The sequence below is a fragment of the Streptomyces sp. NBC_00377 genome (assembly GCF_036075115.1).
Lineage (GTDB): Bacteria > Actinomycetota > Actinomycetes > Streptomycetales > Streptomycetaceae > Streptomyces.
In genome coordinates, this window is the sequence record NZ_CP107958.1 from 5608748 (window position 1) to 6070120 (window position 461373).

Here is a 461373-nt window from a genome sequence, read left to right on the forward strand (position 1 = left end):
GGCGCCCAGCGTCTCCTACTCGATCACGGTCCGTCTGGAGGTGCCCGCGAGCGGAACGGCGGTCTCCCAGATCACCACGGCCGTGGAGTCCCACGGAGGCTCGGTGACCGGCCTCGACGTCACCGCCTCCGGCCACGAGAAGCTCCGCATCGACGTCACCATCGCCGCCACCTCCACCGCCCACGCCGACGAGATCGTCGTGCAGCTGCGCGGCATCGAGGGCGTCACCCTCGGCAAGGTCTCCGACCGTACGTTCCTGATGCACCTCGGCGGCAAGATCGAGATGGCGTCCAAGCACCCCATCCGCAACCGTGACGACCTCTCGATGATCTACACGCCCGGCGTGGCCCGCGTCTGCATGGCGATCGCCGAGAACCCCGAGGACGCCCGCCGCCTCACCATCAAGCGCAACTCCGTTGCGGTCGTGACGGACGGCTCCGCCGTGCTGGGTCTCGGCAACATCGGCCCGAAGGCCGCGCTGCCGGTCATGGAGGGCAAGGCCGCGCTGTTCAAGCGGTTCGCCGGCATCGACGCCTGGCCGCTGTGCCTGGACACCCAGGACACCGACGCGATCGTCGAGATCGTCAAGGCCATCGCCCCCGGCTTCGCGGGCATCAACCTCGAGGACATCTCCGCCCCCCGCTGCTTCGAGATCGAGGCCCGGCTGCGCGAGGCCCTCGACATCCCCGTCTTCCACGACGACCAGCACGGCACCGCGATCGTCGTCCTCGCCTCCCTCACGAACGCCCTGCGTGTCGTGAACAAGGGCATCGGCGACGTGCGGGTCGTGATGTCCGGCGCCGGCGCGGCCGGCACGGCCATCCTCAAGCTGCTGCTCGCGGCCGGCGTGAAGAACGCGGTCGTCGCCGACATCCACGGTGTCGTCCACGCGGACCGCGAGGACCTGGTCGACGCGGCCCCGGACTCGGCGCTGTGCTGGATCGCCGACAACACCAACCCCGAGGGCCTCACCGGCACCCTCAAGGAGGCCGTGCGCGGCGCGGACGTCTTCATCGGCGTCTCCGCCCCGAACGTCCTCGACGGCGCCGACGTGGCCGCGATGGCCGACGACGCGATCGTGTTCGCGCTCGCGAATCCCGACCCCGAGGTCGACCCGGCGGTCGCCCGCCTGACGGCCGCCGTCGTGGCCACCGGCCGCTCGGACTTCCCCAACCAGATCAACAACGTGCTGGTCTTCCCGGGCGTCTTCCGCGGCCTGCTGGACGCGCAGTCCCGGACCGTCAACACCGAGATGATGCTCGCGGCCGCGAAGGCCCTCGCGGACGTCGTGAGCGACGACGAGCTCAACGCGAACTACATCATCCCGAGCGTCTTCAACGACCGGGTCGCCGGCGCGGTGGCCGGTGCGGTGCGGGAAGCCGCGAAGGCGGCGGGAGTGTCGGCCTCCTAGGTTCGGGGCATGCGAGTGTGCGGGGGCTGTGAGTATCGCCACGATGGCCCCCGCAACGGCGCGTCGCGGAACGTCGCGCCGGGAACGGCCCTCTAGGGTTGCGCCCGACCCAACCGCCCCTCGGGTGACTCCCAAGGGTTGTCTCACGGCTCCGTGCGGGTGCCGGATTGGCTTTCCCGCCGCTGGTAGGGGCAGGATGCGTCTCTGGGCGCGTGCACAACGACTTTCGCTGTGCCCAACATGCGGCTCCGCCGCGTGGCACGCCGCAACGGCAAGAAGAACACGGGAGTAACAACATGAACCGCAGTGAGCTGGTGGCCGCGCTGGCCGACCGCGCCGAGGTGACCCGCAAGGACGCCGACGCAGTGCTGGCCGCGTTCGCCGAGGTCGTCGGCGACATCGTCTCCAAGGGCGACGAGAAGGTCACCATCCCCGGCTTCCTGACCTTCGAGCGCACCCACCGTGCCGCTCGCACCGCCCGCAACCCGCAGACCGGCGACCCGATCCAGATCCCGGCCGGCTACAGCGTCAAGGTCTCCGCGGGCTCGAAGCTCAAGGAAGCGGCCAAGGGCAAGTAAGCGCTCCGCTGCTGGAGCGCGTGGGCAGCTGCCGGCCGCCTCCGGCCGGTCGCGCAGTTCCCCGCGCCCCTGCGGGGCACGTCCGTCCGCCGAGGACGCGCAGTAACGCCGATGGGGCGGCCACCCGGAATCCGGGTGGCCGCCCCATCGGCGTTACTGCGACCGCGCTGTGCCTGCCCGGGGGCCACCCCGGATCCCCGGCCGGGAGACAGGTCGCTCCGGCCGGGGTGCGGCGGGGATCAGCCGAGCGCCTTGCCCGGCAGCTCGACCTTCGCGCCGAGCTCGACGAGCTTCTCCATGAAGTTCTCGTAACCGCGGTTGATGAGGTCGATGCCGTGGACCCGCGAGGTGCCCTGGGCCGCGAGGGCGGCGATGAGGTACGAGAAGCCGCCGCGGAGGTCGGGGATGACCAGGTCGGCGCCCTGGAGCTTCGTGGGGCCCGACACGACCGCGGAGTGCAGGAAGTTGCGCTGCCCGAAGCGGCAGTCGGAGCCGCCGAGGCACTCGCGGTACAGCTGGATGTGGGCGCCCATCTGGTTGAGCGCGGAGGTGAAGCCCAGCCGGGACTCGTAGACCGTCTCGTGGACGATCGAGAGGCCTGACGCCTGGGTCAGGGCGACGACCAGCGGCTGCTGCCAGTCCGTCTGGAAACCGGGGTGGACGTCCGTCTCCAGCGCGATGGACTTCAGGTTGCCGCCCGGGTGCCAGAAGCGGATGCCCTCGTCGTCGATCTCGAAGGCGCCCCCCACCTTCCGGTAGGTGTTCAGGAACGTCATCATCGAGCGCTGCTGGGCGCCGCGGACGTAGATGTTGCCCTCGGTCGCCAGCGCCGCGGACGCCCAGGAGGCGGCCTCCAGACGGTCCGACAGGGCCGCGTGGTTGTAGCCGCCGAGCTTGTCGACACCGGTGATGCGGATCGTGCGGTCGGTGTCCATCGCGATGATGGCGCCCATCTTCTGGAGCACGCAGATGAGATCCTCGATCTCCGGCTCCACGGCCGCGTTCGAGAGCTCGGTGACGCCCTCCGCCAGCACGGCCGTCAGCAGCACCTGCTCGGTCGCGCCGACCGACGGGTACGGCAGCACGATCTTCGTGCCGCGCAGCCGCTGGGGGGCCTCCAGGTACTGGCCGTCCTCCCGCTTCTCGATCTTCGCGCCGAACTGGCGCAGCACGTCGAAGTGGAAGTCGATGGGCCGGCCGCCGATGTCGCAGCCGCCGAGGCCGGGGATGAACGCGTGCCCGAGGCGGTGCAGGAGGGGGCCGCAGAACAGGATCGGGATCCGGCTCGAACCCGCGTGGGCGTCGATGTCGGCGACGTTGGCGCTCTCCACGTAGGTCGGGTCGAGCACCAGCTCGCCCGGCTCCTCACCCGGGCGGACCGTCACCCCGTGCAGTTGCAGCAGGCCGCGTACGACCCGCACGTCACGGATGTCCGGAACGTTGCGCAGCCGACTCGGCTCACTGCCCAGCAGGGCGGCGACCATGGCCTTGGGTACGAGGTTCTTCGCACCGCGGACACGGATCTCGCCCTCGAGCGGGGTGCCGCCGTGGACAAGCAGTACGTCGTCAGAGCCGTTGACGGTCATGTATCTCGCGTTCCATGGATGGTGGATTGGGGCAGGGGCCAAGGTGTCGGAGGCAGGGCCAGATGAGACAGGGTAATCGCCGACGCCCCCTGTCCTGTAAGCCCGAGGACGGCTCAGAAACGTCATAGCTGTGTCACAACACGAACCGTTTCTCATCGGGCACATGGGGTCACCGCCGACCCTCCGGCGTGCCCGTGCGCCCGGACCGCGTCCGTGCGCCCGACCTGCCCTGGCCCCGCTCCCCCTGATTGCCTCCCCACTTCACGGGAAGATGCGGGATCATGTCAGGCATGACCGAGGTGTCCTCGCTCACAGGGCGGCTGCTCGTGGCAACGCCCGCCCTGGCGGACCCGAACTTCGACCGTGCGGTGGTGCTCCTTCTCGACCACGACGAGGAGGGCTCACTCGGTGTCGTCCTCAACCGGCCCACGCCGGTGGGCGTGAGTGACATCCTGGAGGGCTGGGCGGACCTGACCGGTGAACCCGGCGTCGTCTTCCAGGGCGGCCCGGTGTCCCTGGACTCGGCCCTCGGGGTCGCCGTCATCCCGGGCGGCGCGGCCGTCAACGGGACCCCGCTCGGCTGGCGCCGGGTGCACGGCGCGATCGGCCTCGTCGACCTGGAGGCCCCGCCGGAACTCCTGGCCTCGGCCCTCGGCTCGCTCAGGATCTTCGCCGGATACGCAGGCTGGGGTCCCGGCCAGCTGGAGGACGAACTGGGGGAGGGCGCCTGGTACGTCGTGGAGTCCGAGCCCGGCGACGTCTCCTCGCCGTCCCCCGAGAGACTCTGGCGCGAGGTCCTGCGCCGCCAGCGAAGCGAACTGGCGATGGTGGCGACGTATCCGGACGACGCGTCGCTCAACTGACGTGGGACGGGGTTCCAGGGAAGACTTGTCAGTCTCGGTGACCCATTCGAGTGTCTGTGGAAGCGTTCCGAAGCGTTCGAACTCGGTGCCTCGGGGTGGGGCGCAGCGCCGCCTGGATGAAGCAGGTGGTGCAGGTCAGGCCCTTGCCGACGACGGAAGAGGCAACGGCGAACTTTCCGCTGCGCAGGCTCGTCCACGACGAAGCGTAGACGCGGTGGGGCCTGGGCTCGCAGGCGGCCCGGCATGTGATGGCTCCCGCAGCGTCCGCGCGCGAGCGTGGGGGCTGTGGCGGCGTGGGGCTCAATCGGCCGCCTCTGCCCCACCGGGGAAGCCTCCGGGCGAGGCCGGACGCAAGCGACGTGCGCAGCCGGTGGTGCCCGTTGTGCAAGCACGGGAACCATTGTCCCGAGCAGTTGATTACCCTTGGCGCCATGAGCACTCTTGAGCCTGAGACCCAGCCCCAGCGAGGCACTGGGACGGGAACCCTCGTAGAGCCGACGCCGCAGGTGTCGCACGGCGACGGGGACCACGAGCGCTACGCCCACTACGTCCAGAAGGACAAGATCATGGCGAGCGCCCTCGACGGGACGCCCGTCGTCGCGCTGTGCGGCAAGGTCTGGGTGCCGGGTCGCGACCCGAAGAAGTACCCCGTGTGTCCCATGTGCAAGGAGATCTTCGAGTCCATGGCGGGCGGCGGCGACGACAAGGGCAAGGGCGGCGACAAGAAGTAGCCGTACGACTTTCCGAGGCCCTCGAGGCGCGATGTGACGCGCCCCGAGGGTTTTTGGCGTTCCCCGGCCCCCGCGGCCCGTCCGTCGCGGCCCGGCCCCCGCGGCCCGTCCGTCGTGTGCCCGTGCCCGTAAGCGGGCCCGTACCCGTGTCCGTCCGCTCGTCCAGCGCCCGTCCGGCCGCCCTGTCGCGTTCCGTCGCCTTTTGCTCTGCACGGAGTGCGTCGGGTGGTCACAGAGTGGTTGAGACCTCTTGTCGAGGTGTTCCGGTAGTCCCTAACCTTCGATGTGTTGTGCAGAGCGAAACAGTCATTGCATATGTTGCAACGCTCGAAGGGTCGTTCATGAAGGTCCCCACCCGGCCGGCCGTTCTCGCGGCAGCCGCCCCGGTCGCCTCCGCCTGCGCCTCTCGGGCCTCCGGAAACTCCTCTTCGGGTACGGACGACAAGACGGGCGCCTCGTCCTGAACGTCTACGCCTGCCAAGAGGCCTTCGCCTCCTCGCAGTACGGCCCGCCCCCGGCGGTTCGCCGCCGGGGCCTGCGCGCTGCTGGTCGCGGCCGTCGTCGCCTTCCCGCTCTGCCGGATGGTGCCGAGCGCCTTCAGGCCGGCCGGGGAGATCCGGTCCGGCGAGAGCCGCGGCCGTGGACGCTCGCCCCCTCCGTCGATTCCTTCCGGAGCGTTCTCGAACAGCGGGAATTCGGCCGGTACTTCCTCAACAGCCTTGTCGTGGCGGGCGCGGTGGCGGTCGTTCTCCGGGGTGATCGCCTTTTTCGCCGCTACCACCGTGACGCGATTCCGGTTCCGCACGATTCCGGTTCTGGTGTTCTTCGTACTCGTACAGCGACGGCTGGTCTCCGGGCTGGGCGGAGCGGTAAAGGACTGACATGACTTCACTGATTCCGGCGCCGCGCCGCATGGTCACCGGTTCCGGCGAGGTGCGGCTGACGGCGCACTCCCGGCTGCGCGCCGATGCCGCGACGGAGGGCGTCGGACGCTGGCTGCGAACCGTTCTGTGGCAGGCGACCGGTCTGCCGCTGCCCGAGGCGCGGGAGACCGACCGCACCGACGGCGACGGCATCGGGCTCCGGCTGGATCCGCGGCTCGGTCCCGAGGAGTACCGCCTCGTCAGCGACCGGACCGGCGTCCTCGTCGAGGGCGGCAGTGCGGCCGGTGTCTTCCGGGGCGCCCAGACCCTGCGGCAACTCCTCGGCCCCGACGCCTACCGCAAGGCCCCCCTCGGTGAGCGCACATGGGCCGTGCGGCACGTCGTGATCGAGGACGCCCCCCGGTTCCCCTGGCGAGGTCTGATGCTCGATGTCGCCCGGCACTTCATGCCCAAGGACGGAGTCCTGCGCTACCTGGACCTGATGGCCGCGCACAAACTCAACGTCTTCCACTTCCATCTGACGGACGACCAGGGCTGGCGGATCGAGATCAGGAGGCATCCCCGGCTGACCGAGGTGGGTTCCTGGCGGCCGCGCACGAAATTCGGCCATCGCGCCTCACCGCTGTGGGAGGAGAAGCCGCACGGCGGTTTCTACACGCAGGACGACATCCGGGAGATCGTCGCGTACGCCGCCGAGCGGCATATCACCGTCGTCCCCGAAATCGACGTCCCCGGCCACTCGCAGGCCGCGATCGCCGCCTATCCGGAACTCGGCAACACCGACGCCGCCACCGCCTCCGCCGAGGCGGGCACCGCCCTCTCCGTGTGGGACACCTGGGGAATCAGCCCCCATGTACTGGCCCCCACCAACCACACCCTGCGCTTCTACGAGGGGGTCTTCGAGGAAGTGCTGGAACTGTTCCCGTCGGAGTTCATCCACGTCGGGGGTGACGAATGCCCCAAGGACCAGTGGCGGCAGTCGCCGGCCGCGCAGGCGCGCATCGCGGAACTCGGACTCGCGGACGAGGAGCAGCTCCAGTCCTGGTTCATCGGACACTTCGACAAGTGGCTCACCGCGCGCGGGCGTCGGCTCATCGGCTGGGACGAGATCCTGGAGGGCGGCCTCGCCGACGGCGCGGCCGTGTCGTCCTGGCGTGGTTACGCGGGCGGGATCGCCGCCGCGCGGGCCGGGCACGACGTGGTGATGTGCCCCGAGCAGCAGGTGTACCTGGACCACCGGCAGGACGGCGGTGCGGACGAGCCGGTGCCGATCGGGTTCGTGCGCACCCTGGAGGACGTCTACCGGTTCGAGCCCGTTCCCGCGGAGCTGACGCCCGAGGAGGCGGGGCATGTGCTCGGCACGCAGGCCAACCTGTGGACCGAGGTGATGGAGGACCACGCGCGCGTGGACTATCAGGCCTTCCCGAGGCTCGCCGCGTTCGCCGAGGTCGCCTGGAGTTCCCTGCCCGCCCCGCAGGACCGGGACTTCGCCGGCTTCGAGCGACGGATGGAGGCCCACTACGGGCGGCTCGACGCGCTGGGCGTCGGCTACCGCCCGCCGGCCGGGCCCCGGCCGTGGCAGCGGCGGCCCGGTGTCCCGGGGCGCCCGATCGACGGCCCGCCCCCGAACCGGTGAGGAGCGCGCGTCACGGATAAACCCCGACACGGTCACCGAAGAGTGGCAATTCGTACGCACTGGTGATGGCGTACCAAAACGGGCCATCTCCAAGGTGAGGTGGGTGAATGCCTCCTAGCGGACCCCCGCGTTCGGGTGTTGCGAAGATGTGCCAGAGTTGCCACGTCCGCCCTGTCAGCACGTACCGTACGGCAGCACAGGTGGGACCAGGTGGGGCAGCGGGAAGGGGCAGCCGGTTTTGACCACGCACGCACCGCAGGCGGGGCAGGCCGTCACGCTGCCTACGACTCTGGACGAGGCCGTGGCGGCGCTGTCCGCCATGCCCGCCGCCGTGCCCGTGGCGGGCGGCACCGACCTCATGGCCGCCGTCAACTCCGGGCAGCTCAGGCCCACCGCACTGGTCGGCCTCGGCCGCATCAGCGAGATCCGCGGCTGGCAGTACCAGGACGGCCACGCGCTGCTCGGCGCCGGACTCACGCACGCGCGCATGGGCCGCCCCGACTTCGCCGCCCTGATCCCGGCGCTCGCCGCGGCCGCGCGCGCCGCGGGCCCGCCGCAGATCCGCAACGCGGGCACGCTGGGCGGCAACATCGCCTCGGCCGCCCCCACGGGCGACGCGCTGCCCGTGCTGGCCGCGCTGGAGGCGACCCTGATCATCGCGGGCCCGGGCGGAGCCCGCCGTGAGATGCCGGTGTCGCACCTGCTGGCCGGCATGGAGATGCTGCGCGGCGGTGAACTCATCGGCTACGTGCGCGTGCCGCTGCTGCACGCGCCGCAGATCTTCCTGAAGGCGACCGGCCGCACCGGCCCGGGCCGTGCGGTGGCCTCCGTGGCGCTGGTCCTCGATCCCGCCCGGCGTGGCGTCAGGTGCGCCGTCGGAGCCATAGCGCCGATGCCGCTGCGGCCGCTGGAGGCCGAGCAGTGGGTGGCCCGGCTCATCGACTGGGACAACAACCGCACGATCGTCCCGGAGGCCCTGACCGCCTTCGGGGAGTACGTCGCCGCCGCCTGCATCCCCGACGCGGTGCCGGACGTGGACGGCTCCGTACCGGAACTTCCGCCCGCCGTACTGCACCTGCGGCGCACTGTCGCCGCGCTGGCCCGACGAGCACTGGGGAGGGCGCTGTCGTGACCGACGACCAGCACGGACCCGGACAGGCACCCGGACAGGAAGAGGGACGGGGCCAGGGCGCGCCGCAGGGCGGCGGCCGCTGGGACCCGCTGCCCCAGGGGGACTACGACGACGGCGCGACCGCCTTCGTGAAGCTCCCCGAGGGCGGCATCGACGCCTTCCTGGCCGCCCGCGGCGACAGCCCGCTCGCCGCGCCGGGCCACGGGTACGTGCCGCCGCGGATAGCGGCGACGCCTCCCGCGGACGACACCGGAACCTGGGCCGCCCCGGCGGGCGGCTCCGACTGGCCCGCCCCGCAGGGGACCCCGCAGACGGTGGGCGACGACCGGTTCACCTACCACCCCGGCGGGACCGGCCAGTGGGCCTTCGAGGACACCTCGTCCGCGCAGGGCGCGCCGCGGTCCGCGCCCGGCCACGACGTGACGGGCCAGTGGTCGATCCCCGTCGCGGGCGGCGACCTGCCGGACGAGTCGGGCGAGTTCACCACGTCCGCCCTGGTCGAGCAGTGGGGCGGCACGCCCCCGGCCACCCTGCCCGGCGGCGCGGCCGCGCCGTGGGCGACGAGCCCGGCCGACCCGGCGGACCACGGCACGGCGGAGCAGGCGTGGAGCCTGCCCGCCGGCGGAACCGACGCGCCCGTGCGCCCGGCGACGGACCCGTCCGCGTTCGGGCACACCCCGCAGCACGGCACGCCGGTCGGCGACCCGGACGGACACCACGCCGCCGCCGAGCACACCGGACACCACACACCCCCGGCGGGCACGTACGCCCCCGAGATCTCCGCCGAGGCCTACACGGTGGCCCCGGAAGGCCCCGCCGAGACGACCCCGCGAGACGCTCAGCGGGCCGCTGACGCCGAGGAGATGCCCGAGGCTGCCGGGGGCACCGGGCACGTCCACGAGGCCGCTCAGGAGCCCGCGGAGGCCGCCCACGGCCCCGCGGAGCCGTCCGCCGCAGCCGCCGACGAACCCGCGGACGCCCTCGCTGATGCGCACGCGGACCGGCCCGCGACGGGCGCCCCGCAGGAGTCCGGCACGGACGCGGAGCCCGACGGCGCCTCCCCGGAACCCGCCGGGTCCACCGGACGGGCGGAGCCCGCCGAGGAGACGGACGACGCCCCGGCGGCGTTCCACGAGGAACACCCCCTCGCCGCCTACACGCTGCGCGTCAACGGCTCCGACCGCCCCGTCACCGACGCCTGGATCGGCGAGTCGCTGCTCTACGTCCTGCGCGAGCGGCTCGGCCTCGCGGGCGCCAAGGACGGCTGCTCGCAGGGCGAGTGCGGGGCCTGCAACGTCCAGGTGGACGGGCGGCTCGTCGCCTCCTGCCTGGTCCCGGCCGTCACCACCGCCGGCAGCGAGATCCGCACCGTCGAAGGCCTGGCCGTCGACGGTCAGCCCTCGGACGTGCAGCGGGCGCTCGCCCGCTGCGGAGCCGTGCAGTGCGGCTTCTGCGTGCCGGGCATGGCGATGACCCTGCACGACCTGCTGGAGGGCAACCCGGCGCCGTCGGAACTGGAGACCCGCCAGGCACTGTGCGGCAACCTGTGCCGCTGCTCCGGCTACCAGGGCGTCCTGCGGGCCGTCAAGGACGTCGTCGCCGAACGCGAGGCGCACGCCGCCGCCGACGCGGGGACGGACGGCGACGAGGCGCGCATCCCGCACCAGGCCGGACCGGGCGCCGGGAGCGTCCACCCGTCGGCGTTCGAGAACCCCGCACAACCCCACCCGCACGACCCGGCGTACGGGCAGGGCCAGGACGGAGGCCAGGCGTGAGCAACGAAGCAGCCACCGCGACGACCCCCCTGGACCCCGTCCCGGCCCCCGAGGCCATCCCGCACGGCCTCGGCGTCTCCCTCCAGCCCGCCGACGCGCGCGCCAAGACCGAGGGCACCTTCCCGTACGCGGCCGACCTGTGGGCCGAGGGCCTGCTGTGGGCGGCCGTGCTGCGCTCACCGCACCCGCACGCGCGCATCGTGTCCATCGACACGTCACACGCGCGTGAGATGCCCGGCGTACGGGCCGTCGTCACCCACGAGGACGTCCCCGGCCGCGCGCTGCACGGCCGAGGCAAGGCCGACCGCCCGGTCTTCGCCTCCGACGTCGTACGCCACCACGGCGAGCCCATCGCGGCCGTCGCGGCCGACCACCCGGACACCGCGCGCATGGCCGCCGCGGCCGTCATCGTCGAGTACGAGGTGCTCGACCCGGTGATCGACCCGGAGCTGGCCTTCGAAGCGGAGGCGCTGCACCCCGACGGCAACCTGATCCGGCACATCCCGCTGCACCACGGCGACCCGGCCGCGGCCGGCGAGATCGTCGTCGAGGGCCAGTACCGCATCGGCCGCGCCGACCCCGCCCCGATCGGCGCCGAGGCCGGTCTCGCCGTGCCGCGTCCCGACGGCGGCGTGGAGCTCTACCTCGCCTCCACCGACCCGCACACGGACCGGGACACGGCCGCCGCCTGCTACGGCCTCGAGCCCGAACGGGTGAAGATCGTCGTCACCGGTGTGCCCGGGGCGACCGCCGACCGCGAGGACCAGGGCTTCCAGCTCCCGCTCGGCCTGCTCGCGCTCAAGACCGGCTGCCCGGTGAAGCTCACGGCCACGCGCGAGGAGTCCTTCCTCGGCCACGCCCACAGACACCCGACGCTGCTGCGCTACCGCCACCACGCCGACGCCGAGGGACGGCTGGTGAAGGTCGAGGCACAGATCCTGCTGGACGCGGGCGCGTACGCCGACACCTCGGCCGAGGCCCTGGCCGCCGCCGTCTCCTTCGCCTGCGGCCCCTACGTCGTCCCGAACGCCTTCATCGAGGGCTGGGCGGTCCGCACCAACAACCCGCCGTCGGGGCATGTGCGCGGCGAGGGCGCGATGCAGGTCTGCGCCGCCTACGAGGCGCAGATGGACAAGCTGGCCAAGAAGCTCGGCGTCGACCCCGCGGAGCTGCGGCTGCGCAACGCCATGGCGACCGGCGACGTCCTGCCGACCGGTCAGACGGTGACCTGCCCGGCCCCCGTGGCCGAACTCCTCCAGGCCGTCCAGGAGTACCCCCTCCCGGCGCTCCCCAAGGACACGCCCGAGGAGGACTGGCTGCTGCCCGGCGGCCCCGAGGGCGCGGGCGAACCGGGCGCGGTGCGCCGGGGCGTGGGCTACGGCCTCGGCATGGTGCACATGCTGGGCGCGGAGGGCGCCGACGAGGTCTCCACGGCGACCGTGAAGGTCCAGGACGGGGTCGCGACGGTCCTGTGCGCTGCGGTGGAGACCGGCCAGGGCTTCACGACGCTGGCCCGCCAGATCGTCCAGGAGACGCTGGGCGTCGACGAGGTGCACGTGGCGCCCGTGGACACCGACCAGCCCCCCGCGGGCCCCGGCTGCCGGGGCCGGCACACCTGGGTCTCGGGCGGCGCGGTGGAGCGGGCGGCGAAGATGGTCCGCACCCAGCTGCTCCAGCCGCTGGCGCACAAGTTCGGTATGTCCACGGAGCTGCTCCAGATCACCGACGGCAAGATCACCTCGTACGACGGCGTCCTGTCGACGACCGTCAAGGAGGAGATGCACGGCAAGGAGCTGTGGGCGACGGCACAGTGCCGCCCGCACCCGACCGAGCCACTGGACGCGGCCGGCCAGGGCGACGCCTTCGTCGGCCTCGCCTTCTGCGCGATCCGCGCCGTCGTGGACGTCGACATCGAGCTCGGCTCGGTCCGGGTCGTCGAGCTGGCGGTCGCCCAGGACGTCGGCCGGATCCTCAACCCCGCACAGCTCACCGCCCGCATCGAGGCCGGGGTGACGCAGGGCGTGGGCATCGCGCTCACCGAGAACCTCCGCACCCCGAGGGGCCTGATCCGTCACCCCGACCTCACCGGTTACGCGCTGCCCACGGCCCTGGACGCCCCGGACATCCGGATCGTCAAACTGGTCGAGGAACGCGACGTGGTCGCCCCGTTCGGGGCGAAGGCCGCCAGCGCCGTCCCGGTGGTGACCTCGCCCGCGGCGATCGCCTCCGCCGTGCGGGCCGCGACCGGCCGCCCGGTGAACCGGCTGCCGATAAGGCCCCAGGCGGCGGTGGTGACGGACCGGTGAGCGAGCGCGCGCCGCGGCCGGAACCGGATTCCGCACCGGCCCACGGTTCCGGTGCGGACCCGGACGTCCCCCGGTACGAACCTCCGCCCGGTGTGGGCAAGTTGCTGGCCTGGATCCTGCTGTTCGTGGTGGCGGCGGTGGTCGTGGTGCTCGGCGGCGTGTACTTCGCCTGAGAGGCGATCCGGGCGGAAAGGGAACTCGCGGGCACGTCCCGACGTCTGTCAGTGCGGGACCGGTGCCGGATGCGCTGGATGTGCTGGGTGCTGTCGCTGGTCAGAGCCGTTGTCAGTGGTGCCGCGTAGGCTGCGGAGCAGTGGGACGGCGCACGCAACTTTCCGCACGGGGGACCCGATGGGCACGACCAGGACCACCACCGCCACGACGACGATCACCTTCACCGAGGACGAGCTGAACCCCTACGTCACGCACGCACCGACGCGCCGCTGGCTCACCGGCCCCGGCCTGCCCGGCCTGCCCGGTGACGGCGGCCTGCTGACGTTCGAGGCGCTGCGCACGGACGGCCTGCGCACCGTCGGGGACTCCACGGGCGACCCCGAAGGACGCCTGGCGGCGGAGCTGCGCGACCGGTTGGTGATAGGCGGACTCCTGGGCGCCGACGGCCGCGAGACGGAGTCCGTCCTGCTCGACGGCATGACGGGCGAGATCTCCACGACGTACTTCCTGCACGACCGCCCCGACCTGATGGACCTCCGTCCGCTCGCGCCCTCTCTGGAGAAGCTCGTGCGCTTCGCCACGGCGGTGGACGAACTGGCGGCGCTGCGCGGCCAGTTCGCCTGCTACGCGGGACGGCTCGGACCCAAGGCGGTGGCGGAGGCGTCCCGACAGCTGCTGGCCGTCTTCGAGGAGGGCGCCCAGGGCGCGGACGGCGTGTCCGGCACCTTCTGGAAGCTGGCCGCGGTGATCCGCCCGCTGGCCCTGGTGGCGGGCCCGGGCACGACGTCCGGCCTGGCCCTGGACCTGCCGGGCCGTCTGCTGGACGAGGAGTTCGGCTCGGGTGAGATCGTCCGGTTCGAGGACGTCGACTGCCCGCAGGCGCTCAGCCACGCCCCCACCCGCCGCTTCCTGCGCGAGGTGGGCCTCCCGGAGGAGGTCGTCTGGTTCTCGCTGGAGACGGACATGCCGCTCCAGACCCTCGACGAGTACTACGCGGACGACCGCGCCGGTGTCCTCACCGAGCGGCAGCTGCCCGCGGACGCCGGCCGTCTCATCCGCCTCGGTCACCTCCTGGAGGACACCAGCCTCGTCGTCGACGGGGCCACGGGCGCGGTGCTGAGCTGGAGCGAGCCGGACCTCGGCCTGCGCCCCCTCAACGCCGACATCTCCACACTGGCGTTCACCCTGTGGCTGATACGCCGTGAGCGGGCGCTGGACGCGGTGCACGAGCTGACCGAGGCCTACGACCAGCTGGCCGAGACGATGTGCCGCACCCTGGCCGCCGTCGACCGGGTCGCCTGTGACCCCACCCCGCTCCCGGCCGTCCCGACGGACGACGGCCGCCGGTACTGGCCGAACGCCTTCGAGGACGAAGCGGGCGGCGGCCTCTACGCGTAGCCCGGCACCCGCACCGCGTGCCCCTCAGGCCATGTGCGCAACAGCGCGACGCTCTGACGAGGGAACTGAGACGGACGACAGGAAGGGCGGCACCCCCCGAGGGTGCCGCCCTTCTGTTTTCCCTGGTCATACACCAGAGGCCATGGCGGGAATCGAACCCGCGTAACTCGCTTTGCAGGCGAGTCCCTAAGCCACTCGGGCACACGGCCGTTCGCCGAGTCCGGATCAGCGGGTTGCCCCGTCGTGCACTCGGTACGTCGACCGTACGGGCGGGGGCGGGAAGGGCTCAAGGGCAACCGGGGCGCCGCAACGGGACTGCCATACGCCGTTCATGAACGGGGCCGCGCGGTGATGGTCGTACGACCAATGGCCCGGTCGGATACCCGTCTTCCGACAGGGGTCAATGTCAGTAGTGGCCCTTACGCTGGCGACCATGGCTGCCCTCGAACCCCGCGACACCGGTGTCGCCGACGAAGTCCTGTGCCCCGCCGCCGTGGAGGTGGACCGGGAGCGTGACGGCGGGACCGTTCTCGGGCGTTCGTATCGGGCTCTCACCGTCGGCATCGTCTCCGTCGTGCTGCTCATCGCGTTCGAGGCGACCGCCGTGGGGACCGCCATGCCGGTGGCGGCGCGGGAGCTCGACGGGGTGTCGTTGTACGCGTTCGCGTTCTCCGGCTACTTCACCACCAGCCTGTTCGGGATGGTGTTCGCCGGGCAGTGGTCGGACCGGCGTGGACCGCTGGGTGCGCTGGGCGGCGGCATCGCGGCGTTCGCCGCCGGGCTGCTCCTGTCCGGGAGCGCCGGGGGCATGTGGGTGTTCATCCTCGGGCGGGCCGTACAGGGGCTGGGCGGGGGACTGGTGATCGTCGCCCTGTACGTCGTCGTCGGGCGGGCCTATCCGGAGCGGCTGCGGCCCGCGATCATGGCCGCGTTCGCCGCCTGCTGGGTGGTGCCGTCCGTGGTGGGGCCGCTGGCCGCCGGCGCGGTCACCGAGCGGCTCGGCTGGCGGTGGGTCTTCCTCGGGATACCCGTCCTCGTCGTGCTTCCGCTCGCGCTCGCGCTGCCCCAGATCCGGCGGCGGGCGAGCGGCCCCGTGGCGGGCACGGCCGCGGCCTCCTTCGACCGGCGGCGGATCCGGCTCGCCCTCGGGATCTCCCTCGGCGCCGGCCTGCTCCAGTACGCCGCCCAGGACCTGCGGCCGGTCTCCCTCCTCCCCGCCGCCGCGGGAGTCGCGCTGCTCGTGCCCGCCGTGCTCGGGCTGCTGCCGCGCGGCACCTGGCGGGCGGCCCGCGGGCTGCAGTCCGTGGTGCTGCTGCGCGGTGTGGCCGCCGGGTCCTTCATCGCCGCCGAGTCCTTCGTGCCCCTGATGCTCGTGACACAGCGCGGGCTCAGCCCGACCCTCGCCGGGTTCTCGCTCGCCGCCGGCGGGGCGACCTGGGCGCTGGGGTCCTGGGTGCAGTCGCGGCCGTGGGCCGAGCCGTACCGGGAGCGGCTGATGGCTCTGGGGATGGTGCTGGCGGCCGGCGCCATCGCCGCCGCGCCCGGTGTCCTGATCCCTTCCGTGCCCGTCTGGACGGTGGCCGTCGCCTGGGGCTTCGGATGCCTGGGGATGGGTCTGGTGATCTCCTCGAGCAGCGTGCTGCTGCTGGAGCTCTCCGCGCCCGAGGAGGCCGGGACCAATTCCGCCGCCCTACAGATCTCGGACGGGCTGTCGAACGTGCTCCTGCTGGCCGCCGGGGGCGCCGCCTTCGCGGCGCTCGGCGGCGGGAGCGTGGCCCGCACGACGGCCGCCACGACGGCGGCGTCCGGCGGTTCGCATCCGGCCGCCTTCGCCGCCGTCTTCCTGCCGATGGCGGCGGTGGCGCTGTTCGGGGCGTGGGTGACGACGCGGCTGCGGACGGAATCGCGGTGACACCACGTGGTACCGGCTAGTACCGTCGCGCCATGGCCGGACTGAACCTGCGCTTCACGGACGAGGAACTCGACGCCCTGCGTGAGCGCGCACAGGCGGAGGGACGCAGCATGCAGGCCTTCGCGCACGACGCGGTGATCAGGGCCGTGAACGAGCACGCGAGGCTGTTCGACGAGGCCGCCGAGCACGTGCTGAAGGCCAGCGCCGAGCTGAACCGGAGGCTCGCCTGATGCACTACCTCACCCTGCCCGAGCTGATGGACCTCACCCGGCGGCTCGAGGCGGACGAGGTGCGCGACTACGGACTGCTCGACTCCGCCCTGGCCCGCCCCCGGTCGAGCGTGTTCGGACAGGACGCCTACCCGGACGTCTGGCGCAAGGCCGCGGCGCTGATGGAGTCCCTGGCCCGCAACCACGGTCTCGTCGACGGCAACAAGCGCATCGCCTGGTACGCGACCTGGGTCTTCCTGCACCTGGAGGGTCATCCGCTGGACGCGGGCTTCGACGTGGACGAGGCCGAGCGGTTCGTGCTGGACGTGTGCCAGGGCGCCCTCGACGTCCCCGGCATCGCCTCCCGGTTGCCGCGCTTCGCACGCCGAACCGACGCCGTCCTTCCTCTGTGACGTGGGTCCCACCCGCGGGTGACGCGGCCTCGTCGGCACGTTGACACCGCCGGGCCGCCGGTAGGGTGGCCCGGTTGTCATACGCAGCCGAGCCCCCGCCCGTCACCCGCGCACCACCCCGTCACCCGCACACCACTGCCCGCCCTGCCGCCCGCAGCCCCGCCCGACGCGCTTCGCGCGGCCCTCTGATTCGACCCCGAACCCGGAGACCGTGACTACCACCGCCGCTTCCTCCACCTCCCACTCCCACCACCTGTCACCGGCCTTCCCGGGCAGAGCCCCCTGGGGCACCGCCGGCAAGCTGCGTGCCTGGCAGCAGGGGGCGATGGAGAAGTACCTCCAGGAGCAGCCGCGCGACTTCCTCGCCGTCGCCACCCCCGGCGCCGGCAAGACGACCTTCGCGCTGACCCTCGCCTCCTGGCTGCTGCACCACCACGTCGTGCAGCAGGTGACCGTGGTCGCGCCGACCGAGCATCTGAAGAAGCAGTGGGCGGAGGCGGCCGCGCGGATAGGGATCCGGCTGGACCCCGAGTACAGCGCGGGCCCGCTCAGCAAGGAGTACCACGGTGTCGCCGTGACCTACGCGGGCGTCGGCGTCCGACCGATGCTGCACCGCAACCGCAGCGAACAGCGCAAGACCCTCGTCATCCTCGACGAGATCCACCACGCCGGTGACTCCAAGTCCTGGGGCGAGGCCTGCCTCGAGGCCTTCGAGCCCGCGACCCGCCGGCTCGCGCTCACCGGTACGCCGTTCCGCTCGGACACCAACCCGATCCCCTTCGTGTCGTACGAGGAGGGCAACGACGGCATCCGGCGGTCCGCCGCCGACTACACGTACGGGTACGGGTCCGCGCTCGCCGACCAGGTCGTCCGGCCCGTCATCTTCCTCTCCTACAGCGGCAACATGCGCTGGCGGACGAAGGCGGGGGACGAGATCGCGGCGCGGCTCGGCGAGCCGATGACCAAGGACGCGATCAGCCAGGCGTGGCGTACGGCGCTGGACCCGCGCGGCGAGTGGATGCCGAGCGTGCTGCGCGCCGCCGACCAGCGGCTCACCGAGGTCAGGAAGGCCATCCCGGACGCCGGTGCGCTCGTCATCGCCTCCGACCAGGAGTCCGCCCGCGCCTACGCCAAGCTGATCAGGGAGATCACGGGGACGAAGGCCACGCTCGTCCTGTCCGACGACACCGGCGCGTCCAGCCGCATCGACGACTTCAGCGGGAGCAACGACCGCTGGATGGTCGCGGTGCGGATGGTGTCGGAGGGCGTCGACGTGCCGCGGCTGGCCGTCGGGGTGTACGCGACGACCATCTCCACCCCTCTCTTCTTCGCCCAGGCCGTCGGTCGTTTCGTGCGGTCCCGGCGGCGCGGCGAGACCGCCTCCGTCTTCCTGCCGACCGTGCCCGACCTGCTCACCTTCGCCAACGAGATGGAGGTCGAGCGCGACCACGCCCTCGACAAGCCCAAGAAGGAGGGCGAGGAGGACCCGTACGCCGAGTCCGAGAAGGAGATGGACGAGGCGAACAAGGAGCAGGACGAGGACACCGGCGAGCAGGAGCAGTTCGCCTTCGAGGCGCTGGAGTCCGAGGCCGTCTTCGACCGGGTGATGTACAACGGCGCCGAGTTCGGCATGCAGGCCCACCCGGGGAGCGAGGAGGAGCAGGACTACCTCGGTATCCCGGGCCTCCTCGAACCCGACCAGGTGCAGATGCTGTTGCAGAAGCGGCAGGCCAAGCAGATCGCGCACAGCAAGAAGCGGCCGGACTCCGAGGCCGACCTGCTGGAGCTGCCCGCCGAGCGGCGGCCGGTCGTCTCGCACAAGGAGCTGATGGAGCTGCGCAAGCAGCTCAACACGATGGTGGGGGCGTACGTCCATCAGAGCGGCAAGCCGCACGGCGTGATCCACACCGAGCTGCGACGGGTGTGCGGTGGTCCGCCGAGCGCGGAGGCGACGGCGGGGCAGCTGCGCCAGCGCATCGCCAAGGTGCAGGAGTGGGCGACCCGGATGAAGTGAGGCCGCCTCGTTCCTCCGGGCGGGTGCGGGTGCGGGTGCGGGTGCGGGTGCGGGTGCCCCGGGGCCCGTGCCCCCGGCGCCTCCTCCCCGGCGGGGCCCGGCGCGCCCCCGGCGGGGCCCAACGGCCCGCGCTTCCCGAAGCCCCTTACTGCCGCTACCCGAGGCGCCCAACGGGCCCGCGCCCCTGGGCTCCTAACGGATCGCGACCCGCGGCTCCTTACGGCCGCGGCCCGAGGCTCCCCAACGGTCCGCGGCCCGAGGCGCCCAAGGGTCCGCAGCCCGGGGCCCCTTACGGCCGCGGCCCGAGGCTCCTCAACGGTGCGCGGTCTGAGGCTCCTTACGGTTGCGGCCTGAGGCTCCTCAACGGTCTGCGGCCCGAGGCACCTAACGGGTCCGCGGCCCGAGGCGCCCAAGGGTTCCCAGCCCGGGGCCCCTTACGGCCGCGGCCCGAGGCTCCTCAACGGTGCGCGGTCTGAGGCTCCTTACGGTTGCGGCCTGAGGCTCCTCAACGGTCTGCGGCCCGAGGCTCCCATCGGTCCGCGGCCCGAGGCGCCCAAGGTTCCGCAGCCCGAGGCCCCTTACTGCCGCGGGCCCGAGGCGCTTAACGGGTTTGCGACCCGAGGCTCCCATCGGTCCGCAGCCCGAGGCGCCCAAGGGTTCGCAGCCTGCGGCCCCTTACTGCCACGGCTCCCGGCGGTCCGGGGCCCCCAGCCCTCGCGGGCCCGGGCGTCCAGGCTCTCCGGGCCGTCCGCAAGGGCGCGGCTGCCGGGCCCGTGTCCCGGCAGGGGCGCGAGGCGTGGTGCCACGCTCCGTACGTATCGGGATAAATGCAGGTAGTCCATACCGGCCAATGACCGGATTCTGGACGGAGACTTCCGCTCAGCGAACCGGCTTCGCTACTGTCCCGCTACGCACACGCCCCGTGGCAGCGCCGCCGCGGAGCGCAGCCGTGAAGCGACCGGGCCCGGACACGCCAGGCCCGTCTGCCGATCGGCGGCCTCTGTAGCGCGTCACTGACGGGACTCGGTGACGCATCCGCCGCGACGGAGGCTGCCGACCTCACCACTTAAGGAGTGGGCGTCGTGACCGCGGAGACCTCGCAGACGCTCGATCGAGGGCTGAAGGTCCTCAAACTGCTGGCCGATACCGACCACGGGCTGACCGTCACCGAACTTTCCAACAAACTGGGCGTCAACCGGACCGTTGTGTACCGGCTGCTCGCCACACTGGAACAGCACGCCCTCGTACGGCGTGACCTGGGCGGGCGAGCCAGGGTGGGCCTCGGGGTGCTGAGGCTGGGCCGTCAGGTGCATCCGCTGGTGCGGGAGGCCGCGCTGCCCGCGCTGCGGTCGCTGGCCGAGGACATAGGGGCGACCGCGCATCTGACCCTGGTGGACGGGACGGAGGCGCTCGCCGTCGCCGTCGTCGAGCCGACCTGGACGGACTACCACGTGGCCTACCGGGCCGGGTTCCGGCATCCGCTGGACCGGGGCGCGGCCGGCCGGGCGATCCTCTTCGCGCGGCAGAATCCGGCGCGTCCGGCGAACGAACCCGGCTACACGCTGACGCACGGGGAGCTGGAGGCCGGCGCGAGCGGCGCCGCGGCTCCGCTGCTGGGAGTGACGGGCGTCGAGGGCAGCGTGGGCGTGGTGATGCTGGCCGACGCCGTGCCGGAACGGGTGGGACCGCGGGTCGTGGACGCCGCAAGGGAGGTGGCGGAGGCGCTGCGCTGACTCCGCGAGGGCCTCGACAGGCGGCCTCTGCCGTAGGAGAGGGGGCGACGGGGCGGGTGACGCCGAACCGGGGCTCGCGGCCGATCGGGCGACATCCGGCCGCGAGCCGGGACACGTCGTCACGTTAGATTGACCTCGTGCTCTCTCGCCTCTCTCGCCCCACGGCTCTCACCGTCTGCGCCCTGCCGCTCGTGGCGCTGCTCGCGACGGCCGCGTTCGCGCCGCTGCCGTTCTCGGTGGCGCAGCCGGGCATGACGGCGAACGTCCTCGGTGAGAACCAGGGCACCCCGGTCATCACGATCACCGGCGCGCCCACCCGGACCACCAGCGGGCAGCTGCGGATGACGACGATCGAGGCGACCAACCCCGACACGGTCGTCAGGCTCCCCGACGTCATCGACGGCTGGTTCGGCGCCGACCGGGCGATCATGCCCCGTGACTCCGTCTACCCCAGCGGGGAGACGACGAAGGAGATCGAGCAGCACAACACGCAGCAGATGCGGGAGTCCCAGGACGCCGCGACCGAGGCCGCGCTGAAGTACCTGAAGCTCGGCGGCGACGGCGTCAAGGTCACCCTGACCCTGGCCGACGTGGGCGGTCCCAGCGCCGGGCTGCTGTTCTCGCTCGGCATCGTCGACAAGCTCGACGGCGACGGCAGCGGCGGCGACCTCACCGGCGGCCGCACGATCGCCGGTACCGGGACCATCGAGGCCGACGGTACGGTCGGCGCGGTCGGCGGGGTGGCCCTGAAGACACAGGCCGCGCGGCGGGACGGGGCGACCGTCTTCCTGGTGCCGAAGGCCGAGTGTTCCGACGCCGAGGCCGAACTGCCCAAGGGCCTGCGGCTGGTCCCGGTCACCACGTTGAAGGGCGCGGTGAGCGCGCTGACCGCCCTCCAGAACGGAAAGGGCTCGGTCCCGAGCTGCTAGGGCGTGTCTGACAATTCCCGCCGGGCGCGCGGCGTCCGGCACGGCACTCCCCCAGCCTTCGGCCGGGGGTGCCCCCACGCCGCGTTGTCGCCTCACCCCAGTACATCCGGTACGGGGACGATGCTCCGCCTTGCGATGCACCGCACCGGACGCCGCGCGCTGCCCGGCAAACCCTTCCGGTCACGGCACCAGCGGTGCCGCTTCGCGGCTTGCGCCGGTGGGTGACACCGGTCGAGACGGCCCGGCCGGGCCACCGTCCACTTCGCGGCGTCAGGCCCTCTCCCCGTCGTCCTCGGCCGCCTGCTCCACCAGCGGGATGATCCGCAGCGGAACGGGGTTCTCCATCACGATCGCGGTGGAGGCCCGGACGATGCCGTCGAAACCGACGACCAGGTCGATCACCCGCTGGAGATCGGCGTTGGAGCGGGCCACCAGCCGGCACAGCATGTCCCCGCCGCCGGTGGTGGTGTGCAGTTCCAGCACCTCCGGCACGGACCCCAGGTGGGCCCGGATGGCGGCTCCCTGCCCCTGCCGGATCTGAAGCGTGGCGAACGCGGTCACCGGGTAGCCGAGCGCCGCCGGATCGACCTCGGGGCCGAACCCCCGGACGACTCCGTTCGACTGGAGCCGGTCGAGCCGCGCCTGCACCGTCCCCCGGGCCACCCCCAGCCGCCGGGACATCTCCAGCACCCCCAGGCGCGGCTCCCTGGCCAGCAGCACGATGATCCGGCCGTCCAGTCGATCGATCGCCATACCGCCCGCCTCCGGGATGGGCACCCTGTACAGAAAGCCCGTCGATACCGTTCCTTCGCTGCGCACATTGTCCAGCGATGAAGCGAACTATTGCGCACCTTGCTGCCCGGCGCGAGGCTTCGGCCATGACGCAGACCACACACCACACTCCCGACACCGCCCGGCAGGCCGATCCCTTCCCGGTCAAGGGAATGGACGCGGTCGTCTTCGCCGTGGGCAACGCCAAGCAGGCGGCGCACTACTACTCCACCGCCTTCGGCATGAAGCTGGTCGCCTACTCCGGACCGGAGACGGGCAGCCGCGAGACCGCCTCGTACGTGCTCACGAACGGCTCGGCCCGCTTCGTCCTCACCTCCGTCATCAAGGCCGCCACCCCCTGGGGCCACTTCCTCGGCCGGCACGTGGCCGAGCACGGCGACGGCGTCGTCGACCTCGCCATCGAGGTCCCCGACGCCCGGGCGGCCTACGCCTACGCGATCGAGCACGGCGCCCGCTCGGTCGCCGAGCCGTACGAGCTGAAGGACGAGCACGGCACCGTCGTCCTCGCCGCGATCGCCACCTACGGCGAGACCCGCCACACGCTCGTCGACCGCTCCGGCTACGACGGCCCGTACCTCCCCGGCTTCGCCGCCGCCGAGCCGATCGTCGAACCGCCCGCCCACCGCACCTTCCAGGCCGTCGACCACTGCGTCGGCAACGTCGAACTCGGCCGGATGAACGAGTGGGTCGGCTTCTACAACAAGGTCATGGGCTTCACGAACATGAAGGAGTTCGTGGGCGACGACATCGCCACCGAGTACAGCGCCCTGATGTCGAAGGTCGTCGCGGACGGCACGCTCAAGGTCAAGTTCCCGATCAACGAGCCCGCCATCGCCAAGAAGAAGTCCCAGATCGACGAGTACCTGGAGTTCTACGGCGGCGCGGGCGTCCAGCACATCGCGTTGAACACCAACGACATCGTGCAGACGGTACGGACGATGCGGGCGGCCGGGGTGCGGTTCCTCGACACCCCCGACTCCTACTACGACACGCTGGGCGAGTGGGTCGGCGAGACCCGCGTCCCCGTCGACACCCTGCGCGAGCTGAAGATCCTCGCCGACCGCGACGAGGACGGCTATCTGTTGCAGATCTTCACCAAGCCGGTCCAGGACAAGCCGACCGTCTTCTTCGAGATCATCGAACGGCACGGCTCCATGGGCTTCGGCAAGGGAAACTTCAAGGCCCTGTTCGAGGCGATCGAGCGGGAGCAGGACCGGCGCGGCAACCTCTGAGCGGCACTCGGTGAGCGGCAAGCGGTGAGCGGCGACCCGTGAGCGGCAGCTCGCGGAGGGAGCGGCTCGCGGCCCCCGTCGGTCCCGTCGGGCCCCTCCGGCCCCCGTCCGGGCGCGCCCTACTCGGGCAGCTCGGCGGGGGCCGGCTCGTCACCCAGCCGCGCCGCCGCTGCCCGGGCCACCGGTCCGAACAGCGGCGAGAAGTACGGGTTGATCCGCAACGCCTCCTGGAGGTGGCGCCGGGCCGGTCCTGTCATGTCCAGCGCCTGCTCGATCATGCCCCGGTGGTACATGTACGGCGCGCTGTACACGGTGCCCCCGTGCACCCGGTCCGTGGCGATCACGGCGAACCGCAGCGCCTCCTTGTCGTCCCCGGCCCGGTGCAGCGCCCAGCCCAGCGCGTCCGCCACCGCGATCCCCGGCTGCCTTCGCCACTCGGCCCGCAGCCGCGTCACCGCCGCGGCCGGATCCCCGTGGTCCGCCTCGAACCGGCCGAGCACCAGAGCCCCGTCGACCCCGCCCGCCGCCTCCTTCCCGACCCGCGCCCGCAGCCGGTCGTACTGCGCCCGCGCCGCCCGGGTGGAACCCAGCGACTCGTACAGTTCGCCGAGCTCCAGCGCGTACTGCGGCGACGGCTGCCCGGCGAGCGCCTTCCGGTACGCGTTCAACGCCTGCGACGTCCGCCCCAGGGCCGCCAGCGCCCGTCCCTGCCCGGCCTGCGCGGCCCGCTGGTCGGGGTCGATCCTGACCGCCTCCCGGAAGTGCCGCAGGGCGTTCGCCCGCTCACCGCGCTCCCAGGCCAGCTGCCCCGCCCGCTCCAGCCAGGCCGCCTGCTCGGCGGGGGAGGAGGCGCCGGCCGCCGCGTCGGCCAGCGCAGCCTGCGCGTCCTCGCGGCGGCCCTGGTCCCAGTAGACGCCCGCCGCCCGCGCCCGCACGGCGGGACCGGAGTGCAGCGCCGTCAGCCGGTCGAGGGCCCTGCGGGCCTGCCGGTGATCCCCGAGCCCGGTGTACGCGTCGATGAGCTGCGGATACGTCGTCCAGCGGGCCGGCGCCAGCCTGCGCGCGGCCTCGCCCCACGCGAGGGCCGCCCGGAAGTCACGGCGTGCGTTGGCCAGCGCGGCCAGCCCGTCGAGGGCCTCGGGATTGGCCTTCGGACGCACCTTCAGCGAGGTCCGCAGCGCCCGCTCGGCCTTCGGGTACAGCGCGGCGGCGTCTGCGGTGCGCCGGCCCTGCTCGACGTAGGCCGTCCCGAGCACCGCCCAGGACCGCGCGTCCCGTGGATGCGCCCGCACCCGGCTCTCGCGCTGCCCGATCAGCACCGCCAGATCGGGCAACGCGGCCGGCACGCCGGTACGGACCGCGGTGCCGGCCTGCGCCCCCGGCGCGGGCCCGGGCGCCCGGCGCACCGCGGGCTCCCCGCCGGACAGACCCAGCACCACCCCGCCGCCCAGCGCCAGGCACCCCACGAGCGAGCCGACGAGCACCCACCGCCGCGACGGCGAGACCTTCCGGGCGGATCCGGCAGCTTCCGCGGGGCTTTCCGGGTTCATGGAAGCCGCGGGGGCCGGGGCGGCCTCCTCGGGGGCGGTGCCGGGGGCGGTGCGCTCATCGGCGCCGCGCTCTGCGTTCTCCATGGCGCTCACTGTGCGTCAGTACGACGACCGTACGACGTCACCCGAAGGGCCGGGCGGACGGGGTTCACACCGATGGCCCCGGGTGCGAACCTATGATCATGAGCCGTATCCTCGTCGACCGTCTGCTCACCGGCCTGCCCGCCGAGGCCGTCCTCACCGACCCGGACGTCACGGCCGCCTACGCCAACGACATGGCCAGTTTCTGCCCGGCCGGGAGCCCCGCCGTCGTCGTCCTGCCGCGCACGGTCGAAGAGGTCCAGCACGTCATGCGCACGGCGACAGAGCTGCGCGCGCCGGTCGTCCCGCAGGGTGCCCGCACCGGTCTGTCCGGGGGCGCCAACGCTTCCGAGGGGTGCGTCGTCCTCTCCCTGACGAAGATGGACCGCATTCTCGAGATCAACCCGGTCGACCGCATCGCCGTGGTCGAGCCCGGCGTCGTCAACGCGGCCCTCTCCCGCGCGGTGAACGAACACGGTCTGTACTACCCGCCGGACCCCTCCAGCTGGGAGATGTGCACGATCGGCGGCAACATCGGCACCGCTTCGGGCGGGCTGTGCTGCGTGAAGTACGGGGTGACGGCCGAGTACGTCCTCGGTCTGGACGTCGTGCTCGCCGACGGCCGCCTGATGTCCACCGGCCGCCGCACGGCCAAGGGCGTCGCCGGGTACGACCTCACCCGGCTGTTCGTGGGCTCGGAGGGCTCGCTGGGGATCGTCGTCAGGGCGGTCCTCGCGCTCCGGCCGCAGCCGCCGCAACAACTGGTGCTGGCGGCCGAGTTCGCGTCCGCGGCCGCCGCCTGCGACGCGGTGTGCCGGATCATGGCCGGGGGACACGTCCCGTCCCTCCTCGAACTCATGGATCGTACGACGGTCAGGGCCGTCAACGAGCTGACCCGCATGGGCCTTCCGGAGAGCACCGAAGCCCTGTTGCTGGTGGCCTTCGACACCCCCGACCCGTCCGCCGACCTCACCGCCGTGGGCGCGCTGTGCGAGGCGGCCGGCGCCACCCAGGTGGTCCCGGCCGACGACTTCGCCGAGTCCGAACTCCTGCTCCAGGCACGGCGGTCGTCGCTCGTCGCCCTGGAGGCCGTCAAGGGCACCACGATGATCGACGACGTGTGCGTGCCGCGGTCGAGGCTCGGCGAGATGCTCGAAGGCGTCGACCGCATCGCGGAGAAGCACGGACTGACCATCGGGGTCGTCGCCCACGCCGGCGACGGCAACACCCACCCCACGGTGTGCTTCGACGCGGCGGACCCCGAGGAGTGCCGGCGCGCCCGCGAGTCCTTCGACGAGATCATGGGCCTCGGCCTGGAACTCGGCGGCACCATCACCGGCGAACACGGCGTGGGGGTGCTGAAGAAGGAGTGGCTGGCGCGCGAGATCGGCCCGGTGGGCGTGGAGATGCAGCGGGCGGTCAAGGCGGCCTTCGACCCCCTGGGCATCCTCAACCCGGGCAAACTGTTCTGACCCCGCCGATACCCGTACCGGCACCCCAACCGGCACCCCAACCGGCACCCCAACCGGCACCCCAACCGGCACCCCAACCGGCACCCCAACCGGCACCCCAACCGGCACCGGGATCGGCACCGGGATCGGGACGGGTCACGGCGTCGGGACCGGCGACACCGCCACCGGCACCCTGACCGGCGCGGGCGGTTCACTCGCCGTCCGGGGACTCGTCCGACGGCCACGGGTCGCTCAGCCACAGATCGTCCGCGGGCGTCGGGGCGAGCAGGTCGGCCAGACCGTCGTCGAGGCCGAGCCGCTCCCCCTCGGTCCCCGGGGGCACCGCCCGCAGCGTCCGCTCCAGCCAGGCCGAGACCTGTTCCGCGGGCGCCTCCAGAAGGGCGTCCCCGTCGGGCGAGCTGAGCGCCATCAGCACGACGCTGCGCCCTTCCACCTTCGTCGGCCACACCCGCACGTCGCCGTGCCCGCAGGGCCGGAACACGCCCTCCACGAGCAGCTCCCGTGCGAACGTCCAGTCGACCGGGTGCTCGGAGTTGATGTGGAAGGCGACGTGGACGGCGAACGGGTCGTCGCCGCGATAGCCCAGCCGGGCCGGGACCGGGATGCTGCGCTCCGGCGACAGGATGAGCCTGAGCTCCAGTTCACGTTCCACCACGGTGTGACGCATGTCGGTTCTCCTCTCGAGACGGACCTCGCGCGGGCCCGCGGTGGGCCCGTACGAGTGGAGAGGGGCCGGACCCCGGAACCATTACGCGGGTCCGGGGAACTTTCTCCGAGCGGTTCCCGCCGCGGGCCCCCGCACGTTCCGGCCATGGCTTCGTCGCGTTCCGGCCGGGCCCCGGTGGACGGTTCCGAACGTGTGAAGAGCCTGCACGGCATTGCCCGGAAAGGGGCGGGTCCGACAGGACTGGCCGTGGACCTTGCGTGGGTCTGATAGATGTGGACCCCCCCATCCCACCCCCGAGCAGATACGGGACGACGGACATGAGCGCCCCCACCCCGGCACCCGGCGACGACAGGCCCCGCGAGGGGTACTACCCGGACCCGTCCATCCCTGGATACGTCCGGTACTGGAACGGTGCCTCCTGGGTACCGGGCACCAGCCGGCCGGCGCCCTCCGACGGCCGGTCGCTCACGTCCCCGGCCGGCTCGCCCCCGGTCTCCGTCGAGGAGACCGGCCCGCACTTCTTCGACGAGGACCCGCAACCGGCGGACCCGTACGGCGGCCGTCCCGAGCCCGCCTCGGCGTGGGGCGCCGACCGCGCCCACCAGTCCGGGTTCGGCGGCGACCAGGACCGCCGGGTCTCCTGGGGCTCGCCGCAGGGCGCCGACCCGAGGACGCCCCCGTCCGCGCCGGTCACGCCCGAGGGCCTGTCGACGAGCACCGACGGCACGGCCACCATCCCGCCCGCCGAACCGGAAGGCGCGGGGGACGTGGTCTCCGGGGGCACGTTCGTCTTCCGCCGGCCGACGACGGGTGACGGGACCGCTCCCTCGTCCGGTGCCTCCGGTCCTGCGGGGCTCATTCCCGACGAGGGCACGGTCACCTTCCGTCCCCCGGGCCCGCGCAAGGGTGGCCAGGACGGTGCGTCCGGTCCCCGGCCGGGAAGCGGACCGGCGCCGGGCCCGGCGGGCGACGCGGCCGCGTTCCCCGCCGCCGCGCAGGGGCCTGCGGCGGCCCCCGGGGCGTTCGGCGCGCCCGGCACACCCGGCGCGCCGGGGTTCGGTGATCCGGCCTCCGCCGGAGCGGGAAGCGCGCCCGGCGCGGCCGCCTACGGTGCGCAGGGGCCGGTCGGCGCACCGGCCGGCAGCGGCACCGCACCCGCCGAGCCCGGCTTCGGCGCCGGCAAGGCGGCCGCCGAGCGCGCGGCTGCCCAGCCCCCGGGCGCCCCGAGGCCGGGTGTCGCGGCTCCGGGTGTCCCCGCCGTCGGTGCTCCGGCCCCCCAGGGACCGGCGCACGTTCCGGCCCCGGCGCCGGCTGTTTCTCCCCCCGCCCCGGCCCCGCAGGGTCGGGGTACCGCCCCCGCCGCTGCCGCCCCGCAGGGCCCCGCGGGATTCCCGGCCGCACAGCCGGCCGCCCCGCAGGGCCCGGCAGGTTTCCCGGCCGCGCAGCCCGGCGCCCGCCCGGGCGACCCGGCGCCCGCGTCCGGTCTTCCCGGCCCGCAGGCGGGCGCTCCGGGCGTGCCCCAGCAGGCCGGTGGCCCGCCGCCGCAGCCTTCTGCCGCCGCGCAGGCCACCGCCGGGCCCGCCGCCCAGGCGTCCGCGTCCGCTCCGATGGCCGCCGGGTCCGGCGGTGGGCAGCCTTCGTGGGCCCAGCAGGTGCACCAGCTGGCGGGGGCCGAGGACGGACCCGTCACGCCCTGGAAGCCACCGGTCGAGGACATCTTCCAGGCGGCCGCCCGGCGGCAGGCCTCGGCCCGTCCGGCGGGCCTCGGCAAGCGGCTGGCCGCCCGCCTGGTCGACACCCTCGTCCTCGCGGCCGTCACCGCCGCCGCCGCGGTGCCGCTGGGTGTGAGGGCCCTCGACCACGTGGACCAGAAGGTCGACGCGGCCAAGCTCTCCGGAGAGAAGGTCACCGTCTGGCTGCTCGACGGGACGACGTCGGCGTACCTGGGGATCGTCCTCGCCGTCCTGCTGGGCTTCGGGGTCGTGTACGAAGCGCTGCCGACCGCCAGGTGGGGCCGCACGCTGGGCAAGAAGCTGTTCGGCCTCGAGGTGCGGGACATCGGGGGCGGCGAGCCCCCGTCCTTCGGGGCGGCCCTGCGCCGCTGGTTCGTCTACAGCGTGCCCGGTCTGCTCGGGATCGGTGTGGTGGGCGTCCTGTGGGGCCTGTTCGACAAGCCGTGGCGCCAGTGCTGGCACGACAAGGCGGCCCACACCTTCGTCGCCGGCTGACCCGCACCCGGGCCTCCGTAGCCTCCGGCCCGCCGTCGGCGCCCGTACCCCGGACGGCGGCTCGCCGGATGCGCGGGCCGGGGGTTCGCGGTCGACTCGGGGGCATGACCACCGAACCGCCCCCCGGTTCCGGCGGCGAGCCGCCGGAGGACGACCCGTTCCGGAAGCAGCCGCCACAGCAGGAGCCCCCGCAGCCCCCGCACGGCCAGGGGCAACCCCCGTACGGCCAGGGGCACGGCTCGCCGTACGACGCCCCGCACGGACCGTACGGCGGCGGTCCCGGGGGGCCGGGACGGTACGGCGGCGACCCCTACGGCGGTGGGCCGCAGGGCGGCGACCCCTACGGCGGCTACCCCGCCGACCCGCTCTCCGGGATGCCCCCGCTCGCCGACAGCGGCAAGCGCACGCTGGCCCGCATCATCGACATGATCCTCGTCTTCATCGTGGTGACGCTGCTGGCGTGGGCCTTCGGGGTCGCGCAGTACACGGTGGACGCGGACAAGATCGAGTTCGGCAAGACCTTCGGCCGGGAGCTCGTCGCCGCGATCCTGTATGTCGCGTACGACACGATCCTGACCGCCAGGTCCGGCCAGACGCTGGGCAAGAAGTGGCTCGGCATGCGCGTGGCCGACCTCGACAACGGCTCGACGCCCTCCACGCCGACGTCGCTTATCCGCGCCCTGGTGCTGTGGGTCCCGTTCGCGTTCTGCTGCGCCTGTCTGTGGACGGCGATCTGCGGCGGCTGGAGCTTCTTCGACAAGCCGTACAAACAGGGACTGCACGACAAGGCGGCCAAGACGGTGGTCGTCAGCACGCGCTGAGGCGACCGCACATGACGCAGGGCCCGCACCTGGTGGCGCGGGCCCTGCGTCATGTGCGCGGGTGTCAGGGTGCCGTGGGCTCCCGGACGGGCTCGGGCGCCGTGGCGACCGAAGCCGGGACCGGCGCGCTCGCGCGCGCGTGCACCGGGACGGGAACGGGTTCGGGCCGGCTCGCGGGCAGGCTCGCCCCTGAGCGCGTCACCGAACGGGTCGTGGGGCGGATCACGGAACGGGCGCGGGTCGTCGAGCGGGCCACGGGGGCTCGCGACGCCTTCGGCACCGGCACCGTCATGGCGACGAGGACGCCGAGCGCGACCGCGGCGACGACGACGACCGCGATGCCGGGGCCCGAACTCGTCTGTGACAGCAGCAGCATGGCGAACGTCGAGAAGATGACGGTGCAGGAACCGTACGTGAGCTGTGCAACAGTCGGACGAGGCATGGCAATCGGTGTCCTCGGAAGCGGGGGCGGTCTCGACTCTATTCGGCTGCATGCCCGAGCGGAACGAACGGTAAGCGTGACCTAACCCACGGCGCCGGTGCACAGGGGGCGCACGGAGTCATGACGTCCATCAAGTGGACTGCGCCGCGCGCCCGTCGCGACGGCCGCCCCGTTGCCGAGGCATGTCCGCAATGCGAACTCCTCTTCCTAATAATGCACTTGTCCTGTCCAAGTCAAGGTCTGTCTTTTCTCGTAAACCAGTAGTCAAATAGCGTCACTTGACTACACGCGTATAACAGCGCGCGGACCTTCCTTGACAGGGATCCCCCCTTTCCGCGCGTCCGGACGCGTGCGTGGGAGGACATCAAGTGACCAGTAGATCCTGGACGTTCAGGACCGCCTCGACGGTCGTCGCCCTTGCGGCGGCCTCGGCGACGTTCTCGACGTTCGCCGTGGCACAAGCAGCCGACAACACCTCGGCAAAGGCCCCGGCGGTGGACCGGCAGGACCCGCAGCCGGCCAAGGCCAAGGAGCACGACTTCGACGGCCCGCTCAGCAAGACCCAGGAGGCGCAGCGCGAGGAGGCCCTCAAGCAGGTCATATCCGGGCAGGCCTCGGTCAAGGACCGGGACGGCTCGAAGGTCGTCCAGCTCAAGAGCCGCAAGGGCGACAGCAAGTACGTCGAGCTCGGCCGCGAGAAGACCGACAAGATTTTCACGATCCTCGTCGAGTTCGGCGACCAGGTCGACAGCCGCTACGGCGGCACGGCCGGCCCGCTGCACAACAAGATAGCCGCGCCGGACCGGGCCAAGGACAACTCCACGGCCTGGCAGGCGGACTACAACCAGAAGCACTTCCAGGAGCTGTACTTCGGCACCGGGAAGAACACCGAGTCCCTGAAGAAGTACTACGAGAAGCAGTCCTCGGGCCGCTACTCGGTCGAGGGCGCGGTGACCGACTGGGTCAAGGTCCCCTACAACGAGGCCCGGTACGGCTCCAACAACGCCTCCACCGGCGCCTGGTACGCGGTCCAGGACGGCGTCAACGCCTGGGTCGCCCAGCGTGAGGCGGCCGGCGCCACCGCCGCCCAGATCAAGGCGGAGCTGGCCACCTTCGACCAGTGGGACCGCTACGACTACGACGGCGACGGCGACTTCAACGAGCCGGACGGCTACATCGACCACTTCCAGATCGTGCACGCCGGCGAGGACGAGTCCGCGGGCGGCGGCGCCCAGGGCGAGGACGCCATCTGGGCCCACCGCTGGTACGCCTTCGGCACCGACGCGGGCGCCACCGGCCCGGACACCAACAAGCTCGGCGGCACCCAGGTCGGCGACACCGGCATCTGGGTCGGCGACTACACCATCCAGCCGGAGAACGGCGGCCTCGGCGTCTACGCGCACGAGTACGGCCACGACCTCGGCCTGCCGGACGAGTACGACACCTCCGGCGGCGGCGAGAACTCCACCGGTTTCTGGACCCTGATGTCCTCCGGTTCCTGGCTCGGCACCGGCAAGGAGGCCATCGGCGACCTGCCCGGCGACATGAACGCCTGGGACAAGCTCCAGCTGGGCTGGCTGGACTACGACGTGGCCAAGGCGGCCGTGAAGTCCAGCCACACGCTGGGCGTCGCGGAGTACAACACCAAGAACGCCCAGGCCGTCGTGGTCCAGTTGCCGGAGAAGGAGGTCACCACCGAGGTGGTCGCCCCGGCCGAGGGCGCCAAGCAGTGGTGGAGCGGCAGCGGCGACGACCTGCGCAACACGCTGACCCGCGCGGTCGACCTGACCGGCAAGACGTCGGCGTCACTGTCCCTGGACGGCTGGTGGGACATCGAGCAGGACTACGACTACCTGTACACCGAGGTCTCCACCGACGGCTCCAACTGGACGCCGGTCGACGGCACTCTGGCCGACGGCACCGCGATCCCGCGGGACGGCAGCGGCAAGCCCGCCCTCACCGGCACGGTCGACGCCCACCAGAAGCTGACGTTCCCGCTGAACGCCTACGCGGGCCAGAAGATCAGCGTCCGCTTCCGTTACGCCACCGACGGCGGCGTGGCCCAGAAGGGCTTCACGGCCGACGAGATCAAGGTGACGGCGGACGGCGCCACGCTGTTCTCCGACAACGCGGAGGCGGCGGACGCCGCTTGGACCGCGACCGGCTTCTCGCGCATCGGTGCGTCCATCACGGACGACTACGCCCAGTACTACATCGCCGAGAACCGCCAGTACGTGTCGTACGACAAGACCCTCCAGGTCGGCCCGTACAACTTCGGCTTCTCGACGACCCGTCCCGACTGGGTGGAGCACTACCCCTACCAGAACGGTCTGCTGATCTGGAAGTGGGACACCTCCCAGGCGGACGACAACACCAGCCAGCACCCGGGTGAGGGCCTGATCCTCCCGGTCGACTCGCACCCCACCCCGCTGAAGTGGGCCGACGGCTCCGTGATGAACGCCCGTCTGCAGAGTTTCGACTCGCCCTTCAGCCTGTCCGCCACGGACGCGATCACGCTGCACAAGGCGGACGTCGCGGTCAAGATCAAGTCGAGCGCGGGCGTCTCCGTCTTCGACGACCGCAAGTCGACCTACTACGACGCGACGACCCCGCTCGCGGGCGTCAAGGTCACTGACACCAACACCACGATCAAGATCGTATACGAGGCCGGAGACGGCTCGAAGATCAAGGTGAAGGTCGGCCCCTCGACGAAGTAGTCGACGTTTTAGCAGGTCAGAGACACATCGGCGGTGACCCCCTGGCGGGTTGCCGCCGATCGTGTTTAGGTGCCTCCTGTGCTCTTCTTATTGACACCGACCTCGATACCGACCCGCACGGGGGTGTGACCGCATGGCCGCAGGAGGCTTCTGCAAGCTGCCGAACGGCAGAGTGGTGGTGGCGTTGAACCTGCCCAGCCCCGCCGCCCGGGAGGGCCTCCCGGGGGCCTCCGCGGACGTCCGCGTGCTGGTCCACGCCCACAACCGCGCGCGGGCCCTGACCAGGCTCCGCAACCTGGGCCTGCGGGCCGTCTACCTGCGCGGCAACGCGGCGCCGCCCACCCCGGACGAGGTCACGGCGGTGCTCCACCACCCCGACGGCCTGATCTGGCGCACGGCCCCCGACGACCGCGACCGCGGTCTCCCGATCGCCGCCGTGGCCGTGCCGGAGCTGTGGCGGCCCATCAGGGCACTGCTGCGGGGCGCGGCGGCATAGCGCGGCCTCAGGGCGCTCCGCGGACGCGGCACGGCGCACGCTTCGGCCTCAGTACGCCTCGACCACGTTCACGTCCTCCTCCGTGACCACTCCGTCCACGATGGTGAACGAGCGGAACTGGAACTCGCCGAGCCCGTCGGTGTCGGCCGTGGAGACGAGGACGTAGTGCGCGCCCGGTTCGTTCGCGTACGAGATGTCCGTGCGGGACGGGTACGCCTCCGTGGCGGTGTGGGAGTGGTAGATGACCACCGGATCCTCGTCGCGGTCGTCCATCTCGCGGTAGAGCTTGAACAGGTCGCCCGAGTCGAACTCGTAGAACGTGGGCGACATGGCCGCGTTCAGCATCGGGATGAAGCGTTCCGGGCGGTCCGTGCCCGTCGGGCCCGCGACCACGCCGCACGCCTCGTCGGGGTGGTCCTTGCGCGCGTGGGCGACGATCTGGTCGTGCAGGGCCCGGGTGATGGTCAGTGTCCGCATGGGGGCCAGGATAAGCAAAGGGGCCGCTCCGTACCGGTGGGTGGTACGGAGCGGCCCACATCGCGGACGTCCTGAGCGGCTGGCGCAGGGGGCGCCACGAGAGCTCCCTGCGGCCGGACGTCCCGGGGGTGGTCCGGCGGCCGGTCAGCCGACCTTCTCGAACTCCGGCTCGCGTCGCTCGGTGATGTCCGGGTTGCGGCCCTTCAGGACCGCCCAGCCGATACCGAGCGCGACCGCCCAGCCCGCCATCACGTACAGGCAGACGCGGGAGTCGGCGTCGTAGGCGATCAGGCCGGTGACGAAGAGCAGGAAGACGATGGCCACCCAGCTGAACGCCGAGCCGCCCGGCGCCGGGAAGGACGAGGCGGGCAGGCGGCCCGCGACGACCGCGCGGCGGTAGAGGACGTGACTGATCAGGATCATCAGCCAGGTCCAGATGCCGGCCGCGGTGGCCACCGAGGTGACGTAGCCGAAGGCCTTCTCCGGGACGACGTAGTTCAGGACCACGCCGAGGCCCATGAACAGCACCGAGACGGTGATGCCGAGGGCGGGGGTCTTGGTCGACGACAGCTTCCTGAAGACCGCGGGGGCCTCGCCGCTGTCGGCCAGGTTCCGCAGCATGCGGCCGGTGGAGTACATGCCCGAGTTGCAGGAGGACAGGGCCGCCGTCAGCACCACGAAGTTCACGATTCCGGCGCCCGCCGGGATGCCGATCTTCGCGAACGCCTCGACGAACGGCGAGACGCCCGGTGCGAACTCGGTCCACTTCACCACGCACAGGATGACGGTGAGCGCGCCGACGTAGAACAGCGCGATGCGCCACGGCAGGGTGTTGATCGCCTTGGGGAGCGTCTTCTCCGGGTCCTGCGACTCGCCGGCCGTGACACCGACCAGCTCGACCGCGAGGTAGGCGAACATGACGCCCTGGAGGGTCATCAGGGACGAGCCCACGCCCTTGGGGAAGAAGCCGTCGAAGGCCCACAGGTTGGAGACCGCGGCCGTGTCGCCGGCGCTGCTGAAGCCGAAGGTGAGGACACCGAGGCCGATGACGATCATGCCGATGAGGGCGGTGACCTTCACCATCGAGAACCAGAACTCCAGCTCGCCGAAGAGCTTCACGGAGATCAGGTTGACCCCGAAGAGGATCACCAGGAAGACCAGTGCGGTCACCCACTGGGGGACGGCCGGGAACCAGTAGTTGACGTAGATCGCGGCGGCCGTCAGCTCGGCCATACCGGTGACGACCCACATCAGCCAGTACGTCCAGCCGGTGAAGTAACCGAAGAACGGGCCGAGGAATTCGCGGGAGTACTCCGCGAAGGAACCCGAGACCGGGCGGTAGAGCAGCAGCTCGCCCAGCGCCCGCATGATGAAGAAGATGATCCCGCCCGCGAGGGCGTACATCAGGATGAGGCTGGGACCGGCCTTGGCGATGTTCGCCCCGGCGCCCAGGAAGAGCCCGACGCCGATGGCGCCGCCGATCGCGATCATCTGGACCTGGCGGCTGCCGAGTCCGCGTTCGTACCCCTCTTCGGGAGTGTCAGTGACAGCGGTGTCAGTGACCTTCTCAGAGGTCATGTGTGGTGCGCCTTTCTCCATGCCGAACCGGGCCTCTCGTCGGTCCCGGATCGGGTTTCGATCCCCCCGGATTGATGGAGCGGTGCCTGGCCGGCGATCAACCGGCTCGGTGGCGCACCCGGCCGAACATACGGGTGGTGTTCGCCGGGCGGTCGTGAAGATTTATCACGCCCGCAATATCGGTCAGCCCGGAGAGCTGTGGCGCACGACACAAGAAGAAGCGGATGAACGAGGCACAAAGAGGACACTCCCGGCCGCCGCGGTAATGCGATCGTTATCCGGATTTGAGTGTCCTCTGAGCGAACAAAAAAGCGTACGAACCATCACATAAGGACCGACGGTTGAACGGCTACGGCAGGAGAGTCGTCACCAGGGTCTCCTGGAGTCCGCCCAGCCACAGGTACGCCATCACCATCGGCTTGCGCGGGTCCTCGTCCGGCAGCCGGTAGAGGAGGTCCGTGTCGTCCTCGTCCGTGATCTCCAGCCGGGAGCCGATCGCCAGACGCAGGTCGTTGAGCGCGCGGAGCCACTGCTGGGACTCCTGCGGCGTCAGCTTCAGCACCGCCCCGCCCACGCCGGCCGCCTCGGAGGCCAGCGCGTCCAGCGAGCGGACCACCGTGAGGGCGTTCTCGCGCTTGCCGGCCCGCAGGTCGTTCTCGGTGAAGCGGCGGAACTCGGCGGAGTGCGCCTTCTGCTCGTCAGCCCGCCCGGGCCCCGAGGTGCCCTCCGGGTCGGTGTAGGCGTCCGGGAAGAGACGGCGCAGCACAGGGTCGGCGGGGGGCTCGCTCGGGCCCTCGGCGAAGAGTTCGGCGAGCGGGTCGTCGGGGGCGTCCTCGGCGGGGCCGGGGCCGATGAGCTCCAGGAGCTGCACGGCCAGCGACCGGATGATGGAGATCTCGACGTCGTCGAGTGCGACGGCCGCGCCGCCGCCGGGGAGCGGTTCGAAGTGTCCAGGCATAGGAGGGCAGGCTACTTCCGGTCCTGCTGGAGGGTGGCCCACAGGCCGTAGCCGTGCATGGCCTGCACGTCGCGTTCCATCTCCTCGCGGCTTCCGCTGGAGACGACCGCCCGGCCCTTGTGGTGGACGTCCATCATGAGCTTGGTGGCCTTGTCCTTCGAGTACCCGAAATACGTCTGGAAGACGTACGTCACGTAGCTCATCAGGTTGACCGGATCGTTGTGGACGATCGTGACCCACGGGACGTCCGGCTCGGGTACGGCGAAGACCTCCTCCGCCGACTCGGTGCGTTCGATCTCAAGGGGAGCGGGTGACGTCACAAGGCCCATGCTGCCACGCATCCGGGAAATCGTCACACCGACGAAAAGGGAGTACCATCCGGTGCCATGAACACAGCGGACCTTGGGCTGCCGGAAGAAGAAGAGCGCGGAGCGCATGCCCGGAAGGGCGGTGGCGGGCGACGGCTGGGCGTCCCCTCCACCGCACTCTTCACGGACCAGTACGAACTGACGATGCTTCAGGCGGCCCTGAAGGCCGGCACCGCAGAGCGGCGCAGCGTGTTCGAGGTCTTCACCCGGAGGCTGCCGGACGGCCGGCGCTACGGCGTCGTCGCGGGCACCGGCCGGGTCCTGGACGCCGTCGAGAACTTCCACTTCGGCGCGGACGTCCTCGGCTTCCTGCGCGAGCGGAACATCGTCGACGAGGAGACCCTGGAGTGGCTCGCCGCATACCGTTTCTCGGGTGACATCTGGGGCTACCCGGAGGGCGAGGTCTACTTCCCCGGCTCGCCGATCATGCGGGTCGAGGGCACCTTCGCCGAGTGCGTGCTCCTCGAGACCGTGATCCTCTCCATCCTCAACCACGACTCCGCGATCGCGGCCGCCGCGTCCCGGATGGCCTCCGCCGCGGGCGGGCGTCCCCTCATCGAGATGGGCGCCCGCCGCACCCACGAACTGGCCGCGGTCGCCGCCTCCCGCGCCGCGTACATCGGCGGCTTCGCCACCACCTCCGACCTGGCCGCCGGCTTCCGCTACGGCATCCCCACCGTGGGCACCAGCGCACACGCCTTCACCCTGCTCCACGACAGCGAGCGGGACGCCTTCCGGGCCCAGGTCGACTCGCTCGGCCGGGGCACCACACTGCTCGTGGACACCTACGACGTCACCGAGGCGGTCCGCACCGCCGTCGAGGTCGCCGGACCCGAGCTCGGCGCGGTCCGCATCGACTCCGGCGACCTGCTCCTCGTCGCCCACCGGGTGCGCCAGCAGCTCGACGAGCTCGGTGCGACGGACACCCGGATCGTCGTCACCTCCGACCTCGACGAGTACGCCATCGCCTCACTGGCCGCGGCGCCCGTGGACGCCTACGGAGTGGGCACCCAGCTGGTCACCGGCTCCGGGCACCCGACGGCCTCCATGGTCTACAAACTGGTCGCCCGCGCCGGAGCCGACGACCCGGCGGCGCCGCTGCTGCCGGTGGCGAAGAAGTCGACCGGCGGCAAGACCTCCGTCGGCGGACGCAAGTGGGCGGCCCGTCGGCCCGACGTGTACGGGGTGGCCGAGGCCGAGGTCGTCGGCACCGGGCCCGTCCCCGCCGAACTGGCCGACCACCAGTTGCTCGTCCAGCTCGTCAAGGGAGGCGAGGTCGTCGTCAGCGAGCCCCTGGACGTCGTCCGCGACCGCCACGCGGCGGCCCGCGCCGGTCTGCCCCTCTCCGCGACCCAGCTCTCGCGCGGGGAACCCGTCCTTCCCACGGAGTATGTACACGGTCCGTCGGGTAACTAGGGCGTGTGCCCGGCGCACACCGGGCGACGCCCCCTCCCGCGGAGGCGTCAAAGTCTCTAGGCTCAATTACTTCACCCTCCGTCGAAGGACACCGACCATGCGCCGCGCCTTGATCGTCGTAGACGTGCAGAACGACTTCTGCGAGGGAGGCAGCCTCGCGGTGGCCGGTGGCGCCGACGTGGCCGCCGCCATCACCGAGCTGATCGGACAGGCGCCCGCCGGATACCGGCACGTGGTGGCCACCCGTGACCACCACATCGCGCCCGGCGGTCACTTCGCCGACAACCCCGACTACGTGCACTCCTGGCCCGCGCACTGCGTGGCGGGCACGGAGGGCGTCGGCTTCCACCCCAACTTCGCGCCCGCCGTTGCCTCGGGCGCCGTCGACGCCGTCTTCGACAAGGGCGCCTACTCAGCCGCCTACAGCGGATTCGAGGGCGCCGACGAGAACGGTGCCGGGCTGGGCGACTGGCTGCGGGACCGCCGGATCGACGAGGTGGACGTCGTCGGCATCGCGACCGACCACTGTGTGCGCGCCACCGCCCTGGACGCAGCCCGCGCGGGCTTCCGCACCCAGATCCTGCTGGATCTCACCGCCGGAGTCGCCAAGGAGAGCACCGACCGGGCGCTGGAGGAACTGCGCGCGGCCGGCGTGGAACTGACGGGAAAGCCCGTCGTCGTCCAGGGCTAGCCCGGAGCCGGCCCAGCGCTGGCCCGGAGCCGGCCCGGAGCCGGCCTCGCCGGTCCGCGATCGGGCCCGGCCCAGCCCGCCGGACAGGCACCGGCCCAGTCGGCCGGACAGGCGCGGGCCCAGTCGGGCCCAGCCCCCGGACAGGCACCGGCCCAGCCGGCACCCTGGGCCGCCGATACCCTGTGCCGTCGGTACCCCGCGTCGCCCAACGACGGGCCGACGGCCCCTGGCCCCCGCACGTCGCCGTCACCGCACCTGTCCCCGGACACACACTCGGGCACACTCCCGGACGCGCGCCGGGGTCCCCCGGACGCACCCTCCGTGATCGCCCCGACCCCGTCGGCACGTCGCTCGTCGGTACGGCGGCCCGGTCGCATCTCACCCACCGGCCGCAATCCGTCCGCGATGTGGGATCACATTCCAGGAGGCGGACCGGGAATCGATACGATGAGCCCATGGTTCTGAACGACGTGAGCGAGAAGACGCCGGGCGCACTGCTCGTGGCGCGGCTGCACGTCGACCTGTGCAGGCTCGCCAGCGCCATCTGTTGACCCTGCACCGCCGCCGTACGGCCCGTGAGCCGATGGGGGTACCGCCCGCGCGAGCGCAGCCGAGCGCCGGGGCCTCACACGCACGAACCCGCGCTGCCCACACCTTCCGACAGGAGCCCTGAGCCATGGCCATCGAGGTCCGCATCCCCACCATCCTCCGCCAGTACACCGACGGTCAGAAGGCGGTGGAGGGCAACGGTGACACCCTCGCCCACCTGTTCACCGACCTCGAGACCCGCCATGCGGGCATCCACGCCCGCATCGTGGACGACGGAAAGCTGCGCCGCTTCGTCAACGTGTACCTGAACGACGAGGACGTCCGCTTCGTCGACGGCATCGACACCAAGCTGTCCGACGGTGACACCGTGACGATCCTGCCGGCCGTGGCCGGCGGCATGGCCTGATCGGCCGCCGCACCCCATGCGTTACGACTCCCCGCTGGCCGCGGTGGGCAACACCCCCCTGGTGCGCCTGCCGCGGCTCTCGCCGTCCGCCGACGTCCGGATCTGGGCGAAACTCGAGGACCGCAACCCCACCGGCTCCGTCAAGGACCGTCCCGCCCTGCACATGGTCGAGCAGGCGGAGAAGGACGGCCGGCTCACCCCCGGCTGCACCATCCTGGAGCCGACGAGCGGCAACACCGGCATCTCCCTCGCCATGGCGGCCAGGCTCAAGGGCTACCGCATGGTCTGCGTGATGCCCGAGAACACCTCGCAGGAACGCCGGGAACTGCTCGCCATGTGGGGCGCCGAGATCGTCCCCTCCCCGGCGGCGGGCGGCTCCAACACCGCCGTCCGCGTAGCCAAGGACCTCGCCGCCGAGCACCCCGACTGGGTGATGCTCTACCAGTACGGCAACCCCGACAACGCCGGCGCCCACTACGCGGGCACCGGCCCCGAGATCCTCGCCGACCTGCCGTCCGTCACCCACTTCGTCGCCGGCCTCGGCACGACGGGGACACTGATGGGCGTCGGCCGCTTCCTGCGCGAGCACAAGCCGGACGTGAAGATCGTCGCCGCCGAGCCGCGCTACGACGACCTGGTCTACGGTCTGCGCAACCTCGACGAGGGCTTCGTACCCGAGCTGTACGACGCCTCCGTCCTCACCACCCGCTTCTCGGTCGGCTCGGCGGACGCCGTGACCCGCACCCGGGAACTCCTCCAGCAGGAGGGCATCTTCGCCGGCGTCTCCACCGGAGCCGCCCTGCACGCGGCGATCGGCGTCGGCAAGAAGGCGCTCAAGGCGGGGGAGAGCGCCGACATCGTGTTCGTCGTGGCGGACGGCGGCTGGAAGTACCTGTCGACGGGTGTCTACACCGCGGCCACCACGGAGGAAGCGATCGAAACCCTCCAGGGCCAGCTCTGGGCCTAGGCCGTGTCTGACACGCGCGACGTCTGGCACGGCACTCCCCCGGCCTTCGGCCGGGGGCCCCCACGCCGCGTTGTCGGATCACCCGAGTACATCCAGTACGCGGGTGATCCTCCGCCTTGCGATGCTCCCCCACCGCCTGAACGGCGTGGGAGGTGCCCCCATCACCGGACGCCGCGCGCTGATTCCGACGCGAATGGTCGGACGTGCCCTCGGCTTCGGGGCCCTCGGGCGGCAACCGCCCCGGGGGCCCTCAGGCAGCCAGGTGTCGGACCTGGTCCCACAGGACCGGGTCCACCACACCCACCCGGCGCCGGAAGTCCGCCACCGGCACCTCCCGCAGCTCGTCCGTCTCCAGGAAACTCGGCCGCCCGCGCGCGTCCCCGACCGCGCCCGGCGGCAGCGGGATGACCCCGGCCCGCTCGTCGTGGTACTTGCTGGTGATCTTCGCGACGGTCACCCGGTCACCGCGCACGGTCAGCACCAGACACGGCCGGTCCTTCACCTCCGGGCCGTCCTCGAACGGCACGTTCGCCCACCAGATCTCCGCGGGCCGCGGACGCCCCGCGAGGCCCCGGTCCCGGGTCGGCCGGCCCGGCGGGCGCCCCGTCGCACGGCCCGGCGGCCGTTCCCCACGCCGCTGCGGCCGCCGGCCCCGCCCCCAGCCGTCAACGAGCGTCGCGACGAGCGCGAGCAGTATCACCGCCGCGAGCGCGAGCCACCAGGACGTGTCCATACGACGACGTTACCGGCGCGCGACTGCCATTGCGCGCCCTCTCGTGCACTCCAGCGCCCTCTCGCGCACCTCGCATGCCCCTGGTCCAGCCGAACCGGTGACACCACAGGTGAGTTCCCCCACAACGGCCCCTGGCGGAGGAGCGACCCGGGGTTTTGCGCCTTACGCTCGACGCACCGCACGACCCCCGTCGCCCCATTTAACGATCATTCGTTCCACGATCCGTCCCCCGGACCCACCGGGTATTTCTCGGTTTCCCGCCAGCGGAGGTTTCTGCTTTATGAAGCTCACCGTCGTCGGCTGCTCGGGGTCGTTCCCGTCCGCGGAATCGGCCTGCTCGAGCTACCTCGTCGAGGCCGACGGCTTCCGGCTGCTTCTCGACATGGGCAACGGCGCCCTGGGCGAGTTGCAGCGCCACTGCGGTCTCTACGACCTCGACGCGATCTTCCTGAGCCATCTGCACGCCGACCACTGCATCGACATGTGCGCGTACTTCGTCGCGCGGTACTACCGGCACGACGGCGGCCGCTGCGACCCGATCCCGGTCTACGGCCCCGAGGGCACGGAGCACCGCCTGACCACGGCCTACGCCGACACCCCGTCGGCCTCCTCCATGAGCGAGGTCTTCGACTTCCACACGGTCAAGCCGTCCACCTTCGACATCGGCCCGTTCACCGTGCACACGGAACGCGTGGCGCACCCGGTGGAGGCCTACGGCATCCGCGTCGAACACGCCGGCAGCTCGCTGACCTACTCCGGCGACACCGGCATCAGCCGCGCGCTGGAGGAACTCGCCCGCGACACCGACCTCTTCCTGTGCGAGGCCGCCTTCACGCACGGCAAGGAGAACATCCCCGACCTGCACCTCAACGGCCGCGAGGCCGGAGAGACGGCGAGCAGGGCGGGCGCGCGCAAGCTCGTGCTGACCCACATCCCGCCGTGGACGGACGCCCGGGTCAACCTCGCCGACGCCCGCGCGGTGTTCGACGGCCCGGTGGAACTGGCCGCGCCACGAGTGACGTACGAGATCTAGACCCCACGCCGTGCGCACACCACGCAGAAGGCCCCCGGAGCGGTTCAGGGCTCCGGGGGCCTTCGCGTGTCCTGCGCGGGCGTGCTGCCTGCCTACGCCTTGGTGAGGTCCTCGACCTCCTCCTCGGGCTCACGGCCCGGGGTGGGCAGGTTGAACCTGGTGATGGCGAAGCGGAAGACGAAGTAGTACACGGCGCCGAACACCAGACCGATCGGGATGATCAGCCAGGGCTTGGTGGCCAGGTTCCAGTTGAGCCCGTAGTCGATGGCACCCGCGGAGAAGGTGAAGCCCGCGTGGACACCGAGAGCCCAGGTGATCGCCATGGACAGGGCCGTCAGCACCGCGTGGATCGCGTACAGCAGCGGCGCGATGAACATGAACGAGAACTCGATGGGCTCGGTGACGCCGGTGACGAAGGAGGTCAGCGCGAGCGAGATCATCATGCCCAGCACGGCCTTGCGGCGCTCGGGGCGGGCGCTGTGCGCGATGGCCAGGGCGGCGGCCGGCAGACCGAACATCATGATGGGGAAGAAGCCGGACATGAACTGACCGGCGGTCGGGTCACCGGCGAAGAAGCGGGTGAGGTCGCCGTGCACGACGGCACCGGTGGCGTCCTTGAAGTCGCCGATCTGGAACCAGGCGACGGAGTTCACGAACTGGTGCATGCCGACCGGGATCAGCGCGCGGTTGATCAGACCGAACAGAGCGGCGCCGAACGCGCCCAGGCCCGTCATCCACTCGCCGAAGTCCGAGATGACCTCACCGATCGGCTCCCAGACCAGACCGAAGAAGACACCGAGGAGCGTGCCGACGAACGCCATGATGATCGGCACCAGACGGCGGCCGTTGAAGAAGCCGAGCCAGTCCACCAGCCTGGTGCGGTGGAACCGCTGCCAGACCACCGCGCTGAGCAGACCCATCACGATGCCGCCGAGGACACCGGGGTTGTTGTAGGTCGCGGCTATGTCCGCACCCGCCTGGACCTTGGCCTCGGTGACCGGGAACGCCTTCAGGACGTTGCTGTAGACCAGGAAGCCGACCAGCGCGGCCAGCGCGGTGGAGCCGTCCGACTTCTTGGCGAAGCCGATCGCGACACCGATACAGAACAGCATCGGGAGGTTGTCGAAGATGGCACCGCCGGCCGTGGCGAAGACCGCCGTGACCTTGTCGGGCAGATGCAGCTTCTCCTGGACGTCCGACTGTCCGAGCCGCAGCAGCAGGCCCGCCGCCGGCAGCACGGCGATCGGGAGCTGAAGGCTGCGGCCGACCTTCTGTAGACCCTGCAGAAGGCCGGATCCCCATCTCTTCTGGGGGGCCGCCGTGGGCGCGGTGGCGGTGCTCATAGACTTCCTCCATCGGGTGGTGGTCTACACCACTCAGTGGTGTAGACCATGTTGTAGCACGATGAAGGTGGCATAAGGAACCCACGATTCTCGTAATCGTGGTATTACGCTCGGCTACCGCCTCGGTGGCCGTCGGCTGTCCGCCCCGCTATGCCTTCGTCACGTCCTCCCGCTCCTCCTCCGGCTCCCGCCCCGGAGTCTTCAGATCGAACCTCGTGATCGCCAGACGGAAGATCGCGTAGTAGACGACACCGAAGCACAGGCCGATCGGGATGATCGCCCACGGCCGCGTCGCCAGGTTCCAGTTGATGACGTAGTCGATGAGCCCCGCGGAGAAGCTGAAGCCGTCGTGCACGCCCAGCCCCCACGTCACCGCCATCGACGCCCCCGTCAGCACCGCGTGCACCGCGTACAGCAACGGCGCGACGAACAGGAAGGAGTACTCGATCGGCTCGGTGATCCCCGTGACGAACGACGTCAGGGCCACCGACAGCATCAGACCGCCGACCTCCTTGCGGCGCGACGGCCTCGCACAGTGCGTGATCGCGAGCGCCGCCGCGGGCAGCGCGAACATCATGATCGGGAAGAACCCCGACGTGAACTGACCCGCGTCCGGATCGCCCGCCAGGAACATGTTGATGTCGCCGTGCACCACCGTGCCGTCCGGCTTGGTGAAACTCCCGAACTGGAACCAGATGGGCACGTTCAGGAACTGGTGCAGACCGATCACCAGCAACGCCCGGTTCGCCACGCCGAAGATGCCCGCACCCCACGCGTCCAGCCCGTCCAGCCAGTCGCTGAAGTTCTCCAGACCGTCACCGATCGGCGGCCACACCCACAGGCACAGCGCCGCGAACGCGATCGCCACGAACGCCATGATGATCGGCACCAGACGGCGGCCGTTGAAGAAGCCGAGCCAGTCCACCAGCTTCGTACGGTGGTACCGCTGCCAGAAGAACGCCGTCAGCAACCCCATGACGATCCCGCCGAACACCCCCGGATTCTGATACGCGAACGCCCCCACCGTGTTGTCCGTCGCCTGACAACCGATGTTCGGGATCACCTTCGAACCCGGCGCACAGTCCTCAGGGAACTGACGCAACACGTTGTAGTAGACGAGAAAGCCCGCCACCGCCGCCAAAGCCGTCGAACCGTCAGACTTCTTCGCCATGCCGATGGCCACACCGATACAGAACAGCAGGGGCAGCCCGAGCGAACCGTCGAGCAACGCCGCGCCCGCACCCGCCATCACCCTCGCCACGTTCGTCCAGCCCAGCCCGTCGTCCCCGAACACGTCGGGCTGGCCCAGCCTGTTGAGGATGCCGGCGGCCGGCAGCACCGCGATCGGGAGCTGAAGACTGCGCCCCATCTTCTGTAGACCCTGGAAGGCGGTGTGCCAGCGTCGGCGGGCGGGGCTGACCTCGGTCCGGGCGCTCTCGGCACTCATCGTTTGGCGACCGCCTGTCAGGTGGTGTAGACCAGCTACGGACGATTGGGTTGCTGCGACGTCATCCTTGACGTCATCCTTCGGTACACCCGGCACAATCGCTCGCAAAGTTGGGCCAACTGTGGGTTACTGCGACAAAGCGGTTCACATCGCGGGTCGCACCAGGGAATTCAGGGAGACGGAACATGGCCACCAAGGCTGAGAAGATCGTCGCCGGACTCGGCGGCCTCGACAACATCGAAGAGATCGAAGGCTGCATCACCCGGCTCCGCACCGAGGTCAACGACCCCTCACTCGTCGACGAAGCCGCCCTGAAGGCAGCCGGCGCCCACGGCGTCGTCAAGATGGGCACCGCGATCCAGGTCGTCATCGGCACCGACGCCGACCCCATCGCCGCCGAGATCGAAGACATGATGTAACCCGCGCACTCACTCGTCAGGGGCTCCTCCCACCCGTGGGAGGAGCCCCTTCCGCCGCTACGGCTAGGCTCAGCGCCATGTCTCGAATCGACGGCCGCACCCCCGAACAACTCCGCCCGGTCACCATCGAACGCGGCTGGAGCAAGCACGCCGAAGGCTCCGTCCTCGTCTCCTTCGGCGACACCAAGGTCTTCTGCACCGCCTCCGTCACCGAAGGCGTCCCGCGCTGGCGCAAGGGCAGCGGAGAAGGCTGGGTCACCGCGGAGTACTCCATGCTCCCCCGCGCCACCAACAGCCGCGGCGACCGCGAGTCCGTCCGCGGCAAGATCGGCGGCCGCACCCACGAGATCTCCCGCCTCATCGGCCGCTCCCTGCGCGCCGTGATCGACTACAAGGCGCTCGGCGAGAACACCATCGTCCTCGACTGCGACGTCCTCCAGGCCGACGGCGGCACCCGCACGGCCGCCATCACCGGCGCCTACGTCGCACTGGCCGACGCGATCACCTGGGCCCAGGGCCGCAAACTCATCAAGGCCGGCCGCCAGCCCCTCACCGGCACGGTCAGCGCGGTCTCCGTCGGCATCGTGGGCAAGGTGCCCCTGCTCGACCTCTGTTACGAGGAAGACGTCCGCGCCGAAACCGACATGAACGTCGTCTGCACCGGCGACGGCCGCTTCGTCGAGGTCCAAGGCACCGCCGAAGCCGAGCCGTTCGACCGGGACGAGCTCAACTCCCTTCTGGACCTGGCTGTTCTGGGCTGCACGGAACTGACTGTGCTCCAGCGCACGGCACTTGATACGGTCCTCGAAAAGTAAAGGGAACACCAAGACAGGTGGCGGGCGCGGGCAACCGGCCCGCCCGCCGACGCGTCTTGGTCAGTACGTCAACGGGGGCCTCCTGGGCCTGGCAAGGGGAGGAACCACTTATGTCCACGGCCGCGAGCCGACGCCCGCACCGGCGTCGCCGTACCCTCATCGCCGCCGCCACCGCGGCCGTCGCCCTCACCGTGGGACTGACGGCGACCGGCTGCGACGCCGTCAACAAGGCCCTGGACTGCGTCCAGACCGCCGACTCGATCGCCGACAGCGTCACCGACCTCCAGCAGGCCGTGGAGAACGCCGCGAACGACCCCACCCAGACCCAGGAGTCGCTGACCTCCATCGAGAACAACCTCGACAAGATAGGCGACAAGACGGACAACACCGACGTCAACAAGGCGGTCGACGACCTCCGGGCGGCCGTCACCAACGTCCGCACAGCCGTCGAGAGCGGCGACAACACCCCCGACCTCAGCCCCGTCACCGACGCGGCGGGCGAACTGACGAAGGTCTGCACGCCGTAGGACCCGGCAGGCCGGGCGGAACGAGGCCCGGCGGTCCGGGCGGCCGAACCGGGCGCGGGGGACTGGGGATACTGGGCGCATGACCCGCCTGATCCTCGCCACCCGCAACGCCGGAAAGATCACCGAACTGAGGTCGATCCTCGCCGACGCAGCCCTGCCCCACGAACTCGTCGGCGCGGACGCCTACCCCGACATCCCCGACGTCAGGGAAACCGGCGTCACCTTCGCCGAGAACGCCCTCCTGAAGGCCCACGCCCTCGCGCGGGCCACGGGCCTCCCGGCGGTCGCCGACGACTCCGGCCTCTGCGTCGACGTCCTCAACGGCGCCCCCGGCATCTTCTCGGCCCGCTGGTCCGGCAAGCACGGCGACGACCGGGCCAACCTGGACCTGCTCCTGGCCCAGCTCTCCGACATCGCCGACGAACACCGGGGCGCCCACTTCGCCTGCGCGGCGGCCCTGGCTCTCCCGGACGGCACGGAGCGCGTCGTCGAGGGCCGCCTCACCGGCACCCTGCGCCACACGCCGTCCGGCACCAACGGTTTCGGCTACGACCCGATCCTCCAGCCGGAGGGCGAGTCACGCACCTGCGCGGAACTGACCCCGGCCGAGAAGAACGCGATCAGCCACCGGGGCAAGGCGTTCAGGGGGCTGGTGCCGGTGGTACGGGAGCTGCTGGGCTGATCGGTCAGGGGAGGGGGCCGCCTGCCGGGCGGCCCCCTCTGAGGTGTGCGGCCGGTGGGACTCGAACCCACACGGGTGTTAACCCACTGGGACCTAAACCCAGCATGTCTGACCAGATTCCATCACGGCCGCTCAAAAACGGTCATCGTGCTCGACCGGCGGCCATCATTCTACGGGCCCTGTGAGTCACCCGGCGAATGCCACTCGGTTCTTCCGGCGGCATCAGGCCGCGGTCGGCGCATGGCAATGGGGGCACAGGCAGCGCAGGTTCGCCGCACGGTTGTCCCGCCAGTCGCCATTCGCGTGGTCGGTCTGCGACACATGCAAAAGCGGCCCGTGTCGGGGTCGGTCCGATGCGGGCCGCTCGGCGGTGGTGACGGGTGTCAGATGCCCAGGTCCTTGATGATCTTCGCTACGTGGCCCGTGGCGCGGACGTTGTACAGGGCGCGTTCGACCTTGCCCTGCTCGTCGACCACGATCGTGGAGCGGATGACGCCCATGTACGTCTTGCCGTAGTTCTTCTTCTCGCCGTAGGCGGCGTATGCCTCGGTGACGGTCTTCTCGGGGTCGGCCAGGAGGGTGACCTTCAGGGACTCCTTGTCGCGGAACCTGCCCAGCTTCTCGGGGCTGTCGGGGGAGATGCCGATGACGTCGTATCCGGCGCCGGTCAGCAGTTCCAGGTTGTCCGTGAAGTCACAGGCCTGCTTCGTGCAGCCGGGGGTAAGCGCGGCCGGGTAGAAGTAGACGATGACCTTGCGGCCCTTGTGGTCCGACAGGGACACCTGGTTGCCGTCGGCGTCGGGCAGTGTGAAGGCGGGGGCCACGTCCCCGGGCTGGAGTCGCTCGCTCATCGGTCCAGCGTAACCGGGGGTCCCGGCGGTGCGGCGGCGGGCAGAGCTGACACACTGTCCGGAACAGGACACAGCTGACTTCGGAGGCCTAACCGTGGCGGAGACGTCGGACACCAGAACCCCGGCGCAGATCGAGGCGGACATCAAGGCCCGCCGAGAGGTGCTGGCGGAGACGCTGGACGAGATCGGGGTGCGGGTGCACCCGAAGACCATCGTCGGGGACGCCAGGGCCAAGGTCGTGGCCAACGTCGATCACACGCTCGGGAGGGCCTACGTCCAGGTCAACCGTGCGGTGAGCGGGGTGCGGGCGCAGTTCGTGGACGAGGAGGGCGCGCCGCGGCTGGAGCGGGTCGTGCCGGTGGCGCTGGTCGTCGTCGGCGTCGTGGGCCTGCTCGCGTTCAACGGACGTGGCGGACGTGGCGGACGGCGTCGCAAGCGCTGATCGCCCCGTCCCCGCGGACCCCGCGCGCATACGGATCCGCTTTCGGCAGGTAGGTTCAGTGGTGTGAGCGCCAAGAGAGACGACCTGAGTACCCCGCACGACAAGCTGCCCATCCGGATGCTGCACGACCGTGTGCTCGTGCGGCAGGAGGCCGGCGAGGGTGAGCGGCGTTCGGGTGGCGGCATTCTGATTCCGGCCACCGCGGCGGTCGGTCGCCGGCTGGCCTGGGCGGCGGTCGTCGCGGTGGGGCAGAACGTGCGGACCGTGGAGCCGGGTGACCGGGTGCTGTACGACCCGGAGGACCGTGCGGAGGTCGAGGTGCGGGGTGTCGCGTACGTGCTGATGCGGGAGCGCGATCTGCATGCGGTGGCGGCGGACCGGTTCGAGGGGTCGGAGGACTCGACCGGGCTGTACCTCTGATCGGTCGCACCGTTGATCGGAAGGCGCCTGTGATTTAGCCGGTATGAAGGGCTGGTGACCATCGTCACCGGCCCTTTTGCCGTTGCTTTGCTACGTTTGGAAGGAGCCCGACGAGACGCGCCGTACCGGGACGGAGGCAAAGACGACGCACCGGTGTCCGTGCATCCGCGTCTCGGAGGTGCCTGTCATGGCCTGGGTTCTGCTTGTCGTCGCCGGTCTGCTCGAGGTCGGCTGGTCGGTCGGGATGAAGTACACGGACGGGTTCACGCGGCTCGTCCCGAGTCTGTTCACCGGCTCCGGCATCGTCGCGAGCATGCTGCTGCTGTCGTACGCCGCCCGTTCTCTGCCCATCGGCACCGCGTACGGCGTGTGGGTGGGGATCGGGGCGGCGGGGGCGGCGGTGGTCGGCATGGTGGTGCTGGGGGAGCCGGTGACCGCCGCCCGCATCTTCTTCGTGGGTCTGCTGCTGGTCGCCGTGGTGGGGCTCAAGGCGACCAGCGGTCACTGAGGTACGGCGGCCGCCGGGCCGGTCAGTCCCGGCGGGTGGCGGTGAGCTGGGGGCCGACGGTCGTTCCCTCACTGTTGCCGCCGTCTCCGCCCGGGCCGTCGGTGGCGCCGGCCGATGTGTTGCCGTCGGTGGTGCCGGAGCTGGTGCCCGAGGTCGTTCCGCTGTTCGTCCCGCCGCCGTCGGTGGTGCCGGTGGACGTGTTGCCGGTGGTGGCGCCACCGTTGGCTGCGCCGGAGGTGGTGTCTCCGTTCGTGCCGCCGGTGGTGGTCGCGGTGCCGCCCGTCTGGCCCTGGGTCTGGCCCTGCGGCCGGCCCTGGGTCTCGTCTCCGCTCGGCGTGCTGCCGCCGGTCTCGTCGGCGCTGGGCTCCTCCGAGGAGGGCGGGGACGAGGGGTAGGCGGTCTCCTCGCCGCCGTCCTGGATCTGGAGGTTGAAGTCCGACTCGGGGGTGCCCTTCAGGGCGTTCTTGGTGAACTGGGCCCAGATCTCGGTGGGCACGCCGCCGCCGTTGATGCGGGCCAGGCCCATCGCGCCCTTGAGGGACTTGTGGGCGGCGGTCTTCGGGTCCTGGCCCATGACCGCGACCACGGTGGCGAGGTCGGGGGTGTAGCCGGCGAACCAGGCGGCGGTGTCCTCCTCGGCGGTGCCGGTCTTGCCGGCGGCGGGGCGGCCGGCGGCCTGGGCCGCGGTGGCGGTGCCGTTCTGGACGACGCTGCGCAGGACGGAGGTGGTGGTGTCGGCGGCCTCGCGGCTGACGACCTGGGAGGCCTTCTGCGCGGGCAGGTCCACCACGTCGGAGCCGTCCTTGGTGACCTTCTCGATCAGGGTGTACGTGCCGTGCTTGCCGTGGTTGGCGAGGGTGGCGTAGGCCTCCGCCATGTCCAGGACGCTGGCGGTGGCCGTGCCCAGCGCGATGGAGGGGTAGGGCTGGAGGTCGGGGGTGTCGGTGGGCAGGCCGAGGTCGATCGCGGTCTGTTTGACCTTGGCGGGGCCGACATCGACGGCCATCTGCGCGTACACCGAGTTGACCGACTTGTCGGTGGCGGTGCGCACGTTGATGTTGCCGTAGTTGACGTAGTCCTCGTTCTCGGGGGCGTAGGTGCCGCCGCTCCAGCCCTGGATGGGGCGCTTGTTGGTGCCGTCGTAGATCGTGTTGGGGGTGATCTGGCGGCCGTCCTGGGTCTCGGAGCCGTTCTCGACGGCCGAGGTGAAGACGAAGGGCTTGAAGGTGGAGCCGACCTGGAAGTCCTGGCGGGTGGCGTTGTTGGTGTACTGCTTGATGTAGTCGATGCCGCCGTACAGGGCGAGGACCTTGCCGGTCTTGGGTTCGACTGCGGCGCCGCCGGCGCGGACGTAGGTGTCGACCTTGCGGTTCTTCTTGTCGAGCTTCTTCATCAGCTTGTCGTTGACGGCGTCGACGAAGGCGTTCTGCTTCTTCTTGTCGATGGTGGTGGTGATGCGGTAGCCGCCGGTGTCGAGTTCGTCCTGGGTGACGATCTTGTTCTCGCGCAGGTAGTCCTTGATCGCGTTGACGAGGTAGCCGCGCTGCCCGGACATGCCGGTGTCGGCGCCGGAGGTCTCCTTGACCGCGGGGAACTTCATGCCGGTGCGTGCGGACTGGCTGAGCCAGCCCTTGGTGACCATGCCGTCGAGGACGTAGTTCCAGCGGGCCTCGGCGGCCTTGCGGTTCTCGGGGTGGGCGATGATGTCGTATTCGCTGGGCGCGTTGACCAGGGCGGCGAGGTAGGCGCCCTGGGCGGGGGTGAGCTTGGCGGCCTCGATGCCGAAGTAGGCCTTGGCGGCGGCCTGCATTCCGTAGGCGTTGCGGCCGAAGTAGCTGGTGTTGAGGTAGCCCTCGAGGATGTCGTCCTTGGAGGTCTCGTGGTCCAGCTTGATGGAGATGAAGAACTCCTTCACCTTGCGGGTGACGGTCTGTTCCTGTGCGAGGTAGTAGTTCTTCACGTACTGCTGGGTGATCGTGGAGCCGGACTGCCTGCCCTTGCCGGTGGCGGTGTTCCAGCCGGCCCGGAGCATCGCCTTGGGGTCGATGGCGGACTCGGTGTAGAAGTCGCGGTCCTCGGCGGCGAGGACGGCGTGCTGGGCGTCCTTGGAGATCTGGGCGAGGTCGACGTTCTCGCGGTTGACCTTGCCGTCGCGGGCGATCTCGGTGCCGTCGGCGTAGAGGTAGACGTTGGACTGCTTGGTGGCGAGCGCGTTGGCCGGCGGGATCTTGACCATCGAGTAGCCGAGGACGAACAGGCCGCCGATGACCAGGACACCGAGGACGAAGGTGCCGAGCACCATCCGCCAGGTGGGCAGGAGCCGGCGCAGGCCGGTGCGCTTGGGTCGCTTCACCTTCGTGCTCTCCTTGCCTTCGCTGCCACTTCCCCCGTCACCCGCTCGGGGTGGTCCGGGTGCCGTGCCTTCGGTCGGCTGCTGCGGCTGCGGCTCGTCACTCATGTGTTGCAGGACTCCTGTTTCGCGTCGTACGTTCCCGTGCGCCTTCAACGCCTCTTACGTCTGTTACGCCTCGTACGCGTTCTGCGCCCCCTGCTGAAGACTCTCGCACCGAGTGTTCCGTTCCCGGCAATCGGCGCGCGTTCCGTCACATGTCCTGCGGGGCCGTCGTGCGGGTGCCGGCGTGCCGTCGTGCCCGGAAAACGCGTGGCACGCGGTCGGGGCGGCGCACTAGGCTCCTGCGCTTCGGTGTCGAAGGGGGCACGAGGGGTGACTATCGGGCGAGGAGGACGGTTGCCTTGGGATCGGCGCGGTTGTACGCCGCCGTCGCGTCGGGGGGTTTCAGAAGGTACGCGACCTATCGGGTGGCCACGGCCGCCGGCGTGTTCACCAACACCGTTTTCGGCCTGATCCTCGTCTACGCGTACCTGGCGCTGTGGGACGAGCGGCCGCACCTGGGGGGCTATGACCAGGCGCAGGCCGTCACCTATGTGTGGCTGGGGCAGGCGCTGTTCGCGACGCTCGCGATCCAGGGCGGCGGTTTCGAGACCGAGCTGATGGAGCGGATCCGTACGGGTGAGGTCGCCGTCGATCTGTATCGGCCGGCCGATCTTCAGCTGTGGTGGCTGGCGAGCGACATGGGGCGGGCGTTGTTCCAGTTGCTGGGGCGGGGGGTGATTCCCTTCGTCTTCGGGGCGTTGTTCTTTCCCACGGCGTTGCCGGACGATCCGGTGATCTGGCTGGCCCTGCTGGTCTCGATCCTGCTGGCGATGGTGGTGAGTTACGGGATCCGGTTCCTGGTGGCGCTGAGCGGGTTCTGGCTGCTGGACGGTACGGGGGCGCTTCAGGTGCTGATGGTCACCGGGGTGTTCTTCTCGGGGATGGCGCTGCCGCTCAACGCCTTCCCGCAGCCGCTGGGTGATCTGGTGACGCTGCTGCCGTGGTCGGCGTTGTTGCAGATGCCCGCCGACGTGCTGATGGGGCGTGTCGCACCGTTGTCCGCGTTCGCTTTCCAGGCGGGGTGGGCGGTGGTGCTGCTGGCGGTGGGCCGGTGGGTGCAGGGGGCGGCGACGCGGCGGGTGGTGGTGCAGGGTGGGTGAGGGCGGCCGGCTGGTGGAGGGGCTGCGGGCGTACCGGCTGATCGCCGGGATGTGGATCCGTTCGACGCTGGCGTACCGGGTGTCGTTCGTCCTGACGGTGCTCGGTGGTCTGCTGGTGACGGGGCTGGACTTTGTCGCGATCCTGCTGATGTTCTCGCAGGTCGATGTCCTCGGCGGTTACACGTTGCCGGAGGTCGCCTTTCTGTACGGGGTGTCGGCGACGTCGTTCGGGTTCGCGGATCTGGCGATCGGGTCGGCGGGCCGGCTCGGCACGCGGGTGCGGGACGGCACGCTGGACACGTTGCTGGTGCGGCCCGCGCCGGTGCTGGCGCAGGTCGCCGCGGACCGCTTCGCGCTGCGCCGGGTGGCGCGGATCGCGCAGGGCGTGCTGGTGCTGGGCTATGCGTGCGCGGCGCTGGATGTGGTCTGGACGCCGGTGAGGCTGCTGCTGGTGCCGGTGATGATGCTGTGCGGGGGGCTGATCTTCTCGGCGGTGTTCGTGGCGGGCGCGGCGTTCCAGTTCGTGGCGCAGGACGCGGCGGAGGTGCAGTCGGCGTTCACGTTCGGCGGTCAGACGCTGTTGCAGTATCCGCCGACGGTGTTCGGCCGTGAGCTGGTGCGCGGGGTGACGTTCGTGCTGCCGCTGGCGTTCGTCAACTGGGTGCCTGGTTCCTATGTGTTGGGGCGGCCGTATCCGCTGGGGCTGCCGGAGTGGGCGGTGTTCGCTCCGCCGCTGGTGGCGGCGGTGTGCTGTGCGGCGGCGGGGGTGGCGTGGCGGGCGGGTCTGCGGACGTATCGGAGCACGGGGAGTTGAGGGCGATGGTGTCGGAGGGCGTGGAGCGGGCGGAGAGCGCGTTCATCGAGGTGGACCGGGTGGAGAAGGTCTTCGACGTGCGCAGGAGGACGGGTTTCCTGAAGCGGGAGCTGCGGCGGGTGCGGGCGGTGGACGCGATCTCGTTCACCGTGGCGCGCGGCGAGATGGTCGGCTACATCGGGCCGAACGGCGCGGGGAAGTCGACGACGATCAAGATGCTGACGGGGATCCTGACGCCGAGCGGGGGCCGGCTGCGGGTCGCCGGGATCGATCCGTCGCGTGAGCGGAGGCGGCTGGCGCATCGGATCGGGGTGGTGTTCGGGCAGCGTACGACGCTGTGGTGGGACCTTCCGCTGATCGACTCCTACCGTCTGATGCACCGCATGTACCGCATCCCGGACACCCGTTACCGGGAGAACCTGGACCGGCTGGTCGAACTCCTCGATCTGTCGGCCCTGTTGGAGGTGCCGGTGCGTCAGCTGTCGCTGGGCCAGCGGATGCGGGGGGATATCGCGGCGGCGCTGCTGCACGACCCGGAGGTGCTGTACCTGGACGAGCCGACGATCGGGCTGGACGTGGTCTCCAAGGCGCGGGTGCGGGAGTTCCTGCGGGAGCTGAACACCGAGCGGGGGACGACGGTCCTGCTCACCACGCACGACCTCCAGGACATCGAGCAGCTCTGCTCGCGGGTGATGGTCATCGACCACGGTCGCCTGGTCTACGACGGCGCGCTGGCGGGGCTGCACGAGGCGGGGGAGAGCGAGCGGACGCTGGTGGTGGATCTGGAGCGGGAGTTGCCGCCGGTCGAGGTGGGGGAGGCCGCGCGGGTGGTGAGGGTGGAGGGGCCGAGGCAGTGGCTGAAGTTCCCGGCGTCGGAGTCGGCGGCTCCGCTCGTCGCCCGGATCGCGGCTCAGTACCCGCTGGTCGACCTGTCGGTGCGGGAGCCGGACATCGAGGCGGTGATCGCGAAGATGCTGTATGCGACGGGTGACGCCCCCGGGTCTCCGTCCCCGCCGGAGCCGGAGCCGGAGCCCACGAGAGAGACCGTAGTGCCGGGGCCCGGGAACTCGTAGGCTGCTGACATGACCGACGACGCAGCCCCGGGCCTGCCGGATCTCCGTGCCTCCGACGCCGATCGTGAGCGGGTCGCCGAGGTCCTGCGGGACGCCCTCGCGGAGGGCCGTCTCGACATGGCGGAGTTCGAGGAACGGCTGGAGGAGACGTACAAGGCGCGCACCTACGGGGAGTTGACGCCGATCACCCGGGACCTGCCGGTCGCCGGGGTGGTGCCCCCGCCGGTCGTGTCACTGAACAAGGAGCCTCCCGCTGACGGGAGTTGGGCGGGGCGGGTGGTGGGCGGCGAGGGTTCGTCGACCTGGGCGGTGGCCGTGCTGTCCGGCTTCCAGCGCAGGGGCCGCTGGACGGTTCCCCGGCGTTTCACCTGCTTCGCGTTCTGGGGCGGCGGGGAGATCGACCTGCGCGAGGCGGACTTCGCCGCCGGTGAGGTCGAGATCAACTGTGTCGCGATCATGGGCGGGGTGCAGATCATCGTCCCGCCGGGGGTGGAGGTCGTCGTCCGCGGGATCGGTGTGATGGGCGGCTTCGACCAGGGGCAGAGCGATGAGCACGGGCACCCCGACGCGCCGCGGGTGGTCGTCGGCGGGTTCGCCTTCTGGGGCGGGGTCGGTGTCGAGCGCAAGAAGACGCGGGCCGCCCGGCGGCAGGAGAAGCTCGACCGCAAGGCGGCGAAGCGCGAGCTGCGCGCGGCTTCCCGGGACGACGCGCACGACGCCCGGGTGCGGATGCTGGAGGGACACAAGGACGTCCTGCGGGGGCATCGCCACGGCCACGCGAGCGGGTCGGGCTCCCGCGAGGAGCAGCGGGAGCACCGTTACGAGGACTGAGGGTCGCCTGCTGCCCGCGGCCGCCGTCGGGGCGGGACGGTGAGGGCGCGCGGCGGCAGGACGGTCGTCGTCGGGAGGTATCGGCTGTGGCGGGGCTGACGGTCCTCGTGCGGCCCGGGGTTGCCCCGGCGTGCGACGGCGGCCCCGGCCGGGCGGGGGCCGACGGCTGCCAGTGCCGTGACCGCAAGGGTTGCCGGGAAGCTCGCGGCGTCCGGTGCGGTGCATCGCAAGGCGGAGCATCGCCCGCGTACCGGATGTACTCGGGTGAGGCGACAACGCGGCGTGGGGGCACCCCCGGCCGAAGGCTGGGGGAGTGCCGTGCCGGGCGTCGCGAGCCGGTGAACCCTTCCCGGTCACGGCACTAGAGCCGGGCGGGCGCCGATCCCTTCAGCTTCGTCAGGGCGATGGTCCCGGCCATCTTGCGGTAGCCGCGGTCGCTGGGGTGCAGATGGTCGCCCGAGTCGTACTCCGCGCGCAGGCTGCGCGGGTCGTACGGGTCGCGCAGCGCCTCGTCGAAGTCGACGACCTCGTCGAACACCGCGTCCGACCGGATCGCCCGGTTGATCCGCTGCCGCACGTCCTCGCGGGCGGCGGTGTACCCGCGGTGGCCGCGGAAGGGTGTGAGGGTGCCGCCAACGACCTTGACGCCGTGGGCGTGGGCCCGTTCGACGAGGGTGCGCAGACCGTCCACGACCTTCTGCGGGTCGGCGAGCAGCGGGTCGCGCAGGATGTCGTTGATGCCGAGGTCGATGACGACGACCTTGGCGTTCGTGCGGCCGAGGACGTCCCGGTCGAAGCGGTTGAGGCCGGCCGCACCGCGGCGGGGGTCGTCGACGAGGACGCGGTTGCCGCTGATGCCCTCGTTGACGACGCCGTAGCGGGGGGCGTCCCCGCCGGCGGCGACGCTCTCCCGCAACCGGTCGGCGAGGACGTCGGGCCAGCGGCGGTTCGCGCCCTGCGTGGAGGTGACGCCGTCGGTGATGGAGTCGCCGAAGGCGACGACGGTGCCGTCGGCCTCGTTGCTGAGCACGTCCAGCGCGGTCAGGTAGCGCCAGTACGGGCCGGCTCCGGTGAACGCGGCGCCGGTCACGTCCTCGGTGGACTCGCCCTCGGCGACGTAGCTGGTCTGCCTGGCGTGCGGGTGGTAGGTGACCGGGCCGGCGGAAGTGGGCGCGTAGACGCTGACCAGGATGTCGGAGTCGTGCGGGACGGCGACGCCGACGGCGTCGCTGACCGTCTGCCCGCCGGCCGGGACGACGACCGTGGTGGCCCCGCCGAAGGTGAGCCGGCGCAGCGTGTCGGGCACCGCGGCCGCGCTCCCGCCGTCGGCCGCGACGGCGAGGGTGGCGTGCGTCACGGTGAGGGGGCCGGTGCCGTAGAGATTGGACAGTGTGACGCGGGCACTCGTCCCGCCGACGCTGGTGTGCACGACGTTGCGGACCGTGCGGCCCGCCGTGCCGCCGTCCGCGGTCCCCCGTTCGCCGCCGACCGGGGCGGCCCCCCAGGTGCCGACCCAGACGCCCGTCGAGACGGGGGCGGCGTCACCGGGACCGGGAGCCGCGGCGAGGGGCACTTCGCGGGGACCGCGCCCGGGACCGTGGTCGGAGGCGACGGTGACGTACAGGGCGGCGGACAGGCCCACGACAAGGGCGACGATCGCCGACAGGAGGGCGCCGTGCCGCGTGCGGGGCACCCCCGCACCACCGACGTTTCGCCTGGTCATGCGGGTGTGGTTCTCCTCGGTGAAGGGAGCGGGACGGCTCCGGGTCCTACGGGCACCCGTTCACGGGGCATGTGTTCCTACGGGTATGCCTGCATACGGGAGTTCACCGTCGAGCTCCCCCCCCTGACAGACGCCGGGAACTCTTGTTCCGTTCCGGGAGTCGGTCAAGCAGGGACAATATCTGCGTGCGGGCACGGGTGGCACGCGGCGTCGACCGGAACGGATGGAACGGATGGATCGTACGGAAGCGGAGCGGCCTGCCGGTACCGGGGCGGCGCGCGCGATGACCGTCTTCAGCGCCGCCGACGAGGAGAAGCGGCGCGGGGTGCGCCAGATGAAGCTCACCGCGGCCGGGCTGCTGCTGTTCGTGGCTGTGGTCTACGTCCTCGCCGAGTGGGCCTCCCACCGGGGCGCGGGCCCCTGGGCGGGCTATGTGGCGGCCGCGGCGGAGGCGGGCATGGTCGGTGCGCTCGCCGACTGGTTCGCGGTCACGGCGCTGTTCCGTCACCCGCTCGGCCTGCCCATCCCGCACACGGCGATCATTCCGAACAAGAAGGACCAGCTGGGCGTCTCGCTGGGCGAGTTCGTCGGGGAGAACTTCCTCTCCGAGGACGTCGTACGGCAGCGGCTGCGCTCGGTCGGCATCGGCACCCGGCTGGGTGCGTGGCTCGCCGAACCGGAGCACGCCGACCGGGTGACGGCGGAGCTGGCGACGGCGCTGCGCGGGGCGCTCACGGTCCTGCGCGACTCTGATGTGCAGGCCGTGGTGGGGGAGGCGATCACGCGGCGCGCGGACGCGCAGGAGATCGCGCCGGGCATCGGCAAGATGCTGGAGAAGATCGTCGTGGACGGCGGTCACCGGCGGGCCGTGGACCTGGTGGTGGCCAGGGCGTACGACTGGCTGGTGCTGCACGGCGACTCGGTGATGGGCGCGGTGGAGGGCGGCGCCCCCGGCTGGACCCCCCGGTTCGTCGACAGGCGGATCGGTGAGCGCGTCTACAAGGAGCTGCTGCGGTTCTGCGCGGAGATGCGGGACATGCCGTCCCACCCGGCGCGGGGCGCTCTCGACCGGTTCCTCACCGATTTCGCCTCCGACCTCCAGTCCGACACGGACACCCGGGCGCGGGTGGAACGGCTCAAGGGCGAGGTGCTGGGCCGGGGCGAGGTGCAGGACCTGATCGCGTCCGCCTGGACCGCCGTCCGCTCCATGATGGTCGCGGCGGCGGAGGACGAACGCAGCGAGCTGCGGCTGCGCGTGCGGGCCTCGCTGCTGTCCCTGGGGGCCCGGATGGCGACCGAGCGCAAGGTCCAGGAGAAGGTGGACAGCTGGGTCGAGGGCGCTGCCGTGCACGTGGTGACGACGTACCGGCGGGAGATCACCTCCCTGATCACCGACACGGTCGCGGGCTGGGACGCCGAGCACACCACCCGCAAGATCGAGGCCAACATCGGCCGCGACCTCCAGTTCATCCGGATCAACGGCACGGTGGTGGGTTCGCTCGCCGGACTGCTGATCTACACCGTGGCGCGGGCGCTCGGGGCTTGAAAGCGCTGGTCGCGGGAACCCGACCGGCGTTCCGCTCGATGAGGAGCGTGCCGAGGAGGGAGCCCATGACCAGCGCCGAAGCTGCCGTGCCGGCCGAGCCGGACCGCACGATCACCACTGACATCCCCGCCCGCCTCGACCGGCTGCCCTGGTCACGCTGGCACTGGACCATCGTCTTCGGACTCGGCACCGTATGGATCCTGGACGGCCTCGAGGTCACGGTCGTGGGGAACATCGCCGCCCGGCTGTCGGAGCCGGGCAGCGGCCTGCCGATCACCTCGGGGCAGGTCACCGGCATCGCGGCCGCGCTGTACGTGGCCGGCGCCTGTGCCGGCGCCCTCTTCTGGGGCCGGCTGACCGACAAGTGGGGCCGCAAGAAGCTGTTCATGATCACCCTCGCGGTGTATCTGGCGGCCACCGCCCTGACCGCGGTCTCCTTCGACACCTGGTGGTTCCTGCTGTTCCGGTTCCTCACCGGCTTCGGCATCGGCGGCGAGTACGCGGCCATCAACTCCGCGATCGACGAGCTGATCCCCGCGCAGTACCGGGGGCGGGTCGACCTGATGATCAACGGCAGCTTCTGGCTGGGCGCGGTCGGCGGTTCGCTGCTGTCGATCGTCGCGCTGAACACGGACATCTTCGCGGCGGACGTGGGCTGGCGGCTGACGTTCGCGCTGGGCGCGGTCCTCGCCCTGGTGATCCTACTCGTGCGGCGGCACGTCCCGGAGAGCCCGCGCTGGCTGCTGATCCACGGCCGGGACCGGGAGGCCGAGGAGATCGTCTCCTCGATCGAGAAGCAGATCGAGGAGGACAAGGGAGAACGGCTGCCGCGGGCCGAGGGCGAACTCACGATCCACCAGCGCCGCAGCGTCTCCTTCATGGAGATCGCCCGCACGGTGTTCTCCGACTACCGGCGCCGTTCGATCCTCGGCTTCTCCCTCTTCATCGGGCAGGCGTTCCTCTACAACGCGATCACCTTCGGCTTCGGCGCGATCCTGACCAAGTTCTTCGACGTGCCGAGCGGCAACACCGGCTACTACTTCGCCGTCATCGCGATCGGCAACTTCTGCGGCCCGCTGCTGCTGGGCAAGCTGTTCGACACCGTCGGCCGACGGGTGATGATCTCCTCGACGTATCTGCTCTCCGGCGCGCTGCTGTTCGGTACGGCCTGGCTGTTCGACCAGGGCTCGCTGAACGCGACGACGATGACCGCCTGCTGGTGCGCGGTGCTGTTCTTCGCGTCGGCGGGAGCGTCGAGCGCCTATCTGACGGTGTCCGAGGTCTTCCCGATGGAGACCCGCGCCATGTCCATCGCCTTCTTCTACGCCCTCGGCACCGCCGCCGGCGGCATCAGCGGCCCCCTGCTGTTCGCCAAGCTCACCGACACGGGCAAGGTCGGCGACACGGTTCTCGCCTTCTCCATCGGCGCGACCCTGATGTGCCTGGCGGGCCTGGTCGCGGCGTTCCTCGCGGTCAAGGCCGAGCGACGCTCCCTGGAGGACATCGCCAAGCCCCTGACGGCGGCGGCGGCGAAGGCACGCGAGGCGACGAAGGGAGACCGCTCGAGCAAGGCGACCGCCTGAGGCCCGCCGGCCGCGTCCCGGTGTCCCCTACCGCTCCTCGCCCCGGGCCCCCCGTCCCCGTCGGCGCAGCAGCAGGCCGCCGGCCAGTGCGGTGAGACCGGTGGTCGCGGTCCAGGCGGCGAGGTCGGTGGAACCGGTGGACGCGAGGCCGCCGCTCTTCGGGGCGGCGGCCTCCGCGCTGTCGTGACCCGTCGGGGCGGAGGTCCCGGCCAATCCGCCCGCTGCCGCGCCGGACGGGGTGCGGTTGCGGATGCACGCCAGGGAGACGGGCGGCACGGGGCTCCGACAGCGAAAACCTGGCCGGCTCCTCGTGACGCCGTCTCGGGTCCGGTCAGGCCCCGGTCGTCGACCCCGGCCGGACGATCATCAGGATCGTCACGGTCGCCCACAGCAGGTTGAACACTCCGGTGAACATGGCCAGTTGCACCGTCGTCTCGCGCGCACCGCCGCCCTCGACGAGCACCTCCTGCCGGGGCAGCACGAGGACGAGCAGCACACCCGCGGCCAGCACGGTCAGCACGATCGACGTGATCAGCCAGGGGTCGCCCATCACGCCCATCGAGCCCGCCGTGGCGAACCCGAAGACGGGGACGGCGAGGCCGACAGCCGCATACACCTGGCAGATGCGGTGCAGCAGCCGGACGGTCTCGCCCGCGCGGGCGTCGTCCGGCGCGGCCAGAGCCCGGCGCGCGGCGGGCGGGAACATGCTGGCGGCGACGGTGACGGGCCCGATCGCGACGATCGCGGCGAGGACGTGCACGGCGAGGAGGAACTTGGTCACCCCCCGACGCTAGGCGGCGAGGGTGACCCGCGGAAGCGGCGCAAATGCCAGAGGGCGACGGATTCCCGCCAGCGGTGGGGGCGGGGGTCGGGGCGGGGCCCGGGCGGGGGTGGCCAAGGGGGCCGGGGTGGCCGTGATCCGTCGTATGCCTACGCTTTTGCCATGCACACCGTCGCCGTAGTGGCCCTGGACGGGGTCGTCCCGTTCGATCTGTCCGCCCCGATCGACACCTTCGGCTGGGCGCGGCTGCCCGACGGCCGCCCTGCCTACCGGGTCCGGGTCTGTTCGCCGTCCGACTCCGGGGAGGTGAGCGCGGGGGCGTTCACCGTCCGGGCGCCCCACGGGCTCGAGGCTCTGGCCGAGGCGGACACGATCATCCTGCCCGGGGTCGCGGACCCGCAGGACGCGTTGCCGATCCGCGTCGCCGAGGCCCTGCGGGACGCGGCGGCGAACGGCACCCGCATCGCCTCGGTCTGCGTCGGCGCGTTCCTGTTCGCCGCGACCGGCCTGCTGGACGGGCTGCGCGCGACGACGCACTGGGCCGCGGCGCGTGACCTGGCCGAGCGCTACCCGAAGGTCACGGTCGACCCGAACGTCCTCTACGTCGACAACGGTCAGTTCCTCACCTCGGCGGGTGCCGCCGCGGCCCTCGACATGTGCCTGCACATGATCCGGGGCGACTACGGCTCGGCGGTCGCCGCCCAGACGGCCCGGATGTCGGTCATGCCGCTCGAACGCGAGGGCGGCCAGGCCCAGTTCATCGTCCACGACCCACCGCCGACGCCCGCCGGGGCGACCCTCGAACCCGTGCTGGCCTGGCTGGAGGACAACTGCGGCCGGGAGGTGACGCTGGAACAGGTCGCCGCCCGGGCCGGCATGAGCATCCGCACCCTCAACCGCCGCTTCAGCGAGCAGACCGGGACGACACCGCTGCGCTGGCTGCACCGGGCGCGGGTGCGGCGCGCGCAGTACCTGCTGGAGTCGACGGCGTACCCGGTGGAACGCATCGCCGCGCAGGCGGGTTTCGGCTCCCCGACGGCGTTCCGCGAGCGCTTCCGCAAGGTGGTGGGCACCAGCCCGCAGGGGTACCGGCGGGCGTTCCGGTCGGGGGAGATGGCGGTGGCCGGCGAAAAGGCCGGCGAAAAGGCCGGGGGAGCGGGCCCGGGAGCGGTCCCGCGCGTGGGCGGGGAGCGGGCCGGGGAGAGGCGGCAACCCGCCAGATGAAGATCGTATAAGGTGACGCGCCGTGGCATGCGCAAACGCGTGAACCGCGGCACGTACTCGGGGGAGATCTCACGTGAACACCGGCAGCCCGGTCCGCTCCGGCGCGCTCCGCGCCCTGCCCAGCCCGCTCGCCGTCGCCTCGGCCCTGGCCGAACCCTCCCGCGCCGACCGGGTGGACGACCCCACGGTGCGCGTCCTGGCCTGGGCCCGGACGGCGGTGGGCCTGGCCGCGACGGTGTGGCTGGTCATGGCGTTCCCGCTGCGGGTGGGACGCGAGAAGTTCGTCATGGACAAACTCGAGGACTTGCTCATCGGCTGCGGGATCACCTTCGCCACGGCCTTCGTCGCCGTGACGGCGTTCATCGCCACGGCCCGCTCACCGCTCGGCCGGGTGTACGCGCGTCGCCTGCTGGGCCCGCTGCTGACCGTGTTCGCGATCGCGCTCGGCACCGCGGTCTGCTGGTTCCTGGTCAGACTGCTGAAGGGCGAGATCATCACACCGTCCGACTTCGGCTACCACGGCATCCTCTTCGGCATCCTGCTCATCGTGGTGTTCGCCCTCGGCACCCTCGCCTGCGCCGCCGCGCTGCTGCTCGCGATCCCCGTCACCGTGCTGGCCCTGGTCTACGCCTTCAACTCCTGCTTCCGCCTGGGCGACGTCCACGACCTGCTGCCGGCCCTGATCTCACCGCTCCTGGTCTGGTCGCTTTTCGGCCTGGGCCTGCTGGACGACCCGGAGGTGGCCGCCCCACCGCTCGTCCTCTACGGCTTCCTGGTGGGCGGGCCGCTGTCCGTGACCCTGCTGTCGGTGTGGGAGGTGGCACGACTGCGCCGACGCCACGGGGTGACCCTGCGTTCGGCGCTGGGCCGGTAGCCCCAAGGGCCCCGACGCCGGGCGGCCCGGTGATCCGAGGGCCGAGTGCCCGGTGTGTCAGGAGCGGCGGTCGGCAACCGCCCAGGACGCGAGTGCGACCGCGCCCGCCACGCCGAACACCGACGGCCAGGCGCCCACCTTCTTCGCGAGCGGATGCGACCCCGCGAACGCGGCGACGTACGCGGCGGTCAGCGCCCCCGCCGCCTTCCCGCCCGCCTGCCGGCGCCACTGCCGCGCCGCCGCGGCCCCCGCGACGGCGAGGACGGCCCCGCCCAGCGGCCGCTGCCTCGTCCACCGGGCCACCCCGTACCCGCCGACCAGCCCGCCCGCGGCGATCACCGCGCTGGGAACCTTCGTCATGTCTGCCCGCCTTCTCGTCGGTCGGCATCGATCGCCCCGAGGCTAACCCGTGGACACACCCACCCCGAACCTGAGCCCCTGCTTGTCAACTTTCCTCTCGCGAGCTATATAAGAAGGCGTGAGGCATCGCACTGACAGCGACTCTGGAAGGAGTGACCCGTGATGCTCATGCGTACCGACCCGTTCCGTGAATTCGACCGACTCGCCCAGCAGTTCTTCGGCCCCGGCACGGGAAGCGGCACCGACCACCACCCCGCGGCGATGGCGATGGACGCCTACCGCTCGGGCGACGACTTCCTCGTCCACTTCGACCTCCCCGGCATCGACCCGGAGACGATCGAACTCGACGTCGAACGCAACGTCCTCAACGTGCGCGCCGAGCGCCGTTCCCCCGCCCCCGAGGGAGCGGAGCTGATCGTCGCCGAGCGCCCGACGGGCACCTTCACCCGTCAGCTCTTCCTCGGCGAGACCCTCGACACGGAGCGCATCGACGCCTCGTACGAGGCCGGCGTACTGACCCTCCGCATCCCGGTGGCCGAACAGGCCAAGCCGCGCCGCATCCAGATCACGGGCGGCACGAGGGGCGACCGCAGGCAACTGGGCGGATGACGGCTGCCTGACGCCTGAAGGGCTCGGGAGGGCAGAGGCTCGGGACAGACAAGGGCTCGGGAGAGCGCGGACGCGGACGCTCACAGCCCGCGGACACGGCGACGGCCCGCGGACGCAGCGACAGCTCGCGCCCGCCCTCCCGAGCCCGAGCTCGGGCCCAGGCGCAAGCTCAGACCCCGTCCGGGGCTCAGGCTCAGCCGAAGCCCCGAGCCCGCTCAGCCGAAGCCCCGAGCCCAGAGCCCTGAGCCCGCTCAGCCGAAGCCGCGAACCCCGAGCCCCGAGCCCAGAGCCCGAGTTCGGGCCTACAGCTAGCTTCGCTGGGCCCTGCGGCGCTCATCCGGCTCCTGTCCGCGCCGGTCGACGACCGCCCGTTCCAGCACCGCGCTCGTCTCGTAGACGGTCCCCGCCGCGGCCCGCCCGGTGTCCCGGCTGAAGACGGTGCGTACGCCGAGGTAGTCGAGGGTCCCGGGATCGAAGATCCACTCCGTGCGGGTGCCGTGCCGGGTGTCCTCACGGGCGATGGCGATGCCGTGCCTGCCGACGGCGTCCACGGCGTCGGGCACCTCGGTGACCCCGGGAACGCGGGCGGTGGCCCTGTAGAACGCGGCGGCCGTCGTGGGCGGCATGATCTGTTCACCGACGAGATCGCCGATCCGGTCGAAGACCGCCTGATCCCTGTCCTCCCCCTTCTCGACCGGGGTGTCGGCGTAGAGCAGCTTCAGCAGGGCGTCGGGATCGGTGGGCAGCGAGGCGAGCCAGGCGTAGGTGGGCCGGTGGAAGCCCGCAGGCACCGCCGAGTCCCCGGGATCCGTGCCGTCCGGCACGCCGACCTCGATCGGCCAGTCCTGCCCGTACTCGCGGATCAGCCCGACGTCGGTCACGGGCCCCTGCCGCTGCGACAACCACACCTGCCGCTCGTGCGGCTTCCCGAGCTTGACGGGCCCGTCGAAGACGCCTTCGTTCCCGGCCCCCGTGCTGCGCACGTACACGAACTGACCATCGCCCACTGCCTCGACGTCCGTCCGCAGGGCGACGGCGGCGATCCGCCCGAGGGTCGCGACAGCACCAGGGCTCCCCTCCGCCGTACTGCTCGCGCCGGGCCGCACCGGCGTACCGCCGCCGTCCCGCCCCGCACCGAGCCCGGCGGTGAGCCCTGCGGCCAGCGCGGCGGCGACGACACCTGCGACGAGAGCGGGCCGGGAGAACCGTCGGCCCCAGGACGGTGACGGCCCCCCGCCACCGGCGCGCCCGCGGACGCTCCCGTGGGCACCACCGGCACCGCCACCACCAGCAGAAGCACCGGCACTTCCGGAATGTTCGGCACTTCCGGTACCTGCGGTACTGCCGGTGGTATGACCGGCGGTGTCCCTGTCGATGAGCTGCATCAGAACGTCCTTGTGATGGGAGCGACGCCCGGGAGGCAGCGCCTGCTCCGCGGGACCGGCGGGCAACAGCCCTTCCAGTTCCCGGAGTTCTTCGAGTCGCTCGCGCTCGGGTCCGACCGGAGTGGAGTTCATCGGGCTTCCTCCTGAAGGGGCAGGACCGCGAACGCGGTCTCACTCTCTACCTCTCCGCGACGGGAGCGGGGTTCCGTACGCCGTCGCGGACCGGGCCGTCCCCCGGACGGACCGGTCCGCCCCGGCTCCCGTACGCCAGAGCCCTCGACGTGGGAGGCCGCGACGCCGGAGCCCCCGGGGCCGGAGCCCGCGACGCCGGACTCCCGTACACCGGACTCCCGTACGTCGTCCCGGTCGACGATCTCCCGCAGCCGGGCCCGGGCCCGGGACAGCCGCGACCGGACGGTCCCCACGGGCACCCCGAGCGCCTCCGCGGCCTGCGCGTAGTCGAGCCCACCCCACACGCACAGGGCGATGACCTCCCGCTCGTGCCGCCGCAACCGCCCGAGCACCCGCCGCACTTCGGCGAGCCGACGGGCGTCGTCGATCCGCCCGGCGACCTGCTCGGCGAAGTCGCCGACCATCGCGTCGGCATCGGCGCCGGCGACGGCCCGCCGGGCGAGAAAGGCGAGCCGTCGCCGAAGCCCCCGGTCGGCGTTGCGGGCCTTGTTGGTGGCGATCCCGAACAACCACGGCCGCAACGACCCACCCTCGACGGCCACTTCGCCCCGCCCCCGCCAGGCGGCGAGAAACGTGTCCGACATGACCTCCTCGGCCATGGACCAGTCCCCGGTCAGCCGGAGGGCGTGGTTGTACACGGCCGTCGCGTACGACTCGTAGAGCTCGGCGAACGCCGCCCGCTCCCCGCTCCGCACCCGCCCGCGCAACCGGTCGCCGTCATCGTCGTCCCCGGCCTCTGCGTTCTCTCTGATGGACCTCACACCTCTACCTCTCCGGGCCGGAGGAGGCAGTTCCCGTGGCGTCGATCACAATCCCCGTACTGGGTCCAGAGGGCTACCAGGGCAGCGGCCCCTCCGCGTCGAGGAACCTCCCGGTCGGTCCGTCGGGCCCGACCCGCGCCATCCGGACGATGATCCCGGCGCCCTCCTCGACGCTCTGGACGCCGGTGTTCCCGTTGAGGTCGGTCCTGGTGAAGCCGGGCTCCACCGCGTTGATCCGCATGTCCGGGAACGCCTTCGCGTACTGCACGGTGACCATGTTGACGGCGGTCTTCGAGGCCGGGTAGGCGACCCCCGGATAGGCGTACGCCGGAGTGTCCGCGTCGGAGACGCGGCCCAGCGAGGCCAGTCCGCTGCTGACGTTGACGATCACGGGCGCGGACGAGCGCCGCAGCAGCGGCAGGAACGCGTGGGTGACGCGCACGGTGCCGAAGACGTTCGTCTCGAACACCTCCCGCAGGTGTTCGGCGGTCACCTCCGCGGCGCCGACGACGCTGTTGCCGGCGCCCCGGCTCTCGATGCCCGCGTTGTTGATCAGTACGTCCAGTCCGCCGCCTGCCTCGACCGTCCTGGCCGCGGCCTCGACGGAGACGTCGTCGGTGACATCGATCCGGACCCACCGCGCGCCCAGCCGCTCGGCGGCGCGCCGCCCGCGCTCGGCGTCACGGCTCCCGACGTAGACGATGTGCCCCGCGTCGACGAGCCGCCGGGCGGTCTCGAACCCGAGCCCCTTGTTGGCCCCGGTGATGAGCGTCGTGGTCCTCGTGTTCCTCGCGGCCCTGTTCGTGTCCGTGTCTGCGTTCGCTGTCATGCCTCCAGGCTGTGGCCGGCGGCGGCAGCCGGCCAGGAGTCCTGTCTTCCTGGGACTGCCGGTACCAGGAAGACAGGAGCCGGGCGGTGCACAGTGGGGACATGGCGAGCACGGACTTCGGCCGTACGGTACGACGGTGGCGGGACAGGGTGCCCCCGGAGGCGGCGGGACTGCCCTCGGGCGGCCACCGGCGCGCCCCCGGCCTGCGCCGCGAGGAACTGGCGATGCTGGCGGGCATCTCGGTCGACTATGTGACCCGCCTCGAACAGGGCCGGGCGGAGAACCCGTCGGAGCAGGTGGTGGAGGCCCTGGGCCGGGCGTTGCGCGTCTCCCCGGCCGAGCGCGAGCACCTCTTCCGCACCGCGGGACTCGTACCGCCGGGCCGGGGCACGGTACCGGCGTACATCGCGCCGAGCGTGCACCGCATGCTGGACCGCCTGACGGGGACGCCGGTGGCGGTCTCGGACGCGTCCTGGACGCTCCTGCTCACCAACCCCCTCTACACGGCGCTGATGGGCGAACGGCACGGCCGCGAACGCAACGGCGCCTGGCGCGCGTTCCTCGGCACGGGCGACCGCGTCCGCCACACCCCGGAGTCCCGCCGGGACCTGGAGGCCGCGGTGACCGCCGACCTGCGCACGGCGGCGAGCCGCTACCCCGCGGACCAGCACCTGCGTCGCCTGATCACGGACCTGCGCGCGAACAGCCCCCGCTTCGCCGCCCTGTGGGACGCCGAAGCCGTGGGCCACCACGAGGCCTCCCGCAAGACCGTCGACCACCCCCAGGTAGGCCCCCTCACCCTGGACTGCGACGTCCTCTCCGTCGCCGGCAGCGACCTCCGCATCATGATCTACACAGCGGAACCGGGCACGCGGGACGCGGACCGCCTGGAACTCCTGTCGGTGCTGGGCCCGCAGCCACTGATCGAGGAGGGCCGGCAGGCCCCGGCGTCCGGGGCGCCCGCCGTCCGGCGCAGCGACTCCGGGCGCCCAACGGGCCCAGGGATCAGTGACTCCCCGCCAGAGTGATCCGGCCGGTCAGCAGGACGTCGTGGTTCGCGAAAGAGTGCTTCTTTCAGGCGACGACCTGGCCCCTAGACAAGCCCCATCGTTGCAGGTCGGGAGCACTCTCTGCGTTTCTGATCACCCATCGGACGCCCTGCACGCGAAAGCGCGAGGTTAAGCCGACACTCCCCGTTCGGGACGCGCTCGTCCGCAAGTTCTTGCAATGTGAGCCGATCCGGTGGCCGGCGTACCGGCCTCGAACGGCCAAGGCGTCAGCGAGTGAAGAAGCCTGGCACTCGACCGTCCGGTGTCCCGACGAGGGCTGCCCGGTCGAGCAGGATGTTGTTGTTTTCGCAGCTCGTCTCGGGGAGCAGTAGACAGGCATGGCAGGCGGCCACGTTCAGGCTGTCCGCGCCGCTCGACTCGGACTCCATGCACAGGGGGTCATTGGAGCACCAGCTCGCTCTGTGCAGGGCAGCCCGGAGCGAGGCTTCGAGACGGTCCGGTTCACCCTGGGCGACGACGCCGCCGAGGCTGCCGGCGGAGTCGCTGGTGGCCGTGTAGACGAGTACGCCTGCCATGTCTTCCTCGCCGTAGATCCGCTCGCGAAGGGAAGCTGCCGGGTAACCGCCGTCCAGGCTCCATTCGTTGATCAATATGTGTGCCAGGGCATGTAGAAGGAGAAAACGGGGCGTGGCGGGTGAGGGCGGAACCGGCTTGTCCGAGTCGCCCACGCGTGCTGCCAGCAACCTCTCGTGATTTTCCCGGATCTGGGCGGCGCGAGCGACCTGCCCCGGTTCCTGCTCCCAGACTCGCAGCCGCTCGGGGTCGAGACGAACGAACACCCCTTCACCGCTCACTTCGAAAGCCGGCAGCCAACTCGGCCGGTCCAGAGAGATCGCGGCCTCGCGCAGTGCGGAGTCCGCCGGACTCGGTTCCTCCACGCGCCGGAACGACTGCAGTGCCCGAACCTCGCGCAGCCGCTTGACCAGCATCACCTGAGTCAGGCCACGGGACGAGAGCAGAGCACCGATCGGAGTGGTGGGGGGCTCGCAGACGAACTCCTGCTCCTGGTCCGCGACCTCGGGGTGCGGCGTGGACAGGCTCTGGTACTCGCCCTCGTAGATCTCCTGCCGGTAGTTGCGTGCGTGCTTGGCGATCTTCGTACCATCGGCCGGCTCCGTCGTGGCGGCCTCGGCCGTGCGCCTCCGCTCCACCTCGGCCACCACGTCCTTCCCGGTGTACTCCGGGTGGTGACGCAGCAGTTTCTGCATGCGCACGTACGCCTCGATGGAGGCGGCATCCTCATGTTTGAAGATTTCGTAGTACGGCGCGACGATCCTGGCGATGCCCTGGCTCCACGGGGGGATGGACAGGGCCGAGTACATGACCGGGAACCACACCGAGGAGGAACCGCGCTGGAGGGTGCGCGGTGGCTCCTGGCAGCTCACGGCGGGAGCGTCCTTGAGCCAGGGGCTACGGCCGGCGCACCGGATGCCGAGGTCCTTGAGTGCCTGCCGTCGGAACGACCCCTCCATGGACACCTCCTCCACCCCACAACTGCAACCGATCAACACGGCACGCAGTGATGCGGTCGAGCCGTCGGCCCGGAACGTCAGTTGCCCCCCGCAGGCCCCGGATGTCGTCCGGTTGCCCCTATGGAGCCACTTCCAGTAGGGGAAATCCTCCAGATGGCCGTGCGTGCACGCGATCACGAAACGGGACGGGACCAGGTTCTCCTGACAGGTCGAGCACTCGGCCCGACCGGCGGGCGAGTTGAACTTGCGGAAGGGCTGCAGTTGATGGCAGTTGGGGCATGAGTACATCTCCGGGAAGCGCACTGCCCGTACGCCGTCCCGGGCCTTGTCGGGATCGGGAGCCGGTGGCATCCGGAAGCCGGAGACGCCCAACTGCCAGGCCAGACGGGGCTCCGAGATGACGGGAGCCTCGGAGATGTCCCACGAGTCGATGCCGCGGACGAGGAAGGACTCGTTCTCCACCGCGATCATGGCTCCGACGCCGTACGTCGTGATGAGCTGGGCCCGGCGGATCTCTCCGAGCCTGCGGGCGGTACGGGCCGGGGTCGACGGGAGGCCACGGCGACGGGTGCGAGGCGGGGCGGGGCTCATGGTTCAGCGCTCCTCGAAGAAGGTGGACGAGGCGTCGACGTCGCGCAGACTCCACAGTGTCTTCCACGGCGAGGCGTCGGGCGACTCGTCGTCGTAGTTGGCCAAGAGGGCGGGCACGCGGGAGCCGCGCGGAGCCTCGTACACAAGGTTCGGGCTTGCCAGCGCTTCGTCCTGCCACCATCCGACGAAGTCCTCGAAGGCCGCCGTGGTGGACTCGAGCTCGGCCGGCTCGACCACCGCCACCCGGTCGAGCAGGAGGGTACCGACCGTCTCGCGGAGGTCCACCACGAAGTCCTCCACGCGTGATGCCGCGTCGTTGTCCCGTGCGGCCGGCAACATCAACCGGGCCAGAGCCACCACCACGGCGTGCAGTCCTCGGTCGCGGGCCCGGGCGGAGAAGGGAGTCACGCTGGTGGACTCCACCTCGCGGTACAGGGCCGAGTGGAAGCTCTGGAAGTCCTCGTAGTGCGAACGGTCCCGTGAGCGAGTGGAGTTGAGCATGATCGCGACGAGACCGGGATGTTGCCGGCCGACCCGGCTCGTCGCCTGGATGTACTCCGCGGTGGTCTGCGGTTGACCCATCACTGCCATCAGCCCCAGTCGGTCCACGTCGACTCCCACGGAGATCATGTTGGTGGCGAGCAACACATCCAGTACGTCCGGCATAGGGAGATGTCGTTCCACGGCCTTGAGCCGGCGGGAGATGTCGCTGGAATTCGCCCGGCTGCTCAACTCTGTGAGGGCGTCGGCGCGGCGTACTTTGACTCCGTCACGCAGCGCGAGGTGTCCCAGACGCTCTTGGACGTCGTCAAGGACCTGGAGCTCCGCCGCCGAAAGCAGTCGCAGGCTGTTGAAGTAGCCGATCAGGGTCCAATAGGCGTCCTTCACCTCAGACGGAGCATCATGAGTGTGAGCCCGATGGAGCAGCGACGCGTACACCCGGATCAGCAACGTGGCCTGACTGGTGCTGGAGGTCAAAAGGCCGACGTAGCGGCGGGCCGCCTTCCGCTCCCGTGGCGTCTCCACGGCGAACCAGGAATCCCGGGAGTCGAGGCCCGAGGGCGGAAACTGCTCCACCGAACGGGCGAACAGTCGGGTGCCCTGCTCGTCGGCGCGTCGGATGGTCGCGGTCGAGGCGACGACCTTGGGGCGATCCGCCAAGGCGTCCACGGCCGTCTCGTACAGGCCGGTCAGCGTGCCGAGCGGGCCCGAGATCAGATGGAGCTCGTCCTGGACGATGAGTTCGGGCGGTCGCACTCCGTCCACGTCCCGGTTGAACAGGGCCGCCGACGCGGGTCGCCACGGCATCGAGGCGAACTTGTCGACCGTTGCGATGACCAAGGTCGGTCGATGGGCGTAGATGGCTTCGTCGATGAGGTGTACCGGCAGTCCCCCCCAGTGGAAGTCGCACGTGCCGGAGGGGCAGTTGACGGTCATGCGTACGGCGCTTTCATCGACCGAGTAGTCCGTTGCCCGCAACGATTCGCCGCACCAAGGGCAGTTGCGCAGTTGGACCGGGTTCTCGGTCTCCAACTGGAAATTCTCGTTGCGCCCGAGATCGGCCAGTTTGCTCGTGGCGACGGCCAACGTGTTGGGGGTCGCCGAACGACCCACCCACATGCCGATGGAGATCTCCTCGTGCCCCAGGCTCGCCGGGTCGGCTGCCCGCAGTAGTTCCATCGCGCAGATGAGCGCCGCTGCGCGCTCGAACTGTTGGAGGGTGAGCAGTCGGAGCGTGTACCGCATGAGCACCGTGACGCCGGCCCCGGCATCCCCGCCCCGGAGGCGCCTCAGGAAGGTGGTGAAGGCGATCAGGCCGAGGTACGCCTCCGTCTTGCCACCACCTGTGGGGAACCACAGCAGGTCGGAGACTTTTCGGTCTTCGTGGTCCGGAGCGACGATCCCGGCCAGGCAGAGCAGGATGAAGGCGATCTGGAAGGGCCGCCACCGCCCGGCCTGGTTGTCCGGTTCGCCTGACCTGCCGTCCTTGATCCACGCGGTACGTGCCCGCTGGTCGGCCATCGCGAGGTTCGCCAGCCGGAACGCGCGCAGAATGTTCGGCTGCTCGGTGTCCTCCAACAGATCCACACCTTCGCGCATCCGGCGCAGGGCTTGCCGGCAGAGCTGGACCTGTTCGGCCGCGATCTTGCCGTGCTCCGTGTCGTGCAGCAGGCGAGCCTGACCTTCTTGGGTCTCGATCCACCGCTCGTATCCGCTCAGCAAGGTACGAAGGGCCGAGACGACTTCGTGGGCCGGATCGGTTCCCAGCCGGTACATGGCCAGCGCCTTGTCGTCGATCTCCGGGTTGGAGTCCGTCAGCAACACTTCCTGGGAGGGGACGAACTCGGTCCGCAGGGTGGCGACGGCCGGACGATCGGTCGATACGGATCCCACCGGAGGTGGCGGCCAGTCCCAATGCGCCGCGCAGCCATGGCCGGTGGCGAAGCTCGGAGCATGGCGGTACAGGAGGCGGCTCAGCGCATGTTCCGAGTCGACCGCGTCCAGAGCGGTCGGCCGTGCCACGAACACGGGGCTGCTGCCGTCCTCAGCGGTGACGATCAGCTCCGGTTGGTAGAAGCAGTGCGCGTCCCGGAGGTCGAACTGGCCGACCTGCAGACTGTTGACGACCGTGGCCGTCACGGTCACCGTCCCGTCCGACTCGGACCGGGGGCGGACCAGTACACGCAGTTCCAGCCCGGGATGGAGGCCGAAGGGGGCGAGCAGGCCGGACTGCGTGACGTCCACGTCGACGGGCTCGATCCGCAGGGCGGAACGACGCCAATGTTCCCGCTGGGCCTTCGTGCTGCGTGCCTCGGTCCGCTTGGCGGACACCGGGTTTCCCTCGGCGTCCTCGGGGGTGTAGACGGCAGCGTGTACGGTCAATCGAATTCGCGCGGATACGGTCGGATCCACGGCGAATGTCAAACCGAGGGACGACGGCATCCGGACGTTCGCCAGCGAGACGCCCAGATCGCCGAAACCTTCCTCGATGTCCCGACGGGTGCCGAGTGACACCACGTCGAGCCCGTCCCGCTCGTACTCCAGCTCCCCCTGTTCGGCCGGACCACTTTGGGGCGAGACACCGGACCGGTCCGGCTGCGAGCGCGGGAAGAGCACGCCGATCGGGTACATGGTGATCGGCGCATCGTCCGTGAGAACCTCGTCCGGACCACCCACGGGGCCGAGCAGGTCTTGCCGCAGGGCACCGAGGAGCGAATCGCACACCTCGTAATGTGCCTGGTGAGTCGACCCGCTCATCCTTCGTTCCCTTCCGGTCCGTCCGTGTGCCAGTGGAACCGCCCCAGACCGCACAACCGGGGTGCGACCCACGCGCCGTGCGTACCCAGCCCGGCGGCGTCTGTCGCCGCAGGACTGCCCGCCACGCTCTCCACGCATTCGACCCGTAGACCCGTGATCAGCGGCGGCCAGCGATCGACCTCAGAGTGCGCGGTGCGGCGCAGCATTCGGTGCAGGTCGGTGCGGAAGCGCTCCGACATCACCGCGATCTGTCGGCCGCCGACCACCACTGCGTACGGTGGGGACTGGTCGGCGGCGATGGGGATGCCGTGCAGCAGCACGAGCTCCGCCTCGGCACCGGCGGTTACGTCGGCCAAGAGGTACCGTGACACCTCCGCAGCGTCCTGGTGAATTCCCTCCGTGCCCGGAGGCTGCTCGTGGGACACGTCCGAGCCGATCAGCTCGATTCCGTTGCGGGCCCAGGTGCTGCGACCACCCAGGTACCAGCGGTCGATCCTCTTGTCCTTGCGGAGGAGCCACGAGTTGGGGGCGTCCAGGACGTACAGATCGTCCCGGGTCCGGGTCATGGCCACATACAGCAGCCGGGCTTCCGCCGCCGGGTCGTAGTCGTACTTCTTCTTCCGGACTTGGGCCGGCTCTTTCAGCACGCGTGGTTCGACGATCAGGACCCGGTCGAACTCCAGGCCCTTGGCTCGGTGCATGGTCGAGATCACGAGCGAGGACGACTGAGCCGCAGTGAGCTCGTCGGGCAGCCGGCCCTCGGCGAGTGCCCGGTGCAGCCCGACGACATCGAGGGTGCCGCGGCCGCTGCCCCGCGCCACCTTGCGCACCGACCGCCACAGCGCCTCCCGTGTGCTGCCGTCAGGGACTCTCAGGTCGACCAGCAGTTCTTCGAAGCGTTCCCGGCTCAGAGTGGAGGCGCCGGTCGAGGCGAGGAGTTCGGCGATCCACACAGGGGCCGAGCGCTCGCGCGCCGACCGCTGCAATGTGTGGGGGACATCGGCGTCGGCCAACATGCCGGACAACGTCAGTGCCTGGCCGTTGTCGCGGCACAGGATGGTGGTGGTGTCGGGATAGTCGCGCAGCGCTGCCAGCACGAACTCGTCCTCCAGGCTCCCGAAGTTCGGTGCCGAGAGCAGCAGAGCACGCAGGTCGCCGTGGATACGCTCGGCCTCAGCGGCGGCCACGGCCCGATCGCGGGGCAGCCGCTGCAACTGGGCGCCGTAGGGCAGGGCCATCCGGGCAGCCTCGCTGCGGGCCCGGAAGTTGTCGCCCAGATGGATTTCCACCAGGTCCTCACCGAAGGTGGCACGCACCCAGGCCAGGAAGCGGTCGGTCTCCTCGGCCCGCTGATCCGGATCGGACACCTGGAATCCGTACACCGCCTGAGCCGAATCACCCACCACGGTGAAGCCGGTGTTCTCCTGGAATCGGTCGAGCAGGGCCTCGACCATCTCCCGACGGACCCCCACGAGGTCCTGAACCTCATCGATCACCACATGGGCGGGCAGGTACTCGCCGCCCTCGACCGCCCCCTTGTCGATGGCTTCGGTGGCGGCCTCGATGCGTTCGTCGAAGGTGTACGTTCCCCAGTCCGTGTCCGGGTAGGCGCGGTTGAGCAGGGCTGCGGCCCAGGCGTCGAAGGTCTGCACACGAATCCGCTGCGCGGCGGCGGCGTGCCGCTCGATCCGCTCGGTGAGTTCGCGAACGGCGGCACGCGAGAAGCTGAGCACCAGGATCTCCCCGGCCTCCAGTTCCTCGCGCTCCACCAACACGTCGAGCCGCCGTACGAGGGTGTGCGTCTTGCCGGCGCCGGCGCCGGCCGTGACCAGTATCCGGGCGTCCCAGGGCTGGTCCACGACGGCCTGCTGCGCGGCGGTGAGTCGATGCTCGGGGAGCGGGGTGACGGTCACTGGCCCTCGCTCCACAGGTACTCGAACTCGGTGAAGGCGAGTTCCTCACCGAAGTTCGTGATGTTGTCCCGCACGTTCAGGATCAGGCAGCTCTCCTTGCCACCGTTCTTCGGGCCGCGCAGACCGCGTCCGATCATCTGCTGGTAGATGTTCGGGCTGTACGTCGGGCGGGCCACGACCACGACGCGGGTGGCCGGTGCGTCGAAGCCCTGGGTGAGCACGCCGTAGTTGGTCAGGACCTGGATCCTGCCCTTGCGAAAGTCGTCGATCCGCTTGCGTCGTTCGTTGGGGGGCGTGGTCGAGTCGATCGCGGCGGCCTTGATGTCCCGGTCACCGAGCTTGGCAGCCAGTAGCTTGGCGTGGGCCACGGAGGTGGCGAACACCAGCACCGGCCAGTCGGAGGGCATGGCGACGATCTCGTCGACGATGCGCTGGCTACGTCCGTGGTCCTCGGCCAACCGCTGCTCGGCGCCCTTGGGCAAGGTGGAGAATTTCTCGGACTGGGCACGCTCGTCCGCCGTGAGCGCGATGTCGGCGCCCACCAGTTCTCGATGCTTGACCTGGGCCAGGACACCGATCTGCTGCAACCCCTTGATGGCGACGGACAGATCGCCGTCGAAGACGCCGGTGTCGAGGCGGCTGCCGAACCGCTGCACCAGCAGCCGGGTCAGTTCCTCGTTGTTCCGGTACGGGGTCGCGGTGAGTCCGATCAGATGACGACTGGTGCGGCGGTGCGTGAGGTCGAGCTGTTCGAGCAGTCGTGTGTAGCGCGGGGACATCGCGGTGTGCGCCTCGTCGATGATGACGAGTTCGGCAGCCTCCCTCAGCCAGGCGTAGTCCTCCTTCTCCAGACAGTTGTCCAGTTTGGCGTCGGTGGCGACGACAAGGTGCGGACGTCCGTCGACGGGCGTCGCCTCGTTCGAGGCCCAGAGCCGACTGATGACCAGGGGTAGCTCGGGACCCACCTTCGACCAGACGAATTTCCAGCTCTGCACGGCCTGCTCGCACAGCTCCTCGGTCTGGGCGATCCACAGGACCGGACCGGGCAGATCCTCCCGATCACGGATCCACCGGATCACTCCCTCCGCTGTGACGCGTGTCTTGCCGGATCCGGTCGGCAGGCTGAGCATGCCGCGCTGGGGCATCCGGTTCTCCAGCAGGGCGAGCAGCGCCTGCGCGAGTTCCTCCTGGTAGGGGTGCAGGGCAGGGAACTCGGACGGACCGTCGATCTCGAGGCGGGGCTCCAGCGAGGGCACCTGGGCGCCGGCGAAGGAGTCAGGGAACCCCAGGTCGGTGACGAAGCGCAAGGCCTTCGTGTTCCCGGTGAAGGAGCTGGGGGCCCGAGTGGGGAAGTCCAGGGCGAGATCCCGGGAGTGGACCCGAAGGATCGCTTCGCCGTGGGCGTTGAAGGCCATTTCGGCAATGCGCCGAGGGTCCGGTTCGGCGCCCTGCTCCTGGATCTCGCTCTCCATGAGGCCGGGCGGAAGCTCGCCACGCAGGGCCTCCTCACCGATCAGCAGAGCGATCTTGTCGATGATGCTCTCGCTTTCCCGCACAGCGCGCAGTCGCCTCAGCAGGGCTTGGTCCTGCTCCTGCCTGTCTTGGAGAGCAAGAGCCTGGCCGCAACCGGCCACGCCAAAACCCCACTTGAATTCCTCATCGGCGGCTTGCAGCACCTGTAGCCGGTCGAGGGAGTCCAGCACGAAAAGAGTCTGGCCCTTCTTCGCGAAGCTGAGCGGCTTCCGCTTGCTGCCCATGGGAGTGCGCACCACCTGCTCAAGCTCGGAGCAGCGCTGGATCTTGTAGCTGCTGCCGGCCTGACCGAGGCGCGCCTTGACCGTCGTGAACTCCTCGAACAGGGACACGGCCCGGCCGGTCTTGACGGGCTCGAGCTCTCTGCTGATGACGTCGGAGACCTTGAGCATGCCCCATTCCTCGATCATCTCCTTCGCCGTGGCCACGTCCGCCTTGTCGGTGACCAGGAGCGCGGGGAGGCGCTCACGGACGAGCTCCTTGAACTCCACCTCGTTCAGCGCGACGGCGATCTCGTTGTCGGCGCGTCCTTCCCAGGAGGACCCCACCCGACAGCGGGTGAGCACGTCTTCCGGGAACTCGAAGCCGACCCGGTGCAGCAGGGCGTACGCACGACCTATGAAGGCGTCGTCCTCGCTCTTGAGCACGAGGTCCAACAGCTTGCCCCAGCGTCGGGTGGGCACCTCGTCGGAGGTCGTGGGCATGTTGAGCTTCCGCGCCGCCTCCTCCGAGATCTCGGCGACAGGGAGCACAGCACGGTAAGCCTTGAGCTGAGGACCGACGGCCTCGGACACCCGGGTCAGTCCCAAGGAGGTCTTCACGAGGCCATGTTTGGAGATCATCCAGCGCAGCGGGGACATCACGGCCTTGCGGGTGCTGGCGGTGGCTCCGTACTGCATCTGCCAGTGCTGCGAGATGTCGGACGCCGGCAGGGCCGCCACGAAGGCTGCGCGGCCCTCCTCGGACAGCGCGGGCAGCAGGTGCAGCGGTCCCAACGTCGGAGCACCTTCGACGGAGAGGCGGGAGATGCTGGGCCGGGGGGCGGCGCTCGGCAGACTGCGCAGGTGCGAGTCGTGAACGACCTGTCGGTACTCCTCGAACCACGTTTCCTCGTGGGGCCGGTATCCGCCGGTAGGGCGATCGAACAGCCCTAGGTCGCGGAAGACCGGTCTGTCGCTCTCGTGGAAATCCAGGTCGACCACGATGGCCTTGTCGCGGTTTCCGTCGCGGGGCACCACCGGTCCGGGTAGGAGGCAGTCGCGCATCGGCCTGTAACGACCGTCCACGGTACGGACGCGCAGCGTCTTCAGCGGCCTGGGCACCTTGGCACGAATGCGGTCGACGTTCGCGCTACCGCCGGCGCTGCGCAGCAGGATCCAGAAGTTCGACCACGAGTTGTCGTCGTAGTTGTCGAACCCTTGATCGAGGACGCCCTCGAACCGTCCCTGCGCATCGGCGACCCTGATGCCGATGTTGTGCAGATGCCGCGCCATTTCGGGGCGCTCGGAGATCCACGGGTGGACGTAGACCATGTCGTCGCGGAGCGTGTCGGCGGAGGTTCGGTGGAAGATCTCACCGGCTACGGGGGCGACGACCCCGTGCTCCTCGGTCAGCACGATCCTGGCCTTGCGGGCCTCGGCGGTAAGCGGGGAGTCTCCGCGCAAGCCTCCGGACTGATCCTTGAGCACCATCAGCGACAGGATCTCGATGGCGTGGCACGAGGCCTCCGCGGAGCCGTCGGCGACAAGTGCCTCGAGCCAGTCCTTGACGTTCTCAGGTGTCTTCCCGGCCGCGTCCAGGATGTGCGTCATCTTGCCGCGGCGGAGGGCGGTGTCGGAGGCGTCGACGGATGCGTGCACCCAGTTGGTGGGGCGGCCGCTGTACTCCGACCAGATCCGGACCCATTCCTTGTCAAGATTCGACGGCGTGATGAACAGATCGCGAGGGACCTGGAGTTCGCCGTTCTGGTCGGGCAGGGAGGGACGTTGGGCAGCTATTTCCCACACTTGCCGGAGGAAGTAGTCGTCGGCCCAGTTGAGCTTCTCCTTGGTGCGGCCCGGCAGCAGGGGAAGGTAAGCGGCAGGGTCCTCGGCAGGCACTAGCTTGGGCAGGGTATCGATCACCAACCGGGCCGCGACCTGCAGCAGTTCCCGGTTGAAGGGACTGCCGTCCAGAAGGTGCTGGCGATCCTCGTTTGTCTTCCACGGGGCGTTGAGGATGCCGGTCAGCGACACCTCGTACTTCGTCGGGAAGAACGCCCAGAACGACCCCCTGCCGCCGGGCGTGGTGTACAGGCCGTTGCGGACGGTGTATTCGGGCACCGCCCATGAGATCTCGAGCACCGGCCGGTTGTGCAACTCGCCGGCGGTGTCCGCGACCTTGTCAGTGGGGGAATGGGCGACAGAGAACACCTTCCACTGCTCGGTGGTCTGCTTGGCGCCGCGTGCCACTTCCTTGAGGGTGCGGTGGACGTCCTTGGATTCGACGGAGATCTCCCGGCGCGCGGGGGGCATGGAGCGCTCGTCGTGCAGGAGTACCTGTCCGACGTGGGAGGAGAACAGCTGGAAGTGGGCAGGAAAGGCTTCCGTCACCCGCCCACTGCGGCTCCTGTACCCGCTGATGTCCCGTCCGAGGCGCTCTGCGGCACCAGGCATCAGGGGCAGGCGGACGACGGTGGTGGCCCAGCGCAGGAGCTTGTCCAGCACGTTGTCGTCGGCACGCTCCTGTTCGACATCGAGGGGCCGGGCCATACGGAGCACCGGGGTGTCCATTCCGATGTCGCCCTGCCGGCCGATGGCCTGGGCGATCTCGGCGGCGGACCATTCCCGGTCGAAGCCGAAACCGAAGGCACCGTTCCCGCTGAAGAATTGGGGCGAGTCGCTCACGGAGAGCACGGACTTGATGCCGACGCCGAAGCGGCCGATCTGCCCGCCGCGCTTGCGCGAGACGCTCATACGCAGGATCGTCTCGGCACCCTCCGGCGTGACCGGGGTGCCTTCGTTCGCGCAGTAGAGGTGGGTTTCGGTCAGGACGACGTGCAGCTTGCCGCCGGGTGATGCCGCGATCTCGTCCGCCGCGTTCTGGACGAGTTCGAGCAACTGCCTTTCGCCGTAGCCGCCCTGGGTGATGCGGCGCTCACCGTTGGCGTGCTCCTGTATCAGCCCCGGGTCGACCTGATACGTCTTCAGGACGGTCGAGGACTGTCGGATCACGGTGTCGATCACGGGCGGGAGCGAAGGGTCGGCCAACTGCCGGTCGGTCATGTGGCACCTGTCTCGAACGAGAGAAACGAACCGAGGACACCGTGGGGGAGGGGGCGCCGGTGTGAAGCCGGCGCCCCCGGCTGAAGCAAATCAGGACAGCTTATGAGAAATGAGGGGGATCAGCTGTCGATAGTAGTGACCGTGGTGACGGTCGTGATCGTGGTGAAGGTCGTCGTCACGGTCACGATCGTCGCAGTCCGCTTGGCCGAGCGGATCTTCTTGGTGCGGGTGACCTTGATCTGGTAGGTGCGGGGGCTACCGGCGCGCCGGGGGGTGGCGGGGCGACGGGTGGAGCGGGACCTACGGGGCACGGGCGGGACGAAGGGGGTGGTTGTCTGCTCCGTGGGCTGGCTCTGCGCGTGGCGGGCGAGGCGACGCCGCTCCGACGCGAGGACCTGGGGGTGGATACCGTGACACATCAGGAGCTCTGCGCGGAGATCGGGGTCCTCCGTGTTGTCGTACTCCCTGATGAACCACGCCATCCAGGCCTCATCGTCGTTCATGTGGGTCCCCTCCCTGTGGGCGCGCGCCAACGAGCACCCGTGACTGGATGACGCAATGCAAAGACAGCTGTAACTGGTCTGAGGACAGAGCTCTCCGCCCCCCGGAGCAAGCGCATCCTCAACGGCCTTGGCCACGTGGGGAGTTGCCTAGGAGAACCGTAGCACGCAGCTTGTGTGCCGATCTGAAGATCGGAAGAAAATTCAAGCTGCCCTGCTGGCGCACGAATCGATCGTGCACGTCTAATGAAATTTGACAGCGCCGTTGACGTCAATCGCGATGCTATGGTGACGCTGCCCGGAACCGATGGGGAAGTGGGGCTATGGACGACGACACCGAGGACTTCGGTCTGTGGCTTGGGCGCCAGCTGCGCCGCAAGGGGATCTCGCAGGCGGAGTTCGCCAAGCGGCTGGACCTGACGCGCGCGGCGGTGTCGGCGTGGGTCACCGGCAGGGCGCAGCCGCGGGCGGAGGTGATGGTCAGGATCGCCGAGATCCTGGAGACGGACGTCGCCACCCTGGTCACCAGGGACGCCGACGCCGGATCGGCCCGACCGATCGGCTGGTATCACCGGATCGCCCACCATGACGGCGGCCGGGAGTACGGTAACGCGGCCGCCTTCGCCTTCGACGCGAACCTGGCTGTACTGGCCCGGGAGGTCACGCAGAACTCCCTGGACGAGCGGCTGGACCCGCGGCGTCCGGTGCGGGTGCGCTTCACCCTGCACGAGCTGACCGGTGAACACCTGCACTCCTTTCTCTCCGCGCTGAAGTGGGACGAGCTGGAGCCCCACTACACGGCGGCGGCACAGTCCCGGCAGAAGGTCGGCCGGGTCCTCGCGGAGGGGCTCCGGGCCTTGCGTGAGGACTCCTCTCTTCTGCTTCTCCGGGTGGACGACTACAACGCCTCGGGGCTTACCGGGCCCGAGTACGGGGACGGCCGGTACGCCGCTGTGGTTCGCCGGCAGCTCGACAGTCACAAAAGCGACGACCGGGCCGGTGGTTCGTACGGGCTGGGGAAGGCAACCCTGTGGGCAGCCAGTCGGCTCGGTCTGGTGCTGATCAACAGCACCCTGTCCGAGACATATGAGGGGCGGACGGCCCGCCGGGTGGTCGGACGTCTCGACCTACCCTGGCGAGAGGTCGACGGAGTCGCCTACGCCGGACCTGCCTGGCTCGGTGAGTCGGACACGGAGAAAGAGCACGAAGGTGTCTCCCGCTCCTGGTGGGCGGACGAGCGTGTGGTCGCCGATCTGCGACTCGATCGGGACAGCGACGATCCGGGAACTTCCTTCCTCGTCGTCGGTGCTCACGACGCGGCCGGCAACAACGACACCCTGGAGGACCTGCACGAGGCCCTCAGCCAGGCGCTGGCCGACAATTTCTGGGCCGCCATGACCTCCGGCCGTTCGACGTCGGCCACGCTGGAGGCATCGGTCCGCGCTCTTCGCAATGGTGAATTCGTGGTTCCGGAGAAGCGGGTCGATCCGCTCGATCGGCACCCGGCGCTGGCCCACGCACTCCGGGCGTACATCGACGGCGAGACGGTCGACGAGCTCACGGCCACCGGACAGGTCGCCGCCGTGGAGGTCGCCCTTGTCGTCCCGCCGCTGCGGGCCGCCGGGCGCAGGGCTGAAGGACACAGCCACCGCGCCGTACTCCTGGTCACTCCTGCCGCGGACAAGGATGAGGAGCACAGCCGTATCACCTGCATGCGCGGGACTCGCATGACTGTCACGGCCCGACGTCCTCGCGGCCTGCGGCCTGGAGTGGACCCCTTCCAAGCCGTCCTGCTCGCCGGTTTCGCCACTGGCGACGACGGCGCGGCGACCCACGCCGCCGAGGCGTTCCTACGAGCCGCCGAGCCGCCGGAGCACGACAGGTGGGGGGCGACGGAGGAACTCACCGCCGCCTATGCCAACGCGCCTCGGCGATTGACCGAGTTCAACGCGGCCATGGACGCAGCGTTGAGGGGTGTGATCGGCCGCCGGACTGCCGGGCAGGGTTCGACCGGCCCGGAGGTCCTCCGGAAGCTGCTGCGCCTGGATGCGCCCGCCGTAGGCAGTGGTCGTCGTGGCCAGGGACACCCGCTCGTGGACCGGGTCGTCGGGAAGGTGGACAGATACGGGGCCTGGACCTTGGACGTGACGCTGACCGTCCCACAGCGCGACAACCGCTGGCAGCTACTGCCGGTGGTCAAGTTCGATGTGCGATCAGGGGGACGTCCTTCGTTGGAGTGGGCGGAGCTGTCCGCGAAGGAAAACTGCGAGATCGTCGACGGCAGGCTGCTCGTCGATCCGGACGTACGGTCGGCTCGCTTCGGCGGCGTCACGGCTGTCGGCAGCCACCCGGTGGCCGCCGCCATGGCCGGTGTGATCGTGGACATTCAGCAGGCACGGGAGGCTTCGGCGTGAGCACCGTGTACGCGTACCCGACCTTGGTAGGGAAGATCGAGGTCACCGTCCGAGGGGCGAGCATAGACGGGAAGCCGCTGCAGCTCTCGCTGATCTCCCAACGCGATCAGGTCGTCGCCCTCCATCAGATCGAGCGGGACGACTGGACCGAAGGCGTACTCGATCTCGAAGTCTCCCTCCCCATGGACGAATTGGCCGACGGCCCGTGGTCCGGAGTCACCTGTGTCGCCGTACTGTCCGAGGGAGCCACCAACACCCGCAGGGTAAGTCGCCTGGAACGCCGTCGTGACGACACCCACTGGCGAGGCGAGGTCCGAGTGCGCCGCTCCACTCACGTGGCGCGCGCCGTCCTGGACGTGAGTGTCGTCGGCAGTCACGGTGGAGTTGACGGGCGTGTCCTCGGCACCACGGATAGGCCCTGGATCGTGGACCTCCTTACTCGCACTCCCACGAGACAACGCGATCTGGAGATCCTGGAGGAGGATTTCCGCGACGGTCCGCAGGAGTGGCTGCGTCCGTTCATGGATGCGCCTTGGTTGATCGACACCACCGGAGACGTGCCGGCCGTCCTGCTCAACACGTCCTTCGAAGGTCTTCCCGAGCTGCTGTCCGGTGCTCGTGGCCCGTTGGAGAAGGCAACCGCGGGACTGGTGGCCGCACAGATTGCGGGAGAGGCCTGGGCGACGATGTTCCACTCCGCGCTGAGCGACCTCGAATGCGATGAAGACGGCACCCCGCGCTTTCCTGGTGGATGGCGTGAGTCAGTGCTGCGCTCCATGCTTCCCGAGGTGTTTCCCGGGCTGCCCCTCTCGGAGGCCTTGGGCGAGGCCCTCAGCCGTCGAGGTGACGGCCGAGGATGGGCAGAGGTCCAGTCGCGGATTCAGTTCGCAGCAGGAAGACGCGGCCAGGTGCCCAAGAATCTGACGGCGGCCATCCGTGCCGTAACCCGTGCCCAGGAAGTGAGCCGATGAGCCGACTCCGCATCGAGCCCCCCGAACGGCTCGCGTTGCTCCCCGGTCACCGGGCCATGGCCTTCCTCACCCATGGGGTACGCGCGGGGCAGGACGGCCTGCCGCAGGTGGCGATTCTCCGGGCGAGCACGCCGATCGAGAGTGACTCCGTCCGGTGGAGCGCTGCCCCGGTGCGGGAGATCGTCGAGGAGGCGATGCACAGGTTCGATGCGGCGCGGACCGACGCCGATGCCTGGCTGGCGCCTCGGCTGCACGCGACCCTGCGGATGACCCGTGCTGAGGCGGCGACCCCGGATCTGTGGAACTTCCTGGCGCTGGCCGTGGCACCCGACTTTGTCTTGTGGCGCCACATGCCGCCCGGGGAGGCCGGCGACGGCACGCCCAGGAAGGTCAACAGCGCCAGATTCGTAGGCCCTCACTACAGCCAGGCCTTCGCCCGACTGTGGTGGGCCGCCGAGATGTTCCGGGACGGGCCTGATTACACCCCCGCGGAAATCGCCTGCCGCAATCAGGACATGACCAACACTGCGCTCCGGCTCGCTGTCATCGATCACAAGCCCACAGCACTGGCCCTGGTGCGGGTCCTCAAAGGGCTGACCGACGAGGGGGCCACACGACTCGGGGATCGGGTCAACGCGCTCTGTACGGCAGTCAATACGGCCGGCAGCACGCTCATGTACGAGGTGATCGCTCCGGACGAGGCGCCCGACCACCACGCGCTCACCGACTGGATCGACGATGCGGAATCGGCACCGGCGGTTCCGTGGGACCGGCTTCCCGGAGGGCCGGACGACGGCACCGCCCGGCGTTCCTCCTGCGAGGTACTGTCGCGGATGTTCGAGCGATTCGCCGCAGAGGCGCCGTTGCGTGACCGGGCTCGGTCCGGGACGGCGCACGCTTAGAGGGATCGCAGGACAGATGGCGCGTTTGCGGCGGTGGACGCGTGGGCGCAGTTCGATGTGCGCTCCGGCCTGCGTCCCACCATCGCGTGGGCCGAACTCGGCGGAGTGGACAACTGCCAAGTGGTGGACGGAACGCTGCGCTCGGACGAGGCACGCACCGCGACGTTCCCTCACTACGAGGCGACGACGCGATCGCGCCGGACGTCGAACGGGATGCCGGGGCGGTACAGAGATGGATCGACGAGGGTGAGGAAGGCCTGGCAGTGCCCCACCGCCCTCTTCCTGTCGGGCCTGCCGAGGAGCGCGCCCCCGAGGATTCGGTGGAGCGCTTGACGGACCATTTCGCGGACACGCCCGTATGCGGGAAGGAAGAGAGCGAGGAGGGGCCGGAGGAGGACTGATCCGAGCTCTTCGTCCTACAGGTGGGGAGGGCGCCAGGACTTCAGCGCCTCGATGGCTCGCTCCTTGCGGCTCTCGTCCAGTCCCAGTGCCGTGCACAGGACGTGGAGGGCGAGGAGCGGCGGGATCGCGTTGCCGATCTGTTGTGCGACGTCGGTGCCTTGCCAGGGGTACTCGACCGGGAAGGTTTGCAGCAGACCGATCTCGCGGAACGTGAAACGGTCCTGTTCCGGACCCAGTTCGGGCTCGCCGTCCGCGTTGAAGCCCTTGAGGTCGAACACCGTGTTGCGGCGCACCTTGCCGGTGACGGTGGCGGACGGCACGTCGGAGGCGCGGAGTCCTCGCTTCTTGGGGTCACCGCCCGACCCGTAGTTGGAGCGGACCACGAAGTCCGTGGAACGCGAATCCTTGAGCGCGTCACCCATGGAGACCCATGGCTTCACCGACTGGGGGGCCGGCGCCGTGGAGCCGAAGAGCGGGCTCTGCTGGAGGGCCTGTGTCCGCACCGTGGGTTCCGGAACCGCGGGGAGGCGCTTCGCCCCCTTGCGATAGCGCTGATGGGTCAGCGGCGGGAACTCGACATCTTGGCCCCTGCCGTCCCCCTGGTATCGGGCGATCAGCACGGCGCGACGACGCGTCTGTGGCACCCCGTACTCCTCGGTGTGCAGGATGTGACAGTCCGCGTCATATCCGAGTTCGCGAAGGATCTCGCGATACTTCTTCCAGACGGGGAGCACGGTAGGGACCTGCTCCAGCATCACCACCTCGTAGGGGTCGGCCTTGAGCTTCTTCTCGACGATCCATCGGAGAGGTTGGAGCACGAGCCCGGTGCGCTCGTCGGCCCATGCCAGTTCGTGGGCCCTCCGCTCCACCTCGGCCCAGGCCTTCTCCAGTTCCTCGACGCTCTTGCTGTTCCCCACGATCTCGGCCAGGTCCATCACCTCTTCGAGGGCTTTGTGGCCCTCTCGGTTGCCCGCCACCGAGTAGGTCTGGCAGGGCGGGCCCCCGGTGAGGACGCTGGCCGAGCGAACCTCGGGGTCGAGCGGGTTCACCTTCGCCACGTCGCCCACTTCGGTGGTGCGTAGACCGGCTGCGTGCCGGGTCGCTCGGGTCGACTTCTCCCACTCCACGCCGATGCTGGGTACTCCGAGCACCTCTGCCGCGATGTCCAGGCCACCCGGTCCCGCGAAGAGATCGACGATGACGGGCGGATCCTGCTTCGCGTCCGGATGAGGTGCTCGGGCCATGAGGTGAAAGTGTAGCCGGCCGGGGAAGGTGCCTACGTCCGTCTCGTGAGGCCGGTGGAGGGCCCGCGATTTCTGCTCTGAACAGGAAGTTCTTCGTTCAGGAACGGATTGCGTGGGCGATCGCCAGCCCGAGCGCCTCGCCCACCGGCGGCGGGGAGGCGTGGCCGATCTGCCGGTAGCGGGCCGTCTTCCTTCCGACGATCTCCCAATCTTTCGGGAAGCCCTGGAGCAGAGCGGCCTGGTTCACTGTGAGCCGCACCATGCCGTCCTTGCCGAGCTCCGGGGACCACACGAAGTCCGGTCCGGGGATCTCGTCGCCCAGCGAGTGGGCGTTCACTCCCATTTTCTCCCATTTTCGCTTGGTTCCGGCGGGCCCCAGGTCGGCTCCACCTCGATTCTTCGACCCACCGACCAGAGTCGGAGCCACCGAGGTCGCCTGGGCCGCCCATCGGTCGGCGTCCCTCCAGCCGGCCGACCGCATGGAGGATGCCAGGGCCTCGCCGGCCGACACATGGTCCGTCACGGTGGGGGAGGGGGGCCGGAACGAGGAGAACCACCCCTTCTTGAGTGCCACCAGGATTCCCTGCTTGCGGTCCTGCGGCACTGCGAAGTCGGCGGCGTTGAGGACGAACCAGCTGCACTCGTATCCGAGATGCTCCAGCTCGGCCCGGGCGAACTCACGGAAGTCGTGGAACCTGTCCGAGTCCGCGAGGGCGGGCACATTCTCGAGGAGCAGGGCCCGAGGCCTGACGGCGTGGGCGAGGTAGACGGCGGCCTTCAGGAGTCGTTCCTCCTCGCCCGACTCCGCTCGGGCGGCCGTGGCGTTGGACTTCACCCGGGGCAGTCCCGCGGACAGCAGGTCCACGTCGTAGCTTTCCGGGTGCTCGCTGGGGTCGAGGTCCATGAGGTCCGCTTGCAGCACATTCCACTGCGGTCGGTTGGTCCGCAGGGTCCGGCAGGCGTCGGCGTCCTCGTCCAGGAGCAGTGTCGGCTCGAAGCCTGCCCGCTCCAGGCCCAGGGCGAGCCCACCCGCCCCTGAGCACACGTCGACAAAGGTCAGCCGGCTCATCGATTCGTCACCGCCGCCGAGATGCGAAGGGCCACATCCTCCGGAGCCTCGTGCTCCCAGAATCGCAGCACCGTCCAGCCTTCCGTGGTCAGGTGCTCGGTCGTCTCCCGGTCCCGTGCCATGTTGCGTTCCAGCTTGGTCCGCCACCACTCCGCGTTGGACTTGGGGTGGGTGGCGTGCAGTGGGCAGCCGTGCCAGAAGCAGCCGTCGATGAGGACCGCCACCTTCGCTCGGGGGAACGCCACGTCGATCCGTCGTCGAGGCATGCCCGGGACGGGGTATTCCACGCGGTAGCGCATACCGCTCGCGTGCAGCAGCCGCCGTACGGCCAACTCGACACCGGTGTCCTTGCTCGCCTGCCTGCTCATGCGGGCTGAGACGCCGGGAGAAGAGGGCGTCAATTCGTTCACTGTCGTCATGCCTCACGAATGCATGTGGCCACGGTCGGCGATCGCCATGATCAGGGACTCACGGCCTCGGTTCGTCGCGTGTGTGCGGGCGTGTGGTGCAGGCCGGGAGTCCCAGGAGCGCCATGGTCTCAAGCTCTTGAGGCGGCCCCATGACACGCTTCGTAGCTGTTCCCCGACCCGCACCAACACTTTGCCCCCCGCTCCGGCGGCCACCCCGCGGCCCGGCCCCGGGCTGCCAGCGTCGTCGCGTATTGCGGGAGCAGGTCCGTGTCTGCCGGGGATGTGCCCTCCGAGGCTGCGAAGGCCTCGTACGACGGGACCGTGCCTGTCACGATGCCGAGGTTGGGCGTGCCCGAGGCGGACAGTTCGCGCAAGGACGCCTCTATGCCTGCCAGGTGCTGCTCGTGCGACGGGTATTCCTCCGTCAACGTCGGGTATGCGGCGACCAGTTCGGAGAGTTCCGCCGCCGGCCAGTGCAGGACCGCGACGGGGAACGGGCGGGACAGTTCCTCCCGGTAGGTGCCGAGTTCGGCGCGCAGCCGGGAGATCTCCGCCTGGAGCTCCGCCGGGTTGTCCGAGCCCAGGGACCAGACGCGTTTCGGGTCGTGGAGCTCGTCCAGGGGGACGGGGGACGTGTGGAGGGTGTCGGCGAGGACGTCCCAGTCGTCGTGGGGCGCGCCCAGCATGCGGCGGACGCGGTGGCGGCCGAAGAGGAGGGGGTGGGAGGCGTGCGGGACCTCCGTCGTGTCAGCCAGGAGCAGGGTCACCCCTTCCGTGAACGTCTTCTGCGCCGCCTCCAGCTCGTCGTGGGACTCCAGGGACTCCGCGACGATCACCCAGGGGGCGGGGTCCCGGGGGGCCGCGGCCCGGATGCCGTCGATGATGGCCCTGGCCTCGGCCTCGTGACCGTACTCCCACAGGTTGGAAGCCTTCAGGGCGCGGATCAGATAGGGGCTCTCCAGGTGCTCCGGGGCCTCGGAGGAGGACAGGAGGCGGTCGTACAGGGTCGTCGCTGCGGGGCGGTCGCCGGCCAGTTCCAGGTGGGCCGCGGCCTGCAACAGCAGGGCTTCCGCGTCCTCGGGATACAGGCCGGCGGTCCGCTCCAGGCGTGCCGCTTCGGCGGTGTGGTCGACGTTCTCGGCAGGCGTGTCGGGGCGCATGGTTGACACCGTAGCGCCGCCTGCTGACGAAAGAGAGATATCTGCAGGCCAGGAGGCGCGGATTGCCCGGCGCCACCCGGCGGAGGCCGCCCGTACCCGGCACGACCCGGCGGCAGCCGCCCATGCTCGGCGCCACCCGGCGGCAGCCACCCGTACCCGGCACGACCCGGCGGCAGCCACCCGCACCCGGCACCACCCGGCGGCAGCCACCCGCACCCGGCACCACCCGGCGGCAGTCACCCCTACCCGGCGCCACCCGGCGGCAGGACGCCTCTAGATCGTCACCCCGTCCACCTGAAGGGTCTGCACCGCGCCTGCCGCGAACGGCACGCTGATCGTTCTGCCGCTCAGGTAGGTGTCCGAGCGGGCCGTGTAGAGGTCGCCCGAGCCGTTCGTCACCGTGTTCCAGCGAGGGACCAGGCCCGACGCGCCACCCGTCACCGTCGTGAAGCGGGAGAGGTCGAAGGTCAGGGTCTGGGCCGACGAGGAGGTGTTCGCGGCCACGATCACCAGGCGCTTCGCCGCTTTGTCGATCGCCGCCGCCGCGTAGCTCACGCCCGTGTCGAGGATCGTCATGCCGGGCCGGATGTGTCGGCTGAACTGGGCCATCACGTAGTACTTGGTGGTGACCGCGCCGGCCGCCAGCGTGCTCGGGTCGTACGCGATCATCGCCCAGCCCGACGACGGGTCCATGACCTGCCAGTAGACCCACGCGGTCGGGTGCAGCCAGCGGAAGTCGTAGAGCAGGTTGCTCGCCATCGTGAGACCGGTGCCGTCCTTGTCGCCGGTCTCGGAGTTCCACAGCGCCTTGCCGGACGTCGTCACCACGTCGGAGTAGAGCAGGTCGCGGCGGCCGCCCGAGCCCTGGTAGCCGTGGACGTTGACCCGGTTCACATACCCCTTCGTCGTCGACGAGAAGGAGTTCCAGGTGGTGCGGGCGAGGTCGTAGCTCGTCTCGTCCGACGCCGAGATCTTCGTCCCCGTCAGGCCGCGCTTGTCCAGCTCGCTGCGCATGTAGGGGAGTACGGCCGACTGGACGGCCGCGTCCATGTGGCAGCCCTCCTGCGTGCCGGTCGCCGTCCACCAGGACGAGGACGGCTCGTTGAAGGGGTCGACCGTCGCGAAGTTCACGCCCCAGTTCGACTTCGCGTACAGCGCGACCGCCGCCAGATGGGAGGCATGCTGGCGGTAGTTCCAGGTCTGGAGGTTGTTGCCGCCACCGGAGGCTCCGGAGGGGTTGTGGTTGGAACACATCCACCACATGGGGGAGTTGGCGAACAGCTCCGACGTGGCGCCGCGCGACGTCGCCTTCTGTAGCATCGCGCGCTGGGCCGCGTCCGCCGTCCAGTCCCAGGCCGAGGACGTGGGGTCCTCGTTGTTCCAGTCCTGCCAGTAGCCCTCGATCTGCTTGAACGCCGGGATGTTGGCGGAGGCCACCATGCTCGCGCCGCCGACCGTGTTCCAGCTGCACGCGCCCAGGTTGTAGCGGGCGATGTTGAGGCCGAGACCGGGGAGGGTCTTGCCGTTGTAGGACACCGACTTGGTCGTGAAGAAGATGTCGGCGAAGTCGTCCCGGGCGCCGAAGACGTTCGCCCACCAGGCGAGGGATGTGCCCCAGCCTTCCCAACTGCCGTAAGTCGTTGATGGGTTGACGGAAATCGTCGCGTCGGCACGGGCGGTGCCCGTCGCGAGGGCGCTGGTGAGGAGCGCGCCGCCCGTGGCCGCCAGCAGTGTCCTGCGTCGGATCATGACTTCTCCGCTTCGATGACAGCGAACGACCGCCGGTCGTCCCAACCGGCGTCGTCGGGTGCGTCAGTGCACTGGTGTCTGCGGTGCGTCAGTGCGTCACGAAGCATCGGGTGCGGCCCGTGGTGTTGTCGAGAGTTCTGACAGCCCTTTCTCAAACCTGTTGAGGAAGGGCGGGGGAGGGTTCGAGGGGGCGAACGGTATGGAGACCTCTCTCCCTTGCGCCTATCGTGCCCGCGTGCGGATTCCCCTCGTACAGCACAGCACCCGGCGGCGGCGCGCCCGGTACCGGCGGGTGCTCTGGAGCGGTGCCGAAGTCCTCGTCACGGCAGGGGTGTTGGTGCTGCTCCTTGTCGTGCACCAGCTGTGGTGGACCAACCGGGAGGCCAAGGAGGGCGCCGAACGGCGGGTGGAGTCGCTGGAACGGGAGTGGGGGAGCGGCGGCGGCTCGGCCGGTGATCCCGCCGACGCGGGCGGCTCCGGTTCCGGCTCGGGTTCGGGAGCCGGGTCCGGCTCCACGTCCGGGTCCGACGGTGCCGTCGCGTCATCGGGCGGCGGGAGTTGGGCGTCGTCCGGCGCGCCGCGCTCCTCGCAGGCTTACGCCGTGCTCCGCATCCCCCGGCTCGGCCTCCGCGTCCCCGTCGCCGAGGGCACCAGCAAGCAGAAGGTCCTCAACAAGGGGTACGTCGGCCACTACGCCGGCACCCGGCAACCGGGCCAGACGGGCAACTTCGCGGTGGCCGGGCACCGCAACACCCACGGCGAGCCCTTCCGGTACCTCAACCATCTGAGGAAGGGCGACAAGGTGGAGGTGGAGACCCGCGAGGCCACCTACACCTATGTCGTCGACAAGATCCTGCCGCAGACCTCGCCCCGTGACTCGGGTGTCATCCGGCCCGTGCCCCGTTCCCTCACCGAGCCCGCCTACGGGTACGACGCCCCCGGCCGCTACCTCACCCTCACCACCTGCACGCCCGAGTACACCTCCCGCTACCGCCTGGTCGTGTGGGGCAGGCTGGTCGCGTCGCTTCCCCGGGGATAGCCGGCCGCCGTGCCGCCGCCCGGTCCCGCCACGACGGCTCTACGACCCTTCCTCCAGGGCCTCCCGGACGGCGGTCAGGACGGCCTCGGTGTCCGCGCCGAGGGCGCGGGCGGAGGCGGTGAAGTCACGGGCCAGGGTGGCCAGTTGGTCCGGATCGGGACGGGCGGGTTCGGACGGCGGCGCCGCCACCCGGGTGCCCGCGCCACGACGGGTGCGGATCAGCTCGGCGGTCTCCAGCTCCCGGTAGGCGCGGGCCACGGTGCCCGGCGCCAGACCGAGGTCGGAGGCCAGCTGGCGCACGGTCGGCAGGCGTTCGCCCTCCGTCAGCCGGCCGGTGACGATCAGGGCGGCGAGCTGGGCGCGGATCTGCTCGAAGGGCGGTACCTGGCTCGTGGTGTCGACGCGGACCGCGGGTTCACTCATCGCCGACGGCCCGGGGCATCACGATGGTGAACAGGCACCATCCCAGGCTGAACAGGGTGAGCAGGCCCAGGGGGTAGATGACCAGGGCGGTGACGTTGCCCAGCATGCCCGCGCAGGTGGTGCGGGACAGCACCCTGCCGATCATCGCGAGGACGAGCAGCAGCTGGCTGGAGACCAGCAGCCCCCAGGCCGCCGTGATCGCCCACGAACGGTCGTGCCGCTGCTGGTTCCCGCCGGGGCGGTGGGCGATACGGCGCAGGGCCCACACGCAGGCGGCGGTACCGAGGGCGATGGAGGCGAGGATGGGGGTGGCGTAGTGGATGCCGGGCCAGGGGCCGAGGGGTCTTGTCGCCCCCCGGCATGTGACGGTGACGGCCCGGCTCGCCCGGCTCATGGAGTCGGGCGAGGCCGTGGCGGCCCCGGTCATCAGGAGGACGACGAGACACGCCGTCTGGAAGAGCAGCAGCGGCGCCATCCGGGGCGGTACATGGTCACGGACCCGGCGCGGGGCGAGGCTCGCGGTGCGGACGGCCTCCACGGGGGCCGGGGTGAGGGAGTCGCCGAGCAGAACGCCGCCGACGGCGCACAGGCCGAACGCGGTGACCGCGCTGAGGAAGGTCATGGCGACGTCGTCGCTGTCCCGCACCGCCAGCCGCTGTGCGACGACGACGCCCAGGGCCAGCCCGGCCCAGCGGGCGCAGAGGTCCGCGCGGGCGAGCAGGCGCTCAGGTGGAACGGTGTCCAGCATGTGGGGCCCCCGGGTGCGTACGAAATGCTTGTATCAAGTGGTGAGTACAAGATGCCCGGGGTGCGGATCTTGTGTCAACCAGTTGATACAAGTGCCCGCACCCGGCACGCCCACGGCCCCGACGATCGCCGGCCGTACGGTGAATGCCCCGCCTGCGGAACTGTCGTACCGGTCCCGGACGTCCTCATGGTGCCGGGGCCGGGGCTCGACCCCGACCCGGCGGATCCGGTCGGCCGGGCCCTGCTGAGGCCGAAGAAGCCGCTGGAGCCGATCGAGGCCGGTCAGGTATAACCGACATCGGACAAGCAGACGCACGCAGAGGTGCGGAGGGCGCAGGAAGCGCGGAGAGCGCAGTCCCGCGAGAAGCGAGAACGAGAAGAGGGAGGGCGAGAGCATGATCCGCAGCCGGTTCGTACCGCGTCCCGCTCTCGTGATCCTCCTGCTTCTCCTGGACGTCGTGCTCCTCGACGCCGGCAGTCTCTCCGCCGCCGTCGCGCTCGCCGCGACCGCGGCGGCCGGTTCCGCGCTCGCCGTCTGCACGCTCGTCGCCGCGCGCAGCGCCCCCGCCGTCCCGCCCACCCGGGTGCGCACGGCCATCAGGGACCGGGCCCGCCGTACGGCGTTCCTGCCGCAGCGCGATCCCGACGCCTCCGGCCGCCCACGCCCCAGGGCGCCCGGCCAGGCCCTCCGGACGACAGCCGCGTAGACCCACCCGGTACCGGTACGTATCAGCACCATCACCATCACCATCACCTGCACCGATACGTGCGCCGGTACGTGGGTGGCCCGCGCGGGTCGTCATGCCGTCAGTCCCGTTCTCCCGGCACGACGAGACCCCCGGAGGGCTCACCCGCCATGTCCGTTTTTGCCAGCCTGGTCGAGCATCTCGCCGACCTGCTCCACCCCCTGTTCGGCGCCACCGCAGCGGCCGCCGCGATCGTCCTGTTCACCGCGCTCGTACGCCTGCTCGTACACCCCTTGTCCCGCGCCGCCGCCCGGGGCCAGAAAGCCCGCACGGCGTTGCAGCCGAGGATCGCCGAGCTGCGCAGGAAGCATGCCCGCAACCCCGAGAAGCTCCAGCGGGCGGTGCTGGAGCTGCACACCGAGGAGAAGGTGTCGCCGCTGTCCGGACTGCTGCCCAGCCTCTGCCAGATGCCCGCCTTCTTCCTCCTCTACCACCTCTTCTCCAGCTCCTCGATCGGCGGCGAGGACAACGCGCTGCTCGACCACCGGCTGTTCGCCGCACCGCTCGGCGACCGCTGGACGGACGCGCTGACCGGGGGAGGCGTGTTCGGCGCGGCCGGAGTGGTCTACCTGGCACTGTTCGCCGTCGTCGCGGCCGTCGCCACCTTCAACTTCGCACGGGCGAAGCGCGTGCCGCTGCCGCTTCCCCCGGCGGGAGCCGACACAGGTACCGGCACCGGTGACGTGGTGCCGGGGCTCGGCACGATCAGCAAGGTCATGCCGTTCATGTCCTTCTTCACCCTGGTCACCGTGGCCGTCGTACCGCTGGCCGCCGCGCTCTACGTGATCACGAGCACGACGTGGAGCGCGTGCGAACGGGCGGTCCTGTACAGGTGACGGGGGATCGACCGTCCCGCGGGTGACGGCCCCGAGGCCCCGGGGAGGTGACGGTCCAGTCCGTGAAAGGGGGCTTGCGGACCCGGCGGTACAGCTTGGAGGATCGACCAGTCCTCCGATGGCTGCACCCGTCGGACGGCTGCCCGCGATCGAGGGAGAGAGTGACCATGAAGCTGCTGCGAGTCGGTACGGCGGGGACGGAGCGGCCCGCGCTGCTCGACCCCCAGGGCGTCCTGCGGGACCTCTCCGGGATCGTCCCGGACATCGACGGGGCGCTGCTCGCCGACGACGTCGCGCTCGGCCGGGTCCGCGAGGCCGCCGAGTCCGGCGGGCTGCCGGTGCTGGACGCGACCGGCCTGCGGGTCGGGCCGCCGCTGGCCCGGATCGGCAAGATCGTGTGCATCGGGCTCAACTACCACGACCACGCCCGGGAGACCGGGGCCGAGCCGCCCTCCGAGCCCGTCGTCTTCTTCAAGGCGGCGGACACGGTCGTGGGCCCTTACGACACCGTCCTCGTACCGCGCCGGTCCCTCAAGACCGACTGGGAGGTGGAGCTGGCGGTCGTCATCGGGCGTACGGCCCGCTACCTCGAGTCGGCGCGGGACGGGCTCGCGCACGTCGCGGGGTACGCCGTCGCGCACGACGTCTCCGAGCGCGAGTTCCAGATCGAGCGGGGCGGGACCTGGGACAAGGGGAAGAACTGCGAGACGTTCAACCCGCTCGGGCCGTGGCTGGTGACGTCCGACGAGGTCGCCGACCCGCAGGACCTCTCCCTGAAGCTCTGGGTCAACGGGGAGCTGAAGCAGGACGGGACCACGGCCGAGCAGATCTTCCCGGTGGGGGAGGTCGTGCGGTACGTCAGCCAGTTCATGACCCTGTACCCGGGGGACGTCATCAACACCGGGACGCCCGCCGGGGTGGCCATGGGCGAGCCGGAGCCCAAGCCGTACCTGCGTGCCGGGGACGTGGTGGAGCTGGAGATCGCCGGGCTCGGCCGCCAGCGCCAGGAGTTCAAGGACGCGTGAGCGCTCCGTCGGGGGGCGGGGAACCGCGGTGGTCCGACGGCTGCGGGCCGGTCCGTGGCCGATCGCGCCCACGCGGCGGAGCCGCACGATGCCGCGGCCCCGTCCCCCTTGGAGGCGTTCAGCGCAGGTATTTCTCCAGGAACTGTTCCAGGACCTCCACCACGAAGCGGTGGTCCTCCAGCTGGGGCAGGCCCGACACCGTCACCGCGCCGATGATGCCCACGCCCTCCACGTTGACGGGGAAGGAGCCGCCGTGGGCCGCGTACTCGTCGGGGTCCAGACGGGAGGCCTCCTCGAACGTCGTGCCCTTGGCACGGAAGCGGGAGCCCACCAGGTAGGACGAGGCGCCGAAGCGCTCCACCACCCGGCGCTTGCGGGCGATCCAGGCGTCGTTGTCGGGCGCCGAGCCGGGCAGGGCCGCGTGGAACAGCTGCTGGCCGGCGCGGTGGATGTCGACGGCGACCGGCGCCTGACGCTCGCGGGCCAGCTCCACCAGCAGGGAGCCGAGCTCCCACGCGTCGTCGTGCGTGAACTGCCGGAAGACGAGCCGTCGTTCCTGGGCCTGGAGCTCCTCCAGGGTCGGGGTGATCTCCGGGGTGAACTTCGGGGTCATCGGGTGGGTTCCCATCAGAGCGTCACCGTCACCTTGTCTCGTGCCGAACGGCGGGCCGCCTCCAGTACGTCCAGAGCGGCGGCCGCCTCGGCGGCGGTCACCGGATTGGGGCCGCCGTCGATCAGTGCCCTGGCCACCGCAGCGTAGTAGGCCGGGTAGTCGCCGGGGAGGGTCCGCACGGGTCGTCCGCCGCCGGTCAGCGGGGACTCCCCGGCGCCGACGCGGCCCCACAGTTCCTCGGGCTCGGTTCCCCAGCGGGGTGATCCGTCGGGCCGCTCGCCCTCGCGCAGGGCAGCCTCCTGCGGATCGAGGCCGTACTTCACATAGCCCGCCTTCGAGCCCAGCACCCGGAAGCGCGGGCCGAGTTGGGGCGTCGTCGCGGAGGCGTAGAGGTGGGAGCGGACGCCGCTCGCGTGGGTCAGCGCGATGAACGTGTCGTCGTCGGCCTCGGCGCCGGGGCGGCGGACGTCCGCCTCGGCGTAGACGGAGACCGCCGGTCCGAACAGGACCAGGGCCTGATCGACGACGTGACTGCCGAGGTCGTAGAGGAGACCTCCGATCTCTGCGGGATCGCCGGACTCGCGCCAGCCGCCCTTCGGCAGCGGCCGCCACCGCTCGAACCGGGACTCGAAACGCCGGACCTCGCCCAGCTCGCCGTCGTCCAGCAGCTTGCGGAGGGTCAGGAAGTCGTTGTCCCAGCGGCGGTTCTGGAAGACCGAGAGCAACAGGCCGCGCTCCTCGGCCAGGGCGGCCAGCTCCCGCGCCTCGGTCGCGGTGCCGGCGATGGGCTTGTCCACGACGACCGGCAGACCGGCCTTCAGGGCGGCGGTCGCGAGCGGGACGTGTGTCCTGTTCGGGGATGCGATGACGACCAGGTCGAGCTCGTCGGCGCGGGCGAGGAGGTCGTCCGGGGTGGCGGCGACGCGTACGTCCGGGAACTCGGCGCGGGCCTGCTCCTGCCGCTCGGGGTTCGAGGTGACCACCGTGTCCAGGACGAGGCCCTTGGTCGCGGCGATCAGCGGGGCGTGGAACACGGACCCCGCGAGGCCGTAGCCGATCAGGCCCACGCGGAGCGGGGCGACGGCCGGGTGGGTGCCGGATCCGGTGCCGGTGTCGAGGCCCGTTTCGGAGCCGGTGTCGTCAGTCGTGCGTCCAGTCATGCGAACCACTTTCGCAACGCTGTTGCCAAAGTGCAAGTGCGAGGGACAATGGCAGAGTGAACACGACGAACGACGGAGGCGACAAGGACCGCACGCCGCAGTCCGCGCCGGAATCCGGTACAGCGCCCGCCACGGGGTCCTCCTGGGGACTCCCGCCGGACCACGAGCCCGGTCCGGGAACCGGCCGCGCGCCTGAGCGTCCGGCCGATGCCGTGACGCGCCGGGCCGCGGGCGTGAACCTGCTGGCCCTGCGCAGCCACAACGCCGCGCTCGTGCTGGACCTGCTGCGCGCCGCCGGCCCCGACGGCATCAGCCGGCTGGAGATCGCCGAGCGCACCGGGCTCACCCCGCAGGCGGTCAGCAAGATCACCGCCCGGCTGCGGGAGGAGGGCCTGGCGGCGGAAGCCGGCCATCGCGCGTCGACCGGCGGCAAGCCGCGCACGGTGCTGCGACTTGTCCCCGAGGCCGGCCACGCGGTGGGCGTCCACCTCGACCGGGACGAACTGAGGGTGGTGCTGGCCGACCTCGACGGACGCGTGGTGGGCGAGCGGTGTGCCCCGATGTCCCTGGGCGCGGGGGCGGAGGCGGTTCTGGACGCGTTGCTCCGCGAGGTGACGGAGGTCCTGTCGGAGGCCCTCGGGGGCGGCGCCCTCCTGGCCCCGCTCGGTGTCGGGGTGGCGCTTCCGGGTCCGCTCGACCATGTGCGCGGGGTGCTGCACCGGGTCACCGGCTTTCCCGAGTGGGACGGTTTTCCGCTGCGGGACGTGCTGGCGGCCCGGCTCGGCGTGCCGGTGGTCGTCGACAAGGACACCAACGCCGCCGCGCTCGGCCTCGCCGTCGGCGGCGAACGCGGCTCCTTCGCCTGTCTGTACCTCGGGACGGGCCTCGGTGCCGGCCTGGTGATCGGCGACGCCGTGCACCGGGGTGCCCGCACCGGCGCGGGGGAGTTCGGACACCAGGTCATCCAGCTGGACGGGCCGCCCTGCTCCTGCGGCAACCGGGGCTGTGTCGAGGCGCTGTGCCTTGCGGCCATGGACCGGGGTGACGTGACCGAGGCGGCGCGGGTGCTCGGCGAGGGCGCCGCGAACCTGGCAGGGCTGCTCGACATCGACGCCGTCCTGCTGGGCGGGCGCACCATCACGGCCGCTCCGGAGCCCTTCCTCCGGGGGGTCGCCGCCGTCCTGGAGGCCCATGCGCGCCGTGAGGGATCCCGGGAGGGCGCCGTGCCGGTACGCCTCGCCCCCGGCGGGGCCCGCGCCGTCGCGGAGGGCGCGGCGCAGCTGCTGCTGGGTCCGGTGTTCGGACGGCGGGACGGCTGAGCCGACCGATCGGTGCCTCCTCCGCCGAACGAGGGGATTCGTACGGTCGTGCGGTGTGCCGTTCCCGCTCGGCGCGGGGCGTCGTGCAGGCTCACGTGTTCATGCGACTGTGCCCGCCTGTCTCCCTCTGCCTCGCCGTGGCCGCCGCCCTTCTTCCCGCGCCCGCCCACGCGGAAGCCGGCCCGGGCTGCGCCGGCCCCGACGGCGCCGACTTCCCCCTCACCACCCGCCTGTACGGGGGTCCGGACTCCTACCGGGCCGGGGGCGGATACGGCATCTGGTACCTCGACCTCACCAACACCACCCGCCGTACCTGCGACGGGATCCACCCGGTCGTCGTCCTGGTCGACGCCGGACGCACCCTGAAGCCGTCCCAGGCGCGCCTCGAGTTCTACGCCGACGGTCGACCGCACCCGGTCCGCTTCGAACCCACCGACGACGACGAACTGGTCGGAGCGTTCACCGACGGGCCCGTCCAGGAGCCCACCGGCGGACCGGCCTCCGGACCGGCCTCCGGACCGGCCTCCGGGCAGGGCGCCGCGCAGGGCGACGGCGTCGACGGCTTCCCCGGCTTCACCGTGGGTCCTGGCCGGACGCTCACCGTCAAGCTGCGCCTGGCCCTGACCTCGGACACCGCGCCCAACGACGTCACCGCCAACGCGGCCGTCGTCCAGCGGCACGGTGACGACGGCGACTGGATCGGCCAGTCGAACGACTACCGCTTCGCCGTCGAGGCCGGCCCGGACCCCCGCCCGGACCCCGACTCCACCCCCGACCCCGTCGGCACCGCCCCCGACCTCGACCCCGCGGCGCCCACCCCCGCCCCCACCCTCGCGGCCACCCCCGCCCCCGACCCCTCCGCGGCGGGCACCGGCAGCCCCTCCCTCGCCGACGAGGCCGAGGAACTCGCCCGCACCGGCCTCACCTCACCCGCCGTCCTCGCGGCCGGCACCGCCTGTCTGCTCACTGCCGGAGCGTTCCTGCTGCTGGCCCGCCGAGTGGCCCGCCGACGCCGCTGAACCGTGGTCGTGTCCCAGCCGGTGGACGCCACGGAACCGGCCATTCCCTCAAGATCGGGCCTGTGCTTAGGCTGGGGCGCACGCAGCGACCGCGTGCAGGCACGGCACCGCGTACAGGCGCGGCCACCGCGTACTCGCGCACGGCAGGGAGATCCCGCACATGGCAGACCGCAAGCCCATCGAGTCGTGGCTCACCGACATGGACGGTGTGCTGATCCACGAGGGCGTACCGATCCCCGGCGCCGACGCCTTCCTGAAGAAGCTGCGTGATTCGGGCAAGCCGTTCCTGGTGCTGACCAACAACTCGATCTACACCCCGCGTGACCTGCACGCCCGGCTCCAGCGGATGGGCCTGGACGTGCCGACCGAGAACATCTGGACCTCGGCCATGGCCACTGCCCAGTTCCTGGACGACCAGCGGCCCGAGGGTACGGCGTACGTCATCGGCGAGGCCGGACTGACCACCGCGCTGCACGACATCGGCTACATCCTCACCGACCACGAGCCCGACTACGTCGTCCTCGGCGAGACCCGCACCTACTCCTTCGAGGCGATGACCAAGGCCGTCCGGCTCATCAACAACGGCGCCCGCTTCATCTGCACCAACCCGGACGAGACCGGCCCCTCCGCCGAGGGCGCGCTCCCCGCCACCGGAGCCGTCGCCGCGCTGATCACCAAGGCGACCGGCAAGAACCCGTACTTCGCGGGCAAGCCGAACCCGCTGATGATGCGCACGGGGCTGAACGCGATCGGCGCCCACTCCGAGAGCAGCGCGATGATCGGCGACCGCATGGACACCGACGTCCTCGCCGGCATGGAGGCCGGCATGCGGACGTTCCTCGTGCTCACCGGTCTGACCCGGCCCGAGCAGGTCGAGAACTTCCCGTACCGGCCGTCGCAGATCGTGGACTCGATCGCGGATCTCGTCGACCGGATCTGAAACCCGTAACACGGCGTGAGCCACCCGTACGGAGCAGTGATACCCCGCCTGAGATGCGCTTCGGGTCCCGGCGGGGGAGTCTCCCATCAGCTGGAGGTTCACGATGAGTTCACTGAAAATCACACTCTGTGCGGGCGTCGCCGTCGTCGCCGCGGTACTCGTCCCGACGGCCTACGCCTCGGGTGAGGGCGGCGGAGACAAAGGCGGCAGCGTCTCGGTCACACCGTCCACGCCCAAGCCCGGCGACGAGGTCACGCTGAAGGTCAGCGGCTGCGGCGGCAGAACGGCCACCGCGGTCTCGAACGCCTTCGTCGCGGACGCGCAGCTCGTCGGCGGAGGCGGCTCGGGCGGCACGCTCGTCGGCGACACCCGGGTCCGCTCCTCGATCGGGACAGGCACCTACGACGTACAGATCACCTGCGTCGACTTCAAGGTGAAGGGCCGCATCAAGATCGTCGAATCGTCCCCCGCCGAGTCGTCGCCCCGATCGCCGCAGTCGTCGCAGCCGCTGGAGCCGTACGGGCCGTCCACGCCCGCCTCTCCCGTCGCCCCGGTCCACGCGGGCGGCGGCGGAACGGCTCCGCTCACCCCGGTCGCCGCCGTCGACGAGGCGCAGGTGGACGGTCATGGTCCCGGCACCGTGCAGGCTGTCGTCGGGCTGGTGCTCGCGGGTGTCGCCGCGGCCGCCGTCGCGTTCCGCGGTGCGCACCGGAGACGCAGGGTGGAATGACCGATGTCCGACCGCGAACGCACTTCCGGCCGCCTCGTCACGGGTCTGGCCTGGACGGTGCTGCTGTTCGGGCTGTGGCTGTGGGGGCGCCAGGTGACCGAGGTGCGGCACGGCGCCTCCGCCCCCGCCACGGGTGACATGGCCGCGGTGGGCCGCCCACCGGGCACCGAACTGCCGCCCGCGGCAGAGCCGTTGGGGCAGGCGCTGCCGCAACGCATCGACATTCCCGACCTGGGCGTGCAGGCCCCGGTCGTCGCCCGCGGGCTGGACACCGACGGGGGCATCGCTCCTCCGCCCTTCGACCAGGCGGGTGTCGTCGGCTGGTACGAGGCCGGCGCGAAACCCGGAGCCCGGGGCACCGCCCTGCTGGTCGGGCACGTCGACACCGAGACCAGGCCCGCCGTCTTCTACAAGCTCAGCACCCTCAAGGCGGGCGAGACGGTACGGGTGGTCCGCGACGACGGGAAGGTCGCCGAGTTCACCGTCGACGACGTCGAGGTGATCCAGCGGAACCGCTTCGACGCCCGGCGGGCCTACGGCCCCCGGCAGCCGGACCGTGCCGAACTGCGCCTGATCACCTGCGGGGGCGCCTTCGACCGGGCGAGCGGCAGCTACACGGCCAACGTGATCGTGTCGGCGTATCTGACGGGCACCGGCGCCTGACCCCCGAGTCCGCCGCCGCCCCCGAGTCCGGCGCCCGACCACCGGGGTCCTGCCTGGAGCGGCTGCGCCCTTCCCCTCCGATTCCCTTTCCGTCCTCGCGTCGGCCGCCACCTGGCCCGGCCGACGGCCCGCTCCCCCGAAACCGCCGACCGGGCCGGTCCTCGACCGCGCGCGCCCGGGTTGCGGGAGTAACCCGGCGACCGGCGCGGGAGGCTCTCGGGTTCACCTACCCCGTGGAGGCGGGGACGACCGCATTTCGGCGCCCTGGTGGGCGGCGCGGGCCCTGCGACAGGACCGGGCGAGGGGGTAAAAGCTGCAAATGGGTCAAGTGCAGGTTCCCCGACAGGATGTGGACGGATGTCGGGAGGGGGCCGCGTCCTTGCCGGGCGGGGCACCGCTGTCCGCTCCACCGGATCCCGCCGGACACGACGAAGGCCCCTCGCTCTCGCGAGGGGCCTTCGGTGTCTGTGCGCCGCCAGGGACTCGAACCCCGGACCCGCTGATTAAGAGTCAGCTGCTCTAACCAACTGAGCTAGCGGCGCCTGCTGACGTCGTAACTCTACAGGACCCCCGGGGGTGCCCCGGACCATCCGTTCCGGGGGTCGCCGGGCCACGGGGACGGGCGGGGACCGTGTACATCATTCGGACCGTCAGCGAGCGCGTCGGGATGACAGTTGAGAAACTGGCGGACGTGCACAGTCGCGGACATTTCCAACTGGAGTGTGAGGGGAATCGCATGGGCTCTCCGGTATTCGAGGAATTCGATCCCGAGAGCGACTGCGACTGCCCCGGATGCGTATCCCGGCGGCGGACGGGATCGAATTCCCCGTCCGCCCCGTTCGGCGGACGACCGGCCGCCCACCGTGTCGTCGTCGTCGCGACGGCCGCTGCCGCCGTGCTCGGCGCCGCCCACGCGGCGCCCGCCCTCGCCGCCCCGCAGGCTCCTGGCCGGCCCGACGTACCCGCTGGTGACGAGCCTGAGACCCCCCAGGGAGGCAAGGCGCCGCTGCACGGTCCCGCGGGGCAGCCGGCCCGGCCGGGAGGCTTGACGGGACCGGTCAGAACGCCGCCGACGACCCGGGCGGACATCATCCGGCGGGCCAGGGAATGGGTGTCGGACGAAGTTCCGTACAGCATGGACGACTACTGGTACGACGGTTACCGGCAGGATTGCTCGGGCTTCGTCTCCATGGCCTGGAACCTGTCCGGGAACGAGTGGACGGGCAGCCTCCACCAGTTCGGGACGCGGATTGCCAAGGAGGAGCTCCAGCCGGGCGACATTCTGCTGTTCCACAATCCGTCCGACCCCGAGAAAGGCTCGCACGTCGTTGTCTTCGGCGGCTGGACGGACTACACGCACAGCTACTACCTGGTCTACGAGCAGACCCGCCCGACCACACGCCGGCAGTCCACTCCCTATGCCTACTGGAGTCATTCCGACCGCTACGTCCCCTACCGCTACAAGGGCCTCACCGCCGCGGCCACGTCCGGCTCCGGGGCACAGACCGTCACCGCGACGAGTGACGGCGGCGGCGCCGAGCCCGGCGCCGAGGCTGCCGTGAGTGCCGTGAGTGCCGTGAGTGCCGCGACGACGCCGTTCCCGGGGCGGGCGGCCTTCGGTCCCGGTGCCGACAACAGGTACGTCACCCAGCTCGGACGCCTCCTCGTCGAGCGCGGCGGCGCCCGCTTCTACGCCTCGGGCCCGGGGCCGAGGTGGTCGGCCTCGGACGGGTGGGCCACCATGGCGTTCCAGCAGGCCCAGGGCTGGCGCGGCGCCGACGCGGACGGCATCCCCGGCCCGAGGACCTGGGCCCTCCTGACCGCGGGCCGGGGCAGGGACATCGACCCCGGCTGGTCCCCGGGGACAGGCCGCGTCTCCGGGACGGGAACCGCTTCAGGGGCAGGTACCGGTCCAGGCGGCGGCAGCGGCCCGGGCGGCGGGACGGCCCTCCTGTCCAGCACCGGGACGGGCACAGGCACAGGCGCCGGCACCGGTAAGGGGACCGGGAGCGGAGCCGCGACCGGCGCGGCGGGGTCGCCTGCCTCGTCGTCGCGGCCGGGCGTGCCCGCGTACCCCGGCCGGGTCATGTTCCGGCCCGGTGCGCGCAACGCGTACGTCACCCGCCCGGGAGCACCCGGGTCCCTGATCCCACCCACTGTCATGGCGTATCTGGCGCGGAGGCTGGAGGCACGCATGAACACGACCACATCACCGACACCCGAGCCCGAGGGCCCGTCCAGGCCCACCCGGCTCATCCAGAACGAGCAGACCACCGAGATCCCCGTCCACCTGCTGTTCCGCGACGAGCCCGAACCGCGGCCCGTGCCGCTGGGGCCGGCCGTGGTGGGCAGCCGGGCGGGTACCGGGGAGCAGCCGCGGCTGCGCCGGCCGGCGCCGGCCAAGCCCCGCCCGGTGGCGCAGGTCGACCCGGACCTGGCGGAGCGACGGGCCCGGGTGCTGCCGGGTGCGGCGGGCGTGTTCGCCGGGCTCTGCGGGGCGGCGGGCTGCGTGGCCGTCTCCTGGTGGGCGGGGACGCTGCCGACGCATGTGGCGCAGGTGCTGCGGTTGCCGGCGTTCGCGGGCGCCGGGCTCGGTCCCGCGCAGTGGGCGGCGTACGCGGGGGCCGGCGCAGTGGGGCTGTTCGGGTTCGGCGGTCTGGCCCGGGGACGGACCGGACGGGCCTGGGTGCTCGGTCTGTTCGGCCGCTACCGGGGGACCGTGCGCCGCACCGGCCTGCTGTGGGTGAATCCGCTGCTGCTGCGCCGCCGGGTGGACGTACGGCTGCGGCACTGGCGCAGCGAGCCGCTGCCGGCCGCCGACGGCAGCGGGGTCGCGCTGCGGGTGGTGGCGCTGGTGGTGTGGCGGGTGCGGGACACCGTGCGGGCCACGCTCGGGGTCGAGGACCACGAGACCTATCTGCGCGAGTGCGTGGAGGCGGCCCTGGCCCGGGTCCCGGTGGAGGCGCCGGGCGCGGGGCGCGGTTCGGTGGAGGCGGCGGGGGAGGCGCTGACGAGGCAGGTCGCGCTGGACGCGGGCGCGATCGGCCTGGAGGTGTTCGCGGTACGGCCGCTGCGGATCGAGTACGCCCCCGAGGTCGCCGCGGCGATGAACCGCCGCCGGATCGCCGCGCTCGACGCCCGGCACCGGGCGAGCGTGCTGACCTCGGTGGTGGACTCGGTGGAGGACACCGTGACCCGGCTGACCATGCGGGGACTCGTGGAACTCGACGACTACGAACGCAAGGCGCTGGTGAAGGACCTGACCGTCGCCTTCTGCGCGGGCCGCGGAGAACAGGGGCCGTGATTGGTCTGGACATGCAAAAGAAACGGCAATAATCTCGAACTTGGTCTAGACCTGCACAGCTCAGCTCAGTGAACTCCCCACGTTCTCCAGGAGCGGCAGCATGCGCAAAAAGACCAAGTGGTACGCCGCCGCGCTCGGACTCACCACGGCAGGAGCCTTTGTGCTCACCGCCGGGGGTGCGAGCGGCCACGGCTACACCGACCTCCCCGTCAGCCGGCAGAAGCTCTGCCAGAACGGCACCGTCACCAACTGCGGCGACATCCAGTGGGAGCCGCAGAGCGTCGAGGGCCCCAAGGGCTTCCCGGCGTCCGGCGCGGCCGACGGACGGATCTGTTCCGCGAACAACACCCGCTTCGCCCAGCTCGACAGCCCGAAGACCCCGTCGGGCGGGGCGTGGCCGGCCACCAGGGTGAACGGCGGTCAGAGCTACACCTTCCGCTGGCAGTTCACCGCCATGCACGCCACGACCGACTTCAAGTACTACGTCACCAGGCAGGGCTGGAACCAGAACCACAACCTGGCCCGCTCCGACCTCAACCTCACCCCGTTCCTGACCGTGCCCTACGGCGGTCAGCGGCCACCGTCCACCCTCTCGCACAGCGGCACGCTGCCGTCCGGGCTCAGCGGACGTCACGTGATCGTCGCGGTGTGGACGGTCGCCGACACGACCAACGCCTTCTACGCCTGCTCCGACGTCACGTTCTGAGCATCGCTTGAGCTCCTCCGGGCCCGCGCGCGGGTACGTTCCCTGCACGCCGGCACGACCAGACCGGCGCCAGGACGCCGGGGGAGCTCATGGAAGCCTTCTTCTACATCGTGCCGTCGCTCATGATCGCCGCTCTGCTGTCCGGCGTGTGGCGTCTGATGCGCCGCTCCCGGCGGGTCGCCCGGGCCTGGGGCGGCGGCCGCACCGCGCAGGCGCGCTGTCTGCGGTCGTACACGACGACCAGCGGCGGCGGCGACACCATGGTCAGCACCACCCTGCACCACGTCTACGAGTTCACCACCCGCGAGGGCCGGGCCGTGCGCTTCGAGGAAGCGAACGGCCCGGGCACGACCCTCGAAGGCGACCTCGTCACCGTCCACTACGCGGCCGGTCACCCCGAGGAGGCCACGGCCACGGCCCCCGCCCCCGGCAGGCTCCTCGCGGAGTCGGGGTGCCTGCTGCTCTTCCTCGGCGTGGCCATCGCCTTCTGTGTCCTCTTCATGGTCACCGCCCACGAGATGTTCGCCGAGGCCGACGGCCTCATGCCGTAGCCCTCCACATCTGACGCAACGTCAGTTACCTTGTGCCGCCATGGAGTCCGTCGCCGAACTCGTAGCGGCCCGGTGGGGCGACCACCGTCCCGGGCTGTGGTGCCAGTACCCCGCGACCCCCGCGCACCCGGGGGACGCCGGGCGCCCCGCGAACCCCGGGGACACCGAGTACCCGGGGGACACCGTCCTCAGCCACCACGAGGTCGCCGCCGGTGCCGCCGCCCGTGCGGCCCTGCTGGCCGACCTGCTGCCGACGGACGGTCCGCCACATATCGGTGTCCTGCTGGACAACACCCCGGAGTTCCCGCTCTGGCTGTCGGCCGCCGCCCTCGCCGGCGCGGCCGTCGCCGGGATCAACTTCACCCGGCGGGGCCCCGAACTGGCCCGGGACATCCTGCACACCGAGTGCCGGCTGCTGATCACCGAGCACACCCATCTCCCCCTCCTCAGGGGCCTCGACCTGCCCGGGGTGCGGCTGCTGATCACCGGCACACCGGAGTACGACGAGCTCCTCGCCCCCTACGGGGACGCCCGCCCCGACCCCTCCCGGGCCACCCCCGCCGACCGGCTCCTCCTCTACTTCACCTCCGGCTCGACCGGCGCCCCCAAGGCCGCGATCTGCACCCAGGGCCGGCTGGCCGCCGCCGGGCGTTCGCTGGCCGGGCAGTTCTCCGTCCGCCGGGACGACGTGCACTACGTCTGCATGCCGATGTTCCACGGCAACGCGGTGATCGCCGACTGGGCGCCCGCGCTGGTGGCCGGGGCCGGGGTCGCGCTGCGGCGGCGGTTCTCGGCGTCCGCGTTCCTGGCGGACGTACGGCGCTACCGGGCGACGTACTTCACCTACGTGGGCCGTGCGATCCAGTACGTCCTGGCCACCGATCCGCGCCCCGACGACCGGGACCATGTGCTGCGGCTCGGCTTCGGCACCGAGGCGGGGGCGGTGGACGCGGCCGCCTTCCGGCGGCGGTTCGGGGTGCGGCTGGTGGAGGGGTACGGCTCCTCGGAGGGCGGGGCGGCCGTGCAGTGGTCGCCGGGGACCCCGGCGGGGGCGGTCGGCCGGGCCGGGCCCGGTCTCGTCGTCCTCGACCCGCGGACGCGCGCCGAGTGTCCGCCGGCCGATCTCGACCCGGCCGGACGGCTCCTGAACGGGGAGCAGGCGATAGGGGAGCTGGTCAACCGGGGGCCGAACCCCTTCGAGGGCTACTGGCGCAACCCGGCGGCGGAGGCGGAGCGGCGCCGTGAGGACGGCGCGTACTGGACCGGCGACCTCTTCTACCGTGACCGCGACGGCTACCTCTACTTCGCAGGCCGCACCGACGACCGGCTGCGCGTGGACGGCGAGAACCTGGCCGCCGCGATGATCGAGAACATCCTCGCCCGGTACGAGGGGGCGGCCGCCGTGGCCGTCTACGCGGTGCCGGATCCGGTGACCGGGGACCAGGTGATGGCCGCACTGGCCGGGTCGTTCGACCCCCTCGGATTCGCCGAGTTCCTCCTCGCCCAGCCCGACCTGGGGACGAAGATGGCGCCCCGGTTCGTGCGGGTGCTGGAGCGGATGCCCGTCACCGCCACGAACAAGATCCACCGGGCGCGGCTGCGGCGGGAGGGGGTCCGGTGCGCCGATCCGGTGTGGTGGCGGCCCCCGGGTGAGGCGGCCTACCGCGTGCTGACGGCGGAAGACGCCGAGAACGCCGGCGGCGGGGGGAAAACCGAAGGGCCCCTCGTGTCCACGAGAGGCCCTTCACCGGTGCGCCGCCAGGGACTCGAACCCCGGACCCGCTGATTAAGAGTCAGCTGCTCTAACCAACTGAGCTAGCGGCGCATGACTCCCGCCCTCCGCCTTCGGCGGCTGGCGACGGAGAAAATACTACCCGGTCCGCGGGAGTGCTCCGGACCACTCCGGGGCCGCCCGCGTGACTGCCGGCGCGACTGCTCCCGGGGCCTTCCGGGACTGCTCCGGACGGCCCGCCGGCCGGGCCTCAGATCGCGAGGGACAGCAGTACCGGTGCCGCGTTCCTGTTCAGGGTCTCGGCGGCCTGGCGGAGCCGGTGGGCGTGCTCGACGGGCAGGGAGAGGGCCAGACAGCCCGCCGTGGCGCCGGCGGTGATCGGGACGGCCGCGCACACCGTGCCGATCGCGTACTCCTGGAGGTCGAGCACCGGGACCGTGGGCGGCTGTGCCTCCAAGCGGGAGAGCAGCAGCTTGTCGCTGGTGATGGTGCGCGAGGTGAGCCGGGCCATCTTGTGCCGGGAGAGGTGGTCGCGCCGGCCGTTGTGGTCGAGCTGGCCGAGCAGGCTCTTGCCGAGCGCGGTGGCGTGGGCGCAGGAGCGGAAGTCGACCCACTCGTTGACCGACGGCGTGGCGGGGCCGTCGGCGTACTGGGTGATCGTGACCTCGCCGTCGACGTACCGGCTGATGTAGACGGCCGCGCCGACGGAGTCGCGGAGCCGGTCGAGGACGTGCTGGACCTGGTCGCGCAGGGCCTGCTCGCGCAGGTGCGCGGACGCGAGGCGGGTCAGGGCGTCTCCCGTGACCCAGGCCCCGTCGGCGACCTGCTCGACATAGCCCTCGCGGCGCAGCATGCGCAGGAGGGGGGTCAGCCGCTCCGCGGTCAGGCCGGTCCGGCGGGTGAGTTCGCTGTCGGTGACACCGGTGGAGTACCGCGCCACCGTCTCGAGAACGCGCAGTGCTTCCTGGGCCGAGTGGTACGGCGCGGTCGGCTCGACCCTCATGACAGCTCACCTCGCATCGTGGTGCAGGGCGCGAGCAGGTTCGGCCGGGGGCCCGGCCCGCCGCGCAGCGGCTGTCGCACACGGCGTCCCCCGGGGCAGCACAGCAGCGCCACGGTTCCCCCCTGGTCGCTTCATGGCCGTGATCACCTGATCCTGGCAGTGAATCACCTCCACGATAACCGCCAAGGGGGCCGATGGGAGGGGGTGTTGGCGAGAATGTGTTTCACCCGCGCGCCCCTCAACTGCGACACCGACCCCCTGGCATATGCCTGAGTCATGCCCCAGTGCCGGGACCTGGGAACCTGAGCAGAGCTCACCTCTTGCGGCCCGGACGGCACCCCGGACCGCAAGCGGGGAAATGTTCAGAGCACCGCGCTCAGGAACTCGCGCGTACGCTCCTGCTCCGGAGAGCCGAAGATCTGCTCCGGCGGACCCGCTTCGATGACCCGGCCCGAGTCGAACATCAGGACCTGGTCGGAGATGTCCCGGGCGAAGTTCATCTCGTGCGTCACACAGAGCATCGTGATGTCGGTGGAGCGGGCGATGTCCCTGAGGACGTCGAGGACGCCCGCGACCAGCTCGGGGTCCAGCGCCGAGGTCACCTCGTCCAGGAGCAGGATCTGCGGCCGCATCGCCAGCGCCCGGGCGATCGCGACACGCTGCTGCTGACCGCCCGACAGCCGGGACGGCTTCGCGTCGCACTTGTCGGCCAGGCCCACCAGGTCCAGCAGCTCGCGCGCCCGCTCCTCCGCCTCGTCCTTGGGCAGTCCGAGCACGGTCACCGGCGCCTCGGTGAGGTTCCTGAGCACGCTCATGTTCGGGAACAGGTTGAACTGCTGGAACACCATGCCGATCTTCTTGCGGACCTCACGGACCTGCTTCTCCGGCGCCGGGAACAGCCGCTGCCCGTCGACGGTGATCGTGCCCTCGTCGGGCTTGGTCAGCGTCATCAGCAGCCGCAGGATCGTGGTCTTGCCGGAACCCGAGGGGCCGATGAGGGTGACGTGCTTGCCGGGCTCCACGGAGAAGTCCAGATGGTCCAGGACGGTGTTGTCCCCGAACCGCTTGGTCACCTGGTCCAGCCGTATCAGCTCGGTGGTCCTGGGGGTTTCGGAGGGCTGCTCGAGAGTGTCAACGGACAAGGCGTCGCTCCAGGGTGCGCAGAAGGAGGGAGGCGAGATACGAGATGACGATGAAGGCCACCCCGATCACGGTGAGGGGCTCGGTGAACTGGAAGTGCTCCTGGGAGAACAGCCGGGCCCGGCCGAGCATCTCCAGCACGGTGATCGCCATCAGCATCGGCGTGTCCTTGAGCATCGAGATGACGTAGTTGCCGAGCGCCGGCACGACCCGGCGGACCGCCTGCGGCAGGATCACCGCACGCCAGGTCCGGATCCTCGGCAGGTTCAGCGCGGTCGCCGCCTCCCACTGGCCGACGGGCACCGCCTCGATACCGGCCCGGTAGACCTGCATCGTGTACGTCGAGTAGTGCAGCCCGATCGCGACGACGCCGGTGGCCATCGCCGACAGGGTGAGACCCCACTCGGGGAGCACGTAGAAGAGGAAGAACAGCTGCACCAGCAGCGGGGTGTCCCGGACGAACTCGGTCACGATCCCGACCGGCCACTGCACCCACCGCGTGGGGGTCCGCATCAGCAGCGCCCACACCAGACCCAGCGTGAACGAGATCAGCGAGCCCAGGACCAGCGCCTGGAGGGTGACGAGCAGTCCCTCCCGGAACAACGGCATGAAGTCGCGGACGGCGTTCCAGTCCCAGTTCATCGCACACCCGCCTTCAGGTGGTTCTCGAGGCCGCGCATCACCCGGGTGAGCAGGAACGCGATCACGAAGTAGATGAGCAGTACGTAGGTGTAGATCTCCGCGCTCTCCTGGAGCGCGAGACGGACCAGGTTGCCGCTGAAGGCCAGGTCGCCCATGCCCATCACGGACACCAGGGCGGTGCCCTTGAGCAGCTCGACGAGGAGGTTGGAGAACGGCGGGATCATCTCCGGCACCGCCTGCGGCAGCAGGATCTTGCGCATCCGCTGCCCGGGCGTGAAGCCGAGCGCGACCCCGCCCTCCCGCTGCGCCGGGTCGACGGCCTGGAGCCCGCCGCGCACGATCTCCGCGCCGTACGCGCCGTAGGTCAGTCCGAGCGCGAGCGTGCCCGCCCACATCGGCACCAGCTGCCAGCCGAAGGCGGGCGGCAGCACGAAGAACACCCAGAAGATCATCACGAGGGCCGAGGTCCCGCGGAACACCTCGGTGTAGAAGCCCGCGAGGAAGCGGACGATCCACAGCCGGTGGGTCCGCGCGATCCCGACGAGGAAGGAGACGGCAGCGCCCAGCAGGGCGCTGAACACCAGCAGTTGAACGGTCGCCCAGACCCCCCTGAGGACGAGTTCCCAGAGTCCGGAGGTCATCCGCCGCACAGCTCCTTCGCGGTCAGGTCGGTCATCTCGGCCTCGGTGAACCCGAACGGCCGCAGGATGCGGAACAGCTCGCCGCTCCTCTTCAGCTTCCGCAGTTCCGCGTTGAAGGCGTCCCGCAGCTTCGTCTCGGTCGGCCGGAACGCGAACGCGCCGCCGTCGACATGCGGCTTGCCGCCGACGAGCGGGGCGAAGGGCTTGGTCGCCTCGGCCTTGGCGGACTTCTTCACGACCTCACGGGCGGTGAGCGCGGTACCGGCGAAGACGTCGACCCGCCCCGCCTCGACGGCGTTCAGCCCGGCGACCTGGTCGGGGACGATGAGGATGTCGCCCTCGTCGTAACCCGCCTCCACGGCGTACTGGATCTCGGCGTACCCGGTCCCGGTGGCGAACCTGGCGCCCTTCTCCACCACGTCCCGGTAGGTGTTCAACCCCTTCGGGTTCCCCTTACGGACGATGAAGGCATCCAGCATCTGGTAGTCCGGGTCGGCGAATATCACCTGCTCGCAGCGGTCGGGATTGACGTACATCCCGGCGGCCACCACATCGAACTGCTGGGAGCCGAGCCCCGGGATGAGCGACCCGAACTCGGTGGGCACGGGCTGCACCTCGTCGACCCCGAGGCGCTTGAATATCACCTTCGCCAGCTCGGGCGCCTCACCCGTCAGCCGGCCGTCCCTGTCGATGTACCCGAAGGGGATCTCGCCGGCTATCCCGAGCCGTACGACACCCTGTGCGCGCAGTCTTTCCAGCAGATCACCGCCGGGCGCGGCCGACGCCGTCGCCACCCGTGAGCAGCCCGCGGCGCCCAGCGTGCCGAGCGCCGCCACCCCCGCGAGCAGCGATCGGCGCGTGGTTCCGGTCATGTGTGTGCGATGACTGAATCTGGTCGGTGGAGCCATGGCGGCGCAGCTACCCAGGACCACTCGACGTATGCGCCGCGGATCGCGGGCCCCACACGACCACCGCGAGGTCTCCACGACGTCGGTCGACGGCGCCGCCGGTCGTCGACGTCAGTGTCCGGGCACGTACCCGCGCTGCTTGTCGACCACGTTCTTCAGCGGCCGGCCCGCCGCCCAGCGCTCGAACAGGTCCACGAACTGCGCGCCGAGTTCATCGTGCCGGCCGACCGTGTCGCCGCTCATGTGCGGCGAGATCAGCAGCCCCGGAACCCGCCACAGAGGGCTGTCCGCGGGGAGGGGCTCGCTGGTGAGGACGTCCAGGGCGGCGCCCGCGATCCACCGCCGTTCCAGGGCCGCCACGAGGGCGGCCTCGTCCACCAGCGCCCCGCGGCCGACGTTCACGAACCGGGCGGAGGGCTGCATCACACCGAACCGCCGGGTGTCGAACATGCCGCGCGTCTGCTCGGTGAGCGGAGCGGCGGCGATCACCCAGTCGGCACGGGCGAGGAGCCGGTCCAGGTCCTGGGGGCCGTGGATGCCGGTGCGCGGGACACGGCCGACGACGGCCGCGGTCATGCCGAGTGCCTTCAGCGTGCGGGCGACCGCCCGTCCGATCGGCCCGGACCCGACGACGACGGCCCTGGTCCCGGCGACGCGCACGCTCTCCCGGTGCCGCCACTCGCCGCGCCGCTGGAGCTCCCAACTGCGCGGCAGGTCCTTGGCCATCGCCAGGACCAGCGCGGCGACGTATTCGGCGATCGGCTCGTCGAAGATCCCGCGCGCGTTCGTCACCACCGTGTCCGAGGCGATGAGCTCGGGGCACAGCAGGTGGTCCACGCCGGCGCTCGCCGTGTGCACCCAGCCCGGCCGCGGACCGTCGCCGGGCCATGCGGAGCGCACCGCCCGTGAGGTGAAGTCCCAGACCAGCAGCACGTCCGCCGCCGGCAGCCGGGCGGCGAGGGAGGCCTCGTCGGTGTGCAGCACCCGGGCCCGTCCGGTGAGGCGGCCGAGACGGGGGAGGGGATCGGCGTCGAGCACGAGAAGCGTGGGCAGACCTGCGGGGACGACGGCCATCCGGTGCCCCCTACGTTCATGACCAAGCGCCTGACGTGCGCGGATTGACCACGTTCGCACCGCAACCCACCGTCGTCAACACAACCGCCGCTACCACTCGTTGGGTGTCCCGTCCCCCGGGGCGCCCGTCCCCCGGGGAGCACGGCGCCCGGGGCGCACGGCGCCCGCCGACGGCGCCGACGTCTTTCGGCCCCGCTCGGCCGTACCGGGCCGTACCCGGCCCTGCTCGGCCATGCCCGGCCCTTCTCGGCACTTCTCGGCCTTTCTCGGCCTTTCTCGGCCGACCAGGTGAACCAGGTGGGCGGCGGCGCGCCGACCGGGTACCCGAGCGATGGGAACGTGACAAGCGCCGCCGCGGCGGCGCCTTCCGCGTCCCTCGGGCAGCGGGGGTGCTTCGGCGCGCGTGTGGCCCCCGGGCTGCCGGACACCCGGGTACTTCGGGAACCTCCCGTACCGCAGGAACCCCCGGTCCTGCCGGAAGAAGAGCAGCAGGAAGGCTGGACATGACCGCACTCGGATTCCTCTACCCGGGCCACTCGGCCGAGGACGACTACCCCCGAATCGAGCAGCTCCTGGGCAGTGACATCCGGCTGGACCTGGTCCACACGGACGTCGGAGAGGACGCGCACCGGGTCGACGTGCTGCGGCAGATGGGCGAACCCGAGCGGCTGACGAAGGGTGTCGAGCAGCTGCGGCTGGCCGGCGCGGAGGCCGTCGTCTGGGCCTGCACCAGCGGCGGCTTCGTGCACGGCTGGGAGGGCGCCCAGGAGCAGGTGCGCACCCTGGCCACCACCGCCGGGATGGCGGCCTCCTCCACCTCCTTCGCCTTCGTGCACGCGGCCCGGGAGATCGGTGCCGGGCGGGTCGCCGTGGGGGCGACGTACCCGGACGACGTCGCCGGGCTGTTCGGCGACTTCCTGCGGGCGGGCGGCCTGGAGGTGACCGGCGTCCACGGTGCCGGGACCGGCACGGCGGCGGAGGCCGGCGACTGGGGCGAGGCGGAGGTGTTCGCCCTGGCACGGGCGGCCGACGCACCCGACGCCGAGGCGGTCCTGCTCCCCGACACCGCGCTGCACACGGTCGCGTACCTGCCCGCCCTGGAGAAGGAACTCGGCAAGCCGGTCCTCACCGCCAACCAGGTCACGGTGTGGGAGGCCCTGCGCCTCGCGGACCGCCGCGTGAACGCACCGGGGCTCGGCGCGCTGTTCACCCGCGAACCGCCCGTCCAGGTCTGACCGGCCGGCCGTTCCCGCCCCCGGCGAGGGGGCTGGAGGCGGTCCGGAATAAACGGGGACACCCTCCTGTTATGCGCCGGAGGACAGCACACGGCCGACAACAGGAGGACCCCCGTGGCGGCAGACGAGACGGCGAGCGATGTGACGGCGGCGGCGGACGGGATCCGGGGCACGGCACAGGGCAGCGCCCCGGCGCCCCTGTCCGTCCTGGACCTCGTCACCGTCGGCTCCGGTCACACCGCCACCGACGCCCTGCGCACCAGCGTCGAGCTCGCGCGGTTCACCGAGTCGCGCGGCTTCCACCGCTACTGGGTCGCCGAGCACCACTCGATGCCGGGCGTCGCCTCCTCCTCGCCCGCGGTGATCCTCGCCCACCTCGCCGCCCACACCGACCGCATCCGGCTCGGCTCGGGCGGCGTGATGCTGCCCAACCACGCGCCCCTCGTCATCGCGGAGCAGTTCGGCACCCTGGAGGCGCTGGCCCCGCGCCGCATCGACCTCGGCCTCGGCCGCGCACCGGGCACGGACGGCGCCACCGCCGCCGCCCTGCGCAGGACCGCCACCCTCCACGAGGGCGCCGACGACTTCCCCGAGCAGCTCGCCGAACTCACCCGTTTCCTGGACGACGACTTCCCCGACGGTCACCGCTACCGACGGATCCACGCGATCCCCGGCCCGGTCCAGGGCACGTCCCCCGGCGGGGTGCAGTCGCCGCACCGGCCGCCCGTCTGGCTGCTCGGCTCCTCCGGCTTCAGCGCCCGGCTGGCCGGCGTGCTCGGTCTGCCCTTCGCCTTCGCGCACCACTTCTCGGCGCAGAACACCGTCCCGGCCCTCGACCTGTACCGCGAGTCCTTCCGGCCGTCCGAGGTGCTCGCCGAACCGTACGCGCTGATCGGCGTCTCCGTGCTCGCCGTCGACGACGAGCGGGAGGCCCGCCGTCAGGTCCTGGCCACCGGCCTCAACATGGTCCGGCTGCGCGGCGGCCGTCCCGGTCTGTTCCCCTCCCCCGAGGAGGCGGAGGCGCACGAGTTCAGCCCGTTGGAGAGGGAGTTCGTCGACTCCTGGGGCGCGAACATCATCAGCGGCACGGCCGACGAGGTCCGCACCGGCCTCGACGACCTCCACAAGCGCACCGGCGCCGACGAGCTGATGCTCACCAGCCACGCCCACCGCGGTGAGCTGCGTCTGCGCTCCTACGAACTGGTCGCCGACGCCTACGGGTTGCCGACGGCGTAGGTCTCGGTTCCGGACTCGGTCCCGAGCAGTTCGGAGATGCGGTCCGGCGACACCGGCCGGGAGTACAGCCACCCCTGCCCGGTGTCGCAGCCGATGCTGCGCAGCCGGGTCGCCTGCGCGGAGGTCTCCACGCACTCGGCGGTGACGGTCAGCCCCAGCCGGTGGGCCAGGTCGATCATCGCCTCGACGACGACCTGGTCGGCGGGGTTGGGCGGGGAGCCCGCGCCCTCGTACTGGAAGCCCCGCACGAAGGACCCGTCGAGCTTCAGCACCGACACCGGCAGCCGGCTCAGATAGGCGAGGTTGGAGTAGCCGGTGCCGAAGTCGTCGATGGCGATGCCCACGCCCATGTCGCTGAGCGCCTGGAGCGCCTGGAGCGGCCGGCCGGCCGAGCCCATCACGGCCGACTCGGTGAGCTCCAGCTGGAGCAGGTGCGGCGCGAGCCCCGTCTCGGCGAGGATCTCCGCCACATCCGCCACCAGGTCGGAGTCCCACACCTGACGCACCGCCACGTTGACGCTGACGAACAGCGGCGGATCGTCCGGATTGTCCAGCTGCCACCGCCGGGCCTGCCGGCAGGCGGTGGCCAGAACCCATCGGCCGAGCGGCACGATCGAGCCGTCCTCCTCGGCCAGCGCGACGAACCGATTCGGCGACAGCAGTCCGAACCGCGGGTGGTCCCAGCGGACCAGCGCCTCCACACCGCGCAGCCGGCCGTCCGACATGCCGACCAGCGGCTGGTATTCGAGACGGAACTCGCCGCGCTCGATCGCGGGCCGGAGCGTGGAGGCCAGGGCCTGCCGGGTCATCAGATGGGCGTTGCGCTCGGGGTCGAACAGCGTCCAGCGGTCCTTGCCGTCCACCTTCGCCCAGTACAGGGTCGTGTCGGCGGCCTGCATCAGACCGGTCGCCGTGGTGCCGGCCGCGTGCCGTTCCACGACCCCGATGGACGCCGAGACGTTCAGCCGGTGTCCGGCCAGGTCGAAGGGGGCCTGGAGCGCCTTGAGCACGGACTCCGCGAGGTCGGCGAGCTGCTCGGTTCCGGTGGAGTCCTCGACCAGCAGGGCGAACTCGTCGCCGCCCAGCCGGGCCACCAGCGGCAGGCTGGGCCGGGTCCGCCCGGCCTCCTCGGCGCACTCCGTCAGCCGTTCGGCGACGGCCGTCAGCAGCAGGTCGCCGACCCGGTGACCGAGCGTGTCGTTGACCGCCTTGAAGCCGTCCAGGTCCAGGTAGCACAGGCCGATCCGGCCGCTCCCGCTCTGCTCGTAGGCCTCGGCCTCCAGCGCGGCGGACACCCGCTCGAAGAACAGGGTCCGGTTGGGCAGCCGGGTCACCGGATCGTGCATCTGGAGGTGCCGCAGCCTCGCCTGGAGGTCACGGTGTGCGCTGACGTCGGCGACGGACAGCAGGACTCCCGGCACGCCCTCGTCGAGGGGGCGGACGGTGACCTGCGCCCACAGCGAGCGCCCGTCGGGCTGCTTCAGGCGTCGGGTGCAGCGCAGCTTCGCCCGGCGGCCGCGCAGCACCTCGCGGTAGGCGTGCCCGGTACGGGCGTCGGAGGTCAGGTCCAGCAGGTCGGCGGCGACCCGTCCGGCCAGGCCCGCGCTCGCGCCGCCGAGCAGCGCGCCGAGCGCGTCGTTGGCGTCGACGATGCGGCCCTCGCCGTCGACCACCGCCATGGCGAGGGGCGCCGCCGTGAAGACGGAACGGTATGCCGCCGGCCGGTTGACCTGGGCCCCGCTTCCCGTACTCTCGATGTCACTCTCTGTGACGGCTGACCGCTCGAGGTCTGCCGCGGGCGTCGACCCTTCGGACGTTCCGCTCACCGCTCGCTCCCGCAGTGCACTCGATCGCTGTCCGTGCAGGAAAGTCTGCCGATCATAGTGGCTGCCCCCGGACCCGCGCAGCCACTGCCCAGTGTCCCCGAACAACCGGCCTTTCTGACAGATCGTTTCTGCCCGCACCTGGCCCGGTTCTGTGGGCGGACGACCGCTTGTGACGTTCCGTGAGAATTTCGGGGGTGTCGAGGTGATGCCCGCTTTCCGCCTCCTCACTCGTCTGGGGCAGACAAACAGGGCGTAGTACGACAAATTCACACAGGCTGGGTGGCGGTGTCCCGTGAACCGCCTTCCGGAGGTCCCTGTGCCGCGACTGCCGCGACGTCTGCGACTGATCCCGCGCCCCCGACCGCGCAGTCTGGCGGCCGTGTTCACCACCCTGTCGGCACTGGTCGCGAACTCCCTCGTCAGCGGACCCTCGGTCGCCGAGCCCTTCTCCGCCGCCCCGTGCGCCCTGACCCGCACAGCGGCCCACCACTCGGAGGGCGTCGACACCTGGAACGCCGCCTACCCCCGCCCGACCCGCACCCTCGACGCGGTGATGGTCTTCCTGTCCTTCCCGGACCGGGCCCCGATGACGTCCCCCGCCGAGCTGGCCGCCGACCACTTCCCGGCCACCAGCCGCTTCTTCCGCCAGGCGTCCTACGGCAGGTTCACCCTGAACGCGCGCCCGCTGAAGCACTGGATCCGCATGCCGAAGCCGTCCACCGCCTACGCCATACAGCGCGACTGGAAGGCCGAGAGCCGGGCCGCCTATCTGCACGACGCGCTCGCCGTGGCCGACCCCCACGTCGACTTCTCCCGCTACGACGTCGTCTACTTCGTGGCCGACCCGGACGCGCCGGGCGTCGACTCGGACGCGACGAAGGTCGTCAACCTCGACACCCCGCTGCACGCCGACGGCACCGACATCCGACGGGTCGTCACGGTGTTCGAGCAGCACCCCCCGGACCGCCTCGTCCTCGCCCACGAGACCGGCCACGTCTTCGACCTGCCCGACCTCTACCACCGCCCCGCCGACGGAAAGGGCGACTGGGACACCTACGTCGGTGACTGGGACCTGATGGGCAGCCAGTTCGGCCTCGCCCCGGACCTGTTCGCCTGGCACAAGTGGAAGCTGGGCTGGCTGGATCCGCGCCAGGTGGTGTGTGTACGGGGTCCGGGACCGACCCGGCTGACCCTGGAGCCGCTGAGTGCCGCACCGGGCGGGCCGGCCACCCGCGCCGCCGGGGCGCCGGCCTTCGGGCTAGGCGACGGCGTCAAGCTCGCGGTGGTGCGCACCGGTCCCGAGAGCGCGCTCGCCTTCGAGGCCCGCGGCCCGGCGGGCAACGACGGGGAGGCCTGCCGCAGCGGCGTCCTCGTCTACCGCGTCAGCAGCGGCGCCCGGTCCGGCCGCGGTCCGGTCGAGGTGATCGACGCGCACCCGGGCACCGAGGCCTGCTGGGAGAACTCCGTCTACCCGCCCCTCGCGGACGCCCCGGTCGCCCTCGGCGAGAGCTTCACCGTGCCGGGCAACGGCGTACGGGTGGACGTGGAGGGGCGCACGGGCTCCGGGGAGTGGACGGTGAAGATCACGCCCGGGAAGAAGCTGTGACGTCCGGCCCCGTCCCGTTTCGGGCACACGGCGTAGTCGCGCAGAAATGACTACGGCGGGGCCGGTTCGCATTGTCTGCGAACCGGCCCCGCCGTCATGTCGTGCGCCGCCAGGGACTCGAACCCCGGACCCGCTGATTAAGAGTCAGCTGCTCTAACCAACTGAGCTAGCGGCGCCTGCTGACGTCGTAGACCTTAGCATCCTGATCCTGGGGAGGAGAAATCGAAATCCGCACCGCCGAACGGGCCGCCCGGACGGCCGCCCACAGCAGAATCTCCGGGCCCGGCAGCCACGGATGACGGGTGTCGGGGGCGACCATCCAGCGCGTCGACGCACCGCTCTGCCCGGGGGTGAGCGCGGGCACGGTCACCGCGTCACCCGTGCCGTGGCACAGCAGCGGCGGCACCGTGGCGGTACGGCCGTCCGGTCGGCCGTCGGCACTCCACTCCTCCCATTCCAGCAGCGAGGGCAGCCGCTGGGCCGTACCCGGGGCGGCGAACAGCAGCGTCCGCCCGCGGAACGCGGCCACCGGTCCCGAGCCCGGCCCCTCGCCCCACAGCCGGTCCAGCATCAGCCGCCCGAACAAGGCCGGCGCGCTGACGATGTCGAAGACCGAGCCGCACGGCAGCACCACCGGGGCGTCCGGCCGCTCCTGCCACAGGGCGAGCGTGCTGCGCGGATACGTTCCGGCGGAGGCCAGCCAGGCGGCGCCGTCCGGGGTGACACCGATGGGTTCGTCGTCGCATGCGCTGCTCATACCGCCAGGTCTACCGGTGGTGAGCGGCCGAACGCACAGGGTTGCGAGAAACCGGGACGGGAGAGGCGACGGGGGAGTATCTTGCCCGCCCGGCATATGCCAGGCGGGCTGGACGGCCGAGCGGACGGGACGAGCGTCGGGGACGCGGCGCCGGGGCGTGGCGTCGGGGACGAACGGACGGACGGCGTCGGGGCGAGGCCGGCCTTCCCCCGCCCCGCCGGGTGCTCAGACGGGGTCGGCGTGCTTCCCGTCCTGCCGGGTGCTCAGACCGGGTCGGCGTGCCCTCGTCCCGCCGGTGCTCAGACCGGGTCGGCGTGCCCTCGTCCCTCGGTGTCGCCCCGCAGCAGATCACGGCCGAACTCGACCATCTTCTTCGCGTAGTCCTCGGTCCACTCGGCCCGCTCACCGATGTCCGCCGGAGTCAGGCGGTCGAAGCGGCGCGGATCGGCGAGCTGAGCCGCCGCCATGGCCTGGAACTCAACCGCCCGGTCGGCCGCCGCCCGGAACGCGACCGTCAGCTCCGTCGCGCGCGAGAGCAACGCGGCCGGATCGTCTATCGACTCCAGGTCGAAGAAGTGCTCCGGATCACCGGCCGCCTCGGCGGGCTCGAAGAGCAGGGGCGCGGGGCGTAGCCGCGGTTCGTTCCGACGCGGCGTGGGCTCCGCCATGTCTTCTCCTCCTCGTACGGTTCGGATGACGCCACAGGGCGTGGCGCCGGTGGAGTGGACCACCTTCCATTGTCCCCCGATGGTGCAAGAGGCACTCCGCCCCGCAGTCTCAAGCCTTCCGGCCCCCCCCCGATGTTCCCGTCGGCCCACCCTCCCGCAGACCCCCTGGAAGGCACGCCGGCCATCGGCCACAGACCCCCTGGAAGGCACGCCGGTTCACGGCCCCGGACCCGTCGGGAGGCGGACGGGACGGCTCACGGCTTCCAGGCCACCCGGTGTTCGGCGAGGTGTGCCAGGACCGCGTGGTTCGCCTCCCAGCCGTCCGGGAACTTCACGAGGGTCCCCAGCTGGACCGGTTCCGTCGAGGGGTAGGCGTCGAGCAGGTCGCCCACGCCGGCCCGGCACACCACCACGCAGGCGTGCCGGTGGCGGGAGGCGAGGACGCACAGGCGGCCCGTCTCCAGGTGGAAGGCGGTCGCGTCGGGACGGCCGGAGAGCGGGTGGAGGATCACCGTGACGTCGAACTCCATGCCCTGGAGCCGGTTCGCCGTGTCCACCGTCACCGCCGGGACGCCCAGCTCCGCCAGCGCAGCCCGCACCGCCGCCGCCTGGTCGCGGTGCGCCGTCCCGACGGCCACCCGGTCGGCGGTCAGCGGGGTCGGGTCGGGAGACTGCTCGGAGGTGGCGGCGCCGCCCCGGTCCAGCAGTCGCCGTACGACCGTCGCGACGGCCCGCACCGCCTCCGGGTCGGTCCGGGGCGTGTGCCGGGCGGGCAGCTCCAGCAGGCCCCAGCCCGACTCCGCCGCCTCGTCGATGACCCGGTCGGTGCCGGAGCCGTCCGGGGGCACGGCGAAGGACAGCCGCCGGTCTCCGTGCCCGGTGCCGCTGCGGAACGGGGTGTACGGGTAGAACGCGTCCGAGACCAGGGGCGCGGCCGACGCCGGGAGCCGCCAGGAGACCGGCAGCCGGTGCTGCGGCAGCTCGGGGTTGTGCGCGAGCAGGGTGGTCACCGCCGAGGCGGACGGGTCGTACGACAGTCCCGCCCACTGCTCGCCGCCCACGATGGAGAACGGGTCCAGCTGCCCCGGGTCGCCCACGAACAGCGCCCGCTCGAACAGCCCGGCCACGGCCAGCAGCCCGTCCGACCGCATCTGGTACGCCTCGTCCACGATCGCGTGCCGCCACGGCTCGTCGACCTTCACATGCGCCCACTTGGCGGCGGTCGAGATCACCACCGGCAGACCCGCCAGGTCCGCCGCCTTCGCCGACTTCCTGACGCCGGGCAGCTCGTCGAGCACCTTGTCGTACGGGTCGGCGTCGCTGCTGTGGAGCCGGCCCACCGGCAGCTCGGGGTTCTTCACGGCGAGCCGCACGACCAGATCGTCGACCTGCGCGTTGGTCTGCGCGACCACCATCAGGGGCCGCCCCGCCTCGGCGAGTTCCAGCGCCGCGCGGACGACGAGCGTCGACTTGCCCGCGCCGGGCGGGGAGTCGACGACCACCCCGCGCGCGGTGCCGTGCAGCGTGTCGCGCAGGATCGCGTCGGTGGCGCGCGTGGCGGCGGTACCGGGGTCGACGGCGGCCTCGGTGGTCACAGCAGGTCCTCCTGGGTGACGGAGTCGGGGGCTTCGGGCACCTGCTCGCCCGGCGGTCCGCCGTGCGTCCACGGGGTGTCCTCCGGGTCGGGGAGCTTCGCGCCGCCACGCTGCTCGTGCTCGAACAGCGTGAAGCAGAGCCGGTCGCCCTTCTCGGGTACGGATCCCGCCTCGGGTTCCTTGCCGCGGCCCATCCTGTCGACGATCCGGAGCACGAGCAGATCCTCCGCCGCCCGCTCCACGAACTCGGCGGCCTGCGCCTTCCCGCCCAGCGACCGGTACACCTTGGCCCGCTCCCCGAGATGCGGCCGGTCGTCCGTGCGCACGGTGACCAGCGGGCGCGGGCTGGGCCGCTTGCTCTCGCTGTACGCCATGACGACGTCGACGACCTCGCCCGCGAACGCCTCCCCGGCCAGTCGGCGCCCCGCCATCACCAGCGGGTCGTCGAGCGCCTCCTGCGCCTCGAGCCGGGCCTGTTCCCGCTCCCGGGTGGCCAGCTTGTTGGCGGCGGTGACCGCGTCGTCGCGTCGCGGCTGCGGCGGCTCACCGGCGACGACCCGGTCGCGGTGGCCGGTGAAGGACCAGCGGTCGCGTGTCCACCGCTCCTCGACGTGCGCGCCCTCCGGCAGCTCCCGCAGCAGGTCCAGGCCCTCCCACACCTTGTCCCAGGTGGGCAGCGTCCGGCTCCTCACCAGCTCGCGGATCTCCCGCTCGGCCGCGGTGAGCGCTCCCAGCCGGTCGTCGGCCTGGAGGCCGTCCTGCGCGGCGGCCAGCGCGGTACGCGCGCGGTCGTAGCGCTCGATGGCCGGGGCGAGCAGCTTGTTGTCGAACGCCGGGTCGGTCGCCGGACCGGCCGGCGGGCACCACAGCTGCCCGTCGGCGCCACGCGCGAGCTCCGCCCGCAGCGCCGCCCCCGCGCCCGACTCGCCCGGCGGCGGGGCGATCCAGGCGAGCTGGGCCCCCAGGTGCTGGTCCTCCAGGCTGGACTGCCCGGTCGCCCAGTGCCGGCCCAGGAGCTCCGTCATCGCCGTCAGCAGCGAGGAGCCGGGCACCCGGGACCGCTCCCCGAAATGGGTCAGCCACCGGCCGAGCAGCGGCACGCGCGGGGGTGCGGGATGCGGTGTCTCCGGGTCCTGCTCCGCCGTCCGCCTGAAGCGCATGGAGCGGCCCAGGAGGCGCACGAAGTCGACGCCGGCGCGGCTCGGGACGATCAGCTGGGGCGCGTCCGCGCACAGCTCGACCTCGACCTTGACGCGTTTCCCGGTCTCCGGGTCGGTCTCGTTGCGTTCGGCGGCCTCGACGACGTCGGCATAGGAGTCGAGGTACGGCAGGACGACGTCGGCCAGTTCCGCGAGGAACGCGAACCTCAGGTCGCGGTCGCGCGGCTGCGGCACCACGAGCAGACGCGGCGCGTCCCGGTCGGTGCCCACCAGCGCGCCCAGGGGGGCGCCGGCCTCACCGGCGGTGGTCAGCGGCACGAACACCAGCGGCCGGTCCGAGACATGCCGGTGCCGGACGGTGGCGGTGGGCCGGGCGCGGCCGGTGGTGACGGCCTCGAGGCGGGCGAGGGTGGTGATCAGCGACACATCGTCCCCAGGGCCTCGGCGCGCAGTTCCGCGGCCCGGCGCAGGGCGGCCACCGCAGGGTCCCGTGGATCACCGGCCTCGCCGCGCGCCGCCGCGAGGACGCCCTCGACCGTCGTCAGGCCGCCCAGTTCGGCCCGCACGGAACGGCCGAGGGAGGTGACCGCGCCGGCCGCGCGGGAACGGTCACGGCAGTGGAAGGCCAGCTCGCAGGCGGCCAGGCACTCGGGCGCGTACACCGCGGGAACCGCCTCGACGGCCGCGGTGAGCTGCTCGGCGGGCAGCTCGGGGGAGAAGCAGGTGCCGTCGGGGAGGGCGTCGGCGATGTCCTGGATGCGGGTGAGGCGGGCCAGTTGACGCCGGGTGACCGCACGCTGCTTGCGCACGTCCACGGCGGAGGCGGTGGGCAGGTTGGAGAAGTCCTTGGGGCAGACCAGCAGGACGCGGTGGCGCACGGGCGGGGCCGGGTCGAGGCGGGCGGCGATTTCCTCGAGGGCCAGCACGTACACCGCGGCCTGCCGGGCGGCCGCGCCGACCTTCGCCGGGTCCGCCGAACCGTCCAGCATCGGGAAGGACTTGATCTCCACGACCGTCCAGCTGCCGTCCGGGTGCACCACGACGGCGTCCGGCTCAAGGAAGGCGGGGGAGCCCGCGACGTCGAGCGTGATCATGGGATGGTCCAGGAGCGTCCAGGTGCCGGACGCCTCGCCGGCCTCGCGCAGTGCCAGCGCGGTGCGCGCGGTGCGGCCCTCCGGGCCGATCGCGGAGAGGTCGGGCACGGCCGCCCCGACGGGCGGAGCCGCGCCCGGGTCCAGCCGTTCGTGCACCAGCCGCAGCAGTTCCGCGCCGCCGTCCCGTTTCACCTTCGCCTCGAACGCGTTGCCGCGGGTGAGGGCGAACTGGGACTGTCCGAAGGCCGAAGGCGACCCCAGCGCGTCCGCCAGCGTCGCCTTGTCCACCCCGGCGCCGTCCAGGATCGCGCGGCGCTCGCAGCCCGGGTTCGCGGCCAGCGCCGCGAGGGCACGGGCGTCCAGCGCCTTGGCCGGCACGTCGGGGCCGCGCAGCTCAGCGAGCCGCTGCCGGAGCGCCGTCCCCCGCGTCCGAGGGGGAGGCACCCGGCTCGGCTCCGGGGCCGAACCGTGCATCGCGCTGCCGTGGAATTCGCTCACCCGTCGAAGTCTGGCACCCGCCACTGACAATCGGGGCCGATGGGGCCGTGGAGGCCGCCGCGACCAGCGGGACACGGGCCGTGAAGTATCCCCGGGCGCGGTCCGCACCGCGCATCACCAAGGGGGCCAGCAGCAGCCCGAGGCCCATCACGGCCGCGCCCGCGACCGCGTCGAGGAAGTAGTGGTTGGCGGTGCCCATCACCACGAGCGTCGTCACCAGCGGGTAGACGACGCCCGCCGTCTTCGCCGCGCGTGTGCCGCCGTGGCGCCACAGCATGACGCCGCACCACAGGGCCCAGCCGACGTGCAGGCTGGGCATGGCCGCGTACTGGTTGGTCATGCCGCCCATGCCGCGCGGCGCGCTCGCCTCGCCGCCCCACCAGCCGTACGAGCTGTACTGGGCCATGGTGTCCACGAAGCCGTGGCCCGCCGACAGCAGCCGGGGCGGGCAGGTGGGCAGCAGTGTGAAGCCGATGAGGCCCATGAAGGTGGAGGTCATCAGCCAGGTGCGGGCCGCCCGGTAGTGCAGGGCCCGCGACCGGAACAGCCAGACCAGGATCACGGGCGTCACCACGTAGTGCAGCGACGCGTACCAGAAGTCGGCCGGCACGCCTATCCACGCCTGGGTCCTGAACAGCCGGTTCAGCGGGTGCTCGGCGTTGATGTGCAGGAACTTCTCGATCCGCAGGATCGCCAGGCCGTGGTCGACGGCGGTGGTCACGTCGCCGCGCGCGAGCAGCCGGCCCCCGGAGTAGCAGGCGTACACCAGCAGGATCAGAGGCAGCTCGGTCCACCAGCGCAGCCGCGTCCGCGGGGCCGCCTCGGTGCCTGGTGTCTCGGTCTGCGGCATCCGATCGCCTCCCCCTTCGTGTCGCTGTCTCGTCGCTGGTGCGCCCGTGGCGCGGGACGGGCCACTTTACGGCGCGTGTGCGCGCCCCTCACGGGCGCCCCGGCTCTCAAAGACGCTGAGACCGCCCTCCGGGTTGCCCCTGTTCAGGGTGAGCGATGATGGAGGGCATCCGCTTGTGAATTGTTCCCTGATCCCTCCCAGGGGTTTCCCCGGAAAGGCCCCCCATGGCACCGCGCATCCTGCTGGCCCGGCACGGACAGACGGAGTGGTCGCTGTCCGGCAAGCACACCGGCAGGACCGACGTGCCCCTCCTGGAGGAGGGCCGCAGGGGAGCCGAACTGCTCGGCGAGCGGCTGCACCGGGCGCCGTTCGACGGCCTGGCGGACGTGGAGACACGGACCAGCCCGCTGGCACGCGCGCGTGAGACGTGCGAACTCGCCGGTTTCGGCGGGCGCGCCACCACCTGGGACACCCTGATGGAGTGGCACTACGGCGCCTACGAGGGCATGACCCCCGCCGAGATCCAGGAGGCCCGGCCCGGCTGGCTCATCTGGCGCGACGGCGTCCCGGAGGGCGAGAGCCTCGCCGAGGTGACCGCCCGCGCGGACGAGGCCGTCGCCTGGGCCCGCTCGGCCGACCGGGACGTGCTGTTCTTCGCCCACGGGCACATCCTCCGCTCCATCGGGGCACGCTGGCTGGGTCTGCCACTCGACTTCGCGGCCCGGCTGCGTCTGAACCCGACGTCGCTGTCGGTCCTGGGCTGGGCCTACGGCGAACCGGCGATCGAGAGCTGGAACGACCTCGGGCACCTCGGCTAGCCGGCCCGGTCCCCGGGGACCGGGTCTCACACCGTCCGCGGTGTCGAGGCGTGCCGTTCCAGGAAGGTCGACACGCCGCTCGCCCTCCGGTGCGGGAGCAGCACTCGGGCCGTGCCCGCCAGCATCGTCTGGATCCGCGACGACTGGACCTGGTCCAGCAGATCCAGCACCCGCATCCCGGCCACGGCCGCCTCGTCCGGCCGGCCCCCGCGCGCGAGGTCGTCCGCGAGTTCGGCCGTGTACAGGGCGATGTTGCGGGTGAAGTGCGGGTCCTGGAGGTCCGCCGCCCGCCTGGCGTGCCGGGCCGCGCGCGGCCAGTCGCCCAGAGTCGACCAGCACTGCGCCTTGAGGCCCTCCAGCTCGGCCTGGCCGTAGAAACTCATCCACTCGGGGTCGCTGTCGCAGGGACCCCGGTCGTAGAGGGCCTGCGCGCGGACCAGGGCCTGTTCGCAGCCGGTGCGGTCGGCGAGCCCCGCCCAGCCGCCCGCCTCGCGCAGCGCCAGCAGCGACATGAGACGGGGCGAGCCCAGGGGGCGGCCGACACGCTGGGCGGCCTGGGCGGCGCGGACGGCCTCCCGGGGCCGTCCGGCATCCCGCGCGAGGAACGCCGTGTTGCAGAAGGCGTGCGCCTCCAGCGCATGGTCCCCGGTCATCCGGGCGGTCGCCAGAGCCTCCGCGTAGTGCGAGCGCGCGTCGTCGAACCGGCCCGAGTCGTGTGCCAGCCAGCCCACCGAGATGGCGAGCTCCCCGGCGCCCGAGTGGAGCCGGTCGGCGGTGGCCTGCCGGGTCGTCCCGGCGTCCAGCAGCGCGTACGCGGCGCGCAGCGGGGCGGCGGCGCGCCGGTAGAGGCCGTCAGCCCCGTGCCGGTCGTCCAGCAGCCGGATTCTGCGGACCGCTTCTTCGAGGACGCCGGCCTCGTTCGTTCCCGCGCGGCGCGCGGAACGCTTCACCGACGCGTCGTGGGCGAGCCCGAGGGGGCCCAGGGTGGCGGCGGCCATGGTGGCACCTCCGCCGGTCATGAATGCGCGACGCAGCACGTCGCTCTCCTCGTGGTCGTGGTCGTGGTGCGTGTCGTACGGGTCCTGCGTGTCATACGGCTCATCCGCCCCACCCGTCTCATTCGTGCCCCGCTCATCACTGGTAGTGCGCTCCGGTCTCGTGGTGTGTAAGCAGGGCGCGTCCTCGTCCGTGCGCGCCCCCCGTCCGCGCACGGACGCTCGGGCCGCGAACCCCAGATCGGTGAGCGTGCGTCCGGGGAACATGTGCAGGAACACCCGCTCGTACGCGTAGTTGGGGCAGCGGATCTCCCCCGCCTCGACGCGCCCGATGTAGCGCGCGTCGCAGCTCACCCGCTCGCCGATCTCGCGCGCGGCCCGTCGTACGAGCGCGGCGAACTCGGCCGGCGAGCGATGTCCGCGCAGCTGGCGGAAGGCGAGGTTGGGCCGGGCCGGCCGATCGGGCCGAGGTGGGGTCACCGTTGACGACGCCATGGCCGGGTCCTCTCGTGCGAACCGTCGAACCATGCCGGAAAAGGAATGAGTTGTCCGTGTGGCACCCTTGTTCCCGGCGGGCAAGAACGTACCTGCTGTGGTCGGGCCGCCATGCGGTGTTTGGCTACAAAACGGATATCTGGTTCGCGATCTGCCATGAACTGCCATCCTTTGCGGCGGACTTCCGCCGTAGCCCTTGACGTCCTGAAGCGTTGAACCCTGTGGACGACAGGCGGGCTGCGCGGTGGAGGCCGGGATGGAGACCAGCCAGAGCAACAACGATTTTTCTGTGCCGTCGGCGGGGGCGTGCGACCTGGTGACGGTGCCGACCCGGCATGGACTGGAGGCGGTCGACATCCTGCGGAGGGGTTCGGCGGGCGACGGGGTCGGACCCGTCCTGCACGACGACGGCGACGACACCCTCGGCTTCCTGGTGCCGGCCGGGACGGCGGCGGCATGGGACGTGCCGGGCAGTGTCTGCACGGTGACCGACGGCCGCGGGCTGCGACTCGCCCCCGAGCCGCCGGCCGGGGGCTCGGACTGGTTGGTGCCCCCCGGGGAGGCGGACCTCGCGACGGATCCGGCGGTGCTGCGGCGGGCGTTGGGCGAGGCGGCCCGGCTGATCGAGGCGGCGGACAGCTGCCGGTGAGGACGCCTGCGGCGTGACGGCGACGAGCGCGGGCCCCGACCGCACGCGCGCGTGTCCGCGACGCCGCCGAGCGCGTTCCGGCCTGTTGCCGCGGGGCGCCCTCGCAACCTGCGAAAATGCTGTCATGGCCAAGTCCAGGAACACCCGGCGCGAGCGGGACGCCGACGCCTCCGTCGTCGAGGCCGTCGACGGCGGGCTCGCCCAGCTCATACCCGACCGGGACCGTGCGCGGGCCTGGACGCTGCTCATCGACGGCGCCCCGCAGTCGCACGTCGACCTCGACGACCCCGCCCATCTCTCCTTCGAGTACCAGCGGCGCCTCGGTCATGTCATCGACCTCGTCGCCCCCACCGGCAAGCCCCTGCACGTCGTCCATCTCGGCGGCGGCGCGTTCACCCTCGCCCGGTACGTCGCCGCGACCCGCGCCCGATCCACCCAGCAGGTCGTCGAACGGGACGCGGCCCTCGTCCGGCTGGTGCGCCGGGAACTGCCGTTGGACCCGGGGGCGCGCATCAGGGTCAGGTCCGTCGACGCACGGGAAGGACTCGCCAAAGTGCCCGACGGCTGGGCGGATCTCGTCCTGGCCGACGTGTTCAGCGGCGCCCGGACCCCCGCCCACCTCACCTCGACCGAGTTCCTGGACGAGGTCCGCAGGGCGCTGAGACCCGGCGGGGTCTACGCCGCCAACCTCGCCGACGGCCCGCCGCTCGCGCACCTGCGCGGCCAGATCGCCACCGCCGCCGCGCGGTTCCCGCACCTCGCCCTGGTCGCCGACCCGACCGTGCTGCGCGGCAAACGGTTCGGCAACGCGGTGCTCGTCGCCTCGGATCTCCCGCTGCCGACCGCCGAACTGACCCGCCGCGCCGCCTCCGACCCGCACCCCGGCCGGGTCGAACACGGCCGGACGCTCACCGACTTCACCGGCGGCGCGGTGCCGGTCGTGGACGCGTCGGCGGTGGCCTCACCGGCCCCGCCCCCTTCGGCCTTCCGCTAGCCGGGCGCCTCGACGGTCCGGCGCCTCGACGTCCCGCATACCGCAGGCCGTCAGTACGTGACGATCTCCACCCGGGGCGGCCCGTCGTGCCAGGTGCAGAACACCGACACCCGGTCCGCGCCGGAAGCGAACTCCACCCGGATCCACGACTCCGTCTTCCACACCTGCATCGACCAGCCCGGGCCCGGGGTGGCGGACACGAGCGTCGCGTACGTCCTGTCCAGGTCGAAGACGACCCGGCCGCCGGCGGTGCCGTAGCTCTTGACCTGGCCAGAGCCGCTGGGAGCGGGCGCCGGCGAGGGACTCGTGGCCGCCGTCCGCGAGGGCGAGGGGGCCGTCGGCGTCCGGCTCGGGGCGGGGGAGCGGCTCTCCGGCACGAGCGGCCGGTCCGGCGACGAGGCCGACGGCCCCGGCTCCTGCGTGGTCGCCCCACCCGCGGCGAGCGGCAGGGCGCGCGGCGGGTCGTAGGCCGTGCCCGCCATCACCGTGTGCACACCCCACCACGACAGCGTGGTCGCCGCGCCCGTGGCGAGCGACCAGGCCAGTACGTGTACGAGTCCCCTGCGCATCGCGGCCATCTTGCCCCACGCGTCTCACCCGTGTCGCAGGGACGCCCCCTCCGCCGCGCACGGCCGGCTCACCGCTCGTCCACAGGGGCCGAGTTGTCCACAGGCCCGAATGACGCTCGTCCCCATGGCGTAGGTTGCGGCGCATGGCAAGTGTGCTCGTGGTCGAGGACGACCAGTTCGTACGCTCGGCGCTCATCCGGCAGCTGTCCGACGCCTCGCACCTCGTGCGCAGCGTCGGGACCGCACTGGAAGCGCTGCGCGAGGTCGCCCATTTCCGCTTCGACGTGGTCATCCTCGACCTCGGCCTGCCCGACCTGGACGGCTCCGAGGCCCTGAAGATGCTGCGCGGCATCACGGACGTGCCGGTCATCATCGCCACCGCGCGCGACGACGAGACGGAGATCGTCCGCCTCCTGAACGCGGGTGCGGACGACTATCTGACCAAGCCGTTCTCGGTGGAGCACCTGTCGGCCCGGATGGCCGCCGTGCTGCGGCGGGCCCGGTCCGGCGCCGGGGAGCCCTCGCCGTCCAGCGTCATCAGCGTCGGCGGTCTGACCGTCGACCCGCTGCGCCGCCAGGCCGAACTGGACGGCGTACGACTCGACCTCACCCGCCGCGAGTTCGACCTGCTGGCCTTCCTCGCCGGCCGGCCCGGGGTGGTGGTCCCGCGCCGGGAACTGCTGGCCGAGGTGTGGCAGCAGTCCTACGGCGACGACCAGACGATCGACGTCCATCTGTCCTGGCTGCGCCGCAAGCTGGGCGAGACGGCGGCCCGGCCGCGCTATCTGCACACCCTGCGGGGCGTCGGCGTGAAGCTGGAGCCGCCCGTGCCCGACTCCGGGGGAACGGAACCGCTGCGATGAGATGGGCACTGGTCAAGGTCTGCCTCGCGGTCACCACGATGGTCGTGGTCGCCTTCGCGGTCCCGCTCGGCCTCGTCATCAAGGAGATGGCCCGCGACCGCGCGTTCTCCAACGCCGAGCGGGAGGCCGCGGTCGTGGTCCCGGCGCTGTCCATCACGACCGACCGCGACCAGCTGGAACGGGTCGTCGCCTCGGCGGGCTCCGACGACGGCATGGCCGTGCACCTGCCGGCGAGCGACGGCCGGGCCGCCGTCGACCTCGGCCGGCAGCGCGCCGCGGACACGGACATCGCGGCCGTACGCGAACTCGGCCGTGCCTCCACCACCGAGGTCCCCGGCGGCTCCGCGCTGCTCCAGCCGGTCGCGCTGAGCCTGGGAACCGCGGTGATCGAGGTCTACGTCCCCGAGTCCGAGGTGAGCAACGGCGTCGGCACGGCCTGGGCGGTGCTCGCGGCGGTCGGCGCCGCGCTGGTCGTCGGCTCGGTCGCCGTCGCCGACCGGCTGGGCGTACGGATGGTGCAGCCGGCGAGGCGGCTGGTCGAGGGGGCGCACGAGCTGGGGGAGGGGCAACTGGGGGCGAGAGTGCCCGAAGAGGGGCCGAACGAACTGCGCCTCGCGGCGGTCGCGTTCAACTCGATGGCCGATCAGGTCGTCCAACTCCTGGCGAACGAGCGGGAGCTGGCCGCGGATCTGTCCCACCGGCTGCGCACCCCGCTGACGGTGCTGCGCCTCAACGCGGCCTCCCTGGGCGACACTCCGGCCGCCGAGCAGACGAGGACCGCAGTCGCCCAGCTGGAACGCGAGGTGGACACGATCATCCGGACAGCCCGGGAGGCCAAGCCGCAGACGGCGGCCGCGGGTCCGGGCGCGGGCTGCGACGCGGCCGAGGTCGTCAGGGAACGGATGGCGTTCTGGTCGGCGCTCGCCGAGGACGAGGGCCGCAAGGTGCGCACGGCCGGCGTGGACCGCCCGGTCCGCATACCCGTGGCCCGTACCGACCTCGCCGCCGCCCTGGACGCCCTGCTCGGCAACGTCTTCCGCCACACCCCGGAGGGCACCGCGTTCGCGGTCGACGTCCACAACGGGGAGGACGCGGTGATCGTCCTGGTCTCGGACGCGGGCCCCGGCATCCACGACCCCGAGGCGGCGATGGCCCGCGGCAAGGGCTCGGGCGCCGCGGGCTCGACCGGCCTCGGCCTGGACATCGTCCGCAGGCTCGCCGAGTCGACCGGCGGTGACGTGCGCATCGGCTCCTCGGTCCTGGGCGGAACGGAGATACGGATCTGGATCCAGCTCAACGGCCGCGAGCCGGTGCGCAGAGGCCACCGTGGGGTTGTCCGCAGACGGCGACGAGCGGTCGCCGGCCGCTCCTGACCCTCCGTATTGGTCTCGACCTTTAACCGCCCCCGATGTGTTCCTTAAGCGCTCCCTAAGAACCCCGGCCGCCGTCCCTGTCAGGCGTTTTGCCCGGTTCGGGATCGCTAGCGTGCTGCCGCACCCCACCCCCGGGATCCCCCGTGAGCAGTGAAGGCAGGCATGTGATGGGCACGAGCACGCATCGGCGCAGGGTCAGCGGCAGGAACAAGGCGATCGGCGGCGCGGTCGCCGCGGCCGTGGTGGGCGGCGGGGCCGTGCTGCTCGGCGGCACCGCGCACGCGGCCGGGGTCGGGGCTGCCTACACAAGGACCAGCGACTGGTCGACGGGGTACACCGCGCAGTACGTCGTCACGAACGACAGCGGTCAGGCGAAGGCGGCGTGGAAGCTCGAGTTCGATCTGCCGGCCGGGGCCCGGCTCAGCTCCCTGTGGAACGGCGAGTCCACGGTCGGCGGGCAGCACGTCACCGTCTCGCCGCCCAAGTGGGACACCGACGGGCTCGCCGCAGGGGAGTCGGTCACCGTCGGCTTCGTCGTGACCGGACGGGCCGACCCCGTCGGCTGTGTCGTCGACGGGGCCCGGTGTTCCGTCGACGGGGGCGCCACGCCGGAGCCCAGCGGACGGCCCACCGGGTCGGCGAGCCCCACCGCGGCCCCGAGCCCGACAGCCACCTCCGTCCCCTCCTCCCCTTCGGCTCCCGCCCCGAGCACCAGCGCGAGCACCGGCACGGGCACCGCGGGCTCCGCCGGGTTCGCCCCCTACGTCGACACTTCGCTCTACCCCGCCTTCGACCTCCTCGCGAGCATGAACGCGACCGGCGTCAAGGACTACAACCTCGCGTTCGTCACCGACGGCGGCGGCTGCACGCCCAAGTGGGGCGGTGTGAGCGACCTCGCGAGCGACGGCGTGGCCGCGCAGATCGGGGCGCTGCGGGCCAAGGGCGGGGACGTCCGGGTCTCCTTCGGCGGCGCCTCCGGCTCGGAGCTCGCGACCACGTGCTCCTCGGCGGACGCGCTGGCGGCGGCGTACGGCAAGGTGGTGGACGCCTACCGGCTCACCAAGGTCGACTTCGACATCGAGGGCGGCGCGCTGCCGAACGCCGCGGCCAACACCCGGCGCGCCCAGGCGATCGCCAGGCTCCAGCAGCAGCACCCGGACCTGGACGTCTCGTTCACCCTTCCGGTCATGCCGGAAGGGCTGACCCAGGACGGCGTGAACCTGTTGGCGAACGCGAAGTCCGGCAACGTGAAGATCCACACCGTCAACATCATGGCGATGGACTACGGACCGGCGTACAGCGGCGACATGGGGACGTACGCCGAGCAGGCCGCCACCGCCACCCAGGCGCAGCTCAAGAGCGTGCTCGGGCTCAGCGAGAGCGCGGCCTGGAAGACGGTCGCGGTCACCCCGATGATCGGTGTGAATGACGTCACGTCCGAGATATTCAAGGTCGACGACGCGACCCAGCTCGTCGCCTTCGCCAAGGCCAAGGGTCTCGGCTGGCTGTCGATGTGGTCGGCCACCCGGGACAAGCAGTGTGCGGGCGGGGCGAAGAACAGCGCGGACGCGACCTGTAGCTCGATCGTCCAGACCGGCTCGGCGTTCTCGAAGGCGTTCGCCGCCTTCAAGTGAGCCTCGTGACCAAGCGGACGAGAGGGGAAAACGATCATCAAGTGATCAAGGTGTGTCGATTACGTTTCGACAAATGAAGGCGACGGCTCTTGACGCATGACCGGACATACGGCTGTTATTGCGCCACCCAGTGTTCGGTCAAGTTGATTTCTGGTCGATTGCGATCAGCTTTCAGCCACCCTCGTGGCCGAACCCCGCGTCAGGAGCCGTTCATGCACCTCTCTCCCTCCGGCCGCCCCGTCCTCCCCTCCCCGAGCCGTCGCACCCTCCTGCGCGGCGTGGGCGGCGCGGCCCTGCTCGGCGCCGGCATACCCCTGCTGTCCGCGTGCGGCGGCAGCGGCACCGCGGCCGACCCCAAGACGGTCACGCTCGGCTCCAACGCGTCCGACGCGGTGCCGAAGAAGGCCTTCGCCGAGATCTACGCGGCCTTCAAGAAGCAGTCCGGGGTCACGGTCGACGTGAACACCAAGGACCACAACACGTTCCAGGAGCAGATCAACTCCTACCTCCAGGGCACCCCGGACGACGTGTTCAACTGGTTCGCCGGCTACCGCATGCAGTTCTTCGCGGCCAAGAAGCTCGCCACCCCGATCGACGACGTGTGGGCGAAGATCGGCGGCAACTTCCCCGACGCGATGAAGGCGCTCAGCAAGGGCGAGGACGGCAAGTACTACTTCGTGCCGCTGTACACCTACCCCTGGGCCCTCTTCTACCGCAAGAGCGTCTTCCAGCAGCACGGCTACACCGTCCCCACCACCTGGGACCAGCTGGTCGCCCTGTGCAAGCAGATGAAGAAGGACGGACTGGTCCCGATCGCCTTCGGCGACAAGGACGCCTGGCCCGCGCTCGGCACCTTCGACCAGATCAACTTCCGCACCAACGGCTACGACTTCCACGTCGAGCTGATGGCGGGCAAGGCGTCCTGGACCGACGCGAAGGTCCGCAAGACCTTCGACCACTGGGCCGAGATCCTCCCCTACCACCAGGACGGCGCCGTCGGCCGTACCTGGCAGGACGCCGCCCAGACCCTGGTGTCCAAGAAGGCCGGCATGTACCTGCTGGGGACCTTCGTGGCGCAGCAGTTCACCAACCAGGCCGACGCCGACGACCTCGACTTCTTCGCCTTCCCGGAGATCGACCCGGCCTACGGCCAGGACACCGTCGAGGCGCCCACCGACGGCTTCATGCTCTCCAAGGCCCCGAAGAGCAAGGCGTCCGCCGTCAAGCTGCTGGAGTACCTGGGCACCCCGGAGGCCGAGGCGATCTACCTCAAGGCCGACCCGAGCGTCGTCGCCGCCTCCTCCAAGGCCGACACCTCCTCGTACACAGCCCTTCAGAAGAAGGCGTACGAGATGATCAGCGGCGCGAAGCACCTCACGCAGTTCATGGACCGGGACAGCCGGCCGGACTTCACCTCGACGGTGATGCAGCCCGCGCTCCAGAAGTTCGTCCGTGACCCCAAGGGCATCGACAGCCTGCTGACGTCGATCGAGCGTCAGAAGAAGACGATCTTCGCGTCCGGCTGACACCCTCCTGCTGAAAGCGGATGAGCACCCACACCATGACCGTGGACACCACGAAGTCCCCGGAGGCGGCCGCCGTGCCGCCTCCGGGCACCGCATCCCCGAAGAAGCGGGCCGTGCAGGGCCACCGGCGCCTGCTGACCCGCCGTGACCGGCTGACCCTGACCCTGATGGCGGGCGTGCCGACGATCCTGCACGTGGCCCTGGTCTGGGTCACCGCGCTCGCCTCGATCGCGCTGGCCTTCACCACCTGGGACGGCATCGGCTTCGACTCGATCAAGTGGGTGGGGCTGGACAACTTCCGTGAGCTGTTCACCAACAACCCGCAGTTCTGGCCCGCCGTCCAGCACAACGTGATCTGGTTCGTCGTGCTGATCCTGATCCCGACCCCGTTCGGCCTGTTCCTCGCCGTCCAGCTGGACAAGAAGATCCGCTTCAGCCGCGTCTACCAGACCGCGTTCTTCCTGCCCGTCGTGGTCTCCCTCGCCGTCACCGGCTTCGTCTGGCAGCTGGTCTACAACCCCGACACCGGCCTGATCAACAGCATCATCGGCGCCAACAAACCCGGCCACTACATCGACTGGATCGGCGACCCCCACCTCAACCTGTGGGCCGTCCTGATCGCCGCCTGCTGGCGCCACACCGGCTACATGATGATCCTCTACCTCGCCGGCCTCAAGGGCGTCGACCCCTCCCTGCGCGAGGCCTCCGCCCTCGACGGCGCCAACGAGTGGCAGACCTTCAAGAACGTCATCTTCCCCACCCTGCGCCCCACCAACACCGTCGTCCTGGTCGTCACCATCATCGAAGCACTGCGCGCCTTCGACCTCGTCTTCGTCTTCAACAAGGGCGCCCAGGGCACCGAACTGCTCTCGATCCTGGTCACCAACAACATCATCGGCGAGTCCAGCCGCATCGGATACGGCTCCGCGATCGCCGTCGTCCTGCTGGTCATCTCCCTCGCCGTGATCATCCCCTACCTGATCGCGACCTTCCGCAAGGAGCGCCGCGCATGAGCACCACCCTGCCCCTGAAAGAGCCGGTGGCCGCCAAGCAGCGCACCCCCCTGCGACCCGCCCGGATCCTGCTGCACACCTTCCTCGCCGCCACCGCCCTGGCCTGGCTCGCCCCCCTGCTGTGGGCCCTGTTCGCAGCCCTGCGCCCCTACGCCGAAACCAGCGACAAGGGCTACGTCTCCTGGCCCGACAAACTCGACTTCGACAACTTCACCAACGCCTTCCAGCAGTCGGACATGCTGCACTACTTCGCCAACACGCTGATCATCGCGGTCCCGGCGGTCCTGCTCACCCTGTTCCTGTCCTCCTGCGTCGCCTTCTACGTCAGCCGTTTCGACTTCCGCGTCAACCTCTTCCTGCTCCTGGTCTTCACCGCCGGCAACCTCCTGCCCCAACAGGTCATCATCACCCCCCTGTACCGCCTGTACCTGCTGGTCGACCTGCCCGGCATCACCACCAGCGGCAAGCTCTACGACTCCGCCCTCGGCCTCGTCCTCATCCACGTCGCCTTCCAGTCCGGGTTCTGCGCCTTCGTCCTCGCCAACTACATGCGCTCCCTGCCCCACGAACTCACCGAGGCCGCCCTCGTCGACGGCGCCTCCGTATGGCGCCTGTACTGGCAGATCGTGCTGCCCCTGTGCAAACCCGCCATGGCCGCCCTGGCCACCCTGCTGTCCATCTGGATCTACAACGACTTCTTCTGGGCCATCGTGCTGATCTCCACCGGAGAGAACATGCCCATCACCTCCGCCCTGAACAACCTCTCCGGCCAGTACTTCACCGACCCCAACCTCGTCGCCGCCGGCGCCCTCCTCACCGCCATCCCCACCCTGACCGTCTACTTCGCACTCCAGCGCCAGTTCGTCAGCGGCCTCACCCTCGGCGCCAACAAGGGCTGAGCCCCCTCCCGTTGTGAAAGAGACCTCCGTGCAGCACCCCTTCACCCCCGTCGCCGCCGTCCCCGTGGACCCGCGTCGTGCCCGCGTCCACGAGGAGGGCTGGCAGTCCTGGAGCCCCAGCGGCGCCTACGCCCTCGACGACGCCCCGTACCGCCCGACCGACGGCAACTGGGCGACGGTCTGCTACCGCCCGGGCGTCACCGTCCCCGAGGGAGCCTTCCAGGGGGAGGGCCTGCTGGCCCTCGACCCCGGCGACGGCTCACCGGTGCGCCTGTGGGCGGCGCCGGACCCGGTGCGCGAGGTGCCGTCCATCCGGCTCACCAGGGCCGGGACCGTGGTGGAGATCAGCGCCGACGGCCCCGTGAAGGAGTACACGGGCACGGACGTCCAGACGCTCCTGGCCGAGTGGGCCGCCGGACTCGGCCTCGCGGCGCCCCGGCCCGCACCGACCGCCTGGTGCTCCTGGTACGAGTACTTCACCGCCGTCACCGAGGACGACGTCCACGAGAACCTCCGCGCGATGGACACCCTCGACCTGCCCGTCGACGTCGTCCAGATCGACGACGGCTACCAGCGCGCCCTGGGCGACTGGCTCACCCTCTCCGGCCGCTTCCGCTCCCGTGCCGGCATCGCCGACGCCATCCGCGCCCGGGGCCGCCGCGCCGGTATCTGGACGGCGCCCTTCCTGGTCGACCCGAGCAGCGAACTGGCCACCGCGCACCCCGAGCGGCTGGTCCGCTCCGCGGACGGCGGCTTCGCGCACGCCGGCCGTAACTGGGGCCACGACCTGCGGGTCCTCGACACCACGCACCCCGACGCCGCGGCCTACCTGACGGACGTCTTCCGAACGCTGCGCGCCGAGGGCTACGACTACTTCAAGGTCGACTTCCTGTACGCGGGCGCCCTGGACGGCGTGCGGCACGACGACACGGTGGACGCGCTGACGGCGTACCGCTCGGGCATCGAGCTGATCCGCGCGGCGATCGGCGAGGACGCCTACCTCCTGGGCTGCGGCGCGCCGATCCTTCCCTCCATCGGGCTCTTCGACGCGATGCGGGTCAGCCCCGACACGGCCCCGCACCGCCGTCCCGAGGCCGACGACTACAGCCAGCCCGGCCAGGACCCGGCCGAGTTCACCGGCGCCGCCCGCCAGTGGCAGCACGGCCGGCTCTGGACCAACGACCCCGACTGCCTGATGGCCCGCCCGGCCGTGGAGACCCGTGAGCGGTGGGCCGCGCACGTGGAGGCGACGGGCGGCCTGATGGCCTCCAGCGACCGTCTGCTGTCGCTCGACCCGTGGGGCGTGGACACCACCCGCCGACTGCTGTCGGGAGGCGGGCGATGACGCGGCGCGAGCTGAACGTCCCCGGCCTCGCCTACGGCGGCGACTACAACCCCGAGCAGTGGCCGCAGGAGGTCTGGGCCGAGGACATGCGGCTGATGACCGAGGCCGGGGTGAACATGGTCAGCGTCAACATCTTCTCGTGGGCGCTGCTGGAACCCGCCGAGGGCGAGTACGACTTCTCGCTCCTCGACCGCGTCCTCGACATGCTCCACGCCCACGGCATCGCCGCCGACCTCGCCACCCCGACGGCCGCGCCGCCGGCGTGGTTCTTCAGGGCCCACCCCGAGGCGCTGCCCGTGGACCGGGACGGCCGGAGACTGTCTTACGGCAGCCGGCAGACGTTCTGCCCGAGCAGCCCCGCCTACCGGGAGGCCGCGACCCGCGTCGCCCGTGTGCTGGGGGAGCGGTACGCCGACCACCCGGCGGTGGTCATGTGGCACGTCCACAACGAGTACGGCTGTCACAACGCGGAGTGCTTCTGCGACACCAGCGCGGCGGCGTTCCGGCGCTGGCTGCGCGACAGGTACGGCGACGACCTGGCCGCGCTGAACCATGCCTGGGGCACCGCCTTCTGGAGCCAGTGGTACTACGACTGGGAAGAGATCCTGCCGCCGAGGGCGACCGGCGCGGTCCCGAACCCGGCCCATCGGCTGGACTGGCGCCGCTTCTCCAGCGACGAGCTGCTGTCCCTGTGCAAGGCGGAGCGGGAGGTGCTGGAGCGAGCCGCCCCGTCGGTGCCCGCGACCACCAACTTCATGGTGATGTACAACTTCGACGCGCTGGACTACTGGCGCTGGGCGCCGGAGCTGGACATCGTCTCGAACGACCACTACCTCCGCTCCACGGATCCCGAGTCGGAGATCGACATCGCGCTGAGCGGCGATCTGGTGCGTTCCCTCGCGGGCGGCCGGCCGTGGCTGCTGATGGAGCACTCGACGGGCGCCGTGAACTGGCAGCAGGTCAACCGGGCCAAGACAGCGGGGGAGTTGCGTCGCAACGCGCTGGCGCACGTGGCCCGCGGCGCCGACGGCATCGCCTACTTCCAGTGGCGGGCGGCGAAGGCGGGCGCCGAACAATGGCACTCGGCGATGCTGCCGCACGCGGGCACGGACAGTGTCATCTGGCGGGACGTCGTCCGGCTGGGCGCGGATCTGCGGTCGTTGGCCGAGGTGCGCGGCAGCACGGGCACGGCCAGGACGGCGGTCGTCTGGGACTGGGACGCGAAGTGGGCGCTGGAACTGCCCTCCCAGCCCAGCGAGTCGGTCCGGTACCTGGAACTGGTGCGCTCCTGGTACGAGCCGCTGTGGCGGGCGGGCGTCGCCGTGGACTTCGTCCGACCGGACGCGGACCTGTCGGCGTACCGCCTGGTCCTGGCGCCGAGCCTGTACCTGGTGGACGAGGCGGGCGCGGCGAACCTGACGGCCTTCGCGCAGCGGGGCGGCACTCTGGCCGTCGGTTTCCACAGCGGGGCGGTGGACGAGAACTGCCATGTGCGGCTGGGCGGTTACCCGGGCGCGTTCCGGGAGGCGCTCGGTGTCCGCACGGACGAACTGTTCCCCCTGCTGCCCGGGGAGACCGTGGGACTCGACACCGGCGGTACGGCGTCGCTGTGGACCGAACGCGTACGCCTGGACGGCGCGCAGGCCGTCGCCTCCTTCACCTCAGGACCCCTGACCGGTGTACCGGCGGTGACCCGGCACGCGTACGGCGCCGGCACCGCCTGGTACCTGGCGACGCTCCCCGACGCGGACACCCTCGCGGCGCTCCTGGACGGGGTCCGCACCGAGGCCGAGGTGGCGCCGGTCCGGGCCACCCCCGAGGGTGTGGAGGCCGTCCTGCGGCGGGGCGAGGACGCGGACTACCTCTTCCTCGTCGATCACCGGGGAGCCGGCGCGCGGGTGCCCGTCGCCCCGGACGCCGTCGAACTCCTCACCGGCGAGTCCCTGGAGAACGGCACGGTCACCGTGGAGCCAGGAGGTGTGGCGGTCGTACGGGAGCCGCACCACTGACCACGCCGGCCCACCGCACGGTCCTCACGCCGCCGGGCGCCGGGCGACGGCTCCCGGCAGGCGGGTCCGGGGCCGGGCCTGTCGTACGGCGGTGAGGATCACCGTCCACGGGCCGGGCTGGTCCGTCGCGACGCCAACCCGGCGTAACGAGAAGCCCCCGGCTTCAGCCGGGGGAGGAGTCACGACGAGGATCACCGTCCACGACGTCGTGGGGCGCGGCTCGCCCCCACGACGTGCCGCGCCCCCTTCCCCGTCCCCCCCCGGTTCGGGGAAGTTCAGGCGATCAGGCCCGTTTCCAGCGAGGGCAGCGTGCCCGTGCGGGCGGCCTGCCCGTACCAGTGGGCGCTGGCCTTCGGGGTGCGGGCCAGCGTCGCGTAGTCGACGTGGACCGCTCCGAAGCGCTTCTCGTAGCCGTAGGCCCACTCGAAGTTGTCCATCAGGGACCACAGGTAGTAGCCGCGGACGTCCGCGCCGTCGGCCATGGCCCGGCGGACCGCCGTCAGGTGGCCGTGCAGGTAGGCGATGCGCTCCGGATCGTGGACGCGGCCGTCCGGGCCGGGCTTGTCGTCGTAGGCCGCGCCGTTCTCCGTGATGTAGAGGGGCAGGCCCGGGGCCTCGCGGGTGTAGCGCGTGATCAGGTCGTGCAGACCGGTCGGGTCGATGGTCCAGCCCATCTCGGTGCGCTCGCCCGGCGTCTGGTGGAAGGCCACGTCGTCCGCACCCGGCCACGGGCTGTGCGAGCCGCCCCCGTGACCGTCGGCCCGCGGACCGCCGGCCTCGGAGGCGGCCGCCGACACCAGCGTCGGCGTGTAGTAGTTGAGGCCCAGCGCGTCCAGCGGCTGGTTGATCGCCGCCAGGTCGCCGGTCTGGACGAAGGACCAGTCGGTGACGGACTCCGTCGCCGCGAACAGGGTCTGCGGGTACGCGCCGTGCAGCATGGGGCCGTGGAACACACCGTTGGCCAGGTCGTCGATCCTGCGGGCCGCGGCCAGGTCCGCCGGGTCCTGCGAAAGCGGCCTGACCACGGAGGAGTTGAGGCTGACGGCGACGGTGTTGCGGGCCGGCATGACCGAGCGCAGCGCGGACGTGCCGAGGCCGTGCGCCAGGTTGAGGTGATGGGCCGCCCGCAGTGAGGCCGCCGGATCGGTACGGCCGGGCGCGTGCACACCGGAGCCGTAGCCCAGGAAGGCGCTGCACCAGGGCTCGTTGAGGGTGATCCACTGTTCCACCCGGTCGCCGAGCGCCGCGCCGACGATCTGCGCGTACTCGGCGAAGCGGTACGCCGTGTCCCGCTCGGGCCAGCCGCCCGCGTCCTCCAGCTCCTGGGGCAGGTCCCAGTGGTACAGGGTGACGGCGGGCTTGATGCCGTGCGCGAGCAGCTCGTCCACCAGGCGGCGGTAGAAGTCGAGGCCCACTTGTACGGCGGGGCCGCGGCCGGTGGGCCGGACCCGGGGCCAGGAGACCGAGAAGCGGTACGCGGACAGGCCCAGGTCCGCCATCAGAGCCACGTCTTCGCGGTAGCGGTGGTAGTGGTCGACAGCGATGTCACCGGTATCGCCGCCGGCCGTCCTTCCCGGCGTATGGCTGAAGGTGTCCCAGATGGAGGGCGTGCGGCCGTCCTCCCGCACCGCGCCCTCGATCTGGTACGCGGACGTCGCGGCGCCCCAGAGGAAGGCGGGAGGAAAGGCCGCGGTCATCAGGTCGGGCATGTCGTCGCTCCCGTGGGTCGGGTGAGCGCCCATTATGCATGGGAGCGCTCCCACGGCAAAAGGGGGGCGCGGGAAAGGTCCGGTCCGTCGGCCCGTCTCCCGTCGGCGCGGGCCCGGTCACGTTCCGCGCCCCCCGTTCCGCACGGCCGCGCGCCACACCCGGAACCTGCTCCCCGGCCCCCGCCCCGCCGGCCGCGTCGACTGCCGCACCGCCCGGTGGCGCCCCCTCCGGTGCGGCGCGCGGCTGATCGTTCACCTTCCGGCGGCCCGTGCGAACCCGGCTCGTCGCGGCCCGGAAAATCGCGGCGCGGATGCCGGTGCGGGGCACCCGCCTCCCGTGCCGGGCGCCGGCCCGGTCGTGACCTGCGTGATTCCAGCGGGGGACGGGCTGATGTCCTTGCGGGCGACCTGGTCCGGCGCGACACATTCACGTGACGTCGAGAACACGCTTGCGCAACAACGCCGTTTTCAAGTCTTGACACCCGCTCCGGCAGGAAGGAGTCTTCCGGCATGCCGCGTGGGAGCGGTCCCACGGACAGTCGAGGGCCCTCTCCTCCGTGAACCGAACTACCAACAGTCCTTCCCTCTGCCGCACCTGGCGCATCGTTGACCAGCACCTTTTCACCGCACCCCGAGTGCTGTGGGCTGGCCACCGCTCGAATCGAGAGGGCAGGTCGGGAGCGTCGAACCCCGGCGGTCCGATTCCTGAGATCCCGTTCCCCACTGGAACAAGGAGTAGTGGAATGCGCATCACCCGTACCAGCGGCGGTCGCGGCCGCAGAGCAGCGGCCCTGACCACCACGGTCCTGACGGCCTCGGCGCTGCTGCTGACCGGCTGCAGCGACGACGGCGACTCGGACGCCTCGGACTCCAACGGGAACATCACTCTCAAGGTGGCCGACTTCGGGCAGTTCGGCTACAAGGAAGCCGGCCTGTTCGACAAGTACCACTCGTTGCACCCGAACATCACGGTGAAGGAGGAGACGACCGCCAACGAGCAGGACTACTACCCGAAGCTTCTTCAGCAGCTGAACACGGGCAGCGGTCTGGCGGACGTCACCGGCATCGAGGTCGGCCGCATCAAGGAGGTCGTCGACACCCAGGCGGCCAAGTTCACCGACCTGAGCAAGACGATCAACGTGGCCGACTGGGTCTCCTGGAAGGAGAAGCAGGCCACCGCGAAGGACGGCACGGTCATAGGCGCCGGCACCGACATCGGCCCGATGTCCCTGTGCTATCGCAAGGACCTCTTCGAGCAGGCGGGCCTGCCGACCGACCGCGAAGCCGTCGCGGCCGCGGTCAAGGGAGGCTGGGAGGACTACATCAAGCTCGGCGAGAAGTTCAAGGCGAAGGCGCCCAAGGGCACCTACTTCATGGACTCCGCGAGCGCCATGTACAACGCGGTCGTCGGTTCCTCCCCGCAGCAGTACTACGACGCCGACGGCAAGGCGATCTACAAGGACAGCCCCTCCGTGCAGCAGGGCTGGAACCTGTCCGCCGAGGCCGCGTCGAAGAAGCTGAGCCAGGGTCTGCCGCAGTTCACCGACCCGTGGAAGGCGGCGCTGCGCAAGGGCTCCGTCGCCACCGTGGCGTGCCCCGCCTGGATGGCCGGCCAGATCTCCATCAACTCCGGTGACTCCTTCAAGGGCAAGTGGGACATCAGCCGTGCGCCCGGCGCCACGGCGGCCAACTGGGGCGGCTCCTTCCTCGCCGTGCCCAAGACCGGCAAGCACACCAAGGAGGCCGCCGAGCTGGTCAAGTGGCTGACCGCTCCCGAGCAGCAGGCCGCCGTGTTCAAGGCGATCGGCGTCTTCCCGTCCAACAAGGGCGCCTACGAGCTCGCCGACGTCAAGAACGCGAAGCTCCCGTACTTCAGTGACGCCCCGATCGGCCAGATCTACGCCGACGAGGCCAACGCCATCCCCGAGACCGTGCTCGGCCCGAAGGACGCCACGATCAAGGACACCATCTCCACGCAGATCAACAACATGGAGCAGCGCGGCACCAAGCCCGACGCCGCGTGGAAGGCCGCGACCGAGACCATCGACAAGGTGATCGGCTGACACCCGCAGGTGCGGGCGGCCCCCGGGGCTGCCCGCACCGCGTTGTGGCGCGCGGGGCCGTGCGGCGGCTCCCGCGCCGCGGGCGCGGGGGCCGTCCACACCGGGCCGGCCGTCCGGCGCCGGTCCGCTTTGCGGCGTCCGGGCGTCCGGCAGACACCCGCCGGACGCCGCGCCACCGTGTCGCCCGGGGCCGGTGACCGGAGTCCGACGACGTGGCACGAGCCGCGGACGGGCTCCGCGCGAGCAGGAGGTGGTCCCCGTCACCGCCGGGACGCGGGCTGCCCGGCTCCGTACCGATTCGCGCGGGCGGCGAGACCGGCGCCCGGCCCGTGAACCCGCCTCCCGCCCCTACCCGGCCCAGATATCCAGGGAAGGACTCCCTCCGTGGCAACCACAACCCCCACACGGGGTGCCCACACCCCGCCACCCGGCGGCTCCGGCGTCACGTCGAACGAACCCAGCGCGTGGCGTACACGGCTGTGGCGCTTCGACGACAAGGCGTCGCCGTACGCGTACATCGCTCCCTTCTTCCTCATCTTCGGCGCCTTCGGGCTCTACCCGCTCCTGTACACGGGCTGGATAGCCATGCACCGGGTGGAGATGACGGGCCTCGACCAGTCCGAGTGGGTCGGCTGGGACAACTTCGCCAAGATCCTCCAGGACTCCGAGTTCTGGACGGCCGTCACCAACACATTCGTGATCGGTGTCATCTCCACCGTCCCGCAGCTGCTCGTGGCGCTGGGCCTCGCCCACCTGCTCAACTACAAGCTGCGCGCCAGCACCTTCTGGCGGACGGTGATCCTCACCCCGTACGCGACCTCGGTGGCGACCGCGGCCCTGGTCTTCGCCCTGGTCTTCCGGGCCGACGGCGGCCTGCTCAACTGGGTGCTCCACTTCGTCGGCATCGGCAACACCGACTGGGGCAACGGCGAGTGGACCTCCAAGATCGCCATCTCCGTCATCGTGATCTGGCGCTGGACCGGCTACAACGCGCTGATCTACCTGGCGGCCATGCAGGCCGTGCCCACCGACCTGTACGAAGCGGCGTCGATCGACGGTGCGACGCGCTGGCAGCAGTTCCGCAAGGTGACCATTCCCTCGCTGCGGCCGACGATCCTCTTCACCATCGTCATCTCGACGATCGGTTCCATGCAGCTGTTCGGTGAACCGCTGCTGCTCCAGGGCGGCACGATCGGCGCCGTCGGCGGCAGCGAGCACCAGTACGAGACCCTCAGCATCTATCTCTTCAACTACGGCTGGAAGCTCGGGCACCTGGGCCCGGCGGCGGCCGTCGCCTGGGCCATGCTCGTCCTGCTGCTGCTCATCGCCTTGATCAACTGGATCGTCGGCCGGTTCATGCGCAAGAGCGCGGCCTGACGGGAGCGATATCGATGACCACGACCAGTCCCACCAAGACCGTGCCGGACCTCGTCCCGGCCCCGCTTCCCGCCTCGGCCGACAAGAGGGGCAGCCGTTTCAAGCTCGGCGCCGGCCAGCACCTCAAGGGCGGCCCGTTCACCTACGCCGCCTTGATCGTCGTCGGCCTGGGCTCCGTCTTCCCGCTGTACTGGACGCTGGTGGCAGCCTCCCACGACCAGCAGCGGGTCCTCGACAACCCGCCGCCGTTCCTGCCGGGCGGACGGCTGTGGAGCAACCTCCAAGCGGCCTGGGAGCAGGCCCACTTGGGCAAGGCCATCGTCAACAGCTTCATCGTGGCCGGCTGCATCACCGCGGCCACGCTGTTCTTCTGCACCCTGGCCGGTTACGCCTTCGCCAAGATGCGCTTCCGCGGCCGTGGCGCCCTGATGACCGCGGTCATAGCCACCCTGACGATTCCGCCGCAGCTCAGCGTCGTCCCGCTGTTCATGATGATGGCGGACATCGGATGGGGCGGAAAGCTGGAGTCGGTGATCTTCCCGACCCTGGTCGGCGCCTTCGGCGTCTTCTTCATGCGCCAGTACCTGCTGGAGGCCCTGCCCTACGAGCTGATCGAGGCGGCCAAGGTGGACGGGGCGACCAACATCCGCATCGTCTGGAACGTGGTCCTGCCCGCCGCCCGGCCCGCGATGATGGTCCTCGGCATGCTCACCTTCGTACAGGCGTGGAACGACTTCTTCTGGCCCTTCCTCGCCCTGAACCAGGAGAACCCCACCCTCCAGGTGGCACTCGGCCAGCTCAGCGCCTCCTACACCCCCGACCAGAGCATCGTCATGGCCGGGGCGCTGATCAGCACCCTGCCGCTGCTGTTGGTCTTCGTCGTCTTCGGCAAGCAGATCGTCGGCGGCATCATGGCGGGCGCCGTCAAGGGCTGATCCCGGGCGACCGCCGGGGTGCCGGTACGAGCTCCCGCACCCCTCGGTCGCCGTTCCGTACGGCCCGCCCCGCACGCGGGCCGTGCCCGGCCGGGCGCCCAGAGCCGTGCCCCCGTCCGCTTCCCCCCATTCGCCGGATCACCGTCCGGCCCTTCCTCACGCCACTTGGGAGCGTTCTCTCCATGACTGCCGTACGAACCGAGACCAAGGCCGAGCCGGCCGCAGACACCTCCTTCCCCCCGGGCTTCGTCTGGGGCGCCGCCACCGCCGCGTACCAGGTGGAGGGCGCCGCCGCGGAGGACGGCCGGACCCCCTCCATCTGGGACACCTACAGCCACACCCCGGGCAAGGTGCGCAACGGCGACACCGGTGACATCGCCGCCGACCACTACCACCGCTACCGCGACGACGTGGCGCTCATGAAGGACCTCGGCCTCGGCGCGTACCGCTTCTCGATCTCCTGGTCCCGGGTCCAGCCGACCGGCCGGGGCCCCGCGGTGGAGCGGGGACTCGACTTCTACCGCCGGCTCACCGACGAGCTCCTGGAGGCGGGCATCACCCCTGTCGCCACCCTCTACCACTGGGACCTGCCGCAGGAGCTGGAGGACGCGGGCGGCTGGCCGCAGCGCGACACCGCACGCCGCTTCGCCGACTACGCGGAGATCATGGGCCGGGCCCTCGGGGACCGCGTCGGGCTGTGGACCACCCTCAACGAGCCCTGGTGCTCGGCGTTCCTGGGCTACGGCTCCGGTGTGCACGCCCCCGGCCGCACCGACCCGGTCGCCACCCTGCGCGCCGCCCATCACCTCAACCTGGGCCACGGCCTGGCGGTCGGGGCACTGCGCACGACCCTGCCGGCGTCCGCGCAGACCTCCCTCACTCTCAATCTGCACCAGGTGCGCCCCCTCACCGACAGTCCCGAGGACGCCGAAGCGGCCCGCCGGATCGACGCGGTCGGCAACAGGATCTTCACCGGCCCCGTCCTGGACGGCGCCTACCCCGAGGACCTGATCGCCGACACCGCTCACCTGGTCGACTGGGCGGAGCTGGTGCACGACGGCGACCTGGAGGAGATCTCCCGCCCCATCGACGTGCTGGGCGTCAACTACTACGCCCCGACCGTGGTCTCGGCCGGTGACGGGACCGGCACCAAGAACGACGGCCACGGCGCGAGCGAGCACTCCCCGTGGACCGGCTCCGACCACGTCGACTTCCACCTCGCCAACGACCAGCTCACCGCGATGAACTGGGCCATCGACCCCAACGGTCTGCACACCCTGCTGACCGGCCTGGCCGCGTCGCACCCCCAGCTGCCGCTGATGGTCACCGAGAACGGCGCCGCCTTCGACGACTACGTCTCTCCCGAGGGCCGGGTGAACGACCCGCAGCGGATCGCCTACCTGCACGCGCACCTGGACGCCGTCCGCCGGGCGGTGGCCGACGGAGCCGATGTGCGCGGCTACTTCCTGTGGTCCCTGCTGGACAACTTCGAGTGGTCCTACGGCTACTCGAAGCGCTTCGGCGCCGTCTACGTCGACTACTCCACCCAGCGCCGCATCCCCAAGGCGAGCGCCCACTGGTACGCCGAGGTGATCCGGCGGAACGCGCTGCCGGCCGCCGGGCAGGAGTGAGCCCCCGCCGCCCAGCAGCCCGGGGCCGGACCCCGGCCGTCTCCCGCACGCGGTCCCGCGGCGCTCACGCGTGAGCGTGCGGGAGTGTGCGGGAGAGGGGGAAACGGGGGCCGGGCGGCTGGTGCCCGGCCGGGTACGGACACCGGTCCGGACGGACGCCGCCGGGACACCGGTCGTCCCCGCCGCGTCTCCGGCGGCCCGGTGCGGGAAACCGCCGGTCGGCAAGGGAGAATGGACCGGGGAGGGGCGGGGCCACGACTGTTACATTCCTGGCCTGAATGCTGCGAACGGAAGGCGGCGACCATGACGGTCAGCAGTGGGCGGAGCCGGGGCGGCCGCCGGCCCACCCTGGAGGAGGTCGCCGCTCGTGCCGGAGTCGGTCGCGGCACGGTCTCCCGGGTCATCAACGGCTCGCCCCGCGTCAGCGACGCGACCCGCGCGGCCGTCGAGGCGGCGGTCGCCGAACTCGGCTACGTCCCGAACACGGCCGCCCGTGCCCTGGCCGCCAACCGCACGGACGCCATCGCCCTGGTCGTCCCGGAGCCGGAGACCCGCTTCTTCGCGGAGCCGTACTTCTCGGACATGCTGAAGGGCGTCGGGGCCGAGCTGTCGGACACGGAGATGCAGCTCCTGCTGATCTTCGCGGGCAGCGACAAGGAGCGCCGCCGGCTCGCCGAGTACCTGGCCGCGCACCGGGTGGACGGCGTCCTGCTGGTGTCCGTGCACGCCGACGACCCGCTGCCGGATCTGCTCGCCCAGTTGGAGATCCCCGCCGTGATCAGCGGCCCGAGGTCGGCACGCGAGTCGCTGGCGTCGGTGGACTCCGACAACTACGGCGGCGGCCGCTCCGCCGTCGAACACCTGCTGGCCCGTGGCTGCCGCGAGATCGCCCACATCACCGGCCGCCTCGACGTGTACGGCGCCCAGCGCCGCGTCGACGGCTACCGCGAGGCGCTGCGCGACGCGGGTCACGCGGCGGACGAACAGCTCATCGAGCCGGGGGACTTCACCGAGGAGGGCGGGCGCCGCGCCATGACCGCGCTGCTCGGCCGCCGCCCCGGCCTGGACGCGGTGTTCGCCGGTTCGGACGTGATGGCGGCCGGCGCCCGGCAGGTCCTGCGCGAGCAGGGCCGCCGTATCCCCGACGACGTGGCCCTGGTCGGGTACGACGACTCGGCCATAGCCCGGCACATGGACCCGCCGCTCACCAGCGTCCGCCAGCCCATCGAGGAGATGGGCCGCAGGATGATCGACCTGCTGCTGTCGGAGATCGCGGACAGCCGTCCGACGGTGTCCCGGGGCTTGGAGCGGCGGCAGGTGGTGCTGGCGACGAAGCTGGTGGAGCGCGCTTCGTCGTGAGGGGAGGAACGGGGGGCCCGTGCACGGCGGGCCGCTCCTGCAACGCGATCAGCCGGTGATCTCCTTCGCAGGAGATCACCGGCTGATTACTCAGGGTGAGTGACGGGACTCGAACCCGCGGCATCCTGGACCACAACCAGGTGCTCTACCAGCTGAGCTACACCCACCACGCCCGGCAGTTGGACTTTGTGGTCTCCCTACCGGCCGAGAAAAAGTGTACAGGGTCGGGAGGGGTGCTCGCGCACGGCTTTTCCGGGGCGCCGTCAGGCTCCGGGCAGCACGTGCTTCGCGGCGATGGTGCGGGCGGTGTCGGAGTCCGGTCCGGGCTGCGGCACGAAGACGGCCTCGCGGTAGTAGCGCAGTTCGGCGATGGACTCGCGGATGTCCGCGAGGGCGCGGTGGTTGCCGTTCTTCGGGGGGCTGTTGAAGTACGCCCGCGGGTACCAGCGCCGGGCGAGCTCCTTGACCGACGACACATCGACGATCCGGTAGTGCAGATAGCCCTCGAGGGCGGTCATGTCCCGGGCGAGGAAGCCGCGGTCCGTGCCGACGGAGTTTCCGCACAGGGGAGCCTTGCCCGGCTCCTTCACGTGCTCCCGTACATACGCCAGTACCTGGGCCTCGGCCTCCGCGAGGGTCGTCCCGCCGTCCAGCTCGTCGAGGAGCCCGGACGTGGTGTGCATCTGCCGCACCACCTCCGGCATCGTCTCCAGTGCCTCGGCCGGCGGGCGGATGACGATGTCCACGCCGTCCCCGAGCACGTTCAGCTCGGAGTCGGTGACGAGGGCGGCTACCTCGATGAGAGCGTCGTCGGACAGCGAGAGGCCGGTCATCTCGCAGTCGATCCACACCATGCGATCGTTCATGCGACCACCCTAAAGCTGACGTCGGGTTTTGAGGTGCCCCGAGGGGGACGCTCTCGTGCGAGGGCGCCGGCCGGACCGATCGGCCCGGCCGGCGCCCGAGACGTTCCTCACCCGCTCAGGTACCGCTGCGCTGCCCCGGCAGGCTCGCCCGCGAGGTCGCGTACGCGTCGCGCGCGTGCTCGGACGGCAGGGACGCCGAGGAGCCCATCCCGGCCGTCCGCCGCAGCTGCGGCGGCACCGGACCCGGGGCGTCCGGGTGCAGCGCCGGAGGCGGCGGCGGTGCCGACGGTTCGCTGTCCGTGGACCGTTCGCTCTGCGGCCTGCGTGCCCGGTACGCCGCCCGGTACGCCGCCGGGGACGAGCCGAGCTGCCGGCGGAAGTGGCCGCGCAGGGCCACCGGCGAACGGAACCCGCAGCGCCCCGCCACCTCGTCCACCGAGTAGTCGGACGTCTCCAGCAGACGCTGCGCCTGGAGCACCCGCTGGGTGATCAGCCACTGGAGCGGCGCACTGCCGGTCAGGGACCGGAAGCGGCGGTCGAAGGTGCGGCGGCTCATATAGGCGCGTGCCGCCAGCGTCTCCACGTCGAACTGCTCGTGGAGATGCTCCAGCGCCCAGGCGACGACCTCGGCGAGCGGGTCGGCGCCGATCTCCTCGGGTAAAGACCGGTCGAGGTAGCGCTCCTGGCCGCCGGACCGGCGCGGTGGCACGACCAGCCGCCGGGCCAGCGCGCCCGCGGCCTCGTTACCGTGATCTGTCCGCACGATGTGCAGACAGAGGTCGATTCCGGCCGCCGTGCCCGCCGATGTCAGCACATCGCCGTCGTCGACGAACAGTTCGCGCGGATCCACGTGCACCGACGGATAGCGCTTGGCCAGTGTCGGCGCGTACATCCAGTGGGTCGTGGCCGGGCGGCCGTCCAGCAGACCCGCGGCGGCCAGCACGAACGCGCCGGTGCACAGGCCCACGATGCGGGCGCCCTCCTCGTGCGCCCGGCGCAGTGCGTCGAGCGCCTCCTCCGGTGGCGGAGAGGTGATCGAACGCCAGGCCGGCACGACGACCGTGCCCGCCCGTGAGATCGCCTCCAGGCCATGTGGTGCGGTGAGTTCCAGGCCCCCTGTGGTCCGCAGCGGGCCTTCTTCGCCACCGCACACCAGCAAGCGGTAGCGCGGTACGCCGGCGTCCTGGCGGTCAATCCCGAACACCGACAGCGGAATGGAACTCTCGAATATGGGGCCGCCGCTGAACAGCAGCACCGCGACGATCTCCTTGCGGCGTCGCCCGGAAAGTTTCCGGGCCGCGGCTTCCGGCGCGGCAGTGGAGTCGTGGCTCATCCTGCTAAGCCCCCCTCGGTGGTCGCGGCTCCTCGGTTGTGTCGCTCCTGCACGTTTCCCCTCGGTCCTGCACGAGTCCCCCGCCGTAGACAGTCAAGATCGAATCTAACGTGTCGCACAATGCCGGCGTGGCCAGTTCACCACCCGGCAGATTGTCGACATGGCAACTTGGCGTGAAGCATTCGATCACGAAGCGTTGCACTCGTGGGCCGTGCAGGGAAGTGCGCCTCGGTGCGGTGGCCAATCCCCGTAGGGTGCGCAAGCCCCCTGAGGCCCTTTCCGTGCAGGTGGAACGGGGGGTGGGGGGTGGTGGGGGCAAGGGATGCGCCATCACCGGAAGTTGGCTGAAAAGAAGCGGTTCCGTGTGTGAAAACCGGTCAACCGACCGGTGAGTTTCCCCCGGAGTGACGACCGCCACGGTGGGACCCCGTTCCGGTGCGCTGACGGCGCCCCCGGTGGTGCTCCCGTGGCACGGCCTCCTCGTCGAGCAACCGGACCGCGCACCGCTCGGACCGGCGCAGCAGCACCCGGCAGACGGCCGTGACAGCGGCGAGCCCGAGGGCGGTTCCGGCGGTGCCGGCCAGCGAGGTGCCGTACCAGAGGAGGACCACCGGGACCAGGAAGCAGCTGAAGGCCGCCCAGCGGATCAGGTCGGTCGTCCGGTCGTCGCCGGGGCGGGTCTCGGACGTGGCGCGGGACGGGTGCACGGGAGCGGGTCTCCTTCCCGGGGTGGCGGTGCGGCGGGTGATCAGGGCGGTGCGGGGCTGCGGGGCGGGAGCGGTGCGGCGGGGGGTGCCGCGGCGGTACAGGAGGTTCAACGCCTGTTCGAGCGGTCGGTCACTGCCAGGACCGTCCCGGTAAGTGAATCCTGTGCAAACCGCCTGTACGGGGCAGCAACCATTGCGTTACGGGCGTCGGCTCGTGCATGCTCCCTGGAACCCCCACCCAGGGCGTGCGAAATCTGGGCCCAGGAGGCGTTCCGCCGTACCCTTGGGGGTATGGGGTTGGGAAGATGATTCCCGGACAGCTCCGCCGCTCACCGCCGTCCACCCTTACAAGGATCGACACGCCGAGACAGTCATGGCCGGTCACGAATTCTTCGAACCCGCGGACCGCAAGCGGCCCGTCGCCGATCCCACGGCGGCCGAGCCCCTGGCGGCCGAAGAGGCACGCCATTCCTGCGATCCCGCCTTCAAGCACGGCGTGGTCGTCGGTTTCGACGGCTCCACCTCCAGTGAACGCGCTCTCGCGTACGCCATAGGGATGGCCCACCGCTCCGGCTCGGGGCTGATCATCGTCCACGTCGCCAACCGGCTGCCCACCACGGTGTGGGCCGGCTGTGAGCCGCCCGTCTTCGTCGACGTGCCGGACCACCGCACCGAGGTGCTCGGTCTGGAGCTCGCGTGCGCGGAGTACCTGGCCGAGGTGCCGTGGATCCTGGTCGAGCGCGGCGGCGACATCTGCCACGAACTCGAAGAGGTGGGGCGGGAGTACGAGGCCGACGCGATCGTCGTCGGCTCGACCCACGGCATCGTCGGCCGGATCTTCGGCTCCGTCGCGGGGCGGCTCGCCAAGCGGGCGAAGCGGCCCGTCATCGTCATTCCGTAACTCCCGGTCCTCCCAGGTGGGATGAGAACCGGGTCCTTGGGACCCCCTGCTCGCGCCAGCATGAATCTACTGACGCGTAGGGGTGTTTGTGCCTTTGTGAAGGGCATATATCGCTCACACAACTGCACAGGCATGAAGGGAGCTTGCCGTGGACAACGACGTCTCTGCGGGAAGCAGCACCACCACGATCGCCGGCCGACTCGCCCTGGGTGTCACCCTGTTGGCGTTCGGGCTCGGGTACACCGACCTCATCGACGGCGTGACGGCTGCGGACGCCGTATCCATCGCCCACTACATCGGCGGCGTGGCGCTGTTCCTCGCCGGCCTGCTCGCCCTGCGGGACCGCGACACGGCCACCGGCACCGCCTGCACCGTCCTCGGCGCCTTCTGGTTCACCTGGGCGGTCTCCGCCGGGGCCCAGGTCTCCGACAACGCCGCAGGGCTGTTCCTGCTCCTGTTCGCCCTCGTGGCGCTCTCCCTGACGCTCGCCGGTGGCGACCAACTCGGCCAGGTGGCCTACGGGTTGTTCTGCGTCGGCCTCGTGCTGATGGCCGTCGCCCGGTTCGCCGACAGTGACGGGCTCACCAAGGCGGGCGGCTGGTTCGCCGTCGCGGCGGGCGCGGTGGCCTGGTACGCGGCGACCGCGGCGCTGGCCCACTGGCCGACGGCGTTCTCCCGACGTGCTGCCCGCCCCGGCGTGACGGCCACGGGCTGATCGGCAGCCGGCGCCGGGGAGTCGGGCGTCCCCGGCAGGAGAACGGCCCCTCACGCGCGGGTGGCGCGCGTGAGGGGCCGTTCCGTGCGAGCGGGGAGGGCTACTCGACCGTCACCGACTTCGCGAGGTTCCTCGGCTTGTCGATGTCGCGGCCGAGCGCCTTCGCCGTGTAGTAGGCGAGGAGCTGGAGCGGGATGCCCATGAGGATCGGGTCGAGCTCGTCCTCGTTCTTGGGGACGAGGACCGTCTGGTCGGCCTTCTCCTGCTCCTGGTGGGCCACCGCGATGATCTTGCCGCTGCGGGCCTTGATCTCCTCCAGGGCGGCGCGGTTCTTCTCCAGCAGGTCGTCGTCCGGGACGATCGCGACCGTCGGGAGCGCGGGCTCGATGAGGGCCAGCGGACCGTGCTTGAGCTCGGAGGCCGGGTAGGCCTCGGCGTGGATGTACGAGACCTCCTTCAGCTTCAGCGAGGCCTCACGGGCGACCGGGTAGCCCCGGACGCGGCCGATGAACAGCATCGAGCGGGCCTCGGCGAGCGTCTCGGCGAGCTTCTCGATCTCCGCCTCCTGCTCCATGATCTCGGCGATCTGGGCGGGCAGCTTGCGCAGACCCTCGATGATCCGCTTGCCGTCGCGCACGGAGAGGTCGCGGGTGCGGCCGAGGTGCAGGGCGAGCAGCGCGAAGGCGACCGTGGTGTTCGTGAAGCACTTCGTCGAGACGACGCAGACCTCGGGGCCCGCGTGCACGTACACGCCGCCGTCCGCCTCGCGGGCGATCGCCGAGCCGACGACGTTGACCACGCCCAGCACCCGGGCACCCTTGCGCTTCAGCTCCTGGACGGCCGCCAGCACGTCGTACGTCTCACCGGACTGCGAGACGGCGATGTACAGGGTGTCGGGGTCCACGACCGCGTTGCGGTAGCGGAACTCGGAGGCGGGCTCGGCGTCCGCGGGGATGCGGGCGAGCTCCTCGATCATCTGGGCGCCGATCATGCCCGCGTGGTACGAGGTGCCGCAGCCGAGGATCTTCACCCGGCGGATCTGGCGGGCCTCACGGGCGTCCAGGTTGAGGCCGCCGAGGTGCACGGTGGAGAAGCGGTCGTCGATGCGGCCGCGCAGCACGCGGTCCACGGCGTCGGCCTGCTCGTGGATCTCCTTGTGCATGTAGGTGTCGTGGCCGCCCATGTCGTAGGAGGCGGCCTCCCACTCGACGGTGGTGGGCTCGGCGGTGGTGCGCGTGCCCTCGGTGGTGTAGGTGCGGAAGTCGTCGGCCTTGAGGGTGGCCATCTCGCCGTCGTCGAGGGTGACGATCTGGCGGGTGTGGGCGACCAGCGCGGCGATGTCCGAGGCGACGAACATCTCCTTCTCACCGATGCCGAGGACGACCGGGGAGCCGTTGCGGGCGACGACGATCCGGTCGTTGAAGTCGGCGTGCATGACGGCGATGCCGTACGTGCCCTCGACCACGCGCAGCGCCTCGCGGACCTTGTCCTCGAGCTTCTCGGCCTGGGCGCGGGCGATGAGGTGGACGAGCACCTCGGTGTCCGTCTCGGACAGGAACTCGACGCCGTCGGCCTCGAGCTTCCTGCGCAGGTCGGAGGCGTTGTCGATGATGCCGTTGTGGACGACGGCGACCTTGAGGTCGGCCGACATGTGCGGGTGGGCGTTCACGTCGGAGGGCGCGCCGTGGGTGGCCCAGCGGGTGTGGGCGATGCCGGTCGTGCCCTTGAAGCGCGCCGGGACCTTGGCCTCCAGGTCGCGGACCCGGCCCTTGGCCTTGACCATCTTCAGGCCGGCCGTCTTCGGGGAGGTCACGACGATGCCCGCCGAGTCGTACCCGCGGTACTCGAGCCGCTGAAGGCCTTCGAGCAGCAGCGGGGCGACGTCACGCCTGCCGATGTATCCGACGATTCCGCACATGTGTAGGTATCCCCAAGCTTTCGATCACCCGTAGACGATGCGCCGCAGCTGCCTGAGCGTGAGCTCGGGCGGCGCCACCGCACGGTATTTCAGGTCCGCCTCGACCCGTTCGAAGATCTCCGCGTTGACCAGGCCCTGGGCCTGGAGCTCGCGGTGGCGGCGACGGACGTAGTCCTCGGTCGTCTCGTCGAAGTAGGCGAGCACGTCCTGGATCACCCGCAGCGCCTCGCCCCGCTGGAGGGGTGAGGAGCGCGTCAGGTGATCAACAAGTTCGTCGTGCACCCGGTAGATCCTGGGGTACGCGAGCCAGTTTCGCAAGAATCGTGCCCGAATTCGGGCAGGCCCCTGTTAAGGAGCCTTGGGGGAACCTTGAATGTGTTATGAGCCGCTGTTCCCCAACCGTCCATTCGGCGGCTTGCGGCCCGTCGCCCGGGGCGACGAGTTTCAGACGTCATGGACACTCCTCGCATGGGCGTACCCGAGCAGCTCGCCGACCGCATGAGCATGGCCGAGCAGCACGAGTACCTGCGCGCCAGGTTCTCCCGGCGCACGATGATCAGAGGCGGCGCCGTCACGCTCGGTGCCGTCACCGGTGGCGCGTTCGTCACCGGGGCCACGGCACAGGCCGCCGTTCGCACGCAGCCCCTCTCGCACACCGAGACCGTCGACGGCGCCTACGTGGCGCCCTTCGGCCGCCACCTCGCCTACGGCAACGACCCGCGTACCGAGATCACCGTCTCCTGGCAGGTCCCGGTCGCGGTGAAGAAGCCCTTCATCCGCATCGGCACCCACGCCTCGCACCTCTCGGTCAGGATCGACGCCGAGATCCGCACCCTCTACACCCCGGCCGGCGTCGGCGCCAGCGGCGACCACACCCAGTACTACGTGCACGCCGCGCTGACCCGCCTCAAGCCCGGCAGGACCTACTTCTACGGCGTCGGCCACGACGGCTTCGACCCGGCCGCGCCGCAGTTCGCGGGCACCATCGGCACCTTCACCACGGCCCCCGCCCACAAGGCGCCGTTCACGTTCACGGCCTTCGGCGACCAGGGCGTCAGCTACCACGCCCTGGCCAACGACAGCCTGATCCTCGGCCAGAACCCGTCCTTCCACCTGCACGCCGGTGACATCGCCTACGGCGACCCGGCCGGTCAGGGCAAGACCTCCGACACGGTGTTCGACTCGCGCACCTGGGACCAGTTCCTCGCCCAGACCGAGTCCGTCGCCAAGTCCGTGCCGTGGATGGTGTCGTTCGGCAACCACGACATGGAGGCCTGGTACTCGCCCAACGGCTACGGCGGCGAGGAAGCCCGCTGGAACCTCCCGGACAACGGCCCGGACAAGAAGAACCTCCCGGGCGTCTACTCCTTCGTCTACGGCAACACGGCGATCATCTCGCTGGACCCCAACGACGTCTCCTTCGAGATCCCGGCCAACCTCGGTATCTCCGGCGGCACCCAGACCAAGTGGTTCGAGAGCCAGCTGAAGAAGTTCCGCGCCGCGAAGGACATCGACTTCGTCGTCGTGTTCTTCCACCACTGCGCGTACTGCACCTCCACCGCGCACGCCTCGGAGGGGGGCGTCCGCCAGGAGTGGGTGCCGTTGTTCGACAAGTACCAGGTGGACCTGGTCATCAACGGCCACAACCACCAGTACGAGCGCACCGACGTCATCAAGGGCAACACCGTCACCAAGAAGCTCCCGATCGGCGGCACGGCGTACCCCGAGACCGAAGGTGTCGTCTACGTCACGGCGGGCGCGGCCGGCCGCAGCCTCTACGCCTTCACGGCCCCGGACTCCTACGAGGGGCACGAGAACGAGGTCGACTCGGTGGCCTCCTTCATCAACCTCAAGGGCGGTAAGCAGAACGAGACCGTCACCTGGTCGCGCGTCCGCTACCTGAACTACTCGTTCCTGCGCGTGGACGTCACCCCCGCGCCGAAGGGTCAGTACACGACTCTGAAGGTCCAGGGCATCGCCGAGACGGGCGACCGCATCGACCACTTCACGGTGGCCCGCAAGGCGAAGTAGCCCCGGCTGTGCGCCCGGAAGGCGGGGCGCACAGCCGACCCCGCACACCGGCCCCCGCACGCCCGCCCCGCGCACCGGCCCCCGCACGCCCGCCCAGGTATGCGACCCGGGCCCGCAGGCGGTCCTCGTCCGCGCTACAGGCGCTTGAGGACCGCCTGTTTGGCCATCGTGAACTCGTCCTCCGTCAGGACGCCGTCGCGGCGCAGCTCACCGAGCTCGCGCAGGCGGCGCAGCAGCGCGTCGTGGTCGGGGCCGGACGCGGGCGCGGGGACCGCCCCGGGCGGCAGGGCGGCCCCGGACGCGATCGGCGCCGCCGCGTCCCCGGGGGCGGCGGACGGATGGGGCAGCCGGGCCTGCACGGCCGCCGCGACGAGCGCCATCAGCGGGTCCCTCTTGAATCCCCACAGCTCCACCGCGTTGGGGTCGTACTTGGCCGGCGCCTTCGTGGGCGCGTGCCGCAGCCGGAAGCGCAGACAGCCGTTCTCGAGGCCGACCGCGGGCTGCCACTCCACGCCCTCGATCTCCGCGACGCCCAGGGTGCGGGCGCCCGCCGAGGCCTTGGACTCCTCCGTCTTCCAGTTCCACTCCAGACGCACCCGCTCCCCGTCGAAGCTCGCGGTGCCGTCCCCGGCGGAGGCGGTCAGGGGCACGGCCGGGCCGGGCAGCAGATAGGCGTCCACCGGGTCGGCCGCGATCCTGTCGAGCAGCAGCGCGCGGCGCACCTCCTCCACGAGGTACTCCGCGACCCCGTACCGGTCGGATTCGACCAGCAGCTGGTAGGGATCGTGCGGCTCGGTCAGCCGTCCGCCGGTCGCCTGGAGCAGCGGGTCGGCGCCGTCCCGCAGCCGCAGTCGCAGCCGTCCGCCCTTCTTGCCCTGCTCGAAGGAGACTCCCGCCAACGCGCTCAGCGGGACGACCAGTTCACCCAGTTCCCTGCGCAGCAGCCCGACGTTCCTGTCCCGGCCCGGGGTCAGCCGCAGGGCCTCGCCGTCGAAGACCCAGGTGCCGTCGCGCTGGATGATTTCCGCCATGGGGGGATTCTTCCAAAGACGGCGGCGGGCGCCCCCGGGGACCGTACCCGGGGGGCGCCCGCCGCCTCGATCAGAACCCCGCGACGGGATTCTTCAGGGTTCCGATCAGCTGGAGGGCGCCCGACGGGTCCGCCAGGTCCACCATCTGCCGGTTGTCACGCAGTTGGAGGCGGTTGAGGCAGGACAGGGCGAACTCGGGGGCGAACAGGTCGTACTGGCGGAACCTGTCGGCGAGTTCGGGGTTCGCCTCCTGGTAGGCGCGGGTGACCTCGGCGACCGTGCGCCAGAAGTCGTCCTCCTCGAGGATCCCCTCGGTGGCGAGGCCGGCCGCGAGGAAGCGGAAGAAGCAGTCGAAGACGTCCGTGAAGATGGACAGCAGCTTCGTGTCCTCGGGCACCTCGACGCGGATGCGCCGGACCTCGGGCGGCAGCACCGCGTCCGGGTCCATGACCGCGATCTCCTCGGCGATGTCCTTGTAGACCGCCCGCTGCACCGCCCCGTCCTTCAGGACCAGAATGGTGTTCTCGCCGTGCGGCATGAACACCAGGTCGTACGCGTAGAAGCTGTGCAGGAGCGGGGTGTAGTACGCCTGGAGGTAGCCGCGCAGCCACTGGACAGGCGTCAGGCCCGACCGCTCGATCAGCGCCCCGGCCACCGACCTGCCCTCGTGGTCCACATGGACCAGCGAGGCCATCGTGGCGAGCGTCTCGCCGTCCCCGAGCGTCGGCAGGGGGCTCTCCCGCCACAGCGCGGCCAGCATCTTGCGGTACGGCGAGTAGCGGTCCGTGGCCGCCTCGTACTCCAGGTGCCGGTAGCCGACGGCCGCCCGCTCCCGGATGATCGACAGGCCCGTGGCCCTCAGTACCGGGTCGTTGTCGATGAGCTGGGCCAGCCAGTCGTTGATGGCCGGGGTCGCCTCCATGTAGGCGGCCGAGAGTCCGCGCATGAAGCCCATGTTGAGGACGGACAGGGCCGTCTTCACGTAGTGCTTCTCCGGGTGCGAGGAGTTGAAGAACGTCCGGATGGATTGCTGCGCCAGGTACTCGTCGTCGCCCTCGCCCAGGCAGACCAGGTTCCCGCGGGCGATCTCGGCGGCGAAGGTGACGGTGAGCTTGTTCCACCACTGCCAGGGGTGGACGGGGATGAGGAGGTACTCCTGCGGGTCGTGGCCCCGCTCGCGCAGGATGCCGTCGAAGCGCTCGACGGTCTTCTCGCCCAGCTCGTCCCGCACGAAGGACGCGTAGTCGATGCCGACGCCCGCCGTGAACGCGGCCCGCGAGCGGTGGGCGGCCAGCCACACCAGCCGGACGGGGCTCGCCGTCTCCGGCGCGTACGACAGGTAATCGTCGATGCCGAAGCCGAGCCGCCCGTTGTTGGCGACGAAGCAGGGGTGGCCCTCGGTCATCCCGGTCTCGATGGCCTGGAACCCGCTGCCGGCCAGCTCCGCCGACGTGATCCGCGGTTTGGTCAGCTTGTAGCAGGTGCCGGAGAGGGTGGAGGAGATCTCCTCCAGGTAGACCGGCAGGATCTCGTCGCTCAGACCCAGCGTCTTCCTCAGTTCGACGAAGAAATCCAGCGCGGCGAGCGGCAGTCCGGCGCCGTCGCGGATGCGGGTGATCGAGCCGGCGTCCACCTGCCAGTGGTCCAGGGCGTGGCGGACGGCGGTGAAGCGGTAGGCGGTGAGCCCGTCGTCACTGCGGACGACGTAGTGGCCGTCCTGCTCCTCGGGGGTGATCAGGCGCTCGTGCGCGAACTCCGCGAGGGCCTTGCGCACGAGCAGGCGGTTGGCCTGCTCCCAGCGCTCGGGGGAGAGATGGGAGACGGCGTCGGCGAGGCTCATGCCGGCACCCCCGTCGCCGTGACGAACTGCTCGCGTGTGCAGAAGCTCAGCAGCGCCCGCTTCTCCGGCTTCTCGATCTCCCGCTCCGGAACGAACCCGACGGCCTCGTTGAGGGCGTGGACCGCCTTGTTGGAGACGTCCGGCTCGACGACGACGCGCCGCACCTGCGGGTCCTCGAAGAGGCGCGCCATCACCGCCGTGATGACGGCCCGCGTGAACCCGTGCACGGGCCGGTCGGTGGGGGCGACGAGGAAGTGCATGCCGACGTCGCCGGGCCGCGGCTCGTACAGGCCGACCAGCTCGCGGTGGGCCGGGTCGTAGTACTCCATCAGGAAGGCGGGCTCGCCGTCGTGCAGGCCGAGGAGGGCATGGCTGTGTTCGTCGGCCGCGATGTCCATGTAGGCGCGCTCGACGTCGACGAGTTTCGCGTGCTGCATCATCCAGAACGCGGCCTTGGGATGCGTGACCCAGCCGTGCAGCAGCTCGGCGTCCTCGACGGGGTCGAGGGGCCGCAGGGTGAGACGGCCGACGGTGGCCGTGGTCGTGCTCATACGGCGAACTCCTGGAACGCGATGGTCTTCTCGACCGGGTAGTACTCGCTGCCGAGCAGCTCACGGATGATGGAGCTGTTGCGGTAGGCGCCCATGCCGAGGTCGGGGGACGTGATGCTGTGGGTGTGCGCGCCGGCGTTCTGGAGGAACACTCCCCGGCCCGTGGTGTCGATGGAGTAGTTGCGGGCGACGTCGAAGTTGCCGTGGGAGTCGTAGCGCAGTCTGTCCCGGACGGGCGCGAGGAACTCAGGCTCGACGTACTTGTAGCCGGTCGCCAGGACCAGGCCGTCGGAGCTCAGCTCGAAGTCCTTCTCCTGCTCCTCCTGGCGGAAGGAGAGGGTGTAGGTGCCGTCGGCGTAAGAGGCCTCGCGCAACGCGGAGTTGGTCAGGAGCCGGGTGGGCACGGGGCCGCCGAGGCTTTTCTGGTAGAGCAGGTCGAAGATCTCGTTGATGAGATCGCCGTCGATGCCCTTGAAGAGGTTCTTCTGCTCGGCCGTGAGGCGGTAGCGGGTGGGCTCGGGGAGCTCGCGGAAGTAGTCGATGTACTCCGGGGACGTCATCTCCAGCGTGAGCTTCGTGTACTCGAGCGGGAAGAAGCGCGGGGAGCGGGTGACCCAGTTCAGCCGGTAGCCGTGCACGTCGATCTCGCCGAGCAGGTCGTGGTAGATCTCGGCGGCCGACTGCCCGGAGCCCACCAGCGTGATCGACTCCTTCTTCTGGAGCTCCGCCTTGTGCCGCAGGTAACCGGAGTTGTGCAGGAAGTCGCCGCCCAGGCCGGCGCAGGCCTGCGGGACGTACGGGGGCGTGCCGGTGCCGAGGACCAGGTGACGGGCGCGGAACCGCTCGCCGGCGGCCGTCCGGACGACGTACACGTCGTCCTCGTACGTCACCTCCGTGACCGTCGTGGAGAAGCGCACACTGCTCAGTCTGTTCGCGGCCCAGCGGCAGTAGTCGTCGTACTCGACCCGCAGCGGGTAGAAGTTCTCGCGGATGTAGAAGGAGTACAGCCGGCCCTTCTCCTTCAGGTAGTTGAGGAAGGAGTACGGCGAGGTCGGGTCGGCCAGGGTGACCAGGTCCGACATGAACGGCGTCTGGAGGTGGGCGCCGTCGAGGAACATGCCGGAGTGCCACTCGAAGTCCGGCTTGGACTCGAGGAAGACGCCGTCGAGTGTGTCGATCGGCTCGGTGAGGCAGGCGAGGCCGAGGTTGAAGGGGCCGAGCCCGATCCCCACGAAGTCGTAGGTGCGGCTGGCTTCAGCAAGCGCGGTCAAGGGACTCTCCCAGGTACTGCTCGGCGTGGCCGGCGATCAGGTCGAGGACGGCGGCGATGTCGTCGGTCGTCGTCTCGGGGTTGAGCAGGGTGAACTTCAGGTAATGGCGGGCGCCGACCTTGGTGCCCGCGACCACCGCGTCACCGGAGGCGAACAGGGCCTTGCGGGCGTGGAGGTTGGCGCGGTCGATCTCGGCCGGGTCGGTGACCGCGGCGGGGATGTAGCGGAAGACGAGGGTGGAGAGCGACGGCTGGACGACCACGTCGAAGCGCGGGTCGGCGGCCAGCAGGCGCCAGCCCTCGGCGGTCAGGTCGCAGACCTCGTCGAAAAGCTGCCCGATACCGTCGGCGCCCATGGTCCGCAGGGTCATCCACAGTTTCAGCGCGTCGAAGCGGCGGGTGGTCTGGAGGGACTTGTCCACCTGGTTGGGGATGCGCTCCTGCACCGTGCGCCGCGGGTTGAGGTACTCGGCGTGGTAGGTGGCGTGGCGCAGGGTGGCCGCGTCACGGACCAGTACGGCCGACGAACTCACCGGCTGGAAGAAGGACTTGTGGTAGTCGACGGTGACGGAGTCGGCGCGCTCGATGCCGTCGATCCGGTCCCGGTACTTCACGGAGGCGAGCAGTCCGCAGCCGTAGGCCGCGTCGACGTGCATCCAGGCGCCGTAGCGGTCGCACAGTCCGGCGATCTCGGGCAGCGGGTCGATGGAGCCGAAGTCGGTGGTCCCGGCGGTGGCGACGACGGCCATGGGGACCAGGCCGGCCTGTTCGCAGCGCTCCAGCTCGCGGGCGAGCGCGAGGGTCTGCATGCGCTTGTCGGCGTCGACGGGAACGGACACCACCGCGTCCTCGCCGAGGCCCAGCAGTTTCGCGGACTTCTTCACGCTGAAGTGGCTGGCCTCGGAGGCGAAGATGCGCAGTCGTGCGAGGGAGGCCGGTCCTTCCCGCCCGTCCCGTCCCGGCTTGGCCTCCTCCCGGGCGAGCAGCAGCGCCTGGAGGTTGGACTGCGTGCCGCCGGAGGTGAACACCCCGTCGGCGGCCGGGCCGAGGCCGATGCGGGCCGTTGTCCAGTCGATCAGTTTGCGCTCGATGAGGGTGCCGCCGGCCGACTGGTCCCAGGTGTCCAGGGAGGAGTTGACGGCGGACAGGACCGCCTCGCCCAGCACGGCGGGGATGACGACCGGGCAGTTGAGGTGGGCGAGGTAGCGGGGGTGATGGAAGTAGATCGCGTCGCGGAGGTAGACCTCCTCCAGCTCGTCCAGGACGGCCGCGGTGTCGTGCAGCGGCCTGTCCAGGTCGATCCCGTCGATGAGGGGAGCGAGGGCGTCGACCGTGACGCCGGTGAACGGACGGTCGGTGGCGGCGATTTTTGCGGCCACCCGCTCTACTCCTTCGGTCACGGAGCGGCGGTACTGCTCCGCGGTCGTGTCATTGAGCAGGTGCGAGCGCATGGTGGGGGTCCTCCGGGGTGGGGACGGGGTCCGCGGGGGGACGGACTCGGGGCGGCGCCTCGGGTTCAACTTAGGTTAGCCTAACCTGAGTTGGCGTGGGAAGTCGTGGGGTCGCCGTGACCGCGATCACGTCGGGTCCCCACCGGCTGCCCGCAGGGACACCTGGTCGATGCTCCGCTGCTCCAGCACTTCGCTACTCCGGCACTTCGCTACTCCGCCAGTTCGCTACTCCGCCAGTTCGCTACTCCGCCTCGCGGAGCTGCTCCTCGCTCATGCCCCGGCGCCAATACCCCACGAAGGTGATCCGGCGCCGGTCGATCCCGCGTTCCCCGACGAAGTGCCGGCGCAGCGCCTTCACGCACCCCGACTCGCCCGCGATCCAGACGTACGGGTGCTCGGCGGCCGGGAGCCGGGCCTCTCGGAGCACGTCCACCGAGCTCTCCCCGACCACCCAGGTGACCTCGGCGTCCGCCGCGGTCACCAACTCCCTCACGGTGCCGACCTCATGGGTCTCCAGCCAGACCCGGACGCGCTGTCCGGCCGGCAGGGACTCCAGGATCGACGCGATGGCCGGAAGGGCGCTCTCGTCGCCCCACAGCACGACCAGATCGGTGCCGGCCGGGGGCCGGAACCGGATCGCCCGGTTGTCGGCCACGGCAGGCCCGAGCAGCACCACCCGGTCCCCGGCGGCGGCGCCCGCCGCCCACGCGGAGGCGGGACCGGCGGGGGTGTGCAGCACGAAGTCGATGTCGATCTCGTCGGGATCGCGGCGCAGGGTGCGCAGCGTGTACGACCGCATCACCGCCCGCACCCCGTCCGGCAGTTCACGCCATCCCTGCCACCAGCTTCCCCCGCTCTCGGCTTCGCTCGAGCGGGGGGACCCCCATCCGAGCTCGAAGGGCACGGCGGGCGCGTCCTGCCCCGGATGCGGCAGGAAGAGGGACAGCGACTGGTCATGTCCGTCGGAGAAGAAGTACCGCAGGTCCTGCCCGGCGAAGGTGACCCGGACGAGCGAAGGCCCGATCCGCAGGGTCCGCACGACCTGGAGAGAGAAGAACCGGAAGGGCGCGGCAACGGCGGTGGTCACGGAGGGTGCTCCTCTGGGTGGCGGAGGGGTGGCTCACCTGCGTGTCAGCTGACCTTCTTCGCCTTCTCGAGCGCCTCGGCGAGGTTCTCGAGCAGCGGCACGCACTTCGCGTAGGACAGGATCGGCTCCGGCGACCGTGCGATGACCTGACCGGCCTTCACCGCGGGCAGCTTCTTCCAGGTCGCCTCGGTGATGTCGGCGGGCTGGATGGTCGAGGACCGGTCGTCCATCATGATGATGTCGGCCGCGTACTTGTCGACGTTCTCCCAGCTGAGCGACTCGTACCAGCCGCCGCCCTGCGCCTTCGCGCTCTCCGGCGGCTCGACGAAGTTCACGCCGAGGGCCTTGAAGTACTCGAGGTCGATGGAGAGGTTGGTGCCGGAGACGTAGAACAGCTCGGCGCTCGCGGACCCGGCCAGCACCTTGATGCCGGGCTTGGCCTTGGCGGCGGCGCGCAGCCGGGCGGCGGCCTCCTCGAACTTCTTCTTGGCGTCGGTGACCGCGGCGGCCTTCATGTCGGCGCCGAGCGACTCGGCCAGTTCCCACATGCGCTGGAGCGGAGCGGTCAACTGGCGGTCGTAGACGGAGATGCCGACGCTCGGGGCGAGCCCCGCGATCTTGTCCTTGGACGCCTCGGGGACGTACCAGAGGGTGCCGGCGTTGTCGAACATGGTGGAGATCAGGACGTCGGGCGCGAGGGCCGCGTACTTCTCGACGTTGAACTCGTCCCAGACGTTGCCGAGGACCGTCACCTTGGTGACGTCCATGTCCCCCGCCTGGACGTCGGCCTTGCCCGCGGCGGTCTTCGTCGGGCCGAAGACGCCCTTGACCTGGACGCCGTAGTCGTAGAGGGCCGCGCCGACGCCGGTGAAGGCGACGATGGCGGTGGGGATCCTGTCGAGCTTCACCGTGGTGCCGCGGTCGTCCTTGAAGGTCCAGGGACCGGACTTGGCCGAGGTGCTCGCCGACGACCCGGAGCTGCCACTGCTCGCGTCGTCGTCGCCGCAGGCGGCGAGCACGGCACCGAGACCGAGGGCGCCACCGGCGGCGAGGATGCCACGGCGGGTGGGACGGGCGGCTCTGGCGTTGGGCATGTCTCTGGCTACTTTCGACGGGGCGGATCACCCGGGGACGGATCGAATGTAGGTTAGCCTAACCTCACCTTGAATCGGGAGGCCCGGCGTGCCCTTGGGCCGCCGGACCCTCGATCCGGGTCGGCTTCCGTCCGTCGTCCGAACGCGCCACCGCGCGCCCCGGGTCCGGCCCTCCGGTCAGCCGGTGAGCCCCAACTCGCGTGCGATCAGCATCCGTTGCACCTCGCTCGTGCCCTCCCCGATCTCCAGGATCTTGGAGTCGCGCCACATCCGGGCCACCGGGTACTCGTTCATGAAGCCGTAGCCGCCGTGCACCTGGGTGGCGTCGCGGGCGTTGTCGACGGCCACCGTCGACGAGTAGAGCTTCGCCAGGGCCGCCTCCTTCTTGAAGGGATCGCCGGCCACCAGCCGCGAGGCCGCGTCCCGCCAGGCGAGGCGGGCCGTGTGGGCCTTCATCTCCATGTCGGCGATCTTGAACTGGATGGCCTGGTTGGCGCCGATCGGACGGCCGAACGCGTGCCGTTCCTTCGCGTACTTCACCGACTCGTCCACACAGCCCTGGGCGAGCCCGGTCGCCAGCGCCGCGATGGCGACGCGCCCCTCGTCCAGGATCCGCAGGAACTGCGCGTATCCGCGGCCCTGTTCGCCGAGCAGGTTCGCCGCCGGGACGCGCACGTCGGAGAACGACAGCTCACGGGTGTCCGAGGCGTTCCAGCCGACCTTCGAGTAGGGGCTCGCGACGGTGAAGCCCGGCGTGCCGGACGGAACGATGATCGCCGAGATCAGCGGCCTGCCGTCGGGCTTACGACCCGTCACCGCCGTGACCGTGACCAACCCCGTGATGTCCGTGCCCGAGTTGGTGATGAAGCACTTGGTGCCGTTGATCACCCACTCGTCCGTCTCCGGGTCGAGCCGGGCCGTCGTACGCGTCGCGCCCGCGTCCGAGCCGCCGTCCGGCTCGGTCAGCCCGAAGGCGCCCAGGATCTCGCCGGTGCACAGGCGCGGCAGCCACTCGCGCTTCTGCTCCGGCGTCCCGAACAGGTGGATCGGCATGGCGCCCAGTGAGACGCCCGCCTCCAGGGTGATCGCCACGGACGAGTCGACGCGCGCGAGTTCCTCCAGCACGATGCCGAGGGCGAGGTAGTCGCCGCCCATGCCTCCGTGCTCCTCCGGGAACGGCAGCCCGAACAGGCCCATGCGGCCCATCTCGCGGACGATCTCGTACGGGAACTCGTGCCGCTCGTAGAAGTCGCCGATCTTGGGCGCGACCACGTCGTGCGCGAACTCCTCGACCGTGCGGCGGAGTTCTTCCAGTTCGGGAGAGAGACGGTGGTCCATGTCGGGTCACTGCTCCTTGTGGGGCTGTGTCGTGTTGCCGAGTGCTCGGACGGTGCGGGACGGGCTGGGTCGGCCCAGGTGGCCGGCCATCCACTCGCTTGTGGCGACGAGACGGCCGAGGTCGATGCCGGTGTCGATGCCGAGGCCCCGCAGCATCCACACGAGGTCCTCGGTGGCGAGGTTGCCGGTGGCGGACTTGGCGTACGGGCAGCCGCCGAGACCGCCCGCCGAGGAGTCGACGGTGGCGACGCCGTGCTGGAGCGCGGCGAGGGTGTTGGCGAGCGCCTGACCGTAGGTGTCGTGGAAGTGCACCCCCAACGCGTCCGTGGCGACGCCCTGTTCGTTCAGCGCGGTCAGCAGGGCCCGGACGTGACCCGGGGTGGCCACGCCGATCGTGTCGCCCAGGCTCAGTTCGTCGCAGCCCAGGTCGAGCAGAGCCCGGCAGACCCGGACGACCTGGTCGACCGGGACCGCGCCCTCCCACGGGTCGCCGAAGCACATCGAGAGGTAGCCGCGCACCTGCACGTCCTGCGCCCTGGCCCGGGCCACCACCGGCTCGAACATGGCCAGCACCTCGTCCACCGTGCGGTTGAGGTTGGCCTTCGCGAAGGACTCGGTGGCGCTGGCGAACACGGCGACCCGGCGGGCGCCCAGGGCGAGGGCGCGGTCCAGCCCGCGTTCGTTCGGCACGAGGACCGGAAGCGCCACGTCCAGATCGCTCACCAGCGGGAACAGCTGCTCCGCGTCGGCGAGTTGGGGCACCCACTTCGGATGGACGAAGCTGGTGGCCTCGATGGTGGTCAGCCCCGCCTCGGCGAGGCGGTGGACGAACTCCGCCTTGACGGCCGTCGGCACGGCCGACTTCTCGTTCTGTAGGCCGTCGCGCGGGCCGACCTCGTGGATGCGCACCCGCGCGGGCAGGCCCGCGGCCGGCACGGCCATGGGAAGGGTCACTGCTCCTCCTCCGCCGGGGTGATGACGGCCAGGACCTGGTCCATGGCCACCGTGGTGCCCGGCGTCACGTCCAGTTCGGCGACCGTGCCGGCGTGCGGGGCGGAGATGACGTGCTCCATCTTCATCGCCTCGACGACCAGCAGGCTCTGGCCCGCGACCACCTCGTCGCCGACGGCGACCTTGACCACGGTCACCGTGCCCGGCATGGGCGCGGTGAGCGAGTCGGCGCCCGCGTGGGCACCCCGGGTGAGGGAGTCGGCGACCGGGTCGTGGTCGCGCAGCTGCCAGGCGTCGCCGTCACGGCCCAGCCAGGTGCCGTCCGGCAGCGCGGCGAAGGTCCGTGTGACGCCGTCGAGCCGGCAGTCGAACCGCGGATCGGTTCCCGGGCGCGGGGGTGGCCCCCCGGCGCCCTGCCGCGGGGTCTCGGACCCGTCGAGCAGCACCTCGGCCCCGCCGTCCGCCGTGCCGCGCACGCGGACGGTCACCGGGTCGTGTCCCGGCACCTGGAGATGGTGTGCCGTCCAGGCGGGCTCGCCGCCCAGGCGCCAGCCGTCCGCGACGGAGAAGGGGTCGACCCAGCCCGCGGCGGGCGCGGGGGTCAGCGCGGCCTGGCGCAGCAGCGCCGCCGCCGCGTACACGTCCTCCGGCACCTCGGCCGCGACGAGCGTGCCGGCCTCCCGCTCCACCAGTCCGGTGTCCAGTTCGCCGGCCACCACCGCCGGATGGGCCAGCAGCCGCCGCAGGAACCCGGCGTTGGTCTGCACGCCCAGTGTGACCGTCTCCGCGAGGGCCGCCCGGAGCCGGCGCAGCGCGGTCTCCCGGTCCGGACCGTAGGCGATCACCTTGGACAGCATCGGGTCGTACAGACTGCCGACCTCGGTGCCCTCGCTCAGCCCGGAGTCGGTGCGCACGCCGTCGCCCTCGGGCTCGCGCAGCAGGAGCACCGTCCCGCCGGAGGGCAGGAAGCCGCGCGCGGGGTCCTCGGCGCAGATCCGCGCCTCGACCGCGTGCCCGGTCAGCCGGACGTCCTCCTGGCCGAAGGACAGCGGCTCACCGGCGGCCACCCGCAGCTGCCACTCCACCAGGTCCAGGCCGGTGACCAGTTCGGTGACCGGGTGCTCCACCTGGAGACGGGTGTTCATCTCCATGAAGTAGTACGCGGACGGGTCGGTGCCCGGCACGATGAACTCCACCGTGCCCGCGCCCCGGTACCCGCACGAGCGTGCCGCCTGGACCGCGGCCTCGCCCATGGCCGCACGCGTCCTCTCGTCCAGCAGGACCGAGGGCGCCTCCTCGACGATCTTCTGGTGCCGGCGCTGGAGGGAGCACTCGCGCTCGCCCAGGTGCACCACGTTCCCGTGGCCGTCGGCCAGCACCTGGATCTCGATGTGCCGGGGCCGGTCCACCCACCGCTCGACGAGGAGCGTGTCGTCACCGAAGGAGGCGCGGGCCTCGCGGCGGGCGGCGGCGATCTCCTCGTCCAGCACGGCCAGGTCCCGTACCAGGCGCATGCCCTTGCCGCCGCCGCCGGCCGACGGCTTGAGCAGGACGGGCGCGCCCAGTTCGTGGGCGGCCTCGGCCAGGTCGGGGTCCCGCCCGCCGGGGACGACCGGCACCCCGGCCGCCTGCACGGTCTCCTTGGCCCGGATCTTGTCGCCCATCAGGGAGATGGCGTCCGCGGGCGGCCCGATGAAGACCAGCCCGGCGTCGGCGCAGGCGCGCGCGAAGGCGGCGTTCTCGGCGAGGAAGCCGTATCCGGGATGGACCGCCTGGGCGCCGGTCCTCGCGGCCGCCTCCAGCAGCCGCTCGACCGACAGATAGCTCTCGGCCGCCGGCGGCGGGCCGATGCGTACGGCCGTGTCCGCCTCCCGGACGTGCCGGGCGTCCGCGTCGGCATCGGAGAAGACGGCCACCGAGCGCACCCCCAGCGCGCGCAGGGTGCGGATGACGCGGACGGCGATCTCGCCCCGGTTGGCCACAAGCACGGTGTCGAACATCAAGGCTCCCCTCCTCACATCCGGAAGACGCCGAACTGGGGGTCACCCAGCGGCGCATGGGCACATGCGGTCAGTGCGAGACCCAGCACCTGGCGGGTCTCCAGCGGATCGATGACGCCGTCGTCCCAGAGCCGGGCGGTGGCGTAGTAGGCGTTGCCCTGGCGTTCGTACTGCTGCCGGACCGGCGCCTTGAAGGCGTCCTCCGCGTCCGCGGACCACTCCTGGCCCTGCGCCTGGAGCTGGTCCCGCTTGACGGTCGCGAGGACGGAGGCGGCCTGCTCGCCGCCCATGACGGAGATCTTGGCGCCCGGCCACATCCACAGGAAGCGCGGCGAGTAGGCCCGGCCGCACATGGAGTAGTTCCCGGCGCCGTACGACCCGCCGACGACGACCGTCAGCTTCGGCACGCGTGTGCACGCCACGGCCGTCACCATCTTGGCGCCGTGCTTGGCGATGCCGCCGGCCTCGTAGTCCCGGCCGACCATGAACCCGGAGATGTTCTGGAGGAACACCAGGGGGATCCCGCGCTGGTCGCACAGTTCGATGAAGTGGGCGCCCTTCTGGGCGGACTCCGAGAACAGGATGCCGTTGTTGGCGACGATGCCGACCGGGTGGCCGTGGATCCGGGCGAAACCGGTGACCAGGGTCTGCCCGAACTCGGCCTTGAACTCCTGGAAGCGGGAGCCGTCGACCACGCGCGCGATGACCTCGCGGACGTCGTAGGGGGTGCGGGAGTCGACGGGCACGGCGCCGTACAGCCCGTAGGGGTCGACCTTGGGCTCGACGGGCGCCCGCACCTCCCAGGGGAGGGGCCCGCGCGCGGGGAGCGTGGCGACGATGTTCCGGACGATCCGCAGCGCGTGCGCGTCGTCCTCCGCCAGGTGGTCGGTCACGCCCGACACGCGTGCGTGCACCTCGCCGCCGCCGAGCTCCTCCGCGGTGACGACCTCGCCGGTGGCGGCCTTCACCAGCGGGGGCCCGCCCAGGAAGATCGTGCCCTGGTTGCGGACGATGACGGCCTCGTCGCTCATGGCCGGGACGTAGGCGCCGCCCGCCGTGCACGAGCCCAGCACGGCCGCGATCTGCGGAATCCCGGCCCCCGACATCCGGGCCTGGTTGTAGAAGATCCGCCCGAAGTGCTCGCGGTCCGGGAACACCTCGTCCTGCATGGGCAGGAAGGCCCCGCCCGAGTCCACGAGGTACAGACAGGGCAGCCGGTTCTCGAGGGCGACCTCCTGGGCCCGCAGATGCTTCTTCACCGTCATCGGGTAGTACGTACCGCCCTTGACGGTGGCGTCATTGGCGACGACGACGCACGCGCGCCCGCTGACCCGCCCGATCCCCGCGATGACCCCGGCCGCCGGGGCCTGCCCTTCGTAGAGGCCGTCGGCGGCGAGCGGGGCCAGCTCCAGGAAGGGCGACCCCGGGTCCAGCAGGGCGTCCACCCGGTCCCGGGGCAGCAGCTTCCCGCGCGCGGTGTGACGGGCCCGCGCCTTCTCCCCGCCGCCCAGCCGGGCAGCGGCCAGTTTGCCGCGCAGCTCGTCGACGAGTGCGCGGTGCGCCGCCTCGTTGGCCCGCCAGGCCTCCGACGCGGGGTCTGCCGCGCTCGTCAGCTCCGGTGCCTGCTCCATCCTTGCGGTCCCCTCACCCAGTGATCGACTGTTAATGAGCGTTAACCATTTCCTTCAGGTTAACGACCGCTAACCTCCCTGTCTAGAATCGTCCTCATGGCCACGAGAACCGACGCCCCCACCCGTCGCGAGCAGATCCTCAGGGAGGCCGCGCGGCTGTTCGCCGAGCGCGGGTTCCACGGCGTCGGGGTGGACGAGATAGGCGCCGCGGTCGGCATCAGCGGCCCGGGGCTGTACCGGCACTTCCCCGGCAAGGACGCGATGCTCGCCGAACTACTGGTGGGCATCAGCGGCCGGCTGCTGACCGGTGCGAAGCGGCGCCTGGCGGAGGCCGACGGGGTGCCGTCCGCGGCGGTCCTCGACTCGCTCGTCGAGGGCCACATCGACTTCGCCCTCGACGACCGTCCCCTGATCACCCTGCACGACCGCGAGCTGGACCGCCTGCGCGACAGCGACCGCAAACTGGTCCGCCAGCTCCAGCGGCAGTACGTCGAGTTGTGGGTGGAGGTCCTGTGCGCGGTGTACCCGGGCCTCGCCGAGCCTGCCGCCCGCTCGGCGGTGCACTCCGTCTTCGGTCTGCTGAACTCCACCCCCCACCTCGGCCGACCGGGTTCCCTGCCCGGCCGCGCGGCCACGGCGGCCCTGCTGCACCGGATGGCCCGGGGCGCGTTCGCGGCGGCCGGGGCGGAGTGACGAGCGTTACGGGCGACCCCCTCTGGACGCCTCTCCCTACCCGCCGGTACGGTTGTGTCTGAGCGAGCGCTTAGCCACCGGGACCGCAACCATCGCTTGAGGAACCCCCACGGCGAGCAACCACATCCGCGAGAGCGGCGCCGGCTTAGGCGCAGAGAGGGGCCGGCGGTGCGCCGTACGGTGTTCAACGAGGACCACGAGGCGTTCCGGGAGACCCTCCGGGCCTTCATCGAGGCCGAGGTCGTTCCCGTCTACGACGAGTGGTTCGCGGCCGGCCAGGCGCCGCGCGACTTCTACTACAAGCTCGCCGAGCTCGGCGTCTTCGGTATCCGCGTCGACGAGGAGTACGGCGGCGCCGGCATCGACTCCTACAAGTTCGAGGCCGTGCTCTACGAGGAGACCGCTCGCGCGGGTGTCTCCTTCGGCGGCTCCGGTGTGCACGTGCTGCTCGGCCTTCCCTACCTCAAGCTGCTCGCCACCGACGAGCAGAAGAAGCGCTTCCTGCCGAAGTTCGTCTCCGGCGAGGAGATGTGGGCGATCGCGATGACCGAGCCGGGCACCGGCTCCGACCTCGCGGGCATGAAGAGCACCGCCAAGCTCTCCGAGGACGGCACGCACTACGTCCTCAACGGCTCCAAGACCTTCATCACCGGTGGCGTCCACGCCGACCGCATGATCGTCTGCGCCCGCACCTCCGCGCCCACCGCCGAGGACCGCCGCCACGGCATATCCCTCTTCGTCGTGGACACCAAGGCCGAGGGCTACTCGGTCGGCCGCAAGCTGGACAAGCTCGGCCTGAAGACCTCCGACACCGCCGAGCTGGCGTTCGTCGACGTCAAGGTGCCCGTCGAGGACCTGCTCGGCGAGGAGAACAAGGGCTTCTACTACCTCGGCCACAACCTCGCCTCCGAGCGCTGGGGCATCGCCTACGGTGCGTACGCGCAGGCCAAGGCCGCCGTCCGGTTCGCCAAGCAGTACGTGCAGGAGCGCGTCGTCTTCGGCAAGCCGGTCGCGCACTTCCAGAACACCAAGTTCGAGCTGGCCGCCTGCCAGGCCGAGGTGGACGCGGCCGAGGCCGTCGCCGACCGCGCCACGGAGGCCCTGGACGCGGGCGAGCTGACCCCGGCCGAGGCCGCGAGCGCCAAGCTGTTCTGCACCGAGGTCGCCCACCGCGTGATCGACCGCTGCCTCCAGCTGCACGGCGGCTACGGCTTCATGAACGAGTACCCGATCGCCCGCCTGTACGCGGACAACCGCGTCAACCGCATCTACGGCGGCACCAGCGAGATCATGAAGTCGATCATCGCCAAGGACATGGGCCTGTAAGGTCCGCGAAACCCCAGGAAACGGCTGACGGGTACAACTGTCTCCCATGAGCCAGGCACTACAGGATCTCCTCGATCTGCTCGACCTCGAGCAGATCGAGGAGAACATCTTCCGCGGCCGGTCCCGCTCCGCCGTCGTCCCGCGCGTCTTCGGCGGGCAGGTCGCGGCGCAGGCGCTGGTCGCCGCCGGACGGACGGTCCCCGAGGACCGTCTCGCCCACTCCCTGCACGCCTACTTCCTGCGCATGGGCGACCCGGGCGCGCCCATCGTCTACACGGTCGAGCGGATGAACGACGGCCGTTCCTTCACCGCGCGCCGCGTCCTCGCCGTGCAGCACGGACAGCCGATCTTCGCGCTGTCCGCCTCCTTCCAGCGGCACGAGGAGGGCTTCGAGCACCAGGCGCCCATGCCGCCCGCACCGGACCCCGCCACCCTGCCCACCTCGGAGGAACGGCTGCGCGGCTACGCCCACCTCGACCCGGAGGTCGTCGAGAAGTTCCTCGAGGCCCGCCAGGCGGTCGACCTGCGCTACGTCGACGAGCCGCCCTACGGCCGGTTCGGCACACCGCGCGAACCGCACTCCCAGGTGTGGTTCCGCGCCAACGGCAAGCTCGCCGACGACCCCCTGCTGCACGTCGTCCTCGCCACCTACGTCTCCGACATGACGCTCCTCGACTCGGTCCTCCTCGCGCACGGGCGCGGCGGCTGGGCGGTCGGGGACGTGGTGGGGGCCTCCCTGGACCACGCGATGTGGTTCCACCGTCCGTTCCGCGCCGACGAGTGGCTCCTCTACGACCAGGAGTCGCCGTCCGCGCACGGCGGCCGGGGCCTCGGCCAGGCCCGCATCTACACCCAGGACGGGCGGCTCGCCGTCTCGGTGATCCAGGAGGGCGTGGTCCGCGCGCCGAGGGGCGGCTGAGCACAGGGCGCCGCACACGCGTGTGCGGCGCCCGGGGATGTCCGCGGCCGGCCTACTCGGCGAGTCCCGCTTCCGCCAGCAGGTACGCCGTCATCGGGTCGTAGTGACGCGGGCTGACGACATGGTCGTCGAGGGGGACCGCCACCTGGACGGTGCCCTCCGACTCGCCGATGAACAGCGCCGGGTCGTTGCAGTCGGCGTAACCGACGGAGTCGACGCCGTGCTGGCCCGCGTAGCCCGCCCAGCCGTGGTCGGCGACGACCAGATCGGGCAGCGGGCGGCCCTCCCGCTCCAGCGCGGTGAGGATGGCCTTCATCGGTTCGCCCGAGTGGGTGTGCCAGAGGGTGGCGCCGTGTTCGAGCACCGCCACGTCGGCCAGCTGCCAGACGTACCCCTCGTCCGTCTGCAACCCCTCCGGGATGACGACGATCTCGCAGCCCGCGGAGCGCAGCGCGGCGGCCGTGGCGCGGTGCACATCGAGGAGACCGCCCGGGTGGCCGGTGGCGAACAGCACGCGCTGCTGTCCGTCGGCCGCCTTGCGCAGCCGTGCCGCGAGCCGGTCCAGGCCGTCGGCCGTCAGCTCGGGGTCGATGGTGTCCTGGCCGTAGCGGTACTCGGCGTCGTCGTTCACGCCCACCCGCTCCGCCATCACCGCGAGCACGTCCTGCTCGTCGGTCCAGCGGTCGCCGAGTTCCAGGCCCAGCCAGAAGTTGCGGACGCCGTTCGCGAGCTGGCGGTAGTGCGAGAGGTTGTTCTCGCGGGGCGTGGCGACGTCCCCGGCGATACGGGTTCTGACGAGGTGGTCGACGAGTTCGGCGCGGCTGGGCGTCCCGGGTATCGGCATGGTTTCCATTGTGAGGCAGCGGGCTGTGCGCGTCTGCGCTGTTCCGGACGCTGGGACACGCGTCACTCACCGGTGTTTCAGCGCGAACCACAGCTCCATCCGGACGTCCGGATCGTCCAGGTCCGCCCCCAACAGGGCCGCGCAGCGGGTGATCCGCTGCCGCACGGTGTTGCGGTGCACGGACAGGGCCACCGCCGTGCGGTCCCAACTGCCGTGCAGGGACAGCCAGGTGCGCAGCGTCTCGCTGAGCGCGTCGCCCGCGGCGACGGCGTCGATCGGCGCCAGGAGCGTGCGGGCGTGCGCCCGGGCCTCGTCGTCGGGAACCAGGTCCCTCAGCCCGGCGCCGGAACCGTGCCGGACGAGCGGCGTGCGGGTGGCGCGGGCCCGGGCCAGCGCGCGGGCCGCCTGGGCGTCGGCGGCGGGCCAGTCGGCGGGGGCCGCCTCCGCGCTGACGCCGAGGGTCCAGCCCGGCTGGGGACCCGGCGCACGGCCGGCCGGGACGAGGACCCGTACGACGTCGTCGGCCAGGTCCACCAGCGGTGACCCCAGTCCGGCGCCGAGCGCGGAGGCCGCCACCGGGCCGGGGGCCCGCGCGTCCGGCCGGGCGTGCACGACCAGCCACCGCTCGGCCCCCAGCAGCGGGGCCGCCTCGGCCGGCGCCGCCCCCAGCAGCAGCCGTACCAGTGCCGACGAACGGGCCGCCCCGGAGCTGCTGTGGTGCTCGCCGGTGAGGAGGGAGAGCAGGACGGCGGCGACGGAGGCGATGGTGTGGTCGCCGGGGTCGCGCCGGGGCGCCGCCACCCCGAGCACGAAGCCCCGGTCGGCCCCGAGCGCGTAGGCGGCGAGGTGGTCGCCCGCCGCGGTGGTGTCGCTGGCGGTGGCGGAGCCCCGCGAGACGAGCAGACGGGCGAGCCCGGCGAGGCCGGCGTCGGCCGGGGACGCCTCTCCCGCCCCGGCGACCGGCGTCCCTTCCGGCCCGTACAGCACCGCGCGCCCCCCGACCCGCCGGGCCAGCTGCCGCAGGACGGCCGGGACCGGGTCCGGGCGGGAGGCGGCTGCGGCGAGGCTCTGCTGGGCCTCCGTCACCCGGCGCAGCTCGGCGGTGCGGGCCCGCTCCATGAGCTGCCAGACCGCGCGGGCGACCGCCGAGAACGTCGTGTGCGGAGGCACCTCCAGGAGCGGCAGCCCGTACGCCTCGCAGGCGGCGACCAGCGCCCCCGGCACCGTGTCGTGCACCGGCGCGACCCCGAAGCCGAGGGCCGCGCCGCCCGCCGCGACGATCCGCGCGACGTACTGCGTGAAGTGGGCGCCCGACCCGGTCTCCGGGATGTGCGCGCCCGCCGTCAGCAGCAGTTCGCCGCCCAGCAGATACGGGTACGGGTCGGCCATCTCCGAGGTGTGGGCGCCGTGCAGCACGACGCCCGGCCCGGCCGGCCCCGCGAGCTGCCGCAGGGCGAGGTCCTCGCGGCCCAGCAGGGCGGCCAGGGGGACCGGCGGGGTGGGGGGCACGACGGGCTCCGGCACGATGGACGTTCCCTCCATTCAGTACGGATCAGATGGATGAAACGTACACTTCCGGGAACACTTTTTGACCGCCTAGGGTCAACACTGTCGTACGAGAAGTGGTACATACGCGACGAAGCGTAAGAGAGAAGGCATTCGCCCATGAGCAGCAACGAGACACCCCGCGGCCCCGTCGACTCCTCCCGCATCCCGAGGTACGCCGGTCCCGCGACCTTCGCCCGGCTGCCCCGCCTCGACGAGGTCGGCCGCGCCGACGTCGCCGTGGTGGGCGTGCCGTTCGACTCGGGCGTCTCGTACCGGCCGGGCGCCCGCTTCGGCGGCAACGCCATCCGGGAGGCGTCGCGGCTGCTGCGGCCCTACAACCCGGCGCAGGACGCCTCGCCCTTCGCCCTCGCCCAGGTCGCGGACGGCGGCGACATCGCGGTGAACCCCTTCGACATCCACGAGGCGGTGGAGACCGTCGAGGCGGCGGCCGACGACCTCCTGGGCACGGGCGCCCGCCTGATGACCCTGGGCGGCGACCACACCATCGCGCTGCCGCTGCTGCGCTCGGTCGCCAGGAAGCACGGACCCGTGGCCCTGCTCCACTTCGACGCGCACCTCGACACCTGGGACACGTACTTCGGCGCGGAGTACACGCACGGCACGCCGTTCCGCCGGGCCGTGGAGGAGGGCATCCTCGACACCGAGGCCCTCTCCCATGTCGGCACCCGCGGCCCGCTCTACGGCAAGCAGGACCTGACCGACGACGAGAAGATGGGTTTCGGCATCGTCACCTCGGCGGACGTGTACCGGCGCGGCGCCGACGAGATCGCCGACCAGCTGCGTCAGCGCATCGGCGGCCGCCCCCTCTACATCTCCATCGACATCGACTGCCTGGACCCGGCGCACGCGCCCGGCACCGGCACCCCGGAGGCGGGCGGCATGACCTCGCGCGAGCTCCTGGAGATCCTGCGCGGCCTGGCCTCCTGCAACCTGGTCTCGGCGGACGTCGTCGAGGTGGCGCCCGCGTACGATCACGCGGAGATCACGTCGGTGGCCGCGTCCCACACGGCGTACGAACTGACCACGATCATGTCCCGACAGATTGCCGAGGCCCGCGCACAGTGACCCACGACCACGACCTGGTGCTTCGCCCGACGCAGGCGCAGACCGACGCCGCTCTGAACCCGCCCGCCGGCCGCAACGGCGGGGACCTGGTCGTGGAGACGCTGGCCGGACTCGGCGCGACCACCGTCTTCGGTCTGCCCGGCCAGCACGCGCTCGGCGTGTTCGACGCGCTGCGCCGCTCCGCGCTGCGCTACATCGGCCTGCGAGTGGAGAACAACGCCGGGTTCGCGGCGGACGCGTACGGCAGGATCACGGGCGAGGCGGCCCCGCTGCTGCTGTCGACGGGCCCGGGCGCGCTGACCTCGCTCGCGGCGCTCCAGGAGGCGGCGGCCGCTTCGGCGCCGGTGCTGGCGATCAGCAGCCAGATCCCGACCCCCGGCCTGGGCGGCGGCCGTCACGGCTATCTGCACGAACTCCCGGACCAGTCGGCCTCGTTCCGGGGTGTGGTGAAGTCGGTCCACCAGGTCCGCACCCCGTCACAGATCCCGTCCGCCATCGAGGCGGCCTGGAAGTCCGCGCTGACGGTTCCGCACGGCCCGGTGTGGGTGGAGATCCCGCAGGACGTGCTGCTGGCGCAGACCTCGATCCCCGTTGTGACCGGCGGCGACGCCTTCCCCGACGAGCTGGCGCCGCGCCCCGAACTGACGGCGGTGGCGGCCCATCTGCTGTCCCACGCCGAGCGCCCGGCGATCATCGCGGGCGGCGGAGTCGTCCGGTCCGACGCGTCGGGGAAGCTGAAGCGACTTGCGGAGGTGTTGCGGGCCCCGGTGGTCACCACGCCCGGCGGCAAGGGCGCGTTCCCCTGGGAGCACCCCCTTTCGCTCCGGTCCTGGATCGAGGACCGCTACACCACGGACTTCCTGGAGGACGCGGACGTCCTGCTGGTGGTCGGCTCCGGCCTGGGTGAACTGTCGTCCAACTACCACACGTTCAGGCCGCGGGGCCGGGTGGTCCAGATCGAGGCCGACCTCGGCAAACTGGAGTCCAACCATCCCGCCCTGGGCATCCACGCGGACGCGCGGCTGGCACTCCAGGCCCTCCTGGAGACGGTGCGGGAGCGGCACGACGAGACGGCGCCCGACCGGGTGCGCGAGCTGCTCGTGCGGGTCGCGGAGCGCATCGACGCCCAGGAACTGACCCTGGAACAGGACCTGTTGGCGTCGATCCGCCGGGCCCTGCCGGCCGACTCCCCGTCCTTCTGGGACATGACCATCCTGGCCTACTGGGCCTGGTCGGCCTTCGACGCGAAGGGCCCCAACCTCCTGCACTCCGCCCAGGGCGCCGGCGGCCTCGGTTACGGCTTCCCGGCGGCGCTGGGCGCGGCGGCGGCCGACCCGACCCGCCCGGTGCTCGCCGTGTCCGGCGACGGCGGCGCCCTGTACTCGATCGCCGAGCTGGCGACGGCCAGGCAGTACGACCTGAACGTCACCTGGCTGATCGTCGACGACGGCGGCTACGGCATCCTGCGGGAGTACATGACCGACGCCTTCGGCGAGTCCACGGCCACCGAACTGACCCGCCCGGACTTCGTGGCCCTGGCGGAGTCGTTCGGGGTACCGGGGGTGCGGACGTCCCCGGGCACCCTGGAGGCGGACCTGGCGAACGCGTTGGCCGCGCCCGGTCCTTCGGTGCTCGTCCTCCCGGCGGTGCTGCGGATGTTCGCGCCCACGCATCTCTCCTAGGACGGCGCCCCGCGTCCTGGCCGACGCCGGTCATCGGTCCGGTCATTGGTACGGTCCCGGCATGTCGGAAGCACATGGAGCATCGGTTCCCGGTCCCGGTCCCACTCCCGTTCCCGGTCCTGTCACCGCCGACGACGTGCGGGACGCGGTCCGGCTGGCGGTGGAGGCACTGCGGGAGGCCGAGGCGGCGGACTGGGACGCCAGGGCCGGTTCCCTGGAGTGGACTCGCCGCGAGACCGTCGAGCATCTGGCCGACGACCTGTTCGCCTACGCGGCCCAACTCGGCGTGCCCGGCGGGCCCGCGGACACGGAGGTGCCCTTCGTGTGGCGCGCGGAGCGGCCCGGCGGGCCGGCGAACGTGATCTTCGCGGACCGTGCGGCCGGGGTGGACGGACCGGTGCGGGTGCTGGAGGCCTGCGGGGCGCTGCTGGCCTCCATGGTGCGGACCACGCCGGCGACGGTCAGGGCGCACCACGTCTTCGGGGCCTCGGACCCCGAGGGGTTCGCCGCCATGGGCGTCGTCGAGACGCTGGTGCATCTGCACGACGTCGCCGAGGGGCTCGCCGTCCGGTGGGAGCCGGACGCCGGTCTGTGCGACCGGGTGCTGGCGCGGCTCTTCCCGGACGCCCCGGCGGGCACGGACCGGTGGCCCACCCTGCTGTGGGCCACCGGCCGGGCGGAACTCCCGGGCCACGCGCGCCTCGAGCGATGGCGCTGGTACGGCGCTCCCCGCGGGTGACGCCGAGAGGGGCTGAACTCTCCTGACGTTCCAGGGAATTCAGCCCCTCCGTGGTTCTGCGTCGCGGTTCTACCAGATCGCCTCGACCCACTCCGGGTGGTCGATGAACGGGTTGCGGTTGTGCTGGTAGGTGTCGTAGATGACCTGGTTGCGCTTCTCCTCGAAGGCGCTCGGCGGGTCCGCCTCGTTCCACGCCTTGAGGACGGAGAGCTTGCCCATGTAGGGGTTGCTGCCGTTGCCGACCTTCTCGTTGGGCTCCAGGTCGGCGAAGCCGTCGTCACCCTCGTAGCGCACGGCCATGTAGAGGATCATGCGTGCCACGTCGCCCCGGTCCGCCGCGCGCGGCGCGAAGGAGTCCGAGTCGACGGTGCTGCCGCCGCCGTTGGTGACCGCGCTGCCGCCGTTGTCGAAGTCGAGATTGCCGCGGATGCTGTTGACCTGGACGTCCGCGGGGCGCAGGTGGTGCAGGTCGGTGCCGGGACCGGTCACCTCGCCGAAGTCGCCGTGGGACTTGGCCCACACGTGCTCGCGGTTCCAGTCGCCGACGTCGCCGCCGTTGAGGGACTTGCTGCGCGAGACACCGCTGTACAGCAGGATCACGTTGCTGCTGTTGTTCGGATCCTGGTCGGTGACCTTCAGGGCGTTCCAGACCGCGGAGTACGAGATCTTCGAGACGTTGGCGCTGATGATCGTGTGCAGGGACGACTTCAGGCTCGTACCCGTCTTGCCGACCGCGTTCTTGTAGTACGTCGAGTCGTATGCCGTCGTGGTCGCCGCGGCGGGGGTCGCGGTGAGCGCGGGCGCGGAGAGGCCGACCAGGACGGCAGTGGTGGCAAGGGCCACCGACTTCCATCGGCGTATGCGTGTCGCCAGCATGTGGGGTGTCCGATCTACGCGGGTTGATAGGAGGCGGCAATCGGGAGAGTGACATGCACATGCGGTCATGGCAATGAATCTGACATGTCCATCGGGTGACGGGATCCGGCAAATTGCCCCTTGTCTACGCGAGTTGAACGCGCTTTCCTGCGCCGGAACGGCCCCTGACCGTCATCTCAGGGGCCGTTCCGTACCGTTGGGCCGTGCCGGTCAGCTCACGTCCGAGGCGTCCAGCCGGTAGATCGTCGACTGGTTGCTCTGCGCCGAGGTGTCCGTGCCCGAGACATCCGCGTCGGAGGTCTGCGAGCCGGAGGTCTGCGAGCCGGACGCGGCAGCCGAACCGGACGCGGAGCTCGACGTCGAGCCGTACTCGCTCGCCTTCACCGCCGTGCCGTTCTTCTGCACCCAGGCGGTGATCTCCTGGTTCAGGCTGCTGTTGCCGCCCATACCGCCGCCGCCGAGCTGGATGTAGTGCAGCTCGCCCTTCTTCACCAGTTCCTTGAGCCTGGCGAGGGTCATCGCCCGGTCGCTGCCGGTGAAGCCCCACATGGAGATGACGGGCTTACGGCTGCTGAGGATCAGCTGGCCCGCGCTCTGCGAGTTGGAGACCGCGATCAGCCAGGTGGCGCCGTCCTGGTGCTTCTCCAGGTACGAGATGAGCTCGCTGTCGGCGCCGCCCATGCCGCCGCCACCGCCCATACCGCCGCCGCCCGTGCCCCCGCCGGGGCCGCCGCCGGGAGCCGTGCCGCTTTCGCCGCCCTGGGCGCCACCGGGGAACTTCCCGTTCGTGCCGCCCTGTTGGCCGCCCTGGCCGCCGCTCGGTGCGCCGCCGTTGCCGCCGCCCTGCGGGAGTTCGCCGGTGCCGCCGCCCGGCGTCATCTGGCCGTTGCCGCCGCCGGGGAACTCGCCGCCGGCCTGGCCGCCCTGCTGGGTGCCGCCGGCCGCCTGGCCGCCGGGACCGCCGCCGAAGCCGCCCCGGCCGCCACCGCCGCCGAAGCCGCCCCGGCCGCCACCGCCGCCGGGACCGCCCATGCCGCCGCCGGTGGACGGACCCGCGGTCGGGTTCGTGCCGCCCATCATGCCGCCGGCCGAACCGAAGGCCGGCGAGGCGGCGTACGCCGTCGGACCGGCGAGAGCCGCCACGACCGCCGCGGCGACGGACGCGCCGAGCAGCCGGACCCGGGTGCCGGAGCTCGCGGACCGGAGGGCGGACAGGCCCGCGATCGCGAGGACCGTGAGCACCGCGACAGCCGGCCACAGCCAGGTGTTCCAGCCGGTGGCGCGCCGCAGCAGCACGACCGCCCAGACGCCGGTGACCGCGAGGCCCGCGGGCAGCACCCAGGACCAGCGGGCGTCGCCGCCGCGGAAGGCGCGCCACAGCATGACGCCGCCGCCCCCGCACAGCGCCGCGATTCCCGGGGCCAGCGCGGTCGTGTAGTACGGGTGCATCGTGCCCTCGGCCAGGGCGAAGGTCAGGTAGTGCAGCACCAGCCAGCCGCCCCACAGCACCAGGGCGGCGCGGGTCGGGTCGGTCCGCGGGGCGCGGCCGCGCAGCACCAGGCCGGCGACGAGCGCGATGCCCGCGAACGGGATCAGCCACGAGATCTGGCCGCCGAGCACGTCGTTGAACATCCGGCCGATGCCCGCGGTCCCGGCGAAGGAGGCCCCGCCCCCACCGCCCCCGCCGTTGCCCTCGCCGCCGAGGACCCGGCCCAGGCCGTTGTAGCCCATGATCAGGTCCCAGGCGCTGCCGTCGGTCGAACCGCCGATGTACGGCCGGTCGTCGGCGGGCACCAGGGACACGGCCGTCGCCCACCAGAAGCTGGCGACGGCCAGTGCCACGGCGGCCAGCGCCAGGTTCACGGCCTTCTTCTTCCAGCCGAGCCTCGACGCGTACAGGTAGACGCCGAAGACGGCGGGCAGGGCGATGTAGCCCTGGAGCATCTTGGTGTTGAAGGCGAGTCCGAAGCACACCGCGGAGCCGAGGAGCGGCAGCAGCCGGTCGTCCCTCGTGGCGCGCAGGGCGAGGGCCGCGCCGGCCACCATCAGCAGGACGAGGATCGTGTCCGGGTTGTTGTCGCGGTTGATGGCGACGGTGATCGGCGTCAGCGCGAGCACGAGAGCCGCGACGGCGGCGGACGCGTGTCCGAAGGCCCGCTTCACGCTGGAGTGCAGGATCCAGATCGTGCCCAGCGCCGCCGCGACCTCCGGCAGCATCATCTGCCAGGTGCCGAACCCGAAGGCCCGGCAGGACAGGCCCATGACCATGAGGGCGAACGGCGGCTTGTCGACGGTGATGAAGTTCCCGGCGTCCAGTGAGCCGAAGAACCACGCCTTCCAGTTCTGCGTGCCGCTGTAGACGGCAGAGCTGTAGAAGCTGTTGAGGCTCGACCCGGACAGGTTCCAGGAGTAGAGCACCGCCGCCAGGACCATGATCGCGATCAGCGCGGGCAGCGACCAGCGAGGCGCCCTGTCCGGCGGGGGCGTCGGCGGAGCCGTCGCGGAGGTGCTCGGCGGTGCCCAGTCCGGGGAGACGGCGGAGGGCGCGGTCGGGTGGGGGAGAGGATCGGTGGCAGATGTCACCCTGCGCATGCTGTACGGCTGTTGTGGGTGGTCGCTGTGCCGAAGCTGGCTGTCGCCTGTGAGAACGCACAGGCGTCGGTAACGAGTTGCCCGGTCTTTCCTCAACACTCCAGGGATTCGTACAACCTTTCCTACGAACTCGTGTGTCAACAGGGGCATGACTCACCGGATCTCTGGACGCAGAAGACTGCTCGGTGCCGGGCTCACCGCCGGCATCCTGATGGCCGGCGTGGCCGGCGCCGCCCCCGCCGAAGCCGCCACCCCCACCGTGACCTGCACGTCCTCCAAGGCGGGCCTCGCGGCCAAGCTGAAGAAGGACATCACCGCCGCACTCGCGACTCGCAAGGGCACGGTCGCCGTCGGCCTCTACGACCGCACCAACGGCACCACCTGCACCCTGCGCGCCTCCACCGCCTACGACTCCGCCAGTGTCGTCAAGGTCACCGTCCTGTCCGCGCTGCTGTGGGACGCGCAGAAGACCCGCCGAGCGCTGACCAGCCGGGAGAAGACCCTCGCCACGGCCATGATCACCAAGTCGGACAACGCCTCCACCTCGACCCTGTGGAAACAGCTCGGCCTGACGAAGATCAAGAACTTCCTTGCGGCCGCGAAGATGACGCAGACCAAGCCGGGCGCGAACAACTACTGGGGCCTGACCCAGATCACCGTCACCGACGAGCAGAAACTGCTGAAGCTGCTCACCGCCAGGAACACGGTCCTCACCGACGCCTCGCGCGCCTACGTCAACACGCTGATGGGCCAGGTCATCTCCTCGCAGCGCTGGGGCACCCCCTACGGGAGGCCCGCCGGGGTCAGCTGGCACGTCAAGAACGGATGGCTGTCGCGCGCCACGCAGGGCTGGCGGGTGCACAGCGTCGGCACGTTCAAGGGCGGCGGCCACGACTACGTCATGACCGTCCTCACCCACGGCAACACCACGATGGACTACGGCATCACGACCATCCAGGGCGTCGCCAAGGTCATCCACAGGGACCTGGCCGCCTCCTGAACGAGCATGCACGCGGTGTTCCCCCGCACGTCACCGATCCGCCCTACGGTGACGCCCATGCGCCTGCGAACCGTACTCGCCACCCTCACCGCCGGCCTGGCGGCGGCCGGCACCCTCACCGCCGCCGGGCCCGCGAACGCCCGCCCGGCCACGAACACGGTCACCGACAAAGCCGTGGCCGTGGCCACGCCCACGGCCGGGCCCGCGGCAACCGGTCACGCCTGTTCACCGGCCGTCTCCCTCGACCACTTCTCCGACGCCCTCGACAAGACGGCCTTCGACGGCACCTTCGTCGGCAACCTCTCCGCGCTCGCCGTGGAGCGGGACGGCTCCCTCGCCGCCGTCTCCGACCGCTCCTCCCTCTTCCGGCTGGACGCGAAGACCCTCGCCCCGACGTCGGTCGTCCCGCTCGCCGACGAGAGGGGCGCCGCGCTCGACAGCGAGGGCCTGGCCGTCGACCGGGACGGCAGCCGCCTGATCACCTCCGAGACCGAGCCGTCCGTGCGCCGCTACAGCCGTGACGGCAGGATCCTCGAACGCCTCCCGGTACCGTCCTCCCTCCTCGTCGCCCCCGCCGGCCGCGCCACCTCCAACCAGACCTTCGAGGGCCTGACCCTCCTCCCCGGCGGACACACCCTCCTCGCGTCGATGGAGTACGCGGTCTCCGGCGACAGCGCGGGCATCGTCCGCTTCCAGACCTGGCGGCGGCACCACGGCCGGTTCGCGCTCTCGGCCCAGTACGGCTACCGCACCGACTCCGGCCTCGGCGTCCCCGAGGTCCAGGCCCTGCCCGACGGCCGCCTCCTGGTCCTGGAACGCGGCTTCACCGCCGGCGTGGGCAACACGGTCCGCCTCTACCTCGCCGACCCCCGCCACGCGACGGACACCGCCGGCATCGCGAACCTGACGGGGCAGGACGACGTACGCCTGATCGGCAAGACGCTCCTGACGGACCTCGTGACCTGCCCGTCACAGGGAGCGACGGCCGGACAGCCCCAGCCGAACCCGCTGCTCGACAACATCGAGGGCATGGCGGTCACGGGCCGGGAGAAGGGCCGGGTCGAGGTCCTGCTGGTCAGCGACGACAACCAGAACGCCGTCCAGACGACCCGCTTCTACTTCCTGCGGGTACGCGTCACCCGCTGAGACGCGCGGGAGACCGGGCGGCCGGCTCCCGCGGCCGCGGCGCCCCACGACGGCCCGACCCGGGGAGCGGATTGTTGCGGAGGGATGAAATCCGCTTCCTTCGGCGTTGGTGCCTTCCGGCAGACCAGGACGACCGGGACGACCGGACGACCGGGACGACAGGAAGGCAGCGGCGTGGCAGTGCAGCAGGGGGAGCGGCAGCGAGGCTGGGCGCACAGACTGGCCGGGTACGCCTGGCGGCACCCGAAGGACGTCGTCCTCGCGCTCGGCTCCTCCCTCGGCGGCATGGCCGTCATGGCGCTGGTGCCCCTGGTCACCAAGGTGATCATCGACGACGTGATCGGCGACCACACCCGGGACATGGCCCCCTGGGCGGGAGCCCTGATAGCCGCCGCGGTGCTCGTCTACGCCTTCACCTACGTCCGCCGCTACTACGGCGGACGCCTCGCCCTCGACGTCCAGCACGACCTGCGCACCGACATGTTCGAGACGATCACCCGTCTCGACGGCCGGCGTCAGGACGAGCTGTCCACCGGCCAGGTCGTCGGCCGCGCCACCAGTGACCTCCAGCTCATCCAGGGCCTGCTCTTCATGCTCCCGATGACCGTCGGGAACCTCCTCCTCTTCCTGATCTCCCTGGTGATCATGGCGTGGCTGTCCCTGCCGCTCACCCTGGTCGCCCTCGCCGTGGCGCCCGCCCTGGCGTACATCGCCGGGCGCAGCCGGACGAAGCTCCACCCGGCCACCTGGTACGCCCAGGCGCAGGCGGCGGCCGTCGCGGGTGTGGTCGACGGAGCCGTCAGCGGCGTCCGGGTCGTCAAGGGCTTCGGCCAGGAGGACCAGGAGACGGGCAAACTGCGCGAGGTCGGCCGCCGCCTCTTCGCCGGCCGGCTCCGCACGATCCGCCTGAACTCGGCCTACACCCCCGCCCTCCAGGCCGTCCCCGCCCTCGGCCAGGTCGCCATGCTGGCGCTCGGCGGCTGGCTGGCCGTGCGCGGTCACATCACCCTCGGCACGTTCGTCGCCTTCTCCACCTATCTCGCCCAGCTCGTCGGCCCGGTCCGGATGCTCGCCGTGGTCCTCACCGTCGGCCAGCAGGCGCGCGCGGGCACCGAACGCGTCCTGGAGCTCATCGACACCGAACCGTCGATGACGGACGGCGCCAAGGCGCTGCCTGCCGACGCCCCCGCGACCGTCGAGTTCGACGACGTGGCCTTCGGCTACGACCCCGCCCGGCCCGTACTCGACGGCCTCAGCCTCGAGATCCGCGCCGGCGAGACCCTCGCGGTCGTGGGTTCCTCCGGCTCGGGCAAGTCCACGGTCTCCCTGCTCCTGCCGCGCTTCTACGACGTCACCCGGGGCGCCGTCCTCGTGGGCGGTCACGACGTCCGCGAGCTGAGCCTCGACTCGCTGCGGGCCGCGATCGGCCTGGTCCCCGAGGACTCGTTCCTGTTCTCCGACACCGTCCGCGCCAACATCGCCTACGGCCGCCCCGACGCCACCCAGGAGCAGATCGAGGCGGCCGCCCGCGCCGCCCAGGCCGACCGGTTCATCACCGAGCTGCCCGACGGCTACGACACGACGGTCGGCGAGCACGGCCTCACCCTCTCCGGCGGCCAGCGCCAGCGTGTGGCGCTCGCCCGGGCGATCCTCACCGACCCGCGCCTGCTGGTCCTCGACGACGCGACCTCCGCCGTGGACGCGGCGGTCGAGCACGAGATCCACGAAGCCCTCAAGCAGGTCATGCGCGGCCGCACCACGCTCCTCATCGCGCACCGCCGCTCCACCCTGGGCCTCGCCGACCGCATCGCCGTCCTCGACGCCGGCCGCCTCGCCGACCTCGGTACCCACGAGGAGCTCCAGGAACGCTCCGCGCTCTACCGCCGCCTGCTCACCGACCCCGACGAGCTCGGCGGCGTCTCGCCCGGCCACGCCCAGCCGGTGGTACAGCGCGAGGACACGACCGTCCGCGACGAGCTGGACGCCGAGTTCGACGCCGAGCGCGGGGTGACCCCCCGGCTGTGGACCGGCGACCGGGAGCGCAAGGACACCGCCCTCTCCGGGATGCCGGCGACCCCCGGGCTCCTCGCCCGGATCGAGGCGCTGCCCCCGGCCGCCGACACCCCCGGCGTCGACGAGGAGCGGGCGGTCAGGCCGGAGGAGTCGTACGGCCTGCGCAGGCTGCTGAACGGTTTCGGCGCGCCCCTCCTCGTCAGCCTCGGCCTGGTCGCCGTCGATGCCGGGACGAGTCTGCTGCTGCCCGTGATGATCCGGCACGGCATCGACCAGGGCGTGACCCGGGCCGCGCTGGGCGCCGTCTGGGCGGCCTCGCTGCTCGCGCTGCTCGCCGTGCTGGTGCAGTGGGTCGCGCAGACCGGTGAGATCCGGATGACCGGCCGTACCGGCGAACGCGTTCTCTACACCCTCCGGCTGAAGATCTTCGCCCAGCTCCAGCGCCTCGGACTCGACTACTACGAGCGGGAGCTGACCGGTCGGATCATGACGAGGATGACGACGGACGTCGACGCCCTCTCCACGTTTCTACAGACCGGCCTGGTCACGGCCTTTGTCTCGGTCGTCACCTTCTTCGGCATCATGGGCGCCCTGCTGGTGATCGACGTACAGCTCGCGCTGGTCGTCTTCGCGACGCTCCCGCCGCTGGTCGTCGCCACGTACTTCTTCCGCCGGGCCAGCGTGAAGGCGTACGAGCTCGCCCGCGAGCGGGTGTCGACGGTCAACGCCGACCTCCAGGAGTCGGTGTCCGGGCTCCGGATCGTGCAGGCCTTCGGGCGCGAGCGGGACGGCGCGGCACGGTTCGCGGAGCGCAGCGACAGCTACCGCAGGGCGCGCATCCGGGGCCAGTGGCTGATCTCCGTCTACTTCCCCTTCGTGCAACTGCTTTCGTCGGTCGCTGCGGCGGCGGTCCTGATCGCGGGTGCGGGCCGGGTGGAGGCGGCGACCCTCACCACCGGCGCCCTGGTCGCGTACCTGCTCTACATCGACCTGTTCTTCGCCCCCGTCCAGCAGCTCTCCCAGGTCTTCGACGGCTACCAGCAGGCGACCGTGTCCCTGGGCCGCATCCAGGAGCTGCTCCGGGAGCCGACGTCCACGAAGTCCGCCGACGAGCCGCTCGCGGTCCCCTCGCTGCGCGGCGAGATCGCCTTCGAGGACGTGCACTTCGCGTACGGTTCCGCCGACGCGCCCGAAGAGGCCCTGACCGGCATCGAGTTGAGCATCCCGGCCGGTCAGACCGTCGCGTTCGTCGGCGAGACCGGCGCGGGCAAGTCGACCCTGGTCAAACTGGTGGCCCGCTTCTACGATCCCACCGGCGGCCGGGTCACCGTCGACGGCACGGACCTGCGCTCCCTCGACCTCACCTCGTACCGCCACCGGCTGGGCGTCGTCCCGCAGGAGGCGTACCTCTTCCCCGGCACCGTGCGTGACGCCATCGCCTACGGCCGGCCCGACGCCACCGACGCCGAGGTGGAGGCGGCGTCCCGGGCGGTCGGCGCGCACGAGATGATCGCCACCCTCGACGGCGGCTACCTGCACGAGGTCGCCGAGCGCGGCCGCAACCTCTCCGCCGGCCAGCGCCAGCTGATCGCGCTGGCCCGCGCCGAGCTCGTCGACCCCGACGTCCTGCTTCTCGACGAAGCGACGGCCGCCCTCGATCTGGCGACGGAAGCCCTGGTCAACCAGGCCACCGACCGCCTGGCCGGCCGCCGCACGACCCTGGTGGTGGCCCACCGCCTGACCACCGCGGCCCGAGCGGACCGTGTCGTGGTCATGGACCACGGCCGGGTGGTCGAGGACGGCACCCACGACGAGTTGCTGGCCCTCGACGGCAGCTACGCCCGCCTGTGGCGGACCTTCGTGGGTGAGGACGAGCCCGCGGCGGTGTGAGGGGGCCGGTGCGCGGGCGTCCGGCCGGCGGTCGCGGGGTTGGGGGTTCGGTACGCGCAACCATGGGGCGGCCGTCGTGCGTCCGTACATCAGTACGGCGATCGTGTGTACGGCGAACGTGGGAGGGGCGGGGACCGTGGGCGCAGGGACGAAACGTGTGACAGTCCGGCGGCTGGTGCTGGGACTGGCCCTGCTGATCGTGTCCGCGCTGCTCACCGTCGCGGTGCCGGGCAGCGCCCAGGCCGCGTCCTCGTCGTCCGCCGCGGTCTGCCCGGGCCGCAAGGTGCGGACGCTGACCTTCTCCACCGGCTCCGTACTGGTCTACAGGGGCGGCGGTTACGTCTGTGCCCTGACCGTCCAGAAGAACTCCGCCAGGAACCGGCTGATCGCGGTGAGCGTGCAGGCGCGCGGCCATGTCGCCGTGCGGAAGGCGAGGAAGCACACGCGCACCTCTCCGGCGGTCCGGGTCTACGCGGGACACCGGTGCGTGCGGGTGACGGGCGCGGTGGCCGGCGGCTCGTACCGCTCGGGCTGGATCCTCTGCTGAAACCGGCCGCCGGCCGCCCCGCTGGAGCCGCATCTTCCGGCGCGGGACCGATGTGACGCGCCAACCCCCTCTGGTGTGACGGGTGTTGCTCCGATAGCTTCCGGCGACGCACATCTGTCTCACAGGGAGGGTGCACGCGCATGCGCAAGGCGCTCAGATGGCTGCTGGCGCTCACGGTGCTCATAGGCACCTTGGGCACGGCGGCCACGGCAGAGGCGGCCACCGCCGCCGAGCCCCAGGCAACCGCCACCGCGGACATCAAGGACCGGCTCCTCGCCGTACCCGGCATGAGTCTGATCGAGGAGAAGCCGTATCCCGGCTACCGCTACTTCGTCCTCGGCTACACGCAGCCGGTGGACCACCGGCATCCGGCCAGGGGCACGTTCCAGCAGCGGATCACCGTGCTGCACAAGGACACTTCGCGCCCCACGGTCTTCTACACCGGCGGCTACAACGTCTCCACCAACCCGGGCCGCCGCGAGCCGACCCAGATCGTGGACGGCAACCAGGTCTCCATGGAGTACCGCTTCTTCACGCCCTCCCGCCCCGACCCGGCCGACTGGTCCAAGCTGGACATCTGGCAGGCGGCGAGCGACCAGCACCGTATCTTCGAGGCGCTGAAGAAGATCTACCCCAGGAACTGGATCTCCACCGGCGGCTCCAAGGGCGGTATGACGGCGACGTACTACGAGCGCTTCTACCCCCGGGACATGGACGGCGTGGTGGCCTACGTGGCCCCGAACGACGTCGTCAACGACGAGGACTCCGCCTACGACCGCTTCTTCGCGTCCGTCGGCACCAAGGAGTGCCGAGACCGCCTGAACGCCGTACAGCGTGAGGCGCTCGTGCGCCGGGAGCCGCTGGAGAAGAAGTACGCGGCGTACGCGGCGGAGAACGGCTACACGTTCACCACCATCGGCAGCCTGGACCGTGCCTACGAGGCGGTCGTCCTCGACTACGTCTGGGGCTTCTGGCAGTACAGCCTGCTGTCCGACTGCGAGTCGATCCCCGCGAACGCGGCCGGCGCCACGGACGACGAGATCTGGACGTCGGTCGACACGATCTCGGGCTTCTCGTTCTACACGGACCAGGGCCTGGCCCCGTACACCCCGTACTACTACCAGGCGGGCACCCAACTGGGCGCCCCCACCATCCACTTCCCGCACATCGAGAAGAAGTACGTCCGCTACGGCTACCAGCCCCCGCGCAACTTCGTCCCCCGCGACATCACGATGAGGTTCCGGCCCTCGGCGATGCGGGACGTCGACACCTGGGTGCGGCACAACGCCCACCACATGCTCTTCGTCTACGGCCAGAACGACCCGTGGGGCGCGGAGCGCTTCCGGCTCGGCAAGGGCGCGAAGGACAGTTACGTCTTCACCGCCCCCGGCCTGAACCACGGCGCGAACGTCGCCGGCCTGGTCGCGGACCAGAAGACGCTGGCCACGGCCCGCATCCTGGCCTGGGCGGGCGTCTCGCCCACCGCCGTCTCCCAGGCGAAGCCGCTGGCGAAGTTCGACGCGGGGCTCGACGTACGGGACGTGGAGCGGGAGCCCGCGCTGCGCCCCTGAGCACCACCCGCCCCGGCCGCGCGCATCCCACCGGATCCGTGCCGCCCCGCTGAGGCGAAAGGCCGTGGACGCCGGGCACCCGACGCCGTCGTCCACGGCCCCCACCACCGCGACGCCGCGGCGGCGCGCGCCTAGTACGCCAGGCCGTGCCCGATGGGGTACAGCACCCGTGCCGGGTCGTCCGCCCGCCGCACGGGCACCGGCAGCCGCCCGCGCGGCCCGACCACGCCGGCGATCACCCGGGCTGCGGCCCGCAGTTCGACATCCGTCCAGCAGTAGACCGCCAAGCAGGCCCGGGCGGACGCGAGGTGAGCCACGTCGTACGGGTTGCGGACGGCCACCGCCACCACCGGCCGGCCGGTGGCCGCCAGACGGTCCACCAGCGTTTGCTGTCCGTCGGCCGCCGTGACGTTGTAGGTCGCGACCACCACGGCGTCCGCCCCGGCCGCGGCCGTCACCGCCCCGGCGATCGCCTCGGCCGAGGGAGCCGCGCCGGTGGACAGGGCCGTCGCCACGAATCCCAGGGCGGTGAGGGCGGCGGCGAGGACGCCGGTGGGCGGGCCGGTGGTGCCGGTGGGGGAGGCCGGGTCAGCACCGACGACCAGGAGCCGGGGGTGGGTCCGGGGCGAGAGCGGCAGCAGCGGCCCCTCGTTGACCAGCAGCGTCGTGGTCCGCTCGGCGATCCGGTCGGCCGCGGCGAGATGCTCCGGCGCCCCGACCGTCCGCCCCACGCCGGCCTGGCTGACGTACGGGTCGTCGAACAGCCCCAGCCTCGACTTCAGCCGCAGGATCCGCAGGACCGACGCGTCGAGCCGCCGCTCCGTGAGCTCGCCGTCCTGTACGGCCTTCAGGACGGCATGCCAGGCCACGTCCAGGTCCGGCGGGTTGAGAAGCTGGTCGACGCCGGCCTTCAGCGCGAGCACCGGGACCCGGTCGTCGCCGTACTTCGTGCGCACGCCCGCCATGTCGAGCGCGTCGGTGACCACGACCCCGTCGTAGCCGAGCCTCTCGCGCAGGATGCCGGTGACGATCGGACGGGACAGGGTGGCGGGGTCCCCGGAGGCGTCGAGGGCGGGGACCAGGATGTGCGCGGTCATGAGCGAGTCGACGCCGGCCGCGATCGCCGCCCGGAAGGGCACCGCGTCCAGCGTCTCCCACTCCTCGCGCGAGTGGGTGATGACGGGGAAGCCGGTGTGGCTGTCGACGGCGGTGTCGCCGTGCCCGGGGAAGTGCTTGGCGGTCGCCGCCACTCCCGCCGCCCGGTAGCCCCCGGCCTCCGCCGCGACCAGGTCGGCCACCGCGGCCGGGTCGGCGCCGAAGGAGCGGACGCCGATGACCGGATTGGCGGGGTTCACATTGACGTCGGCGACGGGGGAGTAGTTCTGCCGGATGCCCAGCGCCCGCAGTTCCCGGCCCGCGAGGCGCCCGAGGGTGCGGGCGTCGGCGCGGCTGCCCCCGGCGCCGATCGCCATGGCGCCCGGGAAGAGGGTGGCCGGGCGGCCCACCCGGCAGACGGCACCGTGCTCCTGGTCGGTGGAGATCAGCACCGGCAGACCGCGCGGCTGCCGGAGCGAGGCCCGCTGGATGCCGTTGGAGAGGTCCGCGATCTGCCGCGGGTCGCGGGTGTTGTGCGCCCAGCCGAAGTAGATGATCCCGCCGAGCCGGTACCGGGCGAGCAGCTCGGCGGCCGTGCGTACGCCGAGTTCGCCGAGGTTGGCGTCGGCGTCGGCCTGGTCGGGCGCGGTCGCCGAGTGGCCGTACACCCGCGAGACGAAGACCTGGCCGACCTTCTCCTCCAGGGTCATACGGGCGAGGAGTTCGCCGGGACGACGGTCGTCCGCGTGCGCCGGACCGCCGACGGCGAGGGTGGCGGTGACGCCCGCGCCGGCGGCGAGGACGGTGCGTCTGGAGGGCATGTGCGCTCCTTACGGTGGGGGGCCGGTCGGCGCACGCTACCCGGGGAAGGCGCCGCCATCGGCGCATGGGAGGGGGGCGCGCCGATGACGGCTCGGCTGCCGGCCCGCGGTGCGGCGGAAGGGGTGGGTCGGCGATCGCGGCCGGCGGCGAGGGCCGACACCGCACCGAGGTGATTCGTCCGACAGCTCGGACGTTGGACGAGCGGGCCCGGGGCGGGGTTCCCGGTCCCCCGCGCATTTCCGCAAGTCGGTACGGGCGCGACACGGGGGGCCGGTGGGACGGCTGTCTAGTGGGCCGACGCGGACGGCCACTGTTCGCGCAGGACCCGTACCGCCTCCGCGATCGCCGGACGCCGGGCCGCCCCCGTGCGCCACAGCGCGTAGAGCCGCCGTACGGGCGGCGGATCGAGCGGGACCTCCGCCACCCCGGGCGGCAGCGGACCGCGGCCGAGGCGCGGGACGAGCGCGACGCCGAGTCCGGCGGCGACCAGGGCGACGAGGGTCGGGTTCTCCTCGGCCGTGTGGACGAGATCGGGCTCGTGCCCCGCCGCGCGCAGCGTGCGCACCAGCCAGTCGTGGCAGACCCGGCCCGGCGGTTGGCAGATCCACCGCTCGCTGCCCAGCTCCTCCCGCCGTACGGCCGTCCGCCCCGCGAAGGGGTGGCCGGCGGGCACCAGCAGGTCGCACGTGTCGTCCCCGATCACCGCGTGTTCGACGCCCGCCGGGGCGGGCAGCGGCGCGATGTCCCAGTCGTGGGCGACCGCCAGGTCCACGGCGCCCTTCGCCACCAGGTCCACCGAAAGATGCGGGTCGACCTCGGTGAGCCGGGCGTCCAGGGCGGGGTGCCGGCGGGCCAGGTCGGCGAGGACGCGGGGCAGCAGCCCGCGCGCCGCCGAGGCGAACGCGGCGATGGCCAGCCGCCCGGCAGGCACCCCGCGCCGCTCCTCGAGATCGGTCTCGGCGCGCTCCACGATCGCCAGCAACTCCTTTGCCGTAGCGACGAGTTGAAGCGCCTCGTCGGTCAGCCGGATGCCCCGTCCCGCCCGCTCCAGCAGGACCGTGCGGGTCTCCCGTTCCAGCTTGGTGATCTGCTGGGAGACCGCGGACGGGGTATAGCCGAGCGCGGCGGCCGCGGCACCCACCGTGCCGTGGACCGAGACGGCGTGCAGGGCGCGCAGGCGCTGGAGATCGAGCACCGGGAGTCCAATCGGTAGCTTTCCTTCATCCAACCATGCAGTGATCGTCGCTGGTGCTTCACGGTCCGGGCGGGTGATCCTCGGCGTATGCGCCCCGCCCACCTCGCCCTCGCCGTCCTCGTCGCCGCTGTCTGGGGCGTGAACTTCACCGTCGTGGAGATCGGCCTCGGCCACTTCCCGCCGCTGCTGTTCTCCGCCCTGCGCTTCCTGGTGGCGGCCCTGCCCGCGGTGTTCTTCGTGGGCCGGCCGAAGGTGGCCTGGAAGTGGATCGTGGCGGTGGGCCTGGTACTGGGGGTGGCGAAGTTCGGGCTGCTGTTCGTCGGTATGGACGCGGGCATGCCGGCCGGGCTGTCCTCGCTGGTCCTCCAGATACAGTCCGTGTTCACCGCTGTCATCGCCTTCGCGGTGCTCGGCGAACGCCCTACCCGGGTCAAGCTGCTGGGCATGGCGGTCGCCCTCGCCGGCATCGGCGTGGCCGCGGCCGACGAGGGCGCCTCGGGCTCGCTCGGCGCGTTCGCCCTGGTCGTCGCGGCGGCGGCCTGCTGGGGCGGGTCGAACGTCCTCACCCGCAGGGCCTCCCCGCCGGACGCGCTGAACTTCATGGTGTGGGTGAGCACGGTCCCGGTGCTGCCCCTCCTCGCCCTGTCCCTGCTGACGGAGGGCCCGTCCCGGGACGTGGCCGCCCTGCGCGCGCTGGACTGGCAGGGCGCAGCCACGGTCGGCTACGTCGCCTGGGTCACCACGGTCTTCGGCTTCGGCGCCTGGGGCTGGCTGCTGCACCGCCACCCGGCGTCCACGGTCGCCCCCTTCTCCCTCCTGGTCCCCGTCTTCGGCATGACGTCGGCCGCCCTGTTCCTCGGCGAGCCGGTGAGCGGCCCGCGCTGGTGCGCGGCGGCCCTGCTGGTCGCAGGGGTGGCGCTGACCTCGCTCGCACCGAAGCGGAGGGCTGCACGGCAGGCCGCACAGCCCTCCGCGCGGGGCGCCGCACGACCTGCCGCTCGACCCGTTGTTCCACCGGAGGGAACCGCCTCGACACTCGTCCATCCCGTGGACGTACCGGCGCCGGGGCGGACCGGCGCGGGATCATGAGGGGCATGGCCCTCGTCGACATCCCCGGTTCCAAGTCGCTCACCGCCCGCGCCCTGTTCCTGGCGGCGGCCGCCGACGGCGTCACCACGCTCCGGCGCCCCCTGCGCTCCGACGACACCGAGGGATTCGCCGAGGGTCTGACGCGGCTCGGCTACCGCGTGGGCCGGACACCGGACGTCTGGCAGGTCGACGGCCGCCCGCAGGGGCCGGCGCTCACCGAGGCCGACGTCCACTGCCGGGACGGCGCGACCACGGCACGCTTCCTGCCGACCCTCGCCGCCGCCGGTCACGGCACCTACCGCTTCGACGCGTCCGCCCAGATGCGCCGCCGCCCCCTCCTCCCGCTCACCCGCGCCCTGCGCGACCTGGGCGTGGACCTGCGGCACGAGGAGGCGGAGGGCCACCACCCGCTGACCGTGCGGGCGGCCGGCGTCGAGGGCGGGGACGTGGTGCTGGACGCCGGCCAGTCCTCCCAGTACCTGACCGCCCTCCTCCTGCTCGGCCCGCTCACCCGCACCGGCCTGCGCGTCACGGTCACGGACCTGGTCTCGGCGCCGTACGTCGGCATCACGATCGAGATGATGCGGGCGTTCGGGGTGGAGGTCGCACGTGAGGGGAACACGTACGTCGTCCCGCCGGGCGGCTACCGGGCCACGACCTACGCGATCGAACCCGACGCCTCCACCGCGAGCTACTTCTTCGCGGCGGCCGCGCTGACCGGCGGCGAGGTGACCGTGCCGGGCCTCGGCAGGGGCGCGCTCCAGGGCGACCTGGGCTTCGTGGACGTACTGCGGAGGATGGGCGCCCGGGTGGACGTCGGCGAGGACCGTACGACCGTGGCCGGGACCGGCGGTCTTCACGGTGTCACCGTCAACATGCGGGACATCTCCGACACCATGCCGACCCTCGCCGCGATCGCTCCCTTCGCCACCGGCCCCGTACGCATCGAGGACGTGGCGAACACGCGCGTCAAGGAGTGCGACCGTCTGGACGCCTGCGCGGAGAACCTCCGGCGGCTGGGCGTCGAGGTGGCCACCGGCCCCGACTGGATCGAGATCCGGCCCGGCGCGGGCGGCTCCCTCACGGGCGCCGACATCAAGACCCACGGCGACCACCGCATCGTCATGTCCTTCGCGGTGACCGCTCTGCGCGTCCCCGGAATCTCGTTCGACGACCCCGGCTGCGTCCGCAAGACCTTCCCCGGTTTCCACGAGGCGTTCGCGCGACTGACGAAGGTGCTGCGGAAGGGCGGCGAGGGGTGAGTTTCAAGCTGGAGGGGCCGGTTCTCGAGGGAGCGCTGGTGCGCCTGGAGCCGCTGGAGCACCGGCACACGGCCGGACTGGCGCTGGCGGCGGAGGAGGACCGGGGGACGTACGACTTCACCTGGGTCCCGAGAGCGGCCGAGGCCGGCGACTACGTCGACGCACAGCTCGCCCGCGCGGCCACCGGCAGGCTCGCGCCCTACGCGCAGATCTCCCTCGCCTCCGGCCGGGTGGTCGGCGCGACCTCGTACTGGGAACCGCGTTCCTGGCGGACCGACGAGCGACTGGACGCCGTGGAGGTCGGGTTCACCTGGCTGGCCGGCTCCGCCCAGGGCACGGGCGTCAACGCCGAGGCCAAGCTCCTGCTCTTCCGGCACGCCTTCACGCAGTGGGGCGTGCCGGGTGGACCTGAAGACGGACGCCCGCAACAGCCGCTCGCGCGCCGCCATCGAGAGCGTGGGCGCCCGCTTCGAGGGCGTCCTGCGCAACTGGTCCCGTTCCTGGGCGCCGGGCGAGGACGGCCGCCTGCGGGACTCCGCGATCTTCTCCGTCACGGCGGAGGAATGGCCGGGCTGCGAGCGGCGGTTGGCGGAGCGGGTGGCGCGGTTCCTGCCGGGCGCCGGGTGAGCGTCCCCGGGACGGCGCGCCATGCCCTGGCCGGCCTCGGCGCGGCTCGCTGGGGGACCGCCCGGGGGGTGAGACTCTCCCGCCCCGCGCGCGGAGGTCCGAGATCATCGTGCCCATGACCACGCGCTCGTATCTCATCCTCCACGGTTGGCAGAACCACCGCCCCGAGGACCACTGGCAGCACTGGCTCGCGGACCACCTCACCGCACTCGGTCACGAGGTCGTCTACCCGCAGCTTCCCGACCCGGACGACCCGGACCTGGAGGTGTGGCTGACGGAACTGGCCCGCCACCTCGACGCGCCGGCAGCCGGCACCGAGCGGGTGGTGGTCGCCCACAGCCTCTCCGTCCTCCTCTGGCTGCATGCCGTCGCCCGCGATCTGCCCGGGCTCGCCGGCGTCCACCGGGTGCTGCTGGTGTCTCCGCCGTCCGGCTCGGTCCTCGCGCGGTATCCGGAGGTCGAGGGGTTCGCCTTCGCGGGGAACGACCTCGGGTGGCTCGACGGCCGCCCGCTCCCGCACCCGACCCGGCTGGTCGCCGGCGACGACGACCCGTACCTCCCGGAGGGCGTGCAGGCGGCCTACGGAGACCCCCTGAACCTCACCGCGGAGCTCCTCCCCGGCGCCGCCCACCTCGACCTCGACGCCGGTTACGGCTCCTGGCCGTCGGTGCTGGAGTGGTGCCTCGACGAGCGGACGAGGCTCCGGGCGCGGTAGGGGTGCGGGTGCGGGTGGGTGATGCCCGTGGTGCCGGTGGGGTGACGGGGGTGGCGGACTATGAGCCTGCGGCCGACGGGTCCGCGGCCGACGTGCCCGGGACCCGCGGTTCCGGGACCTGCGTACACGGGGCGTACATCTCCAGGGAGGGCACGCCCACGGCCTGCGTGCCCGGGACGGGCGGGTCCGATGCGTACGTGTCCGGGACGGGCGGGTCCGGGATCTGCGGGTCCGCTGTGACTGCGCCGCTCGCCCGCAGCTCCGGAGTGGTCGCTCCCACCGCCGTGACCGCCGCCAGGCACATCAGACCGCCGGTGATCAGCGCGGTCGTGCCGGAGGTCCAGCCGGCCACCACACCGCCCCGCAGATTCCCCAGGTTGGGCCCCGCCTGGCCGACGATCGCCTCGGCCGCGGTCACCCGGCCCAGCAGGGCGTCCGGCGTGAGGGTCTGCACGATCGTGGCCCGGGACAGCACGGCCACCGAGTCCGCCGCACCGGCCACCGCCAGCATCCCCAGGCCCGCCCAGGCACTGGTCGTCAGGCCGAAGGCGGCGAGGGCCGTGCCCCACAGGGCGGCCGAGCAGAGCATCACCGGCCCGGGCCGGGCGAGCCGGGTGACCGGCCCGGAGAGGGCGGTCGCCGCCACCCCTCCGACGGCCAGCGCGGACAGGAACAGACCGAGCGTGCGCGGGTCGCCGCCGAACCGCTCCTCGTTGACGAGCGGGAACAGACCGGCAGGCATCGCCAGCACGGTCGCGGCCAGGTCGGCCAGCAGCGCCCCGCGCACCGCCCGGTGACCGGTCAAGAAGCGCAGTCCGTCCAGGACACCGTGCACACCGGGACGGGACTTCTCACCTTCGGGGGGCAGCGGAGGCAGCCCGTAGGCGCCGTAGAAGGACATGCCGAAGGTGAGGGCGTCCACCAGGTAGCAGACGCCGACGCCCCACCAGCCGAGCACCACACCGGCGACGGCCGGGCCGAGCAGCATCATCGCCTGGCCCGTGACCTGGTTCAGGGCGAGCCCGGCGGCCACCTGGTCCCTGGGCAGCAGCCGGGGCACGAACACGCCCGCCGCGGGTGCGCCGATCGCGCCGAACGACGACTGCACCGCCACCAGCGCCAGCACGACGAGCACCGGGACGTGCCCGGTGAAGCCCTGGACGGCCAGCAGGAGGGAGCAGACCGCCGAGCCGACGGTGCTCAGGAGGTACGCGCGCCGGCGGTCGGCCCGGTCCACCCAGGAGCCGGCGAACAGGCCGACGCCGATCAGGGGCAGCGCCTGCGCCAGACCGACCGCGCCGCTCCACACCGAACTGTGGGTGGTCTCCCAGACCTGGTACATGACGGTGACCATGGTCATGAAGGCACCGAGCGTGGACACCGTGCGCCCGATCAGCAGCCGCCGGAAGACGGGGGAGGAACGAAGAGGGCGGACATCGACGAGGGCCCGGGAGAAGGGGCTCATGACGGTGGGGCGGCGGACGCCGCAGGCTGCTGATGCACGGCGCGGAGGCTAACCCGCGCCCTGCGTGACGCGCCAACCGATTACCCGCCACCGCGCCCGCAGTGCACACCGACCCGCAGCCCGGACGGAGGAGCCACCGACCCGGCGCCGCCAGGCGGAGGAATCACCCGCCGGGTGTCCCCGCCGCACCGAACCGCAGACCGAGCGAAGGGACCACCCACCGGCTGTCGCCGCCCGGAGAAGCCGCCCGCCGGGTTCGCCGAACAAGGGACTCCCCGCCGGGTTCACCGAGCGAAGGGATCACCCGGAGGAGGGACCCGCCGGGTGTCGCCGCCCGGAGAAGCCACCGGCCGGGTTCGCCGAGCAAGGGACTCCCCGCCGGGTTCGCCGAGGCAAGGGATCACCCGGCGGAGTCGCCCGCCGGGTTCGCCGGGCAGGGACCGTCCGGCGGAGTCACCCGCCGGGTGCCCCCTTCGCGCTCACGCGGAGTCGTTCAGGAGCCTGCCGAGATGCTCGCGTCCGCCGCTCAGCAGGCCGGGCAGCGGCTCGGCGCTCGCGTACCAGCGCTGCTCGTACTCCCAGCACAGCCACCCGTCCCAGCCGTGCCGGGCCAGGACCTCCACGCACTCGCCGAGCGGCAGCACCCCCGCGCCGAGCGCCAGCGGGGTCCGGTCCTCGGCCGAGGCGATGTCCTTGACCTGCACGTATCCGAGGTACGGGGCGAGCGCCGCGTAGGACTCCAGTGGCTGTTCGCCGCCCAGCCAGGTGTGCATGACGTCCCACAGCGCGCCGACCTGCCGGTGTCCGACCGGGCCCAGCACGCGGAGGGCGTCCGCGCCGGTGGGGTGGGAGTCGTGGGTCTCCAGCAGGATGCGTACGCCGAGGTCGGCGGCGTGCTCGGCGGCGGTGCCGAGCCGCCGGGCGGCGATGGCGTCGGCGTCGTCGTCCGCACCGCCGGGGAAGACGCGGACGAAGGGCGCACCCAGGTCATGGGCGAGGTCGACGAGCTCGCGGATCTCCTGGATCACGGGCTCGTCGTCCCCCGGCGCGGCGACCCGCGGGTAGCCTGCGAGCCCCAGGATCTCGACGCCCGCCGCCTTGAACCCGGCGGCGGCCTCGGCCCGTGCGTCGGGACCCAGACCCGGATGGACCGGTTCCTCCGGGTGGGCGCGCAGCTCCACGCCGTGGTACCCGTGCGCGACCGCGAGCCGCAGCACCTCGGGAAGGGGAAGGCCGGGGACACCGAGGGTGGAGAACGCCAGCTTCATGGTCACCACTGTCACCCCGGTACGGGTCCCGGGTCCAGTGGGGGCCGCGCGGCCTCACCCCGGAGGGCGGGCCCGGAACCGGCGCGGCGGCCCCCGTCCGGCCCGCTCGTCCCCTCCCGTGAGCCCTGGTGACGTCCGTTCCCGCGAGGTCCCGGTGCCGTCGTTCCTCCGTGGCGTCACGTCCCCCGCCCCGGGCGCCGTTCACGCCCGCGGCGCCCCCGAGGACCCTCGCACCATCAACTCGCCCCGCACCGTGGCGATTCCGCCGGGCGGGGGCTCCTCGCGGCCCATGGCGATACGGCCGGCCCGCGCCCCCGCCTCGGCCAGCGGCAGCCGTACCGTCGTGAGGGAGGGCACCGCGTCGATGCTGAAGGGGAGGTCGTCGAAGCCGGCCACCGAGACGTCGTCCGGGATGCGCAGTCCGGAGTCGCGCAGGGCCGCGCAGGCGCCGACGGCGACGGAGTCGTTGGCCGCGACGACCGCCGTCAGGGACGGGTCCCGGCGCAGCAGTTCCAGCGTCGCCTCGTAGCCGGCCCGGCGGTCGTACCGTCCGTGCACGGTCCAGCGGGGGTCCTCCTCGATGCCGGCCGCGGCCAGCGCCGCCCGGTGGCCCTCCAGCCGGTGCCGGGTGGTGGTGCGCTCCTCCGGGCCCGCGATGTAGCCGAGCCGCCGGTGCCCGAGCCCGATCAGATGCTCGGTCAGTTCGCGGCCGCCCCCGCGGTTGTCGAAGGTCAGTGCGATCGCGGTGGTGTCCGGTGCTGGCGGACGGCCGCACAGCACCACCCGGGTGCCTGCCTCGCCCAGCCTGCGCAGCTTCGCCGAGACCGCCGCCGCGTGCGGCTCGTTCTCCATGGCCCCGCCGGTCAGCACCACGGCCGCGGCCCGCTGCCGCTGCAACAGCGTCAGATAGGTCAACTCGCGCTCCGGTGAGCCCCCGGTGTTGCAGACCACCGCCAGCCGTTCGCCGCCGGCCCGTCCGCCCGGCCCCCCTATCTCCGACTGGATCGCGCTCGCCATGATCCCGAAGAAGGGGTCCGCGATGTCGTTCACCAGGATGCCGACCAGGTCGGACGTCGCCGCCGCCAGCGCGCTCGCCGGCCCGTTGAGCACGTAGTCCAGTTCGTCGACCGCCCGCAGTACCCGCTCGCGGGTGGTGGCGGCGACGGGGTAGTTCCCGTTCAGCACGCGCGACACCGTCGCGGGCGAGACCTGCGCGCGGGCCGCCACGTCCGCCAGGGTCACCGTCATCTACTCGTCCTCCGGTCACACATCTCGTCGTATGTCGTCATACGCCCTGGTGGACGGCAGACCCACGGGTCTGGTTCCGGGCGTGTCGACCAGACCTTACGGCCCAGTACCCCAGTTGTTCGCCCCCTCGAACAACTCGGGATGGACACGGTCTTGTCCGGACCAGTGGTCAGAGGCTAGCTTCTCCTTGTATAGAAAGCGCTTGCTGTAACGCTGACCCGGAAAAGGCGTACGCGGCGCGCGACCACCGCGGACAACGCCCACGAAGGGACCGACGTGACACGCAAGACGGTGCGTATCGCCATGAACGGGGTGACGGGGCGCATGGGCTACCGCCAGCACCTCGTCCGATCCATCCTGGCCCTGCGCGAACAGGGCGGCCTCGACCTCGGCGACGGCACCGTGCTGTGGCCGGAACCCATCCTCGTCGGCCGCCGCGAGCACGCCCTGCGGGCGCTCGCCGAGCGGCACGGACTCGACCCGGAGAACATCTCCACGGACGTCGACGCGGTCCTCGCCGACCCCACCGTCGACCTCTACTTCGACGCCCAGGTCACCTCGGCCCGCGAGGATGCCATCAGGAAGGCGATCGCGGCCGGCAAGCACATCTACACCGAGAAGCCGACGGCCACGGGCCTCGACGGCGCCCTCGAACTCGCCCGCCTCGCCACCGCCGCGGGCGTCAAGCACGGCGTCGTCCAGGACAAGCTGTTCCTCCCGGGCCTGCTGAAGCTCAAGCGTCTCATCGACGGCGGCTTCTTCGGCCGGATCCTGTCCGTCCGCGGTGAGTTCGGCTACTGGGTCTTCGAGGGCGACTGGCAGGACGCCCAGCGCCCGTCCTGGAACTACCGCGCCGAGGACGGCGGCGGCATCGTCGTCGACATGTTCCCGCACTGGGAGTACGTCCTGCACGAGCTGTTCGGCCGGGTGAAGTCCGTCCAGGCAATCGCCACCACGCACATCCCGCAGCGCTGGGACGAGAACGGCAAGCCCTACGACGCCACCGCCGACGACGCCGCCTACGGCATCTTCGAACTCGACGGCGGCGCCATCGCCCAGATCAACTCCTCCTGGGCGGTCCGGGTCAACCGCGACGAACTCGTGGAGTTCCAGGTCGACGGCACGGAAGGTTCGGCGGTCGCCGGCCTGCGCAACTGCCGTGTCCAGCACCGCAGCGCGACCCCCAAGCCGGTCTGGAACCCGGACATCCCCGCCACCGAGGTCTTCCGCGACCAGTGGCAGGAGGTCCCCGACAACGGCGAGTTCGACAACGGCTTCAAGGCCCAGTGGGAGCTGTTCCTCAAGCACGTCTACGCCGACGCCCCCTACCACTGGGACCTGCTGGCCGGCGCGCGTGGCGTCCAGCTCGCGGAGCTGGGCCTGAAGTCCTCGTCGCAGGGCCTGCGTCTGGACGTCCCGGAGGTCACGCTGTGACGATCCGGCTCCCCGGCGCCGACGGGACCCTGCGCATCTACGAGCCCCGCGCCGAGCCCCTCGCCCTCACCACCGGCGCGCCCCTGACCTCCCGTACGGTCTTCTCGGCGGCGCACGTCGTCGCCGACCCGTTCGCCGACACCACGCCCGACTCGCCCGCCGCGATCGACTGGGACGCCACCCTGGCCTTCCGCCGCCATCTGTGGTCCCACGGGCTCGGCGTCGCCGAGGCGATGGACACCGCCCAGCGCGGCATGGGCCTGGACTGGGCGGGTGCGGCCGAACTGATCCGCCGCTCGGCCGCCGAGGCCAGGTCGGTGGGCGGCCTCATCGCCTGCGGGGTCGGCACCGACCAGCTCACCGGCCCCGCGGCCCTTGCCGAGGTCCGCGCGGCCTACGAGGAGCAGCTCGCCCTCGTCGAGGCGTCCGGCGCCCGGGCCATCCTGATGGCCTCCCGCGCCCTGGCCGGGGCCGCGTCGGGCCCCGAGGACTACCTCGAGGTCTACGGCCATCTCCTGCGCCAGGCCTCGGAGCCGGTGGTCCTGCACTGGCTGGGCCCCATGTTCGATCCGGCGCTCGAGGGTTACTGGGGCTCGTCCGACCTGGACACGGCGACGGACACGTTCCTGGAGGTCGTCGCCGCCCACCCCGACAAGGTGGAGGGCATCAAGGTCTCGCTGCTGGACGCCGGCCGGGAGATCGACATCCGCCGCAGGCTGCCGCAGGGTGTCCGCTGCTACACCGGCGACGACTTCAACTACCCCGAGCTGATCGCGGGCGACGAGAGGGGCTTCAGCCACGCCCTCCTCGGCATCTTCGACCCGCTGGGCCCGCTGGCGGCGGAGGCGGTCCGGGTCCTCGACACGGGGGACACGGCCGGATTCCGCGCGCTGCTCGACCCCACCGTCGAGTTGTCCCGTCACCTGTTCCAGACCCCGACCCGCTTCTACAAGACGGGTGTGGTGTTCCTGGCCTGGCTGGCCGGCCACCAGTCCCACTTCACGATGGTCGGCGGCCTCCAGTCGGCCCGCTCCCTCCCGCACTTCGCCCGCGCCTACGAGCTCGCCGACGGCCTGGGCCTGTTGCCCGATCCGAAGCTCGCCGAAGAACGGATGAAGAACCTGCTCGCCCTGTACGGAGTGACCCAGTGAGCAACCCGGACCTGACACGCTTCTCCGTCAACCAGATGACGGTGAAGCAGCTGCCGATGCCCGAACTGGTCGCCGCCTGCGGTGACCTGGGCGTGACCAACGTGGGCCTGTGGCGCGAGCCGGTGCGGACGTACGGCGTGGAGGAGACGGCGAAGCTGGTCCGCGACGCGGGCCTGACCGTGACCACGCTCTGCCGCGGCGGCTTCTTCACGGCACTGGACCCGGACGAACGGGCCGCCGCGCTGGCCGACAACCGGCGGGCGATCGACGAGGCGGCCACCCTCGGCACGGACACCCTCGTCCTGGTCTCCGGCGGCCTCCCGGCCGGCTCGAAGGACCTGCACGGCGCGAGGGAACGCATCGCGGACGCGCTGGCGGAGCTGGGCCCGTACGCGGAGGACCACGGGGTGAAGCTGGCCATCGAGCCCCTGCATCCCATGTACGCCTCCGACCGCTGCGTGGTCTCGACCCTCGCCCAGGCCCTGGACCTGGCCGAACGCTTCCCGGCCCACCAGGTCGGCGTCACCGTCGACACGTACCACGTCTGGTGGGACGACCAGGCCCCGGCCCAGATCGCCCGGGCGGGCGCGGGCGGACGTATCCACACCTTCCAACTGGCCGACTGGACGACCCCGTTGCCCGAGGGCGTCCTGAACGGCCGGGGCCAGATCGGCGACGGCGCGATCGACATGCGCGAGTGGCTGGGATACGTGACGGAAGCGGGATACACCGGCGCGATCGAGGTCGAGCTGTTCAACGACGGCCTGTGGGCCCGTGACGGCCGCGAGGTCCTCGCGGAGACGGCGGAACGCTTCGTGAAGCACACGGCGGGCTGACCGGACCGCGGTCCGACCGCCTCCGGTCCCCTCGTACGGGCCTACGGCCGCCGGGGCTGCCCGAGCCCGGCGGCCGTAGCCCGGTGGTCCCCCTACGTCATCGCTCCCTGTCCGCCGCCATGATGCCCACGCATTCCTCGAGCGCCGCGTGCAGCGACGGTACGAACGCGGCGAGTTCGGCGTCGCACGACCTGCCTGCCTCCAGTACGGCGCCGACGACCGTCACCAGGACGGCGGCTGCCTTCAGGGCGTGCGCGTCGGCCAGTTCATCGAGGAGACCGCCGGGCCGCGCGACCACGAACGCCTCCTTGCCGGTGGCGGGGTCGACGCCGATGCTGCGAAAGCGCCTCGCGCTCATGCGGCGGCCTCCGCCGGGACGTAGTCCTGTCCGAGGGTGGCGAGCACCGCCGCGCGGCGCCGCTCCCGCTGGAGGCGTCCGCGGTCCCGGGCCTCGCGTTCGCGTTCCCATACGGCGAGATACGGCCTGACCAGGGGCAGTCCGTCGGCGAGGACCACGTCCGCAGGGCACCGCCGTGCCCTGCGCGGGGGAACGCACGGGGAGGCGGTCGGGAACACCGGGACGCCGGGGGCGCGGTGCGCTCCGCGCGGCGGCAGGAAAAGGCTCAGGATCGCGGCCAGTAGGCTGCGCACAGGTCGACTCCTTCGTAGTCGGCTCAGCCCCGGCACGGAAGCTTGCATCTTCCCGCCGGGGCGCTTTCGTTGGGCTGCTCCCATCGTATCGCCTTGTATCGCTTCGTAGCGAGACGTATCTCAAAGTGTGGGGAACACTCCCGTTGCCTAGCGTCGACTCCATGAACCCGGACGCTGAAATCGATCACGGAGCGCCGCTGACCCCGTACCGGCAGCTGGCCGAGATTCTGCGGGCGCAGATTCAACGCGGCGACTGGCAGCCCGGCCGGATGCTGCCGAGCGAAGCTCAGCTTGTGCAGAAGTACGGGATCGCGCGGACGACCGTGCGGCGAGGGCTCGGCCTGTTGGCGGACGAAGGCTGGGTGTACACCGTTCCGCAGCGCGGATGGTTCGTCTCCGACCCCCTGCCGCCCGCCCCCGAGGCACCCGCGTCGCCCGCTTAGGACCGCCGGATCGAGGGCGGGAAGGGGCCGCCCCTCCGCCAGATGTGAGCGGAGGGGCGGCCCCGGTGGTGCCTGGGCGTGGCGCGGCGGGTCTAGTCGGGCAGCCGGTCCAGCAGCCAGGTGCACAGCTCCTCGGTGATCCCGGTGTGCGGCGTGGTCGTCGACGAGAGAATGAAGTCGTCCAACTCGCTCTCGTCCGGGGACAGTTCGTCTACCTTCGCGTACAGGTCGGCCTGCTTCTCGACGTCCCGGATCGCGACCGCGCTCACCGACGGCACGAAGCAGATCTCCTCGTGCCGCAGGTCGACCGTGCCGCCGAGCTTCTCCAGGGTGTCGGCGAGGATCTTGTAGGTGTGCAGGGTGCCGCCCGGCGCGCCGTCCAGCTCGGGGAAGCCGCTGGTGGTGATGGTCTTGTCGGCCTTGGGGAACTTCCGGTTGAGGTAGGCGACCGTCACGTCGTCGCCCTGGGCCTGGGTGTAGAAGGTGGTGCCGGGGTAGATCTCGTCCACCCGCAGGGCGACCTCACCGGGCTTCACCTCGGGCAGGCCGATCCCGTCCCCGCGGCCGTTGGCGAGGCCGATCAGGCGGGGGATCCGAGGCCAGTTGCCGAGCCGCTCCAGAGCGGCCAGGAACTCCGTGCGCTCCGGGGCGACCCCGATCTTCCCGGTGTCCTTGTCGTAGTGGCGCCACAGCATCTGACGCGCCGCCGGGCTGTCCATCTGCCGCGCGAAGTCGTTGGCGAGCGGGATGAAGTGCGAGAACGCCTGCACTCCGACCGGGATGGACGCGCCGCGGTGCGGGCTGTCGTAGGAGAAGTACAGGCCGACCCGGTGGTCCATGCGCTGGAGCTCGAGCTTGGCCAGCGCGTAACGGGTGACGATGCCGCCCATGCTGAACCCGCCGACGGCCAGCCGCGCGTTGCCGAGTTGCTCGGCGCCGGCCCGCATGACGGCGGCCATGACCGCGTCCGCGTTGTCCAGGATGGACGCGCTGCGCTCCTCGAAGCCGAGCAGGATCACGTCCCGGCCGCGGCGGCGCAGCTCGCTGATGAACGGGAACTCGCCGCCCTCCAGCCCCTGGTAGAGCTTGTCGAGCTCGCTGCGGCCGAGGTTGAAACCGTCGGCCATGATCACGGGGCGGACGAGGCCCTCGGGGTCGTTGTTGCGCTCGCCCGGGAAGACCCAGGCGAAGCCGTTCGGCAGGGTCCAGTCCCGGTGCTCCGGCACGGAGACCGCCTTGGGGGGCTGGGTGGTCACCGCCGCACCGAGGGTGAAGGTGCCGACGTTGGGCTCGGCTGTTTCGGACATGGTCGTGCTCCTCGTGGGAGGGGTGGGGGAACGACCACATCATGGGGGGTGATTTTTCCGCGTCACCCGTTTGACCTGCGCAGTTCATTCCAAGTGATGCAAAGGAACCGGCAGATGTTTGATGCGCCTGGCATGTGCCGCCGGCCTGTTTTGTTTCGCTTCGCCGTTCGTTGCCGATCACGTCGCACGGACTGTCAGAAATTTCCCGGAAGTCGTGCAACCCTTCCGCGCCTACGCGTGTCGTACATGGCATCAGGGCTTCTGGAGGGGGATCCGGGGGGATCGCGGGGGTTCTGGTACGGAGGGGAAAAGCCGAGGGGGCCCGGTCGACGGACCGGACCCCCTCGAAGCTTTCCACGCCGACCGGCGGGCCCCGTCCGCGGCCCCGTCGGCGGATCTCAGAAGAACACCCCACACCTGAGCAGGACATTCGCGTACGGCCGCGCCTCGCCCGTGCGCACCACCAGCCGCGCCCCCGCCGACAGCCTCTTCAGCTCCTCGTGCGGGACCAGGGCCAGCTCCGGAAAGCGTCCGTCCAGCAACCCGGCCGCCGCCGGATTCGCCTCCCTCACCTCTTCCGCCGCCGTGGCACCCTCCACGACCAGTTCGGCGAGAAGCCCGTCGACCACCTCCGCGAACGACGGCACCCCCGCCCGGAAGGCCAGATCCACGACCCGGGGGCCGTCCGGTATCGGCATCCCGGCGTCGCACACCAGCACCCCGTGCCCGTGCCCCAGCTCGGCCAGCGCACCGGCGAGATGCCGGTTGAGTATCCCGGCCTTCTTCACCGGACCCCACCCTCGCGGGAAGCCGCACCGGCCCCCGAAGTCCCGTCGGCCCCCTCGGTCCCGGAAGCTCCGGGCGTGGCCGGGCCGGCGCCGTCCAGCGCCTCGACCTCCGCCGCCGTCGGGAACGACTCCTGCGCCCCCCGCCGCGTCACGGCCACCGCCCCGACCCGCGCCGCGTACGCCGCCGCCCCGGCCAGGGACGAACCCGTGCCCAGCCGCCACGCCAGCGCCGCCGTGAAGGAGTCGCCGGCGCCTGTCGTGTCGACGGCGTCCACCCGCACCGACGCCACCCGCGCGACACCCTCCGCGGACGCCACCAGGGCGCCTTCCGGACCCAGTGTCACGACCACCGACTTCGGGCCCTTCGCGAGCAGGAGCCGGGCCCAGTCCTCGGGTTCCTCGCTCACGGACTCCTCGCCGAGGATCACCTTCGCCTCGTGCTCGTTGACGATCAGCGGGTCGCAGGCCGAGAGGACCTCGGCGGGCAGCGGGCGCGGCGGAGAGGGGTTCAGCACGAAGCGGCTGCCCGGCGCCAGGTTCCGCACGACCTCCACGACCGTCTCCAGCGGGATCTCCAACTGTGCCGACACCGCGCGGGAGGCGTGCAGGAGGCCGGTGGCCGCGCGGACGTCCGCCGGTGTCAGGCGCCCGTTGGCTCCCGGTGACACCACGATGCTGTTGTCGCCCGACGGGTCCACGGTGATCAGCGCGACGCCCGTGGGCGCACCGCCCACCAGGACGCCGGCCGTGTCGACCCCGGCCGCCCGCTGCGAGTCGAGCAGCAGCCGGCCGTACGCGTCGTCGCCGACCCGGGCCAGCAGGGCCGTACGGGCGCCGAGCCGGGCGGCTGCGACGGCCTGGTTCGCGCCCTTGCCGCCGGGGTGGACGGCCAGGTCGGAACCGAGGACCGTCTCGCCGGCGGCGGGCCTGCGCTCGACACCGATCACCAGGTCGGCGTTGGCGGACCCTACGACCAGAAGGTCGTGGTCGTACATGAAGTGACTTCCCTGATACGTGACTCGGGGCGGACGGCTCCGGGGACACCCCCGGACGGCCGTCCGCCCGCTCGCCGAATGTCAGCCGCTGAACCCGGCCACGTTCTGCTTCGTGACCACCTTCACCGGCACCTTCACCGTCTCCTCGACCTTCTTGCCCTGCAACGCCTTCAGCGCGTTGTCCACAGCGATCTTGCCCAGCTGGGACGGCTGCTGCGCCACCGACGCGTACAGCGTGCCGTTCTCGACGGCGGTCAGGCCGTCCGGCGTGCCGTCGAAGCCGACGACCTGGACGGACCGGCCGGCCTTGGACCCCAGCGCCTTGATCGCGCCGAGGGCCATCTCGTCGTTGGCGGCGATGACGCCCTGGACGTCCGGGTGGGCCTGGAGCAGGTTCGACATCACGTCGAGGCCCTTGGTGCGGTCGAAGTCGGCCGGCTGCTGGGCGAGGACCTGGATGCCGGGGTAGGCCTTCAGTCCCTTGGCGAAACCTTCCGCCCGCTCACGCGCCGCGGAGGTGCCCGCCTGGCCCTGAAGGATCACGATCTTGCCGGTGCCGCCGAGCTTCTCGGCGACAGTCTTCGCGGCCAGCTCACCACCGGCCACGTTGTCGGAGGCGACCAGGGCGTCCACCGTCGCCTTGTTGACGCCCCGGTCGACGGCGATGACCGGGATCTTCGCCTTGTCGGCGGCCTTCACCGAGTTGCTCGACGCGTCCGAGTCCACCGGGTTGACGATGATCGAGTCGAAGCCGGAACTGGTGAAGTTCTGGAGCTGGTTGGCCTGCTGCGAGGCGTCGTTCTGGGCGTCGGTGACCGTCAGGTCCACGCCCAGCTTCTTCGCCTCGGCCTTCGCACCCGACTGGATCTGCACGAAGAAGGGGTTGTTGAGCGTGGACAGCGCGAGGCCGACCTTCGGGTTCGCGCCCGACGCGTTGCCGCCGTGCAGGAAGGAGGTCGCGCCGACGATCGCCACGGTGACCACGGCCGCGAGACCGTAGGTCGCCGCCTGCCGGCCCCTGCCGCCCCCGCTGCCCGTCCCGGCCGCCACCGGGATCGCCCCGGCCTTGCGGCGCACGGTGTCCAGGAGCACGGCCAGCGCGATGACGACACCGATCACGACCTGCTGCCAGAACGCGGACACGGACAGCAGGTTGAGGCCGTTCCTCAGCACCGCCAGGATCAGCGCGCCGATCAGCGTGCCGGACGCCTTGCCCGTACCGCCCGCCAGCGAGGCGCCGCCGATGACGACGGCGGCGATCGCGTCCAGTTCGTAGCCGTCGGCCGCCTGCGGCTGCGCCGAGGACAGCCGGGAGGCGAGCACGATGCCCGCCGCGGCCGCGAACACCCCGGACAGCGCGTAGATCGCGAGCTTCTGCTTCTTCACCCGCAGACCGGAGAGGCGCGCCGCCTCCTCGTTGCCGCCGATGGCGTACATCGAACGTCCGATGTACGTCCGGCCCAGCACGAACGCGGCGACCAGGCCCATCACGGCCATCACGAGCACCGGCACCGGCAGCCAGCCGCCGAGCGTGTCGCCGAGGTGCGAGACCGAGTCGGGGAAGGCGATCGGCGAGCCTTCCGAGATCACCAGGGACAGACCGCGCGCCACCGACAGCATCGCGAGCGTCGCGATGAACGGCGGCAGCTTGCCGTAGGCGATGAGGAAACCGTTCACCAGACCGGCCGCGATACCGGTGACGACGGCCAGGACCACCGCGATCACCACGGGTACGCCGTGCTGGGTGGCGCTCCAGGCCAGCACGGTGGCCGACAGGGCCGCCACCGAGCCGACCGACAGGTCGATGCCGGCCGAGACGATCACGAAGGTCACGCCGAAGGCGAGAATGGCGGTCACCGCCGCCTGGACACCCACGTTGAGCAGGTTGTCCGTGGTCAGGAAGTCGCCCGACAGCGCCGACATGGCGATGACGAGGACGATCAGCGCGGTCAGCGCGCCGTTGTCGAGGAGCAGACGGCGGACCGCCGCGGCGCCACCGGCGCCCGTCCCGCTCTTGAGCGTCTCAGCGGCCACGGCCGGCCTCCAGTTCTTCGGTTCCGTTGGGGGTGTTGGTGCCGCTGGTGGGAGTGGTGCCGACGGCGAGCGCCATGACGGAGTCCTGGGTCGCCTCGTCGGCCGACAGTTCGCCGGCGATCCGGCCCTGGGCCATCACCAGCACCCGGTCGCTCATGCCGAGCACCTCGGGCAGATCGCTGGAGATCATCAGGACGGCGGCGCCGGCCGCGGTCAGCTCGTTGACGAGCTGGTAGATCTCGACCTTCGCGCCGACGTCGATGCCGCGCGTCGGCTCGTCGAGGATCAGCACCTTGGTGTCGGCGAGCAGCCACTTGCCGATGACGACCTTCTGCTGGTTGCCGCCGGACAGCGTGCGCACCTGCTGGCCGAGGCCCGCCATCCGCACGCCCAGTTGTGCCGCGATCCGCGCCGCCGCCTCGTGCTGGCCCTTGAGGTCCACCAGACCGCCCCGGGTCGCGGCCCGCATGGTCACGAGTCCGAGGTTCTCCTCGACCGACTGGTCGAGCACGAGCCCCTGGCCCTTGCGGTCCTCGGGCACCAGCCCGATCCCGGCCGTCATGGCGGCGTTCACGTCGTACCGGGGAAGGTCCGCGCCATCGACCCGCACGGCTCCCCGGTCGTAGGGGTCCGCCCCGAAGACGGCCCGTACGACCTCGGTACGACCGGCGCCGACGAGGCCGGCGACACCGACGACCTCACCGGCGTGCACCTCGAAGCTGACGTCGTGGAAGACGCCGTCGCGGGTGAGCCCCTCGACGGACAGCAGTGCGGCGCCGGTCTGCGCGCGCTCCCTCGGGTACTGCTGCTCGATGGAGCGGCCCACCATGAGGCGTACGAGTTCGTCCTCGGGTGTGGTGGCGGGGACCTGTCCGACGCTCCTGCCGTCCCGGATGACCGTGACCCGGTCGCCGAGCGCGGCGATCTCCTCGAGGTGGTGGGTGATGAACACGATGCCGACGCCGTCCTCGCGCAGCCTGCGCACGATGGCGAACAGCTTCTCGACCTCCTCGGAGGTCAGCACGGCGGTCGGCTCGTCCATGATCAGCACGCGCGCGTCCAGGCTGAGCGCCTTGGCGATCTCGACCATCTGGAGGCGGGCGATGCCGAGTTCACGCACACGCGTGCGGGGCGACACCTTCACACCCACCCGCTCCAGCAGGACGGCCGCCTCGGCCTCCATCCGCTTGCGGTCGATCATCCCGAAGCGGCGTGGCTGCCGGCCCAGGAAGATGTTCTCGGCGACCGTCAGATCGGGGACGAGGTTGAACTCCTGGTAGATGGTGGCGATCCCGAGACGCTCGGCGTCCTGCGCGCCATGGATGCGCACCTCCTCGCCGCCGGCCAGGATCCGGCCGGCGTCGGGCCGGTAGGCGCCGGAGAGCATCTTGATGAGGGTGCTCTTGCCCGCGCCGTTCTCACCCAGCAGCACATGCACCTCGCCCCGGCGCAGGTCGAAGTCGACGCTGTCGAGCGCGACCACACCGGGGAAGGTCTTGCGTATGCCTTCGATGCGCAGCAACTCGTCCGCGTTGCTCACGTCTGGCTCCTGTTCGTTACGGGGGAGGGCTCCCGAGAGGCGGGGAACCCCGCGGGAGCGTGCGGCTCTCCGGGGGCGGGCTCGCCGCACGAGCGGCGCGCGACGAGCCGGGCGGTCAGGGTGACGGACTGCGGGGGCCGCCCCTCGATGCGGTCGACGAGCGCCCGCACGGCTGCCCGTCCGAGTTCGCCCGTCGGCTGGGCGATCGCCGTGATCGGCGGATCGGTGTGCACGAACCACGGGATGTCGTCGAACGCGGCGAGCGCGAGGTCCTGCGGAACACGCAGCCCACGCGCGCGTACGGCGTCCAGCGCGCCCAGCGCCATCAGGTTGTCGGCGGCGAACACGACCTCGGGCGGCTCGGGCAGGTCGAGGAAGCCCTCGGTGACCCGTCGTCCACTCTCGGCCTGGAAGTCGCCCTGGCCCGTGTAGACGTCCGGGAGGGGGAGCCCGTACTCGGCCATGGCGGCCCGGAAGGCCTCGACGCGTTCGCTGCCGGTGGTGGTGGCGGCGGGCCCGGCGATGATGGCGAGCCTGCGGTGCCCGAGCCCGTGCAGATGCGCGACCAGGTCCCGCACGGCGGCGCGTCCGTCGGCCCGCACCACGGGTACGTCCACGCCCGGGATCCACCGGTCGACGAACACCATCGGCGTCCCCGCGCGCGCGGCGTCGAGGATCAGCGGTGAGCCGCCGTCGGTGGGGGAGACGAGGAGACCGTCGATCCGGCGGTCCAGCAGGGTCCGTACGTGGTGGTCCTGGAGGTCGGGCCGTTCGTCGGCGTTGCCGATGATCACGCTGTAGCCGAGGGCGCGGGCCTCCTCCTCGACGGACCGGGCCAGCTCGGTGAAGTAGGGGTTCATCACGTCGCTGATGACCAGGCCGAGGGTGCGGGTCTGGTCGGTGCGCAGGGACCGGGCGACGGCGTTCGGGCGGTAGCCCAGCGTCCCGACGGCGGCCAGCACACGCGTGCGTGCGTCCTCGCTGACCGACGGATGGTCGTTGAGGACGCGCGACACCGTGGCGACGGAGACCCCCGCCTCGGCCGCGACGTCCTTGATGCTCGCCATCGCCGCCCCACCTCCTTGTGGATTCGGTTCATGAACGCCCGATGTCATGGAATCGATTACATCGGCGTGTACCAAGGATTGGAATCGATTACACGAGGATTAATCAAGCCCTCAACCGCATCCCGAGACCGGATCGTGATGAACCGCGCGGGCCTTCTCCGACGGTGGCCGCCCCCGTCCGGTGATCACCCCGAGGACTGTCGGTGGCGGGCGGTAACGTCGGACCATGACCGATCAGGCGGGGGCCGCCCAGGCGGGAGAACGGCGACTTGCCACGCTGGAAGGCGTGCTCGAACGCATCACGTACGCGAACGAGGAGAACGGCTACACGGTCGCCCGCGTCGACACCGGCAGGGGCGGCGGCGACCTCCTCACGGTCGTCGGCGCGCTGCTCGGCGCCCAGGTCGGCGAGTCCCTGCGGATGGAGGGCCGCTGGGGCTCCCACCCGCAGTACGGCAAGCAGTTCACCGTCGAGAACTACACGACCGTGCTGCCCGCCACCATCCAGGGCATCCGCCGCTACCTGGGTTCCGGCCTCGTCAAGGGCATCGGCCCGGTCTTCGCCGACCGCATCACCCAGCACTTCGGCATGGACACCCTGAAGATCATCGAGGAGGAGCCGAAGCGGCTCGTCGAGGTCCCCGGCCTCGGCCCGAAACGCACGAAGAAGATCGCCGACGCCTGGGAGGAGCAGAAGGCGATCAAGGAGGTCATGCTCTTCCTCCAGACCGTCGAGGTGTCCACCTCCATCGCGGTGCGCATCTACAAGAAGTACGGCGACGCCTCCATCTCCGTGGTGAGGAACCAGCCCTACCGGCTCGCCTCCGACGTCTGGGGCATCGGCTTCCTCACCGCCGACAAGATCGCCCAGTCCGTCGGCATCCCGCACGACAGCCCCGAGCGGGTCAAGGCCGGCTTGCAGTACGCGCTGTCCCAGGCCACCGACCAGGGCCACTGCTACCTCCCCGAGGAGCGGCTGATCGCCGACGCCGTGAAGCTGCTCCAGGTCGACACCGGCCTCGTCATCGAGTGCCTCGCCGAGCTCGCCACGCCCCCGCAGGAGGGCGAGGACCCGGGAGTCGTACGCGAGAAGGTCCCGGCGTCCGACGGCGGGGAGCCCGTCACGGCCGTCTACCTGGTCCCCTTCCACCGGGCCGAACTCTCCCTCTCCGCCCAGCTGTTGCGCCTGCTGCGCACCGACAAGGACCGGATGCCGGTCTTCCGCGACGTGGCCTGGGACAAGGCGCTCGCCTGGCTGAAGTCCCGTACACAGGCCGAACTCGCGCCCGAGCAGGAGGCCGCCGTCCGGCTCGCGCTGACCGAGAAGGTCGCGGTGCTCACCGGCGGCCCCGGCTGCGGCAAGTCCTTCACCGTCCGCTCGATCGTGGAACTGGCCCGCGCACGGAAGGCCAAGGTCGTGCTGGCGGCCCCCACCGGCCGTGCCGCCAAGCGTCTGGCCGAGCTGACCGGCGCCGAGGCCTCCACCGTCCACCGTCTGCTGGAGCTCAAGCCCGGCGGCGACGCCGCCTACGACCGGGACCGCCCGCTGGACGCCGACCTGGTGGTGGTCGACGAGGCGTCGATGCTGGACCTGCTTCTCGCCAACAAGCTGGTCAAGGCCGTGCCCCCGGGCGCGCACCTGCTCTTCGTGGGGGATGTCGACCAGTTGCCCAGCGTCGGCGCGGGCGAGGTGCTGCGCGACCTGCTCGCCGACGGCGGCCCGGTGCCCGCCGTGCGCCTCACGCGCGTGTTCCGCCAGGCCCAGCAGTCCGGTGTGGTGACCAACGCGCACCGGATCAACGCCGGACAGCACCCGGTCACCGACGGCATGAGGGACTTCTTCCTGTTCGTCGAGGACGACACGGAGGAGGCCGGCCGCCTCACGGTGGACGTGGCCGCCCGGCGCATCCCGGCGAAGTTCGGCCTGGACCCGCGCCGGGACGTGCAGGTGCTGGCGCCCATGCACCGCGGCCCGGCCGGCGCCGGCGCCCTCAACGGCCTGCTCCAGCAGGCCGTCACCCCCGGCCGGCCCGACGTGCCGGAGAAGCGCTTCGGCGGCCGGGTGTTCCGCGTCGGCGACAAGGTCACCCAGATCCGCAACAATTACGACAAGGGGAAGAACGGTGTCTTCAACGGCACCGTGGGCGTCGTGACCTCGCTCGATCCGGTCGACCAGCGCCTCACGGTGCTGACCGACGAGGACGAGGAGGTTCCGTACGAGTTCGACGAACTGGACGAACTCGCCCACGCGTACGCGGTGACCATCCACCGTTCACAGGGAAGTGAATATCCCGCTGTGGTGATCCCCGTCACCACGGGAGCATGGATGATGCTTCAGCGGAACCTCCTGTACACGGCCGTGACCCGCGCCAAGAAGCTGGTCGTCCTCGTCGGTTCCCGCAAGGCGATCGGCCAGGCGGTGCGCACGGTCTCGGCGGGCCGCCGCTGTACGGCCCTGGACTTCCGGCTGACGGGCCGCTGACCGCTCCGGGACCGCACACTTTCCGGGTTGTCGGACAAAATGATCGATCAAATGAGTCACGAAGGTCACAGAGCACTTCCGCAACTGTGAACAAGGCGGCAGGATGAGCTGGTTGGCGGCACTGAGTGCCGCCGATAAGCCCAATGGTCGACCCCGAGTGCACTCTCGTGCGCCAAATGGGGGATGGTAGAAGACAGTCAGGGCAACCTCGAAGAAGAGGCACAACGTCGGTGAGGGATGACGTGAGCGAGCACACCAACAACGCTGTAGTACTGCGGTTCGGCGACGGCGAATACACCTACCCGGTGATCGACAGCACCGTCGGCGACAAGGGCTTCGACATCGGGAAGCTCCGCGCGCAGACCGGTCTGGTGACCCTGGACAGCGGCTACGGCAACACGGCCGCCTATAAATCCGCCATCACCTACCTCGACGGCGAACAGGGCATCCTGCGGTACCGCGGCTACCCGATCGAGCAGCTGGCCGAGCGGTCGACCTTCCTCGAGGTCGCCTACCTGCTGATCAACGGCGAGCTGCCGACCGTCGACGAGCTCTCCGTCTTCAAGAGCGACATCACCCAGCACACGCTGCTGCACGAGGACGTCAAGAACTTCTACCGCGGCTTCCCGCGTGACGCCCACCCGATGGCCATGCTGTCGTCGGTCGTCTCCGCGCTCTCCACGTTCTACCAGGACAGCCACAACCCCTTCGACGAGAAGCAGCGCAACCTCTCGACGATCCGGCTGCTCGCCAAGCTCCCGACGATCGCGGCGTACGCGTACAAGAAGTCGATCGGCCACCCGTTCGTCTACCCGCGCAACGACCTCGGCTACGTCGAGAACTTCCTGCGCATGACGTTCTCCGTGCCGGCGCAGGAGTACGAGCTCGACCCGGTCGTCGTCTCCGCGCTCGACAAGCTGCTGATCCTGCACGCGGACCACGAGCAGAACTGCTCGACGTCCACGGTCCGCCTGGTCGGCTCGTCGCAGGCCAACATGTTCGCGTCGATCTCGGCCGGCATCTCCGCGCTGTGGGGCCCGCTGCACGGCGGCGCCAACCAGTCCGTGCTGGAGATGCTCGAGGGCATCCAGGCCAACGGCGGCGATGTCGACTCCTTCATCCGCAAGGTGAAGAACAAGGAGGACGGCGTCCGCCTGATGGGCTTCGGCCACCGGGTGTACAAGTCCTTCGACCCGCGCGCGAAGATCATCAAGGCTGCCGCGCACGACGTCCTCTCGGCCCTCGGCAAGTCCGACGAGCTGCTGGACATCGCCCTGAAGCTGGAGGAGCACGCGCTCTCCGACGACTACTTCGTCTCGCGCAACCTCTACCCGAACGTCGACTTCTACACCGGCCTGATCTACCGGGCCATGGGCTTCCCGACCGAGATGTTCACGGTCCTGTTCGCCCTCGGCCGTCTCCCGGGCTGGATCGCCCAGTGGCACGAGATGATCAAGGAGCCCGGCTCCCGCATCGGCCGCCCGCGCCAGATCTACACGGGCGTCGTCGAGCGTGACTTCGTCCCCGTCGAGGAGCGCTGACGCCTCCGGCGGTGGGCCGCGTCAACGGACGCCCCTTCGCATGATGTCCGACTGCCCGGGACCCGCGTCCCGGGCAGTCGCGTGTTCGGCCCTTCTCGCGGGCGCCCGTGCGCGGGCATACGGAAGGCGCCCCGGCGCCGGTCCCCCCACGGGCCGACGACCAGGGCGCCTTCCCATGTCCCGGTGCGGATTCCCCCCACGGGATCCGGCCGGGCGTTCAGAGGACAGCGCCTGAATTCGCTGTTCGTAACCATCTGCGGTTGTTGTGCCTACGGTTGAGCAGAACGAGCAGAACTCGTCCTGCCACCGCTGTGTGCGATCTGCCGGGACAGCGCACGCTGGGAGGGCCGCTCAAAGCTTCCCGGTGTACGTGCCCCGGCAACGCATCTCTGAGGAAGTCCCCCAAGACATCCCCAGATGTCAGGTCACGCCCCCCAAGACGCTTCCTGACATCGTCAACTTAGACCTTCGAGACCCTTCGATGGTTACGTTCGCATCACTGTGATCTGTGTCTCTTGCATATGTCCGTTAGATGCGCAAGAGACCGGATACGGCGATCGGGGCCCAAGCGTGAGGATGATGCGAGAGCCTTGTGGAGAGCTTATGTGAGGCTCGCGCAGGACTCCAGGGGTCTTCCTGATCGGGACGGTCCTACTCGCCGGTCACTTGTTCGGGGGTCTCACGCGCCGGTCTCACGCCTTGGTCCCGGACGGCGACGCCGGCGACGATCCGGGCGGCGGCCCGGGGGTGCACCGGGCCGCCGTGCGGGGCCGTCGTGCCGGGCGGCGGCGACGGACGGCGCTGTCAGGCCGTCGGCGGTCTCACTTGAAGGCGCGCAGCCGCAGGCTGTTCGTCACGACGAACACCGACGAGAACGCCATCGCCGCCCCCGCGATCATCGGGTTCAGCAGTCCGGCGGCGGCCAGCGGCAGCGCGGCCACGTTGTAGCCGAACGCCCACACCAGATTGCCCTTGATCGTCGCCAGGGTCCGCCGGGACAGCCGGATGGCGTCGGCGGCCACCCGCAGATCCCCCCGCACCAGCGTCAGGTCGCTCGCCTCGATCGCCGCGTCCGTGCCCGTCCCCATGGCCAGCCCCAGGTCGGCGGTGGCCAGTGCGGCCGCGTCGTTGACACCGTCCCCGACCATGGCGACGACCCGCCCGTCGTCCTGGAGCCGCCGTACGACGTCGACCTTGTCCTCGGGCAGCACCTCGGCGATCACCCGGTCGATCCCGACCTCCGCCGCGACCGCCGCCGCCACCGCCTGGTTGTCCCCGGTCAGCAGCACCGGTGTGAGGCCCAGCGCGCGCAGCTCCCGCACCGCCTCGGCACTGGTCTCCTTGACCGCGTCGGCGACCGCGAGCACCCCGCGCGCCACACCGTCCCACCCGACGACGACGGCCGTACGGCCGTTCCCCTCGGCCTCGGCCCTGGCGCGCGCCACCTCGTCCGGAACGGTTTCGAAGAGGCGTCCCACGGCCACCTCGCGGCCCTCCACCCGGCCGCGCACGCCCCGCCCGGGCACGTTCTCGAACCGCTCGGCGGCCGGCAGCTCCCCGACGCGTTCCTCGGCGCCCGCCGCCACCGCCCGGGCGACCGGGTGCTCCGACGCGTGCTCCAGGGCCCCGGCGAGCCGCAGCAGCTGCCGCTCGTCGGTGCCGTCGGCGACGTACACGCCCTGGAGGGTCATCCGGCCGGTGGTGACGGTCCCGGTCTTGTCGAGCACGACGGTGTCGACGCGGCGGGTGGACTCCAGCACCTCGGGCCCCTTGATGAGGATGCCGAGCTGGGCGCCGCGCCCGGTGCCGACCATCAGCGCGGTGGGCGTGGCGAGGCCGAGCGCGCACGGGCAGGCGATGATCAGGACCGCGACGGCCGCGGTGAACGCGGCGACCGTGTCCCCCGTCGCGAGGAGCCAGCCGCCGAAGGTGGCGAGCGCGATCAGCAGCACCACCGGCACGAAGATCCCGGAGATCCGGTCGGCGAGCCGCTGCACCTCGGCCTTGCCGGTCTGCGCGGCCTCGACCAGCTGCGCCATACGCGCGAGCCGGGTGTCCGTGCCGATCCGGGTGGCCTCGACGACCAGCCGGCCGGCGGCGTTCACCGTGGCGCCCGTGACGGCGTCGCCGGGCCCGACGTCCACCGGCGCCGACTCGCCGGTCAGCATCGAGGCGTCCACGGCGGACGTGCCCTCCACGACCGTCCCGTCGGTGGCCACCTTCTCCCCGGGCCGCACGACGAAGTGGTCCCCGACCGCCAGCCGGTCGACCGGGATCCGCACCTCCCTGCCCTCCCGCAGCACGGCCACGTCCTTCGCGCCCAGTTCCATGAGGGCCCGCAGCGCCGCACCGGCGCGCCGCTTGGAGCGGGCCTCCAGGTAGCGGCCGAGCAGGATGAAGGCGGTGACGCCTGCGGCGACCTCCAGATAGATCGTGGACGCGCCGTCCGTGCGGGAGACGGTCAGTTCGAAGGGATGCCGCATGCCGGGCATGCCCGCGTCCCCGAAGAACAGCGCCCACAGCGACCAGCCGAGCGCGGCCAGTGTGCCGACGGACACCAGGGTGTCCATGGTGGCCGCGCCGTGCCGCAGGTTGGTCCAGGCGGCCTTGTGCAGCGGGCCGCCACCCCAGACCACCACGGGCGCGGCGAGCGTCAGCGAGAGCCACTGCCAGTTGTCGAACTGGAACGAGGGCACCATCGCGAGCAGCACCACGGGCGCGGCGAGCAGTACGGAGACCAGGAGCCGGTGACGCAGGGCCGCCGGTTCGGGGTCCTGGGACCGGTCCTCCCGTACCGGCTCCGGGACCGGCACGGGCTCCTCGGCGGTGTACCCGGTCTTCACGACGGTCGCGATCAGGTCGGCGACCTCGGTCCCGGCCGGATAGCTGACCTTGGCCTTCTCCGTCGCGTAGTTGACGGTCGCGCTGACCCCGTCCATGCGGTTGAGCTTCTTCTCGACGCGGGCCGCGCAGGAGGCGCAGGTCATCCCGCCGATGAGCAGCTCGACCTCGGCGGTCGGCGCGGGCGGTGCGGCTATCGGCGTTGCCGTGCTGGTGCTGGTCATGTCCGTACTCCAGGAAGCGGACCGGGCCGTACGGAACCAGTATCAGCTGGTCGATACGGCCCGGTGGGTGGAGGAGGGGTGGAGCGCAGTGATGTCGGGCGGCGGTGCCTCAGCCCTGGCCGACCAGCTCGAAGCCGGCCTCGTCGACGGCGGCCCGTACGGCCTCCTCGTCGAGCGCGGCGGCGGAGACGACCGTGACCTCACCGGTCGAGGCGACGGCCTTCACCGAGGTGACTCCGTCGAGTCCGGAGAGTTCGCCGGAGACGGCGCCCTCGCAGTGACCACAGCTCATGCCGCTCACCTTGTAGACGGTGGTGACGGAGCCCGGGGTGTCGGTTCGAGCGGTCATGTCGTTCTCCTCGTGGAGGCGGGTGGGGCGGACGGGGCCGTGAGAGGTCTCCCGTCAACCCACACTATACCCCTAGGGGGTATGAATCCAAGGATCGGACCCGCCGCGTGGACGGACGTGCGCGGACGTGCTCCACGCGGGCTGCGGGGACCCTCGCCGCGCGCCGCCGAGGAGCGCCGAGCCGCCCCCGGTGCGCCGGCGCAGGGCGCGGGCGGCCGGCCGGGGCGACGGGTACCCCGCACGGCGGTCCCGCCCCCGGCGGGCGCCGGACGGGGGCGGACGGGGAAGCCCTATGGGGCCGTCGGGCGGGCGCTACGGAGCCGGGCGCTATGGGGCCGTCGGGCGGGCGCTACGGAGCCGGGCGCTACGGGGCCGTCGGGCGGGCGCTACGGAGCCGTCGCGGCCCTGGCGTCGCTGTCCGCCAGGGGTCCCAGCCGGTCGCCGACCAGCGGCTCCAGATAGCGGATCAGTACGTGTTTCAGCTCGCGCACGTACGCGTCGCGCTCGGTGCCCTCGTGACCCAGGACCAGCTCCAGGCCCGCCTTGTACAGCCCCAGGCACATGTGCGCGGTGCGGGCGAGGTCGGCGGGGGCCGCGTCCGGCAGGAGTGAGGAGAGCAGCCCCTCGACGCGGGCGAGCAGCGTGGCGTGCAGCGCGTCGTGTTCCTCGGCGATGCGGCCGGGGATGTCGGGGCCGTGCATCAGGGCGAAGAAGACCGGGTGGTCGCAGTTGAAGGCGATGAACCGGTCCACGGCCGCGCCGACGGCCTCCTCCAGCGGGGTCGCGGGGTCGACCGGCGCGAGCGCCTCGCCGTAGGTGTCACGCATCTCGTGCATGAGACGGTCGCCCAGCTCGATCGCGATCGCTTCCTTGTTCGGGAAGAACTGGTAGAGCGTGCCGGGTGAGACGCCCGCCTCGCGGGCGATGGCGTTGGTGCTGGCCGCGGTGTAGCCCGTCGTGCAGAAGACGCTCGCCGCGGCCTCGAGCAGCTGCGCGATGCGCCGCTCGCCGCGAGCCTGACGGCGACGCGGCTGTTCCTTCTCCTGGCTCTCGGCCACGCGTTGTCCCCAGCTTTCCCGAACACGATTGACAAACACGAGTGGTCGCTCGCATTCTGGAGATCAGAAACGCGAGCGCTGTCTCGTGTTTGCCATTTTACGGTTTTCACGACTGCTTGCAGGGTGAAGGGGACACCGCACGATGACCGAAGTCAACGGCCCACTCCGTTCCGGAGGCTGGACCCGCCTCGTCACCGCCCGGCCCGCGCTGTCGCTGCTCGCGGCTCTGGTGCTCACCGTGCTCGCGGTGCTGGCCGGCAGCGGGGTCGCCGAGCGGCTGGGCAGCGGCGGCTGGGAGGATCCCGGCGCGCAGTCCACGTACGCGACCAAGGCCCTGGAGCGCGAGTTCCCCGGCTCCCAGCCCAACTTCCTCCTCCTGCTCGACGCGGGCGACGCCTCGGTGGACGACCCGGCGGTGGCCGCCGAGGCGAACCGGCTCACCGCACGTCTGGCCGCCGAGAAGGGCGTCGTGGGCGTCGGCTCCTACTGGCAGGCGGCCGCGAAGGGGGCGGGTTCCGCCCTGCGCGCCAAGGACGGCCACGAGGCGCTGATAGCCGCCCGCATCACGGGCGACGAGAAGACGATGGCCGAGACCCTCGACCGCATCGCCCCCGCCCTGCGCGGCACCCACGGGCCGGTGGAGGTGACGATCGGCGGCGGTGTCGCCGTGCGGCACGAGATGCAGACCATCATCCAGGAGGACCTCACCCGCGCCGAGGTGATCGCCCTGCCGATCACGCTGGTCCTGCTGGTGATGGTCTTCGGCAGCGCCGTCGCCGCCCTGCTGCCGCTCGGCATCGGCATCGTCGCGATCCTCGGCACCAACGCGGTCCTCAGCGGCCTCACGCGGTTCACCGACGTCTCCATCTTCGCGATGAACCTCACCACGGCCCTCGGCCTCGGCCTCGCCATCGACTACGCCCTGTTCATCGTCCGCCGCTTCCGCGAGGAACTGGCCGCCGGCGCCGATCCGTCGACGGCCATCAGCACCACCCTGCGCACGGCCGGCCGCACGGTGCTGTTCTCCGCGCTCACGGTCGCGGTGTCCCTGGCGGCGATGCTCCTCTTCCCTCAGTACTTCCTGCGCTCCTTCGCCTACGCCGGCATGGCCGTGGTCCTGCTGGCCGCAGCGGCCGCCCTGATCCTGCTCCCCGCGGCGCTGGTGCTGCTGGGCGACCGGGTCAACTCCCTCGACCTGCGGCGCCTGTTCCGCCGGGGCCGGCCCGCGGCGGTGTCCGGCGAGGAGGGCGGCAGGGTTTGGGGCCGCACGGCGAAGCTCGTCATGCGCCGTGCCCCGTTCTTCGCCCTCGGCACCACGGCCGTCCTCGTCCTCCTCGGGCTGCCTTTCCTCGGCGTGAGGTTCGGCACGGCGGACGACCGCCAGCTGCCCTCCTCGGCCGAGTCCCATGTCGTGCAGCAGCACATCAGGGACGGCTTCCCGGGCAGCCCCGGCGGTGGCCTCGAGGTCCTCGCCGAGGGCAGCGCGACCCGGGCCCAGTACGCCGCCTACAAGGAGCGCGTGGCGGCGCTGCCGGAAGTGGCCCGGGTGGACGGCCCGCTGGTGAACGGCGACTCGGCGTACTTCACCGTGCTGCCCAAGGGCGAGGCCGTCGACGAGGCCGCCCAGCAGCTGGTGGGCGACCTGCGTGCCACAGCAGCACCCTTCGACACCGAGGTGACCGGCACGGCCGCCGTCCTGGTCGACTCCAAGCACGCGATCGGCGCGCAACTCCCCTGGGCGGCGGCCTTCATAGCGATCGTCACCCTGCTCCTGGTCTTCCTGCTGACCGGCAGCGTGCTGATCCCGCTCCAGGCGGTGCTGCTCAACGCCCTCAGCCTGACGGCGATGTTCGGCGCGGTGGTCTGGGTCTTCCAGGACGGCCACCTCTCCGGCCTCCTCGGCTTCACCAGCCCCGGATCGATAGAGACCACCCTTCCCGTCCTGATGTTCTGCGTGGCCTTCGGGCTCTCGATGGACTACGGCGTGTTCCTGCTCTCCCGCATCAAGGAGGAGTACGACCGCACGGGCGACCACGAGGGGGCGGTCGCCCTCGGCCTGCGGCGCACCGGCGGCCTGATCACCGCGGCGGCGGTCATCCTGGCGGTGGTGATGGTCGCGATAGGCACCTCGCGTGTCACCAACACCAAGATGCTGGGCCTGGGCATCGCCCTGGCGGTCCTCATGGACGCGATGGTGGTGCGCAGCCTCCTGGTCCCGGCCATCATGCGCCTCACCGGCAGGGCCACCTGGTGGGCGCCGGCGCCGCTGCGCAGGTTCCACCAGCGGTTCGGGCTGAGCGAGGGGGAGCCGGCGGCGGAGGCGCCGACCGCGGAGGAGAAGCGCGACAGGGTGGGCACGCCCGGCTGACCCCGGACCGTCTAGCCTTCGCGGAGATCTCCGGGGCGCCGCCCCTGGACGACGAACGGAGCGGGTATGCGGGCAGTGGTGTTCGAGCGGTTCGGGGAGCCGGCCGAGGTACGTGAGCTGGCCGACCCCCGACCCGCCCCGCACGGAGTGACCGTGCGCGTCGAGGCCACCGGTCTGTGCCGCAGCGACTGGCACGGCTGGATGGGGCACGACCCGGACATCACCCTTCCGCACGTGCCCGGGCATGAACTCGCCGGTGTCGTACAGGAGGTCGGCGACCGGGTCACCGGATGGCGGGCGGGCGACCGGGTCACCGTGCCCTTCGTGTGCGGCTGCGGCAGCTGTCCGTCCTGCGCCGCCGGCGACCACCAGGTCTGCGAGCGGCAGACCCAGCCCGGCTTCACCCACTGGGGCTCCTTCGCCCAGTACGTGGCCCTGGACCACGCCGACGTGAACCTGGTCGCGCTCCCCGACGACCTGTCGTACGCCACCGCGGCCTCCCTCGGCTGCCGGTTCGCCACGGCGTTCCGGGCGGTGGTGCGGCAGGGCCGGGTCGCGGCGGGGGAATGGGTGGCGGTGCACGGCTGCGGAGGCGTGGGCCTCTCGGCGGTGATGATCGCGGCGGCGAGCGGGGCGCGGGTGGTGGCGGTGGACGTCTCGCCCAGGGCCCTGGAGCTGGCTCGGAGGTTCGGCGCGGCGGAATGCGTGGACGCCACCGGGGTGCCGGACACGGCGGAGGCGGTCCGTGAGTTGACCGGCGCAGGCGCCCACCTCTCCCTGGACGCGCTCGGCTCGCCCGCCACCTGCGCCGCCTCGGTGAACGGGCTGCGCCGCCGCGGCCGTCACGTCCAGGTGGGTCTGCTTCCCTCGGCGGACGGCACGACCCCCGTCCCGCTGGCCCGCGCCATCGCCCTGGAACTGGAGATCCTGGGCAGCCACGGCATGGCCGCGCACGCCTACCCGGAGATGCTGGAGCTGGTCCGGACCGGGGTGCTGCGCCCCGACCTGCTGGTGACGTCGACGATCACCCTGGACGAGACCCCGGCCGCCCTGGCCTCCCTGGGCACCGCACAGGGCGCGGGAGTGACGGTCATCGCCCCCTGGTCCTGACCCCGGACAACCCATGACGCCGCGCTGTCGGCACCGGGCCTGTCGGCACCGGGCCTGTCGGCACCGGGCCTGTCGGCACCGGGCCTGTCGGCACCGGGCCTGTCGGCACCGGGCCTGTCGGCACCGGGCCTGTCGGCACCGGGCCTGTCGGCACCGGGCCTGTCGGCGCTGTGCCCCACGCATGCGTGGGGCACAGCCGGTTCGTCTCGGGTCCGGGTCAGTCCAGGGTGCGTCCCCGGTTGCCCGGTCGGGAGGCGACCCAGGCGCGGACCGTGTCGGCGTACCAGAAGGGCTTGCCGCCCTCGACCCGGTCCGGCGGGGGAAGCAGTCCGTGCTTGCGGTAGGACCGTACGGTGTCCGGCTGCACCTTGATGTGCGCCGCGATCTCCTTGTAGGACCAGAGCCTTCGGTCGGTCATGCGTTGCACCTCCCTGCGCGCGCGGGGGTCGGCAGCCGGGAGGCCGCCCGGGGGGACCCGGCGCTGCGCTGGCGATCACCAAGCCTGTCCCCGTTGAACGACCTGCGGTGACCGTCCGGAATCGGCTGTTGACCGTTGGTGACACAAAGCCCGCGTACACGCGACATCTGTGACAGAAGGGAGGTGTTTGTGGCAGAAGTGACGCACAGGCGCACGCGGGGCCTGTGGGAGGGGCGCGTTGACAACGGCTCCCGGGAGCGCCCACAGGAGGCGGGCCGGGCCCGCTGCGACAGGCCCGACCCGTTCCCGCTCCCCGCCATCCCCCCGGACGACCGGATCGGCCCAGACGGCCGGTGTGACCGGAGCTGGAACCACCGGAGCACCTGGACCGACCGGAATTCGCCGGATCAACTGGCAGACCCTCAGCCTGTATTCAGCCAACACGCCCGGTCTTGGAAAAATGCGCACCCGGTCCGGACCAATCGTCGGGGCGGGGCGGCAGGACCAGGCTCGTCGCCTCCCCGTTCAGCCGGTCCGCCGCCGGGGGCGTCTGCCCCGAAAGACGCCTGGCCTGCGTGAACTCCCTCGGCGTACAGCCCGTCATCGCCTTGAACTCGCCGCTGAGGTGCGCCTGGTCGTAGAAGCCGCAGAGCGCCGCTGTCTCCGCCACGCCCAGTCCTTCGGCCAGCAGCCGACGGGCGCGTTGCAGCCGCAGCACCCGGGCCGCCGCCTTGGGGCCGAGTCCGATCTGCTCCCGGAAACGGTTCTCCAGGTGCCGTACACCCCAGCCGACCTCCTCGGCCAGCCGGGGCACCGGTATCGCGCCGCCCGTCCGCACCAGTGACGACCAGGCCCACGCCACCCGTTCCGAACCGGGCGTACCGGCGTCCCGCCAGCGGGTGAGGGCGTCGTCGAGCAGCGCGAACCGGTCCGCCCAGCAGGGCAACGCGGCCAGCGCGGCGGCGAGTTCACCCAGGGGGCGGCCCAGGGAGTGCGGCAGGTCGTCGGGGTCGACGGTGCGATTGACGAGCTCGTGCTGGGGCGTATCGAAGAGGGTGAACGCGGCCCAGGGCGCCATGAGCACCTCGATGCCCGAAAACCGACCGCCGTGCTCCCCGACGGCGGGCGTGGTCGTGGGCCCGCAGTACACGGACACCAGCGTGTCCGAAGTCTGCCCCGCCCGCGAGATCCGCACGGGCTGCTCGAACCCCAGCAGCAGCGTCGAGGCTCCTATCGGCGTCTCGAGCCGGCGCCGCGGCCGGGCCATCGCGAGCCGGATCCCGCGGTAGCTCAGAACCCCGGGCCGCAGCCGCGGATGGGGTCCGGCGAGGGCGAACTCCCATGACCCGCCGGGTCCTTGTCCAGACCGGGTGCGCACCACGCTCGCAGTCATGGGCACCCATGCTACGAGCGGCCACCGCAGTTACCTAGTGCCGCGGCGGGCAACGTTTGCCCGTCAAGGAGCGGCGTCCGGTGGGTGCTCTCGGCGTGCCGGCCGGAAGTCCTCGTACTGGACGTACCTGGGCTTTCGGCCGGTGCGGCGAGAGTGCGTGCCGGGCGTCGCGACGGGGCGAACGTTGCCTGTCGCGGCACTAGGGGCGCGGGCTGTGTGGACAGGCGCCTCCGCCGCGTGGGCGCGACAGGCCACACACCACCCGCGCTCGCCCGGGCACGGAATCCGGCACGGAGCCCGGCACCCCCGGTGGGCGCCCCGCCGAACCCGGGAGGGCTACGCCCCGCACGAGCGGAGAAACGCCCGCGTACGTTGCGCGATGGGCAGCGGAGCGTCGGGAGCGCACGGATACATGTCCTGCTCGACGATCGCGAACAGATCGACATCCAGTTTCTGCGCCGCCTCCAGGACGGGTCCCAGCGCGGGCACGCCGGTCGGCGGCTCGCACATCACGCCCCGCGCGACCGCCGGCCCGAACGGCACCTGGTCGGCCCGCACGTCCGCGAGGATCTCCGGGTCGACCTGCTTGAGGTGCAGATATCCGATCCGCTCGCCGTACGTCTCGATCAGCTTGACGCTGTCGCCGCCGCAGTACGCGTAGTGCCCGGTGTCCAGGCACAGCGACACCAGACCGGAGTCCGTGCCGTCCAGGAACCGGACGACGTTCTCCTCGCTGTCGATGTGCGTGTCGGCGTGCGGGTGGACCACGATCTGGAGCCCGTAGCGCTCCCGCACCTCCTTGCCGAGCCGCTCGGTCAGCGAGGTGAGGTTGCGCCACTGCTCGGGGGTGAGGGTGTCGGGCTCCAGCACCTCGCCGCTCTTGTCGTCCCGCCAGAAGGACGGGATGACGACCAGGTGCTTCGCGCCCATCGCCTGGGCCAGCACCGCGTTGTCCGCGACGTGCGCCCAGGTCTTCTCCCAGACGGCCTCGCCGTGGTGCAGGCCGGTGAAGACCGTGCCCGCCGACACCTTCAGGCCGCGCTTCGACGTCTCTTCGGCGAGGACTGCGGGATCCGTCGGCAGGTACCCGTAGGGGCCGAGCTCGATCCATTCGTAGCCGGACTGCGCGACCTCGTCGAGGAAGCGCTGCCAGGGGACCTGGGCGGGATCGTCCGGGAACCAGACGCCCCAGCTGTCGGGGGCCGATCCGATCCGGATACGGGAAAGTGAGGACTCAGGTGACAACGACGTCATGGCCGCCAGAGTGCGGGCTCACCGGAGGGGTGTCAAGGGCTGGTCCGAATGTCTGGACAAAACATTGACAGGGCCCGCCGTGCGGGGCTAGAAAGCCGTGAGAGCCGATACGGGGACGTGTGCCGGGGACGTGCCACGAGCGGCTTCCCGGCACGAGCCGATACGAAGGGAACTCGATGGCGTACGACCTGATCACCATGGGGCGGATAGGGGTGGACCTCTATCCGCTACAGACGGGTGTCCCACTCCCGCAGGTCACGTCCTTCGGGAAGTTCCTGGGGGGATCCGCGACCAACGTCGCCGTCGCCGCCGCCCGCCTCGGCCGTGAGACGGCGGTGATCTCCCGCACCGGTGACGACCCCTTCGGTACCTATCTCCACGAGGCCCTGCGCGGCTTCGGCGTGGACGACCGCTGGGTCACCCCCGTGCCCGGGCTTCCGACGCCCGTCACCTTCTGCGAGGTCTTCCCGCCGGACGACTTCCCGCTCTACTTCTACCGGCAGCCCAAGGCGCCGGACCTGGAGATCGACGCCCACGAGCTCGACCTCGACGCCGTCCGCGAGACCCGTGTCTTCTGGGTCACCGGTACCGGCCTGAGCGAGGAGCCCAGCCGTACGGCGACCCTCGCCGCCCTGGCCCACCGGGCCAAGGCCGGCACCACGGTCTTCGACCTCGACTGGCGCCCGATGTTCTGGAGCGACCCCGACGCCGCCCGCCCGTTCTACGCCGAGGCCCTGAAGCACACCACGGTCGCCGTGGGCAACCTCGACGAGGTGGAGATCGCCACCGGAGTGCGCGATCCGTGGGCCGCCGCCCGGGCGCTGCTGGACGCGGGAGTCGAACTCGCGGTGGTCAAACAGGGCCCCAAGGGCGTCCTCGCCGTCAACAGCGAGGGCGAGTCCGCCGAGGTCCCTCCGCTGCCGGTGAACGTCCTCAACGGCCTCGGGGCCGGTGACGCCTTCGGCGGCTCCCTCTGTCACGGACTGCTCGCGGGCTGGGACCTGGAGAAGATCATGCGCCACGCCAACGCCGCCGGAGCCATCGTCGCCTCCCGTCTGGAGTGCTCCTCCGCGATGCCGACGCCGGACGAAGTGGAAGCCGCGATCAAGGCGGGGGCCGTCCTGTGACGACCGTCGACATCTCCGAACTCGTCCGCCTGCGCACGCAGTACCCCGAGGCGATCGCCGAGGCGGCCGCCCGCCGCCCGCGCAGACCGCTGCTGGGCGACTCCGGCCGGCTGATGATCGTCGCCGCCGACCACCCGGCCCGTGGCGCCCTCGGCGTCGGTGGCGACCGGTTGGCCATGGCCAACCGGGCAGGCCTGCTGGAGCGCCTGTGCCTGGCCCTCTCCCGGCCCGGCGTCGACGGCGTCCTCGCGACCGCCGACATCCTGGACGACCTGCTCCTCCTCGGCGCCCTGGACGGCAAGGTCGTCATGGGCTCACTGAACCGCGGCGGCCTCCAGGGCGCCGTCTTCGAGCTCGACGACCGCTTCACCGGTCACCGCCCCGAGGACATCGAGCGGCTGAACTTCGACGCGGGCAAGCTGCTGGTGCGCGTCGACTACGACGACCCGGGCTCGCTCACCACCCTGGAGTCCACGGCCCGCGCCGTCGACGACATGGCCGCGCGCAGGCTCCCCCTCTTCGTGGAGCCGTTCATCAGCAGCCGCACCCCCGACGGCAAGGTGCGCAACGACCTCTCCGCCGAGGCCGTCACCAAGTCGATCGCCATCGCCTCGGGCCTGGGCGGCACCTCGGCCTACACCTGGCTGAAGGTTCCGGTCACCGACAACCCCGACGACATGGCCGAGGTCATGGCGACGTCCACGCTCCCCGCCGTCCTGCTGGGCGGCGAGGTCGGCGACGACCAGGACGGGGCGTACGAGAAGTGGCGCGGCGCGCTCCAGCTCCCCACCGTCCGGGGCCTGGTCGTCGGCCGTTCGCTGCTCTACCCGGCGGACGGGGACGTCGCCGCCGCCGTGGACACCGCCGTAGGACTGCTGTGAGGGCCGCATGACGAACACCGAGCCGCACCACGACCTGTACATCCCGCACGGCACCGCCACCGGCGCCGGCTACACCCTCGACATCGACCCGAAGCGAGCGGGCTGGGACTACTGCGCGCTGCGGATCGTCGAGCTGGAGCCGGGCGGCACCCACCACTTCACCACCGGTGACAGTGAGTGGATCGTCCTTCCGCTGCACGGCGGATGTACCGTGCGCACAGCCGATGAAGAGTTCCAACTCCTGGGCAGGGAGAGCGTTTTCGCGTCGGTATCCGACTTCGCGTACGTTCCCCGTGACGCCCGGGTCCAGATCGCCTCCGGCGCGGGAGGCCGCTTCGCCCTGGCAGGAGCGAAGTGCGAGCGACAACTCCCCGCCCGCTACGGCCCCGCGCCGGAGGTCCCCGTCGAAGAGCGCGGCAGCGGCAACTGCGCCCGGCTGGTGCGCAACTTCGCCTCCGCCGACGCCTTCGACTGCGACAAGCTGATCGCCGTCGAGGTGATCACCCCAGGCGGCAACTGGTCCTCGTACCCGCCGCACAAGCACGACGAGCACCGGCCGGGCGAGGAGGCCGAACTCGAGGAGATCTACTACTTCGAGATCGACGGCCCGAACGGTTTCGGCTATCAGCGCGTGTCCCCGTCACGCGAAGGCGGATCCGACGTCCTCGCGGAGGTCCGCTCGGGCGACGCGGTGCTCGTCCCCGACGGCTGGCACGGTCCGGCCGTCGCCCAGCCCGGTCACGCCATGTACTACCTGAACGTCATGGCGGGCCCGGGCGAGACCCGGGAGTGGCGGATCTGCTTCCACCCGGACCACGTAGAGAGCACAGGGGGTTACCGATGACGGCGCAGACCTCGACGACGAGGCTGACGGTCGCCCAGGCACTCGTCCGCTTCCTCGCCGCCCAGTACACGGAGCGCGACGGCGTACGGCAGCGGCTGATCGGCGCGACCTGGGGCATCTTCGGCCACGGCAATGTGGCGGGCCTCGGTCAGGCGCTGGTCGAGTACGGCGACGACATGCCGTTCCACCAGGGCCGCAACGAGCAGTCGATGGTCCACGCCGCCGTCGGCTACGCCCGCCAGTCGAACCGGCTGTCCACCCACGCGGTGACGACGTCGATCGGCCCCGGCGCGACCAACCTGGTCACCGGCGCCGCCCTGGCGACCGTCAACCACATCCCGGTCCTCCTCCTGCCCGGCGACATCTTCGCGACCCGCGTCGCCGACCCGGTGCTCCAGCAGCTCGAGGTCCCGTACGCGGGCGACGTGTCGGTCAACGACACCCTGCGCCCGGTGTCGAGGTACTTCGACCGCGTCACCCGCCCGGAGGCCCTGATCCCGGCGGCCCTCCAGGCGATGCGCGTCCTCACCGACCCTGTGGAGACGGGCGCGGTCACCCTCGCGCTGCCGCAGGACGTACAGGCCGAGGCGTACGACTGGCCCGACGAGTTCTTCGCCGAGCGCACCTGGGCCGTACGCCGCCCCGGCGCCGACCCGGCCGAGCTCGCCGAGGCGGTCCGCGCGATCCGAGCCGCCCGGCGGCCGCTGGTCGTGGCCGGCGGCGGGGTCCACCACAGCCGCGCCGAGGAGGCCCTCGCCGAGTTCGCCGAGGCCACCGGCATCCCGGTCGCCTCCACCCAGGCCGGCAAGGGCTCGCTGCGCCACGACCACCCGCAGGACGTGGGCGGCGTCGGCCACACCGGCACGGCGACGGCGGACGAACTCGCCCGCACGGCGGACCTGGTGATCGGCGTGGGCACCCGGTACACGGACTTCACCACCGCCTCCCACACCCTGTTCGCGGGGGACGGCGTCCGCTTCCTCAACCTCAACATCGCGCCCTACGACGGCCACAAGCTCGCCGGTCTGCCGCTCGTCGCGGACGCCCGCAGCGCCCTGGGAGAACTGACCGCGGCCCTCGGCATGCACGGCCACCGGGTCGCGGACGCCTACGTCACGGAGTACTCCGAGGACAAGGAGCGCTGGGAGCAGCGCGTCGACGCCTGCTACGAGGCCGACGAGCCCGATGTGCGCCCGACCCAGCCGCAGGTGCTGGGCGCGCTCGACGCCCTCGTCGACGAGTCGGACGTGATCATCAACGCGGCCGGTTCACTCCCCGGCGACCTGCACAAACTGTGGCGGGCCCGGTCACGGGACCAGTACCACCTGGAGTACGGCTACTCCTGCATGGGGTACGAGATCCCGGCCGCGATCGGCGTGAAGCTGGCCGCTCCCGAGCGCAACGTCTGGGCGCTCGTCGGCGACGGCACGTACCTGATGATGCCGACGGAGATCGTGACGGCCGTGCAGGAGGGGATCGCGATCAAGATCCTGCTCGTGCAGAACCACGGCTACGCCTCGATCGGCGGTCTGTCGGAGTCGGTGGGCGGCGAACGGTTCGGCACGGCGTACCGCTACACCTCTGACGACGGCGCCTTCACCGGGGCGCCGCTGCCCGTCGACCTGGCCGCCAACGTGGCCAGCCTCGGCATGCGCGTACTGCGCGCGAAGACCGTCCGTGAACTGCGCGAGGCCCTCGCCGAGGCGCGCCGCGCCGACACTCCCACATGTGTCTACGTCGAGACGGAAACGGCCGACACTGTGTCGGGCCCGCCGCCCGCGCAGGCCTGGTGGGATGTACCTGTGGCCGAGACCGCGACCCGACCGTCCGCGGTGAAGGCACGTGAGCTGTACGAACGGCACGTCTCCACCCGTCGCCGCCATCTGTGAAGGAGTACTCGGTCATGACGAAGATCGTCAACCACTGGATCGGCGGCAAGACCGTCGAAGGCGCGTCGGGTACGTACGGGCCGGTCACCGACCCGGCGACCGGCGCCGTCACCACCAAGGTCGCGTTCGCGACCGTCGACGAGGTCGACGCCGCGGTCGCCGCCGCCAAGGACGCCTACGCCACCTGGGGCCAGTCCTCGCTGGCCAAGCGCACCACGATCCTCTTCAAGTTCCGCGCGCTGCTGGACGCGCACCGGGACGAGATCGCCGAGCTGATCACCGCCGAGCACGGCAAGGTGCACAGCGACGCGCTGGGCGAGGTCGCGCGCGGTCTGGAGATCGTGGACCTGGCGTGCGGGATCACCGTGCAGCTGAAGGGTGAGCTGTCCACCGAGGTGGCCGGCCGGGTCGACGTCGCGTCGATCCGCCAGCCGCTGGGCGTCGTCGCCGGCATCACGCCGTTCAACTTCCCGGCGATGGTCCCGATGTGGATGTTCCCGATCGCCATCGCGACCGGCAACACCTTCGTGCTGAAGCCGTCCGAGAAGGACCCGTCGGCGTCCCTGAAGCTCGCCGAGCTGCTGGCCGAGGCCGGTCTGCCGGACGGCGTCTTCAACGTCGTCAACGGCGACAAGGTGGCGGTCGACCGACTCCTGGAGCACCCGGACGTCAAGGCCGTGTCCTTCGTCGGCTCGACCCCGATCGCCCGGTACATCCACACCACCGCCGCCGCGAACCACAAGCGGGTCCAGGCGCTGGGCGGCGCGAAGAACCACATGCTGGTCCTGCCGGACGCCGACCTCGACGCGGCGGCGGACGCGGCCGTGTCGGCGGCCTACGGCTCGGCGGGGGAGCGCTGCATGGCGATCTCCGCGGTCGTGGCGGTCGGCGCGATCGGTGACGAACTGGTGCAGAAGATCCGCGAGCGCGCCGAGAAGATCAAGATCGGTCCCGGCAACGACCCCACCTCCGAGATGGGCCCGCTCATCACGAAGGTCCACCGCGACAAGGTGGCGTCCTACGTGACGGGCGCGGCCGCCGAGGGCGCGGAGGTCGTCCTGGACGGCTCCGGCTACACGGTCGAGGGCTTCGAGGACGGTCACTGGATCGGCATCTCGCTCCTCGACAAGGTCCCGACGACCGCGAAGGCCTACCAGGACGAGATCTTCGGCCCGGTGCTGTGCGTACTGCGCGTGGACACCTACGACGAGGGCGTGGCCCTCATCAACAGCTCGCCCTTCGGCAACGGCACCGCGATCTTCACCCGGGACGGCGGCGCGGCCCGCCGCTTCCAGCTGGAGATCGAGGCCGGCATGGTCGGCGTGAACGTCCCGATCCCGGTCCCCGTCGGCTACCACAGCTTCGGCGGCTGGAAGGACTCGCTCTTCGGCGACCACCACATCTACGGCAACGACGGCACGCACTTCTACACCCGCGGCAAGGTCGTCACCACCCGCTGGCCGGACCCGGCCGACGGCCCCGGCGGCGTCGACCTGGGCTTCCCGCGCAACCACTGACCGACCCGCTTTTCCTGGTGAAGCCGTCCGGACTCCGGACGGCTTCACCTTTTTTCGATGCGGGACCTGCGGTTCCCGCACGCCCCTAGCCCCGTACTTACTTGCGCCGAACGACCGTAAACGAAGCACAACACACCTATCACCTACGGATTCCGTAGGTGAACACCTATTGACGCGCCGGTTTCCGTCGCGATTCCATGCAGCCGCCGGGAGCGGACGAACGACGCAGGACCGAAGCCGCCGGAGGCGATAGCGCTCCCGCCCTCACCCCGCCGCACGAGTCGATCGGAATCGCCGCATGACCGACACGCTCCGCCCTGTCGAGACCGCCCTCCCTCAGGCGCCCGACAGTCCCCACAAGCTCAAGCGCTCCATCGGAGTCGTCGGCGGCACCCTGCTCACCCTCTCCTGCGTCACCCCCGCCTCCACCCTCTTCGTCGTCGTCCCGGACCTCTTCGGCACGCTCGGCACCGCGACCGCCCTCACGATCGCGATCGGCTCGCTGCTCTGTATCGCCGTGGCGTTCTGCTACGCGGAACTGGGCACCCTCATCCCCAGCGCGGGCGGCGAGTACGCCATGGTGTCGACGCTGGCCGGACGGCTCGCCGGCTGGCTGGTCTTCGTCCTCTCCCTGCTCGTCGTCATGATCGTCCCGCCGGTGATCGCGATGGGCACGGCCGACTACCTGGCCCCGGTCGTCCACCTCGACCCCTCGTTCGCGGGCGCCGCCGTCATGCTGCTGGCGACCCTCGCCGGTCTGCTCGACCTGCGCGCCAACGCCTGGATCACCGGCGTCTTCCTGGTCCTGGAGGTCATCGCGGCGGCCGTAGTGGCCGTCCTGGGCTTCGCCCACGGCCACCGCGGCGCGGGCAGCCTCGTCTCGATGCAGGTCGCCGGAGCCGACGGCCACACCGACACCGTCACCGCCATGCTGGTCGTCTCCGGCCTCGCCATCGCCCTCTTCGTCACCCAGGGCTTCTCGACAGCCGTCTACCTCTCCGAGGAACTGGAGAACCCGCGCCGCAACGTCGCCCGCACGGTCCTCGCCACCCTCGCCATCTCCTCCGTGATCATCCTGGTCCCGGTCGTCGCCATCACCTTCGGCGCCTCCGACCTCGCCCAGCTCACCGGCGGCGACATCGGCTCCATGGTCACCGCCTGGTCCAACTCGGCCGTCGGCACCTTCGTCAGCCTCTGCGTGGCGCTCGCGATCATCAACGCCGGCATCGTGATGGTCATCCAGAACTCCCGCGTCCTGTTCGCCTCCGCCCGCGACAAGGCCTGGCCCCGACCGGTCAACGACGTCTTCTCCAAGCTCGGCCGCTTCGGCTCCCCGTGGGTCGCCACCCTCGCCGTCGGCATCCCCGGCGCCCTGCTCTGCTTCGTGAACCTCGACACCCTGTACGGCGTCACCGGCGTCTCCGTGACCGGCATGTACCTGCTCGTCGCGGTCGCCGCCCTGCTCTCCCGGCGCGGCCACCACCGGCACGCCCACGCCTGGCGCATGCCCGTCTGGCCGGTGCTGCCGGTCCTGCTGATCGTCGTCCTCGGCTACATCCTCACTCAGCAGGAGACGGTGTACCTCGTGTGGACCGGCGGCATCACCGCCGCCGCCACCCTCTACTGGGCCCTCTACCTCCGTCCCCGCCGCGACACCCGCTGGCTGGTGTCGATCCCGGAGGACGCGCGGGGCTGACACGTACCGCGGCTGGTGTACGCGGACCCCGGCCCGTACGCCCCCGGGAGGGTGACGAGTTCGGCCTACGGTCGACAACTCCCCGACAGGTCGACCCCGTACGGTTGAAGCATGGATCTTCGACTGCCCGGTCTGCGAGGACCACGGCGGCCACGACGGATCGTCTCCGCCGTGGCCGCCGTGGTCGTACTCGCCGGTGCCGGTACCTGGACGGCCGTCGCCTCCGACGACGACACGCCCGCGGTGCACCGCGCCGACCGGGTCATGGCGGTGGACGGCGTACGCCTGGACACCTCGTACTTCACCTCGGGGTCCGCCGGCCGCCGCCCCGCCGTCCTCCTCGGACACGGCTTCGGCGGCACCAAGGACGACGTACGGCAGCAGGCCGAGAACCTCGCCCGCGACGGATACGCGGTCCTCACCTGGTCCGCGCGCGGCTTCGGCAAGTCCACCGGCAAGATCGGGCTGAACGACCCGAAGGGCGAGGTCGCCGACGTCTCCCGACTGATCGACTGGCTCGCGAAGCAGCCCCAGGTACAGCTCGACAAGGCCGGCGACCCCCGGGTCGGCGTGGCCGGCGCCTCCTACGGCGGCGCGATCTCCCTGCTGGCCGCCGGGTACGACGACCGCGTCGACGCCATCGCCCCCGCGATCACCTACTGGAACCTCGCCGACGCCCTGTTCCCCGACGGCGTGTTCAAGAAGCTGTGGGCCGGCATCTTCTTCAACACGGGCGGCGGCTCCGCCCGCTTCGAGCCCGCACTGGCCGCGATGTACGCGCGCGTCGCCGAGTCCGGCACCCCCGACGCCGCCGCGCGCGAACTCCTCGAGGAACGCTCGCCGTCCGCCGTCGCCGACCGCATCAAGGTCCCCACCCTCCTCCTCCAGGGCCAGACCGACTCCCTCTTCACCCTCGCCCAGTCCGACGCGGCCGAGAAGGCGATCCGGGCCAACGGCGCGCCGGTCGACGTCGACTGGATCGCGGGCGGCCATGACGGCGGCGACCTGGAGGGCACCCGCGTCCAGGCACGCGTGCGTGGCTGGTTCGACCGCTACCTCAAGGGCGACAAGGCCGCCGACACCGGCCCCGCCTTCCGTGTCACCCGCACCGGAGGCGTCGACTCCACCGACGGCGCCGCCCAGCTCAGGGGCGCGAGCGCGGACAGCTACCCCGGCCTGGAGAACGGCGAGCGCCCGTTCCCCCTGACCGCCCGCCGCGAGGAGCAGTCCTTCGCCAACCCGCCCGGCGCCAGCCCGCCCGCCGTCTCGGCCCTGCCCGGGCTCGGCGGAGGAGGGCTCTCCCAGCTCTCCTCCCTCGGCGTCGGCGTCTCCCTCGACTTCCCCGGCCAGTTCGCCGCCTTCGACTCCGCCCCGGTCACCGGCGACCTGCGCGTCACGGGCGCCCCGACGGTCACCGTCCACGTGAAGTCGACGTCCGGCACCGCCGTCCTCTTCGCCAAGGTCTACGACGTCGGCGGCGGCGGGCGCCAGGTGCTGCCCTCCCAGCTCGTCACACCGGTCCGCGTCGAGGGCGCGAAGGCAGGCAAGGACGTCACGATCACGCTCCCGGCGATCGACCACAAGGTCGAGGAGGGCCACCGGCTGCGCCTGGTCCTCGCCTCGACCGACCTCGGCTACGCCTCCCCGATGACCCCGGCGACGTACACCGTCTCCCTGAAGGGCGCTCTGAAGGTCCCGACCGCCCCCGCCGTGACGACCGCCGCCGCCCCGCTTCCGTCCTGGGTCTGGTGGCTGCCCCTCACGGGCGCGGCGATCGCGCTGGCCCTGCTGCTGACGGCCCGCCGCCGCACCGCGGGACCGGCCCCCGACCCCGCGCTCGCCGAGGTCCCGCTCCAGATCACCGACCTCGGCAAGAAGTACGCCAACGGCGACCGCTACAGCGTCCGCGACCTGTCCTTGCGCGTGGAGAAGGGCCAGGTCCTCGGCCTGCTGGGCCCGAACGGCGCGGGCAAGACGACGACCCTGCGCATGCTGATGGGTCTGATCACGCCCGACGCCGGCGAGATCCGCGTCTTCGGGCACGCCATCCGCCCGGGCGCCCCCGTCCTCTCCCGCGTCGGCTCCTTCGTCGAGGGCGCCGGCTTCCTCCCGCACCTCTCCGGCCGGGAGAACCTGGAGCTCTACTGGCAGGCCACCGGCCGCCCGGCCGAGGACGCCCACCTGGCGGAGGCCCTCGAGATCGCCGGCCTCGGCGACGCCCTCGCCCGCGCCGTACGCACCTACTCCCAGGGCATGCGCCAGCGCCTCGCCATCGCCCAGGCCATGCTCGGCCTCCCCGACCTGCTCATCCTCGACGAGCCGACCAACGGACTCGACCCGCCGCAGATCCGCGAGATGCGCGAGGTGATGATCCGGTACGCGGCGGCCGGCCGCACGGTCATCGTCTCCAGCCACCTCCTGTCCGAGGTGGAGCAGTCCTGCACGCACCTCGTGGTCATGGACCGCGGAAAGCTGGTCCAGGCAGGCCCGGTCGCCGAGATAGTCGGCTCCGGCGACACCCTCCTCGTCGGCACCGCCGCCCCCGTGGAGGAGCCGGTCGTGGAGAAGATCGCCGCACTGCCGGGCGTGGTCTCCGCGGTCCCCACCGACGAGGGCCTGCTGGTCCGCCTGGGCGCCGACGGCAGCGCCCAGCGCCTGATCGCCGAACTCGTCCGGCTCGACGTGCCCGTACGGGCCGTCGGCCCGCACCGCCGCCTGGAGGACGCCTTCCTCACCCTGATCGGAGGTTCCGCATGAGCACGCTCACCGAGGTCGCCTCCGGCTACCAGCCGGGCCGCACGCTGCCGCTGCGCGTCGAGCTGGTCCGCCAGCTCAAGCGCCGTCGCACGCTGATCATGGGCGGCATCCTCGCCGTCCTGCCGTTCGTCCTGCTCATCGCCTTCGCGATCGGCGGCGAACCCGGCGGCCGCAACAACCAGGTCAGCCTGATGGACACGGCGACGGCGTCCGGCGCCAACTTCGCCGCCGTCAACCTGTTCGTGTCCGCCGGCTTCCTCCTGGTCATCCCGGTCGCCCTGTTCTGCGGGGACACGGTCGCCTCGGAGGCCGGCTGGTCCTCGCTGCGCTACCTGCTCGCCGCGCCCGTGCCCCGTGCCCGGCTGCTGTGGTCCAAGCTCGTCGTCGGCCTCGGCCTCAGCCTGGCCGCGATGGTCCTGCTGCCGGTCGTCGCGCTCGCCGTCGGCAGCGCGGCCTACGGCTGGGGCCCGCTGGAGCTGCCCACCGGCGGCACGCTCGACCCGGGCACCGCGGCCCAGCGGCTCGTGGTCGTCGTCGGGTACGTCTTCGTCTCCCAACTGGTCACCGCGGGGCTCGCGTTCTGGCTGTCGACGAAGACCGACGCGCCGCTCGGCGCGGTCGGCGGCGCGGTCGGCCTGACCATCGTCGGCAACGTCCTGGACGCCGTCACCGCCCTCGGCGACTGGCGCGACTTCCTGCCCGCGCACTGGCAGTTCGCCTGGGCCGACGCCGTCCAGCCCACCCCCGAGTGGTCCGGCATGATCCAGGGCACCGCCGTCTCCATCACGTACGCCCTGGTCCTGTTCGCCCTGGCCTTCCGGGGGTTCGCCCGCAAGGACGTGGTGTCCTAGGTCACGGCAAAGGGCACCGGAAAGTCACCCACCGGTCTCGAAGGGCCGCCTCCGTGCCCGGTTCGAGACGGATCCGCAACACCCCGTGTCGCACGTTCGGGCCCCCTGTCCCGTCAGAGTCACAGACGTCGACGGACACAGGGGGCACACATGAAGACCCACCGGGCACACCGGCTACCACGGCTGTTCGCCACCGCGGCGGCCACCGCACTGCTGCTCACCGGCTGCGGCGCGGGCGGCTCCGACAGCGGTGACGCCTCGGACGGAGCGGCCCGCGGCAGCGACGCCTTCCCCGCGCCGAGCGCACCCCGAGGGGACACGGACGCCGACGAGGACGGCAGGACGGCCGCCCCCGACCACCTCTCGACCTTCGCCCTCGACGTCGACACCGCGTCGTACGGCTACGCCCGCCGCACCCTCACCGAGGGACAGCGCCCGGACCCCTCGACGATCCGTCCCGAGGAGTTCGTCAACAGCTTCCGGCAGGACTACGCGCGCCCCGACGGCAACGGCTTCTCGGTCACCGTCGACGGCGCCCGCACCGGCGACGACGGCTGGTCCCTGGTCCGCGTGGGCCTCGCCACCCGCACGGCGGAGAAACAGGACGCCCGCCCGCCCGCCGCCCTCACCTTCGTCATCGACGTGTCCGGCTCCATGGGCGAACCCGGCCGCCTGGACCTGGCCAAATCCGCCCTCGCCACGATGACCGACCGCCTCCGCGACGACGACTCCGTCGCGATCGTCACGTTCAGCGGCGAGGCCGGGACCGTCCTGCCGCCGACCCGCCTCGGCGGCCACCGCGGCCGCGTCCACGAGGCCGTCAGCGGCCTGGAGCCCAGCGACTCCACCAACCTCGGCGCCGGTGTCGAGACCGGCTACGCCACCGCCGTCGAGGGCCTGCGCAAGGGCGCCACGAACCGGGTCGTCCTGATCTCCGACGCCCTTGCCAACACCGGCGACACGGACGCCGACTCCATCCTGGAACGCGTCTCCACCGCCCGCCGCGAACACGGCATCACCCTCTTCGGGGTCGGCGTCGGCAGCGACTACGGCGACGCCCTGATGGAACGCCTCGCCGACAAGGGCGACGGCCACACCACCTATGTGTCGACCGAGGACGAGGCGACCGAGGTCTTCTCCACCGACCTCCCGCAGAACGTCGAGCTGACCGCCCGCGACGCCAAGGCCCAGGTCGCCTTCGACCCCCGGACGGTCACCGAGTTCCGCCTCGTCGGCTACGACGACCGCCGGGTCGCCGACGACGACTTCCGCGACGACCGCGTCGACGGCGGCGAGGTCGGCCCCGGCCACACCGTCACCGCTCTCTACGCCGTCCGCACCAGGGCGGGCGCCGACGGCCACCTCGCGACCGCCACCGTCCGCTGGCTCGACCCCGACACCCGCACCCCGCACGAGGCGTCCGGCCGACTGGAGGGCGCGGGACTGCACGACGGCCTCACCGACGCACCCCTGCGTTTCCGGGTCACGACGACGGCCGCCTACTTCGCCGACGCCCTGCGCCGCCCGGAGACCCCGCTGCCCGCCGCACCCACCCTCGACGAACTCCGTGAAACGGCCGCCGCGTTGGCGGTCAGGACCGAGGACGAGCAGGTACGCGGCCTCGCCGAGGCGATCGCCGACGCAAGCCGCCTCGACCTCTCGTAGGGTCCTGCACGCGAGCAAGTCGTCCCCACTGCCGCCGGCGGCACACGAAACGGCGGGCCACCGGATGACCGGTGACCCGCCGTCGCGGTACGTCAGGCTACGGCTCAGCCGTTGCCGGTGCCGTTGCCCGCCAGGACCGAGATGTCGTCCAGGATGTGCGACAGCGGCTCGTCGCCCTTCGCCTGGGTGCTGTTCTCGACGCACTGCTGGTTCTGCGGGGCGGACAGGATCGGGATGTCCTGGACGCCGATGTTGAGCGCCGCGATGAGCGACTGGGCGTTGAGCTTCGCCGGCAGACCGATGCACGGCTTGTTCAGCGAACCCTGAACCAGCGAGAGCTGCGGGCTCATGTCGCCGAAGGTGGCCGAGTTGCCGAACTCCGACGAGGCGCCGTTGCCGCTGGCGGACGTGGTGCCGCTGTCGTCACCGATGGCGAGGGCCTGCGGGGCGCTCAGCCCGGCGAGACCGGCGACGGAGGCGGCGAGGGCCGCGGTCGCCCACAGCTTCTTCATGTTCGTTCCCTTCGAAAACGCGGACTCCGGGGGAGGAGCTGCGTGATCAACAACGTTGCGGACCCGCCCGGGGTTGCGTACTTTGCCCCGATCGGCCCAGCGCGTCGCGCACAGCGACCGTGCGCCCCTCAGGGGCTCGCGTGCGCGCTCCCCCGCACCGCCGCTGAAGGACTCTCCTCATCGTCACGCGCCGCAACGCCGGAAAGCGGGCCGCCGATGATCCGGCGGCCCGCTGTTCCGGGCGGAGATGTCACTCCGGGCTCAGGAGACGAACCCGTTCGGCGCGACGGCTCAGTGGTTGGCCCCACCGTTGCCCGAGAGCGCGGAGATGTCGTCCAGGATGTGCGACAGCGGCTCGTCGCCCTTGGCCTGGGTGCTGTTCTCGACGCACTGCTGGTTCTGCGGGGCGGACAGGATCGGGATGTCCTGGACGCCGACGTTGATCAGGGCGAGGATCGACTGGGCGTTGAGCTTCGCCGGCAGACCGATGCAGGGCTTGTTGAAGGAGCCCTGGATGAGCGCCATCTGGGGGCTCATGTCGCCGAAGGTGGCCGAGTTGCCGAACGACTGGCTGGCGCCGTTGCCGCTGGCGGACGTGGTGCCGCTGTCGTTGCCGATCGCGAGCGCCGGAGCGGCCGCCGCGGCGGAGACGCCGACGACGGAGGCGGCGACCGCGGCGGTGGCCAGAACCTTCTTGATCACTTGTGATTCCCTTCGGTGAGAAGCCCCGTCCACCGGAGCGTTCGGATTAACTTCACCTGACCTGTTTGGTTGCTCCGATTCACTCTGATGGCCCATTGGTGAAAACTCCGGCCGCCCGGACCGCAAAAACCGATCGGGTGAAGGGCCGCAACCAAATCCGGCGCGTCCGGTTGGTTCGGTGGCAGGCACATGGTCCTGGCCCGGAGTCAGGACAGGGAAAGGAATAGCGAAATGCTCAAGAAGGCAATGGCCGCGGCGGCGGTCGCCGCTTCCGTCGTCGGTATGTCCGCGGCGGTCGCCCCTCAGGCGCTTGCCATCGGGGACGACGCCGGAACCACCTCCGCCAGTGGCAACGGTGCCCGCGAGGCGTTCGGCAACTCGGTGACCAAGGGCGACATGAGCCCGCAGGCCACCCTGGTCCAGGGCACCGCCAACAAGCTCTGCGTCGGTCTGCCGGTCAAGGCTGACGTGCAGTCCGTCTTCGCCCTCATCGCCAACGTCGGCGTCCAGGACATCCCGATCCTGTCCGCCCCGCAGAACCAGCAGTGTGCCGAGAACAGCACCCAGGCGAAGGGCGACGAGCCGCTGTCGCACATCCTGGACGACATCTCGGCGCTCTCGGGCAACGGCGTGGCCAACCACTGACATCCCGGCACTGCCCACCGGACGGCCCGTTCTCTTCTGGCGGGCCGTCCGGCCCTTTTTCCGCCGCAGGTTCCCGCCGGCGGTCCGTCATTTTGTCTCGCTGCTCCGGAGAAGCGTTTCTTCCTCGGTGGGCCTTACGTGTGGATTCCCTGAAGGCGTTCGAGTGAATTAGCCGGCGACGCGCGTTCAAAAGTTTCTTCGGCTGTCTATCTCTCGTTGCAGGCTGCAAGTCATGGTGCGAGCCGTTCCAGTTGCGCTCGCTCGGTTTCGACCGTCATCTGGGCATGACCGCAGAGAAGGGAAATTCATGAAGAAGAGCGCTGCTGTTGTCGCGGGTCTGATCCTGGCCCTGGGCGGGGCCGCCCCCGCCTTCGCCGGCAACGGAGACGGAGGCGGAGGCGGAAACGCAGCCGTGGCCAACGGTGCCGCCATCGGCTCCCCGGGTCTCCTGTCGGGCAACGTCGTCCAGGTCCCGATCAACGTTCCGATCAACCTTTGCGGCAACTCGATCAACGTCCTCGCCGCGTTGAACCCGACCGGCGGCAACGTCTGCGTCAACGGCTGACGACGCGACACCCCGGCCGTACGGCTGGATCGAGGCCGGCCTTGGACGACATTCCTGTGGTCCAGGGCCGGCCTCTCCTACTTCTGCGAGCAGGAAGGCACGAGATTGCGACAGACCCTGAGCAGGGGAATGGTCGCGGCCGCCGCCGCGACGGGCATTCTGTCCCTGTGCGCGAGCGGCACCGCCCTCGCCGACTCGTACGCCGAAGGAGCCGCCAAGGGTTCGCCCGGGGTCCTGTCCGGCAACGGCGTCCAGGCCCCGGTGCACGTCCCGGTGAACGCCTGCGGCAACGCCGTCGACGTCCTGGCCGTCCTCGACCCGGCGTTCGGCAACTCCTGTGCCAATCCCTCGGACGCACCCGAGCGCAGCTCACCGAGCACCCCGCACCCAGCCGGTGACTCCGGCCACGGCGACTCGCACCACGGCGACTCCGACTCGGCCCACGGCAACCCCGGCTACGGCGACTCCGACGACGGCGGCTCCCACGAGGAGGAATCCGGCTACGGCGGCTCCCACCAGGAGGGCTCCGGCTACGGCGGCTCCCACGAGGAGGGCTCCGGCTACGGCGGCTCCCACCAGGAGGGCTCCGACGACGGCGGCTCCCACGAGGAGAGTTCCGGCTACGGCGGCTCCCACGAGGAGAGTTCCGGCTACGGCGGCTCCCACGAGGAGAGTTCCGGCTACGGCGGCTCCCACGAGGAGGGCTCCGGCTACGGCGGCTCCCACGAGGAGGACTCAGGCTACGGCGGTTCCGGACACGAGAACCATGGTCCGGACGACGACTGCGGAGGCTACGGCGACACCTGCGGCGAAGGCGGTCACACGAGTCCGCCTCCGCACGGTGGCGGAAGCACGCCGGGTGGGGACCACACGTCTCCGCCCCCGCACGGTGGCGGGAGCACTCCGCCGAGTGGGGACCCCACCACTGCGCCCCCGTACGGTGGCGATGGCGGCGGCGGTACTCCGCCCCCGTACGACGGGCACACCGCGCCTTCCCAGGAGGAAGAGCACGGCTCGCCGCCGCAGTTGTCGCAGACCGGCGGCCACGGTGCCGTACTGCTGGCCGCCTCCGGCGTCAGCGCGGCGCTCATCGCCGGTGGCGCCCTCCTCTTCCGGCGAGGCCGGGCCGCGTCCCGTCGGTGAACGTGCCGGTTGCCGGACGCCCTCGCGCCCGGCAACCGCATCTCACCGCACCGCCGCCCCCGCAGGGGACCCGCTCAACGCCGTACGGTCTCCACCTCCCCGCGCCGCCCCGGTGCCGGCGCCGGGATCGCCCCGCCCGGCGTCCCCGTGCGCAGCCGGCGCCGTACGCCCCGGACGAGGGTTCCGGCCGTGAAGTCCGCGCCGTAGACGAAACGCATCGCGGGCCCGAAGCCGGCCGCCGTCACCAGACCGGCCAGGAACAGCCCGGGGTGGGACGACTCGAAGTCCCGGCCCACCGCGGGGGATCCGTCGCCCACCGTGGCCAGCGACCCCCGCAGGCCGCCGGAGAGCAGGCCGAGCCGGTCTCGGGTCGCCCTGAAGCCCGTGGCCGCGATCACGTGCTCGGTCTCGAGGGGTTCCGCCCCGGCCACCTCCAGCCGTACGCCTCCCGGTACCGCCCGTGCCGCCGTCACCTCGTGGTCGAGCCGTACCTCCACGGAGCCCTCCACCCGGTCCCGTACCCACCAGGCGCCGGCCGGTCCGAGCGCCGTCGCCGCGATGCGCGCGCGGGTCGGTCCGGGGAGCCGGCGGTAGAGGCCGGGGCGTTCGGCGTAGAACCAGTTGCGCCAGCCGCAGCCGAGTCCGCTCTGCGGGGAGCGGGCCGACCGCCACCACGGGCGTTCCCAGGCCGGCGGCACGGTGTTCCAGCGCAGCCGGTCGGCGCGGGCCAGCACCCTGACGCGGGAGCCCTGTTCGGCGAGCAGGGCGGCGGTCTCCAGGGCCGCCTGGCCACCGCCGATCACCGTGACGTCCCGGCCGCGGAAGCGGTCGAGGTCGCCGTGGTGGCTGCTGTGCGAGACCAGGGCGGGGGACAGGCCGCGCAGGGCTGCCGGGATCTCGACGAACGGCATGACGCCCACGGCCAGGGCGACCGTGCGGGCCCGCACGGCCTCGCCGTCCGCGGTGACCGCCTCGAAGCCGTCCGGCCGGGGCGCGATCCGGGTGACCGTGCGCTCGTCGACCGCCGGGACGGCGTTGCGGGCGAACCACAGGCCGTACTCGGCGAACACCTCCACCGGGATCGGCTCCCCGTGCCGGGCCGTCACGCCCCGGGTCGTGCAGTACGCGTCGAGCCGCCAACGGGACCCCGGGTCGGAGAGGTTGGAGGCCCACGGCTCGGACTTCAGGAACATCCCGCCGGGCATGTTGTCGCGCCAGGAGGCCATCGGCCGGCCGAACACGCGCAGTTCGAGCCCGGCGTCCGCGGCGTGGGCCGCGACGGACAGACCGTACGGGCCCGCGCCCACCACCAGCAGGTCGTACATCAGCAACTGCTCGCCTTCTCGTCGTCGATCGGTTCGATCGGGGCCGGTGCCGTCGGGACCGGCGCGGTCGGGCCCGGCGGCTGCTCGCCCAGGCGGGTCGGCGACGGTGTCGTCGTCTGCGGCGTCGCCTGGCGGACCACGCGGGTCTGCGGGCCGGCCGCCCCCGAGGCGTGGGACGGGCGCAGCCTGCCGAGCAGCCGGCGGGCGACATGGGCGCCCCACAGGCCCCACATGGCGCGGCCGGGAGCGGTGTCGTCGCCCGCGTGCCAGGCCAGCTCACGGCCGCGGCGCACCGGGCGGAGCGCGGCCAGCGGCGCGTAGTTCTCGACGACGAACGCACGCCCGGGCCGCGGCGACCCGGGGGGCAGCGGACGGTGTGTCAGGTCCAGGTGCTGGGCGCGGACGACGTCGAGTCCGTCCGCGTCGGTGAACAGCCGGAACTGGGCGCCGGGACGCGGATTGAAGTCGAGGAGGTGGTAGTCGCCCGTCGCGCCGCAGCGGCGGAAGTCGAGGTCGAAGATGCCCCGGTAGCCGAGTTCGCCCGTGAGTCGCTCGGCCAGGGTGCGCACCCGCGGGTTCTCGGTCCACTCGCCCACCGCCGTGAGGCCCGCGCCGCGCGGCCAGGCGCACAGCTTGCGGCCCGGACCGCCGCCGCCGACCGTGCCGGAGCGGTCGGCGTACCCGTGGAAGAACCAGTCGCGGTCCGGGCCCGACGGCAGGAAGGCCTGGAGCAGCAGCCGGCTGCCGGCCTCCTCGGTGCGCAGGTACAGATCGCGCGCCTCCTGGGTGGAGCGCACAACGACCGTGCTGCGGAGTCCGGTGCCGGCGGGCAGCAGCCAGGGCCGGCTCCATTTCGCCACCGCGGGCAGGCCCAGCCGCCAGGCCTCGGAGGCGGCCTGCGACGCGCTCTCCGGGATCACGGTGAGCGGGTGCGGCACGTCCGCCGCCGCGCACAGCCTGATCAGTTCCGCTTTGTCGGCGACCCGTTCGGGCACCGTGCCGGGCTGTTGCGGCAGCAGGTAGGCCGGCGACAGGTCCTCACGCAGCCGGCTCACCGCCACCGCGCCGGCGTCGTCCATCGGGATCAGTACGGCGGGCCGCTCGATGTGGGCGGCCACCCGCAGGAGGGTGGCGGCGATGTCGGCGAGGGCGGCGCCGGGGGGCGGCGGGGGATGCAACCGGCGTACGAAACGCGATTTGCCGACGGGGCTTCCCGTGGAGTCGGCGACCACGTGCACTTCGATTCCGGCTCTGCCGAGCGAGCGCACGGCACCCAGCGTTCCGTGGTGAAAGGGATTCCGGTCGATCCGCAGGAGAACGGCGGGGACGCGGGTGTCGAGGAGCGACTCGGGCATTTTTTTCCGGTCCTTAGCTTCAGTTCACCGAAATGGGCGATCAAGGCACTCGAAAGCCGTATCGGCGGTGGCGAGGTTGCTTTTCGTGTGACTTTCATATGACTGAGTGTCACTGATGCGCCGTCCTCGCGCGTTACGTGAGAGTGGAGAAAGGAGCAGGCATGGCCCCACAGCAGCGACGCGCGCGGTCCCGACGGCTGGCCGTCGTCGCGGCAGCCGTCGCGGCGTCGGCCGCGCTGGCGTCCGGACCTGGATTCGCCGCGGGCGCGGGGGTGATGCGGGTCGCCGATCCTCCCGCTCCCGTCCCCACCGGCCCGGCGTCCGCGGCGACCCTCCCCGCGGCCGCCGAGCCCGCTCCGGCCGTACCCGTACCGAGTGCGGCACCGCAGACACCCGCGGCACCCGTGGCTCCCGAGGCGCCCGTGACTCCCGAGGCGCCGGTGACTCCGGCGCCGACCCCCACACCCGCGGAAACCCCCGCCCCGTCCGCCGAACCCGTGAAGGCCGCCCCCGCCTTCGGCGCCTACCTCGACTACGGCGCCCGGGGCGTGGCCCGGATCGCGCAGCTCAGCGAGTGGCTCGACGGCGCGGAGCTGCGCGTCGGCCACACCTACCTGCCGGGCGACCGGTGGAGCAACATCGAGGGCCCGCCCGGCTTCCTCGACGTCTGGGCGGACTGGCGGCTGGAGAAGGACGACCGGATGCTCGTCCTCAACGTGCCCATGCTGGAGCGCAACGAGGAGCAGGTGCCGGACGACGAGGTGCGCGAGCTGCTGCGCCAGGGAGCGGCCGGCGACTTCGATCACCACTTCAGGGCCCTCGCCGAACGGCTGGTCGCGCTGAAGGTGCCGGACACGGTGATCGTGCTCGGCTGGGAGATGAACGGCATCACGTACACCCATCGGTGCGGGCCGGACCCGGAAGCCTGGAAGGAGTACTGGAACAGGATCGTCTCCACCATGCGTTCGGTGCCGGGCCAGGAATTCAGGTTCGACTTCACGCCGACCCGCGGCAAGGACGCCGTTCCGTGGACCCAGTGCTATCCGGGGGACGACACGGTCGACATCATCGGAATGGACTCCTACGACCAGCCGACCGGTCTGTCCTTCGATGAACAGGTGAACGAACCCTACGGGCTTCAGGCGCACGTGGACTTCGCCAGAACCCATGGCAAGCCCATTTCCTACCCCGAATGGGGACTCTTCCGTAACGGTGACAACACCGCATACATGCGGCGCATGATCGGCTGGATGGACGAGCACGCACCGCTGTACAACACGGTGACCGACTACTGCCCGCACGGAGTCTGGCAGTGCCGCCAGAACCCGCGGTCGTCCGAGGTCTACCGGTCGCTGCTGTCCGGTCGCACCGACGAGCCGGGCACGGCGCCGACCAGCCCGGCGCCCTCCGCCGACCCCTCCGTGGAGCCGGCGCCCCCGGAACCCAGGCCCGACCCGCCGGCGACCTGCACGCCGATGGACCTCGGCGACTGGGTCGAGTACTGGCTCGGCGGCAAGCTGTGCCTGCGGCTCGACTGGTGGTCCGACGACGACTGAACCGCGGCACGCTGGCGGCGGTCCCGCGTCAGGACCTGCCGCCACCGTCACGCTCCCTCCGCTGCTCCAGCCGGAGCAGCAGCTCCTTGCCCCGCCGTCGTGCGGCCACGTCGCACACGACCGCCGACAGCAGGGGCGCGGTGCGCCGACGGGCCAGCAGCAGCCGCTGGTTGACGACCGGTTCGGGCCGCCAGTGGTGCTTGTACGGCTCGTTGCCGCGCAGCAGACTCAGCGCCGCGCGCCCTCCGTCCCGGGAGTGCTCGGCGCAGGCGTCGAGCAGCATCACCGCCACGTCCGCCTTGCGCTCGCGCAGCCGGGGATGGGCGCCGTAGAGATAGCCCCCGGCCAGGCGCCGCGACAGCAGCGTCAGATCGACGGCCACCACGTCGTCGTCGAGCCGGAACTCGGTGACCACCGCGTCCCCGGAGCGCACCATCGGCCCGACCGACCGCACCAGGTGCTCGCAGAACCGCTCCCGCAGGTGTTCGCCCGTCACCTTCCGCCCCTGCCACTGCAACCGGTGCAGTTCCAGCAGTCGCCGCAGCGCCGGGTCCACCTCGTCCGGGCACACGACCTGACGCTGCACGCCGAGCGCGGTCAGCTTGCGCAGCTTGGCGCGCACCCGCTGGGCCTTCGCCGACGGCAGCCGGGCCACCAGCTCCTCCATGGGCACGGCGGGCAGCTCCAGGCACACGGAGTCGCTCACCCGCCGCCGGGGGCCCTGCCAGCGCTCGTAGACCTGCTCCACCGCGCCGCCCGGTCGCACCTCGCGGAAGTCGATCAGCGCGGTGCGGGCGGCCGCCGCGAGACCCTCGGTGAGCGCGGTGACGGCTCGCTCACCGCGTTCGTCGTCGACGAGGACGTCCCCGTAGTCCGAGATCGCGCCGCCGAGCGGCACCAGCGCCGGCACCGGTCGGCGTACGGCCATCAGCGGGGCGGCGGCGACCAGGTCGGCGCCGTCGCGGACCAGCAGCACCCGCAGCCGGCCGCGCCTGCCGTACGACAGCCACCACGAGTGCAGCCAGGCGTGGCTCTGGAACGGGGTGGCCGTCGCGCACCGCTGGTACAGCCGGCCCCAGGCGGGCGCCAGGGCGCCGAAGACCTGCTCGTCGGTGACGAGTTCGGTGGTGAAGGCCGGCTTCACAGCGTTCCGTGGGCTTCTGCGGCGAGGGCCGGGCCGGGGACGGCCGCCGGGCGCACGGCCTCCTCCGGGTCCCGCTTCGGACGCACCAGCAGCACCAGAGCGCCGAGCAGCCCGCCCGCGCTCGCCCCCACCAGGCCCGTCACCGCCGGGGACGCCGAGGAGGGGCTGGTCGGCCGGACCGCGCGGGCGAACTGCTCGAGCTCCACGTTGGTGGCGGCCCGGGAGTTCCTGGCATGCTGGGTCAGCGAGCGGGAGACCGCGTTGGCCATGTCGGCGGCCAGATCGGCGCGCGAGGACGTCGCCGTGATCGAGACCATCGGGGCGTCCGGCGAGGTCGCCGTCTGCACGCTCGACTGGAGCGTCCTCACCGGCACACCGGCCCAGACCTGCGCGTCCCCGAGCACCGCCACCTGCGTGGCGACCCGGCCGTAGGCCTGTGCGAAGCCGAGGGCGGACGCCGGGTCGGACTTCGCGGTGGGGACGGCGACGACGTAGGCCGTGGCCGTGTACGCGGGCGGTTTGAGAGCGCCGTACGCGCCGCCGAGCAGACCGCCGGCGACGGCGCCGGCCATGAGCAGGGACCAGGGCGGGAGCGCCTTGGCGCGGCGCAGGGCGGCAGGACGACGGGGGTTCTCGGTCATGGGGAACTGGCTCCCTGGGGTGTCGGGTGAGCGGGGGAGGGCAGGGTCGGTCCGGACACGGTGGCCGCGTACACGTCCATGAGCCGGGCGGCGCTGCGGGTGATGTCGTAGTGGCGGGCCGCTTCGGCGGCGGTGCGCGGGCCGGGCGCCTGCGCGCGCGCCTCGGTCAGCGCGCGCACGAAGTCCTCGGTGCCGCCGCTCACCCGGCGGGCGCCCGGCGCCCGGGCGGGCAACATCTCGATCGCCGGGCAGGACGCGTAGAGCACGGGCAGGCCGCAGGCCAGCGCCTCGACGATCGCCAGGCCGAAGGTCTCCTCGGGGGACGGGGAGACGAACACGTCCATGGCGCAGGTGAGCGAGGGCAGGTCGGGGCCGGGGGTGCCGTCGGGCACGTAGGGGCGTTCGCCGGTGAACAGGACACGGTCGGCGACCCCCGCCTCGTGGGCGGTGCGGCGCAGCACGTTCTCCTCGGGGCCGCCGCCGGCCAGCAGCAGCCAGTGGTCGGCCGGGAGCCGGGCGAGGGCGTGGATGAGGACGTCGAAGCGCTTGCCCGCGGTGAGGCGTCCGATGCCGCCGAGGACATGTGCGTGGTCGGGCAGGCCGAGACGCCGTCGGGTGCGCAGGCGGGCGTCCGGGTCGAAGCGGAACCGGGTCAGGTCGACGCCGTTGGGGACGACCTCGATGCGGGGGGCCGGGACGCCCCAGCCGCGCAGCCGGTCGGCGACCGTGGGGGAGACCGCGACCGTGGTGCGGCCCAGCCGCTCGCTGGCGAGGTACAGCGCACGGACCCCGGAGGTCAGTTCGCGCCCCTCCAACTGTGATTCGCCCAGCGAGTGTTCGGTGGCGACGACCGCGCGGACGCCGGCGAGGCGCGCGGCCAGCCGGCCGTAGACGCAGGCCCGGTAGAGGTGGGTGTGGACCAGGTCGTAGCCGCCGGAGCGGATGACGCGGACCAGGCGCGGCAGCGCGGTCAGGTCGCGGTTGCCCGCCATGCCGAGGTGGACGACCCGCACCCCGTCCTCGGCCAGCCCCGCGGCGACCGCCCCCGGGTTCGTCAGCGTCACCACCTCGCACTCGATCGGCAGGTGCCGCAGCAGCAGCCGAAGTTGCTGCTCGGCGCCGCCGACCCCGAGCCCCGTGATGATGTGCAGCGCCTTCACCGCAGCCCCTCGACGGGACGCCGGCGCAACCGGTGCAGCCGGTACTTCAGATGCATGCGGACGGTGTTGTCGTCCTGCCCGATGTGCAGCCGGGGGAGGGCGTGCAGGCCGTTCAGCGGACCGGGGTCGATCGCACAGGCATAGGAGTAACCGGCGTCGCGCACGGCGTCCATGGCGCGCCGGTCGATCGCCCCGTACGGGTAGCAGAAGCCGTCGGCCTCGGTGCCGAGCAGCGCGGCGAGGGCCGCGCGGCTCTCGGCTGTCTCCGACTTGAGGGTGAGGTCGTCGGCCTTGGTCAGGTCGACGTGGGTGAGGCCGTGCGAGCCGATCTCGACGCCCTCGTCGGCGGCGCGGCGGATGCCCTCGGCGGTCAGCAGCGGCTTGCGCGGGCCCAGCGGGTCCCAGGCGTTGTCACCGCCGAGCCGGCCCGGCAGCACGAAGAGGGTGGCCGTGCACCCCTGTCGGCGCAGGACGGGCAGCGCCCCGGTGAGGAAGTCGGCGTAACCGTCGTCGAAGGTGAGTCCGACCAGGTCACGGCCCTCGCCCCGGGCGCGGGCGGCGAGCAGTTCGGCCACGGAGACGCCGCGCAGCCCGCGCCGGCGCAGCCACGTCAGCTGCTTCTCCAGCCGCTCGGGGGTGACCGTGATGCGGTAGGGATCCTCGGAGCGGTCCCCCACGGAGTGGTACATCGCCACCCATGGGACGGACGGGCGTCTGTTGTTGTCGCTGTTGTCAGGAGCGGCCATGGGAGAGCCTTCGGGTCGCGGAACGTACGGAACGGAGTGCCGAGGCGATGCCCTGGGAGCCCAGGGCCCGGCCGGCCAGCAGGAAGACGGCGGTCACGGTGAACCCCCCGGCGGCCAGCCCGGACAGGGGGTCGGTGAAGCGGCCGGCGACGAAATACCCCGCCAGGGTGGCCAGCAGGGCGGCCCGCACCGGCCGGCTCAGTTCGCGCAGCACGCCCCGGACACGGACCGGGACGCTGCGCGGACCCATTCCGGCCAGCAGGACGAGCGCGGTGACGGTGATGCCGGCCGCGTTGGCGGCGGCGATGCCGTACACCCCCCAGGGGCCGACGCTCAGCGCGCCGATCCACGAGGTCACGACGATTCCGGCGGCCATCGCGCCGACCGGGTACCAGGAGCCGCGGCCCGCCGAGAAGTAGGAGCGGACCAGCACGCCCACCAGGGTCTGGCCGAGCAGCCCGAGCGCGTACACGCGCATCACGCCCGCCGTCGCCGCCGTGTCCCGCGCGGTGAACGCGCCCCGCTGGAAGAGCAGTTCGATGATCTGCGGGGAGCAGGCGACCACGGCGGCCGTGCCCAGCAGCACGATGCACGCCGCCAGTGCGAGATCCCGCTCCACCCGGGAGCGGGCCCGCTCGTGGTCTCCCTCGGCCAGTGCCCGCGCGACCACCGGGAAGGTGACCGTGCACACCATCACCGACAGGATCATCGGCATCTGCGCGACCTTCTGCGCGTAGTTCAGGTGCGAGATGGCCCCGGCCGGCAGCTGCGAGGCGAGGAAGCGCTCGACGAGGACCTGGGACTGCCGGCACAGGGCGAACAGCAGAACGGTCGCGAGGAGAAGGGTGTCGAGAGGGCGGGGTTCCTCCTGCACGGAGGGCTCCTCGGCCGCCTTGCGCTTCCTCAACTGCCTCAGCAGTGAAGGGAGTTGCACGAGGGCCATCAGTAGACCGCCGACCGCGACCCCGACCGCCGCCGACCGTACCCCCCACTGCCCCCCGAGCACGAACATCCCGGTGATGATGCCGACGTTGTAGGCCACGTAGATCGCCGCGGGCGCCCCGTACCGCCGGTGGGCGCGCAGCGCGGCGCTGAAGTACCCGGCGAGCCCGAAGCTCACCACGCAGGTGGCGGTCAGCCGGGTGCAGTCGACGGCGAGCGCGGGGTCGGGCAGGCCGGGCGCGAGCACCTCGACCAGCTGCGGCGCCAGGCCGATGAGGAGGGCGCCGACGGCGACGAACGCCAGCGACAGCCGCGGCAGTGTGCCGGCGACCAGCGCGCGGACCGGGTCGCCGGCAGCGCCCCGGGAGCGCCGGGCCAACGCCATGCTGAACGCCGGGATCAGGGCGAACGCCAGCCCGTCCTCGATGAGCAGCGTGGCCGCGAACTCGGGCACCGTCCACGCCACCAGGAAGGCGTCGGTGTCACTGCCCGCCCCGAACAGCCGGGCCAGCGCCTGGTCCCGCACCAGCCCGAGCAGGGACCCGGCGACGGAGAGGACGACGGTGACGAGGGTCGCCTTGGCGAGGAATCGCCGTGAGGCCGGGGGAAGTTCGCCGCCCTCCGACCCGGCGGCCGGGAGGTGAGTCGTCTCGGCGCGGACCCGTGCACACGCTGCGGGACCGGCTTCGGCAGCCTCCTCGGCCGGCTCCCCGGACCGCGACGGCGGTACGGAGGCGGGACCGTCCGTGCGGGGCGTCCGAGGAGGCGTCACCGTCATCGGGCGAGCGCCTCCTCGCGGCCACCGGCGCCGACCAGCGCCCACCAGGCCACGACCCCGAGGACGACGGCGGTCAGCACGGTCGAAGGACCGCCGATGTCGGCGTACGTGAAGTCCACGAGCTGCCAGACCAGCAGACCGCAGGCCACGAGGGCGCAGTCGAGGCCCGGGCCGTGGCGCCGGACCCGGAACCACCCGCGCAGTCCGCACGCCAGCATCGCCAGCCAGCCGCCCGCGAGGGCGAGCAGCCCGATCAGGCCCTGCTCGCTGAGCACCAGCAGGTACATGTTGTGCGGGGAGAGCAGCGGCTGCCTGACGAACCCGGAGCCCGCGCCGTCGGTGTCGCTGCCGGCGGACAGCGCGAGGGAGGCGTGGGCGTCGCGGTGCTCGGGAAAGCCCTTCAACCCCACCCCGGTCAGTGGCTGTTCGCGCCAGATGCCGACCGCGGACGCCCACAGCGTGTACCGGTCGGTGACCGACTGGTCCGGCGCGTCCGCGACCTGCGTGATGCTGTTGACGCGCTCCTGGAGCATCGCCGACCCGACCCCGAAGCCGCCCACCAGGATCACCCCGGCCGCGGCAGCCACGGCGCCCACCTTCAACGCCCGCAGCGGTCCGGCGAGGGCCAGCTGGACCATGCAGGTCAGTGCGGTCGCGATCCACGCGCCCCGGCTGAAGGAGAGCGCGAGCGGCACCAGCAGGGCGAGTGCCGAGCAGGCCGCGATCGTCCGCTGCCGTACGGGAGTCCGGCCGAGCGCCAGCCCGACCGCGCAGACCAGGCCGAACGCCACGACGGTCGCCATGCCCATCACGTCCTGCGGCCCGAAGGTGCCGACCGCCCGGATGTCCTCGCCCTGGTAGGAGGCGCCGGTCCCGGTGACGAACTGGTGGACCCCGACCGCCCCCTGCCACCCCGCGAGCCCGACGAACGACCAGGCCAGCAACCGGAAGTCGGTCCGGTCCCGGACGAGGAGGACGACGGCGGCCGGGACCAGCACGAAGACCTGGAGATAGCGGCCCAGGCCGGCCAGCCCCGCCCCGGGCGAGGACGCCCCCGTCGCGGCGAGCGCCAGCCCGACGACCGGCAGCCCGAGGACCACGGCGGCCGTCCGGGACAGCGGGCGGCGCCGCTGCCGCAGCAGCCGCACCGCGCAGAACAGCACGACCAGGGCGGACAGCGCGTCGGCCGGTCCCGCGCCGCCCTCACCGCCGGGGGCGAGCGGAAGGCCGAGCAGGGCGACCACGGCGACCACCGGCAGGACCGGTGACAGCGTCCGGACGCGCGGCAGGGGCAGGGCGAGGGTCATCGGCGGTTCAGCTCCCGGTCGGTCGCACGAGTGCGGCCGCGGTGCGCAGCAGGATGCAGACGTCCTGCCACAGCGACCAGTTGTCGATGTACGCGTTGTCGAAGCGGGCCCGGTCCTCGATCGAGGTGTCGCCGCGCAGGCCCTGGACCTGGGCGAGGCCGGTGATGCCGGTCTGCATCCGGTGGCGGGCCGCGTAACCGGGGTAGGTCTGGCTGAACTCGCCGACGAAGTAGGGGCGTTCGGGACGCGGACCGACCAGGCTCATGTCGCCGCACAGCACGTTCCACAGCTGGAGCAGCTCGTCCAGCGAGGTCTGGCGCAGGAAGCGGCAGAAGCGGCTCATCTCCCGCTCACCGGCCACGCTCCAGCGGGTCGCCGCCTCGTGCTCGTCGACCGGGCGGTGGGTGCGGAACTTCAGCAGCGTGAACGACCGGCCGTCCTTGCCGATGCGCTCCTGCCGGAAGACGACCCCCGGCCCGTCGGTCAGCCGCAGCACCACCGCGCACACCAGCAGCAGCGGGCTCAGCAGCAGGAGCAGGGTCCCGGAGACGGCGATGTCCAGCAGCCGCTTGCCGAGGCTGCCCCGGCGCCGGGCGCCCAGGTCGAGGCGGCGGCAGGAGAACCCGGCGAGCTGGTCGCGGCTCGCGTACGAGGGGGTGTCGGCGTCGACCTCCCACACCGTGCAGCCCGACTCGGCGAGCGCCCGCAGCAGCGGACCCTGCACGGTGCGCACGGCGGGGTGGACGCACAGCACGTCCCGGACGCCGTTCTGGATGAGGGCCCGCTGCACCTCCTGACCCGTGGTCAGCACGGGCAGCCCGCCGCCGCCGTCGCCGCCGTCGGGCCGCTCGGCCACGATGCCCACCGGCCCGATCCCGCACCGGGGGTGGCGCAGCACGGCGGCGGCCACCCGCTGCGCGGTCGCGGCCGGGCCGACGACGAGCGCGGCGTGCGGGCGGCGCAGCAGCGCCCGGCGCCGCCGCAGGTACACCACCGCGCGACCCGCGCAGCCGGCCGCGGCCTGCACCGCGAACCCGAGGACCAGCGCGCGGACGGACAGCGCGTGGGCCGGGTTCCACGCCGCGACGAGCGTGCCCAGCGCCAGCCAGGCCACCGCGATCCGGCTCCAGACGGCGGGCAGTTCGTCCAGCACCCCCGCCACCGGACGGGTGCGCTGCGGGCGCAGCAGTATCGTCGCCGCCACCAGCAGGGCCACCAGCAGCGGTCGGCGCTGCGCCCCGGACAGGGCCAGCGCGCCCACGAACGCGGCCAGGACGTCGGCGAACAGCAGCGGGAGCGGTGACGCGGGCCGCGCCGGGGGCCGCCCGGCGGGGAACCGGAATCCCGCTGCGCTCGCGCGCCGCGGAATGACCGAGACGGACGAGTATCCGGGCTGCGCGCCGGGAGAGGGGACGGTGCTTTCCGCAGTCACGAGTGGATGGACTCCCTGCGTTCCGTGGGCGCGACGCGCGCCCTTCGTGTCGTCGTGAGCAGCTCGCGGTACACGCCCGCGACCGCCTCGGCCGTGCGTCGCACGTCGTGCGTGGACAGGACGTGCCGACGTCCCTGATGGCCGAGCGACTCGCGCAGCAGCGGGTCGCGCAGCAGTCCGGTGACGGCGCCGGCCAGCGCCGCCGGGTCCTCGGCGGGCACCAGACAGAGGGGCGCGAGCGCGGTCGGCAGGCTCTCCCGGGCACCGTCCACGTCGGTCACCACCACGGGCCGCCCGCAGGCCAGCGCCTCCAGCGGGGACAGCGCCATGCCCTCCCAGCGTGAGGGCAGCACCACCAGGTCGGCGGCCTGGTACCAGGGCACGGCGTCGTCGACGGCGCCGGCGAACAGCACCGACTCCGGCGCCCGGGGCCGCAGCCGCTCCCTGTCGGGACCGTCACCGACCAGGACCAGCCGGGCGCCGGGCACCTTCGCCGCGATGTCCGCCCACGCGGCCAGCAGAACGTCCTGCCCCTTCTGCCGGCACAGCCGCGCCACGCACACCACCAGCGGGGCGGCCGGGTCCAGCCCGGGCAGCAGGGAGGCTCGAACGGTGCCGACGGGAGCCGGGTGGAAGCGTTCGGTGTCGATGCCGTTGGGGACGACGCTCCACCGCCCGGCGATCCGGGCGCGCACACCGGTCGTGCGCTCCGCCTCGCTCACACACACCAGCCGGTCCGCCCAGCGGGCCCCGAACCGCTCCCACCTGAGCGCCAGCGCCGCGGTGGTCCCGCCGACCGCCTCGAAGGACCAGGCGTGCGGCTGGAACACGGTCGGGATCCGCCCGCGCACCGCGAGCCGCCCGGCCAGTCCGGCCTTGGCGCTGTGCGCGTGCACCAGATCGGGGCGTACCTCGCCGAGCAGGCGTACGAGCCGCCGCACCTCCGCGGGGAGCGAGGGCCCCGGCGACCGCGTCGCCGCCCAGTGCCGTACGTCCGCGCCCAGGGACCGCAGGTCGTCGGCGAGCCGGCCGGCCGGACAGGCCACGGTGACGTGCAGGCCGGCCGCGAGCTGGGCCCGCGCCAGATCGGTCACGACCCGGGGGACCCCGCCGTCCACGGGCTGGGTGAGATGCAGGACCCGGAGTCTGCCGTCGGGTTCTGGCTGGTGCATGGCGCGTTTTCCTCGCTCACGGTGGCGCTCGGGACGGGCGGAACGCGCTTACTGCTTCTTCCGTGTGTCGACGGCGACGAAGAGCGCCCCGGCCCACGCCGCGTCCTGCTGGGAAACGAGCCGAACGGCCAGCTGGTCACCGCCGTACCGCAAACCGGCCCGCATATCGAACACATCGGAGTCGTAGCCGAGGGTGTTGACGTACGCCGGTACACGCGCCGCCGGAGCCTCCCCCGGCTCGCTGATCGTTGAGTTCAACACATCGTCAGATGGATTGACCGCGTCGGTGAGTACGGCCGCCGTCCGGCCGCCGGTGGAGAACATGAGCGAATCACCCGTTCGGCCGCGGTCGCCGTCGTACGCGACGAGCCCGACCCGGCCCCCCGCGCCCTTGGGGACGGCGAGTCCGCGCAGCCGGATCTCCTTCGCCGTGCGGGAGCCCAGGGTGTCGAAGCCGTCCCAGACGGAGAGATCCCGCAGCGGCTCGGCCCCGTTCTCGTACGCCACGACCAGCGTCCAGCCGCCCCACGCCCCGGCCCCGGATCTGCCCATGGCCACGTTGATCTGCGCCACCGTGTACAGGCCCGCACCGCTCTCGCGCACCAGTTTCGTGACGTCCGCGGAGGCCTGGAAGGCGTCGGCGCCCTCGGCCACCCGGTGGCCGACGACCGTGTCCGCGAGCACCGCCTTGTACTCCCCGCCCGGCTCGGCGATCAGCACCCGGCCGTTGTCCTTCGGCGGTTTCTGCTCACCGACCCGCAGGTTGCCGCCCCAGTACAGGCGTGCGTACGACACCTGTGCGCCCTGCGGGAGGCGGACTTCGGCCCGGGAGGAGTTGTAGGTGTTCGGGTCGTCGTCCACGTCGACGTAGAACATGTCGAAGGCGTTGTTGACACCGGGTCCGCCCCGGCGGACGGAGGGGCAGTCAGGCGCCGCGTTCGCCGTGGTCGCGGTCGCGGTCGCGGGCGTGGACGTGGTGCGGCAGCTGATGGCCGCGTTGGCCGCGCGGACGATCCCGCCGTGCTGTGTCGCGTGGAAGCGCTGGGTGAAGGCGAGGCGCTGCGCTTCGGCGGCGGGCTGCTCGTCGGCCGCCCGGGCGCCGCCGGGTGCCCAGAGGGCGGTGAGGGTGAGAACGCCGACGGTCGCGCTGCGGAGCAGCGGACCAAGGGAATTGCGCATGACCGGCGGTGCCCTTTCGTGCGATTTGCTTGCTATAGGCGTGCGTCGGATGGGGCGCAACTCTAGCTGCTGTCCGGATTAATCCGCAGAAAGGGGGTCATGTGTGTCGGAATGGTGAAGCAATCCCCCGCGTCATCACTCATTTGGCGGCACAACTCCCGCGCGCCCGGCGCGTTGACTTCAGCGCCGGGGCATCCCCGCCCGGGTGTTTGTGTCAAAACCCCAAGGAGTACCTCCCCATGTCGCGTATCGCGAAGGGCCTGGCCCTGACCTCCGTTGCCGCCGCGGCCGTCGTCGGCGCCTCCGGCCTCGCCGCCGCCGACAGTGGCGCGAACGGCGTCGCCGAGCACTCCCCGGGCGTGCTGTCCGGCAACGTCGTCCAGGTTCCCGTGCACATCCCGGTCAACGTCTGCGGCAACACGATCAACGTGATCGGCCTGCTGAACCCGGCGTTCGGCAACACCTGCATCAACGACTGACGTCACCTCCCCCAGAGGTCACGACACGTCGTTCGCCGAACGGCCGCCCTCCCGCCAGGAGGGCGGCCGTTCGTGTTGCCCCGGACGGGGGATGCGGCGCAGGCCCGCCCGATGAGCCCGGGCAGGCGGTTCGACCAGGGGTGATCCAGGTCGGGCGGGCAACCGTTCGTCACGCCACGCGGTCGATCTGTTGCGGAGTGCGACACCTGTTCGCACGGTGGGCATGAGACCCGACGCAATCGAAAGGATTTCCCATGCGTGGTCTGCCCGTACGACGTGTCGCTTCCACCGCACTGTGCGCCACCCTCGTCCTCGGCGTCACCGCCCCCGCCGCCATGGCATCCGACGGAGCGGCCGCCCGTGAGCGCAACGCCGCGTTGTCGGACGCGCCCGTCGCCGGCGCGGCCGCGCTGCTCACCCAGGCCCGGAGCCTCGGCGAGTTCGACACCGTCCTCACCCCCGTCATGGACCTGCTCGACACGGTCCTCAAGGCCGACGGCGGCCGGCTCACCGCCGCCGAGGCGACCCGGCTCGGCGACGCCGTCAAGGCGGCCGTCGCCAAGATGACGGCGAGCGCCGCGGTGGCGACGCCGGCGCAGTCGGCGGACCCCGCGGCAGAGTCGGTCGCGCTGCCCGCCGCTCCGGCCGTCGCGCTTCCGGCCGAGCCCGCCCTTCCGGCCGCCCCGGTGGCCGTGCCCGCCCCGCTCGGCGGGAGCGGCGTCGGCGCCGAGGCGAAGGCGGCCGCCGACCCGGTGTCCGACGCCCTCGCCGCGCTGGACAGGGCGGTCGCCGACCTCCTCGCGGCCGCCACCTCGCTCGATGTCGGCGCGGCCGTCCCGGCGGTGACCGCAGTGGTGAGCGATCTGCTCGACCTGCTCACCGCGACGCTGGCCGGGGCGGGCCCCACCCTTCCCGACCTGCCGGTGGAGCCCCCGGCAGCCGCGCTGCCCGAGGCGGCCGCCGCGCCCGCCGCGCCCGTGGCGCCTGCCGTTCCTGCGGTGCCTGCCGTTCCTGCGGCGCCTGCCGTTCCTGCGGCGCCCGTGGTCCCCGCGGCACCGGCCCTGCCCACCGTCTGACGGTCACCCCCGGTTTCCGCACCCCGGCTGTTGTGCCGGGGTGCGGAAATTTTCGCGTACACGGTTTCCGCGTCCGACGGGGCTCGTTAGGCACGGCGCCAGAATCTCCCTGGCGACTCGAGTCGCCGAAACGCCGAGCGGCCGAGTCACCGAGTGGCCCGGTCGCCGAGTCGCCGACGAAAGGAACCCGATGAAGTCCCTGAAGGCTGCCGCTGTCGTTGCCGGATCCATGGTCCTCGCCGGTGCCGCCGCGCCCGCGTTCGCGACCCCCGCCGACCTCACGCCCACCAGCCTCAACGGCGCCGTGGACACCCTCACCGGGGGGCCGATCAGCCTGCGGGACGCGATGCCGATCCAGCACCAGTCGGACGCCCTCGACACCGAGAACAAGGACTCCGTGCTGAGCACCGTCAAGGGTGCGACGGGCGCCCTCAACTCCCACAACCCGCTCCTCGGTGGACTGCCGCTCCAGGGCTGAGCGCGCTTGTCCGCAGGGCCGGTCCCGTCACCGACGGGACCGGCCCTGCGTGTTGTTCGACGCGGGTCGAGCGGCGTGTCCCTCGTTCGTGTGGAGCAACGGACCGGCGTCCCCCGGTCGAGTGAGAACACACCGGATCCCCTCCGGGCGCGCCGATATGGTCGCGCGGTGACCTCAACCCCAAGCGCAACCCGCCCCTTCCGCGTGACCGACCTGGGCACCCTCGTCGTGATGCCATGGAGCGGCGAGGCCCCCGACGGCAGCGACATGCCCTACCTCCTGGCCTACTCCCTCGGTGACACCGCGGAAGGCCCCGAGGGGACGGCCGCCGCCGTCGCGCGCCTGCTCGCCGACAACGGCATGCCCGTCGGCGGGGACGTCGTCGACGGCACCGAACGGCCCAGCCTGCCGTTCACCCTGCTCGTCGAGTCCGGCGCGGCGGTGCTGAACATGCCCGGCCTCAACGCCCAGTGCGTGCCGCCCAAGGAATGGCTCGCGGCCGCCGAGCAGCGCGGCTACGCCTACCTCGTCCTCACCACCCGCGCCTGGCCGGAGGCCACGCCGGGCCGGGCCGTCACGCCCGAGGCGCTGGCCGCGTTCGCGGGCGCTGCCGAGACCCTCACGGCCGCGGCGCACATCGTCCTGCCCGCTCGCCGCCTGCGCTGATGCCCCGACCGCACCCGGCGCCCGCGGGCGCCGGCCGCGGGTACGCCCTGCTGCTCGTCCTGACGGGTGCGGCCGGACTGCTGGCCGCCTGGGTCATCACCCTCGACAAGTTCAAACTGCTGGAGGACCCCGGCTTCACCCCCGGGTGCAGTCTGAACCCCGTCGTCTCCTGCGGCAGCGTCATGACGAGCGACCAGGCTTCGGCGTTCGGGTTCCCGAACCCGATGCTCGGCCTGGTGGCCTACGGGATCGTCGTCTGCGTCGGCGTGAGCCTGCTGGCCGGCGCCGCCTTCCCGCGCTGGTACTGGCTGACCTTCACCGCCGGCTGTCTCTTCGGCGTCGGGTTCGTGTCCTGGCTGCAATTCGAGTCCCTGTACCGGATCAACGCACTGTGCCTGTGGTGCTGTCTGGCGTGGATCGCCACGATCCTCATGTTCTGGTACACCGTCTCGTTCGCCGTGCGTCACGCGTTCCTGCCGGCCCCGGCCGGAGTGCGGGACTTCCTCGCCGAATTCGCCTGGGTGCCGCCGCTGTTGCACATCGGGGTGATCGGCATGCTGATCCTGACCCGATGGTGGGACTTCTGGACGAGCTGATCATCGGCTTGTCGCACTGGTGGGCGTAGCACTATTGCGGCACCCGGGGGAATTGTGAACTGATGCCCATTTCCGGCTCGTTAACCGGTACGGACGCAACGCCCCTCGAACTCCTGCGAAAGGTCCCGTACCCGAGATGAAGTCGACCACCCGAGGAACCCTCGCCGCAGTCATCACGTGCGTGGCGGCCGCCGCCGCTGCGGCCGCCTCCGCGACCCCCGCAGCCGCGATCGGCACGGTCCCCGTCCCCGTACCGCTGGACGGCGTCGAGAAGTCCCTCAACGTGGAACTGCCCACGATCGGCGGCGAGATCCCCCTGCCCACGCCGGGCGCGCCCGAGGGACCACGCTTCGTCGAGGGCCGGCTCCTCCCGGAGCGGACCGTTCCGCAGCTGCCCGTCGCCGCCGGGCTCCCCGGGGTCGGACTGCGCGCCCCCCTGCCCGAGGTCCTCGGGGACGACTTCAACCACCTCGGCCTCGACGCCCCCGCCTCCGACCTGCGCACGATCGGCCCGGGTCTCGCCCTGGACGCCCCGCTCACCGCGCCCGACCCGGACCGCTTCGGCATGCCGGACCTCCAGCTGCCCCAGGCGGGCGTGGTCACCCCGGTGCTCCAGGCGGTGCCCGGCGCGGACCTCGGCCTGGGCACGGGTCTCTAGCCGGCGGGCGTACCGCCACGACCACGGGCCCGGACGCCGTCGTCCGGGCCCGTCGCCGTGCCGGATCCGCACCCCGGCGAACCGCTTGGCCGCCGGACGGTGACCAGGAGGGCCGCCCGGCGTTTACCTCCACGGCAACCCCGCCACGGAAGCCGCGACGCAGCCTGCCGAGGAAGTCGTCACGGAGGCCCTTCGGACCCCGTCGCGGAACCCGCCACCCACAACCGCACCGCATCAGCGCACCGGACGAGGAGCACAACATGGTCGTCAGCGTCGACGGAGTACCCGTGACCGCAGTGCAGGCGGCCGCGGACAGACGAGGACCGACGGGCGGGGTACGGCGACGCGACCTGCTGCGCGGGCTGCTCGGCGCCGCAGCGGCCCTCGCCGTCGTCCCCGTCGTCACCGCCTCCCGGCCCACCCGCCCGGCGGACGCCGACCCCGCCGAATCCTCCTTCGACGAGACCTACCGGGGCCGCCACATCCGCGGCGTCCTCGCCTCGACGGGACACCCGGCAGCGGCGGACGCCCAGTGGTACATCACGGTCGACGGCCGGCCCCTGCACCTCATGCGCCGCGCCGACGGCACCTGGCTGAGCATGGTCGACCACTACCGCTCGTACGCCACCCCACTGGAGGCGGTCCGAGCCGCCGTGGACGAACTCGGCCCGGGAGAGCGGCTGCGGGAGGCGGAACCCACACACCAGCACACGTACATGGGGGGACACCATGGCCTACACCCGTAAGGACGTCAGCACACTCACCGGCGCCGAACGGCGGCGCTTCGTGAATGCGCTGCTGGAGATCAAACGGAGGGGCGAGTACGACGAGTTCGTCCGCATGCACATCGACCACTACGTCTCCGACGGCGAAGGCGGCCGGCGCTCGGCCCACATGGCGCCCTCCTTCCTGCCCTGGCACCGCCGGTTCCTGCTGGACCTCGAGCGGGCCCTGCAACGGGTCGACTCCTCGGTGACGGTGCCGTACTGGGACTGGACGCGTGACCGCACCAAGGCCGCCGCGCCCTGGACCCCGGACCTCCTCGGCGGCAACGGACGGCGCTCCGACCACCAGGTGACGACCGGGCCGTTCGCCTACGCCACCGGCGGCTGGACCATCAGGGAGAACATGACCGACGGGGAGTTCCTCACCCGGGACCTGGGCCGCGCCGCCGCCCCGATCGGGCTGCCGACCACGAGCGACGTGGAGTGGGCGCTCCAGGACCCGGTCTACGACTCCTCGCCCTGGGACTCGACGGCCACCCGGGGCTTCCGCAACAAGCTGGAGGGATGGGGAACCGGCTCGGGCAGCGCCGCCTGGCGCAACCACAACCGCGTGCACCGGTGGGTCGGCGGGGTCATGCTCGGCGGCGCCTCCGTGAACGACCCCGTCTTCTGGTTGCACCACGCCTTCGTCGACCTGCTGTGGACACGCTGGCAGAGGCGGCACCGCGAGCACCGCTACCTGCCGGCGGAACCGCCGGGCCCGGGCGACCGCCAGTACCGCCGGGTCGTCGCCCGGAAGGAGAAGCTGCCCCCGTGGAACGTGACCCCGGACCAGCTGGAGGACGCGTCCGGGATCTACCGGTACGCGTGAGCCGGTCGCGGTGAGCCGGTCGTGAAACAGGGGAGAGCCCCGGCGCTCGAGGTGCCGGGGCTCTCCTGGTGGCCGTACGCGAGGTACGACCGGGGTGTACTTACGACGCGCGTAGGTACGAGGGGTGTACGTACGGGACGTACGGACGCAGCTCAGCCGCCGTAGCCGCCGCCGTGCCCGCTGTGCCCGCTGTGGCCGCCGTCCTCGCCGTGCTTGTCGCCACCCTTGTGGTGGTCGCTGACGTTGGCGCAGGTGTTGCCGAAGGCCGGGTTCAGCAGGCCGATGACGCTGACGGTGTTGCCGCAGACGTTGACCGGGATGTGTACCGGCACCTGGACGACGTTGCCCGACAGGACACCCGGCGAACCCACGGCCGCGCCCTGCGCACCCGCGTCCGCCATGGCCAGGCCGGCTCCGCTGACCACCACGGCGCTGGTGCCGAGGGCAACAGCGGCCACCTTCGCGATGCGAGACATCACGTTCTCCTTAGGGAATCGGTTCGCGCGGCGGCAGGGGTCGCCACCGCACTTCCCGTTCAACGCGGCCGCCCCGGGCGGGTCACGGTGCGCCGGACCGGATCACCCTTTTTGAACAGCATGGACGTACAGCCGGGTGGCTAGTGCGCCTGGAGGTGCGTCGCTACGAAGTCGGTCAGGGTGGCGATGGACTGGAGGCTGTCGAGGCTCAGGTCCAGCGTGGCCACGTCCACGCCGTAGCGCTTGTCGATCGCGCCCAGCAGGGTCACACCGGCCAGCGAGGTGAGGCCGATCTCCGGGCCGAACAGGTCGGTGGCGGCGGGGAGTTCCGCGACCACGGCCTCGTCCAGGCGGGCGGCCCCGGCGATCATCGAACGGATCTCCCGTTCCACCGTGGCCCGCTCTCGGGTGTCCGTCACGCTTCGGCTTCCTCTCGGTCGGATACGTGCAGCCATGCGGGCGGCCCGGGCAGGTCGCCCCGGAGCGCCCGGCCCAGGACCGCCGGATCCGCAGCCGAGGCGGGGGTGGTCCGGGTGGCGGTGGCGCTGTCGTCCGTACGGCGCAGTCCGGCCTGGCGGAGCAGGACGCGCATCTCCAGGTTGGCCTCCGTCGGGCGCAGAGTCACCCGGAACTCCTCGGCTCCGGCCTCGCGGGCCCGTTCCATCAGCCGGAACAGGAAGGCCGCCGCGGCGCCCCGGCCGGCCACCCGGCAGGAGAGCGCGAGCAGGGGGACGGACCACGTGGTGGGCGCCGCCGTGCTGTCGGTGCCGTCGGTGTCCTCCGTGCGGTCGACGAGGGCGGCGCCGATGATGCCGTACGCGCCGAAACGGTCCGTCATACGCGCGGTGTACAGCTCGTACCCGTCCGACGAGGCCAGCTCGCGCAGACGGTCGGGGGTGAGTCCGGAGGAGTTCAGACGGTGGGTGCGGGCGGCGAGTTCCAGCGCGCGCGGGATCTCGTCGGCGGTGGCCGCACCGACCGTGAGACGCATGTCGCACCAGCGCAGAAACTCCTCGCGCGAGCCCTGGAAGCGTTCGCCCTCCGCCCGGCGGGTCTCCTCCGTGCGGTAACGGTGCACCCGTTCGCGGGACTCGGGGGTGACCTCCCGGCCCTCGAAAGCGGCCAGCAGCTCGGGCACGTCCTCGGGCGCGAGGGTGCGCACGCCCGGCAGCAGGGCCTCGACCTCGGCGCGCTCGTAAGGGGAGTCGTCGACCAGGAGGAGGGCGTCCACCGCGATGCCGAGTTCCTCGGCGATCCTGCGCAGCGACTCGCTCTTGTCCTGCCAGGACACCTGCGGGGCCAGGAAGCGCGCCCGGACCTCGGGCACGGCGTCCAGCCGGTCGAGCACCGACGGCGCGCTGCGGCTTGCGATGCTGCTGAGCACTCCGCGGGCCGCCAGCGCGTCGATCGCGGCGAGCGCCGAGGGGCGGGGCGTGGGCAGGGCGTCGGTGGCCGACTCGACGGCGATCTCGTCCCACAGGGTGCCGTCGAGGTCCCAGACGACGCACTTGACGCCGTCGGGCTCGAAGCCGTCCGTGCCGTCCGTGCCGCTCATCGGGCGCTGTCCCCTTCCGGGAGGAACAGCTTCATCGACAGGCTGGTCGGATCGAAGCCGAACTTGCGGTACACCGTGCGCATCGGGACGTTGCCCACGTGCACCCGGCCCACGACCTCCGTGATGCCGTTGGCCAGGCAGAACTCCAGGCCGGCGGTGAGGAGGAGTTCGGCGATGTCGCTGCGGCTGTCCACCGGGGACACCGCCAGCGAGCGGAAGTTGGCGTAACGGTCGCCGGTCATCGCGTTCTGGTTGATGCTCACCCAGCACCAGCCGACGGGTTCCCCGCCCGGAGCGTCGGCGACGATCATGCCCTCCTTCGACTTCTCCATGGCACGGCCGAGGCGGGACGCCCACCGCGCGGGATCGTCGATGGCGTCCTCACCGAAGGAGACACGGGCGATCTCGGCCTCGAAGCGCCCGATGGCCGGGAGATCGCGCTCGTCGGCCCCTCGGGTGACGTAAGGCCGGGCGCGTTCGGCGAGGGCGGCGAGGTCGTCGGCGGTCGGTGGACGCCAGCCGTGGGCGCGTCCTGCGGGAGCGCCCGCCGCCGGGGCCGGGGCGAGGACGGCGGTCGTGGCCGCGGCCCGGCTCCCGGCGGGGGGCGGAGCCTGCCCACCCGGGGCCGGGACTTGCCCACCCGGGGCCGGGGCCTGCTGCTCCGGGGCCTGCTCGGGTGGGGTGGCCGGCTGTGCGACCGGGGGTGCCGGATCCTCCGCCGGGACCAGGCGGCCAGGGCGGAACGGGCCCTTGCCGCAGCTCGGACAGCCGTCCGCCCGCAGAGCGGCGACCGAGGTCCAGCGCGCACCGGGCCCCACGCGGAGCCGGGCGTCGCACGCCACGCACGTGTACTCGCGCTGCCGCGTGCGCTTGTCGCCGGTGTAGAGGGGGCCGCTGAACTCGCCCTCCTGGGAGGGGGCCGTCGAGGTGGTGGTGAGCAGGTGCTGGAAGAAGCCGACACCGCCGAGGATGCCGCTGCCCTCGTACTCGTTGAAGTTGCGGATGTACCCGTTGGTCACCAGACCGAGCCCCATGATCTCCCGCTGCACCTCCAGCATCTCGTCCGGGCTCTTGCCGCCGAAGGAGAAGAAGACGCTGTGCGCGGGGCCGGGCCGCAGGCCCTCCACGGCACGGGAGAGGAAGAGACGGGCCCCTTCCGCGGTGTAAGGCGGGTCGGTCATGGCCACGTCGTGCCGCTCGTGCAGCTCGGCGGGCAGCGGGAGGCGCAGGTCGTGCCGGACGGTCTCCACGCGCGTGCCCAGACCGGCCGACACCTTCTGGATGTAGTCGAGGATGTCCGGGGAGATGTCCACGACGGTCACCCGCTCGACGATCGGACCACCGAGCACGTCACCCACCACGGCGACGGCGAGGGACACCAGGTCGTCATCACCGATCAGCAGCAGCGAACCGCCCGGCAGCGCGCCCGCCGCGAGCAGCGCGAGCACCCGGCGGACCTTGGTCTCGGCCGTACAGTGCGACTGGTCGATCGCCATGTCGGCGGCGGGACCCGACTCCATGAGGGCGCGCAGCCGGCGTACGGCCTCGTCCAGGACGTCGGGGATCACGAGCTCGCGCCCGTCGCAGGTGCCGCAGGTCGCGTCCAGGGAGAGGTCCATGCCGAGCTCGGCGACGAGCTCGAGACCCGCCTCGGTCAGCCGGGACGGGCGCTGCGTCGTGACGAACCCCCGCCGGCGCAGTTCGTTCCCCAGGGCGGCCACGATCGGGACGGGCAGGCCGGTCGCGCGGCTGAGGTCCTTCGTGGAGGCGGGCGCCAGCCGGCGCAGGGCACGCAGGACGGACCGGACTCCGGGCGGGCCCTCCTGGAGCCGGACGGCTTCCGCGACTTCCGTGAGCACGGAATCCGCAGGGGTGCTCCGAGGGTGCCGACGCGCGTTCGTCACAATGCTGCTCCAGGCAAGCTGATTGGTGGATTCCGGGACTATCGAGTATACGGGCTGGTGAGCAGGCACCCGGCCGCGCTCACAGGACGGGGGAACAGGTGGAACGGGAAAGGCGAATGCACGGGAAGGAACGCAGGTTTTCCGCGTGCGACGGAAACGGATTTCTCTTCTGATCTCCGTTGCGCCGACTGTTCCCGAATATGCTTCACCGTGCACTTTCACCGCGGCTGGGACTCACCCTTCCTCCGCACCTCCGGATGTCTCTCCGTCTGCGTCTTCGGCTGTACCGCTGCTTTTCCTTGAATGTGGCTCCGGCTGTTTTTTCGGCGTGCCGTACCGGGTGCTTCTCCGAAAGGGCCGGGATGGGTTTTCGGCCGAATCCTCCGGACCCCCTGCCACCCCCTTGACGCGGTGCACGCGCGAGCCCTGGAGCGCCCCGGATGCTACGCTGGGCACCACCGAGCGCCGCAAACCGGCCTCGCAACCTTCCCCTTTGGCCGCGCGGACCAGCGCAGATCTATGTGAAAGGAGACGGGGGCAGCGGTTCGTCACCCCCGGTTTCCCCATGACCAACTCCGCCAACCTCGCCACCGAGGGTATAAACGTCGACGATCTGTGCTCTTATGCCGTCGATGTGTGGGTGAGCGACCACAGCATCCTGACCGACGAGGAGCGCCTCCTCAAGGTGCTGCGCACGGCCGCCGAAAAGGGAAACGCCACGGTTCTCGGTGAGGCATCCCACGTTTTCCCGAACGGTGCCGTCACCGCGATTCTCCTGCTTTCCGCTTCACACCTGAGCATTCACACCTGGCCCGAATTCAGCCTGGCCAACGTCGACCTGCTCGCCTACGGCCGGCTGAACGGCGAGCGAATGATGCAGAGCGTGGAGCTCGGTCTTTCGCCGACGCGGATCAACGTGACGCGCATGCTGCGCGCGGTTCACTGAGCGTTCACTGAGAGACCCTCACTGAACGGCTCTCACCGAGCGGTTCACCGACCCGATTTCCCGACCTGCCGCACGGAAGGTTTCACAACCACCCCGACAGCGACTCGACGAAAGCGTCGAACCGGTCCCGGTGGATCGCGTGCGGTGCGTCGGGCACCGTACGCACCTCGAAACCGCGTCGCACCAACTCCGCCCGCATCTGCGCGCTGACGAGCATGCTCGGGTCCGAGGTCTGGACGAGAGACGGCACCACGGCCTTCTCGGGCGTGTGGTCGATGTGCCGGTGGGAGGAGAGCGCGAGAGCCGTGTTCTCGTCCCAGCGGTCGAGGGCCTGCTGCTCGGCCTCGGTCCGCGCGTCGGGGAGCTCGGCGGCCGGTTCCCCGTTCCGCTGCCGGCGGGCGAGCGCGGTCAGGGCGCGGGAGGAACGCTTGAACAGGGCGAAGAGGGCCGGGTCCATGGACCCGTGGGCCCCGGCCAGTTGCCAGGCCGGCTCCGAGTAGACGGCGCGGGCCGGTCGCAGTTCCGCCACCGCGAGCGCCAGGGCCAGCGCGCCCAGCGAATGGCCCAGCGCCACTTCCGGGGCATGCGGCACCGTATGGAGGAGATCCTCCGCGAAAAGCCGGGGTTCGTACGGCCCGCGAGCGCTGGCGCCGTGCCCGCGCAGGTCCACAGCGAGGACGCGGTAGCCCCGTCCGGTCAGGACCGGGACCAGCTCGTGCCAGGTGCGGTGGTCGGACATCATGCCGTGGACGAGGACGGCGACGCGCTCGCCCGTTCCCCACTCCTGCGTGTGCAGTCGCATGCGGCTGCTTCCTCGTGTGGTGTGGTGGGAGCAGGAGTCTAAGGCGTGTCTGACAATTCCCGCCGGGCGCGCGGCGTCCGGCACGGCACTCCCCCAGCCTTCGGCCGGGGGTGCCCCCACGTCGCGTTGTCGCATCACCCGAGTACATCCAGTACGCGGGCGATGCTCCGCCTTGCGATGCACCGCACCGGACGCCGCGCGCTGATCCGACGCGAATTGTCAGACACGCCCTAGGACGCGAGCCGATCACCGAACCAGAACGAGGCGCTGTGACAGGACACGCGGTGCAGGTGTGGTGGGCCCGCCTGGGTGACGCCCGCCCGGGCCTGCGGGAACTCCTCGACCCCGTGGAACGTGCCCGCTACGCGTCGACCGCCGACCCGGCCGGCAGGGGACGATTCCTGGTCGGGTGCGCCCTCGGCCGCCTGGTCCTGGGCGAACTGCTCGGCCTGTCCGCGGCGGACGTCCCCCTGCGGCGCGTGTGCCCGCGCTGCGGCGGCCCGCACGGCAAGCCCCGCCTGGACGCACCGCCCGACGGTCCCCCTGGTTCGCACGCTGTCTTCCCTCCGGGTGGCCCTGCGGCCTACGACTTCTCCGTCACCCACAGCGGTGAGCTCATCGGTGTCGCCGTCTGCCGGGGCGCGGCGGTGGGCCTCGACGTGGAGGAGTCCCACGCAGGCATGGACGTGGATTCCGCCGCCCGAGTCGCCCTGTCGGACACCGAACTGGCCGCGCTGCACGCCCGACCGGCAGACCTGCGGCAGCCCGCGTTCCTGCGCACCTGGACGCGTAAGGAGGCGGTCCTGAAAGCGCTCGGCGTGGGCCTGGGAGCGCCGCTGCGCGAGCTGGAGATGTCGGACCCCGACCGGCCGCCGACCGTACTCGCCTGGCCTGACCGACTCACCGCACGGCCCCGCACGGCCATGGCGGACCTGACCGTCGACGGCGTGCACCCCGGGGCGGTCGCGGTCGCGGTGACGGCTGGGGCGCCGGGTACGGGACCGGTGCCGGGGCCGGTGCCGGTCGTGGAGGGGGACGAGGCCGGACTGCGGGTCACGGTGCTCGACGGCTCGGGCGTGCTGGCCGCGTACCACGGGTGACTGCTCCGGTGCCGGTTCTGGCGTCCGACGTCCGACATGGTCGGGAACCGGTCGGATCGTCCTTCCGTGTGATCATCGACGCAAAGCTCTTACAAACCTGGCACACAGTGGGTCGCTGCCGGCGGAGGTGGTGTGTGAGGGTGGGCAGAATGCACTGTCGGCCGACCGCTGTGCGCCGTCGGTGCTCCGTTGGTGCGGCTCGGCGGGCCTGATCGGCCCGTCGGGAACGGTGCACAGAAAAAACACAGGCATCGTCTACAACGTCTCGGGCGGTCGGGGTGTCAAGCACTCGACACAAAGAGCCAGGGAGGGAGCCGCCGTATGCGGTGCATGGTGAGACGTCAGGACCTTGATCACGGATCTTGGGCGACGTGGGAGTCCCCTTGCTCGTGAACGACTCACCGACGTTGACCCTGCCTCGCGTGCGACCGGAGCCGGCACCCACCGTGGTGCGCCGGCGCGGCGGCCGGATAGCCGCACTGGACGGCATGCGCCTGCTGGCGGCGTTGATGGTGGTGGCGTACCACTACATGGCGCTCTACGGCGGCTGGACGACCCGCGGGGAAGCGCATTTTCCCGGCGCGTTCCCCTACACCGCCTATGGCTGGCTGGGCGTGCCGTTATTCTTCCTGATCAGCGGCTTCGTCATCTGTATGAGCTGCTGGGGCAGGTCCCTGGAGTCCTTCTTCGTCTCCCGGGTGGTCCGGCTGTACCCCGCGTACTGGTTCGCCGTCCTGGCCACCACCGTCGTGGTGCTGCTCGTGCCGGGTGGTCAGGATCCGCTGCCCGTCGCCGATGTGCTGACCAACCTGACGATGCTTCAGGAGCCGCTCGGGGTCGGCAAGGTCGACGGGGTGTACTGGACGCTCTACGCCGAACTGCGCTTCTACCTCCTGTTCGCGGCGATGGCCTGGTGGGGCCTGACGTACCGTCGTGTGCTGGCCTTCTGCTGCGTCTGGGCCGCGGCGGGCATGCTGCTGGCGAAGTCCGAGGATTCGGTGCTCTATGCGCTGCTCATGCCGAACTACTGCTGGTACTTCATCGCCGGAATGGCCTTCTTCCTGATGTACCGGTTCCGGCCGAACCTGATGCTCACCGGGGTGGTGTTGCTGTGCTTCGGAGCATCCCTGCCCTTCGCCCACGACACCTGGAGCCGGACCCGCGGCTACTTCCACCAGAGCATCCACTTCTGGCCGGTCGTCGCCGTACTCGCCGTCTGCTTCGGGGCGATGGCCCTGGTGGCGAGCGGCAAACTGAACTGGATCCAGTGGCGCTGGCTCCCGTACGCCGGGGCGGTCACCTATCCGCTCTATCTCATGCACCAGTACATGGGCTGGGAGCTCATCAGAGCCCTGGGGGACCGGCTGTCGCCGTACCAGGTGCTCGGGCTGATGATCAGCGGCATGCTGGTGGCGTCATGGCTGGTACACCGGCTGATCGAACGTCCGGTGAGCCGCCTGCTCCGCCGGAGACTCTCCACGGCACTGTTCCGCCCGGAACCCCGCTGAGTCCTCACCGCGGCGCCCCCGGCACGCCGAACGCTCCCCGGCCCGGAACGCTCCCCGGCCCGGACATCCCGCATTGACGCGCGCCCGACGTGAGTGACAGCCGACCAGTCGACTAGTCGGCCGGCCGGACAGCTCCGGAACCTCCCTCGATCATCGAGGGAGGTTCCGGGCTTGTGAAGCCACCGGACTCCATGCACCGGCCGCATTCGGGGCGGGCCGGGACGTCGCCGGTCATGCGGTGCACCCTGGCGGACCGACTCGACTGCGACGATCCGCTGCTGAACGCCCGATGGGTCGCACGGCACCGCAACGTCACTGCCGACACTCGCGGGCACGCATGTCAGCCGCGCGCTGCCGCTGCCGACGCAAACCAGGTCGAGCCGTAGGTCTTTCGGGTGGGCGGCCGTCCGCACGGCCGCCCACCCGGCTTCGCCATCCTGGAACTCGATCAGGACCCCGCTGTCGACGAGGTGGACCCAGCACTGCCGCGGCAAGGGGCGGCGTGCTGCTCACGGCAGTGAGGCCACGGTCTCGGCTTCACCTGTGGGTGTGGGTGTGGCTGTGGCTGTGGTGAGGGCCTGTGGGCCGGATTGAGGGGCCGGCCGTCGAGGCGTGGGTCGAGCGCGGTCTGCCCTGCTCGCTTGTCAGGGAACCTGAGAATGATTTACGCCTGGCGAGCGGGCCGCGTCAAGGCCGTCGCGCCACCTTCTCTCCCCTTCAGGCGCAGGGTCGATGACACCCGAAGGGCGCGTCGGGTGCGTCTCGGCAACACCCTTGCCATCCGGCGACGCCGTATGCATCATCGTGGGCATCATCAGGGTTCCTGATATCGGGCAGGCCGCCCGGCCCTACCGGGACGCGAAGGAACCTGCCACCCGCTTTCCCCTGCCGACTCCGGCCTCTCCCCGGCGGCTCCAGCCGCCCGTTCCCGCTTCCCCAGCAGCTTCGCCACCCTCAGTTCCGCTCCCTCGACGTGCCCGGAGGCATTCATGAGCGCACCCATGAGCACACCCGCGAACGGCGATTTGTCCCGAAGATCCATTCTCCGGGGGACGGCCGGAGCCGCCGGTCTGTTCACCGCAGGCGGTCTGCTGACCGCCTGCGGCGGCATCAAGGAGTCCTCGGCACAGACCGACGCGGTGCTCCGGATCGGCTATGTCTCACCCAGCACGGGCCCGGCCGCGGGCTTCGGCGAGCCGAACGCGTTCCTGATGAAGAAACTGCGCGCCACCTTCAAGGACGGGCTGCGGATCGGCGGCAAGAAGTACTCCGTCAAGATCATCGACCGCGACAGTCAGTCGAATCCGCAGACCGCCGCGCAGGTCGCGGCCGACCTGATCAACAGCGAAAAGATCGACCTGATGCTCGTCACCTCTACCCCGGAGACGGTCAACCCCGTCGCCGACGCGTGCGAGGCGGCCAAGATCCCGTGCCTGTCGACCGCCGTGCCGTGGGAGGCCTGGTACTTCGGTCGCGGTGCCACCCCCGAGAAGCCGTTCACGTACACGTATCACTTCTTCATAGGCGTCGCGGAGATCCATGCCGCGTACACCTCCCTGTGGACGAAGGGCGGTGTGGAGACCAACCGGCGAGTCGGCGTCATGTGGCCCAACGACCCCGACGGCAAGGCGATCCGGCAGGGGCTCGGGCCAGAGCTGAAGAAGAGCGGGTTCAGGATCGTCGACCCGGGGGCTTACGAGGACGGTACGAACGACTACTCGGCACAGATAGCGGCGTTCAAGAAGGCGGACGCGGAGATCTTCAACACCTTCCCGCTGCCGCCCGACTTCGCCACCTTCTGGAAGCAGGCCCGGCAGCAGGGCTACCGGCCGCGCATCGCGAGCATCGCCAAGACCGGTCTCCTCCCCTCCCAGGTCGAAGCGCTCGGCTCGCTCGGGTACGGCCTCAGCGCCGGCTTCTGGTGGTCACCCAAGTTCCCGTACACCTCCACCCTCACCGGCCAGAGCGCCCAGCAACTGGCCGACGACTACGAGAAGTCGACGGGCAAGCAGTGGAACCAGGTCATCGGGTCCAACATGGCTCTCTTCGAGGTGGCGGCCCACGCGCTGAAGGCGACCACCGACCCCAAGGACCGGGCGGAACTGGCGGCCGCCCTCGGCAAGGCCAAGCTCACCACCGTGGCCGGGCCGCTCGACTTCACGTCCGGGCCGGTGAAGAACGTGTCCACGGAGCCGCTGGTCATGGGGCAGTGGCGCAAGGCCACGGGAGGCGGCAGGTTCGCCGTCGAGCCCGTCATCGTCGACAACGGCGCCTTCCGCGACATCCCGCTCGGAGGCCGACTTGAGCCCCTCCGCTGAGCCCGTGACGGCGGGGACAGGGCACACCGCCGGGGCGGCCACCCCGGCGGTGCTCGCGGCGAACGGCATACACCGCCGATTCGGCAGCCTGGTCGTCCTCGAAGGCATCGACCTCACCCTCGCCCCCGGCGAGGCCCTGGGCATCGTCGGCCCGAACGGCGCCGGAAAGACGACCCTGCTCGACATCCTCTCCGGGGCCCAGCCCCCCTCCGAAGGCAGTGTCACCTTCCAGGGTCAGGACGTGACCCGCTGGAAGGTCGACCGCCGCTGCCGCAGCGGAATCGGGCGCTCCCACCAGGTGCCGCGCCCCTTCACCGGCATGACGGCCTACGAGAACGTGCTGGTCGCGTCGGTGCAGGGCGGCTCGCACCGGCGTGGGGCCGCACAGCAGCACGCGCTCGGCGTGCTCGAACGCTGCGGCATGCTCGGCCAGGCCAACCGGCCAGCGGCCGCGCTCACCCTGCTGGAACGCAAGCGGCTGGAGATGGCGCGGGCGCTGGCGACCGATCCGCAGGTGCTGCTGCTGGACGAGATCGCCGGCGGTCTCACCGACGCCGAGACGGACGAACTGATCGCCACCATCCGGCAGTTGAGCGCCGACGGCATCGCCATCGTCTGGATCGAGCACGTCATCCACGCCCTTCTGCGGGTGATCGACCGGCTGGTCTGTCTCGCGCAGGGCCGGGTCCTGGCCGAGGGCGAACCGGACGCCGTCATGTCCGATCCCCGGGTCGTCGAGGCCTACCTCGGGAGCGCGGCATGAGTCTGCTGTCGGTCGAGAACCTCGAAGTACGGCACGGTCTGCTGCGCGCCGTCCGCGAAGTCTCCTTCGCCGTGGACGAGGGCGAGGTCGTGGCGGTGGTCGGGGCCAACGGTGCCGGAAAGTCCACCCTGATGCGTGCCGTCGCCGGAGCACACCAGCCGGCCGAGGGGCGTATCGGCCTGGACGGTGTGGACATGACGGCCCGGCGGGCCCACGACCGTGTCGCGGCCGGGATAGCGCTGGTTCCGGAGGGCAGGCGGCTCTTCGCCGACCTCACCGTGGAGGAGAACCTGCTGGTCGCATCCCGAGTACGCCGCCCCGGACCGTGGGACCTGGCAGCCGTCGTCGCCGCCTTCCCGCTGCTCGACGGGCTGCTGAAGCGCCGCGCCGGCAACCTCTCGGGCGGCGAGCAGCAGGCCGCAGCCATCGGCAGGGCGCTGATGACCAACCCCCGGCTGCTGCTGCTCGACGAGGTCTCACTGGGCCTCGCGCCCATCGTGGTCGACACCCTCTACGACTCGCTCGGCACGATCCTCTCCGGCGGTACGACGGTGCTGCTGGTGGAGCAGGACCTCGGCCGCGCCCTGGGGGTGGCCCGGCGCGTGCTGTGCATGCTCGAAGGCCGCGTCGTCCTGGACGAACCTGCCGACGAGGTCACCCGCGAACAGGTCGTCGAGGCGTACTTCGGGCTGAGCCGCGCCACGGCCGCAACCGTGCAGGAGGAGCCGGCATGAACTGGATCAACGCCCTCGTGCAGGGCGTCATGCTCGGCGGTGTCTACGCGCTCTTCGCCTGCGGTCTTTCCCTGATGTTCGGCGTCATGCGGACCGTCAACCTGAGCCACGGCGACCTCGCGGTCCTCGGCGCGTTCCTCGTCGCCGTGCTGGCCGCCGCCGTCGGCATCAGCCCGTTCTTCGCGCTACTGCTGGTCCTGCCCGTGATGGGCCTGGTCGGAGTGGCGTTGCAGCGGGGCATCCTCAGCAGGGCGCTGCGCACCGGCGAGATGTCGTCGATGCTGGCCACCTTCGGTCTCGCCATCGTGCTCCAGAACGTACTGCTGGAGATCTTCAGCGCCGACAGCCGCTCCCTGGACGTCGGTTCGCTGTCCACGGCCGGCCTCCAGCTCGGGTCGTCGGTGAGCATCCCGTATCTCGGCGTGCTGACCGTGACGGTGGCGGTCACACTCCTCGGCGGGCTGCAACTGCTGCTGGCGCGGACGGGAATCGGCCGGGCGATCCGCGCCACCGCCGCCGACGCGGACACCGCCGAACTGGTCGGGATCGACAGCCGCCGGGTGTACGCCTGGGCTGCCGCCATCGCCGTCGCCACCGCCGGTCTGGCGGGAGCGTTCTTCGCGATGCGGTCGTCCTTCAGCCCGTCCATGGGGCCGACCCAGCTGCTGTTCGCCTTCGAGGTCGTCGTGATCGGAGGGCTCGGTTCGCTGTGGGGGACTCTCGTCGGGGGCATGGTCCTCGGCGTCGCCCAGACGGTCGGCGCGCAGGCGGATCCGCGCTTCTCCATCGTCGCCGGACACGCGGTGTTCCTCGCTGTCCTGGCCCTCCGCCCGCAGGGACTGCTCGGCATGAGAAGGAGCCGCACATGACCACCGCATCACCGGCGACCACCGCATCCTCGACGACCCCCGCACCCGCCACCATCCACCGGTGGACGCCCGTCTCCCGTACGGCGTCCGGTGCACTGGCCGCCCTGCTGCTCGCCCTGGCGTTCGCCCCCTTCGTCTTCACGCCCGAGGCGACCGCGAAGCTGACGACCCTGTTCGTCCTCGTCATCGTCGCGGCCATGTGGAACGCGCTGGCGGGCTACGCAGGTCTGGTCTCCGTCGGCCAGCAGGGCTTCATCGGCCTCGGCGCGTACGGAGTCTTCCTCTTCGTCGACCGAGGCGTCAGCCCGTTTCTCGCGGTCGTCCTGGCAGCCCTGCTCGCGGGAGCGGTCGCCGTACCCACCTCGCTGCTCGCGTTCCGGCTCACGGGTGGGCAGTTCGCCATCGGCATGTGGGCGATCGCGGAGTTCTTCCGGCTGGTCGTGGTGAACACCCCCTCGCTGGGAGGCGGTTCAGGCCGCTCGCTCACCGATCTGTCGGCCACCGATCCGGCGGTGCGGCAGGCCCAGGTGTACTGGCTCGCCCTGGCGCTGATGAGTGTGCTGCTGCTGGCCGTGTTCGTGCTGCTGCGCAGCAGGCTGGGGCCTTCGCTGGAGGCGATCCGCGACGATCCGGTGGGCGCGGCGTCCGTCGGGGTACGGGTCACCTCGGCCAAACGACTGGTCTTCGTCCTTGCGGCGGCGGGCGGCGCCGCCGCCGGTGGGCTCACACTCGCGAGCACCCTGCGGGTGCAGCCGGACTCCATCTTCGGGGTCCAGTGGTCCGCGTACATGATCTTCATGGTGGTCATCGGCGGCCTCGGCACCTTCGAGGGACCGATCATCGGAGCGATCGTGTTCTTCCTGGTGCAGGACTGGTTCGGGGCCGACGGAGGCACCTGGTACCTGATCGGGCTCGGCGCCCTCGCCATCGGGATGACGCTGTGGATGCCCCATGGGCTGTGGGGTACTGTGGCTCGCCGACGTGACCTGGAACTACTACCTGTCGGCTATCGAGTGAAGACACCGGTCGTCCCACCTCGGTGAGGGTCTCGCCCGACCTCCCCGACGACCGACCAAGAGGTGCGAACGATGGCGGAGGAAGCCGATCGGGATCCGGATCCGAATGCGGGTCCGGCCCCTGACGTGGATCCCGATCCGGACCCCCAGGGCCCCAAGGGCCCGCTGACGATCTATCTCGTCAAGCAACTCGAACTGGCCATCCGCTCCTTCATGGACGAGGCCCTGCGGCCGTTCGGGCTCACGACGTTCCAGTACACGGCCCTCACCGTGCTTCAGCACCGGGGCGAGCTCTCCTCCGCCCAGTTGGCCCGCCGCTCCTTCGTCAGACCCCAGACGATGCACGAGATCGTGCGCGCGATGGAGGAGCGCGGGCTGATCGAGCGCGCCCATGCCCCGGGGAACCGGCGGATCATGGAGGCCCGGCTGACGCGGGAGGGGGAGGAACTGCTGGCGGCGTGCGCACCGGCGGTGCAGAAACTGGAGGACCGGTTGCTGCTCGACATACCGGAGAACCGGCGGTCCGCGTTCCGCCAGGGCCTGGAGGACGGGCTCGCCTCCTTGACCGGGCGGCACCCCGGCTGACGGCCCGCATCGGCGGGCCGCCCCCCGGCAGGACTCGAACCTGCGGCCAAGCGCTTGGAAGGCGCTTGGTGAGATCACCGGTGCATGCCCTCTGACCTCGCGTTCTTCGGATGACGACTGCGGACGGTCGGCGCCTTCGACACGCATTCGGCAGAAGGGCGGGCGACGCGTGTCGGCTGAAGCCACCCGCCCGGGGTATCCGCCTCGACATGCTTGCTCTGATTGCGTACCGCTCGTACCACGGCGCAACGACCGTGTGGGCCTTCGTGGTTGCCATTCTCATCGTGCTGGTGGCGGGCTGGTACATCCGACGCCGAAGGTAGGCGCGACACCCGCAGACCTGCTTGCCCGGGTCCCGCAGGCCGCTACGGACGGTTGATCGGGATCTCGTAGACGATCTCGCAGGGAGCGGCGGGCACCACGATGTCCGCCGTCTCCACGGGCCGCCCCTGGTCGCTGTAGTACGTCCGCCGAATGTGCGTGACGAGAGCGGCCTTCTGGATGCCAGGAGTGACGCCTCCTCGGCGGTCGCCTGCCTCGGGGCTCCGGCTGCTGCACGGCGTGGCAGACGGTGATGCCGATGGCGGCCATGCGGTTCACGACGCCCGCCCCGGCGTGCGGCCCTCCCCGGGGAGGACGACGAGCGTCTCCGCGTCGCGACCAGCCGCGGTCACCCCTGGGCGTGAGCGAACCGCACCGCTTCTGAAACAGCGGCCGCAGACTGGTCCCACGGCCCCGCCGAATTCCCCCGGGCGGGGCCCAACTCTGCCCGGCGTGGCACCATGCCCCCTCCAGCACACCGCTTCATGGGGGACACATGCGTATCCGCGCCAGCATCACACTCACCACCGCCCTGCTCGCCACCCTCGCCGCCTGTTCATCGTCCAGCGACGACAAAGCCGACACCCCGAACAGCAGCCCCACCACGGCCGTCGAGACGCCGACCACCACCCGGACGCCGCCCAACGCCGTCGACCTGGAGCGCGTCGCGGACACGTACGTGAACCTCTACTTCGGAGGGGCTGGGGAGGGGGCGTACGCCTTCCTGTCGAAGCGCTGCCGCGCCAAGGCAGACCCGGCCACGTACGCGGCCACGGTGGAGCAGGCCGCGAAGGACTACGGGCCCGACCACCCGGCGACGGACGTGCACGCGACGGTCTCAGGGGGCATGGGCCGCGTATCGTACAAGGTGAAGGGCCTGCCGAAGTTCGACCAGCAGGGTCAGCCGTGGACGGTCGAGGGCGACGCCTGGAAGTACGACGCCTGCTGACCCTGCGCGCCACCCGGGCCCCGTCGACCAGCGTCGGCCGGGCCCCTGTCGCGCCTGGCGCAGTGCAGCCCTCAAGATCCTGCCGCGCCCGACCCCAGCCCCTCGGGTGGCCGAGTGGGCCGGGGACCGCGTGTCGGTGCCGTTGACCACTTACGCACGGTGCGTCGAGGGGTAGCTGCGTGACCTGAAACCGGCGCCTTGAGGTTGCCGGGGATCTTCCCGGGCCGGCCCACGGGGGCTGAGGTTTCCCGCGGAGAATTTCGACACGTATTCGACTGGGTGACCCGCGAAAGATCGGGTGACCGCCGGACAGCCCCGACCTTCTCCACGATCGTCGGGGGAGTGTCCAAGGCTTTGTCGCGCCGCATTAAACATGCTCTGACCAGCAAAAATGCCCTCCTGAAAGGAGGGCGGAGACTTGCGCCCCCGGCAGGACTCGAACCTGCGGCCAAGCGCTTAGAAGGCGCCTGCTCTATCCACTGAGCTACGGGGGCCGGGTGTGGTGGCCTCGTACGTGCTGCCCGGGTGTGGGCTGATCCGTCACGGTGCCGGGGACAAGGATAGGGCTCCCGGTTCCTTGTCCCGGTTGCTTCGCCTCCGTGGCTCAATGTGGAGGTTCGGTGAAGCGGTCCTGATAATCGCAGGCAAGTGCGAATCGTGCATCGCTTTTCGCGTCCGGGGCCACGGGTGTTGTGCACTCGTTATGCCTGCGCTGTGCCTCTGTCCCAGTCGCACCTTCCGTCCCTTGTGTCCTATCGGCGCGCAGACATGCCTATATGCTTCATAAATCCCCTAAAATTGGGCATTCTTCGCATGTGGTGACCTTGGACGTACGGCCTCAGCTGCTCGACGCACTTTCCGCCCTGCGCGACCGTGTCGCCGCCGCACGCTTCCCGCTTCCCCTGGCGGGGGCGCCACGCGCGCGTGCCAACCGCGACGAACTGCTCGCCCAGCTCGACGACTACTTGGTGCCCCGGCTCAAGCAGCCCGAAGCGCCGCTGCTGGTCGTCGTGGGCGGGTCCACCGGCGCGGGCAAGTCGACCCTCGTCAACTCCCTGGTGGGCCGGCGCGTCAGCGAGGCGGGCGTGTTGCGGCCCACGACACGCACTCCGGTGCTCGTGTGCCATCCGGAGGACCATCACTGGTTCAGCGGCATGCGGGTACTGCCCCGTCTCACGCGCGTGTGGGCGCCCCATCAGGGGTCCACGGATGATTTGTTGCTGCCCGGCGAGGGCGGCGGGAACGTGCTGCGGATCGAGACCGCGGACACCCTCCCGCCAGGCCTCGCCCTGCTCGACGCCCCCGACATCGACTCCCTGGTGGCCGACAACCGGGTGCTCGCCGCCGAACTGATCTGTGCTGCCGACATCTGGGTGATGGTCACGACCGCCGCCCGTTACGCCGACGCGGTGCCCTGGCATCTGCTCCGCACCGCCAAGGAGTACGACGCCACGCTCGTGACCGTCCTCGACCGGGTGCCCCACCAGGTCGTCGGCGAGGTGTCCCGGCAGTACGGAGCCCTGCTCACCAAGGCCGGACTCGGCGACGTACCGCGCTTCACGGTGCCCGAACTGCCCGAGTCCGCCTGGGGCGGTGGGCTTCTCCCGGCCACCGCCGTGGCGCCGCTGCGGACCTGGCTCGTCCACCACGTCCAGGATGCGCACGCCCGCCATCACGCGCTGGCCCGAACCGCCCGTGGCGTCCTCGTCTCACTCAGGGCCCGGATGCCCGAACTGGCGGGCGCCGCCGCCTCGCAGTACGCGGCGGCGCTGCGGCTCACCGCGGCCGTGGAGGGGGCGTACGACACCGAGTACGCGCGCGTGCGGGGCCGTCTTCAGGGCGGAGCCGTGCTCGCCGGTGACGCGCTGAAGCGCTGGCGGGCCTTCCCGCTGGACTGCTCCGCCGGGGAACTCCTCGACGCCCTCGTGGAGAGCCTCGTCGCCCTCCTGCTGTGCGCCGTCACCGCAGCCGACGAGCGCGTCAACGAGGCGTGGAGGCGTGAACCGGCGGCTGAGGCACCGGAGCTGACGGACCGGGACGCTTCGCCGGAGGACGTCGAGCACCGGATCGGCCTGGCCGTACGGCGGTGGCGGCGTGAGCTCGAGGAGTACGCCGAGGACGAGGTGCGCGGCCTCGAACGCGGCGTCGTACCGGATCCGGAGTCGGTCGCCGCCCTCGTCGCCACCGCGCTGCTGGGCGGCCGCAGGGCGCGTTCGGCCGGCGAAGGGCTTGCCGAACGGATCGGCGCGCACGGGGCGCTGCGGCTGCGCGACCGTGCCGGGCGGCTGCTCGCCGAATACCTCGACCGGGTGATGCAGATTGAACGCGAGCGCCGCCTCGCACCCCTCGACGGGCTCGAGGTCCACCCCGAGCCCCAGGCCGAACTCATCGCCGCGCTGTCCGTACTTCAGAAGGAGAGGTGACCGGTGACCGCCGTCACTGACCAGGACCACACGGACAACGACCACACGACCCACGAGCACAGCAACGACACCCACACAGCCGACGACCACACGACCGACGTTCACAGGGGCGACGACCGCCGACGCGACGACCACAGGGGCGACGGGCACGCCGGCGACCGGGAACCGGAGCAGGCGCGGGGCAGCCGACCGGGGAAGACGGAGGACCCGCAAGCCGTGGAACAGGCACAGGAGCGTGCGCACGCGAAGGACGGCGACGTGGTCGAGGAGTCGGCGCGGGAACCCGAGGAGCACAGGGCCGACGTCCACGCGCGCGTACCCGACGCCGACGGGGCACCCTCCGCCCGCAGGGGCCCCGGCACGGCTCCACGCTCCCTCGCGCGCTCCGGTACGGGACAGCAGGCGCCCTCCGGTACGGAACCGCGGGCGAAAGCCCGTACGGAACCGCCCGTGGAGGCCTGTACGGAATCCGTCGGTGGCTGGGACGACGGGCTCATCGCCCGTCGTGTGAACGAGGCGTCCGCCGCCGAGCAGGCCGCCGTCATGGAGACCCGGGCCGGCGACGGTAAGGGCGGCGGCACCGGCAGCGCTCTGCCCTCGACCCCGATCACGTACGACGTGCCGCTGCGCTCGCGGCTCGAGGCGCTGCGTGAACTCGTGGGGCTCTCCCGCACCCGGCTCGACAGCCGGACGCTCGCCGAGGCCGGGCGGGTGCTCGACGAGGCGGCGGCCCGGCGCAGACTCTCCGGCCAGCACACCGTCGTCGCCATCGCGGGTGCCACCGGGAGCGGCAAGTCGCAGCTGTTCAATGCCCTCGCGGGAGTGACCATCTCGGAGACGGGTGTGCGCCGTCCGACCACTTCCGCGCCCATCTCGTGCAGTTGGAGCGACGGCGCGTCGGCCCTCATCGACCGGATCGGCATCCCGGGCCGGCTGCGCAGGCGGCCGGTGCAGAGTCAGGACGCGGAGGCGCAGCTGCGCGGGCTCGTCCTGATCGACCTGCCCGACCACGACTCGGCGGCCGTGCAGCACCGTGAGCAGGTCGACCGTGTCCTGGCCCTGGTCGACGCCGTCATCTGGGTCGTCGATCCCGAGAAGTACGCCGACGCCATCCTCCACGAGCGCTATCTGCGGCCCATGGCGGGCCACGCGGAGGTCATGTTCATCGTCCTGAACCAGATCGACCGGCTGCCCGGCGAGGCCGCCGAGCTGGTCCTCGACGACCTGCGCCGCCTGCTCGACGAGGACGGCGTCGCCCTCGGCGAGTACGGCGAACCGGGCGCGACCGTGCTCGCCCTGTCCGCGCTCACCGGCGACGGCATCGGAGAGCTGCGCGAACTGCTCGGCCAGTTCGTGGCCGAACGCGGCGCCGCGGCACGGCGGATCTCCGCCGATGTGGACGCCGCCGCCTGGCGTTTGCGCCCCGTCTACGCCACGGGGCGGCGCACCGGGCTCAGCGAGGAGGCGCGGGACGAGTTCACCGACCGCCTCGCGGACGCCGTGGGCGCCACCGCCGCCGGAGAGGCCGCCGAACGCGCCTGGCTGCGCAACGCGAGCCGGGCGTGCGGCACGCCGTGGCTGCGGCTTTGGCGGTGGCATCAGGACCGCCGCGACCCTCCCACCGGTCGGCTGCCGCTCCGTGCCCAGGCCGACGAGGAGGCCACGGCACGACAACGGGTCGAACAGGCGGTTCGCACGCTGTCCGAGCGGGCCTCGGCCGGACTGCCCAAGCCATGGGCCCAGGCCGTGCGGGAGGCGGCCGCACGCGGGGCCCAGGGGCTGCCCGAGGCGCTGGACGAGCTGACCGCGCGGGCGGGGCTGCCGCCGGGACGGCCACCGCGGCCGGGCTGGTGGCCGGTGGCCGTGCTGGCTCAGGCGTGCATGACCCTGCTACAGGTCGTCGGCGGACTGTGGCTGGTCGGACAGATCGTCGCGGTCATGGCACCCAACCTCGGGGTTCCGGTGCTGCTGATGGTGACGGGCATCGTCGGCGGCCCGCTCGTCGAGTGGAGCTGCCGGCTGGCGGCCCGGGGGCCGGCCCGGCGGTACGGCCAGGACGCGGAGCGCCGGCTGCGAGAGGCGGCGGCCGGGTGCGGACGGGCCCGCGTCCTTGATCCCGTCGCCGCGGAGCTGCTGCGGTACCGGGAGGTCCGGGAGCAGTACGGGCACGTCATGGGGGTGGGGGCCGCCGCGAGGTGAGGCGCGTGGGCGGGGAGCGATACGCGGTGGATGGCCCGTGGGGGTGATCCACAGTGGATGGCCCGTGACGGGGATGCACGGTGGATTGCCGGTGACGGGGATGCACGGTGGATTGCCGGTGACGGTGACCTGCGGCCGACGGTGGGTGACCAGCGATCGTGACCGCTCAACGGGTCATCCGCGGGTGTGATCCACAAGGGGTGATCCGCAGGCAGGGGGGCGTGGATCACTCTTCCGGGTGGTGGAGATTTCCACACGTGGGTGGTGATCCACAGTGCTCGGCGGGCCCGGTCCGACGGAGGCAGTCTGGCTTCACGGCGATCGCGACGGACGTGGTCGCCGCGAGGCGGTGACGGTACGCGGCGAACGAGACCGCGCACGTCACGGCGGACGCAGCCGTACGGGACGGGCCCGTACGTGTATCCGGGCGGTACGACCGTCCGGCGAGGAGGGGTTCGTGATGAACGAGACGATGGTCTGCGCGATCGGCAACGTGGCGACCCGACCCGTCTACCGGGAGCTGGCGGGGGGCGCGTCGGCGAGGTTCAGGCTGGCGGTGACCTCGCGCTACTGGGACCGCGAGAAGAGTGTGTGGACCGACGGGCACACCAACTTCTTCACGGTGTGGGCCAACCGGCAACTGGCCACCAACGCGATGGCCTCGCTGAACGTCGGTGACCCGGTGATGGTGCAGGGCAGGCTGAAGGTGCGCACCGAGTCGCGCGAGGGACAGCAGAACCGGACGTCGGCGGACATCGACGCCGTGGCGATCGGCCACGACATCTCGCGGGGCACCTCCGCCTTCCGGCGCTCCGGCCGCCCCGAGGGGACGGCCGCCGGCCCGCCGGCGCGGCCCGAGCCCAACTGGGAGACACCAGCCGTGAATGCCGCCGAGCCGGAGCCTGACACCCCGCAGCGGCGCGAGCCGATGGCGGTGACGTGAGCGGGGGCCGTGGCCGAGGTCGTGGCCGTGGCCGTGGGCAGGGGCCGTCGACGGAGGTCGTCGACAGGGGGTCCGGGTTGAAAGCGCGCGCTGAAGACTGCCCTGAAGAGGTGCGCTGAAGCAGGACGGGGTGCGGTGCGGGTCGCGTGGGCTTCCGGCGGCAGCTTGCGTTTTGTCGTGCGACCGGTCGGTGACGGACAGTCAACGTTCCTGCCCCGGCCGAAGCGGACCGGCACCGGCCGAACTGTGGCTTATCGGCGGATGCACTTCGAACGGCTAAGTGCATTTGTCGATAAGCCGGACTCCGGGACGATCTTGGGGATAACGATTCCGATTCGGATCGGCGATCCGATGACATGACCGGTAAGCGTGGTGCGCGACATCTCTAGGATGCCGGACGTGGCTCACGGGGCTTCTGATTCTGCTGGTGGGACCCGTACCCCCCACATCAACGGGTCTCGCTCGAAGGGGAATTGTGTGATTTCTTCGTTCTCCGCGCCGTTCACGCGCGGGCGAGGCGCGGTCCGCCTTGCCGCGGCGACGTTGTTGTCCGGCTTCGTCGCAGTCGGTGTGCTCGCCGGCGCGGGCACGGCCGTCGCCACCGAAGTGACACAGAGTCAGGGCGGGGCCACCGCGACGATAGGCGGCCTCAAGACCTACGGCGCCGCCGTGATCCACGCCGACAGCGGCGATCAGGAGGTCTCGGCCGGCCTGTTCGAGATGTCCGTCGAGGGTGGCGGCACCTTGCAGACCTACTGCGTCGACCTCTACAACCCCACGCAGAAGGACGCCAGGTACCAGGAGACACCCTGGAGCGGCACCTCGCTGGGAGCCAACCGGAACGCGGGCCGCATCAGCTGGATCCTCCAGAACTCCTACCCCCAGGTGAACAACCTCGCCTCGCTCGCGGACAGGGCCGGCATCGACGGCGGCCTCACCGAACAGGACGCGGCCGCCGGCACCCAGGTGGCCATCTGGCGCTACTCGGACGGCGCGGACGTCGACGCCGTCGACCCGCAGGCCGAGCGGCTCGCCGACTACCTCCAGAAGGCCGCCCGCACGGCGGCGGAGCCCGAGGCGTCGCTCACCCTCGAAACGCCCGCCGTCTCCGGTCACCCCGGTGAGCTGCTCGGTCCGGTGACGGTGCACACCAACGCGAGCGATGTGACCGTGACACCCCCGCTGGACGGCGCCACCAGTGGCGTACGGATCGTCGGCAAGGACGGCAAGGCCGTCACCTCCGCGACGGACGGCAGCCAGCTGTTCTTCGACGTGCCCGCCACCGCGGCCGACGGCTCGGCGGAGCTGACCGTCCAGGCCTCCACCACCGTCCCGGTCGGCCGTGCCTTCACCTCCGAGAGTCGCAGCCAGACCCAGATCCTGGCCGGCTCCAGCGAGTCGACGGTGTCGGCGAAGGCCGACGCGACCTGGGCCGTGCAGGGCGCGGTACCGGCACTGTCCGCGGCGAAGAACTGCGCGAAGTCCGGGGTCGACATCACCGCCGCCAACCGGGGCGACCAGGTCTTCACCTTCGAGCTGATGGGGACCGCGTACGCCATGCCGGCCGGTGCGTCCCGCACGGTGACGATCCCGCTCCAGGAGGACCAGGCCTACGACTTCACGATCAACAGCCCGCAAGGCGTCCAGAGTCGCTTCACCGGCGTCCTGGACTGTGAGACCCAGTCCGACGAGGCCGCCGACCTGACCACCCAGACGCTCAGCGAGCCCAGCCCGGCCACGGTGGGCGGCACCTCCGTCGCCGACACCGACCTCGCCGCGACGGGTGGCACCAGCGCCACCCCTCTCATCGCGGGAACAGCCATCGGCCTGGTGGTCATCGGCGGAGCTGCCCTGCTGATCGTGGGTCGCAAGGAGAACCACCGGCACTGAACCACCGGCACTGAACCGTCGGCACTGAACCGTCGGCACTGATCCGACCGCAGTGATGTCAGGGCGGGGTGCGCCGAGGCGAACCGCCTCGCACGTCTGGGGAAGATGCGGTCCGTCGCGCTCCATCGCCGTGAATCTGACGGCTCGTCGACATGGGAACGCCTCGAAGGGGCACTCGGAGCAACAAGTCGAACGTAAGGAGCGCATGGCCCGTTCGGTCCGTGCAACCGACAACCGGGAGTATCCGATGGCGAGTTACGGCAACTCTTCTACTGCGTCCTCCGGATCGCGCACCAACGGCCTGGCGATCGCGAGTCTCTCCTGCGGCATCGTCGGACTGTTCATCCTGAACATCGTGCTGGGCCCCCTGGCCATCATCTTCGGTGCCGTCGCCCGACGCCAGGCAGGGGTCAGGAGCGGCGCCGGAATGGCGAAGGCCGGCATCATCCTCGGTGTCGTCGACGTGGTGCTGTGGCTCGTGCTCCTGGCCGTCGCCGCCAGCAACGGCGGCTTCAGCTGGTACGTGGGCGGCTGACAGCCGTTGCGCTCGATCTTGGACGCTTCCCGGCCGAGGGCCGGTGCACGTCGCTCCGGGCCGGTCACCCATGTACGGACACGGGTGACCGGCTCCGTGCGTGGCCGCCGTCGGCGGGGTGCCTCCGGCCATCGACGAAGCCCGGTCGTCGGCTGGGTCCCGGACATATGTGCGCACGCCGATGCGGTCGTGGCGTGCGAGTGAATCCCGCGTCGGTGGCTCGGTGGCGGACGTGACGACGGGAAGGTCATCCCCGACCGGACAAGTCGCGGGCAGGGAGCGCCCTATGCCGAAGTTCCTCATCCAAGCCACCTACACGACCGAGGGGTCCAAGGGCCTCCTCAGGGAAGGCGCGAGCGGCCGCCGCGAGGCCGTCGAGCGCGTCGTCGCCGGTCTCGGCGGGACGGTCGAGGCCATGTACTTCGCCTTCGGAGAGGACGACCTCGTGTGCATCCTCGACCTCCCCGACCCGGTGTCCATGGCCGCCGCCAGCCTCACCGTCAAGGCGAGCGGAGCGCTCCGCACCCGGGCCACGCCGCTCCTCACCCTCGACGAGGTCGACGAGGCCACCCGTCGCCAGGTCCCCTTCCGAGCGCCCGGCGCGTGAGCCCGAGCCGGATGGGGCTGTCTCCGGGCCGGTGACGGCCGAGGCCGTCTTGAGCCGCACGAGCCGGACGGGGATGCTGGTCCTCCGGAGTCTTTGGGGGAGGACATGGTCGCTGACGTGACGGCTGTCGGAGGCTTGCTGGCTGTTCTGTTCTCGCTGCTCTTCCTGGCTCAACAGACCCGCGCTGCGACTGAGCAGACGGCGAAGGCCAACAACTGGTCCGAGGTCAGTGCCCTGGACCAGTGCCCGAACGGTCTTCGGGGCATCTACTTCATATGGTCGACGGGCTGGTCGAGGGCCGTCCGTGGGTTGTCCGCGGGGCCTTCTGCCGGCTGATTCCGGGGCGGGCGGCGGTGACCGCGGTCACGGGCCGGTGACGGGTGATGACCGGTGCGCCACGGCCGTCCCTGGTGAAACCCCAGGTCAGGCGTCCCCGGGCAAACGGGTTAACACCCAGGGGTGGACCTCAGGCAAGATGGGGTGTATCTGCCCACTGCCAGATTTCAAGCTGCCGGACGGTTTCTCTTGGCTGAGTACATCTACACCATGCGCAAGACGCGCAAGGCACACGGCGACAAGGTCATCCTTGACGACGTCACGCTGAGCTTCCTGCCCGGCGCGAAGATCGGTGTGGTCGGGCCGAACGGTGCCGGTAAGTCCACCGTTCTCAAGATCATGGCGGGACTCGAGCACCCCTCCAACGGTGACGCGTTCCTCTCGCCGGGGTACAGCGTCGGGATGCTCCTCCAGGAGCCGCCGCTCGACGAGTCCAAGACCGTTCTGGAGAACGTGCAGGACGGCGCAGCCGAGATCATGGGCAAGCTCAAGCGCTTCAACGAGGTCGCCGAGCTGATGGCGACCGACTACTCGGACGCGCTGCTGGACGAGATGGGCAAGCTCCAGGAGGACCTGGACCACGCCAACGCGTGGGACCTGGACACCCAGCTGGAGCAGGCCATGGACGCCCTGGGCTGCCCGCCCGGCGACTGGCCCGTCACCAACCTCTCCGGTGGTGAGCGCCGCCGCGTCGCGCTGTGCAAGCTGCTGCTCGAGGCCCCCGACCTGCTGCTGCTCGACGAGCCCACCAACCACCTGGACGCCGAGTCCGTGCAGTGGCTGGAGCAGCACCTCGCGAAGTACCCCGGCACCGTCGTCGCCGTCACCCACGACAGGTACTTCCTCGACAACGTCGCCGAGTGGATCCTCGAGCTCGACCGCGGGCGCGCCCATCCCTACGAGGGCAACTACTCCACCTACCTCGAAACCAAGGCGAGCCGCCTCAAGGTGGAGGGGCAGAAGGACGCCAAGCGGGCGAAGCGTCTGAAGGAGGAGCTCGAGTGGGTGCGGTCCAACGCCAAGGGGCGTCAGGCCAAGTCCAAGGCGCGTCTCGCCCGGTACGAGGAGATGGCTGCCGAGGCCGACAAGATGCGGAAGCTGGACTTCGAGGAGATCCAGATCCCGCCGGGCCCGCGTCTGGGCTCCATCGTCGTCGAGGTCAGCAACCTCTCCAAGGCCTTCGGCGAGAAGGTGCTCATCGACGATCTCAGCTTCACGCTGCCGCGTAACGGGATCGTCGGCATCATCGGCCCGAACGGCGCCGGCAAGACCACCCTCTTCAAGATGATCCAGGGGCTCGAGGACCCGGACTCCGGCAGCATCAAGGTCGGCGACACCGTCAAGATCTCGTACGTCGACCAGAGCCGCGAGAACATCGACCCGAAGAAGTCGCTGTGGGCCGTCGTCAGCGATGAGCTGGACTACATCAACGTGGGCCAGGTGGAGATGCCGTCCCGCGCGTACGTCTCCGCGTTCGGGTTCAAGGGTCCGGACCAGCAGAAGCCGGCCGGTGTGCTCTCCGGTGGTGAGCGCAACCGTCTGAACCTGGCGCTCACCCTCAAGCAGGGCGGCAACCTGCTCCTCCTCGACGAGCCGACGAACGACCTGGACGTCGAGACGCTGTCCTCCCTGGAGAACGCGCTGCTGGAGTTCCCGGGTGCCGCCGTGGTCGTCTCCCACGACCGGTGGTTCCTGGACCGGGTCGCCACGCACATCCTCGCCTACGAGGGTGACTCCAAGTGGTTCTGGTTCGAGGGCAACTTCGAGTCGTACGAGAAGAACAAGATCGAGCGGCTGGGCGCGGACGCCGCGCGTCCGCACCGTGCCACCTACAAGAAGCTGACCCGGGGCTGATCGATCTTGCGGCACATCTACCGCTGCCCACTGCGCTGGGCGGACATGGACGCGTACGGCCACGTCAACAACGTGGTCTTCCTCCGCTATCTGGAGGAAGCCCGTATCGACTTCCTGTTCCGCCCGGAGAAGGACTTCAAGCAGGGGTCCGTGGTGGCGCGCCACGAGATCGACTACAAGCGGCAGCTCGTGCACCGGCACTCGCCGGTCGACATCGAGCTGTGGGTCACCCAGATAAGGGCCGCGTCCTTCACGATCTGCTACGAGGTGAAGGACGGGGACGTCTTGTACGTCCGGGCCTCCACCGTCATCGTGCCGTTCGACTTCGAGGCACAGCGGCCGCGCCGGATCACCGCTGAGGAGCGCGAGTTCCTCGAGGAGTACGGGGACGACCGGGGCGACGCGAAGGACGCCGGCAAGGAGGCCGTCGCCGCATGACGGTGCTCCACCTCGCCGACGAGGGGGAGGCGGCGGACTTCGCGGCCTTCCTCTCCCGGCTGCTCCACTACGACCGTGGAGCGGCGGTGCGGCTCCAGGCGGCCGGTACCGCCCTTGCCGTCTTCGGCCGGCCGCCCTCCTTCGAGGTGCTCGCGATCCGCGCGGTCCGGCTGGCCAAGCCGTACGAGAACGGCCTCGACGTCACGCTGGACGTGACCGTGTCGGCGGGTGAGCTGCTGGAGTCCGTCGAGGAGAGCGCGGCGACGGCCGCGGTGCCCGAGGCCGTCACGGGACCGCCGTGGGCCGGTGTGCTGCCGCCGCGCGGCGGGTGGCGGCCCGAGGCGGGGCTGCCCGCACCTGACTCGCTGCGCGCGACGGTCGGTGCGGCGATCGGTGAATTCCGTTCCCGTACCGAGGGGTTGGCGGCCGAGCTGCGCACGCGGGCCGAACTGGACCGGATCGGACGGGACATCTGGTCCCGGACGATCGGGGACACCGGGCTTCCCGTGCGTGCCGTGCACGCGGCCCAGTCGCTCGGATTCCTGCGGCCCTCGACGGGTCCGGAGGGGCTGCGGCTGCTCTCGCTCGGTGCGTGGCTGCGGCTGCGCACACCGTACGGGTCGATCGCGGTACGCCGGGAGGGGCGGCTGGGGATGCTCGACGTCAGCGTGCGCTGACGACGCCCGCCGCGCACCCGAGTACGCGTCTCCGGGGACATCCTCCCGGGCCTGTCATGTCCGGCACGTCTCCGCGGATACGTGCCGTGCTCGGCCCGCGGAAGGTTCGGCGGCAGGATCTCCGGCACGCGGGCTTCCTGCGCGTCTCCGCCGGGTCTGCCCGGCCACATCCCGCGGGATCCCGCCGGATCCCGTCGAGGCTACTCCGGGGTGTTCACCATCGACGCCGCCGCGTAGGTCAGGTAGTTCCACAGGGTGTGCTCGTGCTCCTCGGAGAGACCGAGCTCGTCGACCGCGACCCGCATGTGCTTCAGCCAGGCGTCGTGCGCGGCCCGGTCCACCACGAAGGGCGCGTGCCGCATGCGCAGCCGGGGGTGGCCGCGGTTCTCGCTGTAGGTCGTCGGACCGCCCCAGTACTGCATGAGGAACAACGCGAAACGCTCCTCGGCCGGGCCCAGGTCCTCCTCCGGGTACATGGGCCGAAGGAAGGGGTCCTCGGCGACTCCCTGATAGAAACGGTGGACCAGCCGGCGGAAGGTCTCCTCCCCACCGACCTGCTCGTAGAAGGTCTGCTCCTGAAGCGTGCCGCGCCGAATCTCTTTCACGCCTCCCATGGTCTCAGACCGGGAGACGGAGGACTTGAGGCTTAGGACCGCTCACCGGCCGCTCCTCACCAGCCCCTCCCCACCGGCCCCTCTCCACCAGTCCCTCCCCACCGGCCCCTCTCCACCAGTCCCTCCCCACCGGCCTCTCCCCCCAGGCTGCTCATCCTCGGCCGCTCACACCGGCCGTCCCCAGTGGCTCGCTTCCCGGCGCCGCGCGCCGCACAGTGGAGGCATGAGCGCGGACGCACTCGACCAGGATCTCGACGATCTCGCCGTATCGGCACGGGCCGTGCTGCTGCGCGCGATCGAGGCGAGCGGGGCCTTCGCCGCCGGTCCGCGCTGGCGGGACGCCTTCGCGGTGGTCCCGCGTCACCTCTTCGTGCCGTACTACTACGTCAGCGGCGCCGGCGGATACGAACGGCGCTGGGGCGAGAGCCCCGACCCGCGCTCCCGGGAACGCTGGCTGCGGGGCGCGTACGAGGACACCCCGCTGGCCACCCGGCTGCGCGACGGTGTGCTGCTCTCCTCCAGCAGCCAGCCCTCGCTGATGGCGTTGATGCTGGCCGAGCTGCGGGTCGAGGACGGCCACCGGGTCCTGGAGATCGGCGCGGGCACCGGGTACAACGCGGCGCTGCTGTCGTACCGGCTCGGCGACGGGAACGTCACCACCGTCGACCTGGATCCGGAGATCACGGAGTCGGCCCGTCGGCATCTCGAAGAGGCCGGGTACCGGCCGACCGTCGTCACCGGGGACGGGGCGCGAGGGGTTCCAGAACGCGCCCCCTTCGACCGGATCATCGCCACCTGCACGCTGACGTCGGTCCCGCGCGCCTGGCTCGCCCAGTGCGCTCCCGGAGCGCTGATCCTGGCGCCGCTGGCCACCGGGCTGATCGCGCTGACCGTCCGGGACGCCGGACATGCCGAGGGGCGGTTCCTGGAGACCGGGGCCTACTTCGTGCCGCTGCGCGGGTCGGACCGGTCGGAGCCGGAACCGGTGGCGCTCGCCGGGGTGCCCCGCCGGGCCCGGGAGAACGACCTGTTCCGCTTCCTGCTGTCCCTGACCCGGGGCACCCTCGACCCACAGGAGGCGGCCGCCCTGTGGGAACGCGAGGGCATGCCGGGACGGGAGAGGTACGGCATCACGCTGGACGCCGGGCACGCGTGGGCGTGGCTCGACGAACCGGAGGGGCCGTACGCGTGGCCCCTGCCGGATCCGTCGGGTCCGTAGGCTCGATGGATGTCGGTCGGGCAGGCCGGGCGGCCGGGACCTGCCCCTCCGGTGTCCGGTGCCGTGACCGGAAGGGTTCACCGGCTCCGGCAGACCCTTCCGGTCACGGCACTAGCCGCGGCGGATGGTGATCGTCGTCCAGGCGCCCACGTGCACCTGGTCGCCGTCCTGGAGCGGTACCGGGACGAACGGCTGGATCGGTTCTTCCGAGCCGTTGACCGTGGTGCCGTTCGTCGAGTTCTGGTCGACGACCGCCCAGCTGCCGTCGGGCTGCTGAACCAGTACCGCGTGCTGGTGCGAGACGCCCGGGTCCTCCGGCGGCACCGACAGGTCCAGGTCGGGAGTCTCACCGGTGGAGTGCCGGCGGCGGCCGATGGTGAACTGGTTGCCGGTGAGCGGACGCTGCTGCTCGGGCGAGTACGCGGGCAGGTTCAGACCCGCGGCCTCGGGACCCGAGCGGTGCATCATCGCCATGAAGTACGCGCGGTCCGGTCCGATGGTCACCGTCCAGGTGGCCGGCTGCTGCGGGAAGCCCTGGCCGGGCGGGGGCGGTGCCTGGTTGGCGCCGGGCTGCGGGTAGCCGTAACCACCGCCCTGAGCCTGGCCGGGACCACCAGGGCCACCGGGCGAGCCCTGGCCGGGGCCGGTGTTCGACGGCGGGGAGATCACCCAGTCGTCGTCACCGCCGAACGGCCGGCCGCCGGGCTGGGGGCGGCCCGTCTCCTGCGGGAACGCGGGCGGGGCGGTCGCGCCGGACGACTGGAAGGCCTGCGGGGCGCCGGGGCCACCCTGAGCACGGGGATCACCCGGGCCGCCGCCGAAGCCGCCCTGGCCCGGCGGTATCCCGGGACCGGCCGTCGGAGTGGGGCCGGGCGGCGGCGGAACGGGCCGCGAGGGGTCGGCGCCGAAGCCGCCGGGACCGGGCGCACCCTGAGGGCGGCCCCCGGGTCCGGAAGGCCGACCGAAGGAATCGCCGCCCTGGCCGGAAGGCTCACGGCGGAACGGATCGCCGCCCTGGCCGGAAGGCTGACCGAAGGGGTCGCCGCCCTGGCCGGAAGGCTCACGGCGGAAGGGGTCGCCACCCTGGCCGGAAGGCTGACCGAAGGGGTCGGAGGCCTGTCCGGTCTGCTCGCGCCGGTAGGGGTCCGAGGGCTGCGCCGACGGCTCGCGTCCGAAGGGGTCGCCGGGCGGACCGGGGGGACGGCCCCCGGGACCGGCGGGCTGACCGAAGGGGTCGCCGCCCTGGCCGGAAGGCTCGCGCCGGAAGGGATCGCCGCCCTGGGCGGACGGGTCACGCCCGAAGGCACCCGCGGGCGGACCGCCGACAGGACCGCCCGGACCGCCGGGCCTGCCCTGTCCGCCGCCGTGTCTGCCCTGTCCGCCGGGACCGCCCGGGCCCGACGGTTCGCCGCCGAACGGCGGGATCGGTTCTGCGGGACGGTTCACCTGCGACGGCCGGGAGCTCTGGTAGTCGAACGAGTCGCCGCCTCCGTAGGACGGCGGTGGCGGCTGATAGCCCCCGCCCGGACCGGGACCGCCAGGACCGGGTGCGCCGGGGCCCCCGGGACCCGGACCGCCGGGACCCTGGCCGGGGCCCGGACCTGTCGGGCGCGGGGCGGCCGGGGTGTACGAGGTGGCCGTGTTGGTCAGGAAGTTCCACCGGCACTCCTCGCAGAACGGCGCACCGCCCTCACGGGGCGTGCGGCACTGCGGGCAGAGTTCGGGATCGTGGTCCGGTACGGACGACAGGTGCCGTCCACCGGGGGGGCCGCCCTGGCCCTGGCCGGGCGGGGGCGGAAAGCCGTAGCCACCGGCCGTCGGAGGCGGTGGGGGAGGAGGCGGAGGTACGGCACCGGCCATGCGGTGACCGCAGACCTCGCACCAGTCGTCGGAACCCGACTGGTGTCCGTTCGGGCAGGTCGGCATGTCGGCGCGTCCCCCTCTCTCCTTCGGTGTCCCTCAAGCGTGTTCAGGTCACTTCTTTACACGAACAGTCTTTGTGGACCGGGTCTCGAGCGTCATCTCGTCGGCGTCCGTGACCTTCGCCTTCAGTCGCACAGTACCTGTCGTGGCGTCGACCACGTCCACCACCTTCGCAAGCAGTTTCGCAGTATCACCGTTCCCCGAGGCGCTCGCGAGCTGAACGGCACGGCCCAGTTTGGCCGTTGCTCCGTCCATATCGCCCGCTTTGCGAAGGTCAAGCCCTTGTTGGATGACCTGTGCCAGTTCGGCCTGGCCCGTGTAGTGCGCGACCTGAGGGTTGATCGACGTGGAGGCGGCCATGTCGTCGGTCCAGACGGCCTTCACGAGACCCTGCGCGCCGAGGTTCTGGACGGCGCCTGCGCCGCCCCCGGCCGGGGCGCCCGCAGCCTGCGGAATGACCAGCGAGACCCGCGCGGCGAGCATCTCCTGGCCGACGTTCGCGGCCGGGACCTCGACGCACACGTGGTAGTCGCGGGACTCGTCGCCCCAGGAGCCGGTGGGATAGTCGCCCGCGCGAGGGCCCGCCTCCGTACGGCGCCCGGTCAGTTCCTCGACCGTCGGCGCGACCTGCTTGACGAACTTGATGGCGGTGCCGACCGGGGTCCACAGCCGCAGCGCCACGTCCGCGACCTCCTTCCCCATCGCCGTCTCCATCATCTGTGTGAAGTCGGTGGCGAGCCCGGTCGGGTCGGCGACGATGTCGGCCGTGCCGAGCAGGGCGGAGGCGATCCCTGTGACTTCTTTCACTTCCCAGTCGGTGCCGACGCCACGGGCGTCACAGGTGAAGCGTCCGGCACAGTCGTCGAGGGCGGCCCTGAGGTCCTGCGGCGTCTCGTGCTCGTTGCGGCCGTCGGTGAGCAGGATGCCGTGCCGGATCGCGACGTCCGCCGAGGACAGCAGCCGGTCGGCCAGCAGCAGCCACGTGCCGATCGCCGTGCCGCCGCCCGCGCTCAGCCGGCGCAGCGCCTGCTTGGCCTGGTCGCGGGTGGTCGCGTCTGCGACCGCGAGCCGGCCGCCGCCCGGGTAGACCTCCTTGGCGACGTGCGTGCCGCCGATCACCGAGAAGTGCACACCGTCGCGCAGGGTGTCGATCGCGGCGGCGGTGGCGTCGCGCGCGTTGCGCATCTTGGTCGGCGGATAGTCCATCGAGCCGGAACAGTCCACCATGATCGCCACGGCGGCGGACGGACCCTGGCTCGGCGAGTAGAGGTGCGGCGCGGCCGCCGCGCTGCCCACCGTGCCGCCGCCGGTGGAGGTGACCGTGACGATCGCGTTGACCTCGCGGCCGCCCTCCGGCAGGTACTCGTTCTGATAGACGTCGACCGAGAACTGCGGCACGTGTGATTTCGAGAAATTGGCCATGCCTACTCACATCCCCCTCGGAGACCCCACGCGTTCGCGGGGCGATGACTGGCTGCGGACCGGTCCCCACCGGTCCGTACGCGTGCTTCCCCGTGCTTCCCCGTGTGTTCGGTCTTTCCCCGTGTGTACCGATGTTGCGGGTGTTGCTTCCGTTGCGGGCGTTTCGCGTGTTTCGGGTTTTCGCCTGGTGTTTCGGTTTTCCGGGTTCTTCCGTGTTTGCGGCCTCAGGCCGATCCTGCCCCCTGCGCGGGGGCGGGGAACGGTACGACGGCCACTGTTACGTTGTCGTGGCCCCCGCCGTCCAGGGCGTGACCGACCAGGACCTGTGCGCTGTGCAGCGGCCGGGCGCAGGCGTCCGGTGGGACGACCTCGGCCATGTCCTCGGCCGCCTCCGCGTAGTTCCACAGACCGTCCGTGCACACCACCACCACACCGGGCCGGTCCGGCTTGAAGGAAGCGGTGTGCGGTTCCAGTTCGTAGGCGTCGGCGCCGAGCCAGCCGGTGATCGCGTGGGCGCGCTCGTCGGCGTAGGCCTCCGCCTCGTTCATCAGGCCCGCCGCGACCATCTGGGCGGCCCAGGAATCGTCCTCTGTGAGCCGGGCCGGAGAGGAACTCCGGTCCGCCGGGACCCAGTAGGCGCGGCTGTCACCGACCCAGCCGACGACGAGCAGCCCGGGCGTGACGATCGACCCGACGAGGGTGCAGGCCGGGGCGTTCTGGTGCGGGGCGTGTTCCCGGGCCGTGGCCGGCTCGTCGGCCAGCGCGTTGACCGCGTACGAGGCGGCGACGATCGCCTCGTGCATGGCCTGCTGCGGGTGCGTGCCCTGCGGCAGGGCGGCGAGCAGCGACTCCCTGGCCGCCTTCGACGCGGCGAGGGAGGCGTCGTCGGGGCGGGTCGCGGAGGACACGCCGTCGCAGACGATCGCCACGAGCGCGGGGGAGCCGTCGGGCAGGGCGGCGCGGCCGAGACCGAAGGCGTCCTCGTTGCGGTGATGACGCAGACCGCGGTCGCTGACGGCGGCCATGGGGCCCGACTCCAGCTCCATGTGGTCGCGTTCGCGCGGTTGGGCGTGTCCGCAGTTCTCGCAGTACCCGTCGTCGTCGACCCGGCCCGCCCGGCAGGCCACGCACACCTGGGTGGTCTCGGCCACCGCGGCGGCCTCGGCGGCCACCCGGGGGTCCGGCGCCTGGAGGGCGTACTCGTCGGGCTCCGCGGGCCGGTCGAACCGCACACCGGAGACACCGGCGTCCCCGGTGACACCGGACGGCCCGGATACGGGAGATCCGCCGGCGGCCGGCGGGAGCGGGGAGCCGGGGGCCGACGGCCCCGGCACTCCGGAGCCCGACGCGCCCGGGCCCCCTGCGCCCGGTGGAACCGGACCTCCGCCGCCCGAAGGGCCCGGAACTCCGGCGCTTGGCGGCACCGGACCTCCGGCATACGAAGGCGCTGGCGCTCCGGGTGCCGACGGTGGCGGCAGTGCACCGTGGGGCGGCAGCGCCGCGGCGGTGGCACCGCTCGCACCCGCACCACCGGGACCGGCGGCACCACTGAGACCGGCGGCACCACTGACTCCGGCGGCGCCACTCAGGGCGCCGACGGCACCGTTGTCAACGGCAGCGCTGTGACCCGCACCGCTCACACCACCGCTCACACCACCGCTCACACCGGCACCCGGCGTGGCCGTACCGCTCACCGTCGGACCCGTCGGCGTCGGGGGCGGTTGGGGCGAGCCGTTCATCGTGAGGGTCGGGTGGTCGTCCGGGCGCCGCGGTGCGGCGGACAGGTCGTATCCGCACGCACCGCAGAAGCGGTCACCCGCGTCGAGCGGCTCCGCACAGCTCGGACACGTCGGCAGGGCGGCCTGTCGGGGCATCTGGGACATCAACTACACCCACGTCCGGGGGCGGTAACGATTGGCACGTTCCACCAGGTCGATCCTTTCCTCGCCGCCCGTCGCCAGCCGGGCCAGCGTGCGGTACGAGCGCTCCAGGCCGAAGCGCAGCCCCCGCTCGTCCAGTTCACTGCCGAGCAGTACCCGGGCGGCCGGGCCGGCGCCCTGGCCACCGGAGAGTATCCAGTCGAGGGCGCAGCCGAGGACTTCCGCGGACAACTGCTCGCGCCGCTTCGGATCCAGACCGTACGCGTCCAGCGCCTCGACCTGGGCCGCGGCGGCGGAGAGGTCCTCGACGAAGGGTACGTCGGAGGCGAGGGCCGTCCGCTGACGGAGCCGGGCGCGCACGGCGGCCACCCGCGCCGCCGTGTAGTGGATGGAGGACTCGGGCACCGACTCCAGCGTCCGTACGGCGCCCTTGCGGTCGCCGGCCGCGAACTGCACGCGGGCCAGGCCGAACGCGGAGCTCACGTAGCTCGGGTCGGTCGACCACACCAGGCGGTAGTACTCGGCGGCGTTGTCCAACTGCCCCAGCACCTCCGCGCACAGGCCGAGCGCCAGCTTGGGCGCGGTTTCACCCGGGAAGGCGTCGTAGATCGCGTCGAAGGCGAGTGCGGCGCCCTCGTGGTCACCGGTGACCAGCGAGGTCACACCCCGGTACCACACCACCCGCCAGTCGTCGGGCCGTTCGCCCTCCAGGATCTGAAGGGACATGAGGGCCGCCTGGTGGTCGCCGTTCTCCAGCCAGGCGCGGATCTGCCGCAGCCGGGTCTCGACCGACGGCGCCGGCGCGGCCGCGAGAGCCGTGATCAGCTCGGCGGGCGCGGATGTCAGCAGGCCGGCGAGGAAACCCGCGTTGGGGTCGGAGGCGTCGACGTGCGGGACGGGCAGGGCGAGCGCGGCGGCGGGCGCGGGAACGGCCTTGACGAGGCCGGGGGCGACAGCGCTCGCGGCGACGGTGCTGCCGGTCCCGGCCGACGCGATGCCGCCGGCACCCGGCAGCGCGGTGTGACCGGCGTGCGCGGGAGCGGCGCCCGGGAGGGCCGCAGCGGCGCTCCCGGCGAAGGCGGGGGCCACACCGGTCAGAGCGGGAGCGGTGCCGGGTGAGGTGGCCCCGTTGCCCTTGCCGCCGACGAGGGCCGCTACGGTTTTCGAACCACCGCTCCGGCGCGAGGGGTTGACCGCGACGCGCGCGCCCAGCCGTGACACCTCACCGTCCACCTTCGGGAACAGCTCGGTGTCCGTGACCTTGATCTCGGGCCCGAACAGGGTCGACAGCGCGGGCCGGGCCCGCCCGCTCTGGACCGACACGACCTCGCGCAGCACACCCGTGAGCTGCTCCGCCATCTCCTGCGCGGAGGCGAACCTGCGGGCCGGGTCGGGGTCGGTGGCGCGGACCAGCAGCCGGTAGAACGACTCGTACTGGCGGAACACCTCGATGTTGTCGGGGTCGGGCAGGGAGTCGACGAAGACGGTCGTGTAGCCCTGGAAGTCGAAGGTCAGGACGGCGAGCGTACGGCCCACCGTGTACAGGTCCGACGCGACCGACGGGCCGACCTCCGCGACCTCGGGGCCCTGGTAGCCGACCGTGCCGTAGATGGCCGACTCGTCGTCGTCCATCCTTCTGACCGCGCCCATGTCGATCAGCTTGAGCTGGTCCTCGGTCTGGATCGCGTTGTCGACCTTGAAGTCGCAGTACAGCAGGTTGCGGCTGTGCAGATGGCCGAGCGCCTCGAGCGCCTCGATGCCGTACGCGCACGCCTGCTCGACGGGAAGCGGGTCCCGCTTGCCCTGCGGTGTGCGGCGGTCGTTGGCGATCTCCTTCAGGGACTTGCCGCCGATGTACTCCATGACGATGTAGCCGTCGAGGGAGCCGGTGCGCTGGTCGAGGTGTTCGACGAAGCTGTAGATCCGCACGATGCTGGCGTGCTCGATCTCGGAGAGGAAGCGCCGCTCGGAGATGGCCGCGGCCATCGCGTCCTGGTCGCCGGTGTCCAGCAGGCCCTTCAGAACGACCCACCGGTCGCCCACCGGACGGTCGATGGCCAGGTAGATCCAGCCGAGCCCGCCGTGCGCGAGACAGCCCACGACCTCGTACTGGCCGTGCACGACGTCGCCGGCCTTCAGCTTCGGCGCGAAGGAGTACGGGTGGCCGCACTTGGTGCAGAAGCCCTCCGTGCGTCCGTCCCGCTCGCCTCGTGAACGGCCCACCGGGGCACCGCAGTCGGACCGCGAGCAGAACCGCTTGCGCTCGGGCACCTCGGGGTTGTCCAGCACCATCGCGCGCGGGTCGGGCCTCGGTACCTGCGGCACCATGACCAGTCCGGCGCCGAGCCGGGCCCGCCCGGAGGAACCGGCGGTCGAGCCGGAGCTGCGCACCGACACCGAACGGCCCGTCGAAGTGCCCGAGAGCGACCGCGAGAGCCGCCCCGACACCGAGCGGCGCGACTTCGACGACTGCGACGACGTTCGGGTACTGCGCGCACTGGTACGTGAACTGGCGCTGCCCGACGAGCCCTTGCCGCCTCCGGTCACCCCGGTCGGCGGTGAGCCGAGCAGGCCTTCCCCGGAGGGGAGACCCCCGGACGAGACGACCGGGGCCAGACCGCAGGTGTCGCAGTACAGCTCGCCGCCACCCACATCCTCGTACGACCCCTCGCAGCCCGGCCGCTGACACGACTGCCCTGCCTGACTCATGGCTACTGCTCCCCCCTACGGTCCTCAAGGCCGCCCTGCTCCGGAACGCGAGGCGCCGTGAGGAGTTCGGCCGCCGCCCGCTGGTAGCGCAGGACGGCCTGTTCGGCGACGCGCAGATCACAGGGCGCGCTCCACAGCATGCGGCGCGCCGCGTCGTAGCGCTCGATGAGGAACGGGTCCTCGGCGAGCCCGTGCCGGGCGACCTTCGCCTTGTACGCGTCGAGACGGCCGCGCAGCTCCGCGCGGACCGCCAGTGGCTGGGTGACCGCGGTCAGTGACTCGCGGGCGCGCAGCAGTTCGTCCTCCGCCTTCTGCTCCAGGGACTCCAGGAGCGGGGACAGGCGGTGCCACTGGGCGTGGCGTCGGTACTCGGCGGCCGTCGCGAGCTGCTCGTGGAGCACGGTCGGCGGGCCGCTGACCACCGGCACCTCGGTCGCGGCGATCTTCGCGAGCACCTCGCCGCGCGCGGTGCGCGCCTCGGCGAGCGTCCGGTCGGCGCGGCTGAGGACGTCCCGCAGCCTCACCAGCCGCTGTTCCGCGTCCTGGCGGACCGTGAGGACGGCGTCGATCTCCCGGCGTATGTCCTCCAGGGCGCGCGCCTCACGGTCGTACACCGTGGTGTCCGGACGTCCGCCGCCGGGCGCCGAACTGCCCTGTGCGCGGACCCAGAAGGCGAGCGGGTCCGAGACCACCTGTTCACGCAGGGAGGTCAGGGTGTGGGTGATGCGTTCCAGGTCGTCGCCCGCAGGGTGCTCGCCCGGGCGGACGCCGACGGAGTGCGCCAGCCGACGGGTGCGCTGGAGCTCCGCGGCCAGTAAATCTATCCGGGCGGGCAGCGCCGACCACACCGCGTCGGCGGTCACGACCATGTCGAGCGACGACGCGTAGAGCTCGTTCATCCGGTCGACGAGGCCGGTGAGCGAGAAGCTGTGGCTGAGCTTGCCCGCGCCGGCCGCCGAACCGGTGACCGATCCCGCCACCGTGACGGACTCGCCGCGCAGGAGTTCCGTCAGCTCCAGCAGGTCCTCCCGGCTGGACCAGCGGCGGCGCGAGCGGATGTCACGGGCGCCGCGCAGGGCGTCGGTGTACGCGTCGAAGTACGCCCACAGCAGCGTGATCGACACCTCCGCGGACGCCCAGCGCTCCTTGGTGACGCCGGTGAGTTCGGCGCCTTCGAGCAGTCTGCGGCCCGCGTGGTCCTGGAGTGCGAGGAGCGAGGTCTCGATCGCCTCGTGCTCCGCGCCGAGCCGCGCCAGCGCACGGTCGACCTCGTCCCGGTCCATCACCGGCCCGGGGGGTCCCGTGACGCCCATCGATCACCTCTCGCTGCTGTCGGTTGCTCGGCTCTGCACGCTGCCCGCCCTGCCGGGCGGCGCCCGTCAGTTCGTGGTCAGGTACTGCGGCGCGGGCGGTTTCGATTTCGTCGCGTCCGTACCCAGTGTGGCCGACAGCCACTTTCCGTACGAGGCCTGCCAGCCGCTCGCGCGGTACTCCACCAGGATCTGGTTGACCCGGCGTACCAGATCCGTCGCCTTCTTCGCCATGGCCACGCCGTAGTACTCGGTCGTGAAGGGGGCGCCCTTCAGTTCGACCGTGGGGTCCTGGGCGGCCTGGCTGGCGGCGAGCGCGCCGTCGGTGACGACCGCGTCGACCTCGCCGAGCTGCAACCGGACCAGGCAGTCCAGCTGGTTGGGCACGGTGGTGGAGATGTCGACGGAGGAGTCGATCCTGCCGGCCTTCTTGTCGCCGTCCAGCTTGGTGTTGGCCGTCGAGCCCGCCGCCGTGCAGACCTTCTTGTTCGCCAGCGAGCCGTCGTAGCCGGTGATCGTCGACGACTTGGGCGCCAGGACCTGCTGCCCCGTCTTGAAGTACGGCGCGGAGAACGCGACTTCGTCGAGCCGGGTGCAGGAGATCGTCATGGTGCGGACGACCATGTCGACCCGGCCCTCCTGGATGGCCGGGATGCGCTGGTTGGTCGGGATGGCCTTGAACTGGACCGCGTTCGGGTCGCCGAGGATGTCCTGGGCGATGCGGTGCACCAGGTCGATGTCGAAGCCCTCCAGCTCCGCACCCGTGTTGTTGGGGTCGCGGTAGCCCCAGCGGTAGCTGTTCTGGTCCACGCCGACGATCAGCTTGCGCTTCTCACCCTGACGGGCCTTGATCGCGGCGATCGTGGGGCCGTCCGCGCTCGACGGCGTCGGCGTCCGCTTCTCCGGGTCCGTGCAGGTGGCGTCGGCCGCCGGGGTGCCCTCGGCGACGCCCTGGCCGGCCCGGCCGGTGCTTTCGTCGCCCGGCGCCCGGGTCGTCCACGGCAGCAGCAGGACGAGGGTCAGTGCGAGGACGCACAGAGCCGCCATCGCGCCCACTCCGCCCCAGCCCTTCACACCGGCCCGTACACGTCGCACACGCATCGTCACGCCCCCTTCCACCGGTACGTCTCCTTCCGCCGGTTCGCCCCCGTCCACCGGCCCGCTCGTGCCCACCGGCACCCGCCCGCCCGCCGGTCCGCGCCCGTTCACCGGTACTCCGACAGCCTGCGGCCGATGCCGAGGACCGCGCCCGCGGCGCCCAGCACGGCGAGCACGGCGGCGCCGATCGGCAGGCCGGTCATCGCGTCCAGGCCGTTGCCGGCCGCCTGCTTGAACTCGGTCTGCTCGTGCTCCAGGGCGGTCGCGAGGTTCTGGTCGACGCCGTCGAAGCAGGCGCCGGTCGCGTTCTTCCCGCCGATCACGAGGGCCAGCGCCTGCGCGTAGTTGCCGTTGTCGTCCTGCGCGCGGGCCGCCGTGTGGCGCTTCTTCCACTCCACCATGTTGCTCTCGGCCGAGGTGACGGGCTTCTCGCCCGCCTGGTCGTCGGCGAGCTTCGCCGCCAGGGTGAGTCCCTTGCCGAGGGCGGTGATCTCGGTGCTGAAGTCGTGGTCGTACTGGTCGAGCGTCACCGGCTTGCCGTCGGCCGTCACCTTCACCGTCTCGGCGCCGCGCGCCACCAGTGTCAGGTTCTCGTTGCCGCGCGCCTTGAGGGAGGCGATCCGGGCGTCGTGCAGGACGTTCAGCGAGCGGACGCCGTGGTCGTAGGAGTCGTTCAGACCGGCGCGGGCCACGCTGTGGCCGATGACCAGCCAGAGCAGGACGACGGTGGTGGTCGCCGTCGCCGCCACCAGACCGTGGTTCAGGACGCGGTTCGTACGGCGGTAGTTGCGGTGCTGCGCCCAGGCGAGGCCGGCCAGCGCGAGGACGCCCAGCGCGATCGCCGCCCACGGATAGGGGGTGGCGTCGGCGTAGTCGTCCTGGAGGCGCCGGTTCTCCATGGTGTAGAGACTCTGGGCCGCCGGGAGCATGTCCTTCTGCATCTTCTGGTTCGCGTACCGCAGATAGGCGCCGCCGACGGGGTAGCCCTGCCGGTTGTACGTCCGCGCACGCTCCACCAGGCCCTTGTACTCGGGCAGGAGTTTGTTCAGCTTGGTGATGACCGCCGTGGAGGGCGAGTCGGGGTCGGCGTTGCTGGCCGCGGTGACGAGCTTGGAGGCGGCCTTGTCGATGTCCTGCGCGTAGCGGTCGCGGGACTCCTTCGTCTCCTGGCCGCCTGCCAGGAAACCGCTGGAGGCGGCCGTGTTGGCGTCGGCCAGCGAACGGTAGATGTCGGCCGCGGCGGCGCTGAGCGGCTGGCTCTTGTGGAGAACGTCGTCGGCGGCGGCCGCGCGGTCGGTCGTCTGCCAGGCCGTCACGGAGCCGAAGGCGATGACGAGGAGCGCGAGGAAGGCGCCGATGATGCGGAGCCTGCCCGGCTCGGTGGTGGCCGCCGCGCGTGCCTTGTCGACCCCCTCGGCGAAAGCCGTACGGCGGGCCGGCTGCGGTGCCGGTGCCGGTGTGGGCGCCGGTACGGTGGTGCTTGTAGCCGGGTTTGCCACGTTTTTTGACCTCCCCCATGGTCAGCTGCCGCCGCCAGTATCGCTGGCGGGACCGGTGCTGCGCACCGGCCTTCACTCGATCTTGATCAGATCGCAGTCACCCCTGCCCATGAATACGCGTCGGGTGGGTGTTCGGTTCCTTCGCGGGGGCTCGTGTCGTGTGCGAGGGGCGTGCGTCGAGGCTGGTCGCGCCCGGGGCGGGGCCGCACGGGCGAGTCGGGCGGGGGCGGGGCCGTACGGCGATACGGCCCCGCCCGCCCCGGACGGGGTCACTCGTCCGAGGCGAAGTACGTCCTCACCTTCCGCTGCGCCGCGGCGTCCGCCCCCAGCCGGTCCAGGCCCAGCAGCGCGGCCCCGAGCACCGGGCGCTCGCGTACGACGCTCGCCACCGCCTTCGGCGCCCGTGCGGCCAGGAGTTCCCGCACGCCGTCGTCCAGTTGCCCGTGGCCCGCCGTCAGGACTCCTCCGCCCAGCAGGACGGGCGTCTCCTCCTCCAGGAGGTCCAGCCGGGTCAGGGCCACCGTCGCCATCGACACCACCTCCTGCGCCAGCCGGTCGACGATCGTCCGCGCCACGGCGTCTCCGCCCTCCGCCGACCTGAAGAGGACCGGCGTCAGCTCGTGGCGGCGTGCCGGGGCGATGTGCTCCAGGTGGAGGGCCTCGATCAGGGCGTACATGGACGGCAGGCCGAAGTGGGACGGGAGCGCGTCGGTGAGGGCCGTCGGCCCTCCCCTGCCGTCCTCCGCCCTCGCCGCGTGCCATATCGCCTCCTCGGCCAGGCCCCAGCCGCCGCCCCAGTCGCCGGAGAGGCGGCCGAGGGCCGGGAACCTGGCGGTGCGGCCGTCGGGGCGCATGCCGACGCAGTTGATGCCGGCGCCGCAGACGACGGCCACCCCTCGTGGCTCGGCCACGCCCGCCCGCAGGATGGCGAACGTGTCGTTGCGGACGTCCACGGAGGCGCCCCACGCGCGTGCGTGCAGGGCGGCCGCCAGTTCCTCCTCCTCCACCGGCAGGTCCGCGTTGGCCAGACAGGCCGAGACATGGACCGCCGAGCCGACACCGGCCGCCGTGTACGCGCGCGTGACGGTGTCGGCCAGGGAGTCCACCGCCGCGGTCACTCCCACGGCGGGCGGGCGGAAGCCGTCCCCACGAGCCGTGGCGAGGACCTCCCCGTCGGCCGCCACGACCGCGACGTCCGTCTTGCTGTTGCCCGCGTCGATGGCGAGAACGCTTGCCGTCAGGCCCACGCGAGATGCTCCCGGTTGTGTGCGATCAGCCGGTCGGTCAGCTGCTCGGCGTACTCGTACTGGGCGACCAGCGGGTGGGACAGCAGGGCCTTGAAGACGTTGTCACGGCCCCCGTGCAGGGCCGCCCGCAGCGCCAGGTCCTCGTACGCCGTCACGTTCGCCATCAGGCCCGCGTACAGCGGGTCGAGGGACGCCACCGGCAGCGGGGACGGGCCCTTGGGGCCCGCCGCCGCCTGGACCTCGATCACCGCGTCGTCCGGCAGGAAGGGCAGCGTGCCGTTGTTCAGGGTGTTGACCACCTGATAGGGGCTGCCCGAGCCGGTCAGCAGCGCCGCCGCCAGGTCCACGGCCGCCTCCGAGTAGAAGGCGCCGCCGCGCTTGGCCAGCAGTTCCGGCTTCTCGTCGAGGGCCGGATCGGCGTACAGCGACAGCAACTCGCGCTCCATCGCGGCGACCTCCGCCGCCCTGGACGGCTTGGTGCGCAGTTCCCTCACGACCTCGTCGTGCGCGTAGTAGTAGCGCAGGTAGTAGGACGGAACCGTGCCCAGGCGCTCCAGGAGCGCGCGGGGCAGCCGCAGGTCGGCGGCGATCGTGTCGGCGTGGGCCGTCAGCAGGCCCGGCAGGACGTCGTCGCCCTCGGGGCCGTGCAGCCGCACCCCGGTCTCCCAGGTGAGGTGGTTGAGACCGACGTGGTCCAGGTGGACGTCGGCCGGGGTGACGTCGAGCAGCGCCGCGAACTTCCGTTGGAGTCCGATCGCCACGTTGCACAGGCCGACCGCCTTGTGGCCGGCCTGGAGAAGGGCGCGGGTGACGATGCCGACCGGGTTGGTGAAGTCGATGATCCAGGCGTGCGGGTTGCTCCGGCGGACACGTTCGGCGATGTCCAGGACCACCGGGACCGTGCGCAGCGCCTTCGCGAGACCGCCCGCGCCCGTCGTCTCCTGCCCGACGCAGCCGCAGTCCAGGGGCCACGTCTCGTCCTGCTCGCGCGCCGCCTGGCCGCCGACGCGCAGTTGCAGCAGTACCGCGTCGGCGCCCTCCACGGCCGCGTCCAGGTCGGACGTCGTCACGATCCGGCCCGGATGCCCCTGCCGCGCGAAGATCCGGCGGGCGAGGCCGCCGACCAGCTCCAGACGGTCGGCCGCCGGGTCGACGAGGACCAGTTCCTCCACGGGGAGGGTGTCCCGCAGGCGCGCGAAGCCGTCGACGAGTTCCGGGGTGTAGGTCGAGCCGCCGCCGACCACAGTGAGTTTCATGGCTTGTTAACCCTTTACTCCGGTGAGGGTGACACCTTCGACGAACGCCTTCTGGGCGAAGAAGAACACGAGGATCACGGGGGCCATGACCAGCACGGTGGCCGCCATGGTGAGGTTCCAGTCGGTGTGGTGCGCGCCCTTGAACGACTCCAGGGCGTAGGAGAGGGTCCACGCGTTCGGGTTCTCCGAGGCGTAGATCTGCGGGCCGAAGTAGTCGTTCCAGGCCGCGAAGAACTGGAAGAGGGCGACGGCGGCGATGCCGGGCCTCGCCATCGGGAGGACGACCTTCAGCAGGGTCCGCAGGTCGCCGCAGCCGTCCACCTTCGCCGCGTCCAGGTACTCGTTCGGGATGGTCAGCAGGAACTGGCGCAGGAGGAAGATCGAGAAGGCGTCGCCGAACGCCAGCGGGATGATCATCGGCCACAGGGTGCCCGACAGGTCCAGCTGCTTGGCCCAGAACAGGTACATCGGGATGACGACCACCTGCGGCGGCAGCATCATCATCGAGATCACCAGCATGAGCGTCAGGTTCCGGCCCCGGAAACGGAACTTGGCCAGCGCGTACGCCACGGGCACGGAGGAGACGACCGTCAGGACCGTGCCCAGTCCGGCGTAGACCAGCGTGTTCTTCCACCAGGTGAGGAAGCCCGGGGTGTCGAAGACCTTCCGGTAGTTGGCCCACTCCCAGGTGTGCGGGACGAGGTCCCGGCTGAGTGCCTGCGAGTCGCTCATCAGGGACGTCAGGAACACGAACACGAAGGGGAGGGTGAAGAAGAGGGCGGCGGCCACGCCGAGGGAGTGGACCGCGATCCATTCGAGGAGCGCCTTGCGGCGGGCGGTGCGCTCGGCGGGCGAGGACGGAGCCGTCAACTCCGCGGGACGGTCCAGTACTTGAGTCATGTGGGTCAGTCACCTGCCTGGATGAGGCCGCCCCGGCGCCGCATGAGGAGCGCGGTGAACGCCATCGACAGGGCGAACAGGACCAGGGCGACGACACAGGCGGAGCCGTAGTCGAAGCGCTGGAAGCCGAGGTTGTAGACGAGCTGGGGGAGGGTGAGCGTGGAGTGCTCCGGATAGCCGGGCTCGAACATGGTGCCCGCGCCCTGGATCACGCCCGAGGCGACCTTTCCGGCCACCAGGGGCTGTGTGTAGCTCTGCATCGCGGCGATCACGCCGGTGACGACCGCGAACATGATGATCGGCGAGATGTTGGGGAGGGTCACGAAGCGAAACCGCTGCCACGCCGAGGCGCCGTCCAGTTCCGCCGCCTCGTACTGCTCCTTCGGTACGTCGAGCAGCGCGGCCATGAAGATCACCATCAGGTCGCCGACGCCCCACAGGAACATCAGGGTCAGGGCCGGCTTGGACCAGTCCGGGTCGTTGAACCAGCCCGGCGCCGGAATGCCGATCTTCTCCAGGATCGAGTTGACCGGGCCGGTGCCCGGGTTGAGGAGGAAGGCGAAGGCCATGGTGGCCGCCACCGGCGGGGCGAGGTAGGGCAGGTAGAACAGGGTGCGGAAGACACCCGTACCGGTCTTGATCTTCGTGATGAGCATGCCGATCCCGAGCCCGAACAGGACGCGCAGAGTCACCATGATCACGACCAGCCACAGGGTGTTGCGCAGGGCCGGCCAGAAGAACGGGTAGTGCTCGAAGACGTACGTCCAGTTCTTCGTGCCGCTCCACGTCGGCGGCTTGAAGCCGTCGTAGTGCATGAACGAGAAGTAGACCGTCGAGATCATCGGGTACGCGAAGAAGACCGCGAAGCCGATCAGCCAGGGGGACAGGAAGGCGAGGGTGCGCAGCGCCGAGCGCCGTTGCTTCGCCTTCAGCGTGTAGGTGGCCATCGCTACTTCGCCTGTGCGATGTCCGTGTCGATCTGCGCGGCGGCCTTCTTCAGGCCGGCCTGCAGGTCGGTGACCTTGCCGCTCTCGTAGTCGTAGCCGAGCTGCTGGACGGTGGTCAGGTAGACGCCGCCGTTGATCGAGGCGGGGGACGTGGTCGAGTTCGGGTTCGCGGCGATGTCCAGGAACGTCTTGAAGCGCGGGTCGTACTTCAGGTCCGGGGACTTCAGGGCGGCCAGCGTGGACGGCACGTTGTGGATGGCGTTGGAGAAGGCGACGACCGCGGCCGTGTCGGTGGTCATGTACTTCACCAGTTCCCAGGCCGCGTTCTGCTTCTTGCTGGTGGCGGCGATGCCGGCGATGGTGCCGGTGATGTAGCCCTTGCCGTACTGGTCGGCCTGGTCGTCGGCGACGGGCAGCGGGGCGACGCCGATGTCGAAGCCCGGCTTGGCGTCCAGGGCCATGCCCAGGCGCCACTCGCCGTCGAGCTGCATGGCGACCTGACCGGTCTGGAAGGGGTGCTTGGGGCCCCACTCGTCGCCGAGGCCGGAGCGGAACTTCTCCAGCTTCCGGAAGCCACCGAGGTCGTCGACCAGCTTCTTCTGGAGCGTGAAGGCGTCGGTGACGGCCGGGTCGGTGGCGATCGTCGACTTGCCGGACTTGTTGAAGTAGGTCGGTGAGAACTGCCCCATGTAGTGCTCGGTCGTCGTCTCCCAGCCGTGGTAGTTCGGCATGAAGCCGAGCTGCTTGAACGTGTCGCCCTGGGGGATCGTCAGCTTCTTGGCGTCGGCTGCGAACTCGGTCCAGGTCTTCGGCGGGGAGGTGATGCCGGCCTTCGCGAAGGCGGTCTTGTTGTAGTAGAGGCCGTACGCGTCGCCGAGCAGCGGAACCGCACAGCGGTTGAGCTCGAACTGCGTGTATTCGTTCATCGCCTTCGGGAAGATGGCGTTCGGGTCGATGTCCGCCTTCTTGAAGAAGGGGTTGAGGTCGACCAGGGCCCCTGACGAGCAGAACTTGCCGACGTTGTTGGTGGTGAACGACGAGATCACGTCGGGCGCCTTGGCGCCTCCCGCGCGCAGCGCCTGGTTGATCTTGTCGTCGGTCATGTTGCCGACGACGTTCACATGGATGTTGGGGTGCGCCTTCTCGAAGCCGGCGACCAGCGCCTGCACGGCCTTGACCTCGTTCGGGGCGCTCCAGGCGTGCCAGAAGGTGAGGGTCGTCTCCTTGGCCGCGTCGTCGTCGGAGCCGGTCGCGGACTGACCGGTACAGGCGGTGGTGCTCAACAGGAGGGCCGTGGAGGCGGTGAGGGCAAAAGCCGCCTTTCGGACGACTGCGGGTATGCGTGTGGGCATGGCGGAGCCTTCCAGGGACAGGGCAGGGTGAGTGGGATGCGAAGAGAGGGATGACGAGACGGGGTGTGACGGGGTGGAGCCGGTGGAGCGGGGGGTGGTGGTGCGGCTAGCGCGAGGTGTCGAAGACCTCGTCGCGGGCGGCCGCCAGCGCGCTCTCCAGCGCGCCGCGCAGCACGGGCCGTTCGGTGACGTCGCTCATGACCAGCTTCGGCCTGGACGCGGCCAGTTCCTCCAGCTCGTCCTGGACGAGGGCGCGCAGCACCTCGCCGCCGGCTGTCAGGGAGGCGCCGCTGAGGACGACGAGTTCGGGGTCGAGCACGGAGACGAGCGAGGCGAGACCGGTCGCGAGCCGGGTCGCGTAGGTCTGGAGCAGCAGCCGGTTCAGGACGGTGTCCTCGGCGGCCGCCCGCTCGACGAGTGCGGCGGCGACCTCGGCGTACGGCCCGGACGGGATACCCGTCATGCCGAGTTCCAGGGCCAGCCGGGGGATGGCCTGGGAGCCCGCCAGTTCCTGGTAGCCGCCACTGTTGGCCTTGGTCACCTGGCGGACCAGGGGTGCGCCGGGAACCGGTAGGAAACCCACCTCTCCCGCGCCGCCGGTCCAGCCGCGGTGCAGCCGGCCGCCGAGGACGAGGGCGGCGCCGAGACCGCCCTCGTTCCACAGCAGGACGAAGTCCTCGTGACCGCGGGCCGCGCCGAGACGCTGCTCGGCCACGGCGGCCAGGTTGACGTCGTTCTCGTACTCGACGGGCATCGGCAGGGCTGCGGCGAGGTCGTCGAGCAGCGCGGGCGAGTGCCAGCCGGGCAGGTGGGAGGCGTAGCGCAGACGGCCGGTGGTGGGGTCGAAGGCGCCGGGGGTGGCGACGACCAGGCGTCGCACGTCGTCCCGGGTGAGGCCGGCGGCCTTCACCGCGCCGTCGAGGGCGTCGGTGACCTGCCGTACGACGGCCCCGGTGGTCTTGCGGCCGGGTGTGGCCACCTCGAAGGCGCCCACGGTGCGGCCGGTGGCGTCGGCGACGGCGGCGAGGACACGTTCGGGGGTGACGTCGAGTCCCGCGGCGTACGCGGCGGCCGGGTTGACCTCGTACAGCTGCGCGTTGGGTCCGGGACGTCCCTCCGTGGTGCCGGTCGCGAGTACCAGCCCCGCCGCCTCGAGGCGGGCCAGCAGCTGGGACGCGGTCGGCTTCGACAGGCCGGTGAGCTTGCCGATGCGGGTGCGGGACAGAGGGCCGTGCGCCAGCAGGAGATCGAGCGCGGCGCGGTCGTTCATGGCGCGCAGGACGCGCGGGGTGCCCGGCGTACCGGCGGTTCCTGCCATGGGGTCGACACCTGCCTTTCTGAACTGCCCAGCTTCTCAGTGACGCCGGACGCAAGTCCACATCCGGTCACTGTTAGGAAAGTTTCCTATCGGCTGGCAGGAACGTAAGCCCGGCACGAAGGGGACGTCAAGGAGTGAAAGGGGAAATGCCCCCGAGGCAACAGAGTCGTTACTTCGCGGGGCGGAAGGTTCGCGGACGCCCGTCCGGCACGGCATGGCGCGGGACGGGGGAGCGCCGGAACGCCCTGACATGCCGCAGGGCCGCACCCGGAGCCTCCCGGGTGCGGCCCTGCGGCATGCGTACCGCTACTTCGCCGGGGTCGCCGGCCGCGGCTGGACGATCGGGGCAGCCGCCGCCACCTGCGGCGAGTCCGCGTTGGAGAACACCGACGGAGCCGCGACCGCGGCCGTCGGGTCGGCCGGGTCCTCGTGGATCGGGGAGGTCGCGCCGCCCATGATGCGGATGTCGGCCGCGTCGAAGGCGCGCTTGACGCGCCAGCGCAGCTCCCGCTCGACGGTCAGGGCCTTGCCGGGCATCGTCTTCGCGGAGACACGGACGACCATCGAGTCGAGAAGGACGCTGTCCAGGCCGAGCACCTCGATCGGGCTCCACAGGAGCTCGTTCCAGGGCTCCTCCTTGCTCATCTTCTCGGCGACCTCGTCCAGGGTGGACTTGACCAGGTCGAGGTCCTCGGACGCCTTCACCGTCACGTCGACGCCGGCCGTCGCCCAGCCCTGCGAGAGGTTGCCGATCCGCTTGACCTCGCCGTTGCGGACGTACCAGATCTCACCGCTGTCACCGCGCAGCTTGGTCACCCGCAGGCCCACCTCTATGACCTCGCCGGTCGCCACGCCCGCGTCGATCTGGTCGCCGACGCCGTACTGGTCCTCCAGGATCATGAACACGCCGGAGAGGAAGTCGGTGACCAGGTTGCGCGCGCCGAAACCGATCGCCACGCCCGCGACACCGGCGGATGCCAGCAGGGGGGCCAGATCGATCTCGAAGGTGCCCAGCACCATCAGCGCGGCGGTGCCCAGGATGAGGAAGCTCGCCACCGAACGCAGCACCGAGCCGATCGCCTGGGAGCGCTGACGCCGCCGTTCGTTGTTGACCAGCAGCCCGCCCAGCGCCGTGCCGTCGACCGAGGAGACGGTGCGGTTCATCCGGTCGATCAGCTTGGTGATCGCCCGCTGCACCACCACTCTCAGCACCACCGCGATCACCAGGATCAGCAGGACCCTCAGACCGATCGCCAGCCAGGTCGACCAGTTCTGCTCGACCCAGCTGGCCGCGTTCGTCGCGCTCTCCTGGGCGTCCTCGAGGGTCGGGACGGTCACCGCGGTCGGCGACTCCGAGGGAGTCGGCGACGGCGACACGCCGGCGGCCAGTAGGACGGCGGGCAAGGACACGGCAGGTACCTCCAGGTGCTGCACTTGCTCCGTCCGGTGCGGCGGTCAAGGGCGACACGCGCTGCTAGGTCACGGAAAGGTCACCGGACGGGCAGAACCACCACACTAACGGGGCATTGTGTGTGATCCGGCGAGATCCGTGAAGGAGAGACGGTCCTCACCTGCGCTTGAACAGGCCATGATCCGGGGGAGAAACAGGATGTGGTCGAAAACACTCCCAGCCCGTTACCGGGACATGGTGGCGCGTCCACCGGACCAGAGGGGAGACTGACCACAGATCGTCCCGGCGCGAGCCACGCGCCGCCGACGCCCAAGGAGGCATCCGTGCCGCATGTCCTGGTCCTCAACGCGTCGTACGAGCCGCTCGGCGTCGTACCGCTCCGCCGCGCGCTCGTCCTCGTCCTGGAGAACAAGGCAGTCTCCCTCGAGGAATCCGGCGCCTTCATGCACAGCGCGACCGTCACGGTTTCCGCGCCCAGCGTGGTCCGGCTCAAGCGATTCGTCCGGGTTCCCTACCGGGGGCCCGTTCCTCTCACCCGGCGGGCGCTGTTCGCCCGGGACGGGGGCCGGTGCATGTACTGCGGTGGCGTCGCAACCAGCGTCGACCACGTCGTCCCCCGCAGCCGTGGGGGCAAACACGTGTGGGACAACGTCGTGGCGTCCTGCCGTCGCTGCAACCACGTCAAGGCCGACCGGCACCTCGTCGAGATCGGCTGGCGGCTCCGCCACAAACCCGCCCCTCCTTCCGGTCTCGCCTGGCGCATCATCGGCACCGGCCACAGGGACCCGCGCTGGCTGCCGTACCTGCAACCGTTCGGCGCGGACGACGCCCTGGCCCGGATCGACGGCATCTCCGCCTGACGGTCCGGGTCTTCGTATTGCGTCGCCCGTGCCCGCACCGCCCGTTCCGCCACCGCGTCCCAACCGCCCGGACCGGGTGCGAACGGCTCCGGGGAACCCCGTTCCACCTCCCCCGGAGCCGGAGCCGGCTTCTGGACTGGACCCGGAGTGTCACACGGGACGCAGCTCCGCCGGGTGCGCCGAGCGGAGCAGCAGGGGGCAGGGAGTGGCCACCGCCGGCGGACACCACGCGTACCCGCCCACCGGGAGCAGCGGCGCGACGTACGGCACCGCCCGGGTGACGTACCTCTGCGCCACCGAGCCGTACCGGACGCCGGCGGGCCTCGACGCCCTTCTCCGGGCCGGAGAGCGACCGGCTGAGGCGGCCTCGGCGCGCCGGCCGCGTCCGGTGGTCGGATCGGGTGCGGCGCGCCGATCCGCCGTGTCGGCGCCGGGCCCGGGGGCGTGTGGCAGCGTGTAATGACCTGAGGACGTCTGTCCCCGCGTCCGCTGGGTAGGGCTGGGGTAACCGATGACATCCCCGACGAGGAGGCCACCGTGATAGCGCCGGCCCGATCCAAACGACCGGCGGAGCACTCCGCCCCCACCTCCGTCCAGCTCCAGGACCCCCACCTCTGCGCCTTCAGCGCCGAGGGCGCCTGCGCCGAACCCCCGCTGACCAGCGAACCCCCGCTGCCCTACGCCGAGCCGCTGACCAGCGAGCCGCCGCTCGCCGTCGCGGACTCCGACTCCACGAGGCCCTAGATGACCGCACCCTCCGGGGACGAGCTCGCCCGGCTCGCCGCGTTGCACGGCGTCGCCACCTCCTACCAGCCCTCCCCGGACCGCACGGTCACGGCCTCGGCCGCCGCCGTCACCCGCGCACTGGCGGCCCTCGGGGTCGACGCGGGCAGCCCGGAGGCCGTGCGCGCCGCTCTCGCCGCCCGGGAACGGGAGCTCGCGGGGCGGCTGCTGCCGCCGACGGTGGTGTGCTGGCAGGGAAGCCCCTGCGAACCCCTCGCGACGCTCCCCGAGGGCGCCGTCCTGCGGGTGCGGACCGAGCAGGGCGAGAGCCGGGACTCCGTCGAGGGGCTCCCGCCCGGAGTGCACGGGCTGACGGTCACCGCACCGGACGGGCGGACCGGCCACGCCCACCTGGTCGTCGCCCCGCCCCGCCTGCCCACTCCTGCGGGACGCTCGTACGGACTTCTCGTCCAGCTGTACTCCCTCCTCTCCCGGCGCTCCTGGGGCATGGGCGACCTCGGTGACCTCGGCGAGCTGACGGCCTGGGCGGGACGGGCGCTCGGGGCGGGGTTCGTGCAGGTCAACCCGTTGCACGCGGCCGTGCCCGGCGCCCCGACCGACCCCTCCCCGTACCGGCCCTCCTCGCGCCGTTTCCCCGACCCGGTGCATCTGCGGGTCGAGGACGTCCCCGAGTTCGCGTACGTCCGGGACGACGCTCTGCGGGCCGCGCTGCTCGAAGGCGCCGGGCGACTGCGCGAAGCCGTCCTGGAGAAGGGCGAGCTGATCGACCGCGACGCGGTGTGGGAGCTGAAGCGGCAGGCACTGGAACTCGTCGCCCGCGTACCGCTCGGGCCCGGCCGGCGCGCCGCCTACTGCGACTTCCTCGCCGAGCAGGGACAGGCCCTGGAGGACCACGCCACCTGGTGCGCCCTCGCCGAGGTGCACGGGCCCCGGTGGCGCCAGTGGCCGGCCGGACTCCAGGACCCGCGCTCCGCCGAGACCACCCGCGCCCGCGGTGAGCTGATGGACCGCGTCGACTTCCACTCCCGTCTGGCCTGGCTCACCGACACCCAGCTCACCGCCGCCCAGCGCGCCGCGCGGGAGGCGGGCATGCCCGTCGGGATCGTGCACGACCTGGCGGTCGGCGTGCACCCCGAGGGCGCCGACGCGTGGGCGCAGCAGGAGTACTTCGCCGCCGGCATGTCGGTGGGCGCGCCGCCGGACGCCTTCAACGCCCGCGGCCAGGACTGGGGCCTGCCGCCCTGGCGCCCCGACCGGCTGGCCGCCTCCGGCTACGCCCCCTACCGGCGCCTGCTGAAGGCCCTCTTCCGCTACGCCGGCGCGCTGCGCATCGACCACGTCATGGGCCTGTTCCGCCTCTGGTGGGTCCCGCAGGGCGAGCCGCCGACGCAGGGCGCCTACGTCCGCTACGACGCCGAGGCCATGCTCGCCGTCCTGGTGCTGGAGGCCTCGCTGGCCGGTTCGGTGGTCATCGGCGAGGACCTCGGCACCGTCGAGCCCGGTGTGCGCGAGGCGCTGCGCGAACGGGGGGTGCTCGGCACGTCCGTCCTGTGGTTCGAACGCGACTGGGACGGGGACGGCCGTCCTCTGTCCCCCGACCGCTGGCGCGCCGACTGCCTGGCCACCGCCACCACTCACGACCTGCCGTCCACGGCCGCCCGTCTGACCGGCGAGCACGTGGAACTCCGTGACCGGCTCGGCCTGTTGACGCGGCCGGTGGAGGAGGAGCGCGCCGAGGCGGCCAACGACGCGGCGGAGTGGCTGGGCCTGCTCACCCGCCTCGGACTCCTGGCCGGCACCGGCGGCGGCAGCGACCGCTCCTCCGAGGAGGCCGAGGTCCAGGCAGTCCACGGCTTCCTGCTGCGCACGCCGGCCCGCATGCTCGGCGTCTGGCTCCCGGACGGCGTCGGCGACCGCCGCCCGCAGAACCTCCCCGGCACCTGGGACCAGTACCCGAACTGGCGGCTGCCGATCGCCGACGCCGAGGGCCGCCCGGTGACTCTGGAGGAGCTGGCGGCCTCGCCGAGGCTGCGGGCCCTGATGGACGTACTGCGGGAGCCGGACGGCCCGCCCGACCCGCCCGGCTCCTCCGCGGGTGCCCCTTCCGCGGAAGGGGTCTGAGGGCGACGGGAAGCAGCAGGGGAGGCGGAAGAGGCGCCCCGGGACGGCAGCCGTGAGGACGACCGCACCAGTGCCCCGCAGCTCATACGGCACCCCGGGCGCGCGCTCCCCGAGCCCGTTCGCTAACTTGGGCACCGTGGACAAGAAGAACGCCCTGCGCGCCGGCGCCCTGGCCGCCGGTACGACGCTGATGATGCTGCTCATGTCGTCCCCCGCGCTCGCGCTGACCCGCGACGACGGTGACGATCCCGGTCCGGGTCTGAGCGTCGTCGAGACGCTGGGCCTCTACGTCGTGGCCCCTCTCGCACTGTTCGGGCTGATCGCCGGACTGGTGTGGGTCCTGGACAAGTCGAAGGACAGGGGCGACTCCACCAGCTCCAACATCACCGTGAAGGGTCAGGCCAAGGCCTGAGGCCCCCCTGACTTCTCGGCCCGGATCAGGTCCGGGCCGGAGGGTGTCGGCTCCTGACACGTACGCGCATGCCGTACGCGTCAGGAGCCGGCGCCCTCGACGCGTTCCGGGGTGGGGCGCCCTTCGGATACCGCGGCACCGTGAGCGGCGGTCACGCCACGCCTCCTCCCGGGGGAGCTTCGAGACCGGAGGCAGCCTCGCGACGCACCTCGGCCGGCAAAGTACCGCAAAGCGCGCGCACGGCACCGCCGGTAATTGCGTCGACAGGCCGCGGCCGGGCTGACAGGCTCCTGCGCATGACCTACCGAATCGAGTTCCACACCGCTCGGTGAGCGCCCCGGCTGTGCCGCCGACCGCCCTGTACGACCAGGTGCTGAGCCTGCGGAAGGCGTCGCCGGACGGGCTTCCGCCCGGCCACGGCTTCGACCTTCCCGCCGAGCTCCGCCCGGACACCCCCACCGATCGCCGCGTCGAACGCCGCACCGGCCTTCGCGACGACCTCACCTCACAGCCTCCGAAGACGCCGCTCTCCCGGAGGGAGACGGCCGATGCCATCCGGGAGGCGCTGGACCCGCTGCCGGCGGATGCGGACACCCTGCACCGCCGCTTCGCCGCACTCGGCGTGCGGGGCCGTCACCGGAATCTGATCTGGGCGGCCGTGGCCGCCATGCCGCTGCCGGCCGACGAGCACGACACCGCCCGCGCACTGGCCAGGCAACTCTCCCGGACCGGCAGTACCGTGCCCGCCGTCACCGCGGGCCTCGCCCTCCTCACCCGCCTCGGCGAGTCCGAGGACGCCCCGTATCTCTCCACCCTCGGCCTCCTCCGGTCGCTCACCGGGCCTGCCGTCCAGGCCCTCGACGCCCTCGACCGCCGGTCCGCCGCCGTCCTCTGGCTCGTGACCTCCATCAGCCGCGGCGAACTGCGGCCCCTGGTCCATGCGTTGGGGACGCGGAACGACCGGGCCGTCCGCTCCGAGCTGGTGGCCTTCCGTACCGAACCCCGTTTCCTCGGCGCCACGACCGCCCGCCGTATCGCCGAAGCCGTCCGGTTGCCGGAACTGCTCGCCGAACACCCCGCCGATGCCGACCTGCTCGCCCGGGCGGCCCGGCTGCTCGTCCGGATGGCATGCGCGAGCGACGGCGCGACCCAGCTTCTCGCCTACCGCGAGGCACCCGCCGTGTACGAAACCGTGGTCACCCGGGCCGCTCTCCTTCCGCCGGCCCTCGCACACCACGCCACCCTTCTCTCGCTCGCCCTCGATCTGAGCAGCGGCCCCGGAGCGCTGCTGGACTGGCCCTCCGGCTGCCGCGAGACGCTCCTCGGATCCCTGGGCCGACTGCTGGCCGAGCCCTCCTGGACCGCGACCGCCACCGCGACCGCCACCACGGCCCCCGCACCCACCCTCGCCCCCGCACCGGACGCGCAGCGCCGGGACGAGGCGGCCCGGCGGCTGCGGGCCGACTGGATCCGCCGTACCGGGCGGCGGCCGTTCAGGCGTCCCGACGCGCCCGACAGCGGGCTGCGCATCGAGATCGTGGCCGCAGACCCGGCGGACGGGGAACCCGTCGAGGCCCGCATCCTCGTCGACGGACGGCCCCTCGTCCCGGCGGTCTTCGCACACGGTCCCGCGCACGGCCCGGAGCTTCTCCTCGACGAGGGTCGGCTGCGAGCCGGCCCGCAGCCCCGCCGGGTGCGGCTGGCGGAGGCCCGGTGCGGCGAGGGGTGCTGCGGCGCGCTCGACGTCACCGTCCGATGCGACGGCGACCGGGTCGTGTGGGAGGACTGGCGGCGGCCGCCCCCGCCGGGCACCCGCGGGCCCGCGCCCGAACTGCCGGTCCTCCGGTTCGACGCCGCTGCCTACGACGCGGAGATCACCCGTGCGCAGGCGGACCGGTCCTGGTCATGGCCGGCCCGCACCCTGGCCCGGCTGATCAAGGCGGGGCTGGTCGAACGGCCGGAGCTGCTGATGCGGTGGGACGCGCGCCGGAGCCGGATCGGCACCGGCCACGAGGATCCCGAGATCGTCCAGGTGAACTTCTGGTACCAGCCGGGATCGGCCGCCGGGTGCCCGGAAGGGGAGCCGCTCGGGTTCCGCTGGACCGTCCCGGACGACGGAACCCCACCCGAGGCGCAGGCCGCGGCCGCCCTGCGGCGGCTGGCCGAGGAGGACCCGAAGACCTACAGCCGGGTGAGTGTCGGCACTCGCGAGCGCGCCGAGGAACTCGGCTACACCTGGCCCTTCGACGACCGACCCGGCTGACGGGACCGACCCGGCTGACGGGACCGACCCGGCTGACGGGACCGACCCGGCTGGCGGGACCGAGTCGGCTGGCGGGACCGACGCGGCCGGCCGAATCGGCCACGTCGGCCGAACCGGCCGGGCCGAGCGCATGGACCAGCGCCGGACCGACCGCCCGGACCGGGCCGACCGCACCGGCCGGCTCAGCTCTCCGTCGTCTCCGTCGTCAGGAGCAGCTCGCGCAGAAGCCCGGCCAGTTGGTCGGTCCGGGCGGGGTCCAGGGCGGCGGTCAGGGCCTCGCTCTGGGCGGCGAGGCCCGCGCCGACCGCCCGGTCGACGAGCTCCAGCCCCTTCTCGGTCAGCGTCACCTGGAGGCCCCGGCGGTCGTGCGGGTCGGGGGAGCGGCGCAGCAGCGCGGCCCGTTCCAGCTTGTCCAGGCGGCCGGTCATGCCGCCGGTGGTGAGCATGAGCGTCGCCGACAGCCGGCGGGGCGAAAGGGTGTACGGCTCGCCGGAGCGGCGCAGGGTGGCGAGGACGTCGAACTCGCCGCGGCCGATGCCGAGGGCCGCGTACGCCTTCTCCATCCGGTCGCCCATCGCGCGCGCGAGGCGGGAGATGCGGCCGAAGACCTCCATGGCGCCGGTGTCGAGGTCGGGCCGGACCGTCGCCCACTGCTCGATGATCGCGTCGACGGGGTCCTTGCGCGCGGACTGCGCGGACTGCGGAGGCTGTGGGCTGCTCATGGGACCAGTGTCTCCCTGCGTCCGGTCACCCACAAGAAAGTGGATCGGCACTAAGTCGATCGCCAGTAAGCCACTTGACGCTAAGTAGCTTAGCGCTAAGCTAAACTCATGAAGAGGTCCACGACCGTTCTGCTCACCGCCCTCGCTCCGGTCTCCTGGGGCACCACCTACGCCGTCACCACCGAGTTCCTCCCCGCGGACCGTCCCCTGTTCACCGGGCTGATGCGGGCCCTGCCCGCCGGACTGCTGCTCCTCGCGCTGGTCCGGGTGCTGCCGCGCGGCCGCTGGTGGGGAAAGGCGGCGGTCCTCGGCGCGCTGAACATCGGTGCGTTCTTCCCGCTCCTGTTCCTGTCCGCCTACCGGCTGCCCGGCGGCATGGCGGCGGTCGTCGGCTCGGTCGGACCGTTGTTCGTCGTCGGTCTCTCGGCGCTGGTGCTCGGGCAGCGGCCGACCGGCCGGACCGTCCTCGCCGGGGTCGTGGCCGCGTTCGGTGTCAGCCTGGTGGTGCTGAAGGCGGCCGGGGCGCTGGACCCGCTCGGAGTGCTCGCGGCACTCGCCTCGACCGCCTCGATGTCCGCCGGCACGGTCCTCACCAAGAAGTGGGGCCGCCCGGACGGCGTCGGTCCGCTCGCCCTCGCCGGCTGGCAGCTCACCGCGGGCGGACTTCTCATCGCCCCGCTCGCCTTTCTCGTGGAGGGCGCCCCGCCCGCGCTGGACGACCGTGCGATCGGCGGATACCTCTACCTCGCGCTGGCGAACACGGCGGTCTCGTACTGGCTCTGGTTCCGCGGCATCGGCAGGCTCACCGCCACCCAGGTCACCTTCCTCGGGCCGCTCTCCCCGCTGACCGCGGCCGTCGTCGGCTGGGCCGCCCTCGGCCAGGCGCTGACCCCGGTGCAGCTCACCGGCATGGCGCTGGCGTTCGGGGCGACGGTGGCGGGGCAGTCGAGGGCGGGCCGGACGGTCGTGCGCACGTCCGGGACCGCCGGGAGGGAGGCCCGCACACCCGGAGACCCGGACAGGCCGGGAGTGCCGGGCCCGGCACTCAGGCGGTGAGCACACCGCGCGCCCGGACATGGCGGAGGGCGCCCGACGTGACATCGGGCGCCCTCCACCGCACGCTGACCGTGACCGCGGCTCCGCGTGGGACTACCGCGCGTCCGCCGCCTGGGCCTTCAGCGCGCGCTCCACGCCCGCGCGGGACTCGGAGACGAGACGGCGCAGGGCCGCGTTCGGCTCGGCCGAGGCCAGCCAGGCGTCCGTCTTGTCCAGCGTCTCCCGGGAGACCTGGACCGCCGGGTAGAGGCCGATCGCGATCTGCTGGGCGATCTCGTGCGAACGCGAGTCCCAGATGCCCTTGACGACCTCGAAGTACCGGTCCGTGTACGGCGCGAGCAGCTCACGCTGATCGGTCTGGACGAAGCCGCCGATGACCGCCTCCTGCACGGCGTTCGGCAGCTCGTCGGACTCCACGACCGATGCCCACGCCTCCGCCTTGGCCTCCGGGGTCGGCCGGGCGGCCCGCGCGGTCGCCGCGTGGCGCTCGCCCGCGGCCGTCTTGTCCCGCTCGTACTCGGCGGCGATGTCCGCCTCGTCGAAGGTGCCCACGGCCACCAGCCGCTGGACGAACGCCCAGCGCAGCTCGGTGTCGACGGCCAGGCCCTCGATGGTCTGCCCGCCGTCGAGCAGCGCCTCCAGCAGGTCGATCTGCTCCGGCGTACGGGCGGTGGCCGCGAACGCGCGCGCCCACGCCAGCTGATGGTCACTGCCCGCCGCCGCGGACCGCAGATGGGCCAGCGTGGCGTCCGTCCAGCGGGTCAGCAGGGTCTCGCGGGCGGCCGGGGCGGCGTACAGGTCGATGGCGAGCTTGACCTGGCGGTGCAGCGACTGGACCACACCGATGTCGGACTCCTTGCCGATGCCGGACAGCACCAGGGACAGGTAGTCACGGGTGGGCAGTTCGCCGTCCCGGGTCATGTCCCAGGCCGACGCCCAGCACAGGGCGCGCGGCAGGGACGACTCGAAGTCGCCGAGGTGCTCGGTGACGAAGGCGAGCGACTGCTCGTCGAGGCGGACCTTGGCGTACGACAGGTCGTCGTCGTTGAGCAGGACGACGTCCGGCCGGCGCTTGCCGATCAGCTGCGGCACGGCCGTCAGCTCGCCGTCGATGTCCAGCTCCACGCGCTCGTCACGCAGCAGCTTGCCGCTGTCGTCGTCAAGTCCGTACAGGCCGACGGCGATGCGGTGCGGGCGCAGGGTCGGCTCGCCCTTGGCGCCGGCCGGGAGCGCCGGGGCCTCCTGGCGGACCGCGAAGGACGTGATGACGCCGTCGGCGTCCGTCTCGATCTGCGGGCGGAGGATGTTGATGCCGGCGGTCTGGAGCCACTTCTGCGACCAGGTGCCGAGGTCACGGCCGGAGGTCTCCTCCAGCGCGCCGAGCAGGTCGGACAGGCGCGTGTTGCCGAACGCGTGCCGCTTGAAGTACGCCTGGACGCCCGCGAAGAACTCGTCCATGCCGACGTACGCCACGAGCTGCTTCAGGACGGACGCGCCCTTGGCGTAGGTGATGCCGTCGAAGTTGACGAGGACGTCGTCCAGGTCACGGATCTCGGCCATGATCGGGTGCGTGGACGGCAGCTGGTCCTGCCGGTACGCCCAGGTCTTCATGGAGTTGGCGAACGTGGTCCACGAGTGCGGCCAGCGCGACTGCGGGTGGTACGCCTGGCAGGCGATGGAGGTGTACGTGGCGAACGACTCGTTCAGCCACAGGTCGTTCCACCACTCCATGGTGACCAGGTCGCCGAACCACATGTGGGCCAGCTCGTGCAGGATCGTCTCCGCGCGCAGCTCGTACGCGGCGTCGGTGACCTTCGAGCGGAACACGTACTGGTCGCGGATGGTGACCGCGCCCGCGTTCTCCATCGCGCCCGCGTTGAACTCCGGCACGAACAGCTGGTCATACTTCTTGAACGGGTACGCGTAGTCGAACTTCTCCTGGAACCATTCGAAGCCCTGCCGCGTGACCTCGAAGATCGCGTCCGAGTCGAGGTACTCGGCGAGGGAGGGCCGGCAGTAGATGCCGAGCGGCACCGACTGGCCGTCCTTCTCGTACACGCTGTGGACGCTGTGGTACGGCCCGACGACGAGCGCGGTGATGTAGCTGGAGATCCGCGGGGTCGGCTCGAAGACCCAGACGTCGTCCTTGGGCTCGGGCGTCGGGGAGTTGGAGATCACCGTCCAGCCGGACGGCGCCTTCACGGTGAACTGGAAGGTGGCCTTCAGGTCCGGCTGCTCGAAGGACGCGAAGACGCGACGGGCGTCCGGCACCTCGAACTGGGTGTACAGATAAGCCTGTTCGTCCACGGGGTCGACGAAGCGGTGCAGTCCCTCACCGGTGTTGGTGTAGGCACAGTCCGCGACGACCCGCAGGATGTTACGGCCCTTCAGCAGCCCCGGCAGCGCGATCCTGGAGTCCTTGAAGAGTCCTGCCGCGTCGAGGGTGTCCCCGTTCAGCGTGACCTCGTGGACCGTGGGGGCCACCAGGTCGATGAAGGACTCCGCGTCCCCCTCCGCGACGTCGAAGCGCACCGTCGTGACGGACCGGTAGGTCCCCCCCGCCTGCGCGCCGGAGAGGTCGAGATCGATCTCGTACGAGTCAACGGTGAGCAGCTTCGCCCGCTGCTGCGCCTCTTCGCGAGTCAGGTTTGTGCCAGGCACGCGGTCATCTCCTCGGATATGTGTCGGTTGCGCCATCCTTCCACGGGACGCCCACCCGGGGCGACGGCCTTCCGGGCGGCCGTCCGTCCGCCGCGCCGCCCCTCGCCGCCGCCGGCTCGGGGAGGACGCCGGAAGAGGCCGTCCGGCAGCCGCCGAAGCACGACGTCCGGATACCGCCGGTCGGGCCGGGCGAGAAGCTGGAGGCTCGGTACATGACGACGACACGTACAGACACCCGCACCGTTTCCCTGGCCGACACCGGAACCGTCGCGTCGGCGGACACCCAGGCCGTCACCCGGCCGGGCCCGCACACCGCACGGCCCATCGCGCCGGACACCCTCGCTGAGCTGCGCACCACCGACGACGCCGGCCGCCCGGTCACCCCCGTGATCGACGAGGAGGGGGGCGCCCCGCTGCGCTGCTGCCTGCGCCACAGCGAGCCGGGCGAGCTCATCGCCCTCGTCTCCTACGCGCCGCTGCGCCGCTGGGCGGCCGGGACCGGCGCCGATCCCGGCGCGTACGACGAGCAGGGCCCGGTCTTCATACACGCGCGCACCTGCCCGGGGCCGGCCGGGGACGGCGTGCCGTTCACCGACTCCCGGCGCACCGTGCGCCGCTACTCCGCCGCCGGGCACATCCTGGGCGGCCGGCTGGTCGAGGACCCCGACGGCTTCGACGCGGCGTTCGCCGAGGCGTTCACCGACCCCGAGGTGGCGCTCGTTCACGTCCGGGCCGTCGAGTACGGCTGCTTCCTGTACGAGGTGCGCCGGAGCTGACCGTCCGGCGTGGGCCGGCCGGGTTCCCGTGCGGTTCCGCGCCGGCCGGGCCCGACCGGGCCGCCGGTCCCGGCCGGACACGCCGACCCACAACCGGCCCCATCACCGGGCCCGTCGCCGGTCCGCCCGCCGTCCCAGGTCCGGCCCCCGGAGCGGCGTCGGTGGACCCGGTATGGGTGAGGGGCGGGCGCATCGCGCGCCCGCCCCTCACCGCCGCTCCGGAATCCGGGGCGTCAGGCCTTCAGCTCCGCCGCCACCAGCTCCGCGATCTGCACCGCGTTCAGTGCCGCGCCCTTGCGCAGGTTGTCGTTGGAGATGAACAGCGCGAGGCCGTGCTCGACGGTCTCGTCCTCACGGATGCGGCCCACGAACGACGGGTCCTTGCCGGCCGCCTGGAGCGGGGTCGGGATGTCGCTGAGGGCCACGCCCGGGGCGCCGCCCAGCAGCTCCGTCGCGCGCGCGGCGCTGATCGGACGCGCGAAACGGGCGTTGACCTGGAGTGAGTGGCCGGAGAAGACCGGGACGCGGACGCAGGTGCCGGAGACCTTGAGCTGCGGGATCTCCAGGATCTTGCGGGACTCGTTGCGGAGCTTCTGCTCCTCGTCGGTCTCGTTCAGGCCGTCCTCGACGACCGAACCCGCGAGCGGGATCACGTTGAAGGCGATGGGGCGCTTGTAGACCTGCGGCTCCGGGAATTCGACCGCCTCGCCGTCGTGCGTCAGCCGGTCCGCGTCGGTCACGACCTTCTGCGCCTGCCCGTGCAGCTCCGCCACGCCCGACAGGCCCGAGCCCGACACCGCCTGGTAGGTCGCGACGACCAGCGCCTCGAGACCGGCCTCGGCGTGCAGCGGCTTCAGGACCGGCATCGCGGCCATCGTCGTGCAGTTCGGGTTGGCGATGATGCCCTTGGGGCGGTCCACGATCGCGTGCGGGTTCACCTCGGAGACGACCAGGGGAACCTCGGGGTCCTTGCGCCACGCCGACGAGTTGTCGATCACGACCGGGCCCTGCGCGGCGACCTTCTCGGCCAGCGCCCGGGAGGTCGCGCCGCCGGCGGAGAACAGGACGATGTCGAGGCCCGTGTAGTCGGCCGTCGCCGCGTCCTCCACCGTCACGCCGTCCAGGACCGTCCCCGCGGAACGGGCCGACGCGAACAGGCGCAGCTCCGTGACGGGGAAGTCGCGCTCCTTGAGGATCCTGCGCATGACCGTGCCGACCTGACCGGTGGCTCCGACGATTCCGACCCTCACGGCGACTCCTTTTGCTCTGTTCACGGCTCTGGACGGGCTCTTTCCATCATGCGGCCGACCCCGGCCCACCTGTCCAATTCTTTGCCCACCATGCCCGAGGACTGGGACGCCCACGGGTGTGACGTACGCCTCCGTGAGATTCCCCGGGGCCGGGCCGAACGTTTTCGCGCCCCACGGCGTCGTAGAGGAAACGCGGTAGGGAGGGGTGCTGTGCTGCGCAGAAGGGCCCGGCGCGCCCAGGGGGACTCGGCCGAACACGGCGACGACCCGCTGGACGCGGCGCAGGAACGCCGGGTGCGGGCGGTGCTCGCGCTGGGCGGGGTGCCGCAGGCGGACCTGCTGGACGGGGTACAGCAGGTCCGCCTGCGGCTGCTGGAGCGCGCGGCGAAGGGGTACGAGACGCCGCGTGACGTCTCCGCGTGGGCGGCGGTCGTCGCCTCCAACCTCGCCATGGACTGGCACCGCGCCAAGCGCCGCCAGGAGCGGCTGGGGGAGCGGCTGGCCTCGCTGCGCCAGCACGAGCACCCTTCCGGCGAGGACACCAGCGTGCTCTCCCTCGCCGTCGCGCAGGGTCTGGACGACCTGCCCGACGCCCAGCGCCAGGTGCTCGTCCTGCGCTTCTACGCCGACCTGCCGGTGCGCTCGATCGCCCGGGAACTGGGCGTCCCGGAGGGCACGGTCAAGAGCCGCCTGCACACGGCGGTCCGGGCCCTGCGCGCCCGCCTGCACGAAGACGAGGTGGTGTGACGTGACCGCCCGACCCGGACACGAACGGCAACCGCACGACGACGACCCGGACAACCCCGTCGACCCCGTCAACGACGTGGACGGCGCTGACCGCGCTGACGGCGCTGACGGCGCTGACGGCGCTGACGGCGCTGACGGCGCCGGAGTTTTCAGCCGACAGGGACCCCGCGATCACGAGGGACCCCGCGATCACGAGGGGAGCGACGGCCGCGGCGGTCAGGAGGGTTACGGCGGTATGGACGCGTTGATGGCCGCTGTCCTCGACGTCCGGCCCGGCGATCTCCCCGAGGAGGCCCGTGCCGATTCCGCGTACCTGGCCGCCCACCGCTCAGCGACCGCCGACGTGGCGCTCCTGCGCGAGCAGCTCGGCGTCCTCGCGGACGTCCTGACGGAGCCGGAGCCGGAGCCGGAGCCGGAATCCGAACCCGATCCGGTGTCGGTGCGCGGGCGGGCGCAGGCCACGGCGCCCGCTCCGGTACGGCGGCCGCGCCCACCGCGCCGGGTCCGCCCCCTCGCGCTGCGTGTCGCCGGCGTGGCCGCCGCCGGTGCGCTCGTGCTCGGGGGCGGGTGGGTGGTCCTCCAGGCAGGCCGGGCCGGCCTGGACTCGAGCAAGAGCGCGGACAGCGGGGCGGCGTCCGACGAGAAGTCCGCGGCGTCGGCGGACGGCGACACGAGTCTGCTCGGCGATCCCCACTATCTGGCCTGCGCCCGGCTCGTCGTCGAGGGGGACGTCACCGCCGCCGAGCGGGTGGCCGGCACCACCCGGGAGCGGGTCACGCTGCTCGTCACCCGGTCCTACCTGCCGGCCGGGAGCGGGCCCGAGGTCGACTTCGTGATGGAGGAGGACATGGACCCGCTGCTCGCCAAGGGCGATCACGTCCTGGTCGCCCTGTCGAAGGGGGCCGCCGCCCCCGATGTCTGGACGGTCGGCGAGCTCGACATCGCCCCGGAACGCGAGGCGCTGTCCCGGGCACTGCCCGAGGCGAAGGGCATCAGCTGCGAGTAGGCGGGGCGCGCCGGGGGACGGCGAAGGGCGGGCGCCCTGTGGACGCCCGCCCCTGTCGATCACAGGCCGTCGACCACTACCGGTCGACGCTTCGATCAGTACCGGGTCAGGGGGTGACCTTCTCGATCGCCACGTTGCCGATGCCCGCGACGGTGCCCCGCGCGTTCACCAGCTGGACCTGGCCGAAGAAGGCCCGGCCCGCGGGGGCGGCGGCCGCTGCGGTGACGGTCGCGGAGACCGACGCCGAGGCGCCCGTGCCGAGCTTCACCGGCGTCGACCCGTCGACGTTCACGGTGCCGAGCGAGGACGAGAAGAACACATCCAGGTAGTCGTACGCCGTCGTACCGGCCGGGACCGAGTAGCCGGCGACCTCGATGGTGTACGTGCCGGCGGCGGGCGACGGGATGGAGACCGCCTCCTCCGAGTCACCGTCGGCCTGCTGGGCGACCTGGTTGCCGGCCGCGTCGAAGACCGTCAGGTCCAGGTCGGCGGAGGCGTCGGAGACGTTGCCGATGGAGACGTCGAGCGACTTGGCGCCGGCCGGGACCTCGACCGTGGTGGTCGCGGTCGCGCCGTTCGCGATGGTCGGACGGTCCGACTTGGACGAGCCGAGCGGGCCGCCGGCCAGCTTGCCGTCGATGGCGGCGAAGTTGTTCGTGACCTTCCAGGAGACGGGGGCCGGGGTGCCGACCTTCGCCTCGGGCACGGTCACGGTCGCCGGTTCGAAGGCGGCACCGTAGACGGTGGCGTCCAGCTTGTACGGGTTGTCGAGCAGCGGCGACGTGCGGCGCGACTCGACCTCGATCTCCCAGACCCCGGCCTGCGGGTCCTGGTACGAACGGGCGTCGGGCTTGCAGCCGTTGCCGTTGAGGTAGTCGTTGTAGCAGTAGATCGTGGAGCTGTCCTCGACCCCGACGCCGTAGGGGTGGATCGAGATGAACCGGGTCTGGCTCTTGTCCTTCAGCCCGCTGATCGCGACCTCGAACGCCTTGGCGCCCTCGGGCACGGTCAGGAAGTAGGACTGCGAGCTGTTGCGCTGCACGGTGTCGGAGGCGTGGAACGCGTAGTTCACCGGCGTCGAGACGACGACCGTGTTCAGGATCTGCTTGTCGAGGCCCTCGGTCTTCGGGTCGTCGACCTCGAGGATCACGCTGGTGATGCCCGCGGCCTTCGGCCTGGCCTGGATCTTGACGGTCACCGGCTGGTTGAGCGGCAGGTCCACCTCCTTCGCGCTGACGAGCTTGAAGGTGTGGCCCGCGTTGTTCTCGAGGTGCAGCTTGTGGCGGATCGCCTTGGCGTCGCCGGACGTACGGGTGATGGTGACGTCGTACGTCTTCTTCTGACCGGCCTTCAGGCCGCTCTCGCGGTCGTAGATGCCGGTGCCGAAGCCCGGCGTCTTCAGCGCGAAGTCGAGCGCGGTGTCGACCGGTGCCTTGACCGTGTAGTCATGGGCGGTCGCGCCCTTCCTGATGGACTTCCAGGCGTCCACGATGTTGATGGCGCCCGCGCCCTCCTCGTACGCCTGGAGACCCTCGATGTGGTCGGCGGTCGAGGACAGTGCCGTGCGCAGGATCGCCGGGGTGAGCGCGACCTTCGCCTGCTTGGCGGCCGAGATCAGCAGCGCCGAGGCGCCCGCGGCCTGCGGGGAGGCCATCGAGGTGCCCTGGAGCATGGAGTAGCCCGCCGGCAGGGTGTAGCCCGACTCGGCGACCGGGGCGCCCGGCAGCCAGGTCTGGGTGGTGTTGATCGCGGCGCCGGGGGCGACGAGCGTCGGCGTGAAGCCGCCGTCCTCACGCGGGCCGCGCGAGGAGAAGGGCAGCAGCGCGTACTTCTTCTCCACCTGGGAGCCGTAGTTGGCGGCCCAGGTCTCCTTGGAGATCGCCGCGCCGACCGAGATCACCTTGTCGGCCAGACCGGGGTCGCCGATGGTGTTGGCGCCGGGGCCCTCGTTGCCGGCCGAGATGACCAGCTGGACGCCGTAGGTGTCGATGAGGCGCGTGTACAGCTCGGCGCGCGCGTTGTTGCCGTCGTTCAGGCCCGGCAGACCGCCGATCGACATGTTGACGATGTCGACACCGCGGTTGGCGACCAGGTCGATCATGCCCTCGGTGAGGGCGACGTTGGTGCAGCCCGGGCCGAAGATGCAGGCGCGGGAGGAGACGATCTTCGCGCCGGGCGCGGCGCCGTTCATCTTGCCGCCGAACAGCCCGTTCGCGGCGGTGATGCCGGCGACGTGCGTGCCGTGCTCGCTGGCGATGAGACCGATGTTGGCGAAGTCGGCCTTCTTGCCGACCCAGTCGCCGCCGTACGGGTCCATCGGCACGTCCTTGCGGATCTGCACGACGAACGGCTGCCGCTCGGCGACGTCGGTCGCCGGGTTGTCGGTGCCGAAGTACCCGATCTGGTAGCCGTCCTTGTACGGCTTCATCGCGGTGTCGTCGGTGAAGTCGCCGTTGTTGTTCACGTCGACGGTGACCGTGCCGGCGGCCGCGTCGTAGAGGACGCCCCACGCGTCGGTGGTGTCGCCGTCGCGGTTGACGTCACCCTTGGCGTCACCGCCCGCGGTGGCGGACTCCCGGAAGAGGTTGACCTGGTACGAGCCGGCCTTCGACTTCCAGGTCCGGCCGCCGAAGGTGAAGCTCGGCCCGGACACGGAGGTGGTCATCGGGCGCCAGGAGGCGTCGCTGTCGAGGATCGGGTCGGTGGCCGTCACCCAGTCGACGATCTTGCGCTCACCGGTGGTGGTCTTCTGGAGCGCGGGGTGCGCCAGGTCCACGCCGGAGTCGAGGATGCCGATGGTGACACCGCGGCCGTCCGCCTTCGGGTTCTTCTTCACGAAGTCGACGGCGCCCGTCTCGAAGGACGGGTTGTACGGGTTCTCGGCGGGGGTGTTCTTGTCCGGCGCGGCGTAGGTCTTGGCCGTCGCGGCGGACTTGGCGCCCTTCGCGGTGTCCGCACTCGGCGCCGGGTCGTCGAGGACGATGTTCTGCCGCAGGTCGATGGCGTGCACCGAGGAGAGCTTGGCGGCGGCGGCGATCGCAGCGTCGGCCTTGCCCGTCGGGACGGTGGCGCGGACGTAGCCGACCTTGTCGTAGGACTGGCCCACGGAGCCGCCCTTGACCGCGTCCAGCTCCTTGGCGACCTGCTCGGTCTGGCCGGGGGCGGTCGCGACCATCAGCGTGACGTTCTTGTCGCCGGCGGCCTTGGCCTCGGCGAGGAGGCCGGCGTCGTCGGAGCCGAGCTTGTCGTGGGCGGTCTTCGCGCCCGGGTCGGCCGTGGCTGGGGCCGACCCGGCGTCGGCCGAGAAGGCCATGGGTATCGGTCCGGCCGCGGACAGCGCGGCCACCAGGCCGGCGGCCACGGCTATCCGGGCCACACGTCTTGCGCCCGATATCGGTTCACGCTGGGGGGTGAGGGTCATCGGCATCCCTTGTAGGTAAAGGAAGGAGCAGCACGTGACCAGGACGTTCCTGCCTGATCACGGTGGTCCGGAATGCGATCCCGGATGACCGCAAAGCTTTACCTAAGGGGCAGCTGTTTGGGGAGAGTTGACCGAATCGATATGGATGTATGGGGAAAACCCTCTACGGGCCCCCTGTGCGGCGGCTGTCCGCCGGTTGTGGGGGTTTCGGATCAGGCGTCCTTGGCGCGGGCGTAGTGCCGCGAGGCCTTGGCGCGGTTGCCGCAGGCCGCCATCGAGCACCAGCGGCGGGTCCCGTTGCGCGAGGTGTCGAAGAAGTGCAGCACGCAGGTCTCGTCCGCGCAGCCGCGGATCCGGTCGGGGGCGGCGTGCAGCAGCTCCAGGTAGTTCCGGGCGGCCAGCCAGCCCGGTCCCCACGCGTCGTCCCTGAACTCGGCCCGCTCGCCCGGCCCTTCGGCTGTGAGGGTGGGCCGGATCCGTCCGTGCCCGAGCACGGTGTCGACGCCGACGGTGTCCGCCGGGTGGTCCACCGCCGCCCTGAGCGCGTCGCGGGCCCGCAGGGTGTGCCGCAGGGTCGTCGCGTCGGCGGCGAACCGCTCGCCGAGCCCGTTCGCGGCCAGCCACACGGCCAGCCCGTCCGTGTCCCGCAGCAGATCCCGCACCGCTCCCTCGCGGGTCCAGCGCGTGTTGAGCAGGTCGAGCGCGAGGGGTTCCCCGGTGAGGGGGCGGGGATCGGGGGCTGGGGCGGACATCGGGCTCCTTCCGTTCTAACCGTCTAAGGATACGTGACCGGTTGACGTGGGTGACTCTAACCCTTAAGTTGGATGTCAAGGGTTACATTCGCAGCTGGTCCGAGAGGACGGTCGGTCATGGGCGTCTACCACTCCGGCTCACGTGCGGTGCAGGACCGCGTCGGGGTCCGCGACCTCGCCGATCATGTCGGCCGGGCGATCGGTGACGGCATCGGTCCTGTCATGGCTGCGTTCCTCGAGCTCCAGCCGCTGCTGGTGGCCGGTGCGGCCGACCCGGCGGACGGCCGGGTGTGGGCGACGGCGGTCACGGGCGCCCCCGGCTTCGTCCGGGCCACCGGCCCCCACCGGATGTCCGTCACCACGGGCGCCTCCCGCCCGTCCGAGGTATCCCGCCCGTCCGTCCCCTCCCGCGCGCCGGGCGAGGAGGGTGTGGAGGGCGGCCCGCCGTCGGCCGACCCTCTCGCGGCGGCGCTGGCCACCCCCGGGACCCCGGTCGGCACGATCGTCCTCGATCCGCGCACCCGTCGCCGTCTGCGGCTGAACGGCCGGCTGCGGCCCACCCCGCACGGGTTCGCCGTCGAGACCGACCGGGTGTTCGCCAACTGCCCCAAGTACCTGCAACGCAGGGCCGCCTACGAGACGGTCGACCGCATCCCCGGCAGTCCGCGCCGCGGCACCGGGCTGACCGTTGGGCAGGCCGGCTTCGTCACCGCCTCCGACACCTTCTTCCTCGCCACCGTCCACCCCGACGGCTCCGGCGCCGAAGTGAGCCACCGCGGCGGCGGCCCCGGTTTCGTGCGCGTCACCTCACCGTGCACGCTCAGCTGGCGCGACTACCCGGGCAACTCCATGTTCCTCACCCTGGGTGACCTCGCCGTCGACCCCCGCGCCGGCCTGCTGTTCCTCGACTGGACGACGGGCCGCACGCTCCAGCTCACCGGCGAGGCCCGCGCGAGCTTCGCCCCCGACGGCGCACGCACCGTCCTGTTCACCGTCACGGAGGCGGTCGACACGCCCCGTGCTCTCCCGCTGCGCTGGTCCGCGCCCGAATACTCCCCTGCGAACCCGGATCCGACCGGCTAACGTCCCCCCATGCGCAAGAGATTGAGGGTGGCGGCCTATGCCGTCTGCGTCCGTGACGGACAGCTTCTGCTCGCCCGCTCGCCGGCCCCCGACGGCACCCCCGAGTGGGTGCTGCCCGGCGGCGGCATGGAGCACGGCGAGGACCCCCTCGACACCGTCGTGCGCGAACTGGACGAGGAGACCGGCTACCGCGTCGAAGTGACCGGGCTCCTCGGAATCGACTCCGCCCGGCACACCTTCCGCCGCGAGGGACTCCAGGGTCCGGTGGACCACCACGGCGTCCGCATCGTCTACGAGGCCCGGGTCGTCGGAGGCGAACTGCGCAACGAGGTGAACGGCTCCACCGACCTGGCCGCCTGGCACGACCTGGCCGCGGTGTCCGCGCTCACCCGGGTCGGGCTGGTGGACGTCGCGCTTCGGCTGTGGCGCGAACGGCCCGTGGACGGACGGGTGCCCGTACCGCCGCCGGCCGCCCCGGCACCACCTCCCCGGCAGACGGCCGAGGAGAAGGCCGAGGAGACGGCCGAAGGGCGTGAGCCGGGCGGGAGCGGTGTGCCGGCCTGACCGCGGCCACGACGCCGGCTGCCCCGTGTGTCCGGCGTGACTGCGTGACGGTGTGACGGCAGGAGGAGGAGCCGCCGGGTCGGATCCGGCGGCTCCTCCTCTCCCCTCCTGGCCCCGCCCCGGTCCGTCACTACCGGGGCAGCACCACGACATACGCGGCCGGGTCCCGGTCGCCGGACGCCATCAGCGCCGTGCGGACCACCGCCGCCTGCTGCTCCATCGCGTCCCTCAGCTTCTTCGGCGTGATGTACACGACCGTGATGCCGAGCCGTTCCAGATGCTCCCGCTTGCGGGCGTACTCCGACCAGAGGGCGTCCTCGTCCTGCCGGGGCGCACGGGTGTCCAGTTCGACCGCCACCGCCTGCTCCGGCCAGTACGCGTCCAGACCGCCCAGATGGGGGCCGCCCGGCAGGCGCAGGTCCACGTTCCACACCGGGTCGGGGAGGCCGTACTCGCAGACCATCGTGTAGAGGCGCTGCTCCGCGATGGCGCGGCCCTCCGCCAGCAGCGAGTCCACCGCGTCCACCACGTGCGGGCGGCCCAGCAGCTTGGCGCTGTTCAACTCCCGCACCACGGCCGCCGGTTCGCAGTGGCCGGCGCGTACCGCCTCCGACAGCAGCCGGCGCACCACCCCCGCGTCCGTCAGCTGTGCCACCGCGTCGGCCAGTGCGCGGGGCACCGGCGCCACCGGAACGCCCGTCGCCTGCTCGGGAGTCGGCAGGCTGCCCGTACGGACGACGTGGGCGCAGCCCGCCGAGCGCAGTCGGCGCAGGCGGGGGACCAGGACGTCGATGTGCTCCAGGGACATCAGCGGGGGAGCGCACGAGATGCCGTGCAGGTTCAGGGCCGCCAGTCCGGTGATCATCGCTTCCTTGTACACCGGCCGGTGCGGGTCCCCCGAGCCCGGCTGGGCCGGCACCGCGGGCGGCGGCGTCGCCGTGTCGCGGCCCGCGTACATCAGCACCGCGTGCAGCCGCTCCTCGCTGGTGGGCGGGCCCGGGTGCAGCAGGTACACACCGGGGAGGAGCTGCTGCCAGGGGCCGCCGGGACGGCACTGCTCGTTCGCCTCGGCCGTCGCGACGCCCTGGGTGCGGAGCTGTCCCGCCGTCCTGACGCGGCGCTGGACGTCCGACAGGTGGCGGACGGGGCGGGGGGCCGCCGAGGGGATCTGGGGGAGCGGGGGGTTGTGGTGGTTCATGCAACGTGGATTCCGCGCCGGAGCGGCCTCCTAACCCCTGTTACACGCCTGTCGACAAACCGGGACAAGTTCGCCCTAAAGGACGGATGTTCGGATGCCGATAGGTGCCGAAAACCCCTGGCCCGAGAGAAGGGGTCAGGGGTTACGGGTCGGATTGCCTGAATTCCGTAACGGTGACCGTCGGCGGAATTCATGGCCAAAGGTGTCAGTCGGTCAGGGTCCGCGCGTTCTCCGCGTCCGCGCCATCGGCCGGTGCGCTGCCCGCGTCCGCGCCGCCTGCCTGTGCCCGCAGGGACCGCGCCAGGTCGTCGCGCGCCTCCAGGACCAGCCGGCGCAGTGCCGGGGCCGCCGACCCGTGCGCCGCCAGCCACGCGTCCGTCGCCTCCAGCGTCCGCGGGGAGTCCTGGAGCGCCGGGAACAGCCCCTTGACGACGGTCATCGCGATCTGGATAGACCGCTCGGCCCAGATCCGCTCGATCGACGCGAAGTACCGGTCCGCGTACGGCGCCAGCAGCTCCCGCTGCGAGGGCTGGTCGAATCCCGCGATCGTCGCCTCCACCAGCGCGTTGGACAGCGAGTCCGACTCCGTCAGCTGGGCCCACGCCTGTGCCTTGACCGCCGCGGACGGGCGGGCCGCGAGACAGCGGACCTGGTGCCGCTTGCCGGATGCCGTGTCGTCCCGCGCCAGTTCGGCCGCCAGCGCCTTCTCGTCGGCGAGTCCGTGCGCGACCAGCGGCTCCAGGAACACCCAGCGCAGCTCCTGGTCCACCGCCAGTCCGGCGATCTCCTCCGTGCCGTCCAGGAGACCCTGGAGCAGCTCGAAGTCGGATCCCGAGGACGCCACCGTCGCGAAGAAGCGCGCCCAGGCCAGCTGGTGCTCGCTGCCCGGCTCGGCCGCCCGCAGGTCCCGCAGCGCGACGCCGGCCACCAGCTCCTCACCCGTGCGGCGCCACGACGGCGACGCGTAGTGGACCAGCGCCGAGCCCGTCCACGCGTGCAGCATCTGGAGGACGCCGATGTCGGACTCGCGGTGCGCGAACCGCGTCACCAGATCCACGAAGTCGGACGCGGGCAGCAGCGCGTCCCGGGTCAGGTTCCACAGCGCCGACCAGCACAGGGCGCGGGCCAGCGGGTCGGTCATGGAGCCCAGGTGCTCCCGCAGCGTGTCCAGCGAGGTCTCGTCGAAGCGGATCTTGCAGTACGTCAGGTCGTCGTCGTTGACGAGCACCAGCTCCGGGGCCTCGGCGCCCGCCAGTTCCGTCACGACCGTCCGTGGACCGTCCACGTCCGCCTCGGCGCGGGCGTACCGCACCAGACGGCCGTCCTCGCGGCGGTACAGGCCGATCGCGACCCGGTGCGGCCGCAGCTCCGGGTACGCCTCGGCGGCCTCCTGGAGCACCGCGAGCTCGTCGATCCGGCCCTGTGGGTCCAGCAGGACCTGCGGGGTCAGCGAGTTCACGCCCGCCGTCTGAAGCCAGGACCGCGCCCAGCCGCCCATGTCCCGGCCGCTGGTCTCCGCGAGCACCGACAGCAGGTCCCCGAGGCGCGTGTTGCCGTACGCGTGCCGCTTGAAGTAGCGCCGCGCGCCCTCGAGGAACGCGTCCTGGCCGACGTACGCCACGAGCTGCTTCAGGACGGAGGCGCCCTTGGCGTACGTGATGCCGTCGAAGTTCAGCTTCGCGTCCTGGAGGTCGCGGATGTCGGCGGTGACCGGGTGCGTGGAGGGGAGCTGGTCCGCGCGGTAGGCCCAGGCCTTGCGCCGGTTGGCGAAGGTGATCCAGCCGTCGGTGAAACGGGTCGCTCCGACGAGCGCGAACGCGCCCATGAAGTCGGCGAAGGACTCCTTCAGCCAGAGGTCGTCCCACCACTCCATGGTGACCAGGTCGCCGAACCACATGTGCGCCATCTCGTGCAGGATGACGTTGGCCCGCCCCTCGTACGACGCCTGCGTCACCTTCCCGCGGAAGATGTACTCCTCGCGGAAGGTCACCAGACCCGGGTTCTCCATCGCGCCGAGGTTGTACTCGGGCACGAAGGCCTGGTCGTACTTCCCGAAGGGGTACGGGTAGTCGAAGTGGTCGTGGAAGAAGTCCAGGCCCTGCTTGGTGACGAGGAAGACGTCCGCGGAGTCGAAGTGGGGTGCCAGGCCCTTGCGGCACATCGCGCCGAGGGGGATCTCCAGGGTCGTGCCGTCACCCAGGTCGCGCGTGTAGGTGTCCGTCACATAGTGGTAGGGGCCGGCCACGACACAGGTGATGTACGTCGAGATCGGCTTGGTCTCGGCGAAGCGCCACACCCCGTCCGCGCGCTCGCCGGCCCCGTTGCTCCACACCACCCATTCCTCGGGCGCCCGCACCTCGAAGCGGAACGGGGCCTTGAGGTCGGGCTGTTCGAAGCCCGCGAAGACGCGGCGGGCGTCGGCCGGCTCGTACTGCGTGTACAGGTAGACCTCGCCGTCCTCGGGGTCGACGAAGCGGTGCAGACCTTCGCCGGTGCGGGAGTAGGCGCACCGGGCGTCGACGACCAGCTCGTTCTCGGCGGCGAGCTCCTCCAGCAGGATCCGGGTGCCGTCGAAGACCTCCCCGGGGTCGAGGTCGCGGCCGTTGAGGGAGACGGACGTCACCTTCGGAGCGATCAGGTCCACGAAGCTCGACGCGCCGGGCTCGTTGCAGCGGAAGCGGATCGTGGTGACCGAACGGAACGTGCGGGGATCTTCCCCGGGCAGGTCGCCGACCGCCGACCGGATGTCGAGGGACACGTCGTACCCGTCGACGGACAGCAGGGCGGCCCGCTCCCGGGCCTCGTCGCGGGACAGGTTCTCACCGGGCACGGCGGTACTCCCTCAGTGTGCTGAGCATGGGCTTCTCGGACAGCAGCGATCCTGCCACGTGCCCCTGACGCGGGGCAGCAGGGAATGTGCGGGACGGACAGCGGTGTTACAGGGGAAAAGGCTTCCCGCTGAGGAGAGACATGTCCGAGAAGACCCCCGTCGACTTCTGGTTCGACCCCTCGTGCCCCTGGGCATGGATGACCTCGCGCTGGGTGCTGGAAGTGGAGAAGGTCCGTGACATAGAGGTCCGCTGGCATCTGATGAGCCTCGCCGTCCTCAACGAGGACAGGCTCGAGGAGCTGCCGGAGGAGTACCGGGAGTTCCTCGAGGAGAAGGCGTGGAGGCCGGTCCGTGTGGTGGCCGCCGCGGCGCAGAAGCACGGCGCGGACGTTCTCGGCCCGCTGTACACCGCGCTCGGCACCCGCATCCACAACAACGGTGAGGGCCCCACCCGGGAGGCCATCGTCGGTGGCCTCGCCGACGCCGGTCTGCCCGCCGACCTCATCGACTACGCCGACCAGGCGGACTTCGAGTTCGACGCCGAGCTGCGTGCCTCCCACAAGGAGGGCATCGAGAAGGTCGGCCAGGACGTCGGCACCCCCGTCATCGCCGTCCCCGGCGCCGACGGCGAGCAGATCGCCTTCTTCGGCCCCGTCGTCACCCCCGCCCCCAAGGGTGAGGAGGCCGCGCGTCTGTGGGACGGCACCCTCGCGGTCGCCTCGGTCCCCGGCTTCTACGAGATCAAGCGCTCCCGGAGCAAGGGCCCCGACTTCAGCAACCTGTGACGGCCGTGCTGCCCCGCGAGTGTCACGCGCGGGGCACCCGCGGGTCCATGCCGAAGACCGGGACGGAACGCCTCCGCTCCCCGTCGGCCGGGACCGCGGCGTGGGCCGCGAACCCCGAGCCGGACCTGCCGTCCACCGTTCGGTGGACCCCGGCACGGGGGCGCCTGCGGGGGAGGCCCTAGCGGGCCGGCTGCGGGGGCTCGCGGAACTCCTCGGGGAGGTCGAAGCCGGACTTCCAGTTGAAGTACGACTGCACCCGCACGCAGCCTTCGCGGGTGCAGCGCCGGTATGTGCCGAGATCCGCCCGGTGCACCTGGCCGTGGTTCAGGGCGTACGCCCGCTCCTCGCCCTGGAGGTGCCGGAAGTACTGCTCCGTGTCGCCGCAGTTGGGGCAACGCCTCATCGGAAGACCCATGCGGGCCACTGTCGCCCTGAACGGCCGCCCTGGGGAAGTCCCCACGCCCGCGCCTTCCCCCGCGCAGAGGAGCGGCCCCGCGAGTCATGTCCTCGCGGGGCCGCTCCTTCACTCCGCCGGCCGCCGTGAAGGGTGAGAAGACGATCACGAGGCAGGACGACCTTTATTGCAAGCGACTTGCAGGTGCAGGTTAGCAACAGCAAGGGGGTCGCGGGCAAGAGGAAGAGGGCCCGGGCCACGAGAAGGCCCCCACGTGTCTCCACGTGGGGGCCGAACGGGTACCGGCGGGGGACGGCCGCCTCAGGTCACTGGGCGGCTACGGAGGTGTAGTGCGCCGCGTCACCCTCGATCGAGTAGCTCTCCTTGCCCTCGATGCCCACCGGGATGTCACCCGCGACCGTCACCCGGTGCAGCCGGCGGGGCCTGCCGTCGTAGTTGTCGACCGCGTAGTGCTGGGTGATGCGGTTGTCGAACAGGACCAGCTGGTTCTCCGACCAGCGGTGACGCAGGATGTTCTCCGGCCGGGTGACGTACGACTGCAACAGGTCCAGGATCTTGCGGGACTCGCCCGGCGACAGGCCCACGACGCGCTGCGCGAACCCGCCGATGAACAGGCCCCGCTCACCGGTCAGCGGGTGGACGCGGACCACCGGGTGGACCGTGCGGTACTTGATCGAGGTGAACTGGGCGCGCGCGGCGGCCTGCTCCTCGTCCACCGTCTCCTGCGGCACCGCGTAGTCGTAGTCGTTGGTGTGCTCGGCCCACAACGTGTCGGCCAGCTGCCTGAGCGGCTCGGGCAGCTGGCGGTAGGCCGCGGCCGAGCTGCTGATCAGGGTCTCGCCGCCGTACGGCGGGAGGACCAGGCTGCGCAGGGTGCTGGCCTGCGGCGGGTTGAGGACGAAGGTGACGTCCGTGTGCCAGTGGTTCGCGGCGCGTCCGCGCTCGCTGTCGACCGGCAGCACGTTCGGGACGCCGTCGACGGCCGGCACGGTCGGGTGGGCGGTGGTGAGGTCGCCGAAGTGGCGGACGAAGGACTGCTGGCCCTCGTCGTCCAGGTTCACGTCGTCGAAGACCAGGGCCTTGTGAACGTTGAGCGCCTCACGCAGGGCGGCGTAGGTCTCCTCGTCGAGGGGCTCGGCGATGTCGACGCCGGACACCCGGGCGCCGATGTGCGCGGTGACCTTGCGGATCTCGATGCTCATGGAGGGACCTTTCAGACGAGGGCGGGTACGGCAGCGGTCACGTACTGGTTGGCCGGGCGCGGCAGTCCGTACCTCTCGCGCAGCGTGGTGCGCGGGCCGTACTCGGAACGCAGCAGACCGCGGGCGCGCAGGATCGGAACGACGTGGTCGACGAAGGCGTCCAGGCCGGAGGGCAGGACCGCGGGCATGATGTTGAACCCGTCGGCGGCACCCTGGGTGAACCAGGTCTCGATCGCGTCGGCGACCTGCTCGGGCGTGCCGGCGAAGGTGAGGTGCCCGCGCCCGCCGCCGAGCCGCCCGATCAGCTGCCGCACGGTGAGGCGCTCGCGCCGGGCCAGTTCCACCACGAGGGTGTAGCGGCTCTTGGCGCCCTCGATCGCGCTCTCCGGCGGCAGGTCGGCGGGCAGCTGCGAATCCAGCTCCAGCGCGCCGGGCTCCAGTTGGAGCAGCTGCTCCAGACGCTCGACGCCGTGCGTGTGCACGATGTGGTCCTCCAGGACCTGTTCGTGTCCTCGCGCCTCGGCCTCCGTCGAGCCGATCACCGGGACGATCCCGGGCAGCACCTTGATGTGCCCGGGATCCCGGCCGGCCTGCCGGGTGCGCGACTTCAGGTCGGCGTAGAAGGCCTGTGCGTCGGCGAGCGTCTGCTGCGCGGTGAAGACCGCCTCCGCGTACCGGGCCGCGAACGCCTTGCCGTCCTCGCTCGATCCCGCCTGCACCAGCAGCGGGTAACCCTGCGGCGAGCGCGGGACGTTGAGGGCGCCCTCGACACTGAAATAGGTGCCCTGGTGCCGGGGCGGGTGGACCTTCGCGTCGTCGCCCCAGACGCCGGCCGCCTTGTCGGCGACGATCGCGTCGTCCTCCCAGCTGTCCCAGAGCTTCAGGGCCACGTCGAGGAACTCACCGGCGCGGGCGTACCGCTCGGCGTGCGCCGGCTCGGCGTCCAGACCGAAGTTGCGGGCGGCCTCCGCGCCGGCGGTGGTGACGATGTTCCAGCCGGCCCGGCCGCCGCTGATGATGTCGAGCGAGGCGAACTTACGGGCCAGGTTGTAGGGGGAGTTGTAGGAGGTGGAGGCGGTGGCGATGAGGCCGATGTTCCGGGTGGCCGTCGCCAGAGCGGTGAGCAGGGTGAGCGGCTCCAGGGCGCCGGCCGGACGCTGGGCGATGTTGCCCCACAGCTGTGGCCCGTCGGCGAGGAACAGCGAGTCGAAGGTGCCGCGTTCGGCGATCCGGGCCAGGTGGACGTAGTGGTCCAGCTCCACGTGGGCGTACGGGTCGCTCTCCGGGAGCCGCCAGGACGCCTCGTGGTGGCCGGTGTTCATCAGGAACGCGTTGAGGTGGAGCTGTCGTCGGTTGTCAGCCGTGGTCACTTGTGGTCCTCCGTGACGCCCAGGGCGGCGAGCAGTCGTTCGCGGTACTCGCCGAGCAGCGGGTCCCGGTACGAGCGCGGGTGCGGTCGGTCGATGGTCAGGTCGAGGCCGATACGGCCGTGGTCGAGGACGAGGATCCGGTCGGCGAGCACGATCGCCTCGTCCACGTCATGGGTGACGAGCAGTACGGAAGGCCGGTGGCGCTCCCACAACTCACGCAGCAGGGCGTGCATCTTGATGCGGGTGAGCGCGTCCAGCGCACCGAACGGCTCGTCGGCCAGCAGGAGTTCGGGCTCACGGACCAGTGAACGGGCCAGCGCGGCGCGCTGCGCCTCACCGCCGGACAGCTCGTTGGGCCAGGCCCGCTCGCGGCCCTTCAGCCCGACCTCGGCGAGGGCTTCGCGGCCCTTGTGCTCCGCCTCCTTGCCGTCCAGCCCCAGCAGTACGTTGTCCAGCACCCGCCGCCAGGGCAGCAGCCGGGAGTCCTGGAAGACCACGGACACCCGTTCCGGGGCAGTGAGCTGCCCGCTGCCGGCGACCTCGTGGTCGAGGTGGGCGACGGCCCGCAGCAGGGTGCTCTTGCCGGACCCGCTGTGCCCGAGGAGCGCCACGAACTGTCCGGCGGGGATGTCCAGGTCGATGTCGTCGAGGACCGTACGTTCCTCGAACGACCTTGTCAGGCCGCGCAGTTGTACGGCGGCGGAGCGGGTCAGCTGCTCAGTGTGCGGCGCCACGACAGCACCCTCCGTTCGATGAGACGGACCGCGCTGTCGGAGAGGAGACCGAAGACGCCGTAGATGAGGAGGCCGACGAGGATGACGTCCGACTGGCCGTAGTTCGTGGCCTGGAACATCATGTAGCCGAGGCCGCTGGTGGCGTTGATCTGCTCCAGTACCACCAGTCCCAGCCAGGAGCCGGTCACTCCGAGCCGGAGTCCCACGAAGAATCCGGGCAGCGCGCCGGGGATCACGATCTGCCGGATGAACTGGACCTTCGACAGGCCCTGGACCTCGGCGAGTTCGACGAACCGGTTGTCGATGCCGGACAGCGCGGCATGCGTGTTGAGGTAGATCGGGATGTAGACGACGATGGCGATGATCGCGATCTTGAAGGTCTCGCCGATGCCGAGCCAGAGGATGAACAGCGGGATCAGGCCGAGGGTGGGTATCGCCCGGTTGAGCTGCACGGTCCCGTCGATCAGCGCCTCCCCGGTGCGGGTCAGCCCGGAGGCGAGGGCGAGGACCACCCCGGCGGTGAGGCCGATCGCGAAGCCGTACGCGGCGCGCTCCAGCGAGGTGAGGACATCGGTGGTCAGCGTCCCGTCGGTCCACAGGTGGACGCCGGTCCGCACGACCGTCCAGGGCGCCGGGATCGCCCCGGTGTCCAGGCGTCCGGCGGCCGAGGCGGCGGCCCACAGGGCGATGAGCAGCAGGGGGCCGACCAGCCGGGAGGCCGGCCACGGTTTGCCGGGAGCGAGTCCGCGGCGTCGGCGGCGACGGACCGGGGGCCCGCCGGCAGCCGCCCCGGCCGCCCCGGCGGCGAGGGCGGGAGCCGTGGTCACGGCCGTGGCCGCGCCGGTGTCCGTGCCCGCGCCCGCGCCTGTACTCCCGTCCGTGCTCCTGTCCGTGTCCGCGGCCGGGCTCGTGCCCCTCGTCGGGCCTGCGCCGGTGGTCCGGCCTGCACTGGTGGTCGGGCTTGCACTGGTGGTCATGGCGGTCAACTCCGGTACTCGGCTGCCACGGACTTGGCGGCGATGCCCTCGAAGCGGTGGTCGAAGAGCGAGGCGACATCGAACTTCTTCACGAAGCCGCCCTCCGCGAGAAGGTCCGCGGTCTCCTGCTCCCACTTGACGGCCTCGTCCCAACTCGGCGGGAACAGCGGCTTGTTGGCGAGTGCGGTGATCGACTTGGCCTGGTCGAGGCTCAGGTTCTGCGTCTTGACGAAGAACTCCTCGTTCCAGACGTCCGGGTTCTCGTAGCTCCACACCAGGCCCTGCGCCCACTGCGGGATGAACGCGGCGACGGCGGCCGCCTTCGCCTTGTCGTTCAGCACCGACGCCGGCGCCCACAGCAGACTGAGCAGGTCGACGACGTCGGTGGTGATGACGCGGGCGCCCTTGGGCCCGTACTGCTTGAGGTAGGCGGGCGACTGGGTGTTGCCGAGCGGGGCGATGTCCACCTGGCCCGACTGAAGGGCGGTGAGGAACTGGTTGCTGGTCAGCGGGACGAGCTTCACTTCGTCGTACTTGAGGCCGGCCTTCTTCAGTGCCCGCAGCAGGACCACGCCCTGTGCCTGCCCCTGTGAGAAGGCCAGCTTCTTTCCACGGAAGTCGTCTACGGTCCTGATCTCGCTGCCCGGCTTGGTGGCGAAGACGTAGTTCGGCTTACGCGTGATGTTGATCGCGACGATCTTCGCGTCGAAGCCCTGGTAATGCGCCTGGATCGGCGGGATGCCCGCGTTGTTGGCGAGGTCGAGGGACTTCGCGCGGAAGGCGTTGATGACATCGGGACCGGCCCCGATGTTCAGCCAGTTCGACACCGTGAAGGGCAGTTCGGGCAGCTTCGCCAGCTTGATCTGGAGCTGCTGCTGGCCCTGGAAGGAGGCGATCTTCAGGCTGGTGCCGGCGGGCACCCGGTCGGCGAGCGGGGCCGTGGAGGCGCCCTTCCCACCGGTGGCGGCGCTGCTCTCGGCGCAGCCGCTGAGTCCGGCGACACCCGCGGCGGCGCCCAGCAGGGAGGCGAGGAAGAGACGCCGGTCGACACCGGACGTACGGGAAACAGGCACGGGAGGACCCCCAGGGAACGGGAAAAGGGAAGGGAGATTGGGCAGGCAGAGGAAAGCGGTGCCGGCCGGCATGCCGGACTGCGGCAGATCCCGTGACGGGAAATGCACACAGGACATTCCTGCGAGAAGCTGGAAGGGGCCGCGAAGTATCCGCGACGAAGCGCGACGAACCGAAGGTGTTCGCAGGGAAACGCGACGAGTTCCTACGGCGAAATGCGGGAGAAGGTGGCGCTCCCGGCGCGCCGGGGCGTCAGCAACAGAAAGTGCGACAGCTCATGGGATAGATGTTCCTGTCCACGTGTGGGGCCTGTCAACATTCGGAGTTTCTGAATTAACTCGGCTCAGGCGCCCGGGCCGGAGGACGAGGCCAGCGGATCGCGGTAGAGCACGTCCAGGGCCACCGCCCCGCCCGCCATGGCCAGCACGGTGCCGGGGAAACTGCTCGGCGAGACGGCGGCGGCACGCCCCGCCCCGACCTCGTCCCGCAGCGCGGCGAGACAGTCCTCCCGGTACAGCACGCCCACCTCGGTGACGACGACCCGCTCCGGATTGAGCACGTCCAGCAGCAGCGCGGTCGCCCGGCCCACCATCCGCGCCCGCTCCCGCAACAGCCGTGCGGCCACCGGGTCCCCGGCGTCCGCCGCGGCGACCACACGCATCGGGTTCACCCCGTCGATCACCCCGGCCCGCCGGGCCCGCCCGCACAACGTCCGCTCGCTCAGCTCCACTTGGAGGCAGCCGACCCGGCCGCAGTCACACGGCTCCGTCCCGCCGGGCAACGGCAGATGCGCGATGGCGCCCGCCTGTGAACGCGGCCCGTGGTGGACCTCGTCGTGGGTGGCGAACGCCGCGTCGACCATGTTCCCGACGAACAGGTGCAGCACGCTGAGGCTGCCGCGCGCCCGCCCGAACAACCGCTCCGCGTTGACCAGCGCCCGCGCGTGCCCGTCCACCTGGACCGGCAGCCCGGTGCGCGCACCGACCGTCTCCCGCACCGCCACGTCCCGCCAGCCCAGCAGCGGATGCTCGACGACGGTCCCCGAATCCCGGTCCACCCAGCCACCCACCGCGACCCCCACGCCCAGGGCCCGGCAGCCGGCCGCCTCCTCCAGCAGCGCGCCGAGCCCGTCGGCGGCCCGTGCCAGCACCTCGGACGGTTCGAGGCTCCGATGCCTCAACTCCCGCCGCGCCACCACCCGGCCGCGCAGATCCAGCAGGGAGACGGTCGTGTACGGCACCGCCACATGCACCCCGCCCACCACCAGCCGCGAGTCGTCCAGGTCCACGGGCACGTGCGGCCGGCCCACCCCGTTGCTGCGCCGGGGCGCCTCGGCCTCCCGGATCAGACCGAGCCCGGTGAGCCGGGCGCAGTGGTCGGTGACGGACGCGGGGGACAGCCCGGTCAGCCGGGCGATGGTGGAGCGCGCGACCGGTCCGTGCTCCAGCACGGACCGCATGATCACACTGGCGCTGGTGCGCCGCCGGTCGCTGTCTGCGACCCGGGTGACGGGAGAGGACAGGGCGGGAAAAGCCGCTGTACGGGGCATGGGGAACTTCCTCGGAAGTCGGGAGCCGGTCCGACACTGCGCCGTCCGTGGAGCGTGACGCGCCGGATGATCGGCTCCGCCCGCCTCACACCGGAGGGCGACAGGCGGCCGCGCCCACGCGTCGCAGGTCGACATGGCGACGCGACGAGAAGTTCAGAGCCTGGGCCTGGGCAACCATGGCTCGAAGCTAGCAAAGCGGACCGGCCCTGCCCAGACAGCGACCGACGGGCGAGACGGCCGCCGTTCGATTGGTGAAACCCTACAGAGGCCGCCGAAGGGGCCCGGGTATCCCGAACCACTCCACCTCAGTGACCGGGGTCACCTCGTACCGTGTGTAACGCCCACCTTTTGTCGGGAGCCCACCAACCCCGCGTTCGACCGTTTGTCGACCACTGACGGTGATCGCCCCGCTCCCCCTGGGATAGCGTCGCCGTGTCCCGTCCGTCCCCGTCCCGCGGAGTCCCCATGAGCACCGCCGCCGTCACCCCCGCCCGTCCCGGAACGGTCCTCGCCGACCTCCTCCCCTCGCCCACGCTCCGCGCGGGCGGTGCCTCCACCCGTGTCCGGGACCTCGCGCTCGTGCTCGGCGGCGCCGCGCTCACCGGCCTCGCGGCCCAGATCGCGGTCCCCGTTCCCGGCAGCCCCGTCCCGGTGACCGGCCAGACCTTCGCCGCGCTGCTCGTCGGTACCACGCTGGGTGCCCGCCGCGGGGTCTCCTCCCTCGCCGTCTACGCCCTCGCCGGTCTCGCCGGGGTGCCGTGGTTCGCGGGCGGCAGCTCCGGCGTCTCCGTCTCTTTCGGCTACATCCTCGGCATGATCCTGGCGACCGCCGCCGTGGGCGCCCTGGCCCGCCGGGGCGCCGACCGCTCCGCGGCGCGCATGGCGGGCACGATGCTGCTCGGTGAGGCGATCATCTACCTCGTGGGCGTTCCGTACCTGGCCTACGCCGCCGACATGTCCGCCTCCGCCGCGATCGCGGCCGGCCTCACCCCCTTCCTGATCGGCGACGCCGTCAAGGCGGTCCTGGCGATGGGGCTGCTCCCCACGGCGTGGAAGCTCGTGAAGGAGTAACCGCCCCCCTGGACGCCCGCCGAGAGGTTCGCCGGGTCGGATCGCACCGCGCGACCCGACCCGGCGAACCTCTTTGCGTGCGGCGGCCGGCTCAAGCCCGCCTTCTGATCAGCTTGCGCGCCGCTCGGCTCACGTGCTGATCAGCTTGCGCGCCGCTCGGCTCACGTGCTGCTCAGCCTGGGCGCCGCTCGGCTCACGTGCTGCTCAGCCTGGGCGCCGCTCGGCTCACGTGCCGCTCAGCCCGCCTGGCGCTGCGGCCGCCGCCCGGACCACCACAGTCCGGCCGCGCCCGCCGCGAGCAGTGCGGCTCCGGCCGCGCCGAGCGGCAGCACGTCCCGGCCGACTCCGGTCCTGGGCAGTTCGTCGCCCCCGGGTGCCACGGGCTTGTTGTCGGTGCCGAGGAGCAGCGGCGTCGCGGGCGCGTTGGGCGACGGATTCGCCGTGCCGAACGGCACCGGGCCCTGCTGCCAGAACGTCTTCTTCCCGTCACCGGTCTGGACGGGAAGGCAGATCTTCCCGGTCTTGCTCAGATCGAAAGTCGCGTCGACGGAGTAGGACTTCGCCGCCCCGGCCGCGAGATTGCCGACGGGGCAGGAGAAGCCGCTGTTCGATCCTTCCGGAAGATCCTTCTTCGCGATGGCGTCACACCCCTGGACGCTTTTGACCGTGAGGCCGTCGAACCCGACGACCAAAAGCCTTATCCGTCCGCTCTCCTTGGTTCCCTCGTTCTTCACCGTGGCGGTGATCGACGTTTTCCCGGAACTGTTGTCCACCGAGATCCGCTGCGGCAGTGTCGTCGTCGTCCTCACGCCCGCGGGTGCCTCGTCGACGGGTTTGCCCCCCTTGCTGCTCCCGGGTCCCTGGTCATCTGCCCCGGCGGGGAAGGAAAGGATCAACACCGCCGAGAAAGATGCCGCGACCAGCGATCCGGCGACGGTCGTCGCACGAAGAGAACTCATGTTCGCCCCCCTTGGCTGCGCCTGAATTCGCAGTACTGGAAGAGGTACCACAAGATTTCTCGCCACTATGCTTGTACGGCCTTAAGTGTGACTATTGTGTTTCGGGGGCCGGGCAATGGAGGGGGTGCGGCGGATTGCCGGGAAATGCGGGAAACGCGGGAAACAGGGGAAACGCAGGGAATCCGGAGAGTTCGGGGAACGCGGGGGATCCGGGGATTGGCGGTTTCCCCGGGTTGCTCGTGAACGGGCGCTACCGACTGGTCGAGAGTATCGGCCAGGGGGGAATGGGGCGGGTGTGGCGAGCCGTCGACGAAATGCTCGACCGGCAGGTCGCGGTGAAGGAGATGCGGATCGACGGACTCGACCCGGAGGACACCCGCACCCGCCGCGAACGCACGCTGCGCGAGGGCCGGGCCACCGCCCGGATCGACCATCCCCACGTGGTGCGCGTCTACGACGTCGTGGACGAGGGCGAACGCCTGTGGATCGTCATGGAGTTGGTGGCCGGCCGTTCCCTGGAACGGGTCATGGCCGAGGAAGGCCCACTGAGCCCGCGCGAGACCGCCCGGATCGGCCTGGGCCTGGTCACCGCACTGCGTGAGGTGCACGCGAGGGGCGTGCTGCACCGCGACATCAAACCGGGCAACGTCCTGGTGGAAGGCGAGAGGAGCACGGGGAGGGAGGGAGGCACTGAGAGCGGGAGAGGTACGGCTGACACGGGGAACACGGGGGGCACGGAGAGCACGGGGGGCACGGGGAGCACGGGCATCGGGGAGGGCGGTGGCCGGCGGGTGGTCCTCACCGACTTCGGTATCGCCGCGATCCAGGACGCGACGGCGTTGACCATGGTCGGCATGCTGGTCGGCTCCCCCGACTACATGGCCCCCGAGCGCATCTCGGGCCGTCCGCAGGGCCCGCCGTCCGACGTGTGGTCGCTGGGCGCGACGCTCTGCGCCGCCCTCGCCGGCCACTCGCCCTTCTTCCGGGACACCACCCTGGCGACCCTGCACGCCGTCCTCTACGAGGAGCCTCTGCTCCCCGCCGCCGCCGGCCCGTTGTACGACATCCTCACGGCCCTCCTGGCGAAGGAGCCCACCGCCCGTCCCACCCTCACCCACCTGAAATCCGTCCTCCACCCCATTGCCTTCCCGCCCCCTGGTCCGACGGTGACGGCGACCGGGGAGGGTGGAAGCGCGGGTATGCGCTCGGAGGCGGGGTCCGAACTCCCGTCCCCCGGCCCGTCGGCACACCCACCCCCACGTTCCGGAGTCTCACTCGCCCGTTCCCGGGCGGTGACCGAACGCGGCCCCGCCCCGCACGCCCACGCCGCGCCGGTCCCGTACGTCGCCCAGGACCCGGCCCCCCGCCCCACCGCGCAGGCCGGCCCGCCTCCGGTGGCGAGCCCGGACGTGTCGACCCGCCGGGCGGGCGTGCCGCACGGCGCCGAGCTGCCAGGACCCGCCGTACCGGCCGCTCCCGGTGCGGTCGGGCGTCCTGCGCGAGGCGACGCCGGGCACCGTGACGGACGGGCTGGGCGATGGACGGGCCGCGGCACCGCCACGGCCGCCGCCGTCGGAATCGTCGCCGTGGGTACGGTCCTCGCGATCGTGCTGGCATCGGCCCCCGGCTCGCACGACGGCGACAACCAGGCGGGCGGCTCGTCGTCCGGGCCCGCGAAGGTCACCGGCTCGAGCGCCGGGACCGGCTCGAGCCCTTCGGTCTCGCCGACCGTCGCGGGGACCTTCAGGCCGCCGAGTCTGCCTCCGGGCACACACCAGGAGGCCGGCGGCTTCGCATGGGCCACCCCCAAGGGCTGGCGGCGGGATGTGAAGACGGGCGCAGAGGTGCACTACACGTCCCCGGACGGCACCCAGGAACTCGTCGCCAAGTCCTCCCTGGCCCGAGGCGACCTGATGGAGACCTGGCGGACCTCCGAACGGAACGCCCAGCAGGGCCGGGACTACAACAAGATCCGTCTGGAGGAGACCACGTTCCGGGGCGGCCCGGCAGTCGTATGGGAGTACACCTTCACCCTCGAAGGCACCCCCTGGCACGCCCGGCTCCTGGGCTTCGACGAGAGCGGGAAGTCGTACCAGATCAACACCTGGTACCAGCCCGAGACCGAGGCGGCGGCCCTGAAGACGTACGAGAAGGTCAAGGACAGCTTCGTGGTGAGGTGACGTGAGGCGAGGGAGGTGGAGAGGACGGGAACGAGAGGACGGGAACGAGAGGCCGAGAGGAGAGGGAGGGAGAGGGGGAGGAGAAGGAGAGGGAGAGAAAAGGGGAGTGAGCGGGGGAGGGGGCGCACGAAGACAGGGGCCCGCCGAAGCGGACCCCTGCACACTTCCGACGGCCCGGAGCGCTACTCGGCCTCGACCTTGGCCCCGGTGCTGCCGGCGCCCCCGGTGGTCTGGACCTCGGGCCGGCCCTGGGCCCTGGCCTTGACCCGGCCTTCCTTCACGAAGGCGACGCCGACCACGAGAGCCGCGACGAGCAGCGACAGCAGCACGGTGGTCCGCCCGCTGCTCTCGCCCTCGGTGTCGGTCAGCATGTAGCCGAGCACGAAGACGATGAGCGCGGCCGTCGCCCAGGTGAGATACGGGTACAGCCACATCCGCACGACCAGCTTCTCCGGCGCCTCGGCCTCGATGATCTTCCGCATCCGCAGCTGTGAGAAGCAGATCACCAGCCAGACGAACAGGGCCACGGCGCCACTGGAGTTGACGAGGAAGAGGAAGACGGAGTCCGGGAACCTGTAGTTGAAGAAGACGGCGACGAACCCGAACGTCACCGAGGCGACGATGGCCGCGAGCGGAACACCACGACTCGTGGTCCGGGCGAACATCTTCGGCGCGTCACCGCGTTCGCCGAGCGAGAAGGCCATGCGGGATGCCGTGTAGAGCCCGGAGTTGAGACAGGACAGCACCGACGTGAGCACGATGAAGTTCATGATCTGACCGGCGTGCGCGATCCCCAGGGTGTCGAGGGCCGCGACGTAGGACCCCTTGTCCTTGATGGAGGCGTCGTCCCACGGCAGCAGGGTGACGACGACGAAGATCGACCCGAGGTAGAAGACGCCGATACGCCAGATGATGCTGTTCGTGGACTTCGTCACGGCCCGCTGCGGGTTCTCGGACTCGCCGGCCGCGAGGGTCGCGATCTCGCTGCCCATGAAGGAGAAGACGACGAGCAGTACACCGGTGAGGATGGCGCCGGGTCCGTGGGGCAGGAAGCCGCCGTGGTCGGTGAGGTTGCCGAGCCCCGCCTTGTCGCTGTGGGCACCGGGCAGCACGCCGAAGACCGCGAGGCCGCCGACGACGATGAAGGCGCCGATCGCGACGACCTTGATCCCGGCGAACCAGAACTCGAACTCGCCGTAGGACCCGACGGAGACGAGGTTGGTGGCGGTCAGCACCACCATCACCAGCAGCGCCCACCCCCACTGCGGTACCGCGGGCATCCACCCTTCGAGGATCTTGGCCCCGGCGGTGGCCTCCACCGCGAGAACGACGACCCAGAAGAACCAGTACAGCCAGCCGATGGAGAACCCGGCCCAGCGCCCGAGCGCCCGGTCGGCGTGCGCGGAGAACGAACCGGAGGTCGGATTGGCCGCGGACATCTCGCCCAGCATCCGCATCACCAGCACCACGAGCGTGCCGACGAGGGCGTAGGAGAGCAGGATGCCCGGCCCAGCGGTGGCGATTCCGGAACTGGAACCGACGAACAGTCCGGCGCCGATGACACCGCCGATGGCGATCATCGAGAGATGCCGGTTCTTGAGCCCTGCCTGAAGCCCGGATCCGGATCCGGGTTCTCCGGGACCTCCGGGGCCGTGATCGGCCTTGGTGAGGGTCGGCTGCGAAGTCATAGGGATGGATTTCCTTTGCGCCGCGTGAGCTGAATCAGGTGGATCGTGCGTGGGGGGCGTACGAGCCGGTCCAGTGAATCCGAGGAGAATGGATTCGGGAACCTTCGATTCCAGATCGTTACTTGAGGTTTTCCTGAGCTTCCATGGGGTGGCTCACGGTTTTCGGACGCGGCACCCGGCGCTGCTACCCCATGGCGCTCGTGTCACACTCGACTCATGCGCGTGTATCTCGGCTCGGACCATGCCGGCTTCGAACTCAAGAACCACCTCGTCGAATGGCTCAGGGCGGCGGGTCACGACCCGGTCGACTGCGGGCCCCACATCTACGACGCCCAGGACGACTACCCGCCCTTCTGCCTCCGCGCCGCGGAGCGCACGGCCGCGGACCCCGCGTCCCTGGGCATCGTGATCGGCGGCTCCGGCAACGGCGAGCAGATCGCGGCGAACAAGGTGAAGGGCGTCCGTGCCGCTTTGGCGTGGAGCGAGGAGACGGCGTCTCTCGGCCGCCAGCACAACAACGCCAACGTCGTGGCCGTCGGCTCCCGCATGCACACCCAGGACGAGGCGACGAAGTTCGTCGAGACCTTCCTGGCCACGCCGTTCTCCGAGGACGAGCGCCACATCCGCCGCATCGACATGCTGTCCGCGTACGAGACCACCGGCGACCTCCCCGCGATCCCGCCCCACCACCCCCAGCAGTGACGGCCGCGCCCCGCGGGGTGCGAAGACGCACCCGTGCGGGGCGCCGGGACGTGGCCGCCTGCGAGGTGTGGAGACGTAGCCCGGCCGACCGGGTCCGGTAGGGGACGAGGTTTCGGGGCCTCCACACGGCTCGCCACCCATCCGACCGGGTCGGACGGGCGGGCGAGGTTTCGGGGCGCGCTCCCGCACGGCTCACCGCCCGGCCGACCGGGTCGGGTGGGCGGCTGCACGGTCGGGAAGGGGAAGAGGAGACACCGGTGCCAGAAGGCCACACCATTCACCGGCTGGCGCAGGACTACGCCCGCTTCATCCACCGCCCCCTCCAGGTGACCAGCCCCCAGGGCAAGTTCGCCGACGCCGCCGCCCTCCTCGCCGGCACCGCCCTCACCCACACCGAGGCGCACGGCAAACACCTCTTCCTCGGCTTCACCGGCGACCGGTGGATCCACATCCACCTCGGCCTGTTCGGCAAGGTCACCTTCGGCCCGGCGCCCGCACCGCCGCCCACGGACACGGTCCGCCTGCGGCTGGCCGACCCCACCGCCTACGTGGACCTCCGGGGCCCCACCACCTGCGCCCTGATCACGGACGTCGAGAAGCAGGCGATACACGCCCGCCTCGGCCCCGACCCCCTGCGCGCCGACGCCGACCCCCGAGCCGCGTACACCCGCGTCTCCCGCAGCCGTACGACGATCGCCGCCCTCCTCATGGACCAGAAGGTCATCGCCGGCGTCGGCAACGTCTACCGGGCCGAGGTCCTCTTCCGGCACCGGATGGACCCGTACCGCGCGGGCCGGGACATCACCCCCGCCGAGTGGGACGCGATCTGGGCCGATCTCGTCGCCCTCATGCGGGAGGGCGTGCGCAACAACCGCATCGACACGGTCCGCCCGCAGCACACCCCGGAGGCGATGGGCCGCCCGCCCCGCGTCGACGATCACGGCGGCGAGGTGTACGTCTACCGCCGTACCGACCAGCCCTGCCACCTCTGCGGCGAGACCGTGCGCACCGCGGACCTCGCCGCCCGCAACCTCTTCTGGTGCCCGACCTGCCAGACGAACTGACCCGGCGCCCCCGGCCCCCGCCGCGGGCGGACCCGCGGACGCCTGGACCTGTCAGAACCCGTGCGGCAGCCAGGGAGCCGTGGCCGTGCCGAACCCCACCGCGGCCTCTGCCAGCGCGCCCTGCCTGAGCTCCCGCACCCGCCCGGCCCCCGCCAGCGAGGCGAGGCCGACACCCCCCAGGTACGCCGCCCCCAACTCCCGCACCGACAGAGCGAGATCGGCGGCATCGGACGTACGCACGCACACCGCCCCCTTGCCGTCCCCCGACAGCCGCCAACGCCCCGAGTTCCACGGGCAGAAGGCGTCCTCGACCTCCAACACCACGTCCACCGGCGCCTGGTACGTACGCGCCTCGAGCGCCGCGCCCACGTCCACCAGCCGCACATGCAGCGAGTCCCGCACCCGCAGCTCGCACCGCCGGATGTCGGAGACGAGGTGCTGCCAGGCCTCGTCCATCGGCCGCGCCCGCACCTTCAGCGAGGTCGTGAGATCGATCCCGAACAGGAAGCGCCACAGCGCCGCCTCCGACACCGGATCGGCCCCCGTCAGGTCCTGGAGGACGACCTGCCCGTTGTGCCCGCTGTCGCGCCACTCGGGCCGCACCCGGAAGCGGGTGTACCCGGTGACCTCCCCGTCCCGTTCGGCGAGCACGCACTGGAGCGGCGACGCACCGCCCCGCTCGCTCTGCGGATCCAGCAGTCCGAGCCGCTCCCAGTCCGGCCGGCGCGCGAGCATCCCGGCCCGGCGGGACACGGTCCGCGCGTACACCGCCTCGCAGGCCTCGAGCTCCGCTCCCGGATCGACGTAGCGCAGCCGTACGTCGTCCGTGCCGGCCGGGACGGACAGCCGTACCCGGCTGGTGTCGATCTCGGCGTGCAGCCCGAACGTGGCCGCGGCGTACCCGAACCGTCCGTAGATGGCCGGTTCGGAGGCGGTGAGGATCGCGAGCGGCTCGCCCCACGCCCGCACGTCGTCGAGCTGCCGCCGCATCATCGACGTCAGCACCCCGCGCCGCCGGTGGGTCGCGCTCACCCCGACCATCGACACACCCGCCGCCGGTACCGAGGCCCCGCCCGGCACGGTCAGCCGGAACTCGTACGCCCCCGCCGTGGCCACGCACCGGCCGTCGTCCCACACGCCCAGCGATCGCTCGCACGAGGTGAGCGCCCGGAAAAGCTCCCGCTCCTCGGTCGATTCCCCGAGCCCGCCGAAGGCGCGGAGCAAGGTGCCGTACCACTCGTCCCATTCGCCCGGTTCGAGCACTTTTGGCTCCGGCAACTCCCGCATCTCCCACATCTCCCGCACCTTCCGCTGCTCCCGCCGCCGGCCGCCGAGGAGACCCAGCGGTCCGCCGCGTCACCGGTCATGGAGTCATGCCTAGCAGGCAGGTGCGGGGCGGGCCAGCCAATTTCTCCCTCCTCGGGGCGCGAGCGCTTTCCGTGAAGTTCACTGTGAAGTTGAGCCTCTGAGGGGGGACAAGTGGGACCTCCCGTGCCAAGCGGCGGGTTCGATGGATAGGGTCCCGAACTAATGGCAGTAGGACGACAGCGGCGCGCGGAAGCCGAGACGTTGACGGCCCGGTTGAAGCACTTGTGGCACCGGGTCCGCACCGGCGTGCGCAGAAGCGCCGTGGACTACTTCCGCGGCGACGGTTCGGACTGGATCGCGCTGGCCTTCCTGCTGCTCACGGTCCCGCTGATCGCCCTCACCACGCTCGCCGACTCCGTGTGGTGCTCCCCGGCCGCCCTGGTCCTGCCGATCGTCGCCGGCGGGCTGCTGCTGCGCCCGTCGAGCCTGCTCGGCCTGTACGCGGCGGCGGCCACGGCCCTCATCGTGGAGTCGGTACAACTGGGCCCTTACACACAGGGCCCGTCCAGAGTCACCCCGGGCGTCGTCCTGGTCGTCGCCGCATGCGGTTTCTTCGGGCTGCTCATCGCCCAGTTCCGCAGCCGGGTCGGCGTGCCCTGGCGGCGCGGCGGCACCATGCTGTTCGACCTGCGCGAGCGCATCCGGGTGCAGAGCAAGCTTCCGGGCCTGCCGCAGGGATGGCACCGCGAGATGGCGCTGAGGCCTGCCGGCGGCCAGTCGTTCTCCGGCGACTTCGTCGTCGCGGCCCGGACGAACGGGGGCCGCACCCTGGAGGTCGTCCTCACGGACGTCTCCGGCAAGGGCATGGACGCCGGCTCGCGGGCGCTCCTGCTGTCCGGCGCCTTCGGCGGTCTGCTCGGCTCCCTGCCCCCGCACGCCTTCCTCCCGGCCGCCAACGGCTATCTGCTCCGCCAGGACTGGGACGAGGGCTTCGCCACCTCCATCCACCTGGTCCTCGACCTCGACTCCGGCGACTACGAGCTCTACTCGGCCGGTCACCCGCCGGGCCTCCAGCTCAGCGCGGGCAGCGGCCGCTGGGAGGAGAAGGCCGCCGAGGGCCCCCTCCTCGGGGTGTACGACGGCGCCCAGTTCGACCCGGTGAAGGGCTCGCTGCGCCCCGGCGACGTGCTGATGCTGTTCACCGACGGCCTGGTGGAGACGTCCGACCGGGACATCGTCGAGGGCATCGACCGGCTCACCGGCGAGGCCGACCGCTATGTGGCCGGCGGTTTCCAGGGCGCCGCCTGGCACCTGATCGAGGCGGTGGCGAAGGACGTCAACGACGACCGTGCCCTGTTGCTGATCTGCCGAGAGGGGCCGACCGCCCAGTCGGTCCTGCTGTCCTGACCTCTCCCGAGACGCCCGAGGGAAGAACCGCCATGCTCACCCTGTCCGAGGTCGAGACCCTCGCCCGCGCCGCCCATGAGGGACAGACCGACAAGGCGGGCCGGCCCTACGCCGAGCACCTCCAGGCGGTCGCGGCGGGCGTACGCGCGCGGGGCGGCGACGCCGAACAGATCGCGGCGGCCTGGCTGCACGACGCGGTCGAGGACGAGGCCCTGTCCGAGGCATGGCTGCACGAGGCCGCGCTGAGCGACCGCACGAAGGCCGTCGTCCTGGCGGTCACCAAGCGGGCGGGGGAGACGCCGGAGACGTACGCGGCGCGCATCCTGGCCACCCCGGGCGCGCTGTTGGTGAAGGAAGCTGATCTGGCGCACAACGCGGACCCGGCGCGACTGGCGGTCCTGGACGCGCCGACCCGGGCGCGCCTGACCGAGAAGTACGCACGGATGCGCACACTCCTCGGCCTCACGGGCGCCCCGGATCTCACCGGCGCCCCGGGTCTCACGGGTGATACGGGGCACGCGGGCTGAGAACGTCAGGCGCCGGCTTCCTTCGCGCGCCGCGTGTCGCCGCTGTCCCGGCTGCCTCGGCCGTCCCGCGACTCCCGCGTCTCGCGCTCCCGGGCGAGTGCGGCGGCGTCCCGTTGGAAGGCCCACTCCATCCTGGGCTCCAGCACGAACCGGAAGACCCGCCGTACGGGCGGGGTGCACAGCAGGGTGACGGCCGCGGCGATCGCGACGCTGACGGCGATCTCGCCGAGCGGCCGGTGCAGCGCGGGGTGGTCGAACCAGCCGCGGTAGTCGGCGGTCTTGATCAGGAATCCGTGCAGCAGGTAGCCGCAGAGCGTGCCCGCGCCGAGCGCCGTGAACCACATGGTGCGGCCCGGCACCCAGGAGAAGAAGCAGGCGGTCAGCAGCAGGGAACAGCCGAACAGGGCGAGCTGCATGACGGGGCCGGCCCACCAGGGGGCGCCCAGCTCCTGCGCGGAGTCGCGGTGGTAGAGCCAGGCGCCGTTCATCCGCGGCACCGCCCACCAGGTGAAGGCCAGCGCGAGGGCGAACACCGGCACGGCCGCGATCCGCACCGGGCGACGGCGCACCAGCCGGAAGTGCCGGGGCTCGAGGCACAGGCCGAGGACGAAGAACGGCAGGAACTGAAGGACCCGCTGGAGGTCCAGGTCGTCGCCGATGGCCGGCGTGACGCTCGCCAGCATGGCGATGCCCAGCGCGAGCGGCAGCGGATGGCGGACCAGCTTCCACACCGGGGTGGTGAGCCGCCAGATGAACAGCGCGCACAGGAACCAGGTCAGGTACCAGGGGTCGAGGAGGCTGATGTCCTGGGTGGGGGTGTGGTCGACGTAGCGCCGGAAGATCGGATAGGCCGTCTCGAAGACCACGTACGGCACGGCGACGCCCGTGATGAGCCGCTTCAGCCGGCCGGGACTTCCGTCGAAGCTGCGGGAGAAGAACCCGGAGATGACGATGAAGGCCGGCATGTGGAACGCGTACACGAGCATGTACGCGGCCTGGAGCACCCGGCTGTCGCCCTTCAGCGGCTCCCAGGCGTGACCCACGGCCACCAGCACGATCGCCAGGTACTTCGCGTTGTCGAAGAACGCGTCGCGCTTCGCGGCGGGCCGCGGGGAAGGACGTTCGACGGATCTGTCCCCGGACTGGTCGTGCTGATCGTTCTGGTTCTGGGCCGAGCGCGGGCTCGGAACGAGAGACGAGGCGGCGTGGAACATTTGAGGCACCCTAGCGCCGCGTGTGCGTATTCGTAAAACGGCCCAGGTCATTCCCAGTTATTGCCGTTCGGATTGCCCGCCGCATTGACCGTCGTATTGGCTGCCGGGATGGTGAGCGCACCTCGAGATCGGTTGAGATGTCATGATTCATACCGACTAAAAGGTGCATAACGGCGGTAGGGGACCCGAGTTGACGAGTCTGTGGCCACAATTCGAAATAAGTGCGCAGACGTTGTGTGGACACGGCAGCGAACTGTCTCAATTCCCCGTGCGGGTATGTGCTCGAATTGCCGTGTGAGCGGACCCCGGCCGGACGGCGCCACGCGATGATGCGTCACGGGCCGCATAGGGAGGCCCCGTTGGTGGCACGATGGTCTCGGGAGTGCGGACCGACCGAGGGTGTGTGATCAGTTGTGGCCATTTCACTGTCAGTGGTGCTGCTGTTGGCGATCATCCTGGTGGTGCTGATCCGGGGAGGGTCGATCAAGGCGGGCCCGGCGATAGTCGCGATCCTGTTCGGCTTCTTCCTCGCCTCCACCGGCATGGCCCCATCGATCAACCGTTTCCTCAACTCCCTCGCCGACACCATCAACTCGATCAGCTTCTGACCCCACTCGATCATCGGGCGGTCCGCTCGGCACCGGTGGCCTGCGGGCCCCCGGCCTCGGAACGCGCGCGGCGATCAGGGACGGGAAGGGGGCGGGGCGTGGGTTCGTCGTCGGGGGGTGTCGAGCTGCTGCGGCTGGCGCGACGAGACGAACGCGACGAGAAGATCGCGTATGGGGACGGGAGGCTGAGCCGGCGAGTCGCTGACGTGCGGGTTCTCGGGTCCCTCTCCGGTGTTCCCCGCCACTCCCCGCCGGTCGCTGCCCGATCGGCTGCGCTATGGGCACGGGGCCGGGCCTCCTGCTCGCGGCCGTGCGATCTACGGCTCACCCCACTCGGGGATGCACATCATGCGGTGAGCCGGGATGACGGGTTCGCTCGGCAGCGGATCGATTCCACGGACCCGCACGGCCACGATGTCCGTGGGGATGAGGGAGCGCCCCGGCAGCCTCGTCAAACGCCACCTGAAGGCCTCTGGGACGTCCTTGGCGGGCAACTCCACCATGGCAAGGCTGACCCACCGGTCGTAGTTGGTGGGATATATACGAACTAATGCGTCACATTCGGTGCAAAGTGGTGGCTCGATCCATGTCATGTCGTCGGGGCCGGGATCCGGTCCGGGTGCGGCTGTGGCCCCATCGGCTTCGGCCATCTCGTTGGCGAGGGTGCTCCAGCACCCCTCGCAGTAGCTCGCCATGAGGCCGAACCGTCCGCGCTCACGCACGGCGTGGCTGGTCTCCCCGCAGCGATGGCACGCCAACTGGTCACGATCCCGAATCGCCCCCATGTGTTTGAGTGTGAGCGAACCTGACCAGATCCCAGTAGGTCGCGATTTGGCCTCATTCGACGATCAGGGGCGCAGATGGCCGTCCATGTCCGGTGATGAGCTCGACCTGAGCCGGTGCCCCGGGGCCTCACCCCTCGAAAAAAGAAGTGGGCTCGCCAGTCTCTGAGTCAGTACGCCCGCCAAGGTTGCCCAGGCGAGCAGGGTTACCGGTCGGGACGAAAGCCGGGACGGGGCCGTCACCGTCTGCCGGCGCTGATGTCAGCCGCGCACTGTTGCCAGGAAGAAGCACCCCAACCCGAATGGCCGTAACCGCATCGCACGCTTCGTGGGTGTGGCTCTGCTCGCCGTTGTCCTCATCGGCGGTTTGAGATCGTCGAACAATTCAACGCGACCGAGTACACCTGGCAAGGCGAGCACCGCCGGACGGCCCCGCGGCGGCCCCAAGATGCGTGCTCCCATGTCGCTGATGCCACGGCGGGTCGCTGTGGGGCGAAGCGCGCAAAAACGCACGGCCTGCACTTCCACGATCTTCGGCACACCGGGAACACCCTGGCGGCGTCGGCCGGTGCGAGCACGCGCGAGTTGATGGCGCGCATGGGCCACAGCACCGCCCGTGCCGCGCTGATCCACCGGCCGCGAGTGCCGACCGTGACCGGCTGATCGCCGACGCGCTGAGTGACCTCGTCGACAGGGCACGCCGGCCGAAGGGGCACGCGGGGGACACGTCGGACTGAACACGACCGCGGAAACGCGTCAGGGCCAGGCGGAGGAATGATCCTCTGACCTGGCCCTGATGCGGATGGAGCGGGCGACGGGAATCGAACCCGCGTAGCTAGTTTGGAAGACTAGTGCTCTACCATTGAGCTACGCCCGCACACGACGCGCCGCAGGTCAGCCGACCGCGGCACTTCGAGCATCGTAGCGGGTCGGCGCCCCTCGGTGCACACCCCGTTTCCCCGGCCGCCGCCATCGGCCCCGTGGCTCGGCAAAAGGGGCGGTCAGACGGTCTGCGGCCATGTACCCTACGTGACGCACCAGACGGGGTGTGGCGCAGCTTGGTAGCGCGTCCGCTTTGGGAGCGGAAGGCCGTGGGTTCAAATCCCGCCACCCCGACCACGACCGGCCCTCACCGGCCGTCGCCGACCTCTGGGCGGTCACCTCGCTTGATCGCCTTTGGGGCGTGTCCTCGCTGCCGTTACTATGCAAGCTGCACGCCCGTATGCCTCATCCTCTGGTTGGTCCTCCGGGCGGCGAATCCGCGGGAGCCGGTCTGGCTCTTGCAGAAACCAAGAAGTCAGCCCCCAAGGAGACCGAACCGTGAAGAGCGCCGTGGAGACCCTGAACCCGACTCGGGTTCGGCTCAGCATCGAGGTGCCCTTCGAGGAGCTCAAGGACAGCCTCGACGCGGCGTACAAGAAGATCAACCAGCAGGTCACGGTGAAGGGCTTCCGCAAGGGCAAGATCCCCGCCCGGGTCATCGACCAGCGCTTCGGCCGTGGCGCCGTGCTGGAGGAGGCCGTCAACGACGCGCTGCCGAAGTTCTACACGGAGGCGGTCAACGAGGCCGAGATCGACGTCCTCGGCCAGCCCGAGGTCGACATCACGGAGCTGAAGGACGGCGAGACGCTGAACTTCACCGCCGAGGTCGACGTCCGCCCCGCCCTGGAGCTCCCGGAGGACTTCTCCTCCATCGAGGTCGAGGTCGACGCCGTCGAGGTATCCGAGGAGGACATCGACAAGGCGGTCGAGCAGCTCCGCGAGCGCTTCGCCTCGACCTCCCCGGTCGAGCGTGCCGCCGAGGACGGCGACGTCGTGACGGTCGACCTGGAGGCCAAGGTCGACGGCGAGATCCTCGAGGACGGCGTCGCCAGCGGCGTCTCCTACACCATCGGCTCGGGCGAGCTGCTGGAAGGCATCGACGAGGCCGTGAAGGGCCTGGAGGCCGGTGGCGAGGCCACCTTCACCTCCGAGCTCAAGGGCGGCTCGGCGGCCGGCAAGGAGGCCGAGGTCACCGTCAAGGTCACCCAGGTCGCCGCCCGCGAGCTCCCCGAGCTGGACGACGAGTTCGCGCAGCTCGCCTCCGAGTTCGACACCCTCGAGGAGCTCAAGGCCGACAGCCGCAAGCGCCTCGAGAACACGAAGCAGTACGACCAGGCCACGCAGGCCCAGGAGCGCGTCCTGGAGAAGCTGCTGGAGCTCGTCGAGGTGCCCGTCCCCGAGAAGCTGCTCGAGGAAGAGGTCAACACCCGCAAGCACAACCTGGAGCACCACCAGCTCGGCCAGATGGGCCTCGACCTCGACAAGTACCTGGAGATCCAGGGCAAGACCGCCGAGGAGTTCGACACCGAGACCCGTGAGGCCGCGGTCAAGGGCATCAAGACCCAGTTCGTGCTCGACGAGCTCGTCAAGCGCGAGAAGCTGAACGTCAACCAGGAGGAGCTCACCGAGCACCTCATGCGCCGTGCCGCCTCTTCCGGCATGTCCCCCGACCAGTTCGCCCAGGCGGTCGTCGAGGGCGGCCAGGTTCCGCTCCTGGTCGGCGAGGTCGCCCGCGGCAAGGCGCTGGCCACGGTCGTCGAGTCCGCCACGGTGAAGGACACCAACGGCGAGGTCGTCGACCTGGACGACGAGGAGGAGACCGAGGAGGCCGCTGCCGAGGCGGAGTCCTCCGAGGAGAACACCGAGGAGAAGACCGAGGCCTGAGCGGCCGGACGTCACCTCTGACGCAGACATGAGGGCCCCGGGGCGGTATGCGCTCCGGGGCCCTTCTGTCGTACGGCGCGGCGGCCGTCGCGATGATCCGCGGGGCGCTCGCGCAGGGGCCGCCGCAGGAAGGCGTCCGGGCGGTCGTCCGGGCGGCCTGCCCGGGGGTCCGGGCAGGGAGCCGGTCGGTGGCTCCGCTGCGGAGCGCGACCGGCCACGACCGCGGGCGTGACGGTCCGCGGCCGCCCGCCGGGGAGAGCCCCGCGTCTACGCCCCCGGCGAACACCCTCCTCTCCGGGATTCCCCGAAGGGACCCGCGCGTTAGGGTCCATGAGTACGAGGGCAGGGGAGTCTCCGTTGCCCCCGGCAGTACACGTGAGACGGCCCGGCGCCGTCGTAAGACGAGCAGGTGGATACGTGACGAATCTGATGCCCTACGCCGCCGGCGAGCCCTCCATCGGCGGTGGCCTCGGCGACCAGGTCTACAACCGGCTGCTCGGTGAGCGGATCATCTTCCTCGGCCAGCCGGTCGACGACGACATTGCCAACAAGATCACCGCACAGCTGCTGCTCCTTGCCGCCGACCCGGACAAGGACATCTACCTCTACATCAACAGCCCCGGCGGTTCCATCACGGCCGGCATGGCGATCTACGACACGATGCAGTTCATCAAGAACGACGTGGTGACCATCGCCATGGGTCTCGCGGCCTCCATGGGTCAGTTCCTGCTCAGCGCGGGCACGCCCGGCAAGCGCTTCGCGCTGCCGAACGCCGAGATCCTGATCCACCAGCCCTCCGCGGGTCTGGCGGGTTCGGCCTCCGACATCAAGATCCACGCCGAGCGGCTGCTGCACACCAAGAAGCGCATGGCCGAGCTGACCTCCCAGCACACCGGGCAGACGGTCGAGCAGGTCACCCGCGACTCGGACCGCGACCGCTGGTTCGACGCCTTCGAGGCCAAGGAGTACGGCCTCATCGACGACGTCATCCCGACGGCCGCCGGCATGCCGGGCGGCGGCGGTACCGGGGCGGCCTGAGGACCACTGACGGCAGCCGGGCAGCGCAGGCTGCCCCGCGGATTCCCGTGAGCCACTGAAGCGCTTTCGGAGCCCCGGAGCCCATCGGGCCCTGCGGACCTCCGCCGGAATCCGCTTCGAGGCCCGGGGAGTCCCAGGAGCCCCTCAGAGGCTCAGGGAGCCTCAACGGTCCCCGAAGCCCCTGGGGGCGCCTCAGAGCCCGCCAGGCAGGTGCGGGCTCCCCGGAGGCCGCCAGGCACCCCGGAAGCCGTCAGTACCCCGCCCAGCCCCTTCAGCCACCCGCCCAGTCCTCTTTCCAGGAGACACCGTGAACGACTTCCCCGGCAGCGGCCTCTTCGCCCGCACCGAGGCCGAGTACACCGGCCCTCGCGCCGAATCCCGCTACGTCATCCCGCGCTTCGTCGAGCGCACCTCGCAGGGCGTCCGCGAGTACGACCCCTACGCGAAGCTCTTCGAGGAGCGCGTGATCTTCCTCGGCGTGCAGATCGACGACGCCTCCGCCAACGACGTCATGGCGCAGCTGCTGTGCCTGGAGTCGATGGACCCCGACCGGGACATCTCGGTCTACATCAACAGCCCCGGTGGTTCCTTCACGGCGCTGACCGCGATCTACGACACGATGCAGTTCGTGAAGCCCGACATCCAGACGGTCTGCATGGGTCAGGCGGCCTCCGCCGCCGCGATCCTGCTCGCCGCCGGTACGCCGGGCAAGCGCATGGCGCTGCCGAACGCGCGCGTGCTGATCCACCAGCCGTACAGCGAGACCGGCCGCGGTCAGGTCTCCGACCTGGAGATCGCCGCCAACGAAATCCTCCGGATGCGTGCGCAGCTGGAGGACATGCTGGCCAAGCACTCGACCACGCCGATCGAGAAGATCCGCGAGGACATCGAGCGCGACAAGATCCTCACGGCCGAGGACGCGCTGGCGTACGGCCTGGTCGACCAGATCATCTCCACGCGCAAGCTGAACAACAACTCGCTCGTTTGAGACACGGGGTCGTCCCGTTGGGGCCCCCTCGGCACGGTGTGACACGGTCCACGTCACAGTGAACCGTGCCAAGGGGGGCCCGAACGGGGGGCCAGGCAAGGTACCGTCGGAATAAGGCAGCACCAGGAGCCGCTGGATTCGTAAGCGTCCAGTCGTCTCCCAGGCGAAGGGGAAGCACACCGTGGCACGCATCGGTGACGGCGGCGATCTGCTCAAGTGCTCGTTCTGCGGCAAGAGCCAGAAGCAGGTCAAGAAGCTCATCGCAGGGCCCGGTGTGTACATCTGCGACGAGTGCATCGATCTCTGCAACGAGATCATCGAGGAAGAGCTCGCGGAGACGAGCGAGGTCCGCTGGGAGGAACTCCCCAAGCCGCGCGAGATCTACGAGTTCCTCGAGGGCTACGTGGTGGGCCAGGAGCCCGCCAAGAAGGCCCTGTCGGTAGCGGTGTACAACCACTACAAGCGCGTCCAGGCCGGTGAGAACGGCGGCGGCCAAAGCCGCGAGGACGCCATCGAGTTGGCGAAGTCCAACATCCTCCTGCTCGGCCCCACCGGCTCGGGCAAGACGCTCCTGGCGCAGACCCTGGCGCGCATGCTGAACGTCCCCTTCGCGATCGCCGACGCCACGGCCCTGACCGAGGCGGGCTACGTCGGCGAGGACGTCGAGAACATCCTGCTGAAGCTGATCCAGGCCGCCGACTACGACGTCAAGAAGGCCGAGACCGGGATCATCTACATCGATGAGATCGACAAGGTCGCGAGGAAGAGTGAAAACCCCTCCATCACCCGCGACGTGTCGGGCGAGGGTGTGCAGCAGGCCCTGCTGAAGATCCTCGAGGGCACCACGGCCTCGGTCCCGCCGCAGGGCGGCCGCAAGCACCCGCACCAGGAGTTCATCCAGATCGACACGACGAACGTGCTGTTCATCGTGGGCGGCGCCTTCTCGGGCCTGGAGAAGATCATCGAGACCCGGGCCGGCGCCAAGGGCATCGGCTTCGGGGCGACGATCCGCTCCAAGCGGGAGCTGGAGTCCAAGGACCAGTTCGAGGCCGTCATGCCGGAGGACCTGGTCAAGTTCGGCATGATCCCCGAGTTCATCGGCCGTCTCCCCGTCATCACCTCGGTCCACAACCTGGACCGCGAGGCGCTCCTCCAGATCCTGATCGAGCCGCGCAACGCGCTGGTGAAGCAGTACCAGCGACTCTTCGAACTCGACGGTGTGGAGCTGGACTTCGAGCGTGAGGCCCTGGAGGCCATCGCCGACCAGGCCATCCTCCGCCAGACCGGCGCGCGCGGCCTGCGCGCCATCATGGAGGAGGTCCTCCAGGCGGTCATGTACGAGGTCCCGTCCCGCAAGGACGTGGCCCGCGTGGTCATCACGGCGGACGTCGTCCTCTCCAACGTCAACCCGACCCTGATCCCGCGCGACGCGCGCGGCGGTCGCGGCCCGGGCGAGCAGAAGACGGCCTGACGGCCCCCGCCTCATCCCCACCCGTACGACGAAGGGGCCCCGGTCGACCGGCCGGGGCCCCTTCGTCGTGGCGGCGGTGCTCCAGGGCGTCAGGCCTTGACGCGGACCTGGTCACGCAGCTTCGTGGTGATGTCGATCGCCACGTCCTTGGTGATGCCCTTGGTGGCGTCACCGGGGGAGACCATCGCGATGGTGCTGTAGTCGGCCCAGGCGCAGAACCAGTCGGTCTTCTCCTGCTTGGTGGCCACGTCCGTGCCCTTGGCGGCCTGGCACTTCATGACGGCGCCGTCGAGGTCGACCTTCTCCGGTTCCCCGACCAGCTTGGCGTTCGTGGCGGTGCCGCCGCTGCCGGAGGCGCTGCTCTCGGAGGACTTCTTGAAGTTGGCGAAGAAGAGGTCGAGCGCCTTCTCGGGGTCGGCGATCGTCCCGTAGGCGCCGGCGTAGGTGATGCCCTTGGCCGTCGCGAGTTCGGACGCGTCGGGAACGGTGCTCGGGTCCGAGGGGTCGTACCCGGTCAGGTCCGCCGTCGAGTAGATGCCGATCACGCTCTTGCCGTTCTTGACGCCGCTCTTCCCGAGGTCGGCGGCCGAGTCGTCGCGCGCGCTCGCGCCTTCCTTGGAGGCCCTCTTGTAATCGGTGAGGACGGTCGCGGGCGTGTCCAGCTTGTGCGCGCCGTCGTCCTTCAGGCCGCCCGCGCTCCCGCTTCCGCCGAGCACGAAGTACGCGCCCACACCGATGGCCGCGACGACCGCGACGGCGCCGATGACGAGGCCCGCCTTCTTGCCGCCGCCGCCCGGCGCCGGGGGCTGCGGGACGCCGTAGGGCGGCTGGCCGTAGGCGGGCGGCTGACCGTAGGGAGGCGCGGGCTGCTGGCCGTACGGCGGCTGCTGGCCGTAGGGCGGGGTCTGCGGGGGGACGCCCTGCGGGGGCGGGGCCGGGTAGCCGTAGCCGGGCTGGGGGGCGGGGGGCTGCTGGGGGTAGCCATAGCCGGGCTGGGGGGCCTGCGGCGGCTGGCCGTACGGGCCCGGCTGGCCGTACGGTCCGGGCTGCTGCGGCTGCCCGCCGTACGGGCCCGGCTGGTTGTGACTCATCTCTGGGTTCCCCTCCAGATGCTTATGTGATTTTCACATCCTGGCTCAAAGCCAACACCTGCATGGCGGCGGGGCCCCCACCGTTACAGAGGAAACACGTTTCGGGACGGCCCCGTGACACCCCTAAACTGGGCCCGTGACCGAGAACGCTCAGCAGCAGCCATCAGCGCCCCACACCGAACTGCCGACCCAGTACGCGCCGGCCGATGTAGAGGGGCCGCTGTACGAGCGCTGGGTGGAGCGGGGCTACTTCGAGGCCGACGCGAAGAGCGAGAAGCCTCCGTACACGATCGTCATCCCGCCGCCGAACGTCACCGGCAGCCTGCACCTCGGGCACGCCTTCCAGCACACGCTCATGGACGCCCTCACCCGCCGCAAGCGCATGCAGGGCTACGAGTCCCTGTGGCTGCCCGGCATGGACCACGCGGGCATCGCCACCCAGAACAAGGTCGAGCAGCAGCTCGCCGAGGAGGGCAAGTCCCGCCACGACCTGGGCCGCGAGGAGTTCGTCGAGCGGGTCTGGCAGTGGAAGGAGGAGTACGGCGGCAAGATCCTCGGCCAGATGCGCCGGCTCGGCGACGGGGTCGCCTGGGACCGCGAGCGCTTCACCATGGACGAGGGCCTGTCCAAGGCCGTCCAGACCATCTTCAAGAAGCTCTACGACGACGAGCTGATCTACCGCGCCGAGCGCATCATCAACTGGTGTCCGCGCTGTCTGACGGCCATCTCGGACATCGAGGTGGAGTACCAGGAGGACGACGGCGAACTCGTCTCCATCAAGTACGGCGAGGGCGAGGAGACGCTGGTCGTCGCCACCACGCGCGCCGAGACGATGCTCGGTGACACCGCGGTCGCCGTCCACCCCGACGACGAGCGCTACCGGCACCTCGTCGGCAAGCGCATCAAGCTGCCGCTCACCGACCGCACCATCCCCGTCGTCGCAGACACCCATGTCGACCCCGAGTTCGGCACGGGCGCCGTCAAGGTCACCCCGGCCCACGACCCGAACGACTTCGCGATCGGCCGGCGCCACGACCTGGAGTCGATCACGGTCATGGACGAGCGGGCGGTCATCACCGTCCACGGCCCGTTCGAGGGACTCGACCGCTTCGAGGCGCGCTCCGCCATCGTCGCGGCCCTGCGCTCCCAGGGCCGGATCGTCGCCGAGAAGCGGCCGTACGCCCACAGCGTCGGCCACTGCTCGCGCTGCAAGACCACCGTCGAGCCGCGCCTGTCGCTCCAGTGGTGGGTCAAGGTCGGCCCGCTGGCCAAGGCGGCCGGTGACGCGGTCCGCGACGGCCGGGTCAGGATCCACCCCGAGGACATGTCGAAGCGGTACTTCGACTGGGTCGACAACATGCACGACTGGTGCATCTCGCGCCAGTTGTGGTGGGGCCACCGCATCCCGGTCTGGTACGGCCCCGAGGGCGAGGTCGTCTGCGTCGGCCCCGACGAGGAGCCGCCGTCGGGTGAGGGCTGGCGCCAGGACACCGACGTCCTCGATACCTGGTTCTCCTCCGGCCTGTGGCCGTTCTCCACCCTCGGCTGGCCCGAACAGACCGCGGATCTGCGGAAGTTCTACCCGACCGACGTCCTGCTCACCGGCCACGACATCATCTTCTTCTGGGTCGCCCGGATGATGATGTTCGGCCTGTACGCCATGGACGGCGAGGCCCCCTTCAAGACCATCGCCCTCACCGGCCTGGTCCGCGACGAGCGCGGCAAGAAGATGTCGAAGTCCTTCGGCAACGTCGTCGACCCGCTGGTCTGGATGGACAAGTACGGCTCCGACGCCGTCCGCTTCACCCTCGCCCGAGGCGCCAACCCCGGTACGGACGTGCCGATCGGCGAGGACTGGGTCCAGGCGTCCCGGAACTTCGCCAACAAGATCTGGAACGCCACGCGCTTCGCGCTGATGAACGGCGCGACGGTCGAGGGCCCCCTGCCGGACCCGTCCGAGATGACGGCGACGGACCGCTGGATCCTCTCCCGTCTCAACGAGACGGTCGCCGAAGTCGACGCGTTCTACGACGACTTCCAGTTCGCCAAGCTCTCCGACGCGCTCTACCACTTCGCCTGGGACGAGGTCTTCGACTGGTACGTCGAGCTGTCCAAGACGACGTTCATGGCCGGCGGGGAGCCCGCGAAGGTCTCCGGCCGGGTCCTCGGCGAGGTCCTCGACGTCACCCTCAGGCTGCTGCACCCGGTCGTCCCGTTCGTCACGGAGACGCTGTGGACCACGCTCACCGGTGGCGAGTCCGTCGTCGTCGCCGAGTGGCCCACGGACAGCGGTTTCCGCGACGCGGCCGCCGAGAAGGAGATCGGGAGCCTCCAGTCGGTGATCACCGAGGTCCGCCGCTTCCGCGCCGACCAGGGACTCCAGCCGGGCCAGCGGGTCCCCGCCCGACTGACCCTCGACGGCACGGCGCTGGCGCCCCACGAGGCCGCCATCCGCCAGCTCCTGCGTCTCCAGCCGGAGGGCGAGAGCTTCTCCGCGACGGCGACCCTGCCCGTCGCGGGCGCCACGGTCGCGCTGGACCTGTCCGGCACGATCGACGTGGTCGCGGAGCGCAAGCGCCTGGCCAAGGATCTCGCGGCGGCCGAGAAGGAGAAGGCCCAGGCGAACGCCAAGCTCGGCAACGAGGCGTTCCTCGCGAAGGCCCCCGACAACGTGGTCGACAAGATCCGCGGCCGCCTCGCCAAGGCGGACGAGGACATCGCCCGGATCCAGACCCAGCTGGAGCGCCTCCCCCAGGCGTGAGGCCCACTACCGCGCCATGACGACGAAGGCCCCCGGGACCGTTACGGTTCCGGGGGCCTTCGCCCACGTCTGTCACCGGCCGTCCGTAGACTGGCCCCGTGAGCGAGCTCCCCCCGAACGGCAACCCAGACGACCTGCCCGCCCCCTTCGACCCCCTCGATCCCTTCGACGAGATCATCGCCGAGGAGACCGACCGCGACCCCGATCTCGCGGTCATCGAAGCCGGCAGCCGCACCCTGCGCACCCAGGGCGGCGCGCCGCAGGCCGATGTGCCCACGCGTCCCGAGGACCCCGAGGTCGACAAGGCCCTGCGCGAGGTCGAGGCGGAGCTGGCCACCCGCTGGGGCGAGACCAAGCTGGAGCCCTCGGTCAGCCGCATCGCCGCGCTGATGGACGTACTGGGGGACCCGCAGCGCTCGTACCCCTCGATCCACATCACCGGGACGAACGGCAAGACGTCCACCGCGCGCATGGTCGAGGCCCTTCTGAACGCCTTCGAGCTGCGCACCGGCCGCTACACGAGCCCGCACGTCCAGTCGGTCACCGAGCGCATCAGCCTGGACGGCGCGCCGATCTCCGCCGAGCGGTTCATCGAGACCTACCAGGACATCAAGCCGTACGTCGAGATGGTCGACGGCATGCAGGAGTACCGGCTGTCCTTCTTCGAGGTGCTCACCGGCATGGCGTACGCCGCCTTCTCGGACGCGCCCGTGGACGTCGCCGTCGTGGAAGTGGGGATGGGCGGGGAGTGGGACGCCACCAACGTCATCGACGGTGACGTCGCCGTCGTCACCCCCATCGACCTCGACCACACCGACCGGCTGGGGGAGACGACCGCCGAGATCGCCGCCGAGAAAAGCGGGATCATCAAGCAGGACGCCACCGTCATCCTGGCCCAGCAGCCCGTCGACGCGGCCCAGGTGCTGCTGAAGAAGGCCGTCGAGGTCGACGCGACCGTGGCCCGGGAGGGGCTGGAGTTCGGGGTCGTCGCCCGTCAGGTCGCCGTCGGCGGGCAGCTGGTCACCCTGCGCGGCCTGGGCGGCGAGTACCCCGAGGTGTACCTGCCCCTGCACGGCCCCTACCAGGCCCACAACGCGGCCGTGGCGCTCGCCGCCGTAGAGGCGTTCTTCGGCGTCGGCTCGCAGCGTCCCGAGCCGCTCGACACCGAAACGGTCCGCAAGGCGTTCGCGGCCGTCTCGTCGCCGGGCCGCCTCGAGGTCGTACGGCGCTCCCCGACCGTGGTCCTCGACGCCGCCCACAACCCGGCCGGCGCCCGCGCCACCGCCGAGGCCGTCGGTGAGGCATTCGACTTCAGCCGGCTGATCGGCGTGGTCGGGGCCAGCGGCGACAAGAACGTACGAGGGCTCCTGGAGGCCTTCGAGCCGATCTTCGCGGAGGTCGTCGTCACCCAGAACTCCAGCCATCGCGCGATGGACGCCGACGAGCTGGCCGCGATCGCCGTCGAGGTGTTCGGCGACGACCGCGTCCAGGTCGAGCCGAGGCTGCCCGACGCTCTGGAGGCGGCGGTCACGCTCGCCGAGGAGGAGGGCGAGTTCGCGGGCGGCGCGGTGCTGGTCACCGGTTCCGTCATCACGGTCGGCGAGGCCCGGCTGCTCCTCGGGAAGGGCTGAGGTTCCCCCATGCGTACGCTCTGCTCCTCGACCCTGATCGGCGAGTTCTTCGTCATCGGCTTCGCCGGTCTGGTCGCCATGAAGGACGCCGATCTCTCCACGTCCACGGTCTGGACGGTGTGCGGCATCGCCATGCTCATCAGCGTCCTGCTGTGCGGCATGGTCACCCGGCCCGGGGGCGTCGCCCTCGGCTGGGCGCTCCAGATCGCGCTCGTCGCGTCCGGCTTCGTCGTCCCGATCATGTTCTTCCTGGGGGTGCTCTTCGCCGCCCTGTGGTGGGCGTCCGTGCACTTCGGGCGCAAGATCGACGAGGCGAAGGCGCGGTTCGCCGCCCAGGCCGCCGCGACCTCTCCGGATACCGCTGACGCTGCGTGACAGCTGTCCGGAAACGCCCTGTAACCTCATCCCACCGCACACACCGGCAGTAGAAACACTCCGGCCGTAGAAGGAGTCACCTCGTGAGCCAGCGCACCCTCGTCCTGCTCAAGCCCGACGCCGTCCGTCGTGGCCTGACCGGCGAGATCCTCAGCCGCATCGAGCGCAAGGCCGGCTGGCAGATCACCGCGCTGGAACTGCGGACCCTGGACCAGGACACGCTGGAGCAGCACTACGGCGAGCACAAGGGCAAGCCCTTCTACGAACCGCTGGTGGAGTTCATGGCCTCCGGCCCGGTCGTCGCGCTGATCGTCGAGGGTGAGCGGGTCATCGAGGGTGTGCGCGCGCTCGCCGGTCCGACCGACCCGATCGCCGCCGCCCCCGGTTCCATCCGCGGCGACTTCGGTGTGATCGTGCGCGAGAACCTGATCCACGCCTCCGACTCCGAGGAGTCCGCGGAGCGCGAGGTGAAGATCTTCTTCCCCGGCCGAGCCTGATTCCACGGCGGGCCCACGCGGCTGAAACGGGCGATCGAGGGAACGTGAGCCCCCGAACGCCCGTCTCCAGAAGCGAACCCACACAGCATCTGCAAACAATGGCGGAGACCGCTCCGCCGTGTCCGTGCAGGCGCGTTTACGATGGAAGCCTTCACGTCACAGCACCCACCTCGCCGACCTGATAAGCCCTCAAAGCTCATGGAAGGCCAGTCGAATCCTGATGGGGAACTCAATGTCGTTCATCGGCCGTGACATGGCTGTCGACCTCGGGACCGCCAACACGCTGGTGTACGTCAGGGGTCGCGGGATCGTACTCAACGAGCCGTCCGTCGTCGCGATCAACACCAACACCGGTGGCATCCTCGCGGTCGGCGCCGAAGCCAAGAAGATGATCGGGCGCACGCCCGGCAACATCGTTGCCGTGCGTCCGCTGAAGGACGGCGTGATCGCCGACTTCGAGATCACCGAGCGGATGCTCCGTTACTTCATCCTGAAGATCCACAAGCGGCGGTATCTGGCTCGTCCGCGGGTCGTCGTCTGTGTGCCCTCGGGCATCACGGGCGTCGAGCGCCGCGCCGTCATCGAGGCGTCGACCCAGGCCGGCGCCCGTCAGGTGCACATCATCGAGGAGCCCATGGCCGCGGCCATCGGTTCCGGCCTGCCGGTCCACGAGGCCACGGGCAACATGGTGGTGGACATCGGCGGCGGCACCACGGAGGTCGCGGTCATCTCGCTCGGCGGCATCGTCACCGCCCAGTCCATCCGCGTCGCGGGTGACGAGCTGGACAGCTCGATCATCCAGCACATCAAGAAGGAGTACTCCCTTCTCCTCGGTGAGCGGACGGCTGAGCAGATCAAGATCACGATCGGTTCCGCATACGACCTCGACGACGACCAGCACACCGAAATCCGTGGCCGCGACCTCGTCTCCGGGCTGCCCAAGACCGTCGTCATCTCGGCCGCCGAGGTGCGCAAGGCGATCGAGGAACCGGTCAACGCGATCGTCGACGCCGTGAAGACCACCCTCGACAAGTGTCCGCCGGAGCTGTCCGGCGACATCATGGACCGCGGAATCGTCCTGACCGGCGGCGGAGCCCTGCTGCGCGGTCTGGACGAACGGCTGCGCCGGGAGACCGGCATGCCCATCCACATCGCCGAGGACCCGCTGGACAGCGTGGCGCTCGGATCCGGGAAGTGCGTGGAGGAGTTCGAGGCGCTCCAGCAGGTCCTGGACGCGGCGCCCCGCAGATGACGTAACGCTTCGATTCCGCCGTACGGGATGATCTCCTCTCGCGCGGCGGATCGTTGGCATTCAGGCATAAGCTCCCACAAAGCGCCCTTGGTCATCCTGGCCCGGGGCTACCCCAATTCCCGACCCGCTCCGCGACACCCGTCACCCGCATCCGGACCCACCGGCTTTCCGAACCCGCCTTCTGACACCAGTCTTCTGACACCCGCTCACTGATTCCTGTTCTTGGTTTTTTTCTCGAGGAAGGGCACGGCCGCCGCACGTGAGGGACACACGAGAGAGCCGGCTGCTCCTGGTGCTGCTGATCGCCGTAGCGTTCGCGCTGATCACGGTGGACATCCGGGGCGGGGAGGACTCCCCGGTCGACGGCGCCCGGCAGGCCGCGGCCGCCGCCTTCGGACCGATCGAGAACGGCGTGGCGTCGGCGGTGGATCCCGTCGGCAACGCCGTCTCCGCGGTCCGTGACTCCGGTGAGCGCCATGACCGGCTCACCGCACTGGAGAAGGAGAACGCGGCTCTCAAGGCGAAGCTCGGCAGCGACGACCGCAACCGCAGCCGGCTGACGCAGCTCGACAAGATGCTGAAGATCGCCGGCACCGGCCAGTACGGCATCAAGGGCGCGGAGGTCATCGCGATAGGAGCGGCCCAGGGCTTCTCCTGGACCATCACCATCGACGTCGGCGCGAACGACGGCGTCAAGCGCGACATGACGGTCCTGAACGGGGAGGGGCTGGTCGGCAGGGTCACCACCCTCGGCCCCCACACCGCGACCGTGCTGCTGGCCAACGACCCCGACTTCACCGTCGGCACCAGGATGGAGGCGTCCGACGAGCTCGGCTTCGCCTCCGGACAGGGCGACCGGCCGCTGCGCGTCGAACTCCTCAACGGCAAGGCCGACGTGAAGAAGGGCGACCGGCTGGTCACCTTCGGATCGCAGGCCGACAAGCCCTTCGTGCCCGGCGTCCCGGTCGGCGTCGTCTCCCGCGTCGACCCCTCGGGCGGCGACCTCACCCGCACCCTCTACGTCACCCCGTACGTCAGCTTCACCAAGCTCGACATCGTGGGCGTGGTCGTCGAGGCCCCGAAGAAGGACCCGCGCGACACCGTGCTCCCCTCGAAGCCCAAACCGGTCCCCACGCCGACGGTGACCGTCACGGTCACTCCGAACGCGAACGCACCCGTAGACGGCCAGCAGCAGTAGGAGCTGACAACCCCCATGCGCGTCAACCGGATCCTGCTCTCCGTCCCGCTGATCGTGGTCGCCCTGGTCATCCAGGTGAGCGTCCTCGCCCGCCTGCACCTGCCCGGCGCCGTCCCCGATCTGCTTCTGCTCACCGTCCTGGGCCTGGCCATGGTCTACGGCCATGTCGGCGGCGCCCTCATCGGCTTCGGCGCCGGTCTGCTCGCCGACCTCGCGCCGCCCGCCGACCACGCCGCCGGGCGCTACGCCCTCGTGCTGTGCGTGATCGGCTACCTCGCCGGACTGATCAAGCCCGAGAGCGGACAGATCAAGTCGGCCACCGGCCCGATGGTCGTGGTCGTCGGCGCCGCCATCGGCTCCACCCTGCTGTACGCCGGGGTGGGCGCCCTCGTCGGCGACACCGCGGCCCGCCATGTCGGCCTCACGGGGCTGCTGTTCACGGCCGCCCTGTACGACCTGCTGCTGGCCCCGTTCATCGTCCCCGCGATCATGTTCCTGGCACGACGCGCCGACAACGACCCCCTCGCGGATACCAACTCCGCGGCCAAGAGCCCGGACATCTCGTCCGGCTGGCTCTCCTCGGGGACCGGGCTGAGGATCGGCGGGCAGCGCGGCGGGCTCAAGCTGAAGGCCGCCAAGTCACGGGCGACCCGGGCGGGGCGCATCAAGGGGGTCAAGCGGCTGTGAGCGCGGGTGCCCGGGCGCGCAGCGCGCCTATGGATGAATCACTCGAACGGGGAAGCCGCGGCGGAACGAGGCCTCACAGGCTGATCGTTCATCATTCGTTCGCGCACACACGTCCGCGCACCGAGAGGGGGAGCGAGCCGAAGTGACCAACATTCCCGAGACCGGTCGGACACCACGGGTCCAGATCAGGCTCGTCGTGATCCAGATCCTCGTCCTCTCCCTGCTCGGCACGCTCGGCGGCCGCCTGTGGTACCTCCAGATCCGGGAGGGTGCGGCATACGCCAAGGAAGCCTCCGGCAACCACGTCCAGCAGGTCGTGGAGCCCGCGGTGCGCGGCTCCATCCTGGACGCGCGCGGGGTGCCCCTCGCCGACAACGAGACACGGCTCGTGGTCTCCGCCTCCCGCACCGACCTGCTGAAGCAGAAGGACGACGGCAAGGCGGTCCTGGCCAAGCTCGCGGGCGTCCTCGGCATGAAGCCCGACGAGGTCGCGCAGAAGGTCCGGCTGTGCGACGCGAAGACCCCGCAGCCCTGCTGGAACGGCTCGCCCTACCAGCCGATCCCCATCACCGACGAGGCCACCGCCAAGCAGGCCCTCCAGATCCGTGAACGCGCCGAGGACTTCCCCGGCATCACCGCCGAACCCGAGGCCGTACGCCGTTACGCGGCCCCCGGCAACGCCAACACCGCCCAGGTCCTCGGCTACCTCTCCCCGGTCACGGACGAGGAACTCACCAAGGCCCAGGACACCGACTCGCCCTACCTGCGCTCCGACCAGGTGGGCCGCAGCGGCCTGGAGCGCCAGTACGACAAGGAGCTGCGCGGCAAGGCCGGCGTCACCCGCTACGAGGTCGACAACCTCGGCCGTGTCATCGGCGAGGCCGAGGCGGACGCGGCCCGGCCCGGCTCCAATCTCGTCACCAGCATCGACGCCCGCGTCCAGCGGGTCGCCGAGTACGAGCTGAACAACGCGATGAAGATCGCCCGCCAGCAGTTCGACAAGATCACCGGTGAGAACTACAAGGCCGACTCCGGAGCGGTCGTGGTGATGGAGGCCAAGACCGGCCGGGTGGTCGCCATGGCGTCCGCCCCGGCCTACGACCCCAATGTCTGGGTCGGCGGCATCTCCGCCAAGGACTACACGAAGCTCACCGGCAAGAACTCCGACTACCCGCTGCTCAACCGGGCCATACAGGGTCAGTCCGCGCCGGGCTCCACCTTCAAGGTGGTCTCCACGGCGGCCGCGGTCGAGGCGGGCTACGAGTGGGACGGCGGCTACCCGTGCACCAGCTCGTACTCGGTGGGCGGCCAGGTCTTCAAGAACTTCGAGGGGGAGAGTTTCGGCCCCATCTCGCTCGGCCGGGCCCTCGAGGTCTCCTGCGACACCGTCTTCTACGGCCTCGCGGACCGGGAGTGGAAGAAGGACGGCGGCATCAACCCGAAGAAGGGTGAGCCCAAGGACTACTTCTACAAGGCCGCGCACCAGTTCGGCCTCGGCAAGGAGACCGGCATCGACCTCCCCAACGAGGTCACCGGCCGGGTTCCGGACCGCCAGTGGAAGGAGTCCTACTGGAAGGCCAACAAGGACTCCTGGTGCAAGTACGGCAAGAAGGACGGCAGTTACGTCGAGAAGATCGCGTACGAGAACTGCCTCGAGGGCAACAAGATGCGCGAGGGCGACTCGATCAACTACTCCATCGGACAGGGCGACACACTCGTCACCCCGGTCCAGGAGGCGGTGATCTACGGGGCGCTCGCCAACGGCGGCACGATGTACTCCCCGACCATCGGAAAGGCGATCGTCAGCGCCGACGGCAAGACCGTCAAGGAGATCAAGCCCAGGGTCCAGGGCAAGCTGCCGGTCGACCAGGCGACGATCAAGGGCATGGACACCGCCCTCGAAGGCGTGGTCACCCGCGGTACCGCCGCATGGAAGTTCGGCGGCTGGCCCCAGGAAGAGATCCCGCTGCACGCCAAGACCGGTACCGCGGAGGTCTACGGCAAGCAGACGACGTCCTGGCTCGCCACGTACAGCAAGGACTACACGGTCATCATGACGATCGCCCAGGCCGGTACCGGCTCGGGCGCCTCCGGTGAGGCCGTGCGGCACATCTACAACGCGATGTACGGCGTCTCCGACGACGGCACGATCGACAAGAAGAACGCCCTGCTGCCCACCCCGCAAGCCGGCCTGCCCAAGGTCCAGGCGGACGGCACGATCAAGTCCCCCAAGGTCTCCAAGGACCCGGCGAAGGAGCAGCGCGCCAGCCAGGAGACCGCGCCGGAGCCCGACGGCACTCAGCCGGCGGCCACCGCGCAGCAGAACACCAGCACCAACCGCGACACCCGCAGGCGACGGCGGAAGAGGGGAAGCCGGAGGATGTGCACATGACCGGCGCGAACGGTTTCTCCGTCTCGGGATACGGGCCCGAGCGGGCCGGCTGGACCCGGGTCTTCGCCCGTGACTCGCTGGCCCGGCGACTGGACTGGCCGATCCTGATGTCGGCGATCGCCCTGTCGCTGATCGGCTCGGTCCTGGTCTTCTCGGCGACCCGCAACCGCACCGAGATCAACCAGGGCGACCCGTACTACTTCCTCATCCGTCACCTCATGAACACCGGCATCGGGATCTGCCTGATGATCGGCACGGTCTGGCTCGGCCACCGCGCCCTGCGCAACGCGGTACCGGTGCTCTACGGACTCTCGCTCATGGGGATCCTGGCCGTACTCACCCCGCTGGGCTCGACGGTCAACGGCGCCCACTCCTGGATCGTGATCGGCGGAGGCTTCTCGCTCCAGCCCTCGGAGTTCGTGAAGATCACGATCATCCTGGGCATGGCGATGCTGCTCGCGGCCCGGGTCGATGCGGGCGACAAGCTCCACCCCGACCACCGCACGGTGCTCCAGGCACTCGGGCTCGCCGCCGTTCCCATGCTGATCGTGATGCTGATGCCCGACCTCGGGTCCGTCATGGTCATGGTGATGATCGTGCTGGGCGTGCTGCTGGCCTCCGGCGCCTCGAACCGCTGGGTGTTCGGACTGCTCGGCGCGGGCGCGGCCGGCGCCATCGCCGTCTGGCAGCTGCACATCCTGGACGACTACCAGATCGCCCGCTTCGCCGCCTTCGCCAACCCCAGCCTCGACCCGGCCGGCGTCGGCTACAACACCAACCAGGCGCGGATCGCGATCGGCTCCGGCGGTCTCACCGGCGCCGGGCTCTTCCACGGCTCACAGACCACGGGCCAGTTCGTCCCCGAACAGCAGACGGACTTCGTCTTCACCGTCGCCGGTGAGGAGCTGGGCTTCATGGGCGCGGGCCTGATCATCGTCCTGCTCGGCGTCGTCCTCTGGCGCGCCTGCCGCATAGCGCGTGAGACGACCGAGCTGTACGGCACGATCGTCGCCGCGGGCATCGTGGCCTGGTTCGCCTTCCAGTCCTTCGAGAACATCGGGATGACCCTGGGGATCATGCCGGTGACAGGTCTGCCCCTGCCGTTCGTCTCCTACGGCGGCACGTCGATGTTCGCGGTCTGGGTCGCGGTGGGGCTGCTCCAGTCCATCCGGGTGCAACGGCCCATGTCGGCGTAGCGGCGCGGACAGGCCCTGGACCTTCTGTTTTCGCCCGGCGGCCGCGATTCGGATCCTTCGCGCACTGCCCTTCGGACCCGACTCGGACTAGGTTCGATTCATGACGGAGACGAAACGCGAGATCGAGCGCAAGTACGAATCCGACGACAGTGGACTGCCTGATCTGACCGGTGCCGGCGGCGTCGCGTCCGTCCTCGACAAAGGCGTCGTCGAGCTGGACGCGACCTACTACGACACCTCCGACCTGCGCCTGGCCTCCGCCTCGATCACGTTGCGCCGTCGCACCGGAGGCTCGGACGCCGGCTGGCACCTGAAACTGCCGGTGGGACCGGGCGTCCGGGACGAGATCCGCGCCCCGCTCTCCGACGCCGTACCCGACGAACTCGCCGGACTGGTCCGCTCCCGCGTCCGCGAAGGACAACTCGTACCCGTGGTGCGACTGCGCTCCAGCCGGGACGTCCGCGACCTCCTCGACGCCAAGGGACGGCTGCTCGCCGAGGCCAGCGTGGACGCCGTACGCGCCGACCGGCTGTTCGGCGGCGAGGGCAGCGCCCAATGGACCGAGATCGAGGTGGAGCTCGCCGACGGCGGCGACCCCGCACTCCTCGACAAGGTGGAGAAGCGGCTGCGCAAGGCAGGCGTACGGCCGTCGAAGTCGGCGTCGAAACTCGCGCGGGCCCTGGCTGAGACGAAGGGCGGACATCCCCGGCCGAAGGACCCGGCCCCCGCCGAACCCGTCACCGCCGGCGACCACGTCCTCGCGTACATCCGCGCCCAGCGGGACGCGATCGTCGAACTCGACCCGGCCGTGCGCCAGGACGCCCCGGACGCCATCCACGACATGCGGGTCGCCACCCGCCGGCTGCGCAGCACGTTCCGCTCCTTCCGCACGGTCCTCGACCGGGAGGTCACCGACCCCATCGGCGCCGAACTGAAATGGCTCGCCGGGGAGCTGGGCGTGGGCCGCGACCACGAGGTGCTCGTCGAGCGGCTGGGCGGGGCCCTCGACGAACTGCCCCCCATCCTGGTCTCCGGCCCGGTCCACGACCGGCTGCGCACCTGGGCCAAGGCAGGGGAGCACGGTTCCCGCCGCCTGCTGTTCGGCGTACTCGACTCGCAGCGCTATCTGACGCTCCTGGACACCCTGGACGCCGTGGTCGCCGACCCGCCGACGCTGAAGGCGGCCGCCAGGAAACCGGACAAGGTGCTCGCCAAGGCCGTGCGCAAGGACTTCGCGAAGGTGTCTGCGCTGGTCGAAGAGGCCATGGAGCAGCCGCCCGGCCACGATCGCGACGAATCCGTGCACGAGGCGCGCAAGAAGGCCAAGCGGACCCGCTACGCGGCGGAGACGGCCACCCCGGCGATCGGCGGTGCGGCCAAGAGACTCGCCAAGTGCATGAAGGCGTTGCAGAGCCTGCTCGGCGAGCACCAGGACAGCGTCATGGCCCGCCAGACCCTGCGCGAGCTCTCGGCCGTGGCGCACGCGGCGGGGGAGAGCACCTTCACCTACGGGCTGCTGTACGGCCGCGAGGAGCGCCGGGCGGAGATCTCCGAGGAGGCGCTGCCGGAGATGTGGAAGGCGACGCGGGCGTCGATGGAGGTCTAGGCCGGTTCACGCGGCAGGCCGGTTCACCGTGGGCTTCCTCGCGGGCGGGGGAGTGCTCCGGCCGGGTTACGCTTGATGGTCTCCCTCCCCCAGCCCTCGGCCGGGGGCGCCCCCCGTCAGCTCACGAAGGTAACCCCGCGATGTCTGTCGAGTCGGTCTTCCCGCAGCTCGAAGCTCTGCTCCCGCATGTGCAGAAGCCGATCCAGTACGTGGGCGGCGAGCTCAACTCCACCGTCAAGCCCTGGGAGTCCTGCGACGTCCGCTGGGCCCTCATGTACCCGGACGCGTACGAGGTGGGTCTGCCCAACCAGGGCGTCATGATCCTCTACGAGGTGCTGAACGAGCAGGAGGGGGTCCTCGCCGAGCGCACGTACAGCGTGTGGCCGGACCTGGAGGCGCTGATGCGGGAGCACGCCGTCCCGCAGTTCACCGTGGACGGCCACCGTCCGGTGAAGGCCTTCGACGTGTTCGGGCTGTCCTTCTCCACGGAGCTGGGCTACACGAACATGCTGACGGCGCTGGACCTCGCGGGCATCCCGCTGGAGTCCAGGGACCGCGGTCTCGACGACCCGATCGTGCTGGCGGGCGGCCATGCGGCCTTCAACCCCGAGCCGATCGCCGACTTCATCGACGCGGCCGTCATCGGCGACGGCGAGCAGGCCGTGCTGGACATGACGAAGATCATCCGCGAGTGGAAGGCGGAGGGCCGGCCGGGCGGCCGCGAGGAGGTCCTCTTCCGTCTCGCCAGGACGGGCGCGGTGTACATCCCGCGGTTCTACGACGTCGAGTACCTGCCGGACGGCCGGATCGCCCGGGTGGTGCCCAACAAGTCGGGCGTTCCGTGGCGCGTGTCGAAGCACACCGTCATGGACCTCGACGAGTGGCCCTACCCCAAGCAGCCGCTGGTCCCGCTCGCCGAGACGGTCCACGAGCGCATGTCCGTGGAGATCTTCCGCGGCTGCACCCGCGGCTGCCGCTTCTGTCAGGCCGGCATGATCACCCGCCCGGTGCGCGAGCGCTCGATCACCGGCATCGGCGACATGGTGGAGAAGGGCCTGAAGGCGACCGGCTTCGAGGAGGTCGGCCTGCTCTCGCTGTCGAGCGCCGACCACAGCGAGATCGGCGAGGTCGCGAAGGGCCTCGCGGACCGCTACGAGGACGACAAGATCGGCCTGTCCCTCCCCTCCACCCGTGTCGACGCCTTCAACGTCGACCTGGCGAACGAGCTGACGCGCAACGGCCGCCGGTCGGGCCTGACCTTCGCCCCCGAGGGCGGTTCCGAGCGCATGCGCAAGGTCATCAACAAGATGGTCTCCGAGGAGGACCTGATCCGGACGGTCTCCACCGCGTACGGCAACGGCTGGCGCCAGGTGAAGCTGTACTTCATGTGCGGTCTGCCGACCGAGACGGACGAGGACGTCCTCCAGATCGCCGACATGGCGATGAAGGTGATCGCCGAGGGCCGCAAGGTCTCCGGCCAGAACGACATCCGCTGCACGGTGTCGATCGGCGGATTCGTGCCGAAGCCGCACACCCCGTTCCAGTGGGCGCCGCAGCTCTCCGCCGAGGAGACGGACGCGCGTCTTCAGAAGCTCCGGGACAAGATCCGCGGCGACAAGAAGTACGGCCGCTCGATCGGCTTCCGGTACCACGACGGCAAGCCCGGCATCGTCGAGGGCCTCCTCTCGCGCGGCGACCGCCGTATCGGCGCCGTCATCCGGGCCGTCTACGAGGACGGCGGCCGCTTCGACGGCTGGCGCGAGCACTTCTCCTACGACCGCTGGATGGCCTGCGCGGACAAGACGCTGCCCGCCTTCGGCGTGGACGTCGACTGGTACACCACACGCGAGAAGTCCTACGAGGAGGTCCTGCCCTGGGACCACCTGGACTCCGGCCTGGACAAGGACTGGCTCTGGGAGGACTGGCAGGACGCCCTCGACGAGACAGAGGTCGAGGACTGCCGCTGGACGCCCTGCTTCGATTGTGGGGTGTGTCCGGCAATGGACACCCACATCCAGATCGGCCCGACCGGCCAGAAGTTGCTGCCGTTGACGGTGAAGCAGCCGGCGGGGAGTTCCGGGCACAGTCACTGAGGTGAGCGAGGCACCCGACGGTGTGAGGGACGCGCCGGCGGGGGTGAGCGAGCAGGAGGGGACGGCGGCACTGTCCATGGCCGCCGGCCCTCCCCGGCTCCGCCCGTCGACGTCACCGCTTGCCGCCCCCAGAACCCCTCTGCCGGACCCGGGGGAGGACGCGCAGATTTCCTTGTCGGGAAGGGGCTCGTCGGTGTCCGGTGAGTTGAGCGTGGCGCCGCCTTCGATTCGGCCGTCGTCGAAGTGACGCGGTGCCGCGGGCCGCTTTCCGACGCACCCTCAGCAGCGCATCCACCGGGGCGGTTGTAGCGTCTACGTCGATATGGACCTGCACAAGCCGCCCGCCGGACCGCCCGCGCAGCCGCCCGTTCCGGCGCCCGCGCAGCCGCCTGCCCGGACGCCCGAAGGGTGTCTCGTCGTCGCGATCCGGCTGCCTGTGCGGATCGTGGTGCTGGTACTGGTCCTGCCGGTGCGGATGGCGTGGGACGCGCTCGTCGTGGCGGGGCGGTTCCTCGGGGACACGGTGCTCCGGCCGCTCGGGCGGGCCCTGTCGTGGCTGGCGAAGGCGCTGTTGCTGTGGCCGCTGATCGGGCTGTGGCGGTATGTCGTCGTCCCTGTGGGCAAGGCGCTGGGGTGGCTGGGGCATGTGCTGCTCGTGGTGCCGGTGGTGTGGTCCTACCGGCATGTCCTCACCCCGCTCGGGCACGGCCTCGCCTGGCTGGCCCGGCGGGCCTGGGCCGGGCTGGCGTGGGTGTACGCGTGCGTGCTGACGCCCGCGGGGCACGCCGTCCGCTGGTTGCTGAAGGGGATCGGCACGGTCCTCGCCGTCGTCGGGGCCGGCGCGTACACCGCCGTGGCGTGGCTGGTGCGGTACCTCGTCGTCGTTCCGGCGCGATGGATCCACGCAGCGGTGCTCGTGCCGACCGGGCGGGCGGTCGCCTGGTGTGCGCGAGGGGTGTGGCGGCTGCTGGCGCTGCTCGTCACCGGGATCGGCGTGGTCCTGTACTGGACCGTCCGGATCCTGGTCGTGCTGCCCGCGCTCGCGCTGTGGCGCTGGGTGCTCGCGCCCGTCGGCCGCTTTCTCGCAGTCCTCGCGCGTGAGGTGGGGGAGGCTCTGGGGCACGCCTGGCGGATCGCGGGACGCATCTCGTCGGCCGTCGGACGGCTCCTCGGGACCCTCTTCTGGTGGATCTTCGTGGAGCCGGTGCGCTGGGTGTACCGGACCGTCCTGACCCCGGTGGGGCATGTCGTGCGGGACGCCGTGCTGCGTCCGGCGGCCCGTGCCGCGCGCAGTGTGGGCCGGGCCGCCCGGCAGGCGCTGGCCGCCGCCCGTGAGACGGCCCGGCAGACCCGCGCGGACCTGCGCCGGATGCTTTTCGGCGAGTCGCTGCCACGGGAGGCGGTCGGCCGACGGGAACCATCGACGGGCGAGACACGTACTCTTGGTAGGAGTACGACCGCTCTCACGAAGGACTGAACGACACTGGGCAAGCGACAGCCCGAAGGCCCGCCGCCCGCACCCGCGGTGCAGCGCATCCGACTGCGCTACACCAAGCGCGGCCGCCTCCGGTTCACCAGCCACCGTGACTTCCAGCGCGCCTTCGAGCGTGCGTTGCGCCGTGCCGAGGTGCCGATGGCGTACTCGGCGGGGTTCACACCGCATCCGAAGGTGTCGTACGCCAATGCCGCACCCACCGGCACGGGCAGTGAGGCGGAGTATCTGGAGATCGCGCTCACCGCGGCGCGTGATCCGGAGAAGCTGAGAATCCTCCTCGACGAGTCGCTGCCCACCGGGCTCGACATCGTCGACGCGGTCGAGGCCCGGACCTCGGGGCTCGCCGACCGGCTGACGGCCTCCGTATGGGAGCTGCGGCTGGACGGTGTGGACCCGGCCGACGCCGATCGCGCGGTGGACGCCTTCAACAAGGCGGACGCCGTCGAGGTCCAGCGCATGGCGAAGAACGGCGTGCGGACCTTCGACGCCCGCGCCGCTGTCGTCCAGCTCGAAACGCACAGGGAACCCGCTGATAGGCCGACGGACCAGCCCTGTGCGATACTGCGGCTGGTTGTTCGGCACGTGACGCCTGCCGTACGACCCGACGACGTCCTGTCCGGTCTTCGCGCCGTGGCCGACCTGGCGCCGCCGGTCCCCGCTGCGGTGACCAGGCTGGCGCAGGGGCTGTTCGATGAAGAGACCGGCACGGTGACCGACCCGCTCGCGCCCGACCGCGAGGCAGCACAGGCCCCCACAACGGCCGAACCCGCTGCCACCGCGAAGGCGCCCGCGTAGGGAAGGTTCCGCGAAGGAACGTACGCCGTAGCGCCGCCCTCGTACTCGGGAGCCACCTGGGTCGGGCGGCGAACCGACCAGAAGACTTTCGCCAGGCCGTACGCATTCGGCGTACGGAACCGGCGAGACAGGACACAGAGAGCTCCCGTGCGGCGCCCGCGCCCCGGACGGCGGCACCGCGCATCGCGCGAGCCGCGGACGTCAACGGTGATCGATCCTCAGCGATCGACGCCGGACCAGGCGCGGCGCCCGGGAGCCTGACGGGAGAAACGCCCGCATGCTCGAGCCAACCGAATCCGCAGAGTCCGTCACGGACTCCGAAGCGAACAGCCCCAGCGACACCCTGCCGCCGCGTCGGCGGCGCCGTGCCGCTTCCCGGCCGGCGGGTCCGCCGGTCGCCGCCGCCGACACCTCGGCCGAGATCACCACGCCGGCCATACCGGCCGTGGAGTCCGCCGAGCAGTTGGCGGAGGAGGACCTCGAAGCCGAGGCCACCGAGGCCGCCCAGGGCGACGCCACTGCCGACGGCACGGCAGGGGAAGCCGACGAGGCGCCCGCCGAGGCCGCGCCCCGTACGCGCCGCCGTGCCACCCGCCGCGCCTCCGCGCCCGCCGGGGCTCCGGCCGCCGTCGAGGCCGCCGAGACCGTCCTGCCCGTGGCCGCCGAGGTGAGCGCGCCCACCGCGCAGGAGACCCCTGCCGAGGAGACCTCCGTGGAGGAGGTCTCTGCCGAGGACGCCGCTCCCCGCCGCAGCCGTCGCCGGGCCACGCGCCGCGTGACCACGCCGTCCGCGTCCTCCGAGACCCCGGCCGAGGCCGTCGAGTCCGCCGCGGAGGACGCCGCCGTGCAGCAGCCCGCCGTGGAGCCCGAGACCGCGCCCGAAACCGAGGCCGCGCCCCGTACGCGGCGCCGCGCCACCCGGCGCGCGACCGCGCCCGCCGGTGCGCCGGAGGCGGAGACGCCCGCCGTCGCCGCCGAGCCCGAGGCTCCCGCCGTGACCGACGAGACGCCCGAGGCCCCCGTCGAGGCTCCCGAGGCCGCCCCCCGGACTCGCCGTCGCGCGACGCGCCGGGTCGCCGCGGCCGCCGAGGTGACCGAGGAGCCGGCCGCTCCCGCAACCGCTGCCGCCCCGGCCGCCGAAGAGACGAAGGCCCCGGAGACGCCCGCCGAAACTCCGGCCGCTCCCGCCGAGGCCGCTGAGGCCGACGAGGACTCCGGTTCGCGTCGCGGGCGCCGTCGGGTGGTCCGCCGGGCCGCCGGTGGCTTCACCGCGCCGGCGCAGGAGAACGCGGAGTCCGACGCGCCGCGTCGTCCGGCGCGGCCCGCGGTCGCCGTGTTCCAGGCGCCCGTGTTCGCCGAGCCGCAGTTCCAGACCCCGCAGCGGGCCGCCGCCGAAGCCGCCGCCGCCGAGGCCGAGGTGACGGAGCCCGAGGAGACCGAGGAGCCCGGGGAGACCCAGGAGCTGCCGGAGGAGTCGACCGGGTCGCGTCGGCGCCGTCGGCGCCGCGCCGCGGGCTTCGGTGATGACGCCGGCACCGGCCGCGCCGCGGCACCCACCGCTGCCGCGCCCGCCGCAGCCGTGCCGGTCGCCGACGACGAGTCGGAAGCCGAGCCGGAGGAGGCCGACGAGGCCGAGGACGTCGTCGACAGCGACGACGAGACCGAGGAGACCGGTTCGCGTCGCCGTCGCCGTCGCGGTGGCCGTCGCCGTCGCCGTGGCGATGCCGCCGACGGCGAGGGGGACGCGGGGGACGAGGGCGCCGACGAGTTCGCCGCCGAGCAGGCCACGCAGGACGCCGAGGACACCGCCGAGCAGGAGGACGAGGACGCGGAGGACGCCGAGGACGAGGCCGGTGGCTCCACCGCCGGCAGTCGCCGCCGTCGCCGTCGCCGTCGCCGCGCCGGTGACTCCTCGACCGAGGCCGAGCAGCCGGCCGACGGGGACCCGGAGCGCACCGTCGTCAAGGTCCGTGAGCCGCGCAAGCCCTCCGAGCCGTCCGACGAGGTCCAGTCCATCAAGGGCTCGACCCGGCTCGAGGCCAAGAAGCAGCGCCGCCGTGAAGGCCGTGAGCAGGGCCGCCGCCGGGTGCCGATCATCACCGAGGCCGAGTTCCTGGCCCGTCGTGAGGCCGTCGAGCGGGTGATGGTCGTCCGCCAGAGCGGCGAGCGCACCCAGATCGGTGTCCTCGAGGACAACGTGCTCGTCGAGCACTACGTCAACAAGGAGCAGGCCACCTCGTACGTCGGCAACGTGTACCTGGGCAAGGTCCAGAACGTGCTGCCGTCGATGGAGGCCGCCTTCATCGACATCGGCAAGGGGCGCAACGCCGTCCTGTACGCCGGTGAGGTCAACTTCGAGGCGCTCGGCATGGCCAACGGGCCGCGTCGCATCGAGGCGGCCCTCAAGTCGGGTCAGTCGGTCCTCGTCCAGGTGACGAAGGACCCGATCGGACACAAGGGCGCCCGCCTGACGAGCCAGGTCTCCCTGCCGGGCCGCTACCTCGTGTACGTGCCCGAGGGTTCGATGACCGGGATCAGCCGCAAGCTGCCCGACACCGAGCGGGCCCGCCTGAAGACGATCCTCAAGCGGATCGTCCCCGAGGACGCGGGCGTCATCGTGCGCACCGCCGCCGAGGGCGCGAGCGAGGACGAGCTGCGCCGCGATGTCGAGCGGCTTCAGGGGCAGTGGGAGGACATCCAGAAGAAGGCGAAGAACGGCGGGAACGCCCCGACGCTGCTGTACGGCGAGCCGGACATGACCGTCCGGGTCGTGCGCGACATCTTCAACGAGGACTTCACCAAGGTCATCGTCAGTGGTGACGAGGCCTGGTCGACCATCCACGGATACGTGTCGCACGTCGCGCCCGACCTGACCGACCGGCTGTCGAAGTGGACCTCCGAGGTCGACGTCTTCGCCACGTACCGGATCGACGAGCAGCTCGCCAAGGCGCTGGACCGCAAGGTCTGGCTGCCCAGCGGTGGTTCGCTGGTGATCGACCGGACCGAGGCGATGGTCGTCGTCGACGTCAACACCGGCAAGTTCACCGGCCAGGGCGGCAACCTCGAGGAGACGGTCACCAGGAACAACCTGGAGGCGGCCGAGGAGATCGTGCGTCAGCTGCGGCTGCGCGACCTCGGCGGCATCATCGTGATCGACTTCATCGACATGGTGCTGGAGTCCAACCGGGACCTGGTGCTGCGGCGGTTGCTGGAGTGCCTGGGCCGCGACCGCACGAAGCACCAGGTCGCCGAGGTCACCTCGCTGGGGCTCGTGCAGATGACCCGCAAGCGGGTCGGCCAGGGGCTGCTGGAGTCGTTCTCCGAGACCTGTGTGCACTGCAACGGGCGCGGGGTCATCGTCCACATGGAGCAGCCGACCGCCGTCGGTGGGGGCGGCAAGCGCAAGAAGCGCGGCCGCGGTGGCGACGGACAGGGCCACGACCACGAGCACGAGCACGAGACGGTGACGGCCGACGTCGTCGAGCCGTTCGTGGGTGCCGAGCCGGAGACGGAGAGCGAAGCCGAGGTCGCCGCCGAGGTGGCCGAGCCGGTCGCGCTCGCGGCACCGGAGTTCGCGCCGGACGAGGAGCTCTACAGCAGCATCGCGGAGGCGGAGGCATCGGCCACGCGTGGCCGGGGCCGGCGCCGGGCGAGCCGCAGGGCGTCCGCTCCGGCGGGTGCGCCGAGGGGCGGCGCGCGCAGGTCGGGCGGCTCCGAGACGTATCTCACGGCTGATTCCGTCGAGGCCGTCGCCGAGGAGGCCGTCGAGGCGCCCACCGCGCAGGACGTCACCGCCGAGGTGGAGACCGAGCGTCCGGTGCAGCCGGCCGAGGCGGTCACCGCCCAGGCCGAGCCGGTCGCCGTCGAGGACCCGGTCGTCGAAGCTCCGGTCGCCGAAGCTCCGGCTGCCGAGGCTCCGGTGGCCGACGAGGCCGCGCCCAGGGGTCGTACCCGCCGTCGTGCCACCCGCAAGGTGTCCGCGCCGGCCGGTTCGCCCGCGGGTGCGGAGGCCGCCGTGGTGACGGTCGCCGAGCCGGCGGCTCCGGCCCCGGCCGTCGAGGCCGCTCCGGCGGAGCAGCCCGAGGCCGAGCCGGTCGCCGAGCCCGTCGTCGAGAGCGCGGCCCCGGCCCGCCCGCGGCGCCGTGCCGTGCGCAAGGCCACCGCGCCGACCGCCTCCGAGGAGACGGCCGTCGTGGTCGTCCCGTCGGCCCCGGCGGAGAGCGCCGCCGAGGAGAGCGAGGCGCCCGCCGACGAGGCGGAGGCCGCTCCGGCGAAGAAGGCGGCTGCCCGCAAGACGGCGAAGAAGGCCACGGCGAAGAAGGCCGCCACCAAGAAGACGGCGGCGGTGAAGAAGACGGCCGCCAAGAAGACCGTCGCGAAGAAGACGACGGCGAAGAAGGCGGCGAAGGCGGTGTCGAAGACCACGGCGGCGGCTCAGCAGAGCCAGCCGAGCGTCTCGGCCCCGACGGAGGAGTGACCTCCGGTTCCGCCTGAACCGGCCGTCCGATCCGGTTCGACCGTCGCGCGGGCACCCGGTACCCACCGGGTGCCCGCGCCGGTTCGCCCCTCCCGTGATCTCGCGTCGCAGTGCGCCACAGGGCGGGTTACTCTGTGTCTCGCTTGTGAGGGAGCGCACTCGCTCCGTGAGTTTCACTGTGGTAACCCTTGGGAAAATCGCTGTGCGCGTGCTGGTAACGTGCTTCGTGGTTCCGGTGGCCAAAGACATGCACACCGTGACCACAGCCGATGAGCACATCCGGTTCCAACGCCGGACACGGCTGGCTTCCCGCAAGGAGCCCTCGGGGGGCGGGGTCCTGTGTACAGCCCGTCCGCCCCGCCCACAGGCACCAGCGGACAACCAGGGATGCGGCCGTGCTGAGCATCGACACGGTCCCTTCCCGACCATGCATGACGTGGTGCGCCCTAAAGGTCGCCGTAGAGGAGGGGATGTCGATGACCGACGCCCATGAGTTCATACCGGCCGCCAAGCCTGTGATCTCCGAGGAGGAGATCGAGGCTGCCGTGCGCGTGCTGCGCAGCGGCATGGTCGTCCAGGGGCCCGAGGTGGCCGCCTTCGAGGAGGAGTTCTCGGAGCTGGTCGACGGACGCCACTGCGTCGCGGTCAACTCCGGAACCTCCGCGCTGCACCTGTCGCTCCTCGCCCTCGGTCTCGGCCCGGGCGACGAGGTCATCGTTCCGTCGTTCTCGTTCGCCGCCTCCGCCAACGCGGTGCGGCTGGTCGGCGCCGACGTCGTCTTCGCCGACATCGACCCAGAGACGTTCTGTCTGGACCCGGCCGCGGTCGAGGCTGCCCTGTCGCCGCGCACCGCCGCCATCATGCCGGTGCACCTGTACGGCCACCCGGCCGCCATGGACAAGATCATGGCGATCGCCGGGCAGCACGGGCTCGCCGTGGTCGAGGACGCCTGCCAGGCCCACGCGGCCGCGCTGCACGGCACCCCGGTCGGCGCGTTCGGCGCAGCGGGCACGTTCAGCTTCTACCCGACGAAGAACATGCACAGCCTCGAGGGCGGCATGATCTCCACCGGGGACGCCGAGACCGCCCGGACCCTGCGCCTGCTGCGCAACCAGGGCATGGAGAAGCGCTACGCCAACGAGATCGTCGGCGCCAACGTACGGATGACGGACGTGTCCGCGGCCATCGGCCGCGTCCAGCGCCGCAAGCTGGACGGCTGGACCGAGCAGCGCATCGCCAACGCCGCGTACCTCACCGAGCACATCACCGCGCCGAACGTGATCACGCCGAAGGTCGCCGAGGGCGCCCGGCACATCTACCACCAGTACACGGTGCGCATCCAGGGCGACCGCGACGCCGCCATGGCCAGGCTGACCGAGGCCGGCATCGGCAACGCCGTGTACTACCCGACTCCCATCCACCGGCTGAAGCCGTACTGGGAGCCGGACCAGAAGGCGGGCCGTGACTGGACCCTGCCCGAGACGGACCGCGCGGCCGCCGAGGTCGTGTCGCTGCCCGTGCACCCGGCCCTGTCCACGCAGGATCTGGAGCGCATCGTCACCGCTGTCAATGCTCTGGGGGAGCAACTGTGAGTACCGGGAAGTCGCTGCGGGCGGGACTCGTCGGCCTCGGTTCCATGGGGCGTCACCACGCCCGTGTCCTGTCCGGTCTCGATGGCGTCGACCTCGTCGGCGTCGTCGACCCGATGGGCGACAAGTTCGGCGCCGCCCAGGGCGCGCCGATCCTGGACACCGTCGAGGAGCTCATCGCCCTCGGCGTGGACTACGCCGTCGTGGCCTGTCCCACCGCACTGCACGAGCCGGTCGGCCTGGCGCTCGCCGAGGCCGGTGTGTGCGCGCTGGTCGAGAAGCCGGTCGCCGACACCGTCGACGGCGCGCGCCGTCTCGTCGAGGCCTTCGAGTCGCGCGGCCTGGTGGCCGGCGTGGGGCACATCGAGCGCTGCAACCCGGCGCTGATGTCGCTGCGCGCGCGCCTGGAGGCCGGCGAGCTGGGTGACGTCTACCAGGTCGTGACCCGCCGCCAGGGCCCCTTCCCGCACCGCATCGCGGACGTCGGCGTCGTCAAGGACCTCGCCACCCACGACATCGACCTCACCGGCTGGGTCACCGGACGCCAGTACGTGTCCATCGCCGCGCACACCGTCTCCAAGAGCGGTCGTCCGCACGAGGACATGGTCTCCGCGGTGGGGCGTCTCGACGACGGCACCATGGTCAACCACCTGGTGAACTGGCTGAGCCCGCTCAAGGAGCGGTTCACGTCGGTCACCGGTGAGCGCGGCTGTTTCATCGCCGACACCCTCACCGCCGACCTGACGTTCCACTCCAACGCCGCCGTGACCACCGAGTGGGAGGCCCTCCGGGCGTTCCGCGGTGTGTCCGAGGGCGACATGATCCGTTACGCCATCCCGAAGCGCGAGCCGCTCCAGGTCGAGCACGAGCTGTTCCGGGATGCGGTGCTGGGCAAGCAGGCCGACATCTGCACCCTGCGCCAGGGCATGCGCACCGTCGAGGTGGCTGCGGCCGTCCTCGAGTCGGCCACGAAGAACACCAGCGTTACCCTTCCGGTGGAGGACCTGGCCGTCCATGGCAGCTGAGCATCACACATCGGGGGAACGGTGCGTGCTCGGTAGGACTCCTATGTTCTGTGAGACTTTCCCCGCAGGACCCAGCCGTCACGGCTGGCGGAGACCAGGAGCCCGAGCATGAGTGCTGCGCCTGACGTCAGTGTCGTCGTCGCGGTATACAACACGATGCCGTACCTGACGGAGTGCCTGAACTCCCTGGTCCAGCAGACCATCGGACGCGAGCGGCTCGAGATCGTCGCCGTCGACGACGGTTCCACCGACGACAGCGGCCGCGAACTCGACCGGTTCGCGGCGCTTTACCCGGACACCGTCAAGGTGATCCACCAGGCGAACTCCGGTGGTCCGGCAGCGCCCAGCAACCGGGCACTGGAGCTGGCCACCGGCCGGTACGTGTACTTCATCGGCTCCGACGACTACCTCGGCGAGGAAGCGTTGGAGCGCATGGTGAAGTACGCCGACAAGCACGAGTCGGACGTGGTCGTCGGCAAGATGGTCGGCACCAACGGCCGCTACGTCCACCAGGCGCTGTTCCAGCACGGCGACCGGGAGGTCCGCCCGGACGAGCCGGGGGTGCCCTTCACCCTGGCCAACACCAAGCTGTTCCGCCGCGAGATGGTGGAGAAGTACAAGCTGCGTTTCCCCGAGCACATGGCCGTGGGCAGCGACCAGCCGTTCACCATCGAGGCCCTCGTGCGGGCCCGGAAGATCTCGGTGGTGGCGAGCTACACCTGCTACTACGCGGTCAAGCGGGGCGACGCCAGCAACATCACCTACCGCGCCAACCACCTCTCCCGGCTCGAGTGCACCGCCGAGATGATGAACTTCACGGCCGGCCTCATCGAGGCGGGACCGGAGCGCGACGCCATCCTGCACCGCCATTTCCTCTGGGAGCTGGCCAAGCTCGTCCAGGACGACTTCCCGGGCCTGGACCGCGAGCTTCGCGTGCAGATCTGCGCGGGCATCGCGCGGCTGGCGGACGCGTACTTCACCGACGGCATCCGCGACGCCATGGATGTCAAGCGCCGGGTGCGGATATCCCTGGCCCGGGCCGGCGCGGTCGACGAGCTGTCCGAGGCCATCACCTCGGAGGCGGAGAACGGCGTCCCGTTCGTGATCGAGGGCGCACGCGCCTTCGCGCGCTACCCCGGTTTCCGCGACCCGCGCATCGGCCTGCCCGACCACGTGTTCGAGGTTCTGGCCAAGGACTCGGTGGGCGCCCAGCTCGCCCCCGGCACCCGGCTGCTCACCTCCGAGTGGGAGCAGCAGGGGGACGGTCTCACCTACGTGGCGTCCGTACGGGTGCCCGTGACGGGCGTCTCCGACGGCGTCACCCTGCGGCTCGCCAAGGGCGCCATGCCCAAATCGGCCGACAAGCCGGGCGCCCGGAAGCTGAAGCCGAACCACAAGACCCCGGCGGTGGTGGGCGAGCAGGTCGTCGAACCCGCCGAGGACGGCGCAGCGATGGTGCTGCACGCCCGCGTCCCGCTGGATCACGTCACCGTCAAGCGCGGTGTCCGGGTGTACCTGGACGTGGCCGGCGCCACGTACGAGGTTCCCGTGCGGGGCAGTGACCTGCCCATGCCGCTGGCGCGCCGGTGGGGCCCGGAGGGGGACCCCTACCGGGCGTCGGCCCTGGTGAACGACAAGGGGCGGGTCGTGATCGACACGGCCCGCATGTACCCGCCGAAGAGGGATCAGATCCTCCGGACGCTGGGAGCTCCCGTCCGGAAGCTCAAGTCCCTGGCCGGCCGCGTGAGGTCGGTCGGTGTCAGGAAGTTGAAGTCCGCCGGTTTCAAGAAGCCGACCGGTTCCAAAAGGAAGTAGCGACCCTCCATGAACATCTGTGTAGTAGCACTCGGCAAGATCGGCCTCCCGCTGGCCGTGCAGTTCGCCTCCAAGGGCCACCGGGTCATCGGCGCGGACGTCAACGAGAAGGTCGTCGAGCTGGTCAACGCCGGCGTCGAGCCGTTCCCCGGCGAGCACGACCTCGACGTCAAGCTGAAGCAGGCCGTGGACGCCGGTCTGCTGAGCGCGACCACGGACACCGCGTCCGCCGTCGCCGAGTCCGAGGCCGTCGTCGTGGTCGTCCCGCTGTTCGTGGACGCCGAGGGCACCCCGGACTTCGGCTGGATGGACTCCGCCACGAAGGCGATCGCGCAGGGCCTCAAGCCCGGCACGCTCGTCTCGTACGAGACCACCCTCCCGGTCGGCACCACCCGCACTCGCTGGGCGCCGATGCTGGCCGAGGGCTCCGGCCTGACCGCGGGCGAGGACTTCCACCTGGTGTTCTCCCCGGAGCGCGTCCTCACCGGCCGCGTCTTCTCCGACCTGCGCCGCTACCCCAAGCTCGTCGGCGGCATCGACGAGGCGTCCGCCGCCCGTGGTGTCGAGTTCTACGAGGCCGTCCTCGACTTCGACGCCCGCGACGACCTGCCCCGGCCGAACGGCGTGTGGGACCTGGGCACCGCCGAGGCCTCCGAGCTGGCCAAGCTCGCCGAGACGACCTACCGGGACGTCAACATCGGCCTGGCGAACCAGTTCGCCCGCTTCGCCGACAGCAACGGCATCGACGTCAAGAAGGTCATCGAGGCCTGCAACTCGCAGCCCTACAGCCACATCCACCAGCCGGGCATCGCCGTCGGCGGTCACTGCATCCCGATCTACCCGCGGATGTACCTGTGGAACGACCCGGCGGCGACCGTCGTGCGCTCCGCCCGTGAGGCGAACGCGGCGATGCCCGACTACGCCGTGGACCTACTGGCCGCCGCCTACGGCGACTTGACCGGGGTCAACGTGCTGGTGCTGGGCGCCGCCTACCGCGGCGGTGTGAAGGAGACGGCCTTCTCGGGCGTCTTCCCCACCGTCGAGGCCCTCAAGGCGCGGGGCGCGGTCCCGTTCGTCTCGGACCCGATGTACACCGACGAGGAGCTCGCCGCGCACGGCCTCACCCCGCACGCGGGCGAGAAGGTCACCGCCGCGATCCTCCAGGCCGACCACGCCGAGTACCGCACGCTGACCCCGGCCGACCTGCCGGACGTCACCGTCCTGGTCGACGGTCGCCGTACGACGGACCCGGAGGCCTGGAAGGGCGTCCGCCGGGTCGTCATCGGCGGCTGAGCCGCCCGTCCGCGAACACCCCGTGGCCCCGCCCCCGTACCCGGGCGGGGCCACGGTGCGGCGCTGTCTCCCCGGACCCTGCCGATCACGCGTGGTGGCCGTTCCACCGGCCCGGCCACGGTGCCCGCGGCCGCGATACGGCCGGTGGACACCGGCCGTTCGGGCCCGGCGGGTCCCTCGGGGACCCTTCGGCCTCCAGTATGATTACGCCGTCTCCCCACCGCCCAGGACCAGAATGAAGAGTGCGCAGTGAAAGTCATCAGCATCGTCGGAGCCCGGCCCCAACTGGTGAAACTCGCGCCCATCGCGGCCGCGTTCGCCGGGACCGAACACGAGCATTTCATTGTGCACACCGGACAGCACTACGACGCCGATCTGTCCGACGTCTTCTTCCAGGGCCTCGGCATCCCCGACCCGGACGTCCACCTCGGCGTCGGCTCGGGCACCCACGGCGTGCAGACCGGTGCGGTCCTCTCGGCCCTCGACCCGGTGTTCGAGCGTGAGCGGCCCGACTGGGTCCTGGTCTACGGCGACACCAACTCCACGATCGCCGGCGCCCTGTCGGCCGTGAAGATGCACCTGCCGGTCGCGCACCTCGAGGCGGGTCTGCGGTCCTTCAACCGCCGTATGCCGGAGGAGCACAACCGCGTCCTCACCGACCACAGCGCGGACGTGCTGCTCGCCCCGACCGAGGAGGCCATGCGCCACCTCGCCGACGAGGGCCTGAAGCAGCGCGCGGTGCTCGCGGGCGATGTCATGGTCGACATCTGCCTGCGGATCCGCGACGCCGTCCTCGCGGGTGAGCACGCGGCGCCGGTCCTGCCCGAAGGCATCGACCCCGAGCAGCCGTTCCTGCTGGCCACGATCCACCGGCCGGACAACACCGACGACCCGGAGCGGCTCGCCGCGATCGTCGACTCCCTCGCCGGGCTGCCGGTGCCCGTCGCGTTGCTCGCGCACCCGCGTCTCGTGGCCCGCGCCAAGGAGCACGGCATCGAGCTGACGAAGGGTTCGCTGCACGTCGGCCGCCCGCTGCCGTACGCCGGTCTGGTCGCCGCGGTGCTTGCCTCGTCCGGTGTCGTCACCGACTCCGGTGGCCTGCAGAAGGAGGCGTTCCTGCTGGAGCGCGTCACCACCACGATCCGTCCGGAGACGGAGTGGGTGGAGACGGTCGAGACCGGCTGGAACATCCTCGTCCCGGACCCGCACACGCTGACCGCCGACGAGTGGGCCGCCAAGGTCACCCGTGAGGCGCCCACCGCCGACAAGGGCACCCCGTACGGCGACGGGCGTGCCGCGCACAACGTCGTCCGCATCCTCGAGGAATGGCAGACCCTCGTCCGCAACGGCGAGTGACCCGCCCTGTTCGGGCCGCCGGTCCCCCGGATCGGCAGCCCGAACGGTCCGAAGCGGTCGCGACGCCGGTGATAATGTGACGCCTCGCTGTGCAATCTCGAAGGAAGTCGACATGAAGCAGGCAACATCCCGGGATGTAGCCGTGATCACGCCGTGGTATCCGACGCGGGAACTGCCCTTCCGGGGATCCTTCGTCAAGGCCATGGTGGAGGCGACGGCACCGGGTTGCGACAGCCTCACTGTCTACCACGGCGACCCCTGGGTGGCCCCCATGGACGCGGCGACGACCAAGGCCGTCGAGGCTGCCAACGCCAAGCTGATGTCCCGGGCCGTGCACCGCGTGCCCACCGCCGGCGGCGCCGAGCTCGTCCAGTACCCCGTCACTGTCCCCCGCGGGCAGAACCACGGCGCCCAGGCGCTCAACCACGAACGCCAGCTGCGCAGTCTGCTCGACGGCAAGCCCATCCCGGCGGATGTGGTGCACGCCCATGTGGGCCTGCCCAGTGGCTGGGCGGCGCTGAAGAACGCCCGGCCCGGCGCCAAGGTGTTCGTCACCGAGCACGCGTCGTTCCTGGACAAGGTCTTCGACGACCCCGACGCCGTCCCGCTGTACGACGAGCTCCTCGACGGTGTCACCGGCTTCCTCGTCGTCGGTGACAAGATCACCGAAACCCTGGAGCGTCAGTTCCCGCACCATGCGGACAAGATCCTGCGCATCCCGAACCCGATCTCCTTCGACGCGCCGCGGCCGGAGCCGGTGAAGGATCTCACCAAGTGGATCTACCTCGGCAGCATGGCCGAGCACAAGGGCGTCGGCTGGCTCGTCGAGGCGTTCGCGCAGTGCCACGCCGAGGACCCGACCCTCACCCTCACCCTCGCCGGTGAGGGCCCGTTGCGCCGGCCGCTCAGCGAGCGCGTCGCCGAACTCGGTCTGGACGACGCCGTCCAGCTCCTCGGCGCCATCCCGCACGAGCAGGCGCTGGAGCTGATGCGCGGTCACGACCTGCTCGTGCACCCCAGCCGCTACGAGACGTTCGGCATGACCATCGTCGAGGCGATCGCCGCCCGTATGCCCGTGCTGGTCACCCGCTGCGGCGGACCCGAGAAGACACTCGCCGGCATCGAGGACGCCGCGGGTGAGCTCGTCGACGTGGAAGAGAACGCGGCGTCGATCAGCGAGGGGTTCCGGCGCCTGCGCGCCCGGTTCCTCGACGGCCGGGTGGACCTTGAGCGTGCCCAGGCGAAGCTGGCTGGTAACTTCGGCTACAAGGCCGTGGCCCAGGCGCACTACCGACTCTGGTTCCCCGACTCCCCGTGATGGAGTGTCCCTGACATGCAGGTACTGTTCCTGGCCCTCGGTGCCGCGCGCAAGCGGGCCGTGGTCGAAGAAACCGCTGCCGTCGCCGAGGCCGGCGGTCGGGTCGTCGTCCTGGTGAACGACAAGAAGCGCTGGGCCACCGAGACCTTCGCCGCGGGCGTGAAGCTGATGACCCCCGACGAGCTGGAGGCCCGGCATCTGCCGCGCCGCCTCGAGCGCGCGGTGCTGTACAAGGCACCCCGGCGGGTGGCCGGAGCCCTCGGCCGCGGACCGCTCAGGGAGCGGACGCAGAAGGCGCTCAAGTCCTATGAGAAGGGCGTGGCCGGGCGGGTGCACCGGCGCGTCTTCCTGCCCTTGCACCGCCGGGTGTGGCCCACCGTCGGCGCACGCATGGTCCAGCGCTGCTTCGGTCCGCAGGGCGGCCCCGAACTCGTCGTGGTCGCCGACGCCCTGTCGATCCAGCACGCGGTGCAGTTGCTGGAGACCTGGCACTCCGGCGGCCAGGGAACCCCGCGCATCGCCTACAGCGTCGATTCCGTCGTACCGTCACCCGTCGCTGCGCCCTTGCAGCCCTCAGCCGTTCGCTGACCAACCGAGGAAGACCGATGAAGAACCGTAGCGACCGGCGTCCCCGCGTGCTCTACCTGGCGTTCTACTTCCCGCCGTCGCGGGCGAGTGGCGTCTACCGCGCCCGGGCCACGGCCAACCACCTCGTGGAGAAGGGCTGGGACGTCACGGTCTGTGCGGCGCCGCTCGACTTCCTCTACGACGTGATCGGCTCCGTGGACGAGGAGCTGTCGAAGACCGTCGACCCCAGCATCCACGTCGAGCGCCCGTCGCTGAACCACTACACCTGGCAGCACGATCTGCGGGAGTTCAGCTGGCTGCGCCGCAGCTTCCCGCTGATGGCCAAGCGCGTCTACCAGTTCAGCCAGACGAAGCTCTTCCCCGAACGCTATTCCTCCTGGGCGTGGGCATCCGTCGTACGGGCGCTGAAACTGCACACGAAGAAGCGGTTCGACGTGGTCATCGCGACCGGCAACCCCTTCGCCTCCTTCGGCGCGGCCTGGATGTTCAACAAGCTGACGGGCGTCCCGTACGTCATGGACTACCGGGACTCGTGGACGCTGGACCTGTTCCACGACGAGCCCGCCTTCCCCAAGGGGCACATCGCATGGTCGTGGGAGAAGCGCATGCTGGACAAGGCGTCCGCGGCGGTGTTCGTCAACGAGGCGCTGCGCGGCTGGCACGCCGAGCGGTACCCCGAGGTCGCGGACCGCATGATGGTCGTGCCCAACGGATGGGATGCGGATGTACTGCCCACGGCGGCCGAGACGGCTGTCGAGGAAGCCGCACGAGCCGCTGCGGTCGACGGATCCGCGCAGGACAGCGACGACCAGAAGCCTCTGAAGTTCGCCTACCTGGGCACCCTCACGGCGAAGCAGCCGGTGGAGGAGATGGCCGAGGCGTTCAAGATCGCCCGTAGCCACCCGGACCTGGCCGGGGCCGAACTCCAGATCCACGGTCACCTCGGCTTCTTCAAGAACAGCCCCGGGACGCTCAAGGCCCGCCTGGGTCTGACCGACGAGGGCTCGCGCCCCGAGGGCGTCGAGGACACCGGTCTGCGCTACTGCGGGCCCGTGTCGAAGACCGAGGTCGGCAAGGTGTACGAGGAAGCCGACGTGCTGGTGTTCCTGGCGGGCGGCGGCAGGTACGTCACGTCCGGCAAGATCTTCGAGTACATGGCCTTCGGACACCCGATCGTCTCCGTGCACCAGCCCGGCATCGCCGCGCAGGACGTTCTGGACGGGTATCCGCTGTGGTTCAACGCCAACAGCCTCGACGTGGACGAGCTGGCCGCGTCCATGGTGGCCGCGGGCAAGGCGGCGCGTGATCTGACGCCGGACCAGCGGGCGGCCGCACGCCGGCACGCGGACACGTACACCCGTGAGGCGACGCTGATTCCGTTCGAGCAGCGGCTGCGGGAGATCGTCGGCGCGTGACGCGACGTACCAAGCGCTGTGGCGCCCGGCCGGGAGTTCCGGCCGGGCGCCACCCGTTTGTGCCCGGTCAGCTGATCAGGTCGTAGATGTTCCAGCCGCCGCCGATCTTCACCCGGTTCTGGAAAGGCGCCGAGGCGTTGCCCGTGCCCTTGTAGAGCCACAGGTAGCCGGCGCTGTCCCGGGCGTAGAAATCCGCCTTGCCGTCCCCGGTGGTGTCACCGGAGGCCGCGTACGCGGTGTAGTTCCAGCCGCTGCGGCCGACCTGGACGCGAGCCTGCCAGGGAGCGTCGCCCCGGCCCGTGCCCTTGTAGATCCAGAGCCGGCCGGCCGTGTCGCGGGCGAGCAGGTCGGGCCTGCCGTCGCCTGTGTAGTCGCCGCTGCCGAAGAGGGTGTAACCGGCCCAGCCGGTGCCGGTCTTCCACTTGCCGCTGAGGCCCTGGCCACTGCCCGGCCGGAAGGCGTAGACCCACTGCACGCCGTTGCCGTCGACCGCGACGATGTCGGGGATGCCGTCGCCGCTGACGTCGCCGGGGATGGTGATCGACCGCATGCTGTTCCAGCCGTGGCCGATCTTCGTCTCGTAGCGGTCGCGGGTCCAGTTCCCCCAGCCCTCGTAGACGTAGAGGTCGTAGCTCTGGTAGAGGTCGCCCGAGGCGGTTCGGTAGACGTAGTCCTGGAATCCGTCCCCGTTCACGTCGACCTGCCGGTAGCGGCTGTAGGGCGCGGTCAGGGTGGGCCACTGGCTGCGGGGCTTCAGACCGCTGCCGGTGCTGTCGTACTCGTACCGCTTGCCGCTCGGTGTCATCGCGAACAGGTCGGCCAGACCGTCACCGCTCAGGTCGGTGTCGTTGATCCGGGCGCTCATCTGCCCGATGAGGGCGCTCACCTTGGTGAACACGGCACGGCTGCCCTCGGCGGTGCAACTGGAGCCGGTCGGGCGTGAGTAGACGCCGACGAGCCGGCCGTTGACGACCAGCGGACCGCCCTCGTCGCCGGTGCACGGGGTCCCGCCGCCGGTGTCCTGCTCAGGGGGCGGGGGAGTGGTGCAGAACATCCGTCCCGGGGTCCACGCCGCGCCTGCGGCCTCGGCGCACTCGGTGTCGGGCCGGACCTCCAGAGACGCCCTGCGCAGGTTGGGGGAGGGCGTCCGGGAGTCGCCGCTGGTGCTGCCCCAGCCGGCGAGGGTGCCGACCGTCCCGGGCGTGTCCGCACTGATGTCCCAGTAGGCGGCCGGACGCACGAAGCTGGAGGTGTGCAGCGGGTCGCGCGTGGTGAGGACCGCGATGTCGTCGCGGCCGGTCGCGGGGTCGTAGCCCGGCGCCGTCCAAGTGCGTTTCACCACCGAGGCGTTGGTGTCCGCGCCGTCGGGGTCCATCTCCGTCTCCGCCAGGAGGCTGGTGGTGCCGGCGGCCACCCGCACGCTCTTGGCTCCCGTCACACAGCCCGCGGACGTCACCACCTTGTGCGCTCCCACGGCCGCGCCGCCGCAGATGCGCACGGTGCCGTCGGACTGGGTGGCGTGGATCTGCACCATCCAGTCGTGCGTGGTGGCCGTGCCCCCACCCACCACGGCATGCGCGGGCGCCGTGGCGAGCATGCCGCCCGCGAGGGCCGCCACGGCCGCCGCCGTCGGCAGGGTTCTGCCTAGAACTGACATGAGATTCCCCCCTGTTGGTGACCTGACGTCTCACGGTCTTCGACCAGCGGGGGCGGAAAAAGGTTGTGGGCGGCACCGCCCAGGAAAAGGGTGGTACCGCCCGGCAGCCCGGCAGTTCAGATCACTCGGGGTCGTAGACCTTGCGGTCCAGGCTCGTGGTGACCTTCAGATGCGGGTGGGATTTGGCCCACTTCCAGCCCGTCACCGTGGAGTTGATGTCGCTGACGAAGACGTGGTCCACCCGGTCCAGGCTCAGCTCGGGCAGTACGGAGCGCTTGGCGAGCCGGGCGAGCAGCTGCGGCCTGACTTCCCGGTAGGTGCGGTTGAAGACCTTCTTGTGCCAGGCGTTGGCGACCTTGGTGTGGACCCGCTGCACGGATGCGACGGCCAGCTCGGGGCCGATCGCCTCACGGTTCTTCGCGGCGATCCGGCGCGCCCGGCTCAGCACCGCACGGGGAGCGCGGTAGACGAGGAAGCGCTCGGCGCGCGGGATGCGCAGCTTGCTCTCGGCGTCCTCGATGCTCAGCACGGAGACACTCCGGTCGAGTTCCAGCCGGGTGAACACCTTCGGGGACTGGGCCGTCACGACGGTCACCTCGACGCCCATGCCGACGAGATCGTTGGCGAAGTGGACGATGCGCCGCGCCTTCGCGGGGGACAGGGCGAGGACGACCGCACGCCCGAGCGGCTCGTCCGACGCGGTGGCCCCCTTCTTCGCGGGACCGGTACCGGTCCCGGGCCGGACCTCGGCGGGCGCGACCTGGGGGAGGCGCGGCGGGGCGCCTTCGTACACCTCGACGAGCTGTCTGGCCACGGCCTCGGCGCCCATCCGGCTCTCGAGGGCCTTGCGGGCCTGTGCCGGGTCGAGTTCACCGGCGTTCTCGCGCAGGCGCCAGTACGCCTCGGCGATGATCCGGGGGTCGGCGCTGACGTCCATCAGCGCGCCGGCCGACGCCTCGATGCCGGCCATCGTCTCCTCGGGGCCGCCGCACCGGGTGACGAGCACCGGGCGACCGGAGGCGATCGCCTCGACGACCGTCATCCCGAACGTCTCCGACTTGCTGGCGTGCGTCAGCAGGTCGTGTTCACGCATCAGCGGGCCGACGGCCTCGGGAGCGACCGGCGGGAGGATACGGAACCGGTCGCCCAGACCGAGCTCCTTGCCGCGCTTGCGCAGCTCGTCCTCGAGCGCTCCGTGCCCGATCATGGTGAGCGTCGCCTTGGGCTCCTTGGCGGCGACGAGCGCGAAGGCCTCCAGCAGCTCCGTGACGCCCTTCTGCTTCATGAGACGGCCCACGAACAGCCAGCGCAGCAGCTCGGGGGAACCGTCGGAGTCGAAGGTGAAACGGTCGAAGGCGATCGCGTTCGGTGTGACACCGATCTTGTCGGCGTGCTGTGGGAAGCGTTTGACGACCTGCTCGCGCAGCGCGGTGCTGACGCACAGGACCGCGTCCGCGCGCTCCAGCATCTCGCCGTAGAGCCGCTCCGCCGCGGGCTGTGCGAACACCTTGTCCAGGAAGGAGGAGTGCTCGGTCACCACCACGCGGGCGTCGGGCCGGGCCAGCCGCAGGGCCAGCACACCGCCGTAGATACCGGTGTGGGCGTGTACGAGCGGAGCCTCGATGCGGCCGGTGGGCAGAGTGGTGCTGAGCGCCTTGGCCTGGGCCTCCACCCAGGGGGCGTAGCTCTTGCGGGTGATGCGCGGTACCGGGACGCGTACGACCGTGGCTTCGGGGGAGTCCACGACGTGCCCGTAGGAGATCCGCTCCTGGAGCCGCTCGTCGGTGACACGGACCGCGTCGGCGAGTGGACCGGGGGCCGAGCCGGACCAGTCCTCGGTGTGGAAGACGGTGATGCGATCGAAGTGGCCGCCCACCGCCTCGGTGGCCGTCCGCACGAACGATCCGGCATAGGGGTTGTTCGGAGAGGGGTACCAGGGAGTGAGGACGGCGAGGTCGCAGGGCTCCACCTCGCGCTCGCCGCCGTGCGGCTCCAGTCGCAGGTCGATCTCCGGCCGACGGCGCTTGGCGATCCAGGCGACGGGCAGTGCCTGCGCGTCACCGGCGACGAGGATGTCCGCCTCGGCGAACGGGCCCGACCGGGCGCCCGCCAGCTTCTTGGCCGACGCCCATGCGCTGCCGTCCTTGTCCGCGGCGACCCGGACGATCTCCACTCCGTCGAGCCGGCCGAGTTCCTGCAGAGCCTCGTGCCACTCGGGCGCGTCCAGCGCGACCAGGGAGACCCTGGCTCCCGAGGACGCGATTTCCTTCACCTGCTCGCGTGCCGCTCGCACTCGGTATGTGCCCAGCGCGAGATAGAGCACGTGGCTGTTCATCCGGATCCCTTCACCCTTTCACCTGCATGCCGCGCACGCCCTGCGACGGATCGGTCCTCACGGGCGTCGGTACGGAGATACAGCGCGACAGCGTCACCCTACCGAAGTCGGCAAACCGGCCCGGAAAGCGGACCGGCATTGTCAGCCCTCGAGTTCGACGAGGACGCCGTCCTTCTCCTGGTACACGGCGCCCGTCTGCGGGCACTCCCAGACGCCGGCCTGGTCCGTCCGTTCGGCCAGCCGGACGCCGGACCGGCCGACCCAGCCGACCTGACGCGCGGGGACTCCCACGACCAGGGCGAAGTCCGGCACGTCCTTCGTGACCACAGCGCCCGCGGCGACCATGGCCCACCGGCCGATGGTGATCGGCGCGACGCACACGGCGCGGGCCCCGATCGACGCGCCGTCGGCGATCCTCACGCCGACGGCCTCCCAGTCGCCGCCGCGCTTCTGGTTGCCGTCGGGGTCGACGGAGCGCGGGTTGTGGTCGTTGGTGAGCACCACGGCCGGGCCGATGAAGACACCGTCGCCGAGCTCGGCCGGCTCGTAGACGAGCGCGTAGTTCTGGAGCTTGCAGTTGTCGCCCATCCGCACGCCCGAGCCGACGTAGGCCCCGCGGCCGACCACACAGCCCTCGCCGAGACGCGCGTCCTCACGGATCTGCGCGAGGTCCCAGACGCTGCTGCCGGCGCCGATCTCGGCGCTTGCGTCGACCTGCGCGCTGGGCTGGACCCTGTAGTTCACTTTTTCGCCCTCCGGATGTCTGGCATCTCCGGGTGAGCATACGGGCCCGGGATCGCGTGGCTCGTCCGCCTTCCAGGTCGGGCCGTCCGGGCCGGAGGCGCCGTCTTCGGGGGTGGCCGGGTGTGCTGAAGCGTTTGCTTCTCGACATGCGGTCGCGGGGATCGACGTCCGCCGGGATTCGTGGTCCGTGCACCCGTCGGTCCCGGACGGACTTCTCCCGCAGGCGGCCCGTGCGCGTTCCGGCGATCTTCTCCTTCGTGCCGGATACCTCACGTTCCTCCTGCCGGGGGGTGAAAAGTGCAGTCCGCCGTGAACCGATACCGGCTCCGAGGCCGCTGTTCACCAGGGGCGACGCCCCGCGCCCCGACCGTCCGCCGATGCCCGGCCGTCGGGGCTGGCGGACCCTCCCCCGGGAGGGACGGTGCGGAATGTCCGGTCGACTGGCATATGCCAGCAGCTCGAAATGTGACGTGCCGCGGGCGTGAGTCATGTCACGTTCCGGGCCATGGGGCGGGTGTTGCATGTGCACTTCAGGTGAAGAGATGATCCCTTGACCTTCTTTAATTTCTCTTTATTTACGGGGCGTCTGTGTCAAGGGTGGGGAAAGCGTGGCGGCGTGGTGCCGTCACCGTCATGACAGCGACACTGCTGACCTGGGGGGTCGGAACAGGCGGGACGCCGGCCGTGGCCGCCGTCGCCTGTCCCTCGGGAGTCGAGTCCGACTTCAACGGTGACGGGTTCAGGGACACCGCCATCGCCGACCCGGAGGCCACCGTCGGTGGCGCGGCCAGGGCCGGCGAGGTGCAGATCGTCTACGGCGGCGGCAAGGGTGTCCTCACCCTGTCGCAGGCCCTCGACAGCATCCCGGGGGCGCCCGAGGCGGGCGACCAGTTCGGCCATTCGCTGGCGGTGTACGACGCCGACCTCGACGGGTGCAGCGACCTGGTGGTCGGCATCCCCTACGAGGACATGGGCACCGTTCCCGACGCCGGCAACGTGCACTTGATCTATGGCTCGACGAGCGGGCTCAACGCAGGTACCAAGGCCGTCAAGGAGTTCTACCAGGGCACCGACAAGCCCCTGGGCGGCGGCCAGGAGCCCGAGGACTGGGTGGGCTACGCGGTGGCCGCCGGCAAGACCTCGGCCGGCACGCCGTACCTGATCATCGGCGTCCCCGGCGAGTCGATCGGTGACATCGAGGACGCGGGCGGGTTCCACTACATCAGCGGCACCGCCCAGACGATGGCCTTCGTCCACCAGGACACCGACGTCGCGGGCGCCGTCCCCGGCGCCGCCGAGCAGGACGACCGCTTCGGCTCCTCGCTCGCCGCGACCCCGACCCACTTCGCGGTCGGCACGCCGGGCGAGGCGCTGGGCACCGTGGCCTTCGCGGGCGGCGTGGCCTTCTTCAACCACACGCTCACCTCCAACTCGCCGAAGCCGCTCGGCGGACTAGGCCAGGACCAGGACGTGATCTCCGGGGCCGAGGAGGTCGGCGACCAGTTCGGTACCGCGCTCGCCATGGTCCCGTACCGCGCCTCCGGCGCCACCTCCACCACCGAGTCGCTGCTCGCCGTGGGCGTCCCGGGTGAGGACCTGTCGACGACCGTCGACGCCGGCGCTGTCCAGGTCTTCAAGCTCGCCGCCAACGGCACCTTCACCGAGACCGCCTGGATCGACCAGAACACGGCCGACGTGGACCAGGAGGCCGAGGCCGGCGACTTCTTCGGCAAGCGGCTCGCCGCGGTCAACTCCTCCCCGAACGCCACCTCCACCGCCACCACCACCCGGCTGGCGATCGGAGTGCCCGGCGAGGAGTCGGGAGAGGAACACCCGGAGAAGGGCGGCGTGCAAATCGTCCCGCTGGTCGGCGCGGCCGGCGCCTCCGACCAGTGGATCGACCCCGGGTACGGCGTCGGGCCCACTCCCGCGCCGCGCATGCTCGTCGGCATCTCCCTCGCCGCGACCCCCTCGCTGCTGTACGTCGGCGTGCCCTACGGCCCCGCGGAGAACCGCGCGGTCTACGGCTTCCCGTGGAACGTGGCCTCCGGCGGAGCGCCGACCCAGACGATCAAGCCGGGCGTGGGCGGGGTGCCGGCCACCGGCGTCGCCTTCGGCGCGGTCATCGGCTGACGGCGACGCACCCGCGGCCGTCCGGTCCTGAGGTCCGACGGCCGCGCCGCCACACGCACACAGAGCAAACGGGGAGGAAACCCATGTCCAGACACCCCTGTCCGGACGCGCCGCGCAGCGCGGCGTCCGGGCGCAGACAGGTGCCGCACGCCAGGAAGGCGTGGCGCCGCGGCGGCGCGGGCATCCTGGCGGCGGCGCTGCTGGGACTGGGGCTGGGGGCGACCGGGACACCGGCCGCGGCGGCGGGCGTCTGTACCGCCGGCACCCAGTCCGACTTCAACGGGGACGGCATCCGCGACACGGCCGTCGCCGATCCGCTGGCGACGGTGTCGGGCCAGGAGAAGGCCGGCGCGGTGCACATCGTCCTCGGCGGCGGGAAAGGCGTCACCACGCTGTCGCAGGACACGCCGAACGTCTCCGACGGCGCCGAGGCGGGAGACCAGTTCGGCTTCTCCATCGCCGTCTACGACGCGAACCTCGACGGCTGCAGTGACATTGCCGTCGGCATTCCGTACGAGGACGTCGGCTCGGTCAAGGACGCGGGGCTGGTGCACCTCGTCTACGGATCCCCGGCGGGCATCGCCCAGGGGACACCGAGCCTCGGATTCCGGCAGGGCACCGACGGCAACCTGGCCAACACCTACGAGGAGGACGACTGGGTCGGCTACTCGGTCGCGGCGGGCGTCTCGACGACCGGGGTGCCGTTCCTCGTCATCGGCATTCCGGGCGAGGACAGCTCCGGGCTGACGGACATGGGTTTCGTCGCGTACGCCTACGGTGTGACCCCGACCGTCGCCACGGTCCACCAGAACAGTCCCGGGCTGTGGGAGGAGGCGGAGGCGTACGACCGCTTCGGAGCCTCGGTCGCCGCCACGGACCGGTTCTTCACGGTCGGCGTTCCCGGCGAAAGCATCGGAACGGTCGCCTTCGCGGGCGGTGTCCACGTCTTCCGGCCGTCGATCAACACGGACGGCATCCCCGCCCCTCTCTTCGGCATGGGCCAGGGCCGCACACCTGGACCGGACTCCGCGGCCCAGACCGACGACAGGTACGGCACCGCCCTGGCGATGGCCCCCTACCGACCGTCGGGCGCGGCCACCGTCACCGACTCGATCCTCGCGGTGGGCGTGCCCGGCGAGGACCTCGACACCACCGTCGACGCCGGGGCGGTGCACGTCTACCACGTCAAGGCCGACGGCACGGTCGCCCTCCTCAACTGGATCGACCAGAACGTCGAGGGCGTCGAGGGGGACGCGGAGGCCGGCGACTTCTTCGGCCAGCAGCTCGCCGCGGTGAACACCGCCACCAACGTGGTGGGCACGGCGACCACGATGCGCCTCGCCGTGGGCGTGCCGGGCGAGGAGTCCCTGGAGCAGGCACCGGAAGCGGGCGGCGTCCAAATCCTCCCGCTGATCGGAGCACCGGGCCTGACGGACGCGTGGCTCGAGCCGGGCAGCGGCATCCCCTCCGGCCCCGCACCCCGGACGTACGCGGGAATCAGCCTCGGCAGCACCCCGTCGCTGCTCTACGTGGGCGTGCCCTACGGCCCGGTCGAGGGCCGCGCGGTCCACGGCTTCCCGTGGAACGTGGCCTCGGGCGGCGCCCCGACCCAGACCTGGAAGCCCGGCGAGGGCGGCATCCCCGCAGACGGTGGCGCGTTCGGGACGGCGGTCCGATGACAGGCCACGATGACGACGGACGACCGGCTTCCCCGGCTTCCCGCAGACAACACGACGCAACTGACTTGACCCAACGGGAGAGTGGACGAGTGTCCGCAGACACACAGAGACCGATACGGCGTGGCGTGCTGATGCGCGCCGCCGTCGCGGCCGCCGTCGCCGGCGCGGTGACGGCCGGGACCCTGGCGGCCCTGCCGGGCGGTGCAGCGCAGGGACCGGCACCGGTCGCCGCCGACCAGCCGATGGTGACCGAGCAGCAGGCCATGGCGGCAGCGAAGGACAGCGGCAAGAAGACCGAGGTCGTGGGCCTGCGCACCGAGCGCCGCGAGATCTTCGCCGAGCCCGACGGCACGTTCACCGCCCGCGAGTACACCGAGCCGGTGCGCACGGTGCAGGGCGGCAAGTGGGTCAAGGTCGACGCCACACTGGTGAAGCGGGCCGACGGCAGCTGGGGTCCGAAGGCCGCCACGGTCGACCTCAGCTTCTCGACGGGCCGGGCGGGTGTGCCGTTCGTGACGATGCAGCGGGCGGGGCGTGAGTTCGCCCTGACCTGGCCGTACGGCAAGCTGCCCGCGCCGACGGTCGAGGGCGAGACCGCCACCTACGCGGACGCCCTGCCCGGCGTGGACCTCACCGTGCGGGCCGAGGCCGACGGCTTCGGACACCTGCTCGTCGTGAAGACGCCGGAGGCCGCGGCCGATCCGAGGCTGGCCCAGCTCGACCTGGGCATGGCGACGGACGGACTGAAGGTCACCGAGGACGCGACCGGAGCGATAGTCGCGGAGGACGCCGTCGTCGGCGGCACCGTCTTCCAGGCGGGCAAGCCCGCGATGTGGGACTCGGCCGCCGTCCAGGAAGCCACCACCAGGAAGCAGGGCCCCAAGGCCGTCGCGAAGGCACTGAAGGCAGCGGCGGCCGCCGTCGCGGGCCCGGACGGGAACGCCACCGCCCCGACCACTGCCCCGACCGCGACCACTGCCACCCCCGGCCCGCAGGCAGCGCCGGAGGCCGCGCTCGAGGGCCCGGGCGGCGGCGGCCGGGTCGCTCCGCTGGGCGTGGAGGTCGGCAAGGGCAAGCTTCGTCTCGTGCCCGACCAGAAACTCCTCAAGGGCGCGGACACCGTCTTCCCCGTCGTCATCGACCCGATCCAGCGCACCACCTCGCGCACCTCGTGGACCGGCGTCATGTCCGGCATGCCGAGCGAGCAGGACTGGAAGTACTCCGGCAGCGCGGGTGTGGGCAAGTGCCCCACCGACTACAACCCGGTCTCCTGCAACGGCGTCGGCACCCGTCGCGTGATGTTCACGATGCCGCTTTCCTTCTACAAGGGGAAGCAGATCCTGGGCGCCACGTTCTCCGCCCGGGTCGAGCACATCTACAGCGCCTCGCCGACCGCCGAGCCCATCCAGCTCTACCGCATCGGCGGCCAGAACTACTCGCTCACGTCGTCCAGCAACTGGTCCAACACCTCGGACGACTGGGACGACTATCTGCAGACGGTCGACAAGGCGATCTCGCCGACCTCCTGCTCCAGCCAGGCCAACCTGCACTTCGAGAGCGGCGCTTCTGGTGAGCTGACCAGCGAGATCAAGACGGCTGCGGCCGGCGGCTGGAACTCGATGACGCTGGGCCTGCGCGCGGCCGACGAGTCCCGGTTCGCCGAGTGGAAGCGGATCTGCGGCAACGCCTACCTGTCCGTCTCGTACAACAACCTGCCGCGGCAGATCAAGACGTCCGACATGTCCACCGACCCCGGCGGCGTGTGCAAGTGGGGCGCGACCCGTCCCACCGTCGACACCCCGCCCAAGCTGCGGGCCATCGCGAGCGACCCCGACCACGGCAACGGCCAGACCGACAAGGTGAAGGTCGAGTTCAAGATCGAGTGGGGCGGGAGCAGTCCCGGTTCGTACACCTACATCACGAAGGACGCGCTCTCGCCGACGGCCAGCACCAAGTTCGAGCACACCGTCAGGTCGAGCATTCCGCAGAACACCGTCATCTACTGGAGCGCACGCGCCAACGACGGTGACGGCAACGGGCCCTGGAGCTCGGACGGGGACCCCGCCCAGCGCTGCGAGTTCGTCTACGACGCGACGTGGCCGGGCAAGCCGCTGGTGATGTCGAAGCAGTACCCGTCGGACACCGTCTACCACGACGGCGTCGGCACCTACGGCAGCTTCACCTTCTCCCCCAACCCGAACGACAAGATCGCGGACACCGACGTCGTCAAGTACCAGTACTCCTTCGACGGCGCCGCGCTGACCACCCTCAACCCCACCACCGGGGGCGGATCCGTCACCGCGTCATGGGTGCCGACCAAGGCCGGACGGCACGTGCTGGAGGTGATCGCCATCGACAAGGCGACCCACGCCAGCAGTAACTCCTACGACTTCCTGGTGGCCGAAGGCCGTCCGGTCGTCGGGCAGTGGAACCTCGCCGACGAGGCGGGCGGCGAAGCCCACGACGAGAGCGGCGACTACTCCGCGAGCGCCGGCAGCGCCGTCACCTTCGGCGCGGACGGTCCCGGCGGCAAGGCCGACAAGGCAGCCCGCTTCGACGGCACCGCCGAGTCCTACCTCGACGTGAGCGAGACGGTCCTCGACACGGCCAAGAGCTTCAGCGTCAGCGCCTGGGTCCGGCCCACCGCGCTGGACAAGAACATGACGGTCGTCAGCCAGGACGGCACCGGCGAGCCCGGCTTCACCCTCGGCTACGACGCGTCGGCCCAGACCTGGAAGTTCTCCGTCCCGGTCAACGACGTGGACTCGCTCGGCGAGTGGAAGGCCGTCTCCACCGGCATCTCCGTGGTCAAGGACCAGTGGGTGCTGCTGACCGGCGTGTACGACGCGCAGAAGACCGGCGGCCCGCAGCTCCAGCTCTACATCAACAAGGACCTGAAGGCCTCGGCCGGCCGCCGCTCCTCCTGGAAGTCGTACGGCCCGCTTCAGATCGGCCGGGCCACCGCCAAGAGCGGCTACCGCGACAACTTCACCGGTGACCTCGCCGAGGTCCGCGTCTTCGACCGCGTCGTCTCGGCGGCCGAGGTCTCCGAGCTGATGACCGTCAAGCCGGCCCGCAAGGGCTACTGGCAACTCGACGCGGCCGGTAACGGCGCCTCCGCCGAAACCGGCGGCGGCCAGCCTCTGACCCTGGCGGGCAACGCCTCCATCTACCGCCCCGCCGACCCGCTGTTCGACACGGCGGCCCTGGTCGGCGACGGCAACCTGGTCCTGGACGGCGACGGGGACTACGCGTCCACCGCCACCGCCCCGGTCACCGGCAATAGCAGCTTCACCGTGACCGCCCGGGCCCAGCTCACCTCGCTGGACCCGGAGAAGTCGCAGACAGTGCTGTCCCTGCCGGGCGCCAACGCCAACCGCGTCCAGGTCCGCTACCAGGCGACCACCGGCCAGTGGGAGTTGGCCGTCGCGAAGTCGGACGTGGCCGCCCCCGCCGTCGTCACCTTCACCGACGACCAGGAACTGCCCGACACCGGCGGCTCCGGCCAGCACCTGGCGGTCGTCTACGACGCCTTCGCCAACTCCGTGCGCCTGTACGTGGAGGGCCAGCTCGTCGCCGGCGCCTACGGCACGGACGACACCCTGTGGTCCGCGACCGGCGGTCTCCAGGTGGGCCGTTCGCTGCGCGGCGCGAGCGAGTACTTCGCCGGCGCGATCGACGAGGTCCGCGTCTACAGCGGCGCCGCCGACCCGATCGCGGTGCAGCAGATGGCCGCGCTGACGGCCGTGTCCGATCTGTGACGAACCATCAGTTCTGAGGTGTGCCGGGTCCCTTCGCGGCCCGGCACACCTGTCCCACCGCCTTCCTTCTCCCTTTTCTCATGACGTTCCCCACCACGTTCCTTCGATCAGGAAGTTGCCGAATGTTCTTCCGTGGCCGCTCACTGAGCCGCCGCATGCCCAGACCGGCGTTCGCCGCGACAGTGCTCGGGCTCACGCTCGCGCTGTCCGCGTCGTCGGTCCAGGCATTGGCGCTCGACGACGGCGACCGGGGCCGCACCAGCCGCCCCGGCGTCCAGGACGACGGGGATCCCGCCAAGGGGTCCGCCGCGAAAGCGAAGTCGCGCCCCTCCGACCCGGCGCGCAAGGCCGCGGTCAAGGGCCTCGACAAGGCGGTGTGGCCCAAGCAGGGCGGCGCCGAGGTGAAGCTGGGGGCCACCGCGGAAGCGGGCGGCCTGCCGGTCAGGGTCGGCAAGGCGAAGGCCGGGGCCAAGGCGGCGCAGGCCGCTGACAAGGTGCGCGTCGACGTCCTCGACCCGAAGCGCGCCGCGCAGCTCGGCGCCGGCGTCCTCCTGGGCGTCGAGCGCGCCGACGGCGAAGACGACGCCGCGAAGGTCCGTCTGACGGTCGACTACTCCGAGTTCGCCGAAGGCTTCGGCGGTTCCTACGCCTCCCGTCTCCAGCTGGTGCAGCTGCCGGCGTGCGCCGCTGTCGCGACCCCGGGCAGCAAGGCGTGTCCCGAGCAGCCCAAGGCGCTGGCCACGGTGAACGACGTCAAGTCGGGCACGGTCTCCGCCGACGTGACGGCCGCCCCGGCTCCCGCCGAGGGCGTCTCCACGATGGCCGGCACCGCGACCTCGCTCGTGGCCGTGGCGGCCGGCCCGTCGAGCGCGCAGGGCACGTACAAGGCGACGGCCCTCTCTCCTTCCGCCAGTTGGAGTGTCGCCACCTCCTCCGGCGCGTTCAACTGGAACTACCCGCTGAACACGGTTCCGACCCCGGGTGGTCTGACCCCCACCGTGGGCCTCGGTTACTCGTCCCAGTCGGCGGACGGCCGCACCTCGGCGACGAACAACCAGGGCTCCTGGGTGGGCGAGGGCTTCTCCTACGATCCCGGCTACATCGAGCGTCGCTACAAGCCCTGTTCCGACGACGGTCACTCCGGCTCCGGCGAGCAGTGCTGGGCCTTCGAGAACGCCACGATCATGCTCAACGGCTCGTCCGGCGAGCTGGTCAAGGACGACACGACCGGCAAGTGGCACCTGTCGTCCGACGACGGCTCCAAGGTCGAGCGACTGACGGGCGCCGTCAACGGCGACGACGGCAGCGCCGACGACAAGGGCGAGCACTGGAAGGTCACCACCTCCGACGGCACCGAGTACTTCTTCGGCCTGAACCGGCTCCCGGGCTGGGCGACGGGCAACGAGGAGACCAACTCGGTCTGGACCGCCCCGATCTTCGGCGACGACTCCGGTGAGCCCTGCTACAACGCCACGTTCACCAGTGCGAACTGCCAGCAGGCGTGGCGCTGGAGCCTGGACTACGTCAGGGACACGCACGGCAACGTGATGTCCTACTTCTACGACCGCGAGACCAACTACTACGCGCTGAACGGCAAGACGGACGTCAACGGCACCGCCTACCACCGCGGCGGCTGGCTCAAGCGCATCGACTACGGTCAGCGCGACGGCAGTGTCTACGCCGCGAAGGCGCCGGCCCGGGTCGTCTTCAACACCGCCGAACGCTGCCTGGTGACGTCCGACTTCGACTGCGCGGAGAGCAAGCGCACCAAGGCGAACGCCTCCCGCTGGCCCGACGTCCCCGTCGACCAGGAGTGCAAGTCCGCCACCAAGTGCACCTCGCCGGTCCAGACGTTCTTCACGACGAAGCGACTGGCGTCGGTCGTCACGCAGATGCGCAAGGACGCCACGAACTACCAGGACGTCGACGCCTGGATTCTCACCCACCTGTTCACAGACAACGGCGACGACTCCAAGACGCTGTGGCTGTCGAAGATCGAGCACGAGGGCCGCGTCGGCACGGCGGTCAAGCTCCCGTCCGTCGACCTCTTCGGCGAGCAGCTCGCCAACCGGGTGGACGCGATCGGCGACAACATCGCGCCGTTCTACCGCTTCCGCCTGTCGATGGTCCTCAGCGAGACCGGCGCACAGCTCGACGTCACCTACGCGCCCGCCGACTGCACCAAGGCCACGCTGCCCAAGCCGGGCGAGTCGGTCAAGCGCTGCTACCCCGTGAAGTGGGCCCCGCCGGGCTACGTCGACCCGATCACGGACTGGTTCCACAAGTACGTCGTCTCGGCGGTCATCGAGACCGACCGCACGGGCGGCAGCGACGGCATGGTCACCCGCTACGAGTACCAGGGCGACGCGGCCTGGCGTAAGGCGAAGCCGGACGGCATCACCGACGCCAAGTACCTCACCTGGGGCGGCTGGCAGGGCTACGGCAAGGTCAAGGTCACGAGCGGCACCGCCGACGTGCAGAAGACCCGCGTCGACCACACGTTCATGCAGGGCATGGACGGCGACAAGGACGCCGACGGCAACACCCGCTCGGTGACGGTCAAGGACTCCACGGGCGCGTCGTACACCGACGAGGAGGAGTTCACCGGCCAGGAGCTGGAGGTCGCCACATACGACGGCGCCAAGCTCGTCGGCAAGACGATCAACACGCCCGTCAAGTACACCACCGCGACGCAGAAGAACAGCTGGGGCACCAGCAACGCGGTCATCGTGCGCACCCAGACCGGGCGCGGCTTCAGTCTGAAGTCCGACGGCACCTGGAGCGAGACGAAGTCCACGACGACGTTCGACACGGCGAACGGCACCGGCCGCACCCTGACGGTCGACGACCAGGGAGACGTCTCCACCACCAAGGACGACACCTGCACCCGCACCACCTACGCGGACAACACGGCGAAGAACATCCTGTCGCTGCCCGCCCGCAGCGAGGTCGTGTCCGTCAAGTGCGCCACGACCCCGGACCGCAAGACGCAGGTCCTGGGCGACGAGCGCACCTCCTACGACGGCGGCGCGTTCGGCGCGGCGCCCACCAAGGGTGACGCCACCAGGACCGAGCGGCTGACGGCGCACGACGGCACCACGGCCACGTACCAGGTCACCGGCGCGACGACCTACGACCTGTACGGCCGTCCGAAGACGCAGCAGGACGCCGAGCAGTACGGCACGGCGGACCAGACGAAGACCGTCTACGTCGAGACGAACGGCCTGCTGACCAGGACGACCGTCACCAACGCCCTCGGCCACAACACGATCACCGACTACGCCCCCGCCTGGGGCATGTCGGTGGGACAGACCGACCCCAACGGCAAGCGGACGGACCTCGCCTACGACGCGCTGGGCCGGCTGACCTCGGTGTGGCTGGCGGACCGGGCCTCGACCCAGACGCCGAGCATCAAGTACTCGTACAACGTCCGCAAGGACAAGGTCACCGCGATCAAGACGGAGAAGATCGAGAACGACGGCTCCTACGGCGCCGAGTACCAGATGTACGACAGCATGCTGCGTTCCCGTCAGATCCAGACCGAGGGCCCCGACGGCACCCGCATGGTCGCGGACACCTGGTACGACGGCACGGGCAACGTGCGCAAGACCAACTCGACCTACAACGCGGCCGGCGCGGCCGAGGGCGAGCTGCTGTTGGTCAGCAACGGCCAGGTCGGCGCGCAGAGCCTGCTGGAGTACGACGGTCTGGGCCGCAGCACCGCCCAGATCTCCGCGGTCAGCGGCGCCGAGCAGTGGCGCACCACGACCGTGTACGACGGTGAGCTCACCCACGTCGACCCGCCGGTCGGCGGCGTGCCCACCACGACGATCACCGACAACCAGGGCAACCTCTCCGAGATCCGCCACTACCGCGGAGCCGCGCCGGGCGTCGGCGTGCCGTACGACTCGACCAAGTACACCTACAACACCGCGGGCCTGCTGGAGACCGTCACCGACGCCAAGAGCAACGTGTGGCGCTACGAGTACGACCAGCTGGGCCGTAAGACGAAGTCGATCGACCCGGACGCGGGCACCTCACGCACGGAGTACGACGAACTGGACCGGCCGGTCGTGGCGTACGACGGCCGCAACAAGAAGACCTCCACGTCCTACGACAAGCTCGGCCGCGTGACGACCACGTGGCTGGGGGACCCCGACACCGGCACGAAACTGACGGAGACCAAGTACGACAAGGCCGGTTGGCTCGGACAGGCCTACGGGTCGCTCAGCTACATCACGCCCACGGAGTACTTCGCCTCGGCCGTGCAGTCGATGGACGAGTTCTACCGCCCGCTGAAGACCGCCTATCAGGTCCCCGTGTCCCAGGGATCTCTGGCGGGCACCTACGTCTACACCTCCACGTACAACCGGGACGGCACCCTGCAGACCTCCGGTCTGCCCGCGATCGGCGACCTGCCGGCCGAGGTGCTGACCTACACGTACGACGCGCTGCAACGTCCGAAGACGATGACGGGCACCACCGACTCCTACGTCACCGACACCGTCTACAACAGGAACAGCCAGCTCCAGCAGCTGGAGCTGTTCAAGGGCGGTAGTGGCAAGAAGGTCTGGCAGACCTACGGCTACGAGACCGGCACCGACCGGCTGACCCGGTCGCTGGTCGACGTCTACGGCGCGACCGCCCCGGCGAAGGACTCCACCTACTCCTACGACCAGGCCGGCAACGTCCTGTCCATCGCGGACACCGCGAACTCCGGCGCGCCGGACGTGCAGTGCTTCGCCTACGACGGCCGGCAACGGCTGCAGGACGCCTGGACGCCGTCGGCCACCGCGGCGACCGCGGCCGGCTCCGGCAGCCGCGGTTCCACGACGCCGGTGAACGGCACGGGTCCCACTGCCTGTGACTCCGCCGCCGGTTCCACCGCGCTCGGCGGCCCGTCCCCGTACTGGAAGTCGTACGAGACCGACGCCATCGGCAACCGTGTCTCCGAGATCAACCACGACACCGGCCTGAACGCGGCGAACAACATCACCCGCAGCTACGAGTACGGCGGCGCCGGCGCCCTCGGTGACGGCCCCCACCAGGTCACCAAGGTCACCGAGACGATTCCGACCGGGACGAGGCAGTCGTCGTACGAGTACGACGACGCGGGAAACACCACCAAGCGCACCACGGGCGGCAACGCGCAGATCCTCGCCTGGGACGACACTGGAGCTCTGAGCAAGGTCACCGAGGGCAGTGGCGCGGAAACCGGCTTCCTGTACGACGCGTACGGAAACCGAGTGCAGCGCAAGGACCCCTCCGGTACGACCGTCTATCTGCCCGGCACCGAGCTGAAGCTGTCGACCGACGGCACCAAGAAGGAGGCCACCCGCTACTACGACTACGCCGGTGAGACCGTGGCGGTCCGTACCGCCTCGAACCTCTCCTTCGTAGCCGCCGACCACCACGGCACCGGTGAACTCGCCATCGACGCGGCCACCGGTGCGGTCTCCCAGCGCCGTTTCGACCCGTTCGGCGTCGACCGCGGCACGAAGAGCGGGACCTGGCCGGGGGAGAAGGGCTTTGTCGGCGGAACGATCGACGCCTCGACCGGCCTGACCCACCTGGGGGCGCGGGAGTACGACTCGGCGATCGGCAAGTTCATCTCGGTGGACCCGATCATCGACTACACCCAGCCCCAGCAGATCAACGGCTACGCCTACGCCAACAACTCCCCGGTCACGCACGCCGACCCCAGCGGCATGATCATCCCGGAGTGCCGGGAAGGCCTGATCGAGTGCCGCGGCGGAATGCCGGTCACCAACACGGACCCGGAAGTCTCGAAGGCGCAGTCCGACGTCAGCAAGGCGTCCGGTGACGTGGCGGCAGCGCAGCAGCAGCAGTCCTCCGCGAGGCAGCGCATCAAGTCCGCGGGCAAGGCCCTGATCAAGATCGCCCGGGACATCCTCGGCGTGGACGCGGCCCTGGACTGCATCTCCAGCGGCGACGTCGGCGCCTGCGGCGAGACCCTGCTCAACATCGCCGGCAGCTTCGCGGGCGGCCTGGCGGGCAAGATCCTCGCCAAGTACGGGGCGCCCTGGAAGTGGGCCAAGGGCCTCAAGCTCGCCAAGCGGGTCACCGGCCTGGTCAAGGACATGATCGGCGGGGTCAAGGGCCTGTGGAACGCCAACAAGGCGGTGGGCCGGGCCAAGCTCGGTCTCTCCAAGGCCGCGGAGAAGCTGGCCGAAGTCAGGAAGAAGGCCGCGGCAGCCCGTAAGAAGAAGGGAGCCGACGACGACATCGGCGGCTCCTGCCCCTTCGAGGGCAAGCACAGCTTCCTGCCCGGCACGAAGGTGCTGCTCGCCCACGGCAAGACCAAGCCGATCGAGAAGGTGAAGCTCGGCGACAAGATCATCGTCACGGACCCCAAGACGGGGAAAACGGCGGTGCGCGAGGTCGTGGGCACGATTGTCACCGAGGACGACAAGCAATTCGTCGACCTGACGGTCAAGGGCACGTCCGGCAAGGCCGAGGCCCTGGTCTCCACCACGACCCACCCCTTCTGGTCGGAGTCCGGGAAGAAGTGGGTCGAGGCCGGCGACCTCGCACCGGGTATGCGGCTGCACACGGCGAACGGCGACTCGGTCGACGTCACCGCGGTCCGGCCCTTTGACCGGCGCCAGCGCACGCACGACCTCACCGTCGAGGACATCCACACCTACTACGTCTTCGCGGGTGGCTCGCCCCTGCTGGTGCACAACTGTGGCGAGCGGACCTACGAGGCGGGAGGCAAGCACGGCAGCGAAGCCCGCGGCAGCTCTCGCGGCGAGAACAGCGCCGAACCCAACAACGGACAGGACGCGCTCGACAACTCCGTACAGATCAAGGAGACGTCGCCACGCCGGGTCGGGATCGACCGGACCACCGGCGATAGCGTGGTCCTCGATCGCACCCGTGAGGTTCCGTGCGGCTGCACGGTCGAAGGCGGCACCAACGAGGTCTTCCACGGACACGTGCGGACGGACATCAACACCGATCCGAGCATGGCCAAGGCGAAAAGCGCCCTACGCCGGGGAATCAAGAACAAAGAGGTCAAAACTGAGTAGACACGATGCCTCAGGGCGGCCGGCGCAGGACGGGCCGGGCGGGTCGGATGTCTCTGCGTGGCGCGCGGCCCTCACGGCCGACGTCGGCGGATCCGACCTCGGCCGGGCCACTCGGGCGCTCCTCGCCCTCACGTACGACGATCCGGACCGGGAAGCGGTCGAGGCGCTCCTCCTGGAGTGCCTCGACCCCGGGGGCCCCGCTGTCGACCCGCAGGTGACGGCACTGGCGGTTACCTGCGCCGGCCACGTCGCGCGGCTGCACGGAGCGATCGACGTCCGGCTGGTGGCTCGGGTGCGGGACCTGCTCCAGGATCCCGTGCTCGGGGGCCGGGCCGAAGACGCCGTGGACGACATCGCGTCCTTCGCTCCGGCAGCACTGGAGCAACCGGAAGACGCCGACTGACCCGATCGACCACTGACCGGGGCCCGGTTTGACCCCTCAAGCCGGGCCCCGTAGCCTGTTCCTTCGGCGTGTCGGTTGACGTGCCACATCTCCGTAAACCCTCTTCCTCCCGGGTACCGGTACCTAGGTGGCCGGGAGAGGCCGTCCGTGTTCGTTCCCGGGCGGCTGGACTGCGGGGATGCCGTCCCAGAGCGAGAGAGTGAGATCCGCGTGTACGCCATCGTGCGCAGCGGTGGTCGCCAGCACAAGGTTGCTGTCGGCGACATCGTTGAGGTTGACAAGATTTCCACTGCCAAGGTTGGCGACACGGTCGAGCTCTCGACCCTGCTCGTTGTCGACGGCGACGCTGTGACCAGCGACCCGTGGGTGCTGGCCGGCATCAAGGTCCAGGCCGAGGTCGTGGACCACCACAAGGGTGTGAAGATCGACATCCTTCGCTACAAGAACAAGACCGGCTACCGCCGTCGTCAGGGCCACCGCCAGCAGTACACGGCGATCAAGGTCACTGAGATCCCCGCGGCTGCGAAGTAAGGGACTGAGGAGACATGGCACACAAGAAGGGCGCATCGTCCACCCGGAACGGTCGCGACTCCAATGCCCAGCGGCTCGGCGTGAAGCGCTTCGGCGGTCAGGTCGTCAACGCGGGTGAGATCCTGGTCCGCCAGCGCGGCACGCACTTCCACCCCGGCGCGGGCGTCGGGCGTGGCGGCGACGACACGCTGTTCGCCCTGGAGGCCGGTTCGGTGCAGTTCGGCACCCACCGTGGCCGCAAGGTCGTGAACATCGTTCCGGTCGCCTGATCGGAAGCTTTCGCGAGGCGGACCTCACTTCCCGTGCGGGAAGGCGGGTCCGCCTTTCGCGTGTTACGCAGTAGACAGATACGTACGTTTCGTTTTGTAGCCAGTGCTGGAGGCACCCACCATGACCACCTTCGTGGACCGCGTCGAACTGCATGTCGCCGCGGGTAACGGAGGCCACGGCTGTGCCTCCGTCCACCGTGAGAAGTTCAAGCCGCTCGGTGGCCCCGACGGGGGCAACGGCGGCCGTGGCGGCGATGTGATCCTGGTCGTCGACCAGTCGGTCACCACGCTCCTCGACTACCACCACAAGCCGCACCGCAGCGCCACCAACGGCAAGCCCGGCGAGGGCGGCAACCGCTCCGGCAAGGACGGCCAGGATCTGATCCTGCCGGTCCCGGACGGCACGGTCATCCAGGACAAGGCCGGCAACGTGCTGGCGGACCTGGTCGGCCACGGAACCTCGTACGTCGCCGCCCAGGGCGGTCGCGGCGGACTGGGCAACGCGGCGCTGGCCTCGGCCCGCCGCAAGGCGCCCGGCTTCGCGCTGCTCGGTGAGCCGGGCGATCTCCAGGACATCGTCCTGGAGCTGAAGACGGTCGCGGACGTGGCCCTGGTCGGCTACCCCAGCGCGGGCAAGTCCTCGCTGATCTCCGTGCTGTCCGCCGCCAAGCCGAAGATCGCGGACTACCCGTTCACGACCCTCGTCCCGAACCTGGGCGTGGTGACGGCCGGCTCGACGGTCTACACCATCGCCGACGTGCCGGGTCTGATCCCGGGCGCCAGCCAGGGCAAGGGCCTGGGTCTGGAGTTCCTGCGTCACGTCGAGCGGTGCAGCGTCCTCGTGCACGTGCTGGACACGGCGACCCTGGAGTCCGAGCGCGACCCGCTCTCCGACCTCGACATCATCGAGGAGGAGCTCAAGCAGTACGGCGGCCTCGGCAACCGGCCTCGGCTCGTGGTGCTGAACAAGATCGACGTGCCGGACGGGAAGGACCTCGCCGAGATGGTCCGCCCGGAACTCGAGGCCCGCGGCTACCGCGTCTTCGAGGTGTCCGCGGTCGCCCACATGGGTCTGAAGGAACTGTCCTTCGCCGTCGCCGAGATGGTGGCCGCGGCGCGCGCGGCCAAGCCGAAGGAGGAGGCGACCCGGGTCGTCATCCGTCCCAAGGCGGTCGACGACACCGGCTTCACCGTCTCGCTGGAGGAGGACGGCCTGTTCCGCGTCCGGGGTGAGAAGCCCGAACGCTGGGTGCGCCAGACCGACTTCAACAACGACGAGGCCGTCGGCTACCTCGCCGACCGCCTCAACCGCCTCGGTGTGGAGGGCGCGTTGATGAAGGCGGGCGCCCGTGGCGGCGACGGCGTCGCCATCGGTCCGGAGGACAACGCGGTCGTCTTCGACTGGGAGCCGTCCGTGACGGCCGGCGCCGAGATGCTCGGCCGCCGGGGCGAGGACCACCGCTTCGAGGAGCCGCGTCCCGCGACCCAGCGCCGCCGGGACAAGCAGGCCGAACGCGACGAGGCGACCCAGGAGTTCGAGGGCTTCGAGCCCTTCTGACCCTGTCGGCAGTCCCTCCAGCCCTACGTCCTGTGTGTCTTGCGGACCCGTGGCGGCCGGCCCTCCGTGGCCCGGCCGCCACGGGTCTTTCCTTGCTTCCGCGAAGTCCGGCGGGTGTGAGGACACCGGTGTGAAAAACCGTCGGCGGGAGCCCGGGACTCCTCTGTGCCCCGGGCTCCTCTCACCGTCTCCTGAGGAACCCTTCTTACCGATCCCGGACCATGGAGACGGACGTAAGAAGCCGCGCCATGGAATTCCGTGAAATGGGCTCCGCGGTCAGCGTTATTTCCCGCTTATCCGCGACGCCACGGGCATGCATATGAAGGACGAGTGCAGTCCCACGTCACGCCACGTGAAGATTCGACCACTCGACAGGGTGATCCAGGCGGTGGCCGGCGCGGGCGCGGGGGATGCCCGGACGGATCGAGGCGACGCGGTTGCGGGGGAGCGGTGGCGCGGCCCCGCCGCGTTGCGCCGAGGCCCGCCGGGCAGGGATCGGCCGGCCTCGGACCGCCCGCTCCCGGTGCGGCCGCTCGGGCGCTGCACGGCCGCTCGCCGCCGGGGGCGGGGGTGGGGGCAACTGCGGGGGCCGCTGTGCCCGGCGGGGCTCTGTCGCAGCCGGGTGTGCCGGAGCCACGCCGGAGGAAAATGGCGCGGGCTCTGGGGAGCCGCCGCGTCGAACGGGGCGGGCGGCCGAGGACTCTCAAGCGTTCGTCCGTGTGACTTCGTCACTCTCGGCAATGACATACTTGTTGTGGAGTAACTCACAGGATTTCCAGGGACCATCCGTGGGAAGCCGCGTCGAGTCTTACCAATCACCAGCGACGCAAGGTGAATGCCAGGTTGCGTGCACATTTGCAGCGGGCGGCGCTCACCTTGCATCGCGGTAACCGCAAGTGGGACCATTTCCCCGTTCCCTGTCGCCCCAAGGTAGGTCCTCTGTGTCCCAGCACATAGCCAAGCCCCGTACCACCGCAGTGATCCTGGCCGGTGGCACCGGCCAGCGTGTGGGTCTGTCGATCCCGAAGCAGCTGCTGAAGATCGCCGGCAAGGCAGTCATCGAGCACACTCTGACCACCTTCGAGAAGGCCGACTCGGTCGACGACATCATCGTGCTGATGGCGCCGGGCTATGTACCCGACATCGAGAAGATCGTTTCCAAGGCCGGGTTCCGGAAGGTCCGGAAGATCATCGAGGGCGGCTCCACCCGGAACGAGACCACCGAGCGCGCCATCGCGGCCCTGGGCGAGGGGCTGGCCGACGGCGAGGACCTCAACGTCCTCTTCCACGACGCCGTGCGTCCCCTGCTCTCGCGGCGGGTCATCGACGACTGCGTCACGGCGCTCGAGCGCTACCAGGCCGTCGACGTCGCCATCCCGTCCGCGGACACCATCATCGTCACGCGTACGCACGGCGAGGACGGCGAGTTCATCACCGAGATCCCGGACCGCTCCCGGCTGCGCCGAGGCCAGACCCCGCAGGCGTTCAAGCTGTCCACCATCCGCCGGGCCTACGAGGTGGCGGCGGGCGACCCCAACTTCCAGGCCACCGACGACTGCACCGTCGTGCTGCGCTACCTGCCCGACGTGCCGATCCACGTCGTGGCGGGCGACGAGTACAACATGAAGGTGACGCAGCCGGTCGACGTGTTCATCGCCGACAAGCTCTTCCAGCTCGCCTCCTCCGCGACCCCCGAGCAGAAGGGTGAGGAGGTCTACCGCGAGCTGCTCACCGGCAGGACCGTCGTCGTCTTCGGCGGTTCGTACGGCATCGGCAAGGACATCGCCGAGCTCGCCGAGTCGTACGGCGCCAAGGTCTACGCCCTGGGCCGTTCGACCACCGGCACGCACGTGGAGAACCCGGAGGAGGTGGACGACGCCCTGTCCAAGGCCTACAGCGAGACCGGCCGCATCGACTATGTCGTCAACACCGCCGGCGTGCTGCGCATCGGCAAGCTCGCCGAGACCGACAACGCGACCATCGAGGAAGCGCTGAAGGTCAACTACCTGGCACCGGTGCAGATCGCCCGTTCGGCGTACAAGTACCTGGCGGAGACGAAGGGCCAGCTGCTGCTGTACACCTCCAGCAGCTACACCCGCGGCCGCGCCGAGTACAGCCTGTACTCCTCGACCAAGGCGGCCATGGTGAACCTCACCCAGGCGCTGTCCGACGAGTGGGCGGGTGACGGCATCCGGGTGAACTGCGTGAACCCGGAGCGCACGGCGACGCCCATGCGTACCAAGGCCTTCGGGCAGGAGCCCTCGGGCAGCCTGCTCTCCTCCGAGGCCGTCGCCCGCACCTCGCTCGACGTGTTGCTTTCCGACCTCACCGGGCACGTCGTCGACGTCCGCCAGCAGGACCCGACGGCGGCCGCCGGCCGGGCTTCCGACTTCGAACAGGCCCTGGCCGGGGTGCTCGACCGACAGGATGGCATGGCATAATCCCTCGGAAATAGCAATCGACTTTTCAGGCCTCTGTCGCTTCCCGTTCACGGAGAATTCACAGAGGCCTGAATCCGTAAAATTCCCGAAACCTTCACAAAGGATTTTCCGGACTTTTAGTACACATGATCGGCCCCCTCCCAGAGCAGGTTTCTCCGTGATATCCACCGCTATTCGCGTGGCCCGGGTGGGCAGCGCGGCCGAACTGGCCGCGGCGGTCCTCATGATGCTGGGCTACCCCGGTCTCATGGCCGCCGCGCTCGTGCCGAGCGCCCCCGCCTTTGCCGCCGCGGCCGCCGTGACATACCTGGCGGACCTCTACCTCCACCGCAAGGGCAGTCGTCTCATCGGCCTCCTGGGCAAGGTACGGGCCGGTCTGTCCACCCGGTTCCTGGTCCGCGAACTGCTGCTGATCCTGCTGCTGGCCAGACTCGACCTCGCCGAGGAGCCGGTCTTCTACGCGGCCATCGCCTGCTTCACGGTGTTCTTCGGTCTCCAGGCCCCGCACGGCGCGCTGGTCACCCTGATCGGCAAGCGCCGCCAGATGCCGGTCGTGACCAGGAACGTCGACCTGGCCTCCAGGCTGCGCATCCCGGACGCCCCGCCGCGCAGCCTGCTGAGCCGCGCCACCGTGAAGATGCTGCACCTCGACCTCGCGGCGGTCGTGGGCCTGCTCGTCTGCGCGATCGGCGACTCCGTGGCCCCGGGCTACGCCGGCATCGCCGTCACCCTCGGTCTGGGCGGGCTGTACGTCGTCGCGCTGGTGCCCTACCTGCGGGCGAAGCGGCTGCCGCCCAAGGCCGACAAGGTCCTCGGCGTCATGAGCGCCTGGCTGCGCGAGTACCGGCCGCAGACGGTGCTGTACTTCTCCGGCTCCGACGACTCCGCCTACCAGGTCAACATGTGGCTGGAGACCATGGAGCAGATGGAGTCCCGGCCCCTGGTCATCCTGCGTGAGCGCACCGTCCTGGAGAAGATGGCGCCCACCTCGGTCCCTGTCGTCTGCGTGCCCGGGGGGGTGCACCTGATGAACCTGGACCTGTCCATGGTGCGGGTCGCGTTGTACTGCGCGAACGTCGGCAAGAACATCCACCTGCTGCGCGTGCCGACCATGAAGCACGTCTTCATCGGCCACGGCGACAGCGACAAGGCCGCCAGCGTCAACCCGTTCAGCAAGGCGTACGACGAGGTGTGGACCGCCGGCCGCGCGGGCCGCGACCGTTACGCCATCGCCGACGTCGGCATCCGCGACGAGGACATCGTGGAGGTCGGCCGTCCGCAGCTGGCGCCGATCAGGACCGAGGGCGACGAACCCGCGGGAGCCCGCGGAGGAGCCGGCACCTACTGCCCGACGGTTCTGTACGCGCCCACATGGGAGGGCTGGGACGACAACCCGGGCAACACCTCGCTCCTGCTGGCCGGCGAGAACATCGTGAAGAAGCTGGTCGCCGCCGAGCCCCCGGTCCGTGTCCTGTACAAGCCGCATCCCTTCACCGGCACCCGCAGCGCCAAGGCGGGCGCCGCCCACCGGCGGATCGTCGCCCTGATCAAGAAGGCCGCAGCCCAGCGCGCCGGCGACTCCCGCTTCACCGCGGACCCGGCGGCCCAGGCCAGGGCCAAGGCCGAGCTCACCCGCCTCAAGGCCCGGCTCGACGGTCTGTCCCTCGCGTTCGACGAGCGCGCCGACGAAGCGGTGACCAGCCGTGACGGCATCGTCGACGTCCGCAAGCACGAGGAGGCCGCCCGGCTGCGCGCCGAGTGGAACGAGACCTACTGGCGCTCCTTCCCCTCCTTCGAGCACCGCGTGATCACCGGCACCGGACCCCGTCTCTACGACTGCTTCAACGCCTCCGAGGCGATGGTCTCCGACATCTCCAGCGTGGTCTCCGACTTCATCGCGAGCGGCAAGCCGTATGCGGTCGCGGACTCCGCGGAGCTGGGCGCGGAGGAGTTCAGGCGGCAGAACACCGCGGTGCGTGCGGCCGTGATCCTCGGCAACAGCGCCGCCGAGCTGGACCAGCTGCTGGACGCGGTCCGTGACCCGGCCTCCGATCCGCTGGCCAAGGACCGCAGGGAGCTCAAGGAGTACCTGCTCGGACCCGACGAGCCCACTTCGATCCAGCGGTTCGACACCGCGATCACCGACCTCGCGCTGAAGTCGGAGGCGCGCAACGTCGGCCAGGAGTCCCACGCCGCCGGGGCGGACGGCGCGGTCGGCGCCGCGCCGGACGACGCGGCGGAACTGCCCAAGGGTGTTACGGCCGTCTGACGGCCCTGTTTCCTCAGGCCGGGTCCCGGAGAGAAATCTCCGGGACCCGGCTTTTTGAGTATTGTGTGATGTGGAACACGTGCCGAAATCGAGGCAACCCGCCCCGTTCATCAAACGTCTACCGGGTATCCAAAGTGTTCATGTGAGGGAACCCGTGTGTGATGAGAGGCAAAAGTGACCGCTGCGCAGGCTGACGTCACGGTGGTCATCGGGGCGTACGAAGCGATGCCGTACCTGGTCGAGTGCCTGGCATCGGTCGAGGCGCAGACCCTGGACGCCGCGCGCATCGAGGTCATCGCCGTGGACGACGGTTCCCAGGACGGCACCGGGGAGTACCTGGAGGAGTTCGCCGCCCGCGCTCCCATGACGGTCACGGTCATCCGGCAGGACAACTCCGGCGGCCCCAGCGGCCCGCGCAACGTGGGCCTCTCCAAGGCCACCGGACGCTACGTCTTCTTCCTGGACGCCGACGACCGGCTCGGCGCCGAGGCCCTGGAGCGCATGGTCGGCATCGCCGACCGCAACGGCACGGACGTGGTCCTCGGCCGGGTCGAGGGCATCAACCGCAACCCGCCGAAGTCGATGTGGAGCAAGACCCTCGACCGCACGGACGTCTACTCCTCGAACATAAAGTTCACCCTCAGTGCGCAGAAGCTGTTCCGGCGGGAGTTCCTCGAGCGCCACGGCATGCGATTCGACGAGTCCCTGTGGACCGGCGAGGACGCCCTGTTCACGATGGAGGCCTATCTGCGGGCCGACGGCGTCTCCGTGGTCGCCGACTACACCTGCTATTACCTGGTGGGCCGCAGCGACGGCAAGCATGTGACGAAGAGCGGGAGCTACACCCTGCGCTTCGACTCCGCGCGCGCCCTGATGGGCCTGCTCGAGCGGCTCGTCCCGCCCGGCCCCAAGCGGGACGTGCTTATGGTGCGCCCCTTCCTCGTCACCGTGCTTCCGCAGTTCGGGCACATATTCGTCAGGAACGACGAGGAGATCCGGCGCACCAAGATGGAGCTCGCCAAACCGCTGATGGACGCGTACTGGAACGAGGGCGTCGCCCAACGGCTCCGGGTCCACGAGCGGCTGCGCCTGGAACTGGTGGCCCGGCAGCGCCCCGATCTCCTCGTGGACGTCCTGGAGTTCATCAACGCCAAGACCGAACCGACCCCGGTCCTGAAGAAGCGCAACACCCAGCTCTACCTGGCCTACCCGCACTACGGCTCGCGCACGGCCGGTCTCCCGGACCGGATCTACCTCGCCGAGCCCCGCGAGGCCAAGGAGTACCCCGGCTGGCGCAAGGACCCGGCCGAAACACTCCTGCGCGGCTTCACCCGCAAGGTCCGCCGCAAGCTGCGCAGACTGCGCAGGCGCACGATGAAGCCGGGCGGCACCGCGGCGGTCTGAGAACCCGTGTGCGGGACCCGTCGGCCGCCGCGCACGGCTCCGGCGGCGGCCCTGCCCGGGTCGAAGCGTTCCCCGTGATTGCCGGTGAGCCCGCTGAAGTCGGCCTCCTCATGCAGGTCGGCCGGATCGAGATCCGCCGGCACCTCGCTGGGCGGCCGGTGCGGTATCTCGAAGCAGCGGCACAGCTCCGGCATGCGTCAGCTCCGGCATGCGTGAGGGCCTGCACGGACGCGGGCGTGCCCGCCGGCAGCGCCGCGATGGTGCCCTGGGTGCGCCCGCCCCGAAGTTGGCGGCGATCACGTCGCAGTGGAGGACTTCCTCGACCGGGACGACGTCGAAGGCACTCTTTTCCTGGGGAATCGACACCGGGTCCGCCACCACGCCTTTGCCGTACGCAAGGCGTGAGCAAACGGTCAGGGCGGTGCGCCTGTCCGCGCAGTGAAACCCGTGCGCGGCCTGCGCCCCTGTTCGCGTAGATTGCCTGGCGGGCAGCCGTCGACCTACACAAGGGGCGAAGAACAAGGTGGCAGGGGCAAGGCAGGCCGTGAGCGAGGCCCGCAGGATCGTCGTCAAGGTCGGCTCCTCGTCGCTGACCACCGCCTCCGGCGGGCTCGACGCCGACCGGGTCGACGCACTCGTCGACGTCCTCGCCAAGAGCCGCGGGGGCGGCGAGAAGGAGATCGTCCTCGTCTCCTCCGGAGCCATCGCCGCCGGCCTCGCCCCGCTGGGCCTGCTCCGCCGGCCCCGGGACCTCGCCCGCCAGCAGGCCGCGGCGAGCGTCGGCCAGGGCCTGCTCGTGGCCCGCTACACCGCCTCCTTCGCCCGCTACGGCGTCCGCGTCGGCCAGGTGCTGCTGACCAGCGACGACATGAGCCGGCGCGCCCACCACCGCAACGCCTCCCGCACCCTCGACCAACTGCTCGCGATGGGCGCCTTCCCCATCGTCAACGAGAACGACACGGTGGCCACCGACGAGATCCGCTTCGGCGACAACGACCGGCTCGCCGCTCTCGTCGCCCACCTCGTCCACGCCGACCTGCTGGTCCTGCTGTCCGACGTCGACGGCGTGTACGACGGTGACCCCGGCAGGCCGGACACCTCGCGGATCGCCGAGGTAAGGGGCTCCGGGGATCTCGCGCACGTCGAGATCGGCAGCACCGGCAAGGCGGGCGTCGGCACCGGCGGCATGGTCACCAAGGTCGAGGCGGCCCGGATCGCGGCCGCCGCCGGCATCCCCGTGGTCCTCACCAGCGCCGTCCACGCGGCCGAGGCGCTCACCGGCGGGGACACCGGCACCTACTTCCACCCCACCGGCAAGCGCTCCGCCGACCGGCTGCTGTGGCTCCAGCACGCCTCGACCCCGCAGGGCTCGCTGACGCTGGACGACGGGGCGGTGCGCGCGGTCGTCGAGCGGCGCACCTCGCTGCTGCCGGCCGGGATCGCCGCCGTGGAGGGCGAGTTCAGCGCGGGCGACCCCGTCGAACTGCGCGACACCCGGGGACGCGCCGTGGCCCGCGGCCTCGTCAACTTCGACGCCAAGGAGATCCCGCAGCTCATCGGGCGGTCGACCCGGGAACTGGCCAGGGAGCTGGGCGCGGAGTACGAGCGCGAGGTCGTCCACCGGGACGACCTGGTGATCCTGCACCCGTAAACCCGCTCGAACGGTCCGTACCGGTGGGGGACGTTCCGTGAAACCGCCCCGCGGAGCCGTGCGGCCTGCTCAACTTTGTTCCAGGGACAGATTCCGCACGAGCGCTGCGTAAAGGAGGCCGTCGTGAGACGAGTGCGCCCTGGGGTGGCAGCGGCCCGTGGGAGTGCCGACGAAACCGCATCGGCGTCGCCGCGTACCGCCGGTCCGGCGTCGTCACGCGCCGCGGGGCAGGCGCCCATGCGTGCGCCGGGCGAGGAGCGGGCCCTGACCAGCGTGGCGGCCGGCGACCGGTACCGGGCCCAGGAGAGCGCCGAGTCGAAGGGCGGCCGGCCCGTGGACGTCCCGCGGCTGTGGCACATCACCCTCAGCGTCTCCGGTGAGGAGGCCCCGCTGAAGGAGGTCCGGCGGGCCCTCGAACAGCTCGCCCACGACCACCCCTTCCTTCTGACCAGCAGATACGCGGGCGATCACGCCGAGATCCGGTACTGGGAGGAGGCCCGCGACCTGCATGACGCGGCCGCCGTCGCCCTGCGCCTGTGGGGTGAGCACCGCCAGACCGCCGGACTGCCGCCCTGGGAGATCGTCGGCCTGGAGGTCATCGACCGCCAGACCTATCATCAGCGCATCGCCGAGGGCTACGGACCGGCCCCGGCGACCCCGGTCGGCGTCCACCCCTACTGACAGCCGTCGCCGGCCCGACCGCGGAGCACCGGACCCCGGCACATCTCGGGGTGTGGAACGAACGGCGAACCGGTCCCCGCGGCGCACTACCCTTCCCTTATGACCACGCTCTCGCCGTACGACGCCATGTCCCCGGTCACCCGCGCCGCCTACCGCGCCAAGGCGGCCGCCGCCGACCTCGCGCCGCTGCCCCGGGCCGCCAAGGACGACGCGCTGCTCGCCCTCGCGGACGCGCTGGAGGTCCGTACGAGCGAAATCGTCGAGGCCAACGCGAAGGACATCGCCAAGGCCCGCGAGGCGGGCACCAGCGAGGCGATCGTCGACCGCCTGACGCTCACCCCGGAGCGGGTGCGAGCCATCGCCTCGGACGTCCGGGACGTCGTGGCGCTGCCCGACCCGGTCGGCGAGGTCGTCCGCGGCTCCACGCTCCCCAACGGCATCGACCTGCGCCAGGTCCGCGTCCCGCTCGGCGTCGTCGGCATCATCTACGAGGCCCGCCCGAACGTCACCGTCGACGCCGCCGCCCTCTGCCTGAAGGCCGGCAACGCGGTCCTGCTGCGGGGCTCGTCCTCCGCCTACGAGTCGAACTCCGCCCTCGTCCGGGTGATCCGCGACGCCGTCGGCGGGGCCGGACTGCCCGCCGACGCCGTGCAGCTGGTGCCGGGCGAGAGCCGCGAGAGCGTGCGTGAGCTGATGCGCGCCCGAGGCCTGGTCGACGTCCTCATCCCGCGCGGCGGCGCCTCCCTCATCCGGACCGTCGTCACGGAGTCCACCGTCCCCGTCATCGAGACCGGCACCGGCAACTGCCACGTCTACGTCGACGCCCACGCCGACCTCGACATGGCGATCGACATCCTGATCAACTCCAAGACGCACCGGGTCAGTGTCTGCAACGCCGCCGAGACCCTCCTGGTCCACCAGGACATCGCCCCGCAGTTCCTGCCCCGCGCCCTCGACGCCCTCGCGGAGGCGGGCGTGACCGTGCACGCCGACGAGCGGGTGCTGGCCTACGCCGAGGACTCCAAGGCGACCGTGGTCGAGGCCACGCCCGAGGACTGGGAGACGGAGTACCTCTCCTACGACATCGCCGCCGCCGTCGTCGACTCGCTGGACCGGGCCGTCGAGCACATCCGGCTGTGGACCTCCGGCCACACCGAGGCCATCGTCACCACCTCACAGCAGGCCGCCCGCCGTTTCACCCAGTTGGTCGACTCCACCACGGTGGCCGTGAACGCCTCCACCCGCTTCACCGACGGCGGCCAGTTCGGCTTCGGCGCGGAGATCGGCATCTCCACCCAGAAGCTGCACGCCCGGGGCCCGATGGGCCTGCCGGAGCTGACCAGCACCAAGTACATCGTCACGGGCGACGGGCACGTACGGCGCTGAGGCCCGCGCCGGGGCGCCGTGAGAGGCGTCTCATCGGGCGGGACGGATCTGTCTTCCGCCTGCCCAAACCGACCCCCCAGGTCTACTCTGGACCTGTGCCGGAGGACGTGGGGGGTACGCCGTTCCCTGACGGCTGGGAGCCCGACGACGACCACGACCGCGGGGTGTCGGACGAAGAGTTCGCCTCCGTGGTCTTCGACGAGGCCTTCGTCAGGGCGGCCGTGGTACACGAGCCGACCGCTGTCGAGCGCCTCCTGGCCGCCGCGGAGGCGAGAGCCGAGGCCTCCGAGCGCGAGGCCCGCCGCGCCCGCGCCAGAGGCGAACGCTACGACGACCTCCACGGTCCCGACGGACCCGGCGGTTTCGGCCATGATCCGGACCTGGACGATCTGGACGACTCCGACCTCCCCGAAGACTGGCAACGCCGCTACGGCGCCCCCAAGGTCTTCGGCCGGCAGGTCCGCTGGCACCGCCCCGTGGCCTGGATGCTCGCCCTCGTGATGGGCGTCGGCATGATCGCCCTGGCCTTCGCCGCGGTGTACCGGGGCTCCTCCTCGGGCAGCCGGGACCAGGTGCCGCCGCCCGCCACGACCGGTCTCGAACAGGGAAGCGTGCCGCCCCCCTCGGCGTCCACCGACCACTCCCGGCCACCCGTCTCAGCGGTACCGCGCACGCCCTGAGCGCGCGTCAGAAGTTGTCGTACGGCGGGGCGTTTACCCGGGGTCCGCGCGACCTACTCTCAAAGTATGGCCGGGCCTGAGGACCCACCGGAGGGGACACCCGAGGGCACTCCCGGAGGTGGAGAGGACGAGTACCGATCCGTCGTCTTCGACGAATCGTTCGTCCGCGCTGCCCGCATCCAGGAGTACTCCGCGCAGGAACGCATGGCCGACCACGCCCCCGCCGTCCGCCGCCGGCCGCCCATGCGCCGGGGTCTGTCGCGGCAGGTGCTCATCCTGGTCACGCTGATCGCCCTCGCCTTCGGCACCGCCGTCTACATGGGCGTCCGCAACCCCTACGAGAGCTCGGAGCTGCGCCGGACCGTCGAACCCCTGCGGATGACCGTCATCCCGCTCTCACCGCAGGGCGTCGTGCCCGGGGCGGCCGACACCGAGTCGCTGTTCGCGCACAGTCCCGCCGCACAGTTCCGCATCGGCGCCGAGGGCATCCCGCTGCCCGCCTCCCGGCGCACCGCGCACTTCTCCGACAGCCAGGTCGTCACCGCTCTGACCACGGCCAAGGAGTACATCGTGCACTCCTCCCTCTACCCGGAGGTCCTCATCCGGCAGCAGGTGCGGCCCGTGCGGACACTGATCGCCGCCGACCAGCTCGACCAGTTCGACGAGAGCTTCAGCCACCCGGCCGCCGACGGCAGGCACGCGCCGACCGGCTGGCTGGTCCGCTTCGACCCCGCGCAGGCCCAGCTGGCCGACGACAGGATCCGCGTGCAGGGCACCCTCCAGGCCGCCGAGACGGACTCCTCGACCCTCGAGGTCACCGCGGACCACACCTTCGTGTACGCGCTGCGGGCGGCCGGTACCGCGGCGGACACCCCGGCTTCCCTGTTCACCGTCCGCCGTGAACTGCACTTCCGCTTCGATCGCGCCGACCTGCGCACCCACCAGGTCCAGCTGATCGTGTCCTACGTCCAGGCCGGCCCGCTGTCCTGCGCCGAGGACTCCACGAACCATCTGCGCCCCCTGCTCGCCGGCCAGACCGCCAGGACGGGCGGACCGGCCGGCACGGACCCCTATGCGACGGGCGGCGTGACGGCCCTGTGCGGATCACTCGCGACGAGCGCGCAGCCGAGGGTGTGAGAGCCGAGGGCTGGGCAAGCCCAGGGTGGCGGGAGCCGGGGGTTGCGGGGGCGGAGGGTTGCGGGACCTGTGGTGCCGCCCGGGCTCAGTCCTCGGTGTGCGGAGGGGTGTCCTTCGGTCCGCCGGAGCCGTCCGAGCCGTTTCTGGGCGGCTGGTCCTCCGCCGGAGCCGAACCCGCGAACCCGCCGAAGCCGCGCCGTACCCGGCCACCCAGGTCGCCCGCGCCGCCCGCAAGGTCGCTGACCAGCTTCATCAGCGGGTCCTTGGAACCCTTGACACTGGTCGCGTAGTGCGCGGCCGACTCGCGGAAGGAGTCCGTCACCGAGGTGTCCTTGTCCTCGGTGCGCCGCGGATAGTGGCCGTCCATGATCCGCTGGTGGTCGCGGGACTCGGCCCACTTCTTCAGCTCGGCCGCGCGCACGGTGGTGAAGGGATGGGTGCGCGGCAGCACGTTGAGGATCTTCAGCACGGAGTCGCGCAGATCGCCACCGGCCTCGTACTCCTCGGCCTGCTTCAGGAACGCGTCCACGTTCATCTCGTGCAGGTGGTTGCCGCCGGCGATCTTCATCAGGCCGCGCATGGAGGCCTTCAGGTCCTGGCCGACCAGGAGGCCCGCGCGGTCGGCGGACAGCTCCGACTTGCGGAACCACTCGCGCAGCGCCGTGACGATCGCCATGATCGCGAGGTTGCCCAGCGGGATCCAGGCGACCCGGATCGCCAGGTTCGTCAGGAACAGCAGGATCGTGCGGTACACGGCGTGCCCGGACAGGGCGTGGCCCACCTCGTGCCCGACGACCGCGCGCATCTCCTCCTCGTCGAGAAGTTCGACGAGCCCGGTGGTGACCACGATGATCGGCTCGTCCAGACCGATGCACATCGCGTTGGGCTGCGGGTCCTGGTTGACGTACATCGGTGGGACCTTCTCCAGGTCCAGGATGTAACAGGCGTCCCGCAGCATGTCGTTGAGGTGCGTGAACTGCTGGTCGGAGACCCGCACCGAGTCGGACAGGAACAGCAGCCTGAGGCTCCGCTCGGGCAGCAGCCCGCTGAGCGCCTTGAACACGGTGTCGAACCCGCTCAGCTTGCGCAGCGCCACCAGGGCGGAACGGTCGGCCGGGTGCTCGTACGCGCGCGACGAAATTCCGGGGAAGCGCCTGCGCTGTCTGCCCGGCACGTTCTCGTGGCCGCTGCCGTTGTGCTGGTGGCCGTCGTCGGACATGTCTTCCCCCATGTGCGTCTGTGTGGCCGCCACCTGCTGTGTGGCCCCTGCCTGCCCCTTTACGGACCCTTGTGAGGCCCTTTGCGCCCCCGAAGCAGAGCCCGGCCCAGGCGGCGTTACCGTGGACGGGCACTACACCGAAGGAGTCTCGCACCATGGAGCACCACCCCGCAGCCGCCTGGCTCACCGAGGCCGCCGGCGCCGCTCAGCAGCAGGGGGCGGGGAATCTGCTCCGCGTCGTACTGGTCGTGATGATTCTTGGCTGTGCGCTCACCGCGTGGTTTCTGTTGCGGGGTTACAAGCGGAAAGACGACTGAGCCGCCGGGAAGGTTCCCAATGGCGGAGTCGGCGTGATCGCCGCCCGGGCGCCCGCTTACGATGGGCCGACATCTTTATCCCGCCCTCCCCCCACTCTCGACCTCGCTCGAGCGGGGGGACCACCATCGGATAGGTCCTGCCGAAGATGAGCCTTCACAGCGCCGCTGCCCAGCTGGTCACCCTCGCCGCCGAGGGCGAGGAGCACGGTGGCAACCACGAGAGCCTCAGCCCGCTGGTCACCGGCGGCAGCGCCTTCCTCATCCTGCTGCTCCTGCTGTGGATCACCACCCGCTTCAACCGCGACCGCTGAGCCACGACGTGTTCACCGACGGGCAGTCCGGCATAGCGGGGCGCTCCGGGCATCCGCCGGCCGGGGCCCCGCGACCGGGCCGGTAGGGTCTGCACGCATGGGAGAGCAGGACATGCCTACCGGCCCGTCGAACCCGGGCAGGCGGCGCCTCGGCGTCATGGGCGGGACATTCGATCCGATCCACCACGGACACCTCGTGGCGGCCAGTGAGGTCGCCGCGCAGTTCCACCTGGACGAGGTCGTGTTCGTCCCGACCGGCCAGCCGTGGCAGAAGACCCACCGCAGTGTCTCCCCGGCCGAGGACCGCTACCTGATGACGGTCATCGCGACCGCCGAGAACCCGCAGTTCTCGGTGAGCCGTATCGACATCGACCGCGGTGGCCCCACCTACACCGTGGACACGCTGCGCGACCTGCGGGCGCTCAACCTCGAGAGCGACCTCTTCTTCATCACCGGAGCCGACGCTCTCGGCCAGATCCTGACCTGGCGCGACAGCGAGGAGCTGTTCTCCCTCGCGCACTTCATCGGGGTCACCCGGCCCGGACACAACCTCACGGACCCCGGTCTGCCCGAGGGCGGTGTCTCGCTCGTCGAGGTTCCCGCGCTCGCCATCTCCTCCACAGGCTGCCGTGCGAGAGTCGCCAAGGGCGACCCGGTCTGGTACCTGGTACCGGACGGAGTCGTGCGCTACATCGACAAGCGCGAGCTGTACCGCGGCGAGTGAGGCGAGAGGGGGCACCGGTGAACGACCGATACGACGCGGGATACGGGGACGACCAGTACGAACTGGTCGGCTACGACGAGTTCGGGCAGCCCGTCTACCGGCAGGTCCCGCCCCGGCAGGTGCCGCAACAGCCCTACGACCCGTACGGGCAGCAGGAGCAGCCGGCACACCAGCCCCAGGGGCAGCAGGGGTACGGCTACGACCCCTACGCCACGGAAGGGCAGCCGCCCACGCCCGCCTACGACCCGTACGACACCGGTCAGCAGCCGCGCACGCCCGGCTACGACCCGTACGGCACCGGTCAGCAGGCCCCCGTCGGCTACGACCCCTACGGCGCCGCGCCCCAGGCCCCGTACGACCCCTACGGGCAGGCCGCCCCCGGCGGACAGCAGCCCCGGGCGGAACGGTCCCGCGTCGCCGAGCAGACCGCCTACATCCCGCAGCAGAGCGGTCCGGTCGAGACCGAGCCCGAAAGCGACGCCGACCGCCGAGCGGGCACGGCGGCGGACGGGCGAAGTACCTCCGACACATCCGGGGAACCCCAACCGGGCTACGAGACCCAGCAGTTCGCGTTCGTGGAGGAGCCGGACGGCGACTCCGAGGACGTCATCGACTGGCTGAACTTCACCGAGAACCGCACCGAGCGCCGTGAGGAGGCCAAGCGCCGCGCCCGCAGCCGCGTGGTCGCCCTCGCCGTGGTGCTCGCGCTGGTCGCGGCCGGGGGCGTGGGCTACCTCTGGTACGCCGGGAAGCTGCCCGGCCTCTCGTCGTCCTCGGAGTCCGGAACCGGCACCACGACCTCCACCGCCGCGCAGAAACGTGACGTGGTCGTCGTCCACCTGCACAACACCGCGGGCGGCGGCACCTCCACCGTGCTGCTCGTCGACAACACCACCACCAAGCAGGCGGCCACGGTGCTGCTGCCCAACTCCCTCGTCGTCACGGACGACGACGGCACCACGACGACCCTGGCCAAGTCCGTCGACGACGACGGCTCGGCCGGCACGCGCGACGCGCTGGACACCGTCCTCGGCACCCAGATCGAGGGCACCTGGCGGCTCGACACGCCCTACCTCCAGAACCTCGTCGACCTCGTCGGCAACATCGAGATCGACACCGACACCACCGTGCCCGACCCGGGTGCCAAGAAGGGCGCGGCGCCTCTCGTCACCAAGGGCGAGAGCCAGACCCTCAGCGGCAAGATGGCCGTCGCCTACGCCACCTACCGCGCCGCGGGAGAGGCCCAGAACGCCCAGCTCCAGCGGTTCGGCCAGGTCATGCAGGGCGTGCTGCGCAAGGTGTCGTCCGACGCCCAGGGCGCCACCGTCACCGTGCAGACCCTGGCGCAGATCCTCGACCCCTCGCTGACCGACAAGGATCTCGGCAGCTTCCTGGCCAAGCTCGCGGACCTCGCCAAGGGCGGCGACTACAAGACCGCCCTGCTGCCCGTCCAGACCGACGGCACACTCAACGCGGAGGCCAGCGCGAGCGTCGTCAAGGACGTCCTCGGCGGCGCCGCCAAGAGCCCGGACAAGGACGCGGCCGTGAGCGTCTCCGTGCAGAACGCCAGCGGCACCAAGGCCAACACCGAGGACGCACGCGTGGTGCTTCTCAACGGCGGCTTCACCTTCCTGGAGGCCGCCACCCCGTCGAACACCAAGGCCGCCTCCCAGGTGCTCTACTCGGACGCCGCCGACAAGGAGAACGCCGTCGAGGTCGCCAAGACCCTGGGGCTGGACGACGGCGTGGTGAAGAAGGGCACGGTCTCCGCGAACGCCGACGTCGCGGTCGTCCTGGGCGAGGACTACGAACCCTCCTCGGCCGGGTCGGCAGGCTGAAAGCACTCGTGGGCCGGGCGTGAGCGGCCCACATGCGGGTGATCCACGCGACACGTGGGGTGCCGTCGGCGGTCCGTGAGACCCTTGAGGACAAGTGTCCGCCGACGGAAAGCCACGTAGTGACCGCCACCGACCGCTCCACCGAGCTCATCCAGACCGCCGCCCAGGCGGCTGCCGACAAGCTCGCGCACGACATCATCGCCTACGACGTCAGCGACGTGCTGTCGATCACGGACGCCTTCCTGCTGGCCTCCGCGCCCAATGACCGCCAGGTCAAGTCGATCGTCGACGAGATCGAGGAGCGCCTCCAGAAGGAGCTCGGCGCCAAGCCGGTACGCCGTGAGGGCGACCGCGACGCCCGCTGGATCCTGCTCGACTACGTCGACATCGTCGTCCACGTCCAGCACAGCGAGGAGCGGGTCTTCTACGCTCTGGAGCGGCTCTGGAAGGACTGCCCCGAGCTGGAGCTGCCCGCCGATGCCAAGGCGACCCGCGGCAAGGCCCAGGAGCACGCCAAGCTGCAGGCCGAGGAGGACGACGACGCCACCGGATTCGAGGAGCTGCGGTGAGTGGTTCCGCCGCCGACCGCAAGCCGGGCCGTGGCCGCCGAGTCATCCTGTGGCGGCACGGCCAGACCGCCTGGAACGTGGAGCGCCGCTTCCAGGGCACGACGGACGTGCCTCTGACCGAGACGGGCGTGGCCCAGGCCCGCCGTGCCGCCCGGCTGCTCGCCTCCCTCCAGCCCGACGCGATCGTCTCCTCGGACCTGTCGCGGGCCGCGACCACGGCGGCCGAGCTCGTCGCCCTCACCGGCCTCGAGGCCACCCATGACGAGGCCCTGCGGGAGACGTACGCGGGCCTCTGGCAGGGGCTGACGCACGAGGAGATCATCGCCCGCCACGGCGAGGAGTACGCCGCCTGGAAGCGCGGTGAACCGGTCCGCCGAGGCGGCGGCGAACTGGAGACCGAGGTCGCCGACCGTGCCGCCCCCGTGGTGCTGCGGCACGCGGAGAAGCTGCCCGAGGACGGCACGCTGGTCGTGGTCAGCCACGGCGGCACCATCCGCACCACCATCGGCCGTCTCCTCGGTCTGGACGCCCACGACTGGGAAAGCCTCGGCGGTCTCTCCAACTGCTGCTGGTCCGTCCTCGGCGAGGGTGCTCGAGGCTGGCGTCTGCTCGAGCACAACGCCGGCACCCTGCCCGAGCCGGTGCTCGGCGACGACGACTGAGAGCCCCGTGCGGCCACCGGGACCCGGATTTCGCTTTCCGGCAGGTCGCAGGCTAAAGTTCTTCTTGTTCGCCCGCCGAGCGGGAAGAACGCAAGGGGCTATAGCTCAGTTGGTAGAGCGCCTGCATGGCATGCAGGAGGTCAGGAGTTCAATTCTCCTTAGCTCCACAGTTCACTGATCGGCCGGTCGACACTCTGTTGAGTTGTCAAAGGTCGGTTGAAATCGGTTCACGAAGATCCCGTCCCTCAAGGGGCGGGATTTTTTGTCGTGCCGCTTCGCAGTGCGGCCGTGCGCCGTGCCGTCTCCTCGTCGTCCGGCGTGTAGACGACGATCCGGCACTCCGGCATCCCGTTGATCGACAGCGACATCGACGTCATCCGCAGTTCGCCCACGGCCTCATGCCGGAAGACCTTCACGCGGCGGCCGGGCTCCGCCACGTCTCCGGATGCCCACAGGCGCGTGAACAGCGGGCTGGCCCGGGACAGCCGGCGTATGAAGTCCTCCCAGCAGGGTTCGCCGGCATGCAGCCCGTAAGCCGCCCGCAGGGTCGCCACCATCACCGGCAGCTCCTTGTCCCGGAACAACAGGGGGCAGTCCTGCTCCCGGACCGTGAACAGCCGCCACAGCGCGTTGTCCGGTCCCGGGGCGCACTCCTGCACCGGTGTGATGAACAGGTCGCGATAGACGGAGTTGGCGGCGAGGATGTCGTAGCGCGAGTTGTAGACCACCGCCGGCCGGGGCGCCAGGGCGTCGATGATGCCCTGGATCTCCGGGCCCACGCTCTGCACCAGTGCCCCTGGCGCGGGCGCGTAGGGCACCTCCGCCAGGTGGTACAGGTGCTCCCGCTCCGGCGGGTCGAGCCGCAGCGTGCGCGCCACGGCGTCCAGGACCTGGGCGGAGGCGTTGATCGGCCGCCCCTGCTCCAGCCACGTGTACCAGGTCACGCCCACCCCCGAGAGCTGCGCGACCTCCTCACGCCGCAGCCCCGGTGTGCGGCGCCGCAGACCGGGCGGCATCCCCACCTCGCCCGGTGTCACCCGGGCCCGCCGACTGCGCAGGAAGGCGGCCAGCTCGGGCCGGCGCCGATGCGGCGCCCCCGGTCCCGGCGGTCCCGGATCCGTCCCCGTGCCCACCGGCGCCCCGGTCCCTGCCCCGACTCCTGCCCGTGTCCTGACCCCCGTCCCTGTTTCCGTCTGTGTCCTCGCCCTTGTCTCCGTGCCTGCTCGCGTCCCCATCGTCACGTCCCCCATCGTCGATCCCCCGTCCGTCCCCTGCCAGGTGCCGTCAGTACCAGCATCAGCGGGCTCTCGGCACCGGTACCGGATCCCCATCACGCTCGAACGCATGACGACGACCCCCCGGCCGAGCCCGGTTCCCGCGCCTGTTCCACCCGGTTCAAGTCCTGCTGCCAGTAAAGACCCTGGCACTGACAACCGGCCCCGCCGACTGCTGGCGGTCGTGCTCGCGGCCCAGTTCATGGCACTGCTGGACGTCTTCATCGTGAACGTCGCCGCCCCCACGATCGGTTCCGGGCTGCACGCCTCCGGAGCGGATCTCCAACTGATCGTCGCCGGGTACGCCATCACGTACTCCGTGCTGCTGATCACCGGCGCGCGCCTCGGCGACCGGTTCGGGCACGGCCGCGTCCACCTCGCCGGCCTCGCCCTCTTCACGGCTGCCTCACTGGCCTGCGGTCTGGCGCAGGGCAGCACCGAACTGATCGTGTTCCGGCTGGTGCAGGGCGCGGGGTCGGCGGTGATGATCCCGCAGGTGCTCAGCCTGATCCAGCGCACGTTCACCGGCGAGGCCCGGGTCCGGGCGCTGGGCGCCTACTCGGCGGTCCTCGCCGTAGGCGCGGCGGCCGGGCAGGTGGTGGGCGGCGTCCTGGTCGCCGCCGACCTGCTGGGCACGGGCTGGCGTCCGGTGTTCCTCGTGAACGTGCCCGTGGGCCTGGTCCTGCTGGCCGTCGGCGGGCGCGTCCTGCCGCGCGGCGGGGGAGCGGGACGGCAAGTGACCGGTGCAGAGGCGCGGGAAGGGGCGCGCGGGATCGACTGGCCGGGCCTCGTGCTCCTGGGCGCTGCTGTCTCGCTGATCACCGTGCCGCTCGTGCTCGGGCAGGAGAAGGACTGGCCGCTGTGGTCCTGGGTGTCGCTGGCCTCGGGCGGGACGGCGCTCGTGCTCTTCGGGGGTTACGAGGTCCGGCTCGCCCGGCGCGGCGGCGTCCCGCTGATCGCGCCCCGTGTGCTGCGTCACCCCGGGATGGGTCTCGCCGTTCTGAGGGTGATGGCCGTCATGGCGGTCAACGGGGGCTTCCTGTTCGTGCTGACGCTGCATGTCCAGGGCGGCCTCGGATACAGCGCTCTGCGCGCCGGTCTCACCTTCGCGCCGACCGCGGTGGTCTTCGGGATGGTCGGGCTGACCTGGCGCAGGTGGCCCGCCGCCTGGCAACGGTTCCTGGCCCTCGCCGGGTTCACGCTCACCGCGCTGTCCGTGCTGGGAGTGGGGCTGGCCTTCAGGGGCGGCGACCACGGGGGCGCGTGGCTGTTCGTCGCGTACGCGGGCGTGGGTGTCGGGCTCGCCCTCGCCTTCAGCCCGACGCTCACCGGGGCGTTGGCGGCGGTGCGGCCCGAGGACGCGGCGGACGCCAGCGGGCTGCTCGCCACGGTCACCCAGCTCGGGCAGCTGATCGGGGTCGCCGTCTTCGGCACGCTGTTCTTCAACCGGCTTGAGTCACTTGGGGTCCCGGAGGCGTATACCTCTGCGGAAGCGCTTCTCACATGCATGTTCGCGCTCGCTACGACAGCAATCCTGGGTGCCGTGTCCGGACTGGTACTGAGGCGTCGCTGACCGTATTGGCCCGGCCGTGGCAGAATCAAACGGCCGGAAGGGAGCGCGGCCCGACGGGAGGGAGTAGCGATGCCTGCGAGCATCCTCGGAGAGGTCGGTCACCTCTCCGAAGCGGCGGTGACACCGGACAAGGCCACCCGGCTCAGCTGCCCCTCCTGTGGTTCCGGTCATGTGGCCCAGGTTCTCGGTGACAACGGCGGGATTTCCTACGTGTGCACGGCCTGCGGCCACAGCTGGAGCTGATCGATGGGTGCACACAGGCGGAAGTGCGACTGGTGCGGGAGCGGCACTCCGATCGTCCGTGACATGGAGCCGGTCAACCCCGACTACCAGTACTGGTGCGAGGAATGCGCGCGGGCGCTGATCATAAAAGGCGACCCCATCGAGACGTACCGTGAGCTGGAGGGCGAGCCGATCTACGGGCGGCTCCTCGAGGAGCACTGCACGCTCAAGCGCTTCTATTCGTTCGTCACCGCCTGATCCGCACACCGTTGCGCGCCACTTCGATTGACTCTCATATCAGTTGAAACCGGACAGGGCGGAAACGATTTGGTGGTCCACCCCCCGGGCCGGTAATGTTGGCGTCGCCGCCGGGGAAACCGGGCGACACGGTCGGTACGCGGCTTCGCCGCTTGACCGCGAGGGGCTATAGCTCAGTTGGTAGAGCGCCTGCATGGCATGCAGGAGGTCAGGAGTTCAATTCTCCTTAGCTCCACAGCAGATCCCGCCGGATCGAATGCGATCCGGCGGGATCTTTTTTGCGCCCGGACATTCCGTCGTCGGTGGCCGGACAGATCGTCGGGCCCGGACCGGATCGTAGGACGACGACAAGGGGCCGCCTGGGATCAGGCGGCCCCTTGTCGTCGTCGAACCGTCGTACTGCCGCTCAGCGGCCGAGGGCGCGGCGGCCCCGGCCCTGGGAGAGGACCGGGAGGTTGCGGGCGGGCGCCTGCGCGCGTGTGTCCTCCTCGACGCGCAGAGCGAGGGCCGGGCAGCGGCGTACCGCGCGCAACGCCTTCGCCTCCGCGTTCTGCGGCACCTTCGCCTGCGCCACCGTCGGGAAGCCGTCGGCGCCGAGCTGGAAGACCTCCGGGAGGATGTCGGCGCACAGGCCGTGGCCGCGGCACAGCGTCCAGTCGACGAAGATCTTCTGGCGGCTCGAGCCGCTCTCCTGCGGCGCGATGCCGCTCGTGATGGCCGCCGGGGCCATGCCGGCCTCGAAGAGCGGCAGAACGCCCTCCACGGGCCTTCCGCAGCCATTGCCGAGGACATGCGCGGCCAGGTCGTCGGTGAACGCCTTGATGGTCGACTCCAGGAACATCGCGGAGCCGTCCGGGTGCGAACACGCACCGCGCCGCTTGACGTTCTTGGCGACCTGCTTGAGCGCCTCCAGGGCGGCCGGGCCGCCGCCGTTGATGATGTCCTCCATGCCGCGCGCGGCGGCCGGCAGACCGAGGTAGCAGGGCCCGCACTGTCCCGCGCTCTCGTCGGCCAGCCACTGGGCCACGCGCAGCGACTCGCCCAGGGGGCACGTCTCCTGGCTGATCGGCAGGATCGCGCCGGCGCCGAGCGCCCCGCCCACCGCGTCGAGGGAGTTGCGGGAGACGATCGCCTCGTTGACCGTCGCCGCGTCGATCCACTTGCCGTGGTAGCCGCCGGTCAGCACGCCCTGGGGCACCGGCGGGGCGCCGGCGAGCTGGAGGACGTAGCGCAGCGGCACCCCCGTGGGGACCTCGATGACCATCGGGCGGGCGACCGCGCCGGAGACCGTCAGCATGACGGTGCCGGGCTCGTCGTACAGGCCGGTGTTGCCGTAGCGCTCCGGGCCGATGCGGGCGGCGATGGCGAGCTGGGCGAACGTCTCGGCGTTGGACAGCAGGGTCGGCGCGCCGCCGACGCCGTTCTGCGAGGCGCTGACCTTGCGGCCGGGCGGGATCGGCGGGCCGCCGTCGATGGAGCGGATCAGGGACGCGGCGGCGCCGGTGACCATGCGGATCGGGTTGCGCTGGACGGATGCCTTCAGCGCCGATCTGCGGCCGTTGCTGAGACCGCGCTCGGCGAGCGCGGCCTCCATGGAGCGCTGGGTCGATTCGCGGGTGACCCCCACCACGAGCGTGCGGGCACCCAGCGCCTCCGCGACCAGCAGCGCGCCGTCCAGGATGAGGTGCGGGGCACGGTTGATCAGCACCGTGTCCTTGCGGCAGGCCGGTTCGTCCTCACTGCCGTTGACGACGACGACCGGCCGTACACCGCGCTTGATCGCGGCCTCGGCGACCGAGCGCAGCTTCTTGTGGAAGGGGAAGCCCGCGCCGCCGCGGCCCTTCAGGTTGATGTTCTCGGAGAGCTTCGCGAGGGCCTCTCCGCCCAGGGGTTCGAGCGGCCCGTGCACCTTCAGGTGCATGGGCAGGTCGAGTCTCTCGACAAGGTCGAAGCCCGACGTGAGCTGCGGAAGCCCGACCACGCGGACTTCTGGGACGTCGGGCAGGGCCTCGTTCACCTATAGCCTCCGGAAGGCGTGTTCCAAGGTTCGCCCGAACCCGGTGCGTCGAACGACGCGCCGGGCGTTGGTTCACTGGCGGGACCGCTGTTGTACGTGTCGTTCTGGTTGTACGTGCCGTATGCGGGATTCGTCTCACCGGTGTCGTACACATCACGTCCGCCGTATCCGGCGGTGCCCGGATTGCCATAGACCGGGATGTTGAATCCCGTGTCCTGGAGCGGGTCGTAGGCCGACGGGGGCGCCTCGCCGACCGGCGGCGGGGACGGGATCGGCCAGCTGCCCGACGTGCTGCCGCCGTTGTCGACGCGCGGGATGGCCTCGGTGGCCTGGACGTCGAACGGCAGGTTCATCCGTGCCGTCTGGTCCGCCGCGTACGGCTGCTGCTGGCCGCGCTGCGGTGTGTTGACGGCGCGGTAGGCGGCCGCGAAGCCGTTCGCGGGCTCCGGGGCGGGCGCGGGTGTGTCGTACAGCGGCGACGACGACGGCGACATGCGGGTGGAGCCCATCGTGTCCGTCAGCGGCGAACGGCCCGAGCGGCCCGAGCGGCCCTCGTAGCCGGGCAGCGCCGAGGATCCGGTCTCCGTCGCACGCGCGCGTGACGCTTCGAGGCCGTCCATGGCGTAGCGGTCCTGGGTGCCCAGGAGCGTGGTGATCCGGTCGGCGACCTTGCGCTTGAACGGGCGCGGGGCGGCGCGCAGCGCGAGGGCCGCCATGACTCCGGCCAGGCACAGCTCGTACGAGACCATGAAGAACGGCTTCGCCGCGCGCCCCGCGAACAGGCCGTGGATCAGGGCCGCGCACAGCGCCGGGTAGGCGAGCATGTGCATCGCGCGCCAGCGGGCGGCGACCTCGGCCGGCGCGGCGAACTGGTTGCGCAGCGCGCCGGTGATGCCGACGAAGATCATGAGCAGGGCGGCCAGGGAGCCGAGGCCGATCAGTCCGGCGCTGCCCTTGATGCCGAGGCTGAACGGGATCAGGGCGGCGATCAGGACGGTGTGTTCCAGGGCCAGCTTGACGGTGATGTGCACCACGAGGAACGCGATGGAGCCGACGGCGGTCACGCGGTGGACGCCCTGCGCGAGGATCCGCTGCCGCGTGTTGAGGATGAGCCGGTCCTGGGCCACGAGTCCCCAGATGACCGAGCAGGTCAGGCATACCAGCGACAGGACACCTGCACCGAAGTTGAGGAAGGCCTGGAACTGGTCGCCGCCGACCAGTACGGCCACAGGTATGAGGACCAGGACGACAGCCGTCGCCATCCCATAGACCGACCGGCCGGGCTTGGGAAGCGAGCTGTTACTAGAACGAGGGTTCATGGGGGCAACTCCGAGCAGTTTCGGGAAAGCGGTCCCGCTGCCGAACTCTAAGTGGCTCCATACCGATGGGTACGAGGTTTGAGTTATTGCGCTGTTATCAAACGACAATGTGGCTGGTGTGATGTCCCTTAGCTACTGTTACGCGAAGTAACACTTGACCTTGGTTCAGTTCCAACCCGCCCTTCAGCATCGCAGCAACGTTGTCGCGACCATGCATACGTAAGCGCGTGGCCGCGTGCTCAAGGCCTGCGGTACCCTAACGCCATGCGTGCTGTACGCCTTCTGCTTAGCGAGCCGCGCTGATCAGTCCCGACCGCCGGTGACCGGACGGTTCGGAATCGGCGCGGCGTCCCCTCCTGTGCGAGGGGATTTTTCGTTTCCTGGACGACAACCCGCTGGCAGAGACGATCGATGGAGCTTTGAGGACCATGAGCGAGACGAACCCCGCTGCCGCCGCCGCACCGGCGGAGGCAGCGCCGCACCGCTACACGGCCGCCATGGCCGCCGAGATCGAGGCGCGCTGGCAGGACTTCTGGGACGCCGAGGGTACGTACGCCGCACCGAACCCGAAGGGTGACCTGGCCGGTGACCCCGAGCTGGTGGCCCGACCCAAGAAGTTCGTCATGGACATGTTCCCGTACCCCTCCGGTGCGGGTCTGCATGTCGGCCACCCCCTGGGCTACATCGCGACCGACGTCTACGCGCGCTTCCAGCGCATGACCGGCCACAACGTCCTGCACACCCTGGGCTTCGACGCCTTCGGCCTGCCCGCCGAGCAGCACGCCGTGCAGACCGGCGAGCACCCTCGGATCACCACCGAAGCGGCCATCAACAACATGAAGGCCCAGCTGCGCCGGCTGGGCCTGGGCCACGACAAGCGCCGGTCGTTCGCCACGATCGACCCGGACTACTACAAGTGGACCCAGTGGATCTTCCTGCAGATCTTCAACTCCTGGTACGACGACGAGGCCGACAAGGCCCGCCCGATCACCGAACTGGTCGCCCGGTTCGAGTCCGGTGAGCGTGCCGTGCCGGGCCACACGCGCGCGTGGGGCGAGCTGAGCGCCACCGAGCGCGCCGACGTCCTGAGCGAGTTCCGCCTGGCCTACGCCTCCGACGCCCCGGTCAACTGGTGCCCGGGCCTGGGAACCGTGCTGGCCAACGAGGAGGTCACCGCCGACGGCCGCTCCGAGCGCGGCAACTTCCCCGTCTTCAAGGCCAAGCTGCGTCAGTGGAACATGCGCATCACCGCCTACGCGGACCGCCTGCTGGACGACCTGGACGCGCTGGACTGGCCCGAGGCCATCAAGCTGCAGCAGCGCAACTGGATCGGCCGTTCCGAGGGCGCCCGTGTCGACTTCCCCGTGGACGGCGAGCGGATCACGGTCTTCACCACCCGCCCGGACACCCTGTTCGGCGCGACCTACATGGTGCTGGCCCCCGAGCACCCGCTGGTCGACAAGTTCACCCCCGCCACCTGGCCCGAGGGCACCCACGACGTCTGGACCGGCGGTCACGCATCCCCGGCCGAGGCCGTCGCCGCGTACCGCGCGCAGGCCGCCTCGAAGTCCGACGTCGAGCGCCAGGCCGAGGCCAAGGACAAGACCGGCGTCTTCACCGGTGTGTACGCGACCAACCCGGTCAACGGCGAGCAGGTCCCCGTCTTCATCGCCGACTACGTCCTGATGGGATACGGCACCGGCGCGATCATGGCCGTCCCGGCGCACGACACGCGCGACTTCGCGTTCGCGCGTGCCTTCGAGCTGCCGATCACCTGTGTGGTCGAGCCGACCGACGGCCGCGGCGACGACACCTCGGCGTGGGACGACGCCTTCGCCTCGTACGACGCGAAGATCGTCAACTCCGCCCACGGTGACCTCGTGCTGGACGGCCTGGGCGTCGTCGACGCCAAGGCGCGCATCACCCAGTGGCTGGAGCGCGAGGGCATCGGCGAGGGCACCGTCAACTTCCGCCTGCGTGACTGGCTGTTCAGCCGCCAGCGTTACTGGGGCGAGCCCTTCCCGATCGTCTACGACGAGGACGGCGTCGCCCACCCGCTGCCCGAGTCGATGCTGCCCCTGACGCTGCCCGAGGTCGAGGACTACTCGCCGCGCACCTTCGACCCGGACGACGCGAACACGTCCCCGGAGACGCCGCTGTCGCGCAACGAGGACTGGGTGAACGTCACCCTGGACCTGGGTGACGGCACCGGCCCGCGCCAGTACCGCCGTGAGACCAACACCATGCCCAACTGGGCCGGTTCCTGCTGGTACGAGCTGCGTTACCTGGACCCGCACAACAGCGAGAAGCTGGTCGACCCGGACATCGAGCAGTACTGGATGGGTCCCCGCGAGGGCCAGCCGCACGGCGGTGTCGACCTGTACGTGGGCGGCGCCGAACACGCCGTGCTGCACCTGCTGTACGCGCGCTTCTGGTCCAAGGTCCTGTTCGACCTGGGGCACGTCTCCTCCGTGGAGCCGTTCCACAAGCTGTTCAACCAGGGCATGATCCAGGCGTTCGTCTACCGCGACAGCCGCGGCTTCCCGGTGCCCGCCGCCGAGGTGGAGGAGCGCGACGGCGCGTACTTCCACCAGGGCGAGAAGGTCTCCCGCCTGCTCGGCAAGATGGGCAAGTCCCTGAAGAACGCGGTCACTCCGGACGAGATCTGCGACGAGTACGGCGCCGACACGCTGCGCCTGTACGAGATGGCGATGGGCCCGCTGGACGTCTCGCGCCCGTGGGACACCCGCGCGGTGGTCGGCCAGTACCGCCTGCTTCAGCGGCTGTGGCGCAACGTCGTGGACGAGACCACAGGCGAGGTGACCGTTGTCGACGCCGAGCCCGGCGAGGACACTCTGCGAGCCCTGCACAAGGCGATCGACGGGGTGCGCCAGGACCTGGAGGGCCTGCGCTTCAACACCGCCATCGCCAAGATCACCGAGCTGAACAATCACCTGACCAAGGCGGGCGGCGCGGTACCGCGCTCCGTCGCCGAGGCCCTGGTGCTGCTGGTCGCCCCGCTGGCCCCGCACATCGCCGAGGAGCTGTGGCGCCGGCTGGGTCACACCGACTCGGTCGTCCACCACGACCTGCCGGTCGCCGACCCGGCGTACGTCGTGGACGAGAGCGTGACCTGTGTCGTGCAGATCAAGGGCAAGGTCAAGGCGCGCCTGGAGGTGTCCCCGGCCATCTCCGACGAGGAGCTGGAGAAGGTGGCGCTGGCCGACGAGGGCGTCGTGAAGGCGCTGGGCGGGGCCGGTATCCGCAAGGTCATCGTGCGCGCTCCGAAGCTGGTGAACATCGTTCCGGCGTGAGCATGACGGGACTGCACGCACTGCGGCGCGTACGCGTGACGGGGCCGCGCGCATGACGGGAACGGGTGGAGCACGGGCCGGTGGGCGCGGCTCCGGGTAGTCCCCTACGGGCAGGTTCGGGGTTCTTCTGGAACTCCGGACCTGCCCGTCTCGTTTACCGTTTGAAGTACGGCGTGCCGTCTGCGGCGCCGGACATGGCATGACAGGCCCGAGGAGGAGCTGGTGGAAGCAGTGATCACAGTCGTCGCCCTGCTCTTCGTGCTCTTCCTGGTGCTCGGCGCCTACGCCACGGTGAAAGTGATCGGCGCCGCCAAGCGGGGCGTCGACCGCACCATCGACCAGGCCCGCCGCACGGTCGAGGACCACACCCTGAGGGCCAGGTCCTTCGCCCAGCTCGGACCGGCCGGTGAGATCGCCCAGCTGCGGCTCAAGCTGCGCACGTCCATGCGGGCCACCCAGGACGCGCTGCACGCGGGCGCCACCGAGGACGAGTCCCTCAAGGAGTCCCTCGCCCTGTTCCAACGGCTCAGCGGGCACGGGCACGAACTGGACAGCGAACTCAAGCGCCTGGAGTCCGAACCGGACCGGGCGACGCTCACCGCGCGACTGCCCTCGCTGCGGGAGCGCACCGAGCGCATCACGGGATCGGCGGACTCGCTGCGCTGGGCGGCCCGCGACCGTGCCCGCCGCTTCGCGGACGACGACCTCGACTCCCTCAGCGTGCAGATCGACGTCGAGGCCGGCGCCCTGCGGCACTGGACCACCTCGGACTCCTCCGGCAGTACACCGCCTCCGTGGCCCGAGGCGCCGGCCGCCGACGGCTCGACGCCAGGACAGACCTGGCCGCAGACGCCGGGCGAGCGCACCGTGCAGGAGCCGGCCCCGCCCGCCATCACGCCACCGGGTCCACGCCCCACCTATCCGTGGCAGAAGAAGCCACGCCCCGAGAGCACCGCCTGATCCCGGCGCCGATCCCGCGCTCCGGGGCCCCGGCCCCGAACTCCCGCCCCGCGCCCCGGAGCGGTCCGGGGTCCGGTCCCGTCTGACGGGGTATTTGATTCGGTCAAGGGCGGTCCAGCAGCGAGGGCCCGGACTGCCGCACAGGGGCTACGCCAGGTAACCTCCAGGTCATGTCCCGCCATGTCGCGATCGTCACGGATTCCACGGCCTACCTGCCGCAGCTGACGATGGAGCGCCATGGCATCACCACGGTGCCCCTGACCGTCGTCCTCGGCGACCAGGCTCTCGAAGAGGGCAACGAGATCTCGACCCGTTCTCTCGCCCAGGCGCTGCAGAAGCGACGTTCCGTCACGACCTCGCGCCCCAGCCCCCAACTCTTCGCCGAGACGTACCGCAGGATCGCCGAGTCCGGCGCCACCGGCATCGTCTCCCTCCACCTCTCCGCCGAACTGTCCGGCACCTACGACGCGGCGGTCGTCGCGGCGCGGGAGACCCAGGTGCCGGTGCGGGTCGTGGACACCGGCATGGTCGCGATGGCGCTCGGCTTCTGCGCGCTCGCCGCGGCCGAGGTGGCCGAGACCGGCGGCACGGTCGACGAGGCGGTCACCGCGGCGGAGAAGCGGGCCGCCGGCACCTCCGCCTACTTCTATGTCGACACCCTGGAGTACCTGCGCCGAGGCGGCCGGATCGGCGCCGCCCAGGCCCTGTTGGGCTCCGCCCTCGCGGTGAAACCGCTCCTCCAGCTGAACGGGGGGCGCATCGACCTTCTGGAGAAGGTGCGGACCGCGTCGAAGGCGATCGCCCGCCTGGAGGAGCTGGGGGCCGACCGGGCGGGCAGCGGGCCGGTCGACATCGCCGTGCACCATCTCGCCGCCCCGGACCGGGCGTCCGCTCTCGCCGACCGGCTGCGATCACGGGTGCCCGGCCTCGCCGACCTGTATGTGAGCGAGGTCGGCGCGGTGATCGGGGCGCACACCGGACCGGGTCTGTTGGGGGTCGTGGTCTCGCCGCGTTGAGACTCGGCTCATTCGTGCGGGTGACGAAGTTATCCACAACCGGGTGCGCATCCACGGAAATTGAGCAAGATCATCGCGATCCGGTGAAGTGTCCGATCCTCGTCGCATGGCACTTCGATCACGCTCACGCAGCAGGAACGCGACCAGTGGCCCGGGCCGGGCCCCGGGCTCCGACGGCCGCTCGTCCCCTCGTCTCCGTCGTCCTGGCGGCGGCCGCCCCGGACACCGACATGCCTCGGCGGAGGAGATCCGACGCCGGGCGAAGATGCTGTTCGCCGAACGGCCCCAGGACGCGGCGGAGATGGGGATGGGACCGCCGGGAGCCCCGACGACGCCGGATGCGCCGCATGCCGGTGTTGCCGGCGAGGAGAGCGAGCGGCACCTCCGGGCGGCCGGGCACACGGATGCAGATGCGAAACCCGATGCAGATGCCTACGTCGACGCAGAGGCCGTGGCCGACAGCCATGGCGGCCACGGCATCGACGGCGGCGGTAAGGGTGACAAGGCTCGTAGGAGCGTCCCTTCCGGCCGTGAGGCTTGGCGGGAGCGGGTGGGTTTCGCCCTGCGGGAGCGGATGCCTGTGTGGATGCAGGCACGCTGCGGACTGGAACGCAGGAATGTGCTCGCACTCACGGTGCTTCTCGTTGTCGCCGCCGGCTTCGCCGTGCAGCACTTCTGGGTGGGCCGCGTCCAACCGGTGCGGGCACCACAGGTGGTACGGGCCGCCGCACCCTACGACGCGGGCGCGATGAACCCGGCTGTCGGGTCCGGTACTTCCGCCGGACAGCAGCGCACCGGAGGCACGGCCGGGGCCGAGATCGTGGTGGACGTCAGCGGCAAGGTGAGGAAGCCCGGGATCCACCGCCTGCCGGCCGGTTCCCGGGTGATCGACGCACTGGGCGCGGCCGGCGGTGTGCGACCCGGCACCGACACCGACGGTCTCAACCGCGCGCGATTCCTGGTGGACGGGGAGCAGGTCGTCGTCGGTGGCCCCGCCCCGCAGGCCGGGGCCACCGGGACGAGCACGGGATCGCAAGCCGCGGGCCCTCACGGTCCCGGCGCGGGAGGCGGGCCCCCGGTCCCGGTCTCCCTCAACACGGCCACCGTCGACCAGCTCGACACACTGCCCGGCGTGGGACCGGTGTTGGCGCAGCACATCGTCGACCACCGCGCACAGCACGGCGGTTTCCGATCGGTGGACGAACTGCGCGAGGTCGACGGCATCGGTGAACGGCGCTTCGCCGACCTCCGGAATCTCGTGCGGCCATGAAGCGCGAGGACGCCCAGGTCATCGATGCTCGGGCGGAACCCGCCTCGTCCGCCCGCCGAGCCGTGCACGCCGCTTCCGGGAAGCGGCTGGGTGACGCCAATCCGCGCCAGGAAGGACCGGTGGACCTGAGGCTCGTTCCGCCCGCCCTCGCGGCCTGGGCGACGGCGGCGCTGACGCTGCACGCGTCGCCGAGCCGGGTGGGCGGCATCGTCTCCGTCTGTCTGCTGGTCGGCGGCGCCCTCCTGATCGCGGGACGGCAGGGACCGCGGGGAGGTGCGGGGACCGACCGGGGCCGCGGCGGCGGGTGGAGTGGCCGGCCAGGGGACGGTCGGCCCGTCTGGCCCCGGGTCACCCTCGGCGCCTCCTTGCTCTGCGTCGCCGCAGCCGCCGTGTCGGCAGGGCTGCACGGAGCCGATCTGCGCAGGGGGCCGGTGCCGGAGCTGGCGCGGGAGTACACGACCGTCACCGCCGAGGTCGAGATCACCTCCGACCCGCGACTCACCCGGCCCCGAGTCGCCGGGGACCGTGCGACCCCGGACTCCGTACTCATCGACGCCGAGGTGCGCACCGTCGAGAGGGCGGCCGGGACGGCCGTGGCGACGCGGGCCCCGGTGCTGGTGATGGTGGACATCGGTTCGCGCCGGGGCCCGGGTGGGGCACGTGCGGGATTCGAAGGCCGACAGGAGTCCGGTCTGCGGATGACCGGCGGTGCGCGGGGTGCCGGCGCGCGGTCCGGGGCCTCGTGGCTCGGACTGCTGCCGTCCACCCGGGTGCGGGTCACCGGGCGGCTGGTGCCCGCGCTGGCCGGCGGTGACCGGATCGCGGCCGTGCTGCGGGTACGGGATCGTGCGGCGCCGTCGGTCGTGCGGGAACCGTCGGATGTGCAGCGGTCGGCGGGGCGGTTGCGGGCGGGGCTGCGGGCGGCCACGGACGGACTGCCGGCGGACGCGAGGGCGCTGCTGCCGGGGCTGGTGGTCGGGGACACCTCACGGATCACACCCGAACTGGACGAGGCGTTCAAGGAGACCGATCTCGCGCACACCCTCGCCGTGTCCGGCAGCAACCTCACGATCATCCTCGCCCTGCTCCTCGGCCCGCCCGGACTGGCCCAGCACGTCGAGCGCCGCGGTCTGGCGCCTCGCCTGGGCGTTCCGCTGCGGACGACCGCGCTGCTCGGCGGGGCGCTCACGCTCGGCTTCGTGGTGGTGTGCCGACCCGACCCGAGTGTGCTGCGCGCGGCGGCCTGCGGAGCGATCGTGCTCCTGGCCCTGGCGACCGGCCGTCGTAGATCCCTGATCCCGGCGCTCGCCACTGCGGTGCTGCTGTTGGTGCTGTACGACCCGTGGCTGGCCACGAGTTACGGGTTCCTGCTGTCCGTCCTGGCCACTGGGGCCCTGCTGACGCTGGCCCCCCGATGGAGTGCCGCGCTGCAACGGCGTCGGGTGCCCCCGCGGCTCGCGGAGGCCCTGGCGGCCGCGGGAGCCGCGCAGGCCCTGTGCGCGCCGGTCGTGGCCGTGCTGTCGGCGCGGGTCAGTCTGGTGGCGGTGCCCTGCAACCTCCTGGTGGAGTTCGCCGTCGCGCCGGCGACGGTCCTGGGCTTCGCGGCGCTGGCGACGGCGCCCGTGGCGATGCCTGTGGCCGAGGCGCTGGCGTGGTGCGCGAGTTGGCCGGCCGGGTGGATCGCGGGCGTGGCACGGACCGGGGCGG

Annotated in this window: 372 protein-coding genes, 11 tRNA genes, 5 pseudogenes and 1 riboswitch (2 of these 389 only partly in view); of the genes and pseudogenes, 229 read left to right on the forward strand and 159 right to left on the reverse strand. The window is 71.3% G+C overall.

The window, feature by feature from the left end; translation table 11 throughout:
• Both OHS71_RS25060 and OHS71_RS25065 read left to right on the forward strand, forming a co-directional pair.
• Positions 1-1411 carry the 3' portion of an NAD-dependent malic enzyme gene (locus tag OHS71_RS25060; protein ID WP_328481584.1) on the forward strand. It extends 8 nt beyond the left edge of the window, so 1411 of the gene's 1419 nt are visible here — the last part of the coding sequence; the start codon falls outside the window, past its left edge; the stop codon is at positions 1409-1411.
• 296 nt (positions 1412-1707) lie between these two features.
• Entirely contained in the window at positions 1708-1989 is a 282-nt protein-coding gene (locus OHS71_RS25065; protein ID WP_004000874.1) for an HU family DNA-binding protein, read from the forward strand.
• 239 nt (positions 1990-2228) lie between these two features.
• Here OHS71_RS25065 and murA read toward each other — a convergent pair whose 3' ends face one another.
• Positions 2229-3575 (reverse strand): UDP-N-acetylglucosamine 1-carboxyvinyltransferase, encoded by a 1347-nt coding sequence (gene murA, locus OHS71_RS25070; RefSeq protein WP_328481585.1) that lies wholly within the window; start codon positions 3573-3575, stop codon positions 2229-2231.
• 290 nt (positions 3576-3865) lie between these two features.
• Here murA and OHS71_RS25075 point away from each other — a divergent pair, with 290 nt between their 5' ends.
• The 9 genes and pseudogenes from OHS71_RS25075 to OHS71_RS25115 all read left to right on the forward strand — a co-directional run bounded on the left by OHS71_RS25075 (position 3866) and on the right by OHS71_RS25115 (position 14474).
• Positions 3866-4438, forward strand: a complete 573-nt coding sequence (locus OHS71_RS25075) for a YqgE/AlgH family protein (protein WP_328481586.1) — start codon at positions 3866-3868, stop codon at positions 4436-4438.
• A 431-nt stretch (positions 4439-4869) separates the two neighbouring features.
• Entirely contained in the window at positions 4870-5169 is a 300-nt protein-coding gene (locus OHS71_RS25080) for a DUF3039 domain-containing protein (protein WP_078616040.1), read from the forward strand.
• A 542-nt stretch (positions 5170-5711) separates the two neighbouring features.
• Positions 5712-6029, forward strand: a pseudogene (locus OHS71_RS25085) (carbohydrate ABC transporter permease); the annotation flags it as partial.
• A 22-nt stretch (positions 6030-6051) separates the two neighbouring features.
• Positions 6052-7689 (forward strand): beta-N-acetylhexosaminidase, encoded by a 1638-nt coding sequence (locus OHS71_RS25090; RefSeq protein WP_328481587.1) that lies wholly within the window; start codon positions 6052-6054, stop codon positions 7687-7689.
• A gap of 238 nt (positions 7690-7927) precedes the next feature.
• The gene (locus tag OHS71_RS25095) at positions 7928-8821 is read left to right on the forward strand and encodes an FAD binding domain-containing protein (RefSeq protein ID WP_328481588.1); all 894 of its coding nucleotides are present in this window, start codon (positions 7928-7930) and stop codon (positions 8819-8821) included.
• Complete coding sequence (locus OHS71_RS25100) at positions 8818-10596, forward strand: 2Fe-2S iron-sulfur cluster-binding protein (RefSeq protein ID WP_328481589.1); 1779 nt, start codon at positions 8818-8820, stop codon at positions 10594-10596. The genes OHS71_RS25095 and OHS71_RS25100 overlap by 4 nt, the downstream gene beginning before the upstream one ends.
• Positions 10593-12902 carry a xanthine dehydrogenase family protein molybdopterin-binding subunit gene (locus OHS71_RS25105; RefSeq protein ID WP_328481590.1) on the forward strand — a complete coding sequence of 770 codons (2310 nt, stop codon included), beginning with the start codon at positions 10593-10595 and terminating at the stop codon, positions 12900-12902. Before OHS71_RS25100 ends, OHS71_RS25105 begins: the two co-directional genes overlap by 4 nt.
• Complete coding sequence (locus OHS71_RS25110; protein WP_328481591.1) at positions 12899-13075, forward strand: hypothetical protein; 177 nt, start codon at positions 12899-12901, stop codon at positions 13073-13075. Before OHS71_RS25105 ends, OHS71_RS25110 begins: the two co-directional genes overlap by 4 nt.
• Before the next feature lie 178 nt (positions 13076-13253).
• On the forward strand, positions 13254-14474 hold the full coding sequence (locus OHS71_RS25115) for an SUKH-4 family immunity protein (protein WP_328481592.1): 1221 nt from the start codon (positions 13254-13256) through the stop codon (positions 14472-14474).
• A 137-nt stretch (positions 14475-14611) separates the two neighbouring features.
• On the opposite strand, the gene OHS71_RS25120 is transcribed toward OHS71_RS25115, so the two are convergent.
• Positions 14612-14683, reverse strand: a tRNA-Cys gene (locus tag OHS71_RS25120).
• Between the two features lie 224 nt (positions 14684-14907).
• On the opposite strand from OHS71_RS25120, the gene OHS71_RS25125 reads away from it, so the two are divergent.
• From OHS71_RS25125 to OHS71_RS25150, 6 genes are all read left to right on the forward strand, one after another.
• Complete coding sequence (locus OHS71_RS25125) at positions 14908-16386, forward strand: MFS transporter (protein ID WP_328481593.1); 1479 nt, start codon at positions 14908-14910, stop codon at positions 16384-16386.
• A gap of 32 nt (positions 16387-16418) precedes the next feature.
• Positions 16419-16616, forward strand: a complete 198-nt coding sequence (locus OHS71_RS25130) for a hypothetical protein (protein ID WP_328481594.1) — start codon at positions 16419-16421, stop codon at positions 16614-16616.
• Complete coding sequence (locus OHS71_RS25135; RefSeq protein WP_328481595.1) at positions 16616-17008, forward strand: type II toxin-antitoxin system death-on-curing family toxin; 393 nt, start codon at positions 16616-16618, stop codon at positions 17006-17008. The genes OHS71_RS25130 and OHS71_RS25135 overlap by 1 nt, the downstream gene beginning before the upstream one ends.
• 211 nt (positions 17009-17219) lie before the next feature.
• On the forward strand, positions 17220-19022 hold the full coding sequence (locus OHS71_RS25140) for a DEAD/DEAH box helicase (RefSeq protein ID WP_328481596.1): 1803 nt from the start codon (positions 17220-17222) through the stop codon (positions 19020-19022).
• A 1082-nt stretch (positions 19023-20104) separates the two neighbouring features.
• A complete protein-coding gene (locus OHS71_RS25145) occupies positions 20105-20755 on the forward strand; it encodes an IclR family transcriptional regulator (RefSeq protein WP_328481597.1) in 651 nt (216 codons plus the stop codon).
• Positions 20756-20892: 137 nt separating this feature from the next.
• On the forward strand, positions 20893-21684 hold the full coding sequence (locus tag OHS71_RS25150; RefSeq protein ID WP_328481598.1) for a S16 family serine protease: 792 nt from the start codon (positions 20893-20895) through the stop codon (positions 21682-21684).
• A 270-nt stretch (positions 21685-21954) separates the two neighbouring features.
• Here OHS71_RS25150 and OHS71_RS25155 read toward each other — a convergent pair whose 3' ends face one another.
• Positions 21955-22437: an Lrp/AsnC family transcriptional regulator gene (locus OHS71_RS25155; RefSeq protein ID WP_328481599.1), complete on the reverse strand. Its 483-nt coding sequence runs from the start codon at positions 22435-22437 to the stop codon at positions 21955-21957.
• Positions 22438-22562: 125 nt separating this feature from the next.
• On the opposite strand from OHS71_RS25155, the gene hppD reads away from it, so the two are divergent.
• Positions 22563-23708, forward strand: coding sequence for a 4-hydroxyphenylpyruvate dioxygenase (hppD, locus tag OHS71_RS25160; protein WP_328481600.1), 1146 nt, complete (start codon positions 22563-22565; stop codon positions 23706-23708).
• 119 nt (positions 23709-23827) lie between these two features.
• Here hppD and OHS71_RS25165 read toward each other — a convergent pair whose 3' ends face one another.
• The gene (locus tag OHS71_RS25165) at positions 23828-25258 is read right to left on the reverse strand and encodes a tetratricopeptide repeat protein (protein WP_328484635.1); all 1431 of its coding nucleotides are present in this window, start codon (positions 25256-25258) and stop codon (positions 23828-23830) included.
• A 176-nt stretch (positions 25259-25434) separates the two neighbouring features.
• Between OHS71_RS25165 and OHS71_RS25170 the strand changes: the two genes are divergently transcribed.
• Positions 25435-26811 (forward strand): FAD-binding oxidoreductase, encoded by a 1377-nt coding sequence (locus OHS71_RS25170; protein ID WP_443047043.1) that lies wholly within the window; start codon positions 25435-25437, stop codon positions 26809-26811.
• A 190-nt stretch (positions 26812-27001) separates the two neighbouring features.
• Here the strand turns inward: OHS71_RS25170 and OHS71_RS25175 are convergent, their stop codons facing one another.
• Positions 27002-27478, reverse strand: a complete 477-nt coding sequence (locus tag OHS71_RS25175) for an SsgA family sporulation/cell division regulator (RefSeq protein ID WP_328481602.1) — start codon at positions 27476-27478, stop codon at positions 27002-27004.
• 317 nt (positions 27479-27795) lie between these two features.
• On the opposite strand from OHS71_RS25175, the gene OHS71_RS25180 reads away from it, so the two are divergent.
• Positions 27796-29706 (forward strand): RDD family protein, encoded by a 1911-nt coding sequence (locus OHS71_RS25180; protein ID WP_328481603.1) that lies wholly within the window; start codon positions 27796-27798, stop codon positions 29704-29706.
• Positions 29707-29810: 104 nt separating this feature from the next.
• On the forward strand, positions 29811-30527 hold the full coding sequence (locus OHS71_RS25185; protein ID WP_328481604.1) for an RDD family protein: 717 nt from the start codon (positions 29811-29813) through the stop codon (positions 30525-30527).
• 64 nt (positions 30528-30591) lie between these two features.
• Here OHS71_RS25185 and OHS71_RS25190 read toward each other — a convergent pair whose 3' ends face one another.
• Positions 30592-30969 carry a hypothetical protein gene (locus OHS71_RS25190; RefSeq protein ID WP_328481605.1) on the reverse strand — a complete coding sequence of 126 codons (378 nt, stop codon included), beginning with the start codon at positions 30967-30969 and terminating at the stop codon, positions 30592-30594.
• Positions 30970-31337: 368 nt separating this feature from the next.
• On the opposite strand from OHS71_RS25190, the gene OHS71_RS25195 reads away from it, so the two are divergent.
• Together OHS71_RS25195 and OHS71_RS25200 are read left to right on the forward strand one after the other, a co-directional pair.
• Positions 31338-33686 carry an immune inhibitor A domain-containing protein gene (locus OHS71_RS25195; protein ID WP_328481606.1) on the forward strand — a complete coding sequence of 783 codons (2349 nt, stop codon included), beginning with the start codon at positions 31338-31340 and terminating at the stop codon, positions 33684-33686.
• A 133-nt stretch (positions 33687-33819) separates the two neighbouring features.
• Positions 33820-34182: a hypothetical protein gene (locus OHS71_RS25200; RefSeq protein ID WP_328481607.1), complete on the forward strand. Its 363-nt coding sequence runs from the start codon at positions 33820-33822 to the stop codon at positions 34180-34182.
• 48 nt (positions 34183-34230) lie between these two features.
• Here the strand turns inward: OHS71_RS25200 and OHS71_RS25205 are convergent, their stop codons facing one another.
• The 4 genes from OHS71_RS25205 to clpS all read right to left on the reverse strand — a co-directional run bounded on the left by OHS71_RS25205 (position 34231) and on the right by clpS (position 37524).
• Positions 34231-34659, reverse strand: coding sequence for a M67 family metallopeptidase (locus OHS71_RS25205; protein ID WP_328481608.1), 429 nt, complete (start codon positions 34657-34659; stop codon positions 34231-34233).
• A 144-nt stretch (positions 34660-34803) separates the two neighbouring features.
• Positions 34804-36237, reverse strand: a complete 1434-nt coding sequence (locus tag OHS71_RS25210) for an amino acid permease (protein ID WP_328481609.1) — start codon at positions 36235-36237, stop codon at positions 34804-34806.
• Between the two features lie 349 nt (positions 36238-36586).
• On the reverse strand, positions 36587-37195 hold the full coding sequence (locus OHS71_RS25215; protein ID WP_328481610.1) for a DUF2017 domain-containing protein: 609 nt from the start codon (positions 37193-37195) through the stop codon (positions 36587-36589).
• Positions 37196-37206: 11 nt separating this feature from the next.
• The gene (clpS, locus tag OHS71_RS25220; protein ID WP_328484636.1) at positions 37207-37524 is read right to left on the reverse strand and encodes an ATP-dependent Clp protease adapter ClpS; all 318 of its coding nucleotides are present in this window, start codon (positions 37522-37524) and stop codon (positions 37207-37209) included.
• Positions 37525-37581: 57 nt separating this feature from the next.
• Here clpS and OHS71_RS25225 point away from each other — a divergent pair, with 57 nt between their 5' ends.
• The 5 genes from OHS71_RS25225 to OHS71_RS25245 all read left to right on the forward strand — a co-directional run bounded on the left by OHS71_RS25225 (position 37582) and on the right by OHS71_RS25245 (position 41592).
• Positions 37582-38979, forward strand: coding sequence for a nicotinate phosphoribosyltransferase (locus tag OHS71_RS25225; protein WP_328481611.1), 1398 nt, complete (start codon positions 37582-37584; stop codon positions 38977-38979).
• Between the two features lie 97 nt (positions 38980-39076).
• Complete coding sequence (locus OHS71_RS25230) at positions 39077-39670, forward strand: isochorismatase family protein (RefSeq protein WP_328481612.1); 594 nt, start codon at positions 39077-39079, stop codon at positions 39668-39670.
• A 455-nt stretch (positions 39671-40125) separates the two neighbouring features.
• On the forward strand, positions 40126-40221 hold the full coding sequence (locus OHS71_RS25235; protein ID WP_020132206.1) for a putative leader peptide: 96 nt from the start codon (positions 40126-40128) through the stop codon (positions 40219-40221).
• 125 nt (positions 40222-40346) lie between these two features.
• Positions 40347-40625, forward strand: coding sequence for a MoaD/ThiS family protein (locus tag OHS71_RS25240; protein WP_328481613.1), 279 nt, complete (start codon positions 40347-40349; stop codon positions 40623-40625).
• A gap of 16 nt (positions 40626-40641) precedes the next feature.
• Complete coding sequence (locus OHS71_RS25245) at positions 40642-41592, forward strand: PLP-dependent cysteine synthase family protein (protein WP_328481614.1); 951 nt, start codon at positions 40642-40644, stop codon at positions 41590-41592.
• Positions 41593-41842: 250 nt separating this feature from the next.
• Here OHS71_RS25245 and OHS71_RS25250 read toward each other — a convergent pair whose 3' ends face one another.
• Positions 41843-42325 (reverse strand): type II toxin-antitoxin system PemK/MazF family toxin, encoded by a 483-nt coding sequence (locus OHS71_RS25250; protein ID WP_328481615.1) that lies wholly within the window; start codon positions 42323-42325, stop codon positions 41843-41845.
• 280 nt (positions 42326-42605) lie between these two features.
• Here OHS71_RS25250 and OHS71_RS25255 point away from each other — a divergent pair, with 280 nt between their 5' ends.
• Positions 42606-43358 (forward strand): MBL fold metallo-hydrolase, encoded by a 753-nt coding sequence (locus OHS71_RS25255; protein ID WP_328481616.1) that lies wholly within the window; start codon positions 42606-42608, stop codon positions 43356-43358.
• A gap of 92 nt (positions 43359-43450) precedes the next feature.
• On the opposite strand, the gene OHS71_RS25260 is transcribed toward OHS71_RS25255, so the two are convergent.
• Positions 43451-44701, reverse strand: coding sequence for a PTS transporter subunit EIIC (locus tag OHS71_RS25260; protein WP_328481617.1), 1251 nt, complete (start codon positions 44699-44701; stop codon positions 43451-43453).
• A gap of 148 nt (positions 44702-44849) precedes the next feature.
• Positions 44850-46148 (reverse strand): PTS transporter subunit EIIC, encoded by a 1299-nt coding sequence (locus OHS71_RS25265; protein ID WP_328481618.1) that lies wholly within the window; start codon positions 46146-46148, stop codon positions 44850-44852.
• 185 nt (positions 46149-46333) lie between these two features.
• Between OHS71_RS25265 and OHS71_RS25270 the strand changes: the two genes are divergently transcribed.
• The 4 genes from OHS71_RS25270 to rdgB all read left to right on the forward strand — a co-directional run bounded on the left by OHS71_RS25270 (position 46334) and on the right by rdgB (position 48591).
• A complete protein-coding gene (locus OHS71_RS25270) occupies positions 46334-46567 on the forward strand; it encodes a glucose PTS transporter subunit EIIB (RefSeq protein ID WP_009298733.1) in 234 nt (77 codons plus the stop codon).
• 77 nt (positions 46568-46644) lie between these two features.
• A complete protein-coding gene (gene rph / locus OHS71_RS25275; RefSeq protein WP_328481619.1) occupies positions 46645-47382 on the forward strand; it encodes a ribonuclease PH in 738 nt (245 codons plus the stop codon).
• A gap of 110 nt (positions 47383-47492) precedes the next feature.
• Entirely contained in the window at positions 47493-47909 is a 417-nt protein-coding gene (locus OHS71_RS25280) for a hypothetical protein (RefSeq protein ID WP_328481620.1), read from the forward strand.
• Between the two features lie 79 nt (positions 47910-47988).
• Positions 47989-48591 (forward strand): RdgB/HAM1 family non-canonical purine NTP pyrophosphatase, encoded by a 603-nt coding sequence (rdgB, locus tag OHS71_RS25285; protein WP_328481621.1) that lies wholly within the window; start codon positions 47989-47991, stop codon positions 48589-48591.
• 46 nt (positions 48592-48637) lie between these two features.
• On the opposite strand, the gene OHS71_RS25290 is transcribed toward rdgB, so the two are convergent.
• A tRNA-Leu gene (locus OHS71_RS25290) sits at positions 48638-48723 on the reverse strand.
• 251 nt (positions 48724-48974) lie between these two features.
• Positions 48975-49442 carry a thioredoxin-dependent thiol peroxidase gene (gene bcp / locus OHS71_RS25295; protein ID WP_057600389.1) on the reverse strand — a complete coding sequence of 156 codons (468 nt, stop codon included), beginning with the start codon at positions 49440-49442 and terminating at the stop codon, positions 48975-48977.
• A 94-nt stretch (positions 49443-49536) separates the two neighbouring features.
• On the opposite strand from bcp, the gene OHS71_RS25300 reads away from it, so the two are divergent.
• From OHS71_RS25300 to OHS71_RS25310, 3 genes are all read left to right on the forward strand, one after another.
• Positions 49537-49884 carry a DUF3618 domain-containing protein gene (locus tag OHS71_RS25300; RefSeq protein ID WP_328481622.1) on the forward strand — a complete coding sequence of 116 codons (348 nt, stop codon included), beginning with the start codon at positions 49537-49539 and terminating at the stop codon, positions 49882-49884.
• Between the two features lie 117 nt (positions 49885-50001).
• Entirely contained in the window at positions 50002-50304 is a 303-nt protein-coding gene (locus tag OHS71_RS25305) for a GroES family chaperonin (RefSeq protein WP_385270856.1), read from the forward strand.
• 84 nt (positions 50305-50388) lie between these two features.
• Positions 50389-50456: riboswitch (guanidine-III (ykkC-III) riboswitch) on the forward strand.
• Positions 50457-50491: 35 nt separating this feature from the next.
• Positions 50492-50812, forward strand: coding sequence for a DMT family transporter (locus OHS71_RS25310; protein WP_328481624.1), 321 nt, complete (start codon positions 50492-50494; stop codon positions 50810-50812).
• A gap of 22 nt (positions 50813-50834) precedes the next feature.
• Here OHS71_RS25310 and OHS71_RS25315 read toward each other — a convergent pair whose 3' ends face one another.
• The gene (locus OHS71_RS25315; protein WP_328481625.1) at positions 50835-53270 is read right to left on the reverse strand and encodes a transglycosylase domain-containing protein; all 2436 of its coding nucleotides are present in this window, start codon (positions 53268-53270) and stop codon (positions 50835-50837) included.
• Between the two features lie 296 nt (positions 53271-53566).
• Between OHS71_RS25315 and OHS71_RS25320 the strand changes: the two genes are divergently transcribed.
• The 4 genes from OHS71_RS25320 to OHS71_RS25335 are packed head-to-tail and all read left to right on the forward strand — an operon-like array spanning position 53567 to position 57085.
• Positions 53567-54367 carry an ABC transporter permease gene (locus OHS71_RS25320; protein WP_328481626.1) on the forward strand — a complete coding sequence of 267 codons (801 nt, stop codon included), beginning with the start codon at positions 53567-53569 and terminating at the stop codon, positions 54365-54367.
• A gap of 49 nt (positions 54368-54416) precedes the next feature.
• The gene (locus tag OHS71_RS25325; RefSeq protein ID WP_328484637.1) at positions 54417-55181 is read left to right on the forward strand and encodes an ABC transporter permease; all 765 of its coding nucleotides are present in this window, start codon (positions 54417-54419) and stop codon (positions 55179-55181) included.
• Positions 55182-55186: 5 nt separating this feature from the next.
• Positions 55187-56254, forward strand: a complete 1068-nt coding sequence (locus tag OHS71_RS25330; RefSeq protein ID WP_328481627.1) for an ABC transporter ATP-binding protein — start codon at positions 55187-55189, stop codon at positions 56252-56254.
• Positions 56255-56263: 9 nt separating this feature from the next.
• Positions 56264-57085 carry a DUF1707 SHOCT-like domain-containing protein gene (locus OHS71_RS25335; RefSeq protein ID WP_328481628.1) on the forward strand — a complete coding sequence of 274 codons (822 nt, stop codon included), beginning with the start codon at positions 56264-56266 and terminating at the stop codon, positions 57083-57085.
• A 361-nt stretch (positions 57086-57446) separates the two neighbouring features.
• Here OHS71_RS25335 and OHS71_RS25340 read toward each other — a convergent pair whose 3' ends face one another.
• Positions 57447-58808, reverse strand: a complete 1362-nt coding sequence (locus OHS71_RS25340; protein WP_328481629.1) for an SGNH/GDSL hydrolase family protein — start codon at positions 58806-58808, stop codon at positions 57447-57449.
• 223 nt (positions 58809-59031) lie between these two features.
• Here OHS71_RS25340 and OHS71_RS25345 point away from each other — a divergent pair, with 223 nt between their 5' ends.
• Together OHS71_RS25345 and OHS71_RS25350 are read left to right on the forward strand one after the other, a co-directional pair.
• A complete protein-coding gene (locus tag OHS71_RS25345) occupies positions 59032-60354 on the forward strand; it encodes a DUF445 domain-containing protein (protein ID WP_328481630.1) in 1323 nt (440 codons plus the stop codon).
• A 65-nt stretch (positions 60355-60419) separates the two neighbouring features.
• Entirely contained in the window at positions 60420-61937 is a 1518-nt protein-coding gene (locus tag OHS71_RS25350; protein WP_328481631.1) for an MFS transporter, read from the forward strand.
• Between the two features lie 27 nt (positions 61938-61964).
• Here the strand turns inward: OHS71_RS25350 and OHS71_RS25355 are convergent, their stop codons facing one another.
• Both OHS71_RS25355 and OHS71_RS25360 read right to left on the reverse strand, forming a co-directional pair.
• The gene (locus tag OHS71_RS25355) at positions 61965-62213 is read right to left on the reverse strand and encodes a hypothetical protein (RefSeq protein ID WP_328481632.1); all 249 of its coding nucleotides are present in this window, start codon (positions 62211-62213) and stop codon (positions 61965-61967) included.
• A 55-nt stretch (positions 62214-62268) separates the two neighbouring features.
• Positions 62269-62718, reverse strand: coding sequence for a hypothetical protein (locus OHS71_RS25360; protein ID WP_328481633.1), 450 nt, complete (start codon positions 62716-62718; stop codon positions 62269-62271).
• Positions 62719-62880: 162 nt separating this feature from the next.
• On the opposite strand from OHS71_RS25360, the gene OHS71_RS25365 reads away from it, so the two are divergent.
• Positions 62881-63942: a GlxA family transcriptional regulator gene (locus OHS71_RS25365; RefSeq protein WP_328481634.1), complete on the forward strand. Its 1062-nt coding sequence runs from the start codon at positions 62881-62883 to the stop codon at positions 63940-63942.
• 73 nt (positions 63943-64015) lie between these two features.
• Positions 64016-64816 (forward strand): hypothetical protein, encoded by an 801-nt coding sequence (locus OHS71_RS25370; protein ID WP_328481635.1) that lies wholly within the window; start codon positions 64016-64018, stop codon positions 64814-64816.
• Between the two features lie 57 nt (positions 64817-64873).
• Here OHS71_RS25370 and OHS71_RS25375 read toward each other — a convergent pair whose 3' ends face one another.
• A complete protein-coding gene (locus OHS71_RS25375; protein ID WP_328481636.1) occupies positions 64874-65176 on the reverse strand; it encodes a hypothetical protein in 303 nt (100 codons plus the stop codon).
• A gap of 162 nt (positions 65177-65338) precedes the next feature.
• Between OHS71_RS25375 and OHS71_RS25380 the strand changes: the two genes are divergently transcribed.
• Entirely contained in the window at positions 65339-65785 is a 447-nt protein-coding gene (locus OHS71_RS25380; protein ID WP_328484638.1) for an Hsp20/alpha crystallin family protein, read from the forward strand.
• 308 nt (positions 65786-66093) lie between these two features.
• Here OHS71_RS25380 and OHS71_RS25385 read toward each other — a convergent pair whose 3' ends face one another.
• From OHS71_RS25385 to OHS71_RS25395, 3 genes are all read right to left on the reverse strand, one after another.
• Positions 66094-67302, reverse strand: coding sequence for a CU044_5270 family protein (locus OHS71_RS25385; protein ID WP_328481637.1), 1209 nt, complete (start codon positions 67300-67302; stop codon positions 66094-66096).
• Positions 67299-68069, reverse strand: a complete 771-nt coding sequence (locus tag OHS71_RS25390; protein ID WP_328484639.1) for an RNA polymerase sigma factor — start codon at positions 68067-68069, stop codon at positions 67299-67301. Before OHS71_RS25390 ends, OHS71_RS25385 begins: the two co-directional genes overlap by 4 nt.
• Before the next feature lie 127 nt (positions 68070-68196).
• Positions 68197-68952 (reverse strand): SDR family NAD(P)-dependent oxidoreductase, encoded by a 756-nt coding sequence (locus OHS71_RS25395; RefSeq protein ID WP_328481638.1) that lies wholly within the window; start codon positions 68950-68952, stop codon positions 68197-68199.
• Between the two features lie 101 nt (positions 68953-69053).
• Between OHS71_RS25395 and OHS71_RS25400 the strand changes: the two genes are divergently transcribed.
• Positions 69054-69980, forward strand: a complete 927-nt coding sequence (locus tag OHS71_RS25400) for a helix-turn-helix transcriptional regulator (RefSeq protein WP_328481639.1) — start codon at positions 69054-69056, stop codon at positions 69978-69980.
• A gap of 248 nt (positions 69981-70228) precedes the next feature.
• Here OHS71_RS25400 and OHS71_RS25405 read toward each other — a convergent pair whose 3' ends face one another.
• The 5 genes from OHS71_RS25405 to OHS71_RS25425 form a co-directional block, all read right to left on the reverse strand.
• Positions 70229-72085, reverse strand: a complete 1857-nt coding sequence (locus OHS71_RS25405) for a DUF1998 domain-containing protein (RefSeq protein ID WP_328481640.1) — start codon at positions 72083-72085, stop codon at positions 70229-70231.
• 3 nt (positions 72086-72088) lie between these two features.
• Positions 72089-75343, reverse strand: a complete 3255-nt coding sequence (locus tag OHS71_RS25410) for a helicase-related protein (protein ID WP_328481641.1) — start codon at positions 75341-75343, stop codon at positions 72089-72091.
• Positions 75340-77256, reverse strand: coding sequence for a UvrD-helicase domain-containing protein (locus OHS71_RS25415; RefSeq protein ID WP_328481642.1), 1917 nt, complete (start codon positions 77254-77256; stop codon positions 75340-75342). Before OHS71_RS25415 ends, OHS71_RS25410 begins: the two co-directional genes overlap by 4 nt.
• A complete protein-coding gene (locus OHS71_RS25420) occupies positions 77253-82052 on the reverse strand; it encodes a DEAD/DEAH box helicase (RefSeq protein WP_328481643.1) in 4800 nt (1599 codons plus the stop codon). The genes OHS71_RS25415 and OHS71_RS25420 overlap by 4 nt, the downstream gene beginning before the upstream one ends.
• Positions 82053-82171: 119 nt before the next feature.
• Complete coding sequence (locus OHS71_RS25425) at positions 82172-82555, reverse strand: hypothetical protein (protein WP_328481644.1); 384 nt, start codon at positions 82553-82555, stop codon at positions 82172-82174.
• A gap of 320 nt (positions 82556-82875) precedes the next feature.
• Here OHS71_RS25425 and OHS71_RS25430 point away from each other — a divergent pair, with 320 nt between their 5' ends.
• Genes OHS71_RS25430 through OHS71_RS25440 form a run of 3 tightly spaced genes read left to right on the forward strand, consistent with a single transcriptional unit; the run spans position 82876 to position 86839 of the window.
• Positions 82876-84966, forward strand: a complete 2091-nt coding sequence (locus tag OHS71_RS25430) for a helix-turn-helix domain-containing protein (protein ID WP_328481645.1) — start codon at positions 82876-82878, stop codon at positions 84964-84966.
• A complete protein-coding gene (locus OHS71_RS25435) occupies positions 84963-85937 on the forward strand; it encodes a hypothetical protein (protein ID WP_328481646.1) in 975 nt (324 codons plus the stop codon). The genes OHS71_RS25430 and OHS71_RS25435 overlap by 4 nt, the downstream gene beginning before the upstream one ends.
• Positions 85934-86839, forward strand: a complete 906-nt coding sequence (locus OHS71_RS25440) for a DUF6339 family protein (RefSeq protein WP_328481647.1) — start codon at positions 85934-85936, stop codon at positions 86837-86839. Before OHS71_RS25435 ends, OHS71_RS25440 begins: the two co-directional genes overlap by 4 nt.
• Before the next feature lie 416 nt (positions 86840-87255).
• Here OHS71_RS25440 and OHS71_RS25445 read toward each other — a convergent pair whose 3' ends face one another.
• From OHS71_RS25445 to OHS71_RS25465, 5 genes are all read right to left on the reverse strand, one after another.
• Positions 87256-88485: a DNA cytosine methyltransferase gene (locus OHS71_RS25445; RefSeq protein WP_328481648.1), complete on the reverse strand. Its 1230-nt coding sequence runs from the start codon at positions 88483-88485 to the stop codon at positions 87256-87258.
• Positions 88486-88582: 97 nt separating this feature from the next.
• The gene (locus OHS71_RS25450) at positions 88583-89554 is read right to left on the reverse strand and encodes a DNA cytosine methyltransferase (RefSeq protein WP_328481649.1); all 972 of its coding nucleotides are present in this window, start codon (positions 89552-89554) and stop codon (positions 88583-88585) included.
• Positions 89551-89922 (reverse strand): very short patch repair endonuclease, encoded by a 372-nt coding sequence (locus OHS71_RS25455; protein ID WP_328484640.1) that lies wholly within the window; start codon positions 89920-89922, stop codon positions 89551-89553. Before OHS71_RS25455 ends, OHS71_RS25450 begins: the two co-directional genes overlap by 4 nt.
• A 170-nt stretch (positions 89923-90092) precedes the next feature.
• The gene (locus OHS71_RS25460; protein ID WP_328481650.1) at positions 90093-91124 is read right to left on the reverse strand and encodes an SEC-C domain-containing protein; all 1032 of its coding nucleotides are present in this window, start codon (positions 91122-91124) and stop codon (positions 90093-90095) included.
• A gap of 273 nt (positions 91125-91397) precedes the next feature.
• Positions 91398-92873, reverse strand: a complete 1476-nt coding sequence (locus tag OHS71_RS25465) for a glycoside hydrolase (RefSeq protein WP_328481651.1) — start codon at positions 92871-92873, stop codon at positions 91398-91400.
• A gap of 199 nt (positions 92874-93072) precedes the next feature.
• Here OHS71_RS25465 and OHS71_RS25470 point away from each other — a divergent pair, with 199 nt between their 5' ends.
• The gene (locus OHS71_RS25470; protein ID WP_443047044.1) at positions 93073-93912 is read left to right on the forward strand and encodes a class E sortase; all 840 of its coding nucleotides are present in this window, start codon (positions 93073-93075) and stop codon (positions 93910-93912) included.
• Positions 93913-93951: 39 nt separating this feature from the next.
• Here the strand turns inward: OHS71_RS25470 and OHS71_RS25475 are convergent, their stop codons facing one another.
• Together OHS71_RS25475 and OHS71_RS25480 are read right to left on the reverse strand one after the other, a co-directional pair.
• The gene (locus OHS71_RS25475; RefSeq protein ID WP_328481653.1) at positions 93952-94335 is read right to left on the reverse strand and encodes a GntR family transcriptional regulator; all 384 of its coding nucleotides are present in this window, start codon (positions 94333-94335) and stop codon (positions 93952-93954) included.
• Positions 94328-95083 (reverse strand): hypothetical protein, encoded by a 756-nt coding sequence (locus OHS71_RS25480; protein ID WP_328481654.1) that lies wholly within the window; start codon positions 95081-95083, stop codon positions 94328-94330. The genes OHS71_RS25475 and OHS71_RS25480 overlap by 8 nt, the downstream gene beginning before the upstream one ends.
• A 102-nt stretch (positions 95084-95185) precedes the next feature.
• Here OHS71_RS25480 and OHS71_RS25485 point away from each other — a divergent pair.
• The 4 genes and pseudogenes from OHS71_RS25485 to OHS71_RS25500 all read left to right on the forward strand — a co-directional run.
• Positions 95186-95374, forward strand: a pseudogene (locus OHS71_RS25485) (winged helix-turn-helix transcriptional regulator); the annotation flags it as partial.
• A gap of 103 nt (positions 95375-95477) precedes the next feature.
• Positions 95478-95789, forward strand: a complete 312-nt coding sequence (locus tag OHS71_RS25490; protein ID WP_328481655.1) for a DUF6412 domain-containing protein — start codon at positions 95478-95480, stop codon at positions 95787-95789.
• A 149-nt stretch (positions 95790-95938) separates the two neighbouring features.
• Positions 95939-96664, forward strand: a complete 726-nt coding sequence (locus OHS71_RS25495; RefSeq protein WP_328481656.1) for a YidC/Oxa1 family membrane protein insertase — start codon at positions 95939-95941, stop codon at positions 96662-96664.
• 167 nt (positions 96665-96831) lie between these two features.
• Positions 96832-97689 carry a fumarylacetoacetate hydrolase family protein gene (locus OHS71_RS25500; protein ID WP_328481657.1) on the forward strand — a complete coding sequence of 286 codons (858 nt, stop codon included), beginning with the start codon at positions 96832-96834 and terminating at the stop codon, positions 97687-97689.
• A gap of 118 nt (positions 97690-97807) precedes the next feature.
• Here OHS71_RS25500 and OHS71_RS25505 read toward each other — a convergent pair whose 3' ends face one another.
• Together OHS71_RS25505 and OHS71_RS25510 are read right to left on the reverse strand one after the other, a co-directional pair.
• Complete coding sequence (locus OHS71_RS25505; RefSeq protein ID WP_328481658.1) at positions 97808-98317, reverse strand: heme-degrading domain-containing protein; 510 nt, start codon at positions 98315-98317, stop codon at positions 97808-97810.
• Positions 98317-99462: a Gfo/Idh/MocA family protein gene (locus OHS71_RS25510; protein WP_328481659.1), complete on the reverse strand. Its 1146-nt coding sequence runs from the start codon at positions 99460-99462 to the stop codon at positions 98317-98319. Before OHS71_RS25510 ends, OHS71_RS25505 begins: the two co-directional genes overlap by 1 nt.
• A 56-nt stretch (positions 99463-99518) precedes the next feature.
• Here OHS71_RS25510 and OHS71_RS25515 point away from each other — a divergent pair, with 56 nt between their 5' ends.
• The 5 genes from OHS71_RS25515 to OHS71_RS25535 all read left to right on the forward strand — a co-directional run bounded on the left by OHS71_RS25515 (position 99519) and on the right by OHS71_RS25535 (position 104133).
• Positions 99519-100781, forward strand: coding sequence for an ROK family transcriptional regulator (locus tag OHS71_RS25515; RefSeq protein WP_443047046.1), 1263 nt, complete (start codon positions 99519-99521; stop codon positions 100779-100781).
• Between the two features lie 101 nt (positions 100782-100882).
• A complete protein-coding gene (locus OHS71_RS25520) occupies positions 100883-101800 on the forward strand; it encodes a hypothetical protein (protein ID WP_328484642.1) in 918 nt (305 codons plus the stop codon).
• Positions 101801-101960: 160 nt separating this feature from the next.
• The gene (locus OHS71_RS25525; protein ID WP_328481660.1) at positions 101961-102740 is read left to right on the forward strand and encodes an HAD-IIA family hydrolase; all 780 of its coding nucleotides are present in this window, start codon (positions 101961-101963) and stop codon (positions 102738-102740) included.
• A gap of 103 nt (positions 102741-102843) precedes the next feature.
• Positions 102844-103470 carry a hypothetical protein gene (locus OHS71_RS25530; RefSeq protein WP_328481661.1) on the forward strand — a complete coding sequence of 209 codons (627 nt, stop codon included), beginning with the start codon at positions 102844-102846 and terminating at the stop codon, positions 103468-103470.
• A 3-nt stretch (positions 103471-103473) separates the two neighbouring features.
• A complete protein-coding gene (locus OHS71_RS25535) occupies positions 103474-104133 on the forward strand; it encodes a class F sortase (RefSeq protein WP_328481662.1) in 660 nt (219 codons plus the stop codon).
• A 468-nt stretch (positions 104134-104601) separates the two neighbouring features.
• Here the strand turns inward: OHS71_RS25535 and OHS71_RS25540 are convergent.
• Positions 104602-104675 (reverse strand) — tRNA-Lys (locus tag OHS71_RS25540).
• Positions 104676-104869: 194 nt separating this feature from the next.
• Between OHS71_RS25540 and OHS71_RS41380 the strand changes: the two are divergent.
• The 5 genes and pseudogenes from OHS71_RS41380 to OHS71_RS25565 all read left to right on the forward strand — a co-directional run.
• Positions 104870-106264: pseudogene (locus tag OHS71_RS41380) on the forward strand (peptidoglycan-binding protein); the annotation flags it as partial.
• Between the two features lie 63 nt (positions 106265-106327).
• The gene (locus tag OHS71_RS25550; RefSeq protein ID WP_328484643.1) at positions 106328-107437 is read left to right on the forward strand and encodes an SPFH domain-containing protein; all 1110 of its coding nucleotides are present in this window, start codon (positions 106328-106330) and stop codon (positions 107435-107437) included.
• 100 nt (positions 107438-107537) lie between these two features.
• On the forward strand, positions 107538-108143 hold the full coding sequence (locus tag OHS71_RS25555) for a lytic polysaccharide monooxygenase auxiliary activity family 9 protein (protein WP_328481663.1): 606 nt from the start codon (positions 107538-107540) through the stop codon (positions 108141-108143).
• An 89-nt stretch (positions 108144-108232) separates the two neighbouring features.
• Positions 108233-108694, forward strand: a complete 462-nt coding sequence (locus OHS71_RS25560) for a DUF3592 domain-containing protein (RefSeq protein ID WP_328481664.1) — start codon at positions 108233-108235, stop codon at positions 108692-108694.
• 40 nt (positions 108695-108734) lie between these two features.
• Positions 108735-110480, forward strand: coding sequence for an AMP-binding protein (locus tag OHS71_RS25565; protein WP_328481665.1), 1746 nt, complete (start codon positions 108735-108737; stop codon positions 110478-110480).
• Here OHS71_RS25565 and OHS71_RS25570 read toward each other — a convergent pair.
• From OHS71_RS25570 to OHS71_RS25600, 7 genes are all read right to left on the reverse strand, one after another.
• Positions 110446-110519, reverse strand: a tRNA-Lys gene (locus tag OHS71_RS25570). The two genes, OHS71_RS25565 and OHS71_RS25570, sit on opposite strands and share 35 nt — an antisense overlap.
• A gap of 157 nt (positions 110520-110676) precedes the next feature.
• Positions 110677-111429, reverse strand: coding sequence for an IclR family transcriptional regulator (locus tag OHS71_RS25575; protein WP_328481666.1), 753 nt, complete (start codon positions 111427-111429; stop codon positions 110677-110679).
• A gap of 362 nt (positions 111430-111791) precedes the next feature.
• Positions 111792-112571 (reverse strand): ectoine/hydroxyectoine ABC transporter ATP-binding protein EhuA, encoded by a 780-nt coding sequence (gene ehuA, locus OHS71_RS25580; protein WP_328481667.1) that lies wholly within the window; start codon positions 112569-112571, stop codon positions 111792-111794.
• The gene (gene ehuD, locus OHS71_RS25585) at positions 112561-113211 is read right to left on the reverse strand and encodes an ectoine/hydroxyectoine ABC transporter permease subunit EhuD (RefSeq protein WP_328481668.1); all 651 of its coding nucleotides are present in this window, start codon (positions 113209-113211) and stop codon (positions 112561-112563) included. Before ehuD ends, ehuA begins: the two co-directional genes overlap by 11 nt.
• Positions 113208-113852: an ectoine/hydroxyectoine ABC transporter permease subunit EhuC gene (gene ehuC, locus OHS71_RS25590; RefSeq protein WP_328481669.1), complete on the reverse strand. Its 645-nt coding sequence runs from the start codon at positions 113850-113852 to the stop codon at positions 113208-113210. Before ehuC ends, ehuD begins: the two co-directional genes overlap by 4 nt.
• Positions 113849-114724, reverse strand: a complete 876-nt coding sequence (ehuB, locus tag OHS71_RS25595; RefSeq protein ID WP_328481670.1) for an ectoine/hydroxyectoine ABC transporter substrate-binding protein EhuB — start codon at positions 114722-114724, stop codon at positions 113849-113851. Before ehuB ends, ehuC begins: the two co-directional genes overlap by 4 nt.
• A gap of 147 nt (positions 114725-114871) precedes the next feature.
• Positions 114872-115834 (reverse strand): D-2-hydroxyacid dehydrogenase, encoded by a 963-nt coding sequence (locus tag OHS71_RS25600; protein WP_328481671.1) that lies wholly within the window; start codon positions 115832-115834, stop codon positions 114872-114874.
• Positions 115835-116337: 503 nt separating this feature from the next.
• Here OHS71_RS25600 and OHS71_RS25605 point away from each other — a divergent pair.
• Positions 116338-117069 (forward strand): maleate cis-trans isomerase family protein, encoded by a 732-nt coding sequence (locus tag OHS71_RS25605; protein WP_328481672.1) that lies wholly within the window; start codon positions 116338-116340, stop codon positions 117067-117069.
• Between the two features lie 114 nt (positions 117070-117183).
• Positions 117184-118305, forward strand: coding sequence for an LLM class flavin-dependent oxidoreductase (locus OHS71_RS25610; RefSeq protein ID WP_328481673.1), 1122 nt, complete (start codon positions 117184-117186; stop codon positions 118303-118305).
• Here OHS71_RS25610 and OHS71_RS25615 read toward each other — a convergent pair.
• Positions 118284-120131, reverse strand: coding sequence for a putative bifunctional diguanylate cyclase/phosphodiesterase (locus tag OHS71_RS25615; protein WP_328481674.1), 1848 nt, complete (start codon positions 120129-120131; stop codon positions 118284-118286). The genes OHS71_RS25610 and OHS71_RS25615 overlap by 22 nt on opposite strands.
• A 337-nt stretch (positions 120132-120468) precedes the next feature.
• On the opposite strand from OHS71_RS25615, the gene OHS71_RS25620 reads away from it, so the two are divergent.
• Positions 120469-121737: a M6 family metalloprotease domain-containing protein gene (locus OHS71_RS25620; RefSeq protein WP_328484644.1), complete on the forward strand. Its 1269-nt coding sequence runs from the start codon at positions 120469-120471 to the stop codon at positions 121735-121737.
• 102 nt (positions 121738-121839) lie between these two features.
• Here the strand turns inward: OHS71_RS25620 and OHS71_RS25625 are convergent.
• The 7 genes from OHS71_RS25625 to OHS71_RS25655 all read right to left on the reverse strand — a co-directional run bounded on the left by OHS71_RS25625 (position 121840) and on the right by OHS71_RS25655 (position 128359).
• A tRNA-Lys gene (locus tag OHS71_RS25625) sits at positions 121840-121913 on the reverse strand.
• Positions 121904-122494 (reverse strand): bifunctional DNA primase/polymerase, encoded by a 591-nt coding sequence (locus OHS71_RS25630; protein ID WP_328481675.1) that lies wholly within the window; start codon positions 122492-122494, stop codon positions 121904-121906. The genes OHS71_RS25625 and OHS71_RS25630 overlap by 10 nt, the downstream gene beginning before the upstream one ends.
• Positions 122495-122793: 299 nt before the next feature.
• Positions 122794-123162 (reverse strand): hypothetical protein, encoded by a 369-nt coding sequence (locus OHS71_RS25635; protein ID WP_328481676.1) that lies wholly within the window; start codon positions 123160-123162, stop codon positions 122794-122796.
• Between the two features lie 254 nt (positions 123163-123416).
• Positions 123417-124757 (reverse strand): AAA family ATPase, encoded by a 1341-nt coding sequence (locus OHS71_RS25640; protein WP_328481677.1) that lies wholly within the window; start codon positions 124755-124757, stop codon positions 123417-123419.
• The gene (locus OHS71_RS25645; RefSeq protein WP_328481678.1) at positions 124754-126343 is read right to left on the reverse strand and encodes a hypothetical protein; all 1590 of its coding nucleotides are present in this window, start codon (positions 126341-126343) and stop codon (positions 124754-124756) included. Before OHS71_RS25645 ends, OHS71_RS25640 begins: the two co-directional genes overlap by 4 nt.
• Positions 126334-127455 carry a hypothetical protein gene (locus OHS71_RS25650; RefSeq protein ID WP_328484645.1) on the reverse strand — a complete coding sequence of 374 codons (1122 nt, stop codon included), beginning with the start codon at positions 127453-127455 and terminating at the stop codon, positions 126334-126336. Before OHS71_RS25650 ends, OHS71_RS25645 begins: the two co-directional genes overlap by 10 nt.
• Entirely contained in the window at positions 127406-128359 is a 954-nt protein-coding gene (locus OHS71_RS25655; RefSeq protein WP_328481679.1) for a phosphatase PAP2 family protein, read from the reverse strand. The genes OHS71_RS25650 and OHS71_RS25655 overlap by 50 nt, the downstream gene beginning before the upstream one ends.
• A gap of 224 nt (positions 128360-128583) precedes the next feature.
• On the opposite strand from OHS71_RS25655, the gene OHS71_RS25660 reads away from it, so the two are divergent.
• Complete coding sequence (locus OHS71_RS25660; protein ID WP_328481680.1) at positions 128584-129177, forward strand: histidine phosphatase family protein; 594 nt, start codon at positions 128584-128586, stop codon at positions 129175-129177.
• 26 nt (positions 129178-129203) lie between these two features.
• Here OHS71_RS25660 and OHS71_RS25665 read toward each other — a convergent pair whose 3' ends face one another.
• On the reverse strand, positions 129204-130667 hold the full coding sequence (locus tag OHS71_RS25665; RefSeq protein WP_328481681.1) for a tetratricopeptide repeat protein: 1464 nt from the start codon (positions 130665-130667) through the stop codon (positions 129204-129206).
• Positions 130668-130923: 256 nt separating this feature from the next.
• Between OHS71_RS25665 and OHS71_RS25670 the strand changes: the two genes are divergently transcribed.
• Both OHS71_RS25670 and OHS71_RS25675 read left to right on the forward strand, forming a co-directional pair.
• Positions 130924-131316, forward strand: coding sequence for a hypothetical protein (locus OHS71_RS25670; RefSeq protein ID WP_328481682.1), 393 nt, complete (start codon positions 130924-130926; stop codon positions 131314-131316).
• Positions 131317-131440: 124 nt separating this feature from the next.
• The gene (locus OHS71_RS25675; protein WP_328481683.1) at positions 131441-132310 is read left to right on the forward strand and encodes a spermidine synthase; all 870 of its coding nucleotides are present in this window, start codon (positions 131441-131443) and stop codon (positions 132308-132310) included.
• Between the two features lie 50 nt (positions 132311-132360).
• Here the strand turns inward: OHS71_RS25675 and OHS71_RS25680 are convergent, their stop codons facing one another.
• Entirely contained in the window at positions 132361-132879 is a 519-nt protein-coding gene (locus OHS71_RS25680; protein ID WP_328481684.1) for a hypothetical protein, read from the reverse strand.
• Positions 132880-133022: 143 nt separating this feature from the next.
• Here OHS71_RS25680 and OHS71_RS25685 point away from each other — a divergent pair, with 143 nt between their 5' ends.
• The 8 genes from OHS71_RS25685 (at position 133023) to OHS71_RS25720 (ending at position 143541) form a co-directional block, all read left to right on the forward strand.
• Positions 133023-133742, forward strand: a complete 720-nt coding sequence (locus OHS71_RS25685) for a response regulator transcription factor (protein ID WP_328481685.1) — start codon at positions 133023-133025, stop codon at positions 133740-133742.
• Positions 133739-135115 carry a sensor histidine kinase gene (locus OHS71_RS25690; RefSeq protein WP_328481686.1) on the forward strand — a complete coding sequence of 459 codons (1377 nt, stop codon included), beginning with the start codon at positions 133739-133741 and terminating at the stop codon, positions 135113-135115. Before OHS71_RS25685 ends, OHS71_RS25690 begins: the two co-directional genes overlap by 4 nt.
• Before the next feature lie 167 nt (positions 135116-135282).
• The gene (locus OHS71_RS25695) at positions 135283-136749 is read left to right on the forward strand and encodes a glycoside hydrolase family 18 protein (RefSeq protein ID WP_328484646.1); all 1467 of its coding nucleotides are present in this window, start codon (positions 135283-135285) and stop codon (positions 136747-136749) included.
• Between the two features lie 212 nt (positions 136750-136961).
• Positions 136962-138275: an ABC transporter substrate-binding protein gene (locus OHS71_RS25700; RefSeq protein WP_328481687.1), complete on the forward strand. Its 1314-nt coding sequence runs from the start codon at positions 136962-136964 to the stop codon at positions 138273-138275.
• A gap of 35 nt (positions 138276-138310) precedes the next feature.
• Positions 138311-139288 carry a carbohydrate ABC transporter permease gene (locus OHS71_RS25705; protein ID WP_328484647.1) on the forward strand — a complete coding sequence of 326 codons (978 nt, stop codon included), beginning with the start codon at positions 138311-138313 and terminating at the stop codon, positions 139286-139288.
• A complete protein-coding gene (locus OHS71_RS25710; protein ID WP_328481688.1) occupies positions 139285-140187 on the forward strand; it encodes a carbohydrate ABC transporter permease in 903 nt (300 codons plus the stop codon). Before OHS71_RS25705 ends, OHS71_RS25710 begins: the two co-directional genes overlap by 4 nt.
• Before the next feature lie 28 nt (positions 140188-140215).
• Positions 140216-141532 carry a glycoside hydrolase family 36 protein gene (locus OHS71_RS25715; RefSeq protein WP_328481689.1) on the forward strand — a complete coding sequence of 439 codons (1317 nt, stop codon included), beginning with the start codon at positions 140216-140218 and terminating at the stop codon, positions 141530-141532.
• Positions 141529-143541, forward strand: a complete 2013-nt coding sequence (locus OHS71_RS25720) for a beta-galactosidase (protein WP_328481690.1) — start codon at positions 141529-141531, stop codon at positions 143539-143541. Before OHS71_RS25715 ends, OHS71_RS25720 begins: the two co-directional genes overlap by 4 nt.
• Before the next feature lie 275 nt (positions 143542-143816).
• On the opposite strand, the gene OHS71_RS25725 is transcribed toward OHS71_RS25720, so the two are convergent.
• A complete protein-coding gene (locus OHS71_RS25725; protein WP_328481691.1) occupies positions 143817-145250 on the reverse strand; it encodes a GH1 family beta-glucosidase in 1434 nt (477 codons plus the stop codon).
• Positions 145251-145993: 743 nt separating this feature from the next.
• Between OHS71_RS25725 and OHS71_RS25730 the strand changes: the two genes are divergently transcribed.
• The 5 genes from OHS71_RS25730 to OHS71_RS25750 all read left to right on the forward strand — a co-directional run bounded on the left by OHS71_RS25730 (position 145994) and on the right by OHS71_RS25750 (position 152615).
• Positions 145994-147313, forward strand: coding sequence for an ABC transporter substrate-binding protein (locus OHS71_RS25730; protein ID WP_328481692.1), 1320 nt, complete (start codon positions 145994-145996; stop codon positions 147311-147313).
• A 384-nt stretch (positions 147314-147697) separates the two neighbouring features.
• Entirely contained in the window at positions 147698-148690 is a 993-nt protein-coding gene (locus tag OHS71_RS25735; RefSeq protein ID WP_328481693.1) for a carbohydrate ABC transporter permease, read from the forward strand.
• A 14-nt stretch (positions 148691-148704) separates the two neighbouring features.
• Positions 148705-149625 carry a carbohydrate ABC transporter permease gene (locus OHS71_RS25740; RefSeq protein ID WP_328481694.1) on the forward strand — a complete coding sequence of 307 codons (921 nt, stop codon included), beginning with the start codon at positions 148705-148707 and terminating at the stop codon, positions 149623-149625.
• A 182-nt stretch (positions 149626-149807) separates the two neighbouring features.
• Entirely contained in the window at positions 149808-151256 is a 1449-nt protein-coding gene (locus OHS71_RS25745) for a GH1 family beta-glucosidase (protein WP_328481695.1), read from the forward strand.
• 303 nt (positions 151257-151559) lie between these two features.
• Positions 151560-152615 carry a LacI family DNA-binding transcriptional regulator gene (locus tag OHS71_RS25750; protein ID WP_328481696.1) on the forward strand — a complete coding sequence of 352 codons (1056 nt, stop codon included), beginning with the start codon at positions 151560-151562 and terminating at the stop codon, positions 152613-152615.
• A gap of 94 nt (positions 152616-152709) precedes the next feature.
• Here the strand turns inward: OHS71_RS25750 and OHS71_RS25755 are convergent.
• The 4 genes from OHS71_RS25755 to OHS71_RS25770 all read right to left on the reverse strand — a co-directional run bounded on the left by OHS71_RS25755 (position 152710) and on the right by OHS71_RS25770 (position 155521).
• Positions 152710-152782: transfer RNA gene (locus OHS71_RS25755), tRNA-His, on the reverse strand.
• A 96-nt stretch (positions 152783-152878) separates the two neighbouring features.
• Entirely contained in the window at positions 152879-153481 is a 603-nt protein-coding gene (gene orn / locus OHS71_RS25760; protein WP_328481697.1) for an oligoribonuclease, read from the reverse strand.
• A gap of 115 nt (positions 153482-153596) precedes the next feature.
• Complete coding sequence (locus OHS71_RS25765; RefSeq protein WP_328481698.1) at positions 153597-154814, reverse strand: helix-turn-helix domain-containing protein; 1218 nt, start codon at positions 154812-154814, stop codon at positions 153597-153599.
• Between the two features lie 377 nt (positions 154815-155191).
• Positions 155192-155521: a hypothetical protein gene (locus tag OHS71_RS25770; protein WP_328484648.1), complete on the reverse strand. Its 330-nt coding sequence runs from the start codon at positions 155519-155521 to the stop codon at positions 155192-155194.
• Between the two features lie 373 nt (positions 155522-155894).
• Here OHS71_RS25770 and OHS71_RS25775 point away from each other — a divergent pair, with 373 nt between their 5' ends.
• Both OHS71_RS25775 and OHS71_RS25780 read left to right on the forward strand, forming a co-directional pair.
• A complete protein-coding gene (locus OHS71_RS25775) occupies positions 155895-156422 on the forward strand; it encodes a universal stress protein (RefSeq protein WP_189918147.1) in 528 nt (175 codons plus the stop codon).
• A 148-nt stretch (positions 156423-156570) separates the two neighbouring features.
• Complete coding sequence (locus tag OHS71_RS25780) at positions 156571-157137, forward strand: GPR1/FUN34/YaaH family transporter (RefSeq protein WP_328481699.1); 567 nt, start codon at positions 156571-156573, stop codon at positions 157135-157137.
• Positions 157138-157237: 100 nt separating this feature from the next.
• Here OHS71_RS25780 and glmS read toward each other — a convergent pair whose 3' ends face one another.
• Both glmS and OHS71_RS25790 read right to left on the reverse strand, forming a co-directional pair.
• Entirely contained in the window at positions 157238-159055 is a 1818-nt protein-coding gene (gene glmS / locus OHS71_RS25785) for a glutamine--fructose-6-phosphate transaminase (isomerizing) (protein ID WP_328481700.1), read from the reverse strand.
• A gap of 24 nt (positions 159056-159079) precedes the next feature.
• Positions 159080-159337, reverse strand: coding sequence for a hypothetical protein (locus OHS71_RS25790; RefSeq protein WP_328481701.1), 258 nt, complete (start codon positions 159335-159337; stop codon positions 159080-159082).
• 186 nt (positions 159338-159523) lie between these two features.
• Here OHS71_RS25790 and OHS71_RS25795 point away from each other — a divergent pair, with 186 nt between their 5' ends.
• Positions 159524-161086, forward strand: a complete 1563-nt coding sequence (locus OHS71_RS25795; protein ID WP_328481702.1) for a purple acid phosphatase family protein — start codon at positions 159524-159526, stop codon at positions 161084-161086.
• 134 nt (positions 161087-161220) lie between these two features.
• On the opposite strand, the gene OHS71_RS25800 is transcribed toward OHS71_RS25795, so the two are convergent.
• The 11 genes from OHS71_RS25800 to OHS71_RS25850 all read right to left on the reverse strand — a co-directional run bounded on the left by OHS71_RS25800 (position 161221) and on the right by OHS71_RS25850 (position 175330).
• Entirely contained in the window at positions 161221-162117 is an 897-nt protein-coding gene (locus OHS71_RS25800) for a DUF4429 domain-containing protein (protein WP_328481703.1), read from the reverse strand.
• 70 nt (positions 162118-162187) lie between these two features.
• A complete protein-coding gene (locus OHS71_RS25805; RefSeq protein ID WP_328481704.1) occupies positions 162188-163957 on the reverse strand; it encodes an IucA/IucC family protein in 1770 nt (589 codons plus the stop codon).
• Complete coding sequence (locus tag OHS71_RS25810; RefSeq protein WP_328481705.1) at positions 163954-164508, reverse strand: GNAT family N-acetyltransferase; 555 nt, start codon at positions 164506-164508, stop codon at positions 163954-163956. Before OHS71_RS25810 ends, OHS71_RS25805 begins: the two co-directional genes overlap by 4 nt.
• The gene (locus OHS71_RS25815) at positions 164505-165779 is read right to left on the reverse strand and encodes a lysine N(6)-hydroxylase/L-ornithine N(5)-oxygenase family protein (RefSeq protein ID WP_328481706.1); all 1275 of its coding nucleotides are present in this window, start codon (positions 165777-165779) and stop codon (positions 164505-164507) included. Before OHS71_RS25815 ends, OHS71_RS25810 begins: the two co-directional genes overlap by 4 nt.
• A complete protein-coding gene (gene desA / locus OHS71_RS25820) occupies positions 165763-167229 on the reverse strand; it encodes a lysine decarboxylase DesA (protein ID WP_328481707.1) in 1467 nt (488 codons plus the stop codon). Before desA ends, OHS71_RS25815 begins: the two co-directional genes overlap by 17 nt.
• A gap of 241 nt (positions 167230-167470) precedes the next feature.
• Positions 167471-168316, reverse strand: coding sequence for a siderophore-interacting protein (locus OHS71_RS25825; RefSeq protein WP_328481708.1), 846 nt, complete (start codon positions 168314-168316; stop codon positions 167471-167473).
• Between the two features lie 44 nt (positions 168317-168360).
• On the reverse strand, positions 168361-169410 hold the full coding sequence (locus tag OHS71_RS25830; RefSeq protein WP_328481709.1) for an ABC transporter substrate-binding protein: 1050 nt from the start codon (positions 169408-169410) through the stop codon (positions 168361-168363).
• A gap of 177 nt (positions 169411-169587) precedes the next feature.
• Positions 169588-170748, reverse strand: a complete 1161-nt coding sequence (locus OHS71_RS25835) for an acyl-CoA dehydrogenase family protein (RefSeq protein WP_328481710.1) — start codon at positions 170746-170748, stop codon at positions 169588-169590.
• 6 nt (positions 170749-170754) lie between these two features.
• Positions 170755-171690, reverse strand: a complete 936-nt coding sequence (locus tag OHS71_RS25840) for a hydroxymethylglutaryl-CoA lyase (RefSeq protein WP_328484649.1) — start codon at positions 171688-171690, stop codon at positions 170755-170757.
• Positions 171691-171698: 8 nt separating this feature from the next.
• Positions 171699-173699, reverse strand: a complete 2001-nt coding sequence (locus OHS71_RS25845; protein ID WP_328481711.1) for an acetyl/propionyl/methylcrotonyl-CoA carboxylase subunit alpha — start codon at positions 173697-173699, stop codon at positions 171699-171701.
• Between the two features lie 14 nt (positions 173700-173713).
• Complete coding sequence (locus OHS71_RS25850) at positions 173714-175330, reverse strand: carboxyl transferase domain-containing protein (protein ID WP_328481712.1); 1617 nt, start codon at positions 175328-175330, stop codon at positions 173714-173716.
• Positions 175331-175426: 96 nt separating this feature from the next.
• Here OHS71_RS25850 and OHS71_RS25855 point away from each other — a divergent pair, with 96 nt between their 5' ends.
• The 3 genes from OHS71_RS25855 (at position 175427) to OHS71_RS25865 (ending at position 178268) form a co-directional block, all read left to right on the forward strand.
• Positions 175427-176023: an SACE_7040 family transcriptional regulator gene (locus tag OHS71_RS25855; protein ID WP_328481713.1), complete on the forward strand. Its 597-nt coding sequence runs from the start codon at positions 175427-175429 to the stop codon at positions 176021-176023.
• A gap of 168 nt (positions 176024-176191) precedes the next feature.
• Positions 176192-177349: an acyl-CoA dehydrogenase family protein gene (locus tag OHS71_RS25860; protein WP_171397439.1), complete on the forward strand. Its 1158-nt coding sequence runs from the start codon at positions 176192-176194 to the stop codon at positions 177347-177349.
• Between the two features lie 46 nt (positions 177350-177395).
• Positions 177396-178268: an acyl-CoA thioesterase gene (locus OHS71_RS25865; RefSeq protein WP_328481714.1), complete on the forward strand. Its 873-nt coding sequence runs from the start codon at positions 177396-177398 to the stop codon at positions 178266-178268.
• A 52-nt stretch (positions 178269-178320) separates the two neighbouring features.
• Here the strand turns inward: OHS71_RS25865 and OHS71_RS25870 are convergent, their stop codons facing one another.
• Together OHS71_RS25870 and OHS71_RS25875 are read right to left on the reverse strand one after the other, a co-directional pair.
• Complete coding sequence (locus OHS71_RS25870; protein WP_328481715.1) at positions 178321-179112, reverse strand: phosphatase; 792 nt, start codon at positions 179110-179112, stop codon at positions 178321-178323.
• 66 nt (positions 179113-179178) lie between these two features.
• Positions 179179-180654: a helix-turn-helix domain-containing protein gene (locus OHS71_RS25875; protein ID WP_328481716.1), complete on the reverse strand. Its 1476-nt coding sequence runs from the start codon at positions 180652-180654 to the stop codon at positions 179179-179181.
• A gap of 123 nt (positions 180655-180777) precedes the next feature.
• Between OHS71_RS25875 and speB the strand changes: the two genes are divergently transcribed.
• The 3 genes from speB (at position 180778) to OHS71_RS25890 (ending at position 184167) form a co-directional block, all read left to right on the forward strand.
• The gene (gene speB / locus OHS71_RS25880) at positions 180778-181746 is read left to right on the forward strand and encodes an agmatinase (protein ID WP_328481717.1); all 969 of its coding nucleotides are present in this window, start codon (positions 180778-180780) and stop codon (positions 181744-181746) included.
• Complete coding sequence (locus OHS71_RS25885) at positions 181743-183428, forward strand: thiamine pyrophosphate-binding protein (RefSeq protein WP_328481718.1); 1686 nt, start codon at positions 181743-181745, stop codon at positions 183426-183428. The genes speB and OHS71_RS25885 overlap by 4 nt, the downstream gene beginning before the upstream one ends.
• Positions 183429-183489: 61 nt before the next feature.
• Positions 183490-184167: a maleylpyruvate isomerase N-terminal domain-containing protein gene (locus OHS71_RS25890; RefSeq protein WP_328481719.1), complete on the forward strand. Its 678-nt coding sequence runs from the start codon at positions 183490-183492 to the stop codon at positions 184165-184167.
• Between the two features lie 69 nt (positions 184168-184236).
• On the opposite strand, the gene OHS71_RS25895 is transcribed toward OHS71_RS25890, so the two are convergent.
• The gene (locus tag OHS71_RS25895) at positions 184237-185043 is read right to left on the reverse strand and encodes an endonuclease I family protein (protein ID WP_328481720.1); all 807 of its coding nucleotides are present in this window, start codon (positions 185041-185043) and stop codon (positions 184237-184239) included.
• Positions 185044-185253: 210 nt separating this feature from the next.
• Positions 185254-187626 carry a glycosyltransferase family 39 protein gene (locus tag OHS71_RS25900; RefSeq protein ID WP_328481721.1) on the reverse strand — a complete coding sequence of 791 codons (2373 nt, stop codon included), beginning with the start codon at positions 187624-187626 and terminating at the stop codon, positions 185254-185256.
• Positions 187627-187783: 157 nt separating this feature from the next.
• On the opposite strand from OHS71_RS25900, the gene OHS71_RS25905 reads away from it, so the two are divergent.
• From OHS71_RS25905 to OHS71_RS25925, 5 genes are all read left to right on the forward strand, one after another.
• Positions 187784-188635, forward strand: coding sequence for a serine hydrolase (locus OHS71_RS25905; RefSeq protein WP_328481722.1), 852 nt, complete (start codon positions 187784-187786; stop codon positions 188633-188635).
• A gap of 57 nt (positions 188636-188692) precedes the next feature.
• Complete coding sequence (locus OHS71_RS25910; protein WP_328481723.1) at positions 188693-189781, forward strand: esterase-like activity of phytase family protein; 1089 nt, start codon at positions 188693-188695, stop codon at positions 189779-189781.
• Between the two features lie 174 nt (positions 189782-189955).
• Positions 189956-193684, forward strand: coding sequence for an ABC transporter ATP-binding protein (locus OHS71_RS25915; RefSeq protein ID WP_328481724.1), 3729 nt, complete (start codon positions 189956-189958; stop codon positions 193682-193684).
• A gap of 157 nt (positions 193685-193841) precedes the next feature.
• Positions 193842-194231: a hypothetical protein gene (locus OHS71_RS25920; RefSeq protein WP_328481725.1), complete on the forward strand. Its 390-nt coding sequence runs from the start codon at positions 193842-193844 to the stop codon at positions 194229-194231.
• A 140-nt stretch (positions 194232-194371) separates the two neighbouring features.
• Positions 194372-195802, forward strand: a complete 1431-nt coding sequence (locus OHS71_RS25925; RefSeq protein WP_328481726.1) for a S28 family serine protease — start codon at positions 194372-194374, stop codon at positions 195800-195802.
• Positions 195803-195933: 131 nt separating this feature from the next.
• Here OHS71_RS25925 and OHS71_RS25930 read toward each other — a convergent pair whose 3' ends face one another.
• Complete coding sequence (locus OHS71_RS25930; protein ID WP_328481727.1) at positions 195934-197718, reverse strand: glycoside hydrolase family 3 protein; 1785 nt, start codon at positions 197716-197718, stop codon at positions 195934-195936.
• Positions 197719-198005: 287 nt separating this feature from the next.
• The gene (locus tag OHS71_RS25935) at positions 198006-198914 is read right to left on the reverse strand and encodes a LysR family transcriptional regulator (protein ID WP_328481728.1); all 909 of its coding nucleotides are present in this window, start codon (positions 198912-198914) and stop codon (positions 198006-198008) included.
• Positions 198915-199001: 87 nt separating this feature from the next.
• On the opposite strand from OHS71_RS25935, the gene OHS71_RS25940 reads away from it, so the two are divergent.
• The 4 genes and pseudogenes from OHS71_RS25940 to OHS71_RS25955 all read left to right on the forward strand — a co-directional run bounded on the left by OHS71_RS25940 (position 199002) and on the right by OHS71_RS25955 (position 202607).
• Positions 199002-200003 carry an EamA family transporter gene (locus tag OHS71_RS25940; protein WP_328481729.1) on the forward strand — a complete coding sequence of 334 codons (1002 nt, stop codon included), beginning with the start codon at positions 199002-199004 and terminating at the stop codon, positions 200001-200003.
• A 5-nt stretch (positions 200004-200008) separates the two neighbouring features.
• Positions 200009-201265, forward strand: a complete 1257-nt coding sequence (aroA, locus tag OHS71_RS25945; protein WP_328481730.1) for a 3-phosphoshikimate 1-carboxyvinyltransferase — start codon at positions 200009-200011, stop codon at positions 201263-201265.
• Positions 201262-201892 (forward strand): annotated as a pseudogene (locus OHS71_RS25950) (GNAT family N-acetyltransferase). The gene aroA and the pseudogene OHS71_RS25950 overlap by 4 nt, the downstream one beginning before the upstream one ends.
• Before the next feature lie 115 nt (positions 201893-202007).
• Entirely contained in the window at positions 202008-202607 is a 600-nt protein-coding gene (locus OHS71_RS25955) for an RBBP9/YdeN family alpha/beta hydrolase (protein WP_328481731.1), read from the forward strand.
• 58 nt (positions 202608-202665) lie between these two features.
• Here OHS71_RS25955 and OHS71_RS25960 read toward each other — a convergent pair whose 3' ends face one another.
• The 3 genes from OHS71_RS25960 to OHS71_RS25970 all read right to left on the reverse strand — a co-directional run bounded on the left by OHS71_RS25960 (position 202666) and on the right by OHS71_RS25970 (position 206588).
• Positions 202666-204072: an MFS transporter gene (locus OHS71_RS25960; RefSeq protein ID WP_328481732.1), complete on the reverse strand. Its 1407-nt coding sequence runs from the start codon at positions 204070-204072 to the stop codon at positions 202666-202668.
• A 479-nt stretch (positions 204073-204551) separates the two neighbouring features.
• On the reverse strand, positions 204552-205340 hold the full coding sequence (locus OHS71_RS25965) for a sugar phosphate isomerase/epimerase family protein (RefSeq protein ID WP_328481733.1): 789 nt from the start codon (positions 205338-205340) through the stop codon (positions 204552-204554).
• A gap of 201 nt (positions 205341-205541) precedes the next feature.
• Positions 205542-206588 (reverse strand): LacI family DNA-binding transcriptional regulator, encoded by a 1047-nt coding sequence (locus OHS71_RS25970; protein WP_328481734.1) that lies wholly within the window; start codon positions 206586-206588, stop codon positions 205542-205544.
• A 276-nt stretch (positions 206589-206864) separates the two neighbouring features.
• Between OHS71_RS25970 and OHS71_RS25975 the strand changes: the two genes are divergently transcribed.
• Genes OHS71_RS25975 through OHS71_RS25985 form a run of 3 tightly spaced genes read left to right on the forward strand, consistent with a single transcriptional unit; the run spans position 206865 to position 210009 of the window.
• Positions 206865-208022 carry a Gfo/Idh/MocA family protein gene (locus tag OHS71_RS25975; RefSeq protein WP_328481735.1) on the forward strand — a complete coding sequence of 386 codons (1158 nt, stop codon included), beginning with the start codon at positions 206865-206867 and terminating at the stop codon, positions 208020-208022.
• On the forward strand, positions 208019-209173 hold the full coding sequence (locus OHS71_RS25980; protein ID WP_328481736.1) for a dihydrodipicolinate synthase family protein: 1155 nt from the start codon (positions 208019-208021) through the stop codon (positions 209171-209173). The genes OHS71_RS25975 and OHS71_RS25980 overlap by 4 nt, the downstream gene beginning before the upstream one ends.
• Positions 209174-209208: 35 nt before the next feature.
• Positions 209209-210009, forward strand: a complete 801-nt coding sequence (locus OHS71_RS25985; RefSeq protein ID WP_328484650.1) for a sugar phosphate isomerase/epimerase family protein — start codon at positions 209209-209211, stop codon at positions 210007-210009.
• Positions 210010-210106: 97 nt separating this feature from the next.
• On the opposite strand, the gene OHS71_RS25990 is transcribed toward OHS71_RS25985, so the two are convergent.
• Together OHS71_RS25990 and OHS71_RS25995 are read right to left on the reverse strand one after the other, a co-directional pair.
• Positions 210107-210367, reverse strand: a complete 261-nt coding sequence (locus tag OHS71_RS25990; protein ID WP_328481737.1) for a hypothetical protein — start codon at positions 210365-210367, stop codon at positions 210107-210109.
• Positions 210364-210660: a hypothetical protein gene (locus tag OHS71_RS25995; protein WP_328481738.1), complete on the reverse strand. Its 297-nt coding sequence runs from the start codon at positions 210658-210660 to the stop codon at positions 210364-210366. The genes OHS71_RS25990 and OHS71_RS25995 overlap by 4 nt, the downstream gene beginning before the upstream one ends.
• Before the next feature lie 161 nt (positions 210661-210821).
• Here OHS71_RS25995 and OHS71_RS26000 point away from each other — a divergent pair, with 161 nt between their 5' ends.
• Positions 210822-211103, forward strand: coding sequence for a GntR family transcriptional regulator (locus OHS71_RS26000; RefSeq protein WP_328481739.1), 282 nt, complete (start codon positions 210822-210824; stop codon positions 211101-211103).
• A gap of 92 nt (positions 211104-211195) precedes the next feature.
• Here the strand turns inward: OHS71_RS26000 and OHS71_RS26005 are convergent, their stop codons facing one another.
• From OHS71_RS26005 to OHS71_RS26030, 6 genes are all read right to left on the reverse strand, one after another.
• Positions 211196-212410, reverse strand: coding sequence for an esterase/lipase family protein (locus OHS71_RS26005; RefSeq protein WP_328481740.1), 1215 nt, complete (start codon positions 212408-212410; stop codon positions 211196-211198).
• 398 nt (positions 212411-212808) lie between these two features.
• A complete protein-coding gene (gene rbsD / locus OHS71_RS26010) occupies positions 212809-213198 on the reverse strand; it encodes a D-ribose pyranase (RefSeq protein WP_328481741.1) in 390 nt (129 codons plus the stop codon).
• On the reverse strand, positions 213195-214193 hold the full coding sequence (locus OHS71_RS26015; protein ID WP_328481742.1) for a ribokinase: 999 nt from the start codon (positions 214191-214193) through the stop codon (positions 213195-213197). The genes rbsD and OHS71_RS26015 overlap by 4 nt, the downstream gene beginning before the upstream one ends.
• A gap of 81 nt (positions 214194-214274) precedes the next feature.
• On the reverse strand, positions 214275-216227 hold the full coding sequence (locus tag OHS71_RS26020; RefSeq protein WP_328481743.1) for an ABC transporter permease/substrate-binding protein: 1953 nt from the start codon (positions 216225-216227) through the stop codon (positions 214275-214277).
• Complete coding sequence (locus tag OHS71_RS26025) at positions 216217-217767, reverse strand: sugar ABC transporter ATP-binding protein (protein ID WP_328481744.1); 1551 nt, start codon at positions 217765-217767, stop codon at positions 216217-216219. Before OHS71_RS26025 ends, OHS71_RS26020 begins: the two co-directional genes overlap by 11 nt.
• Positions 217764-218834 (reverse strand): LacI family DNA-binding transcriptional regulator, encoded by a 1071-nt coding sequence (locus OHS71_RS26030; RefSeq protein WP_328481745.1) that lies wholly within the window; start codon positions 218832-218834, stop codon positions 217764-217766. The genes OHS71_RS26025 and OHS71_RS26030 overlap by 4 nt, the downstream gene beginning before the upstream one ends.
• 226 nt (positions 218835-219060) lie before the next feature.
• On the opposite strand from OHS71_RS26030, the gene recD2 reads away from it, so the two are divergent.
• Both recD2 and OHS71_RS26040 read left to right on the forward strand, forming a co-directional pair.
• Positions 219061-221316 carry an SF1B family DNA helicase RecD2 gene (recD2, locus tag OHS71_RS26035; protein WP_328481746.1) on the forward strand — a complete coding sequence of 752 codons (2256 nt, stop codon included), beginning with the start codon at positions 219061-219063 and terminating at the stop codon, positions 221314-221316.
• 242 nt (positions 221317-221558) lie between these two features.
• Entirely contained in the window at positions 221559-222857 is a 1299-nt protein-coding gene (locus OHS71_RS26040) for a citrate synthase (protein ID WP_020131734.1), read from the forward strand.
• An 821-nt stretch (positions 222858-223678) separates the two neighbouring features.
• On the opposite strand, the gene OHS71_RS26045 is transcribed toward OHS71_RS26040, so the two are convergent.
• From OHS71_RS26045 to OHS71_RS26055, 3 genes are all read right to left on the reverse strand, one after another.
• A complete protein-coding gene (locus OHS71_RS26045) occupies positions 223679-225922 on the reverse strand; it encodes a heavy metal translocating P-type ATPase (RefSeq protein ID WP_328481747.1) in 2244 nt (747 codons plus the stop codon).
• Positions 225923-226031: 109 nt separating this feature from the next.
• A complete protein-coding gene (locus OHS71_RS26050; protein WP_328481748.1) occupies positions 226032-226271 on the reverse strand; it encodes a heavy-metal-associated domain-containing protein in 240 nt (79 codons plus the stop codon).
• Positions 226272-226657: 386 nt separating this feature from the next.
• Complete coding sequence (locus tag OHS71_RS26055; protein ID WP_328481749.1) at positions 226658-227329, reverse strand: TetR/AcrR family transcriptional regulator; 672 nt, start codon at positions 227327-227329, stop codon at positions 226658-226660.
• Between the two features lie 142 nt (positions 227330-227471).
• On the opposite strand from OHS71_RS26055, the gene OHS71_RS26060 reads away from it, so the two are divergent.
• Complete coding sequence (locus tag OHS71_RS26060) at positions 227472-229697, forward strand: MMPL family transporter (RefSeq protein ID WP_328481750.1); 2226 nt, start codon at positions 227472-227474, stop codon at positions 229695-229697.
• 66 nt (positions 229698-229763) lie between these two features.
• A complete protein-coding gene (locus OHS71_RS26065) occupies positions 229764-230807 on the forward strand; it encodes a zinc-dependent alcohol dehydrogenase family protein (protein WP_328481751.1) in 1044 nt (347 codons plus the stop codon).
• 217 nt (positions 230808-231024) lie between these two features.
• Here OHS71_RS26065 and OHS71_RS26070 read toward each other — a convergent pair whose 3' ends face one another.
• The 3 genes from OHS71_RS26070 to OHS71_RS26080 form a co-directional block, all read right to left on the reverse strand.
• Positions 231025-231225: a helix-turn-helix transcriptional regulator gene (locus OHS71_RS26070; RefSeq protein WP_328481752.1), complete on the reverse strand. Its 201-nt coding sequence runs from the start codon at positions 231223-231225 to the stop codon at positions 231025-231027.
• 433 nt (positions 231226-231658) lie between these two features.
• Positions 231659-232618 carry a helix-turn-helix domain-containing protein gene (locus tag OHS71_RS26075; RefSeq protein ID WP_328481753.1) on the reverse strand — a complete coding sequence of 320 codons (960 nt, stop codon included), beginning with the start codon at positions 232616-232618 and terminating at the stop codon, positions 231659-231661.
• A gap of 336 nt (positions 232619-232954) precedes the next feature.
• Complete coding sequence (locus OHS71_RS26080) at positions 232955-233872, reverse strand: sugar phosphate isomerase/epimerase family protein (RefSeq protein ID WP_328481754.1); 918 nt, start codon at positions 233870-233872, stop codon at positions 232955-232957.
• A 176-nt stretch (positions 233873-234048) separates the two neighbouring features.
• Between OHS71_RS26080 and iolC the strand changes: the two genes are divergently transcribed.
• From iolC to OHS71_RS26125, 9 genes are all read left to right on the forward strand, one after another.
• A complete protein-coding gene (gene iolC, locus OHS71_RS26085) occupies positions 234049-234999 on the forward strand; it encodes a 5-dehydro-2-deoxygluconokinase (RefSeq protein ID WP_328481755.1) in 951 nt (316 codons plus the stop codon).
• Positions 234996-235880 carry a Cgl0159 family (beta/alpha)8-fold protein gene (locus OHS71_RS26090; protein WP_328481756.1) on the forward strand — a complete coding sequence of 295 codons (885 nt, stop codon included), beginning with the start codon at positions 234996-234998 and terminating at the stop codon, positions 235878-235880. Before iolC ends, OHS71_RS26090 begins: the two co-directional genes overlap by 4 nt.
• A 7-nt stretch (positions 235881-235887) precedes the next feature.
• Positions 235888-236724, forward strand: a complete 837-nt coding sequence (gene iolB, locus OHS71_RS26095) for a 5-deoxy-glucuronate isomerase (protein WP_328481757.1) — start codon at positions 235888-235890, stop codon at positions 236722-236724.
• A complete protein-coding gene (iolD, locus tag OHS71_RS26100; RefSeq protein WP_328481758.1) occupies positions 236721-238613 on the forward strand; it encodes a 3D-(3,5/4)-trihydroxycyclohexane-1,2-dione acylhydrolase (decyclizing) in 1893 nt (630 codons plus the stop codon). The genes iolB and iolD overlap by 4 nt, the downstream gene beginning before the upstream one ends.
• A gap of 14 nt (positions 238614-238627) precedes the next feature.
• Positions 238628-240130, forward strand: coding sequence for a CoA-acylating methylmalonate-semialdehyde dehydrogenase (mmsA, locus tag OHS71_RS26105; protein WP_328481759.1), 1503 nt, complete (start codon positions 238628-238630; stop codon positions 240128-240130).
• A gap of 298 nt (positions 240131-240428) precedes the next feature.
• The gene (locus OHS71_RS26110; RefSeq protein WP_328481760.1) at positions 240429-241826 is read left to right on the forward strand and encodes an APC family permease; all 1398 of its coding nucleotides are present in this window, start codon (positions 240429-240431) and stop codon (positions 241824-241826) included.
• A 111-nt stretch (positions 241827-241937) separates the two neighbouring features.
• On the forward strand, positions 241938-244583 hold the full coding sequence (locus OHS71_RS26115) for an alpha/beta fold hydrolase (RefSeq protein WP_328481761.1): 2646 nt from the start codon (positions 241938-241940) through the stop codon (positions 244581-244583).
• Positions 244580-245434, forward strand: coding sequence for an ABC transporter permease (locus OHS71_RS26120; RefSeq protein ID WP_328481762.1), 855 nt, complete (start codon positions 244580-244582; stop codon positions 245432-245434). The genes OHS71_RS26115 and OHS71_RS26120 overlap by 4 nt, the downstream gene beginning before the upstream one ends.
• Before the next feature lie 150 nt (positions 245435-245584).
• Positions 245585-247099 carry a vWA domain-containing protein gene (locus tag OHS71_RS26125; protein WP_328481763.1) on the forward strand — a complete coding sequence of 505 codons (1515 nt, stop codon included), beginning with the start codon at positions 245585-245587 and terminating at the stop codon, positions 247097-247099.
• Between the two features lie 104 nt (positions 247100-247203).
• Here OHS71_RS26125 and OHS71_RS26130 read toward each other — a convergent pair whose 3' ends face one another.
• A complete protein-coding gene (locus OHS71_RS26130) occupies positions 247204-247611 on the reverse strand; it encodes a rodlin (RefSeq protein ID WP_328481764.1) in 408 nt (135 codons plus the stop codon).
• Positions 247612-247902: 291 nt separating this feature from the next.
• Positions 247903-248313 (reverse strand): rodlin, encoded by a 411-nt coding sequence (locus OHS71_RS26135; RefSeq protein ID WP_328481765.1) that lies wholly within the window; start codon positions 248311-248313, stop codon positions 247903-247905.
• A gap of 231 nt (positions 248314-248544) precedes the next feature.
• Here OHS71_RS26135 and OHS71_RS26140 point away from each other — a divergent pair, with 231 nt between their 5' ends.
• The 3 genes from OHS71_RS26140 to OHS71_RS26150 all read left to right on the forward strand — a co-directional run bounded on the left by OHS71_RS26140 (position 248545) and on the right by OHS71_RS26150 (position 250666).
• Complete coding sequence (locus tag OHS71_RS26140; RefSeq protein WP_328481766.1) at positions 248545-248958, forward strand: rodlin; 414 nt, start codon at positions 248545-248547, stop codon at positions 248956-248958.
• A 307-nt stretch (positions 248959-249265) separates the two neighbouring features.
• Positions 249266-249523, forward strand: coding sequence for a chaplin (locus OHS71_RS26145; RefSeq protein ID WP_328481767.1), 258 nt, complete (start codon positions 249266-249268; stop codon positions 249521-249523).
• 105 nt (positions 249524-249628) lie between these two features.
• Entirely contained in the window at positions 249629-250666 is a 1038-nt protein-coding gene (locus OHS71_RS26150) for a chaplin (protein ID WP_328481768.1), read from the forward strand.
• 74 nt (positions 250667-250740) lie between these two features.
• Here the strand turns inward: OHS71_RS26150 and OHS71_RS26155 are convergent, their stop codons facing one another.
• Together OHS71_RS26155 and OHS71_RS26160 are read right to left on the reverse strand one after the other, a co-directional pair.
• Positions 250741-251991, reverse strand: a complete 1251-nt coding sequence (locus tag OHS71_RS26155) for an NAD(P)-binding domain-containing protein (protein ID WP_328484651.1) — start codon at positions 251989-251991, stop codon at positions 250741-250743.
• Entirely contained in the window at positions 251991-253346 is a 1356-nt protein-coding gene (locus OHS71_RS26160; RefSeq protein ID WP_328481769.1) for a carboxylate--amine ligase, read from the reverse strand. The genes OHS71_RS26155 and OHS71_RS26160 overlap by 1 nt, the downstream gene beginning before the upstream one ends.
• A gap of 161 nt (positions 253347-253507) precedes the next feature.
• Between OHS71_RS26160 and OHS71_RS26165 the strand changes: the two genes are divergently transcribed.
• The gene (locus OHS71_RS26165; RefSeq protein ID WP_328481770.1) at positions 253508-254902 is read left to right on the forward strand and encodes a glycoside hydrolase family 26 protein; all 1395 of its coding nucleotides are present in this window, start codon (positions 253508-253510) and stop codon (positions 254900-254902) included.
• 28 nt (positions 254903-254930) lie between these two features.
• Here the strand turns inward: OHS71_RS26165 and OHS71_RS26170 are convergent, their stop codons facing one another.
• Genes OHS71_RS26170 through OHS71_RS26210 form a run of 9 tightly spaced genes read right to left on the reverse strand, consistent with a single transcriptional unit; the run spans position 254931 to position 265403 of the window.
• Positions 254931-256046 (reverse strand): GNAT family N-acetyltransferase, encoded by a 1116-nt coding sequence (locus tag OHS71_RS26170; protein WP_328481771.1) that lies wholly within the window; start codon positions 256044-256046, stop codon positions 254931-254933.
• Positions 256043-256687 (reverse strand): lipopolysaccharide biosynthesis protein, encoded by a 645-nt coding sequence (locus OHS71_RS26175; RefSeq protein ID WP_328481772.1) that lies wholly within the window; start codon positions 256685-256687, stop codon positions 256043-256045. Before OHS71_RS26175 ends, OHS71_RS26170 begins: the two co-directional genes overlap by 4 nt.
• A complete protein-coding gene (locus OHS71_RS26180) occupies positions 256684-257847 on the reverse strand; it encodes a glycosyltransferase (RefSeq protein ID WP_328481773.1) in 1164 nt (387 codons plus the stop codon). The genes OHS71_RS26175 and OHS71_RS26180 overlap by 4 nt, the downstream gene beginning before the upstream one ends.
• On the reverse strand, positions 257844-258593 hold the full coding sequence (locus OHS71_RS26185) for a polysaccharide deacetylase family protein (RefSeq protein WP_328481774.1): 750 nt from the start codon (positions 258591-258593) through the stop codon (positions 257844-257846). The genes OHS71_RS26180 and OHS71_RS26185 overlap by 4 nt, the downstream gene beginning before the upstream one ends.
• Entirely contained in the window at positions 258580-260313 is a 1734-nt protein-coding gene (murJ, locus tag OHS71_RS26190) for a murein biosynthesis integral membrane protein MurJ (RefSeq protein ID WP_328481775.1), read from the reverse strand. Before murJ ends, OHS71_RS26185 begins: the two co-directional genes overlap by 14 nt.
• A complete protein-coding gene (locus OHS71_RS26195) occupies positions 260310-261620 on the reverse strand; it encodes an O-antigen ligase family protein (protein ID WP_328481776.1) in 1311 nt (436 codons plus the stop codon). The genes murJ and OHS71_RS26195 overlap by 4 nt, the downstream gene beginning before the upstream one ends.
• Before the next feature lie 7 nt (positions 261621-261627).
• Positions 261628-263052 carry an exopolysaccharide biosynthesis polyprenyl glycosylphosphotransferase gene (locus OHS71_RS26200; protein WP_328481777.1) on the reverse strand — a complete coding sequence of 475 codons (1425 nt, stop codon included), beginning with the start codon at positions 263050-263052 and terminating at the stop codon, positions 261628-261630.
• Positions 263049-264224: a glycosyltransferase gene (locus OHS71_RS26205; protein WP_328481778.1), complete on the reverse strand. Its 1176-nt coding sequence runs from the start codon at positions 264222-264224 to the stop codon at positions 263049-263051. Before OHS71_RS26205 ends, OHS71_RS26200 begins: the two co-directional genes overlap by 4 nt.
• 48 nt (positions 264225-264272) lie before the next feature.
• On the reverse strand, positions 264273-265403 hold the full coding sequence (locus tag OHS71_RS26210; protein WP_328481779.1) for a DUF3344 domain-containing protein: 1131 nt from the start codon (positions 265401-265403) through the stop codon (positions 264273-264275).
• A gap of 239 nt (positions 265404-265642) precedes the next feature.
• Here OHS71_RS26210 and chpG point away from each other — a divergent pair, with 239 nt between their 5' ends.
• The 8 genes from chpG to OHS71_RS26250 all read left to right on the forward strand — a co-directional run bounded on the left by chpG (position 265643) and on the right by OHS71_RS26250 (position 270952).
• Positions 265643-265882 carry a chaplin ChpG gene (chpG, locus tag OHS71_RS26215; protein ID WP_328481780.1) on the forward strand — a complete coding sequence of 80 codons (240 nt, stop codon included), beginning with the start codon at positions 265643-265645 and terminating at the stop codon, positions 265880-265882.
• 254 nt (positions 265883-266136) lie between these two features.
• Positions 266137-266958, forward strand: a complete 822-nt coding sequence (locus OHS71_RS26220; protein WP_328481781.1) for a hypothetical protein — start codon at positions 266137-266139, stop codon at positions 266956-266958.
• Between the two features lie 190 nt (positions 266959-267148).
• Positions 267149-267436, forward strand: coding sequence for a hypothetical protein (locus OHS71_RS26225; protein WP_328481782.1), 288 nt, complete (start codon positions 267149-267151; stop codon positions 267434-267436).
• Positions 267437-267604: 168 nt separating this feature from the next.
• A complete protein-coding gene (locus tag OHS71_RS26230) occupies positions 267605-268102 on the forward strand; it encodes a DUF5949 family protein (protein WP_328481783.1) in 498 nt (165 codons plus the stop codon).
• The gene (locus OHS71_RS26235; protein WP_328481784.1) at positions 268102-268698 is read left to right on the forward strand and encodes a vitamin K epoxide reductase family protein; all 597 of its coding nucleotides are present in this window, start codon (positions 268102-268104) and stop codon (positions 268696-268698) included. Before OHS71_RS26230 ends, OHS71_RS26235 begins: the two co-directional genes overlap by 1 nt.
• Positions 268699-268834: 136 nt before the next feature.
• The gene (locus tag OHS71_RS26240) at positions 268835-269356 is read left to right on the forward strand and encodes a hypothetical protein (protein WP_328481785.1); all 522 of its coding nucleotides are present in this window, start codon (positions 268835-268837) and stop codon (positions 269354-269356) included.
• Positions 269357-269616: 260 nt separating this feature from the next.
• Complete coding sequence (locus OHS71_RS26245; RefSeq protein WP_443047053.1) at positions 269617-270102, forward strand: tyrosinase family oxidase copper chaperone; 486 nt, start codon at positions 269617-269619, stop codon at positions 270100-270102.
• On the forward strand, positions 270086-270952 hold the full coding sequence (locus OHS71_RS26250) for a tyrosinase family protein (protein WP_328481787.1): 867 nt from the start codon (positions 270086-270088) through the stop codon (positions 270950-270952). The genes OHS71_RS26245 and OHS71_RS26250 overlap by 17 nt, the downstream gene beginning before the upstream one ends.
• Positions 270953-271104: 152 nt before the next feature.
• On the opposite strand, the gene OHS71_RS26255 is transcribed toward OHS71_RS26250, so the two are convergent.
• From OHS71_RS26255 to OHS71_RS26270, 4 genes are all read right to left on the reverse strand, one after another.
• Positions 271105-271428, reverse strand: a complete 324-nt coding sequence (locus tag OHS71_RS26255; RefSeq protein ID WP_328481788.1) for a chaplin — start codon at positions 271426-271428, stop codon at positions 271105-271107.
• A 140-nt stretch (positions 271429-271568) separates the two neighbouring features.
• Complete coding sequence (locus OHS71_RS26260) at positions 271569-271847, reverse strand: acyl carrier protein (protein ID WP_328481789.1); 279 nt, start codon at positions 271845-271847, stop codon at positions 271569-271571.
• Positions 271844-272983 (reverse strand): HAD-IIIC family phosphatase, encoded by a 1140-nt coding sequence (locus OHS71_RS26265; RefSeq protein WP_328481790.1) that lies wholly within the window; start codon positions 272981-272983, stop codon positions 271844-271846. The genes OHS71_RS26260 and OHS71_RS26265 overlap by 4 nt, the downstream gene beginning before the upstream one ends.
• A complete protein-coding gene (locus OHS71_RS26270; RefSeq protein ID WP_328481791.1) occupies positions 272980-274842 on the reverse strand; it encodes a GNAT family N-acetyltransferase in 1863 nt (620 codons plus the stop codon). The genes OHS71_RS26265 and OHS71_RS26270 overlap by 4 nt, the downstream gene beginning before the upstream one ends.
• A gap of 610 nt (positions 274843-275452) precedes the next feature.
• On the opposite strand from OHS71_RS26270, the gene OHS71_RS26275 reads away from it, so the two are divergent.
• Positions 275453-275833 carry an S-adenosylmethionine decarboxylase family protein gene (locus OHS71_RS26275; protein ID WP_256918927.1) on the forward strand — a complete coding sequence of 127 codons (381 nt, stop codon included), beginning with the start codon at positions 275453-275455 and terminating at the stop codon, positions 275831-275833.
• Positions 275834-275915: 82 nt separating this feature from the next.
• On the opposite strand, the gene OHS71_RS26280 is transcribed toward OHS71_RS26275, so the two are convergent.
• Positions 275916-276635: an alpha/beta fold hydrolase gene (locus OHS71_RS26280; protein ID WP_328481792.1), complete on the reverse strand. Its 720-nt coding sequence runs from the start codon at positions 276633-276635 to the stop codon at positions 275916-275918.
• Between the two features lie 269 nt (positions 276636-276904).
• Here OHS71_RS26280 and OHS71_RS26285 point away from each other — a divergent pair, with 269 nt between their 5' ends.
• The 8 genes from OHS71_RS26285 (at position 276905) to OHS71_RS26320 (ending at position 285528) form a co-directional block, all read left to right on the forward strand.
• Positions 276905-277735 carry a 4'-phosphopantetheinyl transferase family protein gene (locus OHS71_RS26285; RefSeq protein ID WP_328481793.1) on the forward strand — a complete coding sequence of 277 codons (831 nt, stop codon included), beginning with the start codon at positions 276905-276907 and terminating at the stop codon, positions 277733-277735.
• Positions 277736-278157: 422 nt separating this feature from the next.
• Positions 278158-279243 carry an acyltransferase family protein gene (locus OHS71_RS26290; protein ID WP_328481794.1) on the forward strand — a complete coding sequence of 362 codons (1086 nt, stop codon included), beginning with the start codon at positions 278158-278160 and terminating at the stop codon, positions 279241-279243.
• Positions 279244-280244: 1001 nt separating this feature from the next.
• A complete protein-coding gene (locus OHS71_RS26295) occupies positions 280245-281561 on the forward strand; it encodes an ABC transporter substrate-binding protein (RefSeq protein WP_328481795.1) in 1317 nt (438 codons plus the stop codon).
• 4 nt (positions 281562-281565) lie between these two features.
• Complete coding sequence (locus tag OHS71_RS26300) at positions 281566-282324, forward strand: ABC transporter ATP-binding protein (RefSeq protein WP_328481796.1); 759 nt, start codon at positions 281566-281568, stop codon at positions 282322-282324.
• Complete coding sequence (locus OHS71_RS26305; protein ID WP_328481797.1) at positions 282321-283058, forward strand: ABC transporter ATP-binding protein; 738 nt, start codon at positions 282321-282323, stop codon at positions 283056-283058. The genes OHS71_RS26300 and OHS71_RS26305 overlap by 4 nt, the downstream gene beginning before the upstream one ends.
• Complete coding sequence (locus OHS71_RS26310; protein WP_328481798.1) at positions 283055-283927, forward strand: branched-chain amino acid ABC transporter permease; 873 nt, start codon at positions 283055-283057, stop codon at positions 283925-283927. Before OHS71_RS26305 ends, OHS71_RS26310 begins: the two co-directional genes overlap by 4 nt.
• A complete protein-coding gene (locus OHS71_RS26315) occupies positions 283924-284970 on the forward strand; it encodes a branched-chain amino acid ABC transporter permease (protein ID WP_328481799.1) in 1047 nt (348 codons plus the stop codon). Before OHS71_RS26310 ends, OHS71_RS26315 begins: the two co-directional genes overlap by 4 nt.
• Positions 284971-285069: 99 nt before the next feature.
• Positions 285070-285528 carry a MarR family winged helix-turn-helix transcriptional regulator gene (locus tag OHS71_RS26320; protein WP_328481800.1) on the forward strand — a complete coding sequence of 153 codons (459 nt, stop codon included), beginning with the start codon at positions 285070-285072 and terminating at the stop codon, positions 285526-285528.
• Positions 285529-285893: 365 nt separating this feature from the next.
• On the opposite strand, the pseudogene OHS71_RS26325 reads toward OHS71_RS26320, so the two are convergent.
• A pseudogene (locus OHS71_RS26325) lies at positions 285894-286161 on the reverse strand (UTRA domain-containing protein); the annotation flags it as partial.
• A 184-nt stretch (positions 286162-286345) separates the two neighbouring features.
• Here OHS71_RS26325 and OHS71_RS26330 point away from each other — a divergent pair.
• Complete coding sequence (locus tag OHS71_RS26330; RefSeq protein WP_328481801.1) at positions 286346-286798, forward strand: hypothetical protein; 453 nt, start codon at positions 286346-286348, stop codon at positions 286796-286798.
• Between the two features lie 421 nt (positions 286799-287219).
• On the opposite strand, the gene OHS71_RS26335 is transcribed toward OHS71_RS26330, so the two are convergent.
• Positions 287220-287292 (reverse strand) — tRNA-Arg (locus tag OHS71_RS26335).
• Between the two features lie 321 nt (positions 287293-287613).
• On the opposite strand from OHS71_RS26335, the gene OHS71_RS26340 reads away from it, so the two are divergent.
• The 9 genes from OHS71_RS26340 (at position 287614) to OHS71_RS26380 (ending at position 298700) form a co-directional block, all read left to right on the forward strand.
• Positions 287614-289221 carry a dynamin family protein gene (locus OHS71_RS26340; RefSeq protein WP_328481802.1) on the forward strand — a complete coding sequence of 536 codons (1608 nt, stop codon included), beginning with the start codon at positions 287614-287616 and terminating at the stop codon, positions 289219-289221.
• A 3-nt stretch (positions 289222-289224) separates the two neighbouring features.
• Positions 289225-291420 carry a YfjP family GTPase gene (locus tag OHS71_RS26345; RefSeq protein ID WP_328481803.1) on the forward strand — a complete coding sequence of 732 codons (2196 nt, stop codon included), beginning with the start codon at positions 289225-289227 and terminating at the stop codon, positions 291418-291420.
• Between the two features lie 460 nt (positions 291421-291880).
• A complete protein-coding gene (locus tag OHS71_RS26350; RefSeq protein ID WP_328481804.1) occupies positions 291881-292363 on the forward strand; it encodes a single-stranded DNA-binding protein in 483 nt (160 codons plus the stop codon).
• A gap of 477 nt (positions 292364-292840) precedes the next feature.
• The gene (locus OHS71_RS26355) at positions 292841-294253 is read left to right on the forward strand and encodes a TQXA domain-containing protein (RefSeq protein ID WP_328481805.1); all 1413 of its coding nucleotides are present in this window, start codon (positions 292841-292843) and stop codon (positions 294251-294253) included.
• 247 nt (positions 294254-294500) lie between these two features.
• Positions 294501-294788: a DUF4190 domain-containing protein gene (locus OHS71_RS26360; protein ID WP_328484652.1), complete on the forward strand. Its 288-nt coding sequence runs from the start codon at positions 294501-294503 to the stop codon at positions 294786-294788.
• Positions 294789-295074: 286 nt separating this feature from the next.
• A complete protein-coding gene (locus OHS71_RS26365) occupies positions 295075-295395 on the forward strand; it encodes a GYD domain-containing protein (protein ID WP_328481806.1) in 321 nt (106 codons plus the stop codon).
• Between the two features lie 525 nt (positions 295396-295920).
• Complete coding sequence (gene ettA / locus OHS71_RS26370) at positions 295921-297585, forward strand: energy-dependent translational throttle protein EttA (RefSeq protein WP_328481807.1); 1665 nt, start codon at positions 295921-295923, stop codon at positions 297583-297585.
• Between the two features lie 6 nt (positions 297586-297591).
• Positions 297592-298023 carry an acyl-CoA thioesterase gene (locus OHS71_RS26375; RefSeq protein ID WP_328481808.1) on the forward strand — a complete coding sequence of 144 codons (432 nt, stop codon included), beginning with the start codon at positions 297592-297594 and terminating at the stop codon, positions 298021-298023.
• Positions 298020-298700 carry a hypothetical protein gene (locus tag OHS71_RS26380; RefSeq protein WP_328481809.1) on the forward strand — a complete coding sequence of 227 codons (681 nt, stop codon included), beginning with the start codon at positions 298020-298022 and terminating at the stop codon, positions 298698-298700. Before OHS71_RS26375 ends, OHS71_RS26380 begins: the two co-directional genes overlap by 4 nt.
• A gap of 200 nt (positions 298701-298900) precedes the next feature.
• Here the strand turns inward: OHS71_RS26380 and OHS71_RS26385 are convergent, their stop codons facing one another.
• Complete coding sequence (locus tag OHS71_RS26385; RefSeq protein ID WP_328481810.1) at positions 298901-299314, reverse strand: globin; 414 nt, start codon at positions 299312-299314, stop codon at positions 298901-298903.
• Between the two features lie 223 nt (positions 299315-299537).
• Here OHS71_RS26385 and OHS71_RS26390 point away from each other — a divergent pair, with 223 nt between their 5' ends.
• Positions 299538-300533, forward strand: coding sequence for a methyltransferase domain-containing protein (locus tag OHS71_RS26390; RefSeq protein WP_328481811.1), 996 nt, complete (start codon positions 299538-299540; stop codon positions 300531-300533).
• A 111-nt stretch (positions 300534-300644) separates the two neighbouring features.
• Here the strand turns inward: OHS71_RS26390 and OHS71_RS26395 are convergent, their stop codons facing one another.
• From OHS71_RS26395 to OHS71_RS26410, 4 genes are all read right to left on the reverse strand, one after another.
• On the reverse strand, positions 300645-302459 hold the full coding sequence (locus OHS71_RS26395; protein ID WP_328481812.1) for an FHA domain-containing protein: 1815 nt from the start codon (positions 302457-302459) through the stop codon (positions 300645-300647).
• Positions 302460-302507: 48 nt separating this feature from the next.
• On the reverse strand, positions 302508-303878 hold the full coding sequence (locus tag OHS71_RS26400) for a vWA domain-containing protein (RefSeq protein WP_328481813.1): 1371 nt from the start codon (positions 303876-303878) through the stop codon (positions 302508-302510).
• Positions 303879-304102: 224 nt separating this feature from the next.
• Positions 304103-305761 (reverse strand): PP2C family serine/threonine-protein phosphatase, encoded by a 1659-nt coding sequence (locus OHS71_RS26405; RefSeq protein WP_328481814.1) that lies wholly within the window; start codon positions 305759-305761, stop codon positions 304103-304105.
• A 3-nt stretch (positions 305762-305764) separates the two neighbouring features.
• On the reverse strand, positions 305765-308086 hold the full coding sequence (locus tag OHS71_RS26410; protein WP_443047054.1) for a tetratricopeptide repeat protein: 2322 nt from the start codon (positions 308084-308086) through the stop codon (positions 305765-305767).
• Here OHS71_RS26410 and OHS71_RS41385 point away from each other — a divergent pair.
• Positions 308085-308444, forward strand: a complete 360-nt coding sequence (locus tag OHS71_RS41385; RefSeq protein ID WP_443047055.1) for a hypothetical protein — start codon at positions 308085-308087, stop codon at positions 308442-308444. The two genes, OHS71_RS26410 and OHS71_RS41385, sit on opposite strands and share 2 nt — an antisense overlap.
• 25 nt (positions 308445-308469) lie before the next feature.
• Here the strand turns inward: OHS71_RS41385 and OHS71_RS26415 are convergent, their stop codons facing one another.
• From OHS71_RS26415 to OHS71_RS26460, 10 genes are all read right to left on the reverse strand, one after another.
• Positions 308470-309780: a hypothetical protein gene (locus OHS71_RS26415; protein ID WP_328481816.1), complete on the reverse strand. Its 1311-nt coding sequence runs from the start codon at positions 309778-309780 to the stop codon at positions 308470-308472.
• A gap of 66 nt (positions 309781-309846) precedes the next feature.
• Positions 309847-310878: a glutamate ABC transporter substrate-binding protein gene (locus OHS71_RS26420; RefSeq protein ID WP_328481817.1), complete on the reverse strand. Its 1032-nt coding sequence runs from the start codon at positions 310876-310878 to the stop codon at positions 309847-309849.
• A 104-nt stretch (positions 310879-310982) separates the two neighbouring features.
• Positions 310983-312374 (reverse strand): hypothetical protein, encoded by a 1392-nt coding sequence (locus tag OHS71_RS26425; RefSeq protein WP_328481818.1) that lies wholly within the window; start codon positions 312372-312374, stop codon positions 310983-310985.
• 269 nt (positions 312375-312643) lie between these two features.
• Entirely contained in the window at positions 312644-313621 is a 978-nt protein-coding gene (locus OHS71_RS26430; protein ID WP_328481819.1) for an N-acetylglucosamine kinase, read from the reverse strand.
• The gene (locus OHS71_RS26435; RefSeq protein WP_328481820.1) at positions 313612-314877 is read right to left on the reverse strand and encodes a 6-phospho-beta-glucosidase; all 1266 of its coding nucleotides are present in this window, start codon (positions 314875-314877) and stop codon (positions 313612-313614) included. The genes OHS71_RS26430 and OHS71_RS26435 overlap by 10 nt, the downstream gene beginning before the upstream one ends.
• Positions 314878-314883: 6 nt before the next feature.
• Positions 314884-315777, reverse strand: a complete 894-nt coding sequence (locus tag OHS71_RS26440) for a carbohydrate ABC transporter permease (RefSeq protein ID WP_328481821.1) — start codon at positions 315775-315777, stop codon at positions 314884-314886.
• A gap of 5 nt (positions 315778-315782) precedes the next feature.
• Positions 315783-316724: a carbohydrate ABC transporter permease gene (locus tag OHS71_RS26445; protein ID WP_328481822.1), complete on the reverse strand. Its 942-nt coding sequence runs from the start codon at positions 316722-316724 to the stop codon at positions 315783-315785.
• Between the two features lie 2 nt (positions 316725-316726).
• A complete protein-coding gene (locus tag OHS71_RS26450; protein WP_328481823.1) occupies positions 316727-318076 on the reverse strand; it encodes an ABC transporter substrate-binding protein in 1350 nt (449 codons plus the stop codon).
• A gap of 106 nt (positions 318077-318182) precedes the next feature.
• Positions 318183-319394 carry an ROK family transcriptional regulator gene (locus tag OHS71_RS26455; RefSeq protein ID WP_328481824.1) on the reverse strand — a complete coding sequence of 404 codons (1212 nt, stop codon included), beginning with the start codon at positions 319392-319394 and terminating at the stop codon, positions 318183-318185.
• A gap of 306 nt (positions 319395-319700) precedes the next feature.
• Complete coding sequence (locus tag OHS71_RS26460; RefSeq protein WP_328481825.1) at positions 319701-320804, reverse strand: mechanosensitive ion channel family protein; 1104 nt, start codon at positions 320802-320804, stop codon at positions 319701-319703.
• Positions 320805-321128: 324 nt separating this feature from the next.
• Between OHS71_RS26460 and OHS71_RS26465 the strand changes: the two genes are divergently transcribed.
• From OHS71_RS26465 to OHS71_RS26485, 5 genes are all read left to right on the forward strand, one after another.
• A complete protein-coding gene (locus OHS71_RS26465) occupies positions 321129-321665 on the forward strand; it encodes an HNH endonuclease (RefSeq protein ID WP_328481826.1) in 537 nt (178 codons plus the stop codon).
• A gap of 537 nt (positions 321666-322202) precedes the next feature.
• On the forward strand, positions 322203-322409 hold the full coding sequence (locus OHS71_RS26470) for a hypothetical protein (RefSeq protein WP_328481827.1): 207 nt from the start codon (positions 322203-322205) through the stop codon (positions 322407-322409).
• Complete coding sequence (gene malQ / locus OHS71_RS26475; protein WP_328481828.1) at positions 322410-324530, forward strand: 4-alpha-glucanotransferase; 2121 nt, start codon at positions 322410-322412, stop codon at positions 324528-324530. It begins immediately after the preceding gene.
• Positions 324531-324666: 136 nt separating this feature from the next.
• The gene (locus OHS71_RS26480; RefSeq protein WP_328481829.1) at positions 324667-324942 is read left to right on the forward strand and encodes a hypothetical protein; all 276 of its coding nucleotides are present in this window, start codon (positions 324667-324669) and stop codon (positions 324940-324942) included.
• Positions 324943-325270: 328 nt separating this feature from the next.
• A complete protein-coding gene (locus tag OHS71_RS26485; protein WP_328481830.1) occupies positions 325271-327205 on the forward strand; it encodes a hypothetical protein in 1935 nt (644 codons plus the stop codon).
• A 182-nt stretch (positions 327206-327387) separates the two neighbouring features.
• Here the strand turns inward: OHS71_RS26485 and OHS71_RS26490 are convergent, their stop codons facing one another.
• Positions 327388-327927 carry a MarR family winged helix-turn-helix transcriptional regulator gene (locus OHS71_RS26490; protein WP_328481831.1) on the reverse strand — a complete coding sequence of 180 codons (540 nt, stop codon included), beginning with the start codon at positions 327925-327927 and terminating at the stop codon, positions 327388-327390.
• 108 nt (positions 327928-328035) lie between these two features.
• On the opposite strand from OHS71_RS26490, the gene OHS71_RS26495 reads away from it, so the two are divergent.
• Positions 328036-328983, forward strand: coding sequence for an EamA family transporter (locus OHS71_RS26495; RefSeq protein ID WP_328481832.1), 948 nt, complete (start codon positions 328036-328038; stop codon positions 328981-328983).
• Positions 328984-329076: 93 nt separating this feature from the next.
• Here the strand turns inward: OHS71_RS26495 and pepN (OHS71_RS26500) are convergent, their stop codons facing one another.
• The gene (gene pepN, locus OHS71_RS26500; protein WP_328481833.1) at positions 329077-331644 is read right to left on the reverse strand and encodes an aminopeptidase N; all 2568 of its coding nucleotides are present in this window, start codon (positions 331642-331644) and stop codon (positions 329077-329079) included.
• A gap of 212 nt (positions 331645-331856) precedes the next feature.
• Here pepN (OHS71_RS26500) and OHS71_RS26505 point away from each other — a divergent pair, with 212 nt between their 5' ends.
• Positions 331857-332420 carry a DUF1203 domain-containing protein gene (locus OHS71_RS26505; RefSeq protein WP_328481834.1) on the forward strand — a complete coding sequence of 188 codons (564 nt, stop codon included), beginning with the start codon at positions 331857-331859 and terminating at the stop codon, positions 332418-332420.
• Positions 332421-332653: 233 nt separating this feature from the next.
• On the opposite strand, the gene OHS71_RS26510 is transcribed toward OHS71_RS26505, so the two are convergent.
• Positions 332654-333670, reverse strand: a complete 1017-nt coding sequence (locus tag OHS71_RS26510) for an aspartate-semialdehyde dehydrogenase (protein ID WP_328481835.1) — start codon at positions 333668-333670, stop codon at positions 332654-332656.
• A gap of 210 nt (positions 333671-333880) precedes the next feature.
• On the opposite strand from OHS71_RS26510, the gene OHS71_RS26515 reads away from it, so the two are divergent.
• Positions 333881-334417, forward strand: coding sequence for a sigma-70 family RNA polymerase sigma factor (locus OHS71_RS26515; RefSeq protein WP_328481836.1), 537 nt, complete (start codon positions 333881-333883; stop codon positions 334415-334417).
• 1 nt (position 334418) lies between these two features.
• Entirely contained in the window at positions 334419-335423 is a 1005-nt protein-coding gene (locus OHS71_RS26520) for a hypothetical protein (RefSeq protein ID WP_328481837.1), read from the forward strand.
• A 106-nt stretch (positions 335424-335529) separates the two neighbouring features.
• Here OHS71_RS26520 and OHS71_RS26525 read toward each other — a convergent pair whose 3' ends face one another.
• Positions 335530-338844, reverse strand: coding sequence for a S8 family serine peptidase (locus tag OHS71_RS26525; protein WP_328481838.1), 3315 nt, complete (start codon positions 338842-338844; stop codon positions 335530-335532).
• 212 nt (positions 338845-339056) lie between these two features.
• The gene (locus OHS71_RS26530; RefSeq protein ID WP_328481839.1) at positions 339057-339596 is read right to left on the reverse strand and encodes a CGNR zinc finger domain-containing protein; all 540 of its coding nucleotides are present in this window, start codon (positions 339594-339596) and stop codon (positions 339057-339059) included.
• A gap of 117 nt (positions 339597-339713) precedes the next feature.
• Here OHS71_RS26530 and OHS71_RS26535 point away from each other — a divergent pair, with 117 nt between their 5' ends.
• Together OHS71_RS26535 and OHS71_RS26540 are read left to right on the forward strand one after the other, a co-directional pair.
• Positions 339714-340679, forward strand: coding sequence for a pyridoxamine 5'-phosphate oxidase family protein (locus tag OHS71_RS26535; RefSeq protein ID WP_328481840.1), 966 nt, complete (start codon positions 339714-339716; stop codon positions 340677-340679).
• 9 nt (positions 340680-340688) lie between these two features.
• Complete coding sequence (locus OHS71_RS26540) at positions 340689-341243, forward strand: NUDIX hydrolase (protein ID WP_443047057.1); 555 nt, start codon at positions 340689-340691, stop codon at positions 341241-341243.
• Positions 341244-341373: 130 nt separating this feature from the next.
• Here the strand turns inward: OHS71_RS26540 and OHS71_RS26545 are convergent, their stop codons facing one another.
• On the reverse strand, positions 341374-342441 hold the full coding sequence (locus OHS71_RS26545; protein WP_328481841.1) for a hypothetical protein: 1068 nt from the start codon (positions 342439-342441) through the stop codon (positions 341374-341376).
• Positions 342442-342646: 205 nt separating this feature from the next.
• The gene (gene pepN / locus OHS71_RS26550; protein WP_328481842.1) at positions 342647-345271 is read right to left on the reverse strand and encodes an aminopeptidase N; all 2625 of its coding nucleotides are present in this window, start codon (positions 345269-345271) and stop codon (positions 342647-342649) included.
• Positions 345272-345411: 140 nt separating this feature from the next.
• Here pepN (OHS71_RS26550) and OHS71_RS26555 point away from each other — a divergent pair, with 140 nt between their 5' ends.
• Entirely contained in the window at positions 345412-346056 is a 645-nt protein-coding gene (locus OHS71_RS26555; protein ID WP_328481843.1) for a mycothiol-dependent nitroreductase Rv2466c family protein, read from the forward strand.
• A gap of 178 nt (positions 346057-346234) precedes the next feature.
• Here OHS71_RS26555 and OHS71_RS26560 read toward each other — a convergent pair whose 3' ends face one another.
• The 7 genes from OHS71_RS26560 to OHS71_RS26590 form a co-directional block, all read right to left on the reverse strand.
• Complete coding sequence (locus OHS71_RS26560; protein ID WP_328481844.1) at positions 346235-346471, reverse strand: hypothetical protein; 237 nt, start codon at positions 346469-346471, stop codon at positions 346235-346237.
• Positions 346472-346776: 305 nt separating this feature from the next.
• Complete coding sequence (locus tag OHS71_RS26565) at positions 346777-347673, reverse strand: TauD/TfdA dioxygenase family protein (RefSeq protein ID WP_328481845.1); 897 nt, start codon at positions 347671-347673, stop codon at positions 346777-346779.
• A gap of 11 nt (positions 347674-347684) precedes the next feature.
• A complete protein-coding gene (locus OHS71_RS26570; RefSeq protein WP_328481846.1) occupies positions 347685-349043 on the reverse strand; it encodes an LLM class flavin-dependent oxidoreductase in 1359 nt (452 codons plus the stop codon).
• Positions 349040-349777, reverse strand: a complete 738-nt coding sequence (locus OHS71_RS26575; protein ID WP_328481847.1) for an ABC transporter ATP-binding protein — start codon at positions 349775-349777, stop codon at positions 349040-349042. The genes OHS71_RS26570 and OHS71_RS26575 overlap by 4 nt, the downstream gene beginning before the upstream one ends.
• Positions 349753-350754 carry an ABC transporter permease gene (locus OHS71_RS26580; RefSeq protein ID WP_328481848.1) on the reverse strand — a complete coding sequence of 334 codons (1002 nt, stop codon included), beginning with the start codon at positions 350752-350754 and terminating at the stop codon, positions 349753-349755. The genes OHS71_RS26575 and OHS71_RS26580 overlap by 25 nt, the downstream gene beginning before the upstream one ends.
• Before the next feature lie 5 nt (positions 350755-350759).
• Positions 350760-351827, reverse strand: a complete 1068-nt coding sequence (locus OHS71_RS26585) for an ABC transporter substrate-binding protein (RefSeq protein ID WP_328481849.1) — start codon at positions 351825-351827, stop codon at positions 350760-350762.
• Between the two features lie 341 nt (positions 351828-352168).
• Complete coding sequence (locus tag OHS71_RS26590; RefSeq protein WP_328481850.1) at positions 352169-353374, reverse strand: ROK family protein; 1206 nt, start codon at positions 353372-353374, stop codon at positions 352169-352171.
• Between the two features lie 465 nt (positions 353375-353839).
• Between OHS71_RS26590 and OHS71_RS26595 the strand changes: the two genes are divergently transcribed.
• Positions 353840-354445, forward strand: coding sequence for a biotin transporter BioY (locus OHS71_RS26595; protein WP_328481851.1), 606 nt, complete (start codon positions 353840-353842; stop codon positions 354443-354445).
• Between the two features lie 236 nt (positions 354446-354681).
• Here the strand turns inward: OHS71_RS26595 and OHS71_RS26600 are convergent, their stop codons facing one another.
• Entirely contained in the window at positions 354682-355404 is a 723-nt protein-coding gene (locus OHS71_RS26600) for a hypothetical protein (protein WP_328481852.1), read from the reverse strand.
• A 284-nt stretch (positions 355405-355688) separates the two neighbouring features.
• On the opposite strand from OHS71_RS26600, the gene OHS71_RS26605 reads away from it, so the two are divergent.
• On the forward strand, positions 355689-357584 hold the full coding sequence (locus OHS71_RS26605) for a protein kinase domain-containing protein (protein ID WP_443047174.1): 1896 nt from the start codon (positions 355689-355691) through the stop codon (positions 357582-357584).
• Between the two features lie 182 nt (positions 357585-357766).
• Here OHS71_RS26605 and OHS71_RS26610 read toward each other — a convergent pair whose 3' ends face one another.
• Positions 357767-359272 (reverse strand): amino acid permease, encoded by a 1506-nt coding sequence (locus tag OHS71_RS26610; RefSeq protein ID WP_328481854.1) that lies wholly within the window; start codon positions 359270-359272, stop codon positions 357767-357769.
• A 216-nt stretch (positions 359273-359488) separates the two neighbouring features.
• Here OHS71_RS26610 and OHS71_RS26615 point away from each other — a divergent pair, with 216 nt between their 5' ends.
• On the forward strand, positions 359489-359974 hold the full coding sequence (locus OHS71_RS26615; protein ID WP_328481855.1) for a ribose-5-phosphate isomerase: 486 nt from the start codon (positions 359489-359491) through the stop codon (positions 359972-359974).
• Between the two features lie 257 nt (positions 359975-360231).
• Positions 360232-361038 carry an Fpg/Nei family DNA glycosylase gene (locus tag OHS71_RS26620; protein ID WP_328481856.1) on the forward strand — a complete coding sequence of 269 codons (807 nt, stop codon included), beginning with the start codon at positions 360232-360234 and terminating at the stop codon, positions 361036-361038.
• 51 nt (positions 361039-361089) lie between these two features.
• On the opposite strand, the gene OHS71_RS26625 is transcribed toward OHS71_RS26620, so the two are convergent.
• Positions 361090-362334 carry a GNAT family N-acetyltransferase gene (locus OHS71_RS26625; protein ID WP_328481857.1) on the reverse strand — a complete coding sequence of 415 codons (1245 nt, stop codon included), beginning with the start codon at positions 362332-362334 and terminating at the stop codon, positions 361090-361092.
• A gap of 234 nt (positions 362335-362568) precedes the next feature.
• Here OHS71_RS26625 and OHS71_RS26630 point away from each other — a divergent pair, with 234 nt between their 5' ends.
• Both OHS71_RS26630 and OHS71_RS26635 read left to right on the forward strand, forming a co-directional pair.
• The gene (locus tag OHS71_RS26630) at positions 362569-363753 is read left to right on the forward strand and encodes a PP2C family protein-serine/threonine phosphatase (protein WP_328481858.1); all 1185 of its coding nucleotides are present in this window, start codon (positions 362569-362571) and stop codon (positions 363751-363753) included.
• 32 nt (positions 363754-363785) lie between these two features.
• On the forward strand, positions 363786-364280 hold the full coding sequence (locus OHS71_RS26635) for an HD domain-containing protein (RefSeq protein WP_328481859.1): 495 nt from the start codon (positions 363786-363788) through the stop codon (positions 364278-364280).
• A gap of 5 nt (positions 364281-364285) precedes the next feature.
• Here OHS71_RS26635 and OHS71_RS26640 read toward each other — a convergent pair whose 3' ends face one another.
• Complete coding sequence (locus OHS71_RS26640; protein ID WP_328481860.1) at positions 364286-365494, reverse strand: acyltransferase family protein; 1209 nt, start codon at positions 365492-365494, stop codon at positions 364286-364288.
• A 413-nt stretch (positions 365495-365907) separates the two neighbouring features.
• On the opposite strand from OHS71_RS26640, the gene OHS71_RS26645 reads away from it, so the two are divergent.
• On the forward strand, positions 365908-366102 hold the full coding sequence (locus OHS71_RS26645; protein WP_108999428.1) for a hypothetical protein: 195 nt from the start codon (positions 365908-365910) through the stop codon (positions 366100-366102).
• 317 nt (positions 366103-366419) lie between these two features.
• On the opposite strand, the gene OHS71_RS26650 is transcribed toward OHS71_RS26645, so the two are convergent.
• Both OHS71_RS26650 and OHS71_RS26660 read right to left on the reverse strand, forming a co-directional pair.
• Positions 366420-366887: a DUF6083 domain-containing protein gene (locus tag OHS71_RS26650; RefSeq protein ID WP_328481861.1), complete on the reverse strand. Its 468-nt coding sequence runs from the start codon at positions 366885-366887 to the stop codon at positions 366420-366422.
• An 800-nt stretch (positions 366888-367687) separates the two neighbouring features.
• Positions 367688-367761, reverse strand: a tRNA-Gly gene (locus tag OHS71_RS26660).
• A 165-nt stretch (positions 367762-367926) separates the two neighbouring features.
• Here OHS71_RS26660 and OHS71_RS26665 point away from each other — a divergent pair.
• The 5 genes from OHS71_RS26665 to clpX all read left to right on the forward strand — a co-directional run bounded on the left by OHS71_RS26665 (position 367927) and on the right by clpX (position 373087).
• Positions 367927-368003: transfer RNA gene (locus tag OHS71_RS26665), tRNA-Pro, on the forward strand.
• A 201-nt stretch (positions 368004-368204) separates the two neighbouring features.
• Positions 368205-369590 (forward strand): trigger factor, encoded by a 1386-nt coding sequence (gene tig / locus OHS71_RS26670; protein ID WP_328481862.1) that lies wholly within the window; start codon positions 368205-368207, stop codon positions 369588-369590.
• Between the two features lie 429 nt (positions 369591-370019).
• On the forward strand, positions 370020-370628 hold the full coding sequence (locus OHS71_RS26675; RefSeq protein ID WP_189709844.1) for an ATP-dependent Clp protease proteolytic subunit: 609 nt from the start codon (positions 370020-370022) through the stop codon (positions 370626-370628).
• Positions 370629-370935: 307 nt separating this feature from the next.
• Positions 370936-371616 carry an ATP-dependent Clp protease proteolytic subunit gene (locus tag OHS71_RS26680; protein WP_328481863.1) on the forward strand — a complete coding sequence of 227 codons (681 nt, stop codon included), beginning with the start codon at positions 370936-370938 and terminating at the stop codon, positions 371614-371616.
• 181 nt (positions 371617-371797) lie between these two features.
• On the forward strand, positions 371798-373087 hold the full coding sequence (gene clpX, locus OHS71_RS26685) for an ATP-dependent Clp protease ATP-binding subunit ClpX (protein ID WP_020127826.1): 1290 nt from the start codon (positions 371798-371800) through the stop codon (positions 373085-373087).
• 89 nt (positions 373088-373176) lie between these two features.
• On the opposite strand, the gene OHS71_RS26690 is transcribed toward clpX, so the two are convergent.
• Positions 373177-374178 (reverse strand): hypothetical protein, encoded by a 1002-nt coding sequence (locus OHS71_RS26690; RefSeq protein ID WP_328481864.1) that lies wholly within the window; start codon positions 374176-374178, stop codon positions 373177-373179.
• A gap of 136 nt (positions 374179-374314) precedes the next feature.
• Here OHS71_RS26690 and OHS71_RS26695 point away from each other — a divergent pair, with 136 nt between their 5' ends.
• From OHS71_RS26695 to OHS71_RS26800, 22 genes are all read left to right on the forward strand, one after another.
• Positions 374315-376939, forward strand: coding sequence for a valine--tRNA ligase (locus tag OHS71_RS26695; RefSeq protein ID WP_328481865.1), 2625 nt, complete (start codon positions 374315-374317; stop codon positions 376937-376939).
• 98 nt (positions 376940-377037) lie between these two features.
• On the forward strand, positions 377038-378570 hold the full coding sequence (gene folC / locus OHS71_RS26700) for a bifunctional tetrahydrofolate synthase/dihydrofolate synthase (RefSeq protein WP_328481866.1): 1533 nt from the start codon (positions 377038-377040) through the stop codon (positions 378568-378570).
• Between the two features lie 9 nt (positions 378571-378579).
• Positions 378580-378945: a DUF4233 domain-containing protein gene (locus tag OHS71_RS26705; RefSeq protein ID WP_328481867.1), complete on the forward strand. Its 366-nt coding sequence runs from the start codon at positions 378580-378582 to the stop codon at positions 378943-378945.
• Positions 378946-379028: 83 nt separating this feature from the next.
• Positions 379029-379442, forward strand: coding sequence for a nucleoside-diphosphate kinase (ndk, locus tag OHS71_RS26710; RefSeq protein ID WP_328481868.1), 414 nt, complete (start codon positions 379029-379031; stop codon positions 379440-379442).
• A 232-nt stretch (positions 379443-379674) separates the two neighbouring features.
• Positions 379675-380694 (forward strand): rod shape-determining protein, encoded by a 1020-nt coding sequence (locus OHS71_RS26715; protein WP_054244925.1) that lies wholly within the window; start codon positions 379675-379677, stop codon positions 380692-380694.
• A gap of 259 nt (positions 380695-380953) precedes the next feature.
• Complete coding sequence (gene mreC, locus OHS71_RS26720; protein WP_328481869.1) at positions 380954-381892, forward strand: rod shape-determining protein MreC; 939 nt, start codon at positions 380954-380956, stop codon at positions 381890-381892.
• Between the two features lie 15 nt (positions 381893-381907).
• Positions 381908-382579 carry a rod shape-determining protein MreD gene (gene mreD / locus OHS71_RS26725; protein ID WP_328481870.1) on the forward strand — a complete coding sequence of 224 codons (672 nt, stop codon included), beginning with the start codon at positions 381908-381910 and terminating at the stop codon, positions 382577-382579.
• 142 nt (positions 382580-382721) lie between these two features.
• Entirely contained in the window at positions 382722-384971 is a 2250-nt protein-coding gene (gene mrdA, locus OHS71_RS26730; RefSeq protein ID WP_328481871.1) for a penicillin-binding protein 2, read from the forward strand.
• Entirely contained in the window at positions 384968-386167 is a 1200-nt protein-coding gene (gene rodA, locus OHS71_RS26735) for a rod shape-determining protein RodA (RefSeq protein ID WP_328481872.1), read from the forward strand. The genes mrdA and rodA overlap by 4 nt, the downstream gene beginning before the upstream one ends.
• Positions 386168-386267: 100 nt before the next feature.
• Complete coding sequence (locus OHS71_RS26740; protein ID WP_328481873.1) at positions 386268-387773, forward strand: CYTH and CHAD domain-containing protein; 1506 nt, start codon at positions 386268-386270, stop codon at positions 387771-387773.
• 140 nt (positions 387774-387913) lie between these two features.
• Entirely contained in the window at positions 387914-389866 is a 1953-nt protein-coding gene (locus OHS71_RS26745) for a TIGR03960 family B12-binding radical SAM protein (RefSeq protein ID WP_328481874.1), read from the forward strand.
• 322 nt (positions 389867-390188) lie between these two features.
• Positions 390189-391343, forward strand: coding sequence for a hypothetical protein (locus OHS71_RS26750; protein WP_328481875.1), 1155 nt, complete (start codon positions 390189-390191; stop codon positions 391341-391343).
• 48 nt (positions 391344-391391) lie between these two features.
• Positions 391392-392156, forward strand: a complete 765-nt coding sequence (locus OHS71_RS26755; protein ID WP_328481876.1) for a TIGR03936 family radical SAM-associated protein — start codon at positions 391392-391394, stop codon at positions 392154-392156.
• A gap of 277 nt (positions 392157-392433) precedes the next feature.
• The gene (locus OHS71_RS26760) at positions 392434-396633 is read left to right on the forward strand and encodes an Rne/Rng family ribonuclease (RefSeq protein WP_328481877.1); all 4200 of its coding nucleotides are present in this window, start codon (positions 392434-392436) and stop codon (positions 396631-396633) included.
• A gap of 476 nt (positions 396634-397109) precedes the next feature.
• Positions 397110-398225 carry a DegT/DnrJ/EryC1/StrS family aminotransferase gene (locus tag OHS71_RS26765; RefSeq protein WP_328481878.1) on the forward strand — a complete coding sequence of 372 codons (1116 nt, stop codon included), beginning with the start codon at positions 397110-397112 and terminating at the stop codon, positions 398223-398225.
• On the forward strand, positions 398222-399247 hold the full coding sequence (locus OHS71_RS26770) for a Gfo/Idh/MocA family protein (RefSeq protein WP_328481879.1): 1026 nt from the start codon (positions 398222-398224) through the stop codon (positions 399245-399247). The genes OHS71_RS26765 and OHS71_RS26770 overlap by 4 nt, the downstream gene beginning before the upstream one ends.
• A gap of 108 nt (positions 399248-399355) precedes the next feature.
• Entirely contained in the window at positions 399356-401062 is a 1707-nt protein-coding gene (locus tag OHS71_RS26775; protein WP_328481880.1) for a glycosyltransferase family 2 protein, read from the forward strand.
• 9 nt (positions 401063-401071) lie between these two features.
• The gene (locus OHS71_RS26780; protein ID WP_328481881.1) at positions 401072-402355 is read left to right on the forward strand and encodes a nucleotide sugar dehydrogenase; all 1284 of its coding nucleotides are present in this window, start codon (positions 401072-401074) and stop codon (positions 402353-402355) included.
• Between the two features lie 249 nt (positions 402356-402604).
• The gene (wecB, locus tag OHS71_RS26785) at positions 402605-403711 is read left to right on the forward strand and encodes a non-hydrolyzing UDP-N-acetylglucosamine 2-epimerase (RefSeq protein ID WP_328481882.1); all 1107 of its coding nucleotides are present in this window, start codon (positions 402605-402607) and stop codon (positions 403709-403711) included.
• Positions 403712-403823: 112 nt separating this feature from the next.
• Entirely contained in the window at positions 403824-405029 is a 1206-nt protein-coding gene (locus OHS71_RS26790; RefSeq protein ID WP_328481883.1) for a glycosyltransferase, read from the forward strand.
• Positions 405030-405044: 15 nt separating this feature from the next.
• Positions 405045-405617: a hypothetical protein gene (locus OHS71_RS26795; protein ID WP_328481884.1), complete on the forward strand. Its 573-nt coding sequence runs from the start codon at positions 405045-405047 to the stop codon at positions 405615-405617.
• A gap of 17 nt (positions 405618-405634) precedes the next feature.
• The gene (locus OHS71_RS26800) at positions 405635-407032 is read left to right on the forward strand and encodes a glycosyltransferase (protein WP_328481885.1); all 1398 of its coding nucleotides are present in this window, start codon (positions 405635-405637) and stop codon (positions 407030-407032) included.
• 67 nt (positions 407033-407099) lie between these two features.
• Here the strand turns inward: OHS71_RS26800 and OHS71_RS26805 are convergent, their stop codons facing one another.
• From OHS71_RS26805 to OHS71_RS26815, 3 genes are all read right to left on the reverse strand, one after another.
• Positions 407100-408689, reverse strand: a complete 1590-nt coding sequence (locus OHS71_RS26805) for a trypsin-like serine protease (RefSeq protein ID WP_328481886.1) — start codon at positions 408687-408689, stop codon at positions 407100-407102.
• 121 nt (positions 408690-408810) lie between these two features.
• A complete protein-coding gene (locus OHS71_RS26810) occupies positions 408811-411024 on the reverse strand; it encodes a glycosyltransferase (protein ID WP_328481887.1) in 2214 nt (737 codons plus the stop codon).
• Positions 411025-411165: 141 nt separating this feature from the next.
• Positions 411166-411768 carry an acyltransferase gene (locus OHS71_RS26815; protein WP_328481888.1) on the reverse strand — a complete coding sequence of 201 codons (603 nt, stop codon included), beginning with the start codon at positions 411766-411768 and terminating at the stop codon, positions 411166-411168.
• Between the two features lie 633 nt (positions 411769-412401).
• Here OHS71_RS26815 and OHS71_RS26820 point away from each other — a divergent pair.
• From OHS71_RS26820 to OHS71_RS26895, 16 genes are all read left to right on the forward strand, one after another.
• Positions 412402-413901 (forward strand): FG-GAP repeat domain-containing protein, encoded by a 1500-nt coding sequence (locus OHS71_RS26820; protein WP_328481889.1) that lies wholly within the window; start codon positions 412402-412404, stop codon positions 413899-413901.
• A gap of 83 nt (positions 413902-413984) precedes the next feature.
• On the forward strand, positions 413985-415580 hold the full coding sequence (locus OHS71_RS26825; protein ID WP_328481890.1) for a VCBS repeat-containing protein: 1596 nt from the start codon (positions 413985-413987) through the stop codon (positions 415578-415580).
• Between the two features lie 89 nt (positions 415581-415669).
• Entirely contained in the window at positions 415670-419341 is a 3672-nt protein-coding gene (locus OHS71_RS26830) for a LamG domain-containing protein (protein WP_328481891.1), read from the forward strand.
• Between the two features lie 155 nt (positions 419342-419496).
• Positions 419497-426393 (forward strand): polymorphic toxin-type HINT domain-containing protein, encoded by a 6897-nt coding sequence (locus OHS71_RS26835; protein WP_328481892.1) that lies wholly within the window; start codon positions 419497-419499, stop codon positions 426391-426393.
• A 214-nt stretch (positions 426394-426607) separates the two neighbouring features.
• Positions 426608-426796, forward strand: coding sequence for a hypothetical protein (locus tag OHS71_RS26840; RefSeq protein WP_328481893.1), 189 nt, complete (start codon positions 426608-426610; stop codon positions 426794-426796).
• 210 nt (positions 426797-427006) lie between these two features.
• Positions 427007-427327: a 50S ribosomal protein L21 gene (gene rplU, locus OHS71_RS26845; protein WP_007381993.1), complete on the forward strand. Its 321-nt coding sequence runs from the start codon at positions 427007-427009 to the stop codon at positions 427325-427327.
• Positions 427328-427341: 14 nt separating this feature from the next.
• Positions 427342-427596 carry a 50S ribosomal protein L27 gene (rpmA, locus tag OHS71_RS26850; RefSeq protein ID WP_003990207.1) on the forward strand — a complete coding sequence of 85 codons (255 nt, stop codon included), beginning with the start codon at positions 427342-427344 and terminating at the stop codon, positions 427594-427596.
• A gap of 121 nt (positions 427597-427717) precedes the next feature.
• Positions 427718-429154, forward strand: coding sequence for a GTPase ObgE (obgE, locus tag OHS71_RS26855; RefSeq protein ID WP_328481894.1), 1437 nt, complete (start codon positions 427718-427720; stop codon positions 429152-429154).
• 941 nt (positions 429155-430095) lie between these two features.
• Positions 430096-431595: a bifunctional cytidylyltransferase/SDR family oxidoreductase gene (locus tag OHS71_RS26860; RefSeq protein WP_328481895.1), complete on the forward strand. Its 1500-nt coding sequence runs from the start codon at positions 430096-430098 to the stop codon at positions 431593-431595.
• A 157-nt stretch (positions 431596-431752) separates the two neighbouring features.
• Complete coding sequence (locus OHS71_RS26865) at positions 431753-433864, forward strand: hypothetical protein (protein ID WP_328481896.1); 2112 nt, start codon at positions 431753-431755, stop codon at positions 433862-433864.
• A 174-nt stretch (positions 433865-434038) separates the two neighbouring features.
• Positions 434039-435268 (forward strand): glycosyltransferase family 2 protein, encoded by a 1230-nt coding sequence (locus OHS71_RS26870; RefSeq protein WP_328481897.1) that lies wholly within the window; start codon positions 434039-434041, stop codon positions 435266-435268.
• A gap of 544 nt (positions 435269-435812) precedes the next feature.
• Positions 435813-436919: a glutamate 5-kinase gene (gene proB, locus OHS71_RS26875; RefSeq protein WP_328481898.1), complete on the forward strand. Its 1107-nt coding sequence runs from the start codon at positions 435813-435815 to the stop codon at positions 436917-436919.
• A 237-nt stretch (positions 436920-437156) separates the two neighbouring features.
• Positions 437157-437600, forward strand: coding sequence for a hypothetical protein (locus tag OHS71_RS26880; RefSeq protein WP_328481899.1), 444 nt, complete (start codon positions 437157-437159; stop codon positions 437598-437600).
• Positions 437601-437699: 99 nt separating this feature from the next.
• Complete coding sequence (locus tag OHS71_RS26885) at positions 437700-438986, forward strand: glutamate-5-semialdehyde dehydrogenase (RefSeq protein WP_328481900.1); 1287 nt, start codon at positions 437700-437702, stop codon at positions 438984-438986.
• A gap of 95 nt (positions 438987-439081) precedes the next feature.
• The gene (locus tag OHS71_RS26890) at positions 439082-439666 is read left to right on the forward strand and encodes an SCO2584 family spore wall biosynthesis protein (RefSeq protein ID WP_328481901.1); all 585 of its coding nucleotides are present in this window, start codon (positions 439082-439084) and stop codon (positions 439664-439666) included.
• Between the two features lie 66 nt (positions 439667-439732).
• Positions 439733-440803 carry an SCO2583 family membrane protein gene (locus OHS71_RS26895; protein WP_328481902.1) on the forward strand — a complete coding sequence of 357 codons (1071 nt, stop codon included), beginning with the start codon at positions 439733-439735 and terminating at the stop codon, positions 440801-440803.
• An 85-nt stretch (positions 440804-440888) separates the two neighbouring features.
• On the opposite strand, the gene OHS71_RS26900 is transcribed toward OHS71_RS26895, so the two are convergent.
• On the reverse strand, positions 440889-442022 hold the full coding sequence (locus tag OHS71_RS26900) for a M48 family metallopeptidase (protein ID WP_328484653.1): 1134 nt from the start codon (positions 442020-442022) through the stop codon (positions 440889-440891).
• A 155-nt stretch (positions 442023-442177) separates the two neighbouring features.
• Between OHS71_RS26900 and OHS71_RS26905 the strand changes: the two genes are divergently transcribed.
• The 7 genes from OHS71_RS26905 to OHS71_RS26935 all read left to right on the forward strand — a co-directional run bounded on the left by OHS71_RS26905 (position 442178) and on the right by OHS71_RS26935 (position 446610).
• On the forward strand, positions 442178-442339 hold the full coding sequence (locus OHS71_RS26905) for a hypothetical protein (RefSeq protein ID WP_328481903.1): 162 nt from the start codon (positions 442178-442180) through the stop codon (positions 442337-442339).
• 146 nt (positions 442340-442485) lie between these two features.
• Complete coding sequence (locus OHS71_RS26910) at positions 442486-442650, forward strand: hypothetical protein (RefSeq protein WP_107450361.1); 165 nt, start codon at positions 442486-442488, stop codon at positions 442648-442650.
• A gap of 97 nt (positions 442651-442747) precedes the next feature.
• Positions 442748-443374 carry a nicotinate-nucleotide adenylyltransferase gene (gene nadD, locus OHS71_RS26915; protein ID WP_328481904.1) on the forward strand — a complete coding sequence of 209 codons (627 nt, stop codon included), beginning with the start codon at positions 442748-442750 and terminating at the stop codon, positions 443372-443374.
• Positions 443375-443391: 17 nt separating this feature from the next.
• The gene (locus OHS71_RS26920; RefSeq protein ID WP_328481905.1) at positions 443392-445212 is read left to right on the forward strand and encodes an LCP family protein; all 1821 of its coding nucleotides are present in this window, start codon (positions 443392-443394) and stop codon (positions 445210-445212) included.
• Between the two features lie 119 nt (positions 445213-445331).
• Entirely contained in the window at positions 445332-445781 is a 450-nt protein-coding gene (gene rsfS, locus OHS71_RS26925; RefSeq protein WP_328481906.1) for a ribosome silencing factor, read from the forward strand.
• On the forward strand, positions 445778-446443 hold the full coding sequence (locus tag OHS71_RS26930) for a histidine phosphatase family protein (protein ID WP_328481907.1): 666 nt from the start codon (positions 445778-445780) through the stop codon (positions 446441-446443). Before rsfS ends, OHS71_RS26930 begins: the two co-directional genes overlap by 4 nt.
• Before the next feature lie 94 nt (positions 446444-446537).
• Positions 446538-446610, forward strand: a tRNA-Ala gene (locus OHS71_RS26935).
• 78 nt (positions 446611-446688) lie between these two features.
• On the opposite strand, the gene OHS71_RS26940 is transcribed toward OHS71_RS26935, so the two are convergent.
• Entirely contained in the window at positions 446689-447693 is a 1005-nt protein-coding gene (locus tag OHS71_RS26940; RefSeq protein ID WP_443047060.1) for a helix-turn-helix transcriptional regulator, read from the reverse strand.
• Between the two features lie 208 nt (positions 447694-447901).
• Between OHS71_RS26940 and OHS71_RS26945 the strand changes: the two genes are divergently transcribed.
• From OHS71_RS26945 to OHS71_RS26960, 4 genes are all read left to right on the forward strand, one after another.
• A complete protein-coding gene (locus OHS71_RS26945) occupies positions 447902-449290 on the forward strand; it encodes an MFS transporter (RefSeq protein WP_328481908.1) in 1389 nt (462 codons plus the stop codon).
• 69 nt (positions 449291-449359) lie between these two features.
• Positions 449360-449533 carry a hypothetical protein gene (locus tag OHS71_RS26950; protein WP_107085374.1) on the forward strand — a complete coding sequence of 58 codons (174 nt, stop codon included), beginning with the start codon at positions 449360-449362 and terminating at the stop codon, positions 449531-449533.
• A 3-nt stretch (positions 449534-449536) separates the two neighbouring features.
• The gene (locus tag OHS71_RS26955; RefSeq protein ID WP_003976229.1) at positions 449537-449770 is read left to right on the forward strand and encodes a hypothetical protein; all 234 of its coding nucleotides are present in this window, start codon (positions 449537-449539) and stop codon (positions 449768-449770) included.
• A gap of 162 nt (positions 449771-449932) precedes the next feature.
• Positions 449933-450005 (forward strand) — tRNA-Ala (locus tag OHS71_RS26960).
• A gap of 171 nt (positions 450006-450176) precedes the next feature.
• Here OHS71_RS26960 and OHS71_RS26965 read toward each other — a convergent pair.
• Complete coding sequence (locus OHS71_RS26965; protein WP_328481909.1) at positions 450177-451787, reverse strand: NADH-ubiquinone oxidoreductase-F iron-sulfur binding region domain-containing protein; 1611 nt, start codon at positions 451785-451787, stop codon at positions 450177-450179.
• Positions 451784-453049: a cytochrome b/b6 domain-containing protein gene (locus tag OHS71_RS26970; RefSeq protein ID WP_328481910.1), complete on the reverse strand. Its 1266-nt coding sequence runs from the start codon at positions 453047-453049 to the stop codon at positions 451784-451786. Before OHS71_RS26970 ends, OHS71_RS26965 begins: the two co-directional genes overlap by 4 nt.
• A 485-nt stretch (positions 453050-453534) precedes the next feature.
• Between OHS71_RS26970 and leuS the strand changes: the two genes are divergently transcribed.
• The 5 genes from leuS to OHS71_RS26995 form a co-directional block, all read left to right on the forward strand.
• The gene (gene leuS, locus OHS71_RS26975; RefSeq protein ID WP_328481911.1) at positions 453535-456420 is read left to right on the forward strand and encodes a leucine--tRNA ligase; all 2886 of its coding nucleotides are present in this window, start codon (positions 453535-453537) and stop codon (positions 456418-456420) included.
• A 222-nt stretch (positions 456421-456642) separates the two neighbouring features.
• Positions 456643-457380 (forward strand): hypothetical protein, encoded by a 738-nt coding sequence (locus tag OHS71_RS26980; RefSeq protein ID WP_328481912.1) that lies wholly within the window; start codon positions 456643-456645, stop codon positions 457378-457380.
• A gap of 170 nt (positions 457381-457550) precedes the next feature.
• Positions 457551-458396 (forward strand): DegV family protein, encoded by an 846-nt coding sequence (locus OHS71_RS26985; protein WP_328481913.1) that lies wholly within the window; start codon positions 457551-457553, stop codon positions 458394-458396.
• A gap of 106 nt (positions 458397-458502) precedes the next feature.
• On the forward strand, positions 458503-459666 hold the full coding sequence (locus tag OHS71_RS26990) for a ComEA family DNA-binding protein (RefSeq protein ID WP_328481914.1): 1164 nt from the start codon (positions 458503-458505) through the stop codon (positions 459664-459666).
• Positions 459663-461373 carry the 5' portion of a ComEC/Rec2 family competence protein gene (locus tag OHS71_RS26995; protein WP_443047061.1) on the forward strand. 965 nt of this gene lie beyond the right edge of the window, so the window shows 1711 of its 2676 coding nt (coding positions 1-1711); the start codon lies at positions 459663-459665; its stop codon lies beyond the right edge, outside the window. The genes OHS71_RS26990 and OHS71_RS26995 overlap by 4 nt, the downstream gene beginning before the upstream one ends.

Coding starts and splice junctions, on each gene's coding strand:
- iolD (WP_328481758.1), top strand. CDS start 236,721: ATGACGGCGCAGACCTCGACGACGAGGCTGACGGTCGCCCAGGCACTC.
- OHS71_RS26950 (WP_107085374.1), top strand. CDS start 449,360: ATGCCTGCGAGCATCCTCGGAGAGGTCGGTCACCTCTCCGAAGCGGCG.
- OHS71_RS26450 (WP_328481823.1), bottom strand. CDS start 318,076: ATGCCCACACGCATACCCGCAGTCGTCCGAAAGGCGGCTTTTGCCCTC.
- OHS71_RS26310 (WP_328481798.1), top strand. CDS start 283,055: ATGAACTGGATCAACGCCCTCGTGCAGGGCGTCATGCTCGGCGGTGTC.
- OHS71_RS41385 (WP_443047055.1), top strand. CDS start 308,085: ATGACCAGTCCGGCGCCGAGCCGGGCCCGCCCGGAGGAACCGGCGGTC.
- OHS71_RS26705 (WP_328481867.1), top strand. CDS start 378,580: ATGCGTACGCTCTGCTCCTCGACCCTGATCGGCGAGTTCTTCGTCATC.
- OHS71_RS26970 (WP_328481910.1), bottom strand. CDS start 453,049: ATGGCGACGGCTGTCGTCCTGGTCCTCATACCTGTGGCCGTACTGGTC.
- OHS71_RS26555 (WP_328481843.1), top strand. CDS start 345,412: ATGTCCGAGAAGACCCCCGTCGACTTCTGGTTCGACCCCTCGTGCCCC.
- OHS71_RS25325 (WP_328484637.1), top strand. CDS start 54,417: ATGTGGATCCGTTCGACGCTGGCGTACCGGGTGTCGTTCGTCCTGACG.
- OHS71_RS25845 (WP_328481711.1), bottom strand. CDS start 173,699: ATGTTCGACACCGTGCTTGTGGCCAACCGGGGCGAGATCGCCGTCCGC.
- OHS71_RS25090 (WP_328481587.1), top strand. CDS start 6,052: ATGACTTCACTGATTCCGGCGCCGCGCCGCATGGTCACCGGTTCCGGC.
- OHS71_RS26690 (WP_328481864.1), bottom strand. CDS start 374,178: ATGAGTCACAACCAGCCGGGCCCGTACGGCGGGCAGCCGCAGCAGCCC.
- OHS71_RS25520 (WP_328484642.1), top strand. CDS start 100,883: ATGCGACTGTGCCCGCCTGTCTCCCTCTGCCTCGCCGTGGCCGCCGCC.
- OHS71_RS25660 (WP_328481680.1), top strand. CDS start 128,584: ATGGCACCGCGCATCCTGCTGGCCCGGCACGGACAGACGGAGTGGTCG.
- OHS71_RS26715 (WP_054244925.1), top strand. CDS start 379,675: ATGTCGTTCATCGGCCGTGACATGGCTGTCGACCTCGGGACCGCCAAC.
- OHS71_RS25865 (WP_328481714.1), top strand. CDS start 177,396: ATGAGCCAGGCACTACAGGATCTCCTCGATCTGCTCGACCTCGAGCAG.
- OHS71_RS26600 (WP_328481852.1), bottom strand. CDS start 355,404: ATGAGTTCTCTTCGTGCGACGACCGTCGCCGGATCGCTGGTCGCGGCA.
- OHS71_RS26365 (WP_328481806.1), top strand. CDS start 295,075: ATGCCGAAGTTCCTCATCCAAGCCACCTACACGACCGAGGGGTCCAAG.
- iolC (WP_328481755.1), top strand. CDS start 234,049: ATGGCGTACGACCTGATCACCATGGGGCGGATAGGGGTGGACCTCTAT.
- OHS71_RS25720 (WP_328481690.1), top strand. CDS start 141,529: ATGACGCGGCGCGAGCTGAACGTCCCCGGCCTCGCCTACGGCGGCGAC.
- OHS71_RS25930 (WP_328481727.1), bottom strand. CDS start 197,718: ATGCCCTCCAGACGCACCGTCCTCGCCGCCGGCGCGGGCGTCACCGCC.
- OHS71_RS25940 (WP_328481729.1), top strand. CDS start 199,002: ATGCGCCCCGCCCACCTCGCCCTCGCCGTCCTCGTCGCCGCTGTCTGG.
- OHS71_RS26175 (WP_328481772.1), bottom strand. CDS start 256,687: ATGACCGAGAACCCCCGTCGTCCTGCCGCCCTGCGCCGCGCCAAGGCG.
- OHS71_RS26745 (WP_328481874.1), top strand. CDS start 387,914: ATGTCTGTCGAGTCGGTCTTCCCGCAGCTCGAAGCTCTGCTCCCGCAT.
- OHS71_RS25960 (WP_328481732.1), bottom strand. CDS start 204,072: ATGAGCCCCTTCTCCCGGGCCCTCGTCGATGTCCGCCCTCTTCGTTCC.
- OHS71_RS26275 (WP_256918927.1), top strand. CDS start 275,453: ATGACCAACTCCGCCAACCTCGCCACCGAGGGTATAAACGTCGACGAT.
- OHS71_RS26350 (WP_328481804.1), top strand. CDS start 291,881: ATGAACGAGACGATGGTCTGCGCGATCGGCAACGTGGCGACCCGACCC.
- OHS71_RS25365 (WP_328481634.1), top strand. CDS start 62,881: ATGCACACCGTCGCCGTAGTGGCCCTGGACGGGGTCGTCCCGTTCGAT.
- OHS71_RS26005 (WP_328481740.1), bottom strand. CDS start 212,410: ATGTCCGAAACAGCCGAGCCCAACGTCGGCACCTTCACCCTCGGTGCG.
- OHS71_RS25450 (WP_328481649.1), bottom strand. CDS start 89,554: ATGAGCCGGCTGACCTTTGTCGACGTGTGCTCAGGGGCGGGTGGGCTC.
- OHS71_RS25180 (WP_328481603.1), top strand. CDS start 27,796: ATGAGCGCCCCCACCCCGGCACCCGGCGACGACAGGCCCCGCGAGGGG.
- OHS71_RS26455 (WP_328481824.1), bottom strand. CDS start 319,394: ATGGCAGGAACCGCCGGTACGCCGGGCACCCCGCGCGTCCTGCGCGCC.
- rph (WP_328481619.1), top strand. CDS start 46,645: ATGTCTCGAATCGACGGCCGCACCCCCGAACAACTCCGCCCGGTCACC.
- OHS71_RS26790 (WP_328481883.1), top strand. CDS start 403,824: ATGAAGCAGGCAACATCCCGGGATGTAGCCGTGATCACGCCGTGGTAT.
- OHS71_RS26380 (WP_328481809.1), top strand. CDS start 298,020: ATGACGGTGCTCCACCTCGCCGACGAGGGGGAGGCGGCGGACTTCGCG.
- OHS71_RS25655 (WP_328481679.1), bottom strand. CDS start 128,359: ATGCCGCAGACCGAGACACCAGGCACCGAGGCGGCCCCGCGGACGCGG.
- murA (WP_328481585.1), bottom strand. CDS start 3,575: ATGACCGTCAACGGCTCTGACGACGTACTGCTTGTCCACGGCGGCACC.
- OHS71_RS26635 (WP_328481859.1), top strand. CDS start 363,786: ATGCTCACCCTGTCCGAGGTCGAGACCCTCGCCCGCGCCGCCCATGAG.
- OHS71_RS25990 (WP_328481737.1), bottom strand. CDS start 210,367: ATGAGCGCGAGGCGCTTTCGCAGCATCGGCGTCGACCCCGCCACCGGC.
- OHS71_RS26250 (WP_328481787.1), top strand. CDS start 270,086: ATGGCCTACACCCGTAAGGACGTCAGCACACTCACCGGCGCCGAACGG.
- OHS71_RS26530 (WP_328481839.1), bottom strand. CDS start 339,596: ATGTCCGCCCCAGCCCCCGATCCCCGCCCCCTCACCGGGGAACCCCTC.
- OHS71_RS26895 (WP_328481902.1), top strand. CDS start 439,733: ATGGCCGGGCCTGAGGACCCACCGGAGGGGACACCCGAGGGCACTCCC.
- OHS71_RS26780 (WP_328481881.1), top strand. CDS start 401,072: ATGAACATCTGTGTAGTAGCACTCGGCAAGATCGGCCTCCCGCTGGCC.
- OHS71_RS26000 (WP_328481739.1), top strand. CDS start 210,822: ATGAACCCGGACGCTGAAATCGATCACGGAGCGCCGCTGACCCCGTAC.
- OHS71_RS25875 (WP_328481716.1), bottom strand. CDS start 180,654: ATGGAGGGAACGTCCATCGTGCCGGAGCCCGTCGTGCCCCCCACCCCG.
- OHS71_RS25080 (WP_078616040.1), top strand. CDS start 4,870: ATGAGCACTCTTGAGCCTGAGACCCAGCCCCAGCGAGGCACTGGGACG.
- OHS71_RS26120 (WP_328481762.1), top strand. CDS start 244,580: ATGAGCACGCTCACCGAGGTCGCCTCCGGCTACCAGCCGGGCCGCACG.
- OHS71_RS25335 (WP_328481628.1), top strand. CDS start 56,264: ATGACCGACGACGCAGCCCCGGGCCTGCCGGATCTCCGTGCCTCCGAC.
- OHS71_RS26800 (WP_328481885.1), top strand. CDS start 405,635: ATGAAGAACCGTAGCGACCGGCGTCCCCGCGTGCTCTACCTGGCGTTC.
- OHS71_RS26080 (WP_328481754.1), bottom strand. CDS start 233,872: ATGACGTCGTTGTCACCTGAGTCCTCACTTTCCCGTATCCGGATCGGA.
- OHS71_RS25805 (WP_328481704.1), bottom strand. CDS start 163,957: ATGAGCCTCGCCGACGCCGTCTCCCATCTCTCCCCCGAGCGCTGGGAG.
- OHS71_RS25330 (WP_328481627.1), top strand. CDS start 55,187: ATGGTGTCGGAGGGCGTGGAGCGGGCGGAGAGCGCGTTCATCGAGGTG.
- OHS71_RS25730 (WP_328481692.1), top strand. CDS start 145,994: ATGCGCATCACCCGTACCAGCGGCGGTCGCGGCCGCAGAGCAGCGGCC.
- OHS71_RS25200 (WP_328481607.1), top strand. CDS start 33,820: ATGGCCGCAGGAGGCTTCTGCAAGCTGCCGAACGGCAGAGTGGTGGTG.
- OHS71_RS25460 (WP_328481650.1), bottom strand. CDS start 91,124: ATGCGCCCCGACACGCCTGCCGAGAACGTCGACCACACCGCCGAAGCG.
- OHS71_RS26610 (WP_328481854.1), bottom strand. CDS start 359,272: ATGACTTCGCAGCCGACCCTCACCAAGGCCGATCACGGCCCCGGAGGT.
- OHS71_RS26400 (WP_328481813.1), bottom strand. CDS start 303,878: ATGGCCAATTTCTCGAAATCACACGTGCCGCAGTTCTCGGTCGACGTC.
- OHS71_RS25255 (WP_328481616.1), top strand. CDS start 42,606: ATGAAGCTCACCGTCGTCGGCTGCTCGGGGTCGTTCCCGTCCGCGGAA.
- OHS71_RS26955 (WP_003976229.1), top strand. CDS start 449,537: ATGGGTGCACACAGGCGGAAGTGCGACTGGTGCGGGAGCGGCACTCCG.
- OHS71_RS25745 (WP_328481695.1), top strand. CDS start 149,808: ATGACTGCCGTACGAACCGAGACCAAGGCCGAGCCGGCCGCAGACACC.
- OHS71_RS26165 (WP_328481770.1), top strand. CDS start 253,508: ATGGCCCCACAGCAGCGACGCGCGCGGTCCCGACGGCTGGCCGTCGTC.
- hppD (WP_328481600.1), top strand. CDS start 22,563: ATGACGCAGACCACACACCACACTCCCGACACCGCCCGGCAGGCCGAT.
- bcp (WP_057600389.1), bottom strand. CDS start 49,442: ATGAGCGAGCGACTCCAGCCCGGGGACGTGGCCCCCGCCTTCACACTG.
- OHS71_RS26185 (WP_328481774.1), bottom strand. CDS start 258,593: ATGGCCGCTCCTGACAACAGCGACAACAACAGACGCCCGTCCGTCCCA.
- OHS71_RS26910 (WP_107450361.1), top strand. CDS start 442,486: ATGAGCCTTCACAGCGCCGCTGCCCAGCTGGTCACCCTCGCCGCCGAG.
- OHS71_RS26560 (WP_328481844.1), bottom strand. CDS start 346,471: ATGGGTCTTCCGATGAGGCGTTGCCCCAACTGCGGCGACACGGAGCAG.
- recD2 (WP_328481746.1), top strand. CDS start 219,061: ATGACCGATCAGGCGGGGGCCGCCCAGGCGGGAGAACGGCGACTTGCC.
- OHS71_RS25210 (WP_328481609.1), bottom strand. CDS start 36,237: ATGACCTCTGAGAAGGTCACTGACACCGCTGTCACTGACACTCCCGAA.
- OHS71_RS26630 (WP_328481858.1), top strand. CDS start 362,569: ATGGCAGTAGGACGACAGCGGCGCGCGGAAGCCGAGACGTTGACGGCC.
- OHS71_RS26440 (WP_328481821.1), bottom strand. CDS start 315,777: ATGACTCAAGTACTGGACCGTCCCGCGGAGTTGACGGCTCCGTCCTCG.
- OHS71_RS25530 (WP_328481661.1), top strand. CDS start 102,844: ATGAGTTCACTGAAAATCACACTCTGTGCGGGCGTCGCCGTCGTCGCC.
- OHS71_RS26110 (WP_328481760.1), top strand. CDS start 240,429: ATGACCGACACGCTCCGCCCTGTCGAGACCGCCCTCCCTCAGGCGCCC.
- OHS71_RS25190 (WP_328481605.1), bottom strand. CDS start 30,969: ATGCCTCGTCCGACTGTTGCACAGCTCACGTACGGTTCCTGCACCGTC.
- OHS71_RS25205 (WP_328481608.1), bottom strand. CDS start 34,659: ATGCGGACACTGACCATCACCCGGGCCCTGCACGACCAGATCGTCGCC.
- OHS71_RS25305 (WP_385270856.1), top strand. CDS start 50,002: ATGCTGCACGACCGTGTGCTCGTGCGGCAGGAGGCCGGCGAGGGTGAG.
- speB (WP_328481717.1), top strand. CDS start 180,778: ATGAGCAGCAACGAGACACCCCGCGGCCCCGTCGACTCCTCCCGCATC.
- OHS71_RS26880 (WP_328481899.1), top strand. CDS start 437,157: ATGCGTGCGCCGGGCGAGGAGCGGGCCCTGACCAGCGTGGCGGCCGGC.
- OHS71_RS25350 (WP_328481631.1), top strand. CDS start 60,420: ATGACCAGCGCCGAAGCTGCCGTGCCGGCCGAGCCGGACCGCACGATC.
- OHS71_RS25870 (WP_328481715.1), bottom strand. CDS start 179,112: ATGCCGATACCCGGGACGCCCAGCCGCGCCGAACTCGTCGACCACCTC.
- OHS71_RS25495 (WP_328481656.1), top strand. CDS start 95,939: ATGTCCGTTTTTGCCAGCCTGGTCGAGCATCTCGCCGACCTGCTCCAC.
- OHS71_RS25675 (WP_328481683.1), top strand. CDS start 131,441: ATGGCCAAGTCCAGGAACACCCGGCGCGAGCGGGACGCCGACGCCTCC.
- OHS71_RS25490 (WP_328481655.1), top strand. CDS start 95,478: ATGATCCGCAGCCGGTTCGTACCGCGTCCCGCTCTCGTGATCCTCCTG.
- OHS71_RS25630 (WP_328481675.1), bottom strand. CDS start 122,494: ATGAGCAGCGCATGCGACGACGAACCCATCGGTGTCACCCCGGACGGC.
- OHS71_RS26835 (WP_328481892.1), top strand. CDS start 419,497: ATGCCCAGACCGGCGTTCGCCGCGACAGTGCTCGGGCTCACGCTCGCG.
- OHS71_RS25955 (WP_328481731.1), top strand. CDS start 202,008: ATGACCACGCGCTCGTATCTCATCCTCCACGGTTGGCAGAACCACCGC.
- OHS71_RS25445 (WP_328481648.1), bottom strand. CDS start 88,485: ATGGCCCGAGCACCTCATCCGGACGCGAAGCAGGATCCGCCCGTCATC.
- OHS71_RS25470 (WP_443047044.1), top strand. CDS start 93,073: ATGGAGACCTCTCTCCCTTGCGCCTATCGTGCCCGCGTGCGGATTCCC.
- OHS71_RS26605 (WP_443047174.1), top strand. CDS start 355,689: ATGGGGCGGGTGTGGCGAGCCGTCGACGAAATGCTCGACCGGCAGGTC.
- OHS71_RS25175 (WP_328481602.1), bottom strand. CDS start 27,478: ATGCGTCACACCGTGGTGGAACGTGAACTGGAGCTCAGGCTCATCCTG.
- OHS71_RS25970 (WP_328481734.1), bottom strand. CDS start 206,588: ATGACGGTGACCCTGGCGGACGTGGCGGCCCGCGCGCAGGTCTCGCCC.
- OHS71_RS26615 (WP_328481855.1), top strand. CDS start 359,489: ATGCGCGTGTATCTCGGCTCGGACCATGCCGGCTTCGAACTCAAGAAC.
- OHS71_RS26820 (WP_328481889.1), top strand. CDS start 412,402: ATGACAGCGACACTGCTGACCTGGGGGGTCGGAACAGGCGGGACGCCG.
- OHS71_RS25575 (WP_328481666.1), bottom strand. CDS start 111,429: ATGAGGGTCGAGCCGACCGCGCCGTACCACTCGGCCCAGGAAGCACTG.
- OHS71_RS26045 (WP_328481747.1), bottom strand. CDS start 225,922: ATGACCAGCACCAGCACGGCAACGCCGATAGCCGCACCGCCCGCGCCG.
- OHS71_RS25795 (WP_328481702.1), top strand. CDS start 159,524: ATGGGCGTACCCGAGCAGCTCGCCGACCGCATGAGCATGGCCGAGCAG.
- OHS71_RS26060 (WP_328481750.1), top strand. CDS start 227,472: ATGACCGAAGTCAACGGCCCACTCCGTTCCGGAGGCTGGACCCGCCTC.
- OHS71_RS26565 (WP_328481845.1), bottom strand. CDS start 347,673: ATGAGCATCGAGATCCGCAAGGTCACCGCGCACATCGGCGCCCGGGTG.
- leuS (WP_328481911.1), top strand. CDS start 453,535: ATGAGCGAGACGAACCCCGCTGCCGCCGCCGCACCGGCGGAGGCAGCG.
- OHS71_RS25910 (WP_328481723.1), top strand. CDS start 188,693: ATGCGCCTGCGAACCGTACTCGCCACCCTCACCGCCGGCCTGGCGGCG.
- OHS71_RS25555 (WP_328481663.1), top strand. CDS start 107,538: ATGCGCAAAAAGACCAAGTGGTACGCCGCCGCGCTCGGACTCACCACG.
- mreD (WP_328481870.1), top strand. CDS start 381,908: ATGCGCGTCAACCGGATCCTGCTCTCCGTCCCGCTGATCGTGGTCGCC.
- OHS71_RS25280 (WP_328481620.1), top strand. CDS start 47,493: ATGTCCACGGCCGCGAGCCGACGCCCGCACCGGCGTCGCCGTACCCTC.
- OHS71_RS26360 (WP_328484652.1), top strand. CDS start 294,501: ATGGCGAGTTACGGCAACTCTTCTACTGCGTCCTCCGGATCGCGCACC.
- OHS71_RS26675 (WP_189709844.1), top strand. CDS start 370,020: ATGCCCTACGCCGCCGGCGAGCCCTCCATCGGCGGTGGCCTCGGCGAC.
- OHS71_RS26225 (WP_328481782.1), top strand. CDS start 267,149: ATGAAGTCCCTGAAGGCTGCCGCTGTCGTTGCCGGATCCATGGTCCTC.
- murJ (WP_328481775.1), bottom strand. CDS start 260,313: ATGACGGTGACGCCTCCTCGGACGCCCCGCACGGACGGTCCCGCCTCC.
- OHS71_RS25725 (WP_328481691.1), bottom strand. CDS start 145,250: ATGCCCGACCTGATGACCGCGGCCTTTCCTCCCGCCTTCCTCTGGGGC.
- OHS71_RS26315 (WP_328481799.1), top strand. CDS start 283,924: ATGACCACCGCATCACCGGCGACCACCGCATCCTCGACGACCCCCGCA.
- OHS71_RS26160 (WP_328481769.1), bottom strand. CDS start 253,346: ATGCCCGAGTCGCTCCTCGACACCCGCGTCCCCGCCGTTCTCCTGCGG.
- OHS71_RS26155 (WP_328484651.1), bottom strand. CDS start 251,991: ATGTACGACCTGCTGGTGGTGGGCGCGGGCCCGTACGGTCTGTCCGTC.
- OHS71_RS26740 (WP_328481873.1), top strand. CDS start 386,268: ATGACGGAGACGAAACGCGAGATCGAGCGCAAGTACGAATCCGACGAC.
- OHS71_RS26760 (WP_328481877.1), top strand. CDS start 392,434: ATGCTCGAGCCAACCGAATCCGCAGAGTCCGTCACGGACTCCGAAGCG.
- OHS71_RS25130 (WP_328481594.1), top strand. CDS start 16,419: ATGGCCGGACTGAACCTGCGCTTCACGGACGAGGAACTCGACGCCCTG.
- OHS71_RS25775 (WP_189918147.1), top strand. CDS start 155,895: ATGGCCGGTCACGAATTCTTCGAACCCGCGGACCGCAAGCGGCCCGTC.
- OHS71_RS26595 (WP_328481851.1), top strand. CDS start 353,840: ATGAGCACCGCCGCCGTCACCCCCGCCCGTCCCGGAACGGTCCTCGCC.
- OHS71_RS25605 (WP_328481672.1), top strand. CDS start 116,338: ATGACCGCACTCGGATTCCTCTACCCGGGCCACTCGGCCGAGGACGAC.
- malQ (WP_328481828.1), top strand. CDS start 322,410: ATGACCGCACCCTCCGGGGACGAGCTCGCCCGGCTCGCCGCGTTGCAC.
- OHS71_RS25665 (WP_328481681.1), bottom strand. CDS start 130,667: ATGGCGTCGTCAACGGTGACCCCACCTCGGCCCGATCGGCCGGCCCGG.
- OHS71_RS26905 (WP_328481903.1), top strand. CDS start 442,178: ATGGAGCACCACCCCGCAGCCGCCTGGCTCACCGAGGCCGCCGGCGCC.
- OHS71_RS26410 (WP_443047054.1), bottom strand. CDS start 308,086: ATGGTGCCGCAGGTACCGAGGCCCGACCCGCGCGCGATGGTGCTGGAC.
- OHS71_RS25680 (WP_328481684.1), bottom strand. CDS start 132,879: ATGCGCAGGGGACTCGTACACGTACTGGCCTGGTCGCTCGCCACGGGC.
- OHS71_RS25850 (WP_328481712.1), bottom strand. CDS start 175,330: ATGGAGCAGGCACCGGAGCTGACGAGCGCGGCAGACCCCGCGTCGGAG.
- OHS71_RS26195 (WP_328481776.1), bottom strand. CDS start 261,620: ATGACCCTCGCCCTGCCCCTGCCGCGCGTCCGGACGCTGTCACCGGTC.
- OHS71_RS25440 (WP_328481647.1), top strand. CDS start 85,934: ATGAGCCGACTCCGCATCGAGCCCCCCGAACGGCTCGCGTTGCTCCCC.
- OHS71_RS25840 (WP_328484649.1), bottom strand. CDS start 171,690: ATGGCCGTGCCGGCCGCGGGCCTGCCCGCGCGGGTGCGCATCCACGAG.
- OHS71_RS26795 (WP_328481884.1), top strand. CDS start 405,045: ATGCAGGTACTGTTCCTGGCCCTCGGTGCCGCGCGCAAGCGGGCCGTG.
- OHS71_RS26115 (WP_328481761.1), top strand. CDS start 241,938: ATGGATCTTCGACTGCCCGGTCTGCGAGGACCACGGCGGCCACGACGG.
- OHS71_RS25225 (WP_328481611.1), top strand. CDS start 37,582: ATGAACACAGCGGACCTTGGGCTGCCGGAAGAAGAAGAGCGCGGAGCG.
- rdgB (WP_328481621.1), top strand. CDS start 47,989: ATGACCCGCCTGATCCTCGCCACCCGCAACGCCGGAAAGATCACCGAA.
- OHS71_RS26065 (WP_328481751.1), top strand. CDS start 229,764: ATGCGGGCAGTGGTGTTCGAGCGGTTCGGGGAGCCGGCCGAGGTACGT.
- OHS71_RS26885 (WP_328481900.1), top strand. CDS start 437,700: ATGACCACGCTCTCGCCGTACGACGCCATGTCCCCGGTCACCCGCGCC.
- OHS71_RS25240 (WP_328481613.1), top strand. CDS start 40,347: ATGGCCATCGAGGTCCGCATCCCCACCATCCTCCGCCAGTACACCGAC.
- OHS71_RS26295 (WP_328481795.1), top strand. CDS start 280,245: ATGAGCACACCCGCGAACGGCGATTTGTCCCGAAGATCCATTCTCCGG.
- OHS71_RS26205 (WP_328481778.1), bottom strand. CDS start 264,224: ATGCACCAGCCAGAACCCGACGGCAGACTCCGGGTCCTGCATCTCACC.
- OHS71_RS25155 (WP_328481599.1), bottom strand. CDS start 22,437: ATGGCGATCGATCGACTGGACGGCCGGATCATCGTGCTGCTGGCCAGG.
- OHS71_RS25635 (WP_328481676.1), bottom strand. CDS start 123,162: ATGGCGGAGCCCACGCCGCGTCGGAACGAACCGCGGCTACGCCCCGCG.
- clpS (WP_328484636.1), bottom strand. CDS start 37,524: ATGGGCCTTGTGACGTCACCCGCTCCCCTTGAGATCGAACGCACCGAG.
- OHS71_RS25125 (WP_328481593.1), top strand. CDS start 14,908: ATGGCTGCCCTCGAACCCCGCGACACCGGTGTCGCCGACGAAGTCCTG.
- OHS71_RS26235 (WP_328481784.1), top strand. CDS start 268,102: ATGCCCCGACCGCACCCGGCGCCCGCGGGCGCCGGCCGCGGGTACGCC.
- OHS71_RS25475 (WP_328481653.1), bottom strand. CDS start 94,335: ATGAGTGAACCCGCGGTCCGCGTCGACACCACGAGCCAGGTACCGCCC.
- OHS71_RS25260 (WP_328481617.1), bottom strand. CDS start 44,701: ATGAGCACCGCCACCGCGCCCACGGCGGCCCCCCAGAAGAGATGGGGA.
- OHS71_RS25420 (WP_328481643.1), bottom strand. CDS start 82,052: ATGACCGACCGGCAGTTGGCCGACCCTTCGCTCCCGCCCGTGATCGAC.
- OHS71_RS25560 (WP_328481664.1), top strand. CDS start 108,233: ATGGAAGCCTTCTTCTACATCGTGCCGTCGCTCATGATCGCCGCTCTG.
- OHS71_RS25135 (WP_328481595.1), top strand. CDS start 16,616: ATGCACTACCTCACCCTGCCCGAGCTGATGGACCTCACCCGGCGGCTC.
- OHS71_RS25710 (WP_328481688.1), top strand. CDS start 139,285: ATGAGCACCACCCTGCCCCTGAAAGAGCCGGTGGCCGCCAAGCAGCGC.
- OHS71_RS25800 (WP_328481703.1), bottom strand. CDS start 162,117: ATGGCGGAAATCATCCAGCGCGACGGCACCTGGGTCTTCGACGGCGAG.
- OHS71_RS25465 (WP_328481651.1), bottom strand. CDS start 92,873: ATGATCCGACGCAGGACACTGCTGGCGGCCACGGGCGGCGCGCTCCTC.
- OHS71_RS25810 (WP_328481705.1), bottom strand. CDS start 164,508: ATGAGCACGACCACGGCCACCGTCGGCCGTCTCACCCTGCGGCCCCTC.
- OHS71_RS26805 (WP_328481886.1), bottom strand. CDS start 408,689: ATGTCAGTTCTAGGCAGAACCCTGCCGACGGCGGCGGCCGTGGCGGCC.
- OHS71_RS25410 (WP_328481641.1), bottom strand. CDS start 75,343: ATGAGCGGGTCGACTCACCAGGCACATTACGAGGTGTGCGATTCGCTC.
- OHS71_RS25395 (WP_328481638.1), bottom strand. CDS start 68,952: ATGACAGCGAACGCAGACACGGACACGAACAGGGCCGCGAGGAACACG.
- OHS71_RS26405 (WP_328481814.1), bottom strand. CDS start 305,761: ATGTCCCAGATGCCCCGACAGGCCGCCCTGCCGACGTGTCCGAGCTGT.
- OHS71_RS26750 (WP_328481875.1), top strand. CDS start 390,189: ATGGACCTGCACAAGCCGCCCGCCGGACCGCCCGCGCAGCCGCCCGTT.
- OHS71_RS26445 (WP_328481822.1), bottom strand. CDS start 316,724: ATGGCCACCTACACGCTGAAGGCGAAGCAACGGCGCTCGGCGCTGCGC.
- ehuC (WP_328481669.1), bottom strand. CDS start 113,852: ATGACCTCCGGACTCTGGGAACTCGTCCTCAGGGGGGTCTGGGCGACC.
- OHS71_RS25315 (WP_328481625.1), bottom strand. CDS start 53,270: ATGAGTGACGAGCCGCAGCCGCAGCAGCCGACCGAAGGCACGGCACCC.
- OHS71_RS25265 (WP_328481618.1), bottom strand. CDS start 46,148: ATGAGTGCCGAGAGCGCCCGGACCGAGGTCAGCCCCGCCCGCCGACGC.
- OHS71_RS25455 (WP_328484640.1), bottom strand. CDS start 89,922: ATGAGCAGGCAGGCGAGCAAGGACACCGGTGTCGAGTTGGCCGTACGG.
- OHS71_RS25065 (WP_004000874.1), top strand. CDS start 1,708: ATGAACCGCAGTGAGCTGGTGGCCGCGCTGGCCGACCGCGCCGAGGTG.
- aroA (WP_328481730.1), top strand. CDS start 200,009: ATGGCCCTCGTCGACATCCCCGGTTCCAAGTCGCTCACCGCCCGCGCC.
- iolB (WP_328481757.1), top strand. CDS start 235,888: ATGACGAACACCGAGCCGCACCACGACCTGTACATCCCGCACGGCACC.
- OHS71_RS25480 (WP_328481654.1), bottom strand. CDS start 95,083: ATGCTGGACACCGTTCCACCTGAGCGCCTGCTCGCCCGCGCGGACCTC.
- OHS71_RS25740 (WP_328481694.1), top strand. CDS start 148,705: ATGACCACGACCAGTCCCACCAAGACCGTGCCGGACCTCGTCCCGGCC.
- chpG (WP_328481780.1), top strand. CDS start 265,643: ATGTCGCGTATCGCGAAGGGCCTGGCCCTGACCTCCGTTGCCGCCGCG.
- OHS71_RS25690 (WP_328481686.1), top strand. CDS start 133,739: ATGAGATGGGCACTGGTCAAGGTCTGCCTCGCGGTCACCACGATGGTC.
- OHS71_RS25565 (WP_328481665.1), top strand. CDS start 108,735: ATGGAGTCCGTCGCCGAACTCGTAGCGGCCCGGTGGGGCGACCACCGT.
- OHS71_RS25345 (WP_328481630.1), top strand. CDS start 59,032: ATGGAACGGATGGATCGTACGGAAGCGGAGCGGCCTGCCGGTACCGGG.
- OHS71_RS25230 (WP_328481612.1), top strand. CDS start 39,077: ATGCGCCGCGCCTTGATCGTCGTAGACGTGCAGAACGACTTCTGCGAG.
- OHS71_RS26810 (WP_328481887.1), bottom strand. CDS start 411,024: ATGAACAGCCACGTGCTCTATCTCGCGCTGGGCACATACCGAGTGCGA.
- rpmA (WP_003990207.1), top strand. CDS start 427,342: ATGGCACACAAGAAGGGCGCATCGTCCACCCGGAACGGTCGCGACTCC.
- OHS71_RS26545 (WP_328481841.1), bottom strand. CDS start 342,441: ATGAACCACCACAACCCCCCGCTCCCCCAGATCCCCTCGGCGGCCCCC.
- OHS71_RS26580 (WP_328481848.1), bottom strand. CDS start 350,754: ATGACCACCAGTGCAAGCCCGACCACCAGTGCAGGCCGGACCACCGGC.
- OHS71_RS25425 (WP_328481644.1), bottom strand. CDS start 82,555: ATGAACGACGATGAGGCCTGGATGGCGTGGTTCATCAGGGAGTACGAC.
- OHS71_RS26050 (WP_328481748.1), bottom strand. CDS start 226,271: ATGACCGCTCGAACCGACACCCCGGGCTCCGTCACCACCGTCTACAAG.
- OHS71_RS25895 (WP_328481720.1), bottom strand. CDS start 185,043: ATGCTGGCGACACGCATACGCCGATGGAAGTCGGTGGCCCTTGCCACC.
- OHS71_RS26765 (WP_328481878.1), top strand. CDS start 397,110: ATGACCGACGCCCATGAGTTCATACCGGCCGCCAAGCCTGTGATCTCC.
- OHS71_RS25215 (WP_328481610.1), bottom strand. CDS start 37,195: ATGCCTGGACACTTCGAACCGCTCCCCGGCGGCGGCGCGGCCGTCGCA.
- OHS71_RS26535 (WP_328481840.1), top strand. CDS start 339,714: ATGGGCGTCTACCACTCCGGCTCACGTGCGGTGCAGGACCGCGTCGGG.
- OHS71_RS26220 (WP_328481781.1), top strand. CDS start 266,137: ATGCGTGGTCTGCCCGTACGACGTGTCGCTTCCACCGCACTGTGCGCC.
- OHS71_RS25170 (WP_443047043.1), top strand. CDS start 25,435: ATGATCATGAGCCGTATCCTCGTCGACCGTCTGCTCACCGGCCTGCCC.
- OHS71_RS26985 (WP_328481913.1), top strand. CDS start 457,551: ATGTCCCGCCATGTCGCGATCGTCACGGATTCCACGGCCTACCTGCCG.
- OHS71_RS25270 (WP_009298733.1), top strand. CDS start 46,334: ATGGCCACCAAGGCTGAGAAGATCGTCGCCGGACTCGGCGGCCTCGAC.
- OHS71_RS25535 (WP_328481662.1), top strand. CDS start 103,474: ATGTCCGACCGCGAACGCACTTCCGGCCGCCTCGTCACGGGTCTGGCC.
- OHS71_RS25670 (WP_328481682.1), top strand. CDS start 130,924: ATGGAGACCAGCCAGAGCAACAACGATTTTTCTGTGCCGTCGGCGGGG.
- OHS71_RS25340 (WP_328481629.1), bottom strand. CDS start 58,808: ATGACCAGGCGAAACGTCGGTGGTGCGGGGGTGCCCCGCACGCGGCAC.
- rodA (WP_328481872.1), top strand. CDS start 384,968: ATGACCGGCGCGAACGGTTTCTCCGTCTCGGGATACGGGCCCGAGCGG.
- OHS71_RS26385 (WP_328481810.1), bottom strand. CDS start 299,314: ATGGGAGGCGTGAAAGAGATTCGGCGCGGCACGCTTCAGGAGCAGACC.
- OHS71_RS25185 (WP_328481604.1), top strand. CDS start 29,811: ATGACCACCGAACCGCCCCCCGGTTCCGGCGGCGAGCCGCCGGAGGAC.
- desA (WP_328481707.1), bottom strand. CDS start 167,229: ATGCGCTCGCACCTGCTCAATGACACGACCGCGGAGCAGTACCGCCGC.
- OHS71_RS25510 (WP_328481659.1), bottom strand. CDS start 99,462: ATGACTGGACGCACGACTGACGACACCGGCTCCGAAACGGGCCTCGAC.
- OHS71_RS25600 (WP_328481671.1), bottom strand. CDS start 115,834: ATGGCCGTCGTCCCCGCAGGTCTGCCCACGCTTCTCGTGCTCGACGCC.
- OHS71_RS25835 (WP_328481710.1), bottom strand. CDS start 170,748: ATGGACCACCGTCTCTCTCCCGAACTGGAAGAACTCCGCCGCACGGTC.
- OHS71_RS25685 (WP_328481685.1), top strand. CDS start 133,023: ATGGCAAGTGTGCTCGTGGTCGAGGACGACCAGTTCGTACGCTCGGCG.
- OHS71_RS25700 (WP_328481687.1), top strand. CDS start 136,962: ATGCACCTCTCTCCCTCCGGCCGCCCCGTCCTCCCCTCCCCGAGCCGT.
- OHS71_RS26330 (WP_328481801.1), top strand. CDS start 286,346: ATGCGTATCCGCGCCAGCATCACACTCACCACCGCCCTGCTCGCCACC.
- OHS71_RS25965 (WP_328481733.1), bottom strand. CDS start 205,340: ATGAAGCTGGCGTTCTCCACCCTCGGTGTCCCCGGCCTTCCCCTTCCC.
- OHS71_RS25855 (WP_328481713.1), top strand. CDS start 175,427: ATGGCCACGAGAACCGACGCCCCCACCCGTCGCGAGCAGATCCTCAGG.
- OHS71_RS26900 (WP_328484653.1), bottom strand. CDS start 442,022: ATGTCCGACGACGGCCACCAGCACAACGGCAGCGGCCACGAGAACGTG.
- OHS71_RS25405 (WP_328481640.1), bottom strand. CDS start 72,085: ATGAGCCCCGCCCCGCCTCGCACCCGTCGCCGTGGCCTCCCGTCGACC.
- OHS71_RS26590 (WP_328481850.1), bottom strand. CDS start 353,374: ATGCCCCGTACAGCGGCTTTTCCCGCCCTGTCCTCTCCCGTCACCCGG.
- obgE (WP_328481894.1), top strand. CDS start 427,718: ATGACCACCTTCGTGGACCGCGTCGAACTGCATGTCGCCGCGGGTAAC.
- mmsA (WP_328481759.1), top strand. CDS start 238,628: ATGACGAAGATCGTCAACCACTGGATCGGCGGCAAGACCGTCGAAGGC.
- OHS71_RS26525 (WP_328481838.1), bottom strand. CDS start 338,844: ATGACCCTCACCCCCCAGCGTGAACCGATATCGGGCGCAAGACGTGTG.
- OHS71_RS25925 (WP_328481726.1), top strand. CDS start 194,372: ATGCGCAAGGCGCTCAGATGGCTGCTGGCGCTCACGGTGCTCATAGGC.
- OHS71_RS26495 (WP_328481832.1), top strand. CDS start 328,036: ATGAAGAGGTCCACGACCGTTCTGCTCACCGCCCTCGCTCCGGTCTCC.
- OHS71_RS26240 (WP_328481785.1), top strand. CDS start 268,835: ATGAAGTCGACCACCCGAGGAACCCTCGCCGCAGTCATCACGTGCGTG.
- nadD (WP_328481904.1), top strand. CDS start 442,748: ATGGGAGAGCAGGACATGCCTACCGGCCCGTCGAACCCGGGCAGGCGG.
- OHS71_RS26940 (WP_443047060.1), bottom strand. CDS start 447,693: ATGGGGGACGTGACGATGGGGACGCGAGCAGGCACGGAGACAAGGGCG.
- OHS71_RS25695 (WP_328484646.1), top strand. CDS start 135,283: ATGGGCACGAGCACGCATCGGCGCAGGGTCAGCGGCAGGAACAAGGCG.
- OHS71_RS26505 (WP_328481834.1), top strand. CDS start 331,857: ATGACGACGACACGTACAGACACCCGCACCGTTTCCCTGGCCGACACC.
- glmS (WP_328481700.1), bottom strand. CDS start 159,055: ATGTGCGGAATCGTCGGATACATCGGCAGGCGTGACGTCGCCCCGCTG.
- OHS71_RS25075 (WP_328481586.1), top strand. CDS start 3,866: ATGACCGAGGTGTCCTCGCTCACAGGGCGGCTGCTCGTGGCAACGCCC.
- OHS71_RS25385 (WP_328481637.1), bottom strand. CDS start 67,302: ATGAACTCCACTCCGGTCGGACCCGAGCGCGAGCGACTCGAAGAACTC.
- OHS71_RS26210 (WP_328481779.1), bottom strand. CDS start 265,403: ATGCGCAATTCCCTTGGTCCGCTGCTCCGCAGCGCGACCGTCGGCGTT.
- OHS71_RS25250 (WP_328481615.1), bottom strand. CDS start 42,325: ATGGACACGTCCTGGTGGCTCGCGCTCGCGGCGGTGATACTGCTCGCG.
- OHS71_RS26130 (WP_328481764.1), bottom strand. CDS start 247,611: ATGAAGAAGCTGTGGGCGACCGCGGCCCTCGCCGCCTCCGTCGCCGGT.
- OHS71_RS26030 (WP_328481745.1), bottom strand. CDS start 218,834: ATGGCGAGCATCAAGGACGTCGCGGCCGAGGCGGGGGTCTCCGTCGCC.
- OHS71_RS25380 (WP_328484638.1), top strand. CDS start 65,339: ATGCTCATGCGTACCGACCCGTTCCGTGAATTCGACCGACTCGCCCAG.
- ehuD (WP_328481668.1), bottom strand. CDS start 113,211: ATGAACTGGGACTGGAACGCCGTCCGCGACTTCATGCCGTTGTTCCGG.
- OHS71_RS26390 (WP_328481811.1), top strand. CDS start 299,538: ATGAGCGCGGACGCACTCGACCAGGATCTCGACGATCTCGCCGTATCG.
- OHS71_RS25705 (WP_328484647.1), top strand. CDS start 138,311: ATGACCGTGGACACCACGAAGTCCCCGGAGGCGGCCGCCGTGCCGCCT.
- OHS71_RS25500 (WP_328481657.1), top strand. CDS start 96,832: ATGAAGCTGCTGCGAGTCGGTACGGCGGGGACGGAGCGGCCCGCGCTG.
- OHS71_RS26305 (WP_328481797.1), top strand. CDS start 282,321: ATGAGTCTGCTGTCGGTCGAGAACCTCGAAGTACGGCACGGTCTGCTG.
- OHS71_RS25310 (WP_328481624.1), top strand. CDS start 50,492: ATGGCCTGGGTTCTGCTTGTCGTCGCCGGTCTGCTCGAGGTCGGCTGG.
- orn (WP_328481697.1), bottom strand. CDS start 153,481: ATGAACGATCGCATGGTGTGGATCGACTGCGAGATGACCGGCCTCTCG.
- OHS71_RS26075 (WP_328481753.1), bottom strand. CDS start 232,618: ATGACTGCGAGCGTGGTGCGCACCCGGTCTGGACAAGGACCCGGCGGG.
- OHS71_RS26395 (WP_328481812.1), bottom strand. CDS start 302,459: ATGCCGACCTGCCCGAACGGACACCAGTCGGGTTCCGACGACTGGTGC.
- OHS71_RS26415 (WP_328481816.1), bottom strand. CDS start 309,780: ATGGGCGTCACGGGACCCCCCGGGCCGGTGATGGACCGGGACGAGGTC.
- OHS71_RS25750 (WP_328481696.1), top strand. CDS start 151,560: ATGACGGTCAGCAGTGGGCGGAGCCGGGGCGGCCGCCGGCCCACCCTG.
- OHS71_RS25525 (WP_328481660.1), top strand. CDS start 101,961: ATGGCAGACCGCAAGCCCATCGAGTCGTGGCTCACCGACATGGACGGT.
- OHS71_RS26245 (WP_443047053.1), top strand. CDS start 269,617: ATGGTCGTCAGCGTCGACGGAGTACCCGTGACCGCAGTGCAGGCGGCC.
- OHS71_RS25165 (WP_328484635.1), bottom strand. CDS start 25,258: ATGAACCCGGAAAGCCCCGCGGAAGCTGCCGGATCCGCCCGGAAGGTC.
- OHS71_RS26015 (WP_328481742.1), bottom strand. CDS start 214,193: ATGTACGACCACGACCTTCTGGTCGTAGGGTCCGCCAACGCCGACCTG.
- OHS71_RS25505 (WP_328481658.1), bottom strand. CDS start 98,317: ATGGGAACCCACCCGATGACCCCGAAGTTCACCCCGGAGATCACCCCG.
- OHS71_RS25430 (WP_328481645.1), top strand. CDS start 82,876: ATGGACGACGACACCGAGGACTTCGGTCTGTGGCTTGGGCGCCAGCTG.
- OHS71_RS26625 (WP_328481857.1), bottom strand. CDS start 362,334: ATGTGGGAGATGCGGGAGTTGCCGGAGCCAAAAGTGCTCGAACCGGGC.
- OHS71_RS25375 (WP_328481636.1), bottom strand. CDS start 65,176: ATGACGAAGGTTCCCAGCGCGGTGATCGCCGCGGGCGGGCTGGTCGGC.
- OHS71_RS25905 (WP_328481722.1), top strand. CDS start 187,784: ATGACTCACCGGATCTCTGGACGCAGAAGACTGCTCGGTGCCGGGCTC.
- OHS71_RS25550 (WP_328484643.1), top strand. CDS start 106,328: ATGAACACGACCACATCACCGACACCCGAGCCCGAGGGCCCGTCCAGG.
- OHS71_RS26435 (WP_328481820.1), bottom strand. CDS start 314,877: ATGAAACTCACTGTGGTCGGCGGCGGCTCGACCTACACCCCGGAACTC.
- OHS71_RS25115 (WP_328481592.1), top strand. CDS start 13,254: ATGGGCACGACCAGGACCACCACCGCCACGACGACGATCACCTTCACC.
- OHS71_RS26140 (WP_328481766.1), top strand. CDS start 248,545: ATGCTCAAGAAGGCAATGGCCGCGGCGGCGGTCGCCGCTTCCGTCGTC.
- OHS71_RS26070 (WP_328481752.1), bottom strand. CDS start 231,225: ATGACCGACCGAAGGCTCTGGTCCTACAAGGAGATCGCGGCGCACATC.
- OHS71_RS26640 (WP_328481860.1), bottom strand. CDS start 365,494: ATGTTCCACGCCGCCTCGTCTCTCGTTCCGAGCCCGCGCTCGGCCCAG.
- OHS71_RS26265 (WP_328481790.1), bottom strand. CDS start 272,983: ATGAGCGGCACGGACGGCACGGACGGCTTCGAGCCCGACGGCGTCAAG.
- OHS71_RS26825 (WP_328481890.1), top strand. CDS start 413,985: ATGTCCAGACACCCCTGTCCGGACGCGCCGCGCAGCGCGGCGTCCGGG.
- OHS71_RS25235 (WP_020132206.1), top strand. CDS start 40,126: ATGGTTCTGAACGACGTGAGCGAGAAGACGCCGGGCGCACTGCTCGTG.
- OHS71_RS26255 (WP_328481788.1), bottom strand. CDS start 271,428: ATGTCTCGCATCGCGAAGGTGGCCGCTGTTGCCCTCGGCACCAGCGCC.
- OHS71_RS26540 (WP_443047057.1), top strand. CDS start 340,689: ATGCGCAAGAGATTGAGGGTGGCGGCCTATGCCGTCTGCGTCCGTGAC.
- OHS71_RS26990 (WP_328481914.1), top strand. CDS start 458,503: ATGGCACTTCGATCACGCTCACGCAGCAGGAACGCGACCAGTGGCCCG.
- OHS71_RS26125 (WP_328481763.1), top strand. CDS start 245,585: ATGAAGACCCACCGGGCACACCGGCTACCACGGCTGTTCGCCACCGCG.
- OHS71_RS26490 (WP_328481831.1), bottom strand. CDS start 327,927: ATGAGCAGCCCACAGCCTCCGCAGTCCGCGCAGTCCGCGCGCAAGGAC.
- OHS71_RS26280 (WP_328481792.1), bottom strand. CDS start 276,635: ATGCGACTGCACACGCAGGAGTGGGGAACGGGCGAGCGCGTCGCCGTC.
- OHS71_RS26145 (WP_328481767.1), top strand. CDS start 249,266: ATGAAGAAGAGCGCTGCTGTTGTCGCGGGTCTGATCCTGGCCCTGGGC.
- OHS71_RS25830 (WP_328481709.1), bottom strand. CDS start 169,410: ATGCCCAACGCCAGAGCCGCCCGTCCCACCCGCCGTGGCATCCTCGCC.
- OHS71_RS25985 (WP_328484650.1), top strand. CDS start 209,209: ATGACGGTGAAGCAGCTGCCGATGCCCGAACTGGTCGCCGCCTGCGGT.
- OHS71_RS26775 (WP_328481880.1), top strand. CDS start 399,356: ATGAGTGCTGCGCCTGACGTCAGTGTCGTCGTCGCGGTATACAACACG.
- OHS71_RS25890 (WP_328481719.1), top strand. CDS start 183,490: ATGTCGGAAGCACATGGAGCATCGGTTCCCGGTCCCGGTCCCACTCCC.
- OHS71_RS26420 (WP_328481817.1), bottom strand. CDS start 310,878: ATGCGTGTGCGACGTGTACGGGCCGGTGTGAAGGGCTGGGGCGGAGTG.
- OHS71_RS25245 (WP_328481614.1), top strand. CDS start 40,642: ATGCGTTACGACTCCCCGCTGGCCGCGGTGGGCAACACCCCCCTGGTG.
- OHS71_RS26650 (WP_328481861.1), bottom strand. CDS start 366,887: ATGGGGGCGATTCGGGATCGTGACCAGTTGGCGTGCCATCGCTGCGGG.
- ehuB (WP_328481670.1), bottom strand. CDS start 114,724: ATGACCGGAACCACGCGCCGATCGCTGCTCGCGGGGGTGGCGGCGCTC.
- OHS71_RS25400 (WP_328481639.1), top strand. CDS start 69,054: ATGGCGAGCACGGACTTCGGCCGTACGGTACGACGGTGGCGGGACAGG.
- OHS71_RS25765 (WP_328481698.1), bottom strand. CDS start 154,814: ATGAGCCACGACTCCACTGCCGCGCCGGAAGCCGCGGCCCGGAAACTT.